The sequence below is a fragment of the Massilia suwonensis genome, assembly GCF_042655665.1.
Lineage (GTDB): Bacteria > Pseudomonadota > Gammaproteobacteria > Burkholderiales > Burkholderiaceae_D > Telluria > Telluria suwonensis.
The window spans coordinates 329,966-776,817 of record NZ_JBHSMR010000013.1; the positions used below are offsets into that span (position 1 = coordinate 329,966).

Genomic DNA, 446,852 nt, shown 5'->3' on the forward strand with positions numbered 1-446,852 from the left:
GGACTCGACGCCGTCCAGATCGCCGAGCGCGCCGGCAAGCCGCGCGTGGCGGCCGCCCTGCAGCGCGGCGGGCGCTGATCCCCTCCGCTGGTTCGGCCGAACTGGCGGGTAATCCCGTCTTTCCTCTCTGCATAGATCCTCGGAACGGCATCGCATAATCTCCTTACCGTAACGAATATTGCGATGCAGAAACTCCGCAGCGCATAACAAGGCACAACAAGGATCTCCCATGCTGAACGAACGCGAAATCGAAAGCTGCTACCTCGGCCAATTCATCCCGGTCCATTACCACCACAATATGCTGATGGACCAGAACCGCATGAATGCCTTCCAGGGCGCGATCGCCCACGCGGTGCGTCCCGGCATGAAGGTGCTGGAGCTGGGCGGCGGCACCGGCGTGCTTTCCTTCTTCGCGGCCCAGCAGGCCGACAAGGTCTACTGCGTCGAGTTCAATCCCGACCTGGTGCAGGAAGCGCGCCGCTTCCTGGCCCAGAACCCGAACGGCCACAAGGTCGAGGTGATCCACGCCGACGCCTTCGACTACCTGCCGCCGGAGCCGGTCGACGTCGTGATCTGCGAGATGATCCACGTCGCCATGCTGCGCGAAAAACAGGTGGCCGTGATCGAAGCCTTCAAGCAGCGCTATCTCGAGCGTTTCGGCGGCCCGCTGCCGATCTTCATGCCGGAAGCGGTGGTGATGGCGGTCCAGCCGCTGCAGCAGGATTACAACTTCCACGGCTATTACGCGCCGATCGTGCAGTTCCAGGACACGGCCGTCGCCTATCCCGGCACGGTCGAGCTGGCCCAGCCGGCTGTGTACAGCGTGCTCGACTTCGCCGAGCCGGTGGACAGCCTGATTGCCTGGCGCGGCAGTTTCACGGTCCAGCAGGACGGCACCCTGAACGCGCTGCGTTTCGTGACCAAGAACGTGCTGTCCATCGTGCAGGAGCAGGGCACCACGATCGACTGGCTGAACCACTACATGACCCTGCCGCTGGCCCGTGCGCTCGACGTGGTGGCCGGCGACCTGGTCGAGGTGTCCTTCCAGTACCGTGCCGGCGGCTCGATCCCGAGCCTGCAGGCGGCGATTCGCACCGGCCTGGCCTTCGACGAGGTCGAGGCGCCGGCTCCAGTGGCGGTTCGCACTGTCGAGTTCGCTTAAATCCTCCTGTACCGGCGGACCGGTCCATTCGCTGGCCGGTTCGTCGCCCATTTCCGCAGGTCGGCCGCCCCAGGCTGCCATTCGTCGCATACGGCCTGCGCGTCTTTACTCCAGAACTTACACTCGCTCCATACCTTCTGACTGGAGCGCACGATGTTCGGTTTCCTGCTGTGGCTGCTACTTCTGTTCCTGTGCTGGCCGCTCGCCCTGCTGGCGTTGATTCTCTATCCGCTCGTCTGGCTGCTCCTGCTGCCGCTGAGGCTGCTGGGCATCGGCGTCGATGCCGTGTTCAGCCTGCTGCGCGCGATCCTGCTGCTGCCGGCCCGCGTGCTGGGCCTGTCGCCGGGAAGGTAAGTGATCGGTCCGGCAGAGTGTGGGGCAATTAACAGACGCCGGCTTGCCTTTCGCATACTGTGGAGCCGTGCGCTTTCACCCGAAAGCGCGCTTTCACTGTAAGGAAACGATTATGCGCCTGGACATTTACCGCAGAGCCGAAAGCGACGGCAAGTTCTCCTACTTGGCCGTGCCGGAAACCCGTAACATCCCCGAAGAAGCCACCAATACCGATTGGGAAGTGGAGGCAAGAGCCTTCGAGATCGAGGACAACGCCGATCTGCTGCCCGACTACGAGATCGACAACCTGAGTGGCCAGCTCGCGGAAAAAGGCTATGCCATGACGCACGTCCAGTAGGACGCATTCGCCGCGCCAGCGGCACCGACAGTGCAGGCTTCGGCATGCACGCGACAAGCGCTCCCGTTTTCACCGGGTCCCCCGACGGGCACCCGGTGGATATGCTATTCTTGCGCCCTGTTTAATTGATGCCGGCTGTTCGAAGCCGGGCTGGGGGCAAGATGAAGTGGGCGCTGGTCGGTTTTTATTTCCTCGCGGTTTTCCACATTCATTTCCGCGGCAAGGTGCGCCTGCCGTTCGGACGCCAGCTGTTCGACCATTCGTCGTTCATGGCGCCGATTAACATCTTCATGCACCTGTTCTCGCGGGTGCCGAGCACGCCCTACATCCCGGTCAGCGACTTCCCCGAACTGGCGCCCCTGCAGGCCAACTGGCAGGTCATCCGCGCCGAAGCGGAAAACATGCTGGCGATGAAAAAGATCAAGGCGGCCGAGCAGAACGACGACGCAGGCTTCAATTCCTTCTTCAAGACCGGCTGGAAGCGCTTCTACCTGAAGTGGTACGACGCCAGCCACCCGTCGGCCCAGCGCCTGTGCCCGCAGACCTATGCGATGCTGCAAGCCATCCCGACGGTGAAGGCGGCGATGTTCGCCGAATTGCCGCCCGGCGCCAAGCTCAATCCGCACCGCGACCCCTTCGCCGGCTCGATGCGCTACCACCTGGGCCTGGCCACGCCGAACGACGACCGCTGCTTCATCGACGTCGACGGCCAGCGCCACAGCTGGCGCGACGGCGAAGGCGTGATCTTCGACGAAACCTATATCCACTGGGCCATCAACGGCAGCGACAGCGACCGCATCATCCTGTTCTGCGACGTCGAGCGTCCGATGCGCACCCGCTGGATGAGTGCCATCAACCGCTGGCTGGGCCGCACCATGATGACGGCCGCCAGCTCTCCCAACGAAACCGGGGACCAGACCGGGCTGGTGAGCAAGCTGTTCAAGATTTCGCACATCATGGGCGGGTACCGCCGCCGCTACAAGGCCTGGAACAAGACGGCCTATAAAGTCACCAAGGTGGCGCTGATTGTGGGACTGGCGGCATTGATCTATTGGATCTGACCTTGAATCCGGGGCAATGCCCCGGCTACGGCTCCGTTTCGCCGCGCGGGCTTACCGTCAATCCGGCGGATCGGGTTCCGGATCGGGCTTCACCCGCACCAGCTGGTAGTCCGCCGCCGAGCGTTCCAGCGCCAGTCCCAGCACGTCCTTGAGCTCGTCGGCGGGCGTGCCCTGCTCGAGCTGCTGCTTGGCGAAGGTATTGCGCAGGGTGCGCCCGCCCGAGCGCGCCAGATCCATGCCGGCCCGCTCGAAGGTGGCGCGCATCTGCATATACACGGTTTTCCTGGTCATCCTGGCGCCCGTCAGGTTGGCGGGAAACACGAATTCCCCCGGGATCGCCATCGTTTCCCGTTCTTCCAGCCAGGCCCGCAGCGCCTCGGCGCCCAGCCGGGGCAGGGTGACGGCATGCTCATGGCTGGTATCGTGCTTCTCGTCCGGCGTGATGGTCAGCACGATCGAGCCGTCGAGCGCGGCCTGGCGGCCGACTTCCGCAATGAGCAGGCCGATCGCTTCCGACACCCGCAGTCCCGCCAGCGCGATCACCAGCTGCATCGCCCGGTCGCGCCGGCGCTTCCAGCCGCCGAAGGGCCGGCTTCCCTGTTTGCCTGGCGCCTCGCCGGGCAGGGCGGCGAAGAAGCGCTCCAGCTGGTCGGGCGACAAGGCGCGGCCGGCCTCGTCCTGCGTCATGTGGGCGCGGTCGATGCCGAGGATGGCCTGCTGCGCCGGATTCGGCGTCACCTCGAGATGCTCGTAGCAGCGTTCCAGCAGGCGCAGGTAGCGGTAGGCGATCTTGCTGTTCAGGACGCGCTTGCCCTTGACCCGGCGCTCGATGAAGCGGAGCAGGTCGGCCTGGGTGACGGTCGAAAACTTCAGCCCCTGTTCCGGGAACCAGCCGGCCACGTTGTTGAACATGAAGATATAGATCTTGGCCGAGGCCGGCGAGAGCAGGCGGGGCGTGCCGTCGGCGCGGGTACGGCGGCCGGTGTCGGCGAAGGCGGCGGAGGCGACGAATTTCTTGAATGCCTGGACCGGGTCGGCATCCCACGAAGTCAGGGTGTGCATGGAGAGGCACGCTGGATGGACATAGCCTACATTAACATAAATCGGTAACTAACCAACGTCGCGTTTATGCAAACCTATATTACCGAGCGTCACGGGCTACAGACAAGCGAAAAAATAATCACGCAGGCGACCAGGAAGAAGCGGTGGACTCAGCGATAGACCAGCACCGGTATCGCGCTATGTACCAGCACCTTCTGTGTTTCGCTTCCCAGCAGCACCCCGTTCAGGCCATGCCGGCCGTGCGAGGCCATGACGATCAGGTCGCAGCCGCGCTCGCGCGCCGTGCGCAGGATGGCTTCGTGCGGATCGTCCGAGCGCACCAGCAGCGCGGTGCAGTCCACGCCGGCGGTGCGCGCCGCGTCCACGATCGGCGCCAGGCGCTTGTTGGCCCGCGTTTCGCTGGCGGCAAGGTATTCGTCCTCGGTGCTTTCGATCATCTCGGCGTCCGCCGTGAAGGTCTTGAAATCGGGCAGGGCGGTCATGCCGACCAGCTCGGCGCCGACTTCCTTGGCGAAACTGACCCCTGCCAGGACGGCGCGCGCAGACAGTTCGGACCCGTCGGTCGGCAGCAGAATGCGCTTGAACATGCTTCCTCCTCGTTAAAGTCAGGGACGGTTCGTTGAACCAGTCTCGCGCGCACGCTCGCGCCGCGTTTGATCGCGCGCAAACGCGCCGGCGGGCATACGAAATGCCCTTTCGCGCGCCATTGGTGGCATCATTGCCGGTGAAGCGCATTTCGGGCGACCCCATGCCTCCCAACGAATCAGCGAACCTGCAGCGCCAGTTCGACGAACTGCTCGACCACTTGCCGGCCGGCGTCATCGTGCTCGGCCCGGACGGCCGCATCCGTTCCGCGAACCGGCGTGCCGGTCTCCTGCTCGGCCAGTCGGAAGAGGAACTGATCGGCACCGGATCGAGCGAGCTGGAATGGTCCCTCGTGCGCTCCGACCGTACCGTGATGCCGGAGGCGGAGTACCCGGTGAACCAGGTATTGGCAACGCGCGAACCGGTGTCCGACATGATCGTCGGCGTGCCGGCGACCCCGCCGGGTCCGGTCCGCTGGCTGATCTGCAACGCCTATCCGGAACTGGACCCGGAAGGGCGCGTCGAGCGCGTCGTCGTCTGCTTCACCGATTGCACCAAGCTGAAGCTTGCCGAGCAGCGTGCCCAGAAATCCGAGGAGCGGCTGCGCCTGGTGCTGCGCGGTTCGACCGACGCGTCCTGGGACTACGACCTCCGAAACGGCGAGGTGCATTACTCCGAGCGCTGGTGGGACATGCTCGGCTACCGCCCCGGCGACCTGGTCACCGACGCCCGCACCTGGCAACAGGTCGTCCATCCCGACGACAAAGGGCGCGTCGCGGGCTTCCTGCACGACGTCCTGGGCGGAACGTCCGAAAGCTACAGCATCGAATTTCGCATGGTGCACCGCGACGGTCACGCGGTGCCGATCCTGTCGCGCGGCTTCGTCCTGCGCGATCACGCGGGGCTGCCTTTGCGCATCTCGGGCACGAATACCGACCTTACCGAGCGCAAGCAGGTCGAACAGCGCATCCACGAACTGGCGTATTTCGATCACCTGACCGGCCTGCCGAACCGGCGCTTCCTGGCCGAGGAACTGGACAAGGTGCTGGCACGCAGCGAGCGCTCGGGCCAGGTCGGCGCCGTGCTCTTCCTCGACCTCGACAACTTCAAGCTCCTGAACGACACGATGGGGCACGACGTCGGCGACTTGCTGCTGCGCCAGGTGGCCCAGCGCCTCAAGCTTGCCCTGCGCCACAGCGACCAGCTGGCGCGCCTGGGCGGCGACGAATTCGTGGTGGTCTTCGAAGAGCTGGGCGCCAGTCCCGAGGAAGCCGTCGCGGAAGCGAACCACGTGGTCGACAAGATCCTGGAGATTCTCGACCAGCCGTATCACCTCGATGGCCGCATGTTCGTCAGCACGACCAGCATCGGCGTCACGCTGTTCGAAGGCACCCGGGCGGACGTCGACACGCTGCTCAGGCAGGCCGACCTGGCGATGTACCGCGCCAAGTCCGACGGGCGCCACATCGCGCGCTTCTTCGACCCAGGCATGCAGGCGGCGGCCGACCGCCAGTCGGCCCTGGAAACGGGCCTGCGCGACGGCCTCGCGCGCCAGCAGTTCGTATTGTTCTGCCAGCCGCAGTTCGACGTGCGCGGCCAGCTGGTCGGCGCCGAAGTGCTGGTGCGCTGGCGCCGCGAGAACGGCGTGCTCGTCGCGCCCGGCGATTTCATCGGCCTCGCGGAATCCTCGGGCCTGATCCTGCCGCTGGGCCAGCAGGTGCTCGAGGACAGCTGCAACGCGCTGGCACGCTGGCGCGGCGACAGGTCGCTCGGCAAGCTCAAGCTGGCGGTGAACGTCAGCGTGCAGCAGCTGCGCGACCCCGAGTTTCCCGAGGAGGTGGCGCGCATCCTGGCCCGCACGAAAGCGCCGGCAGGCCAGCTGCTCCTGGAACTGACCGAAAGCATCTTCGCCGACGACAAGCAGGACCTGGCCGAGCGCATGCACATGCTGTGCGGCCAGGGCCTGCGCTTTTCGCTGGACGACTTCGGCACCGGGTATTCCTCGCTGGCCTACCTGAAGCAGTTTCCCCTGACGGCCCTGAAGATCGACCGCTCCTTCGTGCACGACGTCCACGTCGACCCGAATGCCGGTCCCATCGTCAAAGCCATCATCGCGCTGGCGCAGCAGCTGAAACTGGAGATCGTCGCCGAGGGCGTCGAGCACGAAGCCCAGCGCAGTTTTCTCGCGCGCAGCGGCTGCTCGGCGCTGCAGGGCTACCTGCTGGGCGCGCCGATGCCGATCGCGCAGTTCGAGACGCTGTACAGCGCTAGCGGCATCGGCCATGCGTGAGCCGCACCGGCCGCGCCCGTCATTCCTGGTCACCGCTTGCAGCTGGCCGACGGAACGCGTCGGCGGGCAGTGCCGGCGCGCACAGGTAGCCCTGGCAGGCGTCGCAGCCATGCTTGAGCATGTCCAGCGGTCGAAGCAGGTCGAACCCGCGCGGCGATGCGTCAGATCACTTCGAGCGGCTGCTTCCTTTCGGGCGGCCGGAATGCGCGGTCCAGCGCCGCCATGTCCTGCGGCGACAACGGCAGGTCGAGCGCGCCGCGAAGCTCGGCGGCGTGGGCGGCCGTGCCTGCCTTCGGCAGCGCGATCGTCAGGTCGTCGCGCAGCACCCAGCGCAGGGCGATTTGCGCGGGCGTGGCGCCATACTCGGCCGCAAGGCGCAGCAGCGCGGGATCGCGAAGCAGGCGGCCCTGCTCGAGGGGGGAGTAGGCCATGATGGGGAGCGCGCGCGCCCTGCACCATGGCATCAGATCGAACTCGATGCCGCGGCGCGTCAGGTTGTACAGCACCTGGTTGGCCGCTACCGCTGTCGCGCCAGGCAGGTCGATCAGTTCCTCCAGGTCCGGCGTATCGAAATTGCTGACGCCCCAGTGACGGATCTTCCCCGCGCGCAGCAGCGCATCGAAGGCCTCCAGCGTCTCGTCGAGCGGCACCGGGCCAGGCCAGTGCAGCAGGTACATGTCGAGGTGATCGGTGCGGAGCCGGCGCGTGCTTGCGCAGATGGGCGCCGGCGCCACTGAAGCGGAACGCACGACCGTTCGCGAGCAATTGTCGGGGGCCTGCACCACCGAGATCGCTTCATTCGACGAATTCGCCTCGCTTCTTGCGGACGATGTGGGCGATTTTGACCATATCGTGTTCGACACCGCGCCGACGGGGCACACCTTACGGCTGCTGAGCTTGCCCAAAGCGTGGAGTGGCTTCCTGGCAGGTAACGATCGCGGAGCCTCTTGCCTCGGCCCGCACTCGGGACTGAAGATGCATGAAGTGCGTTTCAAGGCCGCGCTCGATGCCTTGAGCGACCCGGGCCAAACCACCCTCATTCTGGTCGCCCGCGCGGACAAATCTGCCATTGCCGAGGCGGCGCGCACGTCGGACGAATTGCGCACACTCGGGTTGAACAACCAGCGCCTCATCATCAACGGCGTGTTCCACGCCAGCGATCCGGGCGATGAGGTCGCTTGTGCCATTGCGGCGCTGGGACGCCAGGCGCTCGATGGGATGCCGCAATCGCTGCTGTCCTTGCCGCAGGACCAGGTACCCTTGCGCGCCTTCGATACGGTCGGGTTGTCAGCCTTGCGGGCTTTACTTTCGTCGCATGCCACCCCGCTCGCCAGCGGCCTGGTGGCGAGCGCACCCATGGAGCGCCTGCCGGGCCTGGACGCATTGGCCGACGAGTTGGCGGCAGCCGGGCACGGCCTGGTCATGGTGATGGGTAAGGGCGGGGTGGGGAAGACGACCGTCGCTGCCGCCCTGGCGCTTGGCCTGGTTCAGCGCGGCAAAACCGTTCATCTCAGCACCACCGATCCAGCGGCGCACCTGGCTGCGACGCTGGAGGGGGAGGTGCCTGGCATGCGTGTCGATCGCATCGATCCCAAGGTCGAAACGCAGCGTTACATCGACAGGATGATGGTAAGGAAATCGCCCGGACTCGACGAACAGGAACGAGCATTGCTGCTGGAAGACTTGCGCTCCCCATGCACGGAAGAAGTAGCGGTCTTTCATGCCTTCTCAAAAATTGTCAACGAAGCGCGCAGCGCTTTTGTGGTGCTCGATACGGCACCGACCGGGCACTCCCTGCTGCTGATGGACGCTGCGGGCGCTTACCACCGGCAAACGCTGCGCGATTTCGAAGGCCATGACAAGGCACGCATGAGCACCCCCTTGATGCGGATGCAGGACGGGACATACACCAAAATTATTCTGGTGACGCTACCGGAGGCAACACCGGTTTCACAATCGGCTGCCTTGCAGGACGATCTGCGTCGCGCCGGTATCGAGCCCTACGCCTGGGTGATCAACAAGAGCGTGCCGGCTGCCGGCACGCACGATCCGCTGCTGACGGCGCGCCTGGCGGGCGAACGCAAGCAAATGGCCCGCATGGCGAGTGGACTGGCCGCGCGCACCTTCATCGTCCCCTGGTGTACCCGGCCACCAATCGGCTTTGTCGAGTTGTCGAAACTGGTGAACCACCGATCCGGCAAGGAGTGAGTGCCGACGGCCACGCCATCTGACGCAACCGGCACGAAGTGATCGATCCCGTTACGGTTCGACAGCGCTGTCCCCGGTCGGTCGAATACCGCAAGAAACAGGGATCCCGGGCCATACATTGTCCTGATGAATGGAAGACTGCCGGTTCCCGACTCGAGCTTTCGACGTAGGAGCGGGAGATACTGCGAACGGTGGAGGCCAGGGCACGGGTGCCAAGCCGCTTCGAATACCGAAGATCCTGCACATTGAGCCGGCGCTAGTTGGCTTGAATACTCAGCAGCGGCCTTGGCCGAACCAAACCTTCCGGGTCCAAAGCCAAACCGAATGTCAAGCCGACGCTTGGAGCGGGCGCATCAGTCGGTCAGATTCACCGCAAGCGGACGTACAGGCTTGACCGAAATCAAGCGTTCGGAATATGCGCGGCGCATGCTCACGCCGACTACGGCGCCGCCCCGGCGACGGAAGCAGTTTTCATCCTTCAGGAGAAAAACATGCAACGCTTTCAAGACAAGCTCATGCTGGTCGCCAGCGTAACCAGGCCGTTGTTGCGCCTTCCCATTTTGCTCTTCGCGCTGACGGCAGGCGGCACGGCAGTTGGGCAACAGGCGCAGCCCAACGGCGTCGCAGACAGCAGAATTATCCGCAGCACGTACACGACCTACCGCGTGGTCAACCTGGCTGCCGGCCGGCTTGCCGCGCCCCCGGACATCAATGCCAAGGGGCAGGTGGCGTTCTCGATGCAGGCCGGCGGGACCCGCGCGACGGGCTACTTGTATGACGGGACTGCGGTGCGCAATATTGGCACGTTGGGCGGCAACGAGGTCCTGGTGACCGACCTGAACGACCTCGGGCAGGTCGCCGGCCGTGACACCGTGAGATCTCTCGGCCTCCCGCACGCCTTCGTCTGGAGCGCGGGCAGCGGCATGGTCGACATCGGTGCGTCGCCAGGCGTGACCTCCTCGGGGGCGGCGGCGATCAACAATAATGGCGTCGTCACCGGCACATTCCATAGCGCTTTCGCCCACCACGCTTTCCGCTGGACCCTGGGAAGCGGCCTGGAAGACCTGGGTGCGCTCACCGAGGAGGGCGCTTCCTTTGGCGAGGCCCTCAACGAGGCGGGCGACATTGCCGGCCAGGCGACGACCGCGAATGGCCGCCGGCATGCCGTCATCTGGACGCGCCGCGGCGGGCCTGTCGATATCGACGCGTTCGACAGCGTCGATTCGACGCCCGTGGCCGTCGGCGCCAGGGGGGAGGTGGCAGGCAATCGCCTTCTTCCCCCCCCTCAAGCGAGTTTCGCGCCTTCCTGTGGACGCGGGCCAGTGGCATGGTGGACATCGGAACGGCGGGCGGCACCGAGGCGATCGTGCTCGCGATGACGCCCGGCCTGCACATGGCGGGTTTCATCAATTTCGCCAATCGCCCCCAGCATGCGATGTCGTGGACGCGGGCAACCGGCACGCGCGATCTCGGCACCCTGGGCGGCCAGGGCTCGCGCGCCTTCGACGTCAACGCCAGTGGGCAGATCGTCGGCTTCGCCGAGAACAGGGCGGGCGGTTCGCGCGCATTCGTCTGGACGGCGCGGCGGGGCATGCTCGACCTGAACCGATACCTGCGCCATGCGCCGCCCGGGCTGGTGCTGGACGATGCGGTCGCGATCAATGACAGCGGTGCGATCGTGGCGACCTCGAACGCCGGGCTGGTTCTGCTGCGGCCGGAGCAGAAGTGCGGGTGCGGCCATGCGCTTGGCCCGGTCGTGGCGCCGGCCGTGGTCAAGGCGGGCGTGCCGATGGGGGCATCGATGGCCTTCGTGGACGAGGACCGGGTCGGCACGCGCAGCGTCACCTGGTCGTGGGGCGACGGCAGCGCCGCGCAGGCCGGCCGGGTGCGCGAGAGCGGTAGCGCTGGCAATGCCGACGCCAGCCACAGTTTCGCTGCGCCAGGTATCTACACGGTGACGGTCACCGTGGTGGATCGCCGCGGCCGCAGCAGCGCGGTCAGCCACGACGTGGTGGTCACCGCGCCATCGGGCGGGGCCGTGGCCGGCGCCGGGACGCTGATGTCGCCGGCCGGTGCGGTGGCGCAGGCGCCGCTGTATGCCGGCAAAGCGAGCTTCCGTCTGATCGCGCCAAGGTCCATGACCGCCCAGGCAGAGCGCGTCCCGGCCGCGCTGCAGTTCGACTTGCCGGGCCTGGCCTTCCGCAGCCACGCCTTCCGGCTGCTGGGCCGCCAGGGAACCCAGCAGGTATTCGAGGGCAGCGGTACGGTCGGGGGAACGGACGGTTACAGGTTCAGGCTGTCCACGTCGGCGACCGTGGCCGGGGGCGGGCAGGGCGGCTTCGTCCTGAAGATCTGGCATACCGATCCGGGAAGCCGGACGGACGTGGTCGATTACGACAACGCGCGTGCGCCATCCGGCACTGCGGCCGGGCGGGTGATCGACGGCAGCATCGTTCTGGAATAGCGCCGCGCTAGGTTAGGTGATGCCGTTGTGTCAGCTCTGCTCGTCGTACCGATGCGAGCTAAGCAGGCACGATGGCGCATCCCTTCTTTCATGCCGATGATGAAGCAATCGAGCTTTTCCGACCTGGAGCTTGCCAGCAAGAAGAAGCTGACTCTGCCGATCGTTTTCCAGCCGGGATGAAAGCGAATATGCCGTGGCCGGGGCTGGTGGCCGCGCCGTTGCCGTACTACCCAAAGCGCGACGGGCCGGGCGCCCGCCGGTCGGACCATCCAAAACTGACTACTTCAGCGTTTCCTTAGCATAGACAAAGGCCAGATAAATTGAACAGCTTTGAGCGATGTCCGCATCTGAAAACCGCTTATCCTGCCATTCAGTTTTGTTCCGATTAGTCCTGCACTTTCAACTACCATCAGACTCCAATCAGCCAGATAAGGCTACGGCGGGCGAGTAATATTGTTGCGCTAAAGCACTCCGGGGCCGAGAGCTTATCTCGCAGCGTAATAGCGCGCCAGCTGCGCGATTTCATCGTCGCTCAGCTTGTGCACCGCATTGCGCATCTGCCGGTTGATGTCGTTCGTGCGCCGTCCCGCGCGGAAGGCGTGCATCTGGTCGCGCAGGTAGGTTTCGGACAAGCCTTCCAGCACGGGCGTTGCCGGACGCACGGCGTGCGGGCTGTGACAGGAAGAGCAGGCGCCGACGCTGCGCATCGGGTCGCCGTTGCGCACCAGGCGCGGGGTCCCTTCGGCGGAGGGTGCGATGTCGGCAATGCGCTCGCGCTCGAGCGAAGCGTAGTAGGCGGCGAGGTCGCGCATGTCCTGGTCGCTCAGGTTGGCCACCAGCGGCTGCATGATCGCGCTGAGCCGGTGCCCGGACGCATAGTCGCGCAGCTGCTTGTAGGTGGCCGAAGCGGGCTGGCCGGCCAGGTGCGGGGTGCCGGCCGGGCTGGTGCCGCGCGCCCCATGGCACATGGTGCAGGCCATCGCCAGGGTCGCGCCATGGCCGACCGAACCTCCGCTTCCCACGTTCATCATCTGGGCGTTGACGATCACGCTGGTCGGGAACTTCTGCTGCTCGGCCGGCAGGCCGGCAGTCTGGAACGGGGCCGGGGCGCCGGCAGCGCGGCAGATCGCTTCCCACAGGCTAGCCGCGACGCTGCGCGCATGCGCCTGCGGCACCCATACGAAACCGACCAGGGCGGCCAGCAGGGCCACCAGCACGAGGATGCCGACGCTGATCGTGAACCAGCGGTTCCTGAACGTGAAGGTTTTTTCGTCGCTCATGGCTGGCTCCCTACCGGCACCGCCGGCACCGAGGTCTGTTTCAATGCGATCAGCTGGCTGATCGGATAGCCATAGTTCACGATCGACAGGCCGATCATCAGGGCCAGCCACAGCGCGTAGCTGTTCAGCGCGGCCGGCAGCCTGCCTTCGTGGTGGGCCGCCTGGCTGAAGCGGAACTCGGGCAAGGGGATGCGCACGCTGCGGTGGCCGCCCAGCAATACCAGCAGGAACAGCAGGCCGGACACCACCAGCATCAGGCCGCCGATGAAGGTAATGATCACGGTGATCGCCTGCGGCGCGATCTCCGGATTGCTGTAGTCGAAATAGGCCATGCGGCGCGGCATGCCGAGGATGCCGACGACGTGCCAGGGGAAGGTCAGCACGATCATGCCGACGAACCACAGCCACAATTGGGTGCGCATCAGGCGGCCGCTGGCGAGTGCCTTGCCGGTCAGGTGGGGCCACAGGTCGTAGGCGAGGGCGAAGTACATGATGACGATGGCGCCGCCGAAGATCAGGTGGAAGTGGCCGGTGATCCACTGCGTGTTGTGCACGGCGAAGTCGAGCTGGTAGCTCATGTTGATGAGGCCGCCAGCGCCGCCGAAGCCGAGCAGGATGAAGGAAAACGCGACCGCCAGCATCATCGGGTTCTTCCACGGCAGCGCCTTGACCCAGCCGAACGCACCCCTGCCGCCGCGCAGCCGGCCGGCGATCTCGACCGAGGCGGTGATGGTGAAGATGGTCAGCAGGGTCGGGATCGAGACCATGCCCGTGAATACGGCGTGCAGGAACTTCACGCCCGAGCCCACCTGCGGATCCTGGAACAGGTGGTGCACCCCGATCGGCATCGAGAACACCAGGAACAGGATGAAGGAAATGCGGGCCATCTTGTCGCTGTACAGGCGCCCGCCGATCGCCCGCGGCACCAGGGTATAGAAGGCGATGTAGGCCGGCATCAGCCAGAAATACACGATCGCGTGCAGGGTCCAGGAGAAGAACACGCGCGCCAGGCCGGCGTCGATGGTCGACTTGAAGCCGAGCGCGACCGGCAGGATCATGAACAGGATCTCGATCGCGGCGCCGAGCGATGTCCAGGCCCAGAGATAAGCGCCGGCGAGATTGGCAAACATCGGCAGCGGCACCGCTTCGCCGGGATGCGCCTTCTTCCAGACACGCAGGTTGACCGACATCAGGGCCACCCAGATCCAGGAACCGACCACCACCAGCACCACGCCGATGTAATAGAAGGCGTTACCGATCAGCGGCGGATAGAAGGTGTAGAGCACGGTCGCCAGGCCCATCGAGACGGGCACCATGGCCGTCACCGTGCCGAGCACGACGAGGAAGAAGCCGATCCATGCCCAGCGCTTGCCCACCAGGCTCTGCTTGAGCGCGAACTCGACGATCGCATAGCCGAAGCCCATCGCCACCAGGGTGGGAAATACGTAGCCCATGGCCGAACCGTGGGCGGTCACGGCGCGGTAGTACAGCTCGGGGTTGCCGATCCAGTCGCGCAGGGGACTGCGGATGTACATCTGCCACTCGCCCAGCAGGAGCGCCACAAAAAAGGCGGCGAAGGCGATCCAGAAGTGCGCCAGTACCAGGCGCCGGGTGTCATTGTTCAGCACAGCTCAACCTCCTTCCGCCTGCGGCCTGGCGCATGAACTCGGCCTTGTCGATGATCTTCACGCGCGCCCACATGGCGGCGTGGCCGACGCCGCAGTATTCGTGGCAGGGCATCACGTGCTCGCCGGGTTTTTCGAATTTCGTCTGGAAGTTGGAGATGTAGCCGGGGACCAGCATCACGTTGACGTTGCTCTGGGCGATAGAGAAGCCGTGCACCACGTCGGCCGCCGTGCCGCGGATGCGCACTGGCGTCCCGGTCGGCAGCAGCAGGCACGACGGCGTGAACGAGTACTGGTTGGCGAGCACGCGCACCGTGACCGAGCCGTCCGATTCGGCCACCGAACCGAGATTGGCTTCGATGAACTCGCCCGAGATGTGCAGCGTGCCGGGGTCGATGGTTTCGGTGCGTACCGGCGGCATTGCGGCCCAGTGCACGCTCATGTAGATCATCATGCCGATCAGGAAGGCGATGATGGCGCCGACCAGCAGAGCCCAGCGATATTCGGCGGCATGGGCAACGGCTGCGCCGTTTCCTGCAGGGTGGCCGTGTGCCATCAGTCGCCTCCCCGTGCCAGGAACACCAGTACATAGAACGCCAGCCACATGGCCATCACCAGGGCCACCGCGACCCCGGCCACGGCAAAGGCGCCCAGCGGCCCCTGCGCCACGACGGCATCGACCCGCCCCTGGTCATGGCTGCTATCGTTTTCCTTCGGCTCCACAATCATGAACGCTCCCAGGTCAATTATTCGACAGTCGCTGCACGCAGATCGTTAACTTCGCGCACCCCCACCGGTGCCCCGCGGTTGCCCCAGGCCGTACGGATGTAGGTCACGACGGCGGCGATGTCGCTGTCGTTCAGTTCATGGGCAAACGGCGGCATGCCGTAGGGCATGGGGTTGCGGCGGGTGCCGGGCGGATAGCCGCCGTTGAGCACCATGCGGATCGGGTTGACGGCCGAGGTCATCGTGATCGACTGGTTGGCCGCCAGTGGCGGATAGTGGGGCAGCTTGCCGCGCCCCTGGGCGCCGTGGCAGCTCGCGCACTGGGCGTCGTAGATGCGCTTGCCCTGCGTGAACTGCTGGGTGACGTTGGCGCGCGCCGGCGCCGCGGCCGGATCGTTGGCGAGTGGCTGGTCGGCGGGCAGGCTCTTCAGGTAGACCGCCATCGCGCGCACGTCCTCAGTCGTCATGAACTGCAGGCTGTTGAAGGTGACCTCGGCCATCGGTCCGTACACGGTGCCGCGGTTCGACACGCCTTTCTGCAGCAGGTCGATGATGTCCTGGATCTCCCAGGTGCCCAGGCCCGCCTCCTTGTTCGAGGTGAGCGAAGGCGCATACCAGTTCTGCATCGGGATCAGGCCGCCCTGGAAGGCGCGTTCCTGCGAGGAGCCGCCGAGCGCGTTGATCGGCGTGTGGCACATCGCGCAGTGGCCCAGGCCCTGCACGAGATAGGCGCCGCGGTTCCACTCGGCCGACTTGCTGCGGTCGGGCACGTATTCGCCTTCCTGGAAATACAGGGTGCGCCAGCCGATCAGGAGCGCCCGGTTATTGTAGGGAAAGCGCAAGTCGTGCTGGCGGCTGGCCAGGCGCACTGGCGGCACCGAACGCAGGTAGGCGAAGATGGCGTCGGTATCGGCGCGCGTCACCTTCGTATAGCTGGCGAAAGGCATGGCCGGATACAGCAGGTCGCCGTTGCGCGAGCGGCCGGTGCGCATCATCTTGAAGAACTCGTCGGCGGTCCAGTCGCCGATTCCGGTTTGTCGGTCGGGCGTGATGTTCGGCGCGTACAAGGTGCCGAAGGGGGTGGGCATCGGGCGGTTGCCCGAAAAGATCTTGCCGCCCGGGACAGTATGGCAGGCGATGCAGTCGCCTGCCTGCGCCAGGTACTTGCCGCGCTCGATGAGTGCCTGCTGGGCGTTACCGGCCGGCTGGGCGCCGCGTTTCGGTTGTTGCTGCGCCAGCGAGGGCGCGAGGGCGCCGGCAGCCAGGGCGCCCAGCGCCAGCGTTGCGGAGACAATTTTTATTAGTCGGGTCGTGTTCATCGGGACGCAACTCCTACTTCGGCTGGGGCTGGCTACCGCAGGCGAGCGGCAGGCGCGCGCCTGCGGTTCTCGCGGGCCGGGCATTGGTAACCGGGAGCGAGGCCAGGTAGGCCGAGACGGCGGCAACCTCGGGTTCGCTCAGGCTCGAGGCAATGACCTGCATGCAGTCGGGCGCGATCGCGGTGCGCACCCCGTAGCGCCATGCGCCGAGCTGGGCGCTGACATAGTCGGCGCGCAGGCCCAGCAGGCCGGGAATGCCGGGCTCGAGTCCGGCCAGGTCGGCGCCATGGCAGGTCACGCAGGCCGGCAGGCGCTTGGCCGGTACCCCTTGGGTGACGATGCGCTGGCCGGCACTGATCTGGGTAGCGGACGCGTTTACGCGCGGCTGCGCGAGCGGAGGCGGATTCTGGGCCGCGAAGTGCTCGGCCATCTTGTAGAGGTAGGCGTCGGGCAGGTAGGCCAGCAGGTAGTTCATGGGAACATACTTGCGGCGGCCGTCACGAAAAGCCACTAGTTGGTTGTAGAGGTAGCCCGTAGGTTTTCCGGCCAGGCGGGGGAAATACACGTTCTCGACACCGCGCCCGGCTGGCCCGTGGCAGCCGATGCAGGCCGCGACGCGGGCCTCCATCGTGTCGGGAATACGGTCGGCGGCCCCGGTTTGGGCCAGCCCAGCCGCAGGGTACATCGAGACAACGATTAAAGCTGAACAAAGAGAAATCTTCACTTCTCCCCCTAGCGTTACGTTGTTATGTAAGGTTTGTGAGACGAATTGGTAAGGAAGCTATCATATTTATCAGTCGCCTGACGCACACAGCTGTGAGCCCGGTCTCAAAACCAGGAATCGGTCTCGCTATGCCTGCCATCCTGCCTTAAAACAGCTGATACTGCTGGCACCCCTCAGTAGTATTTGCTGCAAGAAGTCCGGCCCTCTACAATTGGTACACTATCGTGTTAGTGCCAAACGTACTAGTTTTAAATCTGAGTTATAACGGACCAGTGGTGCGTTCGCTTCCGATGCAAAGCTAAACCCTACCAAGAACTGTAGGGCTGCATGCATAAGAGAATGCACTCCTCAACAAACCGTGCGGTGGCGATATCAGTCCGAACGTCGCTCCTGCTTTGACGGACCATGCGCCAAACTCCTGCCCCATCACTGGTAGGGCGGGCAGAACCATGTTTGTCATCAGGCTCCGTGCGGCAGCCCCAGGTTCTGGTTCGCCGGCACCGCAATGTCGATCAGTTTCGGCTTTGCCAGCTTCAGTTCGCTCATCAGTATCCGGAAGTCCTCGCGGCTGCGGTTGGCAAGACGCGCGTTGTGCCGTTTTTCCCAGCCGATCGTCGACACCGCCTGGCCCTTGTAGTCGTGCGCCGGCCATACGCGCGTATCGTCGGGCAAGGCAAACAACTTCCCGGTCACGCTGTCGTAGAGCGCGTCGCTGCTGCCGCTCTGGAAGTCGGTTCGCCCGCAGCCGTCGATCAGCAGCGTGTCGCCGGTGAAGACGTTGCCGCGCCAGAGGTAGCTCATGCTGCCCGCCGTGTGACCGGGCGTGTGCAGCACCCTGATTTCTTCGGCGTAGCCAAAGCGGAGCACGTCACCGTCGTTCAGCTGCAGCTCGGCTGGCGCAATGCCGCACCCGCTCGGCACCGCGGCCTGGGCGCCCGTCAGCGCGCGCAGCCGGCCGGCGGACGTCACGTGGTCTGCGTGTGCATGGGTTTCGAGGACCAGGGCCAGTTGCAGCCCGAGGCGCTCGAGATGGCGCAGGTCGCGCTCGAGTTGATGGTCGACGGGATCGATGATGACGGCCTGGTTCGACCCCGGCGCCGTCAGGATATAGGTGAAGGTCGACGATTCGGTATCGAACAACTGGATGGGATTCAGGTTCATCTTGGTTTCCTCGATCAATGGTAACGGGACTTCTTTACGACACCGCCTTGACCATCATCGCAATAGCGACAAGGGCGGAGAGGGCTGCAAAACCTTTTTGTAGCTGGGGCCGGCAAGACGGGATGCGAGCGAACGGCCACCGAGCATCCCTGCAAGCGCGCCCGCCGAGAAGGGCAGGGCAAGGGCCCAGTCCAGATGGCCGCTAAGGGCAGTGGCCGTAACGCCCATCAGCGAAATGAGTGCGATGACCGCCAGCGAGGTCGCCACGGCCGACTTCATCGGCAGGTCCGTGTAGCGCTGCAATGCCGGCACCATGACGAAGCCTCCGCCCACGCCGAGCAGGCCGGACAGCAGGCCGGCGAGACCGCCCGACACGGACATGGCCAGTGCACAGGGACGGTTCCAGATGAAGCGCCCGCTACCGCCGTCGCGTTTGCACACTACATTCACGGACGTGGCGATGGTGTTTTTCCCCGACGCCTGCCTGAACGTTTTCAGCGCGACGTACAGCAGTACCAGCCCGAACAGAACAGCCAACCAGCGGCTGTCGACTTGCCGCGCAGCCCACAGGCCCGCCGGCGACAGCAGCATGCCGGTCGCGGCGATCAGCACGGCGGCGCGGTAGCGCACGATCCCTGACCGCAGTCCCAACACCGCACCCAAGGCCGCGGCCATGCCGACCGCCATCAGTCCTACCGGCCCCGCCTCGGAAACGCTGGCGCCGGTGCCGAAGACCAGCAGCGGGACTGCCAGAATGCCGCCACCAGCCCCGGTCAGGGCAAGGATCAGCCCAACGGTCAATCCCAAGGTGAGACCCGTCAGCATGACAGCCTCTCGTTCAGGGAAAGCCCGTCGAAGGCGGGACGGCCGATCACGGTCATGTTCATGCTCAGGCCTGGCCCTGCGCGCGTGAGGCCGAGACGCGGTCAAGCACCTCGAACAGGCCCATACCTGCGAGCATCGCCAGCGCGAAGAGCAGCGGCTTGGCGCCACCTGTCGCGAGCGATGCCAGGGCGGGGCCCGGGCAGTACCCGGCTAGCCCCCAGCCGGCACCAAAAGCGAGCGAACCGAGCACAAGGCGGCGGTCGATGACGGTCGCCGTCGGCAGGCGCATGGGCGCGCCAAGCAGGGAGCGCTTTCGCTTGCGCGCCACGCCGAAGGCGAAGATTCCCACCAGGATGGCGCCACCCATCACAAAACCGAGCGACGGATCCCAGCTGCCTGCCAGGTCAAGAAACCCGATCACTTTGGCGGGATCGGTCATGCCCGATACGATCAGGCCGATGCCGAACAGGAGGCCGACCATCAATGCCATGAAGATTTGCATGTCAATTCCTTCAGTTGAATACATGGCGCACGAGATAGACCGTGACGAACCCGGCGGCCATGAACGCCGCCGTCGCGACCAGTGAACGCGGCGACATGCGTGAAATGCCACAGACACCATGGCCACTAGTGCAGCCTGCGCCGTAACGCGTGCCGACACCGACCAGCAGGCCGGCGGCCACCAGCGTCCCGGCGCCGGCATCGACCGTCACCTCGGGCAGCACCGCGAACAGGCCATACACGACCGGGGCGGCAATCAGGCCAGCGAGGAAGGCCACGCGCCAGCCAATGTCGCCACGCACCGGCCGTAGCAGACCGCCCAGGATGCCGCTGATGCCGGCGATCCTGCCGTTAAAGAGGATGAAGGCCGCTGCGGCCAGTCCGATCAGTACGCCGCCACCAAGTGCGGCCTGCGGCGTGAAATCTACCCAGTCAATCGTCATTTCGTTTCCCCTTTGCCTGGCTGGCAGAACAATTCATAAAGGACCTGCATGATCGCCGTCGCTTCACGGCTGTCGATCTTGTAGAAAATTTGCTTGCCCTCGCGCCGAGTGCTGACGAGCCCTTCTTCGCGCAAAACGCCAAGCTGCTGGGACAAGGTCGGCTGCTGGATCTGCAACTGCGTTTCGAGATCGCTGACGCAGAACTCACCCTGCGTCAGCTGGCACAGCAACAGCAGCCGGTCGGGATTGCCGAGGACTTTCAGCATGCCGCACGCCCGTGCTGCAGCCGATTGCATTGCCTGGAGGTCCAGTTTCTGTACATCGCTCATCGTGATTCCTTCTTGCGCAACATTATTCCTGCAGATAGTATATCGAGACACAATATATGATTCAATAGAATGTTATACGATCCACCAACAGGAGATCACATGAGCATGCGTTACATCGATAAGGATTTCGCGATCACTTCGCAAGTGGCGCCCGAGGCCTTGCAAGGACTGCGCGATGCAGGTGTTGCCACGATTATTTGCAACCGCCCCGACGGCGAGGCAGGCGACCAGCCGGCGTTCGCCACGGTGGCGGAGCAGGCGGCGCAGTGCGGCATGCAGGCACATTACCTGCCGGTCGTGCCGGGACGAATTACCCCGGCCGACGTCGAAGCATTCGCCGCACTGTTCGCGGATGCCCGCAAGCCGGTAGTGGCCTATTGCCGGACTGGCCTGCGCGCCGAGATCTTGTGGGAGCTGTCAGCCGGCCTTCGGAAAGGGGCGCCGGGAGGCGGGACGCACGAGTCCTGACCTGGCCGATAGACCTGGGTGGCGTCAGCACTTCCAAACTGAAGGCGGAAAAAAGCCAGCTTCACAGCTGGCTTTGACATTGGTTCGCCAGATCCGCGCGTGTCTGTCCCATATTCTGCCCTCACTCGCAGTGCTTGCCCATCATCTCCATGTGCCGCTGGCGCATCTCGGGCGGCATCGACGCCATCTCCCTGTCCATCATGGCCTGCCGCGCCCGCTCGTCCGGGGCGTTGCGCATGCCGCGATAGCGAGCGCACATCGCTTCCTTGTCGGACGGTGCCATGCTGCCGGTACTGCCCGCGCGGCTGGCGCCCATCATGTCTTCCCGTCCTGGATGCACGCCAGACGCGGGCGGCGCCATCGCATTGACGGATCGTCCCGGGTGGTGCCGGGGGTGGTCCTGGTCGCCTCGCATGGGGGCGCAGGCCGACAGGGCGGCACCCGCAACGAGGGCCGCAAGGACGTGCATTAGCCTGATCATTCTGCGCTGCATAGTCGCGCTCCCGAACGGTTGTCGAAGGACTCTGATGCGTGACCTGACTATTGGCTATTGTGCGGTTCGTGTCAAGCGACCGGGGGGGAAGCGGGCGCCACCGAAGCGGCCTGATTCTTCCGCGAGTTGCGATCCATACTGCTGATTTTTGTCCCCCGTGACCAAAAAAATGATTACTGATGCGACGAAAGTGGCATCCGGTCGGCGAAGCGCCGAAATACGCGATCGATTTCTCTGCATCAGAAGGATCAGAGGATGGCGGTTTGTGCGTCCGTTGCAGCAGGGCGTCGACCGTGTGATCATATCGGCGCCGGCTCCGGTTCGACGAGGTGCCGCCGAGGACGATGTCTCGGGCGGTTCTGGATGGCGAGCACATCGATGAGCGAAGGAACAAGGATCGCGATTGCCGGAGGCCTGCATGTCGGAACTGTTCGGACTCGATGCCTTCTCGCCAAGGCAAATTGCCGAACGGGTGGAGACAGTCGGCGTGACCAAGGCGCGCCTACCGCTCTTGCCGATGTTCATATTGAGCGTCCTGGGGGGCGCGTTCATCGGACTGGGCGCCCTGTACTTTGTCATCGTCCGATCCGATCCGGCCCTCAGCTTCGCTGTCAAGCAAGTGCTTGGCGGGATGGCTTTCGCATTGGGTTTGATCCTGGTGATCGTTGCCGGCGCCGAGCTCTTCACGGGAAACAACCTGCTGGTGATGGCGTGGGCCGACAGGAAAATATCGACCTTCGAACTCCTGCGAAGCTGGAGCATCGTTTGTGCCGGGAATTTTGTCGGCGCAGCCGGATTGGCACTGCTGGTCTTCTTGTCGCGTCATCCGGAAACGAACGGCAACGCGATAGGCCGCGAATACCTGATCATTGCAAGCGCCAAGCTGGCCATGCCTTTCTGGACGGCCTTCTTCAAGGGAGTGCTGTGTAATGCTCTGGTCTGCCTTGCGGTCTGGATGGCGCTCGCCGGGCGCAGCGTCGTCGATAAAGTCGTCGCCATCGTGATTCCGGTATCGGCATTCGTCGCAGCCGGTTTCGAGCATAGCGTCGCCAATATGTACCTGATCCCGATGGCCATGCTGCTGCAGGGCTTTGGTGCAATCGGTTCAAACCCTGCCATTAACCTGGCCGGCTTGTTCGATAATCTGTTGCCCGTCTTGCTGGGAAATATTATCGGTGGGAGTGTGCTGGTCGGCCTCGTCTATCATCTCATCTATCACCGCGCTCCTGACGGGAATTCCGACGCCGGGTGACGCGGGCCAGCATGCTGTCTTGTTGCGGCCGTCACTCCAGGCCGCCGTCGCGTTCCACTCCGGGCACGAGCAGGGTCCCGCCGGCTGCTTTATCCCGCCCGCGCGGGCGGCGCAGCCGTCCGCGCCAGCACCGTGCGGTTGCGCCCGCTCTCCTTGGCCTGGTAAAGCGCCGCGTCAGCGGCGCGCAGCAGCTCTTCCCAGCCGCTTTGCTCCGGGCTCAGCACGGCGACGCCGGCGCTCACCGTGAAGCGCAGCGTGTCCGTCCCCACCGGCAGGCGCAGCGCGGCGACGGCGGCGCGCATGCGCTCGGCGCAGGCCATGGCCTCGCCTGCGCCCGTCTCCGGCATTACACAGACGAATTCCTCGCCCCCGAGGCGGCCGATGTAGTCGCTCGCGCGCAGGTTCTCTTTGCATGCCCTCACCATGGCGCACAGGGCACGGTCCCCGGCCGCATGGCCCCAGGTGTCGTTGACCCGCTTGAAATGGTCGATGTCGAGCATCGCCAGCGCCAGGGAACGGCCGTGGCGTCGCGCCAGCGCCAGGTCGTGCAGCGCCAGTTCCGTCACGTAGCGGCGCGACAGCGCGCCGCTGAGGCTGTCGTGGCGGACCGCGTCCAGCACCGCCTGCTCGGCCAGGAAGGCACGGCGCCGCAGTTGCAAGGTGGCCAATGCCACGCACAGGGCCAGCGGCCAGGACAACGAGTACAGGAGCAGCACGTGCAGGCCCGGGCCCGGGGCCAGGTTCAGTATGGCCAGCAGCGCCAGCAGGAGCGAGGGTGGCAGGGTGGCCAGCATGAAGCGGCGCGGGCGCGGCTCGACCAGGGCGAGCAGGAACAGGGCCCCGGTCAAGCCCGGCAGGGCCAGCACCAAGCCCTCGGGCAGCATGGCCGCGCACACCACCATTGCCCCCGCGTGCGTCGCATACAGCCAGGCACAGCGGGGTCCCGGGCCCCAGCGCAGGCGTCCGGCCGCCCAGGCGGGGGCGCCGAGCAGCACCAGAGCCACCCGAATGCGCACCGTGGAGGCTGCACGCGCGGTGTCGATCCAGGCGTCCCAGGCGCCGAACAGGACCACGAAGAGCCCGAATGCAGGGCCCAGCACCAGCAACAGCCGGGCGATGCCGGCATCGAGCTGGGTGTCGAACGCGGCTTCGAGTTCGCCCGGCAGCGGGTGGAACAGGTTTCGCAGCCCGGCCAGGGCCGCGGCCGGTACGGATGGGGAGCGAGTGTGCATGGCGAGGCGATGCGCGCCGGCTGAGCCTGTTCAGGGCGGCGCCGGCGCCGGCGGGCGCACCGGCGTGGCCAGCGGAAGCGCGCCGGGTTGGCCCAGCAGCGCGGCGAGCGCGGCCACCACCTGCCGTCCCAGCACCAGGTCGCCGCGCTCGACCTGCGAAGCGGTCCGATGCAGCGCGCGCAGGATGACGGCGTGATCGGCGCGGCGCGGACGCAGGCAGGCATCGCCGAGCCGCTCGAGCAGCACCTCTTCGTGGCGAAACCCGGTTTCGACCGCGGCCACGGCAGCAGGGAAGCGCCGGACGAAATCGGCGTCGGTGGCGGCGCACAGCGTGCCGATGCGGCCCAGTAGCAGCCTGCGGCGATGGCGTAGCGCCGCGCACGCCGCCCAGCGCGGCACATTGATATGACGGAGCTTCATCGCTTGTCTCGGGACGCTTCGATTAAAGGAAACAGTGTCGGGCGGATGGTGCCGTTTATCGTTTGATGCAGATCAAAAATTCACGAGACCGCGTGCTGGCTGGGAGAATGCGCCGGCGCTCCCGTGCGGCGCCGGGACCCGGCCGGCGCAAAACCGTCCGTGCTAGTATCGCCGCTATGCCTGCGCGGCCCTGCGCCCAACGATCGGGAGCCTTCACCATGTTCATCGAAAAGATCCTTGTTGCCACCGACGGTTCCGACCTGGCCGTGCGCGCGGCCCAGGTCGCCGCGCTGCTTGCCGGTACCGGCGGGCGGCGCATCGTCGCCTTCTCCGTCGCGCAGCCGCGCTTTTCGCTCCCGGCCGATGCGATCGGAAGCTTCGACGCCGGCGCCGAAGTGCGCCGCGCGCTCGATGCCGCGCGTGCCCATGCCGGTACGGTGGCCCGGATCGCGCAGGATGCCGGCCTCGCATGCGACACCCGCACCAGGATCTCGACCACACCCGGCCTCGAGATCGTGCGCGCTGCCCGGGAGCAGGGCTGCGACCTGATCGTCATGGGTGCGCACGGCCCCGCCGACGCCAACCCGCTGTTCACTGGCAGCGTGGCCCAGCACGTCCTGGCATGGTCGACCATTCCAGTGCTCGTCCTGCGGGATCCTGGAGAAGCGGCCAAGCCCGAGTACAGCGACGGTTCCTAAGAAGGCCCGGCCCGGTGACGCCGCATGCTCCTTCCGGCGCAGCGATCACCGCAAGGCGTGTGCGCGCCTGCTCCTCCTTTTTCAATGTATTTGACGCAGATCAAATAGTGATGCCTTGAGCAGACAGGAGTCACGTAAGCTGGATCGGAAGCCGCCGCGGGCGGCATGCCAGTGGAGGTCCAGATGAGTATCCGCAACCTCAGCACCTTCTTCGCACCCGGTTCCGTCGCCCTGGTCGGTGCCTCTTCTCGGCCTGGAAGCGTGGGGGCGGCCGTTCTGGCCAGTCTCGTCAGCGGCGGTTTTGCCGGACCGGTCTGGCCGGTCAACCCCAAGTATCGACACTTGTTGGGCCTGGATGTATTTTCCGACGTCTCGCGCCTGCCGCTCGCGCCGGAGCTGGCGGTGGTGTGCACGCCGGCGGCGACCGTACCGGGCATTGTCGGCCAGCTCGGCGTGCTCGGATGCCGCAGCGTGGTGGTGCTCAGTGCCGGGTTCGACGCGGCGGGACCAGAAGGCGCCAGCCTGCGCCAGGCCATGCTCGACGCCGCCCGTCCTTACCTACTGCGCATCCTCGGCCCGAATTGCGTCGGCCTGCTGGTGCCGGGCGTCGGCCTGAACGCGAGCTTCGCCCCGGTGGCGGCGCTGCCGGGGCGCCTCGCTTTCGTCGCCCAGTCCGGCGCCATGGTGACGGCCGTGCTCGACTGGGCGCGGGAACGCGGGATCGGGTTTTCCTCCTTCGTCTCGCTCGGGGATGGCACCGACGTCGACCTCGGCGACCTGCTCGATTACCTGGCGGGGGACCCCGGCACCGACGCCATCCTGGTGTATGCCGAGAGCGTCCGCCAGGCGCGCAAGTTCATGTCGGCCGCGCGCGGCGCGGCGCGCGCCAAACCGACCGTGATCGTCAAGGCCGGGCGCGCGCCGGAAGCGGCCCGCGCCGCCTTCAGCCATACCGGTGCGCTCGCCGGCGCCGACCTGGTGGTCGATGCGGCGCTGCGCCGGGCGGGCATGCTGCGCGTGCATACCACGGCCGAGCTGTTCGACGCGGTGGCGATGCTGGCGCACCGGCTGCGCCCGGGCGCGGGCCGGCTGGCGATCCTGACCAACGGCGGCGGTCCTGGCGTGATGGCGACCGATGCCCTGGTGGAGGCGCACGGCACCCTGGCCCGGCTCGGCGCGGACACGCTGGCGCAGCTGGACGAGGGCTTGCCGCCGAACTGGCCGCGTGCCAATCCTGTCGATATCGTCGGCGACGCACCGGCCGGGCGCTACCGCCATGCGCTGCAGGCCCTGCTCGCCTCGCCCGACGCCGACGCCGTGCTGCTGATCCATGCGCCGACCGCGATCGTGCCGGCGGCCGATGTCGCGCGGGTACTGCTGCCACTGCTGCGCGCCGCCGCGAAACCGGTGTTGTGCTGCTGGCTCGGCGGCGCCAGCGTGGCCGAGGCGCGCCGGCTCTGCCTCGATGCCGGACTGCCCGTTTTCGAGACACCCGAGGAGGCCGTGCGTGCGTTGATGCAGCTGGTCGACTACGGCCGCAACCAGGCGCTGCTGATGCAGGTACCCTCGGCGGGACGCCTGGCCCCGCCCGACCGCCTCGGCGCGCGTGCCCATGTGGCGCGTCTGATGGCCGCGCGCTGCGAGGCGGTGGGCGAGGCCAACGCGAAGCTGATCCTCGCCTGCTACGGCATCCCGTCGGTGGCGACCGAAGTCGTCTCCGACGAGACGGATGCGCTGGCCGCTGCGGCGCGCATCGGCTATCCGGTCGCGCTGAAGATCCTTTCTCCCGACATTTCCCACAAGTCGGACGTCGGCGGCGTCGCCCTCGACCTTGGCGATCCACGGGCACTCGGCGAGGCGCTAGCGCGCATGACCGAGCGGGTGCGAACCCTGCGGCCCGAGGCACGGCTGTTCGGGTTTACGGTCCAGGCCATGGCGCGCCGCGCGCACGCCCTCGAACTGATCGTCGGCCTGTCGGTCGATCCCGTGTTCGGCCCCGTCGTCCTGTTCGGGCAAGGCGGTGTCGCGGTCGAGGCCAACGCCGACCAGGCGGTCGGGCTCCCGCCGCTGAATCGGGTGCTGGCGCGCGACATGGTGTCGCGCACCCGGGTGGCACGACTGCTGGCCGGTTTTCGCGACACGCCGCCGGCAGACCTCGACGCCGTGTGCGACGTGCTGGTGCGGCTCGGCCAGATGGCTGCCGACCTGCCCGAACTGTGCGAACTGGACATCAATCCGCTGCTGGCCGACAGCCAGGGCGTGCTGGCGCTCGATGCCCGCATGCGCCTGGCGCCGGCGGATGGCGCCGATTCGTTGGCACGTTTCGCCATCCTGCCCTATCCGGACGCGCTCGAGCGCGAGGTCGAGTCCGCCCTCGGCGCGCTGACCCTGCGCCCGATCCGGCCCGAGGACGCCCCGGCGCACCAGGCTTTCTTCAGGGCCTTGAGCCCGCAGGATGTGCACTTCCGGATGTTCAGCAGTGCGCGCGAGCTCTCGGACGCGCAGCTGGCACGCTTTACCCAGATCGACTACGCGCGCGAAATGGCCTTCATCCTGACCCGTCCGACCGCGGACGGCCGCGAGACGCTCGGGGTGGTGCGAGTGGTCACCGATCCCGATAACATCGCCGGCGAATTCGCCATCGTGGTGCGCTCGGACCTGCAGGGGAAGGGCCTGGGCACGATCCTGATGGAGGCGCTGATCGGCTACTGCCGGGCGCACGGCCTGCGCGAGATTACCGGCGTTGCCCTCGCCGACAACCTCGGCATGCAGGCGCTGGCGCGCCGCAACGGCTTTTCGGTAGCGGCCGATACGGACGGGACGGTCGCCCTGCGCCGCGTCCTGGTTACGGACGACGGCAAGTGATGGCCGCCCGCATCCTCATCATCCAGGGCCATCCGGATTGCGGCAGCCAGCACCTGTGCCACGCGCTGGCCCAGGCCTATGCCGACGGCGCGCGCGCCGGAGGCCACACCGTCGAGACCATCGAGCCCGGATTGATCGCGTTTCCGCTGCTGCGCAGTGCCGAGGAATGGCAGCACGGTCCCGTGCCGCCCTCGCTGGCCCCGTCCCAGCAGGCCATCAGGCAGGCGACGCACCTGGTCCTGGTGTATCCGCTGTGGCTGGGCGAGATGCCGGCGCTGCTCAAGGGCTTTCTCGAGCAGGTCGCGCGGCCGGGCTTCGCCATCGCTGCCGAGAGCCGCAATCCCCTGAAGGCAGGGCTGCTGGGCGGACGCAGCGCGCGCGTGATCGTCACCATGGGTATGCCGGCGGTGCTGTACCGCTGGTTCTACCGGGCGCACAGCCTGAAGGCGCTGCAGCGCAATATCCTCGGGTTTGCCGGTATCAAGCCTGTGCGCACGAGCGTGGTGGGAGGGGCGGGGGCGCTCACGCAGCAGCAGGTCGAGCGCTGGTGCGAACACTTGCGCCAGCTCGGCGCCGCGGCGCGGTAAGCGCAAGGCGCTAGGGTTCCAGCACGTAGCGCCCCGGTGCCGGCCCGAGCGACGCGGCCGGCGGAGGAGGCTCGACCCATGGTCCGGCGAGCTGCGCAAGCCAAGCTTCCCAGGCCGGCCACCAGCTGCCTTCCACGGAGGGAACTTCCTGCTGCCAGCGTTCAGGATCGATGTAGGGAGCGTCCGGCGCCCGGGTGGTGAACTGGTAGCTGCGTCCGGCGTCGCCCGGCGGCGCCACCACGCCGGCATTGTGCCCGCCGGAGGTCAGCAGGAAGCTCGTTTCGGTGTCGCTGAGCAGCCCGATCTTGTACACGGAACGCCATGGGGCGACGTGGTCGGTACGGGTGCCAAGCGCGAAGATCGGCACCTGGATATCGGTTAGGGCAACGGGCCGTCCGTCGACCAGGTAGCGGGCGCTGGCCAGGTCGTCGTTCAGGAACAGCTGCCGCAGGTATTCTGAGTGCATCCGGTACGGCATGCGGGTGGCATCGGCATTCCAGGACATCAGGTCGGTCTGGCGGTCCGGGACGTCGAGCAGGTAGTGACGCAGCTGGCGCGACCAGACCAGGTCGTTCGAGCGCAGCAGCTGGAAGGCGCCAGCCATCTGGTGCGTGTCGAGGTAGCCCTGGCTCCACATCCCGGCCTCGAGGAAGCTGACTTCGCTGTCGTCGACGAACAAGGACAGTTCGCCGGGTTCGGTGAAGTCGACCTGGGCCGCCAGCAAGCTCACGCTTGCCAGGCGCCGGTCGTGGTCGCGCGCCATCGCGGCCGCCGCGATCGCCAGCAGCGTGCCGCCGAGGCAATAGCCGCAGGCGTTCACCTGCCTGGCGCCCGTTTCGCGCTGAACCGCGTCGAGCGCCTCCATGATACCGAGCCGGCGGTAGTCGTCCAGGCCCAGGTCGCGGTCCGCGGCGCCCGGGTTTTTCCATGAGACGACGTAGACGCTGTGGCCCTGGCCGACGAGGTAGCGCACCAGCGAATTCGCAGGCGACAGGTCGAGGATGTAGTACTTCATGATCCATGCGGGCACGATCAATAGGGGCACGGCATGTACCCGCGGCGTCACTGGATCGTAGCGCAGCAGTTCGGCCAGGCGGTTGCGCAATACCACGCGCCCGGGCGTGAGCGCCACCTCGTGGCCAGGACGCAGGCCGGGCGGCGCCGCCGATCCGCTGGCCGCGCGCCAGGCGTCGCCGGCGGCGCGCGCTGCCCCGGAGAGCAGGTTCATTCCGCCGCGCGCGCAGGTCTTCTCCAGCACGACCGGGTTGGTCGCCACGAAGTTCGACGGCGATACCGCGTCGAGCAGCTGGCGCGCGACGAAGGTCGCCACGTCGGCGTGGTGCGGCGACACGCCGCGCACGCTCCGGGTGGCGCGGTGCCACCATTGCTGCTGTAGCAGGAAGCCCTGGCTCAGCACGTTGTACGGCCAGGTTTGCCATGCCGGATCGACGAAGCGCTTGTCCTGCGCCAGCGGCTCGACCGGGGCGGCCTGGCTCGCGAACGCTGTGCCGGCGCAGTACTGCCACCAGCGCAAGCTTGCCGATGCCGCATGCGTCGCCAGCTCGGCCTGCTTGTCGGGCGAGAGCATCAGGTGCAGGCTCCAGTCGAACCAGGCCAGGGCCAGGGCCGCGGGCGAGACATTGCCGGTGAAGCGCCCGAGCCAGGCGTGCAAGGGAAGGTCGAGCGCCGCGTGGGCGACGTTCTCTTCGGGGTAATGGTGCCGGGTGCCCTGCCAGGCACTGGCGTCGCGTTCGCGCACGCCGGCCGGGACGGTGTCCGAGGGGCTCATGTGTCCCCCTCAGTGCGCAAACAGGACCGGCAGCCGGGCTCGCTCGAGCAGAATCCGGGTAACTCCGCCGAGCACGAGTTCGCGGTAGCGGCTGTGGCCGAACGCGCCGGTCACCAGGAGGCCGGCCTGGTTGTCGTGCGCGATGCGCAGCAGGGCTTCGCCGGCGGGGGACTCCGTCCGCTCCACAAGCACGTCGACCGGCACGCCGTGGCGCGCCAGGTACAAGCCCATGTCGGCCCCTGGATCGTCGCCGTGCAGGCCGGTCTCGCGCTCGGGGTTGATGAGCGCCAGGCGCACAGTCCGGGCGCTCGCCAGCAGCGGCAGCGCGCCGTCGATTGCGCGCAGTGCGGGCACGCTGCCATCCCAGCCGACGACGATGCTGTCGGCGATCGGCTCCCCAAGATAGATGGCCGGCACGGACAGCACAGGCCGTGGACCATGGAGCGCGAGGTATTGCGGCAACCCGCGCATGCCAGACGCGTCGGGTCCATCCTGGCTGACCACGACCAGGTCGGCATAGCGCGACTGGAGCAGCAGGGCGGTGCGGCCTTCGTCTTCGACCATGCGCCCCTCCATTGACGCCACGCCGAGCTGGCGCGCACGTTCGGCGAAGCGCTCCAGGCTCGCGTTGGCAGTCGCACGCAGTTCGTCGAATTCGTCGCCCGGCATGACTGGCATGGAGCCGGTCAGCATGGCGAACGCGGCGAAAGACATTCCGGTCGCGGCAGTGCCGATCAGGTGCGCGCCGTCGCTAGCGGCAAGTTGTGCCGCGGCACGCATCCGCGCGTCGAAACCAGGGCTGTCGTCCACGTGAACGACGATCGTCTTGTACATGAGAATCCTTTCGCTTGTTGTCAGGGCCGGAGGCGGCGTTCAGGGAACGACTGCCACCTTCAGCACGCCGTCGCGCTGGTTCGCGAAGAGTTCGTAAGCTTCCTCGATCTGCTCGAGACGGAAACGGTGGGTGACCAGGGGCTTTAGGTCGAGCCTGCCGGAAGCCACGATGTTCATCAGGCGCCGCATGCGCTCTTTCCCGCCGGGGCAAAGCGTCGTGACGATGCGGTGGTCGCCGAGCCCGGCCGCGAAGGCATCGATCGGCAGCGTCAGCTTGCCCGAGTACACACCCAGGCTCGACAGCGTGCCGCCAGGACGCAAACAGCGCAGGCAGCTCTCGAAGGTCTGCTGGGTGCCCAGCGCCTCGATCGCCACGTCGGCGCCCTGGCCGTCGGTCAGCCGCAGGATCTCCTCGACCGGGTCGCGCGCACTGTAGTCGATGACGTGGTCGGCGCCCAGGCGCCGGGCCATCGCCAGGCGTTCGGGCAGCTTGTCGACCGCGATGATGCGGGACGCTCCGCGCAGGCGTGCGCCGGCGGTCGCGCACAGGCCGATCGGACCCTGGGCGAACACCGCCACGGTGTCGCCGATGCGGATACCGCCGTTTTCCGCGCCGCCGAAACCGGTGCTCATGATGTCGGGGCACATCAGGACCTGTTCGTCGCTCAGGCCGTCGGGAATCGGCGCCAGGTTGGCCATCGCGAACGGAACCCGTACATACTCGGCCTGGCAGCCGTCGATGGTATTGCCGAAGCGCCAGCCGCCGATGGGATGCCCGCCGCATTGGGCCTGGTGGCCGTCAAGGCAGGAAAAGCACTGGCCGCATGGGCAGATGGCCCCGGCGACGACACGCTGGCCGATCGTGTAGCCGGTCACGCCCGCGCCCAGTTCAGCGATCGTGCCGACCGGCTCGTGACCGATGGTCAGGCCGTCGGCCACCGGATATTCTCCCTTCAGTATGTGGACGTCGGTACCGCAGATGGTCGTCATCGTGATCTTGACGATCGCCTCGCCGGGGCCGGCGCGCGGAATCGGCTTGCGTCCCAGCACAATCCGGCCGGGACCGGTGAAAACGGCTGCATTCATGTTCGTCATGGCGTTCTCCTGGTTCGTTCTCAGCGCGCCATCAGCACGGGCAGCGCCGCTTCCTGTAACACGGTCCTGCTGGCGCCCCCGAGCACGAGTTCCTGGAAGCGTGAATGGCCGAAGCAGCCCATCACGACCAAATCGCATCCCTGTTCGGTGGCAAGGTCGAGGATCGCCCTCCCGGTGTCGTGGCCTGGATCGCGCATGGCGCGCCCGGCGCGAACCGCATGGCGGCCGAGGAAAGCGAGCGCGTCGTCCAGGTCCGCCGCGTTGACCGATTCGTTTGGAAAGGCGCGGGTGAACAAGGCTACGCTGACATGGGTTGCGCGCTGGAGCAGGGGTACGGCGGCGGCCATCGTTACTGATTCCTCGCGGCTGCCGTTCCAGCACAGCAGCACCCGGCGCGGACACTCCGGCACAGCGCCCGCGCGCGGCACCACCAGCACGGGACGCCCCGCATTGATCACGACGTAATCGGGCATGCGCGATGCGCTCGGCAGGTAGCCCAGGCTCTCGTCGGGATCGTCCTGGCTGAGGACCACCAGGTCGGCGAAGCGCGCCAGCAGTGCCAGGGCCTCGGGCGCCTGGTCGCTGATCAGGCGCGGCTCGTGCGATACGCCGCGGCGCCGGGCGATGTCCTCGAAGACGTCGAGCGCGCGCCGCGCCGTCTGCACAAGCGGGTCGACGTAGCTGGCGAGCAGCGTACCCGGGATGGGGTCGCAGCCGTTGGGAAAGACGGCGCGCGGGATGCCCGTCATGGCGGCGCCGACGAGGTGGGCGCCGTGCTCGGCGCAGATGGCGGCGGCCAGTTCGATGCGTGCCGGAGCATGGCGCGACAGGTCTGCATGGACGAGGACGGTCTTAAATCGCATGGCAGTCTTCACCTTCAGGTGGCGGAATGGAAGCACCGGCACCAGGTTGCGGGCCAGTGCGGCAGCCGTGTGTCTGGCTGGCCCACTCTGCGCTCCCTGGTAGCCGACTCCAATGATCTGGATCAAATTTTTCGGGTTGATTGCAAGCACTTTGCCCAAAGCACTGGACAAGGACCCCAGTTCGTGATTACCGCTCAGTGCGCCATAAGCACGGGGACGGTCATGGATTCCAGGACCGTGCGCGTGACGCCGCCGAGCAGCAGTTCGCTCAAGTGGGCCCTGCCGTAGGCGCCCATCACCAGCATGTCCGCGGCCTGGTCGGCTAGCAGAGACAGCAGAGGTTCGCCCCCTGAAAGGCCCGGGGACTCGCCCAGCAGGGCCGCCTCGATTCCATGCCGTTTCAGGTAGGGAAGCAGGTCCGGATCCGCCGCCGGCTCGTCCGCGGGACGGAAGGCGGCGACCGTGACCCGTTCGGCCCGGCGCAGGAAGGGCAGCGCCGCACTCAGGGCGCGGGCTGCCTGAACGCTGCCGTTCCAGGCGACCAGGATGCGCTTGCCGATCACGGTCTGCCGCTGAATGTAGGGGACGACGAGCACGGGGCGGGGACAAGCGAGCAGGACGTGCGCCGCCAAGTCGCCTCCCGGCGGCGGCGACGGCTTGCCGGGCTCCTGCTGTCCGAGCACGAGCAGGTCGGCGTAGAGACCGCACAATGCAAGACCGGCGCCGGTCTCGTCGTCAACAAGCCGCCGTTCGTACGAACGCACCCCGGCACCGGCGGCCTGCCGCTCGAATGCATCGAGCGCTGCGTCGGCCCGGGCGAACAGCATTTCCATGTGAGGCGCAAGCACGGTGCGCGCAAGGTCGGCGGCGCCTTCGCGGTAATAGTAGCGCGACACCCCGGTCAGGGCGACCCCGACCAGGTGGGCGTCATGTTGCAGCGCCAATTGCGCCGCCAGCGCGATGCGCGTGGCCGCGTGGGCGGACTCGTCGACGTGAACGAGGATGGTCTTGCAGTTCATGTTTTTCTCCGTGTGGATGACGTTTTTGCCCGTGCCGTGCCCCGGCCATGCCGCTGGGCCAGCTTGATCAGGTCGAAGGGCAGGACGGCGAGCACGCCGATGATCACGGCCGCCAGTGCATGGTGCGGCGTGGGTGCGGCGAAGCGGAATAGCCCCGCCAAGGGTTCGATGTAGAGCACGGCGGCAAGCGCGGCCAGCGCCGCGCCCGCGACCACCCAGGCAATCCGGTTCGGCAGGCGCATCGATTCGAACACGGTCAGCAACTGCGAGCGATTGCCGAAAATGAGGCCGACGTTGGCCGACACCAGCGCCGCAAAGGCGAAAGCGCGCGCCTGCGCCGCCGGCAGTTCACCCAGCGCCCAGGCATACGCGGCGAGCACCGTCGCGAGCACGACCAGGCCTTGTGCCAGGGCCAGGACCAGCGTCCGGCGGTCGATCAGCGGGGCGTCGCGCCGGCGAGGCGGGCGGCGCATCAGCCCCGGTTCCTCCGCCTCGTTCTCGAACGCCAGGGCGCAGGCCGGGTCGATCACCAGTTCGAGGAACACGATGTGGACCGGATACAGGACGACAGGCCACCCCAGCATTACCGGCAGCAGCGCCAGGCCGGCAGTGGGCACATGGACGGCCACGATGTAGACCATCGCCTTGCGCATGTTGGTGTAGATGTGGCGGCCCAGGCGAACGGCGCGCACGATCGAAGCGAAATGGTCGTCGGTCAGCACCAGGTCTGCCGCTTCGCGCGCCACGTCGGTGCCGCGCCGGCCCATGGCGATGCCGACATGCGCCGCCTGCAGGGCAGGGGCGTCGTTGACGCCATCGCCGGTCATGCCGACGATCTCGCCGGCGCGCTGCAGCGCGCGCACGATACGCAGTTTCTGGTCGGGCGCGATGCGCGCGCAGATGTCGGTGTGCGCGAGACGCTGTGCGAGCGCCTCCTCGCCGATGGCGGCGATCTGCGTCCCGGTTAGCGGCTCGGCCCCGGCCAGGCCGGCCTGCTGGCCGATGTTGAGCGCAGTCGCCGGATAGTCGCCGGTGATCATCATGACGCGCATGCCCGCCGCGCGGCACTCGCCGACGGCTTCCGCGACGCCCGCCCGCAGCGGATCGGCGAAGCCGACCAGTCCGAGCGGAACGAAATCGAAGTCGTGCACTGCGTCCGGCCAGCACGGGTTATCGTGCGCAGCCTGGGCGACCGCCAGAACGCGCAGTCCGCGCGCCGCCATTGCGTCGGCCGCCGCCAACAACGGGACGGACTCGGCCCCCGGTAGGTGGCACAGCTCGGCAATGGCTTCGGGGGCGCCCTTGGCCGCCACCATCGCACCTTGTCCGGCGCCGGCGTGCCAGCCGTGCGCGACCGCGCGTAGCGCCGCGCTCATGCCGTATTCGCGGGCCAGGGTCCAGTCCTCGCGCCCGCCGCCAAGTGCGTTCGGGAATTCGGCGCCAAGGCGGTGCAGGGCCTGGTCCATCGGCTCGAAACCGTCGGCCCGGCTGGCAAGCGTGCCGACGTCGAGCAGGGCTGCGATCGCATCCGGCAATGCCTGGACGGAGGGGGCGCCGGCCTGCCACTCCCGGCCGCCGGCGTACAGCGCCGCCACGCTCATCCGGTTCTCGGTGAGCGTGCCGGTCTTGTCGACGCAGAGCACGGTCGTGGCGCCGAGCGTTTCGATCGCGGCTAGGTTGCGCGTCAGGACGTTGGCGCGCGCCAGCCGCGAGGCGCCAAGCGCCGGAAACAGGGCCAGCACGACCGCGAATTCTTCCGGCAGCATGGCCAGCGCCAGCGCCAGCCCGGCCAGCAGCGCCTGCAGCAGGGAGCCGCCCTGGGCCAGGTAGTATGCGACCAGCAGCAGGCTCACGGCGCCACCAGCCACACCAAAACGGGCAATGACGGACGCCATCTGCCGCTGCAGCGGCGAGCGTTCCGGAGCCAGGGCCGCGAGCGACTGGCCGATGCCGCCGATGGCGCTCGCGGCGCCGGTGGCGGTCACCTGCACGATGCCGTGGCCGCGCACCACCAGCGTTCCGGAGAAGAGGGCGGCAGGGTCGTCCGCACCAGCGCGGACGGCATGACCGGAGACTACCTGGGCCGGGTTTTTCGGTACCGGCACCGATTCGCCCGTCAGCAGCGACTCGTCGGCCTGGACGTCCTGGCCGTCCACCAGCACACCATCGGCGGGAACGCGGTCGCCCTCGCCGATCGCGCACAAGTCCCCAACCACCACCTCGCGGCTGTCCACTTGCAGCCGGCGGCCGTCGCGGATTACCAGCGCGTGCGGCGTGCTCAGGTCGCGCAGGGCGTCGAGTGCCCGCTCGGCCTTGCCTTCCTCGTAGAGCGTCATCCCGAGGGTGGCAACGACCAGCGCGAACATCAGGATGCCTTCGCGCGGCTCGCCCAGCAGCAGATAGAGCAGGCCGGCCGCGAACAGCAGCACGAACATGGGTTCGCGCGCTGCCTGCCAGAGAATGGCGCGCCAGCCACGGCGTCCTCCGGAGGGAAGCACATTCGGCCCGTCGCGTGCGAGGCGGCGTGCCGCCTCGTCGCTGCCGAGACCGGTCAGTGCGTCGGCTGTGGGCAGACCCGGACCGGTGCCGGTTGGCTCCCGGTATCCCATCAGCCGGGTGCCCGCATGGCGGACGGCGACGCCTCGGTGAGGCGCCCCCGCGCATGGGCGATGTGCGGCCGGTAGACCATGACGGGAACCGGAGAGTAAGCCAGGACACGCTGCGTCACACTGCCGGCGATCAACCGGCTCAGACCCCGGCGCCCATGGGAGGCAATGAAGATCAGGTCGCAATGGTGGCGCTTGGCCACTTCGATGATCTCGTCGGCCGGCGAGTAACCGTACGCGGTGAGCGCGGTGCAGGCAACACCGGCGCGGCGTGCGGCGTCCGACACTTGTCCGACGTAGTGCTGCGCCTGTTCGAGCAGCACGTCGACGCCGAGCTCGGCGCCTGCCGCGACGGCTCCTTCGGCCGACAGCAGCACGGGTTCGGGGTAGGCGACGGAGAGCGCGACGATGTTGCCGCCACAGGCCTGTGCGAAGGAGATCGCTGCGTTGGCCGCGACCGCTGCCAGCTCGGAACCGTCGGTTGGAACCAGAATGCGTTGATACATGGCCGTCTCCCGCAGAGAGTCTTATGCGCCGCATGGCCGCTCTACCAGAATGGGCGGCCAGACGGATTAGGTCTTTGATGCAAATCAAATACGCCCGCGCCCCGGAAAGCTGGCGTCAGACGCACCAAATTCGTTGCCGGTGCCCGACTAGATTTGATCCATATCAAGGCTTTTTAAGGTAGAAGCTCCCATCCTGATGTGGAACAGAGCCTGGTCTCGCAATTGCTGCAGGGGGGAAGATGTTTCGCACGATACTTGTCGCAAGCGACGGATCCTGGATGGCCGAATGTGCAGCGCGCGTCGCCGTTGGGCTGGCCCAGAGTAACGGCGGCCGGCTCGTGGCGCTCTCGGTCGCGCATCCTGCCGTTGCAAAGCCGGGCGGCATGGAGACGCAAGCCGATCTCGATGCGGTGTTTGCGTGCGCGCACCAGGATGCCATCGATCGCGCAGCCCGGGTGGCGGGATTCGCACATGAAGCCGGCGTGCCTTGCCAGGCGGTCACCGCCATCTCGGCTTTCCCGGGCGACGAAATCATCCACGCCGCAGAGCAGAATGGCTGTGACCTGATCGTCCTCGGTGCGTACGGCGGGCGTACCGTCCCGCCTGTCCTTGCCGGTGGCGTCGCCCAGCAAGTACTCGCCTATGCGCCGGTCCCGGTCCTGATGTTGCGCGACGCCGCCCGCCCGGAGAACGGGCTGTGACCGGATAACGTCCTCATCTTTCAAGGAGCTGCCATGTTCAAACGCATCCTGATTCCTACCGACGGTTCGTCCGCCTCGCAGCGGGCCATCCTGGCCGGCGCATCGCTGGCCAGGGAGACCGGCGCCGAGATCATCGGGCTGACCGTCACCCCACCGTTTCACACCCTCAGCGCCGACCCCGAAGTGCTCGAATCGACGCCCGCACAATACGAACAGCAGGCACGCCAGCAGGCCGAGCGGATCCTGGCCGACGTCGAAAGCGCTGCGCGCGAGGCGCAGGTGCCGTACCGGATCGAGCACGCGAGCGGGGACAGCCCCTACGAGATGATCATCTCGACCGCGCGCGACGCCGGCTGCGACCTGATCCTGATGGCCTCGCACGGGCGCAAGGGGATCAAAGGACTTCTCCTGGGAAGCGAGACGCAGAAGGTACTGGTGCACAGTGCGATACCGGTGCTGGTGTACCGCTGAACCGCCTGAGCGGCTTGCCTGTCCATGTCATGACGACGGCTGGGCCGGCGCAGGACCCACCGCGACGCGAGCAGCAGCAGCCCCCCGCTCCAGAGTACAGACGCGGCCGGTTCCGGCACCGGGCTGAGCAGCGCGGGCATGCACTCGAACGCGTTGTCGGCGCGGCAGGCCAGGGATGCAATCTGACGCCCTTCATTGATCGCACTGGTGCGCGTGATTTCCCAGCCATTGGGTGCGACCAGCAGGGTATTCAGGTCGACCAGTTCGCCCACTATCGTCGGATCGCTCTAACAGGGTCACTCGTATCCCTACGCGGGAAAGCGCCAGTGCTGTCATCAGTCCGGCGAGCGATGCGCCGACAATGACTGCATGGCCCCGTTCTCAGTCCGGGATTGCAAAGCCATAGTTCTCCAAAGTCAGCGACTCGGGATCTGGCCCACCCCGCACACCCGTATCGAGCGCGTCGATGGCTGCGATCTCGGTTGGCGTCAGCACAAAGTCGAACACGTCAAAGTTCTCTGCAATCCGATGCGGCTTGATCGACTTCGGGATCGGCGCAAAGCCGTGGTCCAGGTGCCACCGCAAGATGACCTGCGCCGCCGTCTTGCCGTATTTGGCCGCAACCGCCGTGATCACGGGATCCTGGAGCGGGTTTTTCTCGGCGTTGCCGTATGTGTAGGCGCCACCGATCGGCGACCAGCTCTGCGTAACGATGCCGTGACTGGTATTTGCCGCCCGAAGCGCAGGCTGGGAATAATACGGATGAACCTGAATCTGGTTGACGGCCGGGATAACGCCGGTACGCGCGATCAACTCGTCCAGTCGGGCCGGGGTCAGATTCGACACGCCGATGGCGCGAACGCGACCTTCCGCCAGCAGCCTTTCGGCCGCTTTGTATGCCTGAATCGTTTTCTCGAAGTCGGAGGCCAGAGGCTGGTGCAGCAGCCAAAGGTCGAGCTGCTCGATACTGAGTTTCCTGAGGCTGACATCGAACGCGCGCAGCGCGGAATCGTAGCCGTAATTCGTGATCCACAGCTTGGTTTCGACGAAAATTTCGGAGCGCGGCACCTCGGCACGGCGAATGCCTTCGCCGACTTCGTGCTCGTTGAAATAGGCGGCCGCCGTGTCGATCAATCGATAACCGCATTCGAGCGCAGTGACGACCGCGTCGGTTGTTTCCTCGGGCTTGGACTGGAATACGCCTAGGCCAAGGGCCGGCATCTGAACGCCGTTGTTCAATGTAATCATGGGATTTTTTCAAGCATTTGTTCACCTGTTGTGTTTGCGGATACGTATGGATCAGAAGAGGGCGACACCAGTAAGCTCGGCCAGCCTGTCGATCAACCGGTCCTGGAAGCCAGGGTCGACGACCTCGGCGGCCGGCTGCTGCCGGCGCCGGTGATGCCAGTAGTGGCCCGTGCTAATAGCTGCGGGATCGGTGCTGGTGGCGAGCCATGTTTGCGTGAGGTGACCCATTTCCAGATCGTCCGGTGCGGAGGGGCCGCCCATCCTGGTGGGCACCCAGCCCGGATCCACGCTATGACTCAGGACATCGGGCCAGTGGCGTGCAAGGGCACACGCGAGGGTTGCCACATACAACTTGCTTTCTGAATAGGCCTGGCTGGCTTGCCATGTGCGGGTCACCCAATCGATGTCGCGCAGCGAACCGCTACCGCCTCGATGCATTCCGCCGCTGAGGTAAATGACTCGCTTGGGACGCTCGATGAGCCCTGTAAGCATGTACGGCGCCAATGCGGTGACCGCCAGCGTCGTCGCATGCCCCTCCGGCGTATTGCCCCGGTGCGCTTCCAAGTAGATGCCGGCGTTGTGGATCACCGCATCCATCGGGCCAATACGGTTGACCCCGTCGGCGACCGCCCGGGTTTCAACCGCACTCGCCAAGTCGCCTGTCACAATGCCGCCGGATTGGCCGACGATATCCGCCACCGCGGCTGCCCGCTGGCGGGACCGTGCATGCAGCACGACCTCGTGTCCTTCGGCAATTAAGGCCAAGGCCGCTGCGCGGCCAAGACCCTCGGTCGAACCAGTAATGAATATGCGTGCCATTGACTGCTCCCCCTCTGCGTTAAAAAGCCAGGAGAGGATATGCCGCGGCAGTCATCTGGAGAAGCCCGGCTGTTCGCATACCGATATGCAAAATTTCGATAGCGGCTTATCAGGCTTTTAAGCGCAGCGCGTCCAGGACAAGCAAAAATGCCGGCGACGCATTGCGCCGACTTGGGTAGTACAAGTGGTAACCGGGATAGGTTGGGCGCCAGTCGTCCAGCACCTGCACCAGTTCACCCGCTGCGATGTGCCGGTCGGCCACGTCCTGGGGGACGTAAGCCAGGCCATAGCCTTCCAGTGCGGCAGTCACGATTTCCGCCGATGTATTCAGAATCACCTGCCCCTGGACGTGCACGCTCATCTCCTGGCCATCCTTCTCGAACTCCCATGCATACAAGCCGCCGTGGGTCGGCAGCCGCAAATTGATGCAGTTGTGTTCAGTCAGGTCTTGAGGGATCGCCGGCTCCTTGCGAGTCGAGAAGTAAGAAGGTGAACCGACCACGGTCATGTTGAAATCCGGGCTGATGCGCATCGCGATCATGTCCTTGGCCACCTGATCGCCAACGCGCACGCCCGCATCGAATCGTTCGGCAACGATGTCGATCAGTCCGTAATGGATCGAAAACTCGATCTTCAAGTCAGGATAAGCGGGAAGCAGTCTGGACAGCTTCGGCCACAGGATCGTTCGGACTGCGTGGTCGTGCGAACTGATCCTGACCGTGCCGGCCGGCTTGTCGCGATCCTCGCTCAGCGACGCAAGTTCGGCCTCGATGCCTTCGCAGTAGGGACCAACAGTGGCCAATAGCCGCTCTCCGGCCTCGGTGGGCGACACGCCGCGCGTCGTTCGGGTCAGCAGGCGCATCCCCAGCTTGGCCTCTAGTGCGCTGATCGTATGGCTCAGAGATGACTGCGACAGCCCGAGTTGTGCGGCCGCCCGAGTAAAGCTGCGCTCCCGCGCAACGACGACAAAAGCCGCCACGTTGTTGAGATTGATTCGTTCCATTTATCGAAATTCTGCATATCGGTATTCGGAGTATATGACTTCTCGCGGCAACTGTGCGCGCCTATAGTTCGTCAACAGGTTCAGCTGGCTACCTCACACATCCTTAGCCGGCGCTTTTGGGAGCACAGCATGCAACAACGTAAATTGGGAAATAGTGGTTTGGAAGTTTCGGCAATCGGACTCGGTTGCATGGGTTTGACCTTCGGCTACGGCCCGGCCACCGACAAGAGCGATGGCATCGCCCTGATTCGCGCCGCCTACGAGCGCGGCGTGACCTTGTTCGACTCCGCCGAAGCCTATGGCCAGGCCAACGAAGAGATGGTCGGCGAAGCGGTCGCACCGTTCCGCGACAAGATCGTCATCGCCACCAAGTTTGGCTTCAAGGACGGCGATCCGAAAGCGGGCCTGGACAGCCGTCCTGAACGTATTCGCCAGGTCGCGGAACAGTCGCTCAAACGCCTGAAAACGGATCGCATCGACCTGTTCTACCAGCACCGAGTCGATCCGAACGTGCCGATGGAAGACGTGGCCGGCGCCGTGAGCGACCTGATTGCCGAAGGCAAGGTGAAGTACTTCGGTATGTGCGAAGCCGGCGTCGAGGCCATTACCCGCGCCCACGCCGTGCAGCCGCTGTCGGCCCTGCAAAGCGAATACTCGATGTTCACCCGTGAGCCGGAACAGGAAATCTTGCCGTTGCTGGAAAAGCTGGGCATCGGTTTCATTCCGTTCAGCCCGCTGGGCAAAGGTTTCTTGACCGGCAAGATCGACGCCGGCACCAGCTTCGCAGCGGGTGATATTCGCAATACCTTGCCACGCTTTGCCGACGAAGCCCGTGAAGCCAACCACAACCTGGTGACCCTGATCGGCGAAGTCGCCGCCCGCAAAAACGCGACGCCGGCCCAAGTGGCACTGGCCTGGCTGCTGGCCCAGAAGCCGTGGATTGCGCCGATCCCAGGCACGACCAAGCTGCACCGTCTGGAAGAAAACGTCGGCGGCGCCGATGTTGTCCTGACTGCCGAGGACCTTCAAGCGCTGGCAGACGTTCTGGCACGGGTGCCGGTACAAGGCGAGCGTTACAACGCGCAGCAGATGAAGTCCGTCAACCGCTAAAGCCATTTCATTTTTCCGCGCGTCTGTCCGGTAGCACTTGGCGGACGACGCGCTCTGTTCTCTTCAATTCAGGAATTGTCATGACTACAAATACTCTCAACGGGCGGATCGCGCTCGTCACCGGCGGCACGACGGGCATTGGCTTCGGCGCGGCCCAGTGCCTGCTCGAAGCAGGCGCAACCGTCTACATCACCGGCCGCCGCCGCGAAGTTCTCGATGCCGCCGTGGCAAAACTGGGCGGGGGCGCCATCGGCGTCCAGGCCGATGCATCCATCAAGGCAGACATGCAGCGCGTGGCCGATACCATCAAGCAGGCGCACGGCCAGCTCGACATCCTGTTCGCCAACGCCGGCGGCGGGCATGCCACCCCATTGGAGCAATTGACGGAAGAGCAGATCGACAGCGAGCTGTCGATCAACGTCAAAGGCGTCGTGCTGACGGTGCAGACCGCCTTGTCGGTCCTGCGCGACGGCGCTTCGATCATCCTAAACGCCTCGATCACGGCCGACATGGGTTTGAAAGGTTTCGGTGTCTATGCCGCCACCAAGGCAGCGGTACGCTCGCTTGCGCGCAGCTGGACCACGGATTTGCGCGACCGCGATATCCGCGTCAACACCGTCAGCCCCGGCGTCGTGCCGACTGAAGGCTACGGCAAGGAACAAAATATGAGCGACCAGGACGTGGCCGATTACGTGGCTCGCGTATCCAAGGAGATTCCGGCCGGACGCGTCGGCACCGTGCGCGATATCGGCAATGCAGTCGTGTTCCTGGCGTCGGACGCGAGCAGCTACATTCGCGGTATCGACCTGATCGTCGACGGCGGCATGACACGCGTCTACGCCGGCAAGAATTGAGGAGCGCGCCATGAACAATACAAAGGCGAACGAACGCCACATCATTTGTGAACTGCGCTGCGACGCGAAAGACCGCGAGCGCGTGCGCGACCTGATCCTGCGGTTCGTGGAGCCGGCGCGCGCGGAACCAGGCTGCCTGTACTACGACCTGTACCAACGCGTCGATGCGCCCGACACCTTCTTTATCCTGGACGGCTGGGTCGACCAGGCGGCCGTCGACAGCCATGCTGCGCATCCCCATGTCGCTAACGTGATGAAAGAGCTCGGACCGCTGCTGACATTTGGACCGTCGATCACATTGATCACGCGCGCCAGCGACTAATCGTTCATTGAGAGTATGAGGCGTCAGCTCTGCAGTTGCCGTTCTTGTCAGGTTCTCACTAGACGCCTTCCCTAGGGATCCGAGTTCCATTCCAAGGAGCGGCCTAATGCTGTTAGGTGCAGTTCGTGTCGCGCAGCGGCGCCTGATATATCCGTTGTTCCGCATTGATGATCTTGATCATCCCCCCAATGGCTGCGCTCCATACCCCAACCGAAGTTTCCGGAAGATCCGCACGCTGGCGGTTGCCGCTCCGTGGCAATACGCCGGCCTGCCGCCAGACCAATTGGTCGGTCGGTTATCTACTCTCTACCACGCATTCTGACTACTGCGGTCAATGATAGCGAGCACATCGCGGCATATACTTGCTCTGGCATTAGCGCCGTGAAGATCTTCTCCCTGCCGGGCGTGGATATTTCGGTCGCCGATGCCGAAATGACCGCCGTATCTCAAGTCGCATTCGCCAGAGTCCTGCCTGAACGACGCCGCCGCTCATCCTTAACTTTGATGCGGCCACCGTGTTGATCCTGTAGCTGACACCTTCGGGCCAGGACATGTACACGCGCGCGTTTCCGCCGTTGATCGGGTGCAGGTGCGCGTAGGCGAGGCGGCCTAGATCCATTAGGTTGTCATGGATGAGCTGCCAGAACGCTTTGTAATGGTTTTACCCCAGCGATACTGGTATTTCGGATCATCATTGTGCGGATAGCGCGGCGGCTCCTCGACGGGCCGGGCACCTCGACGCGCGCCATTTAGATCTCGAGGACCTGCTCCTGTTCGCGCAGCACTTAAAACCTGACTCGGGTCTTAGCGGGAATGAGCTTCTTGCCAGGATATTCCGATGCAGGCGCCACCCCCGTCGACAGCATGTAGTGGTAGCCGCAGCACGGGTCCTGCGCTTCGACCATCGGGCGGCGCAGGGCAGGGAATTATGGCAGCAGCAGTCTTCCAGCGCCTGGGCCGATCCGTCGGTGGTGCGTAATAGCACCATCCAGGTTACGAAATTACGTTCGATCGGTTGGTAGCCAATTCCTTTGCATGCGGGCCACGTACCGCTGATCCGATTGCGACTGAACCGAGCTTGAGGGCCAAGCGAAGAGGAACAGAGACAAAGAATTCAACCGGATCAAGAAGGACATCCGACATTATAGAAGTAATGTCATATTTTCACAGGAGGGCGCCGGTTTCGTTACGTCTTACGTAGTATTACGGGACGAGGAAAAGGGGGGGTATATGCTCGAGAATAGGCAAAGCACAGCCTCTATGCAGGCTGACATTGATTGCCTGCGTGATCGGTTTCCACGCACTGCGGATCTCTATAGGGAAGCTTGTGCCGTTATGTTCTTCAGGTACGGCGTGACTCCAACGACGAACGCTCTCTATCAGCTTGTTCGGAAAGGGAGCATGTCTGTTCCAAGCGAAGCATTGAAAAGGTTTTGGAGTGACTTGCGTGAACGGGCAAGGGTTGACCTTCAGCATGCGGACTTGCCCGATCAGGTAAAGCAGTCGGGCGGCCAGCTGATCGGTGAGATCTGGGCGCTAGCCCAAAAGGCTGCTGACGAGTCGATCATTGTATTGCGGCAGAGCGCAATGGTCGAACGCGACGCTGCACTGGCCGAAAAGGACCGTCTGGAAGATGACATCGCTCAACTGTCTGCCCAGCTCAAGGACGGCCGCGATCAAATAGCAGCAGCTGAGGGGGACGATCGTAAAACAGCGGGAAGAACTTGGCGCGGCAGCAGCAGCCCAGCAAGAAACGGACTTGAGACTGAATGAGGCTAGAGCTGACATTGAAACGTTGCGCGACCAGATAAGTTCGATGTTAAGAGAGCGCGCGGCGGAGATCGAGAAATTAACTGACCGCATCCTTCAAGCTGAGCAGCGTTACACCGATCTGGCGAAAAGAACCCTGGTTGACCTGGACAAAGAGCGAACTGCGGCGACTAAACTGCAGAAGCAACTCGACGCCGAGCGCCGGACGTTCGCGTCCCGCACTGAAGAAATCCAGTCCGAGGCACAGCGGGCTCAGTTCCAGCTTGCCCGACAAGGCCAAGAGCTCGGCGCCTATATGACTAAGGCGGAACTACTTGCCGACGAGCGAGACCGAGCGGCTAGCCAGAACATGAGAACCGCATTTCAGTGCGGGGAACTGGAGAGCCAGCTCGCTGCAGAGCGAGCAAAGGTTGCTGAGTTGCGTGAACAACTCGAGCGATTCGCCAGCACATCGAAACCAAGCAGGCGGGCGCCGCGCTCGACGCCTGTAGTCCCTCGCCAGCGGCGTCGACCCGGCAGCAAACAAGACAAATAGATTGCTAGCGTCGAACGAAGTTCGATACCGATCGAAACAACAGACTGGCTGCGAGCTTGGAGTAGGCGGTGTAGCGTTTGCTCTCGGAATTCGCGCGCTCGAGGTGTACTTCTGACCGCTTTAGACGAGCTCAGGCTGCTTCTCGTTTTGGCCGAGCCCTGTAAATCGACTTCATTTTCTGCTTCGCTTCTTCTCGCGTCAGACCAACGGCTTCACCGGCATCAGTAAAGTAGACGGGTATCTCGACATCATCTTCGACATATATCCGAATACTCAAAACCGATGTCCAGCGCCAGGTATTAACCTTCTCCCTGCGGTAAGGCTCAAGTAGCGAAATCTCAACAATTTTAAGTGACTTGTTGCCGCTGCAAGTGCGGCAGAACTGTAGTACGTCGCGAGGATCCCAGAGGATCGTCGTCTGTTGGACCCAGCGACGCTCTTCTTTAAATGCGTAGGTGATGAACACGTAGAGCATACCTAGGCTTAGCGTAGCTGCACGCCAGGTCGCGATCCCTGGCCCCATCGAGAACATGGGTGCTTCATGTGCTTTGTCTGTAGTAATCACTTGAATGCCTCTGCAGTACGAAATGAACACTATAGATTGTAGTCCTAAAGTGTTCGCCGTGAGTACATCGTGCATTTTGTGCGGAGGTGCTCGTGGGGTTGCTCAAACAATTTGGAACAGGACTGCAGAAGGCGAGGAAGAGTCGAGGTCTGACACAAGAGGATTTTTCGGTAGTTTCGAGTCGAACCTATCTCAGCAGTCTCGAGCGTGGGATCAAAGCCCCTACGATTACGAAGATCGACGACATTGCCGCGGTTCTTGGTGTACATCCGTTGTCTCTAGTTGCGTTCGCGTATCTGCCGACGGACGTTGAGGAGCGGAAGAAACTTTTTTCGCAAGTGATAGCTGACCTGGAATCGTTCGAAGATCAAGGCGACAGTCACGATTCGCGGTAAGCAAACGCATGAGAGTCTCGGCGGCCAGAAACGTAGCGGCTCCGCCGCACTGCCGTTGACTTGTACGGAGTCGTGGATCCTTTTTCGGACACCGACGAATGCAGTATGCGAAAGGTTCAGAGATCAAAGATGTGAAGTAAAACGTGGATATCTGTTCAGGGAGACTAAGTTCAGACAATTAGTTCCGAAATGTCCACGGTTTAATTCGGAGCGCTCGTAGAACCATGCGCTCGTCGTCGTGATCGAATGGGCAGGGTGTAGGCTACAAATTTCTGCACAGTTCGGTCGAAAGAACAATTTTTTGCAAGCCTGAGGGAACAAACTTTAGCAACAAGACGACGATGCCAGGAGGTATGCCGCGGGAAAGCCTGAACGACGCATAATCTATATTATGTCAAATCCGCTTTCTGTAATGGCGTATCTGCGTGCCCAGGGCGCTTCCCTTCGGACTGCTGCGCGTACAAGACCCACGTAGACTGCGAATCGGCGGGCTGTACAAAGGCATTCACGACATGAACGGATTCAATCCTGCCTTCCCATATCAGAACCGGTGCCGAACATGCCTGCGGTTTGTCGTTCTCTCCCAGAACACGCGCGAGCTGGAGTCCATTCAAACCTTGGACCGCGCATCCCTTTGGCTCGTCGACCGCCGTCTGCGCGAATTTCTCTCGGGGACTCAGGCAACACGGACATCTGAAGCAGTGTCCGCTGATCATCCGGTTTGCAAGCTACGACAGAATGCGGCTCAGCTCTCGCAAGCAAGCGAGCGAATAGTCGGGCCTGCAAACAACGAGTTGATTCGCAGGGCGTGCGGATTCATGGCGGAGGTCCGCGTTCGGTGCATGGCGCGAAGCCAGCGCTCCTCAGCGGGCGCCGAACGTGTCCACACCGTTCGCATATCGACACCGTGCACCTCGTGCGGGAGCCTGCAGATCCTGTTCGGTAGCGCCATGTCGTGCTCGGGCCGGCAATGTGGACCCGGAAGGCCGCCTTTTACGAGCTTCCCAAAAGGCGTTGTATCTTCGAAACCAGGCAATACCTCCTGGCAGGCCTGCACGAGGAGATTGTGCCTCCGGCTGATCCGCTCCGCACATCCAGCGATCGTCCAGGCGCCCACGGCATGACGCCCGTGCTCATATTGACGCGGTTTACCAGGCTGTGCTGTAACATGGCTCCGTGCAAGGAGAGGCCCCTCGTTTACGCGAACGATCACAGCGAGCCAAAACGAACTCGACATTACAAACAGTATTGTCGAGTTCGTGATTTCCAGTTCCATTCGGTTGCCGGGCTGCTGCACAAACGTACAAACCAGCTGGATACAAGTTGGCACATCATCCTGAGCCCGGACGGCTGGTCGGTGCCGGGTCTTTTCGGAATTCGTGCCAATCCGTCTGAGCTAGAGCGCTGCCGGCAGCCGAGCCCATCTTTGCTGCTTGCAGCGCTTGCTGATTCGCGAGCACGATACGCGCTGGCCTAGTTGAACGAGGCGAATCTGCCCGCCCTTTCCTCCCTTTGCCAGCGCGACAGCCAGAAGCGATGCTCGAGCCGTCCCCCGCTTCTTGTGGCGCTGTGGCGGCGAACCCAGGGACCACAGCCTGATTCAGGCAGCTTCAAGCCCTGGCACCGCCCCACCCCGCCATCACGTCCTTACCGTGCCGACCCGCGCAAACAGCTGCCCTTTCAGCCATTGGCGCACGCGGCTGGTATTGGCTTCGAACGGCAGATGGAAAAAGTAGCCGGCAAACACGAGCACCACGAACATCCCCAGGTAGATCAGGTAATGCGACACGATCTCGGGCGAAAGCCGGTCGATCCCGAACAGCGACGAGGTCAGATGCACCATCACGAAGATCAGCGGCACGTGGAGCACGTACATGGTGAAGGAGAAATCGGCGAAGAAGCGGCCGGTGCGGTCTACCCTGTCCAGCATGGTTGACTGCGGGCGCTTGAACTGCATGCTGGACAGGAAGAGCGCGAACAGCAGGCTGAATCCTAAGAACTGTGGAAAGGTTTCTACAGAAATCTCGTTCTTGCCCTTCAGGCGGATCAGGACGGCGGTGACGACGGTGATCAGCACCAGCGCCCAGCGCAGGAGCGGTCCCGCCTCGATCTTCACGCGCGAGAAACCGGCGCCGAGCAGCCAGATCGCGAAGTACAGGACGATGGCGGGCGTTACCAGCTGGACGATGGCGGCGAGCGCCAGCAGCGCCGCGGCGCGCGACGCGAGCGACCTGCTGCGAAACACCACGACCAGCAGCGGGAACGCCACGTAGTACCAGGTCTCGTTGGCCAGGCTCCACAAGGGGAAGTTCTCGCCGAACGACTCCACCAGGATGTTCTGCAGCCCGAACATATTGCCGATGAAGGCCGTCAGCGAATAAGGATCGCTTGCCGAAAACGATACCCGGCCCGGATCGATGGTTCCGGTCAGGGCGCCAACGAGCAGTGCGACCAGGAAGGTCGGCACCAGGACCACCCACAGGCGCGACACCCGGTCGACCGCGTAGTTCTGGAGCGCACGGTCCGTGTCCATCCTGTTGAGGTAACTTCCGCCGACCAGCCAGCCGCTGAGCACGAAGAACACCATCACCGCCAGGTAGGCGAAGCCCGAGCTGAATGCCATGGCCTGGAACAGCAAGGTGGGATTGGCCACATCGCCGAATGCCGGAAAGCTTGCGGCGCGCAGATGCGCCCAGGCCACCACCAGCGCCGCCAATCCCCTGAACAGCGAGATCAACATGGAATGACAGCTATCTTCCTGCAGATTTGTTTTTTTCAGAACCGTGATTTTCGGCATGGCCGTCTCTCCTTAGTGAACAAAGTTTCGGAGTGACGATATAACCAATCGGATGGCGATATCCTGACCAGTACCAAGTTACGTGCCGTTGACTGCACGAAGAGGCCAAATTGAGCTGCCTTACGGAAAGTTATTGTTTGCCTGAATCATATTTGCAGCGGTCGCGTAAATACATGACTCGACTGCGCGCCGCCGGCGTTCAGGTCCCCTTCTTCCCTCCCTCGTTGCGGATCGAACCGATGATCTCGTCGTGCCGCTCGTTGTCGCTCTTGTGCAGATAGCCGGCGGTGGTCGAGATGCTGGCGTGGCCGGCCGTATCCTGCAGGGTCTTGAGCTGCACGCCATTGTTGGCGAGATTGGTGAGCATGCTGTGGCGCAGCCAGTGGGCCGAGGCATGGCGCAGGCTGGCCGCGACGTCGTCCTGGCCCAGGCTGGCCGCCACCCTGGCCGCTTCGGCGAAGACGTTCTTGATCGCTTCGGACGCCGCCTCGTCGGTGAGGCGCGTGACCGCCCTGCTCCGGCTCGACAGCACGAGCGGCGTGCGGTCGGCGCGGGCGGTGACGGGCGGCAGGCCGTAGGCTTCGCGGTAGCTTTGATACGCCTCCAGCATAGCGCTTGGCACCGGCAGGCGGCGCGGCTTGCTGCCCTTGCCGATGACGTCGAGCCACCAGCGGTTCTTGCCTTCGGTATAGATGTCGCCCATGTGTGCGCTCACGAGTTCGTTCAGGCGGGCGCCGGTATGCGCGAAAGCGATCAGCAGGAAGCGGTCGCGCGCACGGCGCCGTGCCGCCGCCGGCGAATCGGGCGCCCGCTTCGACACCGTGTCGACCGCCAGGGCAATGGCTTCCGGCGTCAGGTAACGTGTAATGCGGCTGGCGACCGGCGTGCGCACGTTGCGCACCAGGGCCGCCGGATTGCGGCTCAGGTAGCCGGTCTGTTCGGCAAAGGCGAGCAAGCCCTTGACCGCGATCATGGCCTGGCGCCGGCTGGGGTCGGACAGGGGCCCGGTAAATGGACGGTAGCGCGGATCGCTGCGCGGCCACTTGGTCTTCGAGATCCAGTCGGGCGGCGGGTTGCGCAGGAAGTCCTTGTAGGCGTTCAGGTCGGCGACGTTCAGCTGGGACAGGGTTTTCTTCGCCTCCTCGCGGCACCAGGTCAGGAAACGGAAGAGCTCTTTCTGGCTGTTGGCGACCGACTTCGGGCTCAGTTCGCCATTGCCGATGAATTCGCGCGCGATCTCGGCGTCGGTCTGCGCCTCGGTAATCGGGTCGTCGGCGACGCGGAACATCTTGACGTCGAGCCGCCCGCTGGAGGCATCAGGCGTGCCAGGCACACGCGGTACGAGATCGATGGGAGCGAACTTGGTCATTGGTTCCGTGTAACTGAGTGCAATACTGTGTTTTTATACAGTATAACATGTCGACCCTACAGTGCCCATGCGCTTCCAGCGTGCTACCCTTTCCATATCAAACCACCCGACAGGAGCACCATGCAGACACCAGACCAGCCACTTCGGCTCACTTCCACGGACGCTCTGCTCGTCATCGACATGCAGGTCGACTTCCTCCCTGGCGGCAAGCTGGGCGTACCGGACGGGGACGCCGTGATCGAACCCATCAACGGCTTATTGGCCCTGTTTGCGGGCCAGGATTTGCCGATCTACGCTTCACGCGACTGGCATCCCGCCAACCACTGTTCGTTTGCGCAGCGCGGCGGCCCCTGGCCTCCCCATTGCGTGGCCGAGTCGCCCGGCGCCGCGTTCTCGGAGCGGCTCGCCCTGCCCGCCAGCGCCGTGATCGTCTCGAAGGCCGATACGGAGGACGTCGACGCCTATTCCGCTTTCAACGGCACGGAACTCGCAGCGCACCTGCGCGGGCACGGCGTGCAACGGCTGGTCGTGTGCGGACTGGCGACGGATTACTGTGTCCTGAACACGGTGATCGACGCGCGCGCGAACGGCTTCGAGGTGCTGATCGCGGAGGAAGCGATGCGGGCCGTGGACGTCACTCCCGGCGACGGCGAGCGCGCGATCGCCCGCATGCGCGGACTCGGCGCGCAGTCGTTCAGGCTCGGCGAACTGGCGCCCGTCTGAACGGCAAATAAAAAACCTGGCCGCGGCAGGCGCCGGCGGCCAGGTTTCGGAGGACATGCGCCCGCAGGCGCATTAATATTACTGCGCGTTCAGCTTCGAGCGCGAACGGGCGTAGCCGAAGTACACCGCCAGGCCGATCGCCAGCCAGACGACGAAGGCGACCCAGGTGTGCCAGCTCAGGAAGGACATCAGGGCCAGGCAGAAGATGATGGCCAGGGCCGGCACGACCGGCACGCCCGGGCAGCGGAAGGCGCGGTGCAGGTCCGGGCGCTTCTTGCGCAGGATGATCACGGCCAGCGAGACCAGCGAGAACGCAGCCAGGGTGCCGATGTTGACCAGCTCGGCCAGCACGTCGAGCGGCACGACGGCGGCGATCAGGCCGAAGATGATGCCGACCATCCAGGTCGCGAAGTACGGGGTGCCGTATTTCGGGTGCACGGTCGACAGCTTGGCAGGCAGCAGGCCGTCGCGCGACATCGCGAACAGGATGCGGGTCTGGCCGTAGGCCATCACCAGCATCACGGTGCTCATGCCCAGGATCGCGGCCAGGTCGACGAAGCCGGCGACCCAGTCCTGGCCGGCGTATTTCAGCGCCAGCGAGACCGGATGGTCGACGCCCTTGAACTGCATGAACGGGACGATGCCGGTCATGATGGCGGAAACGATCACGTACAGGACGGTGCACACGGCCAGCGAACCGATGATGCCGATCGGCAGGTCCCTGGTCGGATTCTTGACTTCTTCCGCGGCGGAGGTGACGGCGTCGAAGCCGATGAAGGCGAAGAACACCAGCGCGGCGGCGCTCATCACGCTACCCATGCCGAAAGGCATGAACGGCTGCCAGTTGTCAGGCTTGACGTAGCCGACGCCGACGAAGATGAACAGCAGGACGACGCCGGTCTTGATCAGCACCATGATGTTGTTGACGCGGGCCGACTCGCGCACGCCCAGCGACAGCATCCAGGTCAGGACCATCATGATCAGGAAGGCCGGCAGGTTGAACAGGGTGTCCACGCCGGGTTTTGCGCCCGGGGCCGCGCGCAGCGCTTCCGGCAGCACCACGCCGAAGCCTTCGAGCAGCGACTGGAAATAGCCGGACCAGCCGACGGCGACCGTCGAGGTGGCCAGGCCGTATTCGAGCAGCAGGTCCCAGCCGATCATCCAGGCGACGATTTCGCCTAGGGTCACGTAGGAATAGGTGTAGATCGAGCCGGCCACCGGCACGCTCGACGCGAATTCGGCATAGCACAGCGCCGCGAAGCCGCAGGCGATCGCCGCGATGATGAAGGACAGCGTCAGCGCCGGACCGGCCGTGACCGCGCCGGTACCGGTCAGCACGAAGATACCCGTGCCGACGATGGCCCCGATACCCATGAGGATCAGGTCGGTCGGTCCGAGGACCTTCTTCAGACCGCCAGGCGTGCGGGCGTCCGCCACCATGGTATCGAGATTCTTGGTTCTAAAAAGACTCACTACGTGTTCTCCTGTTTTTTCATAATGTCTCCTCCGGAAAGCCGCCGGATGATTCCGGCCGCCTGTCCGCTCTCCTGCCCCGCTTATTTTTGCCGCGCTCAGAGAGCTACCAACGAAAAGCGCCTGCAGAACCGCCAGGCGCCAATCGACTCGCTACGTCCGCCCGTCCCCATCTCCTGGGCGCGGACGAACAGCATTAACAATAAGCCAGCACGTCCGCATTATTGCTCCGCAACCCCCTGTTCAGCAAGCGCTCATCGGGGCCTGCAGCGTTTTTCAGCCGGCCGGCCAGGCTCGCCTGCGCCAGAGGCATACATACATCAGGAGGTTGATTGCCAGGACGAGGCCGGCGAGCAGGTACTGAATGCCCGGTGTTAGCCAGCCCGGATACAGCAGCCAGCGCAGGTAATACTCGATGAAGCTGCCCTCCACGTCCGCCAGTCCCGCGCGCAGGCGCAGCAGGTTCTCGAGCGCCGTCAGCGGACAGCCGCGCCCGCTCGCTTCGATGTACACGCCCCAGGCGACCGCCGGCAGGTGCAGCCAGAGCAGGCGCGGCCGGCGCAGCACGAGAAAAGCGCCGAACACGACGAACAGCACGAAACCGAGGTGGACCAGCAAGACCAGCACGGCTGCGGCGGCGTACAGCATGATTCAGGCCGGCGTGTCTGCGCTGGCCGCGGCCGCGATGCGCTCGCGTGCAAACTGCGCCAGCGCGCCGATGGCGTTCGCCGCCGAACGCAGGTAGAAGGCCTGCAGGTGGAACACGTGCCAGCGTTCGCGGTGCAGCTCGAAGCGGCAGGACAGGCCGCAGGCCCTGGCATGGGCCACCAGCGCCTGCGCGTCGGGCAGCAGGATCTCCTGCTCGCCCGCCTGGACCAGCATCGGCGGCAGGCCGGACAGGTCGCAGCTCAAAGGATGATGGGCCTCGGCCGCCGGCGGGACGGCATACCAGCCAACGCCCTGGCGCACCCAGTCGGCGCGCACCATCGGGTCGATCGCAGCATTCGGGTAGCCGTCCGGGCCGGGCGGGGGCATGCGCGTCACCGGCGAGATCAGCGCCAGCGCGGCGGGCGCCGCGTCGCCGCGTTCCCGCAGGCGCAGCGCGACGGCCAGCGCCAGCGACGCGCCGGCCGAGTCGCCGGCCAATACGATGCGCGCGGCCGGGATGCCGGCGGCGAGCATGGCGTCGTAGCAGGCTAGCCCGTCGTCGAGCGCGGCGGGATATGGGTGTTCGGGCGCCAGGCGGTAGTCGGGTACCCAGACTGGCAGCGCGGCGTCGCGCGCCATGCGCGAGGTGATGCTGCGGTGCGTTTCCGGGCTGCCCAGGCAGAAGGCACCGCCGTGCAGGTAGAGGATCGCGCCCTGCTCCGCTTGCCTGGGCGTGACGATTTCCACCTCGACGCCGCCGGCCGCGATGCGGCGATAGCCGACGCCGCCCACGCCGGGCATCAGTGGCGCCAGCAGGCGGGCGTAGCGGCGCTGGACGGGGGCGCTGAACGGCGGCCCGATCAGCGGCTTGAAGCAGCTGCGCAGGAACGCGCGCTGGAAGGCGGCACTGGCGCTTTCCACGGGCGAGCGCGGCGCGGCGATGGCGAGGCTGTCGGGGCGGCCAGCCAGGGGCGAAGCGAAGCGGTAGGCGCGCAGGCTGGCGTGGCGGGTCAGCCACCGGTAGCTGAAGGTAAAGCCCGGCCAGTTGGCGCTGTTGCGGCCGTGGCGGTCGAGGTACCAGCTGCGGCAGCCCTGCCAGACGGCGTCGGCCAGGCGTGCATGCAGGCGGGTGTTGAAGCGGCGGTGCGCGCCCGGCTCCACTTCGATCGACGCGGCGCCGGCGGCGAGCAGCGCGCGGCGGCAGCGCATGACGTGTTCCACCTGGCTCTCCAGCATGTAGACGATCGAATTATGACCCAGGTTGGTGTTCGGGCCATACAGCATGAAGAAGTTCGGGAAGCCCGGCACCGTCATCCCGAGATAGGCTTCGGCGCCCTCGCGCCAGGCTTCGTTCAGGTCGCGCCCGCCGCGCCCGCTGATGCGCATCGGCGCCAGGAACTCGGTGGCGGCAAAGCCGGTGCCGTAGATGAGGACGTCGGCCGGGTGGCTGGTGCCGTCCTCGGTCTCGATCCCGCTCGGCGTGACGCGGCGGATGGCCTCGGTGACCAGGCGCACGTCTGGCCGCGCGAAGACGGACAGGTAGTCGTCGCTCAGCAGGATGCGCTTGCAGCCGATCGGGTAGTCGGGCGTCAGGCTCGCGCGCAGCGCCGGGTCGGGCACGTCGCGCGCGAGCATGCGCTGGAAGGGCCGGCCGACGGCAAGCGACAGGATCGCCTTCATGCGGGTGAAGGCCAGCGCGCGCGCTTCGTATTTGACGTAGATGAGGCCCCGGTGCAGGCGCATCGCCGGCGGCAGGCGCCGGAACAGGGCCTGCTCCCAGGGGCGATAGGCGCGGTCGCAGCGCGGGATCATGTAGGACGGCGAACGCTGGAATACGGTCAACCCTCCTGTCTCGCCCGCGATCGCCGGGACGAACTGGGTGGCCGAGGCGCCGGTGCCGATCACCGCCACGCGCTTGCCCGCCAATGACACGGCATGGTCCCAGCGCGCCGAATGAAAGGCCGGGCCGCGGAAGCTGTCGATGCCCGGCAGGCGCGGCAGCAGCGGCCGGCTCAGCAGGCCGGTCGCGCTCACCAGCATCCGCGCCAGCATGCGATCGCCGCCCGCCAGGCTGACTTCCCACAGCGCGCGGACTTCGTCGTAGCGGGCCCCGGCGACTTCCGTGCGGTAGCGCAGATGGGCGCCAAGCCCGAAGCGGCGCACGCAGTCCTGCAGGTAGGCGTGGATCTCGCCCTGGCGGGCGAAGCTGTGCGTCCAGTCGGGCTTGGGGGCGAAGGAAAACGAGTACAGGTGCGAGGGCACGTCGCAGGCGGCGCCGGGATAGGTGTTGTCGCGCCAGACCCCGCCCGGCCCGACACCCTTTTCCAGGATCAGGAAGTCCTCGACGCCGGCCCGGCGCAGCGCCACCCCCATGCAGATGCCGCCGAAGCCGGCGCCGATGACGATCGCCTCGCGGATCGTCAGGCTGGCGTCTTCGGATGGTGGGGGCAGGTTTGTCATCGGGCGTCTCCTCGGCGAATGAAACAATGATTCCAATTCGCAACAATACACGAGGAAACCCTGCGTGGACCGGTTTCGGTCGCAGGCGGACCGCGCTTTATGCCGGGCGCATGCGCTGCACTCCTACAGGCGCACGCAACACGCGCCGATGGTGTTAATAATGCTCGTCTTCATAATGGAGCAGACGACATTTCAGGAGACCATGATGGCTACGCAGACATCCAGTAACGCAACGCCACCGTCGGACGACGCGACCGTCGGCCTGGGCGGCGCCACGAGCGGCCAGGCGGGCGCCACGCCGACGCATGAAACCCAGCAGGAAACCGGCGGCAGCGGCGGCGACCAGCTGACGCACAGCACCGGCGAGATCGACAAGGCGCCGGGCAGCGTGCCGCAGCCGACGCCCGATGCGCCGCAGACGATGCCGCAGACCGTGCCCGATCCGGACGGCAGCGCCATGCAAAGCGGCGCGCGCGGTGCCCAGGACACGCGCGGCAACCAGGCCGGCGGCACCGGGACCGGACTCGGCACCCCGGAAACGGGCGCCAACCAGTCCGAGGAGGACTTGCCGCCCGCACGCTGAGGCGGGGGAAGCCGGGCGTAGCAGCCCGGCGACTTCAGACTCAGGCGTCCAGCTTGATCGTCCCGTGCTCCCCCGGATCGACGTCCGGCGTGGTGCCGGTGACGGCCGCCTTGGCCATCTGGAACAGGCGCACCATCTTGCTGTCGTTCGAATCCCAGTACTCGGCGCTGTGCGGGGCGACGCGCACCAGCACCACGTGCTCGTCGTCCGGGCCGTGCGGGAACCAGGCCTGCACCATCGGGTTCCAGAGGGCGTGGATGCGTGCGCGGTCGACCACGCGCTCGGCGGTGCCGCTGATCGACACGTACAGGCTGTCGTCGGGCTGGGCGAAGCTGACGTTGACTTCGGGCTGGACGGCGATGTTCTGCCACAGCGGCGTGTGGATCGACGTGTAGAACCAGAGACCGCCCTGGTCGTCGGTCTCCTGGTTGGTCATCGGGTGGCTGATCAGGTGGCCGTGCTCGTCGACGGTAGTGAACATCGCGAAGCGCATCGAACGGATCTTGTCCGCCAGCGCGGCCGCCTGGGTCGAAGCAGTCGTCATGGACATGGTGTTTCCTTGTGATGAGTGAGGATTGGTGAGCCCTCATCCTAGGCCTTGCGGGCGCAACGCTCCGTGCGGCGCCGAACGCAGGCGCCGCACCCAGGCCTGCGCCCCTACCCGAGCCTGCCCGCCACCTCCGGCTGGTAGCGCCCCGGCACCAGGATGCCGGCCGGATCGAGCGCCGCCTTGAGCGCGCCGACGGTGCGCCAGTAGCTGTCGCCCTGCGGGTCGAGCCGGCCCATGGCCTGGTTGCCGACCCGGTAGGGAATGTAGCCGGCCTCGAACATGCGTTCGAAGACCTCGTCGTGGCAGGCGCGGGCGCGCGCGGTTTCCTCGGGATCGTCCTTGTCGTAGGCCACCGTCAGCACGCCGCCCAGGGTGCGCTCGTTGACCATGCTGAAGGTGGCGAACAGGTCGAAGCCGTATTTGTCGAAGCTGGCCTGGGCCAGCGCGTGCACCGCCAGCATGTCCTCGCCGCCCAGCGGCAGCATGGGCGAGACCCAGAGCAGGCCGCAGCCGTCGCGTGCCGGGTCGGCCCGTTCGGGAAAGCCTTGCGGCAGGCCGGCGCGGCGGCGCCAGTAGGCCCCGGCCAAAAAGCGGCCGTTCGGCACGCCGCGGTTCATGGCGAACAGCGATTCGCCCAGCGCCACCCTCGCGCGCAGGCGCCGTCCCGCGCAGCTGTCGCCGAGCAGGCGTGCGGCGAACGCGCCGGCGCGCAGGCTGCGCTCGGTGATGAAGCGCGGCGTAGCGGCGGTGCCGCGCAAAGCCTTGCGCAAGGCGCTGCGGGCCGCCGCCACCTGCGCCGCGCTGCCATAGAGCGCCCCCGACACGCTCCAGGCGCCGACGCCGGCCTGCGCGCGCAGCGCCGTGCGCATGTCCTCGGGCAGGCGCGCGCCCATCGGGACTTTGTCGCGAGGGAAGACGCCGCCGCCGGACAGCACGCGCATGTCGTTCCCGATGTGCAGGATGCTGCGCAGCGTGCCGTCCAGACGCAGGGGGCGCAGCGCGTCGACCACGGGCGCGATGTCGGCGTGGCGCGGCACGCTGCAGATGAAGTGGTTGACGCATTCGGCCTGCGGCATCAGCCAGATGCCGAGGCGGGTCACGATGCCCATGTTCGATTGGGTGAACAGGCCGTCGAGGAAGGGGCCGACGCCGTAGGGGAACAGGTGGGTCGTGCGCGACTGGGCGTAATGGCCGAAGCCGGTCTCGAGCAGCTCGCCGCTGGCCAGCACCACCTGCATGCCGGCCACGTGCTGCAGGCGGTTGCCGTAGGGCGAGTGGCCGAAGCCGCGCTCCATGATGTTGCCGATATAGCTGGTGTCCGGCCCGGCGCCGGTGCAATCGGCCCACAGGGGAATATCGCGGTCGCGCAGGTAGTCCGACAGCTGGCGCTGGGTGACGCCCGGTTCGATCACGGCATAGGCTAGTTCGCGGTCGACGTGGACGATGCGGTTCATGCGCGACAGGTCGAGGATCAGCTGGCCCGCGCCGAGCGCACAGGCGTCGCCGTAGCCCCAGTTCTTGCCGGTACTGATCGGATACACGGGCAGGCGCCAGTGCGCGGCGATCCTGGTGATCGCAGCGACCTCGGACGCGTTGGCCGGGCGCACCAGGGCCAGCGGCAGGACCGGACGCGCCGCCGTGCTGCGGCTGTAGCGCTCGCGCGTGGCTTCGTCGCAGAGAAGATTGGCGCTGCCGACCGCCTGCGCCAGTTCGGCCAGCGCATCGAGATGACTATCCTGCGGCAGATCGTTCAATTGGCTCATGCCCACTCCCCTCCCCGGCACAGCGCGGCCAGGCGCGCACTGATGGCCGGCTCCTCGCCGGCGGCAAAGAAATGCGAATAAAAGGAGCGCTCGCCGGCCTGCTGGGCGCCGCTGCCGCCCCATTTGCGGATCTGGGCGCCCATCTCGTCGAGCGGCAGGCGCAGCAGCACCGCAGGCGCGCCGACCCGGCTGCAGGTGCGCTCGCCGCCGAAGATGTCGAAGCCGAGCATGCGCTGGTAAAAGGCGACGTGGCGCGGATTGACCTCGATGACGTAGTCGCTGTAGCCATGCAGTTCGTGCGCATACAGGTAGGAGATGTGGATCAGGGCGGCGAAGACGCGCTTCGACATGCCGGCATCGATCGCCAGGCGCGAAGGCTCGCACAGGCGCCGGCCCTGGCGCCGCAGCAGGTCGAGGCGGTCGCGGAAGTGCTCGTCGGCGGGCAAGGCATCGGCCTTGTCCAGCCACAGGCTCATGGTGCCGACCAGTTCGCCGCCCGTCTCGGCGTACAGGGTCACCTTGTCGGCGGCGCTGCGCTCGCCCGCCTCGAAGGCATAGCCGCGCCAGGCATACATGCGCCGCACCAGGGCGCCGCTGTCGGCGTGGTGGCCGGCCGACAGCGCGACGCGGACGTTGAAGCGCTGGGGTTCGCTGCGCGGCCGCGCGGCACCCGCTGGCGCCGCTGGGGGCGCCTCGAAGGATGCGATGGGCATTTCGTCTACCAACATACTGTCTCCTTTAATAACCGTCCCGCCGTCGGTGGCGAAAACGTCATGAATCCATTCAGACAGGGTCAGCAGTAGGCCGGTTCCCGGGGTTGCGGCCTGATCCTTACCATCTGAACATGGATCAAGCTTGGAAGAAATTTGTCGCAATCACTGTTCGAATTGCGTGGGTGTCCAAGGACATTTCGCTCAGGCACAAGGTGCTTTGACGGGTATCAACTGGAAAAAGGGTTGCGCGGTGCGCTCCACGCGCGGCCATATAATGGACATTTACAGCGTCGACATTTCCAGCGCCGGCGCTGCCAGCCGCCGTGCGTGCAGGATTTCATCGGAGAATGCCCATGTGCTTCGCCCACCGTCCCCGGCCGGCCCGGCCACAGCAGCTTGTATTCGCCGTTTCGCCCGCTTCCGCCCGCCCATGAGTTCCCCCAGCCTTCTTGCGCGCCTGGATCCAGGCGCCGTCCGCCATGGGTAATCGCCCCCTCGCCGCGATGAGCGCGGCCTTTGCGCCGCCGCGCCTGGTTGCCCACGTCGTCAACCGCCTCGATGACGGCGGCGCCGGCAACGGCCTGCTCGACCTGATCGCCCACATGCCGGGCGACCGCTACCGCCACGCCGTCCTCTGCCTGGGCGAGGACGGCATCTACCATGCGGACCTGCGCGAACAGGGCGTCGAGGTGATCGACCTGCACCGGCGCGGCGCCGCCGGCGCGGGGCGCTTCAACCCCGGCCTGGTGCTGCGCATGGTGCGCACCCTGCGCGTGCTGCGGCCCGACGTCGTCCATACGCGCGACCTGGGCGGCCTCGAAGGCCAGCTGGCGGCGGCGCTGGCGGGCGTGCGCCTGCGGGTGCATGGCGAATATGGACGGGATGACGGGCGCGCGTTCGGCCGGGACCATGAGTACGGGTGCGAATATGGACTGGCAGCCGCCGAACCGCGCCGCGCCCGGCCGACCAGCCTGCTGCGCCGGATGCTGCGCCCGCTGGTCGGCCACTACATTGCCGCCAGCGCGGAGCAGGAACGCTGGCTGATCGAACAGGTCGGGGCCGCGCCCTCGCGCGTCTCGCACATCTCGAACGGCGTCGACAGCCTGCAATTCCACCCGCGCCTGGGTCCGCACGCGACCGTCGGGCCCGAGGGCTTCATGCGCGACGACGCCTTCGTGATCGGCAGCGTCGGGCGCATGGACGACGCCAAGAACGACGTCACCCTGGTCGAATCCTTCCTGCGCCTGATCTCCTCGCCCCACGCGGCGCACGGGAGGCTGCGCCTGCTGATGGTGGGCGACGGGCCGCTTCGGGCCGAGTGCCAGGCCATGCTCGAACGCGCCGGCGCCGGACACCGCGCCTGGCTGCCGGGCGAGCGGCTCGATACCGCGCAATTGATGCGGGCGATGGATTTGATGGTGCTGCCGGCGCTGGCCGAAGGCAAGGGCAAGGTGCTGCTGGAAGCGATGGCGACCGGCCTGCCGGTGGTGGCGACCTCGGTCGGCGTGCACAAGGAACTGGTCCAGCCCGGACTGACCGGCATCCTGGTGCCGCCGCTGTCGCCGGACGTGATGGCGGCGGCGATTGCCGATTATTGCCGGATTCCCGAGATGGGCGCGCGCCACGGCGCCCGCGCGCGCGGCCAGGTAATCGCGCATCACAGCCTGCCGGCGATGGCGCGTAGCTACCTGGCGGTGTACGACGGGCTGGCCGGCGGGGAGCCCGGGCCTCGCCCGGGTTCAGCCGCTGGCCAGCGCGGCGGCGCCTGGTAAGGGGACGGCGCGCTCTGGCCCGCGCCGGAATTCGTCGCGCCGGCCGCGCGCCAGCCAGCCTTCCAGCATCATCAGGCGCCACACGGTCTGGCCGTGGGCAGCCGGGTCTTCCGGCAGGCGGCGCGCCAGCAGCAGGTCGAGAAAATCGCGGCGCAGGATGCGGCGGCCGGCCAGGTCGGACAGGCTGTCGTAGGCCAGCGCGCGCAGGCGGGCGTCGCCCTGCAGCCAGTGGCCGAAAGGCAGGACGGATTTCCCGGACGCGGCGGCCGCCGCGCCCACTTCACGCAGGGCCTGCGCAAACAGGCGGCGCGGCCCGCGCCCGAGCTTGTGGCGCGGCGCCAGGCGCGCCGCCATGGCGACCACCGCATCGTCAAGGAACGGCAGCACCGGTTCCAGCTGCGAGGCTGCGCAGGCCGCGGCGAAGCCTGGAACGACGCGGCACGGCAGGTCGCCCTGCAAGGCCAGGTCGACCGCGCGGTTGGCCGGGCTGCGGGCCTGGGCCAGCCACCAGGCTTCCTCCTGGCGCGCGGCGGGCAGCTCGGGATCGAGCAGCTCGAGGAAATCCGGCTCGAACATCGCGGCGGTGCCGTAGGCCAGCAGCGGATTGCGGCGGCGCAGCCGGTCCAGCGGCGGCGCCATCGCGAGTTCGATGCGGGTACGCACCCGCTCGAAAGTGCCGGGCAGGCGCGCGCCCAGCCCGAACAGCAGCGGTTCGATCGCCAGCTGGCGCAGCGCGGCGGGCAGGCGTTCGTAGCGGTTGGTGCGGGCCAGGCCGGCATAGCGCCCGCGCCCGAACAGGTCGGCGGCGCCAAAGGCGCCGTGCAGGCGCGTGCAGCCATCCTCGCGCGCCATGCGCGCCGCGAACAGCATCGCCACCGCGCCCGGATCGCCGCAAGGGGCGTCGCAGGCCTGGGTCAGGACCGTGACGGCGTCGGCGACGTCGTCCGAATCCAGCGTCTGGTCGCGATGGCGGCTGCCGGCCTTGCGTGCGGCGGCGCGGGCACCGGCCAGCATGCGCGCGCCGCCGCTGCCGAAACCGACTGCATAGCTGCGCAGCGGGTGCGCGGCGCCGCGCTGCAGCAGCGTCGCCAGTAAAGCGCTCGCGGGGCCGCCGCCCAGCATCATGGCCGTGCCGGCATGTTCGCCGCCTCCATCGATCGCGCAGGACAGCGCGTCCAGCAGTTCCGTGTGCGGCGCCTGTTCGGCGGCGTGCTCGGTATAGCGCATGCGCCAGTAGCGGATGCGCTCGACCCGGCCCCCGTGCAGGTGCAGGCATTCGCCCGGCGCCAGGCGGCGCTGGCCGGCGAACATCGATCCCGGCCCATGCACCGCGTGCAGGTAGAGGTAGTCGTACACGGCCTGGGCATCGAGTTCGCGCCCGGCGCCGGGATGGCGCGCCAGGGCTTCGCTGCTGCTCGCGAACAGCAGGCTGCGTCCCGCCATCTGCCAGTACAGCGGCCGCGTCGCGCAGCGGTCGACGGCCAGCAAGCCTTCGCCGCGCCGCTCGTCCAGCAGCGCAAAGGCGAAGTGGCCCGACAGCGCCGCGCAGGCACGCGCGCCGTGGGTGCGCCACAGACGCGCCAGGGCTTCCACCCGCTCGCCCCAGTGCACGATCAGCAGTCCGTCCTGGTGATACAGGCTCGCTTCTTCAGGCCCTGCGGCCAGCGCCACCGCGCCCAGGCCGTGGCTGGCGCAGCGCAGGGAGCGGCCGGCGGCGAAAGGCGCCGCCATGTCCTCGACCGGCAGCGCCGCCGGTTCGGTCGATACCCATCCGCACAGGCCGCTCATGGCGCGACCTCGGCGAACAGCGGCGCCAGTTCCCCCGCCAGCAGCGCGCGGTCGATCTGGCCGTCGCGGGCCCGCGGCAGCGGCGCGCGGCGCACGTCGACCATCGCCGGCAGCATGTGCTGCGGCAGCCGCGCGCGGCAGGCGCCGAACAGGATGGTGGAATCGAGCCGGGCGCCGGGCCGCGGCGTTGCCAGTACGGCGATCACCTGCCCCAGCACCGGATGGGCGACGCCGACCGCCGCCGCTTCGGCCACCAGGCCGGTGCCGACCACGACCTTCTCGACCTCGCGGCCGCTGATCCGGTAGCCGCCGCTGACGATGATCTCGTTGCGGCTCTCGGCCAGGTAGAGGTAGCCGTCGAGGTCCTTGCGCGCGCTGACGCCGGGCCAGTAGCCGGTCTCGCTGCCGAGATGGCGGCCGGCCGAGCCTGCGGCCGGCGGCAGGAAGCGGAACTGCTCGCTGCCGGCCTGCGGATCGTTCCAGTAGCCGAGCGGCACCAGCGCGCCGCGCCGCACCAGTTCGCCCGCTTCGCCCGGCGCGCACTCGCGCCCGTCCGCGCGCAGCACCAGCCATTCGGAATACGGCGTTGCGCGCCCGATCGAGCCGGGGCGTTCCTCGAGCTGGGCCGGCATCAGGCTGGTCGAGCGGCAGGCCTCGCCGATGTCGTATAGCAGGTGCATGCGGGTATGCGGCAACCGGGCGCGCACCGTGCCCAGGGCTTCGCGCCCAATGCCGCCGCCGGCGCAGGCAGCGGTACGCAGGCACTCGGCGGCGCGCGCCAGGTCGTGCTGCACCAGGCCCTCCCAGGTCGCCGGCAGCGCGGACAGGGCCGTGATGTCGCCGCCGGCCAACAGCTTGGCAAGCGCCGCTGGTTCGGCCGGCGCCGCCGCATCCAGCACGACGGTGGCGCCGGCTGCAAGACCTGCCAGCAAGGCGTTCAGGCCATAGTCGCCATGCAGCGGCAGTGCGGCCAGCAGGCGGTCGCCGGGCTTGATGCCGAGGCAGCGCGCGGTCGACGCGGCGCCGGCGACCAGGTTGCGGTGCGACAGCGCCGTGCCGCGCACGCCGGCACCCGGCTGCTTGCCGCCGGCGGTGTAGACCAGGGCCGCGAGCGTGGCCGCCGTCGCCGCCGGCTGCGTGCCGGCAGCGCTCGACGCGAGGAAGGCATCCCAGGCTTGCACGGGCAGCGCGCCCGTCCGCGGCGTGCCGGCACTGTGCACGACCACGCTGCGCAGCGAGGGGCAGTTGCCCAGCGCGCCGCCCAGGAAATCGTAACGCTGGGCGTCCGTCACCAGCAGGCGCGCGCCGCAGTCGCGCAGGATGGCGGCGCAGGCGGCGCTATCGAGGTCCGGGTCGATCGGAACGAAGGCGCATCCGGCCTGCGCCGCGCCGAGCAGCGCGGCCACCGCAGGCGTGCATGCCGGCAGACAGACGGCGACGCGCTCGCCGTCGCCGATGCCCGCAGCCCGCAAGGCGCCGGCGAAAGCGGCGACCGCACTCGCCAGCCCGGCGTAGCTGATGCGTTCGGCGCCGTGGCGCAGGGCGGCGGCTTGCGGCGTCCAGAGGGCCGCCTCTTCCACCAGTTCATGTGCCAGCTGGGCCATTTTTTTCTCCGATCTTGCTCAACGCAAAGATCCATGATTGAGAAAAACTGAATGCTGGTCATTGACTAGGATCAATGGAAATTGCTCGCCCACAGCTGTGTCGGCGCAACACCCGTATACGGGGCAGGTGTCAAATTGACATAAATACATGATCGTAAAACCGACAAACCGGTCTCGACACGCCTGAAGGCCTGTCGCGGCCCTTGAGTGCAGGAGACCGCAGCCATGAATGCTCCGCTGCTGACCACGCCGCGCGTGGAACCGTTTTTCTTCGATGCCGAGCCGGGCACGCGCTTCAGCCTGTACCACGCGCCGAATCCCCACGTCGCGCCGCGCGGCGCCATCCTCTACGTCCACCCCTTCGCCGGGGAACTGAGCCGGACGCGGCGCATGGCGGCGCTGCAGTCGCGCGCCTTTGCCGCGCTCGGGTACGCGGTGCTGCAGATCGACCTGTTCGGCTGCGGCGACAGCTGCGGCGAATTCAATGCGGGGCGCTGGCAGATCTGGCATGAGGACCTGGTGCTGGCGGCTAACTGGCTGGCCGAGCGCGGCAGCGGTCCGCTGACCCTGTGGGGCCTGCGCCTGGGCGGCCTGCTCGCGCTCGATGCGGCGGCCCGTCTCGACGCCCGCTGCGTCCTGCTGTGGCAACCCTTCATGAGCGGGCGCGCCTGCATCAACCAGTTCCTGCGCCTGTCCGAGCAGTTGCAGGACCCGGCGCCCGGCGCGCCGCGCAGTACGGCGGCCCTGCGCGCCCAGCTGGCCGTGCACGGCGCGATCGAGGTCGGCGGCTTCGAGGTGGCGGTGCCGCTGGTGAAAGCCATCGATGCCTGCGATGCGGCGCACGTGGTCTTGCCGCCCTGTCCGGTGCACTGGTTCGCCTACGGCGGGCCGGCGCCGACCAAGCTCGCGGCCAGCGCGGCGCGCCTGGCCGAACGCTGGCGCCGGTCTGGGGCCAGCCTGCACTTCCATCCGCTCGAGGGTTCGCCCCTCTGGAGCGGCGACGGCAAACTCGATTGTCCGAGCCTGCGCGCCGCCACCTGCGCCCTGTTTTCAGGAGAACCGGCATGAAAATCGAACAGCGCGCCTTGCGCTTCCACTGCGCCGGCAACGCCCTGATCGGGATCGTCGACGTGCCCGAGCGTCCGCTGGTGCGCGGCATGCTGATCCTCACCGACAGCAGCCAGTACCGCGCCGGGAGCCACCGCCAGTTCACGCTGCTCTCGCGCTTGCTGGCTGCACGCGGCGTGGCCGTGATGCGTTTCGACCGCGCCGGCGCCGGCGACAGCGAAGGCATGCGCGCCCCGCAGGGCGTGGAGGACATCGGCGCGGCGATGAAAGAATTTTTCATTCACGTGCCCGAAATGAAAGAATCTGTCATCCTCGCGCCGGGCGATGCGGCCGGCGCGGCGGCGCTGTACGCGGCGGGCGACGCGCGCGTGACGGGCCTGGCCCTGCTCGATCCGCTGCTGCCGGTCGTCGCCACCGGTGCGCCGGCGCCGGCCCTGCGCTACGGTCCGCGCTCGGCGGCCGACCGCCTGTTCCGGCGCGCCGCGGCTTTTCGCCGCGCCGCCAGCCGGGTGGTCGGGCGCCCGGTCAGCCGGGAATCCCAGACCCCGAGCGTGCCGCCCGCGCTGGCCCAGGCGCTGGGCGGTTTCGGCGGCCGTGTGCTGCTGGTCTGCGGCGGCCCCAAGTCCGGCAACCTGGATGCGGCGCGCGCACTGGAAGGCCAGCATCCGCGCAGCCGCCGCGTCGAGATCGCCCACGCCGGACCCGACACCCGCCGCAGTGCCTGGCGCGATGCCGTCGCCTTTGCCTGTGCAGGCTGGCTCGGCTCCTGGTAACACGGTGGCCGCCCCGGGGCACGGGGGAACGTACCGGACGCAAATCGTCTATGATGATGCCTCTGTACAAATATCACATGTGCCATGAAATTTGACGTAGCAATCGTCGGCAGCGGCCTGGCCGGCCTGTCGGTGGCCCTGCACCTCGCGCAGACGCGCAAGGTTGCCATCATCTCCAAACGCGCGCTGCTCGACGGCGCCAGCAACTGGGCCCAGGGCGGCATCGCCGCCGTCCTCGATTCCGGCGACTCCCACGACCAGCACATCGCCGACACCCTGGTCGCCGGCGCCGGCTTGTGCGACGAGGCCGCCACCCGCACTATCGTCGAACATGGCCGCGCCGCCATCGAATGGCTGATCGAGCAAGGCGTGCCCTTCACCCGCGACGCCTCGGCGGAACTGGGCTTCCACCTGACCCGCGAAGGCGGCCACAGCCAGCGCCGCATCATCCACGCCGCCGACGCCACCGGCCACGCGGTGCAGGTGACGCTGGAACAGAAGGTGCGCGCGCATCCGAACATCTCGCTGTTCGAACACCACTGCGCGATCGACGTGATCACCTCCGACAAACTCACCGGCAAGGGCGTGCACGGCGGCGCGCCCCACCTCGTCGGCCAGCCGCGCTGCCACGGCCTCTACGTGCAGGACGAACAGAGCGGCAAGGTACTCACCTTCGAAGCCGAGCACACGGTGCTGGCCACCGGCGGCGCCGGCAAGGTCTACCTGTACACGACCAATCCCGACACCGCCACCGGCGACGGCATCGCGATGGCCTGGCGCGCCGGCTGCCGCGTCTCGAACATGGAATTCATCCAGTTCCACCCGACCTGCCTCTATCACCCGTACGCGAAATCCTTCCTGATCACGGAAGCGATCCGCGGCGAGGGCGGCCTTTTGAAACTGCCGCCGGAAGCGGGCGTTGCCGCCGGCACGCGCTTCATGCCGGCGCATGACGAGCGCGGCGAACTGGCCCCGCGCGACGTGGTGGCGCGCGCCATCGACTTCGAGATGAAGAAGCGCGGCCTCGACTACGTCCACCTCGACATCAGCCACCAGCCGCCCGAGTTCCTGAAGGAGCACTTCCCGACCATCTACGCGCGCTGCCTGGAACTGGGCATCGACATCACCAAGGAGCCGATTCCGGTCGTGCCGGCGGTGCACTTCACTTGCGGCGGCGTGGTGACCGATCTGGCCGGCCGCACCGACATCCCCGGACTGTACGCCGTCGGCGAGACGGCCTGCACCGGCCTGCACGGCGCCAACCGCCTGGCCAGCAACTCGCTGCTCGAGTGCGTGGTCGTCGGCCGCGCCTGCGCCAGCCAGATCGCCGCCGCGCCGCGCGTCGACAACCCGGTGCTGCCGCCCTGGGACGAGAGCCGCGTCACCAACGCCGACGAGGAAGTCGTCATCGCCCACAACTGGGACGAACTGCGCCGCTTCATGTGGAACTACGTCGGCATCGTGCGCACGACCAAGCGCCTGGAGCGCGCCCAGCACCGCATCAAGCTGCTGAAGGAAGAGATCGACGAGTACTACCGCAACTTCCGCATCACGCACGACCTGCTGGAACTGCGCAACCTGGTCGACGTGGCCTCCTTGATCGTGAACAGCGCGCTGTCGCGCCACGAAAGCCGCGGCCTGCATTATTCGCGCGATTATCCGGACACCCTGCCGAAAGCGCTGCCGAGCGTGCTGACGCCCGAGCGGCGCTGATCGCCGTGAACCGCAAGCTGACCCTGTCCACCGCGCTGCTCTTGACGGTGCCGCCCCTGCTCTGGGCCGGCAACGCGATCGTCGGCCGCATGGTGCGCGACGCCGTGCCGCCGATGACGCTGAATTTCCTGCGCTGGAGCATCGCGCTGGTGGTGCTGCTGCCGCTGGGCCGTGCGGCGCTCAAGCCCGGCAGCACGGTGCTCTCCAACTGGCGCCGCTACAGCATGCTGGGACTGCTGGGCGTCGGCCTCTACAACTCGCTGCAATACCTGGCCCTGCAAAGCTCGACGCCGATCAACGTCACGCTGGTCGCCTCGGGCATGCCGGTGTGGATGCTGCTGGTCGGGAAGCTGTTCTACAAGGCGCCGGTGAAACGCAAGCAGGTGCTTGGGGCGCTGCTCTCGATCGCCGGCGTGCTGGTGGTGCTGTGCCGCGGCGACGTGGCGCAGCTGGCCGCGCTGCGCCTGGTGCCGGGCGACCTGTACATGATCCTGGCGACGATCGCCTGGTCCTTCTACAGCTGGATGCTGATGCAGCAGCGCGACCTGCCGGCCCTGCGCGCCGACTGGGCCGCCTTCCTGCTGGCCCAGGTTGGGTACGGCGTGCTGTGGTCGGCCGCGCTGTCCGGCGCGGAGTGGGCCGTAAAGGGCGTGGACGTCGCCTGGAGCTGGCCGCTGGCCGCGGCCCTGCTGTATGTCGCGATCGGGCCGGCGATCCTGGCGATGCGCTGCTGGGGCGCGGGCCTGCAGAAGGCGGGGCCGACGCTGGGCTCCTTCTTCATCAACCTGACGCCGCTGTTCACGGCGCTGCTGTCCTCGGCCTTCCTGGGCGAGGCGCCGCACCTGTACCACGCGCTCGCCTTCGGGCTGATCGTCGGCGGGATCGCCGTGTCGGCACGTTGAAGCTTACTGGGGCATCAGGTTGGTGCTCCACCAGACGCTGGCGATCTTCCACTTGCCCTCGAGGTCCTGCATCATCTGCCAGGTCTCGATGCCGTAGTTATAGACCTTGCCGTCCTCTACGAATTCGTAGTCGAACATCACCCAGGCGACGTTCTTGTCCTGGGTGATCTTCACGTTGTAGAAGCGCTCCTCGACCGGCACCTTGCTCTCGCGGATGAAGCGCGCGAAGTCATAATAGCCGCCGGCTCGGATGCCGGTTGCGGTCGTGTCGAAGCCTTCGCGGATCTTCTTGATGTTCTGAGGCGAAGCCGGCGACGAGAACGGGATGTCGGAGTGGAGCATCAGCGACGATAGCAGCTTGAGGTTCTTGGTCTTGAGCGCCGTCTGGAAGTCGGCCACGACCTGTTCGATGGCGCGCCGGTCGTCAAGCGTGCTGGTGTAGCGGCCAATGTAGGAAGGCGGCTCGGCGGCGTCGACGGTGGCGGTGGCGAACAGCAGGGCGAGCAGCGCGGTCAGCAAGAATCGCATGGTTTCCTCTTCAAGTGTGTGGAGTCCCTACGGTATCCACGGGCGCGCGCCGCGGCCAGCGGCGTGTGATGAACACCCGGAATCGTGTGTCGGATGAACCCGCAAGGATGCTAGGATCCCAGCAGAATGGGAGGATGCATCGCGATGGCCGAAGGTTTCGACGTACACGACAGCGCAGCGGCATTGGCGGATTTTCTCGAACGCCACCCGCGCACGCTGGTGCTGACCGGCGCCGGCCTGTCGACCGCCTCGGGCATACCGGACTACCGCGACCGCGAGGGCGTGCGGCGCGGCCGGCAGCCGATCCAGGGGCCGGAATTTCGCCGCTCGGAGGCCGTACAGCGCCGCTACTGGGCGCGCAGCATGATCGGCTGGCCGGTGCTGGCCCAGGCGCGTCCGAATGCCGGCCACGAAGCCCTGGCGGCGATCGAAGCCGCCGGACGGCTCGGCTCGCTTCTCACGCAGAATGTCGACGGCCTGCACCAGCGCGCCGGCAGCCACGCGGTGCTCGAACTGCACGGCAATATCCATGCCGTGCTCTGCCTGCAATGCGGCGTCCGCGTGCCGCGCGCCTTTGTCCAGACCCGGCTGCAGGACCTGAATCCGCACATTGCGAGCGCCGCCGCCCAGCCGCTGCCCGACGGCGACGCCCAGGTCGAGCCGGAGTTCCTGGACGAGTTCACGCTGCCCGTGTGCAGCCATTGCGGCGGCACCCTGATGCCCGACGTGGTCTTCTTCGGCGACAACGTCCCGGCCGCGCGCACCGCCTGCGCACTGGCCCAGATGGAAGCGGCCGACGCCCTGCTGGTGGTCGGCTCCTCGCTGATGGTCTACTCGGGCTTCCGCTTCTGCCGCCTGGCCCATGAGGCCGGCAAGCCGATCGCGGCCGTTAATCTCGGACGGACCCGCGCCGACCACATGATCACATTAAAAATCGAAGAATCCGCCGAACGGCTGCTGCCGCAGGTCGCGGCACGGCTCGGCGCCCACCACCGACCCATGCCTATCGGGCTCATCGACGAAAGGGGAGTATTTTGAGGACATCGCTCACGCGCAGCCGCACCCGTTTGCAGACCGGCCTGGCCGTCGCCGGCATCGGCCTGCTGGCCTCGTACCTGGTCGTACGCAGCAAGACGGCGCAGGCCGAAACCGAAAATCCGCCGCGCGGCAAGTTCGTCGAGGTCGACGGCGTGCGCCTGCATTATCTCGAACGCGGCAGCGGGCCGGTGCTGGTCCTGTTGCATGGGAACGGCGTCGTCGCCAACGATTTCGAGTACAGCGGGCTGATGAGCCAGCTGAGCGGACGCTACCGTGTGATCGCCTTCGACCGCCCCGGGTACGGCTACAGCGAGCGTCCACGCAGCACGGTCTGGACGCCGGACGCCCAGGCGCGCCTGCTGCACCACGCGCTGCAGGAGATCGGCGTCGACTCCGCCATCGTGCTGGGCCACTCCTGGGGCACCATGGTGGCGCTGGCCATGGGCCTGCAGGTGCCGGACTTCGTGCGCGGCCTGGTGCTGCTGTCGGGCTATTACTACCCTACCCTGCGCCTGGACGTGCCCCTGGTCGCCCAGCCGGCGATCCCCATCATCGGCGACCTGATGCGGCATACGGTCACGCCGCTGGTCTCGCGCCTGCTCTGGCCCCTGCTCTGCAAGCGGGTGTTCGCGCCGATGCTGGTGTCGGAACGCTTCAAGCAGCTCTCGCCCTGGATGGCGCTGCGTCCGAAGCAGCTGCGCGCCAGCGGTGCCGAGGCGGCGCTGATGATACCGGCCGCCATGTCGCTGTCGAAGCGCATCGAACAGCTGCGCGTGCCGGTCGAGATCATCACCGGCACCCAGGACAAGATCGTCAAGCCGGCGACTCATTCCGAGCGCCTGCACGAGGAACTCCAGGCCGAGGGCAAGTCGAGCACGCTCTACCTGCAGCCCGGCGTGGGCCACATGGTGCATTATTCGGAGCCGGAACGGGTGGCGAGTGCGGTCGACGCGATCGCGGCGCAGGTGGGGGAACCGATCGGGATGCGCAGCCCGCAGGCCGAAGCCCTGGCGCGGGCGAGCGAGAGCGGGGTTTGAATGGTGTGCGTCATGCGGACGCGGTGGAGGTGCGAACCGGCCGCGTGACGCGTGGGCACAAGTGCCCGGTGAACCCGCCATTGATGCCACTGGCATCAATGGCCCCATACGGTGCGCCGCATTTGTAGGGTGGGCACTCCGTGCCCACGCGGAATGCGGGGCAGAGTTAGCTTAGCCGACGATACGCAACGAGAAGTCCGTCGCCCGCACATCCTTCGTCAGGCTGCCGATCGAAATCCGGTCGACGCCGGTTTCGGCAATCGCCCGCACCGTCTCCATATTGATCCCGCCCGACGCCTCGAGCAGCGCCCGTCCCGCATTCACCTTCACCGCCTCGCGCATCATGTCGAGGTTGAAGTTATCGAGCAGCACCGACTTGACGCCCGCCGCCAGCGCTTCTTCGAGCTGGGCAATGGTCTCGACCTCGATCTGCACCGGAACGTTGGAACCCCGGCCGGCATTCAGGGCCGCGGTATTGTTCAGGGCAGCGGTCACGCCACCGGCCGCGGCGATGTGGTTTTCCTTGATCAGGATGCCGTCATACAAAGCCATGCGCTGGTTCTTGCCCCCGCCGACGCGCACCGCGTACTTCTGCGCCTGGCGCAGGCCGGGCAGCGTCTTGCGCGTGTCGAGAATCGCCGCATTGGTGCCGGCAATGACGTCGACGTACTTGCGGGTGGCCGTGGCCACGCCCGACAGCAGCTGCATGAAGTTCAGCGCGCCGCGTTCGGCCGTCAGCAGCGAGCGCGGCGAGCCGGAGATCGTGCAGACCACGCTGTCCTTGGCCATCAGGTCGCCCTCTGCATACTTCCAGTCGATCTCGATGTCCTGGTCGACGGCCAGCATCACGCCCTCGAACCAGGGCGCGCCGCACAGGACGGCCTCTTCGCGGACGATCACGCGGGCCTGGGCGCGCGGCTCCTCGGGTACCAGCATGCCGGTCAGGTCGCCGGTGCCGACGTCTTCCAGCAGCGCGGCGAGGATGTTCTGCTCGAACGAGGCTTGCAGCTTCTCGTCGAAAGCGTCGTGCGGATTACGGAGGGTCGTCATGCCGGGCCTACATTCGAGAAAAGTTGGGTGTTCTGCTCCAGCGCGCCAGAAGGCAGCGCTTTCGCTTTCTTGGCGGCGGCGAAGTCCAGCATGCGGTCGATCGCGCGCACGGCTTCCTTGCCGATAACAGGATCAACGAACACTTCGTTGGCGCCCGATTCCAGCACCTCGGCCAGGTTCTTCAGGCCGTTCATCGCCATCCACGGGCAGTGCGCGCAGCTCTTGCAGGTCGCGCTATTGCCGGCGGTCGGCGCTTCGATGAAGTGCTTGCCCGGCGCGGCCATGCGCATCTTGTGCAGGATGCCGTTGTCGGTGGCGACGATGAAATGGGTCGCGTCCAGCGTCTGCGCCGCGTTGATCAGCTGGGTGGTCGAGCCGACCACGTCGGCCTGGGCCACCACGTTCGCAGGCGACTCGGGGTGCACCAGCACCTTCGCGTCCGGGTATTCGGCCTTGAGCAGGTCCAGCTCGATGCCCTTGAACTCGTCGTGCACGATGCAGGAACCCTGCCACAGCAGCATGTCGGCGCCAGTCTGCTTCTGGATGTACGAACCGAGGTGACGGTCGGGCGCCCACAGGATCTTCTTGCCCTGCTCGTGCAGGTGCTTGACGATGTCCAGGCCGATCGAGGAAGTCACCATCCAGTCGGCGCGCGCCTTCACGGCAGCGCTGGTGTTGGCGTAGACGACGACCGTGCGGTCCGGATGCTGGTCGCAGAAGACGGCGAATTCGTCGGCCGGGCAGCCGAGATCCAGCGAACAGGTCGCTTCCAGGTCGGGCATCAGGATGGTTTTTTCGGGGCTGAGGATTTTCGCCGTTTCGCCCATGAAGCGCACGCCGGCCACCACCAGGGTTTTTGCGGAATGGTCGCGGCCGAAGCGGGCCATTTCCAGGGAATCGGAGACGCAACCGCCGGTTTCCTCGGCCAGGTCCTGCAGCTCGGGATCGACGTAGTAGTGGGCGACCAGCACCGCTTCCTTTTCCTTCAGGAGGCGCTTGATGCGTTCTTTCAGTTCGGTCTTTTCCGCAGGCGTCGGCTGGGCGGGGATGCGGGCCCAGGCCTGGGCGGTGCAGGCGGTGCCGCCCTGGGGGTGGTCGTACTCGTAGGTTTGGATGGGCAGCGTGTTCATGGCTCTTATATCTCGGCAATTAGACCGGCGCGAGGATGCTCGCGCCGGCTGAACGCGTGGGCGGCAGAGCCGCCCACCTTACGGGTCAGGATCGACGATCCGTACCCGGACAAGCACTGAAATCAGTCGATACCCTGGCTCTTCAGGTACTCTTCGTAGTTGCCGCGGAAGTCGACGACTTCGTTTTCCTTCACTTCCAGCACGCGGGTCGCGAGCGAGGAGACGAATTCGCGGTCGTGCGAGACGAAGATCAGGGTGCCTTCGTACTTGTCGAGCGCGATGTTCAGGGACTCGATCGATTCCATGTCCATGTGGTTGGTCGGCTCGTCCAGCAGCAGCACGTTGTGACGGCCCAGCATCAGCTTGCCGTACATCATGCGGCCCTTCTCGCCGCCGGACAGCACGCGCACCGATTTTTTCACTTCGTCGCCGCCGAACAGCAGGCGGCCCAGGATCGAGCGCACGGCCAGGTCGTCGTCGCCCTCTTTCGTCCAGCGGCCCATCCAGTCGGTCAGCACGGTGTCGGTGGCGAAGTCCTCGGTCGGATCCTGCGGCATGTAGCCGACGTTGGCGTTCTCGGCCCACTTCACGCGGCCGTGGTCGGCCGAGAGACCCGTGATGTCTTCGCCGCCGATGCAGCGCAGCAGCGTGGTTTTACCGGCACCGTTGGCGCCGATGATCGCGATGCGCTCGCCCGCCTCGACCATGATCGAGAAGTTCTTGAACAGGGTGCGGTCGTAGGCTTTGGTGAGGCCTTCGGTCTCCACCGCCAGGCGGTGCAGCTTCTTCTCGCCTTCGAAGCGCACGAACGGATAGGCGCGCGAGGACGGCTTGAATTCCTCGATCTTGATCTTGTCGATCTGCTTGGCGCGCGAGGTGGCCTGGCGCGCTTTCGATTTGTTGGCCGAGAAGCGGCGCACGAAGTCCTGCAGTTCGGCGACCTTTTCCTTGGCCTTGGCGTTGTTCGCCAGCTGCTGGTTGCGCGCCTGGGTCGAGGCCAGCATGTAGTCGTCGTAGGAACCCGGATAGACCTTCAGGGTGCCGTAGTCCATGTCGGCGATGTGGGTGCAGACCTGGTTCAGGAAGTGACGATCGTGCGAAATGATGATCATCGTCGAGTTGCGCTGGTTCAGGATGTCCTCGAGCCAGCGGATCGTGTTGATGTCCAGGTTGTTGGTCGGTTCGTCGAGCAGCAGGATGTCCGGATTCGAGAACAGGGCCTGGGCCAGCAGCACGCGCAGCTTCCAGCCCGGCGCCACGGCGCTCATCGGACCCTGGTGCAGATCGCTGCCGATTTCCAGGCCCAGCAGCAGTTCGCCGGCGCGCGCTTCGGCCGAGTAGCCGTCGTATTCGGCGACCTTGCCCTCGAGCTCGGCGGCCTTCATGTAGTCGTCGTCGGTCGCTTCCGGATTGGCGTAGATGGCGTCGCGCTGGGACATGGCTTCCCACAGTTCGGTGTGGCCCATCATGACCACGTCGAGCACGCGCACGTCTTCGTAGGCGAACTGGTCCTGGCGCAATTTACCCAGGCGCTCGCCCGGATCGAGGCTGACGTTGCCGGCGGACGGTTCCAGGTCGCCGCCCAGGATCTTCATGAAGGTCGACTTGCCGCAGCCGTTCGCGCCGATCAGGCCGTAACGGTTGCCTTCGCCGAACTTGACGGAGATGTTCTCGAAGAGCGGCTTGGCGCCGAATTGCATTGTGATGTTAGCTGTGGAGAGCACTGGGGAAACCTTATAAGCAATAGATACGATTAACCGTACATTTTACCATCGTGAGCGCGGCCCGGGTTGTCAGGCCGCTCACAGACGAGGCCGGCTCAGGCGCGGGGGAAGGTCGGGTAGCCGCTCATCGTCAGCCGGAAGCCCAGCTCGTTCGATACGAGACTGGCCTGGGCGCCGAAGGGAATCGTCACCCGGCGCGGGATGTGGCCGAAGCTCAGTCCCTCGATCACCGGGATCGGCAGCGTCTTGCGCAGGTAGGCCAGCATTTCCGGGAAATCGTAACCATTGTCCATGGCGCCGAGGCGGTAGCCGGAAAAGTCGCCCAGAACCAGCGCCTGCTGGCGTGCCAGGATGCCAGCCTGCTGCAGCTGCAAGATCATGCGCTCGACCCGGTACGGGTGCTCCGCAATGTCCTCCACGAACAGGATGCCATTGTCGATGCGCGGGAACCATTCGGTGCCGATCAGCGAGGCGATCATGGCCAGGTTGCCGCCCCAGATGGTGCCCGCCGCTTCCACGCGCGGGTTACCGGCAACGGTTTCAAGGATCGTGTGGGTCGGGCCGGCCAGGCAGGACCAGAACTGGTCCCACGTGAAGTCGTCGAGTTCCTCGACGCCAAAATCGCTGGCGGCGAAGGGGCCGGCGTAGCTCAGCGCGCCCGCTTTCGCGTAGAGGCCGAACTGCAGCGCGGTGATGTCGGAATAGCCGACGAAGAGTTTGCCACTGCTTGCTAGCCGCTCGAAATCGATGGCGGGCATCAGGCGCGTGAGGCCGTAGCCGCCGCGCACGGCCAGCACGACGTCGACTTCGGGATTCTCGCTTGCCGCGTACAGCGCGGCCAGGCGCGCCTCGTCGGTGCCGCCGAAGCGCTGGAAGGCGGCGCCGTGGTCGTAGTAGTTGAAGACGCGGCAGCCATGGGCTTCGAGACGGGCGACGCCGCGTTCGACCGCTTGCGGGTCCGGCACGCAGCCGGAAGGCGCCACGATGGCGACGCCGGGTTGGGATGTGATCACAGGGTCATTGCCTGACGAAGAGGCGGGGTGTTGAGTCCGGCGCCATCTTACCGCGCGCATTGGCGTCGATCAAGGCAAGCATCCGCTCGTTCAGCTGGCTGGGCAGGTCGTGGCCCATGCCCTGGATGACTTCGAGGCGCGCGCCGGGGATCTGGCTGGCGGTGTCCTCGCCGCAGGCCAGCGGCACCAGCGGGTCGGCCGCGCCATGGATGACCAGCGTGGGAACGGTGATGGCGCGCAGCAGCTCGCCCCGTTCAGGCGCCGCATTCACCGCCAGCATCTGGCGTGCCGTGCCGGCGGGGCAATAGCAACGCCGCAAGGCACGGGCAGCGCGGCGCCGCAGCTGCTTTTCCGGGGTCGGATAGGCCGGGCTGCCGATCGCCTGCTGCACGCCGACAGCGGCGTCGATGATCGATTCGACATCGTCCGGATTGGCAGGCTGACGCAGCATCGCAGCGCGCGCCGCCGGCGTCGGGCCGGGCAGTCCGCGCCTGCCGCTGCTCGACATGATCGAGGTGAGGCTGAGCACGCGCTGCGGATGGCGCGCGGCCAGGATCTGGGCCACCATGCCGCCCATCGCCACGCCGACCAGGTGGGCGCGCGCGATGCCCAGGCTGGACAGCACGCCGAGCGCATCCTCGGCCATGTCGTCGAGGTGGTAGGCGGGGCTCATCGGCAATTTGAGATGCGTCCGGAGCCAGCTCCACAGCGCATTCGGCTTGCCGGCGCGGTCGAACTTGGTCGACAGGCCGCTGTCGCGGTGGTCGAAACGGATCACGTAGAAGCCGAGCTCGACCAGGCCGTCGACGAATTCGTCGGGCCAGCTGGTCAGCTGCATGCCGAGGCCGTGCACCAGCAGCAGCGGCGTGGACTTGGCGTCCCCGGCGGTGTCGAAGGCGATGCGGATTCCGTTGGCGGTGAGCGTGGGCATGGTGGCGTGGAGAAACGTGGCGCTGCGCCAGGGCGGCAGCACAAAACCAGCATAACATTTTCACAGCATCGACGGCGCCCATGGCCGCGCATGCGTGCGCGGACCCCTTATTCGGCAGGGATTCGCCGTGCGGCCGCACGCCGTTCGGCGAAGAAGCCCTTGAGCATCGCGCTCGCCTCTTCCGCCAACACGCCGCCCACGACCTCGGTATGGTGGTTCAGCACTTCATGCGCGAACAGGTCGAGCACGGAGCCGCACACGCCCGTCTTCGGGTCGCTCGCCGCGTACACGACGCGCGCCAGACGCGCATGCATCATCGCGCCCGAGCACATCGCGCAGGGCTCCAGCGTGACGTAGAGTTCGCAGCCGGGCAGCCGGTAGTTGCCCAGTTTCTCGCCGGCCGCGCGCAAGGCCATGACCTCGGCGTGCGCCGTCGGATCGTGGCGCCCGATCGGCTGGTTGTAGCCGACCGCCACCACTTCGCCGTCCTTGACGACGACGGCGCCGACCGGCACCTCGCCCTGGGCGCGCGCCAGCTCGGCCTGCGCCAAAGCCTGGCGCATGAAACGAGCATCGAGCGCGAGGTCGGCCGCCAAGGAAATGACGCTGTCAGGCATCGGTGATCTCGGCCCAGCAGTTCGGCGTTTCGTGCAGCACCAGCTTGTGCAGATGCAGTCCGGTGCCGAAGCGGTCGGTATAGGCCGCCTTGAGGATGCCGAAGGCCACTTGCGCCAGGTTCTCGACGGTCGGGATGCGGTCGATCACGACCGTCTTGTGGCCGGGCAGGCTGGCGAGGAATTCGCGCACCTTTTCGTCCTTCTCGTAGACGATGAAGGCGTGGTCCCAGACGTCGACCAGGTGCTCCTTGGCGAGGGCCTTGATGTCGGAGAAGTCCATGATCATGCCGTTGTCGGAATTGCCTTCCGCCTGGATCACTTCGCCCTGGAGCGTGATCTCGAGGGTATAGCGGTGGCCGTGCAGGTTGCGGCACTGGCTTTTATGGTCGGGAATCCGGTGGCCGGCATCGAATTCGAGTTTACGGGTAATGGTGAGCATCAGCTAAGCGAAAAAGTCAGGGAATCTGAAGAAGTTTATGGGTCTGGAGGCTGAGCTTCCATTTCGGGTTCTTGCGGCAGGTTTCGATCGCCAGGCGCGTATTCTGCGCGGCGAGGATGCCGTCCATCGGCTGCACGAAGAAATTGTCGAAATCGAGGTGCTCGTAGGCGGAAAGAAGCTGGCCGGCCTGCGGGATCACGACCTTGATTTCATTGCCCTTCTCGACCACCAGCGTCGAGCCCATCTTCGGGCTGACGCAGATCCAGTCGACGCCGGGCGGCACCGGCAGGGTGCCGTTGGTCTCGATGGCGATGGTAAAACCGCGCGCATGCATGGCGTCGATCAGGGCCGCGTCCAGCTGCAGCAGCGGCTCGCCGCCGGTGAAGACGACGTACTTGCTGGGCGCGTAGGTAGCCGGCCACAGGCTGTCGATCTCGGCGGCGAGGGCTTCGGCGTCGCGGAACTTGCCGCCGCGCTCGCCGTCGGTGCCGACGAAATCGGTGTCGCAGAAAGTGCACACGGCGCTCGCGCGGTCCTGCTCGCGGCCGGTCCACAGGTTGCAGCCGGAGAAGCGGCAGAACACGGCCGGCCGGCCGGCATGCGCCCCTTCGCCCTGCAGGGTATAGAAAATCTCTTTGATGCTGTAAGTCACGTTAAGCCTCTCGTCAACCTTCCATTATACCGCGCCTGCGCCGGCTTGCCGAGAGCGGGCCATTCACGGGCCGTGTTGGATTTGCTTACGCTATACGGCACGGGTATTGACTCGCGACAAGATCGAGCGCCGCGACAGACGGTAACTTGATTAGCGGAAATTTCTTATAACCCGTCGGAAGGAGCGTCATGAAAACAGCCGGCTACCTTTCTGCCAGTGCCATCGCCGTTGCGGCCGCCCTCGCCTGCGCGGCCTGCGTGTTCGGCGCCGCCCTGCCCGTCTCCACGGCCAGTTTCTCGGTGCTGACGACCCTGCTCTGGCTGCTTGGCGCCGGCGGCGCAATCTGCCTGCTGCTGCGCCGCGCGATCGAAGCCGATGACCGCGCCCATGAACTGGCCGCCCGCCTGGTGGGCGAACAGGACGCCCGCGCCAAGCTTGAAACCATCCTGTCCGATACCCAGACGGTGCTGTCGAAAGTCGTGCGCCAGCAGGACACGGCGCGCGACGGCGAACGCGGCCGCATCGCGCGCGACATCCACGAGGAGCTCGGCCAGACCCTGCTGACCCTGCGCGTCGAGCTCTGCCTGCTGCAGGCGGCCTCACTCGGCGTGCACCCGTCCGTGCACCAGAAGGCCGGCGCCATGGTCGGCACCCTCGACCTGGCCCTGCACTCGCTGCGCGCCGTGGTCAACGGCCTGCGTCCGTTGGCGCTGGGCGAAGGCCTGCGCAGCGCGGTGGAACGCCAGCTCGACGAGTTCACCCGCCTGAACGGCATCGCGCACCGGCTCGACATCGCTCCGGGCACCCTGTCCGAACCGGAATGCGCCCCCTACGAGGCCGAAGCCCTGCTCTACCGCGTGCTGCAGGAAGCGCTGTCCGGCGTCGCCTACCATGCCAGCGCGACCGAAGTCGTGGTGGCGATTGCGCGCCGGCGCGAAGGGCTGACGTTGCGCGTTGACGACAATGGCGACGCGAGCCGCCGCAACGCCCTGCCCTGCGCCTGCGGCCTCGCCGGGATGCGCGAGCGGGTCGAAGCTTCGGGCGGTGCCCTGCATATTGCCGCTGCGCCGGGCGGCGGAACGGCCCTTTCGCTGCTCCTGCCCTGTACCCAGGGTCTCGCGCTGAGCTGAATTGTCAATCCGGAGGCCATTGTTCCAAATCAAAGGCGCGCAAGGGCCGGGATTGCAGAATCGGATCTTGTCAGCAATCAACTGATTGCTCAACGGAATCACAAGGGCCGACGATGACCAGTACAGCAACGCAATGCGCGAGCACTCCGGCGAACGATCCCCTTCTTCCCGCCAGCGCCATCGGCAACAGCCAGCATGCCGGCTTGCCGGGCGGCTTCGGCCACGCGATCGCCCCGGCCAGCGAGCTCGCCTTTGCCTACCAGCTGATGGAAATGCTGGCCGTCCCCGCTTTCGTTCTCGACAGCCACGCCCAGGTACTGATCTGGAACCGCGCCTGCGAACGCCTGACCGGGGTGCCGGCCAGCGAAATCGTCGGCACCGACAAGCACTGGCGCAGCTTCTACGACGAACCGCGCCCGACCCTGGCCGACCTGGTGATCCAGAACCGGCTGGACGAGATCCGTCATATTTATCCGCGCCACGGCAAGCCCCAATCCGGTAGCGCGACGCCCTTGTCGGTGGAAACCTGGTGCGACATGCCGCGCGCCGGCAAGCGCCGCTACCTGGCCGCCGACGCCAGCCCGATCTTCGACGACAGCGGCCGCCTGAAGGCCGTCGTCGAGACCCTGCGCGACCTCACCGAGGAAAAAATGGCGCGCCTGGCCCTGGAAAAACTGGCCACGCGCGACGGCCTGACGGGCCTGGCCAACCGCCGCTGCTTCGACGACACCTTGGCCGCCGAATGGCAGCGCGCCCAGCGCCAGTGCCAGCCGATCTCGCTGCTGATGGTCGACGTCGACAATTTCAAAGCCTATAACGACGCCAACGGCCACCTCGGCGGCGACGAATGCCTGAAACGCATCGCGACCGCAGTCGCCAGCGAAATGCGCGCCAACGACCTGGTGGCGCGCTACGGCGGCGAGGAATTCGCGGTGATCCTGCCGAACCAGTCGCTCAAGGGCGCGGCCATCGTCGCAGAGCGCATCCGCAGCCGCGTCGAACGCCTGCGCCTGCCGAACGGCCTGGCCCCGCTGCGCCAGGTAACGGTCTCGATCGGCGCCGCCACCGCCATTGCCGGACCCGACAACACCGCCAGCGAACTGGTGGCGATCGCCGACGCCGCCCTCTATCGCGCCAAGCACCTGGGCCGCAACAGGATCAGCCTGCCGTCCGCCGAAGGCTGAGACATACATATCTGATCATGCTGTCAATTCTGTAGGGAATATCTTATGCTGCGCGCTGGATTTCTTCCCAAGGAGACAGTGTGTCCACATTCAAACCGACGGCGCTCGCGCTGTCCGCGCCGATTTTGCTTACGTCGCTGCTTGCGTCGGCCGTTTCGCTCGCCGCTCCCGCCGCGCCCACAGGTTCAGCCAACAAGGCCGGCAGCGACGTCCTGCCGTTCAAGGCGGTCGAAAAGACCCTGCCCAACGGACTGAAGATCATCGTGGTGCCGACCGGGCTGCCGAACCTGGTCTCGGTCACGATTCCGGTCCAGACCGGCTCGCGCAACGAAGTAGAGCCCGGCAAATCCGGCTTCGCCCACTTCTTCGAACACATGATGTTCCGCGGTACCAAGGCCTACCCGCCCGAGAAGTACCAGGAAATCATCACCCGCGCCGGCGCCCGCCAGAACGCCTACACCAGCGACGACCTGACGAATTACTACACCACCTTCGCCAAGGAAGACCTGGAGACGGTCCTGAAGGTCGAGGCCGACCGCTTCCAGCACCTCGATTACCCGATCGAAGCATTTAAAACCGAATCGCGCGCCGTGCTCGGCGAGTACAACAAGAACAGCGCGAACCCGATGCAGAAGCTGTTCGAAGTGCAGCGCGACGCCGCCTTCAACACGCACACGTATAAACACACCACGATGGGTTTCCTGAAGGACATCGAGGACATGCCGAACCAGTACGAGTATTCGAAGGTGTTCTTCGACCGCTGGTACCGCCCCGAAAAGACCACCATCATCGTCGCCGGCGACGTCGATCCGAAGAAGACGGTCGCCATGATCGAGAAGTACTGGTCGGGCTGGAAGAAAGGCAGCTACAGCGTGCCCGTGCCGAGCGAGCCGGCAGCCTCCGGCGCCCAGTACCGCCACGTGGCCTGGCAGACCCCGACCCTGCCGCTGGTGACGGTCGCCTTCCGCGCGCCCGCCTTCTCGGACAAGGAGAAGGACAGTGCCGCGCTCTCGATGCTGCTCTCGCTCTCGTTCGGCCGCACGTCGCCGCTGTACAAGCGCCTGGTGCAGGACGAGCAGAATGTCGACCAGCTGTTCGACTACAGCCCGAACCGGGTCGATCCGAACCTGGCCACGATCGGCGCGCGCGTGAAGAAGCCGCTTGATGCCGTGTACGTGCGCGACGCCATCCTGGAAACCGTCGCCCGCCTGCGCGACACCCCGGTCACCGCGAAGGAACTGGCGGACGCGAAGTCGGCGCAAAAATACGGCCTGATCCGCACCCTGGACAACACCGAGCAGATCGCCGCCACGCTGGCCTCCTACGTTCACTTCGACCGCTCCTACGGCACCCTGAACCGCTACTACCGCCTGGTCGACAGCCTGACCCCGGCCGACCTGCAGGCCGCGGCCCGCAAATACCTGGTCGACGACAGCATGGTGGTGACCACCCTCGCCCACGACGCCCTGCCCGCCGGGATCGAGACCCTGCCGAAGCTGGCCGCGATGACGCCGAAAGCGTCGAACGCGAACTTCGACGTGCTGGTGCAGAAGTCGGAACTGCCGCAGGTGCGCTTCAAGCTGCTGTTCGCGGCCGGTTCGGCGCACGACCCGAAGGGCAAGGAAGGCCTGGCGGCATTGACGGCGGCGATGGTGGCCTCGAGCGGCTCGCGCGAGCGCAAGATCGATGAAGTCACCAAGGCCCTGTTCCCGCTGGCCGGCAGCTTCAGCGAGCAGGTCGACAAGGAGATGACCACCTTCAGCAGCTCGATCCACAAGGACAACTGGAACGAGTACCTGGCCATCGCCCTGCCGCTGCTGCTGGAGCCGGGCTTTCGCGACGAGGACTTCCGCCGCCTGAAGGACGCGCAGAAGAACGCCCTGCTGCTCGACCTGAAGGACAACAACGAGGAAGAATTCGGCAAGGAGCGCCTGCAGACCAACGTGTATGCGGGCACGCCTTACGGTCATCCGGTGCTGGGTACCGTCGCCGGCATCGAGTCGATCACGCTGGACGACGTGAAGACCTTCTGGCGCCAGGCCTACACGGGCGGTGCGCTGCGTGTCGGCATTTCGGGCGACGTCAGCGATGCGATGACGGCTTCGCTCAAGACTGCGCTGGCCCGCCTGCCGCTTGGTTCCGGCCTGCCGGCCACCACGGTGCCGCAAGGGCGCAAGCCGGATGGCCTGGAAGTCGAGATCATCGAGAAGAACACGCGTGCGACCGCGATCTCTTTCGGCCTGCCGCTGGAAGTGACTCGTTCGCACCCGGACTTCCCGGCCCTGTGGCTGGCCAAGACCTGGCTCGGCGAGCACCGCGCCTCGAGCTCGCACCTGTACCAGCAGATCCGCGAACTGCGCGGCATGAACTACGGCGACTACGCCTACATCGAAGCCTTCCCGCGCGGGATGTTCCAGTTCTTCCCGAATCCGAACCTGGGCCGCAAGGCGCAGCTGTTCGAGATCTGGATCCGTCCGGTGGCGCCGCAGAACGGCCACTTCGCGCTGCGCCTGGCCTTGTCGGAACTGGGCAAGCTGGTCGACAACGGACTCACGCAGCAGGACTTCGAGACCACGCGCGACTACCTCATGAAAAACGTGTTCGTGATGACGGCGACCCAGGACCAGCGCCTCGGCTACGCGCTCGATTCGCAGTGGTACGGCACGCCGGAGTTCACGAAGATGATGCGCGACGGCCTGGCCAAATTGACCGTCGCCGACGTGAACGCGGCGATCAAGAAGCACCTGTCGGCGCGTAACCTGTCGGTGGTGTTCATCACCAAGGATGCGGCCGGCCTGAAGAAGGCGCTGGTGAGCGATGCCTTCTCGCCGATCACCTACGACGCGGCCAAGCCGCAGGAGGTGCTCGACGAGGACAAGGTGATCGGCGCCATGAAGCTGGGGATCAAGGCGGAGAACGTGCGGATCACGCCGGCGGCACAGGTTTTTGCGAAGTAATTGATGAGCGCCGGTACTGAGTTGTGCCGGCGATTCATGAAGCGTAGCACTGAATAAAACAAGGGCGCCCGCGGGCGCCCTTGTTTCTTCTATCCGACCAAACTTACTTGGTCATCTTGTCCCAGCCGTGACGCACGGCCGCCTTCATGTTTTCCCAGGTCGAGCCGGTCGAACCCGCATTACGGACTTCCCAGCCGCTGCGCAGGTCCGGTTCGACTTCGTCCCATGGGCGGTTGCGGTACATCTGGCTCTGGCGCATTTCGGTGCCATAGCTGTAGGCCGGCTTGTAGCTGTCGTAATCGGACGCGCCGCCGGTGCTGCTGTAGGTCGCGTTGTAGTGATTACGGTAGTAGCTGTCGTCGTCGTTGGTCATGCGGTCCCAGCCCGACTTGACGGCGTCCTTCATGTTTTCCCAGGTCGAACCGGCCTTGTTGCCGGCGCGGGTGGACCAGTCGCTGGAGAGGTCGTTCTCGACGTCGTTCCATTGGCGGCCGCTGTACTTCCGGTCGCGCGCCATGTCCGAGCCGTAGCTGTAGGCCGGCGCATAGTCGTCGTACGACGCGCCCGTGCTGGCGTAGTTGCTGTTGTAGTGGTTACGGTAGTAGCTGTCGTCGTCGTCGTTGGTCATGCGGTCCCAGCCCGACTTGACAGCGTCCTTCATCCGTTCCCAGGTCGAACCGGCCTTGTTGCCGGCGCGGGTGGCCCAGTCGCTCGACAGGTCGTTCTCGACGTCGTTCCACTGGCGGCCGCGGTACTTCTGGCTGCGCGCCATTTCCGAGCCGTAGCTGTAGGCCGGCGCGTAATCGTCGTACGAGCCGCCGGTCGTGCCGTAGTTGCTGGTGAAGTGGTTGCGGTAGTAGTCGTCGTCGCTCGTCATGCTCGAACGGGCCGAGCCGGCGCCCAGCTGCTCGACCTCGACTTCGGTATGGCGCACCGTGTCCTTGATCTGCTGGTCGCGCTGCGTCACTTCCTTGTTGATCATGACTTCCTCGACCACGCGCGCCGACTTCTCGACCACGGCTTCCTCGGCCGTTTCGCGCATCTCGATCGACTGCTCCTTGAAGGCGGTGGAATCGAGCCCGCTGATCGGCTCGTTGACCGGACGGCGCTCGACGTTCACGTGCTCTTCGCGCAGGCTCACGCTTTCGTTGACCGGGGTTTCGACGATGCGCGAGTAGACGCGCACGCCGCCGCGCGAGACTTCGCGCTTGCCGACCTTCAGCTGCTCCTGCACGACCGGGATGGCGGCGCTGGTGGAGTCGCGCTGCATCATGGTGTCGCGCTGCTGCGAACCGGTCAGCGAGGAGCCGCTCATGGACGAGCCCTGCAGGTTCGAGGTCGACGAGGCCGAGCCTTCCAGCGAGGAGCCGGTCACGCCACTGAGCGACTGCGACTGGTTCTGCAGGTTGCCGGTGCCGGAGCCGTAGCTGCCGGTCGACAGCTCGTCGCGCGAGCCCAGCGGTTCCTGGTAGGTCGTGCCCATCGGGTTCGGATCGTTCAGCGACTGCTGGTTCATCGGCAGGCGGTCGTTATCGGACTGCAGCGACATCGATGCGCCGCCGCTCATGCTGCCGGCGCTGCCCATCATGGCGCCCGAACCTTCGGTCAGGCCGCCGCTGCCCATGCCCCATTTTTCCGACTGCTCGTCGATATCGATCGGGCCGTAGCGCTCGACGATGTCGGCGGCGCGTTCGACTTCCGGCTCGCTGTCGGTGTTCACGGTCAGCACGTGATTGCCGCGCTCGACGGCGGTCGAGTACTTGGCGCTGTGCGTGCTGTCGTCGGTGCCGAAGATATCGCTGAAGAAGTTCTTGATGCTGGTGCCGATGCCCGGCTCGTTGTCGGTGCTGCCGGAATCCATCGAGCTCGGGGCGCTGCCGCCGGTGCTGGACATCGAGCCGCCCGGCAGCGTTTCATCGCCATGCGAGAGGCGCACGTCGGAGCTGGAGAAGCCCGAGGACAGCAGTTCGTTCTTGGCGCTCATGGCGTCATTGTGATTGTCGAAAACGGCGATCAATGTATGTTGCATGATGATTCCTCCAGATGCTGTTGATTACTTCATTGGCGGGGTGCCGGATTCGTCGAAGCGTTCGACGCTGACCTGTTCGGCCTTCAGGACGACCGATTCCTGGTGGTGTTCCTCGCGACGGATCCGGGTGATGTGAAGCTCTTCCTTGATGCGCACGCGGCGCTCGACAACCAGGACTTCCTCGAGGACGGGCACGACCAGCGTGTCGCCCTCGTAGCGGTTGACGGGCGCCTCGTCCGGGGCCACGATGCGATCGACCGGGACGTGCCGGACCTCCACCTCCTCGCGCCCGAGGCGCTCGTCGATGGTGACCGGCTGTTCGACCACGGACTTGTGTATGCGAACACCGCGTCCCGTGTCCACCACGCGAGTACCGACGGCGAGTTCTTCCGCAATCACGGGGACCCGTAACGGATCGTGTACCAGAGGTTCTGCGGGATTACCTGCCATTGTTTCGACTCCGTGTGGTTGCTTGCGCGAGACAGGGGCCAGACTACTCCAAACAGCCGGGGCACCGCGCACCATTGACTGCTGTAAATGTTGAGGTATCCACCACGCGTGAAATGGGCAAAAAGCGCGTAAATAAAGGCGAAACGCGGCCCTCGAAGGCCTTGAAAAAGCAGAAAAGGGAAAGGGGGAGCGGCCTCGAACGGGCCGCGACATGACGGACTAATTGAACGGGTTGGCGACGTCCTGCACGTCGGGCGGCGGCAGGCGTTCCGGCAGGCTCTGCCCTTCGAGTTTGGCGAGCACGGCGCCGAGGATCTCGTGCAGGCGCCGCGCGTGCGCCAGGCCCTGCTGGTCGGCCGTCAGATCGACGTCGCCCGAGATCGTGATGCGGTCGAGGCGGTTCTCGATCGTCAGGTTATCGATCTGCAGCACGTCGGCTTCGTTCGCATACGGCACAAAGGTCTTCTTCTTGGCGGTCATGGATGGCTCCGGTTTTAATCTGGTGTTCATGAGAACAGATTCGGGAAGACGTATTTTTTCGGCTCCTTGTTCGTCTGCTTGGCGCGAATCCGGGGCAGCGCCAGCATCCGCTCCTTCTGTTGCTGCGTGAGCGAGGGCAGGAATTCGATGCCGACGATGCGTTCGAGCTCCGCCACCGGAATCACCTGGATGTCGGCGTTGGCCCGGTTCTCGGTGAACCAGGCGGCGGCGCGGCCCTGGCGCGGACTGTAGACGACCTTGTACAAGTGGGTCGGCACCAGCACGTTGCCGATCTTGCGCACATTGGTGCCGAGGTACGCCGGACCGGTGATCACGTACAGCTGCCCTTCCTTCTTCGCCATCTTGCGCACCGCCCCCTCGATCGGCGCCCAGATGTGGCGGTTATGGTCGCCGTCCTGCGGCACCATGTTGGCCAGCGTGAAGCTCTCGCGCTGGGTGACGCGGTCGGGCATGTCGCCGTTCGGCGTCATGTGGCCGCGGTCGTAGCCGCTGCGCGCATAGTCGTCGAGTTCGGCGCGCTGTCCGCGCGGCAGGCGCGGCTCGGGATGGAAGGCGTTGTCGCGCTTGAGGCCCTGGGCTGCGGCGACGTTTTCGGCGCGCAGGTGCTCGGCCGACCACAAGGGCGTGCGGGTGACGCCGGAGTGCATCACGCCGAACACGCCGTAGCACAGCTCGCGCGTGGCCACGGCCAGCTTCGGGTTGCGGATCTCGGGCGCGCGCCCGCCCGCGTAATGGTCGGGGCACAGCGAGTTCGCCGCGAGCGCGAGCATCGGTGCCAGCAGGCCTGCCACCAGGGCCGTGCCGGCGAAGAATTTCTGGAACATGGATAAATCGAAAGAGTGTGACGAATTCGCATTGTAGCCGACACATATTGATGAAGGCAGGCGCGGGTGCGGGCGTCAATACCGGCGCACGATACGCGGCCATGGTGCATTGTTGAGAAGAATGCTCTAGAATTGCGGCTCTTTCGATAACATTCCATACCGGAAACAGCCACCGCCGATGGAAAAGGTCCCGTTCCCGGAGGAGTTGCGACGCTTCGTGCTCACCAGCATACCGTCGGTTCCCTTCCTAGAAGCATTGCTGCTGCTGCGCGCGAATCCCGCACAGCAATGGCACGCCGACACCCTGGCGCAGCGCCTCTACGTGCGCGAGCGCACCGCGCAGACCCTGCTCGAGGACCTGTGCCGCGCCGGCATGATCGCGCCCTGCGCCGAGCCGAACCAACACTGCTACCAGTACCAGCCTTCCACCAGCGAACTGCGCGAGCGCATCGACGCGCTGGCCGACTTTTATGCGCGGCACCTGGTCGAAGTCACCCACCTCATCCATTCATCTCTCGACCGCAAGGCGCAGCAATTCGCCGACGCCTTCAAACTGCGAAAGGACTCGTAAGTGGCGGTAACCATCTACATCCTGTGCATCCTGACCTCGCTGGCATGCACCTGGCTGCTGTTCGGCAGCTATCGCCGCACGCGCTACCGCCTGCTGTTCTGGAGCGGCGCCTGCTTCGCGGTGATGACCCTGAATAACCTGTTCCTCCTGCTCGACAAGATCGTGTTCCCGAATATCGACTTCCTGCCGGCGCGGTTGATCAGCGCTTTCTTCGCCACCTGCCTGCTGCTGTACGGCCTGATCTACGAAAAAGAATAAGGGAGTGAGCATGACCGACCTCTTTACCGGCGCCATCTGCATGGGTTCGCTCCTGATCGCGCTCTTCTTCCTGCGCTTCTGGCGCGATTCGGGCGACCGCTTCTTCCTCTACTTCGCGGCTTCCTTCTTCATCGAGGGCCTGCACCGCCTGTACTCGGCCCTGCACGACGCCGGCGGCGAGGACTCGCCCCTGCACTACCTGATCCGCCTGCTGGCCTATGGCCTGATCCTGTGGGCGATCCTGGAGAAGAACCTGCCCCAGCGCGGACGCGAACGCGACCGGCGCTAGTGCGGCGAGGCGTGCGCCCGGGCCATCCGGGCTCGGACATAATGCAGCCATGTGAACATTTTGATATGGAGAACCACATGGCGACGAACGATCCACGCAACCAGCCGCAGACGCCGCAAGCGCCGCAACCCGGCACCGACGAACACAATCGCTCCGAAAACCTGCTGCCGGGCGACGAGGGCGCCGAGGACGGCCGCTTCGAAGTCGCCGAGGAAGTCAGCCTCGACATCCAGGGCGACGACACCCGCCGCGTCGGCCAGCTTCCGGGCAGCGTCACCGAATCGATGCCGGACACGGTCGAAACCGAACCGGAAGACGAGAACAAGGGCACGCCCTGAGTCCTCGCCTCGAGAAAGAACGTGAAGCTGCGGGCGCCTGGTGCGCCCGCAGCTTTTTTTACATCGTGATCCCCATCTTCAAGCCTTCGATCGTGTGTGCCTGCACGATCGGTTCCAGCCGGTCCACCACCCGGCAGGTGATGTGGCGGCGCAGCTCGGGCGCCAGGCTCTCGTAGTAGGCATGGGTCAGCTGCAGGTCGTGCTTGTCGGCGTTGCGGGCGTCGGGCGCGTCGACGCCGAGCACGAACACGGGGCGCGAACGGCTTGAATGATTGGCCGTGCCGCGGTGGATGGTGAGCGCCGAGCGCGCCGAGATGTCGCCCATCTTCGGCAGCTTGCGCTGGGCGCGTTCCTCGTAGCGCGGCCACAGCTCCTGCGGCGGGAACATCGGGTCGCCGGCGCCCAGGTCGTCCCACTGGGTGCCGGGCGCGATCTCAAACGGGCCCATGTCCTCGCTCACGTCCACCGTCGTGATGTTGAAGGCGAGCGAATTGATGCGCCGTCCTTTCAGGGTGGCTTCGGGCGAGCGGAAGTCGCGGTGCCAGGGCTGGTGCAGCGCGCCCGGTCCCGGCACGTCGAAGCCGGCCTCCACCACCTTGTAGTCGGGGCCGAGGATGGCGCGGCAGACCGCCACCACCCAGGGGTGCCCGATGATGTCGGCGAAGCCGGACAGGCGCTCCGGGTGCACTTCCACGTAATAGCGGTTCGGGCCGCGCGCGAGCGCCCCGCCGGGCTGGCGCTGGGCTTCCTCGAACAGGGTCGCGATGTCGGCGCCGAGCCGCTCGACCCAGCCGCGTTCGAAGGCGCCCTTGCAGGCGATGATGCCGTCGCCGTAGATCCCGCCCATGATGGCGGCGACGTCGTAGGATTCGGGGGCGGTGGCTTGGCTGCTCATGGTGTCTCCTCGTTTTCCAGGCGGAGCCATGGTACTGCGAAAGCACAGGACCGGCGCGCACGGGCGTACTCGAATTGCCGGTGTGTGGGTGCGGTGTGACGGCGCTACCCGCGGCGCATGAAGTTGGATGTGCACGGTGGGCACGGGGCGCCCACCCTACGAAACGCGCAGCGCCACATGCGCTTGCTAACCGTAGGGTGGGCGCCCCGTGCCCACCGTGCGCGGCTACCAATCCAGCGTCAGCAGCAACGCCCCCATGCGCGGCCAGCACAGGCGGCTGATCTCGCTGCGCGAGGCCCAGCGAAAACCATCCATCTCCGGCGTCGGCGCGCCCGTCTTCGGGTGCGGGAAATAGCTGGTGCAGGCCAGCTGCGCGAGGTCGCCCAGCTCGCCGCCGGCATCGACCCGGTACAGGTGCAGGCGCTTGTCGCGCCGGTAGTCGAATTCGCCCAGGTCCCGGAAGCGCGCCGAGTCGAAGACGACCCCGGCTTCCTCGCGCAATTCGCGCACTGCCGCTTCCAGCGAGGTCTCGCCCGGATCGCGCAGGCCCTTGGGGATGTCCCAGGCCGCCGTGTTCGTCACGTGGCACAGCAGCAGCCGGCCTTCGCCGTTCAGCACCAGGGTACCGCAGGAGACGGCGAATTTGCTCATCCGCGCCCTTCGATCGCGGTGGCCAGCGCCTGCTCCAGCGCCTCGCGGCTGACCGGCTTGGTGAGATGCTGGTCGAAGCCGGCTTCGTGCGAGAGCGTCATGTCGCTGGCCGCGCCCCAGCCGGTCAGGGCCACCAGCACGGTGTCCCGCAGCTCGCTGCCGGCGCGCATGGCGCGGGCCAGTTCGTGGCCGTTCATGCCGGGCAGGCCGATGTCCAGGAAGGCGAGGTCCGGCCGCCAGGCACGCGCGGCGGCCAGGCCTGCGGGGCCGTCGTGCGCCATGCGCGTCTCGTGCCCGAGGGCGGCCAGCAGCGCGGCCAGGCTTTCGGCCGCATCCAGGTTGTCGTCGACCACCAGCACACGCAGGGATTTGAGCGGCGCAGGGGCCGGCGCGGCGCCGGGCGTGTCGCTCAAGTCGCCGGCGGCCCGGCGCAGCGGCAGCCGTACGGTAAAGGTGCTGCCCCGGCCGCGCCCGGCGCTGAAGGCATGCACCCGCCCGCCGTGCAGTTCGACCAGGCGCCGCACCAGCGACAGGCCGATCCCGAGCCCGCCCTGGGCCCGGTCCAGGCTGCTGCGCACCTGGGTGAACATCTCGAACACCGAGCCGATCGCGTCCGGCGCGATGCCGATGCCGCTGTCGGTCACGGCCACCACCGCCTGCGTCTCCTCGCGCCATGCCGACAGCGCAATACGCCCGCCGCCGGGCGTGTACTTGGCGGCGTTGTTGAGCAGGTTGGACAGCACCTGCACCAGGCGGGTCAGGTCGGCGTCGAGCGGCAGCGGCTCCTCGGGCAGGCTCAGCTCCAGCTTGTGCTTGCCGGCCTGGATCAGGGCGCTGCTGCTCTCGACCGCCATCGTCACCGCCGTGCGCAGGTCGATCGCTTCCTTTTTGAGCTCGATGCGCCCGCGGGTGATGCGCGCGATGTCGAGCAGGTCGTCGACGAGGTGGATCAGCTGGCCGAGCTGGCGGTCCATCATCTCGTGCACGCGCGCCGCCGTTTCAATGTTCCCCGGCGCCATGCGCAGCAAGTCGAGGCCCGTGCGAATAGGGGCCAGCGGATTGCGCAGTTCGTGCGCCAGCGTGGCGAGGAACTCGCTCTTGCGATGGTCGGCCTCGGACAGGTCGGCGGCGATGCGGCGCAGTTCGTCCTCGGCGCGCTTCTGCTCGGTGATGTCGCGCGTGATCGTCGCCAGGCCGAGGTGGGAACCGTCGGCGCCGTGCACCGCGAAACCCTTGAAGTAGACCGGGATCGCCGCTGCGCCGTCGCGCGTCGTAAAGGCCAGCTCGCCTTCCCATTTGCGCGGATCGCCGCGCAGGGCCGGCAGCACGTCGGTGCGGACAAAGGCGCGGCAGTCGTTCGAGAAGAAGTCGAGCAGGCGCGCGCCGCTGATGTCGGCATCCGGCCCGATCCCCGCCATCGCCCGCCCTGCCCGGTTCAGGTACAGGCCGGCGCCGTCGGGCGCGAAGATGCCGATGAAGTCCGAGGACTGCTCGGCCACCGCGGCGAGCCGGCGCACGCCCGCCTCGGCCTGGCGCCGTTCGCTCTCGTCGCGCAGGTAAAGCGCGATGCCGCCGTCGGGGGTCGGGAAGCAGTTGATCTCGTACCAGCCGCCCCAGGCCGGCAGTTCGGCCTCGACCCGCGTGGCGCCGCGCTCGGCCGCGCAGCGGCGGCAGGCGCCTTCGTGCGCGCTGCCCTGCCAGTCGGGGAACAGGTCCCAGAACACCTCGCCGAGCAGCTGCGAGCGGTCCAGGCCAGTGATGCGTTCGGCGGCCGCGTTGGCGTAGCCGATGCGCCAGGCGCCATCGACGGCGATGAAGCCGTCCGTCATGCTTTCCAGGATCGCGTGCGAGCGCTCCTCGGCCAGCTGGCGCGCCGCGGCTTCGGCGCGCTGGCCGATCACCAGCGAGGCGGTATTGGCCAGCAGGGCCAGCGCCGATTCGTCGCGCGCCGCGCGGATCGAGCCCGCTCGGTAGTACCAGGTAAAAGCGCCCAGCACACCGCCGGCCGGCGACAGGATCGGCAAGGCGCGGCAGGCGGCCAGTCCCGCCGCCAGCGCCTGCGCGCGGCAGCGCTCCCACAGCGGGTCGCCCGCGATGTCCGCGCAGTCGACCGGCTCGCCGCGCCAGGCTGCGGTGCCGCCGCCTCCGCCCAGCGGCGCCATGCCGACCCGGTCGAGGGCGGCGCGCAGATCGTCCGGCAGGCTGGGGGCGGCGGCGTGGCGCAGGCTGCCGCCCGGTCCCGTCAGCTGGATCGCGGCCAGCGCCGCGCCGGCCGCGTATTCCTCGGCGGTGCGCGCCAGCAGGTCGAGCACGTCGTCCAGCGGCGCGTCCGACACCGCCAGTTCCAGCGCGCCGCGCTGGCCCGCCTCGAGCAGGTTGGCACGGGTGCGTTCGGTGACGTCGATGCCGTGGATCAGGACGCCCGACACGCCGCCGTCCGGCTCGCGCAGGGCCATGTAGATGAAGTCGACGTAATAGGTGTCGAGCGCGCCGCTGGCGGTCTGCAGCTGCAGGCGCACGTTGCTGCCCTCGTGCGCCTCGCCGCTGTGGTAGACCTGGTTCAGCAGCTCGAACAGGCCTTGCCCCGCGAGTTCAGGCAAGGCCGCCTGCAGCGGCTTGCCGAGCAGTGCGCGCCGTCCGACCAGCTCGGCGAAGCGCTCGTTAGCCATCTCGACCACCAGTGCGGGACCACGCATCACGGCCATGAAGGCCGGTGCCCGGTAGAAGATGTCGCGCATGCGCTCGCCGGCGGCGCGCAGCTGGGCCACCAGGCGCTCGCGCTCGCGGCCCGCCTGCTGGCGCGCGCTGATGTCGGTAAAGGTCAGCACCGACCCGCCCGGGCCGCTACCTGTCGTCAGGGGATGCACCGAGCAGGCTACCGGCAGCAGGCTGCCGTCCTTGCGCACCAGGCTGGCGTCGTCGAGGCGCAGCACGCCGCCGCTGCGGACGGCATCCAGCAGCGCGCCCTCTTCCAGGCTCGCGCCATCCTGCGCCGGCAGCAGCGCGCCGACCGCGACCCCGGCCAGTTCTTCCGGCGCGTAGCCGAGGCAGGCGGCGCCGGCCGCGTTCAGGAAGGTGCAGTGGCCATCGGCGTCGAGTCCGACGATGCCTTCGCCCGAGGATTCGAGCAGGCTTGCGAAGCGCTCCGTGCTTTCGCCCAGCGCGCGTTCGCTGGCGGCGAGTTGAACCCCCGCCTCGTGTTCGGCGGTGGCGTCGCGCATGATCTTGGCGTAGCCGCGCAGTTCCCCTTTTTCACGCAGGGCGATCATCATGCCGTCGGCGAAGAAGCGGCCGCCGTCGCGGCGCAGGTGCCAGCGCTTGTCTTCCGAGCGTCCGGTGGCGCGGGCGCGCGCGGCTTCCTGCTCCGGCTGGCCGGCGGCGCGGTCCTCCGGCACGAACAGCATGTCGGCCGGCTGCCCGATCGCCTCCCGCGCGCTCCAGCCGGTCACAAGCTCGGCGCCCGCTTCCCATTCGGTGATGCGGCGCTCGGTGTCGGTGCCGATGAAGGCGTAGTCGTGCAGGTTGTCGATGATCAGGCGCAGGCGGCTGGTATGGCTGCCCGTGGACTCTTGCGCCGGCCGGCTTGCTGCACGCAGGGCTTCCAGTTCGGCCGCCTGGCGATACAGGCGCAGTGCCTGCTCTACCCGCGCGCGCAGCAGGTGGGCATTGACCGGCTTTTGCAGGACGTCGACCGGTCCGAGCGCAAAGGCGCGCTCCCAGGGAAAAGCGTCGAGGTCGCCTGCCGTGACGAACAGGATCGGCAGCGACTGGGCGCGCGGATGGCGGCGCATCAGTTCGGCGGTCTGGAAGCCGTCCATGGTCGGCATCTGCACGTCCAGCAGCACGGCCGCGAAGCTATCGGCCAACAGGGCGCGCAGGGCCGCCTCGCCCGAATCGACGGACACGAGCTCGGCGTCCACGCCGGCCAGCAATGCTTCGAGCACGGCAAGATTGGCTGGCTGATCGTCCACGAGCAGGATGCGGGGTTGGACGGCAGCGCTCATCGATAGGTAGGCAGAGGTAGGTAGTGGACAGGAGCGCTGGTGCGCACAAACGTGTGAGATTATGTGAGTAATTGCAAGGATAGCAATGTATGCTCGGCGCTTCCGAATGTCAATTGTGCGCGCCTTCTGCCCAGCCCCCCTCACACTAGGGTTTTGCTGCGGGGGCACATCGGCCCGCGCAGCGGGCCTGGAGCTGCAATGGATTTCTCGTTTCTGAACAATGACCTGGAGAGCTGGGCGATCGCGGTTGCGGTCCTGCTCGGCGCAACGCTGGCGATGCACTGGCTGCGCCGGCTGGCCCTGCACAAGATGCAGACCCTGTCGCGGCGCACCGAAACCATGGCCGACGACCTGGTCGCCAAGATGCTGCGCAAGACCTACCTCCTGATCATGCTGACGGTATCGGCGTACCTGGCCAGCCTGGCGCTCGACCTGACCGACAAGCAGCGCCTGGTAGTCTCGCGGGTGGCGATCGCGGCCCTGATCCTGCAGCTGGCGATCTGGGGCGACACCCTCCTGCGCGCCTGGCGCGACTATGCGTATGTGAGCGACACCCCGCGCAAGGCCTCGCGCACCATCCTCTGCTTCCTGATGCGCCTGGCGCTGTGGGTGATCGCCTTCCTGATGGTGCTGGATAACTTCGGCTTCAACATCACGACCCTGGTGGCGAGCCTGGGCATCGGCGGCATCGCGGTGGCCCTGGCGGTGCAGAACATCCTGGGCGACCTGTTCGCGTCGCTGTCCATCATGCTGGACAAGCCCTTCGAGATCGGCGACTTCATCATTGTCGGCGACGTGCTGGGTTCCGTGGAACACATCGGCCTGAAGACCACGCGCCTGCGCGGCCTGGGCGGCGAGCAGGTCATCTTCGCCAATAGCGACCTGCTGAAAAGCCGCATCCACAACCACAAGCGCATGGAGACGCGGCGCGTGGCCTTCGTGCTGCGCGTGGCCTACGGCGCCAGCGACCGCCAGCTGGCGCGCATCCCGGTCCTGATCCGCGAAGTGGTCGACGCCGAATCGATGGCCGCCTTCGAGCGCGCGCACTTCTTCAACTACGGCGAATGGTCGCTGAACTTCGAAGTCGTCTACCACTTCCAGAGCCCGGACTACATCGCGCACATGGATACGCAGCAGGCGATCCTGCTCGAGATCTACCGGCGCTTCGAGCGCGAAGGCATTCGCTTCGCGCATCCGCTGTCGATCGTGCGCATGGCCGAGGGGCAGGAGCTGCCGGCGCCGCAGGCGGTGGGTGCGGCGGGATCGGCGTTCCGGCATTGAAAAGCGGTGGGCACGGGGCGCCCACCCTACGAATTGCAAGGGCTGCGTTCCTGTCGGGCGGGCGCCCCGTGCCCACCAATGCATGATCCGGGGACGTAGGGTGGGCACCCCGTGCCCACCGATGCATGATCAAGGGACGTAGGGTGGGCGCTCCGTGCCCACAATGCATGAACAGCGTTAGCGCGTGCAGCATTCCAGGCAAATAAAAAAAACCCGCCGGGCCGTCAGGCCGGGCGGGTTCTTGCGGCAAGCCGAAAATCAGGCAGCGGACTTCTGTGCCACCGGCAGCGGGCTGACGCGGGCTGTGGTGCCGCCTTCCAGCACAGCGGCAGCAGCGGAACGGGCCGAGCCTGGCGCCGTGGTGCTGATCAGCTCATGCATGCGGCCGGCGGTCTTGTCCCAGGAGGTGTTGGCGACGACGTCGCGCATGCGTTCGACCAGCTGCGCCTTTTCCTGCTCGCCGGCGCCCAGCATGCGCTCGCAGGCGGCGATGAATTCCTCCGGGGTCGAGGCGATCGCGACCACGTCGCCGTACGGCACCTTGACGTCGGTGATCGGCGTGCTGACGCTGAGTTTTTCGGCAGCCATATACTCCAGCACCTTGGTCGGGCTGATGAACTTGGTCGATTCGTTCATCGCGAACGGCAGCAGGCAGACGTCCCAGCCGGCCAGGAATTTAGGCAGTTCGTCGTAGTTGCGCTGGCCCATGTAGTGGACGTTGGCGGCGCGCGGCAGTTCGGCCGGGTCGATCTTGACCACGGGGCCGACCAGCACGATCTGCCATTCCGGGTGGGCGGCGGCCATCTGGCGCACCAGCTCGGTGTCGAAACGCTCGTCGATCACGCCGTAGAAACCGAGGCGCGGACCGGCGATGTGGGCCTGCTCCGGATGCGAGATGGACGCGTCCAGCGCCTTGCGGAAGTGCTTGGCGTCGACGCTGCTCGAGAAGCAGTGGGCGTTGGCGTGGCGGTCCTTCTTGGCTTCGTACAGGCTCGGGCCGCCGGTGAAGACCAGGTCGGCGATGTTCAGCAGGGCCGATTCGCGCTGCAGCAGCTGCTTCGGCGGATTCTTGAAGGCGGCCAGTTCGTCCATGCAGTCGTAGACGACCAGCGAAGGATTGAAGCCCTGCAGCAGCGGCAGCGCCATCGGGGTGTAGAACCAGACGACCGGACGTTCGTCTTCCGGCACCAGGTCGGCCAGCAGGCGCTGCATGGTCGGCAGCTGGTCGTCGTGGAAACCGTGGGTGTTCTGGATCGGGGTATGCGGACGGCACACCGTGATGTTCGGCGCGACGGTCGTCTTTTGCAGATGGGCGGGACCCTCACTGTGGACGGGCTCCTCGACAAACAGGATCTGGTAGTGTTCCGCCAGGCGCGTCATCAGATGTTGTGGGCGTTGGAAGACGAAGTCCCAGCGCAGGTGGCAAAACACGATCAGGGTCGGCATGTTGATTTCCTTTCGCCTTGGTGGCGCTCTAGTTGATCTTGGGTCGGCAGCTCTCATGCATGGAGCGGAAATTCACGCTCGTGGATGAAGCCGGACCGGTGAATCGTAACATGCAAATTTATTATTATTTTCATTTATGCATCGCAACATTAGTCATCAGAAAGGGCGTCGCGGAAACGCAGAGCTTTTCCTCATAGGAGAGTCCGGTGTCCCACAGGCACTTTTGTAGGCATAGTCCTACTCTCATACAAGGAAATCCACTACGAAAACTCATCCATACGGGAGGCGTGCGCTAGCGTGCGCGACCCTGTTGAAGGGCCAAGACAGCGGTTTTCGGGGTTTTGGCGGCGCGGAACGGCAGCGTGCGAGAGTGTAGGCATACTCTGCCGTAGCAAGGACAAACGGCTCGCCGGCGGCGAGCGGATGGAGGTGGGAAGTGCCCTTGGACGGAGCGAAAAAAGGCCTGAGCACGGGGCGTGGGCGGCCCCGTGTTGCGCTGCGTCAGGGATCAGCCTGAAGCATCACGCGGGCGGATAAGGCTGGGCGCCCTCGGGGTGGCCTTCGGCGTCGAAGCCGTCGGCGGTCGAGACGTCGTCGATGCCGATCGAGCCCAGCGCATCGCACAGTTCGTCGACCTCGGCGCCCAGGTCGGCGGCCAGGTCGATCGCCTTGCCGGTGCCGCCCCAGGGCGGTCCGCCGTCGAGCGCATACAGGTTGACGCGCAGCTCGATGTGCTCGCCGGCGTCGACCGGCGCGACCACGGCGCGCACGCGGTCGGCCGCCAGTTCCTTGGCCGCCAGCAGGCCGTTGATCTCGGCCAGGGTACCCAGCATCGCCAGCTCGGCCACGCCCTGCTCCTTGGCGCCGTGGAACAGATCCTGGTACAGGAAATCGACGCCGATGCTGTCCGGTTCCGCCGCCAGGCAGCGCCGCACCAGGGGCGCGACGCGCTCGGTCCAGGCGCGGTAGCGGCGCATGCGGTCGGCGAAATACACGTCGGCGGCGATCTCGTCCTTCGGCACCGCGTAGAACGGATCGTTGGCGCGCTTGAGCGAGAAGCCGAACAGGAAGCGCAATTCCATCGCCGTCTCGTCCGGGGCGAAGCGCTCCCCGGTCCAGCCCCGGATGCTGGCCTCGAGCAGCGGCGCCGCGGTCGGCTTCTTGCTGCCGAGGCTATTGGCCGCTTCGCGCAGCAGCTCCTGCAGCGGCGAATAGCCGATGTGGTCGATCTCGGCCAGGTCGTAGGCATGGCGCACCAGGGCCACCTTCGCGGCCGGGCTGTCGAGTTCCGCCGCAACGAAGCTGGCGACCAGTTCCTCGTAGGCGGCGTCGTCCTGGAAGCTCTCCTGCGCCACCAGGCCGCCGGTGCTGCGCACGAACAGCGGAATCAGGAAGGCGTCGATCTCGAGCTCTTCTTCCCCTTCGCGCCGCAGTCGAAGCGTGGCCGACTGCTCGCCGATATGGCCGCGCAGCAGGCGGCAGGCTTCCGGATCGGTGAAGCGCGCCAGCTCGATGGCGCCGTATAGCACCTCGTCGCGCTTCTTGCGCAGGGTCTTGCGGATCGCGGACAGCAGCTCTTCTTCCTGCGCCGCGGCCCGTTCCGGATCGGTCTCTTCGCCTTCCGCGACCTCGAGCGCAAGGTCGGCCAGGGCCTGGACCAGCGCGTCGGTATCGGGTTCGGCAGGCGCGGCGCTCTTGCGCGGCACGGGCTTCTTGTTTTTCGGCATGGGTCAACCGTCAGTGATGAAAGCGCCATGGTAGCGCATGGCGCGCTTTTCGCGCATCCAGGAAGCGCTTACTCGGCCCGCTCCGCTTCCGGGACGTGCACCGTGGCCAGCGCCGCGAGGATTTCCTCGGGCTCGGCCGGCTTGGCGATGTGCAGGTCGAAGCCGGCTTCGCGCGCCCTCACCTTGTCGGCCAGCTGGCCGTAGCCGGTGAGCGCGATCAGCAGCGTGCCGGCGAACTGCGGTATCGCGCGCAGGCGCCGCGCCAGCTCGTAGCCGTTCATGTCGGGCAGGCCGATGTCGAGGATGAAGACGTCGGGCCGCTCGAAGGAGGCCCACTCGAGCGCGCTGGCGGCGTCGTAGTAGGTCGAGACCAGGTGGTCGCCGGCCGCTTCGAGCAGCAGCGAGAGGCTGACGGCGGCGTCGATGTTGTCGTCGACCAGCATCACGCGCAGGGGCGCCGCTGCGGCGCCGTGCGTGCTTCCATATGCGGGCTCGCGCGCGTTGTCGCGCGTGTTATCGCGCCCGCTTTCGCGCACCCGGCGCGGATTCGACAGCGGCGTGGCCAGCGCGGCCAGCTCGTGCTTGAGCGGCAGGCGCACGGTGAAGATGCTGCCGCCGCCCCGCCCCGGACTGCTGGCCTCGACGCTGCCGCCGTGCAGCTGGACCAGGCTGCGCACCAGGGCCAGTCCCAGGCCGAGCCCGCCCTGGGCGCGGTCTGGTTTGCGCTCGCCCTGGGAAAACAGGTCGAACACGCGCGGCAGGAGCTCGGCGGTGATGCCCTCGCCGTCGTCGGCTACGCTCAGGTTGGCTTCGATGCCGGCGCTGCTCAGCGAGAGCTGGATCGCGCCGTGCGGCTGGGTGTACTTCGCCGAATTGGTCAGCAGGTTGGCCACCACCTGGGTCAGGCGGGTCTGGTCGCCGCGCACCGTCACCGCGCCCTGCGGCAGGCGCAGTTCGAGCCGGTGCTGGCGCTCCTCCATCAGCGGCCGGGTCTGTTCGACGGCGCGTTCGACCACGTTGCGCAGGTCCACTTCTTCCAGGTTCAGGCTGACCAGCCCGCGCGTGACGCGCGAAACGTCGAGCATGTCCGACAGCAGCCGGTTCATGTGCTCGACCTGGCGCCCGATGACGTCGCCGGCATAGCGCGCGCGGTGGCCGTCCAGATCGGGCAGCTTGAGCAGCTGGGCCGCGGTGCCGATCGGCGCCAGCGGGTTGCGCAGCTCGTGGCCGAGCATGGCCAGGAACTGGTCCTTGGCGCGGTTTTCCTCTTCCGCCGTCTGGCGCGCCTGCTGTGCGTGCTCGAGCTGGTGCTGGCGTTCGTGGCCGGCCGTATCGCGCGTTGCCTGGGCCTGCGACAGCTCGCTGCCGGCCTGGCGCAGCGCGCCCAGCAGGCGGTCGATCTCCACGATGCGCGAGCGGTTCTGCGGCGGCAGTTCGCCGCGCCCGAGCGCACCGGCGGCCTTGGCGGCCATGCGGATCGGACGGGCGAGGCCGCGCCCGAACCAGGCCGCCAGCGCGCAGGCGCCGAACAGGGCCGCGACCAGGGCCAGCGCCGCCGTGCGGCGGGTGCCGTCGGGCGCCGGAACCAGCGTCGCCGCGGGCGCACCGGCCGCCACTTTCCAGCCCGAGAGGGGAGCGCGGCTGAAGGCCAGCGCACCGGGCGCGCCGCTGCGCAGCGGCAGCGCCAGGAAACCGTCGGCCTGCGCCGCGGCCAGTTCGGGCGGCGCGTCCTGTCCCACCAGCGCGGCGGAGCCGAGCCGGGACGCCACCAGCTTGCCCTTGCGGTCGTAGATATCGAGCTGCAAGTCCGCCCGCAGGCCGGCGCTGGCCAGCAGCTGGCGGAAGTGATCGGCGCCGTAGCCCACGCCCAGCAGGTAATGGCGTCCGCCAGCCTGCACCGGCAGGCCGACGCCGGTCATCAGGCGTTCGCTGACATGGGAGGGAATCAGGTCGGTCACGAAAGCCTGCCGGGCACCGAGCAGCGCAGGCAGGTAGGCCGGGAGCGGCTGGTCGGCCGCAGGTGCTCCCGCAGTTGCTCCTTGCTGCGCCAGCGTATCGAACAGCAGGCGGCCGTTCTCGTCGAGCAGGATGGCCCAGGCATCGCGGCCGCCGACGGCGGCCTGCGCCTCCCGGTGAAAGGCGTCGAGTTCGCCGCGCGCCAGGGACGGCGAGCCGGCCAGCCCGCGCAGCGCGGCCTGGGAGGCGGCCAGATCGGCGTCGACCAGCAGCGCGGCGCGCTGGGCCGCTCCGGCCAGCTGGGCCCGGGCCAGCTCGGTTTCCGTGCCCTCGATCAAACGCAGTGCGAATCCGGCGAAGAAGATCACCGGGACCAGGATTGCCGCAGCCATCAGATACAGGTAGGCACGGATCTGCATCGCGAGCTCACAGGTAGACGGCCATCGACATGACAGCCAGCAAATCGATGATACCAATCCTGTAACATAAAGCAAGAAAAGAGTAGAAAACCGGCCCGGCCCGCCCCCGGACGCCGCCGGATGGCGTTTTTGTCATGCCCGGGACGGTGCCGCGAACGCGGCAGTGTTATGCTTCGGTCATCCCAACCGCACCCGTTCACCATCCGGATCCCATCCACGATGCTCGATAACTATTTCAAACTCAAGGAAAGCGGCACGGACGTGCGCACCGAGCTGCTCGCCGGCCTGACCACTTTCCTGACGATGGCCTACATCATCTTCGTCAATCCCTCGATCCTGGGCGACGCCGGGATGCCGAAGGAAGCCGTGTTCGTCGCCACCTGCCTGGTGGCCGCCCTCGGCAGCGCCGTGATGGGCCTGTATGCCAACTACCCGATCGGCATGGCGCCCGGCATGGGCCTGAACGCCTATTTCGCCTACGCCGTCGTGCTCGGCATGGGCGTTGCCTGGCCGGCCGCGCTGGGCGCCGTGTTCATCTCGGGCTGCCTGTTCATCCTGGTCTCGGTCTTCGGCCTGCGCGGCATGATCGTGAACGGCATTCCGCACTCGCTGCGGGTGGCGATCACCGTCGGCCTGGGCATGTTCCTGGCCCTGATCGCGCTGAAGAACGCGGGCATCGTGGTCGGCAGCGAGCCGACCCTGGTCAAGGCGGGCGACCTGCACAAGCCGGAAGCGGTCATGGCCATCCTCGGCTTCCTGCTGATCGTCACGCTCGACCGCCTGAAGGTGCGCGGCGCCATCCTGATCGGCATCATCGTGGTCACCGTCCTCTCGTTCTTCTTCGGCGGGAACTCTTTCCGCGGCATCTTCTCGGCCCCGCCTTCGATCGATCCGACCCTGTTCAAGCTCGACATCCCGGGCGCCCTGTCGGTCGGCATCCTGAACGTCGTGCTGGTCTTCTTCCTGGTCGAGCTGTTCGACGCCACCGGCACCCTGATGGGCGTGGCCAGCCGCGCCGGCCTGCTGGTCGAAGGGAAGATGGCGCGCCTGAACAAGGCCTTGCTGGCCGACAGCGGCGCCATCGTCGCCGGTTCCGTGCTGGGCACCTCGAGCACCACGGCCTACATCGAAAGCGCGGCCGGCGTGCAGGCCGGCGGGCGCACGGGCCTGACGGCGCTGGCCGTGGCGGTGCTGTTCCTGGCCTGCCTGTTCATCGCGCCGCTGGCCGGCGTGGTCCCGGCCTACGCCACCGCCCCCGCCCTGCTGTTCGTGGCCTGCCTGATGCTGCGCGACCTCGGCGACATCGAATGGGGCGACACGACGGAGAGCATTCCGGCGGCGATCACGGCGCTGGTGATTCCCTTCACCTATTCGATCGCGGAAGGCATCGCCTTCGGTTTCATCACCTACGCGGCCCTGAAGCTGCTGACCGGACGCGCGCGCCAGGTGAAACCGATCGTCTGGATCATCGCGGCCCTGTTCATCTTCAAGATCGTCTACATTGGCACCTGAAGCGCCCGTCCACCATTACGGCTGAGTCGCGCATGCACAGCAAAATGCGCGATTCGGTTGTCTTCGGGGCGCATTTTTGCTGCTTCTGGGATACAATCTCGGGCGAGCCCCTTTGCCGCCCAGCGCGCACCGGCGCTCTTTCGCATTCCCTAGATGACGACCGGCAGGCAGCGGTCCGGCTGAGCAAGCCGGCGCCGCGGCCGCAGACAAGCTTATGAAATCATTCCCGCTGTACGCGCTGGCCCTGCTCGGCCTGGCCCACTTCCCCGCCCACGCCGATGGCGCCGCCGACGACCTGCCTCAGATCGGCAACATCCACGACGCCCTGACCATCGCCCGTCCGGACACGATTCCCGAAGGCAGCTGGTTCACCTCGGCCGAACTGGGTGCGATCAACACCTCCGGCAACACCACCGGCACCTCGATCAGCGGCAAGCTCGACGCCCGCCACGAGACGGCCGACTGGAGCAACGAGTACATCCTCGCCGGCTTCTTCAAGGAAGACGAGATCACCGACGACGACGGCGAACGCTACCGCACGCGCTCGGCCCAGCGCTGGGCCGCCTCGGCAAAAGCCGCCTACAAGCTGATGAAGGAAGGCTCGCGCGCTTTTGTCCTCGGTTCGCACGTCAACGACCGTTTCGGCGCCTACACCCGCTATACCTCGTTCGCGGTCGGCCACGGCTCGCAGCTCTTCAACACCGAGAACAAGGCGCTCGACGTCGAAATCGGTCCCGGCTATTTCACCGGCGAACGTGAATCCGGCGAACGCGAGAGCGGCATGACGGTGCGCGGCGCGGCCCGTTTCCGCTGGCAGGTCAGCCCCTCTGCGGCCTTCGTGCAGACGGTGAGCGTCGAGCGCGGCACCTCGAACGTGCACTCGATCGCCGAATCGGCCCTGTCCACCAAGATCAACGACACGATGCAGATGAAGGCGGCCTTCTCGGCCCGCAACGACTCCAACGTGCCGGAGGACAAGAAGAACCTGGATACCCAGACCTCGCTGACGCTGGTGTACTCGTTCTGACCGCGCTCCCATGCGACAATGCACGCATGGACCGACGCACCGACTACAAGACCGCGCTCCTGATCGACGCGGCAATCCGCGATACCGACGCCTCGCCGGCCCGCGTGCTGGCCGGCATGGGCGTGCCCTTCGACGTGGCGCGCCGCGTGCTGATGCGTCCGGACGAGCGGCGCCATCCCCTGCCCGCGCCCGAATTCAGGCGCGAAGCCTGAATCCGTCCTAGTTCGGTTCGATCGGGCGCTGGAAGAAAGGCGCCAGCAGGCCCAGCAGGGTCGACACCACCAGCACGGCCAGGCTCGAAATGGCGGAGGTGTACCAGGCCGGGTGCACCGGCGATCCGGGCAAGGCGAAGGCCCAGACCGCGAACGCGATCGTCGCCGCGATCATCTCCCACACCGGCCACGTCGCTGGATTAAGCGGCAGCTTCTTGCCGCGCGACTTCAGCTTGGCCGCATAGACCAGCCAGAAAATGACCGGCGTGGCGATCAGGAAACCGATAAACAGGGACATCGGGTCGACCACGTCCCTGACCTCGGAGAAGGCCGCGAGAAAAGCCACGTAGAGCGTGATCACCTCGGTCGGGATATAGCCGAACAGGACGTTCAGGGTGGTGTCGACCTGCTGCGGCGTGACGACGGGGCGGCGTGGCCCAGCCTGGGTTCGGGTTCGGGTCCAGGCGCGGGTGCGGGTGCCCGCACCGGACCGCGCGCAACGGGTTCGCGCACAAGATCGGGTTTAAGCTCGGGCTTGAGCTCCGGCACCGGCACGGGCGCGAGCGGCACCGGCGGCATGGCGGCGGCAAGCGCGATTTCGCCCGGCGTTTCAGGAATTTTGCCGGCCGGCGCGAAGTCGAGACGGCGCGCCGTCGCCGAATTGGCAAGCGAACTGAGGCTCATGATGCTCTCCGGATCGACGCAAGCAATACGGCGATCCTACGCCGCTGCGGGAGTCGCAGAGCGCTCGCGGCGGTAACGAGTCGCGCAAATGCCGCGTAATCGCGGAACTACCTCCGCTTGGCCGTCGAAGACGAACCCCCTCAGGCCTGCGGTTCGTGCACGTCGTCCACCGTCACGGGTTCGGCCGCGATCTTTTCCTCGGCCAGTTCGTGGTCTTCCTCGTCCGCCACCAGGCCTTCCTGGTCGGCGCCGCGCGCCCGGTCGTAGACCAGTTCCACCAGCATGGCGAAGTGATCCGAGCCGAAGGACGGCAGGCGGCGGATGAAGCCGAGGGTGAAGTGGCGGCTGTGGAACAGGTGGTCCAGCGGCCAGCGCAGGAACCAGTGGTCGGCGTGGAAAGTGTTGAACATGCCGCGTCCGATGCGCGGATCGAGCAGGCCGCTGATCTTGCGGAACAGCCGGGTCGTGGTCGACCACGCGACGTCGTTCAGGTCGCCCGCCACGATCACCGGGGTGTCGAGGCCGGCCACGCTTTTCGCCACCACCAGCAGTTCGGCGTCGCGCTCGGTCGATTCGTCGTGTTCGGTCGGGCTGGGCGGCGCCGGATGCAGGAAGTGCATGCGCACCTTGCGGCCCGAAGGCAGCACGACCAGCGCGTGCATCGAGGGGATGTCGTCCTCGACCAGGAACTGGATCGCCGCGTCCTCCAGCGGCAGTTTCGAATACACGTGCATGCCGTAGAGGTTGTCGAGCGGGCACTTCAGCGCGTGCGGATACTCGGCTTCGAGCACGTCGAGGCGCTCCTGCCACCAGCGATCCGTTTCCAGCGTGACGAAGACGTGCGGCTGGTGTTCGCGGATCAGCGCGATCAGGCCCTCGGTATTGCGGTTCGGGGTCAGCACGTTGGCGGTCAGGATGCGGATGCGGTCGCCCGGGGCGCCGCCGGCAGCCTGCTTGACCTCGTTCTTCCAGGGCCGGGTGTAGGGAACGATCCACCAGGCCTGGTAAGCCAGGCAGGCGGCGGTGACGATCATCAGGAAGGGCGACCCGCGCTCGCCCATGTCGAGGAAGACCGCCTCCGCGACCAGCACGCCGAGCGCCACCGTCGCGATCTGCAGGCGTGGAAAGTCCAGGTCGCGTACCCACCATTCGGTATGGCGCGACAGCGGCAGCAGGGTGGCGATTACGATCAGCACGACCAGACAGGCGATGATGACGAGAGACATGGCGAGGAAGTTCCTGGAACAGTTCGATAATTAGTGACAAGTAGACAATAGCCGCAGTATGCCCTGTTCCTGGAAATCGGACTGTGCGCTAGCGTGCACAGTGTGCAGCCTGCCAGCCGTGCGTTGCCATTCTGGCCAGTACGCGATACTGGCGCCTGAACCAGTCACGACCCGAGATACGATGCCCGCTTTCCTGATCCTGACCCGCGAAGGTTTTGAAGATGTTATTCAGCGCGCCGGCAGCGGCGCCACGCTGTTCCTGAACCCGGATGTCGCGACACCCGGCGAGATCGCCCGCGTGCTTGAGACGGGTGCCGCGGTCCAGGTGCTGCCGGCGGCCCTGCCGCCTGCATTGTCGGGCGAGTTCGAGCGTACCCTGCAGGGCCTCGGCCTGAGCGCACGGCAGCTCTGGATCGAGCACCCAGCCGACGTCGCGACGGCCCCGCCTCTTGCCGCAGAGCCGGTTCAGGAGCAGCCCAGCTTCCACGAGCGCTTCGCCAGCGCCGCCGGCCAGTTCGCCACCCGCGCCGCGCGTACCCTCCACCGCCTGCGCCAGGCCGGCAGCGACCGCCCGCTGCTGGTCCTGCCCTACCTCGGCTTCGGCAATGCCAACAAGCTCTGGATCAAGGGCCGCGTGCTGGACGAGGCCAGTTTCCGCGAGCAGACCGGCCAGGACAGCGGCTGGAGCAACCTGGTCGCCCTGTATCGCCGGCTCGAATCGGACGAGGTGGCCGGCGCGCGCGTGGTCGCGCAATTCGACGGCCGGCGCGTCGAGACCGTGACCGACAGCGGCGGCTATTTCGAGTTCGAGATCCTGCCCACAGCGCCGCTGGACGGCGGTTCGCACCGCATCGCGCTCGAACTCCCGGAGTGGAAAGGCGCCGACGGCCAGCCGATCCGCGCGTCCGCAGAAGCCTTCGTCCCGAGCGCCACGGCCCGTTTCGGCATCATCAGCGACATCGACGACACGGTCCTCTGGACCAACGTCACGAACAAGCTGAACATGGCCCTGATGATGGCCCGCACCAACGCCCACACGCGCAAGCCCTTCAAGGGCGTGGCCGCCTTCTACCGCGCGCTGCGCGACGGCGCCGGCGGCAACGAGGACAATCCGCTGTTCTACGTTTCGAGCAGTCCCTGGCACCTGTTCGGCTTCCTGGTCGACTTCCTGCGCCTGCAGGGCATCCCGGTCGGCCCGCTGCTGCTGCGCGAACTGGGCATGCGCGACGTGTTCAAGCTGACCAAGCATGCGAACCACAAGCTGGAGAAGATCGAGCTGATCCTGAGCTTTTATCCGGAGATGCAGTTCGTGCTGATCGGCGACAGCGGCGAGCGGGACCCGGAAATCTACGCCGAGATCGTCCGCCGCCACCCGCAGCAGGTGCGCATGATCTACATCCGCAACGTGAACCCGGACCCGGTGCGGATCGAGGCGCTGGACAAGCTGATCGAGGGAGTCAGCAGCACGGGCGCGCAGCTGATCCTGGCGCCGGACAGCGTGTTTGCGGCCTCGCACGCGGCGGCGGAGGGCTTGATCGCGGTGGATCGGCTGGCGGCGGTGCGGTCGGACAAGAAGGATGACGACAAGGTGTTGTCGACTGCGTGAGGTTCTCCGGCATGGTGGGCGCCCCGTGCCCACCTTCGTAAAGTCGCCTGCGCCGCTATCGGAATGCGAAATCCGCGTGGGCACGGAGTGCCCACCCTACGGGTTCAGCCAGTGGCGTCTCCTGTAGGGTGGGCACTCCGTGCCCACGCGGATCAAGAAGGCAGCTGGCATCGCAGGCAACAGCCCACGATGCAAGCACATCAAGCGCGCGCCACGCTTCCTTGCCGTGCCGGGCCGCGCGTCAGCATCAGCGCGATCAGGCTCAGCAGCGCCGCACCGGTCAGGTAGTAGCCCACGTACTCGATCCCGTAATCCTTCGCCAGCGAGGTCGCGATGTAGGGTGCCAGCGAGGCGCCCAGGATGCCGGCCAGGTTGAAGGTCAGCGAGGAACCGGTGTAGCGCACCGCCGGCGGGAACAGCTCGGCCAGCAGGGTGCCCAATGGGCCATAGGTCAGTCCCATCAGCGACAGGCCGATCACCAGGAACAGGCCGGCTTTCACCAGGTTGTCGGCGACGAACAGCGCGCCGAAGCTCAGGCCGAAGAGCATGATCGCGACCGTCACGCCGATCATCGCCGCGCGGCGCCCGAAGCGGTCGGCGATCAGGGCCGACGGCGGGATCAGCAAGCCGAAGAAGACCACGGCGCCCAGCTGCAGCAGCAGGAACTGGGTGCGCGAATAATGCAGGCCGGTCGTGCCCCAGCTCAGCGCGAACACGGTGAGCAGGTAGAACAGCACGAAGGTCGAGGTGGCCATCAGGGTACCCAGCAGCAGCGCGCGGCCGTGCTCCTTGAAGACGGTCACGAAGGGCACTTTCACGCGTTCGCCCTTGTCCAGCACGGCCTGGAAGTCCGGCGTCTCGTGGATCTTCAGGCGCACATACAAGCCCACAGCGACGAGGATCGCGCTGGCCAGGAAGGGAATGCGCCAGCCCCAGCCGAAGAACTGGTCGTCGGTCAGGGTCTGGGTCAGGATCAGGAAGGTGCCGCCCGAGAGCAGGAAGCCGATCGGCGCGCCCAGCTGCGGGAACATGCCGTACCAGGCGCGCTTGCCCGGCGGCGCGTTTTCGGTGGCGAGCAGCACCGCCCCGCCCCATTCTCCGCCCAGGCCCAGACCCTGGCCGAAGCGGCACAGCGCCAGCAGCAGCGGCGCCAGCGTGCCGATCGAGGCATAGGTCGGCAGCAGGCCGATCACGATGGTCGAGATACCCATGGTCAGCAGGGCCGCGACGAGGGTCGCCTTCCTGCCGATGCGGTCGCCGAAGTGGCCGAACAGGGCCGAGCCGACCGGACGCGCGAAGAAGGCGATGGCGAAGGTGGCGAAGGATTGCAGCGTGGCGGCGGCCGGATCGGCCGCAGGGAAGAACAGTTTCGGGAACACCAGCACGGCGGCGGTGGCGTAGATGTAGAAGTCGAAGAACTCGATGGTGGTGCCGATCAGGCTGGCGAAGAGGACGGTACGGGCTTTATTTGCTGGAGGTTTCATGCATTCACCGCCTTGTTGAGGGCTTCACGGACTTCATCGGCGCTGTCGGGACGGGTGACGCGGGCCACCTCGACGCCGTCCTTCAGGACCACGACGGTCGGCCACAGCTTGATTTTAAAGGAGCGGCCGAGCGGGCGGCCGGGGCCGTCCTCGACCTGGATGTGCTGGACGCCGGGCTGCTCTTTCAGGGCGCCGGCGATGTGCGGCTCGCCGGCGCGGCAGTAGCCGCACCAGTTGGTGCCGAAGTCGAGGGCGACGACCCCGGGCAACGCGTCAACCGCGCTGCGCTCGGGTTGGGACGTTTGATAAGACATGGCTTGCTCCTCAATAGTGCCGATTCGACAAGCGTAACCGAAACACCATCGAGGAGCCAACAATTTATTGCACAGACGGAAATGCGTGGTGGGCACGGAGCGCCCGATGAGACCGTAGTCGAGGCCATTGGCCTCGCCCACCCCTACCGCAGCTTCCGTAGGGTGGGCGCCCCGTGCCCACCATTTATCCGAACAGCTCAGTGCGCATGCCCTCCCGGCTCTTCGCAATGCTCCGGCTCATCCCGGCACAGTTTCTCCTGCGCCGCCAGCGCCAGGCGCCGCGCCTCGATCTGGGCCGGGGTGCGCGCCGGCGCCAGGATCTCGTCCTGCGTGAACACGCGCCCGTTCTTGAGCACCACCTGCACCGCGGCCGCCGCGCGCAGGTCAGTCAGCGGATCGCCGCGCACCGCGATCAGGTCGGCCAGCTTGCCCTCCTCGATCGTGCCCAGGTCCTTGCCGACCAGGGCCATGCGGGCGGCGTCGCGCGTCACCGAGTACAGTGCCGCCAGGTTGCCCTGCACCAGGGCCGCGCCGCGCATGTTCAGGTGCAGCGAGATGCCCGGCACCACCAGCGGCGAATCGGTGCCGTTGGCGACCAGGGCACCGGCCGTCTTGACCTTGGCCTGCTGGGTGGCGTCGTTGACGATGCTCGCGATCTGGGCGGCCGTCGGCGGCGTCGCGCTCTGCAGGCCCGGCACGAAGTTCGGCGGCACCAGGATGAAGCGCGGGTCGGTAACGATGCCTGGATCGAGCCCGGCCAGCGCGCCGGCCGAGAACAGCGTATCGATCAGGTGGAAGTCGGCCTTGCCGAAGACGTCCGCCGCATCCTGGTACGTAATCGCGCGAACGAAGGACTTCGACCAGCCGTAGCCCATGCGCTGGGTCGCCGACAGGTGGGTGGTGCCGGCCAGGCCGGTCGCCGCGCCCGGCTGCACCATGTGGGTGCCGCTGGGGATGCCGAGGTCCTGGGCGCCCTGCGCGATGCGCGCCATGACCGGAATCGGCGCGCGTACATAGCTCTTCAGGAAGTCGACGTCGAAGCGCCTGGCCTTGGCGATCTCGATGTCGGCGATCTGCGGCGTGCGCAGGGTGCGCGCGAAACTGTAGAACAGGCGGTTGCCTTCCCATAGCGGCGGCGAGACGAACAGGCGCGGCCCGATCAGGTTGCCGGCCTCCAGCGCTTCGCGCATCTCGATGCTCTGGTGCAGGGGACCGGCCACCGACTGCGCCGTCGTGATCCCATAGGACAGCATCAGCTGGGCGATCTGGCCGAACTGGCCGCCCTGGTACAGGGTCAGCGGGTGCAGGTGGGTCTCGATCAGGCCCGGCATCACGGTCAGGCCGCTGGCGTCGACCACGCGCACGTCGGGTTCATGCTCGGCGTGCGGCGCGACCGAGACGATGCGGTTGCCCTCGATGACCACGTCGACGTCGCGCCGCAGGCTCGTGCCCACGCCGTCCCACAAGGCGCCGGCGTGCACCACCGTGCGGCCGCTTGGGGCGGCCTGGCGCCAGTGCAGCTTGACGGGAATGTCGCGCGTGCCGCTGCCGCTCCCGCTACCGTCCAGGCGCACGGTACGCACGCGTTCGGCCGATTTGTACAGGATCGTCTGCGAGTCGCCGCCCCAGACCGGCAGGTCGGCCATGTCGTCGCTCACCTGGCGCGCGGGGCCCGTCGGCGCGCCGTTGGGCCCGAGCGGCAGCACGTGCAGGCGCGAATCCATGATGAAGGCGAACTTGCTGCCGTCCGGCGAAAGCGCGCCGGCGCCCTCGTCGCGTTCGGCGATCTGGCGCGGCGCGGGCGCCACTTCGTAGAAGGTGCCGGTGCGGGTGGCGAGGTCGATCACGCGCAGCTTGTTGTAGCCCTCGCGGAAGCGGTTGTTGATGCGCTCGTTATCGACCAGCAGGATGCGCTGGCCGTCCGGCGTCCACTGCGGCGTGCTGACCTGGGTGCTCACCGAAGGAATGATCACCTCCGAGACGCCGGTGGCCAGGGTCCGGATCTCGAGCTGGCCGGAGAGCGTCGTATAGGCCAGGCGCGTACCGTCCGGCGAGAGCTTGGGCGTGACCAGCGAACGTCCGGGAATCGCGGCCAGGCGGGTACGCGCGCGGCTGGCCAGGTCGATGCGGTCCACCGCCAGCTGGCCGGCGTTGCCGCGCTCGGACGAAAAGTAGACGGCGCTGCCGTCGGCCGTCCACTGCGGATTGGCGTCGCGGTCGGGATCGTTCGTCAGGCGCACCGGCTCTTCGCCGATGCGCATGGTCCAGACGTCGTTCAGGGCGACGAAGGCGATGCTGCGTCCGTCCGGCGACAGCACCGGCGCACTGATGCCGCGCACGGGGCGCTTTTTAAAATCGTCGAAGTGGCGGTCCTTGTGGCGCGCGAAGCTCGGGCGGCGCAGTTTCAGTTCGGCGCTGAAGGCGACATCAAGCGGCGCCGCACCGTTGGCGGCGCGGGTGCGGATGTGGCCATCGGCCGTGTAGAGGAAGCGGCCATCGGGCAGGAAGCGCACCGGGAACGGGAAGATGTCCTCGTCCGTCGTGACCTGCGTGCCGCCGACCACCAGCTGGCGCGCCGCATTCTGGTAGACCAGGGCGTCGCCGGCCGGCGTCCAGGCCGGCGCGGCGCCGGGTGCGACGATGATCGGCGTCCAGGCGGGTGCGGCGCCGGGTGCGACGATGATCGGCGCCCCGCCCGCCAGCGGCGCGGTCACGACGTTGGCGCCATCGACATAGGCCAGGCGGGTGCCGTCGGGCGAGACCACCGGATTGCTCTCGGCGCCAGGCCCGGTCGTGATCTGCGAGGGCGCGCCGCCGCCCGCGCCGACGCGCCAGATCTTGTACTGGCCGTCGCGGCTGCGGTCGGACGAGAACACCAGGCCGCTGCCGTCGGGCAGCCAGGCCGGCTCGCGGTCGTCGAACGGGCCGTCGGTCAGTTCGCGCGGGTGGCGGCCGTCCGGATCGATGGTCCAGATGTGGAAATTCCCTTCCGGCGCGTAGTTCTGGAAAGCGATGCGCTTGCCGTCGGGCGACCACACCGGCGCGGTCGGCTCCAGGTGCCAGTCGGTGATGCGGGTCGCGCGCCCGCCCGCGGCCGGCATCACCCACAGCGCGCCCTGGGCCGAGAACACGATGCGGCTGCCGTCGGGCGAGGGGCTGGCGGCCATGTTGGTGCCTTCGCGCAGTTCGACGGTGTAGTCGCGGGTGCCGCCGCGCAGGTCGTTCAGCTGGTCGACGGCGCCCGGCCACTGGCAGGCGCCGAGCAGGGCCGCGCCGATGGCGGCGGCAAGAGCGGTGCGGATGAATGCGCGCGGGCGGTGGGGATGCGTCCTCATGTTGTGGCCTCCTGGATAGTTGCCAAATTGCACCAAAGTAGTGCACGGCTGACCCATCGATCTTCACGAGGCCGCCTGACGGCGAGCTGACTGTTGAGTCAGCTAAGCAAGCTCTGGGGTTGAGTTTGCGCCTGAGCTGATCTCGCTCAATCGTATGAGCTGATGCGCGGGAACTTTTTACCGGCTGAGCTGCAGTCCAGCAATGCGCGTACAAGGTGAAATGCTTAACCGACGAGAGCAATCCTTGATGGCATATTGGTTCAAACTCGTCAATAGGAGGCCATCATGTCCGATAATCTGCAGAAAGCCGGTCAACAGGACCGCAGCCGCATCAACGTGCACGAAGAGTGGGAAGTGCGCCACTGGACCGAGGCCCTGGGCGTGTCCCGCGAAGAGCTGGAACGCGCCGTCGCCGAAGTCGGCGTCTCGGCCGAAGCCGTGCGCCAGCACCTGAAGCGTAACAAGTAAGTCAAGCTCCCCGGACGCGCCACGCGTCCGCCGGCCGCGGGTTCAGCCCGCGGCCACACCGCAGTGCTCTTTCAACGCTGCCCTCCGGCCTCTCCGCCGCCGGATGCATCGTACCGTTGCGCGCCCTTGCGCCCCCTATTCCATAAAAAAAGGAGCCCAACGTGGATATCCGCGCCTTTGTCGCATCCCTCGACATCACCCTGCCCAATGCCCTCTTCGCACTGAGCCTGGCCGTGGCCAGCTTCGTCGCCGTCCACGGCGTCCTGATGCTGTTCCGGCGCCGTCTCGACCGGCTCAGCGACGAACGCGCCCACCGCCCCGTGGCCGAAGTGCTGCGCAAGACCCTGGCCCGCACCAGCAACCTGGTCGTCTTCGCCACCGCCGTCCTGATCGGCCTGTCTGCGCTCGACCTGCCGGCGCCCTGGAACGCGCGCGTCAGCCACCTGTGGTTCCTGACTCTCGGCCTGCAGCTGGCGATCTACCTGCACAGCGCGATCAAGGTCACCGCGCGCCGCTACTTCCGCACCCACGAACACGCAGCCGCCGCCGACAACCAGGTGACGGTGGCCCACACTCTCATCATCTGGGTGCTGCAGACCAGCGTCTGGGTGATCTTCGCACTGGCCCTTCTCGCCAACCTCGGCATCAACATCTCGACTTTCGTCGCCAGCCTCGGCATCGGCGGTATCGCCATCGCGTTGGCCGTGCAGAACGTGCTGGGCGACCTGTTCGCCTCGCTCTCGATCGCGATCGACAAGCCCTTCGAGGTGGGCGACTTCATCTCCACCTCCAGCACCTCGGGCACGGTCGAGAAGGTGGGCCTGAAGACGACGCGCCTGCGCGCCTCGAGCGGCGAACAGATCATCGTCTCGAACGCCGAGCTGCTGAAGTCGACGGTCTCGAATTTCAAGCGCATGGTCACGCGCCGCATCGTCTACAACCTGCGCGCCCATCCGGACACGCCGGCCGCGCTGGCGGCCAAGGTGCCGACCGCGATCGCCGAATTCATCGGCCGCCAGGAGCAGGTGCGCTTCGACCGCGCCCACCTGAGCAAGTACACCCAGGACTACATCGAGTGGGAGATCGTCTACACCATCCTCGACGCCAACTACGACCTGTTCATGAACACCCAGCAGGCCATCATCCTGGCCTCGATGCAGATGTTCGCCGACCTCGGCATCTCGACCGCCCCGCGCGCACAGCAACTGCTGCTGCAGGTTGCGGTCGAAACGGAAGCGCCCGAAGTGCCGCAAGGCCCGCGCCCGCGCTACCCCAACACCCTTCGCAGCCTGCCGAAGGGGACCTGAGCACACTGTTCTTTTAGGAGCAAGCGATGAACCAGCCGAAGCAACAGCAGCAGCCCCCGGGCCACGAGTCCGCCCTCACCCCGAAAGCCGACCACGGCGAGACCAGCTACCAGGGCGCGAACAAACTGGCCGGCAAGGCCGCGGTGATTACCGGCGCCGACAGCGGCATCGGCCGCGCCGTGGCGCTGGCCTTTGCGCGCGAAGGCGCGGACGTCCTGATCGCCTACCTGAACGAGCACGAGGACGCGCAGGAAACCGCGCGCCTGGTCGAGGAAGCGGGCCGCCGTGCCGTGCTGATGCCGGGCGAGCTGGCAGAACCCGCTCACTGCCGCGCCATCGTCGACAAGGCGGTGCAGGAATTCGGCCGCATCGACGTCCTGGTGAACAACGCCGCCTTCCAGATGACCCACGATTCGATCGAGGAGATCCCGGACGAGGAATGGGATTACACCTTCCAGGTCAACATCACGGCCATGTTCCACATCTGCAAAGCCGCGGTGAAGCACATGAAACCCGGCTCCAGCATCATCAACACCACCTCGATCAACTCCGACAAGCCGAAACCGACCCTGCTGGCCTATGCGACGACCAAGGGCGCGATCGCCAACTTCACGGCGGGGCTGGCGCAGCTGCTGGCGGACAAAGGGATTCGGGTGAATTCGGTGGCGCCGGGGCCGATCTGGACGCCGCTGATTCCGTCGACCATGCCGCCGGACGAGGTGGAGAGTTTCGGGCAGCAGGTGCCGATGAAGCGGCCGGGGCAGCCGGCGGAAGTGGCGCCGGTGTATGTGCTGCTGGCGTCGGACCAGGCAAGTTATATTTCGGGTGCGCGCATCGCCGTAACGGGAGGTACACCGATTTTGTAGGGGTCATGAAGGCCAATGGCCTTCATGACGGGTTCACTGGGCATGCCCGCGCGTGAAGCTCGCGTCATGTTGGCGGGGTCTTTCCCCAAACGAAGCCAACAAAACGCGACATTCCGCGCGGGCATGCCCGCCCTACGGTGCGCAACCGTTCCGTATCGAAATTAATATAACGGCGTCGGAACCGGCGTCGGCGGTGGCGGCGGCACCCCTTCCATCGGCGCGTCTTCCACCTCTTCGGCCTCGTCCACGGACTGTTCGACAGGCGCCGGCTCGTCCGCCGGCACGCCTTCGACCAAATCACCCGGCTCGATGAATTCCTCTTCCGGCTCTTCTTCCCGCGCCCTTGCCGGCGCCGGCGGCCGCCCACCCGGGAACAGCGCCTCACGATCGATCTTGCCCGCATCCAGCGCGCTTTTGAAGAAGTCCCCCACCAGCAGGATCGCATTGTGCCCGCCCTGCCCCCAATAGCTCGACCGCATGGTGACGCGGTTGTCGTTGAAGCCGACCCAGGCCCCCGCCACCAGGTTCGGATGCATCAGGATGAACCAGCCGTCGGCGTTGTTTTGAGTGGTGCCGGTCTTGCCGGCGACGTCGCCGTTGATGCCGAAGCGGTAGCGCACGGCGGTGCCGGTGCCGCGGTTGACGACGCCGCGCAGCATGTCGATCAGGGTCGCGCTCGACGCCGCCGACATCGCGCGCTCCGGCGCCACCGTGGCGAAGTCGGCGATCACGTTGCCGTCGCGGTCGCTGATGCGGCGCACGAACACCGGTTTACGGTACTCGCCCTGGGCCGCGATCGACGCATAGCCGCTCACCATTTCGAGCAGGGTCACCGGGCTGGTGCCCAGTGCCAGCGAAGGCACCTGGGCGAGTTTGCTCTGGCGGATGCCGAGGTTCTGCGCCAGTTTGACCACCGGCGGCAGGCCGACGTCGCGCATCACCTGCGCCGTGATCGTGTTCTTCGAGTACACCAGGCCGTCGCGCATCGTCATCTGGCGGCCCGTGGTGCCCGACATGTCGGTCGGACGCCAGACCGTACCGTCGGCGGCGCGGATGTCCATCACGGCGTCGACATAGGGCTGCTCGGGCGGGATCCCGTTTTCCAGCGCCGCGCCGTAGACGAAGGGCTTGAAAGTCGATCCCGGCTGGCGCGCGGCCTGGGCCACGTGGTCGAACTGGTCGCGCGCGAAATCGCGGCTGCCGACCCAGGCTTTCACTTCGCCGGTGGTCGGATCGATGGCGACGAAACCCGCTTCCAGGCGCGCCTTGGCTTCCTTGAGGCGCTTCATGAAGCTGCGGTCCGCCTTGATGCGTTTCAGCGCCGCGGCGGGCGCCTCGCCGCCGTCGACCGCCTTGCGGTAGTCCGGCGTCTCGCGGACGAAAGCGTCCAGTTGCGCGCCGTGGGTGTGCCAGTAATAGTCGAAGGGCGCGATGCTGCTGCGCATGGACGTGTAGGTGCCGATCGAGGTCGAACCCGGCGGAGAAGGATTGGCCCACTCGACGTCGGCCACGGCCTGCAGCGCGCTTGCCTGCTTTTCGACGGCGCGCAGGGCCGCTTCCTGCAGGTTGGAGTCGAGCGTGGTCTGCACCACCAGGCCGTCCAGTTCGAGGTCGTAGTCGTTTTCGTTGGCCCACTCGAGCAGCCACTTGCGCACGTAGGCCGTGAAGTGGTTGTCGCGCCCACTGCGTTCCGCCTGGCGTTCGAAATCGAGGCGCAGCGGACGCTTCACCAGCGCCTTGTAGCGCGCCTCGTTGAAGGCGCCGCGCTTGAGCATCTGGGCCAGTACCACGTTGCGGCGCGCCAGCGAGCGCTCCGGATTGGTGACGGGATTGTAGTAATAGGTCCCCTTCAGCATGCCCACCAGCGTCGCCGCTTCCAGCACGTCCAGCCTGGACGCCGGCTTGCCGAAATAGGTGCGCGCCGCCATCTCGATGCCGCGCGCGTTGTACAGGAAAGGCACCGTATTCAGGTAGGCTTCGAGGATCTCGGTCTTGCTGTAGGTGTTCTCGATCTTGATCGCGGTGATCAGTTCCTTGAGCTTGCGGTTGATGCTGCGCGCGCGCCCGATCTCTTCCGGGAACATGTTGCGCGCGAGCTGCTGGGTGATCGTCGAGCCGCCCTGGGCGTCGCCCTTCAGGCTGGCCAGCATGGCGCCGCCGATGCGGGTGAAGTCGACACCGTGGTGGTCGTAGAAGCGGTGGTCCTCGGTCGCGATCAGGGCCGTCACCACGTGCGGCGAGACCTGCGACAGTTTCACGCGCTCCTGCAGGCCCTGCTCGAAGGTGCCGAGCTCCTTGCCGTCGCTCGACAGGATCGTGCTCGGCCGCGCGCTGGTGACCTGCTTCAGGTCGTCGACGCCGGGCGTGAGCGGAATGAGGATGACCAGGTAAGCGATGAAGGCAGCGAGCAGTACTACAAACGAAGCGACGCCAATGATCAGCACCTGCTGCCTGCGCGGCCGCCCGGACAGGAAGCCATGCGCCTGGCGCACGCCGGCCTTTGCCCTGCCGCCGGCACTGCCGAACAAATCCCTCGCCTGCTGCCGAATGCCGCTCTCGGTCTTCTCGTCCTGGTCCACTGTTTTCCTTGCTAAATTGATCTGCCAGGCGAAGTATAGCCGACCGCGCGCCGCACACATGTGGGCCGTGGAACACGCCGCCTGCGGCCGGGCTCGCGAAGGCTTGCGCTTTCGGCTATGATGTCACAATGTCTTTACAATCCATCCCTGCGGAAACGCCGCAGCAAGAACCCGTCGAACCGACGACCGAGCCCGCCACGCGCGTGCTGCGCCAGTTCCGCATCGTCTTCAACTCCGTGAAAACCCATTTCCGCCAGGTCGAGCGCGAAGCCGGCCTCGGCGGCGCGCAGCTGTGGGCGCTGTCCGTGATCGCGCAGTCGCCCGGCATCGGCGTGACCGAACTGGCGCGTTCGCTAGACATCCACCAGTCCACGGCCAGCAACCTGGTGCGCACGCTGACCCAGCGCGGCCTGGTCTCGGCCGCGCGCGAAGGTTTCGACCGCCGCGGCGTCGCCCTGCGCGCCCTGCCCGCGGCCGAGCCGCTGCTCAAAAGCGCGCCGATGCCGTTCGCCGGCGTGCTGCCGGATGCGCTGTCGAGCCTGGACGAGGCGACCCTGCGCCGGCTGGAACAGGATCTGGGACGCCTGATCACGCTGCTGGCCGCCGATGAGGCCGGGGCGCAGGTGCCGCTGGCGCAACTCTGAGCGCCAAAAAAGAACCCGGCGCGAGGCCGGGCGAATGTGCCTGTCCAGGCGGCTCAGGGGTCCGCCGGCACAATTCAGGAGGTCCTGAATTCGTCTGAAGCCTTGTCCGCTCCCGGCGCGCATTCGCCTGGAGCGTGCGTCGCCGATCAGGGAAACGCCGGTTTCAGTTGCTGCTCGATCGGCACCGGGAAGGGGAAACCCAGCACCACCGAGCGTCCGCGCACCCGGTTCTGCGCGCGGCATTTGCGGACGCAGACCGTCGCCGGCGGCGCCACTTCGACCGCGTCCTCGCCCATCACCTGTCCCATGCGCCCGCCGCTGGCCACCAGCCAGGTCGACACCCTGCCGCAATGCAGGACCGTCTCCACGCCGCTGCGGGTACGGATGGCGTTGCTGCAGCGCGGCTCGTCGACCCGCTCCGCCACCTGGGTGCTGTCGCGGCCGACGAACTTGCGTGAAAAGTTGTTGGCAAAGTTGATGCGCGACGGTACCTCGATGGTCGTGTCCTTGTAGGGGACGATATCGCCTTCGCGCGCGCGGAAGTTTCCGTTATCGAAATAAAACGCTTCGGCGGACAGGACGTGCGTGAACTTCGTCCTGGACTGGTCGGTCCGCTCCGGCTCCATCTGGAACACCCCGCCGGTGGCGCAATCCTTGGCCTGGATCTTCATCGTCAGGCCCGGTCCTTCGCGCAGGATGAGCAGCGATTCGCCCTCCAGTTCAAGCTCCACGGCGCTGGTCAGCACCAGGCCGCGATGATCGGGAAGCTTGCTGTCGAAGACCCGCGTGCGGCGCCCGCCGGTGAGGTCGAGCCGGTTCGGTGCGCCGGTCAGGGTGTAGTTCAGGATCCCGAACGTACGCTTGTCGATGTCGAATTCCACGTATTTGCCGCGCACGGCGATGAGGTTTCCGCTTCCCAGCGCATTTGCCGCTACCGTGCGCTCGAGCGGCCCTTTCAGGCCCAGCACCGTGAATCCCCCGCCTTCGCAGCCTTCGGACGAGGCCGCGGCTGCCTGGCCGCTCCAGATCGACAACATGAGGCCGAAGGCGGCGGCAATTGCCGCGCGGGCACGTCTGCACCCTCGCCTGGGCAATGCGGACGACGGCGTGCTGGATGCGGCTGGCTGGTTCGGTTTCATCGATTTCTCCCCTGGGTTGGTCGACGGCGGCGGGATGCGGCCGTATCGGTATTCGCACCATGTACGTCAGCAATACCCATGCCAGGGCTCGTTCGGCACGCATACGGGGCTGGGCCTGGCGCGGCACTCCCCGTTTTCTTGCTGGGGAAAAATCTTTGGGGCATTACACCCACCTGCCGCGCGATTTCCCCCACCCGGGCGCCCATGCCCCCACGGCCCGCCTGCCAGGAATTGTTGGCAGCTGAACACACTTGCGAAAATGCACGCAAAACGATGGGCTGACGATGCGGGCGGGAGTATCATGCAATCAGCATCGTATTTACACCGCCGACGCCGCGCTGCCGGCCGTTTCGGCGCCAACCGGGTTCAACGTAGAGGGAATGGACGGCCATGCCTCGCAAGGAGACTGCTTCCGACGACCAGTTCGACCTGATGCGTCGATTCCTGCTGCTGAGCCTGGTCGCGATCTGCATCGTCTCGATCGCCTCCGCCGCCCTCATGTCCCGTTTCCTGACCAACCGCCTGCTGCAGCGCGACGCCGAAGTCACCCGGGATTTCGTCCAGAACGTGATGGAGACCGAGCTGGCCAAGGGTTATTCGCTCGACCACCCGGAGATGGTCGAGCGGCTGGCCGCCTTCCTCAAGCACGTCGCGGCCATGCCCGACGTTGCACGGGCCAACGTGTACGCCACCGATTCGACCCTGCTCTGGTCGAGCGAGAACCGGCTGCAAGGGCGCAAGTACGGAGGCAATCCGGAACTGGCCGAAGCGCTGAAGGGACAGCTCGAGATCGAGAGCGGCGAAGTCGGCGGCCGGCACAGGCACAAGGCGGAGCACTATTATCTGAGCGGATCGCGCGCGCGCTTCGTCGAACTGTACATTCCCCTGCGCGACGCCGGCACCAGGGCGGTGGTCGGCGTCGTCGAGCTCTACCGGATCCCGGTCGCGCTGACACGGGCGATCCACGCCGGCACCGCGCTCACCTGGCTCACCTCGATAGGAAGCGGGCTGTTCCTGTATGCGGTCCTGTTCTGGATCGTGCGGCGCGCGGACCGCGTGATCCGCTCGCAGCAGGAACGGCTGATCGAGTCCGAGACTATGGAGGCCCTGGGAGAGATGGCCGCCGCCGTCGCGCACGGCATCCGCAATCCGCTGGCCTCGATCCGGTCCTCGGCCGAGTTGTGGCAGGACGCGGCGCGCGCGGAAGACGCGGAACCGGCGACCGACATCATCCTCGAGGTGCACCGGATCGAGCGCTGGATCCGCGAGCTCCTGACCTACTCGGCGCCGCCCGACTACCGCAAGGAAGCCACGGCGCCGGGACCGATCATCGAACGCAGCGTCGAAGGCTTCGCGCGTGAACTCAAGCGCCGCAGGGTAAGCATCGAACTGAGCGTGCCGCCCGGATTGCCGGACATCCAGGCCAATGCCGCGCTGCTGACGCAGGCCCTGAACAACCTGATCTGCAATGCGATCGAGGCGATGCCGGCGGCCGGCGGCACCATCGTGGTCGCCTGCAGCAGCAAGCCGGAAACGCGGCAGATCGCCATCGAAGTGCGCGACACGGGCAGCGGCATCGGGCCCGAGCAGCTCAGCCGCATCTGCCAGCCCTTCTACACGACCAAGGCCGATGGCCTGGGCGTCGGCCTGACCCTGGTGCGGCGCATCGCGCGGCGCTTCGGCGGCGACCTGCATATCGAAAGCGCACCCGGCGCGGGAACCGCAGTGACCCTCGTCTTCCTGGGAGCCGCACGATGACGCACGCCATCCTCATCATCGAAGACGAACGGGTACTGGCCAAGAACATCAAGACCTATCTCGAACGCCATGGGCACGCGGCGGTCGTCGTGCATTCCGGCGAGGAGGGACTCGCCCGGCTCGACGGCGCCCTGCCCGACGTGGTCGTGCTCGACTTCCATCTGCCCGGCGTGGATGGGCTGGAAGTCCTCGCGCGCATCCGCGCCCGCAGTGCATCCGTCAAGGTGATCATGATTACCGGGGATGCCACGGTCAAGGTGGCCGTGCAGGCCATGAAGCTGGGTGCCTTCGACTACCTGAGCAAGCCGGTGGTGCTGCGCGAGTTGCGCCTGCTGGTCGACCGCGCACTGGGCCTCGACCGCTCGCGCGAGCCTGCGTCGACCGGGCCGGCGCCGGAGGCCGGCGGGAGCGAACTGGACAAGCTGGCGGGCGAGTCGGCGCCGATGCTGGCCCTGAAGGACGCGATCCGCCGCCTTGCGGAAGCCGAGCGCCTGGTGCTGGACAATGACCTGCCGACCGTGCTGATCATCGGCGAGACCGGGACCGGCAAGGAATGCGTGGCCCGGGCCGTGCATTTCGAAGGCGCGCGCAAGGCGCGGCCCTTCATCGAGATCAATTGCGCGTCGATCCCGCCGCAGATGCTCGAGGCCGAGCTGTTCGGCCACGAGCGTGGGGCCTTCACCGATGCGCGCGAACGCAAGTACGGCCTGATCGAAGCGGCCGACGGCGGCACCCTGTTCCTCGACGAGATCGGGGAACTCGATTTGCCGATGCAGGCCAAGCTCCTGAAGGTACTCGAGGAAAAGAAGCTGCGCCGCCTGGGCGGATTGCAGGAGCACCGCATCGATTTCCGCGTGATCGCGGCGACCAACCAGGACCTGGCGTTGCGCGTCCGGGAAGGCAAGTTCCGGTCCGACTTGTACTACCGCCTGAAAATGGTGCAGCTCGAGCTGCCGCCGCTGCGCGAACGTGGCGACGACGTGCTGCTGCTCGCACGCGGCTTCCTTGCCATGCACGCTAGCCGCTACCGCAAACCGGGGCTGTTCTTCACCCCCTGCGCGCAGCGGGCCTTGCGCGGCTGGCACTGGCCCGGGAACGTGCGCGAACTGCGCAACATGCTCGAGCAGATCGCCCTGATGGCCAGGGAGGAAGCGATCGCGGCGCGCGACCTGGCGCTGCCGTCTTCCTTCGCTCACCATCCGCCAGCCGCACCGGCCGCTCCGCCGGGACATGAGATGAACCTCGAAGGCATGGAGCGCCAGTACCTCGTCGCAGCGCTCGGCCAGGCGCGCTGGAACGTCACCCAGGCGGCCCGCAGCCTGGGACTGTCGCGCGACGCGATGCGCTACCGGATCGAGAAATACAGCATCAAGGGCGAGCCCTGAACCGGTCCGGCGCGACCGCCTTGCCTGCGCAGCCTAGACGGTATCCTCCCTGAAGCGGCGCAGCGCCGCGTCGACGATGCCCTCGGTACTGCCCGCCTCCAGATGCGCCTCGCGCAGCAGATGCGCATCGCTCCCCGTATGCGTCTCGTTATAAAGATGCTCCAGCGCCGCCTCGCTCCCGAGCGCCTTCGCATGCGGCTCCAGCCGGCGCAAGGTCGTCAGGATGTCTTCGCGCAGCGAGATCGTGTCGTGGGTCTGCGGATGCACCAGCGTGCCGTCCAGGCCGAAGCGGCAGGCCTGGAAGCGGTTGTAGTTGTAGACCAGGTAGTCGTCTTCCAGCGGCGCCGGCTCGTTCCCCTCCAGCAGATAGCGGCACAGGGCCTGCAGGTAGCAGGCCAGCGCGGCGGCGCGCTCCACCGTCAGCGGCGTGTCGCAGACGCGCAGCTCGATGGTGCCGTATTCGGGCTTGGGGCGCAGGTCCCAGTAAAAGTCCTTCATGCTGCGCACGATGCCGGTGTTTTCCATGCGCGCGAAATAATCGCGCTCGAAGGCGTCCCACTTCAGGATGAACGGCGCCCGTCCCGACAAGGGAAACGCGAACACGCTGTTCAGGCGCGCCGAATTGAACTGGGTGTCGCTGCCCTGCAGGAAGGGCGAAGAACTCGAGAGCGCGATGAAGTGCGGGATGTAGCGGTTCAGCGCATGCAGCAGGAACAGGGCTTCGTCGCCCGACTTGCAGCCGATGTGCACGTGCTGGCCGAAGACCGTGAACTGCTTGGCGAGATAGCCGTACAGGGCCGAGACTTCGCGAAAGCGCGGCTTCGAGAAGATCTTGCGCTGGGTCCACTGCTGGAACGGGTGAGTGCCGCCGCCGCAGATGCCGACGTTCAGGCGGTCGCCGGCGCGCAGGAGCGTGTCGCGGATCTCGCGCAGTTCGGCCAGCAGTTCGCCGTGGTGGGTATGCACGCTCGAGTTAATCTCGAGCATGCTCTCGGTGATCTCGGGCGTGACGTTGCCGGGGAACGGCGCGCGCCCGAGCAGTTCCAGCATGTCGGGCGACGCGGCGACCAGGTCGAAGTCCGACAGGCTGACCAGCTGCAGTTCCAGCTCGACGCCCATGGTGAGCGACTGCGATTGGGCGAATGGTGGGAGTGCCATCTTTACGCCTCCTTGATGTGACGGGTTTCGTTGGCCCAGACGACGGCGCGCTGGGTGAGCACGGGACCGAGCACGTCCAGCAGCAGCATCACGGCCGCCAGCGGCGCCAGCCGGTCGATCAGGTCGACGCCGATCCAGCGCGTCTGTTCCATCAGCAGGATCGCGAACACCGACATTGGGGTCAGCGCCAGGCCCGAGAGCGCGCCCTTGCGCGCCGAGATGCCCGACACGCGCGCAAAGGCGGTGCAGACACCCACCTTGACGAGGCCGCGCACCAGCACCAGCAGCAGGCCGAGCGCGATGCCGCCGCTCAGGTTGCCGACTTCGACCTTGGTCGCGACAAAGAAGAACATCAGCACCGCGAGCAAATCGCCCAGCACGCCGAAATTGCGTTGGGCCGGCGCGAGCGCGATGCGGCGGTGACGCGCGACGAGACCGAAAGTCAGGGCGGCGAGTACCGGCGAAAACTGCAGCACGTGGGTGACCGCCACCAGCAACACGACGGCCAGCGCAAAGGCGAGCGTGGCGTCGCGGGCGGCGTCGATCAGGCGCAGCCAGAGCGGCACCAGGGCGCCGAACAGCGCGCCCAGCACGCTCGACGCCCCCAGCACCAGCAGGCTGCTGCCGGCCGCATGGGTCAGGTCGCCCGAGGTCTGGAACACGCCGATGCCGACCACGACGTTGAAGGTGAACACGGCCATCACGCAGTTCAGCGCGGTCAGGTGCATCGCGCGCTCGGTCACCTGGCCGGCGGCGCCCTGCTCGTTCAGCACGCGCAGCAAGCCGGCCGGAGAACTCGACATCGCCAGCGAACTCGTCAGCGCGGCCGGCAGGGCTTCCATGCCGCACACCGTGGCCACCCAGTACACGGCGGCGAAGGTCAGCGCCGCTTCCAGCAGCGAGGTGGCGACGATCCAGGGATTGCTGCGCAGCCAGCGCAGGTTGATGCGGTAGCCGAGTTCGAACAGGATCAGGCCGAAGCCCAGGTTCGCCAGCAGCATGAAGTTCTTCGATTCGGAAGGCGGCAGGTAGCCGGCCGCCAGGTTGCCGAACACGAAGCCGGCCACGCCATACACGGCGATGCGCGGCAGCGCGGTCCAGCGGAAAATCAGTTCGCCTGCCATCCAGGACAGCGCGATGGCCAGCGGCCAGGCAAGTTGCAAGCCGAGATCGGCGTAATCGGGCATAAGGAATCCTCCTCGAGGGCGGGAGAACTGCTGCGCACCGGGCGGTGCACGTCCCGCGAAAAAACGGCCCCCGGAGGGCTCCGGGGGCACAAAAAGAAACGCCTGAGCGCCTCATCGCTGATCGAGAGCCCAGCCTGGCGGCCTTGCTCTCAACGCAGCCATATTGCCTGAAATATATATTATTGGCAACTACATTCGTGCCAAGGTATGTACGCTCATTTCACTTGCGCGAGCTCGCAGCGCGACTTGCGCCCGTCGACCAGGCAGCGATTGCGCTCGCGCCCGTCGCGGTCGTGCACCAGCACGCGCCAGGTATCCGGCCCGGTGCGCTCCATGCTCATGAAGCCGAAGCCGTCGATCCAGGAGCTCATGTGCTCGACGACGGCGCCCGGGGCCGGGCTCGTGCCGGCGGGCGGCGTGGCGGGCAGCGGCACGATGTCTTCGGCCGTGCCGGAGAAGCCGGCCACGAACTGGGTCGGATGGGGGCTGGCGAAGCTGAGTTGCTCCCACAGGTGCACGTGACCCGAGAGCAGCATGCCGAAGGAGCGCGGCAGGTAGCCCGGATCGACGTCGCCGAAGGCGTCGAGCAGGCCCTTGTCGCCGCCGAACAGCGTGATCGCGCCCGTCTTCGCCTCGCGATTGGCGCCGAAGGCGAACAGCGGATGGTGGTCGACCCCGATGTTGTAGCGCGCCTGGGCCGCCAGGCGTTCGATCTTGCGGTAGCTGTCGGCGTAGGCCGCGCGGCGCGGGTCGGACTGCGGCAAGCCCTTGTAGTTGGTGTTGGCGGTGTCGAACACGACCAGCTGGGCGCCGCCGCCGAGCGGCACGGCGTACGGGTCGCTGTGTTCGCCGATGGCGTCGTTGGCGGGCAAGTCGCAATCGCGTCCCGCCTGGAACGGACGCGGGTCGAGCCAGCGCCACCACCCCTGGCCGGCGCGGCTGCAGTTTTCGTGGTTGCCGCGCGCCAGCACCCAGGGCGCGGCCGCGAGCAGTTTCTTTGCCGGGGTGAAGAAGTCGGCGGCCCAGGCGTCGTAGCCGTAGCCGTAGGGACTGCCGGCGCAGCCCGCGCGGCCGGGAGGGCAAGGGTCTTCGCGGTAGTGGAAGTCGCCGACGTGGATCACCAGGTCGGGCTGGAAAGCGGCGGCGCCGGCGGCCACGCGGGCAAAGGGAAAGGCCGTCGGATCATTACAATCCTGGAACTCCTTGCCCTTCAGGCGGCAGCCGGTGTCGCCGATCACGACGATGCGGGTGGGCGCCGCCTTCGGCACCGGCAGCCCGATGCCGGCGACGCTGGCCGTGACCGCGCCCGCGGCGATCGGCGCCTCGCAGGCCAGCATCGCGCTGGAAGGCGGCGTGTGCGCCTGTCCGGGCCGCGGCGGAATCGCCGACTTCGGCACCCGCACGCGCATCGGCATGGCGCGGTTGTCGACCAGCAGCGGCGGACAGGTCGGCGCCGCCGTGATCAGGCGCGCCGTCGCTGCCCCGTCCTCGCCGATCACGACGAAGGCGACGTCGTCCGGGCCGGGGTCACGCACCAGGCTCGAACAGGCCGCGAGCATCAAGGCCGGGACGAGCAGGCCCAGCCTGGCAAGTAGAGAGGAATTCATGGTCTGCTCCAGCGAAAAAAACGGGAATGTAACACAGCCGTATGACGGCATGGTTGCAGCCCGGTTCAGTCGAACGCGGCAGTTTCGCCCTTCGGCGTAGCATTTTGACAAAAGGAGGCGAAGAATGGCACACATACCGGCATGGCTGCAGGCGGGATTCTGGGGACTGGTGGCGGGCGCGGCGCTGCTGGTCGGGGCGGCGGTCGGCTACCGCTTCAAGGTCCCGGCCAGGCTGGTGGCGGGGGTGATGGCCTTCGGGAGCGGCGTGCTGATCTCGGCCCTCTCTTTCGAACTGATGGACGAGGCCTTCCGCACCGGCGGCTTTCCCGCCACGGCGCTCGGCTTCCTGGGCGGGGCCGCCGTCTACACGCTGGCCAACTGGTGGCTGGCCCATGGCGGCGCGCGCCACCGCAAGCGCTCCTGCAAGCAGCCGAGCGAAGCCGAACACGGCGGCAGCGGCATGGCGATCGCGGTCGGCGCCCTGCTCGACGGCATACCGGAATCGATCGTGATCGGCCTGTCGATGCTCGGCGGCGGCAAGGTCAGCCTGGTGGCGGTGTCGGCGATCTTCCTCTCCAACGTGCCGGAGGGCCTGTCGAGCGCGGCGGGCATGAAGAAGGCGGGCCGCAGCCCGCGCTACATCTTCGGCATCTGGGGCGGCATCGCGCTCGCCTCGGGCGTGGCGGCGCTGGCGGGATTCACGCTGTTCGAGGGGGTGTCGCCGGCCGTGGCGGCGGCGACCACGGCGACGGCGGCGGGGGCGATCCTGGCCATGCTGGCCGATACCATGATTCCCGAGGCCTTCGAGGAGGCCCACGATTTCGCGGGCCTGATCACGGTCGCCGGTTTTCTTGCGGCCTTTGCGCTCAGCAAGATGGGCGGCTAGATCGGCCTTCAGCTGCGCGGGAAGTCCGGACGGAAGGTCTTGGCCGGCAGCGTGCACTGCTCGATGGCGCGCGGCTTGGTGTCGTCGTCGCTGTTCGTCACGTAGCAGTCGTCGAAGACCGAGCAATAGCAGGTCGACCAGCTGATCTTGTCCATCTGCTTGTGTAGCGCGAGCAGGGCGGGACTCGGTGTCGCCGTCTCGCTCCAGTCGAACATCTGCACCATCGCGCCGGGCCGGATCAGCGAACCGGCGATGCCGCCGCGGGCGTCCAGATTCCTGGCCTCCTCCGGTTCCGCGGAGCAGCACTTCTGCAGCAGCTCGGTCAGGTTGCCCACCGGCTTGCCATCAAAGTTGAATTGGACCCATTCGATCCGCGCCGGTCCCACGCCATTGTTTTCAAGCATGTACCGCACGCGCCGCGCGGGCTTCATGACATCGCCATCCCTGTACTCGGTCGAGGTCGAGCGCATCAACTCGACGTACGGATAGCTGTTGGAGGCTACCAGCTTTTCCATCGAATGCGCCGAATGCAAGCCCAGCCAGAGCGAGACCAGGGACACGATGCCTGCGGCCAGGCCCAGGCCGAGATCGAGCCAGCGTACGCCGGTCTTGTGCGGATGGTGATGATGATGGCTTTCGTGTTCCACAGCAGATCCCCAAAGAATGTTGTTCAAAAATAATATTATAGCAATTGAACAAGATCCGGGAACGAGAATTTGGGCCCGCCTCTCCTCCGTCATCCCTTACAATACCGGGCGCCGCAAGCCGCGGCTCAGCCGAGAGAACACCCATGATTTTCCTGAAGGTCCCCTACGCCGAAAAAGACGAAGCCAAGGCCCTGGGCGCCCGCTGGAACCCGACCCGCAAATGCTGGTACGTCCCGGACGGCAAGGACAAAGAACCTTTCGCGCGCTGGATCGCCGGCGGCGCGGAAGGCGGCGCAGACGCCGCGAAGGCGCCCTCCTCGCGCGATGCCTTCGGCGCCAAGCCCGTCATCGGCGCGAAATACCTCGAGTTGCCGCACGCCTGCAATCCTTTCGAGGAATGCGCCGAATGCCGCCCGAAGCTGATCGAGAGCGGCTGGCTGGAAGCACATCAGGCCGTGCGCAAGCTGCTGGCCGGGCTGTGAGCCCATCATATCGACTGACTGACACCGACACGAGGACGCCCGACGATGCATAGCGAACCCCTTTCCCAGCGCCTGCGCTCCCTGGTCCGCTCGCTGCCGCGCAGCGGCATCACGCTCAGCGAACTGGTGCATCGGGTCGGCAGCGACGGCCTGCTGATCCTCACCGCCCTGCTGACCCTGGTGTTCCTGATTCCGGTATCGATCCCGGGCGTCTCCACCGTCTTCGGCGCCGCCATCCTGCTGATCGGCCTGAGCCGGCTGCTGCGGCGCGAATTGTGGATTCCCGCGCGCATCGAGCACCGCGTGATCGGCACCAGGAAGCTGCGTCCCCTGCTGCGCAAGGCCCTGCCCTGGCTGCAGAAGATCGAGCGCGTCAGCCGTCCGAACCGCATCCAGTGGCTGGTGGCCGAGGGCCCGGTCGCCCACCTGAACAACGCCGCCCTGATCCTGGGCGCCATCCTGCTGATGATGCCCTTCGGCCTGATCCCCTTCAGCAATACCTTCCCGGCGATCGCCCTGCTGTTCTTCGCCATCGGGCTGCTGCAACGCGACGGGGTTTGCGTGCTGCTGGGACATGTTAGCAACGTGGCGACGATCGTCTACTTCGGCTTGCTGATCGGCGGCGGCGGGTTGGCATTGCGCGAAGCGTTCACGCGCCTGACCGCCTGAGCGTATTCGTCGGGCAGCGACAAATCGGGATGACAAATCTTCAAAACAGGACAATAATATAATTCCTTACGGAAACATATTCGGGTGTCGGCTGTCAAGCGCACCCTTGACCTGACGAAGATTGGATCCTCATGAAAATCCTGCTCGCCCTCGTTCTGTTCGCCTTTCTGGTTTTTCTCTTCGTCGCCGTGTCGGCAAAAGGCGCCAAAGACAAGAGCCGCGCCGGCGCCTACCGCCGCCGCAAGCTCATGACGGAGAATGAACTCGAATTCTTCGGCCGGCTGGTGGCGGCGCTTCCCGACCATTACATCTTTCCGCAGGTAGCCATGTCGGCCCTGATCGAAGCCGCGAGCAGCGACAAGAAGCTGGCCCATGGCGATCGCCTGCGGATCGCCCAGCAGCGTGTGGATTATGTCGTCTGCACCCAGGCCGGCGAGCTGGTGGCCGTCGTCGAACTGGACGACCGCAGCCATTCGGGCGCGAAGGACCAACTACGCGATTCGCGTCTCGAGCAGGCGGGGATTCGCACGGTGCGCTTCCAGTCGCGCAGCAAGCCGACTCCGGCGGCGATACGGGTCACGGTCTGCGGCCCGGCCCCTGCCGCCGATCAGGTAACGCCACAAGTCGAAGCCGCCATCGCGCCGACCGCGGCCTGATCCGGCGCCGCCGGCTCTTACTTGACCCGCTGCTTCTCGAGCTTGCGCGCCAGCGTCCGCCGGTGCATCCCCAGCCTGCGCGCCGCTTCCGAGATATTGAAATCCGTCTCCGCCAGCACGGCGTGGATGTGCTCCCACTCCAGCGTCTTGATCGAGGTCGAGCGGTTCGTGACCTCGATGTCGGCGTTGCCGGCGACGTGGCCGAAGGCGGCTTCGATGTCGTCGGTGTTCGAGGGTTTCGCCAGGTACTGGCAGGCACCCAGCTTGATTGCTTCCACCGCGGTGCCGATGCTGGCAAAGCCGGTAAGCACCACGATCAGCATCTCGGGATCGTGCGCGTGCAGCAGCTGGACGCAGTTCAGGCCCGAGGAATTGCCCTTCAGTTTCAGGTCGACCACGGCGTAGCCGGGATCGTTGTCCTTCAAAATCTCGGCCGCCTCTTCGTAGCCCGGTGCGTGCAGCACCCGGTAGCCGCGCCGCTCGAAGGAACGGCCCAGGGTGCGCGCAAACGCCTCGTCGTCCTCGACGATCAGCAGGACAGGCGTCTCGATCATCGTCTCAGACATGCTCGCCCTCCCCGCTCAAGGCGATCGAGGCCAGCGGAATCGTCAGGGTGACGGCCGCGCCGCCCTCGTCGCGGTTGCGGGCAGTCACCGCGCCGCCCAGCGTACGCGCCACGTTCACGACCAGGAACAGGCCGACGCCGGCGCCGGCGCGGTTCTTGGTCGACTGGTAGGGCTTGCCGAACTGGGCCAGCATGGCGGGCGCAAAACCCGGCCCCTGGTCGAGCACCACCAGGCGCAGGGTGTCGTCCTCGACGCTTGCCTCCAGCCTGACCCAGCCGGGCGAAGCCTCGAAGGCATTGTCGAGCAGGTTGTCGATGGTCTGCTTCAGGGCCGAATCGAAGGCGACGGGGATGTCTTCCGCGATGCGGTTGTCGTATTCGAGGCTGGCGACCTGGCGCCGCTCTTCCCATTCCTCGAGCAGGCCGTCGAGGAAGGTGTGCAGGGTCGTGCGCACGGCCGACTCGCCGCGCGCGCTGCCGGCCGAGAGCAGGATGCCGCTGACGATGGCCTTGCAGCGTTTCAGCTGGGTCTGCATCTCGGCGATCTCTTCGGACAGCGACGGGTTGTCGCGAAACTCGGGCATGCGCTTCCAGTCGCCCAGGATCACCGACAGGGTCGCCAGCGGCGTGCCCAGCTCGTGGGCGGCGCCGGATGCCAGCAGGCCCATTCGAACGATGTGGTCTTCCTCGGCGGCGCGCTGGCGCAGGTCGGCCAGCTGCGCCGCTTTCGCGCGCAAGGTGACGCTGATGCGCGAGATGAAGATCACCAGCAGCGCCGCGTTGATCGCGAAGCACAGCAGCATGCCCTGCACGTAGATGCTGGCGATGCCGCGCGCGTGATCGAAAGGCAGCGCGAGCGGCTGGGCGAACACGGCGAGTAAAGCCAGGCAAACCAGGGTGATGGCGACGATGGTCCAGGTCGACCAGGCTTCGAGCAGCACGGCCGAGATGATGATCTGCAGCAGATACAGGAAGGCGAAGGGATTGGTGGTGCCGCCCGAGAGATACAGCTGCACCGTCAGCGTGGCCACGTCCACCAGCAGGGCCATGAACAGTTCGCTGTTGGCGACCGGACGGCGCTCGTGCCAGCGCAGGTGGCTGGCGATGTTGAAGGCGATCAGGCAGGCCAGCACCTGCAGCATGTGCACCAGCGGCAGGTTGATGTCGAAGATCAGGATCGCCGCGGCGATGGTCGTGACCTGGCCGATGACGGCGATCCAGCGCAGCTCGATCAGCTGCAGCATGTTCTTGTGGCCGGCGGCGTATTCGACGCTTGCTTCGGCGCTCGATGCGATCGCGGGACTTATTTTTGTGAGTAGATCAAGCTTTACTGCCATCGTTCCTTGCCCTGCCGTTTTCCTCGCTTTTTTCCTTCGTGTTGCCCGAGCGCGCGGCGTACCACCACGCGCCGGCAACCATCAAGGCAAGAGCATACCAAGTGATGGCATACACGAGGTGATTGTTTTGGAAGGAAATGACGGTCAGGCCGCCGACCGGGTGCTCCGGGGCGCTCGCCGGGTCCTGCCCGCGGGAGGCGTCGACAAAGAACGGGGCGACATCGGCCAGGCCGCGCGCAGCGGCGATGCCGGCGACGTCGCGCGAGAACCAGCGGTTGTTCGCCGGATCGTTCTCGCGCAGGAAGCCGCCGCCCGGCTCGGCAATGCGCAGCAGCCCGGTGAGCGCGTGCGCCGGGCCGGATACGGCCGCGCAGGGATTGGCGCCGGCTTTGCGGGCGGGATAGGTGCCGGGCCGGTTGTCGGCGGCCGGAATGAAGCCGCGGTTCACCAGGACGATGCGTCCATCAGGGGTGCACAGCGGCGTGACGAGCCAGTAGCCGGCCCCGAGTTCGGAGACCGCCTGCACGGGCGTCGAGTATTCGTAGAGGAAGTGCCCGGCCAGGCTGACGTGCCGGTATTCGTCGGATTCTTTTGAGACTTGCGCCCAGCGCGCCGCCTCAGGCAGCGCGGCCGGGGCGGCATGAACGCGTGAATTCACGCGTTCGATCAGGGCCAGTTTCCATCCCAGGCGTTGCACCTGCCAGGTCCCCAGCCCCGCAAACAGCACGATCAGGAAGATCGCCAGCAGCGCCAGTACGACTTTGGCGACGCTGCCCTTGCGCCCCATTGCAGGGGCGCCCTCTTCCGGACCGTGCCGGTCCATCATTGCATGTCGTGGTTGCCGTGGCCGGTGACGGCCGCCGCATCGCCCATGCCTGGCATCATGTTGGCGTTCATGTGGTACATGACCCAGATCGATCCGCCGAGCACGATGACCAGCAGGATGATGGTGAGGATCAGCGCCATCATGTTCCAGCCGCCTTCCGACTTCGAATTCAAGTGCAGGAAGTAGATCATGTGCACGACCAGCTGGACTGCCGCGAAGCCCATGATGACGAAACGCGTCATCGCAGGATCGAGGACATTGCCCATGACCAGCCAGAACGGGATCACGGTCAGGATCACGGCCAGCACGAAGCCGGTCGTGTAGTCCTTCAGGCTGTAGTGCACGCCCGGTTCGTCGCCGTGGGTATGGCCGTGCAGGGCGTCATGACCATGCGCGTGGTGAATGCTGTGGTCGCTCATGGCAGGGTTCCCATCAGGTAGACAAAGGTGAAGACGAAGATCCAGACGACGTCCAGGAAGTGCCAGAACAGCGACAGGCACGACAGGCGGCGCATGTTTTCCGGCGTGATGCCGTGCTTCGGCAGCTGGAACATCAGCGTCACCAGCCAGATGGTACCGAACAGCACGTGCAGGCCGTGGGTGCCGACCAGCGAGAAGAACGCGGTCAGGAAGCCGCTACGCGACGGGCCCGCACCTTCGTGGATCAGGTGGAAGAACTCGTAGATCTCGAGCGCCAGGAAGCAGGCGCCCAGGATGCCGGTGACGGCCAGCCAGAGCTGGGTCTTGGCCAGGTTCCTGGCCTGCGCCGAGATCATCGCGAAGCCGAAGGTGATCGACGACACCAGCAGGAAGGCCGTGTTGATGGCCACCAGCTTGAGGTCGAACAGCTCGGCGCCCGACGGACCGCCGGCGTAGTTGCGGCCCAGGACGGCATAGGTCGCGAACAGGCTGGCGAAGATGAGGCAGTCGCTCATCAGGTAGATCCAGAAACCGAGCAGCGTGCCCTGTTCCGGATGGTGCTCGCGCACGTGGTAGCGCGAGCCGGCGTCGGCGCCGTGGGCGCCGGTCATGGTTGCGTTAATTTCAGACATGGCTTTCCAGCAGTTTGGTATGGGCGTTCTCGGTACGGGTCACTTCTTCCGCCGGGATGTAGTAGTCACGCTTGTAGTTGAACGTGTGGACAATAATCGCCACCATCATCACGAAGAACGCGAGCCCGGTCAGCAGCCACATGTGCCAGATGATCGCGAAACCCACCACCATCGACAGCGCGGCGATCACGAAACCAGCCCAGGTGTTCTTCGGCATGTGGATCGAGACGAAATCGTTCAGCGGACGCTTCCAGCCGTTCTTCTTCATGTCGGCGAAGGTGTCGTTGTCGTGCACCACCGGCGTGAAGGCGAAGTTGTAGTCAGGCGGCGGCGACGAGGTCGACCATTCCAGGGTACGGCCGTCCCACGGGTCGCCGGTGACGTCGCGCAGCTTCTTGCGGTCTTTCCAGGTCATGAAGAACTGCATCAGCATGGCGCCGATACCACCCGCGATCATCAGCGTACCGATGAAGGAGATCAGGAACAGCGGCTGCAGTTCCGGATCTTCGAAGTGGCTCATGCGGCGGGTCACGCCCATGAAGCCCAGGATGTACGGCGGAGCGAACGCAACCCAGAAGCCGATCGACCACAGCCAGAACGAGACCTTGCCCCAGAACTGGTTCAGCTTGACGCCGAAGGCTTTCGGGAACCAGTAGTTGATGCCGGCGAACAGGCCGAACAGCACGCCGCCGATGATGACGTTGTGGAAGTGGGCCACCAGGAACAGCGAGTTGTGCAGCACGAAGTCGGCTGCCGGGATGGCCAGCATCACGCCGGTCATGCCGCCGACGGTGAAGGTCAGCATGAACGAGACGGTCCACATCATCGGCAGTTCGAAGCGGATACGGCCGCGGTACATCGTGAACAGCCAGTTGAAGATCTTGGCCCCGGTCGGGATCGAGATGATCATCGTGGTAATGCCGAAGAACGCGTTGACGCTCGCGCCGGAACCCATGGTGAAGAAGTGGTGCAGCCAGACCAGGTAGGACAGCACCATGATGACGACGGTCGCGTACACCATCGAGGTGTAGCCGAACAGGCGCTTGCCGCAGAAGGTCGAGACGACTTCCGAGAAGATGCCGAAGGCCGGCAGGATCAGGATGTAGACCTCGGGGTGGCCCCAGATCCAGATCAGGTTCACGTACATCATGGCGTTGCCGCCCTTGTCGTTCGTGAAGAAGTTGGTGTCGAACAGGCGGTCCATGCCCAGCATGGCCAGCACGGCGGTCAGGACCGGGAAGGACATCACGATCAGGATGTTGGTGCACAGCGAGGTCCAGGTGAAGACCGGCATCTTCATCAGGTCCATGCCCGGTGCGCGCATCTTGACGATGGTGACGATCAGGTTAACCCCTGACAGCAATGTGCCGACACCCGCAATCTGCAATGACCATATGTAGTAGTCGACGCCGACACCCGGACTTGCAAGGATGCCCGACAGTGGCGGGAAGGCCAGCCAGCCGGTACGCGCGAATTCGCCGACGAACAGCGAGGCCATGACCAGCACGGCGCCCATCGCGGTCATCCAGAACGAGAAGTTGTTCAGGAACGGGAAGGCCACGTCGCGTGCGCCGATCTGCAGCGGCACGACGTAGTTCATCAGGCCGGTAACAAAAGGCATCGCCACGAAGAAGATCATGATCACGCCGTGGGCGGTGAAGACCTGGTCGTAGTGGTGCGGCGGCAGGAAGCCGGCGTTTTCGCCGAAGGAGATGGCCTGCTGGGCGCGCATCATGAGCGCGTCGGCGAAGCCGCGCAGGAACATCACGAGGCCCAGGATCATGTACATGATGCCGATTTTCTTGTGGTCGATACTGGTGATCCAGTCGTTCCACAGGGTGCCCCACAGGCGGAAGTAGGAGATGAGGCCCAGCAGGGCAGCGCCACCGACCAGCACGCCCGCGAAGGTAGCGATCAGGATCGGCTCGTGGAACGGAATCGCGTCCCAGCTGAGCCGTCCGAAGATAAGCTTCGTCAAGTCAAATGAGTCTTGCATGTTTACTTCTTCACAGAATTGGTAGGGGTTTCGCAGACTTCGGCTTCAGTGTTTGCGGCGACGCGTTTTGCGTCTTGCGGCACTTGCTTCAGTGCGATGTCATTGCGCACGCGCTGGTGGTCATGCGCCATCTGCTGGCTCATGCAGACCGAACCTTCGGCCACGCAGCGGTTCACGACCGACAGGAACAGGTTCGGCGCCACGTTGCCGTAGTACTTGACCGGTTCCTTTTCCGACGGCTTTTCCAGCGCCAGGTAGTCGTTGCGGCCGAGTGCGTTGCCGCTGGCCTTGACCTTGGCGACCCAGGCGTCGAATTCGGCCTGGCTGGTGCCGTGGTAGGCGAACTTCATGTGCGAGAAACCGTCGCCGCTGAAGTGCGAGGACTGGCCCTTGTAGGCGCCGGCCTTGTTGATCACCGCGTTCAGCTGGGTTTCCATGCCCGGCATCGTGTAGATCATGCCCGCCAGGGTCGGGATGTAGAACGCGTTCATCACGGTCGACGAGGTCAGTTTGAAGCGCACCGGGGTGTCGACCGGCGTCACCAGTTCATTGACGGTGGCGATGCCCTGCTCCGGGTAGATGAACAGCCACTTCCAGTCCAGCGAGACCACCTGCACTTCCAGCACCTTGGTGCCGGCTGCCACCGGGCGCTTCTCGTCCAGGCGTTCCAGCGGACGGTAAGGGTCGAGCTTGTGGGTGCTGATCCAGGTGATCAGGCCCAGCGCGATGATGATCAGGAGCGGCGCGCCCCAGATGACCAGTTCGAGCTTGGTCGAGTGATCCCAGTCCGGCTCGTACTTCGCGTTCGCGTTCTTGCGGTACTTCCAGGCGAAGAGGACGGTCAGGATCATCACCGGGATGATGATGATTAACATGAGCAGGACCGAGACCGTGATCAGGTCGGCCTGCTGCTTGGCGATATCACCGGAAGGGTTCATCACGACCGTATTGCAGCCGGACAGCAGCGCAATCAGCAGTAATGACAGTCCGGGACGGACAATTTTAGGAATCATGCTAGGTATCTAACGTTACATGGGAATGAGAACATGCTACTGTACTGTCATCGGCCTTCGTTGCACATTGGACGTTTTGTCCCACCCTTGCCCAGGCCAGGGGACTATCTGAAGGCCGCGGACCTACCTGGAGACGAAGAATATGCAAAGCACGAATACCTACGGCGGCGCAGGAGCCGCTCCCGTATCCGCCCCGCATAGCGGGGCCCGCAACATCAACGCTCGCGACAGCCATATTTCCCCGGGCGACATCGCTGTCGGCGTGGTCATCGGCCGCGCCTCCGAGTATTTCGACTTCTTCGTCTATGCGATCGCATCGGTGCTTGTCTTTCCCGCGATCTTTTTCCCGTTTGCGGACCGACTGGAGGGCACACTCTACTCCTTTACGATCTTCGCGTTCGCCTTCATCGCGCGCCCTATCGGCACCGTTGTCTTCATGGCAATTCAGCAGCGCTTCAGCAGGGAAATCAAGCTGACCATCGCGCTCTTCCTGATGGGCACGGCCACCGTCGTGATCTCCTTCCTGCCTACCTACGACCGGATCGGCAGCACCGCCATCGTTTTGCTGGCCCTGATGCGCATCGCGCAAGGTGTTGCACAAGGCGGCTCCTGGGACGGCCTGCCCTCGCTGCTGGCCCTGAACGCCCCCGAACACAAGCGCGGATGGTACGCGATGCTGGGTCAATTGAGCGCACCGTTAGGATTCCTGATCGCCGCCGGCCTGTTTGCCTACATGCTGGACAACCTGCAAAACGACGATTTCCTGACCTGGGGCTGGCGTTTCCCCTTCTTCGTGGCCTTCGCGATCAACGTGGTCGCCCTGTTCGCCCGCCTGCGCCTGGTCTCGACCACCGAATACACGCACCTGCTCGACGCCCACGAGCTCGATCCGGCTCCGGTCGGCGAACTGGTGCGTAGCCAGGGTGCCAACGTCGTCATCGGCGCCCTCGCCGCCCTGGCCAGCTATGCCCTGTTCCACCTGGTGACCGTGTTCCCGCTGTCCTGGATGCAGCTCTACGACACCCGTCCGATCAGCGGCTTCCTGTACGTCCAGATGTGGGGCGCCGCCGTGGCCGCCGTCTGCATCCTGATCTCGGGCCTGGTCGCCGACAAGGTCGGCCGCCGCACCACGCTGGGTACGCTGGCGGCCCTGATCGCGATCTTCTCGGCCTTCGTCCCGATGCTGATCGACGGCGGCGAAGCCGGCCAGAACGCCTTCATCCTGATCGGCTTCGGCCTGCTGGGCCTGTCCTACGGCCAGGCGGCCGGCGCCGTGACCTCGAACTTCGAATCGCGCTTCCGCTACACCGGCGCGGCATTGACGAGCGACCTGGCCTGGCTGGTCGGCGCCGCTTTCGCCCCGCTGGTCGCGCTCGGCCTGTCGGCCAACTTCGGCCTCGGCTACGTCAGCCTCTACCTGCTCTCGGGCGCAGTCGGCTCGCTGGCGGCGCTGTCGCTGAACCGCAAGCTGGAGATTCGCGACTAAACGGAGGCTGTCCTTCCCCGATGAATCCGGCCGGACCCAGTGTCCGCCCGGATTTTTCTTTTCATGGCGAGGTCTAAACGTCTTTGCCGGAGACTGCCATGATACGCAAGCTGCCCTGCGCCATCGCCGCCGGCGCCGCCGGCGCCGCCGCGATGGACGGGATGCTGGAACTGCCGGCCGCGCCGATCGGCGTCGTCCTGTTTGCCCACGGCAGCGGCAGCAGCCGCTTCAGCCCGCGCAACAACCAGGTCGCGGCCGAACTGCGCGATGCCGGCATTGCCACCTTGCTGCTGGACCTGCTCACGCAAGAGGAAGATGCGGCCCACCGGAACCGCTTCGATATCGACGTGCTCGCCGCGCGGCTGCATGCGGCGGCGAGCTGGCTGGGGACCGAGCCACTGACGGCGCCGCTGCCATTAGGGCTGTTCGGGGCAAGCACCGGCGCTGCGGCGGCCTTGCGGGTGGCGGCGGACAGCGGGACCGGGATTGCTGCCGTCGTCTCGCGTGGCGGGCGGCCGGACCTGGCCGGCGCGGCGTTAGCGCAGGTGATTGCGCCGACCTTGCTGATCGTCGGCGGCGAGGATGGAGCGGTGCTGGACTTGAACCGCGAGGCGCTGGTGGCCCTGGCGGGCGAGAAGTCGCTGGAGATCGTGCCGGGTGCGACGCACCTGTTCGAGGAGCCTGGCGCATTGGAGCAGGTCGCCAGCTTGGCTTGCCGCTGGTTCGTGCGCCACTTCGAACCATAACGATGTTTGTCGTAGGGTGGGCACTCCGTGCCCACGCGGTACGTACATGTCCGTAGTCGCCACCTGAAAAATCTCGCTCGCGAAGCGTCCGCCAGATCGCAGGCAGTCCGAGCGGCCCATTCCGGCCGCAAGTGCAAGGTTCAACACGTACCGCGTGGGCACGGAGTGCCCACCCTACGCCACTTCGAGCCTTAACGACGCTTCTGTTGGTCGCCGTTGTAGGGTGGGCACTCCGTGCCCACGCGGTACGTACATGTCCGTAGTCGGGACCGAAAAAGTGTCGCTCGCGAGGTCCCCGCAGTCCGCAAACAGCGTGGGCAGCAAAGCCAGGGGCCAGGTGCAAGGAAGAACACGTAACGCGTGGGCACGGAGTGCCCACCCTACGGCCTGCATTTACGCCAAGGCCGTATCCAGCACCGTCATCAATATAAAGCCGAAGATCAGCGCAATCGTCGCCGACGTCCCGTTCCCGTTCTCGCGCATCTCGGGAATGACGTCGTTCACGATCACGAACAGCATCGCCCCGCCCGCCGCCGCCAGCGCGATCGGCAGCATCCCGGCAGCGATCCCGATCAGGGCCACGCCAAACGCTGCGGCCACCGGTTCGATCAGGCCGGACGCCACCCCCAAGCCGACCGAGACCAGGCGGCTGTAGCCGACCGTCCGCAACGCCAGGGCCACGACCAGGCCTTCCGGTACGTCCTGGATCGAGACGCCGGTCATCAGCGAATGGGCTTTTTCGATGTCGATGCCGGCGTAGGCGACGCCGATCGCCAGGCCTTCGGGCATGTTGTGCAGCGCGACTGCCGTGACGAACAGCCAGGCGCGGCGCAGCGAGCTGCCGTGGACGTCGCTGGTCAGCACCTGGGCCGGCTCGGTCGCGCGGCTCATCAGGAGGATGGCGCCGGCGCCGCCCATGATGCCGACGCCGGCCAATAAACTGGCTTCCCACGGCCCGGCGCCCGAGGAGCGGGCTGCGGCCAGCGCCGGGATCACCAGCGAAAAGGCGGTCGCGCCCAGCATCACGCCGGCGCCGAAGCCGAGGAAGCTGTCGTAGGTGCGCTTCGAGAAATTCTGTGAAAACAGGACGGGCAAGGTGCCCAGGGCGGTGGCCGCGGCCGCCGTCGAGCCGCCCAGCAAGGCGGCATGCATCTTCGGATTTGCGCTCAGCAATTGCTGGATCAGGCTGCCGAGCATGAGGAAGCCGCCGACCGCGAAGATCAGCAGGCCGATCAGGCGCCTGAGCGTCAGGGCGCGACCCAGCGCGCCAGTCCAGCGCAATTTATGTGTATCCAGGTTCATCTACGCTTCCTTCCATCCGGCCGGTGCCGAACAGGCACTACCCTCCTGCAAAAGCAGGGTAGCAAAATACCGACCGGACAGGGCGCGCGCGAGGGTGGGAGTTCCCCGGGCGCGCGCCCCTGCCTGCATTTTGCGCTCAGCTCAGCTCAGGGCTTGCTGACCGCCGAAGCCCCCTTCGGCGTCGACGGATCGAGGCCCAGCTCGGCGCCGGTCTGCGGATCCTTGCTCGGATCCGACAGGGTACGCGCCTGCATCTGCTTGAGCACCGCGATGTCGTCCGCCGGCAGCTTGACTTCGGCTTCGCCCGAGCCGCCGTCCACCGCCATCTGCTTCTCGCGGTCGGTGACGAAGTCCCACTTCTCGCCCTGGTTCCACGGGCCGCGCATCTCGCCCGGACCCTGGGACATGTTGAAGTAGACGCTGGAGAAGCGTGGATCGACCGGCATTTTGCCCGGTGGGAAGTTCGACTCCATCGAGTACAGGGCTTTTTCGAAGGACTTCTGGTGCGCGACTTCGCGCGTCATCAGGAAGCCCAGCGCTTCCTTCACGCCCGGGTCGTCGGTCAGCGCGATCAGGCGCTCGTAGACGATCTTGGCGCGCGCCTCGGCGGCGATGTTCGAGCGCAGGTCGGCGGTCGGCTCGGTGATCGAATCGATGTAGGCCGCAGTCCAGGGCACGCCGGCCGAATTGACCAGCGGGGTGCCCGCGCCGTACAGCACCTGCGTGATGTGGCTGTCGTTGCCGGCGCCGGTGATCTTGCGATACATCTCGGCTTCGGTGTCGACGGCCTCGGCCAGCTGGCCCTTGGCGCCCTTGTTCAGCATGGCGACGATGTTGCCGATCACCTCGAGGTGGCTCAGCTCTTCGGTCGCGATGTCGAACAGCATGTCCTTGCGGCCTGGATCGTCTTCCGATACGGCCTGGGTGAAGTAGCGCATGGCCGCGGCGAGTTCGCCTTGCGGTCCGCCGAACTGCTCGAGCATGAGATTGGCGAGACCCGGGTTCGGTCCGGATACGCGGACGGTGTACTGCAGGCGTTTGTTATGTGCAAACATTCCAGCTCCTCCGATAGATGAAAACTAAGCGACCACGCGAGTGCGTGCGTCACCTACTCAAAACGGCTGCGCGGTTTTGCTCCGTCAGTCGAACGTGGCTTCATCTTGGCAGGCGGGGAGTTGACAAGTAATCAGTAGTTCCGCCGTGACCTTGTAGGACATCGGTGACAAACAGTACATCTTTTCCAAGGAGACACAGCTGTTTGTATGCCGTTTCGCAACTACTTTCAGTTTCGAAATTATTCAAGGTGCAAGCGGCATTTGCCGACACGCCCTTGCGTCGCACTCCTACGCGGTGCGCTCTGCGGACGGCATAGCATCTTATTTATTAGTCAATTCGGAGGATCCACCATGTTTTCCATGAACCAGCTGAGCCCGACTATCACCGACATGATCCGTTTCGATCACTCGCACGTGATGGTGACGTTCCATCAGTACACGAAAGACAAGTCGCCGAGCGTCAAGAAAGCACTGGCCGATACCATCTGCACCGCGCTCGAGATCCACGCCACGCTGGAAGAGGAAGTGTTCTATCCGGTGATGCGCCAGCTCGACAAGGGCGAGCCCTTCGTGCACAAGGCCGAGCCCGAGCACAACGACATGCGCCGCCTGATCGCCGAACTGCGCCGCACCAGCGCCTCGGACCCGCGCCATGACAAGGTCCTGCTGGAACTGATGCGCGACGTGATCCACCACGTGGCCGACGAGGAGACCACCCTGCTGCCGCAGGCGGAAACCCTGATGAGCAAGGCGCGCCTGTCCGAACTGGGCTCGCAGATGACCAAGCGCCGCATGGAACTGGTGGCGCCGAAAGCGGGCAAGCTGGCCAAGAGCCATGCGGTCGGCTTCTCGGGCAGCACCACGGCGATGGTGGTCGGCGGCCTCTCCGCCCTGCTGGCCCTGCGCACCCTGGTCAAGAAGCCGGGCGGCGCGTCGAGCAATACCCACACCTGGGCCAACGCGAACTCGACGCCGCACGCCAGCTGAGCAGAACCTCTCTGGAACAGCGCCTGCCGGCTAACCCAGCAGGCGCAGCATCATCGGCACCAGCCACGGGGCGAGCACGGCGGTCATGATGCCGTTCAGCCCCATCCCCAATCCCGCAAACGCACCCATCTCGGCGCTGACCTGGAAGGCGCGCGCCGTGCCGATGCCGTGTGCGGCCACGCCCAGGGCGAAGCCGCGCGCCGCGTGCGAATCGATGCGCATCGCATTGAACAGGAAGCGCGCCGTCACGGCGCCGAAGATGCCCGTGCCGATCACCAGCACGGCGGTCAGCGCCGGCACCCCGGCCAGGCGTTCGCTGACCGCCATCGCGATCGGCGTCGTGGCCGACTTCGGCCCGACGGTACGCGCCAGCTCGCCTGAGCCACCCAACAGCAGCACCACGCCGACCGCCGAGACGATGGCCGTCACGCAGCCCGTCAACAGCGCACCCAGCAGCGGCAGGAAAGCGCGCCGCATGCGCGGCAGCTGGCGCGCCAGCGGTACCGCCAGCGCGACCGTGGCCGGGCCCAGCAGGAAGTGCACGAACTGGGCGCCGGCGAAATAGCGCTGGTAGGACATGCCGCTGGCCAGCAGGGCGATGCTGACCAGGGCGATCGCGATCGCGACCGGATTCGCCAGCGGCGAGTACTTGCAGCGGGCGTAGATGGCCTGGGCAACGACGTAGGCGCACAGGGTGATGGTCAGCCCGAGCAGGGGCGAAGCCGAGAGGTAGACCCAGAAATGGCTGAGCTGGGCGAAATCAGGCATCGCCCTCTCCTTCCGGCTTCATGCCTTTCAATACGAGCGCCGTCACCGCCAGGGTCAGCAGCGTACTGGCGATGAGCGAGGCGATGATCGCCAGCCAGTGGCCGCTGCCGCTGCCCGCCGCGGCGACGATGCCGACGCCGGCCGGGACGAACAGCAGGGACAGGTGGCGCAGCAGCTCGTTGGCGGCCGCCTCGATGCGGGTTTGCAGCGCGGGCCAGAGCAGGAGGGAGATGAACAGGAGGATCATCCCGGCGACCGGCCCGGGCACCGGGAGGCCGAGCAGGAAGATGGCGCCTTCGCCGAGGCATTGGAAGAGGAGCAGGATGGCGAATGCGGGGAGCAAGAATTGCCGCCTTTCGTAGGGTGGGGTCCCGACCCCACGCGTTTCGGACGGGTGAATTGACGCGGCGGTGATATTCAACCGCCGCACCGCGTGGAGTCAGGACTCCACCCTACGCTACCTCTGCGGTCTTTCCGATGGCGCCGCGCTTGACCTGGTCGCGCTCGATCGACTCGAACAGGGCCTTGAAATTGCCCTCGCCGAAACCATCGTCGCCCTTGCGCTGGATGAACTCAAAGAACACCGGCCCCAGCTGTGCCTCGCCGAAGATCTGCAGCAGCAGACGCGGCTTGCCGTCGACGACGTTACCGTCCAGCAGCAGCCCGCGGGCCTGCAGTTCGGCGGCATTTTCGCCGTGGCCCGGAATGCGGCCGTCCAGCATCTCGTAATAGGTCGCTGGCGGCGCGCTCATCAGCGGTACGCCGGCGGCGCGCAGGCCGTCCACGGTCTTGATCAGGTCGTCGCTCAAGAGGGCGATGTGCTGGATGCCTTCGCCGTTGAACTGCATCAGGAATTCCTCGATCTGGCCGCCGCCCGCCTTGCCCTCTTCGTTCAGGGGAATGCGGATCTTGCCGTCCGGCGCGGTCATCGCCTTCGAGGTCAGGCCGGTGTACTCGCCCTTGATGTCGAAGTAGCGGATCTCGCGGAAGTTGAAGAGTTTTTCGTAGAAGCCGGCCCAGAAGGCCATGCGGCCGCGGTAGACGTTGTGGGTCAGGTGGTCGATGATCTTCAGGCCATGGCCCGGCGGGCGGCGCTCGGCGCCTTCGATGAATTCGAAATCGATGTCATAGATCGACTTGCCGTCCTCGAAACGGTCGATCAGGTACAGAGGGGCGCCGCCGATGCCCTTGATGGCCGGCAGGCGCAGTTCCATCGGGCCGGTCGGGATCTCGACCGCTTGCGCGCCCAGTTCCAGCGCGCGCTTGTAGGCCTGGTGGGAATCCTTGACGCGGAAGGCCATGCCGCAGGCGGACGGGCCGTGCTCGGCGGCGAAATAGGCGGCGTAGCTCTTCGGCTCGTTGTTGACGATGAAATTGATCTCGCCCTGGCGGTAGAGCACCACGTCCTTCGAGCGGTGCACCGCGACCTTGGTAAAGCCCAGCGCCTCGAAGATCGGCTCGAGCACGCCCGGCGTCGGCGACGCGAACTCGACAAATTCGAAGCCCATCAGGCCCATTGGATTCTCAAACAGGTCAGCCATGTTGTTTCCTTATGTGGTGCATATGATCTCCTCCAGCCGGCGCCCGCCTCGTGAGCGTGCTGCCTGGCGGAACCGTGCGGCCGGCGCTGCGCCTGGCCGGCGCCGGTCACGAGCATGCGCCGGCCGTCCCCGGACGGCTGCGCCGCGACCGAAATGATACGCCAGGTGGGCCCGCGGCCGTGGCGATGATGTCGAATCGTCATGCTCGCGGCGGAGCATACCCGAGGCGCGGCCTGGCGGAAAGTGGAGTTTTTTCAGCGCCGCGCGGTCTTGACCGGCTCGCGCAGCAGGGTCTGGATGTCGTTCAGCAGCACCGCCGGGTGCAGCCAGGAGGTCGAATAGATCTCGCGCACCTCGCCCGTGGGGTCGAGCAGGTAGACCTTCAGCATGTGGCTGAGCACGGGCTTGCGCCGCCCCGCCGGCTGCGGCATGGCCACCGAGACGTCCTGGCCGAAGCCGTCCAGCAGCGGCGCCAGTTCGCGGCCGTTGCGGCTGGTGAGGAAACGCCATTCCAGCGGGCCGGCGGCGCGCGCGTCCTGCCCGCCGTAGCTGCGCATCGCAACCGGAGTATCGTATTCCGGATCGAAACTCATGCTCACAAAACGCACCTTGCCGTGCAGCGCGGGCGTGCGCTCGATGGTCTGCTTCAGGCTGTGCAGGGTGGCGTAGGCCAGCGGACAGCCCTTCGGATCGCTGCAGTACGTATAGATGAAGGAGAACAGGGTGACCTTGCCGGTCGTGAATGCCGACAGGCGGTGCAGCTTGCCATCGCTGTCGAGCACGTTTCCGTCGGGCGCACGCAGGATGCGCTCGAGGCGGTAGCTGCCGGGTGCGGGCGGCACGTAGGCGAGCGCGGGCACGGCCAGGCTTTGCGCCGCGGCCCCACCGGCGTACAGGGCCAGCGCCAGGGCTGCGGCGCGCACCGTTCCGGCCCTCACCGTCCGGCCACCCGTGGCGGCTCCATCGTCCAGGCCGCCTGCTGGCCGGTCCTGGAGCCGAACTTCATGTGGTGCGGCCGGCCCAGCTTGAGCTGGGTGAAATCGACCTTCCACTGCTCGTTCAGGGCCTTGCCGTCCCAGGCGAACAGCTTCACGAACTGCTCGTTGTCCTTGCCGGCCTTGTCCCAGTTGGCCAGCAGCGAGGAACTCACGTAGATCCGCTTGCCGTCCCAGCTTTGCGAGATCATGTTGACCTGGGCGCCGGTCTGCTTGGCATAGGTCTGGCGCGGCGCTTCCGGGTTGCTGAGGTCGAAGTAGCGGGTGGTGCCGTCCATGAAGGTGTTGACCCAGAGACCCTTGCCGTCGGCACGCATCGAGATGTCGACCGGCAGCGGGGTCTTGGCCGGATCGCCGATCGTAGCCACGTCCTTCGCCTGCCACTGCCCCTTGGCGTCCTTCTTCACCAGCCACAGCTTGGAGGTGAGCGCGGTGGCGGTGATGGCCCAGTCGTCGCCTTCCTTGAGCGACCAGCGGATCTCGAGCGGCGCGCCCGGTACGCTCAGCACCTGTTCCGGCTGCATCGCCTTCAGGTTCCACACGACCATGGTGTTGCCGAACTGTTTCATTGCGCCCTGGTCCTTGATCAAAGTGCCGAGCGGCGTCATGTAGTTCTTCTTGCCGGTGAAGCTGGAGCTGAGCATCGCATTGCGGGCCGGGTTGACGGCCAGGTCGTAGCCGTACCCGTCCCCACCCTTAGTCGCAGGCATGTCGTACTTCTGGATGAACTCGCCCTTGTTGTTATACAGGGCCATGCCCGTCGCGCCGCCGCCATCCTTCGTATTCGACAGCGCCCCGATCAGCATGCGTCCGGGCAGCGCGTAGAAGGTGTGCGGGCCCACCAGGCCGCTGCGCTTGGCGAAGTCGGCGATCGTGTTCACCAGGCGCGGCTTGCCGGGATCGGTATGGATGTCGAAGACGTAGATCTTGCTGTCGTCCAGGCCGCCGGCCCAGAGGAAACGGCGGTCGTCGGTGAAGCCGGCGTGGTGGGCTTCGCCGCGTCCGCCCACCGACACCTGGGCCACGACCTTGCCGAAGGTTGTCGATTTGGGATTGGCGTCGAGGGTGACCAGCTTGTCCGAGCCGTCGCCCATGCCGGGCACGCCCAGGGTCCACACGTAGACGAAGTCTTCCTGGCCCTTGATCAGGTTGGACAGGTAAGGCGAGTTGCAGGTTTCGTCGGCCAAGGCCGGCGGGGCGATCCAGCCGAGCAAACAGACGGCGAGCGCGGCTGCGCCGGTGAGGCGGTTGAGCTGCATGGTGGTCTCCTGTCAGGCAAACCATCAGCATCGCCGGCCCTGCGCATCGCGGTTTGCGCTGGATCAAATCCCGCCACCGGACCGGACTCAAGCCCTACCGCGCAAAGGTCTCGGCCACCATGCCGCGCAGCCACTGGTTGCCCGGGTCCTGGTTGTAGCGCCGGTGCCAGAACATATTGGTCTGCAGTTGCGGCAGGTTCAGGGGCGGCGTAATCCAGGCCAGGCCGAAGGGCGGACCGGCGCGCTCGGCCAGCTTTTGCGGCACCGTCACCACCAGTTCGCTGCTCTGAATGATGTAGGGCACGGCCGTGAAATGCGGCACCCGGAAGCGCGTCGAAGCGCCGATGCCGGCCTTTTCCAGCAGCTGGTTGATGCGGTCGTAGGGGCTTTCGCTGGAGTCCACGAACAGGTGCTCGGCGGCCGCGAAACGCGCCAGGTCGACCTTGCCTTCGGTCAGCGGGTGGCCGCGCCGTACCATGCTCACATAGGGCTGGCGAAACAGCAGGCGCTGGTACAGGGCTTCTGAAATGTCCTCGAAGGGGCCAATGGCAAGGTCGACGCGGCCGCTTTCCATCTCTTCCTTGAGGGCGATGCTGCCCGCCCGGCGCGAACTGAGCTGCACCTGCGGCGCCAGAGCGCGACAGCGCTCGATCAGGGCCGGCATGAAGTGCACCTCGCCGACGTCGGTCATGGCGATGGTGAAGCGGCGCGCGCTGCTGGCCGGATCGAAGCCGCTGCGCCGGTTCAGCGCCAATGCGACCTGGGCCAGGGCGCTGCCGACCGGCTCGGCCAGGCTCTCGGCGAAGGGCGTGGGCTGCATGCCCTGCCCGGTGCGCACGAAGAGCTCGTCGCCGAACAGGCGGCGCAGGCGCGACAGCGCATTGCTGACGGCCGACTGGCTCAGGTTCAGGCGCCGCGCGGCGCTGGAAATCTGGCGTTCGCGGTAGACCTCCTGGAACACGGCCAACAAGTTCAAATCGACGTCATGGGGTTCGATCACGGGTGCTCCGATATTGATTTGGTAAATAGTCTACATTCATCTATTCACGTCGTAAAATACCAACGCCTGACTTAGAGTGCAAAAAACGACCTTCCACGAGGAGACTGGCATGACCCAGCACATCCGCACCGAGACGGGCTACCAGTCCGGCTTCGGCAACGAATTCGCCACCGAAGCCCTGCCCGGCGCATTACCGAAGCACCAAAACTCGCCGCAGCGCGTCGCCTATGGCCTGTATGCCGAGCAGATTTCCGGCACCGCCTTCACGGCGTTGCGCAGCCACAACCGCCGCTCTTGGCTGTACCGCATCCGCCCGGCGGCCATGCACGGCCCCTTCGAGCAGATCGACAGCGGGCGCATTGTCGCGAACTTCGGCCACGTTCCTCCGCCACCGAACCAGATGCGCTGGAGCCCGCTGCCGATGCCGGAAGCGCCCACCGACTTCATCGACGGCTGGGTAACGATGGCCGGCAACGGCTCGGCCGAGAGCATGAACGGCTGCGCGATCCACCTGTACGCCGCGAACCGCTCGATGACGGACCGATTCTTCTACAGCGCCGACGGCGAGCTGCTGGTCGTGCCGCAGCATGGCCGCCTCGAGATCGCCACCGAACTGGGCACGCTGGACGTGGAGCCGCAGGAAATCGCCGTCATCCCGCGCGGCATCCGTTTCCAGGTCCGCCTGCCGGACGGAGAAGCGCGCGGCTACATCTGCGAGAACTTCGGCGCCCTGCTGCGCCTGCCCGACCTGGGCCCGATCGGCTCGAACGGCCTGGCCAACCCGCGCGACTTCCTCACGCCAATTGCACGCTACGAAGACCGCGAAGGCGACTTCGAACTGGTCGCCAAGTTCTGCGGCAACTTGTGGAGCGCAAAGATCGGCCACTCGCCGCTGGACGTGGTCGCCTGGCACGGCAACTACGCACCCTATAAATACGACCTGCGCCACTTCAATACCATCGGCTCGATCAGCTACGACCACCCGGACCCGTCGATCTTCCTGGTGCTGCAGTCGCCTTCCGACACCCCGGGCGTCGACACCCTCGACTTCGTGATCTTCCCGCCGCGCTGGCTGGCCGCCGAGAACACCTTCCGCCCACCCTGGTTTCACCGCAATGTCGCGAGCGAATTCATGGGCCTGGTGCAGGGCGCCTACGACGCCAAGGCCGAGGGATTCGTCCCCGGCGGCGCCAGCCTGCACAACTGCATGAGCGGCCACGGCCCGGACGCGGCGACCTTCGAAAAGGCGAGCGCGGCCGATACGAGCAAACCCGGCAAGGTGCTTGATACCATGGCCTTCATGTTCGAAACCCGCACCGTGCTGTGCCCAACCGCGCACGCTCTCGCCTCGCCCCAACTGCAGGGCGGCTACCACGAGTGCTGGGCCGGCATCCGCAAGAACTTCCGCCTGACGCCCTGAGCCATGGCGCACCAGCAGATCCTTCACTTCGAGACGAGCGGCCGCGGCAGCCGCGACATCACGCGCGAGGTCGCCGAGGTCGTGGCCGCATCGAAGGTCGAATGCGGCCTGGTGCAAGTCTTCGTCCAGCACACCAGCTGCTCGCTGACGATCACGGAGAATGCCGATCCCGACGTGCGGCGCGACCTGGAAACGGTATTGAGCCGGCTGGCACCGGACGGCGACCCGGCCTACCGCCACGACGACGAGGGACCGGACGACATGTCCGCCCACGTGCGCACGGTGTTGACGGACAGCGGCATGACTGTGCCGATCGGAGGCGGGCGTATGCTGCTGGGAACATGGCAAGGCATCTATCTCCTTGAACACCGGACCAGCCCCCTCCGGCGCACGCTGGTGGTGACCGTCATAGGCTGAACAATTAGTTCCAGTTACAAACTTGTTCCTGTCGGTATTCTTTACACTGGTCAACAAGAGTTGTCGAAAGAATATTCTAATATGTTACAAATCAACGGTTTATGCTTGCTGGCACGGGGCTTGCATATAGTGGAGCTCACAACAAAACGGGGGTTCCATGAAAGCGTTGAATTTGAAGAGCATTCTGATGGCTGCGGTTGCGGCAACGGGTTTTGCCACCTGCAACGTCATGGCCGATCCACTTTTCGGCAGTTTCGATAGCGCCAATTCCGGTGCCAAAACCGAAGTCGATTTCATCAACCAGGCGTCCGGCGGTTCCTACACCGCAGACGATCTCCTGAAGGACGACTCGCCTGTCGCAGCGCTGATCGATGGCGTCTGGACCATCAGTGCACCAAGCTCGCCGGGCTGGTTCCTGCTTAAGTTTGGCCTGCCAACCAACGGCGCTAACGAGAATGTCTGGAATACCAAGCTGGACACTTATGTATTCCGCAACGACGCCAGCCTGACCCAGCTGACCTGGACCAACGACCTGGTGAATTTCCTGAGCGGCGGCGATTGCCGTGTTGGCAACGATGGCCCATGCAACATCGGACGCCTGAGTCATGTGACCTGGGTTCCAGGCGGAGGCTCCGGCAACCCAGGCGGCAATCCGGGCGAAGTGCCGGAACCGGCATCGCTGGCCCTGCTGGGCGCCGGCCTGGCGGGCATGGCCCTGCGCCGTCGCCGCGGCTGATCCGCGCGCATGCAGCAATGAAAATGGCGCCCCGCAGGGCGCCATTTTCGTTTCCGGCGACAGCGTCGCAGCCGCTCAGCGGACCGTCACGCTGACCGACTTCGTGCTGGCATTGCCTGCCGCATCGCGTGCGGTGACGGTGACCGTGTGGGTCCCGGCCTTGGTCTTCTTCGTGTTCCAGTTATAGGACAGCGAACCGCCCTGGCCGCTGGCCACCGTGAGGCCGTCGATCGCCAGCGTGGTGCGGATGCCGGCGGCGCCCGCGTTGTCGCTGGCGCTGACGCTGACCGCGACGTTGCCGTTCACGGTGCCGGCGACCGGGTTGTTGATGGCGACGACGGGGGCCGCCGTATCGGCGGCGACCACGGTCGTGGCCGTGGCGTTGGCGACGTTGACCGCCACCGTGGCCGAGCTGCCGGCATTGCCTGCAGCGTCGTAGGCAACGGCGACCAGGTTGGCCATGCCGTTGGCGACGCCCGCCGAATTCCAGCTGAAGCTGTACGGCGCGGCGCTGTTGGTGGCGACCACGGTGCCGTTGACTTTCAGGTCGACGCGCGTCACGCCGACGTTGTCCGAGGCGTTCACCGTCACCGCCACCGCGCCCGACACCGAGCTGCTGCCCAGCGGCGCGGCGATCGCTGCCAGCGGCGCCGTGGCGTCGACCGGGTTCACGAAGGCCCTGGCGGCGCTGACGGCCGCGGCGGCGTTCACGCGGCCGTAGCCGAAAACCGGATCGCGCCCGGCCGCGCCCAGGTCGACGGCGGTCTTGAACAGCAGCGACTCGACCTGCTCGCCCGACAGGTCGGGACGCGCCGCCATCATCAGGCCGGCCACGCCGGCGCTCACCGGGCTGGCAAACGAGGTGCCGTTCCAGGCCGAATAGCCCAGCGCATTGTTGGTGGTCCAAATGCCGGTGCCCGGCGCGGCCAGCGAGACGAAGCTGCCCCAGCTCGAGAAGCTGGATTTGGCGTCGTAGCTGTCGGTCGAGGACACGATGATGAAGGCGGTGTCCGGCACCACGTTCTCGTCGATGTTGTTGTTGCCGGCCGAGATGAAGACGAGCCCGCCCTTGCTCTTCATGTAGCGCGCCGCGCTTTTCACGGCCGAGCTGCCGGCGATGCCGACGAAGCTGACGTTGGCGACGCGCGCGCCATGGTCGGCGGCATAGGTGATGCCGCTGGCGATGGTGCTGAAATAGGCCGGGCAGCCGCCCGTGCTGTCCTTGTAGACGATCCGCACCGGCATGATCCTGGCGGCGCCGGCAATGCCGGCCACGCCCATGGCGTTATTGGTGCTGGCGGCGGCCGTGCCGGCCACGGCGGTGCCGTGGCCGCACAGGTCGCTGGTGTCGGTATTGTTGTCCTGCACGTTAAAACCCGGCACCAGGCGGTCCTTCAGGTCCGGGTGGGCGGCGTTCACGCCGGTGTCGAGCACGGCGATCGTGATGCCGCTGCCCTGGGTGCTGTCCCAGGCGCTTGGTGCGCCGATCTTGCCGATGTGCCAGGCGCTGCCGATGTAAGGGTCGTTGACGGCCATCGCCGGCTGCACCTTGCGGTCGAGTTCGGCGAACTTCAGTTCGGGGCGGCGCGACAGCTTGGCGACCACGTCTTCCTCCGACAGGCCCGGCGGCAGGTCGACGACCTGCATGCGGCTCTGGCCGAGCTTGCGGCGCTTGCCGCCGTGGGCCTTGACCAGGGTGTCGAGTTCCGCGTCGGACAGGCCGGCGCGCGCTTCGATCAGGATGCGGCCGCGTGCAAAATCGCCCTGCGCAGCCGGTGGCGCGGCAAGGGCGGCGTGACCGAAGCTTGCCGACAGGCCCGCCAGGGCGAGCGCTGCGGCGGTTTTGCGGAGGGTGAAAGCGTTCGTGGCGGTATGCATGGCAAGCGAATCCTGTAAAAGTTGGTTTCACAGGATTGCTGGCGTGCACGAACGTGCGAACAGAGCGTCGCAGCGTGTTGTCCTTGCCTGGCAGTCCTGCCGTCATGGAGCCAGGTAGGCTCGTTAGACCGTTGACTTTGCGTCCACCGCTTTCGCGGTGTTTGCCCTTTTCAGTTACTGAACGGAGTGTAGGTGCGTTTTTTCCACACGGCAATCAAATTTTGCAGGAAATGTGCTCGCTGTCGTGGTTCTTTCTACAAAGGATGGTGTTTCGCATATCAGCTCATGACAAGCAACTATTGGTTGTAATCAAAACGCTAACGGAAATATGGCGCCGTGTTGGCTGCAACCTGCCTGAACTCCTCCTCCGTCAGCGGCAGCCGCCGAAATGCCGCCCAGGCTTCTTTCGGCCGTAGGTTGTCGCCCTGCGCCGAGTCAGTCCCGTAGAGGATGCGCCCCATGCCGATCTGGCGCAGGTGCTTGACGAGCAAGGCGGCGTCTTCCGGCGTCGTGTCGTTCTGGGCGATCGAGGCGACGTCGAAATACAGCTTGCGCGTGGCGGGGTGGCCGCGTTCGACCGCCGCGGCCAGGGTCGCCAGCACCGCGCGCGAGGGCGGGTCGTCGAAGCCCGGACCGGTGCCCGCCAGGTGCGCAATCTGCACCGGGACATCGGGCGCCGCCGGCAGCACCTTGTCGAGGAAGGCCTGGGCTTCGGGCGCGCCATAGGGCCGCTTGTTGCGGATGCTGGCGCGCATGTGGACGACAATCGCCATGCCCTCGCGATTGGCGGCCGCGAATACCTCGGCCAGGCGCTTCAGGTGCGTCTCCTGGTCCAGCTGCACGTCCGAATTCCCCAGATGCAGCTTGATGCCGCGCTTCAGGCCCGGCTGCCCGGCGCAGCGTTTGATTTCCTGGAGCGCGTAGTCGGCGAAGGGTGCGATCCCGCAAAAGGCCAGCAGCCGGCCGGGAAACTGCGCCGCCTGCGCCCCCGTCCAGTCGTTCTCGCGCCGTACCTGCGCATATTCGTCCGCCACCTGGCGCCGCGGGCTGCCGTACATGTAGGCGGTCGACAGCAGCACGGCCTTGCGGATGCCGGCGGCGTCGAGCAGGGCCACGACTTCCTTCGCCGGCAGCGGCTTGAGGCCGGAGTCCTTGCCGATCAGGGCGATGATCTCGTCGCTGAACAGGTGCTGGTGATGGTCGGCGGCAGGCATCGACTGCGCCTGCGCGGCGCCGCACAGCAGGAAAGCCGCGAGCGCGGCAAGGGGGATGCGTCGGGTCTGCATGTCGTCTCCGTTGTTGGAATTGGTCAGCGCGACCTTAGCACCCCGGCCCGCCCTGCCCCAGCGCCTCGCGACGAAGCGTCGAAATCGGCGCATGAAGGGCGCGCCGGAGGCCCCGCCTGCGGTGCGGCTCGCGCGTTCCGAACATGCGATGATGTCAATTCGTTATCGATACCGTTCCGGAGACGCATCGCGTACTTATGATCACCGACATCCTGATCATTCTTTTCCTCATCCTGCTCAATGGCGTATTCGCGATGTCGGAACTGGCGCTGGTCTCGGCCAAGCGCATGCGGCTGGAGAAATCGGCCGCCGAGGGCAGCCGCGGGGCGCGTACCGCGCTCGAGCTGGCCGACGAACCGAGCCACTTCCTGTCGACCGTCCAGGTCGGCATCACCCTGATCAGCATCTTCAACGGCGCCTTCGGCGAAGCCTCGCTGGTGGCGCACCTGACGCCGCAATTCAAGGAGATGCCCTTCCTGGCGCCCTACGCCTACCAGGCCTCGCTCGGGCTGGTGGTGGTCTGCATCACGGTCGCCTCGATCATCCTCGGCGAACTGGTGCCCAAGCGGATCGCGATGCAGTACCCGGAAGCGATGGCCACGCTGATCGCGCCGCCGCTGCGCCTGCTGTCGGTCGTGATGTCGCCTTTTGTGAAGCTGCTGGCGCTGGCAACCGAGGCCATCGTGCGGCTGTTCGGCATGGGCCATCACAAGGAAGAGGCGCCGACCGAGGAAGACATCACCGGCATGATCCGCGAGAGCACCGACGCCGGCGTGTTCGAAAAAACCGAATACGACATCGTCTCGCGCGCGCTGCGCCTGGACGACAAGCATTTGAAATCCCTGATGACGCCGCGCGTCGACCTGACCCTGGTCGACCTCGACATCCCGCGCGAGGACAACCTGGCGCGCATCGCCGGCAGCCGCTACAGCCGCATGCCGGTCTGCCGCGGCGACCGCTCGCGCATCATCGGTTTCGTCCACTGCCGCGACCTGCTGGCCCAGGCCGTACGCGCGCGCTCGATCGATGCCATCGACATCGAAGCGGCCGTGCAGGAGATTTTATATGTGCCGGAAACCATCAGTGCCATGGCCCTGCTCGAGCTGTTCAAGAAGAACAAGGCGGAAATCGCGCTGATCGTCGACGAATACGGCGACATCCACGGCATGGTCACGCTGACCGACGTGATGAGCGCGCTGGTGGGCGACGTCTCGGTGATCGGCGAGGAAGGCGAGAACGACGCCGTGCAGCGCGAGGACGGCAGCTGGCTGCTCGACGGCGGCGTCGCCCTCGAGCGCTTCCGCGACATCCTGGCGACCGACCTGCGCTTCCCCGACGAAAGCGCGGGCGCCTACCACACGCTGGCCGGCTTCATGATGTACCAGCTCGGCAGCATCCCGAAGATCGCCGAGACCGCGCACTGGGGCGAGTACTGCTTCGAGGTGATGGACATGGACGGCAACCGGATCGACCAGCTGCTGGTGACGCATGTGCCGCCGGCGCATGCGACGGCGGACAATGGGCGCGATCAAGACGAGAACGCATCTTAATGTTCGATTAATACTGCTGAGTTAAGCTGGGTCCCCGGACAACGTTGCCTACGGAGCCCATCGTGGATGCCATCAACCTCGGACCCCTGGTCCTGCCCCTGCGGGTCCTGAGCCCGCTCGCCGCGCTGGGCGTGGCGAATTTTGCCGCCTGGCTGTGGCAACGCCGCCGCGGCGTCGATGCCGGTCCGGCCCTGTGGCGCATGACCGTGTGGGGCTTCATCGCGGCGCGCGCCGTCTTCATCCTCAGGCACCTCGACGTTTACCTGGCGGCCCCGCTGACGATGCTCGACATCCGCGACGGGGGCTTCGTCGCCTATGCCGGGCTGCTGGTGGCCTGCGCGGTCGGCTTCGAGCGCGTGCTGCGCGAGCCGGCGCTGCGCCGGCCGCTGCTGGGCGCGGCGCTGGCGGGCATCCTTGTTTTCGCCGGCGCCAATCTCGCGATCCGCGCGAGCCAGCCGGCCCGGGCGCCCCTCCCTGACCTCGTCCTGCAGCGCCTGGAAGGCGGCACGCTGCGCCTTCCCGAGCTGAAAGGGAAACCGGTCGTCCTCAATTTGTGGGCGACCTGGTGTCCGCCCTGCCGGCGCGAGATGCCGGCCATGGCGGAGGCCCAAGCAGCCCATCCAGAAGTGACTTTCGTGTTCGTGAATACGGGCGAGCAGGCCGAGGCGGTGCGGCGCTACCTGGAAGATGGGGGCCTGCAGCTGCCGAACGTCGTGCTCGACGGCCTGCACAGCACGGCGCGGGCGGTTGGCGCGAGCGGCTATCCGACTACCCTGTTCTACGACAGCCGCGGTATGCTGGCGGCACGCCACATGGGAGAGATCTCGCGCGCGGGGCTGGAGGAACAGCTGGCAGTCGTGCGCGGCCGGCCCTGATGCGGCGCGGGCCGGGCAGCGCACCTTGTGTGCGCCGCGCTGTCCAGACATCGGAGGAGGAACGACATGCAGATCGACTGGCAGCACTTCACACCCTGGACCTCGCTGGCCGGCGGCATGCTGATCGGCCTCGCCGCGGCGCTGCTGATCCTGGTGCACGGCCGCATCGCGGGCATCAGCGGCATCCTCGGCGGCCTGCTGCGGCCGAGCGCCGGCGACAACGCCTGGCGCCTGTTTTTCCTGCTCGGCCTGGTGCTCGCGCCCCTGCTCTGGCGCATCGTCGCGCCGCTGCCGCTGCCGAATATCGAAGCCAGCCCTGCGATGCTGCTCGCGGCCGGCCTGCTGGTCGGGATCGGCACCCGCTACGGTTCCGGCTGCACCAGCGGCCACGGCGTGTGCGGCATGGCGCGCCTGTCGCCGCGCTCGGCCGCGGCCACCTGCACCTTTGTCGCGGTCGGCTTCGTCACGGTCTGGCTGCTGCGCCACGTCTTCGCCTGAGGTTCGCCATGTATTTAGTCTCCGCTTTCGCCATCGGCCTGGTCTTCGGACTGGGCCTGATTCTCTCCGGCCTGACCGATCCGGCCAAGGTGCTGGCTTTCCTCGACCTGGCCGGCAGCTGGGACCCCTCGCTGCTGTTCACGATGGGCGGCGCCACCATGGTGGCCGCGATCGGTTTTCGCCTGGCCCGCATCCGCCCCGCGGCCCTGCACGGCGGTCCGATCCGCCTGCCGGTCGCCGGCACGCTCGACCGCCGGCTGGTACTGGGCAGCGTCGTGTTCGGCGTCGGCTGGGGACTGGCCGGCTTCTGTCCCGGACCGGCACTGGCCTCGCTCGCGACCGGCTTGAGCGGTCCGCTGCTGTTCGTCCTCGCGATGGTGGCCGGCATGGGCGTGTTCGAACTGGCCGAGCGCTGGCGGCCGGGGCGCTCCAAACCCGCCTGAGGTCCCCGGCGCTGCCGTACAATGGCGCGCGAGGAGACACCATGCACATCAATCCGATCCAGCTTTTCGACGCCGAGTCGTCGACCTACACCTATATTTTGGCTGCCGCAAATGGCGAAGCCGCCATCATCGACCCGGTCGACCGCCACTGCGAACGCGACCTGGCGCACCTGCGCCGGCTCGGCCTGCGTCTGGCCTACGCACTCGAAACCCACGCCCACGCCGACCACGTCACCTCGAGCGGACGCCTGCGCGAACTGACCGGCGCCCTGGCCTGCGCGCCCAGCGGCTGCGGCATCGCGCCGGCCGACCGCCAGCTCGAGGATGGCGAAGTCGTGCGCTTCGGCGATGAGGCGATCACCGTGCTGCACACGCCCGGCCACACGGCGGGCAGCGTCAGCTTCCTCTGGCGCGGCAACCTGTTCACGGGCGATACCCTCCTGATCGACGGCTGCGGCCGCACCGATTTCCAGGGCGGCAGCGCCGGCGCGCTCTACGACAGCGTGCACGATAAACTGTTCGCGCTGCCGGACGCGACCCGGGTCTGGCCGGGACACGATTACCGCGGCCAGAGCGTCTCCACCATCGGCTGGGAAAAACGCCACAACGCGCGCCTGGCCGGGCGCGCACGCGACGACTTCATCGCCCTGATGGGGGCGCTGGACCTGCCGCAGCCGAAGCTGATCGACGTCGCCGTGCCGGCCAACCGGCGCCTGGGCCTCGCGCACGCAGCCTGAGCCGCGCCCGGGCGGTTCAGGCCGCCCCATTCATGCCCAGATGCATTAGAATCATTGACTTTTGCACACTGGGCGAGCGGGAATGGCGGAACCAAAACAAGAACTCAGGCGCGGCCTCAAGAGCCGCCACATCCAGCTGATCGCCCTCGGCGGCGCCATCGGCACCGGCCTTTTCCTCGGCATCGCCCAGACCATCCAGATGGCCGGCCCCTCGGTGCTGCTCGGCTACGGCATCGCCGGCGTGGTCGCCTTTCTCATCATGCGCCAGCTGGCCGAACTGGTGGTCGAGGAGCCGGTCGCCGGTTCCGTCAGCTATTTCGCCGACAAGTACGGCGGCCACATGGCCGGCTTCATCTCGGGCTGGAACTACTGGGTGATGTACGTGCTCGTCACCATGGCCGAGCTCTCCGCGGTGGGCATTTATGTCCAGTACTGGTTCCCCGAGGTGCCCACCTGGATGTCGGCGCTGGTGTTCTTCTTCATCATTAACTCCTTCAGCCTGCTCAACGTGCGCGCCTTCGGCGAGCTCGAATTCTGGTTCGCCGTGATCAAGGTCGTGGCCGTGATCGGCATGATCCTGTTCGGCGGCTGGCTGCTGCTCTCGAATACGGCCGGTCCCGAGGCGGGCGTGGCCAACCTGTGGCGCCACGGCGGCTTCTTCCCCAACGGCGTCGGCGGCCTGGTGATGGCGATGGCCGTCATCATGTTCTCCTTCGGCGGCCTGGAACTGATCGGCATCACCGCGGCCGAAGCGGACGACCCGGCGCGCTCGATCCCGCGCGCGACCAACCAGGCGCTGTATCGCGTGCTGATCTTCTACATCGGCGCCCTGTTCATCCTGCTGTCCCTGTTCCCGTGGCAGAAGGTGGTCAGCGGCGGCAGCCCCTTCGTACTGATCTTCGCGGCGCTGAACAGCAATGCAGTGGCCACGGCCCTGAACATCGTCGTGCTGACGGCTGCGCTGTCGGTCTACAACAGCGGCGTGTATGCGAACACGCGCATGCTCTACGGCCTGGCGGCCCAGGGCAATGCGCCGCGCTTCCTGCTCAGGCTCTCGCGCAGCGGCGTGCCGCTGGCGGCGCTGGGCGTCTCGGCGCTGGCGACCTTCGCCTGCATCGCGGTGAACTACTTCCTGCCGGCCGAAGCCTTCGGCATGATGATGGGGCTGGCGGTGTCGGGGCTGATCATCAACTGGGCGACGATCTCGCTGGTGCACCTGCGTTTCCGGCGCGCGAAGGCGGCGGCGCGCACTCAATTCCCGAGTCCGTTCTATCCGGTGGCGAATTATCTTTGCCTGGTGTTTTTGGCGGGGATTACGGCGATCATGTACATGACGCCGGGGATGCGCCTTTCCGTTTATTTGATTCCGGTGTGGCTGGTCGTGCTGTGCGTCGGGTATGCGGTTCGGCAGCGGCGGCTCGGGGCGTTGAAGACGTCGTAACGCGGCGATAAACAGCCTGGGCACGGAGCGCCCACCCTACGTAGGGTGGGCGCCCTGTGCCCACCATCTTTACATTCCCACCCGTGCGCTCGCCGCACGCGCATCGCAGTATTCTGGTGACGAATCGACAACCCCGCAACAACCCGGTCTCTCAACCGGACAACGGTGTCCAGATACCATGACCCTACTGCGCTCCGATGCCGCGCTGCGGCGCGACCAGATCCTCGATGCCGCCGACGCGGTCTTTTCCGAGTACGGCATCACCGCGCCGCTCGATCTGGTCGTCACGCGCGCCGGCGTCGGGCGCGCGACCCTGTACCGGAATTTCCCCGACCGCGCGGCCCTGGTCGAGGCCCTGTTCGAACGGGCCATGGGCGCGCTCGAAGCGGCGGCGGCCGCGCACGACCTGGCCGGCCTGGTCGAGCAGGTCGGCCTGAACCTGGTCGGCGGGCCGGCGATCGCCGACTACTGGCGTGCGCTGGAGCCCGGCCATCCGGCGGCCAAAGCGGCGCGCGAGCGCCTGGCGCGCCTGTTCAAGGCGCCGCTGGCGGCTGCCCTGAAGAGCAAGTCCTGCCGTCCCGACCTGCGCGCGCCCGACCTGGTGCTGGTCTGCGGCATGCTCGGCGCGGCCCTGCGCGGCGGCACGCCGGCCCAGCGCCGCACGCTGGTGCGGCGCGCCCTGGAGCTGGTCGACGGCGGCCTGCAGCCGGCGGTCCAGGGCCCCAAGGGGCGCTAGATGGCGCAGCTGCTCAGGCCCACGCCGAACTGGGAGGAACACGAAAAACCGAGCCTGCCCGGCTCCGCCTCGATGCCCTACCACACGCCGGCCGTGCGCCTGGCCTATGCGGCAGTGGCGATCCTGGTCGGCATCACGGGCGGCCTGGGCAACGCGCTGGTGTCGGCCAACCTGCCCACCATCCAGGGCCAGCTCGGCCTGACGCCCTCGGAAGCGACCTGGCTGCCGGCCGCCTACATCATGGTCAACATCACGGTGAACCTGCTGGTGTTCAAATTCCGCCAGCAGTACGGCCTGCGTCTGTTCGCCGAAATCGGCCTGAGCTTGTACGCCGCCGTCACCGTGCTGCACCTGCTGGTCGGCGGTTTTACCATGGCGGTGGCGGTGCGCGCCGTCAGCGGCTTCGCGGCCGCCTCCGCCACCACGCTGTCGATGCTCTACATGCTGCAGGCGGCGCCGCGCGCCTATACCGGCAAGATGGTCGTGATCGGGGTCGGCATCCCGCAGCTGGCCACGCCGCTGGCCTGGCTGCTGTCGCCGACCCTGCTGGTCTACGGCCAGTGGCACAACCTGTACCTGTTCGAAGCCGGCCTGGCCCTGTGTTCGCTGGCGGCCGTAGTCGTGCTGAAGCTCCCGCCGGGCATCCACATCAAGGTCTTCGAAAAGCTCGACTTCCTCACTTTTGCACTGATGGCGCCGGGCGCGGCGATGCTGGTGGCGGTGCTGGCCCAGGGCTATTCGCAGTGGTGGTTCGACGAGCCCTGGCTGGCGTATCTGGCGATCGGCGCGGTGGTCCTGCTCAGCGCCGCGCTCTACATCGAGCACCACCGCGCGAATCCGCTGATCCAGACGCGCTGGCTGGTTACGCCGACCATGCTGCGCTTCATCGTCGGCGCTTTCCTGATCCGCTTTCTCACCACCGAGCAGACCGTCGGCGCGGTCGGCCTGCTGCGCGTGCTGGGCATGGGGCCGGACCAGATGCAGCCGCTGTTCGGCGTGATCCTGCTCGGCACCGTCGTGGGCATCGCCGCCAGCGCGCTGACCTTCAGCCCGAAGACCCTGATCCCGCAGATTATCGTCGCCATCATTTTGTTCGGCAGCGCGGCAGCGCTCGACTACGGGCGCACCAGCCTGGACCGGCCGCAGGACTTTTACTTCAGCCAGTTCCTGGTTGCCCTCGGCAGCGGCATGTTCCTCGGTCCGCTGGTGCTGCTCGGGATCACGCAAGCCCTCAAATTCGGCCCGAATTACGTGATCACCTTCACCGTGGTGCTGTCCATGACCCAGACCCTGGGCGGCTTGAGCGGCTCGGCCCTGCTGTCCACTTACCAGCTGCACCGCGAGCAGGTGTATTCGAGCGACCTGACCGCGCAACTCAATCCCGCCGATCCGCTGGTCGCCCAGCGCCTGCAGATCCAGGGCGGCATCTACCGCGGCACCATCGCCGATCCGGCATTGCGCGCGGCCCAGGGGACGGCCCTGCTGGGCCAGATCGCGCGGCGCGAAGCGAACGTGCGGGCCTACAACGACGTCTTCGCCGTCAGCGGCGTGCTGGCCCTGCTGTTCCTGTTCTGGTCCCTGTTCGTGGCGACCCGCGCATCGATCCGGAACAAGCGCGCCGCGGCATCCGAAACCCCGGCGGCGCCCGCCGCCACCAAGGCTTGAAAGCACATGAACAACGAGCGCCAGAACAATCCACCCCTGACCCGCGAAGAAACCGAGGCCCTCGAAGCCAATCCGCCGGCGCCGACCGATTCCGACGACAGCGCCCGCGCCGCGCCGCCCGCCGCTCCTGCAGCTCCCGCCCAGCCCGAGCCGCCGCCCAAGAAAATCCGCGCGACGCCGGCCTCGATCGGCATCATGGTGGTGGTCGCCGCGGTCGGCATCGCCCTCATCATGTGGGCCTGGCACCTGGGTCCCTTCAACACGAACCGGGTCAGCACCGACAATGCCTACGTGCGCGGCGCGATCACGGTGCTGGCGCCCCAGGTCAACGGCTATGTGAGCGAGGTGCTGGTCAAGGACTACCAGTATGTGAAGGCCGGCCAGGAACTGCTGCGCATCGACGACCGCATCTACCGCGAACGCGTGCGCGCCGCCGAAGCCCAGGTGGCGAATGCGACGGCGGCCCTGAACAACGCCGAGCAAACGCAGGCCCAGAACACGGCCACCGTCGGTTCCGCGCGCGCCAACCTGGTGGCGGCGCAAGCGGAAGCGGCCCGCGCCCGCGCCGAACAGGCGCGCGTGGACGAACTGGCCGAACGCGGTTCGGTCTCGCTCAGCGAACGTGACCGCGTGCGCACCTCGGCGCGCCTGGCCGCGGCGAATGTATTGAAAGCCCAGGCCGAGATCGAGATCTCGCAGCAGCGCGTGAAAGGGACGACCGTCTCGCGCGGCGGCCTCGAAGCCCAGGTCAGCATCGCCCAGGCCCAGGTCGAACTGGCAAAGATCGACCTCGCCAACACCGTGATCCGCGCCCCACGCGACGGCCAGGTCAGCGAAGCGAGCGTGCGCCGCGGCCAGTACGTCACGGCCGGTTCGCAGCTGCTCTTCCTCGTCCCGGACACCCTGTGGGTGGTGGCGAACTTCAAGGAAGGCCAGACCTGGCGCATGCGCGTCGGCCAGCAGGCCAGCTTCAAAGTCGACGCCTTCGAGGGCGAGGTGCTGACGGGACACGTTGAGCAGATCGCACCGGCTACCGGTTCCGAATTCTCGGTGCTGCGGCCGGATAACGCATCGGGTAACTTCACGAAGGTGGTGCAGCGCCTGCCGGTTCGCATCGCCATCGACCCGAATCAGGAACTCGCCAGGCGCCTGCGTCCGGGCATGTCGGTGACGGCCGAAGTCGATACGGGTGCCGCGCCGCGCGAGGCGACAAGGTGAAGCGGCGCAGGTTTTCGATTGCGCTGGCCCTTGGTGCGGCCGGCGCCCTGAGCGGCTGCCTGCCGGCTTATCGCAAGATGCCGGAAGCGGCACGCGTATCCGTACCGGACGCCTGGCGCGAGAGCGTTCCGGGCACCGCGTCAATCGATCCGCACTGGTGGCGCGCCTTCGGCGACCCGGTCCTCGCGAACCTGGTGCAAGCGGCCCTCGCCCGCAACAGCGACGTGCTGATCGCGGTCGCGCGCGTGGACGAAGCGCGAGCCCAGGCCGAACTGGCGGAAAGCGCCCGCCTGCCGGCGCTGAACGCGGCGCTCGGCGTCCAGGCTGGCCATACCCTGACGGCCACCGGCATCGGCACCAGCCGCTCGATCCAGCCCGGACTGCAGGCCAGCTGGGAGCCCGACCTGTTCGGCCGCATCCGCAACCAGATCCGCGCCGCGAGCCTGCAGTACCAGGCCAGCCAGGCCGAGCGCGACGCCGCCGCGCTGACGGTCGCGGCCAGCACGGTGCAGAACTACGTCGCGCTGCTGGCCCTCGACGCCCAGCTTACCATCACGCGCGAAACGGTCGCCTCGCGCAGCGAAGCCCTGCGCCTGGCCCAGGACCAGGCCCGCGTCGGCTACATCTCGCAGCTGCAGCTCACGCAAGCCGAATCCGAATACCAGTCGGTGCTGGGCGCGATTCCGGAGCTGGAACTGGCCGTGCGGCGCCAGGAAAACGCTGTGCGCCTGCTGGCCGGCGAACTGCCGGGCGAGGTTGCGCGCGGCGCCGGCTTCACCGCCCTGCGCTTGCCGCCCGTGCCGGCCGTGCTGCCCTCGCAACTGCTGGCGCGCCGGCCCGACGTCGCCCAGCGCGAGCTGCTGCTGGCCGCCAGCGACGCGGCGCTTGCCCTGCGGCGCCAGGCCTTCCTGCCCCAGGTCTCGCTCAGCGCCCAGTTGGGGAGCCTGTTCGTGAACGCGCTCGACTACGATCCGGTCACGGTCTGGAGCCTGGGCGGCAGCGTGCTGGCGCCGCTGTTCACCGGCGGACGCTTGAGCGCGCAATACGAGGCGGCCGCCTCGCAGCGCGACCAGGCGGCGTTTGCCTACCGGCGCACGGTGCTGACGGCATTTTCGGAAGTCGAGAATGCGCTGGCCGGGGTGCCGCGCCTGGCCGAGCAGGTGGACCACGCGTCGCGGCGGCGCGATATCCTCGGGCGCTCGCTGGGGTATGCGACGGACCGTTACCAGGCCGGGTATGCCTCGTATCTCGAACAACTCGATGCGCAGCGCAATTTATTCCAGGTGGAATTGAATCTGGTTACGCTGCGGCGCACACAGATCGAAAATTTGATTGCCTTGTATCGGGCGCTGGGTGGCGGATGGGTGTCGCGGTAGGTCGTTTGAGACGCGCACTTTTGGCTTGGATCGGGCTCGCCACGCGCTCAGCGTGGTACGTTTTCGCCGGAGCCACTGTGGCAAATCACGCGGCAACAATCACCGCGTGGGCGGGAGACCCGCCCACCCTACGTGTATGTAGCGAAGGGACGTAAGGTGGGCGGGTTCCCCGCCCACGCGGCGATACGCGACGATTGAACCACCGCACCCGTGCCGACACCCACTATCTATGCTGCAAAGCACCACGAAAATACTTCTCTGCAATGCCCGTGCGCGCCACCGCACGCCTTATCATCTCAGCTTGCCGCACATCACCTCACAAAGGAAACGCGCATTATGAGCCAGGGTAACCCTCTGTCGCTGCATGTCCCGGAGCCAACCGGCCGCCCGGGTTGCAAGACCGATTTTTCGTACTTACAGTTAAGCGCGGCGGGCGAAGTCCGCAAGCCGCCGGTCGACGTCCAGTTCGGCGATACCGCCGACATCGTCACCTCCCTCATCCGCGTGCTCGACGAAGACGGTAACGCCGTCGGTCCGTGGGCGCCGCAAATCGACGTCGAGCAGCTGCGCTTCGGCCTGCGCACGATGATGAAGACCCGCATCTTCGACGCGCGCATGGTCATCGGCCAGCGCCAGAAGAAGATGTCCTTCTACATGACCTCGCTCGGCGAGGAAGCCATCGGCACGGCGCACGCGCTGGCGCTGAAGGATGGCGACATGTGCTTCCCGACCTACCGCCAGCAAAGCCTCCTGATGGCGCGCGAATACCCGATGGTCGACATGATCTGCCAGCTGCTCTCCAACGAGCGCGATCCGATGAAGGGTCGCCAGCTGCCGGTCATGTACTCGGTCAAGAACAAGGGCTTCTTCACCATCTCGGGCAACCTGGCGACCCAGGTGCCGCAGGCGGTCGGCTGGGCCATGGCCTCGGCGATCAAGGGCGACACAAAAATCGCATCGGCCTGGATCGGCGACGGCGCCACCGCCGAATCCGACTTCCACACCGCCCTCACGTTCGCCCACGTGTACCGGGCGCCCTGCATCATCAACGTCGTCAACAATCAGTGGGCGATCTCGACCTTCCAGGCGATCGCCGGCGGCGAGAGCGTGACTTTTGCTGCGCGCGGCGTCGGCGCCGGCATCGCCAGCCTGCGCGTGGACGGCAACGACTTCCTGGCCGTGTACGCGGCTTCCTGCTGGGCCGCCGAGCGCGCCCGCAACAACCTGGGCCCAACGCTCATCGAGTGGGTCACCTACCGCGCCGGCCCGCACTCCACCTCCGACGATCCGTCGCGCTACCGTCCCGCCGACGACTGGACCCGCTTCCCGCTGGGCGACCCGATCGCTAGATTGCGCCAGCACCTCACCAAACTGGGTGCCTGGTCCGACGAGGAGCACGAGAAGGTCCAGTCCGAGCTGGAGGCCGAAGTCCTGGCCGCGCAGAAGGAAGCCGAACAATACGGCACGCTGGCCGATGGCCGCGTCCCGAGCGCGGCGTCGATGTTCGAGGATGTCTATAAAGAGATGCCCGAGCACCTGCGCCGCCAACGTCAACAATTGGGAGTGTGATGATGGCCCGCGACGACAACGATTCAAAACCTGTCACGACGCAAATGACGATGATCCAGGCCCTGCGTTCGGCCATGGACGTCATGCTCGGCAAAGACGACAACGTCGTGATCTACGGCCAGGACGTCGGCTACTTCGGCGGCGTGTTCCGCGCCACCGACGGCCTGCAGGCCAAGTATGGCAAGCAGCGCGTGTTCGACGCCCCGATCTCCGAAGGCGGCATCGTCGGCACGGCGGTCGGCATGGGCGCCTACGGCCTGCGTCCGGTCATCGAGATCCAGTTCGCCGATTATTTTTATCCGGCGTCCGACCAGATCGTCTCCGAAGCGGCGCGCCTGCGCTACCGCTCGGCCGGCGATTTCACGGCCCCGCTGACGATCCGCATGCCTTGCGGCGGCGGCATCTACGGCGGCCAGACGCACTCACAGAGCCCGGAAGCGATGTTCACCCACGTCTGCGGCCTGCGCACCGTGATGCCGTCGAACCCATACGACGCCAAGGGCCTGCTGATCGCCTCGATCGAGAACGACGATCCGGTCATCTTCCTGGAGCCGAAGCGCCTCTACAACGGCCCCTTCGACGGCCACCACGACCGTCCGGTAGTCTCCTGGGCCAAGCACCCGATGGGCGAAGTCCCGGAAGGCTACTACACGGTCCCGCTGGACAAGGCGGCGATCTTCCGTCCGGGCGCCGACCTGACCGTGCTCACTTACGGCACCATGGTCTGGGTCTCGGAAGCGGCGGCCCTCGAAACCGGCATCGACGCCGAGATCATCGACTTGCGCACCCTGTGGCCGCTCGACCTCGACACCATTGTCGAATCGGTCAAGAAGACCGGCCGCTGCGTGGTCGTGCATGAAGCGACGCGCACCAGCGGCTTCGGCGCGGAACTGGCTTCGCTTGTGCAGGAACACTGCTTCTATCACCTGGAAGCGCCGATCGAGCGCGTCACCGGATGGGACACTCCCTATCCGCACGCGCAGGAATGGGCGTATTTCCCGGGGCCCGACCGTGTCGGCGCCGCGTTCAAACGTGCGATGGAGGCGAAGTAAATGGGTATTCACGTCATTAAAATGCCGGACCTGGGCGAAGGCATCGCCGAAGTCGAAGTCGTGGCCTGGCACGTCCAGCCCGGCGACACGGTCAAGGAAGACCAGGTGCTGGCCGACGTCATGACCGACAAGGCGACCGTCGAGATCCCCTCGCCGGTGAACGGCACCGTGACTTCGCTGGGCGGCAAGCTCGGCGAAGCGATGGCCGTCGGCGCAGAACTGATCCGCCTCGAGGTCGAGGGCGCCGGCAACTTCAAGGGCGACGCCAAGACGCCTTCGCAGGCGATGCGCAACGAAGCCGTCGCCGCGGCCGAAAGCGCCGGCAATACCGCGGCGCGCGCAAACGGCGGCGAGACCGTCGACGAGTTCATTCCGATCACCGTGGCCCAGCCGGAAACCGTGGTCACCGCGGTGACCAGCGAGGCGACGGCGGCGCCGGCCAAGGCGGCGCCAGCGCAACCGTCGCAGGGAGCGCAAGCCTATGCCGCGGCGCCCGCCCATCACGGCCGCGCTGCAGGAGAAAAGCCGCTCGCCGCCCCCGCCGTGCGCCAGCGCGCCTGGGACATGGGCATCGAGCTGCAGTACGTGACCGGCACGGGCCCCGCCGGCCGCATCAGCCACGCCGATCTCGACGCCTTTGTCTCGCGCGGCCAGCAAAAAGCGGCCGAAGGCGACCGCCGCTACGCCGTGCTGGAAGGCGAACAGGCCATGCCGGTGATCGGCATGCGCCGCAAGATCGCCGAGAAGATGGCGGAAGCCAAGCGCCGCATCCCGCACTTCACCTATGTCGAGGAAATCGACGTCACCGAACTGGAAGCGCTGCGCGTCCAGCTGAATGCGCGCTATGCCGGCCAGCGTCCGAAACTGACCCTGCTGCCGCTGATCATGCGCGCCGTCGTGCTGGCGATCCGCAAGTACCCGTCGGTGAACGCGCGCTTCGATGACGACGCCAACATCGTCACCACCTACAACCCGGTCCACCTCGGCATCGCGGCCCAGACCGACGCCGGCCTGATGGTGCCGGTGGTACGCAACGCCGAAGCGCGCGACCCGTGGTCGGCAGCCGCCGAAGTGGCGCGCCTGGCCGAAGCGGCGCGCAGCGGCAAGGCCCTGCGCGAGGAACTCACCGGTTCGACCATCACCGTCACCAGCCTCGGTGCGCTGGGCGGCATCGTCACCACGCCGGTGATCAACCGTCCGGAAGTGGCGATCGTGGGCGTGAACCGCATCATCGACAAGCCGGTGATCCTGAATGGCGCCATGGTCGCGCGCAAGACGATGAATCTCTCCTCCTCGTTTGATCACCGCGTGATCGACGGCATGGTGGCGGCCGAATTCATCCAGACCATCCGCGGCTACCTCGAGTGCCCGGCAACCCTGTTCGTGGAGTAAGGAGATGAACCAACTTGTCACAACGCTGCTCATCATCGGCGGCGGTCCGGGCGGCTATGTCGCCGGCATCAAGGCCGGCCAGCTGGGCATCCCGACCATCCTGGTCGAGGGCGAGCAGCTGGGCGGCACCTGCCTGAACATCGGCTGCATTCCCTCCAAGGCCCTGATCCACGCGGCCGAGGAATTCGAAAAGGCCGGACATTACGCAGGCGATTCGCCGCTGGGCATCTCGGCCGCCGCGCCATCCATCGACGTCACCCGCACCGTCGGCTGGAAGGACGGCATCGTCAAGCGGCTGACCGGCGGCGTCGGGAGCCTGCTCAAGAAGAACGACGTCCAGGTGATCAAGGGCTTTGCCCGCATCCTCGACGGCAAGACGGTCGAAGTCAAAACGGCGGACGGCGACTTGCAGCGCATCCGCTGCGAACACCTGCTGCTGGCCGCCGGCTCGGAAGCGGTCGAGCTGCCCTTCATGCCTTTCGGCGGCATGGTGGTGTCCTCGACCGAGGCGCTGTCGCCGACCTCGATCCCGAAACAGCTGGTGGTCGTCGGCGCCGGCTACATCGGCCTGGAACTGGGCACGGCCTACCGCAAGCTCGGCGCCGAAGTGACGGTCGTCGAAGCGGCCGACCGCATCCTGCCTGCCTACGACGCGGAGCTGACCAAGCCGGTCGGCGCGGCACTGAAGCGCCTCGGCATCGACCTGCGCCTGGGCTCCAAGGTGCTCGGCCTGAACGCCGCCGGCGACGGCGTGCGCATCGAGCAGCCGAACGGCGAAGAGATTGTGCTGTCCGCCGACCGCGTGCTGGTGGCCGTCGGCCGCCGTCCGCGCGCCGGCGGCTGGGGTTTGGAAAGCCTGCAGCTCGACATGAACGGCCGCGCGGTGAAAATCGACGACCAGTGCCGCACTTCGATGCGCAACGTCTGGGCGATTGGCGACCTCGCCGGCGAGCCGATGCTGGCGCACCGCGCGATGGCCCAGGGCGAGATGGTGGCCGAGATCATCTCGGGAAAACGCCGCCACTTCGCGCCGAATGCGATGCCGGCGGTCTGCTTCACCGATCCGGAGGTCGTCGTGGTCGGCATGGTGCCCGACGAGGCGCAAGCCGCCGGCATCGACGCCATCGTCTCGAACTTCCCCTTCGCGGCGAATGGCCGCGCGATGACGATCGAATCGACCGACGGCTTCGTGCGCGTGGTGGCACGGCGCGACAACCACCTGATCCTCGGCTGGCAGGCGGTCGGACGCGGGGTGTCGGAACTGTCGACGGCCTTCAGCCATTCGATCGAACTGGGCGCCACCCTGGAAGACGTGGGCGGGACGATTCACGCGCACCCGACGCTGGGCGAAGCCGTGCAGGAAGCGGCACTGCGGGCGCTGGGGCACGCGCTGCATATCTGAAGCGCTGTTTGATAAGTAAAGGCCTGCGCGAGCAGGCCTTTTTTATTTCGGAACGTCTCCCAATGCACCCGTCCGGGATTAAAGCGTTGGAAATGCGCATCGTTGCCCGCGCCATTCTGGGCGCGATCAATATCGATATAGGCCGATGCGGACAACAATCGCCGGCTGGCATTCTTACGCCCGTTGCGGTGTACGACGCACAGCGCCCGGCCAAAGCCACGTTTTCGGCCTCTTTCAATTCATCATCCAAAAGAGAAACCCAATATGTTCAAGAAAATTGCAGCTGCAGCATTCGCAATCGCCGCATCGTCGGCCGCGTTTGCCGCCGAACCGCCTTCCTTCTATGCCGGCGTCGATATTTCGTCGACGGATTTCGATGATTTCGACCGCGACACGGGTTTCGGCGCCTTCGTCGGCTACAAATACAACGAAAACATTTCCCTGGAAGCGGGCTTTCACCGCCTGGCCGACAATCGCTACACGGCCGGCACCCTGAGCGCCGACGTGACGGTCGACCAGTACGACCTGTCCGTACTCGGCACCCTCCCCCTGAGCAATGGCTTCGACGTCTATGGCCGTCTCGGCTACAACCGCCTGACGGTGGACGTCGACGCCCCCGGCTTTTTCGGCAAGGAGCACCAGAGCAAACTGGTCTACGGCATCGGCCTGGCGTATGCCTTCACGCCGGTGGTGGCCGGCCGCGTGGAAGTGCAGAAGCCGAATAGCGACGTGACCAAGCTCGCGGCTGGCGTCGTATTCAAATTCTGATTACGCAGCATTCAAGAAGCCCGGATTGCCAGGCAGTCCGGGCGCTTATCCCTTCACCCCAGGCGATCTCATTTAACAATTGCGCACCGCAATATAAACATGTCGTTAGAATCCGTGACTTTTCAAGCGCTTGAATCCACGCGCTTTATATGTATTTCCTAACATATTCTTACAAGTTTTTTCGTCATCGAATTGTAAATTTGCGCAAAGCCTGTCATAATTAATTCCGCACGGCAATATTGCTGTACGTTAATATCACACTAAAAATAACTGTATTAAAGGTTCCAAGACATGTTCAAGCAAATCGCAGTCGCAGCAGCCCTGGTCATCGCTTCGTCGTCGGCCCTCGCCCAAACCACCAAGTTCTACGCCGGCCTGGAAGCCACCTCGAGCAAGCTGGACGACGCCGGCCGTGAAGGCGGCTTCGGCGGCTTCGTCGGCTACAAGTTCAGCGAGACCGTCGCTGTCGAAGCCGGCTACACCCGCCTGGCCAAAGGCACGATCGATTTCGACGGCGACGACATCGACGTCAACGTCGACCAGACCCAGCTGTCGGTGATCGGCACCCTGCCGCTGTCGAGCGGCTTCAACCTGTACGGCCGCCTCGGCTACAACGACATCAAGGTCAAGGCCAAGTTCCAGGGTGTGTCGGCTTCGGATTCGCTGGACGACGGCGTCGTCTATGGCGTGGGCCTGGGCTACGCCTTCTCGCCGACCGTCACCGGTCGCCTGGAAGTGACCAAGCCGGTCAGCGAATTGACCAAGGTCGCCGCCGGCGTCGCCTTCCACTTCTAATCGTTTTGGAGCCGGCTTCGGCCGGCTTCGACGAGACAACCCGGACAGCATGCGCTGCCCGGGTTTTTTTACGTCAAGCGTGCGCGGCGCACCGGAGGCTGCGGGCATGATGTGCTCTCCGCCAACCGACGAGAAGGACGCACCGTGAACCAGCGCTACCGACCGATCACGCACCTGGGCCTGGGCGGCACCGGCCTGGGCGACATGTACCACACCACCAGCGACGAGGCGGCCCGCACCACGGTCGACGCGGCCTGGGATGCCGGCATCCGCTATTTCGATACCGCGCCCCACTACGGTGCCGGACTGTCCGAGCACCGCTTCGGGCAGGCGCTGCGGCGGCGCCCGCGCGAGGCCTACACGCTCTCGACCAAGGTCGGCCGCCTGCTGCACCCCGACCCCGCCGGCGAGATCGCGGCACCCTTCGTATCGAGCCTGCCCTTCCGCCGCGTGATCGACTACACGGCCGACGGCGTCCGGCGCGCGGTCGAGGACAGCCTGCAGCGCCTCGCGCTCGGCCACATCGACATCGTCTACGTGCACGACCTCTCGCCCGACCAGTTCAGCCGGGCCGATTTCGAACATCATTTCGCCATCGCCGCAGGCCCGGGAGGCGCCTTCGAAGGCCTGGTGCGGCTGCGCGAGGAAGGCACGATCAAGGGCTGGGGCATGGGCGTGAACACGGTCGAGCCCTGCCTGCGCTGCCTGCGCCAGTCCGATCCCGACATCTTCCTGCTGGCCGGACGCTACACGCTGATGGAAACCACGCCGCTGGCCGAATTCTTCCCCCTGTGCGCCGGGCGCGGCGCCAGCGTGGTGCTGGGCGGCCCCTTCAACTCGGGCTTCCTGGCCGGCGGCGAGCATTACGACTACCAGCCCGCCAGCCAGGACAAGCACGCCCAGCGCGAGCGCCTGCGCCAGGTCGCCGCGCGCCACGGCGTCGATCTTGCGGCCGCGGCCCTGCAGTTCGGCGCCGCGCACCCGGTGGTATCAAGCACCATCCCCGGCGCCAGCAGCCCGGAACACCTGCGCCGCAACGCCACCCTGATGGCGATCGAGATCCCGCCGGCTTTCTGGCGGGCGCTGGTCGACGAGGGCCTGCTGCCGCCTGATGCGCCGCTGCCGGGGGCAGCGCCGGGCGTGTAATCTTCCGGCGCGGGGCGAGCTTGCCCTTTCGGCATGTACAATCGTGCAAGACAATCACCTAGCACGCCCATGCCGACGCCCCGCATCCTGGTCCTGTACGCCCATCCCGCGCCGCACCGCTCGCGCATCAACCGCCGCCTGGCCGATGCCGCGCGCGCGCTCGACGGCGTGCTGGTGCACGACCTCTACGAGACCTATCCCGACTTCTTCATCGACGTCGCGCGCGAACAGAGCCTGCTGGCGCAGGCCGAGCTGGTCGTGTTCCTGCATCCGATCCGCTGGTACAGCATGCCTTCGCTGCTGAAGGAGTGGGTCGACAGCGTGCTGCAGCCGGGATGGGCCTACGGGCCGGGCGCGACCGCGCTGCGCGGCAAAGGCTACTGGCTGGCCGTCACCACCGGCAGTCCCGAAGACGCCTATGGCCCCGGCGAACGCCACGGCCGCCCTTTCGAAGCCTTCCTGCCGCCCTTCGAGCAGACGGCGCTGCTGTGCGGGATGCACTGGTGGCCGCCGCACATCCTGCACGGCGCCAATGGCGCCGGCGACGCCGCCGTCGAAGCCCACGTCGCCACCTTCCGCGCGCGCCTGGAAGCCTTTTTGCTGACCACCCCGAAAGAGACGACCGATGGAGCATAGCCTACTCAGTAACGCCGTGGTCTACCTCGGCGCCGCCGTCCTCGCCGTGCCCCTGGCCCGGCGCCTGGGACTGGGCGCGGTGCTCGGCTACCTGCTGGCCGGGATGGCGATCGGCCCCTGGGGCCTCGGGCTGATCACGCAGGTCGAGACCATCCTGCACTTCTCCGAGTTCGGCGTGGTGCTGCTGCTGTTCCTGATCGGCCTCGAACTCGAACCGGCGCGCCTGTGGTCGATGCGGCGGCCGATCTTCGGCTGGGGCGCGGCCCAGGTACTGGGGGTGGCGGCCGTGCTGTCCGGCGCCGCGCTGCTGCTGGGCGTGGCCTGGCAGGTCGCGCTGGTCGGCGCCCTCGGCCTGTCGCTGTCCTCGACCGCGATCGCGCTGGCCACCCTGGGCGAGCGCAATTTGATGGGCACGCCCGCCGGACAGGCCGGCTTCGCCATCCTGCTGTTCCAGGACATCGCCGCGATCCCGATGATCGCCCTGATTCCTCTGCTCGGCGTGGCCGCGAACGAGGCCGGCGGCGGCGAAGGCTGGCTCGGCGCCGCGCGACTGGGCGGCGTGGTCCTCGGCGTGGTCGTCGCCGGCCGCTTCCTGGTGCGCCCGGCGCTGCGCATCATCGCCAAGTCCGGGATGCGCGAGATCTTCACCGCCTTTGCCCTGCTGCTGGTGATCGCGATCTCGCTCCTGATGCAATGGGTCGGCATGTCGATGGCGCTGGGCGCCTTCATGGCCGGCGTGCTGCTGGCCGATTCCGAATACCGGCACGCGCTGGAAACCGACCTCGAACCCTTCAAGGGACTGCTGCTCGGCCTCTTCTTCATCGCCGTCGGGATGTCGGTCGACTTCGGCGTCTTCGTGTCTCGTCCCTGGCTGATCCTCGGCCTGGTGCTCGGCTTCCTGCTGCTGAAACTGGCAGTGCTATTTGCGCTGTCGCACCGCTTCGGCATCGCGCGCGGCCAGCGCTGGCTGTTCGCCTTCCTGCTGTCGCAAGGCGGCGAATTCGCCTTCGTCGTGTTTGGCGCGGCGGGCGCGGCGCGCGTGTTCACGCCGGAAACCGGTTCGATCCTGGTCGCGGTGGTGGCGCTGTCGATGGTGACCACACCCTTGCTGCTGCTGTTTCACGACAAGGTCCTGGAACCGCGCTACCACGGCCAGAACCTGCGCGAGGCCGATGCCATCGACGACAACGAGGGCCACGTGATCATCGCCGGCTTCGGCCGCTTCGGGCAGATCGTCGGGCGCCTGCTGCACGCCAACCGCGTGCCGCTGACCGTGCTCGACCACGATCCCGACCAGATCGAGCTGCTGCGCCGCTTCGGTTTCAAGGTCTTCTATGGCGACGCCACCCGCATCGACCTGCTGCAGGCTGCCGGCGCGGCCAAGGCGCGCGCGCTGGTACTGGCGATCGACGACATCGAGGACAGCCTGGCCCTGGCCGACGCCCTGCGCGCGGATTTTCCGGACCTGCCGATCCTGGCGCGGGCCCGCAACGTCACCCATTACTACCAGCTGATGGACCGGGGCGTGAGCATCATCGAGCGCGAAACCTTCGAATCGGCCCTGCAGCTCGGACGGCGCGCCCTGTGCCACCTCGGCTACGGCGCCTACCGGGCGCGCGAGGCGACCCTGAAATTTCGCGAGCACAACAAGGCCAGCGTGGATGCCGTCTACCCCTACTACAAGGACCGCGAGCAGTACGCATCGATGGCCAAGCGCGCCCGCGACGAGCTCAACGAGATGTTCGCGCGCGACCTGAAGCGCGTCGAAAAGGAGTCCGAACAAGGTTGGGACTGAGCTAAATGTGTCAGCCGCACAACGCCCTTCGTCACATACATCGAATGTTTTCTGTAGGAAACCCTCGAAATGCCGTAGTATCGGCGCATGATCGAAATCGGCAAAAACGATAATGCGCCCTACGAGCGGGCGCCGCGGCAGACTGCCGGGCAAGGCGCCGCCCGCGATGTGTCCGCGGCATCTGTCGTTGCCGTCTCGTCAACGTGTGTAGAATATAAGGTTTTGCAGCCTGGGACGAATGTGAACAAGCAACAGAGCCGGACCGGTTTCCTGGACAACGGCGGCGCCATCGGCCGCCGTATCCGCAGCCGCGACTGGTCGCAGCATCCGCTCGGTCCGGTCGAAGACTGGGATGCCGCGCTGCGCACCAGCCTGGGCATCGTCCTGAGTTCCTCCTTCCCGACCTTCCTGGCCTGGGGCGAGGAGCTGACCCTGTTCTTCAACGACCCCTACGAACCGATGCTCGGCCAGAAGACCGGCTGCCTGGGCGCGCCCTACCCGGCTGTCTGGCACGAGGTCTGGGACAGCCTCGGCCCTTACGTGCGCCGCGTGCTGGCCGGCGAATCCTTCTTCTTCGAGAACTACGAGGTCAGGCTCGAGCGCCACGGTTATCCCGAGCAGACCTGGTTTACCTTTTCGTACAGCCCGCTGCGCGACGACCAGGGCGCGGTGCGGGGTCTGATCTGCACCTGCGTCGAAGTCACCGACAAGGTGCAGGCGCTGGCGCGCCACAAGGAAGCGGAAGAGCGCCTGGCGCTCTCGCTCGAGGCCTCCGGCAACATCGGCACCTGGTCTTACGACCTGGACGGCGGCGCCACCCATGTCGACGAACGCTTCGCGCGCCTGTTCCAGGTCGACGCGGCGCTGGCGCGCGAAGGCACCGAGCTGGAACGCTTTACCGACATGATCCACCCCGAGGACCGCCCGCGCGTGGTGGCCGCGATCGCCACGGCTATCCGCGAGGACAGCCGCTACGACATCGACTACCGTATTCCGCAGCGCGCCGGCCACGACGTCTGGGTCAACGCGCGCGGCAAGGTGTTCGCCGATCCGGCCAGCGGCCGCCGCCGCTTCGCCGGCATCGCGGTCGACATCAGCGCGCGCAAGACGGCGGAAGCGCGCGCCGAAGCGGCATCGGCGCGCGCCGAGGACAGCCGGCGCCGCCTCGACGCCCTGCTCGAAGCGGCACCCGTCGGCATCGCCTATGCCGATACCGAAGGCCGCTTCCTGATGACGAACGCCGCCAACCGCGCCATCTGGGGCGACTACATGCCCGCCGACGGCGTGGCCGGCTATGGCGCCTGGCGCGGCTGGGCCGAGGACGGCGGCGCCCCGCTTTCTCCCGCGGACTGGCCAACGGCGCGCGTGCTGGCAGGCGAAGAACACCACGAGGCCGTGCTCGAGATCGAGCCGGTCGGCGTACCGGGGGTGCGCAAGACCCTGCTGGTGCGCGCCCAGCGCATGCTCGATGCCGCCGGCACCCTGGTCGGCGCCGTGGCTGCGACCATGGACATCACGGCGCAAGTGCAGGCCGAGCGCGCGCTCAAGGAAAGCGAGCAGAAATTCCGCAGCATCGCCAACGTCATTCCGCAAATGGTGTGGTCGACCAACGTCGAGGGCACCGAACACTACGTCAACGAGCGCTGGCACGAGTACACGGGCATCGCCGATCCGAATCCGAGCTACAAGGTCTGGCGTGCGGTCGTCCACCCCGATGACCAGGCACCGGTGCTTGCGGCCTGGCACCGCAGCTTCGACGACAACACGCCGTTCGAGGCCGAGCATCGCCTGGCCCACCACGGCGGCGGCTACCGCTGGGTGCTGAACCGCGCCCTGCCGAGCTTCGACGAACACGGCCGCGCCAGCCACTGGATCGGCACGCTCACCGACATCCACGAGCAGAAGGCCGGCACCGAGGAACTGCGCGCCGCCTCGCGCCGCAAGGACGAATTCCTGGCGATGCTGGCGCACGAACTGCGCAATCCGCTGGCGCCGATCAGCAACGCCGCCCAGCTGCTGACCATGGCCGGCTCGAACGAAGCGCGCGTGCGCCAGTCGAGCGACGTGATCATCCGCCAGGTGCGCCACATGACGGCCCTGGTGGACGACCTGCTCGACGTCTCGCGCGTCACGCGCGGCCTGGTCACGCTGGAACGCGAGCCGGTCGACATCGACACGGTCGTTGCCGGCGCCATCGAACAGGCGCGCCCGCTGATCGAGGCGCGCGGCCACCGCTTCGTCCTCAAACAGGAGGCGCCCGGCGTGCGCATCCTCGGCGACCGTACCCGCCTGGTGCAGGTGCTGTCGAACCTGCTCAACAACGCCGCCAAGTACACGCCCCAAGGCGGATCCATCGCGCTGAACGTCGCGCGACGGGGCGCCGGCGTCGCCATCACCGTGCGCGACGACGGCATCGGCATCGCTCCCGGCATGCTGCCGCACGTGTTCGACCTGTTCTCGCAGGCAGAGCGTACGCCGGACCGTTCGCAGGGCGGCCTGGGGCTGGGCCTGGCACTGGTGAAAAGCCTGGTCCAGCTGCATGGCGGGCGGGTCGAGGCGCATAGCGCAGGCCTGGGACGCGGCAGCAGCTTCGGCGTGGTCTTCGATTTGCTCGACACGCCCGCACCCGCGCGCGCCGCCCACTCGGACGCCGGCGCCGTGCCGCAAACGCAGGCCGGCCCGGCGCGCCGCCGCGTGCTCGTCGTGGACGACAATGCCGACGCCGCGCAATCGCTGGCCGAGGTTCTGGGCGCCTTGGGCCACGCGGTCGCGACGCGCAACAGCTCGGCCGCGGGCCTGGCGGCGGCCGTTGCCGACTGGCCCGAAGTCTTCATCCTCGACATCGGCCTGCCCGACATCGACGGCTACGAGCTGGTGCGGCGCCTGCGCGCGCTGCAGGGAGAACGCGCGGCGCGCTACATCGCCCTCACCGGCTACGGCCAGGCGCACGACAAAGTACTGGCGCGCGGCGCCGGCTTCGACCACCATTTCGTGAAACCGGTCGATTTGGCGGCGCTGTGCGCCGTCCTCGACGAAAATGTCTCTTTTAATGCCGGTGCACAGGCCCCGGCGCCGAACAATCCGTAAAACATGCAAAAACCCGACGCACATTCCGACCTCGCTTACAACGCCGCCGACTTCTGTTCGACCAAGGATGCCGCCCGCCTGCTCGGCGTGTCGCACCGCACGGTCCAGCTGTGGGTCGAGAACGGCGCCCTGCAGGCCTGGAAGACGGCCGGCGGGCACCGCCGCATCACGATGGCGTCGGTGCGCAAGCTGGTCGACGAACGGCGCGAGATCACGGGCATGCCTGCCGCGGCGGCGCCGGAGCAGAAGAAGCTGCTGCTGGTCGACGACGACCGCACCCTCTTGCGCCTGTACGAGCTCGAGATCGCCGGCTGGAACCTGCCGCTCGAGGTGGTCAAGGCGCACGACGGCTTCGAGGCCCTGCTGCGCATCGGCGAGCAGCGGCCCGACATCCTGGTGAGCGACCTGAGCATGCCGGGCATGGACGGCTTCCGCATGATCCGCACCCTGCGCGCCGACCCTGCCTGCGCCAGCATGGCGATCGTCGTCGTCAGCGGCCTCGATCGTCCGACCATCGATTCGATGGGCCTGCCGGCCGACATCCCGGTGTTCCCGAAACCGGTGCCCTTCACCGAGCTGCGCGCCGCCGTCGAGGAAGCGATCGGCGCCTCCGCCGCCGCGCGCTGAGCCCCATGCAAGCCTCCCCGCCCCTGCCGCTCGCCGACCTCGAGCGCGTCGCGCGCATGGCGCAGCGCCTGTGCGGCGTCGCCGGCGCCGGCATCGCGCTCCATGAAGAAGCCGGGATCGGCCTGGCCGCGTGGCTTGGCGTCCGGCCCGACCAGGGCCGCCTGGCCGGATTCTGCGCATCCCTGCGCGATGGCGTCGCGCTGGCCGAAGACACGGCTGCCGGCGGTTTCCTGGCGGGGACGCGCCTGCCCGGCCCGAGCGGCATGCAGCCGGCGATCCTGTGCCTGTTCGATCCCGCGCCACGTGCTTTCGGCGACGACGAGCGCGCCCGGCTGGCCGACCTGGCCGCACTGGCCGGGCAAGCCTTTGCCGGCGCCGCGCAGCAGCGCGCAGGCAGCGAACGGCGCCAGCGCTACCTGACCCAGGCTTCGCACGAACTGCGCACGCCGCTCGCCAGCATCATTGGTTTTTCGGAACTGCTGCTCAAGCGCGAGTTCGATGCGGCCGGCCGCAAGGAGCTGCTCGAGATCGTGCATGCGCAGGCCGGGCGCATGCTCAAGGTGCTGAACGGGACCTTCGACCTGGCGCGCCTCGAAGCCGGCGGCCGCGCCGCGCTGCACATCGCCGCCACGCCGCTCGACAGCGCGCTGGTGCAGGCGCTGGGCATCGTCGCCCCGCTCGGACAGAACGACCGCCTGCGGCTGGAGCTGGCCCCCGGCCTGGCGCCGGCGGCGGCCGACCCGGCCAGGCTCGCGCAAGCGCTCGGCATCGTGCTCGACAACGCGCTGCGTTACTCGGCGCCCGGCAGCACGGTGCTGGTGCGCACCTGGGCGGCGCCCGGTCCCGCGCTCGGCATCGAGATCCACGACGCCGGCCCCGGCATGGCGCCGGAGGTGCGCGGGCGCCTGTTCGAATCCTTCTATCGCGGCCCGGGCGCGCTCGACACCGAGGGCACCGGCCTGGGCATGGCCATCTTCAAGGAAATCATGGACCTGCACGACGCGCGCATCGAACTCGACACCACCCCGGGCGCGGGGACCGCGCTGACGATCCTGCTGCCGGCGCTTGGAGAAAACCATGGCTGAACCGATCCTGGTAGTGGACGACCAGCGCGAGCTGCGCCTGCTGATCCGCCTCAGCCTGCTCAGCCTGGGACGGGTCGAGACGGCCGGCACCGTGGCCGAAGCGCTGGCGCTGGTGGCGAACGACCGCCCGCGCCTGATCGTGCTCGACGTTTCGCTTGGAGTGGAGAGCGGCCTGGAACTGTGCCGCAGCCTGAAGTCCGATCCCGCCACCAGCGGCATCCGCATCCTGCTGCTCTCGGCCTATGGCCAGGATGCCGACGTCGCGGCGGGCCTGGCCGCCGGCGCCGACCGCTACATGCTCAAGCCCTTCAGCCCGAAGGACCTGGTAGGGGCCGCCGCCGAACTGATCGCCTGACGGCGGCCCGCTTCACGCAGGCAGCGTGATCGTGAACAGGGCGCCGCCGCCCGGTGCGTCGCCAATCGCGATGCTGCCGCCGTGCTCTTCGACAATGCGCTTGCAGATCGCCAGGCCCAGGCCCGTGCCGCCGGCCGGCGCGGAGCCGCGCTCGCCGATCTGCACGAAAGGCTGGAACACGCGCTCGCGCAGCGCAGGCGCGATGCCCGGCCCGCTGTCGGCCACCGACAGGCTCGCCCCATCGGCATGCGGCGCCAGCGTCACCGCGACCCTGGATTCGGCGGGTGCGACGCGGATCGCGTTCGACAGCAGGTTCACCAGCACCTGCGTCATGCGGTCGTGGTCGAAACGCGCCCGCAAGCCCTCGTCCTCGGCCGCGAGTTCAAGTGTCACCCCGGCGGCGCCGGCCATGCCGCGCATGGTGCGCACCGCCTCGCGCGCCAGCGGCAGCAGCGGCTGCTCGCTTGGTGCGAAGCGCATCATGCCGGCCTCGATCTTCTGGATGTCGAGCATGTCGTCGACCAGGCGGTTCAGGCGGATGCAGTTGCTGTTGCAGATCTCGACCAGTTCCAGCACGTCCGGCGGCAGCGCGCCCAGCGCGCCGTCGGCCAGCAGGGCAAGCGAGGCGCGGATCGAGGTCAGCGGCGTGCGCAGTTCGTGCGAGACGGTGCCGACGAATTCGTTCTTCATGCGCTCGATGCGCTTGCGCTCCGTGATATCGCGGAGAAAAATGCTGAACACGGCGGCCTCGCCGCTGCCGGTCAGGCCGGTGCTCATCTCGACCGGAATCTCGACGCCATGGCGGTCCGCGACCACCCGCTCGACGCGCCGCTCATGGCCGGCCTGCACGGCGCCGGCAAAATCGGCCAGGGCCCCGCTGGCCGCTTCGCGCAGCTGGTCGAGGTGCACCAGGCTGGCCAGGTCGCGGCCGATGGCTTCCTCGCGACGCCAGCCGAGCAGGAGTTCGGCCTGGCCGTTCCAGTCGACGATGCGCCCTTTCAGGTCGACGCCGATGAAGGCATCCTGCGCCGTCTCGACGATCGCGCGGATGCGCGCCTCGCTGGCCTGCACGGTTTCCAGCGCGCGCCGCAGTTCGCGGGTGCGCGCTTCGACCAGTTCTTCCAGGCGGCCGTTGAGTCCTTCGAGCTGGCCGCGGCGCGACTCCAGGTCGCTCACCAGCGCGTTGAGCGAGCGCCCGAGCGCGCGGATTTCGGCATAATCTTCCGGCTGCGTTGCGATGCGCGCCGCGCCGCCCTGGCGCAGGCCGGTCGCCGCATCCGCCAGGCGCGCCAGCGGGCGCGTGATGCTGCGCGCCACCCAGATGCCAACCAGCGAGAACAGCGCGGCAAGGGCCGCGCCGCTCCAGAGCACGTAGTTGCGCAGGTCGCGCGCCGGCGCATACGCCTGCGCCACTTCCTGGCGCACCAGCACGGTCCAGCCCAGGCCCGGATAGTTCGCATGGCCCGCACCCTTCTGGTAGCCGACCACGTAGTCGCGCCCGTCCGGCCAGCGCTCGACCAGGTGCTGGCCGCGCCGCGCGTCCGCGCCCGTGCGGGCGCGGCGCACGCTCTCGAGATCGAGCACCCGGTCGGCCAGTTCCGGCGGCCCGAGCAGGACCCGGCCCGCGGCGTCCAGGATCAGGGCGTCGAGCGGCGCGCTGCGCGCGTTGGCGCCCACCACGGAATGCGCCACTTCGCGCGCCCAGTTCCAGGACACGTGCGCGCCAAGCACGCCCTGCACCTTGCCGGCGGTGTCGACGTAGGGAAAGGCGAGGTCGACGAAGCGGCGCGGCTCGGGCTGGGCCGGCAGCAGCCTGGCCAGCAGCACGGCTTCGTGTACGTCGCCCACAAAGCCGCCTTCCAGGCCCTGGCGGAACCAGGGACGCTTCGATACGTCGGCACCGACCAGCAGGCCGTTGCCGGTCGCCTTGACCTTGCCGTCGAGGCCGGCCACGCCGATCCATTCGTAGTAGTGGTAGGTTTCCTGCACGCGGCGCAGGGTGCGCGTCAGGCGCGCATTGTCGTAGGCCGGATCGGCCAGCGAGGGGCGGTCGGCGATCAGGCCGATTTCGCGGTAGCGCTCGAACATGCCGCGTTCGAGCTTGTCGGAAGCCTGGACCGCGAGATCGGCCAGGCCGGCGCCGATCTGCTGCTCGAGCTGGCCGATGGCGCGCCGCTCGACCAGGCCAAGCAAGGCCAGGGTCAGGATCACCGAGAGCAGAGAGAAGGCCAGCGCCAGGCGCGCGTGCAGGCCGCGTGGGAACAGCGCCTTCAAGCGGCCGTGCTCCGGGCAGGCCGCGCCGTTCTCGCGCCCGTGTGCGCGAGGACCATACCGAGGCGCAGCGCGGCGTCGGTCACCTGGGGCAGCGGCGGCTGGTAGCCGGCGTCGATCCAGCGCAGCGCGATGTGCATCACGCCGCCGACCACGCCGGCCTGGAGCAGCTCGTCGGACTCGCTGCCGGCGGGCGCGATCTGGCGCGCCACTTCGGCGCCGATCGCGCGCAGGGCGGCATCGAAGGCCTTGTCGACCTCGCGGCTGACGCCGCGGATCTCGACCAGGTAGACCCGCGCCGAGGCCGGCGAGCGCTGCAGCGCACCGAAATAGGCATCCAGCATGGCGCGCGCTTTCGCCACGCGGCCCCGTCCCGCCGCCTGGGCCGCGGCCGTGATCTCGCCGAACACGGCATAGGTGACCGCATTGAAGGAGGTGACCAGCAGCGCCTCGCTGTTCTCGAAGGATTCGTAGAAGTAGCGCTCGGTCAGGCCGGCCGCCTCGCACACGGCCTTGACGGTGGCATGGCGATAGCCGCGTTCGCCATAGACGGCGATGGCGGCGGCGATCAGCCTGGCGCGCCGTTCGGCGCGGCGCTGTTCGGTCGAGACGCCACGGTAGGCGCGGGAAGTCGATTCAACGGTCATATCGCTATTCTGACATATTGCGAACCTACCCCAGCAGGGAATGAGTCGTTGCTGACGCGCCTGACAAACGGGTGCTGCGTTGCTCGTCGTTGCATGGCGCAGCCATGCGGCCTCCTCGCGCCTTGCCCCCGCTTGCCAGTCATCGTCATCAACTTCCTCCTCCCTGCTGGGATAGGTTCGACTTGCCACCACGAATGTGACAATGTACAGTGTCAACAGCTTATAAAACAATCAGAGACACAATGCATACCCCCGTTTCGTCCGAAGCTCCCCTGGACGTATTGATCGTCGGCGCCGGCCTGTCCGGCATCGGCGCGGCCGCCATGCTGCAGGAACGCTGTCCCGGCAAGCGCTACGCCATCCTGGAAGCGCGCGCCGCGATCGGCGGCACCTGGGACCTGTTCCGCTATCCCGGCATCCGCTCCGATTCCGACATGTACACGCTGGGCTACGGCTTCAAGCCCTGGCTGGCATCGAAGGCGATCGCCGACGGCCCCGCGATCCGGGCCTATGTGCGCGAGACGGCGCGCGAGCGCGGCATCGACGCCCACATCCGCTTCGGCCACAAGGTGGTGCGCGCGTCCTGGTCGAGTGCCGAGGCGCTGTGGACGGTCGAGGCGGAAACAGGAGAAACCGGCGAGCGTGTCGCCATCCGCACCCGCTTCCTGCACATGTGCAGCGGCTACTACAGCTACGACCACGCCTACCGCCCGCGCTTCGAAGGCGAAGACGTCTACCAGGGCCGGATAGTCCAGCCGCAGTTCTGGCCCGAAGACCTGGACTACGCCGGCAAGCGCGTGGTCGTGATCGGCAGCGGCGCCACCGCCGTGACCCTGGTGCCGGCCATGGCCGCCACCGCAGCCCACGTCACCATGCTGCAGCGCTCGCCGACCTATGTGGTCTCGCGCCCTTCCGAATACGGCTTCGCGCGCCGCCTGCAGCGCCGCCTGCCGCCGAAGCTGGCCTACTGGGCGGTGCGCTGGCGCGTGATCGCCGAATCCATGCTGCTGTACCGCATCGCGCGCGGCAAGCCGGAGCTGGCGAAGAAGAAGATCGTCGAGATGGCCGCGCACCAGCTGGGGCCGACCGTCGACGTCGCCCACTTCACGCCCGACTACAAGCCCTGGGACCAGCGCGTCTGCGTGGTCCCGGACGGCGACCTGTTCAAGGCACTGCGGCGCGGCCAGGCCGAGGTCGTGACCGACCACATCGCGCGCTTGAGCGAGCGCGGCATCGTGCTGCAATCGGGCCGCGAGCTGGACGCCGACGTGGTGGTGATGGCCACCGGCCTGTCGCTGTCGGTGCTGGGCGGCGCCGAGATCGTCGTCGACGGCCGGCCTTTCGTCGCGAGCGAGGCGATGGCCTATAAAGGCATGATGCTGAGCGGGATGCCGAACAGCGTCATGACCTTCGGCTATACGAACGCCTCCTGGACCCTGAAGGCCGACCTGACGGCGGCCTGGGTCTGCCGCCTGCTGAACTACATGGACCGCAAGGGCCAGGCGATCGCCGTCGTGCAGCGCCAGGATGATGTGGCGCCCGAGCCCTTCCTGAGCTTCACCTCGGGCTATGTGCAGCGCGCCGCCAGCCTGCTGCCGAAACAGGGCAGCCGCCGGCCCTGGCAGGTGTACCAGAACTATTTGCAGGACATGTTCACCATCCGCTACGGACGCATCGCCGACGGCGTGATGCGCTTCGGGCAGAAAGGAAGCTTGCCATGAACGTTTCGAACCGCGTCGCCGTGATCACCGGCGCCGGCAGCGGCATCGGCCGCGCCACCGCCCTCGCCCTGGCCCGCCGCGGCTGCCACCTGGCCCTGGCCGACATCGCCGAGGAGGGCCTGAAGGAAACCGCCTGGATGCTGGCAAATCTCGGCGTGCGCGTCACGACCCACGTCCTCGACGTGGCCGACCGCGCCGCCGTACGCGCGCTCCCTGGCGTCGTGCTGGATGCGCACAAGCGCGTCGACCTGCTGGTAAACAACGCCGGCGTGGCCCTGGGCGGCAGCTTCGAACAGGTGGCCGAGGAGGATTTCGACTGGCTCATCGACATCAACTTCAACGGCGTGGTGCGCATGACCCGGGCGTTTTTGCCGCTGCTGCGGCAAAGCGACGAGGCGCGCATCGTCAACGTCTCCAGCATCTACGGCATCGTCTCGCCGCCGGGACAGGCCGCCTACTCGGCCAGCAAGTTCGCGGTGCGCGGCTTTTCCAACGCGCTGCGCCATGAACTGGAAGGCAGCACGGTGGCGGTGAGCGTGGTGCATCCGGGCGGCGTGGCCACCGCCATCGCACGCAATGCACGCGTCCCGGTCGATGCCCCGGCAGACGAAATCGCACGCGGACGCAAACTGTCGGAAAAGCTGCTGCGCATGCCGCCGGACGCCGCGGGCGAAATCATCGTGCGCGGCATCGAGCGGCGCGCCGCCCGCATCCTGGTCGGCAACGATGCCAAGTTCGTCTCCTTCCTGGAACGCCTCGCGCCGGTGGCTTACTGGCGCATCCTCAAGAAAGCGACTGCCCGATGAATACCCTCCTTATCGTGCTCGGCCTGCTGGCGCTGGTGCTGCTGGCCCTGGCCCTGTTCACCCACCGCACCGCGCGCCGCATCGAATCCTACCTGCCGGCGCGCGGGCGCTTCGTCGACGTGCCCGGCGCGCGCCTGCATGTGCGCGAAGCGGGCAGCGGCCCGGCCGTCCTGCTGGTGCACGGGCTGGGCGGACAAAGCGCCCACTTCGACTATGGCGTGTTCGAGAGCCTCGCGAAAGAGCATCGCGTGATCGCGGTCGACCGTCCGGGTTCGGGCCACTCCACGCGCGATGCGACGACCGCGGCCGACGTCTCGACCCAGGCGGCCGCGCTGTCTGCCCTCATCGACCAGCTCGAACTCGGCCGCCCGACGGTGGCCGGCCACTCGCTGGGCGGCGCCATCGCGCTGACCCTGGCGCTAGAGCATCCCGAGAAAGTCGGCGCGCTGGCCCTGGTCGCGCCTTTGACCCACCTGCAGGACACGGCGCCGGAAGCCTTCAGGGCGCTGGCGATCGAGCGCCCCTGGGTGCGCCGCCTGTTCGCCTGGACCCTGGCCACGCCGGCCTCGATCGCGGCCAGCAAGAAGGTGCTGGGCGCCGTGTTCGGACCGGAGGCCGCGCCGCGCGATTTCGCCGTCAAGGGCGGCGGCCTGCTCAGCCTGCGCCCGCGCCAGTTCCTCGCCTCGTCCGCCGACATGCAGGCGCTGCCGGGCAGGATGCCGGCGGTGCAGGCGCGCTATTGCGAACTGCGGGTGCCGACCGGCGTGCTGTACGGCCGCGAGGACGCCATCCTCGACTGGCGCAAGAACGGCCAGGCACTGGCCGACAAGGTGACGGGCGCGCGCCTGCAGCTGGTCGACGGCGGCCATATGCTGCCGGTGACCCAGCCGCAGGCGACGGCCGAATTCATCGCCGAGTGCGCGCGGCTGGCGGCACCGCTGCAGGTCGTTTCCTGACCCGCTTCCTGACCTGCGCACCTTCCCGCCCATGAACCGGTATCATCCGGGTTCACGAGATAAAAGGCGGAGCAGTTAAATGGTAGTGGTAACGCATAGCGGTAAATTTCACGCGGACGACGCATGGGCGGTGGCGGTCCTGTTCATCCTGTATCCGGACAGCCAGCTGGTGCGCACGCGCGACACTGCCACCATCGAGGCGGCCGACTTCGCGATCGACGTCGGCGGCATCCACGACCCGGCCACGGGCCGCTTCGACCACCACCAGAAAGGTTTCGATACGGCGCGCCCGAGCGGCGTGCCCTACGCCAGCGCGGGCCTGGTCTGGCGCGAATACGGCGCGCGCTGCGTCGCGGCCCTGGCCCTGGAACACACTGGACAGACGCTCAGTCCCGATGCGGCCCAGCAGATGGCCTACGCGATCGACGCCGACGTCGTCCAGTACCTCGATTTGTCGGACGTGGGCGCTGCCAAGAATGCGCCAGGCGGCTATGGCCTCTCGGCCGTCGTTTCCGGCTTCAATCCGAACTGGATGGACGAGCAGCGCCTCGGCTACGGCGAAGCGGCCGACGCCTACCGCCTGAGCCAGTTCCGCAAGGCGATGGCCCTGCTCACCGACATCATGATCAACTCGGTCAAGTACCGCGTCGGCGCCCTGCTGGCCCTGGAGCAGGTGCGCGGCGCCGAAGTGCTCGAAGGCGGGCGCCTGCTGTTCCTGAATAACGGCGCCCTGCCCTGGACCGCCGTGGTGCGCAAGGAGATGCCGAAAGTCCTGTTCGTGATCAGCCACAGCATCGCCGAGCAGCGCTACATGATCCACGCGGTCCCGGTCAGCGCCGACAGTTTCGATGCCCGGGCCGACCTGCCCGAAGCCTGGGCCGGCCTGCGCGACGCCGACCTGGAGCAGGTCACGGGCGTGCCGGATGCGACCTTCTGCCATAACGGGCGCTTCATCGCCGCCGCCAAGTCCTATGAAGGCATCCGCGAACTGGCGCGCCTGGCGCTGCTGGATGCAGCCCAGGGCGCGGTGGCCGACTGATGTTCTCGATCGTTCTGAATATTATCGGGACGCTGTTCCACTTCTACGTGGCGCACCGCATCTATCGGCTCGGTGCCGTCCGTTCCCGCGTGCTGGCCAAGGTCTGGTGGCTGGGCGCGCTGCTGGTCTGGATCGTCTACATCGTCGGCGTGCGCCTGGGCGACGAAGCGATCGGCTGGCGCTGGTGGCCGGGACAGTTCGCGCTGACCTGGCTCGGCATCCTGTTCGTGATGACCCTGCCGCTGCTGGCGGCCGATATCGCCACCGGCTTCGGCTGGTGGTGGAAGGCGCGCGCGCAGCGCCTGCTCGGAATCGCCGCCCTGGTGGGCGTGCTGCTGAGCGCCTTCGCGATCTTCCAGGGCGTGCGCGCCCCGGTCATCGTCGAATACGAGCTTGCGCTGCCGAAGCTGCCCGCCGCGCTGGACGGCATGCGCCTGGTGATGGTGAGCGACCTGCACCTGGGCGCCCAGCGCCGCGCCGACTGGATGGCCGCGCGCGTCGCCCAGATCAATGCCTTGAAACCGGCGGCCGTGCTGATGGTCGGCGACCAGGTCGAGGACAATCCGCTGGGCGAACCGGCGCTGGCCGAGGTGTTGCGCGGCCTGCAGGCGCCGCGCGGCGTCTGGGCCGTGACCGGCAACCATGAGTTCTACGGCGACGTCGAGACGACGGTGGCCGAGTTCGAGCAAGGCGGCGTGCGCTGGCTGCGCAATGCCAGCGTCGAACTGGCGCCCGGCCTGCGTCTGGCAGGCATCGAGGACGTGGGGCGGGCAATGCGGAGCGGGGGCGACATCACCACGGGTCTCGCGGGCGTGCTGCCGTTAGCCGCGAACGAAGCCACCATCCTGCTCTCGCACATCCCGGCCGCGCCCGTGATCGACATGGCGGCGGCGCGCGGCGTCGGCCTGATGCTGTCGGGGCATACCCACGGCGGCCAGATCTGGCCCTTCAGCTACCTTGTGCAGCACCGCTTCCCTCAGCTGGTCGGCCAGCATACCGTCAAGGGCATGAACCTGGTCATCAGCCGCGGCGCCGGCAGCTGGGGGCCGCGCATGCGCCTGTGGCAGCCGGGCGAGATCGTGCTCATCACCTTGCGCATGTCGTCCTCAAAGCCGTAACAGCCGGATACCGTAGGGTGGGCATGCCCACGCGTGAACGTCGCGCCACGTTGGCTTCGTTTTAAGAACGACCCCGCCAACACGCTGCAAGCGTCACGCGTGGGCATGCCCGGTGAACCTGTGAGCGAGGCCATTGGCCTCGCCCACCCCTACAACCCCTGCTGCTTCAGGGCCGCGATCTCGTAGTCGCCATCGTCCACCAGCCGTTCCCAGCCCTCGAATTTGCCGAGCCCCAGCGTGCGCGCCATCGACAGCAGCAGGCTTTGGCCGGGTGCGGCGCGCTCGGGCTGCAGGCGGTAGACCGGATCGGCGAATGCCGCTTCCGGCGTCACGATGGTCCAGCCCATGCTGCGGAACTGGGCCAGCACGTCGTCCAGCCACAGCGCGTTGATCAGGTTATGGTGCAGCAGCAGGACCTGGGGGTGCAGCAGCAGGACCTGGGCGATGTCGCGCCCCTGCAGCTGCTGCGACAGCGCGCGGTAGGCCAGCGCGCGCTGGCGGATGTGGGCCAGGTAGGCGGCCTTGATCGGCGCGACGTCGGCCGCCGGATCCTTTTCCAGCACTTCGACCAGCTTGTCGTTCAGACGCCAGTCGCTGGTGTCGAGCGAGACGTAGGCGTTGCGGTAGCCCTGGGTGCGCAGGAAGTCGCGCATGCCGTCGCGCTTCTCCGGCGTATTCCCCTCGCGCAGGTAGGTGAAGCGGAACCACTTCCGGTAACCCGGCAGCGGCCCGACGATGCGCTCGCAGTCGAGGATCTGCTGCTGGTACGCGCCCAGGCTCACATCCTTCGCATGCAGGTCGGGATGGGTCATCGTGTGGTTGCCGAGCGCGTGTCCGGCTTCGCCCCAGGCCCGCGCCAGCGCCAGGCCTTCGGGACGGGTGGCGCCGTTGGCGGCGGTGACGAACAGGGCGGCGCTTGCCTTGTGCCTCGCCAGCGCCGCCAGCAGGGCCGCGTTGCGCTCGGGCGGCGTCAGGCGCGGCGTGGCGGCCAGCGAGGGGCCGTCATCGAAGGTGATGGCGACCGTCTGGGCGAACGCGCCGGGGGCCAGCAGGCACAGGACGAACAGGCGCAGGGTAGCAAAGCGGAACATGCGGCTTCCTCGATACGAAACGGAAGCCGCAGTGTAATCGATGGGCGCGTCAAGACACCGGCTTCTTGCGATGCCGGTGCCCGTTCGGCAGGGCTCAGCGGCCCTGCCCGTCCTTCTTGTCGCCCTCGCGCCGGTTCTGCGGCTGGCCCGACTGGCGGTTGCCCTGCGCGCCGCCGCTCAGGTTGCCGATGCCTTCCAGCCCGGTCTGCACCTGGCCGCCGCTGCGCGAATAGCCGGCCTCGTTTTCCTGCGAGGAGCCGTCGTCGAGCAGGTCGTCGGTGCGGCTGGCCGATTGCTGGCTTCCCTCGCGCTGCAGCTTGCCGCTGTCGCCGGTCCCGCCCACGCCAACGCTGGCGGCGCTGCCGGTGCCGTTCTTCGTGATCTGGTCCCAGGATCGCCCTTTCGCGTCCTTCTTGTCGTCGTAAGTCGACATGCTGTTCTCCTTTGTCATTGGCACCCAGACATCATAGGATGCCGGCGCCAAAGAGCAAGCGGCGCACTGGAGGGCTGCGCGTAGGACTGGCCGCACAATGGACGAGCCGAAAAAAAGTCGCCATCGTTGGCGCCTTTTCATGACCGGTCCTGGCGATCAGTTCTGCAGGTACAGGACGGTGCCGTTCAGCTTGATGTTGCCGGTGCCGGTCGCCATGTCTTCACCGCCCGACAGGCTGCCGCCGCCGGTGATGCGGGCGAACTTGCCGGTGCCGCCGGTGACCTGGAAGGTCGCACCGGAGAACACATATTTCGTGCCTTCGCCGGTCGGCACGAACTGGCCGCTGTAGTTGGCGTAGATCTGGTCGCCCGAGGTGGTCATGACGATGAATTTGCCGCCGCTGAAGTTGAACAGTGGGCCGACTGGGGTGATGCAATCGGTCGCGATGAACACCACCTTGCCGCCCATCAGTGCGCTGTCGCCATGGCCGCTGATCGTGCCGCCGAATTTCGACAGGCAGCGGTCGGCCGGGCCGACGGCTTCCACGAGGGTGCCTTCGATCTGGATGGGCTTGACGACCCAGCCGCCTGCGGATGCCGTGGCCGACGCAGCCAGCAGGAGGGTCACGGCGGCTGGACGGGCGATCGTGCGCAGGAAGGAAGTGAACATGTGTTTCTCCGGAGTTAAGTAAGTAAGATTCAATAATATCGATTTTGCAAAATTTGGCGCGCACGCTCAGCAGTGCATGTGGTGCTCAAGATACATATATTTTCGGCAACATTGACAGCGATCCGTGCGCCCGTGACAAGCCGGCTGGGTTACAACATCGACTCATCGACAAAGGAAAAACAATGCGCATCGCCACCTTCAACATCAACGGCATCGGCAGCCGCCTCCCCGCCCTGCTCGAATGGCTCGAGGAAAAAAAACCGGACGTGGCCTGCCTGCAGGAACTGAAGGCGCCGCAGGAACGCTTCCCGCTGGCCGAGATCAACGCGGCCGGTTACGGCGCGATCTGGCAGGGGCAAAAGAGCTGGAACGGGGTCGCGATCCTGGCGCGCGGCCAGGACCCGGTGGAAGTCACGCGCGGCTTGCCAGGCGACGACAGCGACGAACAGAGCCGCTACCTGGAGGCCGTCATCGGCGACCTGGTCGTCGCCTGCCTCTACCTGCCGAACGGGAATCCGGCGCCGGGACCGAAGTTCGACTACAAGCTGGCCTGGTTCGAGCGCCTGATCACGCGCGCGCAGCAGCTGCTGGACACAGGCGCGCCGGTCGTGATCGCCGGCGACTATAACGTCATGCCGACCGAGCTAGATGTGTATAAACCGGAGCGCTGGCTGGACGACGCCCTGTTCCGGCCCGAGACGCGCGAGGCTTTCCACCGGCTGGTGAACCAGGGCTGGACGGATGCGCTGCGCGCCATGCACCCGGACGAGGTGATCTACACCTTCTACGATTATTTCAGGAACGCCTACGGCCGCAACGCGGGCCTGCGCATCGACCACCTGCTGCTCAGCCCGACGCTGGCGCCCGCCCTGCGCGCTGCGGGGACGGACCACGAGATTCGCGGGCGCGAGAAGCCGAGCGATCATGTGCCGACGTGGATCGAACTCGACATGAGCGCGCTGGCTGTGCAGAAGGCGGCAAGGAAGGCTTGACTCATTCCTCCGTAGGGGTGGGCGAGGCCAATGCCCTCGCCCGTGGTTTCATCGGGCACTCCGTGCCCACGCCGTACGTACGCATGCTTTTGCGCGCTTCGAGTGACGGACGGCCCATGCCACGTATGCCGGAGACGCCCGTAACGCGTGGGCACGGAGTGCCCACCCTACGGTCGGCCTCTGCCAACCATGCTTCCGATTGATCGATTGGCATTGGGCCGAGCGCGCATGCTTGGAATGTTGTTGAGTTATTACCCAGTCGGCGCATAATCGCTGCCATATTCGTCAGTATTTACGAGGACGTTCATGGCGACTCGACTCCCTGCGCAGCGGCTGCCCCACGCCGGTTCCTTATCCTGGCTAAGCAGCCTGCTGCTCGCGGCCGGCGTGGCCGGATGCGGCGGTGGTGGCGGCGACAGCGCCCCGGCAGCGGCGCCACCGTCTGCTCCGCCACCGGTTGCGGCACTGCCCGGCAGCTACGCCGATCCGGTGACCTACTCGGGTGCGGCCACGGCCTCGCTAGTAAGTGCCCAGGAGGGCGCGGCCACCGTGCAGGCGCGCGCCACACTCGATGGCCGGCCGCTCGACTACACTGCCACCACAGGCCATCTGACCGCCACCGACCTGCAGACCGGCCAGCCGGCCGCATCCTTCTTCTACATCGCCTACACTGCCGGGACCCAGCCGGCGGCGCAGCGGCCCGTGACCTTCTTCTACAACGGCGGGCCCGGTTCGGCCTCGCTCTGGCTGCACCTGGGCTCCTTCGGGCCGCGCCGCATGGCGACCAATTTCCCGTCCACCGCGCCGCCTGCCAGCCCGCCGCAGCTGGTCGACAACCAGGAAACGCTGCTCGACCATTCGGACCTGGTCTTCGTCGACGCCATCGGCACCGGCTATTCGCAGGCGATCGCGCCGCGCACCAATGCCCAATTCTGGGGCGTCGACCAGGACGCGGCGGCCTTCCGCGAATTCGTCCGGCGCTACCTCGCCGCCAACAACCGACAGGCCTCGCCGCTCTACCTGTTCGGCGAGTCCTATGGCGGACCGCGCAGCGCGGTGCTGGCCAACCTGCTCGAGAGCGCCGGGGTGCGCGTGGCCGGCGTGGTGCTGCAGTCGCCGGCCATGGACTACAACGCCAACTGCGGCGTGTTCAACCCCGGCCAGCTCAGCTGCGAAGGCTATATCCCGAGCTACACCGCCGTATCCGCCTACCACCAGAACGGCAGCCTGCCGACCGATTTTTCCACGGTGCTGGATCAGGCCCGCGCCTTCGCGGCCGGTCCTTACCGCAGCGAGGTCAAGACCTTCCTCGCCAACGGCACGCCGCCGGGCGATGCGACCGTGGCGCAGCTGTCCACCTGGACGGGACTCTCGGCCCTGACCTGGCGCCAGGATTTCTCGATGACGCCGGGCGCCTACCGCGAGCGCCGCCTGCCGGGACAAGTAATGGGCCGCTACGATGCCCGGGTGACCGCGCCCATCGGCAGCGCGCTGGCGGCCGGCGGCGACCCCTCGCTCACGCTGGTTGGCGGCGTCTTCAACAACAACATCAAGCCCTATCTGCAGAATGAGCTGCGCTATACCGCGACCACGCCCTACCTCGGTTCCAACAACGTGCTCGGCCAATGGAACTTCGGCCACGACGGCAAGGCGGTGCCGGACACGATCCCGGACCTGGCCGCGGCCCTGACGCTCAATCCCGCGATGAAGGTGCTGGCCATGGGCGGCTACCACGACCTGGCGACGCCCTTCTACCAGACCGAACTGGATCTGGCACGGCTCGGCGCCGGCTCCGCGATCCAGATCCGCAACTATGACAGCGGGCACATGGGCTACCTCGACGACCGCGTACGGCGCCTGCAGAAGGCCGACCTGCGCGCCTTCTACAACAGCGTATCGGTGGCACAATGAAGACCATGCTCTCCATTTTCCTGATCCTGAGTGCGGCGCAATTGGCAGTGCCGGTTGCCGCGCACGAGCAAATCGGCGTGGACGCCCAGGTGCCGGCGGCGCTGCGCAACCGTCCTGCCACGTCGCCGCCGGCGGCGGGCGCGGCCCTGCAGGCGCAAGTATTAAGCAAACTGGAAGCGCAGTTCCACGCCGCCGACCTCGACGGCAACGGCACGTTGTCGCCCGAGGAAGCGAAGGGCTTCGGTTTCGTCGCCACGCATTTCGATGCCATCGACGCAGGGCGCCGCGGCGCCGTCAGCTTCGCCGACCTGCGCGCTTTCCTGGCGCGGGCGAAAGCCGAGCGCCGCTAGCGTCCGCTGCGATCCGCGAGGAACTGCTGCGCGCGCGGATGGGTGGGATGGGTGAAGAATTCTCCCGGCGTGGCCTTTTCGAGGATGCGCCCTTCGCTCATGAACCAGACGCGGTCGGCCACCTCGCGCGCAAAGCCCATCTCGTGGGTGACGCACACCATGGTCATGCCCTGCCCCGCGAGTTTGCGCATCACCTGCAGCACTTCGCCCACCATTTCCGGATCGAGCGCACTGGTCGGCTCGTCGAACAGCATGATGGGCGGCCGCATCGCCAGCGCGCGGGCGATCGCCACGCGCTGCTGCTGGCCGCCGGAGAGTTCGTGCGGATAGGCGTTCGCCTTATGCGCAAGGCCGACGCCGTCGAGCAGTTCGAGCGCGTAGGCTTTCGCCTCGGCTTTTGTCGCCCGCTTCAGGTTGACCGGCGCCAGCATGCAGTTCTCCAGCGCCGTCAAATGCGGAAACAGGTTGAAGTGCTGGAACACGAAGCCGATACCGGCGCGCAGCGCGTTCACGTCGAGGCCCGGTGCGTGGATGTCGCGGCCGTCGATGGCGATCTTGCCGCCGTCGATTTCCTCGAGCCGGTTCAGGGTGCGGATCAGGGTCGATTTACCGGAACCCGAAGGACCGCAGATCACCACGACCTCGTTCTGCTCGACGCGTTCGGAGATGTCGGCGAGGGCGTGATACTGGCCGTACCACTTGTTGACTTTGTCGAGGACGATCATGCGGTTACCTTGATTGCAGGAGCTGCGCGCGCCGTCATGCGACGCTCGAGCAGGAAGGCCAGGCGCGAGAGGCCGAAGCACAAAATAAAATACGTCAGGGCCAGCACCAGGTAGACCTCGACCGCCTTGGTGAACACCAGGGTGTTGACCTGGGTGGCGATGAAGGAGACCTCGGACAGGCCGATGATGTAGCCGAGCGACGTGGCCTTGATGGTCGCCACCAGCTGGCTCACCAGCGAAGGCGACACATGGCGCAGCGCCTGCGGCAGGATCACCAGCCGCAGTGCCTGGGGATAGGACAGGCCCAGCGAACGCGCTCCCTCGAACTGCCCTTTCGGCAGCGCGCGGATGCCGGCGGCGACGATCTCGGCCAGGTACACGGCGTCGAACAAGACGAGCGTCATCAGCATGGTGGTGGCCTGGCCCGTCTTCACCCCGGTCACGGCGGGCAGGAAGAAGTAGGCCCAGAACACGACCAGCAGCAGCGGGACGGCGCGAACCACCTGCACCAGCACGGCGGTCGGCCAGCGCACGGCGCGCCAGGGGCTGACGCGGGCCACGCCGAGCAGCAGGCCGAACGGCATGGCCAGCAGCAGCGCGGCGGCGGACAGCAATACGGTGAGCGTGAGGCCGCCGAGCGGCCCGTTCGGGTATTGGCCGACCAGGAAGTACAGCCAGTAGTCTTGAATCAGTTCGATCATGTCCGCACCGGGAAACGGCGCGCATACAGCTGCGCGGCCAGCGAGATGACCAGCGAAACGGTCAGGTAGGCGAGCGTGGCGAAGGTGAAGGCTTCGACGCTGCGGAAGGTCGCCGTTTCGACGCGCGCGGCCTGGTACATCATCTCGGCCGCGCCGATGACGGTGGCCACGCTGGTGTCCTTCCACAGGTTGACCGTCTGCGACAGCAGCGGCGGCACGGCGATGCGGATCGCCTGCGGCAGCAGCACCAGGCGCAGGCTGGCGATGCGGCCGAGGCCGAGCGAACGGGCCGCTTCCATTTGCGCGCTCGGCACGGCGCGGATGCCGCTGCGGATGTCTTCTGCCATGTGCACGCCCGCGTACAGCGAGAGCGCGATGACGGCGCAGATGAATTCGGGATTGCTGTCGTAGAGCGCGAGTTTCACCGTTTCCGGCAGCAGCTCGGGAAAAGCGAAGTACCAGAACAGCAGGTGCGCCAGCAGCGGCACGTTGCGGATGCCTTCGACCAGGCCGGCGCCGATCGCCTTGAGGAGACGGCTGTTCGAGGTGCGCATCAGCGCGATAGCCACGCCCAGCGGCAAGGCGATCACGAAGCTGGCGCCCAGCAGCTGGAGCGAGGTGGTAAAACCCTGCACCAGCCAGTCGTGGTACTCGCCCGACCGGAGCAGGTTCGAATCGAAGAAGCTCAAACTCAGATCTTGTCGGTATTGATGGTGAAGGCGCGCTTGGCGATGTTCGGACGGGTGCCCGGACCATACCACTTGTTGAACAGCGCGTTCGCCGCGCCGCTCGATTCGAGCTCGCGCAGGGTGGCGTCGACTTGCGCCTTCAGGCTCTTCTCGCCCTTGCGCAAGCCGAGCGCGATCGATTCGACGCCGATGCTGTTCGGGAGGATGGTGAAGTTTTTCGCGGCCGGACCGAGCTTGCCGTAGTCGGCCAGCAGCGAGGATTCGTCGTTGACGTAGGCGATGCCCTTGCCTTGCTGCAGGGCCTGGAAGGCTTGCTGCGTATTCTCGAAGGTGACGACGGTCGCGGTCGGGACGGCGGCGCGGATGTTGGTTTCCTGGGTGCCGCCGCGCACGGTGACGACCTTCTTGCCGGCCAGCTGAGGCAAGGCGTTGATGCCGCTGGACGCGCGCACCATGACTTTCGAACCGGTGACGAAGTGGGTCAGCGCGAAATCGACCTGCGATTCGCGTTCCTTGTTGTGGGTCAGCGTGGCGGCCAGCACGTCGACGTGGCCCTGCTGCAGCTCGGGAATGCGCGCCGCGACCGACATCTGCTTGAACACGGGCTTGACGCCGATTTTCTTCGCCACGGCCTTGGCGATGTCGATTTCATATCCGACCAGCTCGCGCGTCTTCGGATCGATGAAGCTGTTCGGCTCGTCGGTGCCGAGCACGCCGAAGACGATCTCGCCCTTTTTCTTGATGTCGGCCAGCTGGTCGGCGTGGGCACCGTTGGCGAAGGCGAACTGGGCGGAAAGCGCGATTGCGCAGGCAAGCAAGGTGCGGCAGGTGGCCATGAGACTCCAAGGGCATGAATAAACGAACCGTGAAGTATATGCCATGTGAATGACAGGGTGAAGGATCGAATTCCTATAAGAACATGTCTAACTGGCATAAAGGCGCGGCGCCGGGTGCTCGGCGCCGCGCCTGCTCGAACCCTTCGGCCAGGCTTACTTGCCGCTGGCGCCCTTGCCCTCGGCCTGGCTGCTGCCGGAAACTGAACCGCTGACCGAACCCGAGACCGGCAGCTGGACGCCTTGCGCCTTCTCGGCCAGGCCGCGCGCGCTGCCGGCGGCAGTCGCTGCACTGGACTGGGCCGCGCCGCGGGCATTGGCGGCCGTAGCGGCGGCGTAGTCGCGGGTAGCGGCTACCTGGGTGCGGGCGGCCCCGGCTGCAGGCATTGCTGTCGCACGCGCACCGCCTGCGGCGCTGCCGGCCACGTCGCGTGCGCCGGCCGCGGCGCTGGCCGCGTCGACGCCACCGCCGATACTGCCGGCGCCGGAGGCATTGCCACTGCCACCGCCGCCCGCGGACGGCGCTGCCGCTGCGCCGTTAGCAGGTGCGCTGCGCGCAAGGCTGCCGGCCAGGCTCGCATCCCCATTGCCGCTGCCCCCTGCCTGCGCCGCGCCGCCGCCGAGGGCGCCGCTCAAGCCGCCGGTCAGGCCGCCCCGGCCGCTGCCCGATGCCTCGGTGCTCGCCGGACGGGCCGGAGCTGCGCGCTCAGCCGGCAGCGCGCGTTCGGCGCGGCGCACTTCCGGCATCGGGGCCATCGGACGCATACCGCCGAAGCCGCCGCCCATGCCGCCGCCTAACATCCCGCCGACGGCGCCGCCGAGGCCCCCGCCTCCGCCGAGCAACTGGGCCTGTGCCGACGCGGCGGCGGACAAGGCGAAGACGATGGCGATCTGGCGGACGATGTTTTTGGTGTTCATGATGGTTTCTCCTGTAAGTGGCGCGCAGTTGGCGCCGTTATCAGGAAAACGAACGGACTCGGCCGTTTATTCCATGCATCCGAAAATTTTTTTTAGAGGGTCTTCGCGTCAGCAGCGGATCGCCATGAACAGCCAAGGTATTTCCGTAAGCAAGCCCCTTCATGTGATCGCGCGGCACAAGGGATTTTGCTGTTACTGGCTGAGCTTCTCAAGCAGCCCGTGTGCCCTTGCGCACTACGTATGGGGCCGTCGATTTGAAGGGTATGACGAAACCTTAGCGCAAGCCACCTGTTTTACGGACGCGGCACCCGACTCCAAACTGTGCACTGCAGTTATCACAATCGTAGGCAGCACCTTAGGCTTTGAATAATCGAAAAATTCCCTGGGAGCGCGGAGTCTGAATTCCTGCTCCGCGGTGCCAAAGGCGTTGCTGCTAATCAAAGCAGGATAGGCGTCAAGACCCCACTCCCTGTCTATCAGGTCGGACTTCGCTAAATCATCCTGGCTACAAGTGGCCGAATTAAAGAAATGCATGTAGTAGGTACTGTCCATGCTCAACCAATACAGCTCGATCCTGATCCGGTATGCCGGGTCGTTGATCCCATATCCCATTACAACCGATCCATTGACCTTGCTATTATTTAAAGACTGCAGTTCGGTGGGGTCGTTCCTGTATTCAAAGCCCTTCTCGTAGCCACATCCCGCCAGGCTGGCTAGCACCACTAACAACAAAAATGAACGCCCGAAGCGGCCAAACGGAAGATGGACTGGCATTGCATGGTCCCCGCAGCGTAGAAGGTCTGCAGCGACAGGTAATATTGACGCCGCTGCAGCTTATTTAGTCGGTCGAGTCGGATTTTTTCGCATACCAGCTAAAGATCGAGTAAACCAGGAAGGTCAGCATCCACATCTTGAGGTTAAAAGAAGGAAAATCCTCCGAGCTCCCCCTGGTCTTCCCGAATAACACAAGAAGACCACCCGGAATGGGCAATGCACCGTGCCCACCCATGAACAAACCCGGACTCAGAACCGCGGAAAAACCGAGATTGTATAACGAAGTTTTAACCAGGCCGAATCGAGATATGAACCCCGTCCATAGCAAGTAATAAAAAATCAGAGCGATACTTAGCCAGATACCTATGGGTACAGCAAACATCATTAGCATACAGGCGAGCCCGATTCAAAGTGGAAAAAAATATTCTATGCGACAGGCAGGACTGACAGGTTGCCAAGCATCCCTGGTCGCTGCGTTCCAAGGATGGTAATTAGCTTTCGGAATGTTTTGCGTATTAGCCCCGCAAGGAATACCGCCCGCGTGGACTACATTTTTCACACTGTGTCAGCCCATGGGTCGAGATTCCGAAGTCCACATTTCGCCGAATGCAGAAGTGCCAGGTGGCTAAGCGTACGAGGATCGTTGTCATCTCAGCAAGGGATAGCTCGTGTTGTGCGTAGTTGCAGGAAGGGGCGCATCCTCCTAGCGGAACCGCCCCGGATCGGTCCGCAATCCCGCCCCAATCACCCCAAGGCCGATCGCATTGCTGACCGTATCCTTGTCGTGCACTGCTTGCGCGGCCAGCGCGGCGATGGCTCGTGCGGCGCCGGCGCGGTCGGGCCGGGGCAGCGCTTTGGCCAGCAGGCCCGCCACCAGCGGCGCCGCGAACGAGGTGCCGCGCACCTGGCGGTAAGGCGGCGTACCGAGCGCCGCGCTGACCATCTGGCTGCCGGGCGCTGCGAACATCACCTGCGGGCCGCGTCCCGCTTCCGGCAGCGGCCGGCCCTGGCGGTCCACGCCGCTGACGCCGATCACGCCCGGATAGCTGGCCGGATAGAGGGGCGGCGCGGCCGGTCCGTCGTTGCCGACGGCCGCCACCAGCAGATGACCGCGCGCGACCATCGCGCCCACGACGCGCTCAAGGGTCGCGTTCGGCGGCCCGACCAGGCTGATGTTCACCACGCCGACGCGCGAGCGCGCCATCCAGCCGAGGGCGGCGGCGATCTTGTCGGCCGAGCCGCCGGTCGGGCTGTCGCAATAGATGTCGGCGGCGAACAGGCGGGTGCCGGGGGCGGCGCCGCTAAAGCGTTCGGAGCGTCCGACCAGCAGGGCCGCCACCGCCGTCCCGTGCGGCGCCGGGTGGCGCCTGCCATCGCAGCCGAAGGATTCGATGGCAGCATCCTCGAACACCGGATGCGCGACATCGACGCCGCTGTCGACCAGGCCGACCGCCCCGCTGCCGTCCGGCTTGCCGCCTGCCGCCGGCCCCGCTGCGCCGCCGGACAGGGGCAGCGCGGCGCTGCCGGTGTACAGGTGGTTGAAATCGTAGGAGCCGGCCGGGTCGAGTGCGCGCAGGCGTGCAAGGGCGTCGTTCGTGTCGAGGCCGGCCGGTACGCGCAGCACGACCAGCGATTCGCCGAGCTCCTCGTAGCGCTCTTCGCGCAGGACCCGGAAGCCGAGGCCCGCCGCGGCGCGCAAGGCCTCCGGACTCGGCGAATTGGCCAGGATCTCGCGCCGTACGATGGGTGCGCCGCGCGGGTCGGCTTCCAGCACGGCGCCGTGGCGGCGCAACAGGTCTGCGACGGTATCCAGGCGCAGGCCGCGCAGGTCGCCCGGCACGGTGCGCTCGAGCAGGCGTTCGGCCGGGCGCACCACGCCGTCCAGCCCGGCTCCTCCGAGCGCTTGCGGAAGGTTCAGGCTGGGCAGGCGCAGCTGGGCCTGGGCGGCGCCGGCGCAGGCCAAAAGCAACAGGCAGGCCAGGCGCCTGGCGGGGAAACGGAGACGGTTCATGGACGCGATCATATAGGATGGCAAGTGTTCTATATGAAAAACGTTTGACGGATGGAATAAAATCCATGCCGCCAACGTTTTATTCATGTGAACCCTGAACAACCCATGCTTGCCAACGAACTTGCCGCCCTGTTGCCCCGGATGCGACGCTTCGCACGCTCGATCACTTTCCACCGGGAAGACGCCGACGACCTGGTCCAGGTCGCGATGGAGCGCGCGCTCGGCCGCAGCGAACAATATACCGACGGAACCCGGCTCGATAGCTGGCTGTTCCGCATCATCCGCAATGCCTGGATCGACGAGGTGCGCAGCCGGGTCCGGCGCGACGCCGTCTTCGCGCCCGAGGAGGAAGGCGAGCACGTCGGGCACGACAGCCTCGAGGCCCATGGCCAGAAGCTGGCCGTGCAGAAGGCGATGAGCCTGCTGTCGGAAGAGCACCGCGTCGTGATCGGCCTGGTGCTGGTCGACGGCCTGCCCTACAAGGAAGCGGCGGCGGTGCTCGAGATCCCGATCGGCACGCTGACCAGCCGCCTGGCCCGGGCCCGCGAAGCCCTGCAAAAACTGTTGTCCGAAGAAAGAGCCGCATGATGAACCGCATCTCCACCTATTCCGACGAAATGCTGATGGCTTACGCCGACGGCGAACTGGGCGAGCCGCAGCGCAGCGAAGTCGAACGCGCCGTGCGCGCCGATCCGGCCCTGGCCGCCGCCGTCGAACGCCACCGCGCGCTGCGCAAAGAGGTCTTCGACGCCTTCGCCGGCGTGCTCGACGAACCGGTGCCGGGGCGCCTCCAGCCCGCCGGCGCCGCCAAGGTGCTCTCGCTCGAGGCCGCACGCAGCGCCCGCGCCCGCAGCACGGCGGCCGCAAGCGCCCCGCGCCCGTCCGCCTGGCCGCGCTGGACCGCGCTGGCCGCTACCCTGGTGCTCGGCGTGCTGGCCGGCAGCGCCTGGTTCGGCGGCGCGGAAGGCGACGCGGGCTACATCAGCGCCGACGCCAGCGGACGCCTGGCCGCGCGCGGCCAGCTGGCCGGCGCCCTGTCGCGCCAGCTGGCGAGCGACCCGGCGCCGAACAGCCCGGTGCGGATCGGCGTCAGCTTCGCCACCCGCGACGGCGGCTATTGCCGCAGCTTCAGCGTCGGCGCCAGCGCCGGCCTGGCCTGCCGCAGCGGCGAAAGCTGGCGCATCCCGGTGCTGAGCGAAGCCGTCACGGCGCGCGGCGCCTACCGCCAGGCCTCCAGCACCATGCCGGAAGCCGTGCTCGACGCCATCGACGAGCGCATCGCTGGCACCACCATGAACGCGGCCGCCGAGCGCGCGGCGCGCGAACGGGGCTGGAAACGCTGAGCGGGGTTGCCGGCAAGGATCAGGCCCGTGCTATACAATCAATTCACCCGGCGCCCTCCATTGTCGAGCGGGCGCCGCATCGAACAGGAGAAGAATATGTCGGGCTACAGCATCAACATCGAACAAAAGACCCTCGCGGGCAATAACTTCCGCGAAGTCCTGTACACCACGCAGCGCAGCCAGCTGGTCATCATGACCCTGCAGGCCGGCGAGGAAATCGGGCTCGAGCACCACGAAGGGCATGACCAGTTCATCCGCGTGGAAGCGGGCCAGGGCGTGGCGATCCTGGACGGCGAAGAGCACCAGCTGGAAGACGGCGTCGCCGTTGTGATCCCGGCTGGCACCGAGCACAACGTCATCAATACCTCGAAGACCGAGCCGATGCGTCTCTACACCCTGTACACCCCGCCGGAGCATCCGGACGGCATCGTGCATGCGACCAAGGCGGAAGCGGACGAGTACGAGAAGCAGCACGGGCATTGATTCATCCGCGGCCAAACCCGCGTAGGGTGGGCATGCCCACGCGTGAAGCCGGCGTCGTGTTGGCGTGGTTTTTCTCGAAACGGCGCCAACACCGTGCGTCGTTCACGCGTGGGCGGGGAACCCGCCCACCTTACGCGTATCCGAGATCCTCTGTATCAGTTATGCGTGTTCGTTCGCGCCCGCTCCTCCAGTAAGACCTTTTCGCGCGCATTCGAGGCCATCCCCGCCGCGCGCAGGAATTCCGCAGCGGCTTCGTCGCGCCTCCCCAGCTTTTCCAGCATATCCCCCCTTACCGCCGGCAGCCACTGATAGCGCGCGAGCGCGGCGTCGCCGGCCAGCGCATCGACCAGCGCCAGCCCCGCCTCCGGCCCCTCGGCCATGCCGACCGCCACGGCTCGGTTCAGCTCGACCACCGGCGAGGGGCTGACCCGCGCCAGCTCGCCGTACAGCGCCGCGATGCGCCTCCAGTCCGTCTCCTCCGCCGTGCGCGCCCGCGCGTGGCAGGCGGCGATCGCGGCCTGCAGCGTGTAGGGGCCCGGCGGGCCGAGCAGCTCGGCGCGGGCCAGCGCCGCCAGGCCGCGCCGGATCAGGATGCCGTCCCAGCGCAGGCGGTCCTGTTCGAGCAGCAGCACCGGCCTGCCCTCGCGGTCGACCCGGGCCGCGGCGCGTGAAGCCTGCAGTTCCATCAGCGCCGCCAGGCCCTGGGCCTCGGGTTCGCGCGGCGCCAGCTGGGCCAGCATGCGGCCCAGGCGCAGGGCCTCGTCCTGCAGCGCGGGACGCATCCAGTCGCCGCCGCTGGTGGCCGTGTAGCCCTCGTTGAAGATCAGGTAGACCACTTCCAGGACCGAACCGAGCCGCTCTTCCAGTTCCGCCGCCGGCGGCAGCTCGAAGGGTACGCGCGCATGGCCCAGGGTGCGCTTGGCGCGCACGATGCGCTGGGCGACGGTCGGCTCGGGCACGAGGAAGGCGCGCGCGATCTCCTCGGTGCTGAGGCCGCCCAGCAGTTTCAGGGTCAGCGCCACCCGCGCTTCCGTCGAAAGCACCGGGTGGCAGGCGGTGAAGATCAGGCGCAGCAGGTCGTCCTGGATCGGGTCATTGCGGGCCGCATCCAGCTCGTCGACGAAATCGGGCACGATGTGAGCCTCCAGCGCTTCCAGGTCCTGGCCGATCTGCGCGCATTTTTCCTGGTACGACTTCTGCCGCCGCAGGTGGTCGAGCGCGGCGTTCTTGGCCGTGCGCATCAGCCAGGCGCCGGGGTTGTCGGGGATGCCGGACGCCGGCCAGTTTTCGAGCGCGGCGACCAGCGCATCGCCGGCGAGTTCCTCGGCCAGGCCGATGTCGCGCACCAGGCGCGCGACGCCGGCGACGATCTTCGCCGATTCGATGCGCCAGACCGCGCCGATCGCCTGGTCGACCGCGCCTCTCGTCATGCGTGCGGCGGCAGAGCGGCGGGATCCATCCAGGACAGTTCCCACACGTGCCCGTCCAGGTCCTCGAAGCCGTGTCCGTACATGAAACCGTGGTCCTGCTTCGGGTTCGGCGCGCGTCCGCCGGCCGCCAGCGCCTTGGCCACCAGCGCGTCGACCTCGTCGCGGCTCTCGCAGGACAGGCAGGTCAGCACCTCGGTCACTTCGCGCGCGTCGGCGATCGGCTTGCTGGTAAAACCCTGGAAGAAGCGCTCGACCAGCAGCATGGCGAAGATGTTCTCGCCGATGATCATGCAGGCCGCGTCCTCGTTGCTGAATTGCGGATTGAAGTCGAAGCCGAGGCTGGAGAAGAAGGCGCGGCTGCGCGCCAGGTCTTTCACCGGCAGGTTGACGAAAATATGCTTGTGCATGGCGTGATCCTTGTCTGTGATCGGCCTCAGGCCGCCTTGGCTGGAGCGGGGGCTTCGGCCTGGTCCCTGAGCGCCGCGAGTCCGGTTTCCAGCTCGCGTCCGACCATGCGGTCGGTATCGAACAGTAAACCCATCAGCTTGGCGACGAAGGGGCTGCGGCCAAGCATGATCCAGCTCACCCCGGTGCCCTGCACGCCCGGCGCCAGCAGGAATTCGATGGTGTTCTCGCAGCGCAGCGGCGCCGACATGGTCAACTGCATCGTCACCTTGCCTGGCGCCGCATCGAGAATCGCCAGCCTCCCTCTTCCCGCGGCGCCCGGCCCGGAAAAGTCGTAGGCGGCACCGGCGCCCTGCTGCGGGCCGCTGTAGTCCAGGATCAGCTTCTTGTCCCTGGCGAAGGGATTCCAGGTATTGAAGCGGCGCAGGTCGGCGATCAGGGCGTAAATGCGCTCGGGCGGCGCGTCGATGTGGATGCTGCGCTCGATGCGGAAGGCGTCCGGCCGGCGCCAGGCGGCGAAGGAGGCGGCGCCGAGCAGCACGGCAAGAATCAGGAAAATAGTCGTCATGCCGGGCTCCTCAGGCCTGGGATTGCGGCTGAACAGCCGACTGCGCCTCGAGTTCGCGGAAGCGTTCCAGCGTCTCGGTCTGCGGAAAATCCTCCAGCTCGAACACGCGCCGCACCTCGATCTCGGCTTCGAGCCCTTCCCCGCGCGGGTTCGGGAAGCGGCGCGCCCATTCCAGGGCTTCCTCGGGGCTGCGCACGCTGATCATGGAGTAGCCGGCGATCATTTCCTTCGATTCGGTGAACGGTCCGTCGATCACGCTGCGTTCCTTGCCCTGGTAGCGGATGCGCCAGCCCTGGCTGCTCGGATGCAGGCCGCTGGCGTCGAGCAGGACGCCGGCGCGGGCCAGTTCGCCGTGGTAGTCGGCCATGGCATTGAGCAGGTCTTCGCCCGGCATGCAGCCGGCTTCGGACTCGGGGGTGGCTTTCACGATGATCATGTAACGCATGCTGGTCTCCTTGGGATCGGGACGCGGCCCCTGCCGCGTTTCTACCGTCTACATGCACACGACGAAGGGCGCGGCGGGAAATCGACACACCGCGCAAAATACTTTCAGCTTTCGTAACAGGGAGCCAGCGCCCGCACCTCGACCGTCGCCCACTCGGCCGCCGGACAGCGCGCGGCCAGGGCGACCGCCTCTTCGTGGGTGGCGACGTTCACGTGGAAGAAGCCGCCAATCATCTCCTTGGCCTCGGCGAAGGGGCCGTCGACGGTGCTGGCCTTGCCGCCCGCCACGCGGACCCGGGTTGCCCGGCTCTGCGGCGCCAGCGATTGCGCGCCGATCAGCACGCCCTCCTCGCGCAGCGCGTCGCCGAAGCGCAGCATGCTGTCGTAGAGCGCGCGCCCTTCGGCCTCGCTGCGGGTGGCGCGCTGGCCGACGGGTTCGTGAATCAGCAACATGTACGACATCGGCGGCCCCTAGGAAAAGATGATCGGAAGAGCAAGCAGTATGCAACGCCCCGCCAGTCGAGTAAAGCATCCGGCGCCGCGACGCAAACCCGCTTCGCTCAATCGTGCGCGCCATGGCGAGGATGAGACCGCGTCCGACTGCTCCTACAAGCCCCCCTCCCATGCGCCTATTGTCGCTCCACAGTGGGGCGTTACCATCAAGGAACCAATCACCGACAAGCAGGAGGTAGCCATGGGCGAGAACAAAGGCAAGGGCACGAAAGGCCGCAACTACGACGAACTGACCGGCGTGGGCACGAGCAGCGCCGGCATCACGGGCACGACAGGCAACCTGAACACGGGCACGCGCGATGGCGGCATCGGCATGCCGTCAAGCGCCGACAGCGGCAACCGCGCCGGCAACCGCCAATCGGCGGACACCGACGACGGCGACACCACGCCGGCCCTGGGCCGCGGCACCCGCTCGAACCCGGGCCGGCAGCGCCAGGGCGGCCAAGGTAGCCAGAGTAGCCAAGGCAACAGCCAGGGCGGCAGCCAGCAGAGCGGATCGGGAGGCCAAAACTCCCAGGGGAGCCTCGGTCACAGCCTGGACCAGGACGTGATGGGCAAGGAGCAGTAATTTTTCGAGGCGCGCTCGCGGACGCGCCTGCAAACCCGGCGAGCGTCCCGTGTGAAGTGCGGGCGTTCGCCTCGTGACGTGCGGCGTCGAGGCGACTTCCCATGCGCATCCTGATCCGCGGCGCCCTCCTCGCCGTCCTGCTGCTGGGCGGCTACGCGCTGCTCGGCCCCTATATCAAGCAGATGCTGTACGCAATGCGCCTGGCGGCGATGCCGGTGCCGGCCGCGCTGCCGGTGCCCGTGCGCGGCGTCGCGCCGCGCCAGCTGCGCGACACCTGGCATGGGGCGCGCAGCGAAGGGCGCAAGCACGAGGGCATCGACATCTTCGCGAAACGCGGCACGGCGGTGCTGGCCGCGACCGAGGGCATCGTGCTGCGCGTCGGGACCAACCGGCTCGGCGGCCAGGTCGTGTGGGTACTGGGGCCGGGCGGGCAGCGGCATTATTATGCGCACCTGGACCGGTATGCGGATATCGACAAGGGGCAGCGCGTGCGGGCGGGGACGGTGCTCGGGTATGTGGGGACGACGGGGAATGCGAAGGGGACGCCGCCGCATTTGCATTACGGGATTTACGAGGTGGGTGGGGCGATCAATCCGTATCCGATGTTGCGGGTCGCAGCCATCCACGCGTACGACAGCGTGCGTATGAATGCGCATCGAATGGAGAGACGATGAAGCTGGATGACGATACCCTGGAATTTGCGCGGCGCGTGTTTCAGTATGCCCGGACGGGCGAGACGGCGCCGCTGGCGGAACTGCTGGCGCAGGGCCTGCCGGCCAACCTGCGCAACGAGCGCGGCGACAGCTTGCTGATGCTGGCCTGCTACCACGGCCACCTGGAGACGGCGCGCGTGCTGCTCGACCATGGCGCCGATCCGGAACTGCTGAACGACGCCGGCCAGACGCCGCTTGCGGGCGCCGCCTTCAAGGGCGACGCGGCCGTCGTCTCCCTGCTGCTGGAACGCGGCGCGGCGGTCGATGCGGCCGGACCGAACGGCAAGACGGCCCTCATGATCGCAGCGATGTTCAACCGTGTCGAGATGATGCGCCAGCTGATCGAACACGGCGCCGATCCGCGCGCCGTCGATGCGGCCGGCATCCCGATCCGCGAAGCGGCGGCGAAGATGGGCGCGGTCGAGGCCGTCGATTTCCTCAACAAGCTCCTCGATCCACGCTGAACGTTCAGTGCCGGCTACGTAGAAATTCGGTCGCCACCTGGGCCGACATCGGCTGGCTGAACAGGAAGCCCTGGAACAGGTCGCAGTCGCAGGCGGCCAGGGTTTCGTGCTGCTCGAGGGTTTCCACGCCCTCGGCCACCACGTGCATGTCGAGTTTGTGGGCCAGCGCCATGATGCCAGCGCAGAGGTCGGCGTCCTTCTCGTCCACCGCCACGTTGCGCACGAACGAGCGGTCCAGCTTCAGGTAGTTCACCGGCAGCTGGCGCAGGTAGGACATCGACGAAAAACCCGTGCCGAAGTCGTCGATCGACAACGCCACGCCGCCGCTGCGCAGGCGGTGCAGGATGGCGATCGCCAGGTCCGGGTCCGACATCATCATCGATTCGGTCAGCTCCATTTCCAGGCAGCCGGGGTCGATGCGGTGCTCGCGCATCAGGTCGAACACGTAGTCGGGCAGCGCCGCGCTGGTCAGCTGGCTGGTCGAGAGGTTGACCGCGACGGGTATCGTGCCGAGGCCCGCATCGCGCCAGGCGGCGATCTGGCGGCAGGCCTGTTCGATCACCCAGCGCCCCAGGTGCAGCAGGAGACCGAGCTGCTCGGCCAGCGGAATGAAGTTATCGGGCGCGACCAGGCCGACGCCGGGCCGGTTCCAGCGGATGAGCGCTTCGAAGCCGGCGATGCTGCCGTCGCGCCGCATCTTCGGCTGGTAGTGCAAGGCGAATTCGCTGCTGCCCATGGCCGCGCGCAAATCGCGTTCGAGTTCGACCCGGCGCGCCACCGTCGTGCCCAGTTCCGGCGAATAGAAGCGGTACTGGTCGCGTCCGTTGTCCTTGGCCGAGTACATGGCCGCCTCGGCGCGCCCGAGCAGTTCGGATGCACTGTACTGGCTGGCGTTCGACAGGCTGATGCCGGCGCTGAAGGTCAGGTGCAGGGGCTCGCGCAGCAGCGTGTAGGGCTGGGCCAGAAAAGCCCGGATCTGTTCGAGCTGGCGCGCGACTTCCTCGATCGTGGCCGCGCGCGGCAGCGTGAAGGCGAATTCGTCGCCCGACAGGCGCGCGAGGCTGCCCAGCGCCACGTTGCACTGCTGGAGGCGCTGGCCGACCACCTGGATCAGCTGGTCGCCGATGCCCTGGCCGTAGTTGTTGTTGATGTACTTGAAACCGTCGAAGTCGATGATGACCACTGCCAGCCGGGTGCCGTGCAGCGCCGCCATCACGAGCTGCTCCTCCAGCGAGGACTCGAACATGCCGCGGTTGGCCAGGCCCGTGAGCGAATCGGTGATCCGTTCGTGCTCGAGGCGCTTCCTCAGGCCGCGCAGCTCGGTGATCTCGGTCGAGAAGCCGATCAGGCAGACCGGATGGCCGGGCAGCTGCAGGGCCACCTTGCGCGACCTGAAATGGTGCTTGCAGCCGTCGGCGCCGATGATGGTTTCCTCGCGCACCTCGTCGCCCGCGCCGGCCAGCACCTCGGCATCGTACTCGGCCACGCGTGCGGCGATCTCGGGCGGCATCAGCTCGCGGTCGGTGCGCCCGATCAGGTCGGGCAGCGCGCGCGCGTACAGGGCCAGCACCGGGCCGTTGGCGTAGATGTAGCGGCCCTGCTGGTCCTTCAGGTAGATCGCCGCGTCGACGTTCTGCAGGATGGTGTTGAGCAGCTCGTTGCGCTCGATGAGTTCGTCCACCGCGCGGCGCTGGTCGGTGATGTCGGTCGAGATCCCGCACAGGCCGCGCACCCGGCCCGCCGGGTCGAACAGGGGAATCTTCACAGTGCGGAAAGTGCGGCAGCTGCCGTCGCGCAGGCAGACCACTTCCTCGGCGTCGACTTTCTCGCCGCTGGACAGGGCCTGGTAATCCGTGGCGGCGATGCCGGAAGCGGCCACGTCGACGAAGCGCGCATCGGTCTTGCCGATCACGCGGGCCGGGTCGGTCCCGAAAACGGCCGCCAGCGCCTTGTTGACGAACAGGTAGCGCCCTTTCTTGTCCTTCACGTAGAACAGGATGTCCAGGTTGTCGACCAGGGTCCACAGGTTCTGCAGCTGCACCGGATCGACGCCGTCAGCCTCGGCGGCGGCCGGTTCCTCCTGCGGGGCCTGCGGTTTCTTCATCCTGCACGTCCTCCAGCGCTGGGCGCGCCTGCCGTCCATCCCAGACGCATGCGCAGCCGCCAGTGTAGCGCCACTGGCGTCCATTTCGGCACATCCATACGACGCGGACGCAAAACGCTGCAAAGCCGCCACAAGCGTGAATGACTTGCAGCATTGGCAAGATATTTACGCTACTCTATTGCCTTCCCAAACTTTCAGGATGCCCATGCCCCGCATTTCCTTCGCCTCGCTGCGCCGGCGCTGCCTGTCGCTGGCCCTGCTGGCCGCGCTTTCCGCCTGCGCCGGGCTGCCCGTCCAGGACCGTACGCCCGAGCTCCTCGCCGCCACGGTGCCGGCCGACTACAACGGCGTCGTGCTGGTGCGCGCGAGCCGCTCGGCGGCGCCAGTCGTCCGGACCTGGGGCAGCGCGCAATTCGAGACGCCTGCCGCGGTCAGCGCCGATACGCGCTTCATGATCGGCTCGGTCTCGAAGTGGATCACGGCCGTGGCGGTGCTGCGCCTGGTGGAACAGGGCAAGCTGGCGCTCGACGAACCCGTGACGACCTGGCTGCCGGAACTGCCTGCCGCCAGCCGTGCGGTGACGCTGCGCCACCTGCTGTCGAACACGAGCGGCATCGAGAACGGACTGAACCTGGCCCTGAAGCGCGATCCCGGGACCGGCAGCCTGACGATTACGCCGCTGGAAGCCGCGCTGCGCTTCGGCGCCGGTCCGCTCGGCTTCACGCCCGGAACGAAGTTCGACTATGCCAGCATCAACTGGCTGCTGGTGGCCGGCGTGGTCGAGCGCGCTACCGGCGAGCCCTTCATGCGCGTCGTCACGCGCCTGGTGTTCGAGCCTGCGGGCGTGCGCGATACCGGCTTTGCCGATGCCGCAACGCCGGGCCTGCCGCGCATGGCCATCGGCTACGCGGCCGACCGCAAGGCACGCAAGATGGTGCCCTCGCCGCCGATGGCCGCGGCCGCCGGCACCATCTACAGCACGGCCAACGACCTGGTGAGGATGGCGGACACGGTCTACGGCGGCTTGCTGGGCGCGGCGGCGCGCCGCGAGCTGCTGACGGTGCAGCACGCACCGGAAGAGTATGCGCTGGGCGGACGGGTAAAACAGGTGAAGAACCGGGCGCTGGCCTGGGAAAGCGGCGTCAGCGGCGGCTACAAGACCCTGCTCGCCTACGCGCCGGCGGACGGGCGCGCCGTGGTCCTGCTGAACAACACGGACATGGCGCAGTCCGAGCAGGCCAGGATCGCCCTGGCCCTGCTCGAAGGCTTCGACAAGTGATTACTTGGTGACGGCCAGCACCGTGCGGCGCCCGCCCTTGAAGGTGTAGAGAGTGATGGTGCCGTCACGGATGTCGCCGCGCGCATCGAAAGCGATCGGACCGGTCACGCCCTTGTACTGGATCTTCGCCAGCGCCGGCAGGTACTGGGCCGGCGCGGTCGAACCGGCTTTCACCATTGCGTCCGCCATCGTCATCACGGCGTCGTAGGCATACGGCGCGTTGATCTGGACGTCGATGCCGAAACGCTTCTTGTAATCGGCGCGGAATTTATCTAGGCCTGCGCGGCCGGCTGCATCGACGCCGCCCGCCTCGGCGCAGAACACCTGGCCATCCGCCATGGCGCCGCCCGAGAGTTTATGGATCTCGTCCGAGCAGATGCCGTCGCCGCCCATCATCTTGACGTTCAGGCCGAGCTGCTTCATCTGGCGCAGCATGGGGCCGGCCACGGCGCTCATGCCGCCGAAGAAGACCAGGTCCGGTTTCGTTGCGCGGATCTTGGTCAGAATCGCGTTGAAGTCGGTCGCCTTGTCGTGCGTGAACTCGCGCGCCACCACCTGGGCGCCCTGCTGCTGCAGGCTCTTGCCGAATTCGGTGGCCAGGCCCTGGCCGTAGGCGGTGCGGTCGTCGATCACGGCGACGCGCTTGGCGCCCATGTCCTTGACGGCGTAATGGCCGAGCGCGCGGCCCAGCTGGATGTCGTTGGCCACCACGCGGAAGGCGGTGTTAAAACCTTGCTGGGTGTATTTCGGGCTGGTGCTGGACGGCGAGATCTGCGGGATGCCGGCCTGGTGGTAGATCTTCGAGGCGGGAATCGTGGTGCCCGAGGTCTCGTGGCCGACCACGCCATTGACGCGCGCATCGACCAGTTTCTGGGCCACGCTGGTCGCCTGCTTCGGATCGCCGCCGTCGTCCTCGGCCACCAGTTCGAACTTCACCTTCTTGCCCCTGATGCTGACGCCGCGCGCGTTCAGGGCTTCGACCGCCATGCGGGCGCCGTTCTCGGTGTCCTTGCCAAAATACGCGACCGGACCGGTCACGGCGGCCGAGTGGCCGATCCGGACGACTTCCTGGCTCGATGCCAGACCGGTGATGGAGAGCGCGGCGAGCGCGAACAGGGTCTTCTTCATGCATTCCTCGACGATAGCGGACGCCGCACACGGTCGCGGCGCCGAAACGGGCATGATAGCAAGGATGAGCAGGCCACGTGCGGCGCCGCCCTAGGCCGCGGTGGGCCGCAGCATGTACAGCGCCGGACCTGGATAGCTCGCAAGGGCATCCTTCTGGACGCAGTTGGCGGCGCGGTAGCCCAGGCCTTCCCAGAAGCCGCGCGAGTCCTGTACCGAGACCAGCGCGGACCAGGCCAATCGGGCGTCGCGTGCCTGCGTCAGCAGTTGGGCCGCGAGACGTTTGGCGAGGCCCTTGCCCGCAGCTTCCGGCGCCACGGCCAGGTCGTGCAGATAAAGCGTATCGCCTTCCGGATCGACATCGAAGCCGGCGTCCAGCGGCGTCACCGCACCCATGCGGCTGCGGTAGGCGAACGCATAGGCCAGGATCGCACCATTCTGGTGCACTGCGACAGTCGAGGTGTCGGCGGCCTGTTTGATACGCGTTGCCACGACCGCCGCCGGCTCCTGCATCGTGGGCGGATAGCAGGCCGCCTGCACGCGCAGGATGGCGTCGAGGTCGGCTGCGTCTATGCGACGCAGCGTGACGGGAGAAAGGTGGGACATACACCGAACGGCTGGGGCAAAGGCGCCATCCTAACCGAGCACGGCCTGGCTGCCCAGCGGGTCCGTGCGCGGCGCCGCGGCGGCTTGCGGCATACTGGAACGAAGCACACGGCGCAGCGCGCCGTTCGAAGGAGTTCCATGACCAGCGAGCACCCAAGGGGCGCCGGCGCCGAGCTGCGCTTTCGCACCCTGCTCTACCGCTTCATCTTTTTCGACTGGCTGTTCCAGGACGTCGGCGGCGCGCGCACGGCCATCGAACGCCATGCCGCGACCCAGCACAACCGCCGCATGAGCAAGTACCTGCCGGTCTACATGCGCCGCTGGTCCTTCCTCACCGTGCTCGATTTCGCGCTCGGCTTCCTCGTCGAACGGGCACTGCAGGCGACCCTGCTGTCGGCCTGGTTCTACACCTGGACCTGCATCACGGCCACCGGCACGGTGGTCATTGCGGTGGCCTGGATCTTCCTGACGCAGCCGCAGCAACCCTGAAGGATCGGCTTCACTGCAGTGCACAAATTAACGCTTGACAGGCCTGCATCTTCGCCTTTAGAGTCAAGTCAATGACCTCCCAACTGCATCTGTCGACTGTCCTACCGCTAACCGGCCTCCTAGCGCCGGCGCTACTACTACGCGCCTGATTTCCCCTCGCGTTCCGGCCCCGCCGGTGTTTAAAGTAGTCACAGGAAGTTTGCACAGATGTTCGAATTCTCGCACTCCATCTCGATTTTCCCTTCGCTGCCCGTTGCGGCGCGTGCTTACGTTCGTCTACTGCTAAAACTAGCGATCGGTTGCCGGGCCTAGCGTCTCGTGGCCCGTCCGGCAGCCTTCGCCACTCCCGCCCTTTTCGGCCCTTTCAGCTTTAGCAGGAGTACGAACATGATCACCAATCCATCCGCCAAATACCGTCCTTTCCCCGCCGTCGCGCTCGAAAACCGCCAGTGGCCGGCTAACACCATCACGCGCCCGCCGATCTGGATGAGCACCGACCTGCGCGACGGTAACCAGGCGCTGATCGAGCCGATGAGCCCCGAGAAAAAGCTGCGCTTCTTCGAGATGCTGGTGAAAATCGGCGTGAAGGAAATCGAAGTCGGTTTCCCTTCCGCCTCCCAGACCGACTTCGATTTCGTGCGCATGCTGGTCGAGGAAGACCGCATTCCCGAAGATGTCACCATCATCGTCCTGACCCAGGCGCGCGAAGAACTGATCCGCCGCACCGTCGAATCGGCCGCCGGCGCGAAGCGCGCCATCGTCCACATCTACAATTCGGTGGCCCCCGTATTCCGCCGCGTCGTGTTCGGCATGGAGCAGGATGAAATCGTGCAGATCGCCGTGAACGGCACGCGCCTGATCAAGGAGCTCGTCGCCCAGCATCCGCAGACGCAGTGGGGCCTCGAATATTCGCCCGAGTCCTTCTCGACCACGGAGCTCGACTTCTCGAAGCGCATCGTCGACGCCGTCAGCGCCGTCTGGCAACCGACCCCGGCGAACCCGATGATCGTCAACCTGCCCTCCACGGTCGAGGCGAGCACGCCCAACGTGTATGCCGACCAGATCGAATGGATGTGCCGCCACCTGGAGCGCCGCGACTCGCTCGTCATCAGCGTCCACCCGCACAACGACCGCGGCACGGCGGTGGCCGCGGCCGAACTGGCCGTGCTGGCCGGCGCCGACCGCGTCGAGGGCTGCCTGTTCGGGAACGGCGAGCGCACGGGCAACGTCGATCTGGTCACGCTGGCCCTGAACCTCTACACCCAGGGCGTGCACCCGGGGCTGGACTTTTCCGACATCGACAGCGTGCGCCAGCTGGTCGAGGAGTGCAACCAGCTGCCGGTGCATCCGCGCCATCCGTATGCGGGCGACCTGGTCTTCACGGCCTTCTCGGGTTCGCACCAGGACGCGATCAAGAAAGGCTTCGCCGTGCAGCCGAAGGACGGCCTCTGGGAAGTGCCCTACCTGCCGATCGATCCGGCCGATCTGGGCCGCAGCTACGACGCCGTCATTCGCGTGAACAGCCAGTCCGGCAAGGGCGGCATGGCCTACCTGCTGGAGCAGGAATACGGCCTGCAGCTGCCGCGGCGCCTGCAGATCGAATTCTCGCGCGTGGTGCAGCAGCTGGCCGACAGCAGCGGCCGCGAAATCGCCGCCGGCGACATCCACGCGCTGTTCGCGCGCGAATACCTGGAGCAGGATGCGCCCTACCGCTATTGTTCCCACCGCATGAGCGAGAACACGGCGGCGGGCGAAGCGGTGCAGGTCGAAGTCAGTGCCATCGACGGCAAAGTGCAGCGCGCGCTGCGCGGCAGCGGCAACGGCCCGATCGACGCTTTCGTGAACGCCCTCGGCCTGGACGTACGCCTGATGGACTACCACGAGCACGCGATCGGCTCGGGCGCGAACGCGCGCGCCGCCTGCTATGTCGAGCTGCGCGTCGGGAACGGGCCGACCCTGTTCGGCGCCGGCATCGACAGCAACATCGTCACCGCCTCGTTCAAGGCCGTGCTCTCGGCCGTGAACCGCCAGCTGGCCGCGGCCCCTGCCATGGCGGCCTGATCGCGGCCCGGGACATGGGTATAATCGGCGAAGCCGCGCATCCCCGACGCGGCACGCCTTTTTCTGGAACCCGCCGATGAAACAAGCCCTGTCCCTGCTGTTGTTCGTGTCCGGCGCCGCCCTCGCCGACGACGCCGCCGTCCTGAAATGCCGCGCCCTGCCGGACGCCGCAAGCCGCCTCGCCTGCTACGACGCGATGCCGGTCGGCGCCGCGCCCGCGCTTGCAGCCGCACCCGCTACGGCACCCGCTACGGCACCCATTGCCGCGCCGGCGGTCGCGGCCACGCCCGAGCAGCGCTTCGGCCTGAATCCCGTGGTGCAGAAAAAGCAGGAAGCGCAAGCCGACACGATCCAGAGTACGGTGGCCGGCAAGATCGACGGCTGGTCGGTCGGCTCGCGCATCACCCTGGCCAACGGCCAGGTCTGGCGCGTGATCGAGGGCGACGCCGTCCTGCCGGCACTGAGCAACCCGAAGGCCGAAGTCTCGCGCGGCCTGCTCGGCGCCTACTTCCTGCAGATCGTCGGCCACAACAGCACGGCACGCGTGAAGCGCGTCCAGTAAGGGCGCGATGAAGAAAACCGAAGCGCGGCGCGGCGCGATCCTGGCCGCGGCCGCCGAGGTCTTCCAGGAGTCGGGCTACGAGCGCTGCTCGATGTCCGACATCGGCGCGCGTACCGGTTTTTCGAAGACCACGGTGTACGGCTACTTCGCATCGAAAGAGACAATGCTGGCGGCGCTGCTCGAGGAAGCGGCGGAGCGCGGCGTCGGCGCGGTGCAGGCTGCACTCGGCGCGCCTGCTGCGCAGATCGATGCCCTGCTCGAACGCGTCGCCGGCGCCTATCTCTCCTTTGCGCTCTCGGCCTCCGTGTGCACACTGCGCCGCGTGCTGGTGGCCACGGCCGGACGCATCGAACTCGATGCGCGCTGGCGCGACCTCGGGGCGGCGCGCATCAACGGCGCGCTGGCGGCCTGCCTGCGCGCGCAGATGGATGCGGGCCGGCTGCTGCGCGGCGACGCGCACGGCGCCGCCCTGCAATTCAAAGCCCTGCTGGAAGCGCCCTGGTTCGAACGCGTGCTGTTCGACCAGGGCGCCGGACCGGGTCCGGGCCAGGTCGAAGAGGACGCGCACTTCGCGGTCGCCACCTTCCTGCGCGCCTGGGCGCCTTCATCCGACATGCGCGCCCTTTCGACAAACGGCGCTCCATGAAAACCATCGCCCTCTTCCTCCTCGCCTGCGCGCCCTTCGGCGCCGGCGCCGCCGACCTGGCCAACGGCCAGCGCCTGTTCGCCTTGCGCTGCGCCTCCTGCCACGCGGTCGGCCCGTCGGCGCGCGCCGGCTTCGGTCCGCAACTCAATGCCCTCAATGGCCGGCGCGCCGGCAGCACGCCGGATTTCCGCTACTCGCCGGCCATGGCGAAGTCCGGCATCGTCTGGAACGACAAGACGCTCGCCGCCTTCCTCGATTCGCCCGGCGGCCTGGTGCCGGGCACGAAGATGCGCTTCTGGGGCATGAGCGATGCGAAGCAGGTCGGCGACCTGCTGGCTTACCTGCGCAGCATTCCCGCGGCGCCGGCGCGCTGACTCATTCTTGATCCGCCGCGTCGAGGTTGGCGCGCACCCGTTCCAGCAAGACCGCCAGCTGTTCGCGCTCGGCGTCAGGCAGGCCCGCCAGCGCCGCCTCGGCCGCCGCAGCGCCCTGCCGGTGCCGCAATGCGTGCAGGGCCTCGCCGCCGCTCGATAAACGCAGGCGGGTGCTGCGCTTGTCCGCCGCGTCGGCGCGCGCTTCCAATAATTCCCTGTCGCGCAGCGCGCGGATCAGGCGCGTCAGCTGCGCCTTGTCGCGGCCCGAATGCGCCACCAGGTCGCTCAGGGTCGCATCCGGATTGCGGGCGAAGAATCCCAGCACTTTGCCTTCCATGTGGGTCAGCTCGGGCTCCGCATTGGCACCGGTATCGGCGGGCGTGCGCATCTGGCGCGCACGGTAGAGATGCATGATCGAATGGATGGCCTCGAACACGTCCTGGGCCGAGGGCGCAGGGTTTTGGTTGACTTTATCAACGGGTTTTTTCATAATAGGAGACATTATCAACCAAATTCAGGAATCACGATGGAACAAGCACGAACCATCCGGCGCGTACGCCACGAGCTGCATCGGCGCGAGGTGACCGTTACGCGCGTCGAGCCGCTCGGCGAGCACTTCGCGGCGATCACCTTCCACGCCGAATCGCTGAGCGGCTTCCTCTCGCTCTCCTTCGACGACCACGTGAAATTCATGTTCACGGCGCCCGAGGGCGAAGAGGTGCGGCGCGACTATACGCCGCGCCGCTTCGACGCACAAGCCCGCGAACTGACGATCGAGTTCGCGCTGCATGGCGACGGCGCTTGCGCGAACTGGGCCCGCCAGGCGCAACCAGGCGACCGGGCCGTGATCGGCGGCCCGCGCGGCTCGATGATCGTCCCGCTCGACTACGACTGGCACCTGCTGGTGGGCGACCTCAGCGCGCTGCCGGCCATGCGCCGGCGTCTGGAAGAACTGCCGGCAAGCGCGCGCACGATCGTGGTCGCCGCCGCGCCCGAGGGCGACCGCCTGCCCTTCCCCGGCACGGCCGAGTTGCACTGGATCGAAGACGGCGAGGCCCTGCCCGAGGCCGTGCGCGCTTTGGCGCTGCCGCCCGGCGAAGGCTTTGCCTGGGCCGCCGGCGAAGCGCAGGCCATGAAGCGCCTGCGCGAGGTGCTGGCAATCGACAAGGTGCTGCCGAAAGAAGCGATGCGGGTGTCGGCCTACTGGAAGCGCGGCGCCGCCGGTCACCACGAGAACCTGGAGTAGGCAGGACTCAAGGCAACGTCAGCGGCGCCGGCTGCGTGCTGACGCCCTGCGCGCGCGCCGCCGCTTCTTCCGCCGCCTGCGCGCGCCGGAACGCGGGCCTTTCCTTCAACCCGGCCAGATAGCGCGCCACCGCAGGCGGGAAGTCGCCGGCCAGGCCGAGATACTCCGCCAGCAGCAATGCATAGCCGACCGAGACGTCGGCCATCGTGAAGCGCTCGCCGCAGAGCGCCGCGCGGCCCTCGAGCACGGGTTCCAGCTTTCGCAGCCGGCCGAGGAACCAGCGCGTGTAGTCGCTCACCACCTGCGGCGAACGGCGCTCGGGCGCTTCGAAGCGGCCGTAGCGCAGGATCAGGGTCTGCGGGAAGGTCAGTGTCGCCTCGCCGAAGTGCAGCCAGTTCAGGTAGGCGCCGTATTCCGGCTCGCTCGGGGCGATCTCGAAGCGGCCATCGCCGTAGCGCACCGCCAGGTACTGGCAGATCGCGCTCGACTCCGTCATGCGGACCTCGCCGTCGAAGAATCCCGGCACGGTGCCCAGCGGGTTCACGCTCAGGTAGCTTCGGTCGAGGGCGCGCGGCGGGAACGGCAGCATCTTCACGTCATAGGCGAGGCCAAGTTCTTCCAGGGCCCAGAGCGGGCGGAAGGAACGCGCGGCGACGCAGTGGTACAGGGTGATCATCGGGCAGGCCTCGTGGATGGCTCGGTACGAAACGGTTTATACCATGCGGGCGTCAAGAAAAAAGGACGCCGCAGCGTCCCTTTCCCTGCTCCCGAGGGTGTTGGCGTATTACTTGCCGCAGCCCAGCGACTTGATACGGTCATAGGCGGCCTTGGCCTGCACCAGCCCGTAACCGTACTTGGTGTCGCGGCCGGCCGTGCCCAGGTCGAGCGCGCTGTTGTCCAGCGATGTACGCAGCTGGGCCGCCGTACAGGTCGGGAAGTAGCTCCACACCAGCGCGGCGACGGCCGAGACGTGCGGCGTCGCCATCGAGGTGCCGTCGTAATAGGCATAGTTGCTGGCCTTGACGGTGAGCGTGGCGCTCTGGCCCAGCTTGGCCTTCATCGCCGCGCCGTCGGTGTCCGAGGCCGTGACCGACGGGATGCCGGTGACGGTGGTGCCCAGGGTGCCGCCGTAGGCGCCGGCCACGTTGTTGTAGACGACCGCGCCGACGCCGCCGCTGCTCTGGCAGTTCTGCACCTTGACCGCGAAGTCGATCGTGCCGCGCTGGATCAGGCAGACCTTGCCCGAGACGGCGGTATTGACCTTGTCGCCGAGGCCGAAGTCGGCCAGCGGCGCGGTGGCCGTTTTCAGGGGCGAGCCTTCCATCGCGCCGGCCGCATAGTTGGTTCCGCCCACGGCCAGCGCGGCGTCGATGCCGGCGCCGGTCGGCACGGTGGAGAGCACGCTGACGCCGGGGCCGGAGAGTTCGACCTTGCTGTTGTATTGCGAGAAGTCGGCCCACTGCTTGTTCTCGTCGAGCGCGCCGACCATGACGACGCTGGCATAACCGGCCGGATAGGACACCACGCGGTTGCCGTCGTTGCCGGCCGCGGCGACGCTCAGTACGCCCTTCGCGTACAGCCCATCGAAGGCCTTCTGCTCGGTCGTGCTCTTGCGCCCGCCGCCCAGCGACATCGAGATCACGTTGGCGCCCGCCGCGCCGCACTTGTTGGCGGCCGAGGCCAGCGTCGACGAATACGCCCAGCCGTCGGCGCCGAACACCTTCACGATGTGCAGCTTGAGCTGCTTGTTCGCGTTGACGCCGACCACGCCCGTGCCGCTGTTGTTGATCGCGGCGATGGTGCCGGCGACGTGGGTGCCGTGGTGGTTCTCGTCGGTGTACCACCAGCCGGTGCCGGCGTCGTATTCGCCGGTGACGGGATTGCCTGACAAGTCTTCATGGCCGCGGTCGTAGCCGGAGTCGATGATGCAGACCTTGCGGTTGGCGGCGGCGCTGTCGGACAACTGGTCGGCCTGGACCAGCTTGATGCCGTAGGGGACCAGCTGGCCGCTGGCATAGGGCGTGCCGGTCGACGGCGTGGTCAGCGCGAAGGGCTTGCGCAGCACGTCTTCCTCGATGTACTCCACGTTCGGATTGTTCTCGAGACCTTTCAGGGCAACCGCAGGCACCTCGATCGCCATCGCGTCCATGCCGAAGATCTCGTGCTTGACCGCGCCCTTGGCCGCGCTGACGACGCCCCTCACCGCCGCTTTCGCGCCGGGTTTGAAGGCCACGATGACGCGGGTCGTGTCGGGGGCGGCGGCCTGGGCGCTGCCGAAGACGCCGGCGGCCACCAGGGCGGCCAGGCAGATGCTGAGGGATTGCGATGCGCGAGTGTGGTGACGTGCCATGAGTCTTCTCCGTATGAATACTTATGATGTCGCCCGCCTGGCCGCTGCGGGGCGTGTTCTCCGCTCACATTTGTAGGAATGTGATTGATCAAGTGTATTTGGAAAACTCAGGCGTTGGTAAACAACTCGTCTATTGTGTGAACGAAAACAGACTCGGCAGTCAGTAATGTTTTCGATTGGAAAAATCAGGGCTTCCTGCCATGCAGCGCTTTGCGCGATGCTTTGCGTTCCTCGGCCTTTTCGAAGCGCCGCTTCTGCTCTTCCGTCTCCGGCACCAGCGGCGGCACCGCCTGCGGCTTGCGGTTGGCGTCCACCGCCACCATCGTGAAATAGCAGCTGTTGGCGTGGCGCTGGGTGCGCGCCTGGATGTTTTCGGTGACGACGCGGATGCCGATCTCCATCGAGCTGGTGCCCGTGTAGTTGACCGACGCGAGGAAGGTCACCAGTTCGCCGACGTGGATCGGCTGCAGGAACATCACCTGGTCGACCGACAAGGTGACGACGTACGAGCCCGAATAGCGGCTGGCGCAGGCATAGGCGACGCTGTCGAGGAATTTCAGGATGGTGCCGCCGTGGACATTGCCGGAAAAATTGGCCATGTCGGGGGTCATCAGGACCGTCATCGTCAGTTCGTGGATGGGTCTTCCCTGGTGGTCGTTCATGTCGTTCCCGATGGGCTGTGGAGGAAAATGCAATCCATTGTACGAGGCTTTGCGCGTCTTTACTTTCAACCCTGCAATTTCTCAATCCAGCGTATAGGCACCCTCCGCCGCCAATGCCTCACCGCAGAACAGCGCGTAGCGCCCCGGTGCGCTGCCGCTCGTCAGCGTGACGGTCGAGCCCAGCGGCACCGGCGCCGTGAAGCGCACCGACATCGCGCTCACCCGCCGCTGCGCCGCCGCTTCGATTGCCGCGCAGCTGCGGGCCACCGAATGCATGCCGTGGATGATGGGTGCGGGCAGGCCCAGCAGGCGCGCGCTCCAGCGCGTCAGGTGAATCGGGTTCCAGTCGCCGGAGACGCGGGCGTAGGCGCGTCCGCTCGAAGGCGGCAGGGTCCAGCTGTCGATCGCCGCGCCCGGCTGCGCCGGCGCCGTCTCGCGCCTGGGCTTGCCGAAGCGGCCGCCGCGCACAGCCAGGTATTTACTGGTGCAGGTAAAGATGCGTTCGCCGCCGGCACTGCCGACCGTCTCGAGGGCGCAATACACGGCGCCGGAGCTGGTCGCAGGCAGGACGTCGATGCGGGTGTCGATCCGGATCGGCGTGTTGGCTGGCGGCGCGGCATGCGCCACCAGTTCGTTCTCGACGTGGACGATGCCGGCCAGCCGGTAGGGAAAGGCGTCGCCCAGCATGGTCGCCATGTGGGCGCGCTGCACCGGCAGATACCACCAGGTCAGCGGTACCGCGCCAGGCGCGAATCCGAGGGTCGCGCTGTAGCGCGCGACATGGGCGCTGTCGATGGCGGGCAGCGTGAAGCTGGAGGTCAGGGGGCCGGGCAGCTCCACCGGCGCGGCGCGCGCACGCTTGGACAAGACCCGGAGCACCAGGCCGGGGCCCATGGGCGGCAGGAGTGGCGCTGGAATTGGTTTGGTAGCGGCGGTCGTTTGAAGCACGTTTTCTCCCTGTGGACGCGAGTCAAGCGCAATCTTCCACCCGGCCGGATGAAGTTTGCGCTGCCAAAATGCCGTGTTTCATCGATAATACAGCCTGACGACGCACTAGCGCACTGTTGCGCACTTTCGTTTTTCGGAGATTGTATGAACAAATTTGGTCCATCGACCCTGTCGATCCAGCAAAGCCTGATGCCCCTTCCTACCCCCGAGCGCACCGCGCTGCTCGAAAACCCGGGCTTCGGCCGCGCGTTCAGCGACCACATGGTCACGATCCGCTACACCGAAGGCCGCGGCTGGCACGACGGCAAGGTCGAAGCGCGCGGCATGCTGCCGCTCGATCCGTCGACGATGGTGCTGCACTATGCCCAGGAAATCTTCGAAGGCCTGAAAGCCTACCCGCAGCCGGACGGCGGCGCCGCCCTGTTCCGCCCGGACGCCAACGCGCGCCGCTTCGCCAATTCCGCCACCCGCCTGGCGATGGCGCCGCTGCCTGAAGAGCTGTTCCTGGAAGCCGTGCACGCGATCGTCAGCACCGACCGCGAGTGGATTCCGAAGCTCGAGGGTGCCGCCCTGTATCTGCGTCCGTTCATGATCGCCACCGAAGCGGCCCTGGGCGTGCGCCCGGCCGCCGAATACCTGTTCTGCGTATTCGCTTCGCCGGCCGGCAACTACTTCAAGGGCGGCGCCGCCGGCGTGACCCTGTGGGTCTCCGAAAACTACATCCGCGCCGCGCCCGGCGGTACCGGCGACGCCAAGTGCGGCGGCAACTACGCCGCCAGCCTGGCGGCGCAGGCCGAAGCGACGCGCCAGGGCTGCGACCAGGTCGTGTTCCTGGACGCCGTCGAGCGCAAGTGGGTCGAGGAACTGGGCGGCATGAACATCTTCTTCGTGTTCGAAGACGGTTCGATCCAGACCCCGCCGCTGACCGGCACCATCCTGCCGGGCATCACCCGCGATTCGCTGATCGTGCTGGCGCGCGACATGGGCATCACCGTGCGCGAAGAGCCCTACTCGATCGACCAGTGGAAAGCGGACGCCGCCAGCGGCCGCCTGACCGAAGCCTTCGCCTGCGGCACCGCTGCTGTCGTCACGCCGATCGGCAAGGTCAAGGGCAATGGCTTCGAAGCCGCGATCGGCAATGGCGAAGCCGGCGCCGTCACCACCCGCCTGAAGTCGGCCCTGCTCGACATCCAGAACGGCCGCGCCGAAGACAAGCACGGCTGGATCCAGCGCGTGTTCTGATTCCGGGCGCTACCTGCGTCCACAAAGGCCACGAGCGATCGTGGCCTTTTTTTCGCCTTTTACTTCCCCGCTACTTGTACAGCACCCCGGGCAGCCACAGCCCGATCGCCGGAAACGCGTACAGCAGGACAATCCCAAGAATCTGGATTCCCATGAAGGGCAGCATGCCCATGAAGATCTGGTTCAGCGTCACGTGCGGCGGCGCGACGCCCTTCAGGTAGAAAGCCGACATCGCGACCGGCGGCGACAGGAAGGCCGTCTGCAGGTTCATGGCCACCAGCAGGCCGAAGAACAGCGGGTCGATGTTGAAGTGGGCCAGCAGCGGCACGAAGATCGGCATGAAGATGACGATGATCTCGGTCCATTCGAGCGGCCAGCCGAGCAGGAAGATGATCACCTGCGCCAGCAGCATGAACTGCACCGGGGACAGCTCCATCCCCAGCACCCACTCATTGATGATTTCCTGCCCGCCCAGCAGCGCGAACGCGGCCGAGAAGATGCTCGAGCCGACGAACAGCCAGCACACCATGGCTGTGGTCTTGGCGGTCAGGTGGGCCGAATCGCGCAGCAGGGCGAAGTTGAAGCGGCGGTAGGCAATGGCCAGCAGCAGGCCGCCGAAGGCGCCCATTGCCGCCGCCTCGGTCGGCGTCGCCAGTCCGAACACGATGCTGCCCAGCACCGCGAGGATCAGGATCGCCAGCGGAAACAGCGACCCGAGCAGCATCTTGAAGATCTCCAGGCGCGCGAAGCTGAAAAAGAGATAGAAGACGGCGAGCGCGGCGGCGCCGACGCCGAGCGCGATCCAGAAGCTGCGGGTGGCCGGCTGCGCCAGCGGCTCCCTTGCCGGAATGCTTGCAGCGGCGTCCATGCGCTGCGGCGAGGCCCCCGCTTCGGGGACCGCAGGGGCCACGGCGGCCGCGGGAACGGCGGCGCCGTCGGCGGCCGGCTCGGCCGGTCCACCCTCCGCCGGGGGCTCGGCCAGTCCGCCTTCCACCGGCGGCTCGGCCAGTCCGGCGTCGCTTGGGGGCTCCTGCAGGCCGCCGCTGTCGTCCGCCGGCGCGCTGTCGAAGGCCGGCCCGGCGCCCATTTCGACCAGTTCCGTGGGGGCTGCCTCGGGCGCGGTCACGATCCGGTAGCTCACGCCCATCACGGCGGCAAAAGCCAGTGCCGGCAGCAGCGCCACGAACAGGTTGACCGCCAGCGTGCGGGCCGGCACATTCGCGGCACGCCGTCCCTTGAAGGCGCCGGCCAGGCCGGCGAGCGCCATCCTGCCGTGGGCGTCGGGTATGGCCTCGGTGTAGGCCGGCAGCGTGACGATACGCTCGCTCGCAGGCAGCGGCGGCGCCGCCGACGGCCGCAGTTTCGCCACGAGCAAGACGTAGCCGACGTACAGGCCGGCCAGCATGATCCCCGGGAACAAGGCACCCGCGTACAGCTTGACCACCGAGACCCCGGCGGTGGCGCCGTACACGATCAGCAGCACCGAGGGTGGGATCAGGATGCCCAGGCAGCCGCCGGCCGTGATGCAGCCGCTCGACAGCTGCGTGCTGTAGCCGGCCTTGAGCATGGCCGGCAGCGCCAGCAGGCCCATCAGCGTGACCACCGCGCCGACGATGCCGGTGGCGGTGGCGAAAATGGCGCAGGTGACGATGGTCGCCACCGCCAGCGATCCTGGCACGCGCGCCATCGCAAGGTGCAGGCTCTTGAACAGCCGCTCGATCAGGTTGGCGCGCTCGACCAGGTAGCCCATGAAGATGAAGAGCGGGATCGAGATCAGGACGTCGTTGGCCATGACCGAATAGGCGCGCTGCACCATCAGCTCCAGCGTCAGGCTTGTTGCCTGCGCCGGGTCGCTGCTGTGGAAGGCGAACCAGGCGAACAGCACGCCCATGCCCATCAACGTGAAGGCAGTCGGAAAGCCGAGCATGATGGCGACCACCACCAGCGCCAGCATCAGCAGGCCCAGGTGGCCGTTGGTCATGTCGGCAGGCGCCGGCATGAGGGCGAACAGGCCGACCACGATCGCCAGCAGGATGGACAGGCCGAACCAGATTTCCTTCCTCATGACGGCCGCCCTTCGTCCGCATGCACCATCGCCTTGAGCTTGTCGACGTCGACTTCCTCGACGTCGGCCTCGCGCGCGGGCCAGTCGCCCTGGCGCAGGCAGAGCACGCAGCGCACGATCTCGACGCAGCCCTGCAGCAGGAGCAGGATGCCGGCCAGCGGGATGACCATCTTGAACGGATACAGGGGCGGCCCGTTGGCGGTAAGCGTGGAATGCTCGCGGATCGCCAGCGACTCGGCCGCGTAGGTGGTGCCGGCCCAGACCAGGGCGATGACGCCGGGGATGAAGAACACGATGTACAGCAGCAGGTCGAGCCCGGCCTGCAGGCGCGGCGGGAAGAAACTGTAGAGCACGTCGCCGCGCACGTGGCCGTTCTTGGCCAGGGTGTAGGCGCCGGCCATCATGAAGGCGGCGCCGTAGAGCATGATCATGAGATCGAAGGCCCAGGGGTTCGGGGTATTGAGCGCATAGCGCGCAAATACTTCCCAGGTGACGAGGAAGGTCAGCGCCACGATCAGCCAGGAAAAGGCCTGGCCGACCAGGGTACTGACCCGATCGACGAAGAACAGGATATTTCGCATGAGGGACTCCGGTCGCGAACTGGCGCGGCCCGGCCGGCGGACCGCGCGCCTTCCACTGCTGGCTTGTTACCGCCTTGGACGCTCAGGCCTTCTTGGGCGCGGGCGCCTTGCGGCCGAAGTAGTGGTTGTAGGCCATGCGGCGCGGATTATTCGTGTCCATGTCCCACTTCATGGCCCGCTCGGCGAACGCGCGCATCGAGGCCTCGACTTTCCGGAACAGCGGATTGTCGGCGCCCTTCTTCGCCACCACCTCGTCCCACACCTGCAGCTGCGCCTGCAGCACGGCGTCCGGCGTCTTGTAGAACTTGACGCCGTCCTTGGCCTGCATGTCGCGGTAGTCCTTCGAATAGCGGTCGACCGCCTTCCAGGCCATGTCGGACGAGGCGGCTTCGACCGCGTTCTCGATGATCGCCTTGATCTTCTGCGGCAGCGCGTTGTACTTGGTCTTGTTGAAGGTGACCTCGAACTGCTCGGAGCTTTGATGGAAGCTTTGCAGCATGCAGACCTTGGAGACGTCGGGGAAACCGAGCAGGCGGTCCGAGCTGGCGTTGTTGAATTCGGCGCCGTCGAGCAGCCCGCGGTCCATGGCGGGCACGATCTCGCCGCCGGGCAGCGCATTCACGGCCGCGCCCATGGCCGTGAACAGGTCGATGGCGAGGCCGTTGGTGCGGAACTTCATGCCCTTCAGGTCTGTAATTTTGCTGATCGGCTTCTTGAACCAGCCCAGCGGCTGCGTCGGCATCGGCCCCGTGAGGAAGGAAACCACGTTGGCGCCGATGCCGTTGTACAGCTCGGCCAGCAATTCCTTGCCGCCTCCGTACTTGTGCCAGGCGAGCACCATGTTGGCGTCCATGCCGTAGGCCGGGCCCGAAGTCCACAGCGCGATCGCGCTCTGCTTGCCGTAGTTGTAGCCCATGACGCCGTGTCCGCCGTCGAGCGTGCCCTTGGAGACGGCGTCGAGCAGGCCGAAGGCGGGAACCACGGCGCCGGCCGGCAGCACCTCGATGCGCAGGTCGCCGCCGGTCATGTCGTTGACCTTTTTGGCGAAGTCCTGCGCGTACTCGTGGAAGATGTCCTTGCTGGGCCAGGTGCTCTGGAAGCGCATCTTGGTCGCTCCCTGCGCACTGGCGACCATCGGGAAAGCCAGCGCGGCGCCCGCGGTGCCGGCGGCGCCCCCGAGGAATTTCCTGCGTTTCAACCGGGATTGCCCCGGCTCCTTGCCATCCTGCGCACCGGCATGCTGTACACCTTCACCCTTCTTCATGGTATGTCTCCTGTCTGGTTTTTATGAAAACGGACTGAATCGATACTGTTGAGGCTGAAAAGCTGGCACATCATTACGGAGAATGTGCCTGCTTCCTTACGGATTTCTTACACGGATGGGACGGGACATGTTTTTGCTTTGTCAGGCATCAAGCATTGTTCTGTTAGTTAAGCCAATCAATTGATTGTCATCAACTATCGAGCACGCCGTACGGGCTGCCGGGTTATCATGCCGTCATTCTTTCGATGCGATCGATCGCCACCCGCATGCTCAAACTCAGCCTGGACGCCCTCCTCACCGTCGACACCATCGCCCGCCGCGGCTCCTTCGCGGCCGCCGCCAAGGAATTGTTCAGGGTGCCGTCGACGATCTCGTACACGGTGTCGAAACTCGAGGAAGACCTGGGCGTGCAGCTGTTCGAGCGCTTCGGGCCGCGCGTGGAATTGACGGCCGCGGGGGCCGAGCTGCTCAAGGAAGGACGCTACCTGCTGAAGGCGGCGGGCGACCTGGAGCGCCGGGTGCGGCGCGTGGCCTCGGGGTGGGAAACGGAATTCACGCTGGCGATCGATTCGATGCTCTCGCCCTGCGCGCTGATGGACGACATCACGGCCTTCTACGGCGTGGCCGACCAGACACGCCTGCGCCTGGTGAAGGAAGAACTCTCGGGGACCTGGGAAGCCCTGCTCGAGCGGCGCGCCGACCTGCTGGTGGGCGCGGCCGGCATGGGGCCGCCGGGCGGCGGCTATACGGCCGAACCGATCGTCACCGTCTCCTTCGTCTTCGTGGTGGCGCCCAGCCATCCGCTGGCCGCGATCGAGCGGCCGCTGTCGAAAAGCGATCTCGCGCCGCATCGCGCCGTGTCGGTCTCGGATTCGGCGCGCCAGCTGCAGGCGCGCACCGTGGGCCTGCTGTTCGGCCAGGACACGCTGACCGCGCCCGACATGCAGACCAAGTACGATTTCCAGCGCGCGGGCCTGGGCTTCGGCTTCCTGCCCGAGGCCTGGGTGCGCGAGGACATCGCGCAGGGCCGCTTCATCGCGAAGCAGGTCGAGGAACCCAAGCCCGACGAGACGCTGTACCTCGCCTGGCGCACGGGCGAAGAAGGCGCGGCGCTGCGCTGGTGGCGCGAGCGCTTGCGTAAGTCGGATGCGCTTGCGCGGCTGATCCTGCCGCGCTGATGGTCATAGAATCAAAGCGCCCAAATTGTTCTGAAATAACAACAAACCGAGCGCTATCATTGCATCTTGGAAATTGTCACTTTACCATGTCGACTCACCGGCGGCTTGGATGCATGCCGGCCCACGCTCCCATTACCGATAACGACATGAAAAAAATCGCACTCGCCGCCGCTCTTGCCCTCGCCTCCCTCGCGGCACATGCCCAGACCTATGTGCAGGTGCCCGACCTCGCCGCCAAACCGCTGCGTTTCGTGATCGGCGCCGGCTTCACCTTCGGCGGCGACGACCTGGCAACGGCGGTCTATGACGACGGCAGCGAAATCACCCTGCGCGGCGGCGAAAGCATCGCGCTGCTCGCGGGCCTCGACTACCGGATCGACCCGCAGTTCTCGGTGCAGGGCACGATCGGCTACCATACCGATCGCGCCAACGCCCGCAACGGCGACCTGCGCTTCGGGCGCGTGCCGCTTGAACTGCTCGGCTACTACCACGTCAACGACAAGGTGCGCGTGGGCGGCGGCCTGCGCTTCGTCTCCAACATCACCCTGGTCGACAAGATCGATGGCGGCTTTGGTGACGTCGACTTCAAGGACACGACCAGCCCGGTCGCCGAAATCGAATACCTGTACTCGCCACGCATCGGCTTCAAGCTGCGCTACGTGAACGACAAATTCAAGGAAGTACGTAGCGGCATCTCGGTCAAGGGCGATCACGTGGGCCTGCTGGTCAACGCCTACTTCTGATCCAGGCAGCGCTTGTACTGAACGCGTGAACGGGAAACCCGTCCGGTAAAACCGTGGGCGAGGCCATTGGCCTCGCCCACCCCTACAGCTACTTACTGCGGCAGGTCGAACAGCAGCACTTCGGCATCCTGCGCACCGTCGAGGACGACCTGCTCCTCGGCGTCGATGCGCACCGCGTCGCCTGCCTTCAAGGCCACGCCGTTCACGTTCAGGCCACCGCGCGCCACGTGGACGTAGGCGATGCGGCCGGCCTGCAGCGGGAAGCTGACGCGGTCTTCGCCATTCAGGATCGCCGCGTACAGCGAGGCATCCTGCCGCATCGATACCGACCCGTCGCGGCCGTCGGGAGACGCCACCAGGCGCAGGCGGCCCGTTTTCTCGGCCGCGTCGAAGTGCTTCTCTTCGTAGCCGCCCGGCTCGCCGACCCGGTCCGGCTGGATCCAGATCTGCAGGAAGTGCACCGGCTCGGTCTTCGAGTGATTGAACTCGCTGTGCACCACGCCCTGGCCTGCGCTCATGCGCTGGACGTCGCCGTAGCGCAGGACGGAGCCGTTGCCCATGCTGTCCTTGTGTTCCAGCGCGCCGTCGAGCACGTAGGAGATGATTTCCATGTCGCGGTGGCCGTGGGCATCGAAGCCGCGGCCGGCGGACACGCGGTCCTCGTTGATCACGCGCAGCGGGCCGACGCCCATGTGGGCCGGGTCGTGGTAGTGGCCGAACGAGAAGGTGTGCTTCGAATCGAGCCAGCCGAAATTGGCGACGCCGCGGTCTTCGCTTTTACGTACTTTCAACATGATGCGCTCCTTTTGTTATCGGCCGTTCGAAGGATTCGAAGCTCGGCGCCTTCATCGTCTGGCGCTGGCCGTGTTGTGCATGGGTTGCATTATGCGCGGCGAAAGCGGGAACAAAAAGCGAGTAGTTTGCAGTCCTACCATCGAAATTTTCGAACGCCTTATTCCGACCTGGCCTGCATGGCCTCGCCGATGGCGTAGAAATGGCCGCCGGCGACGTGATGGATGCTGCGCCATTCCGGTCCCGCTTCCTCGAAGTGCCAGTGGCCATCGCGGAAGACGCGGTCGTCGGCCCAGGCGCCGATCACTTCGCCGATGAACAGGTCATAGGCGGCCTGGTTGTGCGGCTCGGGCACCAGGCGGCATTCGAGCCAGGCCGAGCAGCCCTCGACGAACGGCAGCGCATCGCCGGCCAGGCGCAGCAGGCGGACGCCGGCATCAAGCAGCTTGGCCGGTTCCTCAGCCAGGCTGCGGTTGCCGACCCGGTTCGTCAGCTCCAGCAGCGCCACCGTCGGCACCTGCACCACGAAGCGGCCGCTGGCCTCGATCAGGCCGCGCGTGGCGGTCTGCTTGTCGAGCACCACCGTGAGCTTGGGCGGCGCGAAGTCCAAAGCGCAGGCCCAGGCCGCGGCCATCACGTTGTCGACGCCGCCGTGGTGGCTCGACACCAGCACGGTCGGGCCGTGGTTCAGCAGGCGGTAGGCTTTTTCCAGCGCTACGGCTTGAATATGCGGGTTCATCTGTTCTCCAAAAAGGGGATCGCCAATACTTCCTCGATCCAGGCGGCGAAGGCGCGCAGCTTGGGCGTCGCCATGCGTCCCTGCGGGTGCACCAGCGAGACCGGCATCGGCACACTCGGGTAGTCTGCCAGCACCTCGACCAGCGCGCCGCGCGCCAGATGCCCGGCTACCATATAGGCCGCGGCCTGGATGATGCCCAGGCCCTGCAGGCCGCAGGACACATAGGCGTCGGCATCGTCGACCGCGATCGTGCCGGGCAGCTGGCGCCGCACTATTTCACCGTCGACGGTGAAGTCCCAGTCGAAAGGACGTCCCGTGCGGCCCGAGAAATGGACGACGCCGCGATGGCGGTCGAGATCGGCGACGCTGGCCGGCGTCCCGTGCGCGGCCAAATAGGCGGGCGATGCGCAGGTCACGAAGCGCATGCTGCCGACCCGGCGCGCGATCAGGCGCGAGTCTTGCAGCTCGCCCACGCGCAGCGCGCAGTCGATGCCGTCGCGCGTGAGGTCGGCCAGGCGGTCGGCCAGGCCCACCACGAGTTCGATCCCGGGGTAGCGCGCATGGAACTCGGCCAGGCGCGGCACCACCACGCGCCGGCCCAGCGCGCCCGGCAGCTCGATCCGCAGCCTGCCTTGGGGCGCTCCCGCGCCGCCGCGAAAGCGCCCTTCCGCCGCCTCGATCGCGGCCAGGATCTCGACGCATTCCGCATGGAAGTCGGCGCCATCGGTCGTCAGCGAGACCGAGCGCGTGGTGCGCTGCAGGAGCCGGGTGCCGAGGTAGGCTTCCAGGTTCTGCATGGTGGCCGTCATCGAGGCGCGCGGCAGGTCCAGCGACTGGGCGGCGCGCGAAAAACTTCCCGCTTCGACGATGCGCACAAAAGTCTGCATGGCTTTGATCCGGTCCACCGCGCCCCCGATTGTTCATAAAAAGTGAATTGTATAGCAGTCCTCGCGGGTAATTATCTTTACAATCGCTTGCCCTAGAATGGCTGCAACCCAACCAGGAGCCGTCATGACAACAACAACTCACCCCGCCGCCGACATCTCTCCCGGCACCACCCGCCTGCTGGCCGTGGCCGCCGGCCTGATCGTCGCCAGCCTGTACTACGCCCAGACCCTGGTCGGCCCGATCAGCCGCGCCACCGGCCTCTCGCTCGACGCCGCCGGCCTGATCGTCACGCTGACCCAGGTCGGCTATGCGCTCGGCCTGCTGTTCATCGTGCCGCTGGGCGACCTGCTGGAAAACCGCAAGCTGGTCTTCGTGCTGCTGCTGGCCACCAGCGCGATGCTGGCCCTGGCGGCGTTCAGCAGCAGCGCCGCCCTGTTCCTCGCCACCTCGCTCGGTATCGGCCTCGGCTCGGTCGCGGCCCAGGTGCTGGTGCCCTTCGCCGCCCATTTGTCGCGCGAGGAAACGCGCGGCCAGACCGTCGGCAAGGTGGTCAGTGGCCTGCTGGTCGGGATCATGCTGGCGCGGCCGCTGGCAAGCCTCGTGGCCGACCACTTCAGCTGGCATGCCGTGTACGGCGCCGCCGCGCTGGCCGTCGTCCTGCTCGCATTCGTGCTGCGCGCGCGCCTGCCGCAACGCGTGCCGCAAGGCGGCCTGCCCTACGGCCGCCTGATCGGCTCGATGTGGCAGCTGCTGCGCACGACGCCCCTGCTGCGCCGGCGCGCCGTCTACCACGCCGCGATGTTCGCGTCCTTCAGCCTGTTCTGGACCGTGACGCCGCTGGTGCTGGCCGGTTCCAGCTTCCACCTGTCGCAGACCGGCATCGCGATCTTCGCCCTGGTCGGCGTGGCCGGCGCCGTGGCTTCGCCCGTTGCCGGGCGCCTGGCCGACCGCGGCCACACTGTGTACGCCACCGCAGCGGCCCTGCTGCTGGGCGTGGCGGGCTTCGTCCTGCCCCTGGCCGCGCCGGATTCGCGCGAGCTGGCGCTGGCCCTGCTGGTGCTGGCCTCGATCGTGCTCGACATGGGTGTGGCGGCGAATCTGGTGCTGAGCCAGCGCGCCCTCTTCGCGCTCGGCGCCGAGGTGCGCAGCCGTTTGAACGGGATCTTCTTTGCGCTGTTCTTTGCCGGCGGCGCGCTCGGTTCGGCGCTGGGGGCCTGGGTGTATGCCCGCCACGGCTGGGATGCGGCGCTGTTGACCGGCATGGCTTTCCCTGCCGCGGCGCTGGCGTGGTGGATCGCGGAATGGGCCGGCCGCGGGATCACGCGAAGCGCGCAAGTTCCTCTTCAGTGAAGCCGGCGCGGCGTCGTGCCTCGAGATTAAATGGGCCCTTCAGCACCGGGGCCTTGTAGCGCACGACGAGTTCGTCGTAGGTGGCGCGCAGCGGCAGGCCGCGCGCTTCGCACAGGAAGCCGTACCAGCGGTTGCCGATCTCGACGTGGCCGACCTCGTCGCGCAGGATGATGTCGAGGATGGCCGCCGCCGCCATGTCGCCGGCCTGGGCCAGCTTGGCGCGCAGCGGCGGGATCGCATCGAGCCCGCGCGCTTCCAGCGTGCGCGGCACCAGCGCCATGCGCGCCAGCACGTCGCCCTTCGTTTTCTCGACCATCTCCCACAGGCTGTCGTGGCCGGGGAAGTCGCCGTAGGCATAGCCCAGCGTCTGCAAATGATCGGCCAGCAGCGTGAAGTGGTAGGCCTCCTCTTTCGCCACCTGCAGCCAGTCGGTGTAGTAAGCGTGCGGCATATCCGGGAAGCGCCACAAGGCATCGAGCGCCAGGTTGACAGCGTTGAATTCGATGTGGGCCAGCGCGTGGGCCAGCATGGCGCGGCCTTCGACCGTCGCCATCGAACGGCGGCCGACCAGGCGCGGCGAGACCAGTTCGGGACGGACCGGACGGCCGGGAATGGTGCCGGTTTCCTCGAGCGGCGCCGCGCTGTCGAGGCTCACGGCGCCATCGGCCCAGGCTTGCGCCAAAGCGGCCACGCCCTGGGTTTTTCCGAGCGGGTCGGTCTCGAGTAGGCAGCGCAGGGCCGCGGCCCGCAATTCCTGGGGGTCTTTCATGTCAATCTCGTGCGCGCATCTCGGGTGAATAAAGGCGGCAGTGTAGCAAACCCGCCGCCCTTTGAACGGCCTAGCGCAGGTTGCCGGTATGCCCGAGCGAGTAGCGCCCCGGCTGCGGCCAGACGGTCAGCCCGTGCGGTTCGCCGCCCACCTTCACCGAGCGTACGTCGCCGCTCTTCGTGTCGATTCGGTAGACGACGTCGTCGAAGCGCCCTGCCAGCCACAGCGACTTGCCGTCGGCGCTGACGTTGCCCATGTCCGGACTGCCGCCGTTCGGGATCGCCCAGTGCGCGACGATCTTCTCGCTCGCGAACTCCAGCACGTCGACGCTGCCCGGGCCCTTGCGCTTGCCGTGGATGCGGTGGGTGCCGCGGTTGGTGATGTACAGGTACTTGCCGTCGCGGCTCGGGTACAGGCCGTGGGTGCCGGGACCGGACGGAATGAAGCCGACTTTCGTGAAGCTGGCGCCGTCGACGATGTGCACGCCGTCGGCCATCATGTCGGCCACGTAGAAGCGCTTGCCGTCGGGCGAAATGCGGACGTCCTGCGGCATGCCCTTCTTGCGCGTGCAGATCTCGGACGCGCCGGGATTCCTCGGATCGAAGCCTTCGCGCACGCGGGTGGCCGGCATCGACAGCTTCAGGTAGCCGAGCACGCTGCGGTTGACGAGGTCGATCCTGGCGATCGCGCCGTCGAACTCGCAGGTGAACAGCGCATACCTGCCGTCGATCGAGAACTCGGCGTGGTTGATGCCGCCGCAGTTCGGCACGTCGATCTTGTACTGCATCGCCATCGTGTGCGGATCGCGGAAATCGAGCCGGCGCCGCGCCTCGGCGACGACAATGGCCGACTTGCCGTCGGGCGTGAAGTACATGTTGTAGGGGTCGTCGACGTCGACCTGCCTGCCTGGCTTGCCGGTGGCGGGGTCGATCGGCGTCAGGCTGCCGGTCTCCTGGCGCTCGGCATTGTTCGCCACCCACAGGGTGCGCAGGTCCCAGCTCGGGATCACGTGCTGGGGGCTGATGCCGACCTTGAAACGGTCCACGACCTTCATCGTGTGCGGGTCGATCACGCTGACGTCGTTCGAACGCAGGTTCGGCACGTAGACGCGTTCGAGGTCGCCCTTCACGGCGGAGCTGAGGTGCGCGGCGCCGATTTCGCTGTACAGGTTGTTCGGGTCGACGACCGGCGGCATGCCGCTCGCCGTGACGACGGGGACTGCCGCCGGCGCGGCCGCTTCCCTGGCGCGCATGAGAAAAGCGCCGCCGGCTACGACGGACACGGCGACGACAGCGCCAATCGCGCCGACTGTTTTTTTGGATGCCACGATGGGGTTCTCTAGGGTTTCCTGGATGGGTTCTCGGTTGCGTCTTTTGCCAGCTGGGCGCGGATCGCGGCGACGGACTCGGCGACGATGCGCTCGACGCCGAGCTGGCCGAGCGCCGCCGTCGCCCGCGTCGGATCGCCCGACACGCCGCCGCCCTTGCCCGCCTTCGCGCCGGCCGTCAGCAGCTCGGTACGCACCAGGGCCGGATCGAGCGCCAGGCTCAGGGACGTATCGGCCAGGCCGGCATGCAGTCCGATCTCGGCATCGCCATGGCCGCGCCGCTTCAGTTCCGCTACATAGCTCGTCTGGGTCGCCTCGTAATAGCCGAGCAGAGCGTGAACGCGGCAGTCCCCAATCCGGTTGACCCGAACCGCTGCCTTTTCCTCGTTCTTCTGGTAGCCGCCGTGGTCGCCCAGGAAGAACACTTCGCGTATGCCATGCCGGCAGAAGCTGCGCGCCGTGGCTTCCAGTACCGCCTCGAAGGCGCTCTCCGGAACCGAAACCGTGCCGGCGAAGCGCATGTGGCCGCTTGGGGGCGTGATCGATCCTTCCGGGACGTAGGCGACGACGGGCGCCACCAGCGTGTTGCCGAGGCTTTGCGCGATGCGGCCGGCCAGCAGGCGGGCGCGGACGTTGTGCTTGCCGAGGGCGATGTGCGGGCCGCTTTGTTCCAGGCCGCCGATCGGGACCAGGACGGTGGTGGCGCCTTTGACGATGCGGGCTTGCAGTTCGGGCGAGGTCAGGTCTTCGACGTAGACGCTCGCGGGTTCGCGCGCGGCTGCCAGGCCGGAGGCGGCCAGTGTCCAGGCAAGGATTGCGGCGGCAAGCGCCTTGCGCCGCCGGCGATAGTGCGGGTGAAGCATCGAGCTTGATTCCTTGACCATTTTCGGCGCGCGAAGCATGGCTTGCTGCGCGTCATCACTTTGCGATTGTAGAGCAAGCGCTCGGGGAACATCCGGTCTCGCGCAGGATTTGACCGAACCTGTTGCAAACGTGCATTCCACTCGCATCGGACGCACATCGGACATCTTGCTATGAACACAAATGCCCCCATGTGCTTCGGATGAACGACCGCGCCCCCGCCCAGCAGCTGCAGCACGACTTCCACCCCGCCGTGGCCCGCTGGTTCGCCGCCAGCTTCCCGTCGGCCACCGAAGCCCAGCTGCGCGCCTGGCCGCTGATCCAGGCCGGCCGCCCGACCCTGGTCGCGGCGCCTACCGGTTCCGGCAAGACCCTGACCGCCTTCCTCGCCGCGATCGACGCGCTGGTGCGCGAGAGCGAGGATGGCCAGCTGCCCGACGAAACCCAGGTGCTCTACGTCTCGCCGCTGAAGGCGCTGTCGAACGACATCCGCGTCAACCTGCAAGGCCCCCTGGAGGGCATCGACGAGCATCTGAAGGCCATGGGCCTGCCGCCGCACGGCATCCGCACCGCCGTGCGCACCGGCGACACCACCACGGCCGAGCGCAACGCGATGAGGAAGCGCGCGCCGCACATCCTGGTGTCGACGCCGGAGTCGCTCTACGTGCTGCTCGGTTCCACCAGCGGACGCAATATGCTCAGGACCGTGCGCACCGTGATCGTCGACGAGATCCACGCGGTGGCCGGCAGCAAGCGCGGCAGCCACCTGGCGCTGAGCCTGGAGCGGCTGGATGCGCTGTGCGGGCGGCGCGCGGTGCGGGTGGGTCTGTCGGCCACCCAGCGGCCGCTGTCGCTGGTAGCCGATTTCCTGGTCGGCCGCGCCGGCGAGGGTGGCAACGATGCGTGCGCCGTCGTCGACGTCGGCCACGTCCGGGCGCGCGACCTGGCGCTGGAATTGCCGCCGGTGCCGCTCGAAGCCGTGATGCCGAACGAGGTCTGGGAGCGCGTCTACGACCGCATGATGGAACTGAGCGTGCTGCACCGGACCACGCTCATTTTCGTCAACACGCGGCGCATGGCCGAGCGGCTCGCGCGTCACCTGGGCGAGCGCCTCGGCGCCGAGCACGTCGCCGCCCACCACGGCAGCCTGGCCAAGGAACACCGGCTCGACTCCGAACAGCGCCTGAAACGGGGCGAACTGCGCGTGCTGGTGGCGACGGCCTCGCTGGAACTGGGCATCGACATCGGCGACGTCGATCTGGTCTGCCAGGTCGGTTCGCCGCGCAGCATCGCGGCTTTCCTGCAGCGCGTTGGCCGCTCCGGCCACAACGTCGGCGGCACGCCCAAGGGCCGCCTGTTTCCGACTTCGCGGGACGACCTGATCGAATGCACCGCCCTGCTCGACTGCGTGCGGCGCGGCGAGCTCGATGTGCTGCGCATCCCGCGCGCGCCGCTCGACGTGCTGGCCCAGCAGATCGTGGCCGAAGTGGGCAGCCAGGAGTGGCGCGAGGACGCGCTGTACGCGCTGGTGCGGCAGGCCGCGCCCTACGCCGGCCTCGAACGCGGCAAGTACGACGCGCTGCTGCGCATGCTGGCCGAGGGTTACACCACCCGCAACGGCGTGCGCGGCGCCTACATCCACCGCGACGCCGCCACCGGCTCGGTGCGCGGACGGCGCGGCGGCAAGCTGGCGGCCGTCACCTCGGGCGGCACGATCCCCGAGAACGCCGACTACACGGTGCTGCTCGAGCCGCAGGGCCATTCGGTCGGTACGGTGAACGAGGACTTCGCCGTGGAGAGCCTGGCCGGCGACGTCTTCCAGCTCGGGAACACGTCGTACCGCATCATGAAGATCGAAGCCGGCAAGGTGCGCGTGGAAGACGCCGGCGGCGCGGTGCCGAACATCCCGTTCTGGCACGGCGAGGCGCCGGGGCGCAGCGACGAATTGTCGATGGGCGTGGCGCGCCTGCGGGCTGAAATCGAAGCCCGATTGGCGCGCAGTTCAGGTGAATCTGCGCTCGATGCGGGCGTCGACTGGCTGATGGAACACCTGGGGCTGAACGAGGACGCGGCGCGCCAGATCGTCGACTACCTGGCCCGTTCGCGCGCGGCGCTCGGGGCCCTGCCGACCCGCGACACGCTGGTGATGGAACGCTTCTTCGATGAATCCGGCGGCATGCAGCTGGTGCTGCACACGCCCTACGGCAGCCGCATCAACCGCGCCTGGGGCCTGGCGCTGAGGAAGCGCTTCTGCCGCACTTTCAACTTCGAGCTGCAGGCCGCGGCGACCGAAGACGCGATCATCCTCTCGCTCTCGACCAGTCACAGCTTCCCGCTGGACGAAGTCTGGCGCTACCTGAAGGCCGCCACCGCCGAGCCGATCCTGGTGCAGGCGCTGCTCGATGCGCCGTTGTTCAACGTGCGCTGGCGCTGGAACGCGACCACGGCCCTGGCCCTGCCGCGTTTTGCCGGCGGGCGCAAGGTGGCGCCCCAGCTGCAGCGCATGAAGAGCGACGACTTGCTGGCCTCGATCTTCCCCGACGGCGCGGCCTGCCTGGAAAACATCGTCGGCGAGCGCGAGCTGCCGGACCATCCGCTGGTCGAACAGACCCTGGACGACTGCCTGCACGAGGCGATGGATTCCGACGGCTGGCTGGCCCTGCTGCGCCGCATCGAGAACGGCGACATCCATCTGGTGGCGCGCGACCTGCCGGCACCCTCCCCGCTGGCGGCCGAAATCCTGAATGCGCGGCCCTACGCCTTCCTGGACGACGCGCCACTGGAAGAGCGCCGCACCCAGGCCGTGATCAACCGGCGCTGGAGCGATCCCGCCTCGACGGACGACATGGGCGCGCTCGACCTCGATGCGATCGCCGGCGTGGCCGAGGAAGCCTGGCCCGCCGCCCGCAACGCCGACGAGGTGCAGGAAGCCCTGGTGGCGCTGGCGCTGGTGACGCAGCAGGAAGCGCGCGCACGCGAAGGCTGGGCGCTGTGGCTGGAGGAACTGGCCGAGGCCGGACGCGCGACGCGCCTGCGCCGCGATGATCTCGGCCTGCAGGCCTGGGTCGCACTCGAGCGCCTCGATTGCATGCTCGCCGCCTATCCTGGCGCGCAGACCTCGCCGCAACTGCACATCCCCGCCAGCCACCGCGGCAACGACGGTGCCGACTGGATCCGCGACGATGCCTTGCGCGAGCTCGTGCGCGCGCGCCTGAGCGGCTTCGGGCCGCGCCCCCTTGCGCAGATCGCCGCCGACCTGGCCCTGCCTGAATCGGGCGTGGCGATCGCCCTGGCCGCGCTGGAAAGCGAAGGCTACGTCATGCGCGGCCGCTTTACGCCGGGCGTGGAGGAGGAAGAATGGTGCGAACGCCACCTGCTGGCGCGCATCCACCGCTACACCATCAAGCGGCTGCGGCGCGAGATCGAGCCGGTGGAACTGCGCGACTACATGCGCTTCCTGTTCGACTGGCAGCACCTGAGTCCCGACACCCAGTGGCAGGGCGAGGAGACGCTGCCCCTGCTGCTGAACCAGCTCGAAGGCTACGAGGCCGCCGCCGGCGCCTGGGAAGACGACCTGCTGCGCCTCCGGCTGCGCGACTATTCGATGCTCTGGCTCGACGAGCTGTGCCGCGCCGGCAAAGTGGTCTGGACCCGCATCGACGCGCCGCGCGCCGCCGCCGGCGGTCCGGTGCGCGGCACCCCGATCGTGCTGCTGCCGCGCCGCCAGGCGGGACTGTGGCATGCGCTGCCGCAGCCGGCCGGTCCGCCCGCGATCTCCCCGCGCGCGGACAAGGTGCTGCAAACGCTGCGCCGGCATGGGGCGATGTTCTTCGACGAGCTGCAGTTCGATGCGCGCATGCTGCCGGTGGAACTGGAGGCGGCGCTGGGCGAGCTGGTGGCGACCGGTTTTGTGAACGCCGACAGCTTCGCCGGCCTGCGCGCGATGCTGCTGCCGCAGGCCAAGCGCGCCAGCAACGATCGAAAAAAACGGCGCGGCGCCGGCCCGACGATGGAGGAAGCGGGCCGCTGGGCGCTGGTGCGGCGCGCGGAGCCTGAAGAGGAGTCGAGCGCGCCGCCGCGCCGCCGCAAGCTCGATCCCGAGACGCTGGAACACGTCGCCATGACCCTGCTGCGCCGCTACGGCGTGATGTTCTGGCGCCTGCTGGAGCGCGAAGCGGCCTGGATGCCGTCCTGGCGCGAGCTGCTGCCGGTCTACCACCGCCTGGAAGCGCGCGGCGAGATCCGCGGCGGCCGCTTCGTGGCCGGGTTCTCGGGCGAGCAGTTCGCGCTGCCGGAAGCGATTCCGCTGCTGCGCGAAGTGCGCCGCCGTCCGCTCGACGGTGCGCTGGTGCTGATCTCCGGCGTCGATCCGCTGAACCTGGCCGGCACCCTGCTGCCGGGCGAAAAGGTGCCGGCGCTGGGCGCCAACCGCATCCTGTTCCGCGACGGGGTGCCGGTCGCCACGGTGGTGGCCGGGAAGATCGGCTACCTGATCGATCCCGGCGCCGAGCGCGACCTGCTGCACGCGCGCCTGGTCGGCCGCCAGTTCTAGCACGGGACGGCGCTATTTCGGCGTGGTGGCCGCGGCGCAGTCCGGATAGGTCGTCAAAGGCGTCTGCGCCTTCCAGTACGACGCGCGCCAGAAGCAATAGGAATCGAAGTCGCCGTGTTCCTGCGGCCCCATCCCGGCTGCGCCGATCGGGAAACGCGTCAGATAGACACGCTTGCGCACCGGCTCCGGGAACACGTCTTCGGCGGTACGCACGATGTTCCACCAGCCGCCCACCGTGCGGTCCTTGAAGGAATTGACTTCGCCGAAGATGTTGTCGATCCAGTGCAGCAGGCTGCCGCGCGGGACGAAATCGAAGAACTCGTTTTCTCCGATCTCGCGGTAGGGATCGAGGCTGAGGTTGTAGAACTCCGAGCGGTCGTTGCCGGGCCGGCGCATCCACGGCACGACGCCGTTCTCGACGTCCTTGATGCGCGCGGCCGCGCCCATGAACACGACCTTGTCGATCGCCAGCGCGGGATGGCGCGCCAGGATGTTGTTGACCACGATCGCGCCCATGCTGTGGCCGATCAGGGTGATCGGCACGCCGCGCAGGCTCTCGTCGTTGATCCAGTCCTTCAGGAAGCGCGTGACGGCGGTATCGGCCAGTTCCCTGGTCTCCGGGACAAAGGCCGCCGGCACGCCCGGCATGGCCGCCGCCCGCGCGGCCGGTTCGAGTTCCTCCCAGCTGCGTTTCGGCTGGCGGCCCTCGTAGGCGATGGGTTTGCTCAGCACCAGGTCGGTACGGCGCAGCATCGAATCCCAGGCGCCGCTGCCGAAACCGTCGACCACCGGCGCGCTCAGGAGCTTGACGGGATTGAGGATGGTCCAGTAGCTGGCCCCCACGCCGCGGTAAGGCGGCTTGTTGCTGACGTTGATCTGCAGATGGTCCAGCACGCGGATGCGCTGATCGTATTCGAGCTCGACGCTGCGCGTGTACCAGGTGGTGACGCTGAGCGGGTCGGCCACGGTCCGGTACCAGGCGGTCGGGATGTTGACGATGGAGCGGGCGGCGTCGCCGATGACGACGATCGGCGAAGTCAGCAGCGCCTGGCGCGGCTTGTATTCGCCGGTGCGGATGCGGAACAGGTGGTCGAAATAATTCGTGTAGCCGCCCGAGTTCCAGCCGACGAAGAGCGCGTACTGGCCCTCGCGCAGCATGTCGGCGCTGAAGGCGGCGGCGCGGGCCCAGGCGGAGTCGGCGCGGTTCAGGCCGCCATGCACGAAGATGGTCAGGGCCAGGTTCGGCCTGGCCACGCGTTCGCGCTTGAAATTGGCGATGATGCGGGCGCTGTAGGCGTCGTCTTTTCCGGCGAGCGTGGGATCCTGCACCGCCGATGCCGAGGGCGGGCTTGGTGCCGCGCCCGGCTTTTCCTGCAGTTCGCCATGCTGGTCGATGTAGATCGCGTGCAGGTTGGGATCGACCGGCGGCGTGCCGGGACGCGGCTGGGGGCCGGCGGCGCAGCCGGTGAGGAGCATGACTGGAACCAGGCACAGGATGGCAAAGGATTTGGGCATGGCGGCACTCCACTCTGCGGCGACATCGCTGCCAACGACGCTACCAGCATCGCGACCCTGCACGGCAGCGCACTGCAGGGCGCGTTGCTCCTGTGCGGATTTTCGCGTGCAGGCGCTGTCCCAGCCGTCGATCGCGGCGGCGTGGACTGCCACGGTTGTCTGTCGTCTGACCATGAGCCAGCGTATAATCGGCTCGCCCGCCGGGCACCGCACCTATTTCGACCACCATGACCCCATCCACGCCTCCCGTCACTCCATTGAAGCGCCATCGCAACCTGGCCCAGGGCGTCGTCGCCCACCTGACCGACAGTATCAAGGGCGGCAGCCTGAAACCCGGCGACAAGCTGCCGACCGAATCGGAAATCATGCGCCTGCTGGGCGTGAGCCGCACCGTGGTGCGCGAAGCGATCTCGCACCTGCAGGCAGCCAGCCTGGTCGAGACCCGGCACGGCATCGGCACCTTCGTGATCGAACCGCCGGCCGCGCCCATGGGCCTGGATCCGGCCACGGTGGTGACGATGCGCGACGTGCTGGCCCTGCTGGAGCTGCGCATCAGCCTGGAGACCGAAGCGGCGGGCCTGGCCGCCGGGCGCCGCAGCGACGAACAACTCGCCCAGCTGCGCGCCGCCCTCGACGGTTTCGAACAATGCGCGCGCGCCGGCCAGGAGACGGTGGCGGCCGACATGGCCTTCCACCTGCAGCTGGCGCAGGCCTCGGGTAACCGCTACTTCCACGATATTTTGAGCCACCTCGGCACCAACATCATCCCGCGCGCGCGCCTGAATTCGGCGCGCATCGCGCAGGACGATCCCGCTCACTACCTGGAACGCGTGATCGGCGAGCACGAGGACATCTACGGCGCGATCGCGCGCCGCGACGCCGAGGGGGCCCGGGCGGCGATGCGTACGCACTTGAGCAATAGCCGGGAGCGTTTGCGCAAGGCGCAGGAGGCGGCCGAGGCCTGATCGGCGCCTGCCTCCATTCTTGCTTCGTCAACGCGTGGAGTCAGGACTCCACCCTACGTCCAGCCACGAATCGTAGGGTGGAGTCCCGACTCCACGCGTTTGCATTGCCGGCATCCACGCGCCGTAAAGAAAACAAGTTAACGCTTCAGTTCGAAGGGTGGGCACTGTTGCCGCGCGGTCGACCGTCCGCACACCGCACGGCGTCATCACAGGATCGCGCCCCGCGCACGTAGGGTGGAGTCCCGACTCCACGCATTCGCACGGCCGGCATCCACGCGGCGTAAATCCCACATCAATCGCTTCAGACCGCTTGCCAACTCCAATCTTAGGTTGTACGATGACTGATAACTGGTGAGGCAGGAGACGGCCTCATCCTCTCAACCCGACCTGAAAGCCATGACCATGTTCACTCCACAAGACGTCAAACAGATCCTCTCCTCCGGCCTGCTCTCCTTCCCGATCACCGACTTCGACGCGAACGGCGAGTTCAAGGCGGACACCTACGCCCAGCGTCTGGAGTGGCTGGCCCCCTACGGCGCGACCGCCCTGTTCGTGGCCGGCGGCACCGGCGAGTTCTTCTCGCTGACGCCTGAGGACTACACCCAGGTCGTGAAGGTCGCCGTCGAGACCTGCCGCGGCAAGGTGCCGATCCTGGCCGGCGCCGGCGGCCCGACCCGCATGGCGATCAAGTACGCGCAGGAAGCCGAGCGCCTGGGCGCCCACGGCATCCTCCTGATGCCGCACTACCTGACCGAAGCGAGCCAGGACGGCCTGGTCGAGCACGTGGCCGCCGTTTGCGCGTCGGTGAAATTCGGCGTCGTCGTCTACAACCGCGACCGCTGCAAGCTGAACGCGGCTTCGCTGCTGAAGCTGGCCGACCGCTGCCCGAACCTGATCGGCTTCAAGGACGGCCTGGGCGAGATCGAAACCATGGTCACGATCCGTCGCAAGCTCGGCGACCGCTTCACCTACCTGGGCGGCCTGCCGACCGCGGAAGTGTATGCCGCGGCCTACAAGGCGCTGGGCGTGCCGGTGTACTCCTCGGCCGTCTTCAACTTCATCCCGAAGACCGCGATCGAGTTCTACGAAGCCGTCCGTACCGACGACCACGCCACCCAGGCGCGCCTGATCGACGACTTCTTCCTGCCTTACCTGGACATCCGCAACCGCAAGGCCGGCTACGCCGTCTCCATCGTCAAGGCGGGCGCCGCGATCGTCGGCCACCCTGCAGGCCCGGTGCGCGCCCCGCTGACCGACCTGACCGGCGAGGAAACCGAACAGCTGGCGGCCCTGATGGCCAAGCTCGGCCCGCAATAAGCCGGACCGGCACGACTACCGGCGCGCCACGGCTGGCACAGGCCCTGGCGCGCCTTTCTTTATCCGAAGAGGAGAATCATCTTGACCATCACTATCAATGGCGACCTGCTGATCGGCTCGAGCGCCCTGCAAGGCAGCGCCGCGGCCTTCCGCGCCGTCAATCCCGCCACGGGCGAACAGTTCGAACCGGCCTTCGGCTCCGGCACCGCCCTGGACGTGGAACGCGCCTGCGAACTGGCGGCCGAAGCCTTCGACAGCTACCGCAACACCAGCCTGGAAGTGCGCGCCGCCTTCCTCGAACTGGCGGCCCAGAACATCCTCGACCTCGGTCCGCAGCTGATCGAGCGCGCGATGCAGGAATCCGGCCTGCCGCAAGCCCGCCTGGAAGGCGAGCGTGGCCGCACCGTGAACCAGCTGCGCCTGTTCGCCAAGGTCGTGCGCGACGGCCACTTCCTCGGCGCCGCGCTGGATTCGGCCCTGCCGGAACGCACGCCGCCGCGTCCCGACCTGCGCCTGCGCAAGATCGGCCTCGGCCCGGTTGCCGTCTTCGGCGCCAGCAACTTCCCGCTCGCGTTTTCGGTGGCGGGCGGCGATACCGCCTCCGCGCTGGCGGCCGGCTGCCCGGTCGTCGTCAAAGCCCACGGCGCACATCCCGGCACCTCGGAACTGGTGGGCAAGGCCGTGCAGGCGGCGGTCCAGGCCAGCGGCTTGCCGGAGGGCGTGTTCTCGATGCTGCACGGCGACGGCCGCACCATCGGCCAGGCCCTGGTCGCGCATCCGGCGATCAAGGCGGTCGGTTTCACCGGTTCGCGCCAGGGCGGCCTGGCGCTGGTGCGCACCGCCGCCGCGCGCGCGGAACCGATTCCCGTGTACGCCGAAATGAGCAGCATCAATCCGCTGTTCCTGCTGCCGAACGCGCTTGCCGGGAAGGCGGCGCAGATCGGCGCCGGCTTCATCGATTCGCTGGTGCTCGGCGCCGGCCAGTTCTGCACCAATCCGGGCCTGGTGGTCGCGCTGGAAGGCGCGGCGCTGGACGGCTTCCGTGAAGCCGCCGCCACCGCTCTTCAAGGCAAGGTCGGCAGCACCATGCTGACCCCGGGCATCCACGCCGCCTTCAACAGCGGCGTCGAGAAGCTTGGCAAGGAAGCGGGCGTGAGCCTGGTGGCGCGCGGCCAGTGCGGCAGCACCGTCTGCGCCGGCCAGGCCGCGCTGTTCGAGACCGACGCCGCCAACTTCCTCGCCAACCCGGCGCTGGAAGACGAGATCTTCGGCTCGTCCTCGCTGATCGTGCGCTGCGCCAGCCTGGAGCAGTTCACGCAAGTCGCCGAGCACCTCGATGGCCAGCTGGCCGCGACCATCTTCCTGAACGAGGCCGACAAGGACGCGGCCCAGGCATTGCTGCCGGTACTGGAACGCAAGGCCGGCCGCATCCTGGTCAACGGTTATCCGACCGGCGTCGAAGTGTCGCATGCGATGGTGCACGGCGGACCTTTCCCGGCGACTTCGGACAGCCGCACCACCTCGGTGGGCGCGAGCGCGATCGACCGCTTCCTGCGTCCGGTGAGCTACCAGGACCTGCCGGGCTGGCTGATTCCGGAGGCCCTGCAGGACGCCAATCCGCTGGGGCTGCATCGCATCCGCAACGGCGAACTGCTCAAGGCCTGATCGCGCCTACGGCGGAAGCAAGGCGGTGGCGGCCGCGGCCAGGACTGCCTTGCTCAATTCGTCGAGGAGGCTCGAGGCCGCCCGCGCATGCTGCCAGTACAGGGGGACGTCGAGCGGCGTGTCCGCCACCAGCTCGACCAGCGTGCCGTCGGCCAGCTGGGGCGCGATCAGCGCCTGCGGATGCATGCCCCAGCCCATTCCCGCCAGCGAAGCGGCCACGAAAGCCTGGGTCGACGGCAGCGTGTGGCGCGGCAGTTCGACGTGGCGGTGGCACAGGCGCCGCGCCCAGCGCGCCTGCAGCTCGTCCTTGGTATTGAAGACCAGGCTGGGCGCCTCGGCCAGGCTCCCGGCGCCGACGCCGTCGGCAAACCATCGTTGCATGAATGCGGGACTGGCCGCCGCCAGATAACGCATCGACCCAAGCGCGCGGCTGTTGCAGCCCGACGCGGGCCGCGCCACGCCGGTCACCGCCGCCACCACTGCGCCGCTGCGCAGCCATTCGCCCGTGTGGTCCTGGTCGTCGACCGCCACTTCCATCAGCACCGGCTGCTGCGCGGCGAAAGCTGCGATCGCCGGCGCCAGCCAGGTCGCCAGGCTGTCCGCATTCACCGCCACCGGCAGCCCCACGCGCGCGGTGCCGCCCAGTTCGAGTCCGGGCAGCGTGCCGCGCAGGTCCTGTTCGAGCAGGCGCACGCGGTCCACGTGCTGGCACAGGCGGCGCCCGGAATCGGTCGGACGGCAGGGCTGGTCGCGGATGACCAGGGCGCAGCCGACGCGCTCTTCGAGCTGGCGGATGCGCTGCGAGACTGCGGAAGGCGTCACGTGCAGCGCATGCGCCGCGCGTTCGAAACTGCCTTCGCGCACGACGGCGGACAGGGCGGACAGGGCGGCGTAATCGAGCATGGTTTAGGTACGCTTTAAGCTTGTGAAGGAAAGATAGTTTGCCTTCATCGAGGCAGGGTGACAAGATCTGCGCATGACTACCTTTCCACTGACACCTCTTTCATTTTCCGTCTTCCTGCAAGGCCTGCTGCTCGGCTTCGGCCTCATCGTCGCAATCGGCGCCCAGAACGCGTTTGTCTTGCGCCAGGGCCTGCGCCGCGAACATGTCGGCAGCGTCGTGCTGTTCTTCGCCCTGGCCGACGCCGTCCTGATCGGCGCCGGCGTGCTCGGCATGGGCCAGGCGCTCGGCCAGAGCCCGCTGCTGGCGCGCACCCTGGCCCTCGCCGGCGCCCTGTTCCTGGGCCTCTACGGCTGGCGCGCGTTGCAACGCGCCGGCCAGAGCAACCGGCTCGAAGCGGCAGGCGGCAGCGTACGGCTCGGCCGCGGCGCGGTGCTGGCGCAAGCCGCCGCCTTTACCCTGCTCAACCCGCACGTCTACCTGGATACGGTCCTGCTGGTCGGCAGCATCGGCGCCCAGCAGCCACCGACCCTGCGCGCCTGGTTCGTGCTCGGCGCCAGCAGCGCAAGCGTGGCCTGGTTCAGCCTGCTGGGCTTCGGCTCGCGCCGCCTGGCGCCCCTGTTCGCCAGGCCGCTCGCCTGGCAGGTGCTCGACGGCCTGGTCGGGCTGACCATGTTCGCGCTGAGCGCCATGCTGGTGCGCCACGCCCTGTTCGGCTTCTAGGCGCGCCCATGTACATCAACCGGCACCACCGCTTCGACGGTGAAGACGCGATGCGCGCACTGGTCGAGGCCAATGCGCTGGGGACCTGGGTGCTCGCGGGCCAGCAGGAGATCGTGGCCAACCACATCCCCTTCCTGCTCGAGCGCGAACGCGGACCGCACGGCAGCCTGGTCGGCCATGTGGCGCGCGCCAATCCCGTGTGGCGCCTGCTCGATGCGCAGGCGCCGTCTCTGGTGATCTTCCAGGGGCCGCAAGCCTACATCACGCCGAACTGGTATCCGGGCAAGGCGGAACATGGCAAGGTCGTGCCGACCTGGGATTACGCGGTGGTGCACGCGCACGGCGCCGCGCGCGCCGTCGAGGACCGCGACTGGCTGCTCGACATGCTGCGCCGCCTGGGCGCAACCCACGAGGCCGGCCAGCCCAGGCCCTGGACGCTCGAGGATGCGCCGCCCGGATATATCGACAAGCTGCTGCGCGCGATCGTCGGCATCGAGATCCGGATCACCCGGCTCGAAGGCAAGCTCAAGGCCAGCCAGGACGAAGACGTGCAGGACAGGATCGGCACCGTACACGGCTTGCGCAGCCTGGACTGTCCGAACGCCACGGCCATGGCCGAGCTGGTCGAGCGCGGCTTGCCAACGAAAGCGCGCTGAGCCGCAGCCGCCCGCGCTGGCGCAAACCCGCTGTCGGGCACGGGAACCAATCGCGGCTCGGCAGCGTCGCACCCGGACACTCAACGGGACCCGGCGCGCGCGATGCATCGATTCGACACCGAACGGACCACTGGCGCGGCCGCCGGACCGCAGCCCCTGCTCGGCCTGCGCGACACCGTCGCCCTGATCGTCGGCGTCGTGATCGGCGCCGGCATCTTCAAGGCGCCGGCCATCGTCGCCGGCCTGTCCGGCAGCGCCGAGGGCATGTTCGGCATGTGGATCCTGGGCGGCCTGGTCTCGCTCGCCGGCGCCCTGTGCTATGCCGAACTGGCCACCTCCTGCGCCCATCCCGGCGGCGATTACCACTTCCTGCGCCGCGCCTACGGCCGCCCGGTCGCCTTCCTGTTCGGCTGGGCGCGCTTTTCCGTGATCACCACCGGCTCCATCGCCCTGCTCGCCTTCGTGTTCGGCGACTACATGCAGCAGGCCTGGCCTTTGCCCGGACTGCCTGCCGCCTGGGGTCCGGTCGCCTATGCCGCCGCCGTGATCGCCATCCTGTCCCTGGTCAACCTGCGCGGCCTGCGCAGCGGCGCCGCCGCGCAGAGCTGGCTGACGCTGGCCGAAGTGGCCGGCCTGCTGCTGATCGCGCTGGCGGCGGCCGTGTTTGCCGATCCGGGGCCTGCCCTGTCGCCTTCGCCTCCCGCCACCGGTCCGCCGGCCTCTTTCGGCATGGCCATGGTCTTCGTCCTGCTCACCTACGGCGGCTGGAACGAGGCGGCCTACATCAGCGCCGAGGTGCGCGACGGTCCGCGCAACATGGTGCGCGCCCTGACGCTGTCGATCCTCCTGATCACGACGCTCTACCTGCTCGTCACCTGGGCCTGCTGGAAAACGCTGGGGATGGCCGGCATGGCCGCGTCCGAGACGCTGGCGGCGGACGTCATGCGGCGGACCATGGGCAGCGCGGGCGAGAAGACGATCTCGCTGCTGGTGGCGATCTCGGCCCTGACTTCGATCAACGCCACCATGATCGTCGGCGCCCGCTCGAGCTATGCCATGGGCCTCGACTGGCAGCGCCTGGGCCCCTTGAGCGCCTGGGACGGCGAGCGCGGCACGCCGGCGGCCGCCATGCTGGTGCAGTGCGCCGCCGCCCTGCTGCTGGTCGGGCTGGGCGCGGCCTTCGGCAGCGGCTTCAAGTCGATGGTCGAGTTTACGGCGCCCGTGTTCTGGCTGTTCTTCTTGCTGGCCGGGCTGTCGCTGTTCGTGCTGCGCCGGCGCGAACCCGCACTCGCGCGGCCGTTCCGGGTGCCCCTGTTTCCGCTGCTGCCGCTGCTGTTCTGCGGCGCCTGCGCCTGGATGCTGTGGTCCAGCCTGTCGTATGTGTACAGCCAGCAGCTCGGCGGCCTGAACGCCGCATGGATCGGCGTGGCCGTGCTCGCCATCGGCCTGCTGCTCCTGCCCTGGCTGCATACCCGGCCCGAGCAGGCGCCCTGAGCTTCCACTTTTCCTAGGAGATTGCCGATGAATCCGCTCATTCGCCGCCGCACCCTGCTCACCCTCGGCACCGCGGGCGCCGCCGGCGCCGGCCTGCTGCCGCTGCCCCTGCTGGCCCAGACGGCCACCGCACCCGCACTCGACGTGCCCTACGTGCCCACGCCCCAGGACGTAGTCGAACGCATGCTGCAGATGGCCAAAGTCGGCAAGAACGACGTCCTGTTCGACCTCGGTTGCGGCGACGGGCGCATCGTGATCACGGCCGCCAAACAGCACGGCGCGCGCGGCACCGGCATCGACCTCGATCCCGAACGCATCGGCGAGGCGCGCAAGAACGCCGAACAGGCCGGCGTCGCCGGCCGCGTCGACTTCAAGGTGGCCGACCTGTTCGAGACCGACGTCTCGGCGGCCTCGGTGGTAACCCTGTATCTGCTGCCGAACGTCAACACCCGCCTGCGTCCGCGCCTGTGGCAGCAGCTCAAAGTAGGTGCGCGCGTGGTTTCGCACGCCTTCGACATGGGGCCGGAATGGCCGCCCGAAAAGACCGAGACCGTCGACGGCCGCAGCATCTATTACTGGACCATCAAGGCGGCGCACAAGAAGGCGGCCAAGGCCTGAGCGCCGAGGGTACGCCATCTCCCGGAGGGCAGAACTGCAGGGCCAGGCCGGGCCAGGCGGGCGCAACGGCACAGCCGGCGCGCTGCCCGGTGGCGGGTTCTGGTATCGTGACTCCAAACATTTGCGGGGCGCATGCCACGCCGGCCAGGGCCGGGTCGCGTTGCGCCAACCGCAATTCCGGGAGAAACGATGCCGCGATCCATCCTGCGCATACTGCTGATCGCTTGTCTCGTCCTGCCTGCGCTGGCGCCGGCAGCGCCGCTGCGCGTGGTCATGGACCAGAACTACCCGCCCTATTCCTGGCGCAATGCGGACGGCAAGCTGGAAGGCTACACGGTCGACCTGTGGAGACTGTGGGAAAAGAGAACCGGGCGCCAGGTCACGCTGGTCCCGGCCAACTGGGCGCAAGTCTTGCCGGCGCTCGAGGAAGGCCGGGCCGACGTGATCGACCCCATCTTCCTGACGCCGGATCGCGCCGGGCGCTACGATTTTTCGCCCGCGTATGCCATGGTGTCGACCAGCATCTACGCCGACGCATCGATCGGCGGCATCCACGACCTGCGCAGCCTGAAGGGCTTCGTGGTCGGCGTGCAGTCGGGCGACGCCTGCGCCGAGCAGTTGCAGCGCGGCGGCATCGACACCGTGCGCGTGTTTCCCACCTACGAGGCCCTGTTGATAGCGGCGGCCAGCCAGGAAGTCAAGCTGCTGTGCCTGGACGAATACTCGGCCGATTACCAGCTCTACCGCCTCGGCCTGCACCGCAGGTACGTGAAATCCTTCGACATCGCGCGCGACCAGCTGCGGCGCGCCGTGCGCAAGGGCGACACGGCCACCCTGGCCCTGGTCGAGAACGGCATGGCGCGCATCACGGCCGCCGAGCGCGAGGCCCTGCGCGACAAGTGGATGGGCCGTCCGCTGGTCTCCGAGCGCTACGCCGAACGCCTGATCCAGGTGCTGGTCGGGCTGGGCATCCTGGTGCTGCTCCTGAGCGCCTGGCTGGCCTCGGTGCGGCGCGCGGTGCGGGTGCGCACCCACGAACTGGAACGCGAAAAGGCGCAGCTGCGCACCCTGGTCGAGAGCAGCCCCGACCTGGTCTGGCTGAAGGACTTGCAGGGCCTCTACCAGGCCTGCAACAACCAGGTCGCCAAGGTTTTCGGCTGGCCACGCGAGGAGATCGTCGGCCGCCGCGACAGCGAGCTGTTCGATGCCGCGACGGCCGAGCGGTTCCGGCGCGACGATGCCGCCGCCCTGCGCGCCGGCGGGCCGATCACCTTCGAGGAAGCGGCCCCCACGGGCCCGGACAAGACCTGCGTCTTCGAGACCATCAAGACACCCGTCACCCAGCCCGACGGCAGCGTGATCGGCGTGCTGGGCGTGGCGCGCGACATCACCGAGCGGCGCGAACAGGAACGCACGATCCGCGAACAGGACCGCATGCTGCAGGAGATGAGCGCGCTGGCCCAGATCGGCGCCTGGGAAATCGACGTCGCCACCGAAGCCTTCAGCTGGACCGGCGAGCTGGCCCGGATCTACGAGATCCCGCCCGACCTGCCCCTGACGCCGGCCACCTGCACCGCCTGCTATTCGGAAGAAGACCGGGCCGTGATCGGCAAGACCCTGGACGACGCCGCCAGACAGGGCAAGCCCTTCACTATCGAGCTGCCGATGGTCAGCGGCGCCGGCAAGCGCAAGTGGGTGCGCTCGGTCTGCAGCGCCGAAGTCGAGGATGGCCGCCCGGTCAAGCTGCGCGGCACGGTGCAGGACGTGACCCAGCGCCGCGAGCTCGAAGAATCGATGCGCATGGCGACCCTGATCTACCAGACCAGCCTGGAAGCGATCGTCGTCACCGACGAGGACAACCGCATCGTCGACGCCAATCCCGCCTTCACCCGCCTGGCCGGCGCGCCGCTGGGCGAAGTGCTCGGCACCCGGCCGGCGCTGTTCGAGTCGCGCGTGCACGACAGCTGCTTCTACGGCCGCCTGTGGGAGTCGCTGCTCAAGGACGATCACTGGGAGGGCGAGATCCTCGACCGCAACCGCGACGGCTCGCTCGCCGCCAACTACGTCGACATCCGCGTGATCCGCCACCCCGACGGCCGCGTGCACCGCCACGTGCTGCAGTTCCACGACATCAGCGAACAGAAACAGAAGGATGAGCTGATCTGGCACCAGACCAATTTCGACGCCCTCACCGGCCTGCCGAACCGGCGCCTGTTCCTCGACCGCCTCGAGCAGGACCTCAAGAAGTCCGGCACCGCCGCCCACGGCCTGGGCGTGCTGCTGCTCGACCTCGACCGCTTCAAGGAGATCAACGACAGCTACGGCCACGCCCGGGGCGACGCCGCCCTGGTCGAGATGACGCGGCGCCTGGCGCGCTGCGTGCCGCCGGACGCTACGATCGCGCGCCTGGGCAGCAATATGTTCGCGCTGGTGGTGGACGAATTCGACGGCCGGCGCCACCTCGAGACCACCGCCGACGCCGTGATCGTGGCGATCGCCGAGCCTTTGGCGCTGGGGCCGGGCATCGTCGCGTACGTGTCGGCCAGCGTCGGCATCAGCGTCTTCCCGGACGACGGCGGGGACGCGGCCGAACTGGTGCGCAATGCCGAACAGGCCGTCTACCTGGCCAAGGGCGCCGGGCGCGGCCGCTTCCAGTACTTCACGCCCGCGCTGCAGCAGCATGCGCGCGACAAGCTCAGCCTCACCAACGACCTGCGCGCGGCGCTGGCGCGCAACCAGCTGCAGGTGCACTACCAGCCGATCGTCGAGACCGCGACAGGGCGCATCCGCAAGGCCGAGACCCTGCTGCGCTGGCTGCATCCCGAGCACGGCATGATCAGTCCGGCGCGCTTCATCCCGCTGGCCGAGGAAGCGGGCCTGATCCACGAGATCGGCGAATGGGTGCTGGTCGAAGCCATCGCCAGCATCGAGCGCTGGCGCCGCCTCTACGGCATGGTGGTGGAACTGAGCGTGAACGTCTCGCCGGTGCAGTTCGAACAGCGCTCCGGCCTGCCCTGGCTGACCCGCGTCGTGAACGCCGGCCTGCCGCCCAACAGCATCACCATCGAGATCACCGAAGGCGTGCTGGTGAGCGACGCCGAGCAGGTGCGGCGCTGCCTCGACGCCCTGCACGCCGCCGGCGCCCGCGTCTCGATCGACGACTTCGGCACCGGCTTCTCGTCGCTGTCCTACCTGAAGCAGTTCGACGTCGACTACCTCAAGATCGACAAGTCCTTCATCAACCACCTGACCGAGGACGGCAGCGACAAGGCCCTGACCGAGGCCATCGTCGACCTGGCGCACCGGCTGGGGATCGAGGCGATTGCCGAAGGGGTCGAGACGGCGGCGCAGCGGGACATCCTGGCGGCGTTCGGGTGCGACTATATCCAGGGCTGGCATTTCTCGCCGGCCGTGCCGCGCGACGCATTCGAAGCGTTCCTCGAGCGGCAGATGGTGACTTAACGGCGCTTCCGTCGCCGCCTGTTATCGATTGATGCGGAACTGTGGTGCACCGTAGGGTGGACTCCTGAGTCCACGCGTTTACGCACGTGTGCCAATCGAAAACACATTTCGAACCACGACGGTTCACGCGTGGACTCGGGAGTCCACCCTACGTTCAACAATGTTCATGCTTTACGGGTCGGCATTTCATTTGATAAACTAGATAGATACCTATCCATTTGGTCTCTATCGATGTCGCCAGCTCCTCTCACCATTGAAGAACGCTTTTCCGCCGCCCTGCACGCCACCGCCCGCAGCTGGCGCCTGGCCCTGGACGCGCGCCTGAAGGACCTGGGCATCGGCCAGGCCGGCTGGATGACGATCGCGATGATCGCCAAGTCCAAGGAACCGCCCTCGCAGCGCGAGCTGGCCGACCTGCTCGGCATCGAAGGCCCGTCCGTCGTCTCCATGCTCGACCGCCTGGAGCGCGGCGGCCTGGTACGCCGTGAACCAAGCGCGAACGACCGCCGCGTGAAGCTGGCCCACCTGACCGACGATGGCCGCGCCCTGTACGCCCGCGTGCGCAAGGAAGCCGACGCCTACCGCCGCAGCATGCTGGACGGCGTGCCGCAGGAGACTTTGCTGGCCGCCGCCGAGCTGCTCGAAAGCCTGCGCGCGCGCATCGAGAGCGGGGAGTAAGGACGTGCAGGCTGCAACAGTAGCGGCGGTGCCGGAACAAGCACCGCTGAATCGCCGCATGATCACGATCTCGATCATGCTCGCCACCATCATTCAGGCCCTCGACGGCACCATCGCCAACGTCGCCCTGCCGCACATGCAGGGTTCGCTGTCGGCCTCGACCGACCAGATCACCTGGGTGCTGACCTCCTTCATCGTCGCCGCGGCGATCGCCACGCCGCTGAACGGCTGGCTGGTCGACCGCTTCGGCCTCAAAAAGGTGTTCCTCGTATCCGTGGCCGGCTTCACCATCGCTTCGGTGCTGTGCGGCCTGGCCGGCTCGCTGGCACAGATCGTCGGCGCGCGCGTGCTGCAGGGCGTGTTCGGCGCAGCCCTGGTGCCGCTCTCGCAATCGGTTCTGCTCGACATCAATCCGCGCGAGAAGCACGGCTCGGCGATGGCCGTGTGGGGCATGGGCGTGATGATCGGGCCCATCCTCGGCCCGACCCTGGGCGGCTGGCTGACCGACAGCTACAACTGGCGCTGGGTCTTCTTCATCAACGTGCCGATCGGGGCGATCGCCTTCTACGGCATCTGGCGCTATATCCGGCCGACGGCGTCGACCCGCCGCGTCAGCTTCGACGCCTTCGGCTTCATCACGCTGAGCCTGGCCATCGGCGCCCTGCAGATGCTGCTCGACCGCGGCGAGCAGAACGACTGGTTCGCCTCCCTTGAGACCTGGATCGAGGCCGTGCTGCTGGCGCTGTCGCTCTCGTATTTCGTGGCCCACACCGCGCTGCGTCCGGCCGGCCAGTCCTTCCTCGACTACCGCCTGCTGAAAAACCCGAACTACGTGACCGGCCTGTTCCTGATCTTCACGGTCGGCATGGTGCTGTTCGCCACGCGCGCCCTGATGCCGACCATGCTGCAGGGCCTGATGGGCTATCCGGCGGCGCTGGCCGGCCTGGTGACGGCGCCCTCGGGCCTGGGCACGATGCTGGCGATGCTGGTGGTCGGCCGCGTCACCGGCAAGATCGACTTCCGCATCCTGCTCGGCGCCGGTTTCGCGATCACGGCCTTCTCGCTGTGGCAGATGGCGCAGTACACCATCGTGATGCGCCAGGCCGACATCGTCTGGCCCGGCGTGATCCAGGGCATTGGCCTCGGACTCGTGTTCGTGCCGCTGTCGGCGGCGACCTTCGCCACGCTGTCGCCGCAGATGCGCGCCGAAGGCACGGCCCTGTACAGCCTGATCCGCAACATCGGCAGCAGCATCGGCATCGCGCTGGTGCAGACCCTGCTGGTCCGGAACAGCGCGACCATGCACGCCGAGCTCGCGGCCAAGGTGAACATCGCCAATCCGGCGCTGATGGACCCGGCCGGCGGCTACAGCCTGGCCAGCACCGCGGGCGCCGCCCTGGTCGACAGCGAGATCACGCGCCAGGCCTCGATGATCGCCTATACCAACGACTACTGGCTGATGATGATCCTGACCGCCGCCGTGATCCCGGCCCTGCTGCTGATCCGCCCGCCCAAGGCGCAGGCTGCGCCGGCCGCGGTCGACCACGCCGCCCTCGATTAACCCTGATGATGAACCACACCGTGCGACATTTACGATTGATTCCCCTGGCGCTCGCCCTCGCCGGCTGCGTGCACGTCCCCGCCGACAAAGGCGCGGCGCAGGCGCCCGACTTTGCCCGCGCCCAGCACGCCGCCGCCATCGACCTCGGGCGTGACGCCTGGCCGGTCGAGCGCTGGTGGCGCGACTACGGCGATGCGCAGCTCGACCGCCTGATCGAACAGGCCCTGGCCGGCAACCCGAGCCTGGCGGTGGCCGCGGCGCGCGTGAGCATCGCCGGCGCCCAGCTCGGTCTGGAGCGCGCCGCCGGCGGCGTCCAGGCGGGACTGGAAACCGGCATCAACCGCCAGCGCTATTCCGCCAACGGCTTCTTCCCGGCGCCGATCGGCGGCAGCTGGTACACCGACACCACGGTACAAGGCCGCATCAGCTACGACCTCGACTGGTGGGGCAAGCACCGCGCCCAGGTCGCCGCCGCGATCGGCGAAACGAACGCGGCCCAGGCCCAGGCCAGCCAGGCGCAGCAGGCGCTGGCGGCCGCGGTCGCCCAGAGCTACTTCCGCCTGCAGCTGCTGTGGGCGCGCGCGGACAACGTCGCGGCGCTCGTGCGGGTCGAGCGGCAGCTGCTGGCCGACCGCCAGGCGCGCCTGGCCCACGGCCTGGCCACGGTGGACGCGAAGCAGAACGTCGAACTGGAACTGGGCAAACTGGCCGAACAGGCGGCCCTGCTCGACACGCAGGCGGCGCGCGAACGCGAAGCCCTGCGTGCGCTGGCCGCCGCCGGCCCGGACGATCTCGCCGGCCTCGCACGCCGCCTGCCGCAGAATGCACAGGCCGCGCTGCCGCGCGTGCTCGGCATGGAACTGCTGGCGCGCCGGCCCGACCTGCAAGCGGCGCGCTGGCGCGTCGAAGCGGCGCTGGGGCGCGTGGCCGCCAGCGAAGCCGCATTCTATCCCGACCTGAACCTGTCCGGCGCGATCGGCCTGAATGCCGTCTCGCTCGGCAAGCTGCTGCGCGGCGCCAGCCGCACCATGCTGGCCGGCGCCGTGCTCGACCTGCCGCTGTTCGACAGCGGGCGCCTCGACGCGAACCTCGGCATCGCCCGCGCCGAGCGCGACGCCCTGCTGGCCGAGTACAACGAAGCGGTGCTGAACGCCGTGCGCGACGTGGCCCAGGAAGGCGCGACGCTGCAGGGCATCGAGCGCGAGCTGGCGGCCCACGCCCAGGCCACGCAGGCCGGCACGCGCCTCGTTGCCAGCGCCGAAGCGCGCCGCGCGCGCGGCCTGGCCGAACGCGCAGGCGTGCTGCTGGCGCAGCTGGAAGTGCTGCGCCAGCGCGGCGCCGCGCTGCAGCTGCGGGACGCCCAGCTGCAAACCCAGGTGGCGCTCATCAAGGCGCTCGGAGGCGGCTACCGCGCCGCCGCCGGGCAGACCGCATCCGTTCACGCATCGACCCGATAAACCATGACCATCGACACCAACTCCAACCCGAACAAACGCAAGGCCGTCCTGCTCGGCATCACCGGCGTATTCGCCCTCGGCGCCATCGCCTGGGGCGCCTACGCCACCCTGGTGCTGTCGCAGCGCGCCGAGACCGACAACGCCTACGTCGGCGGTAACCTGGTCACCGTCTCCTCGCAGGTCGCCGGCAGCGTGGTCGAGATCCGCGCCGACGAAACCCAACTGGTGCAGGCCGGCGCCGACATCGTGCGCCTCGATCCGAGCGACGCCGAGATCGCGCTCACCCAGGCCGAGGCGCGCTTAGGTGAAGCCGTGCGCCAGCAGCGCGAACGCTATTCCAACGTCGAACAGCTGCTGGCTGTGGTGGCGCAGCGCCGCGTCGCCCTGCAGACCGCCGTCGAAGACCTGGGCCGGCGCGCCCCGCTGGCCGGCGAGCAGGTGGTGTCGGGCGAGGATGTGGCCCATGCGCGGCGTGCGGTGGAAGACGCCCGCGCCGCGCTCGACGTCGCCCTGAAGCAGGTCGCGGCCGCGCGCGCCGGCACCGCCGGGGTCGACGCCGCCCACCATCCGAGCGTGCTGGCGGCCAAGGCCGAATACCTGTCGGCCTGGCTGGCCGCGCGCCGTAATGCGATCGTCGCGCCGGTCTCCGGTTATGTGGCGAAGCGCAGCGTGCAGGTCGGCAGCCGGGTGACGCCGGGCGCGCCGCTGCTGTCGGTGGTGCCGCTCGACCAGCTCTGGGTCGACGCCAACTTCAAGGAATCCGAGCTGCGCGACATCCGCGTCGGCCAGCCGGTCACCATCGAGGCCGACATGTACGGCGACAAGGTCACCTTCCACGGCAAGGTGCTGGGCCTGGCGGCCGGCACCGGCAGCGCTTTTTCGCTGCTGCCGGCGCAGAACGCCAGCGGCAACTGGATCAAGGTGGTGCAGCGGGTGCCGGTGCGCATCTCGCTCGACCCGAAGGAGCTGGCCGCGCACCCGCTGCGCGTCGGCCTGTCGGCGACGGTGGACGTGGACATCAGCCGCAAGGAAGGCGGCGCTTTGGGGGCGGTGGCACCGGCGCCGGCGCGTTATGTGACGACGGCCTTGAACCAGCCCTTGCAGCAGGCGCAGGCGGCGACGGATGCGATCGTCGCCAGGAACCTGGCGAACTGACGGCGGCCTTCCGTATGGTGGACTCCCGAGTCCACGCGTGATACGCACCGGCTCCGCTCTCGTGCGCGACGATCTTGCTGTCTCGTATCACCGCGTGGACTCGGGAGTCCACCCTACAACGACATTCCTCGGCCGCAGTCCCTTACCGCCTCACCTGCCGGCCAAAAAGCTGACCAGGCTATGCAGCTCCGCCGGCTTGGTCAGGTGATGATCGAAGCCCGATTCGCGCGAGCGCTGGCGGTCGGCATGCTGGCCCCAGCCGCTCAGGGCCACGATGCGGATCGCATCGGCGCCGTCTTCCCTGCGGATGCGGCGCGCGACTTCGTAGCCGTCCATGTCGGGCATGCCGATGTCGAGCACGATCGCGTCCGGACGGGCGTGTCCGACCGCCTCGATCGCGGCGTGGCCGCCGTACACGGCCTGCGCTTCGGCGCCGCGCGCCAGCAGGAGCTGGCATAGCGAATCGGCCGCGTCGCGGTTGTCGTCCACGACCAGGATGCGGCGCCCGGCCAGCGGCGCCGGATGCTCGTCGAGCGCCCCATCGTCGCGCCGCAGCGCCGCTTCGGGACAATCGTGCAGCGGCAGGCGCACCACGAATTCGCTGCCCTGCCCCGCCCCCCCGCTGTGCGCGTGCACCGCGCCGCCGTGCAGCTCCACCAGGCTGCGCACCATCGCGAGACCGATCCCCAGGCCGCCGTCGCTGTGCCCATCCCTGCCGTGCGGCTGGGAGAACATCTCGAAGACCATCGATAGCTGCTCCGGCGCGATGCCCATCCCTGTATCGCGCACCGACACCAGCACCTCATGCGCTTCGCGGCGGGCGGTCAGCCAGACCTGGCCGCCGGGCGCGGTGTACTTCGACGCGTTGTTGAGCAGGTTCGAGAACACCTGGGTCAGGCGCACCTTGTCGGCGTCGAGCGCGAGCGCTTGCGCCGCCGGCTCGACCGTCAGCTGTTGGCGCTTGTGCTCGAAGGCGGGCAGGCTGGTCTCGACCGCGCTGTCGAGGATCGCGGCCAGCGTCACGGGTGCGCGGCGCAGGTCGACCTTGCCGCGGCTGATGCGCGTCACTTCCATCAGGTCGTCGATCAGGCGCACCATGTGCCGCACCTGGCGCTCGACCATCGCGAGCAGGCGGTCGGCGCTGCGCTTGCCCTCCGGGTAGCGCAGGAACTGGAGCGCGTTGCTGATCGGCGCTAGCGGATTACGCAGCTCGTGCGCCAGCGTGGCGAGGAACTCGTCCTTGCGGCGGTCGGCCGCCTTCAACGCGTCCTCGGCCTGCACCGCCTCCTCGACGTCGATCGACATCCCGACCAGGCCCTGGAACTGCCCGTCGGCCGCGTACCATGGCAGCGCGTGCGACACGAACCAGCGGTAGCCGCCGCCGGCCGTGCGCAGGCGCACGCGGTGCTGCAAGCCGGCCTCGCCGATCAGGGCGCGCCCGACCGCGTCCAGGTAGGCGGGCGCATCGTCCGGATGCACGATGGCGTGCCAGCCGAGGCCGCGCAACTGCTCAATGCCGGCCCCGACCGCCTCGATGCAGCGCGCGTTCACATAGCTGAGCGCACCGCGGGCGTCGATCTGCCAGATCAGCGCGGGCGAGGCGTCGGCCAGCGCCCGGAAGCGCGCCTCGCTGGCGCGCAAGGCTTCCTCTCCCCGCTTGCGCTCGGTGATGTCGGCGCCGGCGCCGAACCATTCGACGATTTCGCCAGCTTCGTCGAACAGCGGGATCGCGCGCGACAGGGTCCAGGCGATGCCGCCGTCGGCGGCGAACACGCGGTGCTCCAGCTCGAAGGTGGACTTGCCCTCGATCGCCCGCGCAATGGCGGCCAGCACCGTCGCCCGTTCGCTTTCGGGGATGTACTTGTCGATCCAGCTGCTGGTCGGATCCTCGGTATCGGCCAGCACGTTCTTGCCTTGCAGGCTGCGCATCTCGGTCCAGTCCGGGCTCATCCTGTACACGATGTCGGAACTGGCGCTGACGAGGGCGCGCAGGTGCGCCTCGCTCTCGCGTAGGGCGGCCTCGCTGCGCTTGAGCTGGTCGACGTCGTTGACCACCACCAGGGCGCCGGTGATGGCGCCGTCGCTGTCGCGCAGCGGCGCCGAACGCACCTCGGTCCAGATTTCCCGGCCCTGCTCGTCCCGGTACAGCATCTGCACGCCGTCCAGGACGCTCTCCCCGCGCAGCGCGCAGGCGCCGGGGAAGTCCCGCGGCTCGACCTGCAGGCCGTCGGCACCCCAGCCGCGCCAGCGCGGCGCGCGCTCGGGATCGCGCGAGGGGATCGCGCCGGCCGGCATGAAACGGCGCATGATCTCGTTCATGAGCATCGTGGTGCCGTCCGTGCCGATGATGGCGAGACCGACCGGCAGCGCCGCAAAGGCGAGCGCCAGCCTTTGCTCGCTCTCGCGCAGCGCTTTCTCGGCCTGGCGCCGGCTCGTGATGTCGAAGAAGGTCAGCACCGCGCCTTCGATGCGGTCGTAGGCCGTGCGGTAGGGATGGACGCGCACGATGTAATCGTTGCCGTCGCTGCTGCGCGCTTCGCGTTCGAAGGGCTGCCCGCTGGCGAACACGGCGACCACCTCGTCGAGCAGGCTCCTGGTCTCGAGCTTGCTGGTGAGGTGGGCCAGCGGCCGGCCGATATCGGCCGGCATGATGTTGAAGATGCGCGCCACGCTCGGGGTGTAGCGCTGGATGCGCAGGCGCGGGTCGAGGAACAGGGTGGCGATGTCGGTCGAGGCGATCAGGTTGCTGAGGTCGTCGTTGGCCTGGGCGGTTTCCTCGGCGCGCGCCTGCAGCTCGGCATTGACGGTGTAGAGCTCTTCGTTGCGCGACTTCATTTCCTCGCGGTGGACTTCGAATTCCTCGTTTTCCGCACGCAGCTCTTCCAGTTTCGCCTGCAGGCGCGCGTTGTCCCGCACCAGCCCGGCGTTGGCGGCGTCGGCCTGCTCCAGCGTCTGCTGCAGGTTGCGGCGAGCGCGCAGCAGGGCTTCCTCCAGCTCGCGCACGCGTGCATCGGTTGCCGCCCCGGGCTCGCCGGCCGGCGCGCTTTCGCACGGCGCCACGTCGACCACGTCGAAGCGGACCAGCAGCAGGCCCTCGGCGGCGCCGTCCTCGCGCACCGGCGCCACCCTCAGTTCGACGGCGCGCTCGGCCCCATCTTGCCGGTAGCGGATCGGGCCGGACAGCGCCGGGTGGCCGCTCTGCTGGGCCTGGAAAACGGTCGTGCGCAGGTCGGCGCACAATTCCGGCAGCACCAGCGCCAGCAGCTGCGTGCTGGGCTCGCCGCCGGCGAAGCGCAAAAAGGCGCCCGCCCCTTCGGAGGCATGCAGGATGTCCCCTTTGGCGCCGATCAGCACGCTGGGCGGGGCGATCCGGGCCGCCGCCCGCTGGTGCAGCTCGGCCCAGGTGGGCGGCGCGGCCGGTTCCGGGGCCGGCGCAGCCTGGCCGGGCGGGATGGGCGGGCGCCCGATTTCCGTGCGCGGCAAGGCGATCGAGAGCCGGCGCGCGCCCTGCATGGCGGGCCTGGCCTGGTAGATCCGGTGGCGGCTGTCGACGGGGGCGAACAGGTCGGAAGCCAGGTCCGCGGATTCGGCGCTGCCCAGGAACAGGTAGCCGCCCGGATTGAGCGCGCAATGGAACAGTTCGAGCAGCTGGCGGTGCACTTCCCGGTTCAGGTAGATCAGGACGTTGCGGCAGGTGATCAGGTCCAGGCGCGAGAAGGCCGGGTCGTGCAGCAGGTCGTGGCGCGCGAACAGGATGCGGTCGCGAAGCAGCCTGCGCACCCAGAAGTGGCCGTCGTCGAAATTGAAATAGCGCGCCAGCCGCTCCGGCGGCACGTCGGCGGCGATCGCATCCGGATAGCGTCCGGCGCGCGCCACCGCGATCGCGCGTTCGTCGATGTCGGTGGCGAAGATCTGCATCGCCGGCGCCCCGTCGATGTAGCCGGCGCGCTCGGCCAGCAACATCGCCACCGAATACGCTTCCTCGCCGGTCGAGCAGGCCGTGACCCAGGCCCGCAGCGGGTCGCTGGGCTTGCGGTCCTTGAAGATGCGCGGCAGGACGGACTCTTCCAAAGCGACAAAGGCGGCGCGGTCGCGGAAGAAATTGGTCACCCCGATCAGCATCTCCTGCACCAGGGCCTCGGGCTCGCGCGGGTCGTAGCCGAGCAGGTGCTGGTAGGCGGGCAGGTCGGGCACGGCGCGCACCTGCATGCGGCGTTCGATGCGCCGCAGGATGGTCGCGTGCCTGTAATGGCGGAAATCCTGCCCGGTATGGGCGTAGAGCAGCGACAGGATCTCCTCGATGCGCTCGCGCGAGGGCGCGCGCATGGCGAACGGCGGCAGCGCGGATGCGCCATTGCCTCCCGCGCTACCCTTGTGGATGGCAAGCATGACGTCGCGCATTTGCGCCAGCCTGGACGGGATCTGGGCGGCCGGCAGCACGAAATCGACCATGCCGGAATCGATCGCCGCCTGCGGCATGCCGCGCTCCTCGGCATCGCCCGGCAGTTGCGCGATCGACACGCCGCCATGCTCCTTGATGCAGGCCAGTCCGGCAACGCCGTCCGAGCCCATGCCCGACAGCAGCACGCCGATCGCCCGCTCGCCGTGCGCTTCGGCCAGGGTGCGCAAGAAAATGTTGATCGTCATCGGCACGCCGAGCGTGCAGGGCGGCTCCTCGGCAATCAGGTGGCCGTCCTCCATTCGCAGGCTGCGCCCGGGCGAGATGACGTAGACCTGGTTCGGCCTGAGCGGCATGCGCTCCGCCACCTGCAGCACCGGCATGCTGGTCGCGCGCTGCAGTATCCGGTCGGCCACGCTGGGCGCATCCGGGGCCAGGTGCAGCACGACCACCAGCGCCATCCCCGGCGCCGGCGCGATGTTCTCCAGCAGCCGGATCAGCGCCGGCAGGCCGCCGGCGGAGGCGCCGATCCCGACAATCGGGAACAGCGCGTTGTCAATTGCAGGCGCGTCGGGCAGATCAGGTTGTTGCGGTTCGTCCATAAAGCCGGTGCATTATTCCGTTTGAGTGACGGAATAGGAGTGTAAACCGGATTTTGTGGTATTCACGACAATTTTTTGCCTGCCGTGTGCGGTAGCACGGGAGAGGGTGAAGCCCCACCCCCCGCGCAGGTTTTCACACCAGACCGGTCAGGTAATACACGGCGATCACGAAGAAGACGGCCAGCGTCTTGATGACGGTGACGGCGAAGATCTCCTTGTAGGACTGCTTGTGGGTCAGCCCCGTGACCGCCAGCAGGGTGATGACGGCGCCGTTGTGCGGCAGCGTGTCCATGCCGCCGCTGGCCATCGCCACCACGCGGTGCAGCACCTCCAATGGAATCTGCGCCGCCTGGGCGCCGGCGATGAACAGGTCCGACATCGCGGCCAGCGCGATGCTCATCCCGCCCGAGGCCGAGCCGGTGATGCCGGCCAGCGAGCTGACGGAAACGGCGGCGTTGACCAGCGGATCGGGGATGCTTTTCAGGGCGTTGCCCACCACGACGAAGCCCGGCAGCGCGGCGATCACGCCGCCGAAGCCGTATTCCGAGGCCGTGTTCATGGCCGCCAGCAGCGCGCCGCCGACGGCGGCTTTCGAGCCGGCCGCGAAACGGTCCTTGATGCGACCGAATGCGGTGAACACGACGAACAGGATGCCCATCAGCAACGCGCCCTGCACGGCCCAGATCGCGACCACGGTCTTGATCGGCGTGGTGACCGGGGCTTTGAGGCCCGGCAGGATATCCGGCGCGACGGTGAATTCGGCGCCGTACCATTGCGGGATCATGCGGGTCAGCACGAAGTTGGCGACGCCGACCACGATCAGCGGCAGCAGGGCCAGCAAGGGATTCGGCAGCGACGTGGCCTGCACGCGTTCCGGTTCGTTCTGCAGGTTACTGCCGTAGCCCTCGCCCGCGGCCATGGCCGCGCGGCGGCGCCATTCGAGGTAGGCCAGGCCGACCACGATCATGAACAGCGAGCCGATCGTGCCCAGCATCGGCGCGGCCCAGGAGGTGGTCTTGAAGAAGGTGGTCGGGATGATGTTCTGGATCTGCGGGGTGCCCGGCAGCGAATCCATGGTGAACGAGAAGGCGCCGAGCGCCAGCGCGCCCGGCATCAGGCGCTTCGGAATGTTCGACTGGCGATACAGCTCGGCCGCGAACGGGTAGACCGCGAACACGACCACGAACAGCGACACGCCGCCATAGGTCAGCAGCGCGCACACGGCGACGATCACGGCGTTGGCGCGCGAGCGGCCGATGTAGCGGACGGCGGCGGCCACGATCGATTCGCTGAAGCCCGACAGTTCGATCAGTTTGCCGAAGACGGCGCCCAGCATGAAGACCGGGAAATAGAGTTTCACGAAGCCGACCATCTTCTCCATGAAGATGCCGGAAAACACCGGCGCGACGGCGGACGGGTCGGTCAGCAGCACCGCGCCGAGGGCGGCGATCGGTGCGAACAGGATGACGCTATAGCCGCGGTAGGCGGCGAACATCAGGAACGCCAGGGCGGCGAGTACGATCAGGAATGACAAGGGTGCTCCTCTTCTCTTTTATGGCCCGCCCGCGTGTTGCGGGGCGGTGGTGTTGCACTGCGATGGCGCACGGCAAGGGTGGCCTGGTCTGCCGGAGAACGCACGTCGCGGTAAGGACGTGCGCCAGCGATGGGCGCGCGGATGGCGTCCGCACGGGCGGCATGATTATTGGCGATCGTTGCCGGATTTGAAATACGTAGAATTACCGTATTGCCCGGTCCGCCCGCTGAAGAACGTCCAGCGCCTGTTCGATGCGCGCGTCGAGCGGACCGTGGAGAAGCGTGTAGGGGATGCCTGCAAGCTCGAGCCGGTCCAGGTACCAGCGGTGCTGCCGATCGCGGAAGGCGGCGTCGCGCCGCGTGCCGTCCTGCACGAAGGGAAAATCGGGCGCGCAGACGAAGGTGTGGGCATAGGGCCGCAGCGCCAGCTCTCGCACCAGCGGATCGACCGCGCCGTAGTCGTGCCGGCTGTAGAACACCGTCGTCAGTGCGCTGCTGTCGCACACCAGCCAGCGCCGCGCCTGCTGCGCGAGACGGTCTTCGAGCGCCAGCTGGTCGACTGCGATGGCGCGCATGTCCGCATAGACGAGGCGACCGCCCTGCTCTTCCCAGCGGGCGCGGCCGACTTCGGGCACCCAGGCCGTTTCCAGGCGTTCGGCCAGGGCCGCGGCCAGCGTCGTCTTGCCGCTCGACTCGCCGCCCAGCAGGCAGATGCGTTCCACGAAGGACGCATACACGCGCGGGTCGAGGAATTCGCGGTGCGCGTGCGGATCGCGCCGGACCGCCGTGCCGGAGACGGGAATCCGGGTGCGCGCAGGATCGAGGCAGACGTGGGCGACGCGGTGCGGACGTCCGCTGCGTTCGCCGAGGTAGTCCCCGAGCGCGGCGGCAAAGCCGTCGCCATAGTCTTCGCTGGTGAATACGGCGTCTGGCGCCACGTCGCACAGGTCCCAGCACAGCCAGGACGCGAAGCGGCGCTGCACCGCATCCGGCGCATCGTTGTCCGGAAACGGCAGCAGAACGATACCGCGCTCGCGGCACAAGGCGGGCAGCATCTCTTCGTCGAGCACCAGCCGCCGGACGTCCGGATAGAGCGCGGCCAGCCAGGCCTCGCGCAGCGCGCGCTCGCAGCCGGCGAAACCGGGCTTCGTGTAGCTGAGGACGAGCACGTCGTCGCAGGCGGCCACGGCGGCGTCGATCAGTGCCATGTGCCCGCGGTGCAGGGGACAGAACTTGCCGACGACGAGGCCGTGCCGGAACCGCTTCGACGCCTGGCTCATGCCGCCGCGCGTTGCGGCTGCCCGTCTGCCTGCGGCCGGCGCGCCAGCGCGCGCCACCAGCGCCAGGCGACCAGCGCGTTGACCCAGTAGACGGCATACAGGCCGGCCGTCAGGTACAGGCCGCGGCTGGCGTAGAGCGGCACCGCGATCGAGTTCACGACCAGCCAGAACAGCCAGTTCTCGATCCGGCGCCCCATCAGCAGCAGCTGGGCGATGACGCTGAAGACCAGCACCGCGGAATCGAGGAAAGGCGCGTAGGCGTCCGTCCAGTAATGCAGCATGGCGCCGTAGGCCAGGCTGGCGCCCAGGCCCGCCGGGACTGTCCAGGCCAGGCTGCGGAAGTCGGCGGGCGCCACCGCCAGCGCCTCGCCGCGGTCGCCGTGCAGCCAGCGGTACCAGCCGACCGCGCTCGAGACCACGAAGAACACCTGCAGCACGACGTCGGCGTACAGCTTCGACTCGAAGAACAGCAGCGTGAACAGGCTGCAGCCGAGCATGCCGGTCCACCAGGTGTGGATGCTGTTACGTCCTGCGAGCAGGATGGCGATGGTGGCGGCCGCGTTGGCGGCGAGTTCGAGTGGTCCGATCATGAATGGGCGCCTGGAAAGACCGAGGTATCTTGCAGTATGACACTTCCGTCCGCTGTCTGGTGGGAAACCAAAGTGCCTTGTCAGGGGCGTGCGCCGCGCATCAGCCACACCCGGCTGCCCTCGCCCGGCACCAGGCTGCTGTTGACGAGCGCGATCCGTCCCGCGCCATCGACCGCCAGCTTCCGGCCCAGCAGCCCCTGCTGGCTGCCGTTGCTGCCGCCCGCCGGCGCGGCGCTGCCGGGCACGGTGGCGGGGGCGGAAAAGCTGCGGCCGGCGTCGCGCGAGACGGCCATGCCGAGCGATAGCGGACGACCGGCCGGCCCGAGGTTTTCCCAGGCGAGCACGAGGCCCGCCTTGCCGTCGCCGGCCAGCATGGGATAGGCGGCCCCGGACGCGGAGACCGTGCGGGCCGGGCCGAAACCGCCAGCATCCAGCCTGGCGTAGCGCACTTCCGCCCGGCGCCCCGGCGGGTGCAGCGCATACGCGAGGTGCAGCCGGCCGGCGCCGTCGACGGCCAGGGCCGGCGCATCGGCCCGCCCTTCCCCGCCGGCCAGTTGCGGCGTTCCGAAGCTGGCGCCGCCATCGAGGGAACGCGCGACCCGGATCCGCGCCGCCGGGTCTTCGCCCACGGTCCAGGCCAGATGGACGGTTGCGCCCGGACCGGCCGCCAGCGCGGGAGCGCGTGCCGGCAGCCTGGCGTCGCCCGCGATCCGGCGCGGGGCCGCGAAGCCGGCGCCGCCATCGACCGAGCGCGCGACCCACAAGGCGCCGTCGTATTCGGTCCAGGCCGCCACCAGGCTGCCGTCGTTCGCGGCCACCAGGTCGAGGCTGCCGTTCGACCAGACGTCGCGGCTGAGGCGGCCCTTGCCGTCGCCGCCGCGCGAGCGCGACAGGTTCAGGGGTTCGGAGAATGTCCTGCCGCCATCGCGGGAGCGGGCAAACAGGATGTCGCCGCCGTGCGAGCCGCCGGAGAAAATGATTTCCTGCCATAGCAAATAGAGATGGCTGGCTTGCCGCGGGTCGACGGCGATGCGCGGCAGCCACGAAAATGTGGCCGGGCTGCGCGAGACGTTGACGGGCGGACCAGGCTTGCCCGCGTCGGACACGGCGCGCAGCCAGACGTCCTTGCCGCCCTGCCCGGCCCAGGCAACCAGCTGGCCGCCGGGTGCGAAGGCGACGGTGGCGTCGTCGACGTAGTCGTAATGCGACGCGTTCTGGCGCCACGGCCCCTTTTCGCCACGGCCGGCGGCGATCTCGACGGTGTCGTGCCAGCCCGGGGCGGTGCCGAGCGCGAGTGCGGCAACGAGTATGCGCAGCATGATGGTCTCCGGCTTCCAGCCTGGCATCCGGCGCGCACGACAGGGCGCGCGCAGGACGCAAAAACCCGCATCAGGCTAATATGGATGAGCGTTTTAATAACTGGCTATTGCGGTTTTCCCTTAGTTGCCAACAGAACTATTTACTGGTACAACCGAGGCTGCGTACATACCTGTTAAACAACACCCGCATACGGGGGCACAGGTGGACGGCAGCACATAACGTATAAACAGAGACCGAGGAAGACACCATGAAGATCACCCTGATGCGCGCCGCCGCATGCCTGGCACTGTTCGGCAGCAGCTTCGCCCACGCCCAGAACTACCCCACCAAGACCATCACCATGATCGTGCCGTTCGCGGCCGGCGGCCCGACCGATACGGTCGCGCGCCTGGTGGCGCAGTCCATGGGCAACAAACTCAAGCAGCAGATCATCATCGAGAACGTCGGCGGCGCCGGCGGCACGATCGGCGCCGCGCGCGTCGCCAAGGCGGCGCCGGACGGCTACACGCTGTTCATGCACCACATCGGCCACTCCACCGCGCCGTCGCTGTACCGCAAGCTGCCGTACAACGCCCAGACCGACTTCGAGCCGATCGGCCTGGTCACCGACGTGCCGATGACCATCGTCGCACGCAAAGACTTCCCGGCCAAGGACATGCGTGAATTCCTGTCCTACGTGAAGGCCAACAAGGACAAGGTCACCTACGCCAACGCCGGCGTCGGCTCGGCCTCGCACCTGTGCGGCATGCTGTTCATGACCGCCATGGGCACCGACCTCACCACCGTGCCGTACAAGGGCACCGGTCCCGCGATGAACGACCTCCTGGGCGGCCAGGTCGACATCATGTGCGACCAGACCACCAACACCACCAGCCAGATCAAGAGCGGCAAGATCAAGGCCTACGGCGTCACCACCAAGACCCGCCTGGCCAACATGCCCGACCTGCCGACCCTGAACGAATCCGGCCTGCCGGGCTTCGAAGTGGCGGTCTGGCACGGCCTGTACGCGCCGAAGGGCACGCCGAAGCAGATCGTCGACACCCTCGCCGGCGCCCTGCAGACGGCGCTCAAGGATCCGAACGTCAAGACGCGCTTCGCCGACCTGGGCACCGAGCCGGTCGCGGAAAAGCGCGCCACGCCGGAAGCCCTGCGCGCCCACGTCAAGGCCGAGATCGAGCGCTGGTCGCCGATCATCAGCAAGGCCGGCGTCTACGCCGACTAGGACCTGACTCACGAAATCCAGGCCGCTGCGGGGAATTCTCCGCGGCGGCCTGGCGCCTGCGTGTGCGCCCGGGGGGAGACTGTGGCGCCGCGCGGACAGGCGGGACAGCATTCAAACAGCAATAAAAGGAGCGTGCAGTGCCTTCATTCATCCGCCATCCAAAGGACTTTTGGACCGGCATCATCTTTCTGTTCATCGGTCTCGCCGCCATCATCATCGGCCGCGACTACCCGATGGGATCCGCCGGCCGCATGGGTCCGGCTTATTTCCCCACCGTGCTGGGAGGGCTGCTGGCCCTGATCGGCCTGATCGGCGTGATCCGTTCGTTCCTGCACGACGGCGAGGCGGTCGGCAAGTTCTATATCAAGGAAATCATCCTGATCCTGCTGGCCGTGCTGCTGTTCGGCTTCCTGATGCGCGGCGCCGGCCTGGTGCCCGCGGCCCTGGTACTGGTGCTGATGAGCGCCTACGCCAGCCCGAAATTCACCTGGCGCGCCTCGATCCTGCTGGCGGTCGGCCTGGCCGTGTTCGCGGTCGTCCTCTTCGTCAAGCTGCTTGGCTTGCCGATGCCCATCCTCGGCCCATGGCTCGGCTTTTAAGAAGAAGAAAACATGGAAATCTTTACCAATCTCGGACTGGGCCTGGAAACGGCCTTCACCCTCACCAACCTGCTCTACTGCCTGATGGGCGTGTTCGTCGGCACCGCCGTCGGCGTGCTGCCGGGCCTGGGCCCGGTTGCCACCATCGCGATGCTGCTGCCGGCCACCTTCGGCCTGCCGCCGGTCTCGGCGCTCATCATGCTCGCGGGTATCTACTACGGCGCCCAGTACGGGGGCTCCACTACCGCCATCCTGGTCAACCTGCCGGGCGAATCGTCCTCGGTGGTGACAGCCATCGACGGCTACCAGATGGCGCGTAACGGGCAGGCAGGCAAGGCGCTCGCGACCGCGGCGCTCGGCTCCTTCTTCGCCGGCTCCGTCGCCACCGTCCTGCTGGCCCTGTTCGCGCCGCCGCTGGCCGACCTGGCCCTGAAGTTCGGCCCGGCCGAGTACTTCTCGCTGATGGTGCTGGGCCTGGTGGCCTCGGTCGTGCTGGCCAGCGGTTCGCTGCTCAACGCCGTCGGCATGGTGCTCGTCGGCCTGCTGCTCGGCCTGGTCGGTACCGACGTCAACTCGGGCGCCGCGCGCTACACCTTCGACCTGCCGGAACTGGCCGACGGCATCAATTTCGTGATCGTCGCGATGGGCATGTTCGGCATCGGCGAGATCATCCGCAACCTCGAGCACGACGAGGGCCGCACCCTGATGATGAAGAAGGTCAAGGGCCTGATGCTCACAAAAGAGGACTTCAAGCGCATCATCGCCCCGGTCCTGCGCGGCACCGTGCTCGGCTCGGCGCTGGGCATCCTGCCGGGCGGCGGCGCCATGCTGGCTTCGTTCGCTTCCTACTCGATCGAGAAGAAGGTTTCCCCCAACTCCGCCAACTTCGGCAAGGGCGCGATCGAAGGCGTGGCGGCGCCGGAATCGGCCAACAACGCCGGCGCCCAGACCTCCTTCATCCCGATGCTGACCCTCGGCATTCCATCGAACCCGGTGATGGCGCTGATGATCGGCGCGATGATCATCCAGGGCATCCAGCCGGGTCCGGCCGTGATGACCGAGCAGCCGGCCCTGTTCTGGGGCCTGATCGTCTCGATGTGGATCGGTAACCTGTTCCTGGTCGTGCTGAACCTGCCGATGATCGGCCTGTGGGTCAAGATGATCATGGTGCCTTACCACCGCCTGTATCCGGCGATCCTGATGTTCTGCGCGATCGGCGTGTTCAGCCTGAACAACAACGAGTTCGACGTCTACCTGATGGCGCTGTTCGGGCTGTTCGGCTACATCTGCGCCAAGCTGGGTGCAGAGCCGGCGCCGATGCTGCTGGGCTACATCATCGGCCCGATGATGGAGGAATACCTGCGCCGCGCGCTGCTGCTGTCGCACAGCGATCCGATGGTCTTCGTCCAGCGTCCGATCAGCGCCACCATGCTGGCGCTGGCCGCCATCGCGATGGCCGTCGTGCTGCTGCCTTCGCTGCGCAAGAAGCGCGAGGAAGCCTTCCACGAAGAAGACTGATCGAGTGATCGTCTCGAACGCCCCCGCCATTCTTATGCCGGGGGCGTTTTTCTTTGTGGGCGTGCGCAGAATCGGACCTTCTTGTCCACTTCTATCGCTTATTCAACACACTTCCTGTGCGAAAGTGCACAAAGGCTTCGCAAGTGGCATGAAGTTGTTGACAGTATTGATGCAAGAAAATACAGTTTCAGAATAGATGGCTGAGTTCCACCAAGAGAAACGCCGCCGCTATACATGCCATACCGAAGTACCCGCCATCCGGCCTCGTCGGGGCCGGAGCACCTTGAAACCAGGAGACCGCACTAATATGAAGAAGACCATCCTTGCAATGGCCGCACTGGCAGCTTGCATGTCGACCGCCTCCGCGCAAACCAGCGTCACCATCTACGGCATCGTCGATGCAGGCATCGCCCACATCACCAATGACGGCCCGACCGGCGACCGCACCACGGTCGAAGCTGGCCAGATGCAGACCTCGCGCTGGGGTTTCAAAGGCACCGAAGACCTGGGCGGCGGCCTGAAGGCCCGCTTCGCACTCGAAGGCACCCTGCTGAACGACACCGGCGCCGCCGGCGTCCCGACCGGCACGCCTGCAACGACCTCGCTGTTCGACCGTGAAGCCACCGTCGGCATCAGCGGCAACTTCGGCTCGATCGACATCGGCCGCCAGAACATCCTGGGTATCGGCTCGGTCGGCCTGGCCGACCCGATGGGCCTGGCCTTCGCCGCCAACAGCCCGAACGTGCTGTTCGGCGCAATGAACTTCGGCGCTGTCTACGGTGCCTACGGTGCCAACGGCGCCGGCAACAGCGCCCTGCGCCAGACCAACTCGATCAAGTACGTCTCGCCGACCCTCGGCGGCGTCGGCTTCGGCCTGATGCGCGCCTTCGGCGAACAGGCCGGCGGCATCCAGCGCGGCTCCTACCAGGGCGCCTCGTTGTTCTACAACGCTGGTCCGTTCGGTGCCGCCGGCGCCTACGCCCGCATGAAGAACAACCTGAACACCGACCTGCTGACCTCGTGGGGCGTCGGCGCCAAGTACACCATGGCACGCGCCGTGATCAAGGGCACCTACATCCGCAACGAAGTCGACAGCACCAACCGCACGATCGCCGTGGCCGGCGTGGGCGTGGACGTTCCGGTCGCACCGGCACTGACCCTGACGGGCGCCGTGTACAACACCAAGCGCTACGGCGACCAGTTCGACCAGGATTCGCAGCAGTACCACCTGATCGGCCGCTACGCGCTGAGCAAGCGCAGCACCGTCTACGCCGCCTACACCCGCGCCAACACCAGCGACGTCGTCGACCTGGCTTCGGGCACGGCAGCAGGCTTCGGCGCCGGCATCATCAACCTGGCGCAAGGCGTCGTCGCTCCTGGCAGCGACAAGGCCAACCGCTTCACGGTCGGCGTGATGCACATGTTCTGATCTCGGGCTCCGGCCTGACGATGTAAGATGATGTACCGCGGCGGCCTTCGGGCCGCCGTGTTTTTTTGTAGCACAGGATGGTATTGACATGACTCTTCAAGACGACAAGGTGCCTGCAGGTTTCGAACGCCTCAAGCGCGGCGGCCCCTACATGGCCAGCCTGGGCTCGCTCTACTGCAAGCGCGCAGACGGCCAGATCACGATCGCGATGCGCGTCGGCGAGCAGCACACCAACATGCGCGGCATCGTCCACGGCGGCGCGCTGGCCAGCCTGGCCGACTCCAGCCTGGGTCTGGGCCTGGCGCTCTCTTGCGACAACCGCCACTCCTTCGTGACCGTCAACCTCAGCACCGACTTCCTCGACGCCGCCCGTCCGGGCGACTGGGTCGAGGCCCACGTCAACATCAGCCGCATCGGCTCGCGCGTCGCCTTTGCCGACTGCGTGCTGATGGTGGGAGACAAGCGCCTGCTGCGCGCGAGCGGGGTGTTTGCGGTGATGAAGCCCTTGACGGCGGCGCAGCTGGACGCGGGGTACTAGGGCCTGCGATTGGCGCATGGCTAGCGGCGCGCGGCGTTCCGCGTGGGCTCGGGGAGCCCACCCTACGGTGCTAGAGGCTTATCGATCGACCCGGGGCCGTTGCGTAACGTAGGGTGGGCTCTCCGAGCCCACGCGTTTACAAGCCGCAGAATCGCCGCGACGCCTCCTACGACTCCAGCCGCCCCGCGATCTCGATCAGGCGCGGCCGCACTTCGTCCAGCAGGAACTCCTTCGACACGCTCGACGACGGCCCGCCGCAGTTGATCGACATGAGCTGGTTGCCGCCGATCGGGACAAAGCCCACCGCGATGCCGTTGACATCCTTCTGCCACTCTCCGAAGGAGGTGGTGCAGCCGTACTGCGCGTAATCGCGTTCGCCTCGCGCGATGGCGGCGAGGACGGCTTCGTAGGCGATTTCGTCGAGCTCGCGGTAGCGCGCCAGGATGTCGGCGCGTTCCTGCTCGCTGGCCTTGACCAGGTAGGCGCGGCCGATGGCGGAGACGGCCAGCGGCATGCGCGAGCCGACCTGCAGCGCCAGGGCCAGCGCCGCCGTGCTGCGGCAGACCTCGATGTAGATCATCGACAGGCGGTCGCGCACCGCGATCGAGACCGTGGTGCCGGAGAATTCGGCCAGCTCCTGCATCATCGGGCGCGCCAGCTGGCGGATGTCGAGGCGCGCCAGCATCGCGCTGCCCAGGCCCAGGGTCGCGGTGCCGAGGATGTAGCGGCCGCCCGTGTCCTGCACCAGGTAGCCGAGGCGCGTGAGCGTATAGGTGAAGCGCGTGACGGTGGACTTCGGCAGGCCGCAGCGCTCGGCAATCTGCTGATTCGTCAGGCCCTTGTCGGCCGAACGGAAGCAGGCCAGCACCTCCAGGCCGCGCGCCAGCGCCGTGATGAAATAGCGCTCTTCGTTCTTGCGCGCCGGGTCGAGGAGTTCCGCGCCCTCAGGGTCGTGCCCAACCCTGCCGGTGTCGATCGCTTGCATTCTGGTCCCCTGTCTGGACGTTGCGGATACGGGCTCGCCCCTCGCGTAAAAGAGGCTTTGCCGGGAAGCGCAAGGCATGGCACACTGGCCGTGCACTTGCAGCCGATGAGCACCGATGAGATGCCCGACGCTCTGACTCGTCGCCCCTACCCCGCGCTTTTCAACGCGATTTTCGGTATGAGAACAAATCGTTGCTACTCATCTGAAATTATCGTATCCTTTTTTTGTTCCATTTTACACCCTGCAGTTTTGCAGAGTAAAACTAAAATCGCTGAATCCACCAGGTGCGTTCCACGCGCGCCTATTCCGAGGAGTCGCATGTTCACGCATCATGTGCTGGCGAAATCGATGGCAACGCAGGCCGCATCCCGGCCTGCCGGCAGCGCCGTCCGCTCCTCTCTCCCACTTACCGGTCTACCGCAACGAGGTGCAGTCATGCAGTGAGACTCGCCACGCCCGCAGCATCCAAATCAAACACGATCACACCAATAATGGAGACACGATTTTGGAGCTTTTCCTGCAACAAGTCCTCAACGGGCTGACCCTTGGAGGGGTCTACAGCCTGGTGGCACTCGGGCTCACGCTCGTCTACGGCATCCTGCACGTGCCGAACTTCGCGCACGGCGCCTTCTACATGGCGGGCGCCTACTCGGCCTTCTTCATCATGACGAAGCTGGGCCTGAACTACTGGTGGGGCATGCTCGGCGCCGCCGTCGTCGTCGCGCTCATCTCCGTCCTGTCCGAACGCCTGGTCTTCCATCCGCTGCGTAAAGCGCCCTACCTGCACCACATGATCGCCTCGATCGGCATCCTGCTGTTCCTGGAAGCCGGTGCGCAGGCGATCTGGGGCGCGGACTTTCACCGGATGGATACGCCGTACACCCAGCTGCTCGAATTCGGCGGCCTGACCCTGCCGGCCCAGCGCCTGCTGATCATCGTCGCGGCATTCCTGCTGGTGGGCCTCTTGCAGCTGTTCCTGAAGAAGACCGTCACCGGCGCGACGATTGTCGCCATGGCCCAGAACCGCGAAGGCGCGGCCCTGGTCGGCATCGACGCCACCCGGGTGGCGATGATGACCTTCGCGATCGCCGGCGCGCTGGCGGGCATGGCGGCCGTGCTGTACGCGCCGATCAACCTGGTCTACACCTCGATGGGCAACCTCGTCATCACCAAGGCCTTCGTCATCATCGTGCTGGGCGGGATGGGCAGCGTGCCGGGCGCGATCGTCGGCGGCCTGATCATCGGCTTTGCCGAGGCCTTCGGCGCCTTCTACATCTCGACCGACTACAAGGACATCATCGCCTTCGCCCTCCTGGTGCTGATCCTGTCGGTACGGCCGCAGGGCCTGTTCGCGAAGGGAGCGCACTGATGAAACTCTTGAATTCCACCACCGGCTGGCTCGCCTTGCTGGCGCTGGCCGTCGCCTTCCCTTTCCTGGCCGGGAACGACTACCACCTCACCGTGATGTCGACCGCCTATATCTACGCCATCGCCACGATCGGCCTGAACTTGATCACGGGCTACACGGGCCAATATAACCTGGCGCACAGCGGCTTCATGGCCGTCGGCGCCTACACGGTCGGCATCCTGACGGTGGACCACCAGGTGCCGTTCTGGATCGCCTTCTTCCTGGCCGGCGTATTCGCGGCCTTCCTCGGCTTCTTCGTGGGCCTGGTGTCGCTGCGCCTCAAGACGCACTTCTTCTCGATCTTCACGCTCTGCGTCGGCTACATCATGTACCTCGTGATCGAGAAATGGGAAAGCCTGACCCATGGCACCGTCGGCATCATCGGCATCCCGGCGCCGCCCGACGTCGCCGGCATCGATTTTACTTCGCCGCGGCCGCAGTACTACCTGGTGCTGTTCTTCCTGGTGGCGAGCCTGTGGATCATGCACCGCATCGTGCGCTCGCTGCTGGGCCGCACCTTCATGGCGATCCGTAACGGCGACGACCTGGCCCAGGCGCTGGGCATCAACCTGATGCGCAACAAGCTGCTCGCCTTCATGCTGTCGGTGTTCTTCGCCGGCCTCGCGGGCGCCCTGTACGCGGGCTTCGTGCGCTTCATCGGACCGGGGGTGGCCAGCGTCGAGCACACCTTCGACATGACCATGTACATGCTGGTCGGCGGCATCGGCACCCTGCTCGGCCCCCTGCTGGGCGCGATCGGCGTGCCATGGCTGACCCAGTACCTGCAGGTGCTGCAGGATTACCGCTTCGTCGTCTTCGGCCCGCTGCTGGTGATCCTCGTGATCTTCCTGCCCTACGGGATCGTCGGCACCTACATGAATCGCAAACGCAGGAAGGAAGCACTGCGGGAAGCGCTGGCTGCCCAAGCCGCCGCACCCGCAGCGCCACGCAACGTCACCCCGATCTCCGGCGCGAAAGGAGCGACCCATGCTTGAGATTACTTCGCTCACCAAGCGCTTCGGCGGCCTGGCGGCCGTCAACGATGTCAGCGTCAGTTTCGAACGCGGCACCATCAACGCCATCATCGGCCCGAACGGCGCCGGCAAGACGACCTTCTTCAACCTGGCCAGCGGCGCGATTGCGCCCACCTCCGGCAAGGTGGTCTTCGACGGCCGCGACGTCACCGGCCTGCGCGCCGACCAGGTCGCGCGCCTCGGCATGGCGCGCACCTTCCAGTCGACGACCCTGTTCGACACGGCCACCGTGCTCGACAACCTGATCGTCGGCCACCGCCTGCGCACCAGATCCTCGCTGGTCGACGTCGTGCTCGGCACGAAGCGGCTGAAGGAAGAGGAACGCGTCTGTCGCGAAAAGGCGCGCGCCGCGCTCGACTTCGTGGGCCTGGGCCATATCGAGAACCGCATCGCCGGCGACATCTCGCAGGAAGAGCGTAAGCGCGTGGCATTCGCGCTGGCTCTGTCCACCGATCCGACCCTGCTGCTGCTGGACGAACCGGCCGGGGGCGTGAACCCGGAAGAGACGGTGGGCCTGGCGAACCTGATCCGCAAGATGGCCGACAGCGGCCTGACCGTCTGCCTGATCGAACACAAGATGGACATGATCATGAACCTCGCCGACAAGATCCTGGTGCTGAACTACGGCGAGAAGATCGCCGAAGGCACGCCCGCCGAGATCCGCGCCAATCCGGTCGTCATCGAAGCCTACCTGGGGAGCGAACATGCTGCGGCTTGATCAAGTCTCGCTGTCCTACGGCAGCTTCCGCGCCCTGCACGACGTATCCATTCACGCCGACGAGGGCGAGTTGGTGGTGCTGCTCGGCTCCAACGGCGCCGGCAAAAGCTCGATCTTCCTCACCATGAGCGGCCTGCAAAAGGCCAGCACGGGCAGCATCCGCTTCGGCAACCACGAACTGGTGGGGCGCAAGCCTTCGCAGATCGTGGCCGACGGCCTGGTGCACTGCCCGGAAGGCCGCAAGCTCTTTCCCGGCATGTCGGTGCTGAAGAACCTGACGCTGGGCGCCTACGTGCACCGCCGCGACAGCAAGGGCACGCAGAAGACGCTGGACGAAGTGTTCGAACTGTTCCCGATCCTGCATGAGAAGAAGGACCAGGCGGCCGGCTCGCTCTCGGGCGGCCAGCAGCAGATGGTGGCGATCGGGCGCGCGCTGATGGGCCGTCCGAAAGCGCTGCTGCTGGACGAACCTTCGCTGGGCCTGGCCCCGCTGGTCGTGAAGCAGATGTTCGAGGTGATCGCGCGCATCAACAAGGCCGGCACCACGGTGCTGCTGGCCGAGCAGAACGCGTATGCGGCACTGAACATCGCCAGCCGCGCCTACGTGATCGAACAGGGCCGCATCGTGATGGAAGGCGGCCGCGAAGAACTGCTCAACAACGAACAGGTACGCCGAGCCTATATCGGCGCATAAGCAACCCCACGTAGCACCTACAACAAGCAAAACCAAGGAGACGCAAGATGAAAGTGCAAGCCAAGATGTCCCGCCGCACCCTGCTGGCAGCCGCCGCTGCCACCCTCGCCTTCGCCACCGCCGGCGGCGCCCAGGCCCAGGAAGTCATCAAGATCGGCTACTCCGGACCGCTCTCCGGCGGCGCGGCCCTCTACGGCAAGAACGTCCTGAGCGGCATGGAAATGGCCGCCGCCGAGATCAACGCCAAGCCTCTGCAGATCGGCGGCAAGAACTACAAGGTCGAGATCGTCGCGCTCGACGACAAGTACAACCCGGCCGAAACCGGCATCAACGTGCAGCGCCTGGTGCAGCAGCACAAGACGGCCGCCGTGCTGGTTCCGCACTCGGGCGGCGTGTTCGCGGTGCAGGGCATGAACGAGAAAGCCAACCTGCTGCTGCTGGCCTATACCAGCCTGCCGCAGGTGACCGAGCGCGGCAACAAGCTGACCATCCGCATCCCGCCTGATTTCACCGGCTACATCGCACCGTTCACCAAGGCCATGATGACGCGCTTCGGCAAGAACGTCGCCATGGTGCAGGCCGACCACGACTACGCGAAAGCCTGGTCGGCCGCCTTCAAGCCGGTGTGGGAAGGTGCCGGCGGCAAGATCGTGGCCGAAAACCCAATGTCCTACAACAAGGCCACCGACTTCTACAGCGGCGTGAGCCGTGCGATCCAGGCAAAACCGGACGTCCTCTTCATCGGCGGCGCGTCCGAGCCGACCGCACTGGTGGCCAAGCAGGCGCGCGAGCTGGGCTTCAAGGGCGGCTTCATCGTGCTCGACCAGGCCAAGCTCGACGAGATGGCCAAGGTGATGGGCGGCATCGCCCCGCTGGAAGGCGCGATCGGCGTGATGCCGCTGGCAAACGACAACCGTCCAGAAGCCGTCGCTTTCGTGGAGCGCTATCGCAAGCTGAACCCGGGCAAGGACCCGAGCACCGAGATCAGCCTGAACTATTCGACCGTGCACGCGACCGTGGCCGCCATGAAACTGGCCGGCACCACGACCGACGCCACCGCGATCCGCGCCCAGATGGAAAAGGCCTTCACCACCCTGCCGGCGATGTACAACCCGAACGACATCGACGGCCTGGACAGCAAGGGCGGCACCATCGCCAACACCATCCTCGGTACGGTCGAGGGCGGCAAGATCAAGGGTCAGTTCCTGCGCGCCCTGAACGCCGGTAAATAAGTTGTAGCTTTACCTGATGACCGCCGGGAGCCGCATATCCTGGCGGTCGTTGTCATTGAACTGCGCCCGTTCGCTGTAGAGCGGACTCGGCGCGACGTACACCCGCACCGGGTGTCCCAGCGCCCCGCTCGGGGCCACCTGGTTCAGTTCGAAGGTCTGGACGATGGGGCTGACGTTGAAGCTCCAGGCGAATTCGCCGCTGCCGTTCACGAAACGAACGGTATCGCCGGCAACCACATTAATCGACTGCACACCCTGGTTCAGGTTAACGACACGGGCGGCGGCGTGCGCCGGCACGGGCGAGCCGAGCAGGTCGGCGCGCGGGGTGACGGCGGTGGCGGACATGCAGGCGGTCAGCAGGGTGAGGCTGACGGCCGGTAGTAGAGGACGAGTAGACATGATGAGCGCTCCACGAGGCTGATGGATCTACATTCACTCTAGCTTTTAGAGCGCAGAATAAAAGCGCGGCAGGAAGGAATAATTTCGCGCGTTGGCGGTGGGAATGTTGGCTGGTGGCAACCCACATGGTCACGCGGGCATGCCCGCCCTACGTCTCGCTACCGCCAACACTGGGGATAACCGTTAACCGGTGCGCACCGTAGGGCGGGCATGCCCGCGCGTTGACAGAGCCCGCACCGAGGCGGCCCCAACATCACACGACGCCGCGTTCCTTCAAGCCCTTCAGGGTGTCTTCCGACAGCCCCAGCAAATCCGCCAGCACCTCGTTCGTCCCTTCCCCCAGCGTCGGCGGCGCCTTGCGCACCGGCAGCCGCTCGCCATCGAAACGGTAGGGCGGCGCCATCACATCGACCTCACCTGCCACCGGATGCGGCATCTTGTTCACCAGCCCGGCCGCCATCGCGCGTGGCGAGGTCATCGCCTCGTACAATCCCGCCACTTCGCCGCAGGGAATGCCGACCTTGCTCATGCGCTCCAGCAGCTCCTTGCGCTTGCGCGCCCCCACGGCTGCGCGCAGCTGCGGCACCAGCTCCTCGCGGTGCTTGGTCCGCTCGAGATTGGTCTTGAAACGCGGGTCCTCGGCCAGGTCCGGTCTGTCGATCACCTCGGTACAGAAGCGCAGGTACTGGCTGTTGTTGCCGACCGCGATCACCAGCGGCCCATCCTCGGCCTCGTACACGCCGTAGGGCATGATCGACGGGTGCGCGTTGCCGAAGCGCGGCGGATCGTTCCCGCGCAGCAGCGCTTCCAGGCCGTAATAGGCCGTGATCATCAGGCCGCAGTCGAACAGGGCCATGCCGATGTGGCGGCCGAGTCCCGTCTTTTCGCGGTCATACAAAGCGGCCAGCACGCCCTGGGCCGCGTACATGCCGGTCATCATGTCGACCGCGGCGACGCCGAACTTCAGCGGCGGTTGCGTCGGTTCGCCGTTCAGGGCCATCAGGCCGGCCTCGCCCTGGATCACCAGGTCGTAGCCGGGCCGCGCCGCTTCCGGACCGGTGCGGTCGTAGCCCGTCACCGAGCAGAAGATCAGGCCCGGCTGCTCTTTTTTCAGCTCGTCATAGCCGAGGCCGAGCCGCTCGATGTCGCCGAACTTGAAGTTCTGGATCACCACGTCGCTCTTGCGGATCAGGTCGCGCGCGATGTCGCGGCCTTCCGGCGTTTTGAGGTCGAGGCAGACCGAGCGCTTGTTGCGGTTGACGCTGTTGAAGTAGGCGGTTTCGGTGTTCCCGACGCGCATGCCCCAGTCGCGGGTGTCGTCGCCGCGCTGCGGATGCTCGACCTTGATCACTTCGGCGCCGAGGTCGCCCAGCACCATCGCGCACCAGGGTCCGGCCAGCACCCGCGACAGGTCGAGGACGCGCACGCCGGCCAGTGGCAGCTTGGATGTTGTTGTCACGTTCAGTCTCCGTCTCTTATTGCTTGCGTCCGCGCAGGGACGCGAAATCGGCGGCGCGCTTCTCGAAGAAGGCCTTGATGCCTTCCTGCGCTTCGTCGTCGCCCTGCGACTCGGCCATCAGCGCGGCTTCGAGGTCGAGCTGCTCGTCCAGGCTATTGTGACCAGCATGATCGCACAGACGCTTGATGCGGGCGGCGGCGTTTGCCGGACCGCCGGCGATACGCCCGGCCAGTTGTACAGCTTCTTCGACCGCCGTTCCCGGCGCGACGAGACGGTTGACGGCGCCCAGCGCATGCAGGCGCGCGGCGGGAATGCGCTCGCCCAGCAGGCACAGCTCCATCATCTGCTGGCGCGGCAGGAACTCCGCTAGGCGCGCCGTCGCACCGCCATCCGGGCTCAGGCCGACCTTGATGTAGGCCATCGTGAAGAAGGCATTCTCGGCCGAGACCAGCATGTCGCAAGCCAGCGCCAGCGACATCCCGGCGCCGGCCGCCCCGCCCTCCACCGCCGCGATGACCGGCTTCGGACAGGCGCGCAGCGCGCGGATCTGCGCGTGCAGGCGGCCGATCTTTTCCAGCCGCTCCGGCACGCTCAGTTCGCGCCGCGTCGCCAGCTGACGCAGATCGCCGCCGGCACAGAAGAAATCGCCGTCGCCGGCAAAGACGATGGCGCCGATGCCTGGGTCGGCCGCGGCCTCTTCCAGCGCAGCCGGCAAGGCATCGTACAGCGCCGGCGTGATCGCATTCCGTGCTTGCGGATTGCTGTTGACGAGGACGCGCACGGCGCCCTCGGTACGCACTAACAGGCCGCTCATGCCGCGTGCCGGCCGAGCGCAATATAGCGCTCGAGGTGATGGTCTTCATCGCCCAGCTGGTGGTCGATCATCACCAGGCGCTTGGCGTAGTGGGCCAGCGGCAGCTCCCAGGTCATGCCGATGCCGCCGTGGAGCTGGATGCATTCCTCGGCTACCTTGGTCCCGATGCGGCCGATCGACATCTTCGCTGCCGACAGCGCGCGCTCGCGGGTGATGCGGTCTTCGCTATCGAGGGCGGCCGCCGCGTTGATCACGGCGGAACGGGCCTGCTCGATTTCCAGCAGCAGGTCGGCCATGCGATGCTGCAGGGCCTGGAAGCTGCCGATCGGGACGCCGAACTGCTTGCGGGTGCGCAGGTAGTCGAGGGTCGCTTCCTTGGCCGCTTCCATCGCGCCCAGCGCTTCGGCGCACAGGGCCAGGAGGCCGCGGCCGACGGCGCGTTCCAGCGTCGCGTAGCCGGCGCCCTCTTCGCCCAGCAGCGCGGCGCTGTCCAGCAGCACGTTCTCGAAGCGCAGCTCGGCCACGTGGCCGCCGTCGATGGTCGGCGTGCCCGTCACCGTCAGGCCCGCCGTGCCGGCCGGGACCAGGAACAGCGAAATGCCGTTCTGCTCGTCGACCGGGCCGGCAGTGCGCGCCGAGACGACGAAGACGCCGGCCTGCTCGCCCAGCGCCACGACCGATTTCACGCCATCCAGCGCCCAGCCTTCGCCTTCGCGGCGGGCGGTGAGGCTGACGCGCGACAGTTCATAGTGGGTATCCGGTTCGTCGTGGGCGAAGCTGGCGATGGTGCTGCCGTCGGCGATCGATTCCAGCACGGCGCGCTGGGACTCGTTGCCTGCGGTGGCGATCGCTTCGGCCGCCAGCACCGCGCTGGCCAGCAGCGGCTCCAGCACCAGGCCGCGCCCCAGGGCCTCGAAGACGACCGCGATGTCGAAGCCGCCGCCGCCGAAGCCGCCGTCTTCCTCGCGCATCAGGGCGCCGATGACGCCCAGTTCGGCAAAGTGGTTCCACATCTCGGGCGAATAGCCCTCGGCGCTGCCGGCGATCTTGTTGCGGACTTCAAAACCATAGCGCTCGGCGATGAAGCGGTTCAGGCTGTCGGCGAGCATGCGCCGTTCTTCGGTATGTTCAAAGTTCATGTCTGATACCTCTTACAGGCCCAGGATCATCTTGGAGATGATGTTCTTCTGGATCTCGTTGGAGCCGCCGAAGATCGACAGCTTGCGGTTGTTGAAGTACTGGGCCGAGGCGGCCGGCGCGAAGTCGGGGCCGAAGCTCGGGCCCTGGTAGTCGGCGTCGAGCATGTCCTGGGTGAAGGGACGCGCATGCACGCCCATCGCGCGCCGCGCCAGCGAAGTGATCTCCTGGCGGATCTCGGTGCCGCGGATCTTGAGCATCGAGCTTTCCGCGCCCGGCACGCCGCCGCCGGCCACCGCCGCGATCACGCGCAGGTTCGTCGTCTTCATGTTCTCGAGGTCGATCTCGACGCGCGCCAGGCGCGCAGCGAAGGCCGGATCTTCCGACAAAGGCTTACCGTTGCGGGTCTGGGTCGCGGCGATGCGTTTCAGGCGCGCCAGGGCCGCCACCGAGAAGCCGACGCCGGCGATATTCGTGCGCTCGTAGGTCAGCAGGTACTTGGCGCAGGTCCAGCCGGCGTTCTCTTCGCCCACCAGGTTCTCGGCCGGCACGCGCACGTCGGTGAAGAAGACTTCGTTGACCTCGTGCTCGCCGTCGAGCGTGATGATCGGACGCACTTCGACGCCGGGCGAATTCATGTCGATCAGCAGGAAGCTGATGCCGGACTGCTTCTTCGCTTCGCGGTCGGTGCGCACCAGGCAGAAGATCATGTTGGCGTGCTGGCCGAGCGTGGTCCAGGTCTTCTGGCCGTTGACGATGTAGTGTTCTCCTTCAGCGTCCGTGCCGCGCACTGCCATCGTCTTGACGGCAGCGAGGTCGGAGCCGGCGCCCGGTTCCGAATAGCCCTGGCACCACCAGTCGTCGCCGTTCAGGATGCGCGGCAGCCAGTAGGCTTTTTGCGCCTCGTTGCCGTACTTGATCAGCACCGGCCCGAGCATGTTGACGCCGAAAGGCACGATGCGCGGCGCGTGGGCGATGGCGCTCTCGTTCTCGAAGATGAATTTTTCGACGGCCGTCCAGCCCGGACCGCCGTACTGTTCCGGCCAGTGATTCGCCAGCCAGCCGCGTTCGTTGAGGATGGCGTGCCATTCCTCCATGTCGGCTTTCGTCAGGTGCTTGCCCTCGGCGACTTTATCGGAGAGGCGCTGCGGCAGCTTCTCGGCCAGGAAGGCGCGCACTTCGGCGCGGAAGGCTTCTTCTTGCGGTGTGAAATTCAGGTCCATTGGGGAATCCTCAGTAAATCTCGAACAGGCCGGCGGCGCCCATGCCGCCCGCGATGCACATCGTGACGACGGCATATTTCGCCTTACGGCGGCGGCCTTCCAGCAGCACGTGGCCGGCCAGGCGGGCGCCGGTCATGCCGAACGGGTGGCCGATCGAGATCGCGCCGCCGTTCACGTTCAGGCGCTCGTCGGGAATACCGAGGCGCTGCTGGCAGTAGATGGCTTGCGACGCGAACGCTTCGTTCAGCTCCCACAGGTCGATATCCTCCACCTTCAGGCCGAAGCGCGCCAGCAGTTTCGGCACGGCGAACACGGGACCGATGCCCATCTCGTCCGGCTCGCAGCCGGCCACGGCCAGGCCGCGGAAGACGCCCAGGGGCTGCAGGCCGAGACGCTCGGCCTCTTTTGCTTCCATCATCACGCAGGCCGAGGCGCCGTCCGACAGCTGGGAGGCGTTCCCGGCGGTGACGAATTTGCCTTCGCCCATGACGGGCGCCAGCTTGGCCAGGCCTTCGTAGGTGGTGCCGCGGCGGTTGCAGGTGTCTTCGCCGACGGTGACTTCGCGCTTGGTGACTTCCTTGGTTTCCTTGTCGGTCACGGCCATCGTGGTCGTGCAGGCGACGATCTCCTCGGCATAGCGGCCGGCCAGCTGGGCCTCTTCCGTCTTGCGCTGGGATTCGAAGGAGAAGCGGTCCTGGGCTTCGCGCGAGATGTTATAGCGCGCGGCCACGATGTCCGCGGTCTCGATCATCGGCATGTACAGGGCCGGCTTGTTCTCGAGGATCCACGGGTCCATGCCCGAGTCGCCGCTGTCGCGGGTGCGGATCTGCGAGATCGACTCGACGCCGCCCGCGATCACGGCCGGGGCGCCGTCGACCACGATGCGGCCGGCGCCGATCGCGATTGCCTGCAGGCCCGAGGCACAGAAGCGGTTGACGGTGGTGCCGGCGATGGTGATCGGCAGGCCGGCGCGGATGATGGTCTGGCGCGCGACGTTGCGGCCGGTCGTGCCTTCCGGGTAGCCGCAGCCGAGGATGGCGTCCTCGATCAGGTTCGGGTCGATGCCCGAGCGCTCGACGGCGGCGCTCACGGCGTAGGCGGCCAGCTGCGGACCGGTGGTGATGTTGAATTCGCCGCGGTGCGCCTTGGTCAGCGGCGTGCGGGCGGTGGATACGATGACGGCTTCGCGCATGGCGAGTCTCCTAATTTGTCTACTTGTTTGTTTACTTATTCAGGCTGGCGAAGTTTTCGCCGCGCTCGACCAGGTCCACCAGCAGCGGCGACGGCTTCCAGAACAGCGGGTCTTCTTTCGCGAATTCTTGGATGTCGGCAAGGATCTTCGGCAGGCCGACCGTGTCCGCGTAGTGCATCGGGCCGCCGCGGTAGCGCGGGAAGCCGTAACCGTGCACGAACGTCACGTCCACGTCCAGCGGACGCAGTGCGATCTTCTGGTGCACAACGTTTGCGCCTTCGTTGATCATCGCGGCCAGGTAGCGGCGCACGATTTCCTCGTCGGTGAAGCTGCGCGGCGTGATGCCGGCGCGCTGGCGTTCGGCGTCGATGATGGCTTCGACTTCCGGATCGGGTGTGCCGACGCGCGCACCTTCCGGATACAGGTAGTAGCCGCGGGCGGTCTTCTGGCCGAACCAGCCGCGTTCGCACAGGCGGTCGGGAATTTGCACGTAGCGTGCGTTAGGGTCGCGCGTGGCGGCGCGGCGCTTGCGGGTGGCCCAGCCGATGTCGCCGCCGGCCAGGTCGGACACCTGGAACGGGCCCATCGGATAGCCGAAGTCGCGTACCGCCTTGTCGATCTGGTAGGGAGACGCGCCGTCTTCCATGATGGCTTGCGCAGCGGCGCCGTACACGGCTAGCACGCGGTTGCCGATGAAGCCGTCGCAGACGCCGGCGCGCACCGCCGTCTTTTTCAGCTTCTTCGCCAACTCGAAAGCGGTGGCGACGACATCGGCCGACACTTTCGCCGGCACCACGATCTCGAGCAGCTTCATGATGTTCGCAGGCGAGAAGAAGTGGAGGCCGATCACGTCCTGCGGACGCGAGATGCTCGCTGCGATCTGGTCGATGTCGAGGTAGGAGGTATTCGTGGCCAGCACGGCGCCCGGTTTGCAGACGCGGTCGAGTTCCTTGAAGACGGCCTGCTTCACGGCCATGTCTTCGAACACGGCTTCGATTACCAGGTCCACCTGGCTCAGGGCGTCGTAAGACGTGCTGCCGTTGAAGCGGGCCATGATGGCGTCTTTGGCCTCAGGCTTGATGCGGCCCTTGGCGATCAGGCCGTCGTAGACCTTTTCGACATTCGCGCGGCCGCGTGCCAGCGCTTCGTCGTCGCGTTCGATCATGGTGACCGGCAGGCCGGCGTCCAGCACGGCCACCGCGATGCCGGCGCCCATGGTGCCGCCGCCGATGATGCCGACGCTGGCGATTGCGCGCGGCTGGGCCGAGCGGGTTTCAGGCGCCTTGGCCGCTTCGCGCTCGGCGAAGAAGGCGTGCACCAGGCCGGCGCGCTGCGGGCTTTCCAGGCATTCGATGAAGAGCTTGCGCTCCAGCGCCAGGCCCTCGGCGAACGGCAGGTCGAGCGCACCCTGCACGGCGTCGACAATTTTCAGAGGCGAGAACAGGCCGCGCGCCTTTTTCGCCGTCTCGGCGCGGGCGGCATCGATCGCAGTTTGCGTCGCGGCGCGGTCGGCCAGTGCGCCGCCTTCGCTGGTACGGCGCGGTGCGGCGCCGGATGCGACCAGTTCGCGGGCATAGCCCAGGCCGGCGGCGAGGACGTCGTCGCCCTCCGCCACGCGGTCGACGAGACCGAGTTTCGCCGCTTCTTTCGCGCCGATGTGGCGGCCGCTGAGCATGAGTTCGAGCGCCGCTTGCGCGCCGATCAGGCGTGGCGTACGCTGGGTACCGCCGGCGCCCGGCAGCAGGCCGAGCAGGACTTCCGGCAGGCCGAGCTTGGCGCTGCCCAGGGCCACGCGGTAGTGCGCGCCGAGCGCCACTTCCAGGCCGCCGCCGAGTGCGGCGCCGTGGATCGCGGCGACCACCGGCTTCGTTGCCGCTTCGATGCGGTTGCAGACGTCCGGCAGCGCAGGCGGCTGCGGCGGCTTGCCGAATTCACGGATGTCGGCGCCGCCGAGGAAGTTGCGGCCGGCGCCGAGCAGCACGACGGCTTTCACGGCCGGGTCGGCGTCGGCGGCCTCGATGGCCTCCAGCAGGCCGCGCCGCACGTCGACGCCGAGCGCGTTGACGGGCGGGTTGTCGATGGTGACGACCAGGATGTCGTCATGGCGGGTGCTGGCTACGGCGGCGGTTGCGGCGGTATTCATCAAGCCTGTCTCCTTGTTTTGGTGTTTCGCTGTGCGAAATGGTGTTTTGCAGATTTCAGCGAAATCAACCATACCGTATTTGTCACGGTCCTGTAAATCCCTCGATTACATCGTCTTTACGGTAAGTACGCCCTGCATTTCTCCAGCTCATCATGTACCGCGTTCGTACTCTCATAGGAGCACGCATCGACCGTTTCGCACTGCGAACGACCATTTCACGAAACAGTTGACACTCGACTTTCCGTTGTGTGAATATCCGCCCAGACCCAGCCGAGAACACGACAAGATGCCGGGCAACGAGACAACGAAGGAATTCATGCAACACGAGATCGAGTCATTCGAAGACGATGCAGCCAAGGACCGCCAGTTCGTGACGGCCCTGGCGCGTGGCCTGGAGATCCTGCGCTGCTTCCGCCCCGGCGAGACCTGGCTCACCAACAGCGAGATGGCCAAGCGCACCGCGATGCCCAAGCCGACGATCTCGCGCCTGACCTATACGCTGACGAAGCTCGGCTACCTCACCTATTCGCCCGACCAGGGCCGCTACCAGCTCGGCGCCGCCGTGCTGGCGCTCGGCTACACGCTGCTGGCCAACCTCGACGTGCGCAAGCTCGCCCGTCCGGCGATGCAGGAACTGGCCGAATACGCGCAGTGCAGTGTCGCCATCGGCATCCGCGACCGCCTGTCGATGGTGTACGTGGAAGCCTGCCGCGGCAGCGCAGCCGTGACCCTGCGCCGCGATGCCGGTTCGCGCATTCCGCTGGCGACCACCGCGATGGGCAAGGCCTATCTGTGCGGCCTGCCGCAGAACGACCGCGACTTCCTGATGGACCACATCCGCCTGCAGACCGAGACCAACTGGCCGAAGATCAAGGCCGACCTGGAACAGGGTTTCAAGGATTACCAGGACCGCGGTTTTGTTTTGTCCTCGGGCCTGTGGGACGCCAACATCAGCGCCGTCGGCGTGCCGCTGATCGATCCGGACGTGAACAAGACCATGGCCTTCAATTGCGGCGGCCCTTCCTTCCTGCTGCCGCAGGAAAAACTGATCGAGGACCTGGGCCCGCGCCTGGTGCAGCTGGTGCGTAACGTGGAAATGAGCATGGGACGCAACCTGGGTTGAGCCCGCGGCGGCGCCGCGACCCCGAACCGAATATGCAAGGCCGTGCACTGCACGGCGTTGCCACCGGCTTGTCCGGAGAATTGCAGCAAAGACCGTCTATATAACTGAACTGAAAAGGTGGAGACATGAAGAAGGCAACAAGCATCGCACTGGCAGTCATGGCAATTTGCGCCGGCGGCGTCCAAGCGGAAGAACTGCTGGTCGGCGTCCAGATCCCCCTCACCGGCCCGCTCGCGCGCGTCGGCATGGGCACCAACGAAGGCATCCGCGTCGCGGCCGAAGTCTTCAACAAGACCAACGGCAAGCACACCATCAAGCTGATCACCGTGGACGACGAGTCGGCACCTGCCAAGGCCGTCGCCGCGGTCGAGAAGCTGGCCAGCGAAGGCGTCGTCGCCGTCACCGGCGGCTACGGCTCGAACAACATCTCCCCGGCGTCCGACGCCGCGAGCAAGCTGGGCCTGGCCTACATCACCTCGGGCGGCGTCGACGACGGCCTGGTCGAAGCCGGCCGCAAGAACTTCTTCCGCATTAATAACACCGCCGGTTACCAGAAGGCCCTGGTCGGATTGATCAGCGACCTGGGCGTGAAATCGGTCTCGATCATCTACTCGACCAAGGACGCCACCGAAGGCCTGGCCACCGACGTCCAGAAGACCCTGGGCGCGAAAGGCATCAAGGTCGGCATGCACGCCTTCGATCCGGCCATCACCGACTTCAAGCCGATCCTGAACAAGGTCAAGCTGCAGGACCGCTCGGAATTCATCGCCATGGTCGGCTACGAGAACGACTACGTCGGCATCCTGCGCGCCGCGCGCGTCCTGAAGCCGTCCTCGGTAAAAGCGATCGCCGGCGTGTGGTCGCTGGCCACCCCGAAGATGGCGGCCGACTTCCCGGACCTGATGCCGAACGTATACGGCACCGCCGTCCTGCCATTCCCGGTCAACTTCACCACGGCTGAAGGCAAGACCTTCGGCGAAGGCTACAAGAAGCTGCACAACAAGGAGCCGGATTACCTGGGCCAGTTCGGCTACGTGCAGTCGATGCTGCTGTTCGAAGCGATCGCGCGCGCAGCCGACAAGGGCACCCTCAAGAAGGGCGGCGTGATCGAGGAAATGCGCAAGACCGACAAGCAGACCCTGATCGGCCGCGTCCAGTTCAACGCCAAGGGCGACAACCCGAACTTCGTGCAGCGCATGGGCCAGCACCAGGGCAAGCAGGTCGTGCTCGTGTGGCCTAAAGAGTCGGCGAACGGTAAACCGGTCTTCCCTGGTGTTCCTTGGTAATCGTACGACGGTAGTTGGAAACGCGGCCATTGGCCGCGTTTCCCCCGCATGAACTCGAATGGAATGCAGACATGACGGAATTAATATTGCAGGCCGTGTACTCAGGCCTGCTGCAGGGCGGCTCGTATGCGCTGATCGCCCTGGGACTGGCGCTGGTGTTCGGCGCCATGAAGGTGATCAACCTGGCGCATGGCGAACTGGTGCTGCTGGCGGCCTACATCGCCTACACGGTCGAAACGAAAATGGGCTGGAATCCCGCGATGGCGATTCCGATTGCAGTGGTGATCGTGTGCCTCACCTCCGCCCTCCTCTACTTCGTGGTCGGCAAGATCAAGACCAACCGCGAAATCAATTCCCTCACCCTCACCTATGGCGTGGGCGTGATCCTGACTAACCTGGTCCTGATGATCTGGAGCGCCGACGTGCGCGCGACCAGCTCGAGCTGGATGCAGGAAGCCTTCGTCGTCGGCGATCTGTACAGCATGCGCAGCGAAGTGCTGTTCTTCGGCGTCTCCATCGTGCTGATCGTGGCCCTGTGGTGGTGGCTCTCGCGCAGCTGGTATGGCCGCGCCGTGCGCGCCGTCTCCAGCAACCGCGACGCCGCCAAACTCATGGGCATCAACCCGGGCCGCACCGAACTGGTCTCCTTTTTGGTCGCGGGCATCCTGGCCGCCTTTGCCGGCGTCGCCCTGTTCAGCTACGGCACCATCACGCCGGCCACCGGCAGCGTGCTGACGGTGAAGGCCTTCATCATCACGGTCCTGGCGGGCATCGGCTCGATTCCCGGCGTGCTGATCGGCGCTGTGTTGCTCGGCATTGCCGAATCGCTGACGGTGACCCTGGCCAGCTCGGCCCTGCAAGAACTGGCCGGCATGGGCCTGTTCCTGCTCGTTCTGTTTGTAATGCCGAATGGCCTGTTCGGTGCGACCAAGAGGCGCGGATGAAACTCAATAAACTGTTGATCGCGGTCCTGGCGGCCGCCTACATCGGCGTGCCGCTCCTGCTGGGCGCGAACGCCTACGTCATGAGCCTGGTGATCGCCTCGCTCGTCATCGGCGGCATCGCCCTGTCCTGGGCGCTGCTCGGCAACCTGGGCGGCATGGTGAGCTTTGGCCACGCAGCCTTCTTCGGCGTCGGCGCCTATACCTCGGCCGTGCTGTCGATGCAGCATGGCGTGCCGGTCTTCCTCGGCGTGGTGCTGGGCGGCGTCGGCGCGGTGGTCGCGGCCATCGTGATGCTGCCGGTGCTGCGCCTGCGCGGCCCATACTTTGCGCTGGCCATCCTGGCCTACGCCCACATCTTCCGCATCCTGGCCACCGAATGGCAGTCGGTGACGGGCGGTTCGGGCGGCATCGCCAGCATCCCACGTCTGCCGGAACTGTTCGGCTACGACTTCAGTTCCAAGGTGGGCAACTACCTGGTGATCCTGACCATCGTGCTGCTGTTCGCCTGGGCCTACGATGCGATCCGCCGCAGCCCGCACGGCCTGGCCCTGCGCGCGATGCACGACAGCGAAGATGCGACGCGCGTCGTCGGCGTCAACAACACGCTGCTGAAAGGGCTGATGCTGATCGTCTCGGCCTTCATGTGCGGCGTGGTCGGCGCCTTCAACGCCCACTACATCAACTTCCTGGAGCCGGACTACGCCTTCAGCGCCGGCTGGGTGACGATCCCGATCGTCGCGGCCATCTTCGGCGGCTACCGCACGATCACCGGCCCGCTCGTTGGCGCGGTCGTCGTGTACCTGGTCGACCAGCTGTTCGTGAAGAACCTGATGCCGACCGGCCACCAGCTGGTGCTGGGCGTGGTGCTCGTCGCGATGATCATCGCCAGTCCCGACGGCCTGTTCGGCCTGGTGAAGAAGTTCATGAGGAAAAAAGATGCTACAGCTTGAAAACGTGACCGTGCGCTTCGGCGGCCTCACCGCCGTCAACGATGTGTCCCTGAACATCGGTACTGGCGACGTCGTCGGCCTGGTGGGCGCCAACGGCGCCGGCAAGACCACGCTGTTCAACGCGATCTCGGGCCTGGTGCGCCCGACCGCCGGCCGCATCGTCTTCGACGGCATCGACGTCCTGAAGGCGCCGATGTACCAGCGCGCCCGCATGGGCATCGGCCGGACCTTCCAGATCCCGCAGCCGATGCACGAGCTGACCGTGCGCCAGAACCTGCAGGTATCGCAGCGCTTCGGCACGGGTAAGCTCGACGAGAAGCGGATCGACGAGATCCTCGCCTTCACGGGCCTGGCTGCCAAGGCCGAACGCGACGCCTCGACGGGTCTCGCGCTCACCGAACTGAAGGCGCTCGAAGTGGCCAAGGCACTGTCCACCGATCCGAAACTGCTGCTGCTCGACGAAGTGCTGGCGGGCCTGGAGACCAACGGCAAGCGCAACTTCATGAAGATGCTGAAGGGCCTGCACGAGCAGTTCCGGGTCGGCATCTGCATCATCGAGCACGACATCGAGACCATCAGCAACCTGTGCGAACGGGTGGCGGTGCTGAACTTCGGCCAGCTGATTGCCGAAGGCACGCCTGCGGAAGTGTTCAGCAATCCGGAGGTGGTGAGGAGTTACACGGGAGCCGACCATGCTTGAGATTAGCAACCTGCGCGCCGGCTACGGCGCCATCAACGTGCTGTGGGACCTGTCCCTCAGCGTCGAGCCGGGCAAGCTCACCACGATCATCGGCCCCAACGGCGCCGGCAAGACCACCCTGCTGCGCGCCATCATGGGCCTGGTGCCGGTGAACCAGGGTTCGATCACCCTCAACGGCAAGCCGCTGAACGGCACCGCGACCTGGGACATGAACCAGGTCTCGATGGCGATGATCCCCGAAGGCCGCATGGTCTTTCGCGACATGACGGTCGAAGAGAACCTGATGATGGGCGCCTTCGCGCCGCAGCACCGCGCCAACGCCGCCGCCAACCTGGAAAAGTCGTACGTCATGTTCCCGCGCCTGCGCGAACGCCGCAAGCAGCTGGCCGGTTCGCTCTCGGGCGGCGAGGCGCAGATGCTGGCGATGGCGCGCGGCCTGATGAGCGACCCGAAACTGCTCATCATCGACGAACCATCGCTGGGCCTCGCGCCGGTGATGGTGAACGAATTGTTCGAGATCCTCGGGCGCCTGAAGGGCGACGGGCGTACCATCGTACTGGTGGAGCAGAACACCCAGCGCGCGGTCGGCGTCGCGGACCACGTGTACCTTATGCAAAGCGGCAAAGTCGTGCTGTCGCAGCCGGCTGCCGAAGTCAGCCTGGATCACCTGCACGACCTCTACTTCGCACGTTGATTACTTATATAAAGAGACCATCATGACCAAAGCCGCATTCCACTGGGACGATCCCCTGCTGCTGAACAGCCAACTGACCGACGACGAGCGCATGATCCGCGACGCAGCAAGCTCCTACTGCCAGGACAAGCTGCAGCCGCGCATCCTGGAAGCCTTCCGCCACGAGCAGATGGACACCTCGATCTTCCGCGAGATGGGCGAGCTGGGCCTGCTCGGCCCGACCATCCCCGAACAATACGGCGGCCCCGGCCTGAACTACGTCGCCTACGGCCTGATCGCCCGCGAAATCGAGCGCGTCGATTCCGGCTACCGCTCCATGGCGAGCGTGCAGTCGTCCCTGGTGATGGTGCCGATCTACGAGTTCGGCAACGAGTCGACGAAGCAGAAATACCTGCCGAAGCTGGCCACCGGCGAATGGATCGGCTGCTTCGGCCTGACGGAACCGAACCACGGCTCGGATCCGGGTTCGATGGTCACCCGCGCCCGCAAGGTCGACGGCGGCTACGCGCTGACCGGTTCGAAAATGTGGATCACGAATTCGCCGGTGGCCGACGTGTTCGTCGTCTGGGCGAAAGACGATGAAGGCGCGATCCGCGGCTTCGTGCTCGAAAAAGGCTGGGAAGGCCTGAGCGCTCCGGCGATCCACGGCAAGTTCGGCCTGCGCTCCTCGGTCACCGGCGAGATCGTCATGGACAACGTGTTCTGCCCCGAAGAAAACGCCTTCCCCGACGTGCGCGGCCTGAAAGGTCCGTTCACCTGCCTGAACTCGGCGCGTTACGGCATCGCCTGGGGCGCGCTCGGTGCGGCGGAGGCCTGCTGGCATACGGCGCGCCAGTACACGCTGGACCGCAAGCAGTTCGGCAAGCCGCTGGCTGCGAACCAGCTGGTGCAGAAAAAGCTGGCCGACATGCAGACCGAGATCACGCTCGGCCTGCAGGGCTGCCTGCGCCTGGGCCGCATGAAGGACGAGGGAACCGCCGCCGTCGAGATCACCTCGATGATGAAGCGTAACTCCTGCGGCAAGGCGCTGGACGTAGCCCGCACCGCACGCGACATGCTCGGCGGTAACGGTATCTCCGACGAGTTCGGCATTATCCGCCACATGGTCAACCTGGAAGTCGTGAATACCTATGAAGGCACGCACGATATCCACGCCCTGATTCTGGGCCGTGCCCAGACCGGTATCGCCGCGTTCTAAACCCTGCCGCGGGCGCGCGCCCGCGATTCCAGAAACCCTCCACAATGGTGTCATATAGACCACTGTGGAGGGTTTTTTCATGAGTCCGCAAGATTCCCAACTGCTGCAGGATTTCCTGAACCAGCTCGTGCAGGCACGCGGCCTGCCGAAAGATCCCGAGGCCGAGGCCATGATCCAGAAGGCCGTGGCCTACCAGCCCGATGCCGCCTACCTGCTCGTGCAGCGCGCGCTGCTGCAGCAACAGGCGCTCGACAATGCCAAGGCCGAGATCGCGCGGCTGCAGCAACAGCTGCAGGGCGGCTCGCAGCGCGGCGAATTCCTCGACCCGAATGCCTGGGGCAACAGCGCCGGGCGGGGCCAGCCGGCGCAGGCGTATGGCGGCCAGCAACAGCCTTATCCGCAGCAGCAGTACCAGCAGCCGCCGATCTCCAGCCGGCTCGGCGGCTTCTTCCGCGGCGGCGGGATGGGCGGCGGCATGGGCGGCGCGCTCGGCAACATCGCGTCGACGGCGGCCGGGGTGGCGGCCGGCGCCTTCCTGTTCCAGGGCCTCGGCAACCTGCTCGGCCACGGCAACCACGACGGCAACGGCTTCCTCGGCAACGACGAAGGTTTTGCGTCGCTGCGCGACCCGATCGCCGATTACGAGCGCAGCGCCGGCGCCGACGACAGCTCGAACAATCTGCTCGGCGACAGCAATACCGACCACGACTCGGCCAGCCTGCTCGACGATGCCGGCATGGGCAACGACGACTTCGCCGGCGATAACTTCGACGGCGGCTCGGACGACGGCCTGTTCAGCTGATATCGGGGGCGGCCGCGTGTTAACATGATGGATTGGCAGGGCCGCGCCCTGCCCGCCACCCTCACGACTCGTATGCCGCTTCACATCTCCCGGATTCTCCACGCCGGCTATCTCTTCGAATGCGAAGGCACCCGCATCGCCTTCGACACCATCTTCGAGAATCCCTTCAGCCGCAACTGCCAAGCCTTCCCGGAGCTAGCCTTCGACGCGGAGCGCATTCGCGCCCAGCGCTTCGACGCCGTCTTCATCTCGCATTTCCACGACGACCACTGTTCGCTCGAGAGCCTGGACCTGCTCGACCGCGCCACGCCCATCCACATGTACTGCGTGTTCGACGAACTGTTCGACATGGTGCGCGCGCTCGGCTTCACCGACGTGCGGTCCTTGCGGCTGGACGTCCCGGTACAGGTCGGCCCGTTCACGGTGACGCCGCGCATCGCCATGGACGAAGAGGTCGACTCGATGTTCCAGGTCGAGGCGGCCGGGCTGAAGGTGCTGAACGTGGTCGATTCCTGGATCGATCCCGATACATTGCCGGCGCTCGCGTCGTACGGGCCGTGGGACATGGTGCTGTGGCCCTTCCAGACCATGCGCGAGATCGAGGTGCTGTCGCCCTCGCGCGCGGCGCCGGCGCCCGCCCACCTGCCCGAGGAATGGATCGAACAGCTGCAGTCACTCAATCCACGCTTCGTCGTGCCGAGTTCCTGCCAGTTCCTGCAGGAGCCCTGGTCCTGGTACAACCACGCCTTCTTCCCGATCACCTACCGCCAGTTCGCGCAGGAGGTCGAGGCCGCGCTGCCTGACGTGCGCGTGGTGCGCATGAATCCCGGCGTGTCGCTGCGGCTTGATGCGGACGGACTCGCTCCTGCGCCTGCGCTCGACTGGATCGTGCCGGTGGGCGATCAGGATGTCGATTACGACTACGATCCCGCATTGACGCCGCCATCGACCGGCGACATCGCGCGCCACTTCGCGCCCTTGAGCGCCGAACAGTCCGAACGCGTGGCCGCGTACTGCCGCACCGGTCTGCTGGAGCGCTACCGCAGCATGGAACTCCCGGAAGACAGCTACTTCGAGCAGCCCCGCATCTGGCGCCTGTCCGTGTTCGACCACGAGGGCACCCGCCTCGATTACCACTACCGCGTGCAGGGCGACGACATCGAGGCGGTCGATGCCGGCCCGCTGTCCTGGGCCACCGAGATCCCGGCCGCGAAACTGTATGCCGGCCTGGAGCTGGGCGAATCGCTCACCTCGATGTACATGCGGATCAACGACCAGCGTTTCGACGACGCCACCGAGCGCGACCTGGAAACGGCCGAACTGGTCGACGATCCACTGATCCGCTGCCTCTTCAACGACGCCTTCGGCGCCTATCAGGCCGCGCAGCTGCGCCGGCTGAAAGCCTCTACATGACCATCACCGTACTGCCCTTCCGCGCCACCCTCGAACAAGCCTGCGACTGGCTCGAAGCGAACACTGGATCAAGCTGGACCCTGGCGCGCCTAATCGAGCACGAAGTCACGCCCTACGTCTGGCTCGACTACGACGCCAACTATCCGGAGCTGTTCGGCGCCGCCAACGGCGGCTACGCCGCACCGATCTTCTACGAAGGCGACACCGCGCGCCTGGCCGCCGGCAGCGCGGACGTGCTGATCACGATGACCAAGGACGCTTATAAAATCGTGGCCCGCCTGCCCGAGCCGGGATTCCGGCGCCGGCTCGACGAGCTGCGTTTCCAGAAAAAGGACCTCGAAAAGCTGGTCAAGACCCTGAAGCGGGCAGCCGAGCCCCAGCCCGAGCCGAAGGCGGCTGCCGAATCGACCGCCGGCATCTTCAAGGAGCAGGCGCTGGCCGCCTTCGGTCCGCTGGTGAAGATGAACCTCGACACGGCGCTCACTGGCGGCGGCATCTTCGGCGACGACGGCGCGCGCATCAAGGCCAGCACGAAGAAGGCGAAATCGAAGATCGTCTGGAACCCGGTGGTGCTGGCGCTCGGCCTGCACGACGTGTACCGGGTGCCGCTGCGCGGCTTGTCGCGCGCATTCACGGCGCACGATTTCCTCGACCCGTGGCGCGATGAATGGGAGCGCAGCCTACGGCTGCTGGGGCACTAGGACAGCAGCGCCACCGACTTCACCTGCACCCACGCGGGCGAACCGGCTTCCAGCCCTAATTCGGCCAACGCCCGGCGCGTGATTCGGCCTACGAGCGCGGTGCGCCCGCAGCTTACCCGCACCAGCACCTGCGAAGGATGCGTGTCCGCCGCGATCGACTCCACGACGCAAGCAAAATGGTTCTGGATGCTGGTGCCAAGCGGTTCGCGGTTCGCCAGGCTGACGTCGCGGGCCAGCACCCGCAGACGCACGGGCGTACCCAGGGCCAGGCCGCCGTCGCGCAGCCAGAAGGACCCGTGGTCGAAATCGACGCGCGCCAAGTGCCATTGCTCGCTGCGCTCGGCGATGACGCCGTGGACGAGCGCACCGGCCTCGTCGCCAACCACCGCTGGCGCATCGATCGCCGCCAGCACCGCATCGACCGGGCCCGCCGCCTTGACCCGCCCCTGTTCGAGCACGACGACGTGATCGGCCAGGCGCGCCAGCTCGTCGGCCGAATGGGTCACGTACAGCATCGGCAGCTTCAGCTCCGCATGCAGCTTTTCAAGCCAGGGCAGGATGTCCTGGCGCCGCGCCGCGTCCAGCGCGGCCAGCGGTTCGTCGAGCAGGAGCAGGCGCGGCATCGTGGCTAGGGCGCGCGCGATGGCCACGCGCTGGCGCTCGCCGCCCGACAGCTGGCCTGCTTTGCGTCCCAACAGGTGGCCGATCCCGAGCAGTTCCACTACCTCGCCCAGCCTCTGCTGCGCGCCGGGCGCGCGCGTGCGCCGCCTGCCGTAGTCGAGGTTGCCCTGCACGTCCAGGTGCGCGAACAGGCTCGCTTCCTGGAACACGTAGCCCAGCGCGCGCCGGTGCGTCGGCAGGAACACGCCCATCGCATCGTCCTGCCAGACCTCGCCGCCCACGACGATACGTGCCGCGCTCCCCTTCTCCAGGCCGGCGACGCTGCGCAGGATGCTGGTCTTGCCGGAACCCGAGCGGCCGAACAGCACCGTGATGCCGCTGGCAGGCAGGCGCAGGTCGACGTCGAGGATGAAATCGGCGCGCGGCAGCGCCAGGCGGACCGTCAGCGCGTCCGTCATGGCAATACCCGCGAGCCGTTGCGGCGCAGGCCGGCCAAGGCCAGCAGGACGACAAAGCTGAACAGCAGCATGCCGCCCGCGAGCCAGTGCGCGGACGCGTATTCCATCGCCTCGACGTGGCCGTAGATCTGGGTCGAGACGACCCGGGTCTGCCCCGGGATGTTCCCGCCGATCATGAGCACCACGCCGAACTCGCCGACGGTGTGGGCAAAGCTCAGGATGGCGGCGGTGAGCAGGCCGGTGCGTGCTTGCGGCAAGGCGACGCTGAAGAAGGCATCCATCCGCGATGCGCCGAGCGTGGCCGCCACTTCCAGCGGCCGCCGCCCCATCGCCTCGAAGGCGTGCTGCATGGGCTGGACGGCGAAGGGCAGCGAGTACACGATCGACCCGACCAGCAGGCCGGCGAAGGTAAAGGAGAGCACGCCGATGCCCAGGGCCTGGGTCAGGCGCCCGATCGGGCCGTCGGGACCGAGCGCCACCAGCAGGTAGAAACCCAGGACGGAGGGCGGCAGCACCAGCGGCATCGTGACCAGGGCCGAGATCGGGACGCGCCAGCGCGAACGGGTCCACGCCAGCCACCAGGCCAGTGGCGTGGCGAGCAGCAGCAGGAGCACGGTGGTGGACGTGGCCAGCTTGATCGTGAGCCAGATGGCTTGCAGCGCTTCCTTCTCGATGGGCATTGCGTGCGGACCCGCCTCAGTGTTCGTAGCCGTAGGCGCGCATCACCGCCCTCACCTTGTCGATGCGCAGGTACTGCATGAATGCGGCCGCCGCCTTGTTGTCCTTCGCTTTGGCCAGCAGGATGGCGTCCTGACGGATCGGCGTGTGCATCGAGAGCGGCACGATCCAGGCCGAGCCTTCCTTCAGCTTCCCGTCCGCCTGCACTTGCGACAGCGCGACGAAGCCCAGTTGCGCATTGCCGGTGGCGGCGAACTGGTAGGCCTGGCCGATGTTTTCGCCCTGGACGAGTTTGGGGCGCAGCGTGTCCAGCAGGCCCAGTTTGGTGAGGGTCTCGTACGCGGCCGCGCCATACGGAGCGAGCTTGGGATCGGCGACGGCCAGCCGTTCGAACTTGCCGGCCTTGAGCACGGCGCCATGGGCGTCGACCAGCTCCGCCTGCCGGCTCCACAACACCAGCCTGCCGACCGCATAGGTGAAGCGGCTCCCGCCCAGGCCTTCGCGCTCCAGCCGGGCGGGCGTCGCGTCGTCGGCGGCGAGCAGCACGCCGAAGGGCGCGCCGTTGACGATCTGCGTATAGAACTTGCCGGTCGAGCCGAAGGAGAGTACCGCCTTGTGGCCGGTATCGGCTTCGAACATGGGCGCGATCTTCCGCATCGGCGCCGTGAAATTGGCGGCCACGGCCACCTGCACCTCGGCCGCCTGTACGCTCCCCGCTACCGCCAGTGCCGCCGCCAGCATGCTCAAGCACTTCATGACCCGCCTCGCTATTCCAGATTCGAATAGCGCCACTCTAGCACATCCCGTCCGGCGCTATTCATTTCAGGAATAGCGCGCCCGCTTTCAGGCTGCTAATATGGGCCGATGAAAGCGCAACCTCTTCCTTTAAACGACGTGCTCGGCTTCGAGGCCGGCGACAAGCGTATCGACATCCTGCGCCGGGTCGGCGAGGCCGGTTCGATTTCGGAGGCGGCCCGTGCTGCCGGCGTGAGCTACAAGGCCGCCTGGCAGGCGCTGGAAACGCTGGCCAATCTCGCCGGCACCCCGCTGGTGGAGAAAGCCGTGGGCGGCAGCGGCGGCGGCGGCGCCAGGATCACGGCGGCCGGACGGCGCGTGCTGGAAGCCGCCGGCGAGATGGCGCTGGCACGGCGCCGCATCCTCGAACGCTTCGAACATGGCGACGCCAGCGGCCGTGCGGCGCTGGCCCTGCGCACGAGCATGCGCAACCAGTTTCCCTGCACGGTAGGCACGATCAAGGCCAACAAGGGGCAAGTGCGCGTCCAGCTGCTGCTGCCCGATGCCAGCGCCCTGTATGCGCGCATTACCCGCGAGAGCATGCAGTTGCTGGGCCTGGCGCCGGGCCTTCAGGTACTCGCGCTGTGCAAGGCCACGGCCGTGCGCGTGGCCGAACACATCGAAACGAAGGCGGAAGGCAACCAGCTGGCTGGCGAGATCGTCAGCGCCAGCCGCTCGGCCGCCGGCGGCGAAGCGACGGTGCGCCTGGCCAGCGGCGTCCAGTTGGTAGGCTTCGCAGCGGCCGGCGCGGGTCTGAAAGCCGGACGCCAGGCCATGGCCTCGGTCGACGAGGCCAGCATCGTCATCGGCGTGCTGAACTAGTCCGGCAGGCCTGGCGTCCCGGGCCTCAGTTGTGGATGTACTTCGTGAACACGTCGCTGAAATCGCGTTTCGTATGCGTGTCGAACATGGCCGTGTTCAGCGCCTTGAGCAGGTCGTTGAATTGCGTGACCAGCCCGCCCTCGCCCGGCGCGATGTTCAGCTTGTGCACCGAGGCCGTGGCGTCGAGCGTGCGCAGCGCGTTCTCGCGCGAGACCGCATCGCGCTGCTGCTGCTTGCCGATGCTGATCAATGCTTTGTAGATGTCCTTCAGCTGTTCGATGAAGGACTTCTTGACGTCGATCGAGAAGGCCGTGCCGTCCAGCTTGAACTTGAGCTCGATGTCCATGTCGAGCGTGCCGGCGGTCTCGATGCTCACGCCCGAGATCTGGTGCGAGGAATAGTCGTAGCGCTTGATGGTGCGCTTCGAGGACACGGCCGAGTCGCCGTCGACGTGGATCAGGGCCAGGTTGGTGAAGCAGTACTCGTCCTTCTTGCTCTTGATGAGAAAGAAGATCTGCTCGCCATCTTCATTGAACAGGTAATCGTCGGCATCGACCTTGCTGTAGTCGGCAGGACCGACGATGACGCCGATATCGCTGATGCCCAGCGCTTCCGCCGCGAGTTTCTTGAACATGTTCGTCCTCGTGTGATGAAAACAGCGACATTAGCACTGTTTAGTTAAGGAAAGTATCTAAAAAAGCCGGAATGGTCATGTGTCAAACGCCGGCCCGGCCAAGGATGTGCTTATTTCGCCACCCCGGCCCGCAGCGCCTCGATCCGGCCCATGGCGTTGAGCTGCTTCTTGTCCACCGCGACCGCCTTCTCGTAGGCCGCGATCGCCAGGGCGGTCTCGCCGAGCGCCTCGTAAGCCTCGCCCTCGCTGTCGTAGGCGTTGCCGTATTTCGGCTCGATGTGCGTGGCCAGCTTGAACAGCTGCACGGCTCCTTGCGCGTTCGTCGCGCCCAGCAGCTGGTAGCCCAGGGTGTTCAGGTTCAGCGGATTGAGCTTGAAGTCGGGCGAACGCGTCGACATGTCGGCGTAGATCGCCTGCGCATCCTTGTATCCGGCTTGCGCGAAGGCGCGCAGGAAGTCGCCTTCGCCCAGCAGTACGGCGCTGGCGGGACGGAATTCCATCGACAGGGTGTGCGGGCGGATTCCGTGACGCGCCGGCGACGCCTTCATGAAGGCCAGCGCATTCGCGTCTTCGTTCAGGTAGGCGTCGAGGAAGCGGTGCGTGTACAGCGCCACGCTGCGGTAGGCCTCCAGCACTTCCTCGCGCCGGTAGTCGCCGAAGGCCGCATCCGGCGAGAAGCGCAGCTGCCAGGAGCTGAAGTCCGGGTGCGTCATCGGCGGCGCCGTCGTGACGTAGAGGTCCGAATACTTCATGGTGTTGAGGTAGCTGGCGCCCAGCTTGTCGTCGCGCTCCATCCTCTCGGCCGTCGGCGCGCGGGCGCCCAGGAACAGCATCGGCACCGCGGTGCGCGCCGGCCGCACGTAGGTGGCGGCGCCCCAGATCTTCGGGTGGAAGCGGATCGAGCCGTCCAGGCTCACCAGCGCCTTGAAGCGGTTCGAGCGCGCGGCGGCGAACACGTTGGCCATGCCGCCCCAGCTGAAGCCCGCGGCCGCCATCTTCGTGATGTCGGCCTGCGGCAGGGTTTGCGCATAGTTGGCGAGGAAGGCGATGTCGGCGGCCTGCGCTTCGATGCCGTCGACGTCGTCGGTCATGACGGCGGTGCGTGCGCCCAGGCTGCGGCTGGCGATCACGACGTAGCCCTGGCTGGCCAGGTATTCGCACAGGTCCAGGTTTTCGTGCGCGAAGGAGTTGTAGCTCGGCGCGTAGATCACTACCGGAAAGCGCCCGTCCGCTGGCGCCGCGCCGCGCACCGCCAGCGTGGCCGCGCCGTAGACGGCCTTCTGCGGCCCTGCCAGCCAGGCCGCGCGCTGCTGCGCCGTTGCCGCGGCCGGCACGGAGAAATCGGTGTCGCTCAGGCTGGCCTGGCGGTAGTCGGCCACCAGCATCGGCGCGCCGCCGCTGCGCCTGGCCGGATACCAGACCAGGGTCTGGATCGGCCGTCCGGGCGCCGCGGGGGCCGCCTTGCCGAAGGCGTCGACCTTCGGTTCCAGCGCGCGGCTGTAGTCGTACTGTTGGACGATGCGCAGGCCGACGGCATGGGGGCCGGCCTCGGGAATCAGACCCGACGAGACGGACGAGGGAGCGGCCGCTCGGGCACTGCCGGCAATAGCGGCGAGGATCAGAAAGGAGCGGAAAACCATAGAAGTATTTCCTGTTAAGAGATGCTGAACAGTAAACTTCATTCGTTCTTGTATGCCGCACGGTGCGACAAACTGTCGAAATTAGGGAATGGACTGCGCTCTACCGGTACGTTGTCGAGCAATACTGAAGCGGAACTGCGCACGAACTGCTCGACTGGCACGACGAAGTGATCACCTTCTCTCAAAAATATGGTTCTGCAGAGAACTCTTGAAATAGCCATTTGGGACCGATTGCTCAAACGCCGCAGAAATACGGGCTGCAACCTGACATGACCATTCTCCGACGCGTTTGTCGCGTAGAACTTCAAGCCAGCTTTCGGAATTAGTCGGGCAGTCAATGACATTCCGTTGCCGCAATGCTCTGATGAACTTCGGGTAATCGTCAAGTGGGCGCTGAGGATCAGGTTTGTCTTCTTCCACGAAGCTCTCCCACCGGTCCGGTTTCATGTGAACGACGGCATTTCGAATCGCATTCAACAGCTTGAAGTCCTGAAATGCCTGGTCCCCCTCGTTCCATGTTGAGCCTGAAAACACGAGTAACCCCATGTGGTATTTTACCAAGAGGGATTCTTTGCGCTCTTCGAGTTCCCTCATAACTGCAGCGTAGCCATCGATTACAGGCTGGCGTTGCGCCGTCGGAACCAACCGAGCGAGTCCGGCAGACTCATTAATGAACGCTTCAAGTGCCGACACACTAAACATAATCGCGATAATCGCGTTGTCCGACCTTTGCCCCCTTGACTTCGCGGCTTTTTTAGCAATCTTGTAGAGGTCTTGCGCATGGAAGTAGCCCGTGATTTTTATCATTTAATCGCGATTCTAATAATCATTTCATCTAATGGGGAAATTACTTTTAATGCTCCTTGCATTCTGAACGTTCGGGTCATTTTTTGCCCATTCCGAAAAGGCCTCATAATTCTTGAACTCGCGGCCACGGACCCGGCGAGCATTGGAAAACGCAAATATTCCAATCGGAAATCCAGCTGAGCCGCCGCCCTTATCGCCCTCAATTAACCACCGGATATAAGCTGTGAACTGTTGCTCATCCAGCCCATTTTCAGCGTTCAAAGTACTTCGTATCAAGTTGATTGCAGAGTCAACAACGTTTTCATCGTCAAACGTGCCTTCGACGTGCTCACACGAAGCTAATACTTCTAGTCGACAAACTAATAACCGATAAATTCCAGCGAAACAGGTGAGATCCCCGTCTCTGGGCTTCACTCCCCACGCGGCGAAGTGACCCTTATCATGCAGCGCTCGGGCCTTTGAATTGCTTGCAAGGCGACCGCATAACGCGCAGGCCGAAGGCTTTCTATCCTCGCTTTTTAAACCGAACTTGTGAGATTTGAATTCAACAATAAAAAACCTGTCCCCAATGCCGAAAAATTCGTCAGCATTCCAATAACGGTCGGTGCCACTGGCTGGAGCATTCATATCGTCAACGTCAACCGCTGAACACTCGTCCCGCAATTCATGACGAAAAACTTCTGTAACGCTGTCTTCTCTTCCACTCATAGTCAGAACCTTTAACGACCACGTTATAATAACCAACACCAAAGTGTCGAACTTGCTTGTCGCACATCAATATATTGATTTTATCGACATTTGGCAATACGAATAGGAGAATCTTCGAAACGATTACGCTGATGATGGAGTATGACGTTTCTCGCACACCGTATGCTCTCAATCCTTTTCGGCTGAACAATGAAGTAGGGATCGGATCCAACATTCGGACACGACCTATACCGTATTTGCAGGCTGATGGTTAAGGCCTTGTCCAGATATCAACCCTGACTCTGGCTTGTGCTGCTGCCCGACACGCAGGCCGATTGCATGGGCCGGCCTCAGGAATCAGCCCGGATCAGGCAGTCGGGGAAAGGCCGCCTAGGCACTGCCGGCGACCACGAGGAAAATCAGAACGGAACAGAGCATCATGGGGCCTATTCTGTTATGTGATGCTCGACGGTAAACCGATGACAAGCTAATCGCCGGCGCCGCGCAACGGACTGCCGAAATGCAGGAATGAAACGTCAAGATGTCGAACAGCCTGGCCGGCTACGATGCCGCTACCTTCAGTCGCCTCTCTTATCATCTTCGTGCAATTCCTCCTCAAGCTCCTTTTCGAAGGTCTCGCGGTCGCGCGCATTCCGGCGCAGCACCCAGATGACCAGTAACAGGGCCAGCATCGCGCACAGCACGACCATGCCGGTCATGGCGCGGCGCCTTCGAATGCGGCCTTCGCGGCCAGGAAGCGCCGCAGCGCCGTTTCCGGATCGAGGCCGGCCATCACCAGGTTGACGACTTCCTTCTTGTCGCCTGATGTGATGCTCTTGCAGGCCTCGCGGTGCGCACAGAAGAAGGCGTACCACGCCACTTCCGCCGGCCGTTCCTTACGCGGCTTGAAGCGCACCGGCACCGCTGCCTGCGCGGCGCGTACGTACTCGGGCAGGGCCTGCGCGAGCGGCGACCAGTCGAAGCCGGCGGCTGCCCTGCGCTCGGCGTCCCAGTCGCCGCTGTCCGGACTTGGCCGCAGCGTCGCCGGATGCACGGCCAGCCGCGCCAGGTCCGGATAGCCCTGCGCGGCGCAGAAGCTCGAGACGAAGCGCAGCTTGGGAGCGATGCCGAGCACCTCGGCGCGGTCCATCGCCGCATCCTTCGGATCGAGGAAGCGGCCGAGTTCCAGCAGTTCGGCATACGCGATCGGCTCGGCGCCCTTCTTGCGCACGTGGTGCACCAGCGCCTCGGCCAGGCGCGCGCCGATCTCGATGTCGTTGAGCGTGAGCTGGAACGTCGCGTTGTCGGTGCCGGCCATCAGAACCATGCGTCCTGCATGTCGAGCGTGGTCGTGTCGATCGTTTCCAGCAGGTCGAGCTGCTGGGCCGACTTCGGCAGTTCCCAGTTGAAGAAATAGCGGCAGGCCTGCAGCTTGCCGCGATAGAAATCGTCGTCGCCCTTTTTCGCCGCGACGATGGCCTGCTCCAGCCACATCCAGGCGATCACGACGTGGCCGACCGCTTCCAGGTAGAGGCTGGCGTTGGCCAGGGTCTTGTTCATGTCGCCGGCGCCGTAGAGGGTTTGCGTGACCTGGCCGATGCGTGTCCACAGCGCTTCCAGCTGACCCGCGTAGGCATGCAGGTCGGCCGCGTCGGCCGCGCGCGCCTTGACGATCGTACCGGTCACCTCCTCGCTCACCGCCTTGAACAGGGCGCCCTGCTGGATCGATACCTTGCGGCCCAGGAGATCAAGGCCGTGGATGCCGTGGGTGCCTTCGTGGATCGGGTTCAGGCGGTTGTCGCGGTAGAACTGCTCGACATTGTATTCGCGCGTGTAGCCATAGCCGCCATGGACCTGGATCGCCAGCGAGTTCGCCTCCGTACACCACTGCGAAGGCCAGGACTTGGCGATCGGAGTCAGGAAGTCGAGCAGCATGCCGGCGCGGGCCTGCGCCTCGGGCGAGTCGCCGGTGCGCTGCTCGTCGACCAGGCGCGCGCAGTACATGATCAGCGCCAGCGCGCCTTCCGTATAGGCTTTCTGGGCCAGCAGCATGCGGCGCACGTCGGTATGCTCGATGATCGCGACCTGCGGCTTGGCCGGGTCCTTCTCGGCCGGATGACGGCCCTGCGGGCGGTTGCGCGCGTAGTCGAGCGCGTGCAGGTAGCCGGTGGCGCCGAGCACGGTCGCGCCCAGGCCGACGCCGATGCGCGCCTCGTTCATCATGTGGAACATGTTGGCCAGGCCCTTGTGCGGCTCGCCGACCAGGTAGCCGATCGCACCGGCGCGCCCTTCCGGCTTGAACCTGCCCTCGCCGAAGTTCAGCAGGCAGTTGGTGGTACCGCGGTTGCCCATCTTGTGGTTCAGGCCCGCCAGCGCGATGTCGTTGCGCTCGCCGATGGAACCGTCCTCATCGACCAGGTACTTCGGCACGATGAACAGCGAAATACCCTTTACGCCGGGGATCAGCTTGCCGTCCGGGCCAGGAATCTTGGCCAGCACCAGGTGCACGATGTTCTCGCTCAGTTCATGCTCGCCGGCCGAGATCCACATCTTGTTGCCGCGCAGCCGATACTGGCGCTCGCCCTCGGGGCCGTCCACCGGATCGGGCTCGGCGCGGGTCGTGATGTCGGACAGGCTGGAACCGGCCTGCGGCTCGGACAGGCACATGGTGCCGAAGAAGCGCCCGGCCAGCTGCGGGCGCACGAAGCGCTCCACCTGGCGCGGCGTGGCGGTCTTGAGCAAGGTATTGGCGTTGCCCATGGTGAGGAAGGTGTAGGCCGAGGTGGCCACGTTCGCCGCCGTAAAGTAGGCCGCGATCGCGCGGTCGACCACGTAGGGCAGCTGCATGCCCTCGTATTCGTAGTCCTGTCCGGCCGCCATGAAGCCGGCCGCGCAGAAGGCGTCGAGCGCGGTCTTCACCTCCGGGATGATCGTCACGCGCTCGCCGTCGAAGTGCGGCTCCTGGGCGTCGCTCTTCTTGTTGTGCGTGGCGAACAGGTCGGTCGCGATCTGCTCGGCGCTGTCGATGGCGGCGTTGAAGGTCTCGCGGCTGTGGTCGGCGTAGCGCGCGCGGCCGGTCAAGGACTCGACGTTCAGCCATTCGTACAGCAGGAAGTCGATGTCGCGGCGTTTCAGGATGGTCGATTCCATAAGTCCCCTGTTATTGTCGTTCGATTGACGAAAGCATAACCGATCCGCCGGGCGATCGTGCATTGCAATCTAGGCTATAGTATCCGCCACCGAAACTGCTTCGAGCCCAGACCATGACCCTCGCATCCGCCTCCGCACCCGACAATGCCCTCCCCCTCGACATGACCATCTTCGGCGGCATGGGCGACCTGGCCATGCGCAAGCTCCTGCCGGCGCTGTACATGGCTTACCTGCACGGTAACCTGCCGCCTTCGACCCGCATCCTGTCGACCGGCCGCCAGCACATCGACCGCGAAGCCTACCTGGCCCACGTGGAAGCGAATTCGCGCGGCTTCATCGCGAAAGAGAATTTCAACGACAAGACCTGGGACGGCTTCCTGCAGCTGCTGCACTACGTCGAGCTCGACGTCCAGAACGCGCCGGACTTTTCAAGCCTGGCCGCAGCCTCGCGCCACGGCGCCGAGCGCGTGTTCTACCTCTCGACCGCGCCTTCGCTGTTCACCACCATCTGCGACAAGCTGGCCGCCGCCGGCCTGGTCGACGCCAATGCGCGCGTGGTGCTGGAAAAGCCGCTCGGCACCGACCTCGCCTCGGCGATCGAGATCAACGAAGCCGTCGGCAAGCACTTCGCCGAGTCGCAGATCTACCGCATCGACCACTACCTCGGCAAGGAAACCGTGCAGAACCTGATGGTGCTGCGCTTCGGGAACTCGATCCTGGAACCGATCTGGCGCGCGCCGAACATCTCGAGCGTGCAGATCACCGTGGCCGAGGAAGTCGGCGTCGGCAGCCGCGCCGGCTTCTACGACGGCACCGGCGCGATGCGCGACATGGTCCAGAACCACCTGCTCCAGCTGCTGTGCATCGTCGCCATGGAACCGCCGACCTCGCTCTCGCCGGACGCCGTGCGCGACGAGAAGCTGAAGGTGATCCGTTCGCTGCGCCGCTTCGGCCTGGCCGACATCGCGCGCGATACCGTGCGCGGCCAGTACGGCCACGGCGTCAGCGGCAACCAGGAAGTGCCGGGCTACCTGGAAGAGAAGAACGTGCCGCCGGATACGCGCACCGAAACCTTCGTCGCCCTGCGCGCCCACATCGACACCTGGCGCTGGTCGAAGGTGCCCTTCTATCTGCGCACCGGCAAGCGCATGGCGCGCCGCTCCTCGAAGATCGTGGTCGAATTCGCGAATCCGCCCTTCCCGCTCTTCCCCGGCGCACCGGGCGGCGTGGCGAACCGCCTCGTGATCGAGCTGCAGCCGGAGGAAGCGATCAAGCTGCAGATCATGGCCAAGCAGCCCGGCAGCGGCATGCAGATGCAGCAGGTGGCATTGAACCTCGACCTGCAATCGGCCTTCCAGCAGCGCCGCGCCGAAGCCTACGAGCGCCTGCTGATCGACGTCGTGCGCGGCCGCCTGACCCACTTCATGCGCCGCGACGAACTGGAAGCGGCCTGGGAATGGGCCGATCCGATCATCGACGGCTGGGCGACGCTGGGCGAGAAGCCGCACGCGTATGCGGCCGGCTCGTGGGGTCCGCCGGAGTCGTTCGCGCTGCTGGCGCGGGATGGGTTCAGCTGGGTCGAATAAGGCTCAGCGCATGCGGGTGACGTGGGCGTCGCGGCGCGGCGTCCACCCCAGCCGCGCTGCGATCAGCTGGCGATAGCGGGTGTCGATGTGGGCCGGCGTGCTCCGAACGTATTCCTCGGCCAGCGCCCGCTGCTCCGGATCGAGCCCGTTCAGCCGCGTCACTACCTCGTCCGCCGTCGCGATGCGGCCGTTCTCGCCGCCGAACTTGGCCGGTAGTGCGGTCCACACGGCGGCATCGATCGCGCGCGCGCGCAGCCAGGCGGCGATGCGCGCGTCCACGGCAGCGCCGTCCACCGGCGGAATGCTGCCGATCCACTCCGGCCGCCCGGCCACGATCTTCTCGCGCGCACCCAGCATGGCGCGGGCCGCGTCAATACTGTCGGTGTCGAGATAAGCCCAATAGGTCGGCATCGGCGCCGCGCCTTCGCACAGCACCAGCGCCACCTCGGCGCTGTCGTCGCTGTCGCGCACGAACTCCAGCGGCAGGCGCGGCCCGCTCGGATGCCAGCCCGATGCCAGTTTCAACGGTTCCGGCTTCCACAGGAGGGAGCCCCAGGCGATGCAGACGATTTTCATGGCACACGCATAGAAAAAAAGGCCAGTCTAGCCCGTCGACCGGAAACGCCGTGCACGGCATCCGATCAGTACTATCCGATATTACAGGAATGAAATACTGCGCTTAAAATGATCCGATAAAACAAGATGGGGCGACCCGCACCCACCAGATGCAGCTGGAGACCACACCCCCATTTGCAATCAGAATTATCGGAAATCAGCTTCATGCGTAAATTGCTTCCAGTTGTAATCGCCTGCTCGATGCTCGCCTCCTGCGAGAAAGCGCCACCCGCCGGCAGCGACAAGCCGGCCGACGTGCTCCTGATCGGCGCCGGCGTGATGAGCGCCACCCTCGGCACCATGCTTGCCGAACTCGATCCCGGCCTGAAGATCGAGATGGTCGAACGCCTCGATTCCGTCGCCGCCGAAAGCTCGGACGCGATGAACAACGCCGGCACCGGCCACTCCGCGTTCATGGAACTGAACTATACGCCCGACCTCCCGGACGGCACGATCGAGACCAAGAAAGCGGTCGACATCAACGAGCAGTTCGAAGTGTCGAAGCAGTTCTGGGCTTATCAGGTCAAACAGGGCTACATTGCCGACCCACGCAGCTTCGTCAACAACGTGCCGCACATGAGCTTCGTGTGGGGCGACGACAACGTGAACTTCCTGCGCAAGCGCTACGCCGCCCTGCAGCAGGAGAACCTCTTCAAGGGCATGCTGTACAGCGAAGACCACGCGCAGATCGCCAAGTGGGCGCCGCTGGTCATGAACGGCCGCGACAAGAACCAGAAAGTTGCCGCGACCCGCATGGAGATCGGCACCGACGTCAACTACGGCACCCTGACCCGCACCATGGTCAAGAACCTGGCCGAGAACAAACACATGGGCCTGCACCTGCGTCACGAAGTGCGCGACATCAAGCGCGGCGTCGACGGCCTGTGGAACGTCACCGTCAAGGATCTGGCAAGCGACAAGCTGCAGACCGTGCGCGCCAAGTTCGTCTTCATCGGCGCCGGCGGCGGCGCGCTGCCGCTGCTGGAAAAATCGGGCATCCCGGAAGTGAAAGGCTACGGCGGCGTGCCGGTCGGCGGCCAGTTCCTGGTCACGACCAATCCGGATCTGGTGAACCAGCACCACGCCAAGGTCTACGGCAAGGCCTCGGTCGGTTCGCCGCCGATGTCGGTTCCGCACCTCGACACCCGCATCATCGACGGCAAGAAGACCCTGCTGTTCGGCCCATTCGCCACCTTCTCGACCAAGTTCCTGAAGAACGGTTCCTGGATCGACCTGCCGTCCTCGATGGGCACTGGTAACATCCGTCCGATGCTGCAGGCCGGCTATGACAACATCCCGCTGACCAAGTACCTGGTCGAGCAGGTGATGCTCAATCCGGAAGACCGCCTGGCGACGCTGAAGGAGTACCTGCCGAACGCGAAGCTGGAAGACTGGACCCTGGCCACCGCCGGCCAGCGCGTGCAGATCGTGAAGGATTCGCCGAAGGGCGGCCTGCTGCAGTTCGGTACCGAAGTCGTGGGCGCCGCCGACGGCAGCATCGTGGCCCTGCTGGGCGCCTCGCCGGGCGCCTCGACCGCCGCGCCGATCATGATCAAGGTGCTCAAGCAGTCCGCCTTCAAGGGCCAGCTCGAGACCCCGGCCTGGCAGGCGAAGATGAAGGAGATGGTGCCGTCGTATGGCCAGAAGCTCAATAACGACCCGGTACTCGCCAACCGCATCCGCCAGGGCAGCAGCGAAGCGCTGGGCCTGAAGGCGATCACGCTGGACGTCCCGGCGGTCGTCGCACAGAAGTAGGGTGCGCACTCTGTGCGCACGCGGTTGTACGTTTGCGTCTCGGTAAGCACCCGTTGTACCGCTACAAAACAAAAGCCCCTGTCCGCAGGGGCTTTTATTTTGTCCATACAGCGCGGCGCGTTATCATGGCGGGTTCCGCCCCGCGCCAATCCCACACCCAAGGCTAGTAATCGTGTTCGACGTCCTCTCCCTCGACATGGGAGCCGCCATGAAAACCCTGGTACTGACCCTCGACCTGGTCGGCACCTTCGTCTTCGCCCTGTCCGGCGCCACCGCCGGCGCGCGCCGCCGCCTCGACATCTTCGGGGTGCTGGTGCTCTCCTTTGTCGCCGCCAACTCGGGCGGCATCGTGCGCGACCTGCTGATCGGCGCGGCGCCGCCGGCCGCGATCAGCGACTGGCGCTACCTCGCCGTCTCGATGCTGGCCGGCGTCGTCATCTTCTTCTGGTACCCGCTGATCAACCGCCTGCACAGTCCCGTGCTGTTCTTCGACGCGGTCGGGCTGGCGCTGTTCTGCGTGGCCGGCGCGCAGAAGGCACTGGTTTACGGCCTGGAGCCGATGATGGCGGCCCTGCTCGGCATGCTGACCGGGATCGGCGGCGGCATCGCGCGCGACGTGCTGCTGTCGAACGTGCCGGCCGTGTTCCGCTCCGACATCTACGCGGTGGCCGCGCTCGCGGGCGCCGCAGTGGTCGTGATCGGCGACGCGTTCCAGCTGCCGACCACGCCGACCGCGATCGCGGGCGCGCTGCTCTGCTTCGGCCTGCGCATGCTGGCCGTGCGCTTCGACTGGCATTTGCCGCGGGCGCGCGTGCCGGAGCATACCGGCAGCCAGCGCGAAGTCGACGAGCGCGACGACAACCGTTAGGCTTTCGGGTTACATTGCGAAACGCGTGGAGTCAGGACTCCACCCTACGATTATCTCGATGCGTAGGGTGGAGTCCCGACTCCACGCGGCGCCGTGTCGAGCAGCATCGGCCCGGTGCGCGACCAACGGTTCGAGGACAGCGAGAAGCTCAGCGAACGCACCTGGTGGAACCACCCGGCCGGCACGTACAACAGGTCGCCCGGCTGCACCGTCAATTCCAGCAGCGCCGCCTGGCGCGCCAGCGGAAAGCGCTCGTAGTCGGGCGCTTCCGGATCGAAGGGGGAGCCGAACAGCAGCGCATTGGCTTCCTTCGGATACAGGAATTCATCGTGATGCGGCGGCGCCAGGATGATGCGCTTGCTGCCCCAGATCTGCACGAAGAGGTTGTCGTCGTAGTCGGCGTGCAGCGGCGTCACCGTGCCCGCGGGGCCGAGCCAGAAGCGCGGCGGGCCGGGTTTCTCGAAATACGCGGGCCAGTGGCAGTAGCGGTTCAGTTCGCGCAGTTCCAGGTTGCCGAGATAAGGCGGCAGGCCCTCCGTCCCGGCGGCGGCCAGGTCGAGGTAGTCGCGCATCGACATGTCCCGCATCGCGCGGTCCGGCGCAAAGGCGGTGTTGACGTAGTCGCCGACGCGGGCGCGCACCGGGAGTGCGGGAAAGCGTTCGCGCAGGGTTTGCGGCGTCAGCTCGGCCAGCGGCCAGCGCGCGGCCACGCCGGGAATCAGGAAAGGCAGGCCTTGCAGCGCCTGGAGGCGGAATGCGGCGGCGTCGAGCTTGCCGAGGCGCGGGACGGCATCGGGCACCGGCAGGTGCCGCGACGCCTCCTTGATTGCGGTGCGCATCGCCTCGATCGACTCCACGCCGCGCATCCGGGCGTCGCGGCGCGCCCTCGCTTCGAGCTTGCCGTTCACGTCGCCGTTCGAGAGGGTCGCCGCGAGCAGGGGCGGCAGGCGCTCCAGTGCGTTTGCGGGTTCCTGCGCCTCGTCTTTCTCTACCATGCTTCCTCGCCGCCTTCTGCCTTCGATCCGGGCAGCAGCATAGCGCATCGCGCGGCGATCATCCAGTCGTCATGGCCGCAATTAGGCTTTACGGGCACGCCGATCGCTTCTACCATGCACGGTTTGACCCTGCGCCCACCTCCGCCATGATTCTCGCCTCCCTTGCCCGCCGCCTGCTCGTCGTCTTCCTGCTCCTGCTGCCCTTCCAGCTGTCCGCCCGCGAGCCCAGCCACGGGGTGCACGGCATGGTGCTGTTCGGCGGCAGCGATGGCCTGTACGCCTCGCACCTGCCCCTGTTTCATGCGCCGCACGACAACCAGGTCGTCCTGAAAGTGCGCTTCGAAGACCCGGCACTGGATCGCGCCATGCGCGCGCGGCTGGACGGCAAGACCGCCCTGTGGACGCTGGAACCCGAAGCCTTTGCCCTGCATCGCCTGGCGCCCGGCAGCGCGGCGCCCCTGCGGGCTTTCCGCGCCAACGTGGTCAAGGGCCATTTCGAACGCGACGGCACCATCCGCGAACGCGGGGCCGCCTTGGTTGTCGAGCAGGTCGTCCTGTACCGGACCCTGTCGCCGCAGCCGGCCGTACATCCGGTCGCGCGCTACCTGCCAGTTGGTGGCTTCCTCGTGAAACTGATCGACAACCGCCCCGACTTCGAGCACATCGTGCTGCTCGCGCATCCCGCCAGGGGCCCGGTCGAGATCGCGAAGCATGGCGTCGAGGCCGACCTGCCGGCCCTGGCGCGCCAGGCCGCGGTGACCGGCACGGTGTACTACGAGACGGGTGACCTGCGCTGAGCGCGAGGCCTCAATGCAGGGCCGGCGGCAGGTCGCGCGCACGCAGCAGCTGCTCGAAGGGCGCGGCCGGCATCGGCTGGTGGAAGTAGAAGCCCTGCCCGTAGTCGCAACCGGCGTGGCGCAGCAGCTCGGCCGCCTGTTCGTCGCCGATGCCCTCCGAGATCACGCGCATGCCCAGCGTGTGCGCCATCGCGATGATGGTGCGGCACAGGGCCAGCTGGCGGCTGTCGGTCTGCATGTTGCCGACAAAAGCGCGGTCGATCTTCAGGAATTCGAAGCGGTATTGCTGCAGGTAGGAGAGCGATGAATAGCCGGTGCCGAAATCGTCCAGCGCCAGCGCCAGGCCCCGTTCCTCGAGTTCGCGCAGGCGCTCCTCGACGTTGCGGTCGTGCTGCAGCAGCGTGCCTTCCGTGACCTCGATGACGATCGCATGGCGCGGCAGGCGCTGCGAGGCCAGGAACTCCATGCAGCGCGCGAAGCTGGCGCCGCCCTTGGCGATCTGCAGCGGCGAGACGTTGATGCTGACCTGGATCTCGCATCCTTCGCCCCGCCAGCGCGCGGCGTCGCTCACCGCCGTGCGGAACACCCACTCGCCGATGTCGAAGATCAGGCCCGTCTCCTCGGCCAGCGGGATGAATTCCACCGGGCTGACCCAGCCGCGTTCCGGATGGCGCCAGCGCAGCAGGGCCTCGGCCTTCACGATCCGCCCCGTCGCCAGCTCGACGATCGGCTGGTAGTGCATCTGCAGCTCGCCGCGCGCGACCGCCTGGCGCAGCTCGTCGCTGGTGCGGCGCCGCTCCTGGGCCCGCGCCTGCATCGCCGGCGAGAAGTAGGCGAAGCGGTTGCGGCCGAGGTGCTTGGCCGCGTACATGGCCTGGTCGGCGTGCTTGAGCAGGCTGTCGGCGTCGCCGCCGTCGGCCGGGAAGTGCGTCACGCCGATGCTGGCCGACACGTGCAGGGTTTCGCCCTCGATCTGGAAAGGCTGCGACATGGCCTCGATGATGCCGTGCGCGACGCGCTCGATCACGTGCGGGTCTTCGTTATCCAGGCTGTCGAGGTCGACCAGCAGCACCGTGAACTCGTCGCCGCCGATCCGGGACACGGTGTCCGTTTCGCGGGTGCAGCGCAGCAGGCGCTGGGCCGCTTCCTTGAGCAGCTGATCTCCGACCGGATGCCCGAGCGTGTCGTTGACTTCCTTGAACTGGTCGAGGTCGATGTACAGCAGCGAGAAGGCCGGATGCTCGCCGCGGTGAGTGTTACGGATGGCCTGGCGCAGGCGGTCGAGGAACAGGTGGCGGTTCGGCAGGCCGGTCAGGCTGTCGTAGTTCGCGTGGCGCCAGAGCCGCTCCTCGTCCTTCTTGGCCTTGGTGATGTCGCTGGCGATCTCGATGTAGTGGCGCACGGCGCCGTCGGCGACCCGCACCGCAGTGAGCGAGCGCTGCTCGGCGATCGGGTGGCCGTCCTTGTGCCGGCTCCATACCTCGCCCTGCGCATGCCCGGTCCGTAGCGCCTGCAGGCGCAGCGCCTCGTGGCGGCCGTCGCGTTCCATGCCGGCGTCGTAGACCTCGCCGGTCTGGCCGATGATCTCGTCGCGCTCGTAGCCGCGCATGCGCGTGAAGCCGGGATTGACCATGACGATGCAGCCGGCGCTGTCGGAAATGGCGATCGCGTCGCTGCTGTGCGCGAACACCAGCGAGGCACGCTCCATCGCGTCTTCGGCTTCCTTGGCGCGCGTGATGTCGGAGCATGCGCCGAACACCCGTTCCAGCCGGCCGTCGCCATTGCGCAAGGCGCGGCCCTGGCAGCGCAGCCAGATCCAGTGGCCGTACAGGTGGCGCATGCGCAGTTCGAGCGAGAAGGTGTCGTCCACGCCCGCGCGCAGGCGCGCCAGCGTCCCGAGCGCCAGCGGCAGCTCGTCGGGGTGCACCAGGCGCGGCAGCCTCAATGTCTCGAGCTCGTAACTGTCGGACGCGAAGCCGAGCAGCTGGCGGCATTTCTCGGAAACGAAGACGCGGTCGCCGGCCGCATGCCAGTCGAAGGAACCCGAGCCCGAGGCTTCCAGCGCCAGGCGCGAGCGTTCTTCCAGCTCGGCCAGGCGCGCCTGGGCCTGGTGGCGCTCGGTGATGTCGTGCACGGTCCCGATCAGCAGGCGCCCCAGGCCGTCGGGCGCGGGGGCCGGCGTCACCGTCACCTCGCCCACCTTGCGGCCGGTCGGATACTCCGAGATTTCGTCCCAGTGCACGCTGGCGCCGCTGTCGAGGGCGCGGCGGTAGTTCTCACGCACCAGGTCGATCGATTCGGGCGGGATCACTTCCTCGACGAACTTGCCGACCACGGCCGCGGGCGGAATGCCGGTGGCGGCCTCGAAGGCCGCGTTCACGTAGACGAAGCGGTAGCGCCCGGACGGCAGCACCTCGAGCACGAACATGACGTCGCGGATGCGGTGCTGGAGGAAGGAGAAGACGCTGGCCTCGATCGCTTCGCCCGGGGTGGGAGCGGCGGGTGCGGCGTCGGCGGGCTCGTGCGGGGGCGAAGTCATCGGCAGTGTTCGAGAGGTTGGACGAGGTTCTGCCAATGGCGCATTGGATCCCGGCCGCCCCGCCCTTCTGGCCGATATGTCAATTATATAATCAACATCGCGCTACCGGCCAGAACCTATTCCAGCGCGCGGTTACGCGATTCCACGTCCACGCACAGGATCGCCACGGCCCCCGCCGCCAGGAAGGCGGCCAGCATCGCCAGCGACAGCGTGAACTGGGTCGCCATCACGGGCGCGACGATACTGGGGGCGAACAGGCCGCCGAAGCGCGCCACCGCCCCCGCCGTGCCCATGCCGCTGGCGCGCAGCTCGGTCGGATAGACCTCGGGCGTGAACGCGTACAGCGCGCCCCAGGTGCCGAGCAGCGCAAAACTCATCAAGAGGGTCGAGCCGACCACCACCGGCGTCGTGCTGCCCAGGCTGTAGCACAGGCAGCCCGCGGCGCTCAGCAGGAGGAAGCCGACCAGCGTCGGCTTGCGGCCCCAGCGCTCCACGCCATACGCCGACAGTGCGAAGCCGGGCAGCTGCACCAGCGCCAGCAAAATCAGGAATTCCTGTCCGCGCATGAAGCCGAATCCCTCGGCACTCAGGCGCACCGGCAGGTAAACGAACACGCCGTAATAGGCGATCGAGATCAGCGCCCAGGCCAGGAACAGGGCCAGGCTGCGCCGGCGCAGGGTGCCGTCGAACAGTGCGGACAGCGAGCGCTTGACCGGGTGCTCGGGCTGCAGCGCCGGAATCGGCTCGCTGCGTCCGTTGACGCGCGCGATCCGTTCCAGCACGGCACGCGCGCCTTCCGCATTCCCGCTGCGGTTCAGGTACATGGGCGACTCCGGGATCGACAGGCGCAGTACGACGCCGGCCAGGGCCGGGATGCCGGTGACGAAGAAGATCACGCGCCAGGCATCGTCTCCCCAGCGCAGCGCGACCAGGGCCAGCACCGCGAGGAAGATCGTGCCGACGGCCCAGAAGGATTCCAGCAGCACCAGCCAGCGCCCGCGCCGCTCGGCGGGCAGGAACTCGGCCATCATCGTGTAGTCGACCGGCAGCGTGCCGCCGACGCCGATCCCGGTGAGGAAGCGCAGCACCAGCAGCCAGGTGAAATCGGGCGCGAAGGCGGAGGCGACACCGAAGCAGGCATCGACCACGACCGCCGCCATCAGCACCGGGCGACGGCCGATGCGGTCGGCCAGGCGCCCGAACACGAAGGCGCCGATCAGCATCCCGACAAAAAACAGGGTCCCGGTTTCGAGCGCCTGCGGCACGGCGATGCCGAAGGTTTTGGCAATCGAGGGCGCGCTGAAGCCGATCGACAGCACCTGCATCGCGTCGGCCATCCAGACCAGGCCGAAGATCAGGAACAGCCGGTACTGGAAACGGCCGACGCCGGCGATGTGGATGCCCTGCTCCACGGTGGCGGCTGATGTGGACATCGTGTTGTTCTCCATGTGAATGCCGCCAGTGTCGCGTAAATATCCGGCTGGAACCGTGCAATGGGAAACACAGCGGCGCAAAAATTACAGGGGCAAGGCGGTCTCGTACTTCACTTCGCGCAGCGCGACGCTGGTATTGATCTGCGAGATGCCAGGCAGCTTGACCAGCACGTTGTGCAGGAAGTCGTGGTAGTCGTCCATCGAGGAAAACACCATCTTGACCGTGTAGTCGAAAGTGCCGGTGACTTCATAGCACTCGAGCACCTCGGGACGGACGTTCATCGCGTCCTCGAAGGTCTTGACGGTGCCCTCGGTATGCCCGGTCAGCGAGATGTGCAGGAAACAGATCACCGACAAACCTACTTTCCTCCGATTCACGAGTGCGACATAGCGCTCGATGACGCCGGTCTCCTCCATCTCCTTCTGGCGCCGCCAGCAGGGAGAGGTCGACATCGCCACCCGTTCGGCCAGCTCGGCGGAAGGAATGCGGCCGTTTGCCTGCAATTCGCGCAGGATTTTGATCGACTGCTTGTCGAGGGTAGGATTTGCCATTTTTGGTGCCCGCTTAGGAATGGTTTGCCTATTCTATCGCCCATAACGCAAAAACCGGCAAATTAATTCTGGCCGATTCACTAAGATGGTTCCCAGCCCCGCGGGCGCACGCGCGCATCAACAAGAACATACTGGAGACCCCATGGGAGACATCCCGAAGCACCTCGATCAGCCGCAGACCACCGACCTGGTGTACCCCGACTACCGCCTCGACGATAATCTCGTGCGCGAGGACGGCCGCGTGTTCATCACCGGCACCCAGGCCCTGCTGCGTATCGCCATCATGCAAAAACGCATGGACGCGCGCGCCGGCCTGAACACCGCCGGCTTCATCAGCGGCTACCGCGGTTCGCCTTTGGGCGCGGTCGACCAGGAAGCCTGGCGCGCGAGCAAGGTGCTGCAGGCGCACGACATCGAATTCCTGCCGGCAATCAACGAGGAACTGGGTGCGACCGCCGTGCTGGGCACCCAGCAGGTCGGCGCCGACCCGCAGCGCAAGGTCGATGGCGTGTTCGCGATGTGGTACGGCAAGGGCCCGGGCGTGGACCGCGCCGGCGACGCCCTCAAGCACGGCAACACCTACGGCAGCTCGCCCCTCGGCGGCGTGCTGGTCATCCTCGGCGACGACCACGGCTGCGTGTCGTCCTCGATGCCGCACCAGAGCGAGCAGGTGATGATGGCTTGGTCGATGCCGGTCATTAATCCCGCCAACATCGAGGAATACACGGCCTTCGGCCTCTACGGCTGGGCCATGTCGCGCTTCACCGGCAACTGGGTCGGCTTCAAGGCCATCTCCGAAACCGTGGAAGGCGGCGCGGTCATTGAAGCGGGCCTGCCTGCGCCCTTCGCGGCCAAGCCCGACTATGTCTATCCGGCCGACGGCCTGCACATGCGCTGGCCCGACCTGCCGAGCCTGGCATTGGAAGCGCGCCTGGAAGAAAAGCTGCGCGCCGTCGCCGCTTTTGCCGCCGTCAATTCGATCGACCGCACGGTCGTGGCTGCGCCGCACGCGCAAGTGGGCATTATCAGCGCCGGCAAGGCCTATCTCGACCTGATGGAAGCGCTCGAGCGCATGGGCCTCACCAAAGCCCGCCTGGAAGAACTGGGCGTGCGCATTTACAAGCCGGGACTGACCTATCCGCTGGAGCGCACCCGTCTGCTCGCCTTTGCGCAGGGCCTGAGCGAAATCCTTGTGGTCGAGGAAAAAGGCGCGGTTATGGAAGAGCAGCTGAAGAGCGCCTTCTACAACCTCCCAAGCGAATCGCGACCAGCGATCCTCGGCAAGACTCGCCTCGACGGCACGCCGCTGCTCTCCGCCCTGGGCGAACTGCGCCCCTCGCGCATCGCCCCGGCCCTGATCCATTGGCTGGCGCCGCGCTTCCCGGCGCTGGCGCTGGAACAGTTTCTGCCCGCCTTCTGCAAGGCCGAAGCCCTGTCGAACAAGGGCGACGGCGTCAAGCGCACGCCCTACTTCTGCTCCGGCTGCCCGCACAACACCTCGACCAGGGTGCCCGAGGGCAGCCGCGCGCTGGCCGGCATCGGATGCCACTTCATGGCGACCTGGATGGACCGCTCCACCGTCAGCCTGACGCAGATGGGTGGCGAAGGCGTGCCCTGGGTCGCGGCTTCGCGCTTCACCAACGAGAAGCACGTGTTCCAGAACCTGGGCGACGGCACCTATTACCACTCCGGCTACCTGGCCATCCGCCAGGCCATCGCCGCGCGCACCAACATCACCTATAAAATCCTGTACAACGACGCGGTCGCCATGACGGGCGGCCAGCCGGTGGACGGCAAGCTGACCGTGCCGCAGATCCTGCAGCAGGTCGTGAGCGAAGGCGCGGCCTATGCGGTCGTCGTCACCGACGAGCCGGAAAAGTACGAAGGCATCAAGCTGCCCGAAGGCGTCGAAGTGCATCACCGCAGCGAGCTCGATGCGATCCAGCGCCGCATGCGCGAGATGCAGGGAGTAACGGTGCTGGTCTACGACCAGACCTGCGCCGCCGAGAAGCGCCGCCGCCGCAAGAAGAACAAGAACGGCCATGTCGAATTCCCGGACCCGGCCAAGCGCATGGTGATCAACCCGGCCGTCTGCGAAGGCTGCGGCGACTGCGGCGTGCAGTCGAACTGCCTGTCGATCCTGCCGCTGGAAACGGAACTGGGCCGCAAGCGCCAGATCGAGCAATCGTCCTGCAACAAGGATTATTCGTGCGTCGAAGGCTTCTGCCCGAGCTTCGTGTCGGTGCTGGGCGGTAGCTTGAAGAAGCCTGCCGCCGCCACGATCACGCTAGCCGACCTGGAAACCATCCTCGTCAAGCACCCGCTGCCTGCGGCTCACGACTTCGCGCGTCCATTCGAGATGCTGGTGGCCGGCGTCGGCGGCACGGGTGTCGTGACGGTGGGCGCGCTGATCACGATGGCGGCCCACCTGGAAGGCAAAGGCGCCTCCACGCTCGACTTCATGGGCTTCGCGCAAAAAGGCGGCGCCGTGATGTCGCACGTGCGCCTGGCCGCGTCGCCGGCGCACCTGAACCAGGTCCGCATCGACCTGCAGCAGGCCGACGCCATCCTCGCCTGCGACCTGGTGGTGGCCGCGATGCCGGACGCCCTGGCAGTGATGCAGCGCGACGTCACCCGCGTGGTGGCCAATGAGCGCGAGATCCCGACCGCCGACTTCACCGGCAATCCGGACGCCATCGTGCCGAAGGAAGAACTGCTGGCCAAGCTGCGCGCCTCCGGCAGCGACGCCGGCACTTTCGTGCTGAATGCGCAGGACGTGGCGCTCGAGGTGCTGGGCGATTCGATCGTCGCCAACATCCTGCTGATGGGTTACGCCTGGCAGCTTGGCCTGATCCCGGTCGGCCTGCCGGCCATGATGCGCGCCATTGAACTCAACAACGTCGCCATCGACATGAACAAGCGCGCGTTCACCGTCGGCCGCGTGCTGGCCGCCGACAAGGACGCGCTGGCGCGCCTGAAGCGCTCGGATGCGAAGATCATCCAGTTCGCCGCGCCGAAGTCGTTGGAAGAGATGGTCAGCTTCCGCCGCGAGCAGCTGACGGCCTACCAGGACGAGGCCTATGCGCAGCGCTACGTGGAACTGGTCGGCGCGGTCGAACGCAAGGAACGCGAAGTCGCCGGCGACGCCTCGAAGCTGCCGATCACCCGCGCCGTGGCGCGCAGCCTGTATAAACTGATGGCCTACAAGGACGAGTACGAAGTGGCGCGCCTGCACGCCGACCCGGCCTTCCGCAAGATGATCGCCGAGCAGTTCGACGGCGACTACACGCTGCAGTTCCACCTGGCCGCGCCGCTGGTGTCGAAGAAGCGCCCCGGCACCGACATCCCGGCCAAGCGCACCTTCGGTCCGTGGATGATGAAGGGCTTCGAAGTCCTGCGCCACTTGAGGTTCCTGCGCGCGACGCCTTTCGACCTGTTCGGCTACACCGACGAGCGCCGCCTTGAGCGCGCGCTGCGCGACGACTACATCGCGCTGGTGCAGACGTTTGCGTCTACCCTGACGCTGCATAACCGCGAGGCGGCGTTGAAGCTGGCGCAGCTGCCGGAGAAGATCCGCGGCTATGGCCACGTCAAGCTGGCGAACCTGGACAAGCTGCGGGACGAGCAGAAACGCTTGGTGGAGGAATTCAAAGCCCCGGCGAATGTGATCCAGATCCGCCGCGCGGGCTAAGTGGGGGACGGCCGCTGCGGCACTCGCATCGGCCTTTCGTAGGGTGGGCACTCCGTGCCTACGCGGTACACCGCGTGTATCGCCCGCGGCCTGTCTAAAACAACTCGAGATTGGCTGACGGCGCCGGCGCCCTGCGCGCCGGCGCGCTCGGCGCCGCCCAATCACGCATCTTCTCCGCCGGATAATGCCGCAAAAAGCTGCGCGCCACCTCCAGATCGCTGCACCCCAGCCAATCCTCCACCTCATCCCGTGGCAAAATCACAAGCGACCGCTTCTCATCATCCGGCTTATGCATCCGCTTCATCAACGGATGCTCGTCCGCGTTGATCGTAATCTGCGTGAATGAAGTCGCCGCCGTCCCATCCTCCTCCGGCCAATCCCGCCACAGTCCCGCGACAAAAAACAGCGACTCGTCCGCCATCCCGATCCCATGCCGCACCGCGCGCCCACTCTCATAGCAAGGCTCATAAAACCACGCCATCGGGATCGCACACAGCTGCAAGCGCCGCCACGGGAGCGCAAACGACCGCCGCTCCCCGATCGACTCGGCCCGCGCATTCATCGTATCGAAGGGTTTGATCTCCGGCGGAATCCGCCGCCGCGGCACCATGCCATAGGTCGCCAGCCGCGCCTCGATCCGCCCATGCGCACCCCTGCGCAGGATCGGCGCGACGTAATCCTTCCAGGTCTCCTCCGGCCAGCGCCAGTCGTTCGGCAAGTCGCTGAACGCACCCAGCGTCCCGAACTGCTCGGGCGTAGGCGGACGATAATTCACGCACATGATTCAGAAGCCTTCCAGTACCGTCTCCAGGTGGCTGACATTCGGCGCCCCATCGAAGCAATGGCCGACCAGCCGCCGCCACTCCTGGAAATCCTCGCTGCCGCGGAAATGGACGTTATGATCTTCCACCGTCTGCCAGCGCACCAGCAGCCGGTAGGCACGCGGATTCTCGATGCCGCGCTGGAGCTGCATGCCTTCGCAGCCGCGGGCGCGCTGGAACAGCGGCGTGGCCTGGCGCACGCCAGCTTCGAATTCGGCTTCCATGCCGGGTTTAATCAGGAGTTCGGCGCTTTCGAGGACCATGGGGGTTCCTATGTTTAGCTGAGATGTAGGTGCAGATTCGATTACGATTATGCCATCGCGCGTCGACATGCGTCTGGCGCGGAGCCTTTAGCTCCTTCACTTGCCCTGACACCAACCCTCTCATACACTGAGCCTTTCCGAACGTCTGCAGCCGGCCAGGAGCGGACATTGAAAGACGCGACTTTAATGATGATTTCCACCAGTGTTATCGGTCTACCGTTCACGCGTGCTTCTGCCGAACTTTTGCTGCAGCATGGGGCGAATCCAGGCGCAAGCCCGTACAGCCACAAGCAAATTGCCGAGTGGTGTGATCGCTTCTGGTGCCAGTACATCGACATCGATGCTGAGGACGAGATAGAGCAATTGCTACCCGTGCTAACTGACGTTGAAACGCAATGGGATCTCTACCTCGCAAACAAATATTCGATCGAAGAACTCCACTCCGGCTCGTTCGACGATGAGCGCATGCCTGCAGAGTGGTTTGTTGAATGGCTCGACCAGATCAAGAAGTGAAGTCTATGAACGTCTGCAATGGGTCGATTGACGACGTACAAGGCGCAGACCTAGCGACAAGATTAGTGCGGCAGTGTCCGGAAACCAATGGAAGTAACGCTCTATGCGTTTTGCTGAGAAGACCGTTATCACATAGCAGATCCGATCCGAACTTCGTCGCTCACTGATGGCAAACGGCAAAGTATTGCGGTCGAGGTAGCGGATCGATTCTCTGCCGGGAATCTGCGACAATGTCGAACCAAGACAGCGAGCCCCATGGCTAACTCGTTATCGACGGGGCAGCCCTGATTGCACCTATTCCGAAGAAGCGCCCCATTCCAGCAAGCACCACCATGCACACCGAACCCACCCGCGACGCCATCGCCACCCTCGTCCACGACTTCTACGCCGACATCCGCCGCGACGCCCTGCTGCAACCGGTCTTCGACGGCGCGATCGGCGACCACTGGGAACCGCATCTCGCCCGCATGGTCGACTTCTGGTGCTCGGTGATGCTCTCCAGCGCCGAGTTCAAGGGCAATGTCTACGGCAAGCACATGGCCTTGGCTGGAATCGAACCCGAACACTTCCGGCGCTGGCTGACTTTGTTCGAAAGCCACGTGCGGCGCCTGTTCCAGCCCGAGGTCGCGGAAGAATTCATGGCGGCGGCGCGGCGCATCGCCGCCAGTCTGCAGTACGGCTTCTTCGGCCGTCTCGAAGTGGCATGAGCCGACGCACCATGCCCACCTTCCATCCCTCCCCCAACGACGACGGCCAGCCCGTCCTCATCCGCCAGCCCTCGACGCCCACCTCCCTGTTTGCATGGGACGATCCGCAGCAGGTCGCAACCGTCGTCCCCGGCGGCGCCCTGCCCGCGGTGCTGAACGGCGTTCCCCTCGCACCCTGGGACGAGGCACCAGTCACCGGCCAGGGCTGGAGCGCCTGCGCCGCCTACCCGGACCTGGACGAGCCGCCCTACGTACTCCCGCCCGGCTATGCAGCGGCGGCCGGCGCGGTGATTCTGGAAGACGACGGCCGCGTGTGGCTGGTGGCGCCCTCGAACCATTTCGGCGGCTATGCGGCGACCTTCCCGAAGGGCCGCGTCGATCCCGGCACCAGCCTGCCTTACGCCAGCGTGCGCGAAGCCTTCGAGGAGTCGGGGCTGCAGGTACGCATCGTCGGCTTCCTGCTCGACACGACGCGCACCCAGACCCACACCCGTTACTACGTCGCGCGCCGCGTCGGCGGCACGCCGGCGCGTATGGGCTGGGAGTCGCAGGCCGTGCACCTGGTGCCTGCGGCGCGGCTGCGCGAGCTTGCCGTCCATCCGAACGACGAGGCCGTGATCCGGGCACTGGAGCGCTGGCTCGCGAAGTGACCCGGACCCGCGTGCATTCGGCCCGCAAGTGTGGCAGCATCGTCCCTGATGCAGAGTCAGGGTGGCGTGTCCGATGCACCATCTTGGTGCAACCACAGCGGAGCAAGCGATGAGCCAGTTGTCCCACGTTGTCGGCAGCCATACCTACACCTTCTCCAGCCTGCGCGAGCTGCTGGCGAAGGCCTCGCCCGCCCGCTCGGGCGACTACCTGGCCGGTGTCGCGGCGGGCAGCAGCGAGGAGCGCGTCGCTGCGCAGATGGCGCTGGCCGACCTGCCCCTGACCACCTTCCTGAACGAGGCCGTGGTGCCGTACGAGAGCGACGAGATCACACGTCTGATCGTCGACAGCCACGACGACGCCGCCTTTGCGCCAATCCGTCACCTGACCGTCGGCGCCCTGCGCGACTGGCTCTTGAGTGACGAAGCTGACACCGCGGCACTGGCGCGCCTCGCCCCCGGCATCACGCCCGAAATGGCCGCCGCCGTGTCGAAGGTCATGCGCATCCAGGACCTGGTGCTGGTCGCCCGCAAATGCCGCGTCGTGACGCGCTTTCGCAATACCATCGGCTTACCCGGCACGCTGTCCACGCGCCTGCAGCCGAATCACCCGCGGGACGATGCGTCCGGCATTGCCGCCAGCCTCTTCGACGGCCTGATGTACGGCTGCGGCGACGCCGTCATCGGCATCAACCCGGCCACCGACAATGTGGCGCAGGTGGCGAAGCTGGTCACCATGCTGGACGAGATCATCGACCGCTACGCCATTCCCACCCAGTCCTGCGTGCTGACCCACGTAACGAACACGCTGGCCGCGATCGAACGTGGCGCGCCCGTTGATCTCGTGTTCCAGTCGATCGCCGGCACCCAGGCCGCAAACGCCAGCTTCGGCATCGACCTGGCCCTGCTGCGCGAAGCGCGCGCCGCGGCCCTGTCGCTGGGACGCGGCACCGTGGGCGAGAACCTGATGTACTTCGAGACCGGCCAAGGTAGCGCCCTGTCGGCAAGCGCGAACCACGGCCTCGACCAGCAGACCTGCGAAGCGCGCGCCTACGCCGTCGCCCGCGCGTTCGAACCGCTGCTGGTCAATTCCGTAGTCGGCTTCATGGGCCCGGAATACCTCTACGACGGCAAGCAGATCACGCGCGCGGGCCTCGAGGACCACTTCTGTGCCAAGCTGCTCGGCCTGCCCATGGGCGTGGACGTCTGCTATACCAATCACGCCGAAGCCGACCAGGACGACATGGACGTGCTGCTGACGATGCTCGGCACGGCCGGCTGTACCTTCATCATGGGCGTGCCGGGCGCCGACGACATCATGCTGAACTACCAGACGACCTCCTTCCACGACGCCCTGTATGCGCGCCGCGCGCTGGGCCTGCAGCCGGCGCCGGAGTTCGACGCCTGGCTGCGCGGCATGGGCATTTTCATCGGCGACGGCCAGGTGCAACTGGGACGCACCTTACCGGCGCCCTTCCAGCGCGCGCTGGCACAGCTGACCTGAGGAGCCTCCATGATCGCGCCTCCCGACCCCTGGCAGACCCTGCGCCGCTTCACATCCGCGCGCATCGCCCTCGGCCACACCGGCATCAGCCAGCCGACGCAGGTCCAGCTCGACTTCCAGCTCGCCCATGCGCGTGCGCGCGACGCCGTACACCAGGCGCTCGATACGGCCAGCCTTGCGCAGGCACTGGCCACGGCCTGGCCGGGTGAACCGCTGCGCCTGCACAGCGCGGCCGGGAACCGCAATGTCTATTTGCAGCGCCCTGATCTCGGCCGCAGGCTGGACGATGCGTCGCGCGCCCTCCTCGGCCCGCACGCGCAGGGATACGACCTGGCCATCGTCGTCGCCGACGGCCTCTCGGCCCTGGCCATCGAACAGAACGCCGCCCCCTTCCTGGCGGCGCTGCGCCCGTTGCTGCCGCGAGATGCGTGGACCCTGGCGCCCCTGTCCATCGTCGAACAGGGCCGCGTAGCCGTCGGCGACGAGGTCGGCGCGCTGCTCGGCGCACGCATGGTCGTGGTCCTGATCGGCGAGCGCCCGGGCCTGAGTTCTCCCGACAGCATGGGCCTGTATCTCACCTGGGCGCCGCGCGTGGGCCTGACCGACGAGCGGCGCAACTGCATCTCGAACGTACGGCCGGAAGGACTACCCTTGCAGGAGGCGGCAAACAAGCTGCACTACCTGCTGCAGGAGGCCCGCCGGCGGCAGCTCAGCGGCGTCGAACTCAAGGACGAAACCGAGCACGCACCGGCGTTGGCGCAAGCCGCCCCGGCATTCTCCCTCACCCGCCAATATCCCTGAACGGATCGAGCGCCAGGTCGATCAGCCTGCGCTCGCGCACGACGATTTCCGCCACCGCCGTCATCCCGTAACGCAGCGGGTAGACGGTCTCGCCTACCGTGTACTGGGTCCGGTCGAGCGACACCCGCCCCTCGTACACCGGCTGCTTGGTCTGCAGCGAAGGTTTGGTGGCCGGCGAGATGAACTGCAGCGTGCCGCGGATCAGGCCATAGCGCTGGTAGGGAAAGGCGTTGAACTTCATCTGCACCGGCAGGCCTTCGCGCAGGAAGCCGCGGTCGTGTTCGGCGATCTCGATCTTGAGGATCGGTTTAGCGTTCTTCGGCGCGATGCCGCCCAGCGGCGCGTTGGCCTGGATCTTGTCGCCCGGCTGGGTCGAGGTGACGTCGGTGATCACGCCGTCCACGGGCGCGACGATGCGCAGGAAATTCTCCTTGTCGATGTTTTCAAAACGGATGCGGGCGGCGGCGTCGGCCACCAGGCGCGCGGTCTGCACCTGCAGGCGCAGCTTGTCTTCGGCGTTCGCCACCTCGCGGTCGGCGGCGGCCGATTGCAGGCGCAGCTTGTCGAGTTCCTGGCCGCTGGTTTCCAGGCTCGAGCGGGCCTGGGTCGTCTCCAGGCTCTGCCTGGCGGCCAGCTCGGTCGTGCGCGCCTGCGCAACGCGCAGCGCATTCTCGGCCGCCTGCAGGGCATTCTTCTTGCCCTCCACCTGCAGCTGCGAGACCCCGCCGCCGCCCGGCAGGGCGAACAGGCGCGCGAACTTGTCGGCTTCGAGTTTGGCCGCATCGCGTGCGCGCCGCGCGTCCTCGATGTTGGTGCGCGCTTCCTGCTGCTGGGCGCTCTGGCCCTGGGCCAGCTGGCTGGTGCCTTCCGCCAGCCGGCGCCGGTGCTGGCGTTCTTCGACGGCGGCCGCTTCGCGCAGCGCGGCGGCGTTGCGCTCCAGGAGCGCTTTCTTCTCTGGGAATTCCTTCCATTCGCGCTCCGCGTCCTCGAGCTTCAGGCGGGCCTCGAGCGCGTTGCGCGCCGCCTCGATCGCGCCCCGCGCGTAGATTCGCGCCACGACGTCGCCCGCCTTCACCGGCTGCCCTTCGGCGATGTAGATGTTGGACAGCTCACCGTCGATCGGCGCGTACAGGCGCCGCACTTCGGAGGCCGGCGCCAGGCTGCCGTTGGCGGTGACCAGCACGTCGGCGTGCCCGAAGAAGGACCAGACCAGGCCCGCCAGCACCAGCGCCACCATCGAATACACCAGCGCCCGCGTAAAACGCCAGGGATCGGCAGTGAGAATCGAGATGCCTTCGGCGCTGTGCTCCTCCAGCGCCTCCGACAGCGGCGTCAGCGTGTGCGGCTTGATCCAGTCGCGTTTCACGGTCCGCTCCTGGCCAGCGCCAGCCGGCGTACGTCGCTGACGGCGTCGGCATAGGCGTCGCGATAGGCCGGCACATAGGCGGCGATGGTCTCGAAGGCGCGCTGGTGCGCTTCGCCCTGCTCGTCCCACTGGCGCAGGATCTGGGCGATCCGGGCGCCATCCTGCGCATCGCGCAGCGGCGCCTGCGCCCCGCCGCGCGTGGCGACAAAGGTTTCGAGCTTCAGCATCCAGTCGAGTTCATCCAGCAGCGGCGCCAGCCCCGGGTTGTAGCGCACCTGCTTGCGCATGCCGGCCAGCTGCTGCGCGGCGCGCGGAAACTGGCCGGCCTTGAGCGCCGCCATCCAGGGAGGCAGGTTCGCCTTGAGCAGCGCTTCCGTGTGCAAAGCCGCCATGTGCGCGTCGGCGGGATCGTTTGCCAGGGCGTCGCCCGCGACCACGGCCGCCTGCGCGTAAGCGCCGTCGTTCATCAGCGCCTCCACTTCGCGCCCGGTGCGGCCGATGCCGTACAGCGCCCAGGCCAGCACGGCCACGCAGGCCAGCGCGATTAGAGCCCAGCGGCGCAGGCGCGGCGCATCCAGCCGCCGTTGACCGCCGAAGGCCGCATACAGCCCGGCCAGCATGCCCTGGGGCGGCGGCTCCTCGTTCACCGGGGCCGCGGCGGGCGCATCGGGCGCATCGGCTCCCGGCGCCGCATCGGCACAGAAGATGTCGAGGAAGGAATCGGCCGCCGCAACGAAGGTCGTGCGGTCCGCGTCCAGCACCGGCGCCGGCTTCACGGCGCCGATGCGCGTGAGCGTCGGGTCGCGCGCGGGCGCTTCCCAGGCCAGTGCGACCCGGTAGACGAAATGGCGGCCCCCGAAGGCCAGCAGGTCGCCGTCGCCGAGGGCCACCGCGTGTTCGTCGAGGCGGGTGCCGTTCACGAAGGTGCCGTTGGTGCTGCCCAGGTCCTCGATGTGCAGCTCCCCGCCCTTCAGGAAGATGTGGGCGTGGCGGCGCGACAGGTAGTTCACCTGCGAGGCGTCGAGGTCGCGGTAGCGCGCGAAGGTGTCGTCGGCCTTGCTGACCATGAAGGGGAACTCGGTGACGACGATCGGCTGCAGGCCCGTGTCCCCGTGTTCGGGCAGCAGGGTCAGGCTCGCCAGCCTGGCATGCGGCGGCTGCGTGGCCGCGCGCTCGAACTGCACCCGGTAGCTCAAGGTTTTGCCGAGGCCGAGCAGGTCGCCGTCCTGCAGCGCGACGATGCCCTGGCGGACCGGCGCGCCGTTGACGCTGCTGCCGTTCTTGCTGCCCAGCTCCGCGAAGTACACGGCGCCGTGTTCGCAGAAGATGCGCGCGTGGCGGCGCGACAGGTCGGCCGCCAGGCCCTCGGGATAGCCGTCGAACGGCGCCTCGGTACGGCCGATGGCGAACAGGTTGTCGCGAATCTGGATCGGCGCCAGCTCGGGATGCGAGACCGGCACAAGCACGATCATCAGCCGGCTGGCCTGGGCTGAGCGCGGAGCGGCCATCGCACCGAGCGCCGTCACGGGCGGCTCCCGGTGCTCGCGTTGCGCACGTCCACCGCCGGCCAGCCGCCGCCCAGCGCCTTGTACAGCGTCACCGTATCGGACAGGATCTGCTGGTGGTTTGCCAGCAGCGCCAGTTGCGACGCCAGCAGCGTGCGCTCGGCCTCGAACACCTCCAGCTGCGACACCATGCCTTCCTTCAGCTGCGCTTGCACCTGCGCCGACACCACCGCCAGCCGTTCCGACTGCTGCTGCAGCTCGGCGCGCTGGCGCCGGTGGGCGTCGAGGTTGACCAACGCGTTTTCGACCTCCTCGAAAGCGGCCATGACCACGCGCCGGTACTCGTTCTCGGCCACCCCGGTGCGCGCCTCCGAGGTCTTCAGGCGCGCCTTGACGCTGGGGTCGAAGATCGGGAAGTTGATCGACGGGAGCAGGCCGAAGGTGAAGGATTTCAGCAGCGAACCGAGCGCGAAGCTGGCCGAGCCGCCGCGTCCCGTCAGGCTGACCGAGGGCAGCTGCGCCAGCTTGGCCTGTCCGACCAGGTCGTAGGCCACCAGCACCCGGTATTCGGCGGCGACGATGTCGGGACGGCGCTTGAGCAGCTGCGAAGGCAGCCCCTCGGGCACGATCGGCAGCTGCACGCGGCCCTGCAGCGCGCCCGGCGGCACCGTGAACTCGCCCGCCGGTATGCCCAGCAGCGTGGCGAGCGCATTGCCGGCCAGCGCGCGCAGGCGGCGCAGCTCGATCAGGTCGTGGCTCTGTCGGTTGATCTCGGCGCGCTGCTGCAGCACCCGCGTCTGCGGCAGCAGGCCCTGCCCCATCATCGCCTCGAAAGTGACCAGGATGTTGCGGTTCTTGTCCAGCGTCTGTTCCTGCTGGCGGATCTGCTCGTCGAACTGCAGGATCTGGAAATAGGTCGTCGACACGTCCGAGACCAGGCTCAGGTAGCCGGCGCGCCAGTCGGCCTCGGTGGCGCGGAACTCCGCCGTCTGCGCCTCCACGCCCTTGGCCACGCGGCCCCAGACGTCGATCTCCCAGTTGACCTGCGTGCCGAGGTTGAACTGCTTGCTGAACTTCTGGCCGGTGCTTTTTTCGAAACTCGCTCCGGCGCCGGCATCCAGCGTCGGCAGCGCGCCGGCCCGTGCTTCTCCGATCTCGGCGCTCGCGACCCTGATCCGCGCGGCCAGTATCTTGAGATCGAAGTTGGCGCCGAGCGCGCGCTCGACCAGGCCGTCGAGATAGGGATCGCGAAAACCTTTCCACCAGTCGGGCGCGATCATCTCGCTCGGCGCCACCGGCAGCGCCTTCTGGTTAGACCAGGCCGCCTTGCCGGGCGTGTCGGGCTGGCGGTAGGGTTTCATGCTGACGTCGGGGCAGCCGCTCAGCAGCGCCGCAAGGGCGAGCGGAAGCACGATGCGGGTCTTCATGGACCGCCTCCCGCGCGCGCCTCCCACGCCTTCGACTCGACGAAGACCTTGAACAGGCGCGCGTCGAGGTGGCCGATGCGGCATTCCTCGCCAATCAGGTCGAGCGCCCGTTCCCTCGGCACTGCTTCCTTGTAGGGCCGGTCGCGCGCAGTCAGCGCATCGTAGATGTCGCTGATGGTGAGAATGCGCGTCTGGATGCTGATCTCGTCGCCTTTCAAACCCATCGGATAGCCCGAGCCGTCGAGCTTTTCGTGGTGGCCATGCGCGATTGCCGGCACCCCGGCCAGCTCGCGCGTCCAGGGAATCAGGATCAGGAAGGAGTAGGAGTCGGCCACGTGGGCCTCGATCTGGCGCCGCTCGTCTGGCGTCAGGCAGCCCTTGCCGATGTTCAGGGCGCCGAATTCCTCGTCGCTGAGCAGCTTGAAACCCGGCTCTCCGGTGCCGTGGCAGGCGTGGTCGCGGATCGCCGCCAGTTCGCGTGCCGGTTCGGTGTGGGAGACCGAGGGCTCGTTGGCGCGCACGATGGCCGCGAAGAAGTCGTCCAGGCGCGCCCCCTCTTCCTCGATCAGCGCTTCGATGCGTTCGGCCTCGCGGCGGAAGGCCGCCATCCCCAGCTCCTCCTGCACATGGCGCCGCGCCAGGCTGCCCCAGGCATGCCGTTCGAGGCAGGCGCGCGCATAGCGGAAGCGCTGTTCCAGCAGGCGCATGTCGGCGTGGTGCAGCTTCTTCTCCTTGCGCAGCACGTGCTCGCGCACGCCGACCTTGCCGAAGTCGTGCAGCAGCGCGGCGTAGCGGATCTCGCGCAGCTGGGCGTGGGTGAAGGCGGCGCGGCGCAGGCCGGCGTCGCCGGCATGCTCGATCGCGCGCGCCAGGTTCTCGGCATAGGTCGCGACGCGGAACGAGTGCCCCGCCGTGACCGGGTCGCGCTCTTCGATCGCCTGCACCGAGGCGCAGACAAAACCGTCCAGCAGGCCCTTGATGCTCGAGTAGAGCTGGAAGTTCTTCAGCGCCACCGCCGTCTCGGCGCAGACGCCGCTGAGGATTTCGAGGTCGGCTTCCTGGAAAGCGCGCGGGTCGGACGAGGTATCGACCTGGATCAGCCCCAGCACATCCTCGCCCAGGATCAGCGGCACGCACATCACGGAGTGGATCGCCTGCGCCACGATCGATTCGTGGGCGGCGTAGTGGCGGTCGGCCAGGGTGTCGACCGAGAGGATGGCGCGCTTTTTCACCAGCACCTGGTCGACGATGGTGTGCGAGATGCGCACCCGGGCCGGATCTTCGGCCGTTCCCCCGCGCCTTCGCACCGCGACCGGCCGTGGCGGATCGCCGTCGGCGCCGCACAACATGATGAAGGCGCGCTCGGCTAGCGGAAACAGGTCGAAGATAAAATTCATGAGCTTTTCGACCAGGGTTTCCTGGTCGGTCACCGCGCCCAGCGCGATGCTCACTTGCGCCATCGCGTGCAGCTGGTGCACGGTCTTTTCCAGCTCTCCGCGGCCGGCGTGGGCGGCATCGACCACGGGAGCGAAGCGGGTGGCGTCGACCGAGCGCGTGATGACGGTGGTGGAAGCGCCGCCCTCGGGCAGCATCAGCGAATGGAACACCAGCTGGGCCGAAGCCAGCGTCAGCTCGTCGCCGTCGCGCAGCAGGTGCCAGGCGCCGGGCGCGAGCCGTTCGCCGCAGACAAAAGTGCCGTTACGCGAATGGAGGTCTTCCACGAAATAATTCGCGCCTCGGCGCCGGATGCGCGCATGGCGGCGGCTGATCGTCGCTTCCGGAATGCAGATGTAGCGGTTCGACGCCAGCGCGTCCTGCTTGTCGCGTCCGAGCACCGCCTCTTCGTGCAGGGGAAAGACGGCCGGGCCCGGCGTGCTCGCTCCCATCCATTCGATATAGGCCCGCACCGGATCGCTGGCGGCGGCCGTGTCGGCAAAGGGAGCGTTCGGTTCCATGACAGCTTCACTTGACGGTGATCGTGATCTTCTTCGAGGTCACGGGCGGTTCGTGGGGCACGTGGTTTTCGTCCCCCATCAAGAGCTGCAGCGTGTGTCTGCCGGGCGGGAGCTCGATCATGGTTTCGGTTTCGCCGGCGCCGTAGTGCAGGTGGTTGCGGTCGGACGGAATCGGCTGCCCGCCGGGCGGCAGTTCGGTGTCGATCAGCAGGTGGTGGTGGCCGGTGTTTTCGAACGCGACGCCTTTCGGCGCCACGCCCATGTGGCGCAGGCCGAACCAGACCCGGAACGGTTTCCCGGCCTGCAGCACCTGGCCGTCGTTGGGCCAGCCTATGTAGCAATAGGCGTTGGCGGGTGCCTTGGTCGCGGCGGCCGTCCCGGCGGCCAGCAGGGAGATGAAGGCGAAGGCGGCAAGGGTTGGGCGCATGCGGTTCTCCCAGGCGGTTCAGCGCACCGTGACGGTGATCCGCTTCGACAGCACGGGCGGCTTGTGCGGCACGTGGTTCATGTCCCCGAGCAGCAGCTGCAGCGTGTGCTTGCCGGGCGGGAGCTCGATCCTGGCCTCGGTCTCGCCGGCGCCGAAGTGCAGGTGGTTGCGGTCGCTCGGGATCGCTTCCGTCATCGACGGCAGTTCGGTATCGATCAGGAGGTGGTGGTGGCCGGTGTTCGGCACCGTCGTGCCCTTGGGTGCGACGCCCATGTTGCGCAGGCCCATGCGCACCCAGAACTTGCCGCCGTTGATGACGGTACCGTCGTAGGGCCAGATGAAGTAGACCTGGGGCGCCGACGGGTTCGGCGTGGCGGTCGTGGCGGGCTGGGCCGCCGGCTTGTCCTGCGCGCCCTGGCCGGCCGCATTTACCTGCACGGCTGCGGCCAGCGAGACAGCCGTCAACGCTGAAAGGACGATGGTGTGGCGCATGGTGCAAAACTCCCGTCAGGATCGAACGGAGGTGCGCATCGATACCTTCAAATCTGTCACACTCCCAGTCAGATCGCAAGTCAATTCCTATCAAACGCAAGACCTTAGGGAGCAGACATGTGGCAGAGGCTATTGATGGTTTGCAGCTTGACGGGAATGGCCTGCACCGGCCTCGCCCAAGCCCAGGAGCCTGCAACCGGGAACAAACCTGGGGGCATTGTTCCTAGGGCGAGTCCGGAACAGTTCGAGCTCGCGTTCTGGAATTCGATCAAGGACAGCAATCACGCCGGCGATTACGAGGCCTATCTGAAAGCCTATCCGAAGGGGCGCTTCGCGGCCCTGGCCCAGGCCCGGATCGCGCGCCTGCGGGCGCCCGCGCAGCCGCCTGCCGCTGCACAGGCACCGGCGCAGGCGCCAACGCCCGCGCCGGCACAGCGCCCGCAAACCGCGCAGAGCCCGCCTGCGGCGCAGCCCCCGCCCGCCGCGAAGCCGAAACCGCCGGCGGCGAAGCCCGCCTCGCCGGCGATCGCCGCGGCCCGGGCACGCGCCAGCGGCGAGATCCGCGATTGCCAGTCCTGCCCGGTACTGGTGTCCCTGCCCGCCGGCACCTTCACGATGGGGAACAATGCCAGCGACCCGAGCGAACGCCCTGCGCACCAGGTTGTCATCGATGCGCCCTTCGCGATCGGCAAGTTCGAGGTCACGGTCCAGGAATGGAATGCCTGCGTGACCGCGAACGGCTGCGCCCGCATCGCGCAGGCGGATGCCGGCCCGACCGCGCCGATGCGCGACGTCAGCTGGGAAGATGCGCAGCAATACGTGAAATGGATCGGCCTGGTCAGCGGCAAGCCCTACCGCCTGCCGACCGAGGCCGAATGGGAATTCGCGGCCCGCGGCGGCAGCGCCGCGCCCTACTGGTGGGGAGACAGGATGGCCGCCGGGAAGGCCAACTGCAAGGACTGCGGCCAGCCCTGGCATGCCGAGCGGCCGGCAAACGTGGGCAGCTTCGGCGCCAACGGCTTCGGCCTGCACGACACCAGCGGCAGCGTCTGGGAATGGGTCGCCGACTGCTGGCACAACAACTTCAAGGGCGCGCCCAACGATGGCGCCGCCTGGGAAGAAGCGGGTTGCCGCCAGCGCGTGATCCGCGGCGGCTCCTGGCGCGAAGGGGCCGCCTACATGGTCGCCTCCACCCGCTTCAAATACGATGCCGGCGTACGCCAGTCGCAGAACGGGTTCAGGGTGGCGCGTGGGTTCTGATCGGGCCGCGCAGGTCAGCGCTTGATCGCGACCGGGAGGAAGGCGATGCCGATCCGGCCGGGGCCGCTGTGGGCGCGCACCCGTTGCAGGCTGGCGCCGAGCTCGTTCAGGTAGGTGGAGGACGGCTCCGACTCGCGCCGCAGCGTATCGAACAGGGGCGTCGGCGTCGTCACCAGCACCACCAGCAGGCTGGACCCGGCCGACTTGCCGATCTGCCAGTCGCCCGGCCGGCCGATGGTCGCGCGGTGCTTCGGCGGCGCCCGGTTGTCGAGCGCCAGCGCGTTCGGCAGCAGGTGGATGACGCTGCCGTCCGGCAGGTAGGCGTCGACCGTCATGAAGGAGTCGAGGCCAGGCGTGCTGACGTCGACGATCAGCGAGTCGCCCTCGGCCAAGGTCGGGACTGGATTCGCCCCTGCGCCCGCCAGGCGCAAGGCGGCCCCCCCGCCGGCCTGGCGGTGCGCGAACCAGTATGGCGCCAGCGCCGCGACCAGGCGGCAGTCGGCGGCGGCGACCTCGCGCACTTCGCTCTTCACCACCGCCACGCCCGGCAGCGCCGCCAACTGGTTCTGCACGGCGGCCGCCCCGGGCGACTTGCCGACCACGCCTTCGATGCGCACGGTATCGCCGTGCACCTGCGCCGCCAGGGCCGAACAGGGAATCCGCCCGAGCGCGGCCGCAATCGACTGGGGCGACGGCGGCGCCAGGATGGGTTCGACGGGCGGCGCAGCTTCCGTTGCCGCCGTCGCGGGCGGCGCCTGCGCCGTAGCGGCCGGGGCCGGGGCCGCCTGCTCACGGCCGAGATACAGCCAGCCGCCCACGCCCAGTACCCCGACCGCCAGCAGGGCCACGCTGGCCGCCACCAGCCCGGCGCGCGACTTCAGGCCGCTGGTGGCGAAGCCGGCCAGGAAGCGCGCCACGGTCGGCGTGCGCGCATCGCGCTCCAGCGCCAGGCCGCAGCGCAAGGCATGCCACTGGGTGCGTCCCAGGTTGGGCGGACGCAGCGGCTTCATGCCGGTCCCGCGCGCCTGGGCCGAGGACAGGCGGTTGAAGGGATGGCGTCCGGTCAGCAGCTCGTAGGTGATGCAGGCCAGCGCGTAGATGTCGTCGCGCGGGTCGGGGTCGCGCTGTTCCAGCATTTCGGGACTGGCATAGGCCGGCGTCAGCGCGCCCAGGCTGCCCGGATCGAAGACGGTGGCGTCGACGTCTTCCTCGGTCTTCTGGAACACGCGCGCGATGCCGAAATCGATGACTTTTACGACACCCGATTCAAGCAGGATGACGTTGCCGGGCTTGAAGTCGCAGTGCACGAAGCCGCGCCCGTGCGCGTACGACAGCGCGTTGGCCATGCCGGTGACGATGGGCAGCACCTGCGCATAAGGCAATCCCTTGAAGCCGGGCGCGCGCAGCACCTGGCTCAGCGGCTTGCCAGGCAGGTACTCCATGGTGAGATAGACCATCGGGCCGTCGCGGTCGAAATCGTAGACCGAGACGATGTTCGGATGGGCCAGCGCCTGCGCCTTGCGCGCTTCGCGCTGCAGGGCGATCAGCGACTTCGGATGGCCGCGGAACTGGACGTTCAGCACCTTGATGGCGATGTAGGGCTTGCGGTCGGAGGCCTCGAGCTTGCGCAGGTCGAGCGCCTTGTAGACCGTGCCCATGCCGCCGAAGCCGATGCACTCTTCCAGCACGAAGCGGCCGTTCAGGGTTTCGCCCACGCCCTTCATGCGCTCGGGCTCGGCGCCAGGGGACACGTCGGCGCGCGGCGGCGGGGCCGGCTGGCCTTGCACCGAAGTCGCGGCGCCGGGCTCGGTTTGCACGAAGGTGTCGTCGCCGCCCTGCTGGCGGCGCGCGGCCAGCATGCGCCCGATGCGCTGCTGTACCTGCGCATACAGGTCGGCCGGCAAGGGATGGCGCGCATGCTCTTCGCTCAGCATCTCGAGCAGGCGGCCGGGACTTTCCGGGGCGCTGGCAAGCACCCGGTCGAGCTGAGCGAAAAACTCGGGATGCTGCAAGGCGCCACTCTGCAACTGGTGAATCGCGTTGGCGAAACTGTCCATGGTTCGACGATATAAAAATCCCAAGCCGCTAGCGTGAGACTAGCATGATGCGGCGATTGATCAAGCCCTTGCGGCACCTCAATCCGGCCGGACCACGGCGCGTGTTGGGCCGCGGCCGACACCATGCCATCTGCTGTTGGAATGGACCCATCACCTACGGCGCCGACGACTGTGGCAGGCCCAGCCATGCAGCCCGGCGTGCCAGCGAAAATTCCCTTTGGACTCAGAAGCTTGCGCCCGCATCGACCGGTGCGGCACAGACCTGGCACGCCTCTCGCTATATGTCCATCGAGCGCAAACCAAATGCCTCACTCAAACCACTTACCACTTAAGGAGAATCACCATGAAAACCTTGATCATCACCGACCTGGCCCGCACCGAGCAACTGGATCGCAGCGCAATGACGCAAGTGCGCGGCGGCTTCAAGATGGGCACCCCAGGCTACCCGCTCGGCAACGTGAACTACGCGCCCTCCTTCGACTCGTCGATCACCGCGACCCAGAACCTGGCGCAGATGCAGGAGGTGGTGACCGCCACCGCCAACGGCTCGGCCTTCCTGGGCGGCGTGACCGTGCACAGCGACGTCGACCAGCATGGCGAAAACAAGATCGTGCGCCGTCCTTCGCTGGCCGCCTGAACCTAACCCACCATCACGACATCCAAGGAGCACTACCATGAAAACCCTGACCATCAAGGACCTGGCCCGCACCGAACAACTCGATCGCAGCGACATGGCGAACGTGCGCGGCGGCTGGAGCATGCTGGCACCGAACTACAAGCCGGGCGACTTCACCTATGCGCCGAAGACCGACTCGTCGATCACGGCGACCCAGAACCTGCTGCAGCAGCAAAGCGTGGCCACCGCCACGGCGAACGGCTCGGCCTTCCTTCACGGCGTCGACGTGCACAGCAATGTGCACCAGGACGGCGAGAACAAGATCGTCGGCTGAGGGAGACGCGATCATGTCTTCCATCATCGTCAAGGACCTGGCCCGTGTGGCCGAACTCGACGGCCACACGATGGCCCAAGTCGAGGGCGGCTTCGCCTTCGGCAAGGACGTCAACGTGAACGTCAACGTGAACCAGCAGATCGGCCAGTTCCAGCAGATCGGCATTAACGTCCTCAACAACAATGGCGTGATCGGCGCCGGCTTCAAGGGCCCGGACATCGATGTCGCTGCCGCGCTGTTCGCGGAGAACAAGGTGCTGGTCTGAACCTCGTGACGCTTCGCTCTCTCACCTCCATCCCGGCAACGGGATGGAGTCCGTTAACGTTTCAAACCACAGGAGGCTATATGGCCAACATCGTCATCAAGGATTTGCAGGAAAACACCGAGCTCGATCGCCAGGCAATGCATGCGATCGCGGGTGGGGCGCGCTTTCGTGCCAGTGCGGGCGTGCTGCGCCCGGTCGTGCGCAGGGTCCGCCTGTACGACCCGGCGCCCGGACGCAGCGCCGCCGGGCAGGCGACGCCAAGGCCGCCGGCGCGCTGAGCGTCACGCGCCCCGCCCAGAGCCGTCCGGCCGCAAGCCGGACGGCTTTTTCATGTCCGCGGACGCGGCGGCGTGACGGCCGGAATCCAACATGTCGGCCCCTCTGTCGCTCCCGGTCCAACACTTTACGGGCTTTCTGCTCCACTTCCCCCGTGCCGGCGGCTGGCACGCCTTGTGCTCAATGATCTGCGTGGGCGATGACCAGCGCCCCGCACTTTCGACACCATCCATTCAAGGGGAACATCATGAACCTGCACAAGCACATGGAAGCCATCTTCGTCGTCACGCTCGTCGTCGTTACCTCCGGCACCTTCGCGTACGACAGCCTGCGCGAAGCCGACGAGAGCGTGGCATCGGTGGCGCGCGACAACCCGGCGCGCGAGGCGCGGACCGTCGTCGTGCGCGCACCCACGCTGCCGCAGCGTGCATGAGCGCACGTGGGCGGCCGGAGGCACGGCCGCCCACATCCCGCTCGGAATCAGCCCGCCTTACCGGGCCGATAATGTACTTCGATCGTCGCGTGCACGATCTCTTCGTGTATCCCCAGCTGCTCGCGCACCTTCGCCGGCGTCAGCGACGGATCATCCGTCACCAGGCTCAGGGCGCAGGAATAGAACTGCTTGCCGACGCGCCAGACGTGCAGGTCGACGAGCCTGGCGTAGCCGGCGGACGACGCCCCCGCGATGACTTCGCGGATCTCCTCGACGACCGGCGCATCCATCTCGCGGTCGAGCAGGACTTTCCCGGTCTCGACGATCAGGTTCTTCGCCCACACGGCCACCAGCACGGCGCCGACGATCCCCATCACCGGGTCGAGCCATGACCAGCCGAACGCCCAGCCACCGGCCAGCGCGCCGATCGCCAGCACCGAAGTCGCCGCGTCCGCGATGACGTGGATGTAGGCCGACTTCAGGTTCAGGTCGTGATGACCGTGTCCGTGCTCGTGTCCGTGATGATCGTGGTGGTGATGCCCATGGCCGTGATCGTGATCGTGGTGCGCATGGCCAAGGATCAGCGCGCAGACGACGTTCACCACCAGACCGACCACGGCAATCACGATCGCTTCCCGGTAGTGGATGGGTTCGGGCGCGAAGATGCGCTCGACGGAACCGACGGCCATCAGGGCCGCGATCCCGAGCAGGAAGACGGCGCTGGTGTAACCGGCCAGGATTTCGATCTTCCAGGTGCCGAAAGCGAAGCGCGGATCGCGCGCATACTTGCGTGCGGCCGAGTAGGCGAATGCGCTCAGGCCGATCGCCAGCGCATGGGAACTCATGTGCCAGCCGTCGGCCAGCAGCGCCATCGAGTTGAACCACCAGCCGGCGGCGATCTCCACCACCATCATCACTAACGTGATCCACATGACCACGCGCGTGCCGCGCTCGGCCGCGTTGCTGCCCTGGTCGAAGATGTGCTCGTGCGCCAGCTCGTCGCGGCTGGCCTGGTGCGTCAGGTCTTGCATGGGTTTCCTCCGTGGCGGCGCTAGCGGCCGGCCAGTTTTTTCTCGCGCCGCGCGCGTTCGTTGACGATCTGGTGCCTGCGGTGATCGCTCATCTTCCTCCACTCGCGCGCCTCGGCGAGCGTGCGCAGGCAGCCGCTGCAGAAGCCGGTCTTGCCGTCGAACCGGCACAGCTCGACGCAGGGTGATTTGACGGCCATCGCTGCCTACTTCAGATATGTCCGGATCACGTCGAGCAGCTCCTCGGCGCCTTCCGCGCGTGCCGCTTCGCCGATGTCGCCTGCCACGAGATGTTCCCTGACGTGATCCTCGAGCACTTCGGCCATCAGGCCGTTCATGGCGCCGCGGGTGCCTGCCAGCAGATGCAGGACTTCGCTGCAGCCGGCTTCGGACTCCAGTGCGCGTTCGATGGCGTCGACCTGGCCGCGAATGCGGCGGACGCGGGCGAGCAGCTTCGCCTTTTCTCGTGTGGTGTGGGACAAGGGATTCACTTCACAGATAGGGTACCCCCCTATGCTAGCAGACCCGGCCAGACTACTCAAGGATCGGCCAGCATGCCCAACCTGTTGCGGCATCCCGAACACCTCCCGGAATCTGTTGGATCGCGCCCGTCACCCGTCCACTACTCCTCCATCAGCGAGCCCATCCGCGCCCTCCGAGAAATCCTTTTTGATTCAATCACTTGCACTGAAAAAGCCGGAAGCCAGGCCACCTGGCACGCCTCTCGCTATATGTCCATCGAGCGCAAACCAAATGCCTCACTCAAACCACTCACTACTTCAGGAGAATCACCATGAAAACCTTGATCATCACCGACCTGGCCCGCACCGAACAACTGGATCGCAGCGCAATGACGCAAGTGCGCGGCGGCTTCAAGATGGGCACGCCCGGCTACCCGCTCGGCAACGTGAACTACGCGCCCTCCTTCGACTCGTCGATCACCGCGACCCAGAACCTGGCGCAGATGCAGGAGGTGGTGACCGCCACCGCCAACGGCTCGGCCTTCCTGGGCGGCGTCAGCGTCCACAGCGACGTCGACCAGCACGGCGAAAACAAGATCGTGCGCCGTTCCTGATTCGTCCTTCACTTATCCACTCTTTCAAGGAGCAAGACCATGAAAACCCTGACCATCAAAGACCTGGCCCGCACCGAACAACTCGATCGCAGCGACATGGCGAACGTGCGCGGCGGCTGGAGCATGCCGGCATCGAACTATAAATTAGGCGACGTCAGCTACATGCCGAAGACCGACTCGTCGATCAAGGCGACCCAGAACCTGCTGCAGCAGCAAAGCGTGCTGACCTCGACCGCCAACGGCTCGGCCTTCCTCCACGGCGTCGACGTGCACAGCGATGTGCACCAGGACGGCGAGAACAAGATCATCGGCTAAACCCGGTGGCTGCGCGGCGTACCCCCAAGCCCGCCGCGCAGCACGGCATCCACCCCATCGAGGAGAACAGCATGACTTCCATCGTCGTCAAGGACCTGGCGCACAGCGCCCGTCTCGACCAGCACGCCATGGCCAAGGTAGCAGGCGGCAACGCCTTTGGGCCGAACGTCAACGTCAACCTGAACGTCAACCAGCAGATCGCGCAGTTCCAGCAAATCGGCATCAATGTCCTCAACAACAACGGCGTGATCGGCGCCGGCTTCAAGGGTCCAGACATCGACCTGTCCGCGCCGCTGCGTGCCGACAACCTGGTCGCCTTCTGAGCCCCAAGGGAGAAACCACCATGAAAACCCTGACCATTACCGACCTGGCGCGCAGCGAACAGCTCGACCGCCCGACCATGGCTGCCGTGCGCGGCGGCTGGAAAATGGGGCCGACGCCCTGGGTACCCGGCGACCTGAAGTTCGCCGGCAGCGAGGACTCGTCGATCACCGCCACCCAGAACCTGGCGCAGATGCAGGAAGTCCTCACTGCCACCGCCAACGGCTCGGCCTTCGTCGAAGGCGTACGCGTCGACAGCGACGTGGTCCAGCGCGGCGAGAACAAGATCGTGCGGCGCTAAGCGGCACCAAGCCTCTCGATTTCGTCTACACTGGAGAGACCACCCGCTCTCTCCAGTGCAGACCTACTCTTCAATACGGAGATGCATCATGGCCAGCATCCGCATTCGCGACCTGCCCCGCAGCGCCACCCTCGACCGCAAGGCGATGGCAGCCGTGCGCGGCGCCGGCGCTCCCTGGGTCTTCGGCTGGATCCAGCCTTTCGTCGAGGCCGGCCCGCGTTTCACCCCGGTGATCAACTTCTACCAGATCAACAACTTCGCCGACCAGATGATCAACCAGTTCCAGTCGGTCTCGGTGAACAATGCGGGCGCGAATTCCACGCTGAACGTGGCCGTGGATGCGAATAGCCTGAACAAGGCGCTGCTGTAGCGGACGAAAGAGCCAGCCTGGACGCTGCGATGGGCTTCGACAGCACACTGCACTGGACCTGCGCCGCACGCACGGACGTCGGCCTGGTCCGCAGCCGCAACGAGGACGCCCTCCTTGCGCAGCCCCAGCGCGGCCTGTGGGCGGTCGCCGACGGCATGGGCGGCCACGCCTTCGGCGACCTGGCCAGCGGCGCCGTGGTCGACGCGCTCGCCAGCCTGCCGCCGGCGGACACCCTCGACGAACTGGTCTCCCTCGCCCGCGCCCGCCTCGCGGAGGTCAACGAGACGCTGCGCATCGAGGCCAGCACGCGCCAGGTCCCGGTCATCGGCAGCACCGTCGCCGCCCTGCTGGCCTGCGGCCACGAACTGGCCTGCCTGTGGGCCGGCGACAGCCGCATCTACCTGCTGCGCCAGGGCCGCCTGCAGCAGCTCACGCGCGACCACAGCCGCGTCGAGGACCTGAAGGCGCGCGGCGACATGGCGGCCGCAAGCGTCAGCCCGAACATGATCACGCGCGCGGTGGGCGCCGCCGACAGCATCGGATTCGAGGTGGCGACGCTGGACGCGCGCGACGGCGACATCTTCCTGCTCTGCAGCGACGGCCTCAGCACCCCGGTCGAGGAAGGCGCGCTCCTGGCCGCGCTGGCGCCGGGCGACTGCACCCAGGCTTGCGAGCAGCTGCTCGCGCTGGCGCTTGCGAGCGGCGGGCGCGACAACATCACGGTGATCGTGCTGCGGGTGGACGATCTCGGAGCCGACAAGACGGTCATCAATCCGGCGCTGTGACGAATGCCGGTCCCTTGCCATCACCACGCCGTTTCCGTAGGGCTGGCATGCCCGCGCGTGCACGATGCGCCAACGCGGCGCATGCTCCGCACGCGGGCATGCCCGCCCTACGAAAGCGATACCGGCGCCTCCAATCGACATGCTGCGCTCAATGCTCCTTTCGGAAGTCCTTCGAATGCAGCCCATGCTTCTTGAGCAGGATCTGCAAATGCGAGCGGTTCATGTCCCAGCGCCGCGCCAGCTCCGCCACCGTGCCGCCGACCTCCTGCAGGCCGCGCTCCAGGCAGCCTCGTTCGGCCTCGTCGCTGGCAACGCGCTTGGCCTCGGCCAACGACAGCTCCGCGCCATCCGCCTGCGGAGCCGGCGCCGCCGATGTCGACGACGGCCGGATGTCTTCCGGCAGGTGCATCAGGTCAGCCGTCTGACCGGCCAGGCAGGACAGCCGGTACAGGATGTTGCGCAGCTCGCGGATATTCCCGGGGTAGGCATAGCGCAGCAGGAAGCCGCGCAGGCGCGGCGTCAGGGCCACGGGCGCCCGCTTCAGGGCCTCGGCCGCCTCGTCGCCGTAGTAGGCAATCAAGAGCGGAATCTCGTCCTTGCGCTCGCGCAGCGGCGGCAGGGTCACGTGGATCACGCTGAGGCGGTAGAACAGGTCTTCGCGAAAGGTCCCCTGCTCGATCAGCTTGCGCAGGTTCTTGTTGGTCGCGGCGACGATGCGCGCGTCGACCGAAATCGTCTCGTCGGAGCCGACGCGCTGGATCTCGTGCGACTGCAGCACCCGCAGCAATTTGACCTGTCCGGGCAGCGGCAATTCCCCGATCTCGTCGAGGAAGATGGTGCCCTTGTGGGCGCTTTCGAACTTGCCCTTGCGGTCCTTGTCCGCGCCCGTGAACGCGCCCTTCTTGTGGCCGAACAGTTCCGATTCGAGCAGGCTGTCGGGAATGGCGCCGCAGTTCACCGACACATAGGGCTTGTCGGCACGCGAGCCGTTGGCATGGATCACCTTGGCCATCAGCTCTTTGCCAGTGCCGCTTTCGCCGTCGACCAACACCGGCAAGTCGGTTGGCGCGGCTTTCTCCGCGATCTCGAGGGCGTCGAGCAGCTTCGGATTGTCACCGAAGGTGCCCTCGAAGACGAAGCTGCGCGCCAGCAGTGCCCGGCGGCGCTCGCCGGTCGGCGGCTCGACCACGGGTTCGGCAGCAGCTTCGTGACGCCGCTCGACCGGAACGTCGCCGCTGACCGCCTGCACGAAGCGCTCCTTGTGCGACAGGCCCATCACTTCGTCGCGCAGCGTGTTCGCCTGGCGCAGCAGTTTTTCCACGTCCGGGCGCTCGAGGCGGGTGGCCCAGCGCAGCGTCGAACGCATGATCTCGATCTTTTCCAGCAGGGCCGCATAGGACATGGCCGAGCCGCGTTCGCCGCCGGGGTTATACAGTTTCATGCCGCGGCTCCGAGCTGCTTCTGGACCAGTTCGTAGTACATGCCACGCCGGGCCAGCAGCTCCTCGTGCCGTCCCTGCTCGACTACTTTCCCTTCGTAGAGCACTACGATCTTATCGGCCCGCATGATTGTACTCAGGCGGTGGGCAATGATGACGGCCGTGCGTCCCGCCAGGATCGCCTCCATGTTGGCCATGATGTTGCTCTCGGACTGGGTGTCCAGCGCGGAGGTCGCCTCGTCGAAGACCAGCAGCCGAGGATCGTGGTACAGGGCGCGCGCAATGCACAGGCGCTGCACCTGCCCGCCCGACAGGCCGAGGCCGCGCTCGCCCACCACCTGCTCGTACCCAAGCGGCATCTTGCTGATGAAGGCATGTGCATCGGCCATCTTCGCCACTTCCTCGATCCGCCGCCGGTCCGGGCTGTCGTCGCCGCTGGCGATGTTCTCGGCGATCGTCCCCGAAAACAGCAGGTTGCTCTGCATGACATAGCCCACTTGCGCCCGGTAGTAATCCTTGTCGATCGCCGCCATCTCGTAGCCGTCGACCACGATCCGGCCGTCGCTGGGCGGATAAAAGCCGACCAGCAGCTTGGCCAGCGTCGTCTTGCCCGAGCCGCTGCGTCCGACGATGGCCACCAGTTCGCCCGGCTTGATGTCGATGCTGACGTCTTCCAGCACCCAGGGCGTGTCCTCGCCGCCGTAGCGGAAATACAGGCGCTCCAGCTTCAGCTCGCCCTGCAGGTCGGGCAGCACCACGCGCGATGCCAGGTCGCCCGGCTTCTGCTCCGGCTCGATGTCGAGCACGTCGCCGAGGCGCTCCATGGCCACCGTCGCATCGGCCATCCGGCTCCACAGGCCCACTAAACCCATCAGCGGTCCCAGCACGCTGCCCATCAGGGCGTTAAAGGCCATCAGCTGGCCGATGGTCAGCTCGCGCGCCAGCACCAGGCTGGCGCCGGCCCACAGGATTACGATCGTGGTGGCCGAGTTCAGGATCTGGCTGGCCAGTCCGACCAGGATATTGAAGGACTGCGAGCGGTACTGCACCTCCAGCGCCTTGACGTACTTGCGCTCCCATTTCAGGCGCACCGGCCGCTCGCTGCCCATGCCCTTCACGGTCTCGATCCCGCCCAGCGCCTCCATCAGGAAGGACTGGGCATCGGTCGAGGCATTGAAGACCTCGCGCGCGTAGTCCTTGATCTTCGGCGTCACCACCACGGTCAGCGCGATGATGGGAATCACGAAGCCGATCAGCAGCAGGGTCAGTTTGACGTTGTAGAGGAACAGGATGGTGAAGTAGATGAACACCATCAGCAGGTTGAGCAAGGTGGTGACGGTCGACTCGGTCAGGAAGGCGCGGATGGTCTGGTTCTCGGAGAAGCGCGCCATGATGTCGCCCGTCTTGCGCTTGGCGAAGAAGGAGTAAGGCAGCGACATCGTGTGCTTGAAGAACTGCGCCATCATCGAAAAATCCAGGTTGCGCACCATGTAGTTCGACAGGTAGGCGCGCACCGTCGTCATGACCTGGCTGAACACGGTGGAGATCACCAGGCCCAGGATCAGCAGGTGCAGCAGCCCGATATTCTGGTGCACCAGCACGCCGTCGAGGATGTTCTGGATGATCATCGGCGGCACGATGCCCAGCATCTGGATGACGAAGGTAGCGAGGAAGAGCTGCAGCAGGATCTTGCGGTAGGGCCGCAAGTACCCGACGAAGCGCAGCCAGGGCGAGCGCGCCACGTCCTGCTGCGCCAGCTGCTGGCCGGGCGTGAAGACGAGGCAGGTGCCGCTCCAGCCCTTTTCGAACTCCTCCACGCTCATCTTGCGAAAGCCCACCGCCGGATCGGCCAGCCAGACCTGGTCGCGCGCCACGCCGTAGACGATGACGTAGTGGTAGCCTTCCCAGTGCACGATGAAGGGCAGCTCGAAGCCGAGCAACGCATCGAAAGTGCATTGCACGCCGCGCGCGCCGAAGCCCAGCGCCTCGCCCGCGCGCGCCAGGCTGTCGAGCGTCGCGCCCTGGGTCGTGACGTTCGCCAGTTCGCGCAGCTTCCCCAGTGTCATATTGATGCCGTAGTGACGGCACAGCATGGCCAGGCACGCCGCGCCGCAATCCATTTCCTCGGCCTGTTCGACCAGCGCAAAACGCTTGATGATGCGTTCGCCCGCCTTCGGTTTCGACGCCAGGTCGAGGATCACGGGCCGCTTGCGACGCTCGGCCAGGCGCTTCTGGCGCTGCAGTTCGCGCTCGAAGAAGCGCACCCGCTCCTCGATCACTTCGCGGAATTTCGCATTGCGCTCGAGGATGAAGTGGGCCGACTTTTCCGGAATGACGAGCAGGGTCGCTTCCCCGGCCGCGACGACCGAGGCCGGCTGCTCCTGGCGCATCAGACACGCCTTTTCGCCGAAGATCTCGCCGGGGCCGAGCGTGGCCAGCACGAACTCGTCCTCGCCGTCGCGGCGCAGCACGCGCACCTGGCCCTGGCGCACCACGTACAGGCGGCGGTCGTCGCGCGTGTCCTGCTTCAGGATCTCCTTGCCGGGGCCGACGCGTTTCACCCCGACGCTGCGCACGAATTCCTCCAGCTCGGGCTTGTCGACCTTGCCGCGCAGGTCGAACAGGCGCGCCACCAGGCCGCCCGCCGAACTGATCGCCACATAGTGGTTGATGAAGTCGAGCGCCGCGCTGTTGCGCGCCAAAACCGGCTCGATCGCGCTGCGCGGGATGATCCACAATTCGGTCTTGAGCGCCGCCCGCGCCGACAGTTCGTGGCGATAAGGACGCAGCATGGCGACTTCGGCGAACACCTCGCCGCTCTTGCGCACTCCCATGCTGATTTCCTTGCCGTGCTCTTCGCCGAACACGCGCACCGAACCGGACTTGATCACGGCCAGGCCTTCGGCCGCGTCGCCTGCGCTGCAGATGGCGTCGCCGAAAGCATAGGAGCGCGTTTCGACGGCCGCGGCCAGCTGTTCCAGCTCGTCGGGCGTAAAGGCCGACAGGATCTCCACCGTCGCCAGGAAGGCGCTCGCGCCCTGCTTCTGTTCCGTCGAGACGTCCATGGATGGGCAGCCGGGCGGCGCCGGCGGTCAGCGCACCGTGACGGCTTCGATGATGTGTTCCTGCGCCCGTGCCGCCAGCCATTCCTCGCGCAGCAGGCGCCGCACCTCGACCGCCGTTTCCTCGTCCAGCGCGGCCGGATGGCGCGCGTTCACGGCGTAGATCTCGAACAGCGTGCGGTCGGCGGATGGAAAGGGTCCGAGCAGGTCGCCCGGCGCGGCATTGAAGACGCGCGCCTCGAGATCGGGCTTCAGCGAACCGCGCAGCACGCGACCGATCACCCCGCCGTTCTCGCGCGCCTCGCCGACCGAGTGCTCGGCCACCATCTCGGCGAAACTGTCCGGGTCTTCGCTCAAGGCCGACATCATCTCCTTGGCCTTGCCTTCGGAGTCGAGCACGATGTGGCTGATCTCGACGCTGTCGAAGCGCGGTGAATTGAGCTTGAAGTACTGCTCGACGGCCGCCTCGCTGCAGACCTGTCCCATCATCTTCTCGTGGACCAGGCCGTTGGTGACGAAGTCCTCGAATTCGTCGAGGCTGATGCCGAGCGCGTCCAGGTAATGGTTCATGTCCGCCGCCCGGTGCAGGCCCTGGATGCGGCGGAACTGGTCGGCGCGCTCCTGTATTTCGTCGGGCGCCGGGCGCACGCCGCTCTTCCTGGCCGCCAGCACGGTCAGCTTCTCGCGCACCAGCTGCTCGACCAGTCCTTCGAACTGCCCGGTGAGTTTCAGGGTCCGGATGAAGTAATCGGTATCGATGACTTCATCGTCGATGCGTACGATCCCAGCCATGGGTTCTCCTCTACATGTCTCTTCGATTCCCCCTTTGCATGGGACTTCCATTCGGGGGATTTGTTCCGCCCGCACGGCCGGCCGCGCGGGAGGCTTTCGGTGCCGGGCTAGACCACGCGTACGCCGATGTCGCCCTTGAAGATGGCCATCTCCAGCTGGAAGTCGTCGACCACGCCGCCGGGGCGGCCGTCGACCAGCACGGCAATCGCGCGGCCGCCCTGTACGCGCTGCATGTCGGCGCGCGTCAGCGTACGGGTGGGGTTTGCCTCGGCCGTGGTACGGACCAGGTCCTTGATGAGCAGGGTTTTCATGATGTGGCTCCTCGATGCAGTGATGGATGGAAGAACGCCGGATCGGCGCTCGCCATCAGCGATGCAGGGAGCGTGCCAGGCGACTGGCAGAGGACGGGATGCGTTGGCCTGCCGGGTCCGGACCAACAGTGCGCCTTGAAGTGGTGGGCGCCGGCCAACAGGGACGCTAGCGCATCTGCGCGGCCTGGTACACGAGCTTGCCGCCGACGACCGTCTGCAGCACGCGGATGTTGGCGATGTCCTCGGCCGGGATGGCGAAGAAATCGCGGTCGAGGACGATGAAATCGGCCAGCTTGCCGACCTCCAGCGACCCGAACTGCGCTTCCTGGCGCAGGGTCCAGGCCGCGTCGATGGTCGCGGCGCGCAGTACGGCGGCGCGCGGCATGCCCGGCTGCGCGGTCAGGCGGCCTGCAAACTCGGGGCCGGCATCGGGCGCGGCGGTGCGAGTCACGGCCACCTTCAGCGCGAACCAGGGATTCAGCGGATCGACCGGCCAGTCGCTGCCGTAGGCGATGCGGGCGCCGGCGTCCAGCAGCAGCGCCTGCGGCTCGACCAGGGCGTAGCGGGCGGGACCTAGGTAGTCGCGCAGCGCGCCCACGGTGTCGGGCGCCGGCTTGGCCCATTGGAAGGAAAGAACGGGCGTCACCCCGAGCGCGGCGAAGCGTGGATAGTCAGGTGGCGCGACGATCTCGGCATGGGCCAGGGCCGGGCGCAGGTCGCGGCCTTGTCCGGTCGTTCGCAGCCATTCGATCGCATCGAGCGACTCGCGTACCGCGCGGTCGCCGTCGGCATGGACGTGGGGATCGATCTTCGCCCGTGCCAGCTCGGCCAGCGTGGTGCGCAAGGCTGCAGCATTGAAGTAGCTCTCCGGCCCGCGGCTCTCGCCCGGCTGCCAGTCGGGCTGCTCCGCCGTTCCCTTGTTGACCAGGTAGGGTTCGAGCATCGCGCCGGTGAACGCGGGCGCGGCGATCACGCCGTCCATGAAGAGCTTGGCGTGGCGAACCTGCATCGTGGGCGCCTCGCGGACCGGGCCCTGGTCGAACCTGCTCTTTTGCTCGAGTAGATCGGCCACCGCGCTCTTCGGCGTCGCCCCCTTGTCGAGGTCGATCAGCACGGCGAAGTGGGCGCGCGCGCTCAAGCTGCCCTGGCGCTGCAGCGTCCGGAACGCCGTCATGGTCTCCGGATCGGTCCAGGCGTCGAGGAAGCTGGTGATGCCTTGCTCGCGCATCGCCGCCAGCGCCTTGCGCGAAGCGGCCAGGTTTTCCGCCACGCTCAGCGGCGCTAGCTGCCGCATGGCCAGGTCCTGGGCGGCGTCTTCCAGCAGGCCGGTCGCGCGCCCATCAGCATCGCGCACGATCCTGCCGCCCGCCGGGTCGGGCGTATCGCGCTTGATGCCCGCCACCGCGATGCCCTTCGAATTGAGCTGGACGGAGTGGCCGAACGACGAGCGCACGAGGATGGGACGGCGCGTCCCGAGCGCGTCCAGCGTCGCCGCGGTCACCATCGCGCCTTCCGGCCGCATCCCCTGCTGGAACCAGTTGACCACGACCAGCCAGCGGCGCGGGTCTTTGTTCCTGTCGCGTTGGAGGCAGGCCCGGATGCGTGCCTGGAACTCGTCAATCGTCAGGCGCTGGTAGTCCAGGCTGCAGTTCAGCAGCCGGCTGCCGCCCGACTGCGGGTGCATATGGGCGTCGACCAGCCCCGGCATCAGCATGCGGCCCTGCAGGTCGACCACGCGCGTGCGCTTGCCGACCAGGGTGGCGGCGCCGGCATCGTCGCCGACGTACACGATGCGCCCGGCGCGCACGGCCAGCGCCTGGTGCACGCTGTCCGCGCTGTCGATCGTATGGACGGCGCCGTTGCGGTAGACCAGGTCGGCCGGTGCCGCGTACAAGGCTGCGCTGGCGAGCAGCAGCCACGCGAACAGGGCCCGCCGCAGCATCTCAGGCGGCCCGGCGCCGGCCGAAGTCGCGCAAAACCTCGCGCGCCGCATTGTGGCCCGGCGCGCCGGTGACCCCGCCGCCGGGATGGGTGCCCGAGCCGCAGGTGTAGAGGCCGGCGATGGGTCCGCGATAATCCGCATGCCCCAGCATCGGCCGCGCCGCGAACAGCTGGTCGAGCCCCAGCGCGCCGTGGAAGATGTCGCCGCCGACCAGGCCGAAGGTGCGCTCCAGGTCCAGCGGACTCATGATCTGCCGGCCGAGCACCGAGCGCTTGAAGTTCGGCGCCCAGCGGTCCACGGTATCGATCATCAGGTCGGCCACCTGCTCGCGATGATCGTCCCAACTCGATCCGTCGGGCAGCCGGGGCGCCACGTGCTGGCAGAACAGGCTGGCCACGTGCCGGCCCGGCGGCGCCAGGGTCGTATCGAGCGTGGACGGAATCAGCATCTCGACGATGGGCTCGCGCGACCAGCCGAGACTGCGCGCGTCGTGGTAGGCGCGCTCCATGTACTGCAGGCTGGGCGCGAGGATGATGCCGCTGCCGTGGTGCTCGGCCGGTTCCAGGCCGGGCAGGCAGCGGAAACTGGGCAGCTCGGATAGCGCCACGTTCATGCGGAAAGTGCCGGAACCGCAGCGCCAGGCCTGCATGCGGCGCAGGAAATCGCCGGGCAGCGCGCCCGGATCGACCAGCTTCGTATAAAGCAGGCGCGGATTCAGGTTCGACACCACCACCCGCGCATCGAGCCGCTCGCCCTTGCGCGTGACGACACCGGTGGCGCGGCCCTGCGCCAGCAGCACTTCGTCCACCGCGCAGCCGGTGCGGATCTCGACGCCGAGCGCCTGCACCGCCTTGGCCATGGCCTGGGTGATCGCGCCCATGCCGCCGATCGCGTGGCCCCAGGCGCCCTTCTTGCCGTTGACCTCACCGAACACGTGGTGCAGCAGCACGTAGGCCGAGCCCGGCGCGTAGGGACTCGCGTAATTCCCGACCACGCTGTCGAAACCATACACCGCCTTGATCGGTGCGCTCTCGAACCAGCCGTCGAGGTAGTCGCCGGCCGACTTGGTGAACAGGTCGAGCAGCTCGCGCTGGGTCGACAGCGAGAGCGCGCGCATGCGATTGCCGAGCCGGCCGGCCTTGATCAATTCCGGCAGCGCGGCGAGCCAGCTGCCCTGCACCCGGTTCGGCGGCGTCTGCAGCACCAGCTCGCGCAGCAGATCGGCGGCGGTGTCGAGGTGGCTGCCGTAGGCGTCGAGACGCTCGGCGTCGCGCTGCGAGAATTTCGCCACCTCGGCCTGCGTCCGTCCTGCGCCTATCTTGAGGTAGCGGCCGTCCTCCAGCGGCAGGAAGTTGGACAGCGGCCGCTCGACGACGCGCAGGCCGTGCGCGGCCAGGTCCATGTCGCGGATCACCTTCGGGTTCAGCAGGGAGACCGTGTAGGCGGCCACCGAGTTGCGGAAACCCGGATGGAACTCCTCGGTGACGGCGGCGCCGCCGACGACCTGGCGCGCCTCCAGCACTGTTACCTTCAGCCCGGCGCGGGCCAGGTAGAAGGCGCACACCAGGCCGTTGTGGCCGCCACCGATGATGATTGCGTCGCGCATCCGTTTCCTCCTCGGGTAACACAGGCATTATGCGCCGATGGAGCGGGCCGCGCACCTGCCAGTGTGAAGAGGTAGCGCGATCACTCCCCGCCCTGCACCTCCAGCGCCCGGCGCACCGCATCGGCTTCCGCATCCCCCGCCTCGATCGCCTTGTAATACTGCTCCGCCTGCGAGCGCGTGATGTGCGGCGGCAGCGGCGGCATGTTCGGGTCGCTCAGCACGTCGATCACGAAGGGCCGGTCGCTGCGTAAAGCCGCGTCCAGCGCCGCTGCGATCTGCTCCGGCTGTTCCACCCGCACGCCGTCCAGCCCCAGCAGCTTGGCGTAATCGGCATAGGCCACGTCCGGCAGTTGCTGCGATTCCTCGACCTTCGGTTCGCCTGCCATCCCGCGCTGTTCCCAGGTCACGAAACTGAGGTCGCGGTTGTTCAGCACCAGGATGACGATACGCGGGTCGGCCCAGTTCTTGTAGTCGCGCGCCATGGTGATCAGGCCGTTCATGCCGTTCATCTGCATGGCGCCATCGCCGACCAGGGCGATCACGGGACGGTCGGGATGGGCCAGCTTGGCCGCGTAGGCATAGGGCACGGCCGAGCCCATGGTCGCCAGGCCGCCGGACAGGGAACCGAGCATGCCGGACTTCGCCTTGATGTCGAGCGCGTACCAGGAAGCCACCGAGCCGGAGTCGCCGGCCAGCACCGCATTGTCGGGCAGGCGTTCCGACAGTTCCCAGAACACGCGCTGCGGATTGACCGGCGGCGCCTCCGGGTTCATGGCCTTGCGTTCCAACAGTGCCCAGCTCTCCTTCACGCTGGCCTCGATCTGCTCGCGCCAATCGCGCTTCTCCTTGCGTTGCAGGAGCGGGATCAGGGCCTGCAGCGTCGCCTTGCTGTCGCCCACCAGGCTGCATTCCATCGGATAGCGCAGGCTGACCATCTTGCCGTCGATGTCGATCTGGACGCCGCGCGCCTGTCCTTCCTTCGGCAGGAATTCCGAATACGGGAAGCTGGAACCAACCATCAGCAGGGTGTCGCATTCGTTCATCATCCTGAAGCTGGCCTGGGTGCCGATCACGCCGATCGACCCGGTCACGAAAGGCAGGTCGTCCGGCAGCACCATTTTCCCGAGCAGCGCCTTGGCGACGCCGGCCCCAAGCAGGTCGGCGACCTCGATCAATTCGGCGGCGGCGCCGTGGGCGCCTGCACCGGCCAGGAGCGCGACCTTGCCACCGGCATTCAGGATGTCGGCCGCAGCTTGCAGCGCATCCGGCGGCGGCACCAGGCTGCGCGCGACCATGCCGATGCCCGACAGGACGCTGCCATGCTCGCGCGGCGGCACCGGCACCGCATCCAGGTCCTGCAGGTCGTGCGGGATGATCACGCAGGTCGGGCGGCGCTCGGTCTTCGCGATGTGGAAGGCGCGGTCGATCAGGTGTCGGATCTGTTCGGGACTGGCCGCCATCTGCACGTAGGCGCCGGCCACGTCCTTGAACAACGTAACCAGATCGACTTCCTGCTGGTAGTCGCCGCCCAGCGAGGCGCGCTTCTGCTGGCCGACGATGGCGACCACCGGCTGGTGGTCGAGTTTTGCGTCGTACAGGCCGTTCAGCATATGGATCGCACCCGGGCCCGAGGTCGACAGGCAGACCCCGACCTCGCCCGTGTACTTGGCGTGGGCGCAGGCCATGAAAGCGGCCAGTTCCTCGTGGCGCGCCTGGATGAAGGCGATGTCATCCTGCTTGCGCATGGCCGCGAGGATGCCATTGATGGCGTCGCCGGGGTAGCCGAAGATGCGGTCCACGCCCCATGCCCCAAGGCGCTCGAGCAGGAATTCGCCGACCGTCTGTTTGCTCTCTTCTTCCGCCATGCTGCCTCCTCAGCCGACGCGGCCGTCGCGCGATTCGATCAGTTCGACCTTCAGCCAGCCCGGGCGGCGCAGGTCGAATTCCTTGTAGGCGTCGATCACCGAATCCATCTCTTCGCGCCTGGTGACGATGGCGGTCGGGTCGATGGCGCCGGTGCGCACCAGCTCGACCAGGTCCGGCACGTACTTGCGGTGATTGCAGTTCCCCATGCGGATGGTGAGGTTCTTGTTCATCGCCGCGCCGATCGGGAAGCTGTCGTCGGCCGGCGGATAGACGCCGATGATCGACAGCGTGCCGGCCTTGGCCAGCGCCTGCACCGCCCATTGCAGGGCCTGGGAAGGCGCGTCGCCCGGTATCCAGTTCTCGCCGTCCGGATGCTGCTCGGGCGCGACCTTCTCGACCTCCTGCTGGAACTGCTCTTTCTTCTTGGCCGCCTCGGCCGCCGCAGGCCCGTGGTGCGGACACTGGGCGTCGACGCCGACGGCATCGATCGCGCAGTCCACGCCGATCCCGCCGGTCAGCTCCATGATGGTCTTGACCGGGTCTTCCTCGTCGAAGTTGATCACCTCGGCGCCCTGGCGGCGCGCCATGTCGAGGCGATCCGGCACGTGGTCGATGGCAAGCACCCGGCTCGCGCCCATCAGCTTGGCGGACGCGATCGCGAACTGGCCGACCGGGCCGCAGCCGAACACGGCAACCGTGTGGCCATGCTCGATGTCGGCCATGTCGGCGCCAAAGTAACCGGTCGGGAAGATGTCGGAAAGCAGGATCGCCTGGTCGTCCGTGACTTCGTCCGGCAGTTTTACCAGGTTGACGTTGGCGAAGGGAACCCGCGCCTTTTCCGCCTGCAGGCCGTTGAAGCCGCCGGCCGCCTCCGGGCCGCCGAAAAAGGCCGTGCCCGCGGTCGGCCCGCCAGGATTGGCGTTGTCGCACTGGGCGTAGTAGCCGGCGCGGCAGTAGGAGCAATAGCCGCAGGCGATGGTCGATGGAATCACGACGCGGTCGCCCACCGACAGGTTGCGTACGTTGGTGCCGAGCTGTTCCACGATGCCGACCGCCTCATGGCCGAGGATGGTGCCCTGCTTCATGCCGCTGAAGGTCCCGCGCACGAAGTGCAGGTCGGTGCCGCAGATGGCGCTGGTGGTGATGCGCACGATCGCGTCGAAGGGCTGTTCGATCTTCGGTTCGGGGACGTCGTCGAGGCGGATGTCGCCAATATCGTGGAATACAACGGCTTTCATCGTGGTCCTTTCGCTGGTTGGATGGCGCCGCGCCAGTGCTGGGGCGGGCATAGAAGGCCAGCTTAGCATCGGGATTTGTGGTCGAGCCGCACGTTACTTCTGGTAATTGGGCGACCTTTATTGTGGTCAACAGGGCGCCACCGGCACGCAATTCGCGGAATCATGCCAGCGTACGCGGCGGTCGGCCGCCGTCCTCCTGACTCGAGAAAGGTATGCACGCATGGATACGTCATCGCTGTGGCAAGGCACCGCGGCCAAGACCGCCTGCCTGCCGACCCTGCAGGCCGACCTGAAGGTCGACGTCGCCATCGTCGGCGGCGGGATTACCGGCCTGAGCGCGGCGATGCTGCTGGTCGAAGCCGGCAAGCGGGTTGCCATCCTCGAAGCCTACAAGGTCGGCGACGGCAGCACCGGCAACTCGACGGGCAACCTGTATGCGACCCTCGATCTGGGCGTGCATACCCTGGAACAGGCGCACGGTGCGGATATCGCGCGCCAGGTGCTGGCCTCGCGCGCCGCCGCGATCGACCTGATCGAGTCCACGGTCGGCAGGCTCGGAATGGATTGCGGCTTCCAGCGCGTGCCCTGGCACCTGCTGGCGGCCGATGCCGCCCACGTCAAGGACATCGAGGAGGAAGCGGCGGCCGTCCAGCGCGCCGGCCTGGACGCCGCACTGGTCGACAGCATCGCCCTTCCCGTCCCCTGCGCCCGCGCCCTCCGGGTGGCGAGCCAGGCCCAATTCCAGCCCTTCGCCTACGTGCGTCAGCTGGCCCAGGCCATCGGCAGTGAGGATTGCCTGATCTTCGAGCACACGCGGGTACTTGCGGTCGACGACGCCACTGGGCTGGTGCGCACCGAGCACGGCACCGTGCACGCCGAGCACGTGATCCTGGCGACCCATAGCCCGATCGGCATCCATCTGGTGCAGGCCAAACTGGAAGTCGTACGCGAATACGGCGTCGCCCTGCAATGCGACGATGCCGTCCCCGCACCGGGCATTTACTGGAGCATCGGCGAGGAACGCCATTCGCTGCGCGGCTTCACGCAGCACGGCCAGAGCTATCTGGTGGCGGTCGGCAGCGCGCATTCGACGGGCGACGAAGACATCGGGCGCGACCGCTACCAGAACCTGGAGCAGTACGCGCGCGAGCACTTCCAGGCCGGCGCGATCGAATACCGCTGGTCGGCGCAGCGCTACCGGGCGAAGGACAAGCTGCCGTATATCGGTCTCAATGTGGATGCGACCCGCACTTATATCGCCACCGGATTCTCGGGCGACGGCCTGACTTACGGTACCCTGGCTGGCATGCTGCTGGCCGACGCCATCCTCGGTCGTGACAACCCGTGGGCGGCGCTTTATCAAGTCGAGCGGCTTGCCACGGAAGAGCGCCCGGAAGGCTTCGAGCAGAAAAAGACCGGGCCGACGGAATCCGATTCGGGGCCTCCGCTGGACGCGGCGCAGCAGGCCGGCTTGGAGAACCTGGCGCCCTGTCAGGCGCGCAAGATCGAGGTCGCCGGCAAGCCGATTGCCGTCTACCGCACGGCCGATGGCGCACTACAGGCGGTGGCCGGGAAGTGTACGCACATGGGGTGCGACATCAATTGGAACGATGCGGAGCGCAGTTGGGATTGCAATTGCCATGGGAGCCGGTTTGCGCCGGATGGTCGCGTGCTGGAAGGACCGGCATTGGAGCCGTTGCAGGCGGTTGCGCTGGACAGGGACGCGCGCAACTGACCCACATCCGTCTGGGCGAGCTGCAATCGGGTCAGCCGTGCTCATATATAGTTGAGATGGAGCTCAACTGTCAAACTGATGCTGGTTCATTACTTCGTCTCGCTCGCTTGAAGTTTTAACGCTCGCCCTAACTGTCAAAACGTGCGAGCGCACACCAAACTTCTACTCGTTGAAGGAGAGTCGAAATGAGTAAATTTCCACGAATTCATGTGTTTGACGGCGAAGGCCTAGTAGCGCATAACCGGAACATAGCGTCGAAGGTTCATCAGGCTACCGTTGCATACACACTGCGACAGGTAAACCGGATGAATCCAGGTCAAGTGCTAAACGCATCGAGGCATAACGGAAAGGATCTTTATTGGTCCCAAGATAAGCTTGACAAAGTCCTTTCTCACCTTGACGACGATTGATCGCCGAACGAGTGTGGCATCGAAGGTTAGTAGAGCCACTTTCACAGCAACGTGTTCCATGCACTTGCAATAATGAGCCCCCCTGACCTCGGGGGGGCCGAACTCTACCTCGCGGTTTGCTAATTAATGCCGAACCGCACAGCAATGCCTTACTACTCCGGCACCACCGCCGTCACCTCAATCTCCACCCGCGCCCTATCTTCTACCAGTCCCGCCACCTGCACCGCAGTCATGGTCGGAAAGTGCTTCCCAATCAGCTCGCGGTAGGCCACCCCGATCTCCGGATACGCCGCCACGTACTCCTTCTTGTCGAGCACATACCAGGTCATGCGCACGATGTGCTCCGGCTTCGCCCCGCCTTCAGCCAGTACCGCGACGATGTTCTGCAGCGCCTGGCGCACTTGGCCGGCGAAGTCGTCGGTCTGGAAGACGCCGTCGGCGTCCCAGCCGATCATGCCGCTGACGAAAACCATGCGGCCCGAGGCGGCGATGCCGTTGGAGTAGCCGCGCGGGCGGGGCCAGCCTTCTGGTTGGAGGAAGTCCATGGGGTTACCTTTCTTGATCAGATTGTTCTGCCGGCTCGAACGCGGCGATGCGCGCGCGCAGGGCATCGGGGATACGCGTGGCGCGCATCGCCTTCAGGTCCATCAGGACGAGCACGAGGGTCGCCAGCACGCGCTCGGCGCCGTTCTCGCCCAGCAGCCGGATCGCTACCGTGATCGAGGCGCCGCCGGTTTCGAGGACCGACAGTTCGGCGCGCAGCACGTCGCCGAGCCGGCTGGGCGCGACGAAGTCGGTCTGGATGCTGACCGTCGGGATGCCGAGTCCTTGTACTTCGTGCAGCTCGCGAAAGCTCGTGCCCAGCCCGGACGCGCACCAGTCTTCGACCAGGTTGTTGAACATCTCGAAGTAGCGCGGATAGAACACGATGCCGGCGGGGTCGCAGTCGCCGAAGCGCACCAGCACCTCGCGCGCGAACGTGCGGTTCTCAGCCACGCGGCACCGCCTCTGCCAGCAGCTCACGCGCGATGATCAGCTGCTGCACTTCGGTCGCGCCCTCATAAATGCGCAGCGAGCGGATCTCGCGGTACAGGCGTTCGACCGGCTGTTCGCTCACGACTCCCAGGCCGCCGAACATCTGCACGGCGGCGTCGATCACCTGCTGCGCCGTTTCGGTGGCGGTCAGCTTGGCCATCGCGGCTTCCTTGGTCACGCGCCGGCCCTGGTCGCGCTGCCAGGCGGCGCGGTAGGTGAGCAGCGCGGCGGCGTCGATGCCGGTGGCCATCTGCGCCAGCTTGGCCTGGGTCAGCTGGAAGTCGGCCAGGGTCTTGCCGAACATCTTGCGGCTCGTGGTGCGGGCAAGCGCTTCGTCCAGCGCGCGGCGGGCGAAGCCGAGGGCCGCGGCGGCGACCGAGGTGCGGAAGATGTCGAGCGTCGCCATCGCGACCTTGAAGCCCTGCCCCGCTTCGCCCAGGCGCTTCGAGACCGGCACGCGGCAATCGGTGAAGCGCAGGCGCGCCAGCGGGTGCGGGGCGATCACGTCGATGCGTTCGGCGATCTCGAAGCCCGGCAGGCCGGCGTCGACGATGAAGGCCGAGATGCCGCGCGCGCCCGGCGCTTCGCCGGTGCGGGCGAAGACGACATAGACGTCGGCGATGCCGCCGTTCGAGATCCAGGTCTTTTCGCCGTTCAGTACATAGTGGTCGCCGTCGAGCGTGGCGGCGCAGGCCATGGCCGCGACGTCGGAGCCGGCATCCGGCTCGGACAGCGCGAAGGCGGAAATCGCCTCGCCGCGGCCGACGCGGGTCAGGTATTCCTGCTTGTTCTCCTCGCTGCCGTACAGCGTGATGGCGCCGCTGCCCAGGCCCTGCATGGCAAACGCAAAGTCGGCCAGGCCCGAATGGCGCGCCAGGGTCTCGCGGATCAGGCAAACGGCGCGCGTGTCGATCGCATCGCTGGCGCCGCCGTAGGCCATGCCGCCGATGGCGTGCTGCAGCCAGCCGGCCTTGCCCAGCTGCTTCACCAATGCGCGGCAGGCGGCGTCTACGTCGTGGTCATGCCCTTGCGCGATGTGCTCGGCCGCCCAGGCGTCGAGCGACTGCGCCAGCTCGCGGTGGCGGCCTTCCAGGAAAGGCCAGTTCAGGTAATCGATGTCGGCCATGCTCAGTTTCCTTCGAATTGGGGTTTTTCCTTCGCCACGAACGCGTGGTAGGCGCGATGGAAGTCATTGGTGGCCATGCAGATCGCCTGCGCCTGCGCTTCGGCCTCGATGGCTTCGTCGACGCCCATGTTCCATTCCTGCTGCAGCATCTTCTTGGTCATCCCATGCGCGAAGGTCGGGCCGGATGCCAACGATGCGGCAAAGGTTTGCGCGTCCGCCAGCACGCTCTCGGGTGCGCACAGGCGGTTGAAGAAACCCCAGCGCTCCGCTTCCTCGCCACCGAGGCTGCGTCCGGTGTAGAGCAGTTCGGCGGCGCGGCCCTGGCCGATCACGCGCGGCAGCAGCGCGCAGGCGCCCATGTCGCAGCCGGCCAGGCCGACGCGGGTGAACAGGAAGGCCGTCTTGCTGCGCGCGGTGCCGTAGCGGATGTCCGAGGACAGCGCCAGGATCGCACCGGCGCCGGCGCAGACACCATCGATGGCCGCGACGATCGGCTGCGGACAGGCGCGCATGGCCTTTACAAGGTCGCCCGTCATGCGCGTAAAGGCCAGCAGGCCCGGCATATCGAGTTTGGTGAGCGGCCCGATGATGTCGTGGACGTCGCCGCCGGAGCAGAAGTTTTCGCCGGCGCCGGTGACGACGATGGCTTTCACGTCGTCGGCGTAGGCCAGCGCACGGAACAGGTCGCGCAGCTCGGCGTAGGAATCGAAGGTGAGCGGGTTCTTGCGCTCGGGACGGTTCAGCGTGATGGTAGCCACGCCGGCATCGACCGCAAACAGGAAGTGCTGCGGCTGGTGTTGGCTGAAGCTGGCGCGGTTGCCCGGCAGCTGCTGCGCTTCGCTTGGTAGGTAACGCATGGGATCTCCTGATTTTCTGATTATTCGAGGGCGCTCAGGCCCCGCTTCAATGTGGACAGCGTCGCCATCAGCGCCGCGCGTTCGTCTTCCTGCAAGCCGGACATCAGCTCGATGATCCAGGCTTCGTGGCGCGCCGCCATGCGCTTGAAGCTGCGCCGCCCGGCCGGCGTCAGCCGCACACTGTAGGCGCGGCCGTCGCCCGGCACCGCGTCGCGCGCCACCAGGTCTTCCTGTTCGAGCAGGTTGACGATGCCGGTGACGTTGGCGCTGGTGACCATCATGCGCTTCGACAGTTCGCCCATGCGCAGGCCTTCCGGATGGCGGTCCAGCTGCGCCATCAGGTCGAAGCGCGGCAGCGTGATGCCGAATTCGGTACGCAGTCTCGTGCGGATCTCGGTTTCGATCAACGTCGTACACGAGAGCATGCGCAGCCAGAGTTTCAGCGACTGGTGATTGTCGTCGGTCAGGCGGCTCTCGACGTCGAGCACCTCCTCGCCTTCATTGGTGGCGACCGCGAGCGCGGCCTGTTTTCGTGGCATGGCTGCTTCCTCGTTCTACATGACTTCACCGCCGGCGACGGCGATGGCTTGTCCATTCATGGCGCCCGCGCCCGGCATGCAGAGCCAGGCGACGGCATTCGCCACCTCGTCCGGCTGCACCAGGCGCCGCTGCGGATTGCTGGAAGCGAGTTCCGCCAGCGCCTGTTCTTCGCTGCGGCCGGTCTTGGCGACGATGTTCGCCACCGCGTCGCGCACGATATCGGTCTCCGTGTAACCGGGGCAGACGGCGTTGACGGTCACGCCCTTGGTCGCCACTTCCAGCGCCAGCGAACGGGTCAAACCGACGACGCCGTGCTTGGCCGCGCAATAGGCCGAGACGTAGCCGTAGCCCGTAAGCCCCGCCGTGCTGGCGACGTTGACGATGCGGCCCCAGCGCGCTTCCAGCATCGCCGGCAGCGCGGCGCGGATGCAGTGCCAGGTGCCGGTCAGGTTCACGGCCAGCATCTGGTTCCAGACTTCCTCGCCGGTCTTCAGGAAAGGACTGGAGGCGGCCTGACCCGCATTATTGACCAGCACCATGACCGGCCCGAAGCGGGCTTCGGCGGCGGCAAAGGCCTGCGCCACCGAGGCGGCACTGGTGACGTCCATCTCCTTGCTGTCGATCTCGCCCAACGCAGACAATTCCGCTACGGTGACGGCCAACGCTTCGCGGGCACGGCCCGTGATGGTGACGCGGGCGCCCTGTTCCAGCAAGGCCCGCGCGATGGCGGCGCCGATGCCGCGCCCGCCGCCGGTGACCAGCGCATGGCGCCCGGCCAGGCTGTCCTCGTTCGCCATCTCAGCCCTCCAGCAGCTTGGCCGCGACCTGCTGCGGCGTGAGGCCGCTGCTGGCAGCCGCCAGCTGGCGTTCGCGCTCGAGATTGCGCTCGAGCTGCAGCTTGCCTGCGTAGTACTGCTTAGGCCACGCCACCGGCGTGTAGCCCAGCTTCGCAGCTTCGTGCAGGGTCCAGGCCGGGTCGGCCAGGTGCGGGCGCGCGATCGCGCACAGGTCGGCGCGGCCGGAGGCGATGATGCTGTTGGCGTGATCCGCCTCGAAGATGGCGCCCACCGCGATCGTCGGAATGCCGACCTCGTTGCGGATGCGGTCCGCGAACGGCGTCTGGAACATGCGTCCATACACCGGCTTTTCCTTCTTGCTGACCTGGCCCGAGGAGACGTCGATCATGTCGGCGCCGGCTTCCTTGAACAGGCGCGCCACCTCGACCGCATCGTCCGGCGTCAGGCCGCCCTCGACCCAGTCATGGGCCGACAGGCGCACGCTGATCGGCCGGTCTTCCGGCCAGGCGGCGCGGATCGCATGGAAGACTTCGAGCGGATAGCGGCAGCGGTTCTCCACGCTGCCGCCGTATTCGTCCTGGCGCTGGTTCGTCAGCGGCGAGATGAAGCTGGAGAGGAAGTAACCGTGAGCGCAGTGCAGCTCCAGCCAGTCGAAGCCGGCCTTGGCCGCTTCGCCGGTGGCGCGCACGAAGTCGAGCTTGATGCGTTCCAGGTCTTCGCGGGTGGCTTCGCGCGCCACCTGCGACACGCCTTCCAGGTACTGCTGGGGCGAGGCCGACACCAGTGGCCAGTTGCCCTCCTCCAGTGGCTGGTCGGTGCCGTCCCAGGCCCGCTTCGTGGAACCCTTGGCGCCGGCGTGGCCGAGCTGCAGGGCGATCTTCGCATCGGTATTGGCGTGGACGAAGTCGACGATGCGGGTCCAGGCGGCCGTGTGCTCGGGCGTGTACATGCCGGGGCAGCCGGGCGTGATGCGGGCGTCGGCGGAGACGCAGGTCATCTCGGCGAACACCATCGCGGCGCCGCCCATCGCCCGTGCGCCCAGGTGCACCAGGTGGTAGTCGCCGGCGACGCCATCCACCGCCGAATACTGCGCCATCGGCGAGACCACGATGCGGTTCTTCAGCAGCGTATCGCGAAGGCGGAAAGGCGTGAACATCGGCGGGATGCTGCCGGCATTCGCCGGGACTGGCACGCCCGCCTGCTCGAAGGCGCGGCTGGCGATCCATTCCTCGAACTGGCCGACATAGGCGGCGTCGCGCACGCGCAGGTTTTCATGCGACAGGCGCTGGCTGCGGGTCAGCATCGAGTAGGCGAACTGCTCGGCTTCCATCGCCGTGTAGCGCTCGACGTTCTCGAACCACTCCATCGAATTGCGCGCCGCGCTCTGGATCTTCAGTACCTCGACCGCGCGCACGGCCTGGTAATCCTCCAGCACCTTCTCGATGCCGGCGGCACCATCGCGCTCGAAACAGCGCGCCAATTCGATCGCATCTTCCAGCGCCAGCTTGGTGCCCGAGCCGATCGAGAAGTGGGCCGTATGGGCTGCGTCGCCCATCAGCACCACGGGCACGCGGCGGCCGTCGATGGCGTTCCAGTGCACCCACTCGCGGCAGACGATGCGCGGGAACTTGATCCACATGGCCGAGCCGCGCAGGTGCGAGGCATTGCTCATCAGGGAGTGACCGTCCAGGTATTTGGCGAACAGCCGCTCGCAGAAAGCGATGCCCTCTTCCTGGCTCATGCCTTCCAGGCCGGATTTACGCCAGACGTCTTCCGGCGTCTCGACGATGAAGGTCGAGGTGTCGCCGTCGTACTGGTAGCAGTGGGCCTGGAACCAGCCATGCTCCGTCTCCTCGAAGGCGAAGGTAAAGGCGTCGAATTTCTTTTTCGTGCCGAGCCAGACGAAGCGGCAGTTGCGGGTGTCGATGTCGGGCTGGTAAGTATCGACGTAGCGCGTGCGCACACGGCTGTTGAGACCATCGCTGGCGATCACGAGGTCGGCGCCGTATTGCGCGGCCAGCACCTGGTCATCGGCCACGTCGGTCTCGAACACCAGGCGCACCCCCAGCTCCTCGCAGCGCGCCTGCAGGATGTTCAGCAGGCGCTTGCGGCCGATGCCGCAGAAACCGTGGCCGCCCGAGGTGACGGTGCGGCCCTTGAAATGGACGTCGATGTCGTCCCAGTGGTTGAAGGACTGCAGGATGGTGCGCGCGGTCTGCTCGTCGGCCGCGACCAGGTTGCCCAGGGTCTGGTCGGAGAAGACCACGCCCCAGCCGAAGGTGTCGTAGGGACGGTTGCGCTCGATGACGGTGATCTCGTGCGACGGGTCCTGCTTCTTCATCAGGAGGGCGAAATACAGCCCAGCCGGGCCGCCGCCGATGCAGACGATGTTCATGATTGCTCCGAGATTTGCTTGGCTTCCTGGCGCAGCTTGAAGCGCTGCAGCTTGCCGGTGTCGGTACGCGGCAAGGCGGCGCGGAATTCGACCCTGCGCGGGTATTTATAGGGGGCGACGGTTTGCTTGACGTGGTCCTGCAGCGCCTTCGCCATCTCCGGACTACCCTCATGGCCCGGCCGCAGCACGACATAGGCCAGCACCAGCTGTCCGCGCTCCGCATCGGGCGCGCCGACGACGCCGCATTCGGCCACGGCCGGATGCTGCATCAACGCGTCCTCGACCTCGGGCCCGGCGATGTTGTAGCCGGCCGAGATGATCATGTCGTCGGTCCGTGCCTGGTACCAGTAATAGCCGTCTTCGTCCATCCGGTAGGCGTCGCCGGTCAGGTTCCAGCCCTTGCTGATGTAGTCGAGCTGGCGCGGATCGGCCAGGTAGCGGCAGCCGGTCGGGCCCTTGACGGCCAGGCGCCCGACGACGCCGGGGTCGACCGGATTGCCGTCGTCGTCCAGGATGCAGGCGCGGTAGCCGGGAATCGGGCGGCCGGTGGCGCCGGGGCGGATGTCGTCGCCGGCGGCGGAGATGAAGATGTGCAGCATCTCGGTCGAGCCGATCCCGTCGATCATGGCGAGACCCGTCGCTTCCTGCCAGGCCTGGCGCGTCTGCAGCGGCAGTGCTTCGCCGGCCGAGACGCTGCGGGTCAGGCTGGACAGATCGTACTTGCTGGCCAGCGGCGCCATCTGGCGATAAAAAGTCGGTGCGGTGAAGCAGATCGTGGCGCGGTACTGGGCGATGGCCGCCAGCAGCGCGTCGGGCGTGAGCTTCTCCAGCAGCACGGTCGACGCGCCATAGCGCAGCGGGAATAGCAGCATGCCGCCCAGGCCGAAGGTAAAGGCGAGCGGTGGCGTGCCGATGAAAACGTCGTTCGCTTGCGTGGCGAGCAGCGAGCGCGGGAAGCAGTCGCAGATGGCCAGCACGTCGCGGTGAAAGTGCATGGTGCCCTTGGGGCGGCCGGTGGTGCCGGAGGTGAAGCTGAGGAGGCAGACGTCTTCGGCTGCCGTGTCGACTGTGTCGAAGCGCGGCGGCATCGCGGCCATCAGGGCGTCGAGCGAGCCGGGCGCGCCGTCGTTAAACGAGAGCACGCGCGGCGGCACCTCGGCTTCGCTGCAGGCCTGGTCGAGTTCAGCGCGCAGGTCGGCCGCGCACAGCACCGCATCCACCCGCGCCAGCCCGATGATCGTGCTCAGCTCCTTCGCCCGCAGCAGCGGCATGGTCGGCACCGCGACATAGCCCGCCTTCCAGACCGCCAGCACGCAGGCGGCCATCATCGGATTGTTCGCGCCGCGCAGCAGCACGCGGTTGCCGGTCACTAGCTTCAGTTCCTTCTGCAGCACGCCGGCGATGCGGTCGACCTTTTCCAGCAGCTCGGCATAGGTCCAGCTGACGCCCGCGCCGCGCACGGCAAGCGATGCGCCATGGCCCTTCCCGACCATTGCGTCGAGCAGCTCGTGTGCGCAGTTCAGGCGCGCGGGATACTGCAATTCGTCGAGCTCGAACAGCAGCTCGGGCCACTGCTCGCGCGGCGGCAGGTTGTCGTTCGCAAAAGTGTCCAGGTACGCGGTTCCGTTCATGGGGTCTCCGGGCAGTACAGGCAAAGCAAAAGGGCTTGATGTCACATGCAGAATATACTTTAAGCCTAAACTAGTTTGGCATGCAAGCGATTCCGTCGGTGTGCTGCTACACTCGCGCTCTTCGTCTTTCACGCAGCGCACATCATGAAAAGCAGTTCCAAAGGCGGCCTCGTCTATTCGACCGAACACGGGCGCATGTGCCCGGCATGCGGGCAGCCCGCTGCGGCCTGCGCATGCAAGGCGCAATCGGCCGTGGTAGGCGACGGTGTGGTGCGCGTATCGCGCCAGTCCAAAGGACGGGGCGGCAAGACGGTTACGCTGGTGAAGGGTGTCGCGCTCGATGCGATCGCGCTCGCGGCTCTGGGCAAGCAGCTGCGCACGGCTTGCGGTTCAGGCGGGACGGTGAAGGATGGGGTGATCGAGATCCAGGGCGATCATTGCGACCTGGTGATGGACGTGCTCGAGAAGCAGGGCCACAAGCCCAAACGCGCGGGCGTTTGACGTCTGGCGTCAGGCAGGCGGGTCCAGCTTGAACATGCTGGTCGCTTCCAGGTCCAGCACCTCCTGGCCGGCGCCGTTACGCATCATCCACTGCCAGCGCACGATGCCGAGCTCCGGCCGCGAGGCCGAACGCCGCGCGTCGAGCACCGTCAGGTGCAGGGTCAACTGGTCGCCGGGACGCACCGGATGCGGCCAGCGCAAATAAGCCAGCCCCGGCGACGCGAAGGATTCGGACCCGGCCAGCAGCTCGCGCGACACCAGGCGCATCGCCAGCGCGCAGGTATGCCAGCCGCTGGCGATCAGGCCGCCGAAGGGGCCGCTTGCCGCGGCTTCGGGATCGGTATGAAACCACTGGTCGTCGAAGCTGGAGGCGAAGGCCATGACCTCCTCGTCATCGAGCGTGACCGGCCCGAGCACGAACCCCTTGCTGGCCGCGATCTCCGCGAATTTCATCGGGCGCCGCCGAAGACGGGACTGCGCTTTTCCTTGATCGCCGCCACGCCCTCGCGCGCGTCGGCACCGCCGAAGTCCATGAACTCCGCGCCCAGCGACGCCTCGAAGGCCGGCCAGGCCGCATGCAGCCAGCCGTTCAGCGCGCGCTTGGTGCCGGCCAGCGCCGACGCGCTGCCGCTCGCCAGCCGCTGCGCGATCGACATCGCTTCGTCCAGCAAGGATTCAAGCTCGACCGCCCGGCTCACCAGCCCGATGCGCTCGGCCTCCTCGCCGCTGACGGCGTCGCACAGCAGCAGGTAGTACTTGGCCTTGGCCATCCCGCACAGCAGCGGCCAGATCGCCACCGCATGGTCGCCGGCGGCCACGCCCAGTTTCGTATGCCCGTCGATCAGCTTGGCGTTGCGGGCGGCGACCGAAATATCGGCCATCAGCGCCACCGCCAGGCCGGCGCCCACGGCCGCACCGTTGATCGCCGAGACGATGGGCTTGCCGCAGTCGATCATGCCGCGCACCAGGTCGCGCGCTTCGCGCATGACGCGAGCACGGGCCGCTTCCGATTCCAGCATTTGTTCGACCATCGCCATCTCGCCGCCGGCGCAGAAGCCCTTTCCCTCGCTGCGCACGAGGATGACTTTTACCTCGGGATCGGCATCGAGTTCGCGCCAGATCGTGCCCAGCGCGGCGTGGCCGGCGATGTCGGTAACGGGCATGGTCCCCTCGGGACCGAAGACCAGGTGGGCGATGCCCTGCGGGTCGACGAACACGCGAAAGCTCCTGGTATCGACGGCGATGTCACGATTCATGCGGATTCCTCATCAATAAGTGGCTTTATTCAGTACGTTTCGACATGAAAGCGCCCTTCCGCCACCATGCGCGCCTGCAGGGCCGGCCAGTCGATGCCGGCTTGCGCGCAGACGTCGCTCAGGGCTTCGAGCACGCCGGTCTCCATGCCTTTCAGGCCGCAGATATACAGGTAGGTGTCGCTCGCGAGCAGCTGCGCGACCGACGGGCCGGCGGCGCGGATCTTGTCCTGCACGTAGGCTTTCGGCTGGTCCGGCAGGCGCGAGAACGCAAGATGCATGTCGATGAAGTCGGCCGGCAGCTTCAGCAGCGGGCCAAAATACGGCAGCTCGGCGGGGTTCCTCGCGCCGAAGAACAGCATCAGCTTGCCGTCATGCGGCTTGCCGGCCGCGTACATGCGGCGCCGGTGTTCGGTCATGGCGCGCATCGGCGCCGAGCCGGTGCCGGTGCAGATCATCATAATGTTCGAGCCGGCGTGGTTCGGCATCAGGTAATTCACGCCGAAGGGACCGGCCACCTGCACGGTCGCGCCCTTGGGCAAGTCGCACAGGTAGTTGGAAGCGACACCCTGCACCGGCTGGCCGGCGTGGTCTTCGGTCACGCGCTTCACCGTCAGCGCCAGGTTGTTGTAGCCCTCGCGCTCGCCGCCGCGCGCGCTGGCCACCGAGTACATGCGCATGTAGTGCGGTTTGCCGTTTTCGTCGACGCCGGGCGGGATGATGCCGATCGACTGGCCTTCCAGGATCGGGAACATCTGCGTGCCGAAGTCGAGCACGATGTGGTGGACGTCGCTGGCGGCGTCCGGCGCCGTCAGGCGGTAGTTGCCGGCGACCGTCGCCTGCACGGGGTTTTTCAAGGTGTACAGGTGGGCGTATGGATGCGCGGCGGACCAGGGCGGAATCGGCGAGGAGACCGAGATCGCGGCATTCGCCTGCACGGTCTCGTCGAGCACGGCGCCGGCCGCTTCGTTGGCCGCTTCCATCTGCTCCAGCAGCGGCTCCGGATGCGACTGCTGCGGCGGAAGCTCGTCCCAGCTGAACTGCTCGGCCAGCGGATAGGCGGCGGCCTTCGGCACCATGTGCCAGTGGTCGATGGCGCCGGTTGGGCAAGGCGAGACGCAGTTGCCGCAGGCGTTGCAGATGTCGGCGTCGACCACGTAGTTGCGGCTGTCGTGGGTGATCGCGTCGATCGGGCAGGTCTCTTCGCAGGTATTGCAGCGGATGCAGACTTCGGGATCGATCAGGTGCTGGCGGATCAGGGCGATCGGTACGGGTGCGTTCATGGCTGGCTCGCTTCGAAAAAACGGACCGGGTCGCGCCCGGTCCAAAACAGACACTTCAGTTGAAACGGACGTACTCGAAGTCGATCGGCTGCTTGTTGATGCCCACCGGCGGCGGCGCGATCCAGTTCGCCATCTTGCCCGGCTCGATCACGCGGCCCATCAGCGAGGCGACGTAGGCGCGGTCTTCCTCGCTCGGCAGCCAGTTGCGCTCGTTCGCCGCCCATTCGGCTTCCGACAGCACGCGGCCGTCCGGCGAAATGCGGTGGCCGGCAAAACCGCCGATGTGGCGGTTGAAGGCTTTATTTGGCGCGCTGAGGCGGAACGGCAGGCCGGCCTTTTCGATCACGCGGTTCCAGCGGCCAATGCCGGCGATCGAATCGCGGATGAAATCGTCGCGCAGCACTTCGTTCAGCGAGTTCAGCATCGGCACTTCGCGCTCCTGCAGCTTGTCGTCCTTGACTTCGAGGATGCGGTAGTGCTGGCCCTTGAGCAGGTGGTCGTCGTCGCGCTTGGTCTCTTCGTAGCGGCCCTTCAGGCCCGAGCTGTAGAAGGTGGCGGCGTTCGAGGACTGGTCGGCGCCGAACAGGTCCACCGTCACGCTGAAGTGGAAGTTCAGGTAGCGCTGGATGGTCTGCAGGTCGATCACGCCCAGCGCCCGTACCTGGGCCGGGTCTTCGACGCCGTGCTGGCGCATCACGTCGACCGTACGCTGGATCACGCGCGCCACGCCCGATTCGCCCACGAACATGTGGTGCGCTTCTTCGGTCAGCATGAAGCGGCAGGTGCGCGAGAGCGGATCGAAGCCCGATTCGGCCAGCGCGTTGAGCTGGAACTTGCCGTCGCGGTCCGTAAAGTAGGTGAACATGTAGAAGGCCAGCCAGTCCGGGGTCTCCTCGTTGAAGGCTTCCAGGATGCGTGGGTTGTCCTGGTCGCCCGAGTTGCGGTGCAGGAGCGCTTCGGCTTCCTCGCGTCCGTCGCGGCCGAAGTATTTATGCAGCAGGTACACCATCGCCCACAGGTGGCGGCCCTCTTCCACGTTAATCTGGAACAGGTTGCGCATGTCGTACTGCGAGGGCGCGGTCAGGCCCAGGTGGCGCTGCTGCTCGACCGAGGCCGGCTCGGTGTCGCCCTGGGTGACGATGATGCGGCGCAGGTTGGCGCGGTGCTCGCCGGGCACGTCCTGCCAGGCGGCGCGGCCCTTCTCTTCGCCGAAGTTGATCTTGCGGTCGTTCTCGGCCTGGGCCAGGAAGATGCCCCAGCGGTAGTCCGGCATCTTCACATGGCCGAAATGGGCCCACCCGTCCGGCGTGGTGCTGACCGCGGTGCGCAGGTAGACGTCCATCTGGTTCGAGCCGTTCGGGCCCATGTCGTTCCACCATTGGAGGTAGTTCGGCTGCCAGTGTTCCAACGCGCGCTGCAGGGTCTTGTCTTCCGAGAGGTTGACGTTGTTCGGGATCTTGTCGGTGTAGTTAATCGAGCTCACGGTGGTTTCCTCAGATTGGTTTTCAGACGCGGTTGAAATCGAACTGGGCCTTGTTGCCCGAACCGTAGACCTTCAGGGCGCCCAGCTCGCCGACGGCGTTGGGGCGGATGAAGATCCAGTTCTGCCATGCCGACAGGCGCCCGAACACGCGGGTCTCCATCGTCTCGCGGCCGTTGAAGCGCAGGTTCGCCTCCATGCCGGTGAGTGCGTCGGGCGACATGCTGGCGCGCTCCTCCAGCGCGATGCGGGTTTCGTCCGGCCAGTCGATGTCGTCGCTCGCGAAGGTCACCAGGCCGATGCTTTCCGCCTCGTCGGCGTCGATCAGGCGGCCCTGGGTTGCGCGCACGGCGGCGATCGGCGCTTCCTCTTCATAGAAGCGGCGCGCGATGCGCGACTGTGAACTGACCATCGGCAGGCGGCCGAAGTTCATCTCGCTCACGCCGATCTTTGGCGCTTTTTCCGGATCGTCCGGCAGCGCCAGCATGTAGATGCGGTCGGCGGCCAGGGCGATCTCCAGCAGCGAACCGGCGAAGCAGGAACCCTCTTCGATAAAGGCGAACAGCGAGCGCGAGGACACGTCCAGGCGCGCCAGCGTGCGGCGCATCAGGCCGACCGTTTCGCGCACCAGCCAGTGGTCCGCGTTGGCGACCAGGGTTTCGTCCACGGCCAGCACCGTTTGCGGGTCGCCGCTGCTTTTCAGGATCCAGGCACCGATGTCGGTCTCGTTGGTGCGCAGGTGCAGGATGGCGTCGTCGAGTTCGCGCGTCATCTGCAGCGGCCACCATTTGATGCCTGCCGCTTCGATGCCGGCGGCGTCAAGCGGCTGGGGCGCTTGCGGCGCGCGCACGGTGAGCGTGGCGTTGCGGGCGGCGCGGTCGATCCTGATGCTGACGAATTCGTAGTCGATGCTGTCCGGCGTCTGGGTGCGCTCCAATGGCGTGAGCTTGACGCCGGTGGCCTGGCCTGGGCGGCTGCTGGACGCTGCCAGGGCCTGCGCACGCTGCTGCACGGTCTGCGCGAACTGGGCCGGCTTGGCCACTTCGTCGACCAGGCGCCAGTCCTTGGCCTTCTGGCCGCGCACGCCCTCGGAGGTGGTGCAGAAGATGTCGGCCAGGTCGTGGCGCACCTTTCTCTTGTCGGTCAGGCGGGTCAGGCCGCCGGTGCCCGGCAGGACGCCCAGCAGCGGAACTTCGGGCAGGCTGACGGACGAGGAGCGGTCGTCGACCAGGATGATCTCATCGCAGGCCGCCGCCAGCTCGTAGCCGCCGCCGGCGCAGGCGCCGTTCACGGCGGCGACGAACTTCAGGCCGTCGTGGCGGCTCGAGTCTTCCAGGCCGTTGCGGGTCTCGTTGGTGAATTTGCAGAAGTTGACCTTCCAGGCGTGGCTGGATTTGCCGAGCATGAAGATGTTCGCGCCCGAGCAGAAGATGCGGTCCTTGCCGCTGGTGACCACGACCGTCTTCACCGTCGGATGCTCGAAGCGGATGCGCTGCACGGCGTCGTGCAGTTCGATGTCGACGCCGAGGTCGTAGGAATTGAGTTTCAGCTTGTAGCCTTCCTTCAGGCCGGCATCCTCGTTGATGTTCATGGTCAGGGTGGCGATCTCGCCGTCGACTGACAGGGTCCAGTGCTTGTACTGCTCTGGCGAGGTGGCGTAATCGATCTGCGGCGAGGTGCTCATTGGATATGTCCCCTAGTGAAATATGGTGCATTCTTGAAGCGATAGATGCACTTTATTGCAGCTAAAACGACAAGTCAAGAAGAAAACTGCATTTGTTGGCAGGCGTGTACCGTAGGGCGGGCATGCCCGCCGTAATATGCGGCGCCGAGATCATCGCGCACGACATCGGGGCCTGGTGCGTATCCGGCGGGCATGCCCGCCCTACCAAGGCAAAAAAAAAGCCGGCTCAAGGCCGGCGTTTCAGGTAGCAAATAGCTTCAGCGCATCACGTTATCGCGCAACTGCTCCAGCAAGGCCACATACGCCGTCTCCTGCGTCATATCGCTGGTATCGAAGGACAAATCCGCTTTCGAATAAAACGCCGCCCGGCTCTCGAGAATGCTTTTGAGGTCTTCCATGGCCTCGCGATTGCCCATCATCGGCCGCGTATCCCCCTGGGCCAGCACGCGCGCCATGTGGTCTTTCGGCGCGGCCTTGACCCAGACCGTGTAGCAGTGCGACAGCAACAGGTTATAGGTCGCCGGATCGGACACGATCCCGCCCGGGGTAGCAATCACGGCGCGCGGGTAGCGCGTGACGATGTCTTCAAGCGCGCGGCGTTCGTAGCGGCGGTAGGCGTTGGGGCCGTAGAGCGCGTGGATCTCGGCGATGCCGCAGCCGGCCAGGGTCTCGACTTCGCGCCCCAGCTCGACGAAGGGCACCATCCAGTAATCGGCCAGCATGCGGCCCAGGCTGGACTTGCCCGCCCCGCGCAGGCCGATCAGGGCGATGCGCTGGCGCCGCGCGCCTTCGCTGGTCGGGGCGTCGAAGATGTTCGCCAGCGCCGCGCGCGCCTGGGCCAGCTCCTCGTCGCTGCGGCCGCGCAGGATCTCGCGAATCATCAGCCATTCCGGGGACGTGGCCGTTTCGTCGCCGATCATCTCGGCCAGCGTGCAGTTGAGGACGGTGGTGATCTGGCGCAGCAGCTGGATCGAGGCATTCCCGACGCCGGACTCGACGTTCGCGAGGTGGCGCTCGGATACGTCAGCCAGCTTGGCCAGGGCCTTGCGCGTAAGGCCGCGCCGCGAGCGCAAGGCGCGCAGGCGCTCGCCGAGGGCAATCAGAAACGGGTCCTTTTCTTCTTCGGGTCCTCGGCTTGTACTGAGCGGGGCGGTGCTGAGCTGTGCTGCTGTCATTCTCGATTCCATGGAAGAGGCAATGTTCCGCAAGAGCGAAACAGGTTGCCGATTATCGCAAAAGGCAGTGCATGTGACGAGGCCGCACATGAAATATAACTCAAACAAGGCTTGACGTATGCAAGATATTACACCTACACTCCGATCAAAAGCACTATATCTCCGCTTCTTCCGACATGCAGTTTGTTGCACTCAAACTTAGGGGTTGTCGATGGACGTTTCAGCTTTTCAGCAACTGGTGTCACGGGTGACGGAAGAAATCGCCGGCATTCCACTCGGCTCCGCACTTGAATCCCACCTCAACGCCCAGCACGGTGCCGGCACCGATCTGTACGAACAGCTGTTCGACGCCTGCAAGCTAGGGGTGCGCGACGGATGGCTGTGCAATCGCGAAGGCGGCGGCATCCGCTACGGCCGCGTCCTCAAGGCCAGCGAGGCGACCCACGGTTTCAGCGTCGACGTGGTCGACATGCAGGACATCGCCGGTCCCCACCACGTTCATCCCAACGGCGAGATCGACCTGATCATGCCTTTGAGCGCCGACGCCTGCTTCGACGGGCGCCCGGCCGGCTGGTGCGTCTACGAAGCCGGCAGCGCCCATGCCCCGACCGTCACGCGCGGCCGCGCGCTGGTGCTCTACCTGCTGCCGCAGGGCGCCATCCAGTTTTCACCCGTCGCGAAACCCGACACCGCCGCTGCCTGAAGCGCGCGCTGCAAGACCAGATTCACCCGGCCACGGCCGGCATGCTATTCCATACAAGACACGGGACGCGCAGCAGCGCGATCCCGCTGAAGGAGACCATGATGGATTACGACAGCAGCCCAGGTTCGCAGCAATTGGCGCAGCAGTTCAACTTCGCGCAGCACATCCTGGCCCTCAACGCGGGCCGCGCCGACAAGCTCGCCTACATCGACGACAGGGAAAGCATCACCTACGGAGAACTCGACCGCCGCGTGCGCAGCTTCGCGGCCGGCCTGCTGGCGCGCGGCATCCAGCCCGAGCAGCGCGTACTGCTGGTGATGCAGGATACCGTCGACCTGCCGGTGGCCCTGCTGGGCGCCATGTTCGCCGGCGTGATCCCGGTGCCGGTGAATACCCTGCTGCCGGCTACCGACTACGCCTACATGATCGACCACAGCCGGGCGCGCGCCGTGATCGCCAGCGCCTGCCTGCTGCCCTGCGTACGCGAAGCGCTTCAAGCAGCACGCGGCAAGCCCGAACTGATCGTCGCGGGCGAGCATGACGAGGCCGAGTTGCCGAGCGTCCGTGCGATGCTCGACAGCGCCCCGCTCTCGCCCGACGCCTACGCCGACACCTGCGGCGACGACTTCGCCTTCTGGCTGTACTCGTCCGGCTCGACCGGCCGCCCGAAAGGCGCCGTCCACTCGCACGCCAACCTATTCTGGACCGCCGAGCTGTATGGCAAGCCGGTCCTCGGCGTGCGCGAGGACGACGTCGTCTTCTCCGCCGCCAAGCTGTTCTTCGCCTATGGCCTCGGCAATGCCCTGACCTTCCCCTTGAGCGTGGGCGCGACCGTGGTGCTGATGGCCGAGCGCCCGACCCCGCAGGCCGTCTTCAAGCGCCTAACCGGGCAGCGCGCCACCGTGTTCGCCGGCGTGCCGACCCTGTACGTGGCGATGCTGGCCTCCCCCGACCTGCCGCCGCGCGAGCAGACCGCCCTGCGCGTGTGCGCCTCGGCCGGCGAAGCGCTGCCGCGCGAAGTGGGCGAAGCTTTCAGGAACCACTTCGGCTGCGACATCCTCGACGGCCTCGGTTCGACCGAGATGCTGCACATTTTTGTGTCGAACCGCGCCGGCGACGTCCACTACGGCAGCTCCGGCCTGCCGGTGCCGGGCTACGACATCGAGCTGCGCGACGAGGACAACCACCAGGTGGCCGCCGGCGAGATCGGCGATCTCTATGTGCGCGGCCCCAGCGCAGCCCTGCTCTACTGGAGCAACCGCGAGAAGAGCCGCGGCACCTTCCAGGGCGAATGGCTGAAAAGCGGCGACAAGTACAGCCGCGACGAGCAGGGCTATCTGACTTACGCCGGCCGCAGCGACGACATGCTGAAGGTGAGCGGGCAGTACGTCTCGCCGATCGAAGTCGAGGCGGCGCTCACCGCCCACCCGGCGGTGCTCGAATGCGCGGTGGTCGGCAAGATCGACGGCGACGGCCTGACCAAGACCGCCGCCTACGTGGTGCTGGGCCAGGGCCGCCAGCCCGAGGACAGCCTGGCCGACGAGCTAAAGGCTTTTGTGAAAGGCCGGCTGGCGCCGCACAAGTATCCGCGCGAGCTGGTCTTCGTGCCGGACCTGCCGAAGACGGCGACCGGCAAGATCCAGCGCTACCGCCTGCGTAATGCTGCGGCCTGAGGCTGGCATGTCCGCGTTCGCGCACCTGGGCCTCGGCGGCGCCGCGCTGCGCCTGGAATACCAGTGGGTCGGCGTCGCCGATTCGCCGCATCCGACCCTCGTGTTCCTGCACGAGGGCCTGGGCTCGATCGCGCTGTGGAAGGATTTTCCGGAACAGCTGTGCCAGGCCGCCGGCATGCGCGGCCTGGTGTTCTCGCGCGAAGGCTATGGCCGCTCGACGCCGCGGCCGCACAAGGAACGCTGGCCGGTCGGCTTCATGCACCGCCAGGCCTGGGAAGTGGTGCCGGCGCTGCTGCAGGAGCTCGGGATCGAACGCCCCTGGCTGTTCGGCCACAGCGACGGCGCCTCGATCGCGCTGCTGCATGCGGCGCGCTTCGCGGTCAGCGGCGTCATCGTCGCCGCGCCGCATATCATGGTCGAAGACATCTCGGTAAGCTCGATCGCCGCCGCGCGCGAAGCCTATCTGGAAGGCGGCCTGCGCGCGCGTTTGGCGCGCTACCACGAGGACATCGACTCCGCTTTCTGGGGCTGGAACGACGTCTGGCTCGATCCGGCCTTTCGCGCCTGGGACATCCGCGACCAACTGCCCGCGATCGCGGCGCCGCTGCTGGCAATCCAGGGCGAGGACGACGAGTATGGCACACTGGAACAGATTTACGGTATCGCGAGACTGGCGCCCCAGACGCAACTGCTCGTGCTGCCGCAATGCGGTCACTCGCCCCACCGTGACCAAGCCGGGAGGCTGATCGACGCGGCCACTCGATTCATGACCGGTACCAACCGGTCACACTAAAAACATCAGGAGACAACGCCATGACCCTTTCAGCTACCTTGCGCACCACCGCCGCCGCGGTCGCCCTGTTCACCGCCGGCTTCGCCGGCGCCCAGGGCAATGCCCCTCTCAAGGTCGGCTTCATGCTGCCGGCCACCGGCACCTACGCCAACCTCGGCACCATGATCGAAAACGGCTTCAAGCTGCACGTGCAGGAACAGGGCGGCAAGCTCGGTGGCCGCGAGGTCCAGTACTTCAAGGTCGACGACGAATCCGATCCGGCCAAGGCCGCCGACAACGTGAATAAACTGATCAAGCGCGACAAGGTGGACGTGCTGGTCGGGACCGTGCACTCGGGCGTGGCGCAAACCATGGCCAAGGCGGCCAAGGAGAGCAACACCATCCTGATCGTGCCGAACGCGGGCGCCGACCTGATCACCGGCCCGATGTGCGGCCCGAACATCTTCCGCACCTCCTTCTCGAACTGGCAGCCGGCTTTCGCCATGGGTAAGGTCATGGCCGAGCGCGGCCACAAGAAGGCGATGACCGTCACCTGGAATTACGCGGCCGGCCAGGAGTCCGTTAAAGGATTCGCCGAAGCCTTCGAAAAAGGCGGCGGCAAGGTGGTGGGCAACCTGACGCTGCCCTTCCCGAACGTCGAATTCCAGGCGCTGCTGACCCAGATCGCTTCCGAAAAACCGGACGCCGTCTACGTCTTCTTCGCCGGCGGCGGCGCCGTCAAATTCGTCAAGGACTACGTGGCAGCTGGCCTGAACAAGACCATCCCGCTGTACGGCGCCGGCTTCCTGACCGACGGCACGCTGGAAGCGCAAGGCGCCGCCGCCCAGGGCCTGTACACGACCCTGCACTACGCCGACAAACTGAACACCCCGAAGGACAACGCCTTCCGCCAGGCCTTCATGGCCGCCTACAAGAGCGACGGCGACGTGTATGCCGTGCAGGGCTACGACGCGGCCCAGCTGCTGGCCACCGGCATGAAGAGCGTCGGCGGCGACTTCAGCGGCAAGCGCGACGCCATGCTGAAGGCCATGCACACGGCTACCATCGACAGCCCGCGCGGCAAGTTCACGCTGTCGGCCGCCAACAACCCGGTGCAGGACATCTACCTGCGCCAGGTGGCGGGCACCGACAACGTCGTGAAAGGCGTGGCGATCAAGGGCCTGGCCGATCCGGCGCGCGGCTGCCGTCCGTTCTAAAGCCTGTTGTTTCCGCCGCCGCGCCAGCCGCGGCGGCGCCGCTTCAACCCTTGCAAGAAGAACGCGATGGATATCTCGACTTTCCTGGTGCAGTGCCTGAACTCCGTCCAGTACGGCCTGCTCCTGTTCCTGGTCGCCAGCGGCCTGACGCTCATCTTCGGCATCATGGGCGTGATCAACCTGGCGCACGGCAGCTTCTACATGATCGGCGCCTACATGGCCTATGTACTGGCGCCCCTGTTCGGCGACAACTTCATCACCATGCTGCTGGCGGGGATGCTGCTGTCCGCGATCTTCGGCTTCCTGCTCGAATGGGTGTTCTTCAGCTTCCTGTACGGGCGCGATCACTTGCAGCAGGTCCTGATGACCTACGCGCTGATTCTTGTCTTCGAAGAGCTGCGCAGCATTTTGGTCGGCAACGAGGTGCACGGCGTAAAGGCGCCTGAATGGCTGTCCGGCGGCGTCTCGCTGGGCGGCGTGATGACCTATCCCGTGTATAACCTGTTCGCATCAAGCGCCTGCCTGGTGGTCGCCTTCGCCCTCTACTGGGTAGTGAACCGCACCCGCCTGGGCATGATGATCCGCGCCGGCGCCAGCAACCGCGACATGACGCGCGGCCTCGGCATCAACATCCGCCTGCTGTACCGCGCCGTGTTCGCGGGCGGCGTGGCGCTCGCCGCGCTGGCCGGCATGATCGCGGCGCCCGCCGCCTCGGTGTATCCGGGCATGGGCGGAAGCGTCCTGATCATGTGCTTCGTGGTGGTCGTCATCGGCGGCATCGGCTCGATTTCCGGCGCCCTGATCGCGGCCCTGCTGGTCGGCTTCGTCGACACCTTCGGCAAGGTATTCTTCGCCCAGCTGGCCGGAATCGGCGTCTACGTGCTGATGGCGGTGATCCTGATCTGGCGTCCGCAAGGCTTGAGAAACAAGGGATTCTGACCATGCATACTTCCGCCCTTCCCCGCGTCGCCGGCGCCCAGCCTGCCGTACGCCGTTCGCACGGCTGGCTGGTGCCGGTGCTTGTGGCCGTGCTGCTCGCCTTTGCGCCGCTGGTGCTGGAGACCTATTACCAGGACCTGGTGATGAAGATCGTGATCTACGCGATCTTCGCCCTCAGCCTCGAACTGCTGGCCGGGACCACAGGCCTCGTCAGCCTCGGCCACGCCGCCTTCTTCGGCATCGGCGCGTATGTCACGGCGCTGGCCGCGCCGCAGTACGAAGCCGGCAATCCGGTGCTGCTGCTTGCGCTGTCCATGGCGGCCGCCGCCGTGTACGCCCTTTTCGTCGGGGCCCTCAGCCTGCGCACGAAGGAGGTCTACTTCATCATGGTGACGCTGGCCTTTGCCCAGATGGCCTATTTCGTCTTCCACGACACCCCGATCGGCGGCGGCAGCGACGGCATGTACCTGATGATGCGTCCCGTGCTGGCAATCGGCGGCACGACGCTGATCGACTTCGAACAGCCGCGCCAGCTGTACTTCGTGGCCCTCGGCCTGCTGGTGCTGTGCTACGCCTTCCTGGCGCTGGTGCTGCGCTCGCGCTTCGGTCACGCGCTCACCGGCATCCGCATCAACGAGCAGCGCATGCGCGCGGCCGGCTTCCAGACCTACCGCTACAAGCTGGCCGCTTTTGTCCTGGCCGGCGCGCTGGCCGGCATGGCGGGCTTCCTGTACGTGGCCAAGAACGGCGTCGTCAATCCCGAGCTGCTGTCCTGGCACGAGTCGGGCGCGGTGCTGATGATGATCATCCTCGGCGGCCTCGGTTCCCTGCGCGGCGCCGTGATCGGCGCCGCGGCCTTCGTGCTGCTGAAGGAATTCTATTCGTCCGAAGCGCTGCTGGGACCGGCGATTGCCGGGCGCTGGCAGCTGACCCTGGGCCTGACCATGATCGCCTTCGTCGCGCTGATGCCGAAGGGCCTGATCGGCATCGGTCGCAGCTTCAACCTCAAGCGGAGAAAAGCATGAGCAGCACACCCCTGATGCAGGCGACCGGCCTGACGCGCCGCTTCGGCGGCCTGGTCGCGGTCGACGGCGTCTCGATCGACCTGCACCGCGGCCAGGTGCACGCCGTGATCGGCACCAACGGCGCCGGCAAGTCCACCCTGATCAACCTGCTGTCGGGCGAGATCCCGCTGTCCTCGGGCGAGATTCGGCTGGCTGGCCAGGACATCACCGCCCTGTCGCAGCCGCGCCGCGCCCGTTCCGGCGTCGGCCGCAGCTACCAGCGCACCACGATCTTTCCGACCCTGCCGGTGCTGGAGAACTGCCGCCTGGCCGCCCAGGCCGCGCGGCAGCGGCCCTGGACGCTGTGGGAAGGCGCGCAATCCTGCCGCGCCAGCCTTGAAGCGGCGCGCGCCGCGCTCGACGCCGCCGGCCTGGCGGATGCCCACCAGCTCCCGGCCGGCAGCATGAGCCACGGTAAAAAGCGCCAGCTCGAAATCGCGATGTGCCTGGCGACGAACCCGCAGGTGCTGCTGCTCGACGAACCGCTGGCCGGCATGGGCGCCGAGGAAAGCGAACGCATGCTGTCGATGCTCGAGCGCCTGCGCGCCGACCACGCGATCCTGCTGGTCGAGCACGACATGGACGCCGTGTTCCGCGTGGCCGATTGCATCACGGTGATGGTCAACGGCGCCGTGATCGCCAGCGGCTCGCCCGAGTCCGTGCGTTCCAGCCCGGAAGTGCAGCGCGCTTATCTCGGCGAAGGCCACGCATAACCATTGAAGAGACGAGGTTCGCTTTGCTGCAGATTAGCTCACTCAATACGTATTATGGCGACAGCCACATCCTGCAGGGCGTGGACCTGGCGATCGCGCCCGGCACCGCCGTCGGCCTGCTGGGCCGCAACGGCATGGGCAAGACCACGCTGATCCGCTCGCTGATGGGCTATGTGCCGGCGGCGTCCGGCAAGGTCGCCTGGCAGGGCCGCGACGTCACCGGCTGCCCGCCCGAACGCATGGCGCGCCTAGGCATCGGCTACGTGCCCGAGGGACGCGGCATCTTCCCCAACCTGTCGGTGCGCGAAAACCTGGTGATGAGCGCACGGCGCGGTCCGACCGGCCGCAAGGACTGGACTTATGAGCGCGTATTGGACACCTTCCCGCGCCTGGCCGAGCGTCTCGACAACGGCGGCAACCAGCTGTCCGGCGGCGAGCAGCAGATGCTGTCGATCGGCCGCGCGCTGATGACCAATCCCGACCTGATGATCCTGGACGAGGCCACCGAAGGCCTGGCGCCGCTGATCGTGGCCGAGATCTGGAAGGTGATCGCCCGGATCGGCACCACCGGGATCAGCACCCTGATCGTCGACCGCAACTACCACGCGGTGCTGTCGCACACCGATTCGGCGGTGGTGCTGGAGAAGGGACAGGTGGTGGCGGGCGGCAGCTCGGCCGACCTGCTGGCACAGCCGGAGACGCTGGCGCGCTATCTAGGTGTCTAAACAACAGCTTCCGGCGAGAAATTCACCAATCGCATGTCTGGCATTCCAAATGACAATTGGACGAATATGCTGTGCCGCAGCATACTGCACCTGTCTCCTCCAACTCTCCTCAGAAAAGAATTGGATTTAAGCCCACCCGCAACGGTGGGCTTTTTTTTTGCCGCTAGCGCTTCCTGGACGCTGCATCCTTCGCGCGCGTCGCCATCCAGCACAGGATCGCCCCGCCGCAGACCATGGCCGCGCCCTGCCAGAAGGCGCCGGACAAGGGCGCCCGCAGCAGCAGCGTGGACAAGGCCGCGGAGAACACCGGGATGAAATAGGAGGCGCCCGCCAGCACGGTGACGTTCCCGTGCAGGATGCCCACATTCCAGGCGCCGTAGCCGAAGCCCATGGCGCCGGCCGCCAGCACCAAGTAGATCACGGCCTCCATGCTGAACTCCATGTGGCCGCCGCCTTCGAGCAGGTACTTGATCCACAGGCTAACCGACACCAGGATGAAGAACAGCGTCACCCCGTTCTTGCCGCCCGCGATGCGCGCCGTGACCGTGCAATAGGCCGCCCAGATCAGCGCCCCGGCAAAAGCTAGGCCGTAGCTGAGCGGGTTATCCCGCACATTGGCCAGCATCCCCGCCGCATCGAAACCCTGCTCGCCGCCCAGCACCCGGCAGATGCCGGCGATCGACAGCAGGAAGCCCGGAACGATCAGGAGGTTGGTCGGCTGGCGGTTGAACAGGATGGCGGCGACGATGGTGAACGTCGGCCACAGGTAGTTGACCATGCCGACCTCGATCGCCTGCCGGGCCGTGTTGGCGTAGCCGATCGAGAGCGACAGGCACAGCTCGTAAGTCACGAACAGCAGGCTGCCCCAAACGAGGTAGCGGCGCGGGAACTCGCGCAGCTTCACGTGCCCGACCGACAGCAGCAGGAAGACCGAGGCCACGCTGTACATCATGGCCGCGCCGCCGGTGGGGCCGAGGTGCTCGCTGACGCTGCGGATCAGGCCGACGATGGAACTCCACAGCAGAACGGCGACCATCCCGATCAAGGTGGCCTTGTTCGGGCGCATGGCGGCGCCCGGCCGCGCTGGCGTCACGCTTGCTTCGTCGCGGCAGCCTTGGCCCGCGCCGCATGCAGCTTGCGGTAGCTGTCGATCAGGCGATGATGGCGGTCCAGTCCTTCCAGCTGCATGCTGGTCGGCGTGAGGCCGTGGAAACGCACGCTGCCGTCGACCGAACCCAGCGCCGCGTCCATGCGCTCGTTGCCGTACATGCGGCGGAAGTTGGCGACGTAGTCGTCCAGTTCCATCTCCTCGTCCAGCGCCACTTCCAGCACCACGTTCAGCGCCTGGTAGAACAGCTTGCGCTCCACGGTATTGTCGTTGTACTGCAGGAAGGCGCCGACCAGCTCGTGGGCCGCTTCGAATTCGTTCAGCGCGAGGTTGATCAGGAGGCGCAGTTCGAGCACGGTGAGCTGGCCCCAGACGGTGTTTTCGTCGAACTCGATGCCGATCAGGCTGGCGATATCCGAATGCTCATCGAGCTCGTTGTTTTCCAGGCGATCGAGCAGGTCGGACAAGGCGTCGTCGTCCAGGCGGTGGATGTTCAGGATGTCTTCGCGGAACAGCAGGGCCTTGTTGGTGTTATCCCAGACCAGGTCTTCCACGGGATAGATTTCCGAGTACCCCGGCACGACGATGCGGCAGGCGACGGCGCCCAGTTCGTCGTAGACGGCCGTGTAGACTTCCTTGCCCATCTCTTCGAGGATCCCGAGCAGGGTCGCGGCTTCCTGCTGGTTCGAGTCCTTGCCCTCGCCCGAGAAGTCCCACTCGACGAAATCGTAGTCCGACTTCGCGCTGAAGAAGCGCCAGGACACCACGCCGCTCGAATCGATGAAGTGCTCGACGAAGTTGTACGGTTCGGTGACGGCTTCGCTGGCGAAGGTCGGCTGCGGCAGGTCGTTCAGGCCTTCGAAGCTGCGGCCCTGCAGCAGTTCGGTGAGGCTGCGTTCCAGCGCCACTTCGAAGCTCGGGTGCGCGCCGAAGGAGGCGAACACGCCGCCCGTGCGCGGGTTCATCAGGGTCACGCACATGACCGGATACTGGCCGCCCAGCGAGGCGTCTTTTACCAGGACCGGGAAGCCCTGCTCTTCCAGTCCCTTGATGCCGGCCACGATGCCCGGGTACTTCGCCAGCACCTCCTGCGGCACGTCGGGCAGCGCCAGTTCGCCTTCCAGGATCTCGCGTTTGACGGCGCGCTCGAAGATCTCGGACAGGCACTGCACCTGCGCCTCGGCCAGCGTGTTCCCGGCGCTCATGCCATTGCTGGCGTAGAGGTTCTCGACCAGGTTCGAAGGGAACCAGACGGTCTCGCCGTCCGACTCGCGCTTGAAGGGCAGCGAGACGATGCCGCGCGCGGCGTTGCCGGAGTTGGTGTCGACCAGGTGCGAGCCGCGCAACTCGCCGTCGGGATCGTAGATGCCGAGGCAGTATTCGTCGAGGATCTCGCCCGGCACCGCATCGTCCGGGCCCGGCTGGAACCAGCGCTCGTTCGGGTAATGCACGAAGTCGGCGCGGGCGATGTCCTCGCCCCAGAACACGCCGGCATAGAAGTGGTTGTTGTTCAGGCGTTCGATGTATTCGCCCAGCGCCGAGGCGAGCGCGCTTTCCTTGGTCGCGCCTTTACCGTTGGTGAAGCACATCGGCGAATGGGCGTCGCGGATATGCAGCGACCACACGTTCGGCACGATGTTGCGCCAGGAGGCGATCTCGATCTTGATGCCCCAACTGGCCAGTTTCGCGGACATGTTCGCGATGGTCTGCTCCAGCGGCAGGTCTTTGCCGGGAATATAGGTCAGCGCATCGGCCGCCGGGTTCAGGGTCAGCAGCGCCTGGGCGTCGGCGTCGAGGTTCTCGACTTCCTCGATCACGAATTCCGGGCCTTCCTGCACCACCTTCTTGACGGTGCAGCGCTCGATCGAGCGCAGGATGCCCTGGCGGTCCTTGTCCGAGATATCGTGCGGCAGCTCGACCTGGATCTTGAAGATCTGCTTGTAGCGGTTTTCCGGGTCGACGATATTATTTTGCGACAGTCGGATATTCTCGGTCGGAATATCGCGCGTATTGCAGTACAACTTCACGAAATAGGCCGCGCACAGGGCCGAGGAAGCCAGGAAGTAATCGAAGGGACCGGGCGCCGAGCCGTCGCCCTTGTAGCGGATCGGCTGATCGGCGATCACCGTGAAGTCGTCGAACTTGGCTTCCAGGCGCAGTTTGTCGAGGAAGTTGACTTTGATTTCCATGGGAGAATTCCAAATAAATACATAAAACATAAAGCCCTGTCAGGACAGGGCTTTATGGATCGAAACGGGCGTCTCATGGAAAGTCGCGTTCCCGCGATGCTGGGCGGCTGAGCCGATGCGGCGATTTTCCGGCGCTAGACCGGGCATTGTCTCACATCGCGCTACCGCCTGTCTCGCCGGCGCGGCCGGCGCCGCAATCAGTTCTGTGCGGCGGCGCGCAGCTTGCGGATCACGGCTGGGCGCACGGAGTCGGAACCGCGCGACAGCAGGTAGAGTTGCAGCAGGTCGCTGCCGCCGCTCGTTGCGTCATGCGCGAACAGGCGCTTGATCGAGGTGGCGAAGGTCGACAGGACGGTGTTCGAAGCTTCTTGTTTTTGAGTGTTCATGATGTTCCTCGCTGTATGTGATGCCTCCAGTATGGACTCTTTCAGATAGAAAGCTAATTGTGGTTTCGGATAATCAGCATTCACAGAACAGATAACTGTCTGAACGATATCGATTAGCCCGCACCCGTTCCAGGGGCGCCCCAGCCTCTTCCTGCGGTAACCAGCAGCAAATCGCAGTCTGTGGCCACCAGTGCTTCGCGCGCGGCCGAGATCCCGAGCCAGCGCCCCAGCACCCCATCCTGTGGTTTCCGTACGACAACCAAGTCCGGCTTCTCCCGCGCGGCATGCACGCGCAGGGCGACGCGTTCCGGATGCGGCGTCATCCGCAGCGAAAATTGCACTTCCGGCAAGCGCAGCCTGTAGACGAAGCGCCGGAATGCCGCGCGCGCCTCCGCCTGCAGCCGGCGCCGGTGCCGCTTGATGAAGCGGCTGGCCACGGCGGCGCGGCGCATATAGCCTTCCATGCCGGTGTCGAGCGGATGCAGCAGCGTGAAGCGTGCACCGGGGGCGCAGCGCACGGCCGCGCGCACGGTCTCGAGCGCGGCGTCGGAAAAATCGACGGCGACCAGCACCCGCGCATACGGACGTACGGGCCGGTTGCGCAGCACCAGCACTGGTTCCCGGGTGCGCCGCGCGATCGCGCCGAAGCTCCAGGCATTGCGCAGGCGCTCCAGCCAGGATGGCGCATGCCAGCCCTGCACGACCAGGCCGGTCCATCCGGGCGCCGTCTGCAAGTGATCGATGGTGTCCGTTCGCGCTGGATCGACGGACCGGCCGGACAATGCGGTCGCCACCAGGATGCCGTGTAACACAGGCCTTCTCCTTGTCGAATGTGTTCCAGTCAGGTCTCGGCGTCGGCATCGTCGTGCAGCGTGTCCCGGCGTCCCTTGGCCATGCCGCGCCGGCCCCAGCGTTCGAGCGAGCGCCGCTGCATCACCGCCTGGCGCACCTTGTAGGCGGCGCGTTTCACGGCGCGGTCGATCGCCGTGTACAGGTTGTCCTGCACGTCGCGCACGACCAGCGTCGGCCGCCCCGGCACGGCCACCAGGATGTGGCACTGCATGTCCTGCCCGCCGCGCGGTCCGTTGATGTCGCCGAGGCGCACCACGATGTCGCCCACCTTGTCGCGGGCGAAGGAAAACGCGTAGCGCAGGCGCCGCTCCGCATAGCTGCGCAGGGCCGGCGTGAGGGGGAACTGTTTTGCAAGCAGATGGACTTCCATGGGACTCTCCTGTCGTCGTTCGCTTCAGCCACCACGTCGGTGGCATGGCGCCAGTCTCGCCCGCCGCGCGCCGCCTGACAATTCGCCAAGTCCCCTACGGGTTTCGCTTACTTGACGGGCTTTTAAGGCGAAGCGGCGATAATGCGCTTGTCCGCTTCTCCATTACTAAAAGACGCCATGTCCGGTCCCCGTCCACTCCCGCAAGCCCTCGCCTTCGTCGCGGCCTACGTCGCCTGCGACATGCTGAGCGGTCCGGAAGCGCGCTACCAGGCGATCGCCCCGGTCTGGCATCCGGCCGCGGGCCTGGCCTTGTACGCGGCGATGCGCCACGGCCGGCGCGCCCTGCTGCCGCTGCTGGCCGCGGCCCTGCTGGCGGCCAGCATCACGCCCGCCCTGCCTTCGCAGCCGGCGCTGTCGCTGCTGGGCGGCCTGCTGCCGGTTCCGGTCTACCTGGCGCTGGCCCTGTTCACGCGCCGCACGCTGCCGCGCGGCGCCTTCTTCGCCAGCCACCGCGGCATGCTGCTGTGGGCCGCCGTGGTGGCGCTGGGCAGCCTGGCCAGCGGCCTGCTGTATGCGGCGATGCTGCGCGCGCCCGCCGGCGCTGCGGGCCTGGCCTGGATCGAGGTGCTGAGCCGCTATGCGATCGCCGAGACGGCCGGCATGCTCGCCATCGTGCCCGCCGCCTGCTTCGTGTTCGACCCCGAGCTGCGCGCCGGCTTCCTCAAGCGCGTGCGCAATTGGGACACGGCCGCCTACACGGCGGTCATCGCCCTGCTGCTGGCGGTCGCCCTGCAGAGCCCGGCCCCCGCCTCGCTCGCCTACTACCTGCTGATGCTGCCGCTCGCCTGGGCCGCCTCGCGCCAGGGCATGGCGGGCGCCGTCAGCGCCGCCATCGTGCTCGAAGCCGGCGTGACGGTGGCGGCGCTGTGGCCGGTGTCGGACCTCGAGCACATGCCGAACGTGCAGATGCTGGTGCTGACCCTGATCCTGTCCGGCTTCCTGATCGGGATCGCGGTCGACGTCGCGCGCCGCGCCAGCCGCGAATTGCGCCACTCGCTGCGCATGGCCGCCGCCGGCGAGATGGCCGCCGCCGTGGCGCACGAACTGAACCAGCCTCTGACCGCCCTCTCCGCCTATGGCAGCGCCTGCCAGCGCCTGGTGCTGCGCGAGGGCGGCGATCCGCTGCTGCACAAGACCATCGACGCCATGGCGGCCGAATCGCAGCGCGCCTCGAACGTCCTGAAACGCCTGCGCGAATTCTTCCGCAGCGGCGCGATCGCGCTCGACGCCCTGTCGCTGGCGGAACTGGTGCAAGGCAGCGCCGCCGCCTTTGCCGGACAGGCGCGCGATGCCGGCGTGGCCCTGCAGGTCGGGGAGATTCCCGATGCGCCGCTGCTGGGCGACCGCATCCAGCTCGACATCGTGCTGCGCAACCTGCTGGCGAATGCCCTGCAGGCGCTGGCGGCGGCGCCCGCTGATGCGGGGCGCCGCATCATGGTCGACGCCGGCATCGAGGGCGGCCAGGTCTGGATCCGGGTGGCCGACACTGGGCCCGGCATCGCCGAGAAGATCCGCGACCGCCTGTTCGAGCCTTTCGTCTCGCTGAAATCGAGCGGGCTCGGACTCGGGCTGGCGATCAGCCGTTCGATCGTCGAGGCCCACGGCGGCACGCTCACGCTGGCGCCCGGACCGCACGCGGTCCTTGTCATGACATTGCCCGCACGGGCTCAAGGGAGGAATGAACGTGAGCAGTGAAAACACCGTCTACATCGTCGACGACGACGCCGCCGTGCGCGACGCGCTCGGCCTGTTATTGAGCCTGAACGGCTACCGGACCGCCTTCTTCGCCGATGCGGAGGCCTTCCTGCAGGCCTGGACGCCGGCGATGCGCGGCTGCATGCTGCTCGACATCCGCATGCCCGGCATGGACGGCCTGACCCTGCAGAAGACCTTGCGCGAGATGGGCAGCCGGCTGCCGGTGCTGGTGATCACCGGCCATGGCGACGTCGATTCGGCGCGCGAGGCCTTCCGCTCGCAGGCCGTCGATTTCCTGGAAAAACCGCTGCAGGAAAAGCAGCTGGTGGCGGCGATCGAAGAGGCCTTCCAGCGCCAGGCCAGCGACGCCCGCGCCAGTCCGGCGCACGCCGCCTGGGCCCGGCGCTACGCGAGCCTGACCCCGCGCGAGGCCGAAGTCATGGGGCTGGTCGTGGCCGGGCGCCACAACCGGGAAATCGCGCGCGACCTGGGGATCAGCGTGCGTACCGTCGAGGTGCACAAGACGCGCATGATGGAAAAGCTGGAAGCGGCCAGTGTGGCCGACCTCGTGCGCCAGCACCTGCTTTACGGCGAATAGGCCTCGCGCTCCGGCTGCGCAACGACTTCGAGCACGTCGACGCGCAGCATCCCGCCGCGCGGCTTCGGCCACTCGATCGCGTCGCCCACGGCCAGGCCGAGCAGCGCGCTGCCGACCGGCGTCAGCACCGAGAGGCGGTCGGTGCCGTCGGCGTCCTCCGGGTAGACGAGCTTCAGGCAGAATTCCTTGGGCGGCACGGCCATCGCGAAGCGCACGGTCGAATTCATGGTGACGACGTCCGGCGGCATTTCGTGCGGCGCGCGGATGTCGGCCCGGTCCAGCTCCTCGATCAGGGCGCCCTTGCCCGGCAGCGTGCGCTCGGGCGTGGCGTCCAGCAGCGCCTCGATGCGATCGAGGTCGCGCGAGGACACGATGGGGCGATTCGGGTGATACATGGCGTCTCCTTCCTGCGCGCTACCAGAGCGCGGCTTCGAACAGCGAGGCGGCCCCGGCGAGCGCCGCGACGGCGCCGCCGGACAACACAATGCGCGCCAGCCCGCGGCGTTGGCGCACCCCGCGCGAGACGACGTGCTTGACGAGACGGCGCTTGCTGCGGCGTTCCATGCGCGCTTGCGCGTGGTTGCCGGCGTCGCGCTCGAATGACGGGCTGCGGCGGTTCATTGGACTCTCCCTGTTGGTGTAATCGGGCCAGGCGGCCCGTCAGGAAGAAGTATGGCCGGCTGTGCGGCCAGGCGCATCGGGGGCTTGCGTAAGGGTTACCCTGATGGGCAACGCGCGTCAGTCGCGGCCGAGGGCGGCGCCGATCGCGGTCCGGCTCTGCGCCACTTGCGCGGCGTCGCGCTGCAGCAGGCGCAGGCGGCGCTGCAGCGGCGCCCAGCCGGGCCAAGCAGCGATCCAGGTGCTCTGCCCCGCCGCCTGCGCCGGAACGGCTTCGTGCGCCGCGCCCAGGCTGGCGCGTACTTCCGCGAACATGGCCTCGAGCGCCGTCTCGACTTCGCGGGCCGGCAGGTTCTCCGCATAACGCTGCATCAGCAGGCGCAGCGCCGCCATGTGCGCCACCAGCAGGTAGTTCTGCACGGTGAAGCGATTGAGTTCGTCGGGCGCGCGCCGCTTGTCGGCCGGCTCGTCGAGCATGCGTCCCAGCGCCGCGCTGAGGGTGGCCAGGCTGTCCATGAAGCGCTTGCGGCTGACGCGGTACTGGACGTCGTCGCCCGTACGCTTCAGGAGCAGGTCGGCGGCAGCGTCGATGTACTTGCGGTTGGCGTCCAGTACCGCATCGACCAGGCGCGGCAGGTTATGGTATTCCCAGCTCGGCAGCACGTAGCTGAAGAAGGTGGCGATCAGGGTGCCGAGCAGCGTGTCGAGCAGGCGTTCGCTGACGCCGCTGCCGCCGTGCGGCACGGTCAGGCCGATCAGCAGCAGCGCCTGCACGCTGGCGGCCACCGCCGTGTAGCGGTATTTGATCGACAAAAAGGCCGGCGCCGCCGCGGTGGCGACGAACAGGAAGCCGATCAGGATGGCGGGCGTGTGCACGAAGTGCAGGATCACGGCCGTGATCATGCAGCCGATCAGGGTACCGATCAAACGGTCGGCGCGGCGCTGCTTCGTCAGGCTGAAGCTGGGTTTCAGGATCACGGCGATGGTCAGCGCCGTCCAGTAGCCGTGCGAGGTGTACGGCAGCCAGCGCGAGAGCACCAAGCCGGCCAGGATCGCCATCGCCACCCGCAGCGCGAAGCGGAACACGGGCGAGGACCAGCGCAGGTTCGACACCAGGATGCCGAGGCTGTAGCGCTGCTGGGTGAGGAAAGGCGTCATGTCGGTGTGCGGCACCAGCGGCAAGGCGCCGTGCGAGGCCTGGGTGGCCGCGTGCAGGCGCCCGATCATCGCGATCACGTCGCGGATCTTGTTGGCCGTGGCGCGCAGCGCCGCCTGGGCGTCGTAGTCTTCGCCCTCCCCGACCGGCACATCGCGCAGGACAGCGTCGAGCGCGGCCAGCTCGGGACCGTAATCGACGTTCGAGCGCGAAGGCTGGTTGCGCGTCATTGCATAGGCCACCGCTTCGATGTCGCGCGCGGCCTTGCCGATCAGGTCTCCCAGCAGCGGCAGGATCGTGCCCTTGGCAAAATGCTGGCGCAGCAGTTCGTAATCGGTGTGCGTGGCCAGCACCAGCTCGTAGAGGTCGAACATCGCGTAGTGCACCTGCACCAGGATTTCCTCGTCTGGCGTCGGCCGGCCGCGCAGGATCAGGTCGCGCGAGGCCTGCTGGCGCTCGGCCAGCACGCTCTGACCGCGCACCAGCTTTTCCATCTGCGCCGGCAGGCCGGCTTCGATGTCGTAGCAGCCGGCCTTCATGTTCGTATAGTTGGCCAGCTCGTACAGCGCTTCGGCCAGCACCTGCTGCTTGAGGCGGCGCTGCAGGCGCCAGACGACAACCATCGCATACGCCATGTAGCCGGCGCCGCCCGCGAAGAACAGCGCGGCGTGGCGCAGCGCCTGCAGCGGCGTCGATGGCGCCTCGCTCGACAGCATCATCACGAACAGCGCCGCGAATTGCAGCGGCATCGCCTTGCGGCCGTAGACCACCATCATGCTGGCCAGGAAGGAGACCAGCACGATCACGGTAAACAGCAGCCACTCGACCTGCGAGGACAGGCTGACCAGCAGCGCCACCACGGAACACAGCAGCACGCCGGCCAGCATCTCGTTGAACTTGTGGCGCAGGGGGCTGGGCATGTCCATCAGGCTGGTGCACAGCGCGCCCATGGCGACGGCGACCGCGGTCGGCAGGTCGGCGATGAAGTAAGCGAGGAAGGTCAGGCCGATGATGCCGGTGGCGATGCGCAGGCCGGTTGCGAAGTAGTGGCTGAAGAGGAAGGTGCGGGGAGCGAGGGCGTAGTGCATGGGTTGGATCGCTCGCTTTCCGGACGGGTCAGCGTGTAGGGAATGATGAGCGAATTATAACGCCGCTCCCGGCCGGACCCGCGCGCAGGAAGCGGTGGATTGAACCGGAAAATGGAACAGTGTTATCCAATCCAGGGGCTTACTCTCGCTTTGCGCAACAGTTAAAGTCGTGGCTGTCAACAACTGAACCAACAGGAAAGCACAGCATGCAGATCAAGCACCTCGTCGCCGTCATCGCAACTCTCAGCGCCACCGCCGGTGCCTTCGCCGCCGACACCTACACCATCGAGCCGAACCACACCTATCCGAGCTTCGAAGCCGACCACATGGGCGGCCTGTCGGTCTGGCGCGGCAAGTTCACCAACACCAGCGGCAGCATCACCCTCGACCGCAAGGCGAAGACCGGTACGGTCGACATCACCATCGATGCGAATACCATCGACTTCGGCCACGCCAAGATGAACGAGCACGCAAAGAGCGCCGACATGTTCGACGTCGCCAAATTCCCGACCGCGACCTACAAGTCGAAGTCGATCACCTTCAAGGGCGACACGCCGGTGTCGGTCGACGGTGAACTGACCCTACACGGCGTCACCAAGCCGGTGAAGCTGACGATCAACCAGTTCAAGTGCATCCAGCACCCGATGTTCAAGCGCGAAGCCTGCGGCGCCGATGCGACCGCGACCTTCAACCGCAGCGACTTCGGCATCGACTACGGCGTGCAGATGGGCTTCAACCCGACCGTCAAGCTGGCGATCCAGGTCGAAGCGCTCAAGCAGTAATCAGCCGACGTAGTCGGGCTGGTTACTGGGCGCGGCCGCGATGAAGGCCGGCTGCGCCATGCAGTGTTCGACCACCGCCATCACCCGTTCGAAGCGCGACAGGTCGCAGCCCATGCGCTGCGCGTTCGCCACCTGCGGCACCAGGCAGCAGTCGGCCAGCGTCGGCGCCTCGCCGACGCAATAGCTGCTGCGCGGCCGCGCCGCCAGCAGCTGCTCCACCGCCCCCAAGCCTTCTTCCACCCAGTGGGCGTACCAGGCCGACTTGTCGGCCTCGCTCACTTTCAAGGGGCCGCTCAGGTACTTCAGCACGCGGATGTTGTTGATCGGGTGGATTTCGCAGGCGATGGTCTGCGCGATTTCCAGCACCCGCGCGCGTTCCAGCGGATCCTGCGGCACCAGGCGCGGCGCCGGGTACGTCGCATCCAGGTAATCGATGATGGCCAGCGACTGGGTCAGCTTGACCTCGCCGTCGACCAGGGTCGGCACGATGGCGGCCGGGCTCAGCGCCCGGTATTCCTCGGCACCCTGCTCGCCGGCGCGCAGGTTCACGGCCGCGTACTCATACGGCAGGCCCTTGAGGGCCAGCGCGATGCGCACGCGGAAGGAGGTCGAACTATTGAAGAAGCTGTAGAGTTTCATGGGTCTCTTGGTTGATCAGGCGGCGACGGTGCGCACCTGCTGGTTGGCGTATTTGCCGTACATGGCATAGATCGCGACCGAGGCCAGCAGGGCCGGAACGGCGAGCAGCATGATGATGGTCGAGAAGCCGAGGCCCGCGCCGAGCAGGGCGCCGCCCATCATCGAACCGAGGATCGCGCCGCAACGGCCGATGCCCAGCGCCCAGCTGACGCCCGTGGCGCGGTTGCTGGTCGGGTAGAAGGAAGCGGCCAGCGCGTTGGCGCCGATCTGCGAGCCGCTGATGCAGAAGCCCACGCCGAAGACGGCCACGTTCAGGATCAGCAGGTCCGTGTACTGGAAGCTGATCAGGGCGATGAACAGGATCGCCGTGAGATAGGAAATGCCCAGCACCTTGTAGGCGTTGTAGCGGTCCATCGCCCAGCCCAGCACGATGGCGCCGACGGTGCCGCCGACCTGGTACATGGCGGCGACCATGGCCGCTTTCGCGATCGGGAAGCCGGCGTCCTTGAACAGGGTCGGCAGCCAGTTGGTCAGCAGGTAGACGATCAGGAGGCTCATGAAGAAGGTGGCCCACAGCGCCATGGTGCCGAAGCTGAGCTCCCTGGCGAACAGCTGCGCCACCGGGGAACGCTTGACGGCTGCCGGCGACTCGGGGACGTAGAAGGAAGCGCCTTCGAGCCTGGTGGTCGGGGTGATGCGGCCGATGATCGCCTTGATCTTGTCGCTGTCGGGACGGCGCAGCACCAGGAAGCGGACCGATTCCGGCAGCAGGAACAACAGCACGACGGCGAAGGCCATCGGTACGTAGCCGCCGAACAGCAGCACGCTGCGCCAGCCGTAGGCCGGGATCATGTGCGCGGCGAGCACGCCGCCCAGGCCGGAGCCGAGGGTGAAGCCGCAGAACATGATGGTCACGACCACGGACTTGGTGCGCGTCGCCGCATACTCCGAGGTCAGCGTGATCGCATTCGGCATCGCCCCGCCCAGGCCCAGGCCGGTCAGGAAGCGGAAGAAGGCGAGCATGGCCAGCGAATCGGTGTAGGCCGAGGCCAGGCTCCAGATGCCGAAGAACAGGACCGACAGCACCAGCACCATCTTGCGGCCGATGCGGTCGGCCAGCGGGCCGGCTACAAAGGAGCCTGCTGCCAGGCCAACCAGGCCGGCCGAGAGCAAGGGGCCGAGCTGGGTCGGCGACAGGCCCCACTCGCTTTTCAGCGACGGGGCGATGAAGCCGATGATGGCGGTGTCGAAGCCGTCGAGGGCGATGACGACGAAGCAGAGGAAGGCGACCAGGAACTGGTAGCCGGTGAAGCGGCCGGAATCGATCAGCTGCTGGACGTCGATGCGTTTTGTGCTGCTGGTGCTGGACATGTGTATCTCCTGATGTTGTTTTGGGGTGCCGCAGTCTTGTGCTGCTTTGCGCTGGTTTTGATTTTGTAGGGTGGACTCCTGAGTCCACGCGTTTGCTGCGGTTGATTAGTGTTGCAACGGCCGTAAGCACGAGGCGCCGGCGTGCATACCGTGAACCGCGTGGAGTCAGGACTCCACCCTACGTCTGCGGGTTTTGTAGGGTGGGCACTCTGTGCCCACGCGGTACACAGCTCGCATATCGAATCGCCGATCTCAGGCGGTGCGGTATGCACACGCACGGCCGCGTGGGCATGGAATGCCCACCCTACTTAACTGACGTCGACAAAGACTCTGCCGCCTTCGATCTTCACGGGGTAGGTTCGAACCGCCTCCGTGACCGGTTCGCACATCGGCCTGCCGTCCCGGATATCGAACTTCCCCTGATGCAGCGGACATTCGATCTCGAAGCCGTCCAGGAAGCCGTCGCACAGCCGCGCATGGCCGTGGGTGCAGATGTTGTCGGTCGCGTAGACCTGGCCGTCGACGCTGTACAGGGCCAGGTCCTTGCCCGCCGTCTGCACGCCCATCACGTCGTCTTCAGGCACGTCGTCGTGCGCCGTCACTTCAAGCCAGTTGCTCATGTTTGCCTCTTAAATCGGGTAAATCAGGGAATTCGGAATCATCTCGGTGTCGTACACGCAGACCCGCGCCTCGAACTTCAGGCCCTCGGGCGTCACGCGCACGCGGTCCAGGTAGCGGCCGACGTTGAACACGGTCGTTTCCTGGCTCAGCTTCGTGCGGAAGACGGCGTAGTTGGTCTCGGCCTCGATCAGGTCACCGTCCACGCGCAGGATGCGCGGCAGGCTCACCACGTGGCGCTGGTAGTACGGGTCGTGGAACAGGGTTTCCTTGATGCCGTAGGCGCGGTCGCGCAGCATGCCCTTGCTGATCAGGGCCAGGGTGCACAGCGGGAAGCCGCGTTCGTGGTTTTCGCGCGGCTGGACTTTATAGGTGCAGTCGTCGACGAAGAAGTCGATCCAGCGCTCCCAGTCCTGGGCGTCGATCGCGGCGGTGTAGTCGGCGTTCAGCTGCGCCAGCTGCAGCAGTGCTTGCAATGGGTCGTTCATCGCTCAGTCCTCCATCACGCTGCGCCAGTATTCGTACATCCCGCGGATCAGGGTCTCGGTCACCATGTGGTCGGTGTTGCCGACCTCGTGGCCGCCCAGTTCCGCGACCGCCCGGTGGAAGGGCTTCTGTTCGAAGCCCTGCTGCGACAGCTCGATCACCTCGCCGTCGTCGGCCGAGACAAAACCCGCCGGTCCGAACAGGTTGGCCTGGATCAGGCGCCGCTCCGTCATCTCGGGCGTGTCGTCCTCGAAGCCGAAATGGGTCCAGACGAAGTCGAAGGAGCCCTTGCCGTCCGGCTGGATGTGGCGCGTCGATACGCTGTTCACCTGCTGCTGGAAGATCACGCTCGGGAACACGGTCATCATCACGGCCGTCGGACCGCCCCACCAGGCTTCGGGCACGATGTCGAGCAGGCGCTTGTCCTGGATCTCCATGCTCTCCTTGAAGCTGGTGACGCCGGCCGTGACTTCCGACTTGGCGCCGCCCGTGCCGCGGGTCGAGATCATGGCCGCGTGGCGGTGGCGCTCGTCCATCACGAGCTGCGACTTGTTATCCGCGCGCCAGAGGCCATAGGTGACGAACCAGGTATGCAGCAGGCCCGGGTGGTAGGGGTCCTTGATATTCTCCTGCATCAGCTTCCAGTTGCCGGGAATGCGCTGGCGGTTGTAGCCGAGGATTTTCAGCTGGCGCCCGTTGAACAGGCGGTCGAAGTAGCCGAGGATGTCCGGACCGAGATAGTCTTCCAGCGATTCGACCTCATGGTCGAAGGAGGCGAACACCACGCCGCCGCGAACAGCCACCTTCAGCTTCGTGAGCCCGTGCTGGGAGGTGTCGAAGTCCTTCGGCATCCCGCCCTGCACTTTGCCGTCCTGCTTGACGCCGCGCCGGAAGGGCACGCCCTGCAGGTCGCCATTGAGCTTGTAGTTCCACTGGTGGTAGGGGCAGACGAATTCCTTCTTGTTGCCGTGGCGCTCGCGGCAGAACTGCATGCCGCGGTGGGCGCAGACGTTCTCCACCACGTTGATGGCGCCGTCGCTTGCCCTCACCATGATCACCGAGCGCTCGCCGATGACGGTGCGCTTGAAGTCGCCCTCGTTCGGCACCTCGGCTTCCAGGCCGACGTAGCACCAGTGGCCGTGGTAAAACAGGCGCTCGAGTTCGCGCTTGTAGATGGCGTCGTCGGTGTAGACCGCGAACGGAATGCGGCTGCTGGCTTCTTTCGATTCCCACTCGGGGCGAATCGGGAATACGACTGGATTGTCTCCCATGTCCGTCTCCTCTTGCTGTATTTAGCCGGCCACGCGCACGCGGATCGCGTCCAGGTTCGCCACCGATCCCACCATCAGGTCGCCGCGCTGGACCGCGTTCACGCCTTCCGGGGTGCCGGTCATGATGATGTCGCCCGGCTCCAGGGTCTCGTACTCGGACAGGTAGGCGATCGATTCGGCGACGGACCAGATCAACTTGCTGACGTCCGACTTCTGGCGCGATTCGCCGTTGACCGTCAGGGCGATCTCGCCTTCGACGACGTGGCCCACTTCAGACGCGCGGCGGATCGGGCCGATCGGCGCCGACTGCGCGAAGGATTTACCGAATTCCCATGGGCGGCCCTTGTCGCGCGCTTCGAGCTGGATGTCGCGGCGGGTCATGTCCAGGCCGACCGCATAGCCGTAGACGTGTTCCAGTGCCTGCTCGACCGGGATGTCGGCGCCGCCCTTGCCGATCGCGACGACCAGTTCGATCTCGTGGTGGAAGTTGGCGGTCTTCGGCGGATACGGGATCGTGACTTCGCCTTCACCCGCGACGACGACGGCGTTGGCCGGCTTCATGAAGAAGAACGGCTTTTCGCGGTCCGGGTCGCGGCCCATCTCGCGCGCGTGGGCGGCGTAGTTGCGGCCGACGCAGAAGACACGGTTGACGGGGAACTGCTGCTCGCTGCCGGCTACCGGCAAGGTGTACACCGGGGCCGGCGCAACTGCGTATTCCATGATGATCTCCAGTTAAAAGTGATTAGATTTTTTCTTCGCGCCACAGACCGAGGGCCTGCTGCATCGGACGGTCCGAGAAGCTGAACAGGATCGTCTCTTCGCTCGCGCGCAGGTTCAGCGTGTGCCAGGACGGCACGACGAAGACGTCGTTCGGGCCGAAGGTATAGGTGGTGTCGCCGATGGTCGCGCTGCCCGCGCCTTCGAGGCAAACGTAGACGGTGGCGTCGGTGCAGCGGTAAGGCTGCGTTTCGAAACCGCCCGGCAGCAGCTGGGCGAAGGCGCCGATGGTCGGCATCGGCGAGGCGCCGGTGGCCGGGTTCACGTAGCGCAGCTTGTGGCCGAAGTGGGCGTCGGGCGCGGTGCGGGCGATCCCGGTCAAGGCTTCCTTGGTCTGCGCGAACGGATAGACGAAGACCTTGGTCGGCTCGGAAGCTTTCTGGTCGAGGTCGAGCGGCACCATGTTGTGGCCGTAGCGCGCCAGCGAATCGCCTTCCGGGCGTGCCGTCTGCTGCAAAGCGGCCGCGCCGTGTTCGGCGAAGCCGGCGTCGAAGAAGCGCACCGTCGGGATGTCCAGGCCGTCCAGCCAGACCACCGGCTCGCTGCCGAGGTTGCCGTGGTCGTGCCAGGTCCAGGACGGCGTGATGATGAAGTCGCCGCGGCGCATGGTGGTGCGCTCGCCGTCGACCGCCGTGTAGGCGCCCTCGCCGTCCAGCACCAGGCGCAGCGCCGATTGCGTATGGCGGTGCGCCGGGGCGACTTCGCCCGGCATGATCAGCTGCAGGCCCGCGTACAGCGACTGCGTGATCGAGGAATTGCCGCGCATGGCCGGGTTTTCCAGCACCAGCACGCGGCGCTCGGCTTCGCTGGCCGTGATCAGGCGGCCCGCTTCCATCACGTGTTCGCGCACTTCGCCATAGCGCCACAGGGCTGGCGCCACCGGAGACTTCGGCGCCTTCGGCACCAGCGCGCCGAGCACTTCCCACAGGGGCGTCATGTTCTGGCCGCTGATGCGGCGATAGTACTGGGCGCGCTCGTCTTTTACCGCGTCCTGTGCACTCGCGTTCATGTCCATTCGGTCTCCTCCGTTTATCTCAAGCCGCCCTGGCGTAGAAGGCGTCGGCGTAAATGTGCTCGAACGCGATGCCGCGTTCGCGTGCGACCAGGGTCGCGGCATCGACCATCGGCGGCGCGCCGCACAGGTAGGCGCGCCAGCCTTCGAGCGAGCGCCAGTCCTGGGCAACGGCGTCGGTCACCAGGCCGCTGCGCATGCCGTCTGCGGCCGCGCCGTCTGCGACGACCACATGCAGGTGCAGGTTGCGGTGCCCTGCCGCCAGCCGTGCCAAGGTGTCGAGGCCGTAGACGTCGCGCGGACCGCGCACGCCGAAATATAGGTGAATGTCGTTGCGCATGCCGGCGTCAATCGCGCCGCGCACGATGGACAACACCGGCGCCAGCCCCGTGCCGCCGGCGACGCACAGCATCGGGCCTTCGTGTTTCCGGCGCAGATAGGACGTACCGAGCGGGCCGCTGACGCGCACCGTGTCGCCTACTTTCAGCTGGCGGTCGATGTAGCCAGTGACCCGCCCGTCCGGGACGACGCGCACGTGGAATTCGAGTTCCTCGTCCGTCATGAGGCCGGCCATCGAGTAGGGACGGATGTGCTCCGGCGTGAATTGCAGGGTCGCGTACTGGCCGGGCGAGAATGCCAGCGGCTTGGCGGGACGCAGGCGCAGGCGGCGCACGTCGTGGGTCAGCTGGTCGACGGCGGTGACGGTCGCCTTCAGGATGCGCGCCGGGTGGGTGATGACTTCGTCGGGTTCAGGCACCTCGATGGTGCAGGTGTCGAGCAGGACGCTGGTGCAGGCGAGCACGTACTGGCCGCCCACTTCCTTGTCGTCGGTGCTGCCGAGCTTGCCCTCGATGAGCTTGCAGCGGCAGGTGCCGCAGCGGCCGGCGGTGCAGCTGTAGGAGATGGGTACGCCATGCTCGCGCAGTGTGGCGAGCAGGTTGGCGCCCGGTGCGGCGGGTAGCACCCGGCCGAGCGCGGGAATGTGCAGCTCCATGCTTGTCTCCGAATCTTATGATTTCGTTGTTGGAGTCGATTATAGGAAGCGGAGTAAAATAAAAATATAAAATCTCGTGAATCGACGATATAGATTTGGTGAATGTAGAATGCTTAATCTCAGAGACGTGGACCTGAACCTGCTGGTGGTCTTCCTGGAGCTGTACCGGGAACGCCGCGTGTCGGTCGTGGCCGAGCAGCTAGGCCTGACCCAGCCGGCGGTCAGCAATGCGCTGGCGCGCCTGCGCAAGATGATGAACGACGAATTGTTCCTGCGTAGCGCGCGTGGCATGGAGCCGACGCCCTACGCGGTCCAGCTGGCCGAACCGATCGCCGAGGCGCTGACGCGCATCCGCGATACGCTCGAGCGCCAGCTGGAATTCGATCCGACCACCAGCACCCGCAAGTTCACGGTCGCGATGACCGACCTCGGCGAAATCCACTTCCTGCCGCGCCTGATGCGGCGCCTCGGCGAGGTGGCGCCGGGGGTCACGATCAGCACGGTCAGGAACACCGCCGTCAACCTCGCGGACGAGCTCGAGGCGGGCCGGGTCGACCTGGCGCTCGGACTGCTGCCGCAGCTAAAAGGGGGATTTTTCCAACGCCTGCTGTTCCGCCAGCGCTATGTGTGCCTGTTTCGCGAAGGGCATGCGCTGGACAGGGAATCGATGTCGCTGGACGACTTCGAGGCGGCGCAGCACATCGTCGTGGTGGCCGGCGGCACCGGCCACGCCATCGTCGACGACACCATCGCGCGCCGAAACGTCAAGCGCGACGTGCGCCTGAGCGTGCCGCACTTCGTCGCGCTCGGCCACATCCTCTCGACCACCGACCTGATCGCGACCGCGCCCGAGCGCTACGTGCGCGAAGGCATGAAGCCGTTCAAGCTGAAGTACCTGCCGCATCCGGTGCCCTTCCCCGAGTTCGACGTGAACCTGTTCTGGCATGCGAAGTTCCACAAGGAGCCGGGCAGCCAGTGGCTGCGCAATGAACTGGCGGGGCTGGCGGAGACGCATTGAGCGGGCGTATTCTACGGCGGCTTCACCAGATGCGGCCTCCTTCCTGAATGCTTGCTCGGTTTGTGTTGGTATCTCCGAAGTTGTTAGCGTCGAGTCAGGTTAGCTGTTTAAATTAATTCGTTGGTTAGTTACTTTTTTTAGATCGACGCGCAGGTCCTGCTATCGTTGAATGCATGGACCGACACCGCCCGGCTTACTCTAGCTGCGCATGAACCGCCGTCGCGACAGCGGCCAGCTCACCCCGGTTGGCACTGGCCGACAAGGCATAGCCGAAGTCCCCATCGATCCAATAGAAGACGCCGACCTTCCCCTCCTGGGCGAAGCGGAATCCCGTGTCGGCGGCGCCACCCTGTTCGGTCGACACATACAGGGTCAGGCGTTTGCCCGCCCCATCCTGGTACATGAACTGGGCCACCGGCCCGCTCTGGCCGGGCAGCAGCCGGCCGCCGATCAGGTCGTAGCCGAGCTTGCCGAGGTGCGGCGGATGCACCGGCTTGCCGAGCCGCTTGGAGAGCCAGGCGACGAGGTGGTCTTCCTGCTCCGCGCCGACTTCGACCGGGTGGCGCAACTCCGGGCTGTAGACCACGTGCGCAATGGCGGCCCGGCGCGCCAGCCCTGCCGCCGGCCCCGCCTTCGCGAGCAGTACCTGGCCCGGCGAGTCCGCCCCGCCCGGCATCGCCGTACCGCGCGCAAGCCAGCCTGCCACCCCGCCGAGGACGGCGATCAGGACGCCCGCCGCAACGCGCTTCGCCGCACCGCTCCACCAGGCGGGCCGCTCGGGCAGGCGGATGGCCGGCGGCACCGCCTCGTCGAGCACCGGATCGAACAGCTGGTGCAGCGCCAGGTTCTGGCTGCGGTAGGCCGCGATGCGCGCGGCTTCTTCCGGCCTGGCCGCCAGCCATGCCTCGATCTCGGCCTGGCGCGCCAGCGGCAAGACGCCGTCGACATAGGCATGCAGGTCGGCTTCGGTAATCGGCAAGGAATTCATTTGACCACCTGTAGGGGCAGCACGGGCGCCGCCCTTCCCTCCATCAAGGTACGCAGCTTCTCGCGGCCGCGCGACAGCCGCGACATCACTGTCCCCAGCGGCATGCCTAGCGCAGCTGCCACCTGGTCGTAGCTCATGCCCTCCAGGCCGACCAGCAGCAGGATCTCGCGCTGCTCGACCGGCAGCAGGTTCAGGGCCGCCTGCATGTCGCGCACTTCGAGTCCGGCCGCTGGGTTCGATGAAGAGGCCGCATCGGGCATGTCGTCGTCAAGCGCCGTCGTCTGCAGGCGCCGCGCACGCAGGTCGTCCACGTGCAGGTTGTGCATGATCCCGAACAGCCAGGCGCGCATGTCGCGGTCGCGGCGCCACTCCGCGATGCGCGACCAGCCGCGCTCGACCGTGTCCTGCACCAGGTCGTCCGCGCTTGCCGCGTCGCCGACCAGCGCCCGCGCGTAGCGGCGCAGGCGCGGAATGCAGGCGATGATCTCGGCTCCGGGATCGGACATGGCGTCAGGCTGGCGGCAGGGTCAGTCGGTCACGACGTGCCAGACGTCCTTGACCTTGTCGCCCTTGCGTTCGCCGGGACTGGTGTCCTGGGCGTACAGGTAGAGCGGCTTGCCGTTGCGCGCCAGCTGCTTCGTGCCGTCGTCGCGGGTGACCACCGAGTACGGCGCCGAATACGACGCGGCAGTCGCCGGCACCGCCGGCCACAAGGCGAGGCACGGTCCGTTGCAGGCGCTCTTGCCGCTGCCGGCCGTGTCCTTGTCGAAGGTGTAGAGCGTCATGCCGGCGTCGTTGACCAGCACGCCGTCCGCCATCTTCACCGGCGGATTCGACATCGATGCGCAGGCCGAGACGAGGAATACGGCGGCGGCTGCGCTTGCGAGGGAACGGATCGGGACCATGGCAATCTCCTGGTTGTGGTTGGAATACCGGCGTATACGCAAACGGCGGCCAGTTTATTCCCTCAGAGTCCGATTTTTTTCGCGGCAGCCGGCAAGCGAGCTTACTTTAGCAGCAAGATTGCGTTAGCACTCAGGGTTTCGCCGCCGCCCGCGCCTGCGCGATCCAGCCATCGAACAGCTGCTGGTGAAATTTGATCCACCCCGCCGTATGGCGCGCGATATCGGCCTGCGTGTTTTCGCCGGCGCGCATGCGCTCGTTTTGCGCGCTGATGTCGGCGATCGGCAGCCGCATCACCTCGAACAGCTTGACGGCCGCCGGATTTTTCTCGGCCCAGGCGCGGTTCACGACGATCCGCGTCGTGTTGACGGAAAATCCGTAGTCGCTGCCGTCGGCGAGACGGGTATTGGCCTTCTGCGGATTGGCGGAGAACGGCACCTGCAGCCAGACCACGTCCTTGCCCGGCACCAGTACCCCGCTCACCCAGTAGGGCGTCCAGGTGTAGTACAGGATCGGCTTGCCGCGCTTGTTGCGGCCGATGGTGTCGGCGATCAGCGCGGCATAGCTGCCCTGCACATGCTTCACCGTTGAGCGCAGCTTGTACGCGTCCAGGTGGTGCTCGATCATCGCCTCGCAGCCCCAGCCCGGATTGCAGCCGGTCAGGTCGGCCTTGCCGTCGCCGTCCTGGTCGAACAGCCTGGCGATGGCCGGGTCGGCCAGTTGGCCGATGTTGGTAATCCTGTACTTCTCGGCCGTCGCCTTGTCGATCAGGTAGCCCTGCGCGGCGGGACCTGCGTACTGGCCGGTGCGCAGCAGCTTGGCGTCGCCGCCCGCATTGTCGTAGTAGTCCTGGTGCAGCGGGTCCCAGTGCACCGCGAGGAAGGTCGCGTCGCCGTTGGCAATCGCAATGTGCGCGGCCGGATAGTCGACTTCCTTGATCGGCTGCGGCGCGTAGCCCAGCTTTTCCAGGGCAGCATCGACCAGCATGGTCTGGAAGGTTTCTTCCGCGACCGAGCTTTGCAGCGCCTGCACCTTGATGCCCTTGCCGGGCAGCCCGGCATCGGGCGTTTGCGCCATCGCGAGGCTGGTGCTCAGGGTGAGTACGGCCAGCGCCATGGCCGACAGCCATTGAAAACGGCGCTTGGTGCGAGAGGTAGATTTAAAATTTTCAGTTTGATTCATCAGTTTCCTTTTTCATTTTTTAGTGGGCGCCGGCGCGCGTGGCCGGTGCGGACGCCGCGCGTCCCGCTCCGCCGCGCACCAGGCGCAGGATGAGACCGGCTGGGCCCGTCTGGTACCAGTGGCGCACGCCGCGGCGCGGCTGTCCCATGGCCTGCGTCAGGCGGTCCAGCGTGATGGCCAGCAGCACGATGCCGAGACCGCCCACGGTGGCCAGGCCCATGTCGAGGCGGCCGATCCCGCGCAGCACCATCTGGCCCAGGCCGCCGACCGCGATCATCGAGGCGATCACCACCATCGACAGCGACAGCATCAGCGACTGGTTGATGCCGGCCATGATCGACGGCATCGCCAGCGGCAGCTGCACGCGGCTCAGCAGTTGCCAGGGCGAGGCGCCATAGGCGCGCGCCGCTTCGACCAGGTCGGGACGGACCTGGCGGATGCCGAGATTGGTCAGGCGCACCAGCGGCGGCAGCGCGAAGATAATGGTCACGATCACGCCGGGCGCATTACCGATACCGAACAACATCACCACCGGCACCAGGTACACGAAGGCCGGCGTGGTTTGCATCGCGTCCAGCAGCGGACGCAGGATGTTCTGTGCGCGCTCGCTGCTGGCCAGCAGTATCCCCAGCGGCAGGCCGATCGCCAGGCAAAAGGCCAGGGAGGTCAGTACCAGCGACAGCGTGATCATCGCCTCCGGCCAGACGCCCAGCATCGACAGCGCCAGCAGCGCCAGCACCGTGCCGGCGGCCAGCGTGCGGCTGGTGAACTGCCAGGCCAGCAGGCCGATGATGGCGATCACGACCGACGAGGGCGCGGCCAGCAGCACGTGGCCGGCGCCGCTCAGGGTCGCGTCGATCGGCGCGCGCACGGCCTGGAAGAAGGGACGGCAGTGAGCGACGACCCAGCCCAGGCCCTCGTTGATCCAGGATTCCAGCGGCAGCGAGCCGTCGAACAGCTGCCCGAGCTGAAAGCCCGCGTCCTGCGCCGACGCGGCGGCCGGCCCTGCCGCATCGAGCCAGGACGTATCGCCCGGCGGGGTCGGCAGCCATGGGTTGACATCGGCCGCGGCTTCTACGGTAGTGGTGGCGCTGGAATTCATGCTTGTCCTTTCTGTGCTTGTTGTTCTGGAATGGCGGGCGTATCGCGGTCGAGGAATTTCAACAAGGTCGTCTTGCTGATGGCCCCGCGAAAGCGCCCGTCGCCCGCCACCACCGGCACCGCATACGGCAGCTGCGCCACCTGGCCGAACAGGCCGGCGACGGGTTCGTCGGCGTCGATGGTCTGCACGTCCGGCAGGTAGGCATGCGCCAGGCCCAGCGGACCGACATGGCCGTCGAGGGCGCTGCGCAGCGAATCGACCGACACCAGGCCGAGATACTGTCGCTCGGGATTGACGACATAGGCATAAGCCCGGTCCTCTTCTTCCAGCATCGAGAGCGCCGCGCGCGAACCACGGGCGGGCGATTCCGACACCACGATCTGGCTCTTGCGGGCGATGTCGCCGGCCTTGAAGACGGCCGCCGCATCGACGCCGCGCACGAAATTGCGCACGTAGTCGTCGGCGGGCTTGCGCAGGATTTCTTCCGGCGTGCCCACCTGCTTGACGTGCCCGTCCTTCATGATCGCGACGCGGTCGCCGATGCGCATGGCTTCGTCGAGGTCGTGCGAAATGAAGACGATGGTGCGGCGCTTGATCTGCTGCAGGCGCAGCAGCTCCGATTGCATCTCGGTGCGCATGATCGGATCGAGGGCCGAAAAGGCCTCGTCCATCAGCAGGATCGAGGGATCGCAGGCCAGCGCGCGGGCCAGGCCCACGCGCTGCTGCATGCCGCCGGACAGCTCGTCCGGATAGCTGGCGCCATAGCCCGCCAGGCCGACCTGCTCCAGCGCTTGCGAGGCCAGCGCGTGGCGCTCGGCCCTGGGGATGCCGGCCAGCTCCATGCCGAAGGCGGTGTTGTCGAGTACGGTCAGGTGCGGCAGCAGCGCGAAGGACTGGAACACCATGCTGATGTCCTTGCGGCGCAAGGCGCGCAGCTGCGCGTCCGGCAGCGTATTGATGTCCTCGCCGTCGACCAGGATGCGGCCGGCGGTCGGCTCGACCAGGCGGTTGAGCATGCGCACCAGGGTCGACTTGCCCGAGCCGGACAGGCCCATGATGACGAAGATTTCGCCTGCTTCGATGGTGAAGCTGGCGTCGAACACGCCGATCGTGCATTCGGTCCTGGCCAGGATCTCCTGCTTGCTGGCGCCCTCGTGGACCAGCTTAAGCGCCGCTTCAGGCTGCTCGCCGTATACTTTGAAGACATGGTCGATGATGATTTGTTTTGCCACTTCGTGGTTCTCCTTCGTTTGGCGAATGGAACGACACCCTGAGGCCAGCGGCCTTCGAAGGGAATCGACGAACCCCGCGCCGTCGGCAATGCCAGGGCGTACGAACGCACGCGGGCGACGGCAAGGGGTGAGAGACGTGTCCGGTGCGGCGCGTGCCGCTGCCGGGTGTCGTGGGCGCGTTAAAAGAGGCTGGGTTTCAGGACTTTTAAGCGCGCGGGCTTGGAGCCCGGGAAAAATGCTTCATGCGCAGCGCGTGGAAACATCGTGCAGCAGAGAGTTTACTGAGGGTATTTCGTATATAGAGGCAGCAATTATATTCCAAAATGATATGAAAGTCAATTGCTCATCTATTCTGGAGTGTGCTAGTAAATACGGATAGCCCGCTCCGTGCGCGCATTTCAGCCCCTGTCAGGGCCGGGCGGCGCGTCGACGATCAGCTCGGGCTGCAAGGCCCGGATCCGGATTTCCGTGAAGTAGCCGCCGGCCTCGTTATAACGGAGATAGTGCCGCTGACAGTCGAGACAGCGCACGACGGCGCAACGGTTGTAGGGGTAGAAACGGGGCGCGATCGGCGCGGTGTCGCTCTCGTAGCGCGTCCCGGCCGGATGGTATTCGGCGAAGGTCGGCTCGTCGTAGGGATCGTCGAACAGGAAGCCGACCTGTTCGAGGCGCTCCGGCTTCAGCGTGAGCGGCACCGCCCGCCAGGCCGCGAGCGATACGGCCGTGCAGCTGCAGGGAAGCGTGACCGCGGCGGACGCCTCGGCCAGACCTACCAGTGTGTCGAAATCGATTCTTTGCATAGTCGGCCTGTCAGTGTGCTTGACTCGATTGTAAGCGACCCGGCCAGCCGCGCGTCCTTAGCGCGACGCCTGCGCTTCCTCGCCCGCATCGCCCTCTTCCAGCGCCAGCCTGCCCTCGATGCGCCGGTCCGGTATGAACCATGCAATGGCAACGCCGACATAGATCGCCAGGCCGAGCCAGGCGTGCACCAGTCCCAGCGCAATCCCGCAGGCGTACGCCGCCAATGAGAGCCAGCCCTTGCGGTCGGCGCCGATGGCCCGCGCCAGCGTGGCATTCGCACGGTCCAGGCGCAGCAGGCCGTGTTCGAGCATCGCATAGCCGACCGCGCACATGAACAGCACCGCGCCGTAGGCGGCGACCGGCACCGTCTCCACCCCGGCGTGGCCCATCCAGGCCGTCACGAAAGGCAGCAGCGACAGCCAGAACAGCAGGTGCAGGTTCAGCCAGAGGATACGGCCGTCGACGCCGCGCACCGCCTGGAACAGGTGGTGATGATTGTTCCAGTAGATGCCGACGTAGACGAAGCTGAGCGTATGCCCCAGGAGGACCGGCAGCATCGGCTCGAGGACGGCCAGCGTCGCGCCATGCGGCACCTCCAGTTCCAGCACGAGGATGGTGATGACGATGGCGATCACGCCGTCGCTGAAGGCTTCCAGCCTGGCTTTGCCCATGCCCATGACTATGCCCATGCAGCGCTCAGCGGTTCTGGTAGCCGCCGTACGCCGCGACCGGACTCCAGCCCGGGGACACCGGCGGCAGCTGCGGCGCCAGCGGCGCATATGGCCCGGCGCCGTAGACCACCTTGCCGTTGACGACGGTGAGCACGCTCTCCAGGCGCTTGATCTTCTCGGCGTCGATGCTGAAGTAATCCTGCGGCAGCACGACGAAGTCGGCGTACTGGCCGCGCTTGATGGTCCCCTTCAGCTTTTCCTCGCCGCTCATCCAGGCCGAACCCGTCGTCATCAGGCGCAGCGCCTGGTAGCGGCTGAGCACATCCTGGTCCTGCCAGATCCGCATGCCGCCGGCGGTCTTGCCGGTGGCGGCCCAGTAGATCGACGGCCAGGGGTTGTAGCTCGACACGCGGGTGCCGTCGGTGCCCAGGCCGACGGGCACACCCATCTCGAGCATCTTGCGGATCGGCGGCATCTGGCGCACCTGCTCGCCATAGCGCTTCCAATACGCCTCGCCCTGGAAGTGCATGCGGTCCTGTACCGCCACGCCGCCGCCCAGCTTCCTGATGCGCGCCAGCTGGCCGTCGGTGATGGTCTCGGCATGGTCGACGATGAAGCGCAGGCCGTTCAGGGGCGTCTTCGCGTTGACCTTCTCGATCGCGGCCAGGTCGCGGTCGATGCTTTCGCCGTAGGTCGCGTGCAGGCGGAAGGGCCAGCGCTTCTTGACCAGCAGGCTCACCACGCCTTCGAGTTCGCCCTCCATCGATTCCGGCAGCTCCGGACGCGGCTCAAGGAAGTTCTCGAAGTCGGCGGCGCTCGCGACCAGGTTCTCGCCGCCGCCCTCGGCCGAAAAGCCGTTCGGGTAGAACATGTGGTCGTTCTTCTTCGGATGGGTCATGGTCGTCCAGCGCTGGAAGTCTTCGAGTTCCTTGCCGGCGCGCTGGGCGAACAGATAGTAGGAGGTGCGCACGGTCAGCTTGCCGCCGCGCGCCAGTTCCAGCGTCACGCCGTAGTCGTCCGGGTAGTTCTGGAAGCCGCCGCCCGCGTCGATGGCGCTGGTCACGCCGAGGCGGTTCAGTTCCCGGTAGTAGTGCAGGGTCGAATTGAGCTGGTCGTCGCGGCTCAGTTTATTCGTCTTCGCCAGCGTCGAATACAGGATCAGCGCGTTCGGCTTCGCGATCAGCTTGCCCGTCGGTCGGCCTGCCATGTCGAGCTCGACCTCGCCGTCCTTGAACTTCGTCTCCTTGGTGTAACCCAGGGCCTGGGCGCCCTTCTGGTTCAGGAAGCCCAAGCCGTACAGGTAGAGGATGAAGACCGGCCGGTCGGATACGGCGGCATTGATCTCTTCCAGGGTCGGCAGGCGCTTTTCCTCGAACTGGTACTCGTTCCAGCCGCCGACCACCTTGACCCACTCGCCTTCCGGCGTGCGCGCGGCCTGCTCCTTGAGCATCTCCAGCGCGCGCTTGAGCGAGGTGACGCCGTCCCAGCGCAGCTCCATGTTGTAGTTCAGGCCTTCGCGGATCACATGCAGGTGCGAGTCGTTCAGGCCCGGGATCACGGTGCGCCCGCCGGCGTCGATCAGCTGGGTGGACGCCGTCTTGAGCTTGAGGATGTTTGCGTTGCTGCCGGTCGCCAGCACCTTGCCGTCCTTGACGGCGACGGCCTGGACGAACTCGCCCTCGCGGGCCATGGTGGCGATCTTGCCGTTGGTGAGGATCAGGTCGGCCTGGGCCAGTGCCTGTCCCTGTGCGGCAAACAGGCTGGCGGCAAGGGCCGTCGACAGGAGCGCGCTGCGCTGCATGGGGGTGCGGGTGATCATGGTCGTGGTCTTTCGTTGTTTGCGAGGCTGTGCAGCCTGGTGGACGATAGCGGCTGGCATCCGATCCGTCCCCTGCCTTATGGCCGGGGACGGATCGGCGCCGGTCAGACGGCTTCGGTGGTGATGGCGATCTGGCCGGACAGGGTCTTGTGCACGGGGCACTGGTTGGCGATCGCGGTCAGGCGTTCCTTCTCGGCGGCGCCGAGTGCGCCGACATACTCGATGCGGCGGTGGAAGGCATAGGCTTGCCCTTCCTGGCCGTGGCTGACCGCCACCCGCACTTCCTCCAGCGGCCAGCCCTTGCGGCGCGCATACAGGTTCACGGTCAGGGTGGTGCAGGCCGCCAGGGCCGCCGCCAGCAGGTCGTGCGGCAGCGGACCGCTTCCTTCCCCGCCTGCCTCGACCGACGCATCCGTCAGGAGCGTGTGCGGTCCGATCTGGATCACTTGCTGCAGCGGCCCGGCGCCGCGGTGGGTTCTCACTTCCATGATGTTCTCCTCGTTCCGGCGCTCGATCAGGCGGCCTGGGCGCGCAGACCGCGTGCGCCCTGCCGGCTGGCGGCCTGGCGCGCGCCTTCCGCGGCGAAGATGGCCAGCATGCCGCCCAGGATCGCCAGGTTTTTCAGGAAGTGGTTGAGCTGGTTCTGGAATTCGGCCGCATCGGCGCTCCAGAAGCCGTGGAAGATCAGCGTGACCGGCACCAGGAACAAGGCCAGCGCCGCAGCGGCCAGGCGCGCCTGGAAGCCAGTGACCAGGGCCAGGCCGCCGCCGACTTCGAGCAGGATGGTCAGCACCAGCAGCAGGCCGGCAGCCGGAATGCCGGCGCCATTCATCCAGGCGGCCACGCCGGCAAAGCCGAGCACCTTGCCGATGCCGGAGACGACGAAGAGGACGCCGGCGAGCGCGCGGCCGATTGGGTAGAGTTTGCTGTTTTCCATCTTGCTTCTCCTTCAGGTGTGAAATTGGGCAGAGGCCGTTCGAACGATTCGAACCTGCGAAGAGCGGTGCTTTCGTCCAGCACGCTGTCGTTGGCTTCCATGGAAATCATTATGGCTTTCGCATCGGCGAAAGAAAAACGAGTAATTGGGCCGTCCATCATCGAATTCTTCGATGGTCCATGGGACAGCCTCGCCTTGCCAAAGGGTGGGGGTCGGCAAGCGGTCCGATTGCTAGGATCGGCCTTTCCTCACTCCAGACGAGCTCCATGCAAGCCTCCCTCATTCGTACATCCCTGCTTGGCCTGCTGGCCAGCCACGGCCTGGCCCAGGCCGAACCGCCGCAACTGTATGGGCGCCTGAACCTCGGCATCGAACAGATGGGCGTGCACGGCGGCACCTCGTCGGCGCGGTTGTCGAACTACCGCTCGGTGTTCGGCGTGCGCGGCGGCGAAGACCTGGGCGGCGGCCTGCGCGCGCTGTTCCAGGTCGAAGGAACGCTCTCGCCCGACACGGGCGCCGGTGCGGTCGCGGCGCGCGATACCCGCGTCGGACTCGCCGGACGCTGGGGCACGCTATTCGCCGGGAACTGGACCACGCCCTACAACAGCGCCAGCGCCGGCCTCGATCCCTTCTACCCGACCACGGCCGGCTACATGAGCATCATGGGCAACGGTTCGGCGGCCAGCGCCGACAATGCCAGCGACACCAGCTCATTCGACCGCCGCCAGCGCAACAGCCTGCACTACTGGAGCCCTTCCTGGCGCGGCTTGTCTCTGCGGCTGGCCCGTGGCCTGAGCGAAGAGTTCCCGGCCAGCGGCGCCCGGCCGGCGCTGGATTCCGGCGCCCTGCTGCTCGAGCAAGGCGCCCTCTACGCCGCTCTCGCCTACGAGCGCCACCACGCCTACCGCGGTCCCGGACTGGACGACCACGCGCTCAAGCTGGCGGCAACGTACGACTTCGGCGCGGTGAAGCTGGCCGGCGCGGTCGAGCGCCTGCACTACGAGACGGCCGGCGGCGTACTGGAACGCAGTGCCTGGTTCCTGGCGCTGACGCGCCAGTTCGGTCGCCATGGTCTACGCTTCGCGCTGGCACGGGCGGGTGACGGCAAGGGGGCCGGCGCGCAGCGCGTCGGCTTCGTCACGGCCGGCAGCGATACGGGCGCCTTCCATGCGACACTCGGTTACGACTATGCGTTGTCGAAGCGCAGCAGCCTGTTCGCCTTCTACACGCGGCTGCGCAACGACCGCCGCGGCGTCGCCGATTTTGCGATCAATGGACTCGATGGGGGAATGGGTGCGACGGCTTCCGGCGCCGCGCTGGGCATGCGCCACGCCTTCTGAAAGCTCGTTACCGGCTGCGAGTCTTTGAGACTTGCAGCCGCTCGGCGTCGCGCACCAGGTCGGGCAGCGAGCGCGCCGCCATTTTTTCCATGACCTTGCGCTTGTGGGTCTTGGCCATGATTTCGCTGACGCCGAGTTCGTCGGCGATCTGCTTGTTCAGCAGGCCGCCGATCACCAGGCGCAGGGTTTCGTGCTCGCGTGGAGTCAGGCTGGCGTGGCGCCGCCGCAGTTCGGCCAGCTCGCGGCGCGCGGCCAGGCCGGCCGCGTCGAGGGCCAGTGCGTCGCGCACGGCCTGGAGCAGCGCTTCCGGGGCCACCGGCTTGGTCAGGAACTCGACGGCGCCGGCCTTCATGGCGCGTACCGAGAGCGGGATCGAGCCGAAGCCCGTCATGAAAATGATGGGAAGTTCGTTGCCGAGGCGCGCCAGCTCGGCCGCCACGTCGAGCCCGCCGATCTCGGGCATATGGATGTCGCAGACCAGGCAGGACGGGGCGTCGAGACGGGCCTGGGCGACGAAATCGAGGCCGGTCGAGAAACCGCGCGCTTCGATGCCTTCTGCCTGCAGCAGGTTCAGCACCGAGGCGCGCACGCCGTCGTCGTCGTCGAGCACGAAGACGACGGGCGCCATCGTCCTGCCCGCCTGCCGCCCGCCTTCCTGTTGCACGTTCATCCTTGCTCGCTCCTCTGCTCCTTGCTAGGCGGCCCGGTCGTCCTGCTTCGCCAGGGGCGCCGGCCTTGCCTCGACGCCGGTGATGCGGGCCACGCACTCGGTCCGCAGCCAGCCGACGGTAATCGGCTCGCGCGTCACCAGCTTGCGGATGACCGGGCCGGCCTGTTCGCCGATCAGCATACCCAGCAGCCCGACCAGCGCAATCGCCGGCGGCGCCGGCGAACGCACCTGCATCAGGGCGTAAATCAGGCCGACCAGCACGCCGGCGGCCAGCGACACGATATAAACTTTCATGGCATCTCCGCTGGTCCGGCCAGGCGCCGTGCGCCCGGACCGGACACTCTGTCTCGATTACTTCGCCGCTACCGGTGCGAGCGTCTCATGGCTGCCGCTGATGCGCTGCGGTGCCTTGTGCACCATCGTGTACGCGTAGTCGACGCCCATGCCGTAGGCACCGGAGTGCTCGCGGACGATTGCCATCACTTCATTATACGTATCGCGATGGGCCCAGTCACGCTGCCACTCGAGCAGCACCTGCTGCCAGGTCACCGGCACGGCGCCGGCCTGGATCATGCGCTGCATGGCGAAATCATGCGCATCCTTCGAGGTGCCGCCCGAGGCGTCGGCCACCATGTAGATCTCGTACTCGCCTTCGAGCATCGCGCACAGGGCGAAGGTGGTGTTGCAGACTTCGGTCCACAGGCCCGACACGATGACCTTCTTGCGGCCATTGGCGGCCAGGGCGTCGCGCACCTTCTGGTCGTCCCAGGAATTCATCGAGCTGCGCTCCAGGATGTCCTTGCCGGGGAAGACGTCCAGCAGTTCCGGGTAGGTGTGGCCCGAGAAGCTCTCGGTTTCCACGGTGGTGATGGTGGTCGGGATATTGAAGACCTTCGCCGCCTTGGCCAGGCCGACGGTATTGTTCTTCAGGACCTGGCGGTCGATCGACTGCACGCCGAAGGCCATTTGCGGCTGCTGGTCGATGAAGATCAGCTGGCAGTTGTCGGGGGTCAGGACTTCGAGTTTTGGATTGCGCATTGGCTGCCTCTTTGTTTGTGGGTGGTTGGGTAAGATGAAAACGATCGTAGCGAGCCGGGACTTCTTCCGACAGTATCCGAAGGGATAGGGCCGGCTACGAAGGGATAGGGCCGGCTACGAAGCTTTGGCCTGCGCCGCCGGCTGGCTTGCGGCTGCCGGTTTTTCCGACACCAGCAATCCAACCAGGATCAGCGCAGGGAGCACCAGCGCGGCAAAGCCGAACCAGTGGAATGCGAATGCGGCGGCCACGCAGCCGGCGGCGAAGGCCAGCAGCGGCCACAGGAACTTGGCGAAGCGGGTTTTCAGGCCAGGGTCGTCGGCGCCGCGCAGCAGGTCGACGATGTCGATCACGATCTGCGTCACGTTCCCCGTCATCATGGAGGTTGGCACCAGGTGGCCCAGCAGCAGGCGGCTGGTGGCGCTGTGGGCGCCCATGCCGGCTGCGCCCAGCAGGCCGGCCGCCATCGCCAGCGGCCCCGCCTCCGTACCGACCGGCGTCGCCGCGATGCCGAAGCCCATGAAGCCGAGCAGCAGCACCAGCTCCAGCAGCAGGGCCGGACGCAAGGCCGGGCCATGGCGCCGTTCCACCAGCACCACCAGGATCCGGGCCAGCGCCACGCCGGCGATAAAGGCCGGGAAGGCGAGCCACTTCAGCAGGATCGAGTTGCGTGAGGAATCCGCCAGCGCCGCGCCGATCAGGATGAAGTTGCCGGTGACATGGGCCGTGAACAGGCCGAACAGGGCCAGGAAACCGAGCGTATCGACATAGCCGGCCAGGAAACCGAGCGCCGTTCCCTGCGCCTGGCTGCGTTTTTCATTCATGCGTTTCTCCTGTCGCTGCACGATGCTGGGGCGGGTGCAGCCCCAGTCCACCGTGCGTGCCGCCATGCTAGGACGGGCCGGCCGGCGCCGCCCCTCCCATTCGGCCAGTTCGGGAGCGACCCGGTCTTTTGACGGGGGCCGTGGCGGTGCTCCCTGCCTAGACTGGCCGCACCCTGCCATCGAAGCGCAGGACCCACATCCTGAAAGGACATCCATGCAAGAACAATCGCTCTCCCGCCGCTCGCTGTTGACCGGCGCCGTCGCCTCCGCCGCCGGTGCCGGCCTCGCCGCCGCCGGCAGCGCAGCCGCCGCAACCGGCGCCCGCCCTTCCGCACCCGTCCAGCCCGGCGGCCGGGCCGGCAACTTCCTCACCGTGGCCGACGGCACGGTCATTCATTACAAGGACTGGGGCAGCGGCCAGCCGGTCGTGTTCAGCCATGGCTGGCCCCTGCAGGGCGACGCCTGGGAAGACCAGATGTTCTTCCTGGCCTCGCACGGCTACCGCGTCATCGCCCACGACCGCCGCGGCCACGGGCTCTCGAGCCAGCCCTGGAGCGGCAACGACATGGATACCTATGCCGACGACCTGGCGGCCCTGATCAGGCACCTTGGCCTGAAGAAGGCGGTGCTGGTCGGCCACTCGACGGGCGGCGGCGAAGTCACCCGCTACCTGGCGCGCCACGGCAGCGCACGCGTCGCGAAAGCCGTGCTGGTGGGCGCGGTGCCGCCGCAGATGCTCAAATCCCCGGGCAACCCGAACGGCTTGCCGATGGAGGTGTTCGACGGCATCCGCAAGGGCGTGCTGGGAGACCGCGCGCAGTTCTTCATGGACCTGACGCTGCCCTTCTACGGCTACAACCGTCCCGGCGCCAAGCTATCGGAAGGCGTACGCGACACCTTCCGCGCGCAGGGCATGCAGTGCGGGATCAAGAACGCCTACGACTGCATCAAGCAGTTTTCGGAGACCGACTTCACGGCCGACCTCAAAAAGATCGACGTGCCGACCCTGATCGTGCACGGCGACGACGACCAGATCGTCCCGATCGACGCCTCGGCACGCGCCGCGGCGAAACTCGTGAAGAACGCCAGCCTGCTGGTCTACGAAGGCGCGCCGCACGGCCTGCCGACCACCCACAAGCAGCGCCTGAACCAGGACCTGCTGGCCTTCATCCAGGTCTGAGCCGGCCGCGCCTATCCTTTGGTATAGCTAGACCCCGGGCCGGCCGGCGCCGAGAATGGCACGGCCGGCCCAACATGCGCCGGCGCCCATCCCAGTTGCCCCCGCAGGAGCCCACCTTGGACACGCCCACGATTTCGGTCGTCATCGCCGACGACCATCCCCTGATCCTTGCCGGCATCGCCACCCTGATCGAATCCGAGCCGGACCTGGTCCTGCTCGGCCAGGCGGCCGACGCCGATGGCGCCGTCGGCCTCTACGAACGGCTGCGCCCGGACGTGCTGCTGGTCGACCTCAACATGCCGGGCAGCGGCCTGGAGGCGATCGCCCGCGTGCGCGGGCAGGACCCCGACGCAAAGATCGTGATCCTCACCACCTTCGAGGGCGACGAGGACGTCCACCGCGGCCTCGCGGCGGGCGCGGCGGGCTACCTGCTCAAGCAGTCGTCCTTCGACGAGATCGCGCTCTGCCTGCGCCAGGTCGTGCGCCACGGGCGCTACCTGCCGGCCCGGCTGGCGCACAAGCTGGCCGCGCGCATCGATGCCGGCGCACTGTCGCGGCGCGAACTCGACATCCTGGCGCACGTCTGCGCCGGCAAGAGCAACAAGCTGATTGCGCGCGATGCCGGCATCGGCGTCGGCACCGTCAAGTACCACATCAACAACATCCTGTCGAAACTGAACGTCTCGTCACGTACCGAAGCAGCCTGCGTCGCCCAGCAACGCGGCCTGCTGCATTCCTACTGAACCCGCAAGGAGCAAGCATGCAAGCACCAGCACCCGCCTCGGCGCCACAGAAGCCGCCTCCCCTGATCCTCTTCAACGGCTGCTTCCACACGGTCGACCGCGAAAATCCCCAGGCCAGCGCCGTCGCCATCCAGGACGGCAAATTCCTCGCCGTCGGCGACAGCGACGACGTCATGCGCCACCGCGCGCCCGGCAGCCAGGTGATCGACCTGAACGGACGCACCGTCATCCCCGGCCTGAACGACTCGCACCTGCACCTGATCCGCGGCGGCCTGAATTACAACCTCGAGCTGCGCTGGGAAGGCGTGCCCTCGGTGGCCGACGCCCTGCGCATGCTGCGCGAACAGGCGCAGCGCACGCCGAACCCGCAGTGGGTGCGCGTGGTCGGCGGCTGGAACGAATTCCAGTTCGCCGAGAAGCGCATGCCGACCATCGAGGAAATCAACTGCGCCGCGCCCGACACGCCGGTCTTCGTGCTGCACCTGTACGACCGCGCCCTGCTCAACCGCGCGGCCCTGCGCGCGGTCGGCTACGACCGCAACACGCCGAATCCGCCGGGCGGCGAAATCGTACGCGACGCCGACGGCAATCCGACCGGCATGCTGATCGCCCGGCCCAACGCCATGATCCTGTACGCGACCCTGGCCAAGGGCCCGACCCTGCCGCACGACCTGCAGGTGAACTCGACGCGCCAGTTCATGCGCGAACTGAACCGCCTGGGCGTGACCAGCGCGATCGACGCCGGCGGCGGCTTCCAGAACTATCCCGAGGACTACGCCGTCGTCGACGAACTGGCGCGCCAGGACCAGCTGACGATCCGCATCGCCTACAACCTGTTCACCCAGAACAAGGGCCGCGAACTGGCCGACTTCGAACAATGGACGGAGATGGTCAAGCCGGGCGACGGCAGCGATTTCTACCGCCATAACGGCGCCGGCGAGATGCTGGTGTTCTCGGCGGCCGACTTCGAGGACTTCCTGCAGCCGCGCCCGGACCTGGCGCCAGGCATGGAGGGCGAACTGGAGAAGGTCGTGCGCCACCTGGTGCAGAATCGCTGGCCGTTCCGCCTGCATGCGACCTACGACGAATCGATCTCGCGCATGCTCGACGTGTTCGAACTGGTGAACCGCGAGATTCCCTTCGACGGCCTGTCCTGGTTCTTCGACCATGCGGAAACCATCAGCCCGCGCAACATCGAACGCGTGCGCGCGCTCGGGGGCGGGATCGCGATCCAGCACCGGATGGCCTTCCAGGGCGAATTCTTCGTCGAGCGCTACGGCGCGGAAGCGGCCAAGGCCACGCCGCCGGTGGCGCGCATGCTGGAAATGGGCGTGCCGGTCGGCGGCGGCACCGACGCCACCCGGGTCGCCAGCTACAACCCGTGGACGGCCCTGTACTGGCTGGTCTCGGGCCGCACGGTGGGCGGCCTGCGCCTGTACGACGCGGGCCAGCGGCTGCCGCGCCAGACCGCACTGGAACTCTGGACCAGCGGCAGCGCCTGGTTCTCGAGCGAGCAAAACAAGAAGGGCCGCATTCGCGCCGGCATGCTGGCCGATCTCGCCGTACTGTCGGGCGACTTCTTCCGCGTGCCGGAAGAAGAGATCAAGGCCATCGAGTCGGTGCTGACGGTCGTCGGCGGCAGGATCGTCTATGGCCAGGCGGAGTTTGCGTCGATCGCTCCGCCGCCGATTCCCGTGCTGCCCGAGTGGTCGCCGGTGAACAAGGTGAGCGGTCATTACCGGGCCGCGGCGCCGCAGCCGGCGCTGGCGCACCAGTGCCAGGGTCCGTGCGGCGTCCATGGCCACGGCCACGACCGCGCGCGCCGCTCGAACATGCCCGTCTCCGACCACCAGGGCTTCTGGGGCGCGTTCGGCTGCAGCTGCTTCGCGTTCTGACACGCGTTTTGATCCTCAGTACGACTATCGTATGAATGGATAAGGGAGAGTCGCTCCGATAATGGGATCGAGCGCCGCGCCGGATAGGAGTGCGCGGCACCACGTTCGCATTGAAGAAGGTACTCTCCATGACCCTGGTCCACCCGTCCGGCGCCCTCGCGCGCCGCCTGCCCCAGCGCCCGCCGCCTGGCGTTCCACGCGAGGCCCCTGCCCGCACCGGCTCCCGGCCGCCCCCGGCCGCCGTTCCCTACGCCGGCGGCATCGCTTTCGTGGCCGGCCGATCGGTCCCCGAACTGATGCGCCATCTGGAACGGGCGCGCCAGGAGGCCCGCGCCGCCGGCGGTGCGGCCTATGCACGCGAACTCGACACCCGTTTGCGCCTCATACGCGGCCTGCTGCAACCCGGCGGCGCAGCCGATCTGCGCCTGCTGTGCGCTGCCACGGAAGCGGGTCCGAATGAGCGCTTCGGCTATTGGGTGACCTGTCTCGGGGCCGCGTGGTACGCCGACGCGCCGGACGCCGCACTGCGCGCACTGGGAGCCGCGCCCAGCCCGGACGCGCTGGCCTCGGCCGGCGACCTGATGCTGTTCCACCTGTTCGCCACGCTCGCGCTGGCCCGCTGGGCGCCGGCCGCCCCGTCCGCGCAGCTGGCGGCGCACTGCGCCAGCCTGCGCGACCTGGACGCGCGCTGCCAGGCGACCGGCGGCGCCATGCACGCCCTCGCGCTGGCCGCCTGTGCACGCAGGCGCGGCGAGGCCATGGCCGCGCTCACCGGCTTCGAATGCGCCGCTGCCGATGCGGCGCGCCTGGGCCTGCACTGGCTTGCCACGCTGGCCTGGGAACAGGCGGTCCTGCAGGCACAGGAGGCCGGCCTGCATGCCGCGGCGCTGCACTACCGCCAGCAGTGCCTGGAACATTACCGCTGCTGGGGCGCGCTCGGCCGCCTACAGGCCATGCAGCTTGCCTGGGGCTGTACCGAGGGCGCCGCCCGCTTCGACCTGGCCATCGCCCACGAACTTAACCAGCCGCTGGCGGCGATCGCCCTCCATGCGACGGCGGCCGGCAAGTGGCTGCAGCGCGCCACGCCCGATCTCGGACGGGCGCTGGACTCGCTCGCCCAGATCGGCGCCGCGGGCCGCCAGGCCGGCGAGATCGTGCGCGGCCTGCAGCGCGCGGCCGCGAACCTGCCGATCGAGACGGCCGCGGTCGACCTGGACGCGCTGGTACGGGAAGCCGTGCAGCCGCTAGAACCCCGGCTGCACAGACACGGCACCGCGCTCGAACTGGCACTAGGCCTGCACGGCTGCACGACCGCGGCGAACCGGGTCCAGCTGCAGCAGGTCCTGACCAACCTGGTGGTGAATGCGATCGAGGCGCACGCCGGCCATCGAACTGAGACGCCCTGGATCCGCATCGAGACCCGGCGCGGCGCGGACGGCGCTGTCGAACTGACGGTCAGCGACAACGGCCCGGGTATCGCGCCGGCCGACCGCGATCGCGTGTTCGCCTGCCGCTTCAGCACCAAGCCGCGCAAGGCCGGCAAGGTATCGGGAATGGGACTCTCGCTCTGCCTGTCGATCCTCGGCGCCCACGGCGGCGACCTGCGCTTCGAGCCCGGCCCGGACGGCGGCGCCTGCTTCCGGGCGCGCCTGCCGGATGGCGCATCGCAGGGGCCGGCGCGATAGCGGGTATCATTGCCGAAATCCGACCGCACACTCATGCATACTCCTGTCCGCTCCCCAATCCGCGTCATGGTCGTCGACGACCATCCGATGATGCGAGAAGGCATATCCGCCGCCCTGCTGGCCGAGGGCGGAATCGAAATCGTCTGCACCGCCGCCAACGGCAGCGAGGCGATCGCCGACTTCGCGCGCCACCGGCCCGACGTCTCCCTGGTCGACCTGCAGATGCCGGTCAAGGACGGCCTGGAGGCCATCATCGGCATCCGCGCCCTGCACCCGGATGCGCGCATCGTCGTCCTGACGACCTACCGCGGCGACGCGCGCGTGGTGGCGGCCCTGAAGGCGGGGGCCGCCGCCTACCTGCTGAAGGACGTGTCCAGCGCCACGCTGGCGCAGGCGGTCCGCAACGTCTACCAGGGCGCCAGCGTGATCGCGCCGCTGGCCCAGCACGACGTCGACAGCCATTACCAGGCCGACGCGCTGTCGCCGCGCGAACTCGACGTCCTGCGCCTGGCCGCCAACGGCAATTCCAACCGCGTGATCGGCGAGGCGCTCAGCATCAGCGAGCCGACGGTGAAAACCCACATGAGCACCATCCTGGTCAAGCTCGGCGCCAGCGACCGCACCCACGCCGTCACGCTGGCGACCAGGCGCGGCTACATCAGTTTGTGAGCGCCGCGTATCCCTTCGTATAGCTAGGCCGCGACCGTCATCGCCTCCACAATGGACGCAGCGCCGCAGGCCCGCGGCGCCCACTCCTGAAAGGATCGCAGCATGACCCATACCCGCACCATCGACTCCGTCACCACGCACGACGGCACCGTCATCCACTTCACCGACTGGGGCCACGGCACGCCGGTCGTCTTCAGCCACGGCTGGCCGCTGTCGGGCGACGCCTGGGAAGACCAGATGCTGTTTCTGGCCGAACACGGCTACCGCGTGATCGCCCACGACCGCCGCGGCCACGGCCGCTCGAGCAAGGCCTGGCACGGCAACGACATGAACACCTACGCCGACGACCTGGGCGCCGTGCTGGACGCGCTCGACATCACGGGTGCAACCCTGGTCGGCCATTCGACCGGCGGCGGCGAGGTGGCGCGCTACATCGGCCGCCACGGCACGAACCGCGTTGCAAAGGCGGTGCTGGTCGGCGCCGTGACGCCGCAGATGATGACCTCGCCGAATAATCCGGACGGCGTGCCGATGTCGGTCTTCGACGGCATCCGCGAAGGCGTGCGCAGCGACCGTGCGCAGTTCTTCCTCGACCTGACCATGCCCTTCTTCGGCTTCAACCGCCCCGGCGCCAAGGTGTCGGACGGGATGCGCCAGTCCTTCCTGATCCAGGGCCTGCAATGCAGTATCAAGAGCGCCTACGCCTGCGTCAAGCAGTTCTCCGAGACCGATTTCACGGAAGACCTCAGGAAGATGACGATCCCGACCCTGGTCATCCACGGCGACGACGACCAGATCGTGCCGCTGGCGACGACCGCGCGCCGCGCCGTCGAGCTGCTGCCGCAGGGCCGCCTGTCGGTCTACGAAGGCGCCGGCCACGGCCTGCCCTCGACCCACAAGGACCAGCTCAACGCCGAGCTGCTGGCCTTCCTGCGCAGCTGATCCAACATCGATGTGCCGCAAGCCGGCACGGGAGGGGCGCAGGCCCCTCCTCTTCCCTTACTTATCCAGACGCTCGAATGCCGCCCGGACGCCGGCGCCGTAGGCAGGATCGGCCATGGCGCAATGTGCCGCATGGCGTGCCTTCACTTCCTCCGACACCCCGCGCATCGCGCGCGCCGTGTTATCGAACAGGACCTGCTGCTGAGCGGTCGTCATCAGCCGGAACAGCGCGCCGGGCTGCGAATAATAATCGTCGTCGCTGCGGTGGTTCCAGTGGTCGGCCGCGCCTTCGAGCGCCAGCGGCGGCTCGCGCAAGTCGGGCTGCTCGCGCCATTCGCCGCGGCTGTTCGGCTCATAGGGCGTGGTGGCGCCCAGGTTGCCGTCGATACGCATCTGGCCGTCGCGGTGGTAGCTGTGGAAGGGGCAGCGCGGCGCGTTGACCGGGATCTGGTGGTGGTTCACGCCGAGCCGGTAGCGCTGGGCGTCGCCGTAGGAGAACAGCCGCCCCTGCAGCATGCGGTCGGGCGAGAAGCCGATACCGGGCACGATGTGCGCCGGATTGAAAGCCGCCTGCTCGACTTCGGCGAAGAAGTTCTCCGGATTGCGGTTCAGTTCCATGACGCCCACTTCGAGCAAAGGATAGTCGGCATGTGGCCACACCTTGGTGAGATCGAAGGGATTGATGTGGTAGGCGGCCGCGTCGCGCTCGGGCATGACCTGGACATACATGGTCCAGCGCGGGAACCGGCCCGCCTCGATCGCTTCGTAGAGGTCGCGCTGCGCGCTTTCGCGGTCGCGGCCGATCAGGTCCCGGGCTTCGGCGTCGGACAGGTTCTCGATGCCCTGGGCCGTCCTGAAGGTGAACTTTACCCAGTGGCGCTCGTTGGCGGCGTTGATGAAGCTGTAGGTATGGCTGCCGAAGCCGTGCATGTGGCGGTAGCCGCGCGGCAGGCCGCGTTCGCTCATCAGGATGGTGATCTGGTGCAGGGCTTCGGGCAGCAGGGTCCAGAAGTCCCAGTTGCTCTCGGGACTGCGCAGGCCGCTGCGCGGATCGCGCTTGATCGCATGGTTCAGGTCCGGGAACTTGAGCGGGTCGCGCATGAAGAACACGGGGGTATTGTTGCCGACCAGGTCCCAGTTGCCCTCTTCCGTATAGAACTTCATCGCGAAGCCGCGGATGTCGCGCTCGGCATCGGCCGCGCCGCGCTCGCCGGCGACGGTCGAGAAGCGCACGAACATCGGCGTCGTCTTGCCGACCTCGCCGAACAGGCGCGCCTTCGTATAGCGGCTGATGTCTTGCGTCACGGTGAAGCTGCCCCAGGCGCCGGCGCCCTTGGCGTGCATGCGGCGTTCGGGGATCACTTCGCGGTCGAAATGCGCGAGCTTTTCCAGGAACCAGACGTCCTGCAGCAGCATCGGGCCGCGCGGCCCGGCCGTCTGCACGTTCTGGTTGTCGGCAACCGGCGCGCCGGCCGCGGTGGTCAATGTCTTCATCTGTCCTCTTTCAGTGTTGTGGAAAGCTGGACAGCGTACTGGCGGGCCGCGTGCTTGCCACTACCCTAAAGATCAGGCGCCAGGTGCGGCCTGCCCTCGCTGCAGATCGGTCCAGGCGACGATCAGGAAGGCGCCCACCAGGCCCAGGTGCTCGAAGAAGCCGTTTTCCGACATCGTGCGCACCATCCCGTCCAGCAGCCAGAAGCGGTTGGCGACGCAGTTGGCGGCGAGGGTGAACAGCGCCAGGTACAGGGCACCGAGCCAGCGCAGCCTGCCGCTCAGAATCAGCAGCGAGGCGCCGAGCTCGCCGGCGATGACGAGGAGCGCGAACGGCAGCGCCGGCGTCAGGCCGAAGTGGCGCATCTCGGCCAGCGCGGCCGGAAAGTCCCATGCCTTGACGAGCGCCCCTTGCAGGTAGGCGGAACAGAGCAGCAGCAGGAAGCACCAGTAAAGCGCCCTGGGCCGCTGTTGCGGGCGCCGGGTCGGGATGGAATGGACGGAGTGCAGGTACATGAAGCGGTCCTTCGGCAGATAAAGATGGTTGACCTGGGAGCGGCTTTCGCTCAGCGCGGAATCAGGTAGCGTCCCGGCAGCGCGCCGGCCGCGCCGCGTCCCGCCCCGGCGTCCGCCTCCGACATCAGGCTGCGCACATGCGTGGTGAGCAGGCACCTGCGGCGTCCGTTGTGGAAGAATTCGTGAGAGCCGCGCAGCACGTGGCCGTCGGCGAAGCGGATTTCGAAACTGACCTGGCCACGCTTGGAAGCGCTGCCCCAGTCGGCCAGCACCCGGTCGGCGCAATGGAATTCGCTGAGCAGGGCCATGGCGTTGGCCGCGTTCCAGAGACGGATCTGCTCGACGTCGACTTGCTCGTCCATGCGGGGCGTGGACGCCGAGGGTCGGATGATTGAAAGCGTCATGGTCAGGGGACTGGTTGGATTGGGAGGCAGCATACGCAATCGCCGTCCCCTGCGCCCCTGCCGAAATGCGGGGCCGGCGTCGCGCTTGTTCGTGTCTTTGGCACGCCGTACGACCGACGTTCGGCGCCAGGACCATCCTTCCTGATTGCCGGTCCGAAGGATTGTTACTTGTTCCGCCGCCGTTGGCGCAAGGTTTGTTAGCTGGTCTGTGCTCACCTGTTGGTTAGTTACATTTAATGCGGACAAGCCGATGCGCTACGCGCGCACCGGCTTAGCCATGCTACAAATCCAGTACCAGCTCCGGACTGCATGCACGCGAACAACAGGGCGTGAACCGGTCGTTCGCCGCCCGCTCCTCATCGAGCAGGTAATGGTCGCGATGCTCGGGCGTCCCGCTCAGCACGCGGGTCACGCAGGTGCCGCAGATGCCCTGCTCGCACGATACCGGGATCTCGATCCCGTGTTCCTGCAGCACCGCCAGCACCGTCTTCCCGCTCGGGACGGTCAGCGCCCGGCCGCTGCTGGCGATGCGCACGACGAATTCGCTGTCGGCGCCCTGCCCGCCCGCCGGCTGCGCCGGTGCGCCAAAATATTCGCGATGCACCCTGCCCCCGGCCCAGCCCTGCGCGGCGGCCAGGCCTGTTACCGCATCGATGAAGCCGGCCGGACCGCACACGTAGACATGCGTCGCCGGTTGCGCGGCCCGCAGAAGCCCCTCGAGGTCGAGTTTCGAGTCCGGATCGGCATCGAAATGGAAGCGCACGCTGTCGGCAAACGGCGAGCCGGCGAGTCGTTCGGCGAAGGCGGCGCGTTCGCGCGAACGCGCGCAGTAATGCAGGCGAAAGCGCGCCCCCGCCTGCGCCAGCCGCTCGGCCATGCACAGGATCGGGGTGATGCCGATGCCGCCCGCCAGCAGCAGGTAGTCCTCGGCCGCTTCGAGCGCGAAGTGGTTCTTCGGTTCGCTGATCGTCAGCACGTCGCCGGCCTGGACGCGCTCGTGCATGGCGGCCGAACCGCCGCGCGAGGCCGGATCGCGCAGCACCGCGATCAGGTAGCGGTGCCGTTCGGACGGGTGGTTGCAGAGCGAGTACTGGCGCGTGAGTCCCGGCGCGATCGCGACGTCGACGTGGGCGCCGGCGGAGAAGGCCGGCAAGGGGCCGCCGTCGAGGCTGGCCAGTTCGAAGCTGGCGATGCCCTCGGCCTCGCGCGTCTTCGCCACTACCCTCACCTGCAATGGCAGCGGCGTGCTCATGCCGCGGCCGCAGACAGCGCGGCTGCGGGCGCCGCGTTGTCCCTGATCAGGCGCTCGATCACCCGGCGCGCCCGGTTCGGGCCGACGTCGACGTGGATGTCGATCTGCGGCGCGTTCGGATGCTTCTTCATGTTCTCGTACTGGGCTTCGATCACGACCTTGTCCTCGTAAAAGGTCAGCGCCGTCTGCTCGTACACGAGGTCGATGACGTTCGCGCGCTCGGGATGGTGGTTGGCCGCCATGGTCCACAAGTAGTGCGCGGTGGTGTCGGTCTCCGGCGTGATCGCATGGAAGCCGCGCATGTGGAAGCCCCCGCGTTGCGGGTCGTTCATGTCCTCGGTGCCGACGTCCGCGCCGCCGGTCCAGATGTTCAGGTGGCTGACCTTGAACTCGACTTCCTGCCAGCGGTCGATCCTGCCCTCGAAGGGCCAGGCGCCGAGATAGGTCGGCGGCGGCACGGAATCGGGCATGTAGCGCAGCACGCGCACCTGGTCGCCCGCCGCTTCCACCTTCAGCTCGGCGTTCATGTGCACCGCCGCGTTGCCGCCGATGGTTTTCAGGTGCACGTAGCCGAGATGGCTCAGGTCGAGCAGGTTATCGTGGATCAGCTGGTAGGGCGCGTCGTAGTGGAAGACGTCGCCGCGGAAGGTGTAGCGCGGGTCGCTGTGGATCGGGTAATCGGGCGCCTCGCAGGTCGGCGCCGCGCCCTCCTCCTGCGGCATCCAGATCCACAGGATCTGGTCCTTCTCGACCAGCGTGTACGACCTCACGCGCGCCTTGACGGGAATGCGCTCCTGGCCCGGCACCTCGAGGCAGGCGCCGCTCGGGGCGAACAGCAGGCCGTGGTAGCCGCAGCGCACCCCGCTGTTTTCGACCGTGCCGCAGGACAGCGGCAGCGACTTGTGGCAGCAGCGGTTCTCGAGCGCGGCCACCTCGCCGGAGCCCGTGCGGAACAGGACGATGTTCTGGTTCAGCAGCGTGCGCGCGAGCGGCTTGTCGGCCAGCTCCCAGGCAAAGCCAGCGACGTACCATCGATTCAGTGGGAACATGATGAATCTCCTTTATTTGCCGGCTTCCTTGGCCGGATCCTTGACGCCGTCGAAGCGGTCGATTTCGGTGGCCACCAGCTTGGTGCCCTGCTTGTCGATGCGGCGGATGTACATGGTCTGGACGATGTCGCGCGTGGCCGGATCGATCGTCACCGTGCCGCGCGGGCTGCTGCTGGTATAGCCTTTCAGCGCATTCATGAAAGTCGCACCGTCGGCATTGCCCTTGGTCTTGACGAGCGTATTGGCAATCAGCGCCATGCCGTCGTAGGAGGACGCGGCGAGAAAACTCGGCTGCATCTTGCCGCCCACGGTCTTGCCGAAAGCTTCGACGAACTTCGCGTTCTCCGCGCCCGGCCGGGTATAGGAATAGAAGCCCGAGGAATAAATGCCGACCAGGGCGTCGCCGCCGGCTTTCAGCACATCCTCGTCGCCCCAGCCCTCGCCGCCGAGGAAGCGGATGTTCGCCTTGTCCAGTCCCTTCTCGCGGTAGGCCTTGGTAAAGGAGACCATCGGCTGGCCGTTCGGCAGGAACACGTGGATGGCGTCGGGCTTTTCGTCCTTGATGCGCTGGACGAAGGCGCCGTAGTCGACGCTCCCCATCGGCATGCGCACCGAGCCGACGATCTTCCCGCCCAGCGCCGTGAAGGTGTTGTTGAACCAGGTTTCGGCATCCAGGCCCGGCGCGTAGTCGGCCACCACCGTGTAGACGCGGCGCGCGCCGGTCTTGTAGGCCCATTCGGCCAAGGGTTTCGCGGACTGGGCGATCGTGTAGGAGACCCGCGTCACGTAGGGCGAACGCGCCGTCAGCGCGGAGGCGGCGGCATTCATGACCACCATCGGCTTCTTGCCCTGGTCGGCGATCGCGGCGGCGGCCATCGCGTTCGGCGTGAACACGAAACCGGCGAGCACGTCGACCTTGTCGCGGGTGATGAGTTCCGTCGCCAGGCGCTTGGCGATGTCGGGCTGGGTGCCGGTATCGTCCTTGTAGATGACTTCGATCTTCTTGCCGGCCACGGTGCTGCCGTGCATGCGCAGCCAGGTGTCGATGCCCGCCTTCATCTGGGCGCCGCTCTCGGCGGCGTGGCCGCTGAGCGAGGTGATGACGCCGATCCTGACCGTGTCCGACGCTGCGAAGGCGGTGGGTGCGGCGAACGATGCGGCAATGCACATCGATACGATCGAAAAACGATTCATGCCTGTCTCCTTTGTTGTGTGGCGCCGTCTCGTTCTATCGGCGACCTGCACACAATCTTAGAGAAACTGTGTTATAAAACAAGCCAATCTACTGCATAACGTTTATTCGATTTTTAGATATGAGCGAAGCCTCCGAATTCGACCTGAACCTGCTGCCGGTGGTCCTGGCGATCGCCGAGGAGCGCAGCGTCAGCCGCGCGGCCGAGCGGCTCGGCTGGAGCCAGCCGAAAGTCAGCATCGCGCTGAACAAGCTGCGCGCGGCCCTGGACGACCCGCTGTTCATCCGCTCCTCGCACGGCATGGCGCCGACGCCGCGGGCACTGGCCCTGATGGCGCCGACGCGCGAGATCCTCGACCGGATCAGGAACGAAGTGCTGGCCGGCGCCGCCTTCGACCCGGCCACCACCACGCGCCGCTTCACCTTCGCCCTGTCCGACATCGGCGAGATGACCTTCCTGCCCAAGCTGCTGGCCTACCTGCAGACCCACGCGCCGAGCGCCACCGTGCGCTCGGTGACGCTGCCGCCGGGCGACATCGCGGCCGGGCTCGAAGCCGGCGAGATCGACCTCGCCGTCGGCTACTTCCCCGACCTCAAGGCACGCAACTTCTTCCAGCAGCGCCTGTTCACCCACTCCTTCATCAGCCTGCTCAACGCGAAACACCCGATCCGCGGCAAGCGCATCTCGATGGAAGATTTCCTGCGCATCGGCCACGCCGTGATCAGCGCCGAGGGACGCAGCCAGGAGGTCTTCGAGCAGCTGCTGGCGAAGCACCGGATCGAGCGCCGCATCGTGCTGTCGACGCCGCACTTCATGTCGATTCCCTTCATCATCGCCTCGACCGATCTGCTGGTGACGGTGCCGTATGCGGTGGGCGAGTCCTTCGCCAAGATCGCGAACATCCGCCTGATCGAGCCGCCGCTGGAGATACCGCAGTTCGACCTGAAGCAGCACTGGCACCGCAAGTTCCACAAGGACGGGGCGAACGTGTGGATACGGTCGGTGCTGGTGAAGCTGTTCGCGGGCTGATCCCGTCCGCCCGCGCCGAGGCGCCCTGCCGGACGCCCCGGCTCAGCGCTTCCAGGCCCGGCCCGCGCGCCGTCCGCCATCCGCATAGGCCAGCGCCGCCTTGATCTGGATCCGCCAGCGCGTGCCGGCGCCAGGTGCCGTCTCCAGGCGCGCATCGGCATGGATCAGCCGGGCGCGCTCTTCGATGCCGCGCAGGCCCCAGTGGCCACGCTTTTCGCCGGCGCCGGCGTCGAAGCCGCGTCCGTCGTCGCGCACGGTCAGCACCAGCGCGCCCGCGCCGTAGTCGACGATTGCTTCATAGTGCGTTGCCTGCGCATGGCGGAAGGCGTTGCGCAAGGCTTCGCGTCCGATGGCGCACAATTCCTGCTCGACGACCGGATGAAGCGGGCGCGCTTGCCCGACGCAGCGCAGGATGAAGTGCTGGCCGGGCCCGGCGTCCTGCTCGCCCGCGCTGCGCAGGAAATCGTGCAGCGCGGGCTCGTGGCGCGCGCCGTCGCGCAGGCTCGCGACCTTGTCGCGTCCTTCCGCGATGGCGGTCTTGGCGTCGCGCAGGCTTTGTCTCAGCTTGTCCCCCAGCGCCGATTCGGATGCGGGCAGGATCGCCGTCACCTTCATCACGAATCCCTGGAAGGTCTGGAGCACGGTATCGTGCAGGTCGCGGGCGATGCGCTCGCGCTCTTCGATCTGCGCGGTCAGGCGCTCGGTCAGCGCCCGGGTCAGGAAGCGCAGCCGCAAGCGATAGCCCAGCCAGAGCAGCAACAGGCCGGCCAGCACGCAGCCCAGCTTGAAGTACACGGTCTGGACCAGGGTCGGCGCCACGCGCAGGTCGAGCGTCTGTTCGCCTTCGGTCCACACGCCGTCCCAGTTCATGGCGCGCACCCGGAAGCGGTAGTCGCCCGGCGCCAGTCCCGTGTAGGTGGCGCTGCGTTCGCTGCCGGTCTGCCAGGCCGTGTCGACGCCGTCGAGCCGGTAGCTGAACATGACGCGTTCGGGGCGGCCCAGCGCCGGCGCGGTGAAATCGAAGCGCAGGCGCGTGGTGCCGGCGCGCACGAGCGGCGGCTGCGTCAGCGGGTAGCCGAGTTCGTCGCCGGTGAGCGCCACCAGTTCCGGCTTCGGCGCCAGCGGATTGCGTTCGCGCAGCGACGGATCGAGTTCGAAGATGCCGTCGGTCGTCGTCACCCACAGGCGGCCATTCACCATTCGCAAGGAAGCCACCCGCGCGGCCGAACCGCTGTAGCCGTCGCGCGCATCGAGCAGGACGTAGCGCAGCGGCGCACCGGAATCGACCGCGCGGCGCCAGTCGCCCGCCTCGACACGCAGCAGGCCGGTGTCGCCGTTCAGCCAGCGGGTGCCGTCGGCGCCGACGAAGACGCCGCTCACCCGCCGCAGCACCGCGTCGCGCTGCGTGTGCAGGCGCCGGAAATGCCCATCGTGCAGGACCGCCACGCCCGCCTCGCCGCACACGACCAGTTCGGGCGCGCCGGATACGCAGCTCGCCTCGCCGATCCCGACCAGGGCGGCCTGGTCGTATTCGGTCCGCACCTGTCCATGCTCGAACAGGACCAGGCGCCCGTCGGCCAGCGCGCGCCACATCTGGCCGCGCTGGCCGACCGCACTGAAAACGAACTCCGCCCCGGGCAGCGCATCCAGCCGCCGCCATGCGCGGCCGTCCCACAAGCGGACCGGCACATTCAGTCCGCCGAGCCAGACGCGTTCGCCGTCGCCGCGGGCCCAGGCGGCAGGCGGCAGCGGTCCCGGCGGACCGATACGGGTCTCGACCCCGTTGCGGCGCACGCTGATGCCGTCGTCCCTGAGGAAGACGATCGCGCCGTCGGGCGCGGTCATGGCGCCGCGGTAGGTTCCCGGCAGCGCCGTCGCGCGGCCCGCGACCGGATCGTAGTGCCATCCGCGCCGCTCCTGGGGCGCGACCAGCCACACGCTGCCGTCCGGGTCGGGCGCGATATGGAAGTCTCCCTTGATGCCCGGCAGCCCGACGGGACGCAGGGTATTGCGGCGAAAGCGCTCCACGCCGGTCGGCAAACCGAGCCAGATGTCGCCGTCGCGGTCCTCGAATATGACTCCCGGCGCCAGCGAACTCAGTTGGCCGAGCCGGTCGAGCCGGCTGGTCGCGGCTTCGGCCACGTCGATGCTGACGCGCGCACCCATGCCGGCCGATGCGGCGAGGCAGACGCCGGTCGGGCAACGCAGTGCCCACAGGTTGCCGCCACGGTCGAAGATGACGCTGCCGCCGGCGCCCTGCCTGAGGTAGGCAGGGCGCTCGCCGTCCACGGCCGGCGCCGCGACGAGCGCAAACTGGCCGTCCGCACCGGCCCAGAGCCGGCCGTCCGGGGAACTGGTGAACTCGACCATCTTCTTCGGCATCGCGCCGACCGAGGCCAGCGCCTCGGCGGGAACGCAGCGGCCGGCAGCCCGGTCGATGCGGAACAGGTGATCGAAGGAGGCGCCCCACAACTGCCCGCCGCGGTCGAACGCGACCGTGAACGGCGCGTCGGGACAGCCCCGGGCCGGCCCGAGCTTCGACCAGCGCCCCTGCTTCAGCTGCCACAGGCCGAAGGAAGTGCCGACCCAGAGCGTCCCGTCGCTGTCGCGCACGACGTCGTTGGTCTCCTTGACGGGACCATCCTTGCTTGCGGGCGCGAGATGCTCGAGCCGGCCGTCCGCGCGCAGCACGCTGAGGCCAGGCGCTTCGTAGCCGATGTACAGGTCGCCGTTGGCCTGGGCCGACAGTTCCCAGATACGTGCGTTCAGCAGCTGCGCGCCGTTCGTCGGCGCCATGGGATGGAAACGCACGCCGTCGAAGCGGTACAGGCCGTTATCCGTGCCCAGCCAGAGCCAGCCGTCGGGCGTCTGCGTGATGCTGCGGACGTGCAGCGGCGCGCCGTCGCTCGCGGTCCAGGCGGCACGGTTGTAGTCCGCCAGGGTCGGACCCTGTTCCCGGGCACAGGCGACGGCACTCAATACGAGTCCCAGCAGCATGCCGCACAGCCTTTGCCACCGAGTCATCGTCGCAATCCGCCCCATCTATCCATCCCGCTCGGCCATCCAGTTGACATAAGGCCGAGAGTCTATAGAAAAATTGTCTCTAGTAAAAGATTAACTGAATGGCAGCGATCCCGGCCCTGCCACCCTTTTATCGCGAACGCACGGGCTCTTACAAATCGTTTCGATTGAAATGTTTTCGCGCTATCGTGCGCGCCCTCGCAGCAAGTAGGCTATCGGGCTCGGCATTAGCCGACTGCAATTTTCTTCAAACGGAGTCTTCCTTGTCCGAGTCTAAACTTCCCCATCCCACCACGGTCATCAAGATCATCGGCGTCGGCGGTGCCGGCGGCAATGCCGTCAACCACATGGCAGCCTCCGGACTGTCCACGTTCGAATTCATCTGCGCGAACACGGACGCGCAAGCCCTCTCCAACACCCGCACCGAAAAACGCATCCAGCTCGGAGAAAGCGGCCTGGGCGCCGGCAGCGACCCGGCGGTCGGCCGCGACAGCGCCACCCGCGAACGCAGCCTCATTGCCGACGCGCTCAAGGGCGCCGACATGGTCTTCATCACCGCCGGCATGGGCGGCGGCACCGGCACCGGCGCCGCTCCCGTGATCGCGGAAGTCGCGCGCGAGCTGGGCATCCTGATCGTCGGCGTGGTCTCCAAGCCCTTCGAATTCGAAGGCCCGCGCCGCATGCGCGTGGCCGAGGAAGGCATCGCGACGCTGGCGCGCTGCGTCGACTCGCTCATCATCGTCCTGAACAGCCGCCTCGAGGAAGTGCTGGGCGAGGACGTCACGCAAAAGCAGGCCTTCGCCGCCGCCGACGAGGTCCTGAGCAAAGCGGTGACCGGCATCGCCGACATCATCGCCGTGCCGGGGATGGTCAACGTCGATTTCGAGGACGTGCGCACGGTGATGCGCCAGACCGGGATGGCGATGATGGGCACCGCCCAGCACGCCGGCGAGGACCGCGCCGTCAGGGCGGCCGAAGAGGCCATCGCCTGTCCGCTGCTCGACGGCGCCAACCTGCGCGCCGCGCGCGGGGTGCTGGTCAACATCGCCGCATCCGAGGACACGCTCAAACTGCGCGAAACCAAGCAGGTGATGAACACGATCTGCGAGCAGACCAACGAGGACGCCGTCATCAAGTTCGGCGCCGTCTACGACGAGACGCTGGGCGACGCCATGCGCGTGACGGTGGTGGCGACTGGCCTGAACCGGCCTAGCGACTTCACGCTCGGCACGCGGCGCTCGTCGATTTCGGGCGCGCGCGGCCAGCCGCAGTCGGTCCTGCGCCAGACCCCGATGCACGCGCCGGTGCGGCAGGGTTCAAACCAGCACGAGTCGCGCTCCGCGCCCATGTCGCGCCAGTCCGCGACGCCGCCCGGCGAGGAGTCGCAGTAAAGCCGAGGGCGGGCATGCATGAAAGCGGTGCGCTGCCGCCAGGACGGCGCACCAAAACAGCCCGCTTTCTCCTCTTCCCGCCCGATCCGCCCGGACCGGGTGCACCGGGCCGCGTCGGCGCCGCGGCGCTGCACTACGACGAAACGCCCATCCTCCCGTCAGTGGCACGGAAAGTGCTAAGCATGAACACATGCGCGACGAACCGACCCACCACATCGACTCCCCTGCCGGCTGGCTGGCCAGGCTGGAACTGGAGCTGGCCTTCCAGGGCGGCGCCAGCGTGGTGGTGCGCAAGCGCCACCAGGGTCCGCTGCGGGTGCAAAAGCCGCTCTATCCGGAAGGCGCCCAGACCGCGCATGCGATCCTGGTGCACCCGCCGGGCGGCATCCGCGCCGGCGACCGGCTCGAGATCGAGACCCGGGTCGGGCCGGCGGCGCATGCCTTCCTGACTTCCCCGGGCGCGGCCAAATGGTACCGGGGCGATGACGGCCCGGCGCAGCAGTCGGTATGGCTGTCGGCCGGCAGTGGCGCCGCGCTCGAATGGATGCCGCAGGAGACGATCTACTTCGACGGCGCGCGCGCGGTGCAGCGCCATACCGTGCACCTGGGCGCCGGCGCCCGCTACATCGGCTGCGAGGTGATGTGCTTCGGCCGCCAGGCCAGCGGCGAGCGCTTCGAACGCGGCCAGCTGCGACTGCATTCCGAGATCTGGCGCGGCAGCGAGCTGCTGTGGTACGAGCAGGCGCGCATCGACGCCGGTTCGGAAGCGCTCGCCGGTCCCTTCGGGCTCGATGGCGCGACGGTCTGCGCCACGCTCACCGCGGCCGGACCCGCGCTGCCGGCCGCATTGCAGGCGCAGATCCGCGCACTCGACCCGCTGCTCGCCGCCAGCCAGCTCAAATCCGTTTTCATCGCGCGCCTGCTGTGCAGCGACAGCGAGCGTGCGCGCCGCGTGATGACGCGCGCCTGGCAGCTGCTGCGGCCGCACCTGCTCGGCCGCCCCGCGCATCATCCCCGCATCTGGGCCACCTGACTTACCTGCATCGTGCCGCCATGGACCTGACACCGAGAGAAAAAGACAAGCTGCTGATCTTCACCGCCGCCCTGCTGGCCGAGCGGCGCCGGGCGCGCGGGCTGAAGCTCAATTACCCGGAGTCGGTGGCGCTGATCTCGGCCGCCATCATGGAGGGCGCGCGCGATGGCCGCAGCGTTGCGGAGCTGATGTACGAAGGCACGCAGATCCTCGCGCGCGGCGACGTGATGGAGGGCGTGCCGGAGATGATTCCCGACATCCAGGTCGAAGCCACTTTTCCGGACGGGACCAAGCTGGTCACCGTCCACCACCCGATCATGTAAGGAGCACGCCATGATCCCCGGTGAATACCTGCTGCGCGCCGAGGACATCGTCCTCAATGCCGGCCGCCCCACCCTCACGCTACGCGTGGCCAACAGCGGCGACCGCCCGGTGCAGGTCGGCTCGCATTTTCATTTCGCCGAAGTCAACGCGGCGCTGCAGTTCGACCGGGCGGCCGCCCACGGCATGCGCCTGAACATCGCCGCCGGCACCGCCGTGCGCTTCGAGCCGGGCCAGCACCGCACGGTCGAACTGGTGGCGCTCGGCGGCGCGCGCGCAGTCTACGGCTTCAATGGCCAGGTAATGGGCGCGCTGCCGCCCCTGGAGAACTGAGATGGCGAGCATCACGCGGCAAGCCTATGCCGAGATGTACGGCCCCACCGTGGGCGACCGCATCCGCCTGGCCGATACCGGGCTGTTCATCGAAATCGAGCACGACTACGCCGCCGCCCACTACGGCGAGGAAGTCAAGTTCGGCGGCGGCAAGGTGATCCGCGACGGCATGGGCCAGTCGCAAGGGCTGCATGCGCAGGTCATGGACACCGTCATCACGAATGCCGTGATCGTCGATCACTGGGGCATCGTCAAGGCCGATATCGGGCTCAAGGACGGGCGAATCGCGGCCATCGGCAAGGCCGGCAATCCCGACATTCAGCCCGGCGTGACGATGAGCATCGGCGCGGCCACCGAGATCATCGCGGGCGAAGGCAATATCGTCACGGCGGGCGGCGTCGACACCCACATCCATTTCATCTGTCCGCAGCAGATCGAGGAAGCGCTGACCAGCGGCGTGACGACCATGATCGGCGGCGGCACCGGGCCGGCGGTGGGCACGGCGGCCACCACCTGCACGCCCGGCCCCTGGCATATCCATTCCATGCTGATGGCGGCCGACGCCTTTCCGATGAACCTGGGCTTCCTGGGCAAGGGCAACGTCAGCCTGCCGGGGCCGATCGAGGAACAGATCCGGGCCGGGGTGGTCGGCCTGAAGCTGCACGAGGACTGGGGCAGCACGCCCCAGGCCATCGACAACTGCCTGGCCGTTGCCGAGCGCTTCGACGTGCAGGTGGCGCTGCATTCGGACACGCTCAACGAGGCAGGGTACCTGGGGAGCACGCTGGGCGCGTTCAAGGGCCGCACCATCCATACCTTCCATACCGAAGGCGCGGGCGGCGGCCACGCACCGGACATCATCGCGGCCGTCGGCGAAACCAACGTGCTGCCCTCCTCGACCAACCCGACCCGCCCTTACACGGTGAACACGCTCGACGAGCACCTGGACATGCTGATGGTCTGCCACCACCTCGACGCGTCCATCGCGGAGGACGTGGCCTTCGCCGAGTCGCGCATCCGGCGCGAGACCATCGCCGCCGAAGACATCCTCCACGACCTGGGCGCGATCTCGATGATGTCCTCCGACTCGCAGGCGATGGGCCGCGTGGGCGAAGTGATCATGCGTACCTGGCAGACCGCGCACAAGATGAAAGTCCAGCGCGGCCACCTGGCGGAGCCGGGCGCACAGGAAGCCACCCATGACAACTTCCGGGTCAAGCGCTACATCGCCAAGTACACGATCAACCCCGCGATCACCCACGGCATCGCCCACGTCGTCGGCTCGATCGAGGCAGGCAAGCTGGCCGACCTGGTGCTGTGGAAGCCGGCCTTCTTCGGCGCCAAGCCTTCGATGATCCTCAAGGCCGGCATGATCGCGATGGCGCAGATGGGCGACCCGAATGCGTCGATCCCGACGCCGCAGCCGGTACACTACCGGCCCATGTTCGGCTCCTTCGGCGGCGCACTGAAGAAGTCCGTCACCTTCGTTTCGCAGGCGGCCTTCGACGACGGCATCGCCGAGCGGCTGCAACTGGCCAAGACCGTGCTGCCGATCCGCGCCACGCGCGGCCTGTCCAAGCCGGACATGATCCACAACGGCGCCACGCCGGTCATGCAGGTCGACCCGGAAACCTACGACGTGCGTGCCGACGGCGAACTCCTGCGCTGCGAACCGGCCACCGCGCTGCCGCTGGCGCAGCGCTATTTTCTGTTTTGAGGAGCTTTCATGCTGACCCTGCATACCCGTCTGGAGCGGGCCGACCGGATCGACGATGAAGCCGTACTGGCCTACGACCAGCGCGAGCGCTGCCGCCTGCGCCTGACGCTCGCATCGGGCGCGACGGCGGCGCTGTTCCTGCCGCGCGGCTCGGTGCTGCGCGACGGCGACCTGCTCACCGGGCCGGAAGGCGCGGTGGTGCGCATCCGCGCGGCGCTGGAAGCGACCTACCGCGTCAGTGCACAGGATGCACAGGCCCTGGTGCGCTGCGCTTTCCACCTCGGGAACCGCCACGGCCAGGTGCAGATCGGCGCCGACCATCTGCGCATCCGTGCCGATCCGGTGCTGCGCGAGATGCTGGCCGGCCTGGGCGCGACCGTGTTCGAACAGCAGGCGCCGTTTCACCCGGAACCCGGCGCCTACGGCGGCGGCCATGGCCACGGCCACGATCACGAACCGCGCCACCTGCTCGCGCCCGTCCCGCTGCGCCAGAAGATCCACCGTCCCGGCGACGCGGAGCGCGCGTGAACGCGGCCGCCCTGCTGCACCTCCTGCAGCTGGCCAGCCCGTCGCTGCCGGTCGGCGCCTACAGCTATTCGCAGGGACTCGAACCCGCCATCGAACGAGGTCTTGTCGGCTGCGCGGATAGCGCCGCGCGCTACCTGGCGCGCCAACTGGCCGACGTGCTGGGCCCATGGGACGGCGCCGTCTTCTGGCGCCTGCTGGCCGCCTGCGCCGATGGCGACAGCGCCGCATTCGAACGGTGGAATGCGCGCTACCTCGCCTCGCGCGAAAGCGCGGAGCTGCGTGCGGAAACGGTGCAGATGGGCTTTTCGCTGACGCGCCTGCTGATCGAACTGCAGCTGCTGCCGGCGGCCGCGATGCGCGACACCTGCCTGCCCGCCGCGCTGGCGCAAGCCGTGCATGCGCTGGGGGTGCCGCATGAGGAAGCCCTGCTGGCGATGCTGTTCTCGTGGGCCGAGAACCAGGTGCTGGTGTGCGTGAAATCGATTCCGCTCGGCCAGGTGGCCGGGCAGCGCCTGCTGCTCGGGTTGCGGCCGGCGATCGAGCGGGCGGCCGCGCAGGCGCGCGCGCTGCCTGACGACGACTTATCGAGCTGGGCGCCGGGACTGGCCCGGCTGTCCATGTACCACGAAGTCCAGAGCGGCCGGCTGTACCGGTCGTGATCATGAAAGGAGAGAGCATGCAATCGAATCCCCTGCGCGTGGGCATCGGCGGCCCGGTCGGATCGGGCAAGACGGCGCTGTGCGAGCAGCTCTGCAAGGCGATGCGCGACCGCCACGACATGGCCGTCATCACCAACGACATCTACACCCGCGAAGACATGGAGATCCTGCTGCGCGCCGGGGCGCTGCCGCCCGAGCGCCTGATGGGGGTCGAGACCGGAGGCTGCCCGCACACGGCCATCCGCGAGGACGCTTCCATCAACCTGGAAGCCATCGCCCGACTGCAGGCGGACTTCCCCGACCTCGAGCTGATCCTGGTCGAGTCGGGCGGCGACAACCTGGCGGCCACCTTCAGCCCCGAACTGTCGGACCTGACGCTGTACGTCATCGACGTGGCGGGCGGCGAAAAGATCCCGCGCAAGGGCGGGCCCGGCATCACGCGCTCGGACCTCCTCATCATCAACAAGACCGACCTGGCGCCGCACGTGGGAGCCGATCTCGGCATCATGGCCCTCGATGCGCGCCGCCAGCGCGGCGACCGGCCTTTTGTCTTTACCAACCTGCGCACCGGCGCCGGCGTGGACGAGGTGACCGCCTTCATCCGCGAACAGGGCCTGCTGGACGCGGCACGACTGGAGCACTCGACATGAAACAGCGCACGCAATATGCAAGCACCCTGATCCTCCTCCTGTGCGCGGGCAGCGCCTGGGCGCACCCGGGCCACGCCGGCGGCGGCTTCGCCAGCGGCCTGGTCCACCCGCTGCTCGGGCTGGACCACTGGCTGGCCATGCTGGGGCTGGGCCTGTGGAGCGCCGCGGCCCGGGTCCCGCGCGCGGCACTGGCCACGGTGTGCATCAGCCTGGCGGTGGGCGCCTTCGCGCCGCTGGCGCTGCCCGCGGTGGAGCCGCTGCTGGCGGCCAGCGTGCTGGTGGCAGGCCTGATGGGCCTTGGCGCCAAACGGCTGCCCGCAGTCCTGGGCCTGGTTCTGGCCGGCGCGTTCAGCATCGTGCACGGCAACGCCCACGGACGGGAAATGGCCGGTTTCGTGGCCGCCGCCGGCGCCATCGCCACCAGCATGGCGCTGATGGCCCTGGGCTGGATCGCCGCAAGGAGTGTACGCGTGCAGAAGCTGGCGCCGGCGCTGGTCGCGCTGGCCGGCGCCGGCATGCTGGGCTTCGCCTGACAGGCAAACACGCAGGCATCCCGCCGCCTGCGCCAAAAAAAGGGACCGATATCGCCTACGCGCGGTTTCGGTCCCTGTGATTCGATTTACATATCACTCTACTCTCCCTCGCATTTGATACACTGCCGCCTTTGCCGCGGTGGAGCGCACCGCCCCACGTAGAATCCATGAGTGACACAGCAAGACAGGGCTTCCTGCTGACCCGCCACTGGCGCGATGCCGACATCCAGTGCGGCGATGGGATCGGCGGCGTCGAGGTCGAGCTCTGGCTCGCCACCGACGACGGTCCCTGCCGCCTGCGCCTGCCGGCGGCGGAGGCGGTCGCTTTTATCCCGGCCGAGCAGGAGGCGGCGGCGCGGAGCCTGCTGCAGCGCGAACGCGGTGTCGACTTACGTCCGCTGGCCTTGTGCGACTTCCGCGGGCGTCCTGTGCTCGGACTGTACTGCCGCCACTACCGCCATCTGCTGCGGCTGGAGAAACGCCTGCGCGAGCACGGGATCGACGTCTACGAGGCCGACATCCGCCCGCCCGAGCGCTACCTGATGGAGCGCTTCATCATGGCGCCGGTGACGTTTACGGGCACGCCGGCCCCTGGCGACCCCGCACTGCTGCTGGACGCACACCTGAAACCGGCGCCGGACTACCGCCCGCGGCTGCGCACCGTCTCGCTCGACATCGAAACCACCATGCAGGGCGAGTTGCGCTCGATCGGCCTGGAAGGCTGCGGCCAGCGCCAGGTGTACATGCTGGGGCCGCCGAACGGCGATCCGACGGGGCTCGACTTCGACCTCGAGTATGTCGACACGCGCCTGGCCTTGCTCGAGAAGCTGGAAGCGTGGATGGTGCGCCACGATCCGGACGCGATCATCGGCTGGAGCGTGATCGGCTTCGACCTGCGCGTGCTGCAGGAGCACGCCGAACGCCTGCGGCATCCGCTGCGCATCGGCCGCGGCGGCGCGTCGATGGAGTGGCGCACCAATGCCAAGGCGAGCACGGAACGCGAGGCGCGCTATTTCGCATGCCTGCCGGGCCGGCTGGTCATCGCCGGCATCGAGGCGCTGCGTTCGGCTACCTGGAGCTTCCCTTCGTTCAGCCTGGAGCACGTGGCGCAAAGCCTCCTCGGCGAGGCTAAATCGATCGACAATCCCTACGACCGCATGGCCTCCATCGACCGCATGTTCGCGCAGGACAAGCCGGCCCTGGCGCGCTATAACCTGAAGGACTGCGAACTGGTCACCCGCATCTTCGAGAAGACCGGCCTGATGGCCTTCCTGCTGGAGCGCGCCAGCGTCACCGGCCTGGCGGCGGACCGCAGCGGCGGATCGGTCGCCGCGTTCGAGCACGCCTACATTCCGCTGATGCACCGCCTCGGCAGGGTCGCGCCCAACATCGGCGACGTGCCCGGTGCGGACAGCCCGGGCGGCTTCGTGATGGATTCGCGCTCGGGCCTCTACGATTCGGTGCTGGTGCTCGACTACAAAAGCCTCTACCCGTCGATCATCCGCAGCTTCCTGATCGATCCGGTGGGGCTGGTCGCAGGGCTGGAGGAGCCCGAGCTCGAGACCGTGCCGGGCTTTCGCGGCGCGCGCTTTTCGCGCACCCGGCACTGCCTGCCCGGCATCGTCACGCGCGTGTGGGAGGGCCGGGAGGCGGCCAAACGCGCCGGCAACCAGCCGCTGTCGCAGGCGCTGAAGATCATCATGAACGCGATGTACGGCGTGCTCGGGACCACCGGCTGCCGCTTCTTCGATGCGCGGCTGGCTTCCTCGATCACCATGCGCGGCCACGAGATCATGCACCGCACGCGCGCGCTGATCGAGGCGCGCGGCTACCAGGTCATCTATGGCGACACCGACTCCACTTTCGTGTGGCTCGGCGCGGCCCACTCCGACGCCGACGCGCTGCGCATCGGCAGCGAACTGGTCGAGCACGTCAACGGCTGGTGGCGCACGCAGCTGCGCGAGGAGCTCGGGCTCGAGAGTGCGCTCGAGCTGGAGGTCGACACCCATTTCCGGCGCTTCCTGATGCCGACCGTGCGCGGCTCCGACGAGGGCAGCAAGAAGCGCTATGCCGGCCTGGCCGGCACGCCCGGCGGCGGCGAGGAAATCGTCTACAAGGGCCTGGAGACGGTGCGCACCGACTGGACGCCGCTGGCGCAGCAGTTCCAGCAGGGCCTGTACGGCCGCATCTTCCGGCGCGAACCCTACGAGGATTACGTGCGCGACTACGTGGCGCGCACCCTGCGGGGGGGCTTCGACGAGCTGCTCGTCTACCGCAAGCGCCTGCGCCGGCCCTTGCAGGAATACGAGCGCAACGTGCCGCCCCACGTGCGCGCCGCCCGCATCGCCGACGAGTTCCATATCGCCCTGGGCCGAGGCGCGCAATACCGCAACGGCGGCTGGATCCGCTACCTGATGACGACCGCCGGTCCTGAACCGATGGAAGCGGTACGGTCGCCGATCGACTACGAACACTACCTGGTCAAGCAGCTGGAACCCGTCGCCGACGGTATCCTGCCCTTTGTCGGCGACAGTTTCGCGCGCCTCACCAGTCCGCAGGGCGCGTTGTTCTGACGCCGTTCACGATAAAAAAATAACATCTGAAAACGCTACTTGTCATATTATCGTTGCAGGACCGTCACGGTTCTTTTCAAAACAAGAATCAGGAGACTTCAACGATGAACGTGCGTGCAAGTTTCAGCAACATGAAGGACAGTACCCGCGAGGACTGGCAGCTGATCGGCCAGGAATTCGTGCCCTATTCGAAAGCCCTGCCCGACCGCATCATGGCCCACCTCAGGATCCTCGAGGGCGACTATGGCGGCTTCCCGGTCGACCGCTATGCGCATTCGCTGCAAACCGCGACCCGCGCCCTGCGCGATGGGCGCGACGAGGAATACGTGATCTGCGCCCTGCTGCACGATATCGGCGACACGCTCGGCAGCTTCAACCACCCCGATATCGCCGCGGCCATCCTGAAACCTTTCGTCAGCGAGGAAAACCACTGGATGGTGCAGAACCACGGCATCTTCCAGGGCTACCACTTCTTCCATCACCTGGGCCTCGATCGCGACATGCGCGAGCAGTTCGCCGGCCACGCCCTGTACGGCTACACGGCCGAATTCTGCGACCTGTACGACGCGCCGGCCTTCGACAAGCATGCGGAAACGCTGCCGCTCGCCGAATTCGAGCCGATGCTGCGCCGCGTGTTCGCCAGGCCGAAGCGCAGCATCTACAGCCCGGCCAAGCCCGCCGAACAGAGCGCCTGACCCCACTCATCGAAGGAACCGCCATGCACATCCCCTCCATGAAAGACCAGGTCAGCGCCGAGGAATGGCAGCTGCGCTGCGACCTGGCCGCCTGCTACCGGCTCGTCGCGATGTACGGCTGGAGCGACCTGATCTTCACGCACATCAGCGCCCGCATCCCCGGGCCCGAGCACCACTTCCTGATCAACCCCTACGGCATGATGTTCGACGAGATCACGGCGTCCTCCCTGATCAAGGTCGACCAGGACGGCAACAAGCTGTCCGAGTCGGCGCTGCCGGTCAACCGCGCCGGCTTCGTGATCCACAGCGCCATCCACGCCGTGCGCGAGAACGCGGGCTGCGTGATCCACACCCATACCCGCGCGGGCGTGGCCGTCAGCGCCCAGAAGGACGGCGTGCTGCCGATCTCCCAGCAATCGATGTTCGTGCTCGCCTCGCTGGCCTACCACGACTACGAAGGCGTCGCCCTGCACGACGCCGAGAAGCCGCGCCTGCAGGACGACCTCGGCACGTCGAACTTCCTCATGCTGCGCAACCACGGCCTGCTGACGGTCGGCCCGAGCATCGCCGACGCCTTCCTGTCGATGTACATCTTCGAGAGCGCCTGCCAGATCCAGCTGGCGGCACAGTCGGGCGGCGGCGAACTGCGCATGATCGCGCCGGAGATCCTGAGCAGCACCGCCGAATCGATGAAGGTGCAGACCTCGGGCCAGGGCGGCGCCTTCGCGTGGCCTGCGCTGCTGCGCAAGCTGGACCGCGCCGACGCAAGCTACAGGAGCTGAGCTGAGCTGATCCATCCCGAAAATAAATAAAAAGGAGACATGCATGAACGGTTTCATCACGCTGTTGCCAACCCTGCTGATCGGCGCCCTGGCCCTGATCATGTTCGGGCTCGGCCTGTCGCTCACCGTCGGCGACTTCCGCCGCCTGCTCGGGCATCCCAAGCCGGTGCTGCTGGCGCTCGTCCTGCAGGCCCTGGTGCTGCCCGCGGTCTGCTACGGCCTGATCGTCGCGCTGGACGTGTCGCCGGTGTACGCGGTCGGCCTGATGCTGCTTGCCGCCTCGCCGGGCGGCGTATCGGCCAACCTGTACAGCCATCTGTTCGGCGGCAACGTAGCGATGAACATCTCGCTCACCGCCATCAACACGGTGCTGTCGATCGTCAGCCTGCCCCTGATCGGCAACTTCGCGATCAATACCTTCGCCAGGACCGGCCAGGTCGTGCCCATGCAGACCGGTAAGGTGATCGAGGTGATCGTGATCGTGCTGGTGCCGGTCTTGATCGGCATGTTCGTGAAGAGCCGGGCGCCGGGCTTTGCCGCCCGCTCGGAAAAGCCGATGAAGATCTTTTCGATGGTGGTGCTGGCCGCGCTGGCGCTGATCGCCATGGCCAAGGAGTGGAACGCGCTGAGCACCTCCTTCGCCTCGATCGGCCTGGCCGTCATCGCCTTCAACGCCCTCAGCCTGGGACTGGGCTACTACGTCCCGCGCATGATGGGGCTGGACAAGCCGAATGCGATCGCGATCGGCTACGAAATCGGCATCCATAACTCGACGCTGGCGATTTTTGTCGCGGTATCGGTGCTGGGCGACTTCCAGCTGATGGTACCGGCGGCGATCTATTCGGCCAGCATGTACGTGCTGGCGACGGCCTTTGGCTTCCTCGTGCTCGGCAGGCAGCCGGCCGCAGTACCGGCGCGGGCCTGATCCCTACAACAAGGACAAGAAAAGGAGCAAGCGTCAATGACAGATACGAAATACCAGCGTGCGAAAGCCGTCATAAGCCGCGCCGCCGGCGCGCCGGTCGTGGTCGAGGAGATCGAAGTCGAGTTCCCGCGCCGCGGCGAAGTGATGATCAGAATGGCGGCTTGCGGCGTCTGCCACAGCGACCTTTCCGCCACCAACGGCACCATCCCGATGCCGGCGCCGCTCGTGCTGGGCCACGAGGGTGCGGGCGTCGTCGTGGCGCTCGGCGAGGGCGTGACCGGGTTCGCGCTGGGCGACCACGTCCTCAGTTCCTTCGTGAGCATGTGCGGCAAATGCCGCTATTGCCAGACCGGCCGCCCGCAGCTGTGCGACCAGGCGGCCAAGGCCGCGATCTCCCTGCCCGACGGCAGCGTGCGCACGCGCGGCCTCGACGGCCAGCCGCTGCACGTGTTCTCGGGCTGCGGCGTGATGGCCGAATACGCCACCATGCACGTCGATAACGTCGTCCGGATCGACGCCGACGTGCCGCTCGACCGCGCCTGCCTGGTCGGCTGCGGCGTCATGACCGGCGTAGGCGCGGCGGTGAATACGGCGAAGGTCGAAGCCGGGTCGATCGCGGTCGTCTTCGGTTGCGGCGGCGTGGGCCTGAACGCGATCCAGGGCTGCCGCATCGCCGGCGCCGCGATGATCGTCGCCGTCGACATGTCCGACGCCAAGCTCGAACTCGCGAGGGAATTCGGCGCCACCCACACCCTGAACGCCGCCACGCCC

421 protein-coding genes, 1 pseudogene and 1 riboswitch (1 of these 423 cut by a window edge) are annotated in these 446,852 nt (G+C 66.8%); of the genes and pseudogenes, 199 read left to right on the plus strand and 223 right to left on the minus strand.

Features of this window, described 5'->3' with window-relative positions:
- Nucleotides 1-229: 229 nt before the first annotated feature.
- From ACFPQ5_RS09365 to lpxO, 4 genes are all read left to right on the plus strand, one after another.
- Nucleotides 230-1,162, plus strand: coding sequence for a methyltransferase domain-containing protein (locus ACFPQ5_RS09365; RefSeq protein ID WP_379754006.1), 933 nt, complete (start codon nucleotides 230-232; stop codon nucleotides 1,160-1,162).
- A 153-nt stretch (nucleotides 1,163-1,315) separates the two neighbouring features.
- The gene (locus tag ACFPQ5_RS09370; RefSeq protein WP_379754009.1) at nucleotides 1,316-1,516 is read left to right on the plus strand and encodes a hypothetical protein; all 201 of its coding nucleotides are present in this window, start codon (nucleotides 1,316-1,318) and stop codon (nucleotides 1,514-1,516) included.
- Between the two features lie 112 nt (nucleotides 1,517-1,628).
- Entirely contained in the window at nucleotides 1,629-1,853 is a 225-nt protein-coding gene (locus ACFPQ5_RS09375; RefSeq protein ID WP_379754012.1) for a DUF6139 family protein, read from the plus strand.
- Between the two features lie 161 nt (nucleotides 1,854-2,014).
- Nucleotides 2,015-2,914, plus strand: coding sequence for a lipid A hydroxylase LpxO (lpxO, locus tag ACFPQ5_RS09380; protein WP_379754015.1), 900 nt, complete (start codon nucleotides 2,015-2,017; stop codon nucleotides 2,912-2,914).
- 57 nt (nucleotides 2,915-2,971) lie between these two features.
- On the opposite strand, the gene ACFPQ5_RS09385 is transcribed toward lpxO, so the two are convergent.
- Nucleotides 2,972-3,976, minus strand: a complete 1,005-nt coding sequence (locus tag ACFPQ5_RS09385; RefSeq protein WP_379754018.1) for a site-specific integrase — start codon at nucleotides 3,974-3,976, stop codon at nucleotides 2,972-2,974.
- A gap of 149 nt (nucleotides 3,977-4,125) precedes the next feature.
- Entirely contained in the window at nucleotides 4,126-4,563 is a 438-nt protein-coding gene (locus tag ACFPQ5_RS09390) for a universal stress protein (RefSeq protein ID WP_379754021.1), read from the minus strand.
- A 161-nt stretch (nucleotides 4,564-4,724) separates the two neighbouring features.
- Between ACFPQ5_RS09390 and ACFPQ5_RS09395 the strand changes: the two genes are divergently transcribed.
- Nucleotides 4,725-6,851: a sensor domain-containing protein gene (locus tag ACFPQ5_RS09395; protein ID WP_379754024.1), complete on the plus strand. Its 2,127-nt coding sequence runs from the start codon at nucleotides 4,725-4,727 to the stop codon at nucleotides 6,849-6,851.
- A 161-nt stretch (nucleotides 6,852-7,012) separates the two neighbouring features.
- On the opposite strand, the gene ACFPQ5_RS09400 is transcribed toward ACFPQ5_RS09395, so the two are convergent.
- Nucleotides 7,013-7,600: an aldo/keto reductase gene (locus ACFPQ5_RS09400; RefSeq protein WP_379754027.1), complete on the minus strand. Its 588-nt coding sequence runs from the start codon at nucleotides 7,598-7,600 to the stop codon at nucleotides 7,013-7,015.
- Between ACFPQ5_RS09400 and ACFPQ5_RS09405 the strand changes: the two genes are divergently transcribed.
- The 4 genes from ACFPQ5_RS09405 to ACFPQ5_RS09420 all read left to right on the plus strand — a co-directional run bounded on the left by ACFPQ5_RS09405 (nucleotide 7,569) and on the right by ACFPQ5_RS09420 (nucleotide 11,822).
- Nucleotides 7,569-9,059: an ArsA-related P-loop ATPase gene (locus ACFPQ5_RS09405; protein WP_379760057.1), complete on the plus strand. Its 1,491-nt coding sequence runs from the start codon at nucleotides 7,569-7,571 to the stop codon at nucleotides 9,057-9,059. The genes ACFPQ5_RS09400 and ACFPQ5_RS09405 overlap by 32 nt on opposite strands.
- 491 nt (nucleotides 9,060-9,550) lie before the next feature.
- Nucleotides 9,551-10,438, plus strand: a complete 888-nt coding sequence (locus tag ACFPQ5_RS09410) for a hypothetical protein (protein ID WP_379754030.1) — start codon at nucleotides 9,551-9,553, stop codon at nucleotides 10,436-10,438.
- On the plus strand, nucleotides 10,387-11,523 hold the full coding sequence (locus tag ACFPQ5_RS09415) for a PKD domain-containing protein (protein ID WP_379754033.1): 1,137 nt from the start codon (nucleotides 10,387-10,389) through the stop codon (nucleotides 11,521-11,523). Before ACFPQ5_RS09410 ends, ACFPQ5_RS09415 begins: the two co-directional genes overlap by 52 nt.
- A 71-nt stretch (nucleotides 11,524-11,594) precedes the next feature.
- Nucleotides 11,595-11,822: a hypothetical protein gene (locus ACFPQ5_RS09420; RefSeq protein WP_379754035.1), complete on the plus strand. Its 228-nt coding sequence runs from the start codon at nucleotides 11,595-11,597 to the stop codon at nucleotides 11,820-11,822.
- Between the two features lie 186 nt (nucleotides 11,823-12,008).
- On the opposite strand, the gene ACFPQ5_RS09425 is transcribed toward ACFPQ5_RS09420, so the two are convergent.
- From ACFPQ5_RS09425 to ACFPQ5_RS09475, 11 genes and pseudogenes are all read right to left on the minus strand, one after another.
- Nucleotides 12,009-12,803 (minus strand): c-type cytochrome, encoded by a 795-nt coding sequence (locus ACFPQ5_RS09425; RefSeq protein ID WP_379754038.1) that lies wholly within the window; start codon nucleotides 12,801-12,803, stop codon nucleotides 12,009-12,011.
- Nucleotides 12,800-14,431 carry a cbb3-type cytochrome c oxidase subunit I gene (locus ACFPQ5_RS09430; protein ID WP_379754041.1) on the minus strand — a complete coding sequence of 544 codons (1,632 nt, stop codon included), beginning with the start codon at nucleotides 14,429-14,431 and terminating at the stop codon, nucleotides 12,800-12,802. Before ACFPQ5_RS09430 ends, ACFPQ5_RS09425 begins: the two co-directional genes overlap by 4 nt.
- Nucleotides 14,418-14,984 (minus strand): cupredoxin domain-containing protein, encoded by a 567-nt coding sequence (locus ACFPQ5_RS09435; protein WP_379754044.1) that lies wholly within the window; start codon nucleotides 14,982-14,984, stop codon nucleotides 14,418-14,420. The genes ACFPQ5_RS09430 and ACFPQ5_RS09435 overlap by 14 nt, the downstream gene beginning before the upstream one ends.
- A complete protein-coding gene (locus ACFPQ5_RS09440) occupies nucleotides 14,984-15,157 on the minus strand; it encodes a hypothetical protein (RefSeq protein ID WP_379754047.1) in 174 nt (57 codons plus the stop codon). The genes ACFPQ5_RS09435 and ACFPQ5_RS09440 overlap by 1 nt, the downstream gene beginning before the upstream one ends.
- A gap of 17 nt (nucleotides 15,158-15,174) precedes the next feature.
- Nucleotides 15,175-16,473 carry a c-type cytochrome gene (locus ACFPQ5_RS09445; protein ID WP_379754050.1) on the minus strand — a complete coding sequence of 433 codons (1,299 nt, stop codon included), beginning with the start codon at nucleotides 16,471-16,473 and terminating at the stop codon, nucleotides 15,175-15,177.
- Between the two features lie 13 nt (nucleotides 16,474-16,486).
- Nucleotides 16,487-17,158 carry a c-type cytochrome gene (locus tag ACFPQ5_RS09450; protein ID WP_379754053.1) on the minus strand — a complete coding sequence of 224 codons (672 nt, stop codon included), beginning with the start codon at nucleotides 17,156-17,158 and terminating at the stop codon, nucleotides 16,487-16,489.
- A 498-nt stretch (nucleotides 17,159-17,656) separates the two neighbouring features.
- A complete protein-coding gene (locus ACFPQ5_RS09455; RefSeq protein ID WP_379754056.1) occupies nucleotides 17,657-18,358 on the minus strand; it encodes an MBL fold metallo-hydrolase in 702 nt (233 codons plus the stop codon).
- Between the two features lie 34 nt (nucleotides 18,359-18,392).
- Nucleotides 18,393-19,183: pseudogene (locus ACFPQ5_RS09460) on the minus strand (sulfite exporter TauE/SafE family protein).
- A gap of 64 nt (nucleotides 19,184-19,247) precedes the next feature.
- Nucleotides 19,248-19,685 (minus strand): YeeE/YedE family protein, encoded by a 438-nt coding sequence (locus ACFPQ5_RS09465; protein ID WP_379754059.1) that lies wholly within the window; start codon nucleotides 19,683-19,685, stop codon nucleotides 19,248-19,250.
- 10 nt (nucleotides 19,686-19,695) lie between these two features.
- Nucleotides 19,696-20,127 (minus strand): YeeE/YedE family protein, encoded by a 432-nt coding sequence (locus ACFPQ5_RS09470; RefSeq protein WP_379754062.1) that lies wholly within the window; start codon nucleotides 20,125-20,127, stop codon nucleotides 19,696-19,698.
- The gene (locus tag ACFPQ5_RS09475) at nucleotides 20,124-20,456 is read right to left on the minus strand and encodes a metalloregulator ArsR/SmtB family transcription factor (protein ID WP_379754065.1); all 333 of its coding nucleotides are present in this window, start codon (nucleotides 20,454-20,456) and stop codon (nucleotides 20,124-20,126) included. Before ACFPQ5_RS09475 ends, ACFPQ5_RS09470 begins: the two co-directional genes overlap by 4 nt.
- A 99-nt stretch (nucleotides 20,457-20,555) precedes the next feature.
- Between ACFPQ5_RS09475 and ACFPQ5_RS09480 the strand changes: the two genes are divergently transcribed.
- Nucleotides 20,556-20,924 (plus strand): protein tyrosine phosphatase family protein, encoded by a 369-nt coding sequence (locus ACFPQ5_RS09480; RefSeq protein ID WP_379754068.1) that lies wholly within the window; start codon nucleotides 20,556-20,558, stop codon nucleotides 20,922-20,924.
- Between the two features lie 121 nt (nucleotides 20,925-21,045).
- Here the strand turns inward: ACFPQ5_RS09480 and ACFPQ5_RS09485 are convergent, their stop codons facing one another.
- A complete protein-coding gene (locus tag ACFPQ5_RS09485) occupies nucleotides 21,046-21,243 on the minus strand; it encodes a hypothetical protein (protein WP_379754071.1) in 198 nt (65 codons plus the stop codon).
- A gap of 592 nt (nucleotides 21,244-21,835) precedes the next feature.
- On the opposite strand from ACFPQ5_RS09485, the gene ACFPQ5_RS09490 reads away from it, so the two are divergent.
- Nucleotides 21,836-22,669, plus strand: a complete 834-nt coding sequence (locus ACFPQ5_RS09490) for a formate/nitrite transporter family protein (RefSeq protein WP_379754074.1) — start codon at nucleotides 21,836-21,838, stop codon at nucleotides 22,667-22,669.
- An 89-nt stretch (nucleotides 22,670-22,758) separates the two neighbouring features.
- Here the strand turns inward: ACFPQ5_RS09490 and ACFPQ5_RS09495 are convergent, their stop codons facing one another.
- Nucleotides 22,759-23,901, minus strand: a complete 1,143-nt coding sequence (locus tag ACFPQ5_RS09495) for a GGDEF domain-containing protein (RefSeq protein ID WP_379754077.1) — start codon at nucleotides 23,899-23,901, stop codon at nucleotides 22,759-22,761.
- A 30-nt stretch (nucleotides 23,902-23,931) separates the two neighbouring features.
- Nucleotides 23,932-24,321, minus strand: a complete 390-nt coding sequence (locus ACFPQ5_RS09500; protein ID WP_379754080.1) for a hypothetical protein — start codon at nucleotides 24,319-24,321, stop codon at nucleotides 23,932-23,934.
- A 218-nt stretch (nucleotides 24,322-24,539) separates the two neighbouring features.
- Here ACFPQ5_RS09500 and ACFPQ5_RS09505 point away from each other — a divergent pair, with 218 nt between their 5' ends.
- The 3 genes from ACFPQ5_RS09505 (at nucleotide 24,540) to ACFPQ5_RS09515 (ending at nucleotide 28,471) form a co-directional block, all read left to right on the plus strand.
- On the plus strand, nucleotides 24,540-25,019 hold the full coding sequence (locus ACFPQ5_RS09505; RefSeq protein ID WP_379754083.1) for a universal stress protein: 480 nt from the start codon (nucleotides 24,540-24,542) through the stop codon (nucleotides 25,017-25,019).
- Nucleotides 25,020-25,202: 183 nt separating this feature from the next.
- Nucleotides 25,203-27,884 (plus strand): bifunctional acetate--CoA ligase family protein/GNAT family N-acetyltransferase, encoded by a 2,682-nt coding sequence (locus ACFPQ5_RS09510; RefSeq protein ID WP_379754086.1) that lies wholly within the window; start codon nucleotides 25,203-25,205, stop codon nucleotides 27,882-27,884.
- Nucleotides 27,884-28,471, plus strand: a complete 588-nt coding sequence (locus ACFPQ5_RS09515; RefSeq protein WP_379754089.1) for an NAD(P)H-dependent oxidoreductase — start codon at nucleotides 27,884-27,886, stop codon at nucleotides 28,469-28,471. The genes ACFPQ5_RS09510 and ACFPQ5_RS09515 overlap by 1 nt, the downstream gene beginning before the upstream one ends.
- A 10-nt stretch (nucleotides 28,472-28,481) precedes the next feature.
- Here ACFPQ5_RS09515 and ACFPQ5_RS09520 read toward each other — a convergent pair whose 3' ends face one another.
- The 7 genes from ACFPQ5_RS09520 to ACFPQ5_RS09550 form a co-directional block, all read right to left on the minus strand.
- Nucleotides 28,482-30,260 carry a PHA/PHB synthase family protein gene (locus tag ACFPQ5_RS09520; protein WP_379754092.1) on the minus strand — a complete coding sequence of 593 codons (1,779 nt, stop codon included), beginning with the start codon at nucleotides 30,258-30,260 and terminating at the stop codon, nucleotides 28,482-28,484.
- Nucleotides 30,261-30,269: 9 nt separating this feature from the next.
- Nucleotides 30,270-31,094: a universal stress protein gene (locus ACFPQ5_RS09525; protein WP_379754095.1), complete on the minus strand. Its 825-nt coding sequence runs from the start codon at nucleotides 31,092-31,094 to the stop codon at nucleotides 30,270-30,272.
- 39 nt (nucleotides 31,095-31,133) lie between these two features.
- Nucleotides 31,134-32,189 (minus strand): NAD(P)-dependent alcohol dehydrogenase, encoded by a 1,056-nt coding sequence (locus ACFPQ5_RS09530; protein WP_379754098.1) that lies wholly within the window; start codon nucleotides 32,187-32,189, stop codon nucleotides 31,134-31,136.
- A gap of 20 nt (nucleotides 32,190-32,209) precedes the next feature.
- Entirely contained in the window at nucleotides 32,210-33,052 is an 843-nt protein-coding gene (locus ACFPQ5_RS09535) for a universal stress protein (protein WP_379754101.1), read from the minus strand.
- 194 nt (nucleotides 33,053-33,246) lie between these two features.
- On the minus strand, nucleotides 33,247-34,071 hold the full coding sequence (locus tag ACFPQ5_RS09540) for a universal stress protein (RefSeq protein WP_379754104.1): 825 nt from the start codon (nucleotides 34,069-34,071) through the stop codon (nucleotides 33,247-33,249).
- Nucleotides 34,068-36,680 (minus strand): cation-translocating P-type ATPase, encoded by a 2,613-nt coding sequence (locus tag ACFPQ5_RS09545; protein ID WP_379754107.1) that lies wholly within the window; start codon nucleotides 36,678-36,680, stop codon nucleotides 34,068-34,070. The genes ACFPQ5_RS09540 and ACFPQ5_RS09545 overlap by 4 nt, the downstream gene beginning before the upstream one ends.
- Nucleotides 36,680-37,183 (minus strand): universal stress protein, encoded by a 504-nt coding sequence (locus tag ACFPQ5_RS09550; RefSeq protein WP_379754110.1) that lies wholly within the window; start codon nucleotides 37,181-37,183, stop codon nucleotides 36,680-36,682. The genes ACFPQ5_RS09545 and ACFPQ5_RS09550 overlap by 1 nt, the downstream gene beginning before the upstream one ends.
- Nucleotides 37,184-37,422: 239 nt before the next feature.
- Here ACFPQ5_RS09550 and ACFPQ5_RS09555 point away from each other — a divergent pair, with 239 nt between their 5' ends.
- On the plus strand, nucleotides 37,423-37,884 hold the full coding sequence (locus ACFPQ5_RS09555; RefSeq protein WP_379754113.1) for a universal stress protein: 462 nt from the start codon (nucleotides 37,423-37,425) through the stop codon (nucleotides 37,882-37,884).
- 33 nt (nucleotides 37,885-37,917) lie between these two features.
- On the plus strand, nucleotides 37,918-38,355 hold the full coding sequence (locus ACFPQ5_RS09560) for a universal stress protein (protein ID WP_379754116.1): 438 nt from the start codon (nucleotides 37,918-37,920) through the stop codon (nucleotides 38,353-38,355).
- A gap of 192 nt (nucleotides 38,356-38,547) precedes the next feature.
- Here the strand turns inward: ACFPQ5_RS09560 and ACFPQ5_RS09565 are convergent, their stop codons facing one another.
- From ACFPQ5_RS09565 to ACFPQ5_RS09580, 4 genes are all read right to left on the minus strand, one after another.
- Nucleotides 38,548-38,718, minus strand: a complete 171-nt coding sequence (locus tag ACFPQ5_RS09565; RefSeq protein WP_379760059.1) for an FAD-dependent monooxygenase — start codon at nucleotides 38,716-38,718, stop codon at nucleotides 38,548-38,550.
- An 18-nt stretch (nucleotides 38,719-38,736) separates the two neighbouring features.
- Nucleotides 38,737-39,603, minus strand: a complete 867-nt coding sequence (locus ACFPQ5_RS09570; RefSeq protein ID WP_379754119.1) for an aldo/keto reductase — start codon at nucleotides 39,601-39,603, stop codon at nucleotides 38,737-38,739.
- A gap of 51 nt (nucleotides 39,604-39,654) precedes the next feature.
- Complete coding sequence (locus ACFPQ5_RS09575) at nucleotides 39,655-40,422, minus strand: SDR family NAD(P)-dependent oxidoreductase (protein WP_379754122.1); 768 nt, start codon at nucleotides 40,420-40,422, stop codon at nucleotides 39,655-39,657.
- Nucleotides 40,423-40,531: 109 nt separating this feature from the next.
- On the minus strand, nucleotides 40,532-41,425 hold the full coding sequence (locus ACFPQ5_RS09580; protein ID WP_379754125.1) for a LysR family transcriptional regulator: 894 nt from the start codon (nucleotides 41,423-41,425) through the stop codon (nucleotides 40,532-40,534).
- A 129-nt stretch (nucleotides 41,426-41,554) separates the two neighbouring features.
- Here ACFPQ5_RS09580 and ACFPQ5_RS09585 point away from each other — a divergent pair, with 129 nt between their 5' ends.
- The 5 genes from ACFPQ5_RS09585 (at nucleotide 41,555) to ACFPQ5_RS09605 (ending at nucleotide 46,016) form a co-directional block, all read left to right on the plus strand.
- Nucleotides 41,555-42,535 carry an aldo/keto reductase gene (locus ACFPQ5_RS09585; RefSeq protein WP_379754128.1) on the plus strand — a complete coding sequence of 327 codons (981 nt, stop codon included), beginning with the start codon at nucleotides 41,555-41,557 and terminating at the stop codon, nucleotides 42,533-42,535.
- Between the two features lie 80 nt (nucleotides 42,536-42,615).
- Nucleotides 42,616-43,389: an SDR family oxidoreductase gene (locus ACFPQ5_RS09590; RefSeq protein ID WP_379754131.1), complete on the plus strand. Its 774-nt coding sequence runs from the start codon at nucleotides 42,616-42,618 to the stop codon at nucleotides 43,387-43,389.
- Nucleotides 43,390-43,399: 10 nt separating this feature from the next.
- Entirely contained in the window at nucleotides 43,400-43,711 is a 312-nt protein-coding gene (locus tag ACFPQ5_RS09595; RefSeq protein ID WP_379754134.1) for a putative quinol monooxygenase, read from the plus strand.
- Between the two features lie 1,260 nt (nucleotides 43,712-44,971).
- On the plus strand, nucleotides 44,972-45,484 hold the full coding sequence (locus tag ACFPQ5_RS09600; RefSeq protein WP_379760061.1) for a DNA-binding protein: 513 nt from the start codon (nucleotides 44,972-44,974) through the stop codon (nucleotides 45,482-45,484).
- On the plus strand, nucleotides 45,471-46,016 hold the full coding sequence (locus ACFPQ5_RS09605) for a hypothetical protein (RefSeq protein ID WP_379754137.1): 546 nt from the start codon (nucleotides 45,471-45,473) through the stop codon (nucleotides 46,014-46,016). Before ACFPQ5_RS09600 ends, ACFPQ5_RS09605 begins: the two co-directional genes overlap by 14 nt.
- 130 nt (nucleotides 46,017-46,146) lie before the next feature.
- On the opposite strand, the gene ACFPQ5_RS09610 is transcribed toward ACFPQ5_RS09605, so the two are convergent.
- Complete coding sequence (locus tag ACFPQ5_RS09610) at nucleotides 46,147-46,581, minus strand: hypothetical protein (protein WP_379754140.1); 435 nt, start codon at nucleotides 46,579-46,581, stop codon at nucleotides 46,147-46,149.
- Between the two features lie 92 nt (nucleotides 46,582-46,673).
- Between ACFPQ5_RS09610 and ACFPQ5_RS09615 the strand changes: the two genes are divergently transcribed.
- Nucleotides 46,674-46,976, plus strand: a complete 303-nt coding sequence (locus ACFPQ5_RS09615) for a helix-turn-helix domain-containing protein (RefSeq protein ID WP_379754143.1) — start codon at nucleotides 46,674-46,676, stop codon at nucleotides 46,974-46,976.
- A gap of 1,639 nt (nucleotides 46,977-48,615) precedes the next feature.
- Here the strand turns inward: ACFPQ5_RS09615 and ACFPQ5_RS09620 are convergent.
- Together ACFPQ5_RS09620 and ACFPQ5_RS09625 are read right to left on the minus strand one after the other, a co-directional pair.
- Nucleotides 48,616-49,773, minus strand: a complete 1,158-nt coding sequence (locus ACFPQ5_RS09620; protein WP_379754146.1) for an acyltransferase family protein — start codon at nucleotides 49,771-49,773, stop codon at nucleotides 48,616-48,618.
- A 199-nt stretch (nucleotides 49,774-49,972) separates the two neighbouring features.
- Nucleotides 49,973-51,142 carry a tyrosine-type recombinase/integrase gene (locus tag ACFPQ5_RS09625; protein WP_379754149.1) on the minus strand — a complete coding sequence of 390 codons (1,170 nt, stop codon included), beginning with the start codon at nucleotides 51,140-51,142 and terminating at the stop codon, nucleotides 49,973-49,975.
- Nucleotides 51,143-51,262: 120 nt separating this feature from the next.
- Here ACFPQ5_RS09625 and ACFPQ5_RS09630 point away from each other — a divergent pair, with 120 nt between their 5' ends.
- Entirely contained in the window at nucleotides 51,263-51,865 is a 603-nt protein-coding gene (locus ACFPQ5_RS09630; RefSeq protein WP_379754152.1) for a nicotinamidase, read from the plus strand.
- Between the two features lie 78 nt (nucleotides 51,866-51,943).
- Here ACFPQ5_RS09630 and ACFPQ5_RS09635 read toward each other — a convergent pair whose 3' ends face one another.
- From ACFPQ5_RS09635 to ACFPQ5_RS09645, 3 genes are all read right to left on the minus strand, one after another.
- The gene (locus ACFPQ5_RS09635; protein ID WP_379754155.1) at nucleotides 51,944-53,338 is read right to left on the minus strand and encodes an amino acid permease; all 1,395 of its coding nucleotides are present in this window, start codon (nucleotides 53,336-53,338) and stop codon (nucleotides 51,944-51,946) included.
- Between the two features lie 276 nt (nucleotides 53,339-53,614).
- Nucleotides 53,615-53,986, minus strand: coding sequence for a DUF2784 domain-containing protein (locus ACFPQ5_RS09640; protein ID WP_379754158.1), 372 nt, complete (start codon nucleotides 53,984-53,986; stop codon nucleotides 53,615-53,617).
- 3 nt (nucleotides 53,987-53,989) lie between these two features.
- Nucleotides 53,990-56,446: a flavin-containing monooxygenase gene (locus ACFPQ5_RS09645; protein ID WP_379754161.1), complete on the minus strand. Its 2,457-nt coding sequence runs from the start codon at nucleotides 56,444-56,446 to the stop codon at nucleotides 53,990-53,992.
- Between the two features lie 205 nt (nucleotides 56,447-56,651).
- Between ACFPQ5_RS09645 and ACFPQ5_RS09650 the strand changes: the two genes are divergently transcribed.
- On the plus strand, nucleotides 56,652-57,029 hold the full coding sequence (locus ACFPQ5_RS09650) for a hypothetical protein (RefSeq protein WP_379754164.1): 378 nt from the start codon (nucleotides 56,652-56,654) through the stop codon (nucleotides 57,027-57,029).
- Nucleotides 57,030-57,069: 40 nt separating this feature from the next.
- Here the strand turns inward: ACFPQ5_RS09650 and ACFPQ5_RS09655 are convergent, their stop codons facing one another.
- From ACFPQ5_RS09655 to ACFPQ5_RS09665, 3 genes are all read right to left on the minus strand, one after another.
- On the minus strand, nucleotides 57,070-57,579 hold the full coding sequence (locus tag ACFPQ5_RS09655) for a pyridoxamine 5'-phosphate oxidase family protein (protein ID WP_379754167.1): 510 nt from the start codon (nucleotides 57,577-57,579) through the stop codon (nucleotides 57,070-57,072).
- Nucleotides 57,580-57,686: 107 nt separating this feature from the next.
- Nucleotides 57,687-59,342 carry an FAD-binding oxidoreductase gene (locus ACFPQ5_RS09660; protein WP_379754170.1) on the minus strand — a complete coding sequence of 552 codons (1,656 nt, stop codon included), beginning with the start codon at nucleotides 59,340-59,342 and terminating at the stop codon, nucleotides 57,687-57,689.
- Nucleotides 59,339-60,070, minus strand: coding sequence for an N-acyl amino acid synthase FeeM domain-containing protein (locus ACFPQ5_RS09665; protein ID WP_379754173.1), 732 nt, complete (start codon nucleotides 60,068-60,070; stop codon nucleotides 59,339-59,341). The genes ACFPQ5_RS09660 and ACFPQ5_RS09665 overlap by 4 nt, the downstream gene beginning before the upstream one ends.
- 464 nt (nucleotides 60,071-60,534) lie before the next feature.
- On the opposite strand from ACFPQ5_RS09665, the gene ACFPQ5_RS09670 reads away from it, so the two are divergent.
- The gene (locus ACFPQ5_RS09670; RefSeq protein ID WP_379754176.1) at nucleotides 60,535-61,827 is read left to right on the plus strand and encodes a glycosyltransferase; all 1,293 of its coding nucleotides are present in this window, start codon (nucleotides 60,535-60,537) and stop codon (nucleotides 61,825-61,827) included.
- On the opposite strand, the gene ACFPQ5_RS09675 is transcribed toward ACFPQ5_RS09670, so the two are convergent.
- The gene (locus tag ACFPQ5_RS09675; RefSeq protein ID WP_379754179.1) at nucleotides 61,795-63,615 is read right to left on the minus strand and encodes an asparagine synthase-related protein; all 1,821 of its coding nucleotides are present in this window, start codon (nucleotides 63,613-63,615) and stop codon (nucleotides 61,795-61,797) included. The genes ACFPQ5_RS09670 and ACFPQ5_RS09675 overlap by 33 nt on opposite strands.
- Nucleotides 63,612-65,219 (minus strand): AMP-binding protein, encoded by a 1,608-nt coding sequence (locus tag ACFPQ5_RS09680; RefSeq protein ID WP_379754182.1) that lies wholly within the window; start codon nucleotides 65,217-65,219, stop codon nucleotides 63,612-63,614. The genes ACFPQ5_RS09675 and ACFPQ5_RS09680 overlap by 4 nt, the downstream gene beginning before the upstream one ends.
- 225 nt (nucleotides 65,220-65,444) lie before the next feature.
- Here ACFPQ5_RS09680 and ACFPQ5_RS09685 point away from each other — a divergent pair, with 225 nt between their 5' ends.
- The 4 genes from ACFPQ5_RS09685 to ACFPQ5_RS09700 all read left to right on the plus strand — a co-directional run bounded on the left by ACFPQ5_RS09685 (nucleotide 65,445) and on the right by ACFPQ5_RS09700 (nucleotide 69,675).
- On the plus strand, nucleotides 65,445-66,287 hold the full coding sequence (locus ACFPQ5_RS09685; protein ID WP_379754185.1) for a hydrolase 2, exosortase A system-associated: 843 nt from the start codon (nucleotides 65,445-65,447) through the stop codon (nucleotides 66,285-66,287).
- Entirely contained in the window at nucleotides 66,284-67,060 is a 777-nt protein-coding gene (locus ACFPQ5_RS09690) for an alpha/beta hydrolase family protein (protein WP_379754188.1), read from the plus strand. The genes ACFPQ5_RS09685 and ACFPQ5_RS09690 overlap by 4 nt, the downstream gene beginning before the upstream one ends.
- 84 nt (nucleotides 67,061-67,144) lie before the next feature.
- The gene (gene nadB, locus ACFPQ5_RS09695) at nucleotides 67,145-68,773 is read left to right on the plus strand and encodes an L-aspartate oxidase (protein WP_379754191.1); all 1,629 of its coding nucleotides are present in this window, start codon (nucleotides 67,145-67,147) and stop codon (nucleotides 68,771-68,773) included.
- Between the two features lie 5 nt (nucleotides 68,774-68,778).
- Nucleotides 68,779-69,675, plus strand: a complete 897-nt coding sequence (locus ACFPQ5_RS09700) for a DMT family transporter (RefSeq protein WP_379754194.1) — start codon at nucleotides 68,779-68,781, stop codon at nucleotides 69,673-69,675.
- Between the two features lie 3 nt (nucleotides 69,676-69,678).
- Here the strand turns inward: ACFPQ5_RS09700 and ACFPQ5_RS09705 are convergent, their stop codons facing one another.
- Nucleotides 69,679-70,203: a Cif family virulence factor gene (locus tag ACFPQ5_RS09705; protein WP_379754197.1), complete on the minus strand. Its 525-nt coding sequence runs from the start codon at nucleotides 70,201-70,203 to the stop codon at nucleotides 69,679-69,681.
- 144 nt (nucleotides 70,204-70,347) lie between these two features.
- On the opposite strand from ACFPQ5_RS09705, the gene ACFPQ5_RS09710 reads away from it, so the two are divergent.
- A complete protein-coding gene (locus ACFPQ5_RS09710; protein WP_379754201.1) occupies nucleotides 70,348-71,241 on the plus strand; it encodes an NAD-dependent protein deacetylase in 894 nt (297 codons plus the stop codon).
- Nucleotides 71,238-72,278 carry an alpha/beta fold hydrolase gene (locus ACFPQ5_RS09715; protein ID WP_379754204.1) on the plus strand — a complete coding sequence of 347 codons (1,041 nt, stop codon included), beginning with the start codon at nucleotides 71,238-71,240 and terminating at the stop codon, nucleotides 72,276-72,278. Before ACFPQ5_RS09710 ends, ACFPQ5_RS09715 begins: the two co-directional genes overlap by 4 nt.
- Before the next feature lie 171 nt (nucleotides 72,279-72,449).
- On the opposite strand, the gene nadC is transcribed toward ACFPQ5_RS09715, so the two are convergent.
- The 8 genes from nadC to queE all read right to left on the minus strand — a co-directional run bounded on the left by nadC (nucleotide 72,450) and on the right by queE (nucleotide 79,834).
- The gene (gene nadC / locus ACFPQ5_RS09720) at nucleotides 72,450-73,328 is read right to left on the minus strand and encodes a carboxylating nicotinate-nucleotide diphosphorylase (protein ID WP_379754207.1); all 879 of its coding nucleotides are present in this window, start codon (nucleotides 73,326-73,328) and stop codon (nucleotides 72,450-72,452) included.
- On the minus strand, nucleotides 73,325-74,458 hold the full coding sequence (gene nadA, locus ACFPQ5_RS09725; protein WP_379754210.1) for a quinolinate synthase NadA: 1,134 nt from the start codon (nucleotides 74,456-74,458) through the stop codon (nucleotides 73,325-73,327). The genes nadC and nadA overlap by 4 nt, the downstream gene beginning before the upstream one ends.
- Nucleotides 74,459-74,580: 122 nt before the next feature.
- Nucleotides 74,581-76,182 (minus strand): ABC-F family ATPase, encoded by a 1,602-nt coding sequence (locus ACFPQ5_RS09730; protein ID WP_379754213.1) that lies wholly within the window; start codon nucleotides 76,180-76,182, stop codon nucleotides 74,581-74,583.
- A 95-nt stretch (nucleotides 76,183-76,277) separates the two neighbouring features.
- Nucleotides 76,278-77,195, minus strand: coding sequence for a muramoyltetrapeptide carboxypeptidase (gene ldcA, locus ACFPQ5_RS09735; RefSeq protein ID WP_379754216.1), 918 nt, complete (start codon nucleotides 77,193-77,195; stop codon nucleotides 76,278-76,280).
- Between the two features lie 4 nt (nucleotides 77,196-77,199).
- On the minus strand, nucleotides 77,200-78,126 hold the full coding sequence (locus ACFPQ5_RS09740; protein ID WP_379754219.1) for an alpha/beta fold hydrolase: 927 nt from the start codon (nucleotides 78,124-78,126) through the stop codon (nucleotides 77,200-77,202).
- A gap of 107 nt (nucleotides 78,127-78,233) precedes the next feature.
- Complete coding sequence (tadA, locus tag ACFPQ5_RS09745; protein WP_379754222.1) at nucleotides 78,234-78,743, minus strand: tRNA adenosine(34) deaminase TadA; 510 nt, start codon at nucleotides 78,741-78,743, stop codon at nucleotides 78,234-78,236.
- Entirely contained in the window at nucleotides 78,736-79,182 is a 447-nt protein-coding gene (queD, locus tag ACFPQ5_RS09750) for a 6-carboxytetrahydropterin synthase QueD (protein WP_379754225.1), read from the minus strand. Before queD ends, tadA begins: the two co-directional genes overlap by 8 nt.
- 16 nt (nucleotides 79,183-79,198) lie before the next feature.
- On the minus strand, nucleotides 79,199-79,834 hold the full coding sequence (gene queE, locus ACFPQ5_RS09755) for a 7-carboxy-7-deazaguanine synthase (protein WP_379754228.1): 636 nt from the start codon (nucleotides 79,832-79,834) through the stop codon (nucleotides 79,199-79,201).
- Between the two features lie 188 nt (nucleotides 79,835-80,022).
- Between queE and ACFPQ5_RS09760 the strand changes: the two genes are divergently transcribed.
- The 3 genes from ACFPQ5_RS09760 to ACFPQ5_RS09770 all read left to right on the plus strand — a co-directional run bounded on the left by ACFPQ5_RS09760 (nucleotide 80,023) and on the right by ACFPQ5_RS09770 (nucleotide 85,105).
- Nucleotides 80,023-80,964 carry a sensor histidine kinase gene (locus ACFPQ5_RS09760; protein ID WP_379754231.1) on the plus strand — a complete coding sequence of 314 codons (942 nt, stop codon included), beginning with the start codon at nucleotides 80,023-80,025 and terminating at the stop codon, nucleotides 80,962-80,964.
- Nucleotides 80,965-81,230: 266 nt separating this feature from the next.
- A complete protein-coding gene (locus ACFPQ5_RS09765) occupies nucleotides 81,231-82,148 on the plus strand; it encodes a sensor domain-containing diguanylate cyclase (protein ID WP_379760063.1) in 918 nt (305 codons plus the stop codon).
- Nucleotides 82,149-82,228: 80 nt separating this feature from the next.
- Nucleotides 82,229-85,105: a M16 family metallopeptidase gene (locus ACFPQ5_RS09770; protein WP_379754234.1), complete on the plus strand. Its 2,877-nt coding sequence runs from the start codon at nucleotides 82,229-82,231 to the stop codon at nucleotides 85,103-85,105.
- 103 nt (nucleotides 85,106-85,208) lie between these two features.
- Here ACFPQ5_RS09770 and ACFPQ5_RS09775 read toward each other — a convergent pair whose 3' ends face one another.
- The 4 genes from ACFPQ5_RS09775 to ACFPQ5_RS09790 form a co-directional block, all read right to left on the minus strand.
- On the minus strand, nucleotides 85,209-87,134 hold the full coding sequence (locus tag ACFPQ5_RS09775; RefSeq protein WP_379754237.1) for a YsnF/AvaK domain-containing protein: 1,926 nt from the start codon (nucleotides 87,132-87,134) through the stop codon (nucleotides 85,209-85,211).
- Nucleotides 87,135-87,158: 24 nt separating this feature from the next.
- Nucleotides 87,159-87,584 (minus strand): DUF2382 domain-containing protein, encoded by a 426-nt coding sequence (locus tag ACFPQ5_RS09780; protein ID WP_379754240.1) that lies wholly within the window; start codon nucleotides 87,582-87,584, stop codon nucleotides 87,159-87,161.
- A 219-nt stretch (nucleotides 87,585-87,803) separates the two neighbouring features.
- Nucleotides 87,804-88,064, minus strand: coding sequence for a hypothetical protein (locus ACFPQ5_RS09785; protein WP_379754243.1), 261 nt, complete (start codon nucleotides 88,062-88,064; stop codon nucleotides 87,804-87,806).
- A gap of 26 nt (nucleotides 88,065-88,090) precedes the next feature.
- Nucleotides 88,091-88,909 (minus strand): DNA/RNA non-specific endonuclease, encoded by an 819-nt coding sequence (locus ACFPQ5_RS09790; RefSeq protein ID WP_379754246.1) that lies wholly within the window; start codon nucleotides 88,907-88,909, stop codon nucleotides 88,091-88,093.
- A 178-nt stretch (nucleotides 88,910-89,087) separates the two neighbouring features.
- Here ACFPQ5_RS09790 and ACFPQ5_RS09795 point away from each other — a divergent pair, with 178 nt between their 5' ends.
- From ACFPQ5_RS09795 to ACFPQ5_RS09810, 4 genes are all read left to right on the plus strand, one after another.
- Complete coding sequence (locus ACFPQ5_RS09795) at nucleotides 89,088-89,480, plus strand: hypothetical protein (RefSeq protein WP_379754249.1); 393 nt, start codon at nucleotides 89,088-89,090, stop codon at nucleotides 89,478-89,480.
- The gene (locus ACFPQ5_RS09800; RefSeq protein ID WP_379754252.1) at nucleotides 89,481-89,738 is read left to right on the plus strand and encodes a DUF5985 family protein; all 258 of its coding nucleotides are present in this window, start codon (nucleotides 89,481-89,483) and stop codon (nucleotides 89,736-89,738) included. It abuts the gene before it with no gap.
- Between the two features lie 10 nt (nucleotides 89,739-89,748).
- Nucleotides 89,749-90,027 (plus strand): DUF5985 family protein, encoded by a 279-nt coding sequence (locus ACFPQ5_RS09805; RefSeq protein WP_379754255.1) that lies wholly within the window; start codon nucleotides 89,749-89,751, stop codon nucleotides 90,025-90,027.
- A 77-nt stretch (nucleotides 90,028-90,104) separates the two neighbouring features.
- Nucleotides 90,105-90,365, plus strand: a complete 261-nt coding sequence (locus tag ACFPQ5_RS09810; RefSeq protein ID WP_379754258.1) for a hypothetical protein — start codon at nucleotides 90,105-90,107, stop codon at nucleotides 90,363-90,365.
- A gap of 58 nt (nucleotides 90,366-90,423) precedes the next feature.
- Here the strand turns inward: ACFPQ5_RS09810 and ACFPQ5_RS09815 are convergent, their stop codons facing one another.
- The 3 genes from ACFPQ5_RS09815 to ACFPQ5_RS09825 form a co-directional block, all read right to left on the minus strand.
- Nucleotides 90,424-91,260, minus strand: a complete 837-nt coding sequence (locus ACFPQ5_RS09815; protein WP_379754261.1) for a phytanoyl-CoA dioxygenase family protein — start codon at nucleotides 91,258-91,260, stop codon at nucleotides 90,424-90,426.
- 225 nt (nucleotides 91,261-91,485) lie between these two features.
- A complete protein-coding gene (locus ACFPQ5_RS09820) occupies nucleotides 91,486-91,911 on the minus strand; it encodes an NUDIX hydrolase (RefSeq protein ID WP_379754264.1) in 426 nt (141 codons plus the stop codon).
- The gene (locus ACFPQ5_RS09825) at nucleotides 91,908-95,882 is read right to left on the minus strand and encodes a PAS domain S-box protein (protein WP_379754266.1); all 3,975 of its coding nucleotides are present in this window, start codon (nucleotides 95,880-95,882) and stop codon (nucleotides 91,908-91,910) included. Before ACFPQ5_RS09825 ends, ACFPQ5_RS09820 begins: the two co-directional genes overlap by 4 nt.
- Before the next feature lie 231 nt (nucleotides 95,883-96,113).
- On the opposite strand from ACFPQ5_RS09825, the gene ACFPQ5_RS09830 reads away from it, so the two are divergent.
- Nucleotides 96,114-97,196 (plus strand): mechanosensitive ion channel family protein, encoded by a 1,083-nt coding sequence (locus tag ACFPQ5_RS09830; protein WP_379754269.1) that lies wholly within the window; start codon nucleotides 96,114-96,116, stop codon nucleotides 97,194-97,196.
- Nucleotides 97,197-97,454: 258 nt separating this feature from the next.
- Here ACFPQ5_RS09830 and ACFPQ5_RS09835 read toward each other — a convergent pair whose 3' ends face one another.
- The 3 genes from ACFPQ5_RS09835 to ACFPQ5_RS09845 form a co-directional block, all read right to left on the minus strand.
- On the minus strand, nucleotides 97,455-98,642 hold the full coding sequence (locus ACFPQ5_RS09835) for a glycosyltransferase family 1 protein (RefSeq protein WP_379754272.1): 1,188 nt from the start codon (nucleotides 98,640-98,642) through the stop codon (nucleotides 97,455-97,457).
- A gap of 521 nt (nucleotides 98,643-99,163) precedes the next feature.
- Complete coding sequence (locus ACFPQ5_RS09840) at nucleotides 99,164-100,369, minus strand: hypothetical protein (protein WP_379754275.1); 1,206 nt, start codon at nucleotides 100,367-100,369, stop codon at nucleotides 99,164-99,166.
- 68 nt (nucleotides 100,370-100,437) lie between these two features.
- Entirely contained in the window at nucleotides 100,438-102,744 is a 2,307-nt protein-coding gene (locus ACFPQ5_RS09845) for a hybrid sensor histidine kinase/response regulator (protein WP_379754278.1), read from the minus strand.
- A gap of 219 nt (nucleotides 102,745-102,963) precedes the next feature.
- On the opposite strand from ACFPQ5_RS09845, the gene ACFPQ5_RS09850 reads away from it, so the two are divergent.
- From ACFPQ5_RS09850 to ACFPQ5_RS09860, 3 genes are all read left to right on the plus strand, one after another.
- Entirely contained in the window at nucleotides 102,964-104,256 is a 1,293-nt protein-coding gene (locus ACFPQ5_RS09850; protein ID WP_379754281.1) for an NCS2 family permease, read from the plus strand.
- A gap of 214 nt (nucleotides 104,257-104,470) precedes the next feature.
- Nucleotides 104,471-105,283, plus strand: a complete 813-nt coding sequence (locus ACFPQ5_RS09855; RefSeq protein WP_379754284.1) for a DUF481 domain-containing protein — start codon at nucleotides 104,471-104,473, stop codon at nucleotides 105,281-105,283.
- A 26-nt stretch (nucleotides 105,284-105,309) separates the two neighbouring features.
- Nucleotides 105,310-105,495 (plus strand): hypothetical protein, encoded by a 186-nt coding sequence (locus ACFPQ5_RS09860; protein ID WP_379754286.1) that lies wholly within the window; start codon nucleotides 105,310-105,312, stop codon nucleotides 105,493-105,495.
- A 7-nt stretch (nucleotides 105,496-105,502) separates the two neighbouring features.
- Here the strand turns inward: ACFPQ5_RS09860 and ACFPQ5_RS09865 are convergent, their stop codons facing one another.
- The 3 genes from ACFPQ5_RS09865 to ACFPQ5_RS09875 form a co-directional block, all read right to left on the minus strand.
- Nucleotides 105,503-105,856 carry a hypothetical protein gene (locus ACFPQ5_RS09865; RefSeq protein ID WP_379754289.1) on the minus strand — a complete coding sequence of 118 codons (354 nt, stop codon included), beginning with the start codon at nucleotides 105,854-105,856 and terminating at the stop codon, nucleotides 105,503-105,505.
- Between the two features lie 29 nt (nucleotides 105,857-105,885).
- Nucleotides 105,886-106,179 carry a hypothetical protein gene (locus tag ACFPQ5_RS09870; RefSeq protein WP_379754292.1) on the minus strand — a complete coding sequence of 98 codons (294 nt, stop codon included), beginning with the start codon at nucleotides 106,177-106,179 and terminating at the stop codon, nucleotides 105,886-105,888.
- A gap of 140 nt (nucleotides 106,180-106,319) precedes the next feature.
- The gene (locus ACFPQ5_RS09875) at nucleotides 106,320-107,405 is read right to left on the minus strand and encodes an endonuclease/exonuclease/phosphatase family protein (RefSeq protein WP_379754294.1); all 1,086 of its coding nucleotides are present in this window, start codon (nucleotides 107,403-107,405) and stop codon (nucleotides 106,320-106,322) included.
- 181 nt (nucleotides 107,406-107,586) lie between these two features.
- Here ACFPQ5_RS09875 and ACFPQ5_RS09880 point away from each other — a divergent pair, with 181 nt between their 5' ends.
- Entirely contained in the window at nucleotides 107,587-109,011 is a 1,425-nt protein-coding gene (locus tag ACFPQ5_RS09880; RefSeq protein ID WP_379754296.1) for an App1 family protein, read from the plus strand.
- Nucleotides 109,012-109,211: 200 nt separating this feature from the next.
- On the opposite strand, the gene ACFPQ5_RS09885 is transcribed toward ACFPQ5_RS09880, so the two are convergent.
- The 3 genes from ACFPQ5_RS09885 to ACFPQ5_RS09895 all read right to left on the minus strand — a co-directional run bounded on the left by ACFPQ5_RS09885 (nucleotide 109,212) and on the right by ACFPQ5_RS09895 (nucleotide 114,144).
- Nucleotides 109,212-110,495 carry an MFS transporter gene (locus tag ACFPQ5_RS09885; protein ID WP_379754299.1) on the minus strand — a complete coding sequence of 428 codons (1,284 nt, stop codon included), beginning with the start codon at nucleotides 110,493-110,495 and terminating at the stop codon, nucleotides 109,212-109,214.
- On the minus strand, nucleotides 110,492-110,809 hold the full coding sequence (locus ACFPQ5_RS09890) for a thioredoxin family protein (RefSeq protein WP_379754302.1): 318 nt from the start codon (nucleotides 110,807-110,809) through the stop codon (nucleotides 110,492-110,494). Before ACFPQ5_RS09890 ends, ACFPQ5_RS09885 begins: the two co-directional genes overlap by 4 nt.
- 197 nt (nucleotides 110,810-111,006) lie before the next feature.
- Nucleotides 111,007-114,144: an amidohydrolase family protein gene (locus ACFPQ5_RS09895; protein ID WP_379754305.1), complete on the minus strand. Its 3,138-nt coding sequence runs from the start codon at nucleotides 114,142-114,144 to the stop codon at nucleotides 111,007-111,009.
- 285 nt (nucleotides 114,145-114,429) lie between these two features.
- On the opposite strand from ACFPQ5_RS09895, the gene ACFPQ5_RS09900 reads away from it, so the two are divergent.
- The 3 genes from ACFPQ5_RS09900 to ACFPQ5_RS09910 all read left to right on the plus strand — a co-directional run bounded on the left by ACFPQ5_RS09900 (nucleotide 114,430) and on the right by ACFPQ5_RS09910 (nucleotide 116,785).
- Entirely contained in the window at nucleotides 114,430-114,612 is a 183-nt protein-coding gene (locus ACFPQ5_RS09900; protein WP_379754308.1) for a DUF3606 domain-containing protein, read from the plus strand.
- Nucleotides 114,613-114,773: 161 nt separating this feature from the next.
- The gene (locus ACFPQ5_RS09905) at nucleotides 114,774-115,919 is read left to right on the plus strand and encodes a mechanosensitive ion channel family protein (RefSeq protein WP_379754310.1); all 1,146 of its coding nucleotides are present in this window, start codon (nucleotides 114,774-114,776) and stop codon (nucleotides 115,917-115,919) included.
- A 26-nt stretch (nucleotides 115,920-115,945) separates the two neighbouring features.
- Nucleotides 115,946-116,785 carry a glucose 1-dehydrogenase gene (locus ACFPQ5_RS09910; protein ID WP_379754313.1) on the plus strand — a complete coding sequence of 280 codons (840 nt, stop codon included), beginning with the start codon at nucleotides 115,946-115,948 and terminating at the stop codon, nucleotides 116,783-116,785.
- 161 nt (nucleotides 116,786-116,946) lie between these two features.
- On the opposite strand, the gene ACFPQ5_RS09915 is transcribed toward ACFPQ5_RS09910, so the two are convergent.
- A complete protein-coding gene (locus tag ACFPQ5_RS09915; RefSeq protein ID WP_465263130.1) occupies nucleotides 116,947-119,424 on the minus strand; it encodes a penicillin-binding protein 1A in 2,478 nt (825 codons plus the stop codon).
- 68 nt (nucleotides 119,425-119,492) lie between these two features.
- Here ACFPQ5_RS09915 and ACFPQ5_RS09920 point away from each other — a divergent pair, with 68 nt between their 5' ends.
- Nucleotides 119,493-120,008 (plus strand): MarR family winged helix-turn-helix transcriptional regulator, encoded by a 516-nt coding sequence (locus ACFPQ5_RS09920; RefSeq protein WP_379754318.1) that lies wholly within the window; start codon nucleotides 119,493-119,495, stop codon nucleotides 120,006-120,008.
- Nucleotides 120,009-120,154: 146 nt separating this feature from the next.
- Here ACFPQ5_RS09920 and ACFPQ5_RS09925 read toward each other — a convergent pair whose 3' ends face one another.
- Complete coding sequence (locus ACFPQ5_RS09925; RefSeq protein WP_379754320.1) at nucleotides 120,155-121,147, minus strand: hypothetical protein; 993 nt, start codon at nucleotides 121,145-121,147, stop codon at nucleotides 120,155-120,157.
- A 390-nt stretch (nucleotides 121,148-121,537) separates the two neighbouring features.
- Between ACFPQ5_RS09925 and ACFPQ5_RS09930 the strand changes: the two genes are divergently transcribed.
- On the plus strand, nucleotides 121,538-122,905 hold the full coding sequence (locus tag ACFPQ5_RS09930) for a sensor histidine kinase (RefSeq protein ID WP_379754322.1): 1,368 nt from the start codon (nucleotides 121,538-121,540) through the stop codon (nucleotides 122,903-122,905).
- Nucleotides 122,902-124,290, plus strand: coding sequence for a sigma-54-dependent transcriptional regulator (locus ACFPQ5_RS09935; RefSeq protein ID WP_379754324.1), 1,389 nt, complete (start codon nucleotides 122,902-122,904; stop codon nucleotides 124,288-124,290). Before ACFPQ5_RS09930 ends, ACFPQ5_RS09935 begins: the two co-directional genes overlap by 4 nt.
- A gap of 33 nt (nucleotides 124,291-124,323) precedes the next feature.
- On the opposite strand, the gene ACFPQ5_RS09940 is transcribed toward ACFPQ5_RS09935, so the two are convergent.
- The 3 genes from ACFPQ5_RS09940 to ACFPQ5_RS09950 form a co-directional block, all read right to left on the minus strand.
- Nucleotides 124,324-125,448: a YbdK family carboxylate-amine ligase gene (locus tag ACFPQ5_RS09940; RefSeq protein WP_379754326.1), complete on the minus strand. Its 1,125-nt coding sequence runs from the start codon at nucleotides 125,446-125,448 to the stop codon at nucleotides 124,324-124,326.
- A gap of 2 nt (nucleotides 125,449-125,450) precedes the next feature.
- A complete protein-coding gene (locus ACFPQ5_RS09945) occupies nucleotides 125,451-126,635 on the minus strand; it encodes a cation:proton antiporter (RefSeq protein ID WP_379754329.1) in 1,185 nt (394 codons plus the stop codon).
- A 215-nt stretch (nucleotides 126,636-126,850) separates the two neighbouring features.
- Complete coding sequence (locus tag ACFPQ5_RS09950; RefSeq protein ID WP_379754332.1) at nucleotides 126,851-128,242, minus strand: metallophosphoesterase; 1,392 nt, start codon at nucleotides 128,240-128,242, stop codon at nucleotides 126,851-126,853.
- Nucleotides 128,243-128,366: 124 nt separating this feature from the next.
- Between ACFPQ5_RS09950 and ACFPQ5_RS09955 the strand changes: the two genes are divergently transcribed.
- Nucleotides 128,367-129,128, plus strand: a complete 762-nt coding sequence (locus tag ACFPQ5_RS09955; protein ID WP_379754335.1) for a ZIP family metal transporter — start codon at nucleotides 128,367-128,369, stop codon at nucleotides 129,126-129,128.
- An 8-nt stretch (nucleotides 129,129-129,136) separates the two neighbouring features.
- On the opposite strand, the gene ACFPQ5_RS09960 is transcribed toward ACFPQ5_RS09955, so the two are convergent.
- Nucleotides 129,137-129,775 (minus strand): hypothetical protein, encoded by a 639-nt coding sequence (locus ACFPQ5_RS09960; RefSeq protein WP_379754338.1) that lies wholly within the window; start codon nucleotides 129,773-129,775, stop codon nucleotides 129,137-129,139.
- Nucleotides 129,776-129,918: 143 nt separating this feature from the next.
- Between ACFPQ5_RS09960 and ACFPQ5_RS09965 the strand changes: the two genes are divergently transcribed.
- The 3 genes from ACFPQ5_RS09965 (at nucleotide 129,919) to ACFPQ5_RS09975 (ending at nucleotide 131,582) form a co-directional block, all read left to right on the plus strand.
- Nucleotides 129,919-130,257: a DUF5710 domain-containing protein gene (locus ACFPQ5_RS09965; RefSeq protein WP_379754341.1), complete on the plus strand. Its 339-nt coding sequence runs from the start codon at nucleotides 129,919-129,921 to the stop codon at nucleotides 130,255-130,257.
- 45 nt (nucleotides 130,258-130,302) lie between these two features.
- Entirely contained in the window at nucleotides 130,303-130,926 is a 624-nt protein-coding gene (locus ACFPQ5_RS09970) for an exopolysaccharide biosynthesis protein (protein ID WP_379754344.1), read from the plus strand.
- 131 nt (nucleotides 130,927-131,057) lie between these two features.
- Nucleotides 131,058-131,582 carry a DUF2726 domain-containing protein gene (locus ACFPQ5_RS09975; RefSeq protein WP_379754347.1) on the plus strand — a complete coding sequence of 175 codons (525 nt, stop codon included), beginning with the start codon at nucleotides 131,058-131,060 and terminating at the stop codon, nucleotides 131,580-131,582.
- Between the two features lie 17 nt (nucleotides 131,583-131,599).
- Here the strand turns inward: ACFPQ5_RS09975 and ACFPQ5_RS09980 are convergent, their stop codons facing one another.
- From ACFPQ5_RS09980 to cyoA, 7 genes are read right to left on the minus strand one after another with little or no spacing between them, the layout of a single operon-like run.
- Nucleotides 131,600-132,148 (minus strand): response regulator transcription factor, encoded by a 549-nt coding sequence (locus ACFPQ5_RS09980; RefSeq protein WP_379754350.1) that lies wholly within the window; start codon nucleotides 132,146-132,148, stop codon nucleotides 131,600-131,602.
- A complete protein-coding gene (locus tag ACFPQ5_RS09985) occupies nucleotides 132,141-133,484 on the minus strand; it encodes an ATP-binding protein (protein WP_379754353.1) in 1,344 nt (447 codons plus the stop codon). The genes ACFPQ5_RS09980 and ACFPQ5_RS09985 overlap by 8 nt, the downstream gene beginning before the upstream one ends.
- Nucleotides 133,468-134,310 (minus strand): SURF1 family protein, encoded by an 843-nt coding sequence (locus ACFPQ5_RS09990; protein WP_379754356.1) that lies wholly within the window; start codon nucleotides 134,308-134,310, stop codon nucleotides 133,468-133,470. Before ACFPQ5_RS09990 ends, ACFPQ5_RS09985 begins: the two co-directional genes overlap by 17 nt.
- Complete coding sequence (gene cyoD / locus ACFPQ5_RS09995) at nucleotides 134,307-134,729, minus strand: cytochrome o ubiquinol oxidase subunit IV (protein WP_379754359.1); 423 nt, start codon at nucleotides 134,727-134,729, stop codon at nucleotides 134,307-134,309. The genes ACFPQ5_RS09990 and cyoD overlap by 4 nt, the downstream gene beginning before the upstream one ends.
- A complete protein-coding gene (gene cyoC / locus ACFPQ5_RS10000) occupies nucleotides 134,726-135,361 on the minus strand; it encodes a cytochrome o ubiquinol oxidase subunit III (protein WP_379754362.1) in 636 nt (211 codons plus the stop codon). The genes cyoD and cyoC overlap by 4 nt, the downstream gene beginning before the upstream one ends.
- Complete coding sequence (gene cyoB, locus ACFPQ5_RS10005; protein ID WP_379754365.1) at nucleotides 135,354-137,357, minus strand: cytochrome o ubiquinol oxidase subunit I; 2,004 nt, start codon at nucleotides 137,355-137,357, stop codon at nucleotides 135,354-135,356. Before cyoB ends, cyoC begins: the two co-directional genes overlap by 8 nt.
- A 2-nt stretch (nucleotides 137,358-137,359) precedes the next feature.
- Nucleotides 137,360-138,370, minus strand: a complete 1,011-nt coding sequence (gene cyoA / locus ACFPQ5_RS10010) for a ubiquinol oxidase subunit II (protein ID WP_379754368.1) — start codon at nucleotides 138,368-138,370, stop codon at nucleotides 137,360-137,362.
- Nucleotides 138,371-138,512: 142 nt separating this feature from the next.
- On the opposite strand from cyoA, the gene ACFPQ5_RS10015 reads away from it, so the two are divergent.
- Together ACFPQ5_RS10015 and ACFPQ5_RS10020 are read left to right on the plus strand one after the other, a co-directional pair.
- Nucleotides 138,513-139,856, plus strand: a complete 1,344-nt coding sequence (locus tag ACFPQ5_RS10015) for an MFS transporter (protein ID WP_379754371.1) — start codon at nucleotides 138,513-138,515, stop codon at nucleotides 139,854-139,856.
- A 98-nt stretch (nucleotides 139,857-139,954) separates the two neighbouring features.
- Nucleotides 139,955-140,602: a dienelactone hydrolase family protein gene (locus ACFPQ5_RS10020; RefSeq protein ID WP_379754374.1), complete on the plus strand. Its 648-nt coding sequence runs from the start codon at nucleotides 139,955-139,957 to the stop codon at nucleotides 140,600-140,602.
- 393 nt (nucleotides 140,603-140,995) lie between these two features.
- On the opposite strand, the gene ACFPQ5_RS10025 is transcribed toward ACFPQ5_RS10020, so the two are convergent.
- Both ACFPQ5_RS10025 and ACFPQ5_RS10030 read right to left on the minus strand, forming a co-directional pair.
- Complete coding sequence (locus ACFPQ5_RS10025) at nucleotides 140,996-141,904, minus strand: ZIP family metal transporter (RefSeq protein WP_379754377.1); 909 nt, start codon at nucleotides 141,902-141,904, stop codon at nucleotides 140,996-140,998.
- Nucleotides 141,905-142,050: 146 nt separating this feature from the next.
- Nucleotides 142,051-142,959, minus strand: a complete 909-nt coding sequence (locus ACFPQ5_RS10030) for a manganese catalase family protein (RefSeq protein ID WP_379754380.1) — start codon at nucleotides 142,957-142,959, stop codon at nucleotides 142,051-142,053.
- Nucleotides 142,960-143,310: 351 nt separating this feature from the next.
- On the opposite strand from ACFPQ5_RS10030, the gene ACFPQ5_RS10035 reads away from it, so the two are divergent.
- Nucleotides 143,311-143,946: a hemerythrin domain-containing protein gene (locus tag ACFPQ5_RS10035; protein ID WP_136219321.1), complete on the plus strand. Its 636-nt coding sequence runs from the start codon at nucleotides 143,311-143,313 to the stop codon at nucleotides 143,944-143,946.
- 30 nt (nucleotides 143,947-143,976) lie between these two features.
- On the opposite strand, the gene ACFPQ5_RS10040 is transcribed toward ACFPQ5_RS10035, so the two are convergent.
- The 6 genes from ACFPQ5_RS10040 to ACFPQ5_RS10065 form a co-directional block, all read right to left on the minus strand.
- A complete protein-coding gene (locus ACFPQ5_RS10040) occupies nucleotides 143,977-144,714 on the minus strand; it encodes an LrgB family protein (RefSeq protein WP_379754383.1) in 738 nt (245 codons plus the stop codon).
- Nucleotides 144,707-145,057, minus strand: coding sequence for a CidA/LrgA family protein (locus ACFPQ5_RS10045; RefSeq protein WP_379754386.1), 351 nt, complete (start codon nucleotides 145,055-145,057; stop codon nucleotides 144,707-144,709). Before ACFPQ5_RS10045 ends, ACFPQ5_RS10040 begins: the two co-directional genes overlap by 8 nt.
- Nucleotides 145,058-145,166: 109 nt before the next feature.
- Nucleotides 145,167-146,255, minus strand: coding sequence for a 4-hydroxyphenylpyruvate dioxygenase (gene hppD / locus ACFPQ5_RS10050; RefSeq protein ID WP_379754389.1), 1,089 nt, complete (start codon nucleotides 146,253-146,255; stop codon nucleotides 145,167-145,169).
- Nucleotides 146,256-146,509: 254 nt separating this feature from the next.
- Nucleotides 146,510-147,178 carry an SCO family protein gene (locus ACFPQ5_RS10055; RefSeq protein WP_379754392.1) on the minus strand — a complete coding sequence of 223 codons (669 nt, stop codon included), beginning with the start codon at nucleotides 147,176-147,178 and terminating at the stop codon, nucleotides 146,510-146,512.
- Between the two features lie 11 nt (nucleotides 147,179-147,189).
- Nucleotides 147,190-148,509: a methanethiol oxidase gene (gene mtoX / locus ACFPQ5_RS10060; protein ID WP_379754395.1), complete on the minus strand. Its 1,320-nt coding sequence runs from the start codon at nucleotides 148,507-148,509 to the stop codon at nucleotides 147,190-147,192.
- Nucleotides 148,510-148,603: 94 nt separating this feature from the next.
- The gene (locus ACFPQ5_RS10065; RefSeq protein WP_379754398.1) at nucleotides 148,604-149,509 is read right to left on the minus strand and encodes a LysR family transcriptional regulator; all 906 of its coding nucleotides are present in this window, start codon (nucleotides 149,507-149,509) and stop codon (nucleotides 148,604-148,606) included.
- A gap of 109 nt (nucleotides 149,510-149,618) precedes the next feature.
- Here ACFPQ5_RS10065 and hmgA point away from each other — a divergent pair, with 109 nt between their 5' ends.
- The 3 genes from hmgA (at nucleotide 149,619) to ACFPQ5_RS10080 (ending at nucleotide 152,082) form a co-directional block, all read left to right on the plus strand.
- On the plus strand, nucleotides 149,619-150,929 hold the full coding sequence (gene hmgA, locus ACFPQ5_RS10070) for a homogentisate 1,2-dioxygenase (RefSeq protein WP_379754401.1): 1,311 nt from the start codon (nucleotides 149,619-149,621) through the stop codon (nucleotides 150,927-150,929).
- Nucleotides 150,930-150,932: 3 nt separating this feature from the next.
- Nucleotides 150,933-151,346, plus strand: a complete 414-nt coding sequence (locus tag ACFPQ5_RS10075; RefSeq protein ID WP_379754404.1) for a secondary thiamine-phosphate synthase enzyme YjbQ — start codon at nucleotides 150,933-150,935, stop codon at nucleotides 151,344-151,346.
- Nucleotides 151,347-151,503: 157 nt separating this feature from the next.
- Complete coding sequence (locus ACFPQ5_RS10080) at nucleotides 151,504-152,082, plus strand: PEP-CTERM sorting domain-containing protein (protein ID WP_379754407.1); 579 nt, start codon at nucleotides 151,504-151,506, stop codon at nucleotides 152,080-152,082.
- Nucleotides 152,083-152,157: 75 nt separating this feature from the next.
- On the opposite strand, the gene ACFPQ5_RS10085 is transcribed toward ACFPQ5_RS10080, so the two are convergent.
- Both ACFPQ5_RS10085 and ACFPQ5_RS10090 read right to left on the minus strand, forming a co-directional pair.
- Complete coding sequence (locus ACFPQ5_RS10085; protein ID WP_379754410.1) at nucleotides 152,158-153,960, minus strand: S8 family serine peptidase; 1,803 nt, start codon at nucleotides 153,958-153,960, stop codon at nucleotides 152,158-152,160.
- Between the two features lie 86 nt (nucleotides 153,961-154,046).
- A riboswitch (cyclic di-GMP riboswitch) is annotated at nucleotides 154,047-154,136 on the minus strand.
- Between the two features lie 141 nt (nucleotides 154,137-154,277).
- On the minus strand, nucleotides 154,278-155,246 hold the full coding sequence (locus ACFPQ5_RS10090; RefSeq protein WP_379754413.1) for an amidohydrolase family protein: 969 nt from the start codon (nucleotides 155,244-155,246) through the stop codon (nucleotides 154,278-154,280).
- A 197-nt stretch (nucleotides 155,247-155,443) separates the two neighbouring features.
- On the opposite strand from ACFPQ5_RS10090, the gene ACFPQ5_RS10095 reads away from it, so the two are divergent.
- The 23 genes from ACFPQ5_RS10095 to ACFPQ5_RS10205 all read left to right on the plus strand — a co-directional run bounded on the left by ACFPQ5_RS10095 (nucleotide 155,444) and on the right by ACFPQ5_RS10205 (nucleotide 181,494).
- Nucleotides 155,444-156,796: a hemolysin family protein gene (locus tag ACFPQ5_RS10095; RefSeq protein WP_379754416.1), complete on the plus strand. Its 1,353-nt coding sequence runs from the start codon at nucleotides 155,444-155,446 to the stop codon at nucleotides 156,794-156,796.
- A gap of 62 nt (nucleotides 156,797-156,858) precedes the next feature.
- A complete protein-coding gene (locus tag ACFPQ5_RS10100) occupies nucleotides 156,859-157,671 on the plus strand; it encodes a redoxin domain-containing protein (RefSeq protein WP_379754419.1) in 813 nt (270 codons plus the stop codon).
- Nucleotides 157,672-157,737: 66 nt separating this feature from the next.
- Entirely contained in the window at nucleotides 157,738-158,169 is a 432-nt protein-coding gene (locus ACFPQ5_RS10105) for a YeeE/YedE family protein (RefSeq protein WP_379754422.1), read from the plus strand.
- Between the two features lie 8 nt (nucleotides 158,170-158,177).
- A complete protein-coding gene (locus tag ACFPQ5_RS10110) occupies nucleotides 158,178-158,612 on the plus strand; it encodes a YeeE/YedE family protein (protein WP_379754425.1) in 435 nt (144 codons plus the stop codon).
- A 41-nt stretch (nucleotides 158,613-158,653) separates the two neighbouring features.
- On the plus strand, nucleotides 158,654-159,349 hold the full coding sequence (locus ACFPQ5_RS10115) for an MBL fold metallo-hydrolase (RefSeq protein ID WP_379754428.1): 696 nt from the start codon (nucleotides 158,654-158,656) through the stop codon (nucleotides 159,347-159,349).
- An 82-nt stretch (nucleotides 159,350-159,431) separates the two neighbouring features.
- Entirely contained in the window at nucleotides 159,432-160,790 is a 1,359-nt protein-coding gene (locus tag ACFPQ5_RS10120; protein WP_379754431.1) for an amino acid permease, read from the plus strand.
- A 178-nt stretch (nucleotides 160,791-160,968) separates the two neighbouring features.
- The gene (locus ACFPQ5_RS10125) at nucleotides 160,969-161,526 is read left to right on the plus strand and encodes a TetR/AcrR family transcriptional regulator (protein WP_379754434.1); all 558 of its coding nucleotides are present in this window, start codon (nucleotides 160,969-160,971) and stop codon (nucleotides 161,524-161,526) included.
- A complete protein-coding gene (locus tag ACFPQ5_RS10130) occupies nucleotides 161,527-163,191 on the plus strand; it encodes an MFS transporter (RefSeq protein WP_379754437.1) in 1,665 nt (554 codons plus the stop codon).
- A gap of 6 nt (nucleotides 163,192-163,197) precedes the next feature.
- On the plus strand, nucleotides 163,198-164,409 hold the full coding sequence (locus tag ACFPQ5_RS10135) for an HlyD family secretion protein (protein WP_379754440.1): 1,212 nt from the start codon (nucleotides 163,198-163,200) through the stop codon (nucleotides 164,407-164,409).
- On the plus strand, nucleotides 164,406-165,785 hold the full coding sequence (locus ACFPQ5_RS10140) for an efflux transporter outer membrane subunit (RefSeq protein ID WP_379754443.1): 1,380 nt from the start codon (nucleotides 164,406-164,408) through the stop codon (nucleotides 165,783-165,785). The genes ACFPQ5_RS10135 and ACFPQ5_RS10140 overlap by 4 nt, the downstream gene beginning before the upstream one ends.
- Nucleotides 165,786-166,121: 336 nt before the next feature.
- Nucleotides 166,122-167,354: a 3-methyl-2-oxobutanoate dehydrogenase (2-methylpropanoyl-transferring) subunit alpha gene (locus ACFPQ5_RS10145; protein WP_379754446.1), complete on the plus strand. Its 1,233-nt coding sequence runs from the start codon at nucleotides 166,122-166,124 to the stop codon at nucleotides 167,352-167,354.
- Nucleotides 167,355-167,356: 2 nt separating this feature from the next.
- The gene (locus tag ACFPQ5_RS10150) at nucleotides 167,357-168,406 is read left to right on the plus strand and encodes an alpha-ketoacid dehydrogenase subunit beta (protein ID WP_379760065.1); all 1,050 of its coding nucleotides are present in this window, start codon (nucleotides 167,357-167,359) and stop codon (nucleotides 168,404-168,406) included.
- Nucleotides 168,407-169,798 carry a dihydrolipoamide acetyltransferase family protein gene (locus ACFPQ5_RS10155; protein ID WP_379754449.1) on the plus strand — a complete coding sequence of 464 codons (1,392 nt, stop codon included), beginning with the start codon at nucleotides 168,407-168,409 and terminating at the stop codon, nucleotides 169,796-169,798. It begins immediately after the preceding gene.
- 4 nt (nucleotides 169,799-169,802) lie between these two features.
- A complete protein-coding gene (gene lpdA, locus ACFPQ5_RS10160; RefSeq protein WP_379754452.1) occupies nucleotides 169,803-171,200 on the plus strand; it encodes a dihydrolipoyl dehydrogenase in 1,398 nt (465 codons plus the stop codon).
- Between the two features lie 264 nt (nucleotides 171,201-171,464).
- A complete protein-coding gene (locus ACFPQ5_RS10165; RefSeq protein WP_379754455.1) occupies nucleotides 171,465-171,968 on the plus strand; it encodes a porin family protein in 504 nt (167 codons plus the stop codon).
- 291 nt (nucleotides 171,969-172,259) lie between these two features.
- A complete protein-coding gene (locus ACFPQ5_RS10170; RefSeq protein ID WP_379754458.1) occupies nucleotides 172,260-172,763 on the plus strand; it encodes an outer membrane beta-barrel protein in 504 nt (167 codons plus the stop codon).
- 144 nt (nucleotides 172,764-172,907) lie between these two features.
- On the plus strand, nucleotides 172,908-173,909 hold the full coding sequence (locus ACFPQ5_RS10175; protein ID WP_379754461.1) for an aldo/keto reductase: 1,002 nt from the start codon (nucleotides 172,908-172,910) through the stop codon (nucleotides 173,907-173,909).
- Between the two features lie 69 nt (nucleotides 173,910-173,978).
- On the plus strand, nucleotides 173,979-174,545 hold the full coding sequence (kefF, locus tag ACFPQ5_RS10180; protein ID WP_379754464.1) for a glutathione-regulated potassium-efflux system oxidoreductase KefF: 567 nt from the start codon (nucleotides 173,979-173,981) through the stop codon (nucleotides 174,543-174,545).
- Nucleotides 174,535-176,340, plus strand: coding sequence for a glutathione-regulated potassium-efflux system protein KefC (kefC, locus tag ACFPQ5_RS10185; protein WP_379754467.1), 1,806 nt, complete (start codon nucleotides 174,535-174,537; stop codon nucleotides 176,338-176,340). Before kefF ends, kefC begins: the two co-directional genes overlap by 11 nt.
- A 240-nt stretch (nucleotides 176,341-176,580) precedes the next feature.
- Nucleotides 176,581-179,427, plus strand: a complete 2,847-nt coding sequence (locus ACFPQ5_RS10190) for a PAS domain S-box protein (protein WP_379754470.1) — start codon at nucleotides 176,581-176,583, stop codon at nucleotides 179,425-179,427.
- Nucleotides 179,428-179,430: 3 nt separating this feature from the next.
- Nucleotides 179,431-180,054, plus strand: coding sequence for a response regulator (locus tag ACFPQ5_RS10195; RefSeq protein ID WP_379754473.1), 624 nt, complete (start codon nucleotides 179,431-179,433; stop codon nucleotides 180,052-180,054).
- Between the two features lie 5 nt (nucleotides 180,055-180,059).
- Nucleotides 180,060-181,139, plus strand: a complete 1,080-nt coding sequence (locus tag ACFPQ5_RS10200) for a sensor histidine kinase (protein ID WP_379754476.1) — start codon at nucleotides 180,060-180,062, stop codon at nucleotides 181,137-181,139.
- Nucleotides 181,132-181,494 (plus strand): response regulator transcription factor, encoded by a 363-nt coding sequence (locus ACFPQ5_RS10205; RefSeq protein WP_379754479.1) that lies wholly within the window; start codon nucleotides 181,132-181,134, stop codon nucleotides 181,492-181,494. Before ACFPQ5_RS10200 ends, ACFPQ5_RS10205 begins: the two co-directional genes overlap by 8 nt.
- Nucleotides 181,495-181,506: 12 nt before the next feature.
- On the opposite strand, the gene ACFPQ5_RS10210 is transcribed toward ACFPQ5_RS10205, so the two are convergent.
- Nucleotides 181,507-183,768 carry an ATP-binding protein gene (locus ACFPQ5_RS10210; protein ID WP_379754482.1) on the minus strand — a complete coding sequence of 754 codons (2,262 nt, stop codon included), beginning with the start codon at nucleotides 183,766-183,768 and terminating at the stop codon, nucleotides 181,507-181,509.
- Nucleotides 183,765-184,412 (minus strand): TetR/AcrR family transcriptional regulator, encoded by a 648-nt coding sequence (locus ACFPQ5_RS10215; RefSeq protein ID WP_379754485.1) that lies wholly within the window; start codon nucleotides 184,410-184,412, stop codon nucleotides 183,765-183,767. The genes ACFPQ5_RS10210 and ACFPQ5_RS10215 overlap by 4 nt, the downstream gene beginning before the upstream one ends.
- A 242-nt stretch (nucleotides 184,413-184,654) precedes the next feature.
- Here ACFPQ5_RS10215 and ACFPQ5_RS10220 point away from each other — a divergent pair, with 242 nt between their 5' ends.
- From ACFPQ5_RS10220 to ACFPQ5_RS10240, 5 genes are all read left to right on the plus strand, one after another.
- Nucleotides 184,655-186,133 (plus strand): flavin-containing monooxygenase, encoded by a 1,479-nt coding sequence (locus ACFPQ5_RS10220; RefSeq protein ID WP_379754488.1) that lies wholly within the window; start codon nucleotides 184,655-184,657, stop codon nucleotides 186,131-186,133.
- Nucleotides 186,130-186,939 (plus strand): SDR family NAD(P)-dependent oxidoreductase, encoded by an 810-nt coding sequence (locus ACFPQ5_RS10225; RefSeq protein ID WP_379754491.1) that lies wholly within the window; start codon nucleotides 186,130-186,132, stop codon nucleotides 186,937-186,939. The genes ACFPQ5_RS10220 and ACFPQ5_RS10225 overlap by 4 nt, the downstream gene beginning before the upstream one ends.
- Entirely contained in the window at nucleotides 186,936-187,895 is a 960-nt protein-coding gene (locus ACFPQ5_RS10230; protein WP_379754494.1) for an alpha/beta fold hydrolase, read from the plus strand. Before ACFPQ5_RS10225 ends, ACFPQ5_RS10230 begins: the two co-directional genes overlap by 4 nt.
- A gap of 79 nt (nucleotides 187,896-187,974) precedes the next feature.
- Entirely contained in the window at nucleotides 187,975-188,934 is a 960-nt protein-coding gene (locus tag ACFPQ5_RS10235; protein WP_379754497.1) for an MYG1 family protein, read from the plus strand.
- Nucleotides 188,934-190,052 carry a metallophosphoesterase gene (locus tag ACFPQ5_RS10240; RefSeq protein WP_379754500.1) on the plus strand — a complete coding sequence of 373 codons (1,119 nt, stop codon included), beginning with the start codon at nucleotides 188,934-188,936 and terminating at the stop codon, nucleotides 190,050-190,052. Before ACFPQ5_RS10235 ends, ACFPQ5_RS10240 begins: the two co-directional genes overlap by 1 nt.
- Before the next feature lie 149 nt (nucleotides 190,053-190,201).
- On the opposite strand, the gene ACFPQ5_RS10245 is transcribed toward ACFPQ5_RS10240, so the two are convergent.
- From ACFPQ5_RS10245 to ACFPQ5_RS10255, 3 genes are all read right to left on the minus strand, one after another.
- Entirely contained in the window at nucleotides 190,202-191,143 is a 942-nt protein-coding gene (locus tag ACFPQ5_RS10245) for a polysaccharide deacetylase family protein (protein ID WP_379754502.1), read from the minus strand.
- Between the two features lie 94 nt (nucleotides 191,144-191,237).
- On the minus strand, nucleotides 191,238-191,576 hold the full coding sequence (locus tag ACFPQ5_RS10250) for a hypothetical protein (protein WP_379754505.1): 339 nt from the start codon (nucleotides 191,574-191,576) through the stop codon (nucleotides 191,238-191,240).
- Nucleotides 191,577-191,732: 156 nt separating this feature from the next.
- Nucleotides 191,733-192,245 (minus strand): hypothetical protein, encoded by a 513-nt coding sequence (locus ACFPQ5_RS10255; RefSeq protein ID WP_379754507.1) that lies wholly within the window; start codon nucleotides 192,243-192,245, stop codon nucleotides 191,733-191,735.
- Between the two features lie 182 nt (nucleotides 192,246-192,427).
- Between ACFPQ5_RS10255 and xth the strand changes: the two genes are divergently transcribed.
- The 3 genes from xth to ACFPQ5_RS10270 all read left to right on the plus strand — a co-directional run bounded on the left by xth (nucleotide 192,428) and on the right by ACFPQ5_RS10270 (nucleotide 195,498).
- Complete coding sequence (gene xth, locus ACFPQ5_RS10260; protein WP_379754510.1) at nucleotides 192,428-193,237, plus strand: exodeoxyribonuclease III; 810 nt, start codon at nucleotides 192,428-192,430, stop codon at nucleotides 193,235-193,237.
- A 333-nt stretch (nucleotides 193,238-193,570) separates the two neighbouring features.
- Nucleotides 193,571-195,148 (plus strand): S10 family peptidase, encoded by a 1,578-nt coding sequence (locus ACFPQ5_RS10265; protein WP_379760067.1) that lies wholly within the window; start codon nucleotides 193,571-193,573, stop codon nucleotides 195,146-195,148.
- Nucleotides 195,145-195,498: an EF-hand domain-containing protein gene (locus tag ACFPQ5_RS10270; RefSeq protein WP_379754513.1), complete on the plus strand. Its 354-nt coding sequence runs from the start codon at nucleotides 195,145-195,147 to the stop codon at nucleotides 195,496-195,498. The genes ACFPQ5_RS10265 and ACFPQ5_RS10270 overlap by 4 nt, the downstream gene beginning before the upstream one ends.
- Here the strand turns inward: ACFPQ5_RS10270 and ACFPQ5_RS10275 are convergent.
- The 7 genes from ACFPQ5_RS10275 to ACFPQ5_RS10305 all read right to left on the minus strand — a co-directional run bounded on the left by ACFPQ5_RS10275 (nucleotide 195,495) and on the right by ACFPQ5_RS10305 (nucleotide 202,149).
- Nucleotides 195,495-196,223, minus strand: a complete 729-nt coding sequence (locus ACFPQ5_RS10275; RefSeq protein WP_379754516.1) for an amino acid ABC transporter ATP-binding protein — start codon at nucleotides 196,221-196,223, stop codon at nucleotides 195,495-195,497. The genes ACFPQ5_RS10270 and ACFPQ5_RS10275 overlap by 4 nt on opposite strands.
- Nucleotides 196,220-196,924 carry an amino acid ABC transporter permease gene (locus ACFPQ5_RS10280; protein ID WP_379754519.1) on the minus strand — a complete coding sequence of 235 codons (705 nt, stop codon included), beginning with the start codon at nucleotides 196,922-196,924 and terminating at the stop codon, nucleotides 196,220-196,222. The genes ACFPQ5_RS10275 and ACFPQ5_RS10280 overlap by 4 nt, the downstream gene beginning before the upstream one ends.
- Complete coding sequence (locus ACFPQ5_RS10285) at nucleotides 196,921-197,613, minus strand: amino acid ABC transporter permease (protein WP_379754522.1); 693 nt, start codon at nucleotides 197,611-197,613, stop codon at nucleotides 196,921-196,923. Before ACFPQ5_RS10285 ends, ACFPQ5_RS10280 begins: the two co-directional genes overlap by 4 nt.
- Before the next feature lie 2 nt (nucleotides 197,614-197,615).
- Entirely contained in the window at nucleotides 197,616-198,449 is an 834-nt protein-coding gene (locus ACFPQ5_RS10290) for an ABC transporter substrate-binding protein (RefSeq protein WP_379754525.1), read from the minus strand.
- A gap of 153 nt (nucleotides 198,450-198,602) precedes the next feature.
- A complete protein-coding gene (locus ACFPQ5_RS10295) occupies nucleotides 198,603-199,364 on the minus strand; it encodes a hypothetical protein (protein ID WP_379754527.1) in 762 nt (253 codons plus the stop codon).
- Nucleotides 199,365-199,598: 234 nt separating this feature from the next.
- Nucleotides 199,599-200,138 (minus strand): hypothetical protein, encoded by a 540-nt coding sequence (locus ACFPQ5_RS10300; protein WP_379754531.1) that lies wholly within the window; start codon nucleotides 200,136-200,138, stop codon nucleotides 199,599-199,601.
- A 703-nt stretch (nucleotides 200,139-200,841) separates the two neighbouring features.
- The gene (locus ACFPQ5_RS10305) at nucleotides 200,842-202,149 is read right to left on the minus strand and encodes a S8 family serine peptidase (protein WP_379754534.1); all 1,308 of its coding nucleotides are present in this window, start codon (nucleotides 202,147-202,149) and stop codon (nucleotides 200,842-200,844) included.
- A 105-nt stretch (nucleotides 202,150-202,254) separates the two neighbouring features.
- Here ACFPQ5_RS10305 and ACFPQ5_RS10310 point away from each other — a divergent pair, with 105 nt between their 5' ends.
- Genes ACFPQ5_RS10310 through ACFPQ5_RS10320 form a run of 3 tightly spaced genes read left to right on the plus strand, consistent with a single transcriptional unit; the run spans nucleotide 202,255 to nucleotide 203,975 of the window.
- Nucleotides 202,255-202,737 (plus strand): RNA polymerase sigma factor, encoded by a 483-nt coding sequence (locus ACFPQ5_RS10310; protein WP_379754537.1) that lies wholly within the window; start codon nucleotides 202,255-202,257, stop codon nucleotides 202,735-202,737.
- On the plus strand, nucleotides 202,734-203,492 hold the full coding sequence (locus ACFPQ5_RS10315) for an anti-sigma factor (RefSeq protein WP_379754540.1): 759 nt from the start codon (nucleotides 202,734-202,736) through the stop codon (nucleotides 203,490-203,492). The genes ACFPQ5_RS10310 and ACFPQ5_RS10315 overlap by 4 nt, the downstream gene beginning before the upstream one ends.
- A gap of 27 nt (nucleotides 203,493-203,519) precedes the next feature.
- Nucleotides 203,520-203,975, plus strand: a complete 456-nt coding sequence (locus ACFPQ5_RS10320; protein WP_379754543.1) for a cupin domain-containing protein — start codon at nucleotides 203,520-203,522, stop codon at nucleotides 203,973-203,975.
- Nucleotides 203,976-204,130: 155 nt separating this feature from the next.
- On the opposite strand, the gene ACFPQ5_RS10325 is transcribed toward ACFPQ5_RS10320, so the two are convergent.
- The 5 genes from ACFPQ5_RS10325 to ACFPQ5_RS10345 all read right to left on the minus strand — a co-directional run bounded on the left by ACFPQ5_RS10325 (nucleotide 204,131) and on the right by ACFPQ5_RS10345 (nucleotide 207,284).
- On the minus strand, nucleotides 204,131-205,405 hold the full coding sequence (locus ACFPQ5_RS10325; RefSeq protein ID WP_379754546.1) for an RNA polymerase sigma factor: 1,275 nt from the start codon (nucleotides 205,403-205,405) through the stop codon (nucleotides 204,131-204,133).
- Nucleotides 205,402-205,812, minus strand: a complete 411-nt coding sequence (locus tag ACFPQ5_RS10330; protein WP_379754549.1) for a VOC family protein — start codon at nucleotides 205,810-205,812, stop codon at nucleotides 205,402-205,404. The genes ACFPQ5_RS10325 and ACFPQ5_RS10330 overlap by 4 nt, the downstream gene beginning before the upstream one ends.
- A 26-nt stretch (nucleotides 205,813-205,838) precedes the next feature.
- The gene (locus tag ACFPQ5_RS10335) at nucleotides 205,839-206,378 is read right to left on the minus strand and encodes an SRPBCC family protein (protein WP_379754552.1); all 540 of its coding nucleotides are present in this window, start codon (nucleotides 206,376-206,378) and stop codon (nucleotides 205,839-205,841) included.
- A gap of 10 nt (nucleotides 206,379-206,388) precedes the next feature.
- Nucleotides 206,389-206,823 (minus strand): YciI family protein, encoded by a 435-nt coding sequence (locus tag ACFPQ5_RS10340; RefSeq protein ID WP_379754555.1) that lies wholly within the window; start codon nucleotides 206,821-206,823, stop codon nucleotides 206,389-206,391.
- 104 nt (nucleotides 206,824-206,927) lie between these two features.
- Entirely contained in the window at nucleotides 206,928-207,284 is a 357-nt protein-coding gene (locus ACFPQ5_RS10345; RefSeq protein ID WP_379754558.1) for a YciI family protein, read from the minus strand.
- Nucleotides 207,285-207,516: 232 nt separating this feature from the next.
- Here ACFPQ5_RS10345 and ACFPQ5_RS10350 point away from each other — a divergent pair, with 232 nt between their 5' ends.
- The 3 genes from ACFPQ5_RS10350 (at nucleotide 207,517) to ACFPQ5_RS10360 (ending at nucleotide 209,080) form a co-directional block, all read left to right on the plus strand.
- A complete protein-coding gene (locus ACFPQ5_RS10350) occupies nucleotides 207,517-207,903 on the plus strand; it encodes a hypothetical protein (protein WP_379754561.1) in 387 nt (128 codons plus the stop codon).
- 101 nt (nucleotides 207,904-208,004) lie between these two features.
- Nucleotides 208,005-208,577, plus strand: coding sequence for a M23 family metallopeptidase (locus tag ACFPQ5_RS10355; RefSeq protein WP_379754564.1), 573 nt, complete (start codon nucleotides 208,005-208,007; stop codon nucleotides 208,575-208,577).
- On the plus strand, nucleotides 208,574-209,080 hold the full coding sequence (locus tag ACFPQ5_RS10360) for an ankyrin repeat domain-containing protein (RefSeq protein ID WP_379754567.1): 507 nt from the start codon (nucleotides 208,574-208,576) through the stop codon (nucleotides 209,078-209,080). Before ACFPQ5_RS10355 ends, ACFPQ5_RS10360 begins: the two co-directional genes overlap by 4 nt.
- A gap of 4 nt (nucleotides 209,081-209,084) precedes the next feature.
- On the opposite strand, the gene ACFPQ5_RS10365 is transcribed toward ACFPQ5_RS10360, so the two are convergent.
- A complete protein-coding gene (locus ACFPQ5_RS10365; protein ID WP_379754570.1) occupies nucleotides 209,085-211,184 on the minus strand; it encodes a putative bifunctional diguanylate cyclase/phosphodiesterase in 2,100 nt (699 codons plus the stop codon).
- A 205-nt stretch (nucleotides 211,185-211,389) separates the two neighbouring features.
- On the opposite strand from ACFPQ5_RS10365, the gene ACFPQ5_RS10370 reads away from it, so the two are divergent.
- Complete coding sequence (locus ACFPQ5_RS10370; RefSeq protein WP_379754573.1) at nucleotides 211,390-212,463, plus strand: serine hydrolase domain-containing protein; 1,074 nt, start codon at nucleotides 211,390-211,392, stop codon at nucleotides 212,461-212,463.
- Here the strand turns inward: ACFPQ5_RS10370 and ACFPQ5_RS10375 are convergent, their stop codons facing one another.
- Both ACFPQ5_RS10375 and ACFPQ5_RS10380 read right to left on the minus strand, forming a co-directional pair.
- Nucleotides 212,464-213,591, minus strand: a complete 1,128-nt coding sequence (locus ACFPQ5_RS10375; protein WP_379754576.1) for a branched-chain amino acid ABC transporter substrate-binding protein — start codon at nucleotides 213,589-213,591, stop codon at nucleotides 212,464-212,466.
- Between the two features lie 90 nt (nucleotides 213,592-213,681).
- A complete protein-coding gene (locus ACFPQ5_RS10380) occupies nucleotides 213,682-214,194 on the minus strand; it encodes a GNAT family N-acetyltransferase (protein ID WP_379754579.1) in 513 nt (170 codons plus the stop codon).
- A gap of 138 nt (nucleotides 214,195-214,332) precedes the next feature.
- Here ACFPQ5_RS10380 and ACFPQ5_RS10385 point away from each other — a divergent pair, with 138 nt between their 5' ends.
- The 5 genes from ACFPQ5_RS10385 to ACFPQ5_RS10405 all read left to right on the plus strand — a co-directional run bounded on the left by ACFPQ5_RS10385 (nucleotide 214,333) and on the right by ACFPQ5_RS10405 (nucleotide 218,326).
- Entirely contained in the window at nucleotides 214,333-214,683 is a 351-nt protein-coding gene (locus ACFPQ5_RS10385; protein WP_379754582.1) for a hypothetical protein, read from the plus strand.
- A gap of 387 nt (nucleotides 214,684-215,070) precedes the next feature.
- Nucleotides 215,071-216,744, plus strand: coding sequence for a 2-isopropylmalate synthase (gene leuA / locus ACFPQ5_RS10390; protein ID WP_379754585.1), 1,674 nt, complete (start codon nucleotides 215,071-215,073; stop codon nucleotides 216,742-216,744).
- A gap of 76 nt (nucleotides 216,745-216,820) precedes the next feature.
- Nucleotides 216,821-217,306 (plus strand): hypothetical protein, encoded by a 486-nt coding sequence (locus tag ACFPQ5_RS10395; protein ID WP_379754588.1) that lies wholly within the window; start codon nucleotides 216,821-216,823, stop codon nucleotides 217,304-217,306.
- A 7-nt stretch (nucleotides 217,307-217,313) separates the two neighbouring features.
- The gene (locus tag ACFPQ5_RS10400; RefSeq protein WP_379754591.1) at nucleotides 217,314-217,952 is read left to right on the plus strand and encodes a TetR/AcrR family transcriptional regulator; all 639 of its coding nucleotides are present in this window, start codon (nucleotides 217,314-217,316) and stop codon (nucleotides 217,950-217,952) included.
- On the plus strand, nucleotides 217,949-218,326 hold the full coding sequence (locus tag ACFPQ5_RS10405; RefSeq protein ID WP_379754594.1) for a c-type cytochrome: 378 nt from the start codon (nucleotides 217,949-217,951) through the stop codon (nucleotides 218,324-218,326). Before ACFPQ5_RS10400 ends, ACFPQ5_RS10405 begins: the two co-directional genes overlap by 4 nt.
- Nucleotide 218,327: 1 nt before the next feature.
- Here the strand turns inward: ACFPQ5_RS10405 and ACFPQ5_RS10410 are convergent, their stop codons facing one another.
- Complete coding sequence (locus ACFPQ5_RS10410) at nucleotides 218,328-218,816, minus strand: MarR family winged helix-turn-helix transcriptional regulator (RefSeq protein WP_379754597.1); 489 nt, start codon at nucleotides 218,814-218,816, stop codon at nucleotides 218,328-218,330.
- A 36-nt stretch (nucleotides 218,817-218,852) separates the two neighbouring features.
- Here ACFPQ5_RS10410 and ACFPQ5_RS10415 point away from each other — a divergent pair, with 36 nt between their 5' ends.
- Nucleotides 218,853-219,572: a siderophore-interacting protein gene (locus ACFPQ5_RS10415; protein WP_379754600.1), complete on the plus strand. Its 720-nt coding sequence runs from the start codon at nucleotides 218,853-218,855 to the stop codon at nucleotides 219,570-219,572.
- 7 nt (nucleotides 219,573-219,579) lie between these two features.
- Here ACFPQ5_RS10415 and ACFPQ5_RS10420 read toward each other — a convergent pair whose 3' ends face one another.
- The 4 genes from ACFPQ5_RS10420 to ACFPQ5_RS10435 all read right to left on the minus strand — a co-directional run bounded on the left by ACFPQ5_RS10420 (nucleotide 219,580) and on the right by ACFPQ5_RS10435 (nucleotide 223,532).
- Nucleotides 219,580-220,248, minus strand: a complete 669-nt coding sequence (locus tag ACFPQ5_RS10420) for a glutathione S-transferase family protein (protein WP_379754603.1) — start codon at nucleotides 220,246-220,248, stop codon at nucleotides 219,580-219,582.
- A 108-nt stretch (nucleotides 220,249-220,356) separates the two neighbouring features.
- Nucleotides 220,357-221,922, minus strand: a complete 1,566-nt coding sequence (locus tag ACFPQ5_RS10425) for a S8 family serine peptidase (RefSeq protein ID WP_379754606.1) — start codon at nucleotides 221,920-221,922, stop codon at nucleotides 220,357-220,359.
- A 185-nt stretch (nucleotides 221,923-222,107) separates the two neighbouring features.
- Complete coding sequence (locus tag ACFPQ5_RS10430) at nucleotides 222,108-222,584, minus strand: acyl-CoA thioesterase (protein WP_136219247.1); 477 nt, start codon at nucleotides 222,582-222,584, stop codon at nucleotides 222,108-222,110.
- Between the two features lie 81 nt (nucleotides 222,585-222,665).
- The gene (locus tag ACFPQ5_RS10435) at nucleotides 222,666-223,532 is read right to left on the minus strand and encodes a MaoC/PaaZ C-terminal domain-containing protein (protein ID WP_379754609.1); all 867 of its coding nucleotides are present in this window, start codon (nucleotides 223,530-223,532) and stop codon (nucleotides 222,666-222,668) included.
- Nucleotides 223,533-223,676: 144 nt separating this feature from the next.
- On the opposite strand from ACFPQ5_RS10435, the gene ACFPQ5_RS10440 reads away from it, so the two are divergent.
- Nucleotides 223,677-224,774, plus strand: coding sequence for a branched-chain amino acid aminotransferase (locus ACFPQ5_RS10440; protein WP_379754612.1), 1,098 nt, complete (start codon nucleotides 223,677-223,679; stop codon nucleotides 224,772-224,774).
- Nucleotides 224,775-224,844: 70 nt separating this feature from the next.
- Here the strand turns inward: ACFPQ5_RS10440 and ACFPQ5_RS10445 are convergent, their stop codons facing one another.
- From ACFPQ5_RS10445 to ACFPQ5_RS10455, 3 genes are all read right to left on the minus strand, one after another.
- On the minus strand, nucleotides 224,845-226,839 hold the full coding sequence (locus ACFPQ5_RS10445; protein WP_379754615.1) for a TRAP transporter large permease: 1,995 nt from the start codon (nucleotides 226,837-226,839) through the stop codon (nucleotides 224,845-224,847).
- Complete coding sequence (locus ACFPQ5_RS10450) at nucleotides 226,836-227,420, minus strand: TRAP transporter small permease subunit (RefSeq protein ID WP_379754618.1); 585 nt, start codon at nucleotides 227,418-227,420, stop codon at nucleotides 226,836-226,838. Before ACFPQ5_RS10450 ends, ACFPQ5_RS10445 begins: the two co-directional genes overlap by 4 nt.
- A gap of 82 nt (nucleotides 227,421-227,502) precedes the next feature.
- Nucleotides 227,503-228,555 carry a TRAP transporter substrate-binding protein gene (locus tag ACFPQ5_RS10455; protein WP_379760069.1) on the minus strand — a complete coding sequence of 351 codons (1,053 nt, stop codon included), beginning with the start codon at nucleotides 228,553-228,555 and terminating at the stop codon, nucleotides 227,503-227,505.
- A gap of 395 nt (nucleotides 228,556-228,950) precedes the next feature.
- On the opposite strand from ACFPQ5_RS10455, the gene ACFPQ5_RS10460 reads away from it, so the two are divergent.
- Together ACFPQ5_RS10460 and ACFPQ5_RS10465 are read left to right on the plus strand one after the other, a co-directional pair.
- A complete protein-coding gene (locus tag ACFPQ5_RS10460) occupies nucleotides 228,951-229,862 on the plus strand; it encodes a LysR substrate-binding domain-containing protein (RefSeq protein WP_379754621.1) in 912 nt (303 codons plus the stop codon).
- 146 nt (nucleotides 229,863-230,008) lie between these two features.
- Nucleotides 230,009-230,605, plus strand: a complete 597-nt coding sequence (locus ACFPQ5_RS10465; protein ID WP_379754624.1) for an outer membrane beta-barrel protein — start codon at nucleotides 230,009-230,011, stop codon at nucleotides 230,603-230,605.
- A gap of 92 nt (nucleotides 230,606-230,697) precedes the next feature.
- Here ACFPQ5_RS10465 and ACFPQ5_RS10470 read toward each other — a convergent pair whose 3' ends face one another.
- From ACFPQ5_RS10470 to ACFPQ5_RS10480, 3 genes are all read right to left on the minus strand, one after another.
- Complete coding sequence (locus ACFPQ5_RS10470) at nucleotides 230,698-231,399, minus strand: pirin family protein (protein WP_379754627.1); 702 nt, start codon at nucleotides 231,397-231,399, stop codon at nucleotides 230,698-230,700.
- A gap of 158 nt (nucleotides 231,400-231,557) precedes the next feature.
- Nucleotides 231,558-232,136 (minus strand): flavin reductase family protein, encoded by a 579-nt coding sequence (locus tag ACFPQ5_RS10475; RefSeq protein WP_379754630.1) that lies wholly within the window; start codon nucleotides 232,134-232,136, stop codon nucleotides 231,558-231,560.
- A complete protein-coding gene (locus tag ACFPQ5_RS10480) occupies nucleotides 232,133-233,023 on the minus strand; it encodes a LysR family transcriptional regulator (protein ID WP_379754632.1) in 891 nt (296 codons plus the stop codon). The genes ACFPQ5_RS10475 and ACFPQ5_RS10480 overlap by 4 nt, the downstream gene beginning before the upstream one ends.
- Before the next feature lie 124 nt (nucleotides 233,024-233,147).
- Between ACFPQ5_RS10480 and ACFPQ5_RS10485 the strand changes: the two genes are divergently transcribed.
- Nucleotides 233,148-234,374 (plus strand): MFS transporter, encoded by a 1,227-nt coding sequence (locus tag ACFPQ5_RS10485; protein WP_379754635.1) that lies wholly within the window; start codon nucleotides 233,148-233,150, stop codon nucleotides 234,372-234,374.
- Here the strand turns inward: ACFPQ5_RS10485 and ACFPQ5_RS10490 are convergent.
- From ACFPQ5_RS10490 to ACFPQ5_RS10500, 3 genes are all read right to left on the minus strand, one after another.
- Nucleotides 234,343-235,143 (minus strand): ferritin-like domain-containing protein, encoded by an 801-nt coding sequence (locus ACFPQ5_RS10490; protein WP_379754638.1) that lies wholly within the window; start codon nucleotides 235,141-235,143, stop codon nucleotides 234,343-234,345. The two genes, ACFPQ5_RS10485 and ACFPQ5_RS10490, sit on opposite strands and share 32 nt — an antisense overlap.
- 70 nt (nucleotides 235,144-235,213) lie before the next feature.
- Complete coding sequence (locus ACFPQ5_RS10495; RefSeq protein ID WP_379760071.1) at nucleotides 235,214-236,395, minus strand: YVTN family beta-propeller repeat protein; 1,182 nt, start codon at nucleotides 236,393-236,395, stop codon at nucleotides 235,214-235,216.
- Nucleotides 236,396-236,481: 86 nt separating this feature from the next.
- Complete coding sequence (locus ACFPQ5_RS10500; RefSeq protein WP_379754641.1) at nucleotides 236,482-237,333, minus strand: creatininase family protein; 852 nt, start codon at nucleotides 237,331-237,333, stop codon at nucleotides 236,482-236,484.
- A gap of 200 nt (nucleotides 237,334-237,533) precedes the next feature.
- Here ACFPQ5_RS10500 and ACFPQ5_RS10505 point away from each other — a divergent pair, with 200 nt between their 5' ends.
- A complete protein-coding gene (locus ACFPQ5_RS10505) occupies nucleotides 237,534-241,883 on the plus strand; it encodes a DEAD/DEAH box helicase (protein WP_379754644.1) in 4,350 nt (1,449 codons plus the stop codon).
- Between the two features lie 12 nt (nucleotides 241,884-241,895).
- On the opposite strand, the gene ACFPQ5_RS10510 is transcribed toward ACFPQ5_RS10505, so the two are convergent.
- On the minus strand, nucleotides 241,896-243,398 hold the full coding sequence (locus tag ACFPQ5_RS10510; protein WP_379754647.1) for a hypothetical protein: 1,503 nt from the start codon (nucleotides 243,396-243,398) through the stop codon (nucleotides 241,896-241,898).
- Nucleotides 243,399-243,625: 227 nt separating this feature from the next.
- On the opposite strand from ACFPQ5_RS10510, the gene ACFPQ5_RS10515 reads away from it, so the two are divergent.
- The 3 genes from ACFPQ5_RS10515 (at nucleotide 243,626) to ACFPQ5_RS10525 (ending at nucleotide 247,345) form a co-directional block, all read left to right on the plus strand.
- Entirely contained in the window at nucleotides 243,626-244,363 is a 738-nt protein-coding gene (locus ACFPQ5_RS10515; protein WP_379754650.1) for a FadR/GntR family transcriptional regulator, read from the plus strand.
- A 402-nt stretch (nucleotides 244,364-244,765) separates the two neighbouring features.
- Nucleotides 244,766-245,680, plus strand: coding sequence for a 5-dehydro-4-deoxyglucarate dehydratase (gene kdgD / locus ACFPQ5_RS10520; protein ID WP_379754652.1), 915 nt, complete (start codon nucleotides 244,766-244,768; stop codon nucleotides 245,678-245,680).
- 87 nt (nucleotides 245,681-245,767) lie between these two features.
- Nucleotides 245,768-247,345: an aldehyde dehydrogenase (NADP(+)) gene (locus tag ACFPQ5_RS10525; RefSeq protein WP_379760073.1), complete on the plus strand. Its 1,578-nt coding sequence runs from the start codon at nucleotides 245,768-245,770 to the stop codon at nucleotides 247,343-247,345.
- 6 nt (nucleotides 247,346-247,351) lie between these two features.
- Here ACFPQ5_RS10525 and ACFPQ5_RS10530 read toward each other — a convergent pair whose 3' ends face one another.
- Nucleotides 247,352-248,248 (minus strand): LysR family transcriptional regulator ArgP, encoded by an 897-nt coding sequence (locus ACFPQ5_RS10530; RefSeq protein ID WP_379754655.1) that lies wholly within the window; start codon nucleotides 248,246-248,248, stop codon nucleotides 247,352-247,354.
- A gap of 73 nt (nucleotides 248,249-248,321) precedes the next feature.
- On the opposite strand from ACFPQ5_RS10530, the gene ACFPQ5_RS10535 reads away from it, so the two are divergent.
- The 9 genes from ACFPQ5_RS10535 to ACFPQ5_RS10575 all read left to right on the plus strand — a co-directional run bounded on the left by ACFPQ5_RS10535 (nucleotide 248,322) and on the right by ACFPQ5_RS10575 (nucleotide 260,050).
- Complete coding sequence (locus ACFPQ5_RS10535) at nucleotides 248,322-248,969, plus strand: LysE/ArgO family amino acid transporter (protein WP_379754658.1); 648 nt, start codon at nucleotides 248,322-248,324, stop codon at nucleotides 248,967-248,969.
- Nucleotides 248,970-248,977: 8 nt separating this feature from the next.
- Nucleotides 248,978-249,625, plus strand: coding sequence for an FMN-binding negative transcriptional regulator (locus ACFPQ5_RS10540; protein ID WP_379754661.1), 648 nt, complete (start codon nucleotides 248,978-248,980; stop codon nucleotides 249,623-249,625).
- A gap of 102 nt (nucleotides 249,626-249,727) precedes the next feature.
- Nucleotides 249,728-251,119 carry an APC family permease gene (locus tag ACFPQ5_RS10545; RefSeq protein WP_379754664.1) on the plus strand — a complete coding sequence of 464 codons (1,392 nt, stop codon included), beginning with the start codon at nucleotides 249,728-249,730 and terminating at the stop codon, nucleotides 251,117-251,119.
- A gap of 27 nt (nucleotides 251,120-251,146) precedes the next feature.
- Nucleotides 251,147-251,737 (plus strand): SAM-dependent methyltransferase, encoded by a 591-nt coding sequence (locus ACFPQ5_RS10550; protein WP_379754667.1) that lies wholly within the window; start codon nucleotides 251,147-251,149, stop codon nucleotides 251,735-251,737.
- Between the two features lie 189 nt (nucleotides 251,738-251,926).
- Nucleotides 251,927-255,199 carry an EAL domain-containing protein gene (locus tag ACFPQ5_RS10555; protein WP_379754670.1) on the plus strand — a complete coding sequence of 1,091 codons (3,273 nt, stop codon included), beginning with the start codon at nucleotides 251,927-251,929 and terminating at the stop codon, nucleotides 255,197-255,199.
- Between the two features lie 231 nt (nucleotides 255,200-255,430).
- Nucleotides 255,431-255,877, plus strand: a complete 447-nt coding sequence (locus tag ACFPQ5_RS10560; RefSeq protein ID WP_379754673.1) for a MarR family winged helix-turn-helix transcriptional regulator — start codon at nucleotides 255,431-255,433, stop codon at nucleotides 255,875-255,877.
- A 58-nt stretch (nucleotides 255,878-255,935) separates the two neighbouring features.
- Entirely contained in the window at nucleotides 255,936-257,438 is a 1,503-nt protein-coding gene (locus ACFPQ5_RS10565; RefSeq protein WP_379760075.1) for a DHA2 family efflux MFS transporter permease subunit, read from the plus strand.
- Nucleotides 257,439-257,443: 5 nt separating this feature from the next.
- Nucleotides 257,444-258,895: an efflux transporter outer membrane subunit gene (locus ACFPQ5_RS10570; RefSeq protein WP_379754676.1), complete on the plus strand. Its 1,452-nt coding sequence runs from the start codon at nucleotides 257,444-257,446 to the stop codon at nucleotides 258,893-258,895.
- A gap of 3 nt (nucleotides 258,896-258,898) precedes the next feature.
- Nucleotides 258,899-260,050 (plus strand): HlyD family secretion protein, encoded by a 1,152-nt coding sequence (locus ACFPQ5_RS10575; RefSeq protein WP_379754679.1) that lies wholly within the window; start codon nucleotides 258,899-258,901, stop codon nucleotides 260,048-260,050.
- A 150-nt stretch (nucleotides 260,051-260,200) separates the two neighbouring features.
- Here ACFPQ5_RS10575 and ACFPQ5_RS10580 read toward each other — a convergent pair whose 3' ends face one another.
- From ACFPQ5_RS10580 to ACFPQ5_RS10600, 5 genes are all read right to left on the minus strand, one after another.
- Nucleotides 260,201-265,051: a CheR family methyltransferase gene (locus ACFPQ5_RS10580; protein ID WP_379754682.1), complete on the minus strand. Its 4,851-nt coding sequence runs from the start codon at nucleotides 265,049-265,051 to the stop codon at nucleotides 260,201-260,203.
- Nucleotides 265,052-265,184: 133 nt separating this feature from the next.
- On the minus strand, nucleotides 265,185-266,585 hold the full coding sequence (locus tag ACFPQ5_RS10585) for a GntP family permease (RefSeq protein WP_379754685.1): 1,401 nt from the start codon (nucleotides 266,583-266,585) through the stop codon (nucleotides 265,185-265,187).
- A gap of 202 nt (nucleotides 266,586-266,787) precedes the next feature.
- A complete protein-coding gene (locus ACFPQ5_RS10590) occupies nucleotides 266,788-267,864 on the minus strand; it encodes an AAA family ATPase (protein WP_379754687.1) in 1,077 nt (358 codons plus the stop codon).
- Nucleotides 267,861-268,454, minus strand: a complete 594-nt coding sequence (pnuC, locus tag ACFPQ5_RS10595; RefSeq protein ID WP_379754690.1) for a nicotinamide riboside transporter PnuC — start codon at nucleotides 268,452-268,454, stop codon at nucleotides 267,861-267,863. The genes ACFPQ5_RS10590 and pnuC overlap by 4 nt, the downstream gene beginning before the upstream one ends.
- 80 nt (nucleotides 268,455-268,534) lie before the next feature.
- Nucleotides 268,535-269,773, minus strand: coding sequence for a sialidase family protein (locus tag ACFPQ5_RS10600; protein WP_379754693.1), 1,239 nt, complete (start codon nucleotides 269,771-269,773; stop codon nucleotides 268,535-268,537).
- 248 nt (nucleotides 269,774-270,021) lie between these two features.
- Between ACFPQ5_RS10600 and ACFPQ5_RS10605 the strand changes: the two genes are divergently transcribed.
- The 5 genes from ACFPQ5_RS10605 (at nucleotide 270,022) to ACFPQ5_RS10625 (ending at nucleotide 275,080) form a co-directional block, all read left to right on the plus strand.
- A complete protein-coding gene (locus tag ACFPQ5_RS10605; RefSeq protein ID WP_379754696.1) occupies nucleotides 270,022-270,996 on the plus strand; it encodes a tripartite tricarboxylate transporter substrate binding protein BugD in 975 nt (324 codons plus the stop codon).
- A 137-nt stretch (nucleotides 270,997-271,133) separates the two neighbouring features.
- Nucleotides 271,134-271,595, plus strand: coding sequence for a tripartite tricarboxylate transporter TctB family protein (locus ACFPQ5_RS10610; protein WP_379754699.1), 462 nt, complete (start codon nucleotides 271,134-271,136; stop codon nucleotides 271,593-271,595).
- A gap of 12 nt (nucleotides 271,596-271,607) precedes the next feature.
- Nucleotides 271,608-273,113 carry a tripartite tricarboxylate transporter permease gene (locus ACFPQ5_RS10615; protein ID WP_379754702.1) on the plus strand — a complete coding sequence of 502 codons (1,506 nt, stop codon included), beginning with the start codon at nucleotides 271,608-271,610 and terminating at the stop codon, nucleotides 273,111-273,113.
- A gap of 307 nt (nucleotides 273,114-273,420) precedes the next feature.
- The gene (locus ACFPQ5_RS10620; RefSeq protein ID WP_379754705.1) at nucleotides 273,421-274,542 is read left to right on the plus strand and encodes a porin; all 1,122 of its coding nucleotides are present in this window, start codon (nucleotides 273,421-273,423) and stop codon (nucleotides 274,540-274,542) included.
- A gap of 88 nt (nucleotides 274,543-274,630) precedes the next feature.
- Nucleotides 274,631-275,080 (plus strand): PaaI family thioesterase, encoded by a 450-nt coding sequence (locus ACFPQ5_RS10625; RefSeq protein ID WP_379754708.1) that lies wholly within the window; start codon nucleotides 274,631-274,633, stop codon nucleotides 275,078-275,080.
- Nucleotides 275,081-275,246: 166 nt separating this feature from the next.
- Here ACFPQ5_RS10625 and ACFPQ5_RS10630 read toward each other — a convergent pair whose 3' ends face one another.
- On the minus strand, nucleotides 275,247-276,065 hold the full coding sequence (locus ACFPQ5_RS10630) for an IclR family transcriptional regulator (RefSeq protein ID WP_379754711.1): 819 nt from the start codon (nucleotides 276,063-276,065) through the stop codon (nucleotides 275,247-275,249).
- Between the two features lie 505 nt (nucleotides 276,066-276,570).
- On the opposite strand from ACFPQ5_RS10630, the gene ACFPQ5_RS10635 reads away from it, so the two are divergent.
- The 5 genes from ACFPQ5_RS10635 to ACFPQ5_RS10655 are packed head-to-tail and all read left to right on the plus strand — an operon-like array spanning nucleotide 276,571 to nucleotide 281,151.
- Nucleotides 276,571-277,434, plus strand: a complete 864-nt coding sequence (locus ACFPQ5_RS10635; protein WP_136219216.1) for a branched-chain amino acid ABC transporter permease — start codon at nucleotides 276,571-276,573, stop codon at nucleotides 277,432-277,434.
- On the plus strand, nucleotides 277,434-278,468 hold the full coding sequence (locus ACFPQ5_RS10640; RefSeq protein ID WP_379754716.1) for a branched-chain amino acid ABC transporter permease: 1,035 nt from the start codon (nucleotides 277,434-277,436) through the stop codon (nucleotides 278,466-278,468). The genes ACFPQ5_RS10635 and ACFPQ5_RS10640 overlap by 1 nt, the downstream gene beginning before the upstream one ends.
- Entirely contained in the window at nucleotides 278,461-279,225 is a 765-nt protein-coding gene (locus ACFPQ5_RS10645) for an ABC transporter ATP-binding protein (RefSeq protein WP_379754719.1), read from the plus strand. The genes ACFPQ5_RS10640 and ACFPQ5_RS10645 overlap by 8 nt, the downstream gene beginning before the upstream one ends.
- Nucleotides 279,212-279,919 (plus strand): ABC transporter ATP-binding protein, encoded by a 708-nt coding sequence (locus ACFPQ5_RS10650; protein WP_379754722.1) that lies wholly within the window; start codon nucleotides 279,212-279,214, stop codon nucleotides 279,917-279,919. The genes ACFPQ5_RS10645 and ACFPQ5_RS10650 overlap by 14 nt, the downstream gene beginning before the upstream one ends.
- Nucleotides 279,920-279,972: 53 nt before the next feature.
- Nucleotides 279,973-281,151 (plus strand): ABC transporter substrate-binding protein, encoded by a 1,179-nt coding sequence (locus ACFPQ5_RS10655; protein WP_379760077.1) that lies wholly within the window; start codon nucleotides 279,973-279,975, stop codon nucleotides 281,149-281,151.
- Between the two features lie 9 nt (nucleotides 281,152-281,160).
- On the opposite strand, the gene ACFPQ5_RS10660 is transcribed toward ACFPQ5_RS10655, so the two are convergent.
- The 7 genes from ACFPQ5_RS10660 to ACFPQ5_RS10690 all read right to left on the minus strand — a co-directional run bounded on the left by ACFPQ5_RS10660 (nucleotide 281,161) and on the right by ACFPQ5_RS10690 (nucleotide 289,518).
- Nucleotides 281,161-281,550, minus strand: a complete 390-nt coding sequence (locus tag ACFPQ5_RS10660) for a CzcE family metal-binding protein (protein ID WP_379754725.1) — start codon at nucleotides 281,548-281,550, stop codon at nucleotides 281,161-281,163.
- Between the two features lie 253 nt (nucleotides 281,551-281,803).
- Nucleotides 281,804-283,009: a CaiB/BaiF CoA transferase family protein gene (locus ACFPQ5_RS10665; RefSeq protein ID WP_379754728.1), complete on the minus strand. Its 1,206-nt coding sequence runs from the start codon at nucleotides 283,007-283,009 to the stop codon at nucleotides 281,804-281,806.
- A 16-nt stretch (nucleotides 283,010-283,025) separates the two neighbouring features.
- Nucleotides 283,026-283,823 carry an oxepin-CoA hydrolase, alternative type gene (locus tag ACFPQ5_RS10670; RefSeq protein WP_379754731.1) on the minus strand — a complete coding sequence of 266 codons (798 nt, stop codon included), beginning with the start codon at nucleotides 283,821-283,823 and terminating at the stop codon, nucleotides 283,026-283,028.
- Nucleotides 283,820-284,962, minus strand: coding sequence for an acyl-CoA dehydrogenase family protein (locus ACFPQ5_RS10675; protein ID WP_379754734.1), 1,143 nt, complete (start codon nucleotides 284,960-284,962; stop codon nucleotides 283,820-283,822). The genes ACFPQ5_RS10670 and ACFPQ5_RS10675 overlap by 4 nt, the downstream gene beginning before the upstream one ends.
- Nucleotides 284,963-284,974: 12 nt before the next feature.
- Nucleotides 284,975-286,183: an acyl-CoA dehydrogenase family protein gene (locus tag ACFPQ5_RS10680; RefSeq protein WP_379754737.1), complete on the minus strand. Its 1,209-nt coding sequence runs from the start codon at nucleotides 286,181-286,183 to the stop codon at nucleotides 284,975-284,977.
- 10 nt (nucleotides 286,184-286,193) lie between these two features.
- Complete coding sequence (locus ACFPQ5_RS10685; protein ID WP_379754740.1) at nucleotides 286,194-287,375, minus strand: acetyl-CoA C-acyltransferase; 1,182 nt, start codon at nucleotides 287,373-287,375, stop codon at nucleotides 286,194-286,196.
- A 31-nt stretch (nucleotides 287,376-287,406) separates the two neighbouring features.
- Nucleotides 287,407-289,518 (minus strand): 3-hydroxyacyl-CoA dehydrogenase NAD-binding domain-containing protein, encoded by a 2,112-nt coding sequence (locus tag ACFPQ5_RS10690; RefSeq protein ID WP_379754743.1) that lies wholly within the window; start codon nucleotides 289,516-289,518, stop codon nucleotides 287,407-287,409.
- A 316-nt stretch (nucleotides 289,519-289,834) separates the two neighbouring features.
- Here ACFPQ5_RS10690 and ACFPQ5_RS10695 point away from each other — a divergent pair, with 316 nt between their 5' ends.
- The 10 genes from ACFPQ5_RS10695 to ACFPQ5_RS10740 all read left to right on the plus strand — a co-directional run bounded on the left by ACFPQ5_RS10695 (nucleotide 289,835) and on the right by ACFPQ5_RS10740 (nucleotide 299,329).
- A complete protein-coding gene (locus ACFPQ5_RS10695; protein ID WP_379754746.1) occupies nucleotides 289,835-290,641 on the plus strand; it encodes an IclR family transcriptional regulator in 807 nt (268 codons plus the stop codon).
- Between the two features lie 125 nt (nucleotides 290,642-290,766).
- A complete protein-coding gene (locus tag ACFPQ5_RS10700) occupies nucleotides 290,767-291,927 on the plus strand; it encodes an ABC transporter substrate-binding protein (RefSeq protein ID WP_379754749.1) in 1,161 nt (386 codons plus the stop codon).
- 71 nt (nucleotides 291,928-291,998) lie between these two features.
- On the plus strand, nucleotides 291,999-292,871 hold the full coding sequence (locus tag ACFPQ5_RS10705; protein ID WP_379754752.1) for a branched-chain amino acid ABC transporter permease: 873 nt from the start codon (nucleotides 291,999-292,001) through the stop codon (nucleotides 292,869-292,871).
- A complete protein-coding gene (locus ACFPQ5_RS10710) occupies nucleotides 292,868-293,821 on the plus strand; it encodes a branched-chain amino acid ABC transporter permease (protein ID WP_379754755.1) in 954 nt (317 codons plus the stop codon). The genes ACFPQ5_RS10705 and ACFPQ5_RS10710 overlap by 4 nt, the downstream gene beginning before the upstream one ends.
- A complete protein-coding gene (locus ACFPQ5_RS10715) occupies nucleotides 293,808-294,521 on the plus strand; it encodes an ABC transporter ATP-binding protein (RefSeq protein ID WP_379754758.1) in 714 nt (237 codons plus the stop codon). Before ACFPQ5_RS10710 ends, ACFPQ5_RS10715 begins: the two co-directional genes overlap by 14 nt.
- Nucleotides 294,514-295,215: an ABC transporter ATP-binding protein gene (locus tag ACFPQ5_RS10720; protein ID WP_379754762.1), complete on the plus strand. Its 702-nt coding sequence runs from the start codon at nucleotides 294,514-294,516 to the stop codon at nucleotides 295,213-295,215. Before ACFPQ5_RS10715 ends, ACFPQ5_RS10720 begins: the two co-directional genes overlap by 8 nt.
- Nucleotides 295,216-295,237: 22 nt before the next feature.
- Complete coding sequence (locus ACFPQ5_RS10725) at nucleotides 295,238-296,413, plus strand: acyl-CoA dehydrogenase (RefSeq protein ID WP_379754765.1); 1,176 nt, start codon at nucleotides 295,238-295,240, stop codon at nucleotides 296,411-296,413.
- A 79-nt stretch (nucleotides 296,414-296,492) separates the two neighbouring features.
- Nucleotides 296,493-297,215, plus strand: a complete 723-nt coding sequence (locus ACFPQ5_RS10730; RefSeq protein WP_379754768.1) for a DUF2076 domain-containing protein — start codon at nucleotides 296,493-296,495, stop codon at nucleotides 297,213-297,215.
- A gap of 72 nt (nucleotides 297,216-297,287) precedes the next feature.
- Nucleotides 297,288-298,628 (plus strand): MBL fold metallo-hydrolase, encoded by a 1,341-nt coding sequence (locus ACFPQ5_RS10735; protein ID WP_379754770.1) that lies wholly within the window; start codon nucleotides 297,288-297,290, stop codon nucleotides 298,626-298,628.
- Complete coding sequence (locus tag ACFPQ5_RS10740; RefSeq protein ID WP_379754773.1) at nucleotides 298,625-299,329, plus strand: hypothetical protein; 705 nt, start codon at nucleotides 298,625-298,627, stop codon at nucleotides 299,327-299,329. Before ACFPQ5_RS10735 ends, ACFPQ5_RS10740 begins: the two co-directional genes overlap by 4 nt.
- Here the strand turns inward: ACFPQ5_RS10740 and modC are convergent.
- The 3 genes from modC to modA are packed head-to-tail and all read right to left on the minus strand — an operon-like array spanning nucleotide 299,326 to nucleotide 301,842.
- Nucleotides 299,326-300,408 carry a molybdenum ABC transporter ATP-binding protein gene (modC, locus tag ACFPQ5_RS10745; protein ID WP_379754776.1) on the minus strand — a complete coding sequence of 361 codons (1,083 nt, stop codon included), beginning with the start codon at nucleotides 300,406-300,408 and terminating at the stop codon, nucleotides 299,326-299,328. The genes ACFPQ5_RS10740 and modC overlap by 4 nt on opposite strands.
- On the minus strand, nucleotides 300,405-301,088 hold the full coding sequence (modB, locus tag ACFPQ5_RS10750; RefSeq protein ID WP_379754779.1) for a molybdate ABC transporter permease subunit: 684 nt from the start codon (nucleotides 301,086-301,088) through the stop codon (nucleotides 300,405-300,407). Before modB ends, modC begins: the two co-directional genes overlap by 4 nt.
- A 16-nt stretch (nucleotides 301,089-301,104) precedes the next feature.
- Nucleotides 301,105-301,842 (minus strand): molybdate ABC transporter substrate-binding protein, encoded by a 738-nt coding sequence (gene modA, locus ACFPQ5_RS10755; RefSeq protein ID WP_379754782.1) that lies wholly within the window; start codon nucleotides 301,840-301,842, stop codon nucleotides 301,105-301,107.
- Nucleotides 301,843-301,950: 108 nt separating this feature from the next.
- On the opposite strand from modA, the gene ACFPQ5_RS10760 reads away from it, so the two are divergent.
- On the plus strand, nucleotides 301,951-302,703 hold the full coding sequence (locus ACFPQ5_RS10760) for a TOBE domain-containing protein (RefSeq protein WP_379754785.1): 753 nt from the start codon (nucleotides 301,951-301,953) through the stop codon (nucleotides 302,701-302,703).
- Nucleotides 302,704-302,728: 25 nt separating this feature from the next.
- Here ACFPQ5_RS10760 and ACFPQ5_RS10765 read toward each other — a convergent pair whose 3' ends face one another.
- From ACFPQ5_RS10765 to ACFPQ5_RS10795, 7 genes are all read right to left on the minus strand, one after another.
- Nucleotides 302,729-303,337 (minus strand): PH domain-containing protein, encoded by a 609-nt coding sequence (locus tag ACFPQ5_RS10765; RefSeq protein ID WP_379754788.1) that lies wholly within the window; start codon nucleotides 303,335-303,337, stop codon nucleotides 302,729-302,731.
- 110 nt (nucleotides 303,338-303,447) lie between these two features.
- Nucleotides 303,448-304,977 (minus strand): dienelactone hydrolase family protein, encoded by a 1,530-nt coding sequence (locus tag ACFPQ5_RS10770; protein ID WP_379754791.1) that lies wholly within the window; start codon nucleotides 304,975-304,977, stop codon nucleotides 303,448-303,450.
- Nucleotides 304,978-305,148: 171 nt separating this feature from the next.
- On the minus strand, nucleotides 305,149-305,784 hold the full coding sequence (locus ACFPQ5_RS10775; RefSeq protein WP_379754794.1) for a Rossmann-fold NAD(P)-binding domain-containing protein: 636 nt from the start codon (nucleotides 305,782-305,784) through the stop codon (nucleotides 305,149-305,151).
- Between the two features lie 24 nt (nucleotides 305,785-305,808).
- Nucleotides 305,809-306,492 carry a hypothetical protein gene (locus ACFPQ5_RS10780; RefSeq protein ID WP_379754797.1) on the minus strand — a complete coding sequence of 228 codons (684 nt, stop codon included), beginning with the start codon at nucleotides 306,490-306,492 and terminating at the stop codon, nucleotides 305,809-305,811.
- Nucleotides 306,493-307,049: 557 nt separating this feature from the next.
- On the minus strand, nucleotides 307,050-307,190 hold the full coding sequence (locus ACFPQ5_RS10785) for a hypothetical protein (protein WP_379754800.1): 141 nt from the start codon (nucleotides 307,188-307,190) through the stop codon (nucleotides 307,050-307,052).
- Entirely contained in the window at nucleotides 307,187-307,798 is a 612-nt protein-coding gene (locus ACFPQ5_RS10790; protein WP_379754802.1) for a hypothetical protein, read from the minus strand. The genes ACFPQ5_RS10785 and ACFPQ5_RS10790 overlap by 4 nt, the downstream gene beginning before the upstream one ends.
- Nucleotides 307,789-309,621 (minus strand): acyl-CoA dehydrogenase, encoded by a 1,833-nt coding sequence (locus ACFPQ5_RS10795; protein ID WP_379754804.1) that lies wholly within the window; start codon nucleotides 309,619-309,621, stop codon nucleotides 307,789-307,791. The genes ACFPQ5_RS10790 and ACFPQ5_RS10795 overlap by 10 nt, the downstream gene beginning before the upstream one ends.
- Before the next feature lie 113 nt (nucleotides 309,622-309,734).
- Between ACFPQ5_RS10795 and zwf the strand changes: the two genes are divergently transcribed.
- Complete coding sequence (zwf, locus tag ACFPQ5_RS10800) at nucleotides 309,735-311,207, plus strand: glucose-6-phosphate dehydrogenase (RefSeq protein ID WP_379754807.1); 1,473 nt, start codon at nucleotides 309,735-309,737, stop codon at nucleotides 311,205-311,207.
- Nucleotides 311,208-311,210: 3 nt separating this feature from the next.
- Here zwf and ACFPQ5_RS10805 read toward each other — a convergent pair whose 3' ends face one another.
- On the minus strand, nucleotides 311,211-311,783 hold the full coding sequence (locus tag ACFPQ5_RS10805) for a hypothetical protein (RefSeq protein ID WP_379754810.1): 573 nt from the start codon (nucleotides 311,781-311,783) through the stop codon (nucleotides 311,211-311,213).
- 204 nt (nucleotides 311,784-311,987) lie between these two features.
- On the opposite strand from ACFPQ5_RS10805, the gene mqo reads away from it, so the two are divergent.
- Together mqo and ACFPQ5_RS10815 are read left to right on the plus strand one after the other, a co-directional pair.
- Complete coding sequence (mqo, locus tag ACFPQ5_RS10810) at nucleotides 311,988-313,577, plus strand: malate dehydrogenase (quinone) (RefSeq protein ID WP_379754813.1); 1,590 nt, start codon at nucleotides 311,988-311,990, stop codon at nucleotides 313,575-313,577.
- A gap of 208 nt (nucleotides 313,578-313,785) precedes the next feature.
- Nucleotides 313,786-314,445, plus strand: coding sequence for a trimeric intracellular cation channel family protein (locus tag ACFPQ5_RS10815; RefSeq protein ID WP_379754816.1), 660 nt, complete (start codon nucleotides 313,786-313,788; stop codon nucleotides 314,443-314,445).
- A 50-nt stretch (nucleotides 314,446-314,495) separates the two neighbouring features.
- Here the strand turns inward: ACFPQ5_RS10815 and ACFPQ5_RS10820 are convergent, their stop codons facing one another.
- A complete protein-coding gene (locus ACFPQ5_RS10820; RefSeq protein ID WP_379754819.1) occupies nucleotides 314,496-315,440 on the minus strand; it encodes a cupin-like domain-containing protein in 945 nt (314 codons plus the stop codon).
- A gap of 146 nt (nucleotides 315,441-315,586) precedes the next feature.
- Here ACFPQ5_RS10820 and ACFPQ5_RS10825 point away from each other — a divergent pair, with 146 nt between their 5' ends.
- Nucleotides 315,587-316,237 (plus strand): hypothetical protein, encoded by a 651-nt coding sequence (locus ACFPQ5_RS10825; RefSeq protein ID WP_379754822.1) that lies wholly within the window; start codon nucleotides 315,587-315,589, stop codon nucleotides 316,235-316,237.
- A 10-nt stretch (nucleotides 316,238-316,247) separates the two neighbouring features.
- Here the strand turns inward: ACFPQ5_RS10825 and ACFPQ5_RS10830 are convergent, their stop codons facing one another.
- From ACFPQ5_RS10830 to ACFPQ5_RS10840, 3 genes are all read right to left on the minus strand, one after another.
- Nucleotides 316,248-318,776, minus strand: coding sequence for a sensor domain-containing protein (locus ACFPQ5_RS10830; RefSeq protein ID WP_379754825.1), 2,529 nt, complete (start codon nucleotides 318,774-318,776; stop codon nucleotides 316,248-316,250).
- Between the two features lie 116 nt (nucleotides 318,777-318,892).
- On the minus strand, nucleotides 318,893-320,209 hold the full coding sequence (locus ACFPQ5_RS10835; protein ID WP_379754828.1) for an MFS transporter: 1,317 nt from the start codon (nucleotides 320,207-320,209) through the stop codon (nucleotides 318,893-318,895).
- An 84-nt stretch (nucleotides 320,210-320,293) separates the two neighbouring features.
- A complete protein-coding gene (locus tag ACFPQ5_RS10840; RefSeq protein WP_379754832.1) occupies nucleotides 320,294-320,761 on the minus strand; it encodes an Lrp/AsnC family transcriptional regulator in 468 nt (155 codons plus the stop codon).
- Nucleotides 320,762-320,903: 142 nt separating this feature from the next.
- On the opposite strand from ACFPQ5_RS10840, the gene ACFPQ5_RS10845 reads away from it, so the two are divergent.
- The gene (locus tag ACFPQ5_RS10845) at nucleotides 320,904-324,452 is read left to right on the plus strand and encodes an indolepyruvate ferredoxin oxidoreductase family protein (RefSeq protein ID WP_379754835.1); all 3,549 of its coding nucleotides are present in this window, start codon (nucleotides 320,904-320,906) and stop codon (nucleotides 324,450-324,452) included.
- Between the two features lie 94 nt (nucleotides 324,453-324,546).
- On the opposite strand, the gene ACFPQ5_RS10850 is transcribed toward ACFPQ5_RS10845, so the two are convergent.
- Nucleotides 324,547-325,233 carry an SOS response-associated peptidase gene (locus tag ACFPQ5_RS10850; RefSeq protein WP_379754838.1) on the minus strand — a complete coding sequence of 229 codons (687 nt, stop codon included), beginning with the start codon at nucleotides 325,231-325,233 and terminating at the stop codon, nucleotides 324,547-324,549.
- A 3-nt stretch (nucleotides 325,234-325,236) separates the two neighbouring features.
- On the minus strand, nucleotides 325,237-325,536 hold the full coding sequence (locus tag ACFPQ5_RS10855; RefSeq protein ID WP_379754841.1) for an antibiotic biosynthesis monooxygenase family protein: 300 nt from the start codon (nucleotides 325,534-325,536) through the stop codon (nucleotides 325,237-325,239).
- Between the two features lie 168 nt (nucleotides 325,537-325,704).
- On the opposite strand from ACFPQ5_RS10855, the gene ACFPQ5_RS10860 reads away from it, so the two are divergent.
- From ACFPQ5_RS10860 to eutC, 5 genes are all read left to right on the plus strand, one after another.
- Nucleotides 325,705-326,049 (plus strand): hypothetical protein, encoded by a 345-nt coding sequence (locus ACFPQ5_RS10860; RefSeq protein ID WP_379754844.1) that lies wholly within the window; start codon nucleotides 325,705-325,707, stop codon nucleotides 326,047-326,049.
- Between the two features lie 332 nt (nucleotides 326,050-326,381).
- Nucleotides 326,382-326,756: a group III truncated hemoglobin gene (locus ACFPQ5_RS10865; protein ID WP_379754847.1), complete on the plus strand. Its 375-nt coding sequence runs from the start codon at nucleotides 326,382-326,384 to the stop codon at nucleotides 326,754-326,756.
- A complete protein-coding gene (locus ACFPQ5_RS10870) occupies nucleotides 326,753-327,406 on the plus strand; it encodes an NUDIX hydrolase (RefSeq protein WP_379754850.1) in 654 nt (217 codons plus the stop codon). The genes ACFPQ5_RS10865 and ACFPQ5_RS10870 overlap by 4 nt, the downstream gene beginning before the upstream one ends.
- A 109-nt stretch (nucleotides 327,407-327,515) precedes the next feature.
- A complete protein-coding gene (locus ACFPQ5_RS10875) occupies nucleotides 327,516-328,907 on the plus strand; it encodes an ethanolamine ammonia-lyase subunit EutB (protein ID WP_379754853.1) in 1,392 nt (463 codons plus the stop codon).
- 9 nt (nucleotides 328,908-328,916) lie between these two features.
- Nucleotides 328,917-329,708 (plus strand): ethanolamine ammonia-lyase subunit EutC, encoded by a 792-nt coding sequence (eutC, locus tag ACFPQ5_RS10880; RefSeq protein WP_379754856.1) that lies wholly within the window; start codon nucleotides 328,917-328,919, stop codon nucleotides 329,706-329,708.
- Here the strand turns inward: eutC and ACFPQ5_RS10885 are convergent.
- Genes ACFPQ5_RS10885 through ACFPQ5_RS10910 form a run of 6 tightly spaced genes read right to left on the minus strand, consistent with a single transcriptional unit; the run spans nucleotide 329,689 to nucleotide 336,880 of the window.
- Entirely contained in the window at nucleotides 329,689-331,074 is a 1,386-nt protein-coding gene (locus ACFPQ5_RS10885; RefSeq protein ID WP_379754859.1) for an HlyD family efflux transporter periplasmic adaptor subunit, read from the minus strand. The genes eutC and ACFPQ5_RS10885 overlap by 20 nt on opposite strands.
- A complete protein-coding gene (locus tag ACFPQ5_RS10890) occupies nucleotides 331,071-332,600 on the minus strand; it encodes an FHA domain-containing protein (protein ID WP_379754862.1) in 1,530 nt (509 codons plus the stop codon). Before ACFPQ5_RS10890 ends, ACFPQ5_RS10885 begins: the two co-directional genes overlap by 4 nt.
- Nucleotides 332,597-334,006, minus strand: a complete 1,410-nt coding sequence (locus tag ACFPQ5_RS10895; RefSeq protein ID WP_379754865.1) for an efflux transporter outer membrane subunit — start codon at nucleotides 334,004-334,006, stop codon at nucleotides 332,597-332,599. The genes ACFPQ5_RS10890 and ACFPQ5_RS10895 overlap by 4 nt, the downstream gene beginning before the upstream one ends.
- Entirely contained in the window at nucleotides 334,003-335,961 is a 1,959-nt protein-coding gene (locus ACFPQ5_RS10900) for an HD domain-containing phosphohydrolase (RefSeq protein WP_379754868.1), read from the minus strand. Before ACFPQ5_RS10900 ends, ACFPQ5_RS10895 begins: the two co-directional genes overlap by 4 nt.
- A gap of 7 nt (nucleotides 335,962-335,968) precedes the next feature.
- A complete protein-coding gene (locus tag ACFPQ5_RS10905; protein ID WP_379754871.1) occupies nucleotides 335,969-336,388 on the minus strand; it encodes a DUF4399 domain-containing protein in 420 nt (139 codons plus the stop codon).
- 18 nt (nucleotides 336,389-336,406) lie between these two features.
- A complete protein-coding gene (locus ACFPQ5_RS10910; protein ID WP_379754874.1) occupies nucleotides 336,407-336,880 on the minus strand; it encodes a DUF4399 domain-containing protein in 474 nt (157 codons plus the stop codon).
- 156 nt (nucleotides 336,881-337,036) lie between these two features.
- Here ACFPQ5_RS10910 and ACFPQ5_RS10915 point away from each other — a divergent pair, with 156 nt between their 5' ends.
- Nucleotides 337,037-338,140 carry a formylglycine-generating enzyme family protein gene (locus ACFPQ5_RS10915; RefSeq protein WP_379760079.1) on the plus strand — a complete coding sequence of 368 codons (1,104 nt, stop codon included), beginning with the start codon at nucleotides 337,037-337,039 and terminating at the stop codon, nucleotides 338,138-338,140.
- A 14-nt stretch (nucleotides 338,141-338,154) separates the two neighbouring features.
- Here ACFPQ5_RS10915 and ACFPQ5_RS10920 read toward each other — a convergent pair whose 3' ends face one another.
- Nucleotides 338,155-340,197 (minus strand): serine/threonine protein kinase, encoded by a 2,043-nt coding sequence (locus ACFPQ5_RS10920; protein ID WP_379754878.1) that lies wholly within the window; start codon nucleotides 340,195-340,197, stop codon nucleotides 338,155-338,157.
- 343 nt (nucleotides 340,198-340,540) lie between these two features.
- Between ACFPQ5_RS10920 and ACFPQ5_RS10925 the strand changes: the two genes are divergently transcribed.
- The 5 genes from ACFPQ5_RS10925 (at nucleotide 340,541) to ACFPQ5_RS10945 (ending at nucleotide 342,121) form a co-directional block, all read left to right on the plus strand.
- A complete protein-coding gene (locus ACFPQ5_RS10925) occupies nucleotides 340,541-340,834 on the plus strand; it encodes a hypothetical protein (protein ID WP_379754881.1) in 294 nt (97 codons plus the stop codon).
- A 37-nt stretch (nucleotides 340,835-340,871) separates the two neighbouring features.
- Nucleotides 340,872-341,147: a hypothetical protein gene (locus ACFPQ5_RS10930; RefSeq protein ID WP_379754884.1), complete on the plus strand. Its 276-nt coding sequence runs from the start codon at nucleotides 340,872-340,874 to the stop codon at nucleotides 341,145-341,147.
- A gap of 13 nt (nucleotides 341,148-341,160) precedes the next feature.
- The gene (locus ACFPQ5_RS10935) at nucleotides 341,161-341,412 is read left to right on the plus strand and encodes a hypothetical protein (protein WP_379754886.1); all 252 of its coding nucleotides are present in this window, start codon (nucleotides 341,161-341,163) and stop codon (nucleotides 341,410-341,412) included.
- A gap of 80 nt (nucleotides 341,413-341,492) precedes the next feature.
- Nucleotides 341,493-341,690: a hypothetical protein gene (locus tag ACFPQ5_RS10940; protein ID WP_379754889.1), complete on the plus strand. Its 198-nt coding sequence runs from the start codon at nucleotides 341,493-341,495 to the stop codon at nucleotides 341,688-341,690.
- Between the two features lie 245 nt (nucleotides 341,691-341,935).
- Complete coding sequence (locus tag ACFPQ5_RS10945) at nucleotides 341,936-342,121, plus strand: hypothetical protein (protein ID WP_379754892.1); 186 nt, start codon at nucleotides 341,936-341,938, stop codon at nucleotides 342,119-342,121.
- Nucleotides 342,122-342,168: 47 nt separating this feature from the next.
- Here ACFPQ5_RS10945 and dmeF read toward each other — a convergent pair whose 3' ends face one another.
- From dmeF to ACFPQ5_RS10960, 3 genes are read right to left on the minus strand one after another with little or no spacing between them, the layout of a single operon-like run.
- The gene (gene dmeF / locus ACFPQ5_RS10950; RefSeq protein ID WP_379754895.1) at nucleotides 342,169-343,152 is read right to left on the minus strand and encodes a CDF family Co(II)/Ni(II) efflux transporter DmeF; all 984 of its coding nucleotides are present in this window, start codon (nucleotides 343,150-343,152) and stop codon (nucleotides 342,169-342,171) included.
- A 20-nt stretch (nucleotides 343,153-343,172) separates the two neighbouring features.
- On the minus strand, nucleotides 343,173-343,349 hold the full coding sequence (locus ACFPQ5_RS10955; RefSeq protein WP_379754898.1) for a DUF1289 domain-containing protein: 177 nt from the start codon (nucleotides 343,347-343,349) through the stop codon (nucleotides 343,173-343,175).
- Between the two features lie 6 nt (nucleotides 343,350-343,355).
- Nucleotides 343,356-343,631, minus strand: coding sequence for a metal/formaldehyde-sensitive transcriptional repressor (locus tag ACFPQ5_RS10960; RefSeq protein WP_379754901.1), 276 nt, complete (start codon nucleotides 343,629-343,631; stop codon nucleotides 343,356-343,358).
- 311 nt (nucleotides 343,632-343,942) lie between these two features.
- Between ACFPQ5_RS10960 and ACFPQ5_RS10965 the strand changes: the two genes are divergently transcribed.
- The 6 genes from ACFPQ5_RS10965 (at nucleotide 343,943) to ACFPQ5_RS10990 (ending at nucleotide 346,316) form a co-directional block, all read left to right on the plus strand.
- Nucleotides 343,943-344,224, plus strand: a complete 282-nt coding sequence (locus ACFPQ5_RS10965; protein ID WP_379754904.1) for a hypothetical protein — start codon at nucleotides 343,943-343,945, stop codon at nucleotides 344,222-344,224.
- A gap of 39 nt (nucleotides 344,225-344,263) precedes the next feature.
- On the plus strand, nucleotides 344,264-344,539 hold the full coding sequence (locus tag ACFPQ5_RS10970; RefSeq protein ID WP_379754907.1) for a hypothetical protein: 276 nt from the start codon (nucleotides 344,264-344,266) through the stop codon (nucleotides 344,537-344,539).
- A 71-nt stretch (nucleotides 344,540-344,610) separates the two neighbouring features.
- Complete coding sequence (locus ACFPQ5_RS10975; protein WP_379754910.1) at nucleotides 344,611-344,862, plus strand: hypothetical protein; 252 nt, start codon at nucleotides 344,611-344,613, stop codon at nucleotides 344,860-344,862.
- A 20-nt stretch (nucleotides 344,863-344,882) separates the two neighbouring features.
- The gene (locus ACFPQ5_RS10980; RefSeq protein WP_379754913.1) at nucleotides 344,883-345,161 is read left to right on the plus strand and encodes a hypothetical protein; all 279 of its coding nucleotides are present in this window, start codon (nucleotides 344,883-344,885) and stop codon (nucleotides 345,159-345,161) included.
- 88 nt (nucleotides 345,162-345,249) lie between these two features.
- On the plus strand, nucleotides 345,250-345,531 hold the full coding sequence (locus ACFPQ5_RS10985) for a hypothetical protein (RefSeq protein ID WP_379754916.1): 282 nt from the start codon (nucleotides 345,250-345,252) through the stop codon (nucleotides 345,529-345,531).
- A gap of 29 nt (nucleotides 345,532-345,560) precedes the next feature.
- Nucleotides 345,561-346,316, plus strand: coding sequence for a PP2C family protein-serine/threonine phosphatase (locus ACFPQ5_RS10990; protein ID WP_379754919.1), 756 nt, complete (start codon nucleotides 345,561-345,563; stop codon nucleotides 346,314-346,316).
- Nucleotides 346,317-346,464: 148 nt separating this feature from the next.
- On the opposite strand, the gene ACFPQ5_RS10995 is transcribed toward ACFPQ5_RS10990, so the two are convergent.
- The 8 genes from ACFPQ5_RS10995 to ACFPQ5_RS11030 all read right to left on the minus strand — a co-directional run bounded on the left by ACFPQ5_RS10995 (nucleotide 346,465) and on the right by ACFPQ5_RS11030 (nucleotide 358,571).
- On the minus strand, nucleotides 346,465-347,757 hold the full coding sequence (locus ACFPQ5_RS10995) for a sigma-54 interaction domain-containing protein (RefSeq protein ID WP_379754922.1): 1,293 nt from the start codon (nucleotides 347,755-347,757) through the stop codon (nucleotides 346,465-346,467).
- Nucleotides 347,754-350,819, minus strand: coding sequence for a peptidase domain-containing ABC transporter (locus tag ACFPQ5_RS11000; protein WP_379754926.1), 3,066 nt, complete (start codon nucleotides 350,817-350,819; stop codon nucleotides 347,754-347,756). The genes ACFPQ5_RS10995 and ACFPQ5_RS11000 overlap by 4 nt, the downstream gene beginning before the upstream one ends.
- A 27-nt stretch (nucleotides 350,820-350,846) precedes the next feature.
- Nucleotides 350,847-351,608 (minus strand): peptidylprolyl isomerase, encoded by a 762-nt coding sequence (locus ACFPQ5_RS11005; RefSeq protein WP_379754929.1) that lies wholly within the window; start codon nucleotides 351,606-351,608, stop codon nucleotides 350,847-350,849.
- A gap of 107 nt (nucleotides 351,609-351,715) precedes the next feature.
- Complete coding sequence (locus tag ACFPQ5_RS11010) at nucleotides 351,716-351,919, minus strand: hypothetical protein (RefSeq protein WP_379754932.1); 204 nt, start codon at nucleotides 351,917-351,919, stop codon at nucleotides 351,716-351,718.
- 166 nt (nucleotides 351,920-352,085) lie between these two features.
- Nucleotides 352,086-353,861, minus strand: a complete 1,776-nt coding sequence (locus ACFPQ5_RS11015) for an amidohydrolase (RefSeq protein WP_379754935.1) — start codon at nucleotides 353,859-353,861, stop codon at nucleotides 352,086-352,088.
- Nucleotide 353,862: 1 nt separating this feature from the next.
- The gene (locus ACFPQ5_RS11020) at nucleotides 353,863-355,467 is read right to left on the minus strand and encodes a phytoene desaturase family protein (RefSeq protein ID WP_379754938.1); all 1,605 of its coding nucleotides are present in this window, start codon (nucleotides 355,465-355,467) and stop codon (nucleotides 353,863-353,865) included.
- A gap of 80 nt (nucleotides 355,468-355,547) precedes the next feature.
- Entirely contained in the window at nucleotides 355,548-357,332 is a 1,785-nt protein-coding gene (locus ACFPQ5_RS11025; RefSeq protein ID WP_379754941.1) for a thiamine pyrophosphate-requiring protein, read from the minus strand.
- A 9-nt stretch (nucleotides 357,333-357,341) separates the two neighbouring features.
- Nucleotides 357,342-358,571 carry a zinc-dependent alcohol dehydrogenase gene (locus ACFPQ5_RS11030; RefSeq protein WP_379754944.1) on the minus strand — a complete coding sequence of 410 codons (1,230 nt, stop codon included), beginning with the start codon at nucleotides 358,569-358,571 and terminating at the stop codon, nucleotides 357,342-357,344.
- Between the two features lie 220 nt (nucleotides 358,572-358,791).
- On the opposite strand from ACFPQ5_RS11030, the gene ACFPQ5_RS11035 reads away from it, so the two are divergent.
- Nucleotides 358,792-360,306, plus strand: a complete 1,515-nt coding sequence (locus ACFPQ5_RS11035; protein ID WP_379754947.1) for an FAD-dependent oxidoreductase — start codon at nucleotides 358,792-358,794, stop codon at nucleotides 360,304-360,306.
- 562 nt (nucleotides 360,307-360,868) lie between these two features.
- Here the strand turns inward: ACFPQ5_RS11035 and ACFPQ5_RS11040 are convergent.
- Genes ACFPQ5_RS11040 through ACFPQ5_RS11075 form a run of 8 tightly spaced genes read right to left on the minus strand, consistent with a single transcriptional unit; the run spans nucleotide 360,869 to nucleotide 369,097 of the window.
- Nucleotides 360,869-361,261 carry a RidA family protein gene (locus ACFPQ5_RS11040; RefSeq protein WP_379754950.1) on the minus strand — a complete coding sequence of 131 codons (393 nt, stop codon included), beginning with the start codon at nucleotides 361,259-361,261 and terminating at the stop codon, nucleotides 360,869-360,871.
- Between the two features lie 4 nt (nucleotides 361,262-361,265).
- A complete protein-coding gene (locus tag ACFPQ5_RS11045) occupies nucleotides 361,266-361,712 on the minus strand; it encodes an acyl-CoA thioesterase (protein WP_379754953.1) in 447 nt (148 codons plus the stop codon).
- Nucleotides 361,705-362,877, minus strand: a complete 1,173-nt coding sequence (locus tag ACFPQ5_RS11050) for an acyl-CoA dehydrogenase family protein (protein ID WP_379754957.1) — start codon at nucleotides 362,875-362,877, stop codon at nucleotides 361,705-361,707. The genes ACFPQ5_RS11045 and ACFPQ5_RS11050 overlap by 8 nt, the downstream gene beginning before the upstream one ends.
- A gap of 2 nt (nucleotides 362,878-362,879) precedes the next feature.
- Entirely contained in the window at nucleotides 362,880-363,734 is an 855-nt protein-coding gene (locus tag ACFPQ5_RS11055; RefSeq protein WP_379754960.1) for an enoyl-CoA hydratase family protein, read from the minus strand.
- Nucleotides 363,735-363,754: 20 nt separating this feature from the next.
- The gene (locus ACFPQ5_RS11060) at nucleotides 363,755-364,273 is read right to left on the minus strand and encodes a MarR family winged helix-turn-helix transcriptional regulator (RefSeq protein WP_379754963.1); all 519 of its coding nucleotides are present in this window, start codon (nucleotides 364,271-364,273) and stop codon (nucleotides 363,755-363,757) included.
- Nucleotides 364,274-364,288: 15 nt separating this feature from the next.
- Nucleotides 364,289-365,071, minus strand: coding sequence for an SDR family NAD(P)-dependent oxidoreductase (locus ACFPQ5_RS11065; protein WP_379754966.1), 783 nt, complete (start codon nucleotides 365,069-365,071; stop codon nucleotides 364,289-364,291).
- A 1-nt stretch (nucleotide 365,072) separates the two neighbouring features.
- Nucleotides 365,073-367,466: a bifunctional salicylyl-CoA 5-hydroxylase/oxidoreductase gene (locus tag ACFPQ5_RS11070; protein WP_379754969.1), complete on the minus strand. Its 2,394-nt coding sequence runs from the start codon at nucleotides 367,464-367,466 to the stop codon at nucleotides 365,073-365,075.
- Nucleotides 367,463-369,097: an AMP-binding protein gene (locus ACFPQ5_RS11075; RefSeq protein ID WP_379754972.1), complete on the minus strand. Its 1,635-nt coding sequence runs from the start codon at nucleotides 369,095-369,097 to the stop codon at nucleotides 367,463-367,465. Before ACFPQ5_RS11075 ends, ACFPQ5_RS11070 begins: the two co-directional genes overlap by 4 nt.
- 144 nt (nucleotides 369,098-369,241) lie before the next feature.
- Here ACFPQ5_RS11075 and ACFPQ5_RS11080 point away from each other — a divergent pair, with 144 nt between their 5' ends.
- Complete coding sequence (locus ACFPQ5_RS11080; protein ID WP_379754975.1) at nucleotides 369,242-369,598, plus strand: translation initiation factor Sui1; 357 nt, start codon at nucleotides 369,242-369,244, stop codon at nucleotides 369,596-369,598.
- 9 nt (nucleotides 369,599-369,607) lie between these two features.
- Here ACFPQ5_RS11080 and ACFPQ5_RS11085 read toward each other — a convergent pair whose 3' ends face one another.
- The 6 genes from ACFPQ5_RS11085 to ACFPQ5_RS11110 all read right to left on the minus strand — a co-directional run bounded on the left by ACFPQ5_RS11085 (nucleotide 369,608) and on the right by ACFPQ5_RS11110 (nucleotide 376,473).
- Nucleotides 369,608-370,051, minus strand: a complete 444-nt coding sequence (locus ACFPQ5_RS11085) for a MaoC family dehydratase (protein WP_379754978.1) — start codon at nucleotides 370,049-370,051, stop codon at nucleotides 369,608-369,610.
- Entirely contained in the window at nucleotides 370,048-370,854 is an 807-nt protein-coding gene (locus ACFPQ5_RS11090; protein ID WP_379754981.1) for an enoyl-CoA hydratase/isomerase family protein, read from the minus strand. Before ACFPQ5_RS11090 ends, ACFPQ5_RS11085 begins: the two co-directional genes overlap by 4 nt.
- Before the next feature lie 29 nt (nucleotides 370,855-370,883).
- Entirely contained in the window at nucleotides 370,884-372,134 is a 1,251-nt protein-coding gene (boxA, locus tag ACFPQ5_RS11095) for a benzoyl-CoA 2,3-epoxidase subunit BoxA (protein ID WP_379754984.1), read from the minus strand.
- A gap of 55 nt (nucleotides 372,135-372,189) precedes the next feature.
- On the minus strand, nucleotides 372,190-373,617 hold the full coding sequence (boxB, locus tag ACFPQ5_RS11100; RefSeq protein ID WP_379754987.1) for a benzoyl-CoA 2,3-epoxidase subunit BoxB: 1,428 nt from the start codon (nucleotides 373,615-373,617) through the stop codon (nucleotides 372,190-372,192).
- A gap of 22 nt (nucleotides 373,618-373,639) precedes the next feature.
- On the minus strand, nucleotides 373,640-375,298 hold the full coding sequence (gene boxC, locus ACFPQ5_RS11105) for a 2,3-epoxybenzoyl-CoA dihydrolase (protein ID WP_379754990.1): 1,659 nt from the start codon (nucleotides 375,296-375,298) through the stop codon (nucleotides 373,640-373,642).
- 257 nt (nucleotides 375,299-375,555) lie between these two features.
- Entirely contained in the window at nucleotides 375,556-376,473 is a 918-nt protein-coding gene (locus ACFPQ5_RS11110; RefSeq protein WP_379754993.1) for a helix-turn-helix transcriptional regulator, read from the minus strand.
- Nucleotides 376,474-376,684: 211 nt separating this feature from the next.
- Between ACFPQ5_RS11110 and ACFPQ5_RS11115 the strand changes: the two genes are divergently transcribed.
- The 8 genes from ACFPQ5_RS11115 to ACFPQ5_RS11150 all read left to right on the plus strand — a co-directional run bounded on the left by ACFPQ5_RS11115 (nucleotide 376,685) and on the right by ACFPQ5_RS11150 (nucleotide 384,279).
- On the plus strand, nucleotides 376,685-377,176 hold the full coding sequence (locus tag ACFPQ5_RS11115) for a DUF4863 family protein (protein WP_379754996.1): 492 nt from the start codon (nucleotides 376,685-376,687) through the stop codon (nucleotides 377,174-377,176).
- 98 nt (nucleotides 377,177-377,274) lie between these two features.
- A complete protein-coding gene (locus ACFPQ5_RS11120; protein WP_379754999.1) occupies nucleotides 377,275-378,849 on the plus strand; it encodes a benzoate-CoA ligase family protein in 1,575 nt (524 codons plus the stop codon).
- A 7-nt stretch (nucleotides 378,850-378,856) separates the two neighbouring features.
- Nucleotides 378,857-379,642 carry an alpha/beta fold hydrolase gene (locus ACFPQ5_RS11125; protein WP_379755002.1) on the plus strand — a complete coding sequence of 262 codons (786 nt, stop codon included), beginning with the start codon at nucleotides 378,857-378,859 and terminating at the stop codon, nucleotides 379,640-379,642.
- Between the two features lie 20 nt (nucleotides 379,643-379,662).
- The gene (locus ACFPQ5_RS11130) at nucleotides 379,663-380,838 is read left to right on the plus strand and encodes an ABC transporter substrate-binding protein (RefSeq protein ID WP_379755005.1); all 1,176 of its coding nucleotides are present in this window, start codon (nucleotides 379,663-379,665) and stop codon (nucleotides 380,836-380,838) included.
- 66 nt (nucleotides 380,839-380,904) lie between these two features.
- Nucleotides 380,905-381,777, plus strand: coding sequence for a branched-chain amino acid ABC transporter permease (locus ACFPQ5_RS11135; protein ID WP_379755008.1), 873 nt, complete (start codon nucleotides 380,905-380,907; stop codon nucleotides 381,775-381,777).
- Nucleotides 381,778-381,779: 2 nt separating this feature from the next.
- Nucleotides 381,780-382,802 (plus strand): branched-chain amino acid ABC transporter permease, encoded by a 1,023-nt coding sequence (locus tag ACFPQ5_RS11140; RefSeq protein WP_379755011.1) that lies wholly within the window; start codon nucleotides 381,780-381,782, stop codon nucleotides 382,800-382,802.
- Nucleotides 382,799-383,554, plus strand: coding sequence for an ABC transporter ATP-binding protein (locus ACFPQ5_RS11145; RefSeq protein WP_379755014.1), 756 nt, complete (start codon nucleotides 382,799-382,801; stop codon nucleotides 383,552-383,554). Before ACFPQ5_RS11140 ends, ACFPQ5_RS11145 begins: the two co-directional genes overlap by 4 nt.
- Nucleotides 383,555-383,577: 23 nt before the next feature.
- Nucleotides 383,578-384,279 carry an ABC transporter ATP-binding protein gene (locus tag ACFPQ5_RS11150; protein WP_379755017.1) on the plus strand — a complete coding sequence of 234 codons (702 nt, stop codon included), beginning with the start codon at nucleotides 383,578-383,580 and terminating at the stop codon, nucleotides 384,277-384,279.
- Nucleotides 384,280-384,442: 163 nt separating this feature from the next.
- Here the strand turns inward: ACFPQ5_RS11150 and yddG are convergent, their stop codons facing one another.
- From yddG to ACFPQ5_RS11175, 5 genes are all read right to left on the minus strand, one after another.
- Nucleotides 384,443-385,345, minus strand: coding sequence for an aromatic amino acid DMT transporter YddG (yddG, locus tag ACFPQ5_RS11155; RefSeq protein ID WP_379760081.1), 903 nt, complete (start codon nucleotides 385,343-385,345; stop codon nucleotides 384,443-384,445).
- A gap of 23 nt (nucleotides 385,346-385,368) precedes the next feature.
- Nucleotides 385,369-387,576: an OsmC domain/YcaO domain-containing protein gene (locus ACFPQ5_RS11160; RefSeq protein ID WP_379755020.1), complete on the minus strand. Its 2,208-nt coding sequence runs from the start codon at nucleotides 387,574-387,576 to the stop codon at nucleotides 385,369-385,371.
- A gap of 197 nt (nucleotides 387,577-387,773) precedes the next feature.
- Nucleotides 387,774-387,962 (minus strand): hypothetical protein, encoded by a 189-nt coding sequence (locus ACFPQ5_RS11165; protein ID WP_379755023.1) that lies wholly within the window; start codon nucleotides 387,960-387,962, stop codon nucleotides 387,774-387,776.
- Between the two features lie 113 nt (nucleotides 387,963-388,075).
- The gene (locus tag ACFPQ5_RS11170; RefSeq protein WP_379755026.1) at nucleotides 388,076-388,774 is read right to left on the minus strand and encodes a universal stress protein; all 699 of its coding nucleotides are present in this window, start codon (nucleotides 388,772-388,774) and stop codon (nucleotides 388,076-388,078) included.
- Between the two features lie 29 nt (nucleotides 388,775-388,803).
- On the minus strand, nucleotides 388,804-389,184 hold the full coding sequence (locus tag ACFPQ5_RS11175; RefSeq protein ID WP_379755029.1) for an HPF/RaiA family ribosome-associated protein: 381 nt from the start codon (nucleotides 389,182-389,184) through the stop codon (nucleotides 388,804-388,806).
- Nucleotides 389,185-389,361: 177 nt separating this feature from the next.
- Here ACFPQ5_RS11175 and ACFPQ5_RS11180 point away from each other — a divergent pair, with 177 nt between their 5' ends.
- Both ACFPQ5_RS11180 and ACFPQ5_RS11185 read left to right on the plus strand, forming a co-directional pair.
- The gene (locus ACFPQ5_RS11180; protein WP_379755032.1) at nucleotides 389,362-390,939 is read left to right on the plus strand and encodes an ATP-binding protein; all 1,578 of its coding nucleotides are present in this window, start codon (nucleotides 389,362-389,364) and stop codon (nucleotides 390,937-390,939) included.
- Complete coding sequence (locus ACFPQ5_RS11185) at nucleotides 390,929-391,537, plus strand: response regulator transcription factor (protein ID WP_379755035.1); 609 nt, start codon at nucleotides 390,929-390,931, stop codon at nucleotides 391,535-391,537. Before ACFPQ5_RS11180 ends, ACFPQ5_RS11185 begins: the two co-directional genes overlap by 11 nt.
- Here the strand turns inward: ACFPQ5_RS11185 and rnk are convergent.
- From rnk to ACFPQ5_RS11200, 3 genes are all read right to left on the minus strand, one after another.
- Nucleotides 391,525-391,932 carry a nucleoside diphosphate kinase regulator gene (rnk, locus tag ACFPQ5_RS11190; RefSeq protein ID WP_379755038.1) on the minus strand — a complete coding sequence of 136 codons (408 nt, stop codon included), beginning with the start codon at nucleotides 391,930-391,932 and terminating at the stop codon, nucleotides 391,525-391,527. The two genes, ACFPQ5_RS11185 and rnk, sit on opposite strands and share 13 nt — an antisense overlap.
- Nucleotides 391,933-391,951: 19 nt before the next feature.
- On the minus strand, nucleotides 391,952-392,158 hold the full coding sequence (locus ACFPQ5_RS11195; RefSeq protein WP_379755041.1) for a hypothetical protein: 207 nt from the start codon (nucleotides 392,156-392,158) through the stop codon (nucleotides 391,952-391,954).
- A gap of 117 nt (nucleotides 392,159-392,275) precedes the next feature.
- Complete coding sequence (locus ACFPQ5_RS11200; protein ID WP_379755044.1) at nucleotides 392,276-394,399, minus strand: FUSC family protein; 2,124 nt, start codon at nucleotides 394,397-394,399, stop codon at nucleotides 392,276-392,278.
- A gap of 206 nt (nucleotides 394,400-394,605) precedes the next feature.
- Here ACFPQ5_RS11200 and ACFPQ5_RS11205 point away from each other — a divergent pair, with 206 nt between their 5' ends.
- Nucleotides 394,606-395,181 carry a YceI family protein gene (locus ACFPQ5_RS11205; RefSeq protein ID WP_379755047.1) on the plus strand — a complete coding sequence of 192 codons (576 nt, stop codon included), beginning with the start codon at nucleotides 394,606-394,608 and terminating at the stop codon, nucleotides 395,179-395,181.
- Here the strand turns inward: ACFPQ5_RS11205 and maiA are convergent, their stop codons facing one another.
- From maiA to ACFPQ5_RS11245, 8 genes are all read right to left on the minus strand, one after another.
- The gene (gene maiA, locus ACFPQ5_RS11210) at nucleotides 395,182-395,820 is read right to left on the minus strand and encodes a maleylacetoacetate isomerase (RefSeq protein ID WP_379755049.1); all 639 of its coding nucleotides are present in this window, start codon (nucleotides 395,818-395,820) and stop codon (nucleotides 395,182-395,184) included.
- A 15-nt stretch (nucleotides 395,821-395,835) separates the two neighbouring features.
- A complete protein-coding gene (locus ACFPQ5_RS11215) occupies nucleotides 395,836-397,191 on the minus strand; it encodes an MFS transporter (protein WP_379755052.1) in 1,356 nt (451 codons plus the stop codon).
- A gap of 308 nt (nucleotides 397,192-397,499) precedes the next feature.
- Nucleotides 397,500-397,811, minus strand: a complete 312-nt coding sequence (locus tag ACFPQ5_RS11220) for a non-heme iron oxygenase ferredoxin subunit (protein WP_379755055.1) — start codon at nucleotides 397,809-397,811, stop codon at nucleotides 397,500-397,502.
- Between the two features lie 9 nt (nucleotides 397,812-397,820).
- The gene (locus ACFPQ5_RS11225; RefSeq protein WP_379755059.1) at nucleotides 397,821-398,297 is read right to left on the minus strand and encodes an aromatic-ring-hydroxylating dioxygenase subunit beta; all 477 of its coding nucleotides are present in this window, start codon (nucleotides 398,295-398,297) and stop codon (nucleotides 397,821-397,823) included.
- 3 nt (nucleotides 398,298-398,300) lie between these two features.
- A complete protein-coding gene (locus ACFPQ5_RS11230; RefSeq protein ID WP_379755062.1) occupies nucleotides 398,301-399,566 on the minus strand; it encodes an aromatic ring-hydroxylating dioxygenase subunit alpha in 1,266 nt (421 codons plus the stop codon).
- Nucleotides 399,567-399,587: 21 nt separating this feature from the next.
- Nucleotides 399,588-400,286 carry a fumarylacetoacetate hydrolase family protein gene (locus tag ACFPQ5_RS11235; RefSeq protein ID WP_379755065.1) on the minus strand — a complete coding sequence of 233 codons (699 nt, stop codon included), beginning with the start codon at nucleotides 400,284-400,286 and terminating at the stop codon, nucleotides 399,588-399,590.
- 22 nt (nucleotides 400,287-400,308) lie between these two features.
- The gene (gtdA, locus tag ACFPQ5_RS11240) at nucleotides 400,309-401,352 is read right to left on the minus strand and encodes a gentisate 1,2-dioxygenase (protein WP_379755068.1); all 1,044 of its coding nucleotides are present in this window, start codon (nucleotides 401,350-401,352) and stop codon (nucleotides 400,309-400,311) included.
- 25 nt (nucleotides 401,353-401,377) lie between these two features.
- Nucleotides 401,378-402,349 carry an FAD-binding oxidoreductase gene (locus ACFPQ5_RS11245; protein ID WP_379755071.1) on the minus strand — a complete coding sequence of 324 codons (972 nt, stop codon included), beginning with the start codon at nucleotides 402,347-402,349 and terminating at the stop codon, nucleotides 401,378-401,380.
- Nucleotides 402,350-402,458: 109 nt separating this feature from the next.
- Between ACFPQ5_RS11245 and ACFPQ5_RS11250 the strand changes: the two genes are divergently transcribed.
- Nucleotides 402,459-403,367: a LysR family transcriptional regulator gene (locus ACFPQ5_RS11250; protein WP_379755074.1), complete on the plus strand. Its 909-nt coding sequence runs from the start codon at nucleotides 402,459-402,461 to the stop codon at nucleotides 403,365-403,367.
- A 193-nt stretch (nucleotides 403,368-403,560) separates the two neighbouring features.
- Here ACFPQ5_RS11250 and ACFPQ5_RS11255 read toward each other — a convergent pair whose 3' ends face one another.
- The 11 genes from ACFPQ5_RS11255 to ACFPQ5_RS11305 form a co-directional block, all read right to left on the minus strand.
- Nucleotides 403,561-404,355, minus strand: a complete 795-nt coding sequence (locus ACFPQ5_RS11255; RefSeq protein ID WP_379755077.1) for an anti-sigma factor family protein — start codon at nucleotides 404,353-404,355, stop codon at nucleotides 403,561-403,563.
- The gene (locus ACFPQ5_RS11260; protein WP_379755081.1) at nucleotides 404,352-404,861 is read right to left on the minus strand and encodes an RNA polymerase sigma factor; all 510 of its coding nucleotides are present in this window, start codon (nucleotides 404,859-404,861) and stop codon (nucleotides 404,352-404,354) included. The genes ACFPQ5_RS11255 and ACFPQ5_RS11260 overlap by 4 nt, the downstream gene beginning before the upstream one ends.
- 21 nt (nucleotides 404,862-404,882) lie before the next feature.
- Nucleotides 404,883-405,251 carry a COG4315 family predicted lipoprotein gene (locus tag ACFPQ5_RS11265; RefSeq protein ID WP_136223311.1) on the minus strand — a complete coding sequence of 123 codons (369 nt, stop codon included), beginning with the start codon at nucleotides 405,249-405,251 and terminating at the stop codon, nucleotides 404,883-404,885.
- A gap of 139 nt (nucleotides 405,252-405,390) precedes the next feature.
- Nucleotides 405,391-406,440 carry a glycine betaine/L-proline ABC transporter substrate-binding protein ProX gene (proX, locus tag ACFPQ5_RS11270; protein ID WP_379755084.1) on the minus strand — a complete coding sequence of 350 codons (1,050 nt, stop codon included), beginning with the start codon at nucleotides 406,438-406,440 and terminating at the stop codon, nucleotides 405,391-405,393.
- A 19-nt stretch (nucleotides 406,441-406,459) separates the two neighbouring features.
- On the minus strand, nucleotides 406,460-407,542 hold the full coding sequence (gene proW / locus ACFPQ5_RS11275; RefSeq protein WP_379755087.1) for a glycine betaine/L-proline ABC transporter permease ProW: 1,083 nt from the start codon (nucleotides 407,540-407,542) through the stop codon (nucleotides 406,460-406,462).
- Nucleotides 407,539-408,774, minus strand: coding sequence for a glycine betaine/L-proline ABC transporter ATP-binding protein ProV (gene proV, locus ACFPQ5_RS11280; RefSeq protein WP_379755090.1), 1,236 nt, complete (start codon nucleotides 408,772-408,774; stop codon nucleotides 407,539-407,541). The genes proW and proV overlap by 4 nt, the downstream gene beginning before the upstream one ends.
- 398 nt (nucleotides 408,775-409,172) lie before the next feature.
- Nucleotides 409,173-409,574, minus strand: coding sequence for a hypothetical protein (locus tag ACFPQ5_RS11285; protein WP_379755092.1), 402 nt, complete (start codon nucleotides 409,572-409,574; stop codon nucleotides 409,173-409,175).
- A gap of 57 nt (nucleotides 409,575-409,631) precedes the next feature.
- Nucleotides 409,632-410,246: a TMEM175 family protein gene (locus ACFPQ5_RS11290; RefSeq protein WP_379760083.1), complete on the minus strand. Its 615-nt coding sequence runs from the start codon at nucleotides 410,244-410,246 to the stop codon at nucleotides 409,632-409,634.
- Nucleotides 410,247-410,271: 25 nt separating this feature from the next.
- Nucleotides 410,272-412,065 carry an amidohydrolase gene (locus ACFPQ5_RS11295; protein ID WP_379755095.1) on the minus strand — a complete coding sequence of 598 codons (1,794 nt, stop codon included), beginning with the start codon at nucleotides 412,063-412,065 and terminating at the stop codon, nucleotides 410,272-410,274.
- A gap of 104 nt (nucleotides 412,066-412,169) precedes the next feature.
- Entirely contained in the window at nucleotides 412,170-412,553 is a 384-nt protein-coding gene (locus tag ACFPQ5_RS11300; RefSeq protein WP_379755098.1) for an OsmC family protein, read from the minus strand.
- 26 nt (nucleotides 412,554-412,579) lie between these two features.
- Entirely contained in the window at nucleotides 412,580-413,002 is a 423-nt protein-coding gene (locus ACFPQ5_RS11305; protein ID WP_379755101.1) for a DoxX family protein, read from the minus strand.
- A 266-nt stretch (nucleotides 413,003-413,268) separates the two neighbouring features.
- On the opposite strand from ACFPQ5_RS11305, the gene ACFPQ5_RS11310 reads away from it, so the two are divergent.
- Nucleotides 413,269-414,342, plus strand: a complete 1,074-nt coding sequence (locus tag ACFPQ5_RS11310; protein ID WP_379755104.1) for a porin — start codon at nucleotides 413,269-413,271, stop codon at nucleotides 414,340-414,342.
- A gap of 7 nt (nucleotides 414,343-414,349) precedes the next feature.
- Here ACFPQ5_RS11310 and ACFPQ5_RS11315 read toward each other — a convergent pair whose 3' ends face one another.
- From ACFPQ5_RS11315 to ACFPQ5_RS11330, 4 genes are all read right to left on the minus strand, one after another.
- The gene (locus ACFPQ5_RS11315; RefSeq protein WP_379755107.1) at nucleotides 414,350-415,012 is read right to left on the minus strand and encodes a response regulator transcription factor; all 663 of its coding nucleotides are present in this window, start codon (nucleotides 415,010-415,012) and stop codon (nucleotides 414,350-414,352) included.
- Nucleotides 415,013-415,036: 24 nt separating this feature from the next.
- Complete coding sequence (locus ACFPQ5_RS11320; RefSeq protein ID WP_379755109.1) at nucleotides 415,037-415,306, minus strand: XapX domain-containing protein; 270 nt, start codon at nucleotides 415,304-415,306, stop codon at nucleotides 415,037-415,039.
- A 57-nt stretch (nucleotides 415,307-415,363) separates the two neighbouring features.
- The gene (locus ACFPQ5_RS11325) at nucleotides 415,364-416,050 is read right to left on the minus strand and encodes a hydrolase (protein ID WP_379755112.1); all 687 of its coding nucleotides are present in this window, start codon (nucleotides 416,048-416,050) and stop codon (nucleotides 415,364-415,366) included.
- Nucleotides 416,051-416,164: 114 nt separating this feature from the next.
- A complete protein-coding gene (locus ACFPQ5_RS11330; RefSeq protein ID WP_379755115.1) occupies nucleotides 416,165-416,872 on the minus strand; it encodes a YoaK family protein in 708 nt (235 codons plus the stop codon).
- Between the two features lie 214 nt (nucleotides 416,873-417,086).
- Here ACFPQ5_RS11330 and ACFPQ5_RS11335 point away from each other — a divergent pair, with 214 nt between their 5' ends.
- From ACFPQ5_RS11335 to ACFPQ5_RS11360, 6 genes are all read left to right on the plus strand, one after another.
- Nucleotides 417,087-418,052, plus strand: a complete 966-nt coding sequence (locus tag ACFPQ5_RS11335; protein ID WP_379755118.1) for an alpha/beta fold hydrolase — start codon at nucleotides 417,087-417,089, stop codon at nucleotides 418,050-418,052.
- Nucleotides 418,053-418,168: 116 nt separating this feature from the next.
- Nucleotides 418,169-418,795, plus strand: coding sequence for a response regulator (locus ACFPQ5_RS11340; RefSeq protein WP_379755121.1), 627 nt, complete (start codon nucleotides 418,169-418,171; stop codon nucleotides 418,793-418,795).
- 17 nt (nucleotides 418,796-418,812) lie between these two features.
- Nucleotides 418,813-420,690: an amidohydrolase gene (locus ACFPQ5_RS11345; protein WP_379755124.1), complete on the plus strand. Its 1,878-nt coding sequence runs from the start codon at nucleotides 418,813-418,815 to the stop codon at nucleotides 420,688-420,690.
- A 128-nt stretch (nucleotides 420,691-420,818) separates the two neighbouring features.
- Nucleotides 420,819-422,375: a sensor histidine kinase gene (locus ACFPQ5_RS11350; RefSeq protein WP_379755127.1), complete on the plus strand. Its 1,557-nt coding sequence runs from the start codon at nucleotides 420,819-420,821 to the stop codon at nucleotides 422,373-422,375.
- A 33-nt stretch (nucleotides 422,376-422,408) separates the two neighbouring features.
- On the plus strand, nucleotides 422,409-423,044 hold the full coding sequence (locus ACFPQ5_RS11355) for a response regulator transcription factor (RefSeq protein ID WP_379755130.1): 636 nt from the start codon (nucleotides 422,409-422,411) through the stop codon (nucleotides 423,042-423,044).
- Between the two features lie 102 nt (nucleotides 423,045-423,146).
- On the plus strand, nucleotides 423,147-423,986 hold the full coding sequence (locus ACFPQ5_RS11360; protein ID WP_379755133.1) for an alpha/beta fold hydrolase: 840 nt from the start codon (nucleotides 423,147-423,149) through the stop codon (nucleotides 423,984-423,986).
- A 57-nt stretch (nucleotides 423,987-424,043) separates the two neighbouring features.
- On the opposite strand, the gene ACFPQ5_RS11365 is transcribed toward ACFPQ5_RS11360, so the two are convergent.
- From ACFPQ5_RS11365 to ACFPQ5_RS11390, 6 genes are all read right to left on the minus strand, one after another.
- Nucleotides 424,044-425,480 (minus strand): catalase, encoded by a 1,437-nt coding sequence (locus ACFPQ5_RS11365; RefSeq protein WP_379755136.1) that lies wholly within the window; start codon nucleotides 425,478-425,480, stop codon nucleotides 424,044-424,046.
- Between the two features lie 72 nt (nucleotides 425,481-425,552).
- The gene (locus ACFPQ5_RS11370) at nucleotides 425,553-425,993 is read right to left on the minus strand and encodes a DoxX family protein (protein ID WP_379755139.1); all 441 of its coding nucleotides are present in this window, start codon (nucleotides 425,991-425,993) and stop codon (nucleotides 425,553-425,555) included.
- Between the two features lie 50 nt (nucleotides 425,994-426,043).
- Nucleotides 426,044-426,397: a hypothetical protein gene (locus ACFPQ5_RS11375; RefSeq protein WP_379755142.1), complete on the minus strand. Its 354-nt coding sequence runs from the start codon at nucleotides 426,395-426,397 to the stop codon at nucleotides 426,044-426,046.
- A 280-nt stretch (nucleotides 426,398-426,677) separates the two neighbouring features.
- Complete coding sequence (locus ACFPQ5_RS11380) at nucleotides 426,678-427,649, minus strand: PDR/VanB family oxidoreductase (protein WP_379755145.1); 972 nt, start codon at nucleotides 427,647-427,649, stop codon at nucleotides 426,678-426,680.
- Nucleotides 427,646-428,698, minus strand: coding sequence for a Rieske 2Fe-2S domain-containing protein (locus ACFPQ5_RS11385; protein ID WP_379755148.1), 1,053 nt, complete (start codon nucleotides 428,696-428,698; stop codon nucleotides 427,646-427,648). Before ACFPQ5_RS11385 ends, ACFPQ5_RS11380 begins: the two co-directional genes overlap by 4 nt.
- 12 nt (nucleotides 428,699-428,710) lie before the next feature.
- Nucleotides 428,711-429,892: an ABC transporter substrate-binding protein gene (locus ACFPQ5_RS11390; protein ID WP_379755151.1), complete on the minus strand. Its 1,182-nt coding sequence runs from the start codon at nucleotides 429,890-429,892 to the stop codon at nucleotides 428,711-428,713.
- 119 nt (nucleotides 429,893-430,011) lie between these two features.
- Here ACFPQ5_RS11390 and ACFPQ5_RS11395 point away from each other — a divergent pair, with 119 nt between their 5' ends.
- Nucleotides 430,012-430,920, plus strand: a complete 909-nt coding sequence (locus ACFPQ5_RS11395) for a LysR family transcriptional regulator (RefSeq protein ID WP_379755154.1) — start codon at nucleotides 430,012-430,014, stop codon at nucleotides 430,918-430,920.
- A gap of 42 nt (nucleotides 430,921-430,962) precedes the next feature.
- Here ACFPQ5_RS11395 and ACFPQ5_RS11400 read toward each other — a convergent pair whose 3' ends face one another.
- Nucleotides 430,963-433,917, minus strand: a complete 2,955-nt coding sequence (locus tag ACFPQ5_RS11400) for a sensor histidine kinase (protein ID WP_379755157.1) — start codon at nucleotides 433,915-433,917, stop codon at nucleotides 430,963-430,965.
- Nucleotides 433,918-434,204: 287 nt separating this feature from the next.
- On the opposite strand from ACFPQ5_RS11400, the gene ftsZ reads away from it, so the two are divergent.
- The 14 genes from ftsZ to ACFPQ5_RS11470 form a co-directional block, all read left to right on the plus strand.
- On the plus strand, nucleotides 434,205-435,332 hold the full coding sequence (ftsZ, locus tag ACFPQ5_RS11405) for a cell division protein FtsZ (protein ID WP_379755160.1): 1,128 nt from the start codon (nucleotides 434,205-434,207) through the stop codon (nucleotides 435,330-435,332).
- 190 nt (nucleotides 435,333-435,522) lie between these two features.
- On the plus strand, nucleotides 435,523-436,365 hold the full coding sequence (locus ACFPQ5_RS11410) for an urease accessory protein UreD (protein WP_379755163.1): 843 nt from the start codon (nucleotides 435,523-435,525) through the stop codon (nucleotides 436,363-436,365).
- Between the two features lie 20 nt (nucleotides 436,366-436,385).
- Nucleotides 436,386-436,688, plus strand: coding sequence for an urease subunit gamma (locus ACFPQ5_RS11415; RefSeq protein ID WP_379755166.1), 303 nt, complete (start codon nucleotides 436,386-436,388; stop codon nucleotides 436,686-436,688).
- A 10-nt stretch (nucleotides 436,689-436,698) separates the two neighbouring features.
- Nucleotides 436,699-437,019, plus strand: a complete 321-nt coding sequence (locus ACFPQ5_RS11420; RefSeq protein ID WP_379755169.1) for an urease subunit beta — start codon at nucleotides 436,699-436,701, stop codon at nucleotides 437,017-437,019.
- A gap of 1 nt (nucleotide 437,020) precedes the next feature.
- Nucleotides 437,021-438,736 (plus strand): urease subunit alpha, encoded by a 1,716-nt coding sequence (gene ureC / locus ACFPQ5_RS11425; RefSeq protein ID WP_379755172.1) that lies wholly within the window; start codon nucleotides 437,021-437,023, stop codon nucleotides 438,734-438,736.
- A gap of 9 nt (nucleotides 438,737-438,745) precedes the next feature.
- A complete protein-coding gene (gene ureE / locus ACFPQ5_RS11430) occupies nucleotides 438,746-439,264 on the plus strand; it encodes an urease accessory protein UreE (protein ID WP_379755175.1) in 519 nt (172 codons plus the stop codon).
- Nucleotides 439,261-439,923 carry an urease accessory protein UreF gene (locus ACFPQ5_RS11435; RefSeq protein WP_379755177.1) on the plus strand — a complete coding sequence of 221 codons (663 nt, stop codon included), beginning with the start codon at nucleotides 439,261-439,263 and terminating at the stop codon, nucleotides 439,921-439,923. Before ureE ends, ACFPQ5_RS11435 begins: the two co-directional genes overlap by 4 nt.
- A 17-nt stretch (nucleotides 439,924-439,940) precedes the next feature.
- Nucleotides 439,941-440,573 carry an urease accessory protein UreG gene (gene ureG, locus ACFPQ5_RS11440; RefSeq protein WP_379755180.1) on the plus strand — a complete coding sequence of 211 codons (633 nt, stop codon included), beginning with the start codon at nucleotides 439,941-439,943 and terminating at the stop codon, nucleotides 440,571-440,573.
- A complete protein-coding gene (locus tag ACFPQ5_RS11445; protein WP_379755183.1) occupies nucleotides 440,570-441,106 on the plus strand; it encodes a HupE/UreJ family protein in 537 nt (178 codons plus the stop codon). Before ureG ends, ACFPQ5_RS11445 begins: the two co-directional genes overlap by 4 nt.
- 167 nt (nucleotides 441,107-441,273) lie before the next feature.
- Nucleotides 441,274-443,679: a DNA polymerase II gene (locus ACFPQ5_RS11450; protein WP_379755186.1), complete on the plus strand. Its 2,406-nt coding sequence runs from the start codon at nucleotides 441,274-441,276 to the stop codon at nucleotides 443,677-443,679.
- Between the two features lie 104 nt (nucleotides 443,680-443,783).
- Nucleotides 443,784-444,374 (plus strand): HD domain-containing protein, encoded by a 591-nt coding sequence (locus tag ACFPQ5_RS11455; RefSeq protein ID WP_379755188.1) that lies wholly within the window; start codon nucleotides 443,784-443,786, stop codon nucleotides 444,372-444,374.
- Nucleotides 444,375-444,397: 23 nt separating this feature from the next.
- Entirely contained in the window at nucleotides 444,398-445,156 is a 759-nt protein-coding gene (locus ACFPQ5_RS11460; RefSeq protein ID WP_379755191.1) for a class II aldolase/adducin family protein, read from the plus strand.
- Nucleotides 445,157-445,199: 43 nt separating this feature from the next.
- Nucleotides 445,200-446,081, plus strand: a complete 882-nt coding sequence (locus ACFPQ5_RS11465; RefSeq protein ID WP_379755194.1) for a bile acid:sodium symporter family protein — start codon at nucleotides 445,200-445,202, stop codon at nucleotides 446,079-446,081.
- A 36-nt stretch (nucleotides 446,082-446,117) separates the two neighbouring features.
- Nucleotides 446,118-446,852 carry the 5' portion of a zinc-binding dehydrogenase gene (locus ACFPQ5_RS11470; RefSeq protein ID WP_379755197.1) on the plus strand. 387 nt of this gene lie beyond the right edge of the window, so the window shows 735 of its 1,122 coding nt (coding positions 1-735); it begins with the start codon at nucleotides 446,118-446,120; its stop codon lies off the right edge, out of view.

Coding starts and splice junctions, on each gene's coding strand:
- ACFPQ5_RS09365 (WP_379754006.1), top strand. CDS start 230: ATGCTGAACGAACGCGAAATCGAAAGCTGCTACCTCGGCCAATTCATC.
- ACFPQ5_RS09370 (WP_379754009.1), top strand. CDS start 1,316: ATGTTCGGTTTCCTGCTGTGGCTGCTACTTCTGTTCCTGTGCTGGCCG.
- ACFPQ5_RS09375 (WP_379754012.1), top strand. CDS start 1,629: ATGCGCCTGGACATTTACCGCAGAGCCGAAAGCGACGGCAAGTTCTCC.
- lpxO (WP_379754015.1), top strand. CDS start 2,015: ATGAAGTGGGCGCTGGTCGGTTTTTATTTCCTCGCGGTTTTCCACATT.
- ACFPQ5_RS09385 (WP_379754018.1), bottom strand. CDS start 3,976: ATGCACACCCTGACTTCGTGGGATGCCGACCCGGTCCAGGCATTCAAG.
- ACFPQ5_RS09390 (WP_379754021.1), bottom strand. CDS start 4,563: ATGTTCAAGCGCATTCTGCTGCCGACCGACGGGTCCGAACTGTCTGCG.
- ACFPQ5_RS09395 (WP_379754024.1), top strand. CDS start 4,725: ATGCCTCCCAACGAATCAGCGAACCTGCAGCGCCAGTTCGACGAACTG.
- ACFPQ5_RS09405 (WP_379760057.1), top strand. CDS start 7,569: ATGGGCGCCGGCGCCACTGAAGCGGAACGCACGACCGTTCGCGAGCAA.
- ACFPQ5_RS09410 (WP_379754030.1), top strand. CDS start 9,551: ATGCAACGCTTTCAAGACAAGCTCATGCTGGTCGCCAGCGTAACCAGG.
- ACFPQ5_RS09415 (WP_379754033.1), top strand. CDS start 10,387: ATGGTGGACATCGGAACGGCGGGCGGCACCGAGGCGATCGTGCTCGCG.
- ACFPQ5_RS09420 (WP_379754035.1), top strand. CDS start 11,595: ATGGCGCATCCCTTCTTTCATGCCGATGATGAAGCAATCGAGCTTTTC.
- ACFPQ5_RS09425 (WP_379754038.1), bottom strand. CDS start 12,803: ATGAGCGACGAAAAAACCTTCACGTTCAGGAACCGCTGGTTCACGATC.
- ACFPQ5_RS09435 (WP_379754044.1), bottom strand. CDS start 14,984: ATGGCACACGGCCACCCTGCAGGAAACGGCGCAGCCGTTGCCCATGCC.
- ACFPQ5_RS09440 (WP_379754047.1), bottom strand. CDS start 15,157: ATGATTGTGGAGCCGAAGGAAAACGATAGCAGCCATGACCAGGGGCGG.
- ACFPQ5_RS09445 (WP_379754050.1), bottom strand. CDS start 16,473: ATGAACACGACCCGACTAATAAAAATTGTCTCCGCAACGCTGGCGCTG.
- ACFPQ5_RS09450 (WP_379754053.1), bottom strand. CDS start 17,158: ATGTACCCTGCGGCTGGGCTGGCCCAAACCGGGGCCGCCGACCGTATT.
- ACFPQ5_RS09455 (WP_379754056.1), bottom strand. CDS start 18,358: ATGAACCTGAATCCCATCCAGTTGTTCGATACCGAATCGTCGACCTTC.
- ACFPQ5_RS09465 (WP_379754059.1), bottom strand. CDS start 19,685: ATGCAAATCTTCATGGCATTGATGGTCGGCCTCCTGTTCGGCATCGGC.
- ACFPQ5_RS09470 (WP_379754062.1), bottom strand. CDS start 20,127: ATGACGATTGACTGGGTAGATTTCACGCCGCAGGCCGCACTTGGTGGC.
- ACFPQ5_RS09475 (WP_379754065.1), bottom strand. CDS start 20,456: ATGAGCGATGTACAGAAACTGGACCTCCAGGCAATGCAATCGGCTGCA.
- ACFPQ5_RS09480 (WP_379754068.1), top strand. CDS start 20,556: ATGAGCATGCGTTACATCGATAAGGATTTCGCGATCACTTCGCAAGTG.
- ACFPQ5_RS09485 (WP_379754071.1), bottom strand. CDS start 21,243: ATGATGGGCGCCAGCCGCGCGGGCAGTACCGGCAGCATGGCACCGTCC.
- ACFPQ5_RS09490 (WP_379754074.1), top strand. CDS start 21,836: ATGTCGGAACTGTTCGGACTCGATGCCTTCTCGCCAAGGCAAATTGCC.
- ACFPQ5_RS09495 (WP_379754077.1), bottom strand. CDS start 23,901: ATGCACACTCGCTCCCCATCCGTACCGGCCGCGGCCCTGGCCGGGCTG.
- ACFPQ5_RS09500 (WP_379754080.1), bottom strand. CDS start 24,321: ATGAAGCTCCGTCATATCAATGTGCCGCGCTGGGCGGCGTGCGCGGCG.
- ACFPQ5_RS09505 (WP_379754083.1), top strand. CDS start 24,540: ATGTTCATCGAAAAGATCCTTGTTGCCACCGACGGTTCCGACCTGGCC.
- ACFPQ5_RS09510 (WP_379754086.1), top strand. CDS start 25,203: ATGAGTATCCGCAACCTCAGCACCTTCTTCGCACCCGGTTCCGTCGCC.
- ACFPQ5_RS09515 (WP_379754089.1), top strand. CDS start 27,884: ATGGCCGCCCGCATCCTCATCATCCAGGGCCATCCGGATTGCGGCAGC.
- ACFPQ5_RS09520 (WP_379754092.1), bottom strand. CDS start 30,260: ATGAGCCCCTCGGACACCGTCCCGGCCGGCGTGCGCGAACGCGACGCC.
- ACFPQ5_RS09525 (WP_379754095.1), bottom strand. CDS start 31,094: ATGTACAAGACGATCGTCGTTCACGTGGACGACAGCCCTGGTTTCGAC.
- ACFPQ5_RS09530 (WP_379754098.1), bottom strand. CDS start 32,189: ATGACGAACATGAATGCAGCCGTTTTCACCGGTCCCGGCCGGATTGTG.
- ACFPQ5_RS09535 (WP_379754101.1), bottom strand. CDS start 33,052: ATGCGATTTAAGACCGTCCTCGTCCATGCAGACCTGTCGCGCCATGCT.
- ACFPQ5_RS09540 (WP_379754104.1), bottom strand. CDS start 34,071: ATGAACTGCAAGACCATCCTCGTTCACGTCGACGAGTCCGCCCACGCG.
- ACFPQ5_RS09545 (WP_379754107.1), bottom strand. CDS start 36,680: ATGGGATACCGGGAGCCAACCGGCACCGGTCCGGGTCTGCCCACAGCC.
- ACFPQ5_RS09550 (WP_379754110.1), bottom strand. CDS start 37,183: ATGTATCAACGCATTCTGGTTCCAACCGACGGTTCCGAGCTGGCAGCG.
- ACFPQ5_RS09555 (WP_379754113.1), top strand. CDS start 37,423: ATGTTTCGCACGATACTTGTCGCAAGCGACGGATCCTGGATGGCCGAA.
- ACFPQ5_RS09560 (WP_379754116.1), top strand. CDS start 37,918: ATGTTCAAACGCATCCTGATTCCTACCGACGGTTCGTCCGCCTCGCAG.
- ACFPQ5_RS09570 (WP_379754119.1), bottom strand. CDS start 39,603: ATGATTACATTGAACAACGGCGTTCAGATGCCGGCCCTTGGCCTAGGC.
- ACFPQ5_RS09575 (WP_379754122.1), bottom strand. CDS start 40,422: ATGGCACGCATATTCATTACTGGTTCGACCGAGGGTCTTGGCCGCGCA.
- ACFPQ5_RS09580 (WP_379754125.1), bottom strand. CDS start 41,425: ATGGAACGAATCAATCTCAACAACGTGGCGGCTTTTGTCGTCGTTGCG.
- ACFPQ5_RS09585 (WP_379754128.1), top strand. CDS start 41,555: ATGCAACAACGTAAATTGGGAAATAGTGGTTTGGAAGTTTCGGCAATC.
- ACFPQ5_RS09590 (WP_379754131.1), top strand. CDS start 42,616: ATGACTACAAATACTCTCAACGGGCGGATCGCGCTCGTCACCGGCGGC.
- ACFPQ5_RS09595 (WP_379754134.1), top strand. CDS start 43,400: ATGAACAATACAAAGGCGAACGAACGCCACATCATTTGTGAACTGCGC.
- ACFPQ5_RS09600 (WP_379760061.1), top strand. CDS start 44,972: ATGCAGGCTGACATTGATTGCCTGCGTGATCGGTTTCCACGCACTGCG.
- ACFPQ5_RS09620 (WP_379754146.1), bottom strand. CDS start 49,773: ATGCCGAAAATCACGGTTCTGAAAAAAACAAATCTGCAGGAAGATAGC.
- ACFPQ5_RS09625 (WP_379754149.1), bottom strand. CDS start 51,142: ATGACCAAGTTCGCTCCCATCGATCTCGTACCGCGTGTGCCTGGCACG.
- ACFPQ5_RS09630 (WP_379754152.1), top strand. CDS start 51,263: ATGCAGACACCAGACCAGCCACTTCGGCTCACTTCCACGGACGCTCTG.
- ACFPQ5_RS09640 (WP_379754158.1), bottom strand. CDS start 53,986: ATGCTGTACGCCGCCGCAGCCGTGCTGGTCTTGCTGGTCCACCTCGGT.
- ACFPQ5_RS09645 (WP_379754161.1), bottom strand. CDS start 56,446: ATGACAAACCTGCCCCCACCATCCGAAGACGCCAGCCTGACGATCCGC.
- ACFPQ5_RS09650 (WP_379754164.1), top strand. CDS start 56,652: ATGGCTACGCAGACATCCAGTAACGCAACGCCACCGTCGGACGACGCG.
- ACFPQ5_RS09655 (WP_379754167.1), bottom strand. CDS start 57,579: ATGTCCATGACGACTGCTTCGACCCAGGCGGCCGCGCTGGCGGACAAG.
- ACFPQ5_RS09660 (WP_379754170.1), bottom strand. CDS start 59,342: ATGAGCCAATTGAACGATCTGCCGCAGGATAGTCATCTCGATGCGCTG.
- ACFPQ5_RS09665 (WP_379754173.1), bottom strand. CDS start 60,070: ATGTTGGTAGACGAAATGCCCATCGCATCCTTCGAGGCGCCCCCAGCG.
- ACFPQ5_RS09670 (WP_379754176.1), top strand. CDS start 60,535: ATGGGTAATCGCCCCCTCGCCGCGATGAGCGCGGCCTTTGCGCCGCCG.
- ACFPQ5_RS09675 (WP_379754179.1), bottom strand. CDS start 63,615: ATGAGCGGCCTGTGCGGATGGGTATCGACCGAACCGGCGGCGCTGCCG.
- ACFPQ5_RS09680 (WP_379754182.1), bottom strand. CDS start 65,219: ATGGCCCAGCTGGCACATGAACTGGTGGAAGAGGCGGCCCTCTGGACG.
- ACFPQ5_RS09685 (WP_379754185.1), top strand. CDS start 65,445: ATGAATGCTCCGCTGCTGACCACGCCGCGCGTGGAACCGTTTTTCTTC.
- ACFPQ5_RS09690 (WP_379754188.1), top strand. CDS start 66,284: ATGAAAATCGAACAGCGCGCCTTGCGCTTCCACTGCGCCGGCAACGCC.
- nadB (WP_379754191.1), top strand. CDS start 67,145: ATGAAATTTGACGTAGCAATCGTCGGCAGCGGCCTGGCCGGCCTGTCG.
- ACFPQ5_RS09705 (WP_379754197.1), bottom strand. CDS start 70,203: ATGCGATTCTTGCTGACCGCGCTGCTCGCCCTGCTGTTCGCCACCGCC.
- ACFPQ5_RS09710 (WP_379754201.1), top strand. CDS start 70,348: ATGGCCGAAGGTTTCGACGTACACGACAGCGCAGCGGCATTGGCGGAT.
- nadC (WP_379754207.1), bottom strand. CDS start 73,328: ATGACGACCCTCCGTAATCCGCACGACGCTTTCGACGAGAAGCTGCAA.
- nadA (WP_379754210.1), bottom strand. CDS start 74,458: ATGAACACGCTGCCCATCCAAACCTACGAGTACGACCACCCCCAGGGC.
- ACFPQ5_RS09740 (WP_379754219.1), bottom strand. CDS start 78,126: ATGCCCACGCTCACCGCCAACGGAATCCGCATCGCCTTCGACACCGCC.
- tadA (WP_379754222.1), bottom strand. CDS start 78,743: ATGCCTGACAGCGTCATTTCCTTGGCGGCCGACCTCGCGCTCGATGCT.
- queD (WP_379754225.1), bottom strand. CDS start 79,182: ATGCTCACCATTACCCGTAAACTCGAATTCGATGCCGGCCACCGGATT.
- ACFPQ5_RS09760 (WP_379754231.1), top strand. CDS start 80,023: ATGAAAACAGCCGGCTACCTTTCTGCCAGTGCCATCGCCGTTGCGGCC.
- ACFPQ5_RS09765 (WP_379760063.1), top strand. CDS start 81,231: ATGGAAATGCTGGCCGTCCCCGCTTTCGTTCTCGACAGCCACGCCCAG.
- ACFPQ5_RS09775 (WP_379754237.1), bottom strand. CDS start 87,134: ATGCAACATACATTGATCGCCGTTTTCGACAATCACAATGACGCCATG.
- ACFPQ5_RS09780 (WP_379754240.1), bottom strand. CDS start 87,584: ATGGCAGGTAATCCCGCAGAACCTCTGGTACACGATCCGTTACGGGTC.
- ACFPQ5_RS09785 (WP_379754243.1), bottom strand. CDS start 88,064: ATGACCGCCAAGAAGAAGACCTTTGTGCCGTATGCGAACGAAGCCGAC.
- ACFPQ5_RS09790 (WP_379754246.1), bottom strand. CDS start 88,909: ATGTTCCAGAAATTCTTCGCCGGCACGGCCCTGGTGGCAGGCCTGCTG.
- ACFPQ5_RS09795 (WP_379754249.1), top strand. CDS start 89,088: ATGGAAAAGGTCCCGTTCCCGGAGGAGTTGCGACGCTTCGTGCTCACC.
- ACFPQ5_RS09805 (WP_379754255.1), top strand. CDS start 89,749: ATGACCGACCTCTTTACCGGCGCCATCTGCATGGGTTCGCTCCTGATC.
- ACFPQ5_RS09810 (WP_379754258.1), top strand. CDS start 90,105: ATGGCGACGAACGATCCACGCAACCAGCCGCAGACGCCGCAAGCGCCG.
- ACFPQ5_RS09815 (WP_379754261.1), bottom strand. CDS start 91,260: ATGAGCAGCCAAGCCACCGCCCCCGAATCCTACGACGTCGCCGCCATC.
- ACFPQ5_RS09820 (WP_379754264.1), bottom strand. CDS start 91,911: ATGAGCAAATTCGCCGTCTCCTGCGGTACCCTGGTGCTGAACGGCGAA.
- ACFPQ5_RS09830 (WP_379754269.1), top strand. CDS start 96,114: ATGGATTTCTCGTTTCTGAACAATGACCTGGAGAGCTGGGCGATCGCG.
- ACFPQ5_RS09835 (WP_379754272.1), bottom strand. CDS start 98,642: ATGCCGACCCTGATCGTGTTTTGCCACCTGCGCTGGGACTTCGTCTTC.
- ACFPQ5_RS09840 (WP_379754275.1), bottom strand. CDS start 100,369: ATGCCGAAAAACAAGAAGCCCGTGCCGCGCAAGAGCGCCGCGCCTGCC.
- ACFPQ5_RS09845 (WP_379754278.1), bottom strand. CDS start 102,744: ATGCAGATCCGTGCCTACCTGTATCTGATGGCTGCGGCAATCCTGGTC.
- ACFPQ5_RS09850 (WP_379754281.1), top strand. CDS start 102,964: ATGCTCGATAACTATTTCAAACTCAAGGAAAGCGGCACGGACGTGCGC.
- ACFPQ5_RS09855 (WP_379754284.1), top strand. CDS start 104,471: ATGAAATCATTCCCGCTGTACGCGCTGGCCCTGCTCGGCCTGGCCCAC.
- ACFPQ5_RS09860 (WP_379754286.1), top strand. CDS start 105,310: ATGGACCGACGCACCGACTACAAGACCGCGCTCCTGATCGACGCGGCA.
- ACFPQ5_RS09870 (WP_379754292.1), bottom strand. CDS start 106,179: ATGAGCCTCAGTTCGCTTGCCAATTCGGCGACGGCGCGCCGTCTCGAC.
- ACFPQ5_RS09875 (WP_379754294.1), bottom strand. CDS start 107,405: ATGTCTCTCGTCATCATCGCCTGTCTGGTCGTGCTGATCGTAATCGCC.
- ACFPQ5_RS09880 (WP_379754296.1), top strand. CDS start 107,587: ATGCCCGCTTTCCTGATCCTGACCCGCGAAGGTTTTGAAGATGTTATT.
- ACFPQ5_RS09885 (WP_379754299.1), bottom strand. CDS start 110,495: ATGAAACCTCCAGCAAATAAAGCCCGTACCGTCCTCTTCGCCAGCCTG.
- ACFPQ5_RS09890 (WP_379754302.1), bottom strand. CDS start 110,809: ATGTCTTATCAAACGTCCCAACCCGAGCGCAGCGCGGTTGACGCGTTG.
- ACFPQ5_RS09895 (WP_379754305.1), bottom strand. CDS start 114,144: ATGAGGACGCATCCCCACCGCCCGCGCGCATTCATCCGCACCGCTCTT.
- ACFPQ5_RS09900 (WP_379754308.1), top strand. CDS start 114,430: ATGTCCGATAATCTGCAGAAAGCCGGTCAACAGGACCGCAGCCGCATC.
- ACFPQ5_RS09910 (WP_379754313.1), top strand. CDS start 115,946: ATGAACCAGCCGAAGCAACAGCAGCAGCCCCCGGGCCACGAGTCCGCC.
- ACFPQ5_RS09915 (WP_465263130.1), bottom strand. CDS start 119,424: ATGTGTGCGGCGCGCGGTCGGCTATACTTCGCCTGGCAGATCAATTTA.
- ACFPQ5_RS09920 (WP_379754318.1), top strand. CDS start 119,493: ATGTCTTTACAATCCATCCCTGCGGAAACGCCGCAGCAAGAACCCGTC.
- ACFPQ5_RS09925 (WP_379754320.1), bottom strand. CDS start 121,147: ATGAAACCGAACCAGCCAGCCGCATCCAGCACGCCGTCGTCCGCATTG.
- ACFPQ5_RS09930 (WP_379754322.1), top strand. CDS start 121,538: ATGCCTCGCAAGGAGACTGCTTCCGACGACCAGTTCGACCTGATGCGT.
- ACFPQ5_RS09935 (WP_379754324.1), top strand. CDS start 122,902: ATGACGCACGCCATCCTCATCATCGAAGACGAACGGGTACTGGCCAAG.
- ACFPQ5_RS09940 (WP_379754326.1), bottom strand. CDS start 125,448: ATGGCACTCCCACCATTCGCCCAATCGCAGTCGCTCACCATGGGCGTC.
- ACFPQ5_RS09945 (WP_379754329.1), bottom strand. CDS start 126,635: ATGCCCGATTACGCCGATCTCGGCTTGCAACTTGCCTGGCCGCTGGCC.
- ACFPQ5_RS09950 (WP_379754332.1), bottom strand. CDS start 128,242: ATGAATTCCTCTCTACTTGCCAGGCTGGGCCTGCTCGTCCCGGCCTTG.
- ACFPQ5_RS09955 (WP_379754335.1), top strand. CDS start 128,367: ATGGCACACATACCGGCATGGCTGCAGGCGGGATTCTGGGGACTGGTG.
- ACFPQ5_RS09965 (WP_379754341.1), top strand. CDS start 129,919: ATGATTTTCCTGAAGGTCCCCTACGCCGAAAAAGACGAAGCCAAGGCC.
- ACFPQ5_RS09970 (WP_379754344.1), top strand. CDS start 130,303: ATGCATAGCGAACCCCTTTCCCAGCGCCTGCGCTCCCTGGTCCGCTCG.
- ACFPQ5_RS09975 (WP_379754347.1), top strand. CDS start 131,058: ATGAAAATCCTGCTCGCCCTCGTTCTGTTCGCCTTTCTGGTTTTTCTC.
- ACFPQ5_RS09980 (WP_379754350.1), bottom strand. CDS start 132,148: ATGTCTGAGACGATGATCGAGACGCCTGTCCTGCTGATCGTCGAGGAC.
- ACFPQ5_RS09985 (WP_379754353.1), bottom strand. CDS start 133,484: ATGGCAGTAAAGCTTGATCTACTCACAAAAATAAGTCCCGCGATCGCA.
- ACFPQ5_RS09990 (WP_379754356.1), bottom strand. CDS start 134,310: ATGATGGACCGGCACGGTCCGGAAGAGGGCGCCCCTGCAATGGGGCGC.
- cyoD (WP_379754359.1), bottom strand. CDS start 134,729: ATGAGCGACCACAGCATTCACCACGCGCATGGTCATGACGCCCTGCAC.
- cyoC (WP_379754362.1), bottom strand. CDS start 135,361: ATGTCTGAAATTAACGCAACCATGACCGGCGCCCACGGCGCCGACGCC.
- cyoB (WP_379754365.1), bottom strand. CDS start 137,357: ATGCAAGACTCATTTGACTTGACGAAGCTTATCTTCGGACGGCTCAGC.
- cyoA (WP_379754368.1), bottom strand. CDS start 138,370: ATGATTCCTAAAATTGTCCGTCCCGGACTGTCATTACTGCTGATTGCG.
- ACFPQ5_RS10015 (WP_379754371.1), top strand. CDS start 138,513: ATGCAAAGCACGAATACCTACGGCGGCGCAGGAGCCGCTCCCGTATCC.
- ACFPQ5_RS10020 (WP_379754374.1), top strand. CDS start 139,955: ATGATACGCAAGCTGCCCTGCGCCATCGCCGCCGGCGCCGCCGGCGCC.
- ACFPQ5_RS10025 (WP_379754377.1), bottom strand. CDS start 141,904: ATGAACCTGGATACACATAAATTGCGCTGGACTGGCGCGCTGGGTCGC.
- ACFPQ5_RS10030 (WP_379754380.1), bottom strand. CDS start 142,959: ATGTTTGCACATAACAAACGCCTGCAGTACACCGTCCGCGTATCCGGA.
- ACFPQ5_RS10035 (WP_136219321.1), top strand. CDS start 143,311: ATGTTTTCCATGAACCAGCTGAGCCCGACTATCACCGACATGATCCGT.
- ACFPQ5_RS10040 (WP_379754383.1), bottom strand. CDS start 144,714: ATGCCTGATTTCGCCCAGCTCAGCCATTTCTGGGTCTACCTCTCGGCT.
- hppD (WP_379754389.1), bottom strand. CDS start 146,255: ATGGCTGACCTGTTTGAGAATCCAATGGGCCTGATGGGCTTCGAATTT.
- mtoX (WP_379754395.1), bottom strand. CDS start 148,509: ATGCAGCTCAACCGCCTCACCGGCGCAGCCGCGCTCGCCGTCTGTTTG.
- hmgA (WP_379754401.1), top strand. CDS start 149,619: ATGACCCAGCACATCCGCACCGAGACGGGCTACCAGTCCGGCTTCGGC.
- ACFPQ5_RS10075 (WP_379754404.1), top strand. CDS start 150,933: ATGGCGCACCAGCAGATCCTTCACTTCGAGACGAGCGGCCGCGGCAGC.
- ACFPQ5_RS10080 (WP_379754407.1), top strand. CDS start 151,504: ATGAAAGCGTTGAATTTGAAGAGCATTCTGATGGCTGCGGTTGCGGCA.
- ACFPQ5_RS10085 (WP_379754410.1), bottom strand. CDS start 153,960: ATGCATACCGCCACGAACGCTTTCACCCTCCGCAAAACCGCCGCAGCG.
- ACFPQ5_RS10090 (WP_379754413.1), bottom strand. CDS start 155,246: ATGCAGACCCGACGCATCCCCCTTGCCGCGCTCGCGGCTTTCCTGCTG.
- ACFPQ5_RS10095 (WP_379754416.1), top strand. CDS start 155,444: ATGATCACCGACATCCTGATCATTCTTTTCCTCATCCTGCTCAATGGC.
- ACFPQ5_RS10105 (WP_379754422.1), top strand. CDS start 157,738: ATGCAGATCGACTGGCAGCACTTCACACCCTGGACCTCGCTGGCCGGC.
- ACFPQ5_RS10110 (WP_379754425.1), top strand. CDS start 158,178: ATGTATTTAGTCTCCGCTTTCGCCATCGGCCTGGTCTTCGGACTGGGC.
- ACFPQ5_RS10115 (WP_379754428.1), top strand. CDS start 158,654: ATGCACATCAATCCGATCCAGCTTTTCGACGCCGAGTCGTCGACCTAC.
- ACFPQ5_RS10120 (WP_379754431.1), top strand. CDS start 159,432: ATGGCGGAACCAAAACAAGAACTCAGGCGCGGCCTCAAGAGCCGCCAC.
- ACFPQ5_RS10125 (WP_379754434.1), top strand. CDS start 160,969: ATGACCCTACTGCGCTCCGATGCCGCGCTGCGGCGCGACCAGATCCTC.
- ACFPQ5_RS10130 (WP_379754437.1), top strand. CDS start 161,527: ATGGCGCAGCTGCTCAGGCCCACGCCGAACTGGGAGGAACACGAAAAA.
- ACFPQ5_RS10135 (WP_379754440.1), top strand. CDS start 163,198: ATGAACAACGAGCGCCAGAACAATCCACCCCTGACCCGCGAAGAAACC.
- ACFPQ5_RS10145 (WP_379754446.1), top strand. CDS start 166,122: ATGAGCCAGGGTAACCCTCTGTCGCTGCATGTCCCGGAGCCAACCGGC.
- ACFPQ5_RS10150 (WP_379760065.1), top strand. CDS start 167,357: ATGGCCCGCGACGACAACGATTCAAAACCTGTCACGACGCAAATGACG.
- ACFPQ5_RS10155 (WP_379754449.1), top strand. CDS start 168,407: ATGGGTATTCACGTCATTAAAATGCCGGACCTGGGCGAAGGCATCGCC.
- lpdA (WP_379754452.1), top strand. CDS start 169,803: ATGAACCAACTTGTCACAACGCTGCTCATCATCGGCGGCGGTCCGGGC.
- ACFPQ5_RS10165 (WP_379754455.1), top strand. CDS start 171,465: ATGTTCAAGAAAATTGCAGCTGCAGCATTCGCAATCGCCGCATCGTCG.
- ACFPQ5_RS10170 (WP_379754458.1), top strand. CDS start 172,260: ATGTTCAAGCAAATCGCAGTCGCAGCAGCCCTGGTCATCGCTTCGTCG.
- kefF (WP_379754464.1), top strand. CDS start 173,979: ATGCCGACGCCCCGCATCCTGGTCCTGTACGCCCATCCCGCGCCGCAC.
- kefC (WP_379754467.1), top strand. CDS start 174,535: ATGGAGCATAGCCTACTCAGTAACGCCGTGGTCTACCTCGGCGCCGCC.
- ACFPQ5_RS10195 (WP_379754473.1), top strand. CDS start 179,431: ATGCAAAAACCCGACGCACATTCCGACCTCGCTTACAACGCCGCCGAC.
- ACFPQ5_RS10200 (WP_379754476.1), top strand. CDS start 180,060: ATGCAAGCCTCCCCGCCCCTGCCGCTCGCCGACCTCGAGCGCGTCGCG.
- ACFPQ5_RS10205 (WP_379754479.1), top strand. CDS start 181,132: ATGGCTGAACCGATCCTGGTAGTGGACGACCAGCGCGAGCTGCGCCTG.
- ACFPQ5_RS10215 (WP_379754485.1), bottom strand. CDS start 184,412: ATGACCGTTGAATCGACTTCCCGCGCCTACCGTGGCGTCTCGACCGAA.
- ACFPQ5_RS10220 (WP_379754488.1), top strand. CDS start 184,655: ATGCATACCCCCGTTTCGTCCGAAGCTCCCCTGGACGTATTGATCGTC.
- ACFPQ5_RS10225 (WP_379754491.1), top strand. CDS start 186,130: ATGAACGTTTCGAACCGCGTCGCCGTGATCACCGGCGCCGGCAGCGGC.
- ACFPQ5_RS10230 (WP_379754494.1), top strand. CDS start 186,936: ATGAATACCCTCCTTATCGTGCTCGGCCTGCTGGCGCTGGTGCTGCTG.
- ACFPQ5_RS10235 (WP_379754497.1), top strand. CDS start 187,975: ATGGTAGTGGTAACGCATAGCGGTAAATTTCACGCGGACGACGCATGG.
- ACFPQ5_RS10240 (WP_379754500.1), top strand. CDS start 188,934: ATGTTCTCGATCGTTCTGAATATTATCGGGACGCTGTTCCACTTCTAC.
- ACFPQ5_RS10245 (WP_379754502.1), bottom strand. CDS start 191,143: ATGTTCCGCTTTGCTACCCTGCGCCTGTTCGTCCTGTGCCTGCTGGCC.
- ACFPQ5_RS10250 (WP_379754505.1), bottom strand. CDS start 191,576: ATGTCGACTTACGACGACAAGAAGGACGCGAAAGGGCGATCCTGGGAC.
- ACFPQ5_RS10255 (WP_379754507.1), bottom strand. CDS start 192,245: ATGTTCACTTCCTTCCTGCGCACGATCGCCCGTCCAGCCGCCGTGACC.
- xth (WP_379754510.1), top strand. CDS start 192,428: ATGCGCATCGCCACCTTCAACATCAACGGCATCGGCAGCCGCCTCCCC.
- ACFPQ5_RS10270 (WP_379754513.1), top strand. CDS start 195,145: ATGAAGACCATGCTCTCCATTTTCCTGATCCTGAGTGCGGCGCAATTG.
- ACFPQ5_RS10275 (WP_379754516.1), bottom strand. CDS start 196,223: ATGATCGTCCTCGACAAAGTCAACAAGTGGTACGGCCAGTATCACGCC.
- ACFPQ5_RS10280 (WP_379754519.1), bottom strand. CDS start 196,924: ATGATCGAACTGATTCAAGACTACTGGCTGTACTTCCTGGTCGGCCAA.
- ACFPQ5_RS10290 (WP_379754525.1), bottom strand. CDS start 198,449: ATGGCCACCTGCCGCACCTTGCTTGCCTGCGCAATCGCGCTTTCCGCC.
- ACFPQ5_RS10295 (WP_379754527.1), bottom strand. CDS start 199,364: ATGAACACCAAAAACATCGTCCGCCAGATCGCCATCGTCTTCGCCTTG.
- ACFPQ5_RS10300 (WP_379754531.1), bottom strand. CDS start 200,138: ATGCCAGTCCATCTTCCGTTTGGCCGCTTCGGGCGTTCATTTTTGTTG.
- ACFPQ5_RS10305 (WP_379754534.1), bottom strand. CDS start 202,149: ATGAACCGTCTCCGTTTCCCCGCCAGGCGCCTGGCCTGCCTGTTGCTT.
- ACFPQ5_RS10310 (WP_379754537.1), top strand. CDS start 202,255: ATGCTTGCCAACGAACTTGCCGCCCTGTTGCCCCGGATGCGACGCTTC.
- ACFPQ5_RS10315 (WP_379754540.1), top strand. CDS start 202,734: ATGATGAACCGCATCTCCACCTATTCCGACGAAATGCTGATGGCTTAC.
- ACFPQ5_RS10325 (WP_379754546.1), bottom strand. CDS start 205,405: ATGACGAGAGGCGCGGTCGACCAGGCGATCGGCGCGGTCTGGCGCATC.
- ACFPQ5_RS10330 (WP_379754549.1), bottom strand. CDS start 205,812: ATGCACAAGCATATTTTCGTCAACCTGCCGGTGAAAGACCTGGCGCGC.
- ACFPQ5_RS10335 (WP_379754552.1), bottom strand. CDS start 206,378: ATGACGACTATTTTCCTGATTCTTGCCGTGCTGCTCGGCGCCGCCTCC.
- ACFPQ5_RS10340 (WP_379754555.1), bottom strand. CDS start 206,823: ATGCGTTACATGATCATCGTGAAAGCCACCCCCGAGTCCGAAGCCGGC.
- ACFPQ5_RS10345 (WP_379754558.1), bottom strand. CDS start 207,284: ATGTCGTACATGTTGCTGATTCACGAACCCGTCGGCCAGCGCGCCACC.
- ACFPQ5_RS10350 (WP_379754561.1), top strand. CDS start 207,517: ATGGGCGAGAACAAAGGCAAGGGCACGAAAGGCCGCAACTACGACGAA.
- ACFPQ5_RS10355 (WP_379754564.1), top strand. CDS start 208,005: ATGCGCATCCTGATCCGCGGCGCCCTCCTCGCCGTCCTGCTGCTGGGC.
- ACFPQ5_RS10360 (WP_379754567.1), top strand. CDS start 208,574: ATGAAGCTGGATGACGATACCCTGGAATTTGCGCGGCGCGTGTTTCAG.
- ACFPQ5_RS10365 (WP_379754570.1), bottom strand. CDS start 211,184: ATGAAGAAACCGCAGGCCCCGCAGGAGGAACCGGCCGCCGCCGAGGCT.
- ACFPQ5_RS10370 (WP_379754573.1), top strand. CDS start 211,390: ATGCCCCGCATTTCCTTCGCCTCGCTGCGCCGGCGCTGCCTGTCGCTG.
- ACFPQ5_RS10375 (WP_379754576.1), bottom strand. CDS start 213,591: ATGAAGAAGACCCTGTTCGCGCTCGCCGCGCTCTCCATCACCGGTCTG.
- ACFPQ5_RS10380 (WP_379754579.1), bottom strand. CDS start 214,194: ATGTCCCACCTTTCTCCCGTCACGCTGCGTCGCATAGACGCAGCCGAC.
- ACFPQ5_RS10385 (WP_379754582.1), top strand. CDS start 214,333: ATGACCAGCGAGCACCCAAGGGGCGCCGGCGCCGAGCTGCGCTTTCGC.
- leuA (WP_379754585.1), top strand. CDS start 215,071: ATGATCACCAATCCATCCGCCAAATACCGTCCTTTCCCCGCCGTCGCG.
- ACFPQ5_RS10395 (WP_379754588.1), top strand. CDS start 216,821: ATGAAACAAGCCCTGTCCCTGCTGTTGTTCGTGTCCGGCGCCGCCCTC.
- ACFPQ5_RS10400 (WP_379754591.1), top strand. CDS start 217,314: ATGAAGAAAACCGAAGCGCGGCGCGGCGCGATCCTGGCCGCGGCCGCC.
- ACFPQ5_RS10405 (WP_379754594.1), top strand. CDS start 217,949: ATGAAAACCATCGCCCTCTTCCTCCTCGCCTGCGCGCCCTTCGGCGCC.
- ACFPQ5_RS10410 (WP_379754597.1), bottom strand. CDS start 218,816: ATGAAAAAACCCGTTGATAAAGTCAACCAAAACCCTGCGCCCTCGGCC.
- ACFPQ5_RS10415 (WP_379754600.1), top strand. CDS start 218,853: ATGGAACAAGCACGAACCATCCGGCGCGTACGCCACGAGCTGCATCGG.
- ACFPQ5_RS10420 (WP_379754603.1), bottom strand. CDS start 220,248: ATGATCACCCTGTACCACTGCGTCGCCGCGCGTTCCTTCCGCCCGCTC.
- ACFPQ5_RS10425 (WP_379754606.1), bottom strand. CDS start 221,922: ATGGCACGTCACCACACTCGCGCATCGCAATCCCTCAGCATCTGCCTG.
- ACFPQ5_RS10430 (WP_136219247.1), bottom strand. CDS start 222,584: ATGAACGACCACCAGGGAAGACCCATCCACGAACTGACGATGACGGTC.
- ACFPQ5_RS10440 (WP_379754612.1), top strand. CDS start 223,677: ATGAACAAATTTGGTCCATCGACCCTGTCGATCCAGCAAAGCCTGATG.
- ACFPQ5_RS10445 (WP_379754615.1), bottom strand. CDS start 226,839: ATGAGGAAGGAAATCTGGTTCGGCCTGTCCATCCTGCTGGCGATCGTG.
- ACFPQ5_RS10450 (WP_379754618.1), bottom strand. CDS start 227,420: ATGCGAAATATCCTGTTCTTCGTCGATCGGGTCAGTACCCTGGTCGGC.
- ACFPQ5_RS10455 (WP_379760069.1), bottom strand. CDS start 228,555: ATGGTCGCCAGTGCGCAGGGAGCGACCAAGATGCGCTTCCAGAGCACC.
- ACFPQ5_RS10460 (WP_379754621.1), top strand. CDS start 228,951: ATGCTCAAACTCAGCCTGGACGCCCTCCTCACCGTCGACACCATCGCC.
- ACFPQ5_RS10465 (WP_379754624.1), top strand. CDS start 230,009: ATGAAAAAAATCGCACTCGCCGCCGCTCTTGCCCTCGCCTCCCTCGCG.
- ACFPQ5_RS10470 (WP_379754627.1), bottom strand. CDS start 231,399: ATGTTGAAAGTACGTAAAAGCGAAGACCGCGGCGTCGCCAATTTCGGC.
- ACFPQ5_RS10475 (WP_379754630.1), bottom strand. CDS start 232,136: ATGAACCCGCATATTCAAGCCGTAGCGCTGGAAAAAGCCTACCGCCTG.
- ACFPQ5_RS10480 (WP_379754632.1), bottom strand. CDS start 233,023: ATGCAGACTTTTGTGCGCATCGTCGAAGCGGGAAGTTTTTCGCGCGCC.
- ACFPQ5_RS10485 (WP_379754635.1), top strand. CDS start 233,148: ATGACAACAACAACTCACCCCGCCGCCGACATCTCTCCCGGCACCACC.
- ACFPQ5_RS10490 (WP_379754638.1), bottom strand. CDS start 235,143: ATGAAAGACCCCCAGGAATTGCGGGCCGCGGCCCTGCGCTGCCTACTC.
- ACFPQ5_RS10495 (WP_379760071.1), bottom strand. CDS start 236,395: ATGCGCGCCAGGGAAGCGGCCGCGCCGGCGGCAGTCCCCGTCGTCACG.
- ACFPQ5_RS10500 (WP_379754641.1), bottom strand. CDS start 237,333: ATGCTTCACCCGCACTATCGCCGGCGGCGCAAGGCGCTTGCCGCCGCA.
- ACFPQ5_RS10505 (WP_379754644.1), top strand. CDS start 237,534: ATGAACGACCGCGCCCCCGCCCAGCAGCTGCAGCACGACTTCCACCCC.
- ACFPQ5_RS10510 (WP_379754647.1), bottom strand. CDS start 243,398: ATGCCCAAATCCTTTGCCATCCTGTGCCTGGTTCCAGTCATGCTCCTC.
- ACFPQ5_RS10515 (WP_379754650.1), top strand. CDS start 243,626: ATGACCCCATCCACGCCTCCCGTCACTCCATTGAAGCGCCATCGCAAC.
- kdgD (WP_379754652.1), top strand. CDS start 244,766: ATGTTCACTCCACAAGACGTCAAACAGATCCTCTCCTCCGGCCTGCTC.
- ACFPQ5_RS10530 (WP_379754655.1), bottom strand. CDS start 248,248: ATGCTCGATTACGCCGCCCTGTCCGCCCTGTCCGCCGTCGTGCGCGAA.
- ACFPQ5_RS10535 (WP_379754658.1), top strand. CDS start 248,322: ATGACTACCTTTCCACTGACACCTCTTTCATTTTCCGTCTTCCTGCAA.
- ACFPQ5_RS10540 (WP_379754661.1), top strand. CDS start 248,978: ATGTACATCAACCGGCACCACCGCTTCGACGGTGAAGACGCGATGCGC.
- ACFPQ5_RS10545 (WP_379754664.1), top strand. CDS start 249,728: ATGCATCGATTCGACACCGAACGGACCACTGGCGCGGCCGCCGGACCG.
- ACFPQ5_RS10550 (WP_379754667.1), top strand. CDS start 251,147: ATGAATCCGCTCATTCGCCGCCGCACCCTGCTCACCCTCGGCACCGCG.
- ACFPQ5_RS10555 (WP_379754670.1), top strand. CDS start 251,927: ATGCCGCGATCCATCCTGCGCATACTGCTGATCGCTTGTCTCGTCCTG.
- ACFPQ5_RS10560 (WP_379754673.1), top strand. CDS start 255,431: ATGTCGCCAGCTCCTCTCACCATTGAAGAACGCTTTTCCGCCGCCCTG.
- ACFPQ5_RS10565 (WP_379760075.1), top strand. CDS start 255,936: ATGATCACGATCTCGATCATGCTCGCCACCATCATTCAGGCCCTCGAC.
- ACFPQ5_RS10570 (WP_379754676.1), top strand. CDS start 257,444: ATGATGAACCACACCGTGCGACATTTACGATTGATTCCCCTGGCGCTC.
- ACFPQ5_RS10575 (WP_379754679.1), top strand. CDS start 258,899: ATGACCATCGACACCAACTCCAACCCGAACAAACGCAAGGCCGTCCTG.
- ACFPQ5_RS10580 (WP_379754682.1), bottom strand. CDS start 265,051: ATGGACGAACCGCAACAACCTGATCTGCCCGACGCGCCTGCAATTGAC.
- ACFPQ5_RS10590 (WP_379754687.1), bottom strand. CDS start 267,864: ATGAGCCAGGCGTCGAAGCGGTTCCGGCACGGCCTCGTCGTCGGCAAG.
- pnuC (WP_379754690.1), bottom strand. CDS start 268,454: ATGATCGGACCACTCGAACTCGCCGCCAACGCGGCCGCCACCATCGCC.
- ACFPQ5_RS10600 (WP_379754693.1), bottom strand. CDS start 269,773: ATGCTGCGCATACTCGTTGCCGCACTCGCGCTCGGCACCGCCCCGGGC.
- ACFPQ5_RS10605 (WP_379754696.1), top strand. CDS start 270,022: ATGAAGATCACCCTGATGCGCGCCGCCGCATGCCTGGCACTGTTCGGC.
- ACFPQ5_RS10615 (WP_379754702.1), top strand. CDS start 271,608: ATGGAAATCTTTACCAATCTCGGACTGGGCCTGGAAACGGCCTTCACC.
- ACFPQ5_RS10620 (WP_379754705.1), top strand. CDS start 273,421: ATGAAGAAGACCATCCTTGCAATGGCCGCACTGGCAGCTTGCATGTCG.
- ACFPQ5_RS10625 (WP_379754708.1), top strand. CDS start 274,631: ATGACTCTTCAAGACGACAAGGTGCCTGCAGGTTTCGAACGCCTCAAG.
- ACFPQ5_RS10630 (WP_379754711.1), bottom strand. CDS start 276,065: ATGCAAGCGATCGACACCGGCAGGGTTGGGCACGACCCTGAGGGCGCG.
- ACFPQ5_RS10640 (WP_379754716.1), top strand. CDS start 277,434: ATGAAACTCTTGAATTCCACCACCGGCTGGCTCGCCTTGCTGGCGCTG.
- ACFPQ5_RS10645 (WP_379754719.1), top strand. CDS start 278,461: ATGCTTGAGATTACTTCGCTCACCAAGCGCTTCGGCGGCCTGGCGGCC.
- ACFPQ5_RS10650 (WP_379754722.1), top strand. CDS start 279,212: ATGCTGCGGCTTGATCAAGTCTCGCTGTCCTACGGCAGCTTCCGCGCC.
- ACFPQ5_RS10660 (WP_379754725.1), bottom strand. CDS start 281,550: ATGTCTACTCGTCCTCTACTACCGGCCGTCAGCCTCACCCTGCTGACC.
- ACFPQ5_RS10670 (WP_379754731.1), bottom strand. CDS start 283,823: ATGAGCGGCCTGTTAGTGCGTACCGAGGGCGCCGTGCGCGTCCTCGTC.
- ACFPQ5_RS10675 (WP_379754734.1), bottom strand. CDS start 284,962: ATGAACTTTGAACATACCGAAGAACGGCGCATGCTCGCCGACAGCCTG.
- ACFPQ5_RS10680 (WP_379754737.1), bottom strand. CDS start 286,183: ATGGACCTGAATTTCACACCGCAAGAAGAAGCCTTCCGCGCCGAAGTG.
- ACFPQ5_RS10685 (WP_379754740.1), bottom strand. CDS start 287,375: ATGCGCGAAGCCGTCATCGTATCCACCGCCCGCACGCCGCTGACCAAG.
- ACFPQ5_RS10690 (WP_379754743.1), bottom strand. CDS start 289,518: ATGAATACCGCCGCAACCGCCGCCGTAGCCAGCACCCGCCATGACGAC.
- ACFPQ5_RS10695 (WP_379754746.1), top strand. CDS start 289,835: ATGCAACACGAGATCGAGTCATTCGAAGACGATGCAGCCAAGGACCGC.
- ACFPQ5_RS10700 (WP_379754749.1), top strand. CDS start 290,767: ATGAAGAAGGCAACAAGCATCGCACTGGCAGTCATGGCAATTTGCGCC.
- ACFPQ5_RS10705 (WP_379754752.1), top strand. CDS start 291,999: ATGACGGAATTAATATTGCAGGCCGTGTACTCAGGCCTGCTGCAGGGC.
- ACFPQ5_RS10710 (WP_379754755.1), top strand. CDS start 292,868: ATGAAACTCAATAAACTGTTGATCGCGGTCCTGGCGGCCGCCTACATC.
- ACFPQ5_RS10715 (WP_379754758.1), top strand. CDS start 293,808: ATGCTACAGCTTGAAAACGTGACCGTGCGCTTCGGCGGCCTCACCGCC.
- ACFPQ5_RS10720 (WP_379754762.1), top strand. CDS start 294,514: ATGCTTGAGATTAGCAACCTGCGCGCCGGCTACGGCGCCATCAACGTG.
- ACFPQ5_RS10725 (WP_379754765.1), top strand. CDS start 295,238: ATGACCAAAGCCGCATTCCACTGGGACGATCCCCTGCTGCTGAACAGC.
- ACFPQ5_RS10730 (WP_379754768.1), top strand. CDS start 296,493: ATGAGTCCGCAAGATTCCCAACTGCTGCAGGATTTCCTGAACCAGCTC.
- ACFPQ5_RS10735 (WP_379754770.1), top strand. CDS start 297,288: ATGCCGCTTCACATCTCCCGGATTCTCCACGCCGGCTATCTCTTCGAA.
- ACFPQ5_RS10740 (WP_379754773.1), top strand. CDS start 298,625: ATGACCATCACCGTACTGCCCTTCCGCGCCACCCTCGAACAAGCCTGC.
- modC (WP_379754776.1), bottom strand. CDS start 300,408: ATGACGGACGCGCTGACGGTCCGCCTGGCGCTGCCGCGCGCCGATTTC.
- modB (WP_379754779.1), bottom strand. CDS start 301,088: ATGCCCATCGAGAAGGAAGCGCTGCAAGCCATCTGGCTCACGATCAAG.
- modA (WP_379754782.1), bottom strand. CDS start 301,842: ATGAAGTGCTTGAGCATGCTGGCGGCGGCACTGGCGGTAGCGGGGAGC.
- ACFPQ5_RS10760 (WP_379754785.1), top strand. CDS start 301,951: ATGAAAGCGCAACCTCTTCCTTTAAACGACGTGCTCGGCTTCGAGGCC.
- ACFPQ5_RS10765 (WP_379754788.1), bottom strand. CDS start 303,337: ATGTTCAAGAAACTCGCGGCGGAAGCGCTGGGCATCAGCGATATCGGC.
- ACFPQ5_RS10770 (WP_379754791.1), bottom strand. CDS start 304,977: ATGGTTTTCCGCTCCTTTCTGATCCTCGCCGCTATTGCCGGCAGTGCC.
- ACFPQ5_RS10775 (WP_379754794.1), bottom strand. CDS start 305,784: ATGATAAAAATCACGGGCTACTTCCATGCGCAAGACCTCTACAAGATT.
- ACFPQ5_RS10780 (WP_379754797.1), bottom strand. CDS start 306,492: ATGAGTGGAAGAGAAGACAGCGTTACAGAAGTTTTTCGTCATGAATTG.
- ACFPQ5_RS10785 (WP_379754800.1), bottom strand. CDS start 307,190: ATGACCGGCATGGTCGTGCTGTGCGCGATGCTGGCCCTGTTACTGGTC.
- ACFPQ5_RS10790 (WP_379754802.1), bottom strand. CDS start 307,798: ATGGTTCTGATGGCCGGCACCGACAACGCGACGTTCCAGCTCACGCTC.
- ACFPQ5_RS10795 (WP_379754804.1), bottom strand. CDS start 309,621: ATGGAATCGACCATCCTGAAACGCCGCGACATCGACTTCCTGCTGTAC.
- zwf (WP_379754807.1), top strand. CDS start 309,735: ATGACCCTCGCATCCGCCTCCGCACCCGACAATGCCCTCCCCCTCGAC.
- ACFPQ5_RS10805 (WP_379754810.1), bottom strand. CDS start 311,783: ATGAAAATCGTCTGCATCGCCTGGGGCTCCCTCCTGTGGAAGCCGGAA.
- mqo (WP_379754813.1), top strand. CDS start 311,988: ATGCGTAAATTGCTTCCAGTTGTAATCGCCTGCTCGATGCTCGCCTCC.
- ACFPQ5_RS10815 (WP_379754816.1), top strand. CDS start 313,786: ATGAAAACCCTGGTACTGACCCTCGACCTGGTCGGCACCTTCGTCTTC.
- ACFPQ5_RS10820 (WP_379754819.1), bottom strand. CDS start 315,440: ATGGTAGAGAAAGACGAGGCGCAGGAACCCGCAAACGCACTGGAGCGC.
- ACFPQ5_RS10825 (WP_379754822.1), top strand. CDS start 315,587: ATGATTCTCGCCTCCCTTGCCCGCCGCCTGCTCGTCGTCTTCCTGCTC.
- ACFPQ5_RS10830 (WP_379754825.1), bottom strand. CDS start 318,776: ATGACTTCGCCCCCGCACGAGCCCGCCGACGCCGCACCCGCCGCTCCC.
- ACFPQ5_RS10835 (WP_379754828.1), bottom strand. CDS start 320,209: ATGTCCACATCAGCCGCCACCGTGGAGCAGGGCATCCACATCGCCGGC.
- ACFPQ5_RS10840 (WP_379754832.1), bottom strand. CDS start 320,761: ATGGCAAATCCTACCCTCGACAAGCAGTCGATCAAAATCCTGCGCGAA.
- ACFPQ5_RS10845 (WP_379754835.1), top strand. CDS start 320,904: ATGGGAGACATCCCGAAGCACCTCGATCAGCCGCAGACCACCGACCTG.
- ACFPQ5_RS10850 (WP_379754838.1), bottom strand. CDS start 325,233: ATGTGCGTGAATTATCGTCCGCCTACGCCCGAGCAGTTCGGGACGCTG.
- ACFPQ5_RS10855 (WP_379754841.1), bottom strand. CDS start 325,536: ATGGTCCTCGAAAGCGCCGAACTCCTGATTAAACCCGGCATGGAAGCC.
- ACFPQ5_RS10865 (WP_379754847.1), top strand. CDS start 326,382: ATGCACACCGAACCCACCCGCGACGCCATCGCCACCCTCGTCCACGAC.
- ACFPQ5_RS10870 (WP_379754850.1), top strand. CDS start 326,753: ATGAGCCGACGCACCATGCCCACCTTCCATCCCTCCCCCAACGACGAC.
- ACFPQ5_RS10875 (WP_379754853.1), top strand. CDS start 327,516: ATGAGCCAGTTGTCCCACGTTGTCGGCAGCCATACCTACACCTTCTCC.
- eutC (WP_379754856.1), top strand. CDS start 328,917: ATGATCGCGCCTCCCGACCCCTGGCAGACCCTGCGCCGCTTCACATCC.
- ACFPQ5_RS10895 (WP_379754865.1), bottom strand. CDS start 334,006: ATGAAGACCCGCATCGTGCTTCCGCTCGCCCTTGCGGCGCTGCTGAGC.
- ACFPQ5_RS10900 (WP_379754868.1), bottom strand. CDS start 335,961: ATGGAACCGAACGCTCCCTTTGCCGACACGGCCGCCGCCAGCGATCCG.
- ACFPQ5_RS10905 (WP_379754871.1), bottom strand. CDS start 336,388: ATGCGCCCAACCCTTGCCGCCTTCGCCTTCATCTCCCTGCTGGCCGCC.
- ACFPQ5_RS10910 (WP_379754874.1), bottom strand. CDS start 336,880: ATGCGCCACACCATCGTCCTTTCAGCGTTGACGGCTGTCTCGCTGGCC.
- ACFPQ5_RS10915 (WP_379760079.1), top strand. CDS start 337,037: ATGGCCTGCACCGGCCTCGCCCAAGCCCAGGAGCCTGCAACCGGGAAC.
- ACFPQ5_RS10920 (WP_379754878.1), bottom strand. CDS start 340,197: ATGGACAGTTTCGCCAACGCGATTCACCAGTTGCAGAGTGGCGCCTTG.
- ACFPQ5_RS10925 (WP_379754881.1), top strand. CDS start 340,541: ATGAAAACCTTGATCATCACCGACCTGGCCCGCACCGAGCAACTGGAT.
- ACFPQ5_RS10930 (WP_379754884.1), top strand. CDS start 340,872: ATGAAAACCCTGACCATCAAGGACCTGGCCCGCACCGAACAACTCGAT.
- ACFPQ5_RS10935 (WP_379754886.1), top strand. CDS start 341,161: ATGTCTTCCATCATCGTCAAGGACCTGGCCCGTGTGGCCGAACTCGAC.
- ACFPQ5_RS10940 (WP_379754889.1), top strand. CDS start 341,493: ATGGCCAACATCGTCATCAAGGATTTGCAGGAAAACACCGAGCTCGAT.
- ACFPQ5_RS10945 (WP_379754892.1), top strand. CDS start 341,936: ATGAACCTGCACAAGCACATGGAAGCCATCTTCGTCGTCACGCTCGTC.
- dmeF (WP_379754895.1), bottom strand. CDS start 343,152: ATGCAAGACCTGACGCACCAGGCCAGCCGCGACGAGCTGGCGCACGAG.
- ACFPQ5_RS10955 (WP_379754898.1), bottom strand. CDS start 343,349: ATGGCCGTCAAATCACCCTGCGTCGAGCTGTGCCGGTTCGACGGCAAG.
- ACFPQ5_RS10965 (WP_379754904.1), top strand. CDS start 343,943: ATGAAAACCTTGATCATCACCGACCTGGCCCGCACCGAACAACTGGAT.
- ACFPQ5_RS10970 (WP_379754907.1), top strand. CDS start 344,264: ATGAAAACCCTGACCATCAAAGACCTGGCCCGCACCGAACAACTCGAT.
- ACFPQ5_RS10975 (WP_379754910.1), top strand. CDS start 344,611: ATGACTTCCATCGTCGTCAAGGACCTGGCGCACAGCGCCCGTCTCGAC.
- ACFPQ5_RS10980 (WP_379754913.1), top strand. CDS start 344,883: ATGAAAACCCTGACCATTACCGACCTGGCGCGCAGCGAACAGCTCGAC.
- ACFPQ5_RS10985 (WP_379754916.1), top strand. CDS start 345,250: ATGGCCAGCATCCGCATTCGCGACCTGCCCCGCAGCGCCACCCTCGAC.
- ACFPQ5_RS10990 (WP_379754919.1), top strand. CDS start 345,561: ATGGGCTTCGACAGCACACTGCACTGGACCTGCGCCGCACGCACGGAC.
- ACFPQ5_RS10995 (WP_379754922.1), bottom strand. CDS start 347,757: ATGAAACTGTATAACCCCGGCGGCGAACGCGGCTCGGCCATGTCCTAT.
- ACFPQ5_RS11000 (WP_379754926.1), bottom strand. CDS start 350,819: ATGGACGTCTCGACGGAACAGAAGCAGGGCGCGAGCGCCTTCCTGGCG.
- ACFPQ5_RS11005 (WP_379754929.1), bottom strand. CDS start 351,608: ATGGCTGGGATCGTACGCATCGACGATGAAGTCATCGATACCGATTAC.
- ACFPQ5_RS11010 (WP_379754932.1), bottom strand. CDS start 351,919: ATGAAAACCCTGCTCATCAAGGACCTGGTCCGTACCACGGCCGAGGCA.
- ACFPQ5_RS11015 (WP_379754935.1), bottom strand. CDS start 353,861: ATGCTGCGGCGGGCCCTGTTCGCGTGGCTGCTGCTCGCCAGCGCAGCC.
- ACFPQ5_RS11020 (WP_379754938.1), bottom strand. CDS start 355,467: ATGCGCGACGCAATCATCATCGGTGGCGGCCACAACGGCCTGGTGTGC.
- ACFPQ5_RS11025 (WP_379754941.1), bottom strand. CDS start 357,332: ATGGCGGAAGAAGAGAGCAAACAGACGGTCGGCGAATTCCTGCTCGAG.
- ACFPQ5_RS11030 (WP_379754944.1), bottom strand. CDS start 358,571: ATGAAAGCCGTTGTATTCCACGATATTGGCGACATCCGCCTCGACGAC.
- ACFPQ5_RS11035 (WP_379754947.1), top strand. CDS start 358,792: ATGGATACGTCATCGCTGTGGCAAGGCACCGCGGCCAAGACCGCCTGC.
- ACFPQ5_RS11040 (WP_379754950.1), bottom strand. CDS start 361,261: ATGGACTTCCTCCAACCAGAAGGCTGGCCCCGCCCGCGCGGCTACTCC.
- ACFPQ5_RS11050 (WP_379754957.1), bottom strand. CDS start 362,877: ATGGCCGACATCGATTACCTGAACTGGCCTTTCCTGGAAGGCCGCCAC.
- ACFPQ5_RS11055 (WP_379754960.1), bottom strand. CDS start 363,734: ATGCGTTACCTACCAAGCGAAGCGCAGCAGCTGCCGGGCAACCGCGCC.
- ACFPQ5_RS11060 (WP_379754963.1), bottom strand. CDS start 364,273: ATGCCACGAAAACAGGCCGCGCTCGCGGTCGCCACCAATGAAGGCGAG.
- ACFPQ5_RS11065 (WP_379754966.1), bottom strand. CDS start 365,071: ATGGCGAACGAGGACAGCCTGGCCGGGCGCCATGCGCTGGTCACCGGC.
- ACFPQ5_RS11070 (WP_379754969.1), bottom strand. CDS start 367,466: ATGAACATCGTCTGCATCGGCGGCGGCCCGGCTGGGCTGTATTTCGCC.
- ACFPQ5_RS11075 (WP_379754972.1), bottom strand. CDS start 369,097: ATGAACGGAACCGCGTACCTGGACACTTTTGCGAACGACAACCTGCCG.
- ACFPQ5_RS11080 (WP_379754975.1), top strand. CDS start 369,242: ATGAAAAGCAGTTCCAAAGGCGGCCTCGTCTATTCGACCGAACACGGG.
- ACFPQ5_RS11085 (WP_379754978.1), bottom strand. CDS start 370,051: ATGAAATTCGCGGAGATCGCGGCCAGCAAGGGGTTCGTGCTCGGGCCG.
- ACFPQ5_RS11090 (WP_379754981.1), bottom strand. CDS start 370,854: ATGAATCGTGACATCGCCGTCGATACCAGGAGCTTTCGCGTGTTCGTC.
- boxA (WP_379754984.1), bottom strand. CDS start 372,134: ATGAACGCACCCGTACCGATCGCCCTGATCCGCCAGCACCTGATCGAT.
- boxC (WP_379754990.1), bottom strand. CDS start 375,298: ATGAGCACCTCGCCGCAGATCGATTACGCCACCTCGCCAGAGCAGTAC.
- ACFPQ5_RS11110 (WP_379754993.1), bottom strand. CDS start 376,473: ATGACAGCAGCACAGCTCAGCACCGCCCCGCTCAGTACAAGCCGAGGA.
- ACFPQ5_RS11115 (WP_379754996.1), top strand. CDS start 376,685: ATGGACGTTTCAGCTTTTCAGCAACTGGTGTCACGGGTGACGGAAGAA.
- ACFPQ5_RS11120 (WP_379754999.1), top strand. CDS start 377,275: ATGATGGATTACGACAGCAGCCCAGGTTCGCAGCAATTGGCGCAGCAG.
- ACFPQ5_RS11125 (WP_379755002.1), top strand. CDS start 378,857: ATGTCCGCGTTCGCGCACCTGGGCCTCGGCGGCGCCGCGCTGCGCCTG.
- ACFPQ5_RS11130 (WP_379755005.1), top strand. CDS start 379,663: ATGACCCTTTCAGCTACCTTGCGCACCACCGCCGCCGCGGTCGCCCTG.
- ACFPQ5_RS11135 (WP_379755008.1), top strand. CDS start 380,905: ATGGATATCTCGACTTTCCTGGTGCAGTGCCTGAACTCCGTCCAGTAC.
- ACFPQ5_RS11140 (WP_379755011.1), top strand. CDS start 381,780: ATGCATACTTCCGCCCTTCCCCGCGTCGCCGGCGCCCAGCCTGCCGTA.
- ACFPQ5_RS11145 (WP_379755014.1), top strand. CDS start 382,799: ATGAGCAGCACACCCCTGATGCAGGCGACCGGCCTGACGCGCCGCTTC.
- yddG (WP_379760081.1), bottom strand. CDS start 385,345: ATGCGCCCGAACAAGGCCACCTTGATCGGGATGGTCGCCGTTCTGCTG.
- ACFPQ5_RS11160 (WP_379755020.1), bottom strand. CDS start 387,576: ATGGAAATCAAAGTCAACTTCCTCGACAAACTGCGCCTGGAAGCCAAG.
- ACFPQ5_RS11165 (WP_379755023.1), bottom strand. CDS start 387,962: ATGAACACTCAAAAACAAGAAGCTTCGAACACCGTCCTGTCGACCTTC.
- ACFPQ5_RS11175 (WP_379755029.1), bottom strand. CDS start 389,184: ATGGAAGTCCATCTGCTTGCAAAACAGTTCCCCCTCACGCCGGCCCTG.
- ACFPQ5_RS11180 (WP_379755032.1), top strand. CDS start 389,362: ATGTCCGGTCCCCGTCCACTCCCGCAAGCCCTCGCCTTCGTCGCGGCC.
- rnk (WP_379755038.1), bottom strand. CDS start 391,932: ATGTATCACCCGAATCGCCCCATCGTGTCCTCGCGCGACCTCGATCGC.
- ACFPQ5_RS11195 (WP_379755041.1), bottom strand. CDS start 392,158: ATGAACCGCCGCAGCCCGTCATTCGAGCGCGACGCCGGCAACCACGCG.
- ACFPQ5_RS11200 (WP_379755044.1), bottom strand. CDS start 394,399: ATGCACTACGCCCTCGCTCCCCGCACCTTCCTCTTCAGCCACTACTTC.
- ACFPQ5_RS11205 (WP_379755047.1), top strand. CDS start 394,606: ATGCAGATCAAGCACCTCGTCGCCGTCATCGCAACTCTCAGCGCCACC.
- maiA (WP_379755049.1), bottom strand. CDS start 395,820: ATGAAACTCTACAGCTTCTTCAATAGTTCGACCTCCTTCCGCGTGCGC.
- ACFPQ5_RS11215 (WP_379755052.1), bottom strand. CDS start 397,191: ATGTCCAGCACCAGCAGCACAAAACGCATCGACGTCCAGCAGCTGATC.
- ACFPQ5_RS11220 (WP_379755055.1), bottom strand. CDS start 397,811: ATGAGCAACTGGCTTGAAGTGACGGCGCACGACGACGTGCCTGAAGAC.
- ACFPQ5_RS11225 (WP_379755059.1), bottom strand. CDS start 398,297: ATGAACGACCCATTGCAAGCACTGCTGCAGCTGGCGCAGCTGAACGCC.
- ACFPQ5_RS11230 (WP_379755062.1), bottom strand. CDS start 399,566: ATGGGAGACAATCCAGTCGTATTCCCGATTCGCCCCGAGTGGGAATCG.
- ACFPQ5_RS11235 (WP_379755065.1), bottom strand. CDS start 400,286: ATGGAATACGCAGTTGCGCCGGCCCCGGTGTACACCTTGCCGGTAGCC.
- gtdA (WP_379755068.1), bottom strand. CDS start 401,352: ATGAACGCGAGTGCACAGGACGCGGTAAAAGACGAGCGCGCCCAGTAC.
- ACFPQ5_RS11245 (WP_379755071.1), bottom strand. CDS start 402,349: ATGGAGCTGCACATTCCCGCGCTCGGCCGGGTGCTACCCGCCGCACCG.
- ACFPQ5_RS11250 (WP_379755074.1), top strand. CDS start 402,459: ATGCTTAATCTCAGAGACGTGGACCTGAACCTGCTGGTGGTCTTCCTG.
- ACFPQ5_RS11255 (WP_379755077.1), bottom strand. CDS start 404,355: ATGAATTCCTTGCCGATTACCGAAGCCGACCTGCATGCCTATGTCGAC.
- ACFPQ5_RS11260 (WP_379755081.1), bottom strand. CDS start 404,861: ATGTCCGATCCCGGAGCCGAGATCATCGCCTGCATTCCGCGCCTGCGC.
- proX (WP_379755084.1), bottom strand. CDS start 406,440: ATGAATCAAACTGAAAATTTTAAATCTACCTCTCGCACCAAGCGCCGT.
- proW (WP_379755087.1), bottom strand. CDS start 407,542: ATGAATTCCAGCGCCACCACTACCGTAGAAGCCGCGGCCGATGTCAAC.
- ACFPQ5_RS11285 (WP_379755092.1), bottom strand. CDS start 409,574: ATGCAAAGAATCGATTTCGACACACTGGTAGGTCTGGCCGAGGCGTCC.
- ACFPQ5_RS11290 (WP_379760083.1), bottom strand. CDS start 410,246: ATGGGCAAAGCCAGGCTGGAAGCCTTCAGCGACGGCGTGATCGCCATC.
- ACFPQ5_RS11295 (WP_379755095.1), bottom strand. CDS start 412,065: ATGATCACCCGCACCCCCATGCAGCGCAGCGCGCTCCTGTCGACGGCC.
- ACFPQ5_RS11300 (WP_379755098.1), bottom strand. CDS start 412,553: ATGGAAGTGAGAACCCACCGCGGCGCCGGGCCGCTGCAGCAAGTGATC.
- ACFPQ5_RS11305 (WP_379755101.1), bottom strand. CDS start 413,002: ATGGAAAACAGCAAACTCTACCCAATCGGCCGCGCGCTCGCCGGCGTC.
- ACFPQ5_RS11310 (WP_379755104.1), top strand. CDS start 413,269: ATGCAAGCCTCCCTCATTCGTACATCCCTGCTTGGCCTGCTGGCCAGC.
- ACFPQ5_RS11315 (WP_379755107.1), bottom strand. CDS start 415,012: ATGAACGTGCAACAGGAAGGCGGGCGGCAGGCGGGCAGGACGATGGCG.
- ACFPQ5_RS11320 (WP_379755109.1), bottom strand. CDS start 415,306: ATGAAAGTTTATATCGTGTCGCTGGCCGCCGGCGTGCTGGTCGGCCTG.
- ACFPQ5_RS11325 (WP_379755112.1), bottom strand. CDS start 416,050: ATGCGCAATCCAAAACTCGAAGTCCTGACCCCCGACAACTGCCAGCTG.
- ACFPQ5_RS11330 (WP_379755115.1), bottom strand. CDS start 416,872: ATGAATGAAAAACGCAGCCAGGCGCAGGGAACGGCGCTCGGTTTCCTG.
- ACFPQ5_RS11335 (WP_379755118.1), top strand. CDS start 417,087: ATGCAAGAACAATCGCTCTCCCGCCGCTCGCTGTTGACCGGCGCCGTC.
- ACFPQ5_RS11345 (WP_379755124.1), top strand. CDS start 418,813: ATGCAAGCACCAGCACCCGCCTCGGCGCCACAGAAGCCGCCTCCCCTG.
- ACFPQ5_RS11350 (WP_379755127.1), top strand. CDS start 420,819: ATGACCCTGGTCCACCCGTCCGGCGCCCTCGCGCGCCGCCTGCCCCAG.
- ACFPQ5_RS11355 (WP_379755130.1), top strand. CDS start 422,409: ATGCATACTCCTGTCCGCTCCCCAATCCGCGTCATGGTCGTCGACGAC.
- ACFPQ5_RS11360 (WP_379755133.1), top strand. CDS start 423,147: ATGACCCATACCCGCACCATCGACTCCGTCACCACGCACGACGGCACC.
- ACFPQ5_RS11365 (WP_379755136.1), bottom strand. CDS start 425,480: ATGAAGACATTGACCACCGCGGCCGGCGCGCCGGTTGCCGACAACCAG.
- ACFPQ5_RS11370 (WP_379755139.1), bottom strand. CDS start 425,993: ATGTACCTGCACTCCGTCCATTCCATCCCGACCCGGCGCCCGCAACAG.
- ACFPQ5_RS11375 (WP_379755142.1), bottom strand. CDS start 426,397: ATGACGCTTTCAATCATCCGACCCTCGGCGTCCACGCCCCGCATGGAC.
- ACFPQ5_RS11380 (WP_379755145.1), bottom strand. CDS start 427,649: ATGAGCACGCCGCTGCCATTGCAGGTGAGGGTAGTGGCGAAGACGCGC.
- ACFPQ5_RS11385 (WP_379755148.1), bottom strand. CDS start 428,698: ATGTTCCCACTGAATCGATGGTACGTCGCTGGCTTTGCCTGGGAGCTG.
- ACFPQ5_RS11390 (WP_379755151.1), bottom strand. CDS start 429,892: ATGAATCGTTTTTCGATCGTATCGATGTGCATTGCCGCATCGTTCGCC.
- ACFPQ5_RS11395 (WP_379755154.1), top strand. CDS start 430,012: ATGAGCGAAGCCTCCGAATTCGACCTGAACCTGCTGCCGGTGGTCCTG.
- ACFPQ5_RS11400 (WP_379755157.1), bottom strand. CDS start 433,917: ATGCTGCTGGGACTCGTATTGAGTGCCGTCGCCTGTGCCCGGGAACAG.
- ACFPQ5_RS11410 (WP_379755163.1), top strand. CDS start 435,523: ATGCGCGACGAACCGACCCACCACATCGACTCCCCTGCCGGCTGGCTG.
- ACFPQ5_RS11415 (WP_379755166.1), top strand. CDS start 436,386: ATGGACCTGACACCGAGAGAAAAAGACAAGCTGCTGATCTTCACCGCC.
- ACFPQ5_RS11420 (WP_379755169.1), top strand. CDS start 436,699: ATGATCCCCGGTGAATACCTGCTGCGCGCCGAGGACATCGTCCTCAAT.
- ureC (WP_379755172.1), top strand. CDS start 437,021: ATGGCGAGCATCACGCGGCAAGCCTATGCCGAGATGTACGGCCCCACC.
- ureE (WP_379755175.1), top strand. CDS start 438,746: ATGCTGACCCTGCATACCCGTCTGGAGCGGGCCGACCGGATCGACGAT.
- ureG (WP_379755180.1), top strand. CDS start 439,941: ATGCAATCGAATCCCCTGCGCGTGGGCATCGGCGGCCCGGTCGGATCG.
- ACFPQ5_RS11445 (WP_379755183.1), top strand. CDS start 440,570: ATGAAACAGCGCACGCAATATGCAAGCACCCTGATCCTCCTCCTGTGC.
- ACFPQ5_RS11450 (WP_379755186.1), top strand. CDS start 441,274: ATGAGTGACACAGCAAGACAGGGCTTCCTGCTGACCCGCCACTGGCGC.
- ACFPQ5_RS11455 (WP_379755188.1), top strand. CDS start 443,784: ATGAACGTGCGTGCAAGTTTCAGCAACATGAAGGACAGTACCCGCGAG.
- ACFPQ5_RS11460 (WP_379755191.1), top strand. CDS start 444,398: ATGCACATCCCCTCCATGAAAGACCAGGTCAGCGCCGAGGAATGGCAG.
- ACFPQ5_RS11465 (WP_379755194.1), top strand. CDS start 445,200: ATGAACGGTTTCATCACGCTGTTGCCAACCCTGCTGATCGGCGCCCTG.